General features: G+C 71.5%; 388 protein-coding genes, 7 tRNA genes and 1 riboswitch. Of the genes, 222 read left to right on the forward strand and 173 right to left on the reverse strand.

All coding sequences use genetic code 11. From position 1 onward, the window contains the following. Window positions 1-2 precede the first annotated feature (2 nt). A complete protein-coding gene (locus ACIBEJ_RS12945) occupies window positions 3-269 on the reverse strand; it encodes a hypothetical protein (protein WP_397182853.1) in 267 nt (88 codons plus the stop codon). Between the two features lie 285 nt (window positions 270-554). Between ACIBEJ_RS12945 and ACIBEJ_RS12950 the strand changes: the two genes are divergently transcribed. From ACIBEJ_RS12950 to ACIBEJ_RS12960, 3 genes are all read left to right on the forward strand, one after another. Further along, window positions 555-1,529, forward strand: a complete 975-nt coding sequence (locus tag ACIBEJ_RS12950) for an LLM class flavin-dependent oxidoreductase (protein ID WP_397182854.1) — start codon at window positions 555-557, stop codon at window positions 1,527-1,529. A 63-nt stretch (window positions 1,530-1,592) separates the two neighbouring features. Continuing rightward, window positions 1,593-2,330 carry a GntR family transcriptional regulator gene (locus tag ACIBEJ_RS12955; RefSeq protein WP_397182855.1) on the forward strand — a complete coding sequence of 246 codons (738 nt, stop codon included), beginning with the start codon at window positions 1,593-1,595 and terminating at the stop codon, window positions 2,328-2,330. A 523-nt stretch (window positions 2,331-2,853) separates the two neighbouring features. Next, entirely contained in the window at window positions 2,854-3,075 is a 222-nt protein-coding gene (locus ACIBEJ_RS12960) for a helix-turn-helix domain-containing protein (RefSeq protein WP_397182856.1), read from the forward strand. On the opposite strand, the gene ACIBEJ_RS12965 is transcribed toward ACIBEJ_RS12960, so the two are convergent. Then, window positions 3,062-5,014, reverse strand: coding sequence for a protein kinase (locus tag ACIBEJ_RS12965; RefSeq protein ID WP_397182857.1), 1,953 nt, complete (start codon window positions 5,012-5,014; stop codon window positions 3,062-3,064). The two genes, ACIBEJ_RS12960 and ACIBEJ_RS12965, sit on opposite strands and share 14 nt — an antisense overlap. Before the next feature lie 52 nt (window positions 5,015-5,066). After that, a complete protein-coding gene (locus ACIBEJ_RS12970; RefSeq protein WP_397182858.1) occupies window positions 5,067-5,765 on the reverse strand; it encodes a M50 family metallopeptidase in 699 nt (232 codons plus the stop codon). A gap of 34 nt (window positions 5,766-5,799) precedes the next feature. Here ACIBEJ_RS12970 and ACIBEJ_RS12975 point away from each other — a divergent pair, with 34 nt between their 5' ends. From ACIBEJ_RS12975 to ACIBEJ_RS13000, 6 genes are read left to right on the forward strand one after another with little or no spacing between them, the layout of a single operon-like run. Continuing rightward, window positions 5,800-6,684: an amidohydrolase family protein gene (locus tag ACIBEJ_RS12975; RefSeq protein ID WP_397182859.1), complete on the forward strand. Its 885-nt coding sequence runs from the start codon at window positions 5,800-5,802 to the stop codon at window positions 6,682-6,684. A gap of 7 nt (window positions 6,685-6,691) precedes the next feature. Beyond that, window positions 6,692-7,159: a nuclear transport factor 2 family protein gene (locus ACIBEJ_RS12980; protein ID WP_397182860.1), complete on the forward strand. Its 468-nt coding sequence runs from the start codon at window positions 6,692-6,694 to the stop codon at window positions 7,157-7,159. A gap of 13 nt (window positions 7,160-7,172) precedes the next feature. Next, a complete protein-coding gene (locus tag ACIBEJ_RS12985; RefSeq protein WP_397182861.1) occupies window positions 7,173-8,294 on the forward strand; it encodes a magnesium and cobalt transport protein CorA in 1,122 nt (373 codons plus the stop codon). A 44-nt stretch (window positions 8,295-8,338) separates the two neighbouring features. Then, complete coding sequence (locus ACIBEJ_RS12990) at window positions 8,339-9,052, forward strand: maleylpyruvate isomerase family mycothiol-dependent enzyme (RefSeq protein WP_397182862.1); 714 nt, start codon at window positions 8,339-8,341, stop codon at window positions 9,050-9,052. Window positions 9,053-9,101: 49 nt separating this feature from the next. Beyond that, the gene (locus ACIBEJ_RS12995) at window positions 9,102-10,766 is read left to right on the forward strand and encodes an LLM class flavin-dependent oxidoreductase (RefSeq protein WP_397182863.1); all 1,665 of its coding nucleotides are present in this window, start codon (window positions 9,102-9,104) and stop codon (window positions 10,764-10,766) included. 34 nt (window positions 10,767-10,800) lie between these two features. Then, window positions 10,801-11,403 (forward strand): patatin-like phospholipase family protein, encoded by a 603-nt coding sequence (locus ACIBEJ_RS13000; RefSeq protein WP_397182864.1) that lies wholly within the window; start codon window positions 10,801-10,803, stop codon window positions 11,401-11,403. On the opposite strand, the gene ACIBEJ_RS13005 is transcribed toward ACIBEJ_RS13000, so the two are convergent. Continuing rightward, window positions 11,396-13,615: a thiamine pyrophosphate-dependent enzyme gene (locus ACIBEJ_RS13005; protein ID WP_397182865.1), complete on the reverse strand. Its 2,220-nt coding sequence runs from the start codon at window positions 13,613-13,615 to the stop codon at window positions 11,396-11,398. The genes ACIBEJ_RS13000 and ACIBEJ_RS13005 overlap by 8 nt on opposite strands. 193 nt (window positions 13,616-13,808) lie before the next feature. Between ACIBEJ_RS13005 and ACIBEJ_RS13010 the strand changes: the two genes are divergently transcribed. Continuing rightward, window positions 13,809-15,158 carry a hypothetical protein gene (locus tag ACIBEJ_RS13010; protein ID WP_397182866.1) on the forward strand — a complete coding sequence of 450 codons (1,350 nt, stop codon included), beginning with the start codon at window positions 13,809-13,811 and terminating at the stop codon, window positions 15,156-15,158. Window positions 15,159-15,215: 57 nt separating this feature from the next. Here ACIBEJ_RS13010 and ACIBEJ_RS13015 read toward each other — a convergent pair whose 3' ends face one another. The 9 genes from ACIBEJ_RS13015 to ACIBEJ_RS13055 form a co-directional block, all read right to left on the reverse strand. After that, window positions 15,216-15,842, reverse strand: a complete 627-nt coding sequence (locus ACIBEJ_RS13015) for a response regulator (RefSeq protein WP_397182867.1) — start codon at window positions 15,840-15,842, stop codon at window positions 15,216-15,218. Next, window positions 15,818-16,981, reverse strand: coding sequence for a sensor histidine kinase (locus tag ACIBEJ_RS13020; RefSeq protein WP_397182868.1), 1,164 nt, complete (start codon window positions 16,979-16,981; stop codon window positions 15,818-15,820). The genes ACIBEJ_RS13015 and ACIBEJ_RS13020 overlap by 25 nt, the downstream gene beginning before the upstream one ends. Next, on the reverse strand, window positions 16,978-17,676 hold the full coding sequence (locus ACIBEJ_RS13025) for an ABC transporter permease (protein ID WP_397182869.1): 699 nt from the start codon (window positions 17,674-17,676) through the stop codon (window positions 16,978-16,980). Before ACIBEJ_RS13025 ends, ACIBEJ_RS13020 begins: the two co-directional genes overlap by 4 nt. 117 nt (window positions 17,677-17,793) lie before the next feature. Beyond that, window positions 17,794-18,480 (reverse strand): ABC transporter ATP-binding protein, encoded by a 687-nt coding sequence (locus ACIBEJ_RS13030; protein ID WP_397182871.1) that lies wholly within the window; start codon window positions 18,478-18,480, stop codon window positions 17,794-17,796. A gap of 111 nt (window positions 18,481-18,591) precedes the next feature. Next, window positions 18,592-19,077 (reverse strand): hypothetical protein, encoded by a 486-nt coding sequence (locus ACIBEJ_RS13035; protein ID WP_397182872.1) that lies wholly within the window; start codon window positions 19,075-19,077, stop codon window positions 18,592-18,594. A 101-nt stretch (window positions 19,078-19,178) separates the two neighbouring features. Next, entirely contained in the window at window positions 19,179-20,033 is an 855-nt protein-coding gene (locus ACIBEJ_RS13040; RefSeq protein ID WP_397182873.1) for an ABC transporter permease, read from the reverse strand. Beyond that, a complete protein-coding gene (locus ACIBEJ_RS13045; RefSeq protein ID WP_397182874.1) occupies window positions 20,030-21,004 on the reverse strand; it encodes an ATP-binding cassette domain-containing protein in 975 nt (324 codons plus the stop codon). Before ACIBEJ_RS13045 ends, ACIBEJ_RS13040 begins: the two co-directional genes overlap by 4 nt. Further along, the gene (locus ACIBEJ_RS13050) at window positions 21,005-21,556 is read right to left on the reverse strand and encodes a PadR family transcriptional regulator (RefSeq protein ID WP_397182875.1); all 552 of its coding nucleotides are present in this window, start codon (window positions 21,554-21,556) and stop codon (window positions 21,005-21,007) included. Between the two features lie 419 nt (window positions 21,557-21,975). Continuing rightward, window positions 21,976-22,554, reverse strand: a complete 579-nt coding sequence (locus ACIBEJ_RS13055) for a TetR/AcrR family transcriptional regulator (protein WP_397182876.1) — start codon at window positions 22,552-22,554, stop codon at window positions 21,976-21,978. A 47-nt stretch (window positions 22,555-22,601) separates the two neighbouring features. Here ACIBEJ_RS13055 and ACIBEJ_RS13060 point away from each other — a divergent pair, with 47 nt between their 5' ends. From ACIBEJ_RS13060 to ACIBEJ_RS13085, 6 genes are all read left to right on the forward strand, one after another. Then, complete coding sequence (locus ACIBEJ_RS13060) at window positions 22,602-24,170, forward strand: carboxyl transferase domain-containing protein (RefSeq protein WP_397182877.1); 1,569 nt, start codon at window positions 22,602-22,604, stop codon at window positions 24,168-24,170. A gap of 2 nt (window positions 24,171-24,172) precedes the next feature. Next, window positions 24,173-26,128 (forward strand): biotin carboxylase N-terminal domain-containing protein, encoded by a 1,956-nt coding sequence (locus tag ACIBEJ_RS13065; protein ID WP_397182878.1) that lies wholly within the window; start codon window positions 24,173-24,175, stop codon window positions 26,126-26,128. Then, window positions 26,125-27,033, forward strand: coding sequence for a hydroxymethylglutaryl-CoA lyase (locus tag ACIBEJ_RS13070; protein ID WP_397182879.1), 909 nt, complete (start codon window positions 26,125-26,127; stop codon window positions 27,031-27,033). The genes ACIBEJ_RS13065 and ACIBEJ_RS13070 overlap by 4 nt, the downstream gene beginning before the upstream one ends. Before the next feature lie 2 nt (window positions 27,034-27,035). Beyond that, window positions 27,036-28,184 carry an acyl-CoA dehydrogenase family protein gene (locus ACIBEJ_RS13075; protein WP_397182880.1) on the forward strand — a complete coding sequence of 383 codons (1,149 nt, stop codon included), beginning with the start codon at window positions 27,036-27,038 and terminating at the stop codon, window positions 28,182-28,184. Between the two features lie 115 nt (window positions 28,185-28,299). Further along, window positions 28,300-28,734 carry a GNAT family N-acetyltransferase gene (locus ACIBEJ_RS13080; RefSeq protein WP_397182881.1) on the forward strand — a complete coding sequence of 145 codons (435 nt, stop codon included), beginning with the start codon at window positions 28,300-28,302 and terminating at the stop codon, window positions 28,732-28,734. Between the two features lie 35 nt (window positions 28,735-28,769). Further along, a complete protein-coding gene (locus tag ACIBEJ_RS13085) occupies window positions 28,770-31,631 on the forward strand; it encodes an AAA family ATPase (protein WP_397182882.1) in 2,862 nt (953 codons plus the stop codon). Here the strand turns inward: ACIBEJ_RS13085 and ACIBEJ_RS13090 are convergent. The 4 genes from ACIBEJ_RS13090 to ACIBEJ_RS13105 all read right to left on the reverse strand — a co-directional run bounded on the left by ACIBEJ_RS13090 (window position 31,620) and on the right by ACIBEJ_RS13105 (window position 37,176). Further along, on the reverse strand, window positions 31,620-34,130 hold the full coding sequence (locus ACIBEJ_RS13090) for a hypothetical protein (RefSeq protein ID WP_397182883.1): 2,511 nt from the start codon (window positions 34,128-34,130) through the stop codon (window positions 31,620-31,622). The two genes, ACIBEJ_RS13085 and ACIBEJ_RS13090, sit on opposite strands and share 12 nt — an antisense overlap. 64 nt (window positions 34,131-34,194) lie before the next feature. Next, on the reverse strand, window positions 34,195-35,121 hold the full coding sequence (locus ACIBEJ_RS13095; protein ID WP_397182884.1) for a carbohydrate kinase family protein: 927 nt from the start codon (window positions 35,119-35,121) through the stop codon (window positions 34,195-34,197). 11 nt (window positions 35,122-35,132) lie between these two features. Further along, the gene (locus ACIBEJ_RS13100) at window positions 35,133-36,056 is read right to left on the reverse strand and encodes a pseudouridine-5'-phosphate glycosidase (RefSeq protein WP_397182885.1); all 924 of its coding nucleotides are present in this window, start codon (window positions 36,054-36,056) and stop codon (window positions 35,133-35,135) included. Window positions 36,057-36,174: 118 nt separating this feature from the next. After that, window positions 36,175-37,176 carry a YeiH family protein gene (locus ACIBEJ_RS13105; protein ID WP_397182886.1) on the reverse strand — a complete coding sequence of 334 codons (1,002 nt, stop codon included), beginning with the start codon at window positions 37,174-37,176 and terminating at the stop codon, window positions 36,175-36,177. A gap of 70 nt (window positions 37,177-37,246) precedes the next feature. Between ACIBEJ_RS13105 and ACIBEJ_RS13110 the strand changes: the two genes are divergently transcribed. The 13 genes from ACIBEJ_RS13110 (at window position 37,247) to ACIBEJ_RS13170 (ending at window position 51,746) form a co-directional block, all read left to right on the forward strand. Beyond that, window positions 37,247-38,155, forward strand: a complete 909-nt coding sequence (locus ACIBEJ_RS13110; protein WP_397182887.1) for a LysR family transcriptional regulator — start codon at window positions 37,247-37,249, stop codon at window positions 38,153-38,155. A gap of 270 nt (window positions 38,156-38,425) precedes the next feature. Further along, the gene (locus tag ACIBEJ_RS13115; RefSeq protein WP_397182888.1) at window positions 38,426-39,610 is read left to right on the forward strand and encodes a hypothetical protein; all 1,185 of its coding nucleotides are present in this window, start codon (window positions 38,426-38,428) and stop codon (window positions 39,608-39,610) included. A gap of 17 nt (window positions 39,611-39,627) precedes the next feature. Beyond that, window positions 39,628-40,743, forward strand: a complete 1,116-nt coding sequence (locus tag ACIBEJ_RS13120) for a hypothetical protein (protein ID WP_397182889.1) — start codon at window positions 39,628-39,630, stop codon at window positions 40,741-40,743. A gap of 41 nt (window positions 40,744-40,784) precedes the next feature. Continuing rightward, window positions 40,785-42,275 carry a phytoene desaturase family protein gene (locus tag ACIBEJ_RS13125; protein WP_397182890.1) on the forward strand — a complete coding sequence of 497 codons (1,491 nt, stop codon included), beginning with the start codon at window positions 40,785-40,787 and terminating at the stop codon, window positions 42,273-42,275. A 60-nt stretch (window positions 42,276-42,335) separates the two neighbouring features. Beyond that, window positions 42,336-43,019, forward strand: a complete 684-nt coding sequence (locus tag ACIBEJ_RS13130; protein WP_397183257.1) for a response regulator transcription factor — start codon at window positions 42,336-42,338, stop codon at window positions 43,017-43,019. Then, on the forward strand, window positions 43,016-44,377 hold the full coding sequence (locus tag ACIBEJ_RS13135; protein ID WP_397182891.1) for a sensor histidine kinase: 1,362 nt from the start codon (window positions 43,016-43,018) through the stop codon (window positions 44,375-44,377). Before ACIBEJ_RS13130 ends, ACIBEJ_RS13135 begins: the two co-directional genes overlap by 4 nt. A gap of 25 nt (window positions 44,378-44,402) precedes the next feature. Further along, a complete protein-coding gene (locus ACIBEJ_RS13140) occupies window positions 44,403-45,551 on the forward strand; it encodes a glycosyltransferase (protein ID WP_397182892.1) in 1,149 nt (382 codons plus the stop codon). Beyond that, window positions 45,548-47,413, forward strand: coding sequence for a glycosyltransferase family 39 protein (locus ACIBEJ_RS13145; protein WP_397182893.1), 1,866 nt, complete (start codon window positions 45,548-45,550; stop codon window positions 47,411-47,413). The genes ACIBEJ_RS13140 and ACIBEJ_RS13145 overlap by 4 nt, the downstream gene beginning before the upstream one ends. Before the next feature lie 42 nt (window positions 47,414-47,455). After that, window positions 47,456-48,205, forward strand: coding sequence for an ATP-binding cassette domain-containing protein (locus ACIBEJ_RS13150; RefSeq protein WP_397182894.1), 750 nt, complete (start codon window positions 47,456-47,458; stop codon window positions 48,203-48,205). Next, complete coding sequence (locus ACIBEJ_RS13155) at window positions 48,202-49,146, forward strand: ABC transporter permease (protein WP_397182895.1); 945 nt, start codon at window positions 48,202-48,204, stop codon at window positions 49,144-49,146. The genes ACIBEJ_RS13150 and ACIBEJ_RS13155 overlap by 4 nt, the downstream gene beginning before the upstream one ends. A gap of 11 nt (window positions 49,147-49,157) precedes the next feature. Then, the gene (locus ACIBEJ_RS13160; RefSeq protein ID WP_397182896.1) at window positions 49,158-50,105 is read left to right on the forward strand and encodes an ABC transporter substrate-binding protein; all 948 of its coding nucleotides are present in this window, start codon (window positions 49,158-49,160) and stop codon (window positions 50,103-50,105) included. A 37-nt stretch (window positions 50,106-50,142) separates the two neighbouring features. Then, the gene (locus ACIBEJ_RS13165) at window positions 50,143-50,766 is read left to right on the forward strand and encodes a TetR/AcrR family transcriptional regulator (RefSeq protein ID WP_397182897.1); all 624 of its coding nucleotides are present in this window, start codon (window positions 50,143-50,145) and stop codon (window positions 50,764-50,766) included. Continuing rightward, on the forward strand, window positions 50,763-51,746 hold the full coding sequence (locus tag ACIBEJ_RS13170) for a P1 family peptidase (RefSeq protein ID WP_397182898.1): 984 nt from the start codon (window positions 50,763-50,765) through the stop codon (window positions 51,744-51,746). The genes ACIBEJ_RS13165 and ACIBEJ_RS13170 overlap by 4 nt, the downstream gene beginning before the upstream one ends. Here ACIBEJ_RS13170 and ACIBEJ_RS13175 read toward each other — a convergent pair. From ACIBEJ_RS13175 to ACIBEJ_RS13250, 16 genes are all read right to left on the reverse strand, one after another. Beyond that, entirely contained in the window at window positions 51,743-54,475 is a 2,733-nt protein-coding gene (locus tag ACIBEJ_RS13175; protein ID WP_397182899.1) for a protein-arginine deiminase family protein, read from the reverse strand. The two genes, ACIBEJ_RS13170 and ACIBEJ_RS13175, sit on opposite strands and share 4 nt — an antisense overlap. Window position 54,476: 1 nt before the next feature. Continuing rightward, the gene (locus tag ACIBEJ_RS13180; RefSeq protein WP_397182900.1) at window positions 54,477-57,656 is read right to left on the reverse strand and encodes a hypothetical protein; all 3,180 of its coding nucleotides are present in this window, start codon (window positions 57,654-57,656) and stop codon (window positions 54,477-54,479) included. Between the two features lie 484 nt (window positions 57,657-58,140). Beyond that, the gene (locus ACIBEJ_RS13185; RefSeq protein WP_184962528.1) at window positions 58,141-58,404 is read right to left on the reverse strand and encodes a hypothetical protein; all 264 of its coding nucleotides are present in this window, start codon (window positions 58,402-58,404) and stop codon (window positions 58,141-58,143) included. A gap of 72 nt (window positions 58,405-58,476) precedes the next feature. Further along, window positions 58,477-59,328 carry a helix-turn-helix domain-containing protein gene (locus ACIBEJ_RS13190; RefSeq protein ID WP_397182901.1) on the reverse strand — a complete coding sequence of 284 codons (852 nt, stop codon included), beginning with the start codon at window positions 59,326-59,328 and terminating at the stop codon, window positions 58,477-58,479. A gap of 168 nt (window positions 59,329-59,496) precedes the next feature. Next, window positions 59,497-59,700 (reverse strand): hypothetical protein, encoded by a 204-nt coding sequence (locus tag ACIBEJ_RS13195; protein WP_184962524.1) that lies wholly within the window; start codon window positions 59,698-59,700, stop codon window positions 59,497-59,499. Between the two features lie 94 nt (window positions 59,701-59,794). Continuing rightward, on the reverse strand, window positions 59,795-60,688 hold the full coding sequence (locus tag ACIBEJ_RS13200) for a transglycosylase SLT domain-containing protein (protein WP_397182902.1): 894 nt from the start codon (window positions 60,686-60,688) through the stop codon (window positions 59,795-59,797). A 44-nt stretch (window positions 60,689-60,732) separates the two neighbouring features. Then, window positions 60,733-61,995 (reverse strand): acyl-CoA dehydrogenase family protein, encoded by a 1,263-nt coding sequence (locus tag ACIBEJ_RS13205; protein ID WP_397182903.1) that lies wholly within the window; start codon window positions 61,993-61,995, stop codon window positions 60,733-60,735. After that, window positions 61,980-62,984, reverse strand: a complete 1,005-nt coding sequence (locus tag ACIBEJ_RS13210; protein ID WP_397182904.1) for a phosphotransferase family protein — start codon at window positions 62,982-62,984, stop codon at window positions 61,980-61,982. The genes ACIBEJ_RS13205 and ACIBEJ_RS13210 overlap by 16 nt, the downstream gene beginning before the upstream one ends. A 61-nt stretch (window positions 62,985-63,045) precedes the next feature. Further along, entirely contained in the window at window positions 63,046-63,864 is an 819-nt protein-coding gene (locus ACIBEJ_RS13215; protein WP_397182905.1) for a GNAT family N-acetyltransferase, read from the reverse strand. A gap of 25 nt (window positions 63,865-63,889) precedes the next feature. Further along, window positions 63,890-65,575, reverse strand: a complete 1,686-nt coding sequence (locus tag ACIBEJ_RS13220) for an acyclic terpene utilization AtuA family protein (protein ID WP_397182906.1) — start codon at window positions 65,573-65,575, stop codon at window positions 63,890-63,892. Beyond that, window positions 65,572-66,348: an enoyl-CoA hydratase-related protein gene (locus tag ACIBEJ_RS13225; RefSeq protein WP_397182907.1), complete on the reverse strand. Its 777-nt coding sequence runs from the start codon at window positions 66,346-66,348 to the stop codon at window positions 65,572-65,574. Before ACIBEJ_RS13225 ends, ACIBEJ_RS13220 begins: the two co-directional genes overlap by 4 nt. After that, entirely contained in the window at window positions 66,345-68,651 is a 2,307-nt protein-coding gene (locus ACIBEJ_RS13230) for a biotin carboxylase N-terminal domain-containing protein (protein ID WP_397182908.1), read from the reverse strand. The genes ACIBEJ_RS13225 and ACIBEJ_RS13230 overlap by 4 nt, the downstream gene beginning before the upstream one ends. Continuing rightward, window positions 68,648-70,237: an acyl-CoA carboxylase subunit beta gene (locus ACIBEJ_RS13235; protein WP_397182909.1), complete on the reverse strand. Its 1,590-nt coding sequence runs from the start codon at window positions 70,235-70,237 to the stop codon at window positions 68,648-68,650. The genes ACIBEJ_RS13230 and ACIBEJ_RS13235 overlap by 4 nt, the downstream gene beginning before the upstream one ends. After that, window positions 70,234-70,941 (reverse strand): TetR/AcrR family transcriptional regulator, encoded by a 708-nt coding sequence (locus ACIBEJ_RS13240; protein ID WP_397182910.1) that lies wholly within the window; start codon window positions 70,939-70,941, stop codon window positions 70,234-70,236. The genes ACIBEJ_RS13235 and ACIBEJ_RS13240 overlap by 4 nt, the downstream gene beginning before the upstream one ends. Before the next feature lie 223 nt (window positions 70,942-71,164). Then, window positions 71,165-73,507 carry a protein kinase gene (locus ACIBEJ_RS13245; protein ID WP_397182911.1) on the reverse strand — a complete coding sequence of 781 codons (2,343 nt, stop codon included), beginning with the start codon at window positions 73,505-73,507 and terminating at the stop codon, window positions 71,165-71,167. A 680-nt stretch (window positions 73,508-74,187) separates the two neighbouring features. Beyond that, entirely contained in the window at window positions 74,188-75,549 is a 1,362-nt protein-coding gene (locus ACIBEJ_RS13250) for an FAD-binding oxidoreductase (RefSeq protein WP_397182912.1), read from the reverse strand. Between the two features lie 91 nt (window positions 75,550-75,640). Here ACIBEJ_RS13250 and ACIBEJ_RS13255 point away from each other — a divergent pair, with 91 nt between their 5' ends. Continuing rightward, window positions 75,641-76,165 (forward strand): hypothetical protein, encoded by a 525-nt coding sequence (locus ACIBEJ_RS13255; RefSeq protein WP_397182913.1) that lies wholly within the window; start codon window positions 75,641-75,643, stop codon window positions 76,163-76,165. Window positions 76,166-76,670: 505 nt separating this feature from the next. Here ACIBEJ_RS13255 and ACIBEJ_RS13260 read toward each other — a convergent pair. Next, a complete protein-coding gene (locus ACIBEJ_RS13260; protein WP_397182914.1) occupies window positions 76,671-77,867 on the reverse strand; it encodes an aminotransferase class I/II-fold pyridoxal phosphate-dependent enzyme in 1,197 nt (398 codons plus the stop codon). Window positions 77,868-77,915: 48 nt separating this feature from the next. Continuing rightward, window positions 77,916-78,509, reverse strand: a complete 594-nt coding sequence (locus ACIBEJ_RS13265) for a hypothetical protein (RefSeq protein WP_397182915.1) — start codon at window positions 78,507-78,509, stop codon at window positions 77,916-77,918. Between the two features lie 117 nt (window positions 78,510-78,626). Between ACIBEJ_RS13265 and ctaD the strand changes: the two genes are divergently transcribed. The 9 genes from ctaD (at window position 78,627) to ACIBEJ_RS13310 (ending at window position 87,618) form a co-directional block, all read left to right on the forward strand. Further along, window positions 78,627-80,312 carry a cytochrome c oxidase subunit I gene (gene ctaD / locus ACIBEJ_RS13270; protein WP_397182916.1) on the forward strand — a complete coding sequence of 562 codons (1,686 nt, stop codon included), beginning with the start codon at window positions 78,627-78,629 and terminating at the stop codon, window positions 80,310-80,312. 66 nt (window positions 80,313-80,378) lie between these two features. Continuing rightward, a complete protein-coding gene (locus ACIBEJ_RS13275; protein ID WP_397182917.1) occupies window positions 80,379-80,612 on the forward strand; it encodes a hypothetical protein in 234 nt (77 codons plus the stop codon). Between the two features lie 5 nt (window positions 80,613-80,617). After that, entirely contained in the window at window positions 80,618-82,351 is a 1,734-nt protein-coding gene (frdA, locus tag ACIBEJ_RS13280) for a fumarate reductase (quinol) flavoprotein subunit (protein WP_397182918.1), read from the forward strand. Further along, window positions 82,344-83,105: a succinate dehydrogenase iron-sulfur subunit gene (sdhB, locus tag ACIBEJ_RS13285; RefSeq protein WP_397182919.1), complete on the forward strand. Its 762-nt coding sequence runs from the start codon at window positions 82,344-82,346 to the stop codon at window positions 83,103-83,105. The genes frdA and sdhB overlap by 8 nt, the downstream gene beginning before the upstream one ends. Next, window positions 83,102-83,479 (forward strand): hypothetical protein, encoded by a 378-nt coding sequence (locus ACIBEJ_RS13290; RefSeq protein ID WP_397182920.1) that lies wholly within the window; start codon window positions 83,102-83,104, stop codon window positions 83,477-83,479. Before sdhB ends, ACIBEJ_RS13290 begins: the two co-directional genes overlap by 4 nt. Further along, window positions 83,476-83,823 carry a fumarate reductase subunit FrdD gene (gene frdD / locus ACIBEJ_RS13295; RefSeq protein ID WP_397182921.1) on the forward strand — a complete coding sequence of 116 codons (348 nt, stop codon included), beginning with the start codon at window positions 83,476-83,478 and terminating at the stop codon, window positions 83,821-83,823. The genes ACIBEJ_RS13290 and frdD overlap by 4 nt, the downstream gene beginning before the upstream one ends. 73 nt (window positions 83,824-83,896) lie before the next feature. Beyond that, window positions 83,897-85,828, forward strand: coding sequence for an immune inhibitor A domain-containing protein (locus tag ACIBEJ_RS13300; protein ID WP_397182922.1), 1,932 nt, complete (start codon window positions 83,897-83,899; stop codon window positions 85,826-85,828). Window positions 85,829-85,897: 69 nt separating this feature from the next. Next, window positions 85,898-86,641: a hypothetical protein gene (locus ACIBEJ_RS13305; protein ID WP_397183259.1), complete on the forward strand. Its 744-nt coding sequence runs from the start codon at window positions 85,898-85,900 to the stop codon at window positions 86,639-86,641. Window positions 86,642-86,679: 38 nt separating this feature from the next. Continuing rightward, window positions 86,680-87,618: a diacylglycerol/lipid kinase family protein gene (locus tag ACIBEJ_RS13310; RefSeq protein ID WP_397182923.1), complete on the forward strand. Its 939-nt coding sequence runs from the start codon at window positions 86,680-86,682 to the stop codon at window positions 87,616-87,618. Here the strand turns inward: ACIBEJ_RS13310 and ACIBEJ_RS13315 are convergent. From ACIBEJ_RS13315 to ACIBEJ_RS13330, 4 genes are read right to left on the reverse strand one after another with little or no spacing between them, the layout of a single operon-like run. Further along, window positions 87,541-88,503, reverse strand: a complete 963-nt coding sequence (locus ACIBEJ_RS13315) for a phosphotransferase (RefSeq protein WP_397182924.1) — start codon at window positions 88,501-88,503, stop codon at window positions 87,541-87,543. The two genes, ACIBEJ_RS13310 and ACIBEJ_RS13315, sit on opposite strands and share 78 nt — an antisense overlap. A 9-nt stretch (window positions 88,504-88,512) precedes the next feature. Beyond that, a complete protein-coding gene (locus ACIBEJ_RS13320; RefSeq protein ID WP_397182925.1) occupies window positions 88,513-89,745 on the reverse strand; it encodes an MFS transporter in 1,233 nt (410 codons plus the stop codon). 38 nt (window positions 89,746-89,783) lie between these two features. Beyond that, on the reverse strand, window positions 89,784-90,593 hold the full coding sequence (locus tag ACIBEJ_RS13325; RefSeq protein ID WP_397182926.1) for an SWIM zinc finger family protein: 810 nt from the start codon (window positions 90,591-90,593) through the stop codon (window positions 89,784-89,786). Between the two features lie 2 nt (window positions 90,594-90,595). Continuing rightward, complete coding sequence (locus ACIBEJ_RS13330; RefSeq protein WP_397182927.1) at window positions 90,596-93,880, reverse strand: SNF2-related protein; 3,285 nt, start codon at window positions 93,878-93,880, stop codon at window positions 90,596-90,598. Window positions 93,881-94,032: 152 nt separating this feature from the next. Between ACIBEJ_RS13330 and ACIBEJ_RS13335 the strand changes: the two genes are divergently transcribed. The 10 genes from ACIBEJ_RS13335 to ACIBEJ_RS13380 all read left to right on the forward strand — a co-directional run bounded on the left by ACIBEJ_RS13335 (window position 94,033) and on the right by ACIBEJ_RS13380 (window position 100,616). After that, window positions 94,033-94,194 (forward strand): hypothetical protein, encoded by a 162-nt coding sequence (locus ACIBEJ_RS13335; protein WP_397182928.1) that lies wholly within the window; start codon window positions 94,033-94,035, stop codon window positions 94,192-94,194. Between the two features lie 84 nt (window positions 94,195-94,278). After that, window positions 94,279-94,602 carry a hypothetical protein gene (locus ACIBEJ_RS13340; RefSeq protein WP_397182929.1) on the forward strand — a complete coding sequence of 108 codons (324 nt, stop codon included), beginning with the start codon at window positions 94,279-94,281 and terminating at the stop codon, window positions 94,600-94,602. A 236-nt stretch (window positions 94,603-94,838) separates the two neighbouring features. Further along, on the forward strand, window positions 94,839-95,156 hold the full coding sequence (locus ACIBEJ_RS13345; RefSeq protein ID WP_397182930.1) for a hypothetical protein: 318 nt from the start codon (window positions 94,839-94,841) through the stop codon (window positions 95,154-95,156). A 45-nt stretch (window positions 95,157-95,201) separates the two neighbouring features. Further along, complete coding sequence (locus ACIBEJ_RS13350; protein WP_397182931.1) at window positions 95,202-95,627, forward strand: protease inhibitor I42 family protein; 426 nt, start codon at window positions 95,202-95,204, stop codon at window positions 95,625-95,627. Window positions 95,628-95,678: 51 nt separating this feature from the next. Next, window positions 95,679-96,386: a DUF1838 family protein gene (locus tag ACIBEJ_RS13355; protein WP_397182932.1), complete on the forward strand. Its 708-nt coding sequence runs from the start codon at window positions 95,679-95,681 to the stop codon at window positions 96,384-96,386. Beyond that, window positions 96,383-96,802: an HIT family protein gene (locus ACIBEJ_RS13360; protein WP_397182933.1), complete on the forward strand. Its 420-nt coding sequence runs from the start codon at window positions 96,383-96,385 to the stop codon at window positions 96,800-96,802. Before ACIBEJ_RS13355 ends, ACIBEJ_RS13360 begins: the two co-directional genes overlap by 4 nt. After that, window positions 96,781-97,959, forward strand: a complete 1,179-nt coding sequence (locus ACIBEJ_RS13365) for a sensor histidine kinase (protein WP_397182934.1) — start codon at window positions 96,781-96,783, stop codon at window positions 97,957-97,959. Before ACIBEJ_RS13360 ends, ACIBEJ_RS13365 begins: the two co-directional genes overlap by 22 nt. 76 nt (window positions 97,960-98,035) lie before the next feature. Next, window positions 98,036-98,773, forward strand: coding sequence for a LytR/AlgR family response regulator transcription factor (locus ACIBEJ_RS13370; RefSeq protein WP_397182935.1), 738 nt, complete (start codon window positions 98,036-98,038; stop codon window positions 98,771-98,773). Beyond that, window positions 98,770-99,135 (forward strand): hypothetical protein, encoded by a 366-nt coding sequence (locus tag ACIBEJ_RS13375; protein ID WP_397182936.1) that lies wholly within the window; start codon window positions 98,770-98,772, stop codon window positions 99,133-99,135. The genes ACIBEJ_RS13370 and ACIBEJ_RS13375 overlap by 4 nt, the downstream gene beginning before the upstream one ends. Then, entirely contained in the window at window positions 99,132-100,616 is a 1,485-nt protein-coding gene (locus ACIBEJ_RS13380; protein ID WP_397182937.1) for a cation acetate symporter, read from the forward strand. Before ACIBEJ_RS13375 ends, ACIBEJ_RS13380 begins: the two co-directional genes overlap by 4 nt. Here ACIBEJ_RS13380 and ACIBEJ_RS13385 read toward each other — a convergent pair. Then, window positions 100,613-101,593 (reverse strand): LacI family DNA-binding transcriptional regulator, encoded by a 981-nt coding sequence (locus tag ACIBEJ_RS13385; protein WP_397182938.1) that lies wholly within the window; start codon window positions 101,591-101,593, stop codon window positions 100,613-100,615. The genes ACIBEJ_RS13380 and ACIBEJ_RS13385 overlap by 4 nt on opposite strands. 11 nt (window positions 101,594-101,604) lie before the next feature. On the opposite strand from ACIBEJ_RS13385, the gene ACIBEJ_RS13390 reads away from it, so the two are divergent. The 9 genes from ACIBEJ_RS13390 to ACIBEJ_RS13430 all read left to right on the forward strand — a co-directional run bounded on the left by ACIBEJ_RS13390 (window position 101,605) and on the right by ACIBEJ_RS13430 (window position 113,574). Next, complete coding sequence (locus ACIBEJ_RS13390; protein WP_397182939.1) at window positions 101,605-102,768, forward strand: trans-sulfuration enzyme family protein; 1,164 nt, start codon at window positions 101,605-101,607, stop codon at window positions 102,766-102,768. Window positions 102,769-102,799: 31 nt separating this feature from the next. Continuing rightward, a complete protein-coding gene (locus ACIBEJ_RS13395; RefSeq protein ID WP_397182940.1) occupies window positions 102,800-104,053 on the forward strand; it encodes an ABC transporter substrate-binding protein in 1,254 nt (417 codons plus the stop codon). Then, window positions 104,050-104,949: a carbohydrate ABC transporter permease gene (locus ACIBEJ_RS13400; protein WP_397182941.1), complete on the forward strand. Its 900-nt coding sequence runs from the start codon at window positions 104,050-104,052 to the stop codon at window positions 104,947-104,949. Before ACIBEJ_RS13395 ends, ACIBEJ_RS13400 begins: the two co-directional genes overlap by 4 nt. After that, the gene (locus ACIBEJ_RS13405) at window positions 104,930-105,757 is read left to right on the forward strand and encodes a carbohydrate ABC transporter permease (RefSeq protein ID WP_397182942.1); all 828 of its coding nucleotides are present in this window, start codon (window positions 104,930-104,932) and stop codon (window positions 105,755-105,757) included. Before ACIBEJ_RS13400 ends, ACIBEJ_RS13405 begins: the two co-directional genes overlap by 20 nt. 66 nt (window positions 105,758-105,823) lie before the next feature. Continuing rightward, window positions 105,824-108,676: a glycosyl hydrolase family 95 catalytic domain-containing protein gene (locus tag ACIBEJ_RS13410; protein ID WP_397182943.1), complete on the forward strand. Its 2,853-nt coding sequence runs from the start codon at window positions 105,824-105,826 to the stop codon at window positions 108,674-108,676. Beyond that, window positions 108,673-110,958, forward strand: a complete 2,286-nt coding sequence (locus tag ACIBEJ_RS13415; RefSeq protein WP_397182944.1) for a glycosyl hydrolase family 95 catalytic domain-containing protein — start codon at window positions 108,673-108,675, stop codon at window positions 110,956-110,958. Before ACIBEJ_RS13410 ends, ACIBEJ_RS13415 begins: the two co-directional genes overlap by 4 nt. A 247-nt stretch (window positions 110,959-111,205) precedes the next feature. After that, window positions 111,206-111,538: a DUF485 domain-containing protein gene (locus ACIBEJ_RS13420; protein ID WP_397182945.1), complete on the forward strand. Its 333-nt coding sequence runs from the start codon at window positions 111,206-111,208 to the stop codon at window positions 111,536-111,538. Continuing rightward, the gene (locus ACIBEJ_RS13425) at window positions 111,535-113,136 is read left to right on the forward strand and encodes a cation acetate symporter (protein WP_397182946.1); all 1,602 of its coding nucleotides are present in this window, start codon (window positions 111,535-111,537) and stop codon (window positions 113,134-113,136) included. Before ACIBEJ_RS13420 ends, ACIBEJ_RS13425 begins: the two co-directional genes overlap by 4 nt. 66 nt (window positions 113,137-113,202) lie before the next feature. Then, a complete protein-coding gene (locus tag ACIBEJ_RS13430) occupies window positions 113,203-113,574 on the forward strand; it encodes a DUF1801 domain-containing protein (protein ID WP_397182947.1) in 372 nt (123 codons plus the stop codon). 244 nt (window positions 113,575-113,818) lie between these two features. On the opposite strand, the gene ACIBEJ_RS13435 is transcribed toward ACIBEJ_RS13430, so the two are convergent. Continuing rightward, the gene (locus ACIBEJ_RS13435) at window positions 113,819-114,748 is read right to left on the reverse strand and encodes an aldo/keto reductase (RefSeq protein WP_397182948.1); all 930 of its coding nucleotides are present in this window, start codon (window positions 114,746-114,748) and stop codon (window positions 113,819-113,821) included. 68 nt (window positions 114,749-114,816) lie between these two features. On the opposite strand from ACIBEJ_RS13435, the gene ACIBEJ_RS13440 reads away from it, so the two are divergent. Further along, on the forward strand, window positions 114,817-115,857 hold the full coding sequence (locus tag ACIBEJ_RS13440; protein ID WP_397182949.1) for an alpha/beta hydrolase: 1,041 nt from the start codon (window positions 114,817-114,819) through the stop codon (window positions 115,855-115,857). 78 nt (window positions 115,858-115,935) lie between these two features. Here the strand turns inward: ACIBEJ_RS13440 and ACIBEJ_RS13445 are convergent, their stop codons facing one another. Beyond that, window positions 115,936-117,441 carry an MFS transporter gene (locus ACIBEJ_RS13445; RefSeq protein WP_397182950.1) on the reverse strand — a complete coding sequence of 502 codons (1,506 nt, stop codon included), beginning with the start codon at window positions 117,439-117,441 and terminating at the stop codon, window positions 115,936-115,938. After that, window positions 117,438-117,998, reverse strand: a complete 561-nt coding sequence (locus ACIBEJ_RS13450) for a TetR/AcrR family transcriptional regulator (protein WP_397182951.1) — start codon at window positions 117,996-117,998, stop codon at window positions 117,438-117,440. The genes ACIBEJ_RS13445 and ACIBEJ_RS13450 overlap by 4 nt, the downstream gene beginning before the upstream one ends. A gap of 125 nt (window positions 117,999-118,123) precedes the next feature. Between ACIBEJ_RS13450 and ACIBEJ_RS13455 the strand changes: the two genes are divergently transcribed. Continuing rightward, complete coding sequence (locus ACIBEJ_RS13455) at window positions 118,124-118,669, forward strand: TetR/AcrR family transcriptional regulator (RefSeq protein ID WP_397182952.1); 546 nt, start codon at window positions 118,124-118,126, stop codon at window positions 118,667-118,669. Here ACIBEJ_RS13455 and ACIBEJ_RS13460 read toward each other — a convergent pair. Beyond that, window positions 118,607-120,082 (reverse strand): wax ester/triacylglycerol synthase family O-acyltransferase, encoded by a 1,476-nt coding sequence (locus ACIBEJ_RS13460; protein WP_397182953.1) that lies wholly within the window; start codon window positions 120,080-120,082, stop codon window positions 118,607-118,609. The two genes, ACIBEJ_RS13455 and ACIBEJ_RS13460, sit on opposite strands and share 63 nt — an antisense overlap. A gap of 135 nt (window positions 120,083-120,217) precedes the next feature. Further along, window positions 120,218-121,261 (reverse strand): sulfite oxidase, encoded by a 1,044-nt coding sequence (locus ACIBEJ_RS13465; RefSeq protein WP_397182954.1) that lies wholly within the window; start codon window positions 121,259-121,261, stop codon window positions 120,218-120,220. Between the two features lie 195 nt (window positions 121,262-121,456). Between ACIBEJ_RS13465 and ACIBEJ_RS13470 the strand changes: the two genes are divergently transcribed. From ACIBEJ_RS13470 to ACIBEJ_RS13520, 11 genes are all read left to right on the forward strand, one after another. Next, a complete protein-coding gene (locus ACIBEJ_RS13470) occupies window positions 121,457-122,662 on the forward strand; it encodes a hypothetical protein (RefSeq protein WP_397182955.1) in 1,206 nt (401 codons plus the stop codon). Between the two features lie 220 nt (window positions 122,663-122,882). Next, window positions 122,883-123,497, forward strand: coding sequence for a hypothetical protein (locus tag ACIBEJ_RS13475; protein WP_397182956.1), 615 nt, complete (start codon window positions 122,883-122,885; stop codon window positions 123,495-123,497). An 8-nt stretch (window positions 123,498-123,505) separates the two neighbouring features. Further along, the gene (locus ACIBEJ_RS13480) at window positions 123,506-124,300 is read left to right on the forward strand and encodes an energy-coupling factor transporter transmembrane component T family protein (RefSeq protein ID WP_397182957.1); all 795 of its coding nucleotides are present in this window, start codon (window positions 123,506-123,508) and stop codon (window positions 124,298-124,300) included. Continuing rightward, window positions 124,297-125,172, forward strand: coding sequence for an energy-coupling factor ABC transporter ATP-binding protein (locus tag ACIBEJ_RS13485; RefSeq protein ID WP_397182958.1), 876 nt, complete (start codon window positions 124,297-124,299; stop codon window positions 125,170-125,172). The genes ACIBEJ_RS13480 and ACIBEJ_RS13485 overlap by 4 nt, the downstream gene beginning before the upstream one ends. Continuing rightward, window positions 125,169-125,987 carry an energy-coupling factor ABC transporter ATP-binding protein gene (locus ACIBEJ_RS13490; RefSeq protein WP_397182959.1) on the forward strand — a complete coding sequence of 273 codons (819 nt, stop codon included), beginning with the start codon at window positions 125,169-125,171 and terminating at the stop codon, window positions 125,985-125,987. The genes ACIBEJ_RS13485 and ACIBEJ_RS13490 overlap by 4 nt, the downstream gene beginning before the upstream one ends. After that, window positions 125,984-126,760: a nucleoside phosphorylase gene (locus ACIBEJ_RS13495; protein ID WP_397182960.1), complete on the forward strand. Its 777-nt coding sequence runs from the start codon at window positions 125,984-125,986 to the stop codon at window positions 126,758-126,760. The genes ACIBEJ_RS13490 and ACIBEJ_RS13495 overlap by 4 nt, the downstream gene beginning before the upstream one ends. 15 nt (window positions 126,761-126,775) lie before the next feature. Next, window positions 126,776-127,375, forward strand: a complete 600-nt coding sequence (locus ACIBEJ_RS13500; RefSeq protein WP_397182962.1) for a GntR family transcriptional regulator — start codon at window positions 126,776-126,778, stop codon at window positions 127,373-127,375. A gap of 23 nt (window positions 127,376-127,398) precedes the next feature. Next, window positions 127,399-128,397, forward strand: coding sequence for an amidohydrolase family protein (locus ACIBEJ_RS13505; RefSeq protein WP_397182963.1), 999 nt, complete (start codon window positions 127,399-127,401; stop codon window positions 128,395-128,397). Window positions 128,398-128,639: 242 nt separating this feature from the next. Then, window positions 128,640-129,536: a deoxyribose-phosphate aldolase gene (deoC, locus tag ACIBEJ_RS13510; RefSeq protein WP_397182964.1), complete on the forward strand. Its 897-nt coding sequence runs from the start codon at window positions 128,640-128,642 to the stop codon at window positions 129,534-129,536. Between the two features lie 5 nt (window positions 129,537-129,541). Beyond that, window positions 129,542-130,984, forward strand: coding sequence for an aldehyde dehydrogenase family protein (locus tag ACIBEJ_RS13515; protein ID WP_397182965.1), 1,443 nt, complete (start codon window positions 129,542-129,544; stop codon window positions 130,982-130,984). Between the two features lie 2 nt (window positions 130,985-130,986). Continuing rightward, window positions 130,987-131,859, forward strand: coding sequence for an aldehyde dehydrogenase family protein (locus ACIBEJ_RS13520; RefSeq protein WP_397182966.1), 873 nt, complete (start codon window positions 130,987-130,989; stop codon window positions 131,857-131,859). A gap of 91 nt (window positions 131,860-131,950) precedes the next feature. Here ACIBEJ_RS13520 and ACIBEJ_RS13525 read toward each other — a convergent pair whose 3' ends face one another. From ACIBEJ_RS13525 to ACIBEJ_RS13535, 3 genes are all read right to left on the reverse strand, one after another. Continuing rightward, the gene (locus tag ACIBEJ_RS13525) at window positions 131,951-132,265 is read right to left on the reverse strand and encodes a hypothetical protein (RefSeq protein WP_397182967.1); all 315 of its coding nucleotides are present in this window, start codon (window positions 132,263-132,265) and stop codon (window positions 131,951-131,953) included. A gap of 155 nt (window positions 132,266-132,420) precedes the next feature. Continuing rightward, the gene (locus tag ACIBEJ_RS13530; protein WP_397182968.1) at window positions 132,421-133,113 is read right to left on the reverse strand and encodes a hypothetical protein; all 693 of its coding nucleotides are present in this window, start codon (window positions 133,111-133,113) and stop codon (window positions 132,421-132,423) included. Between the two features lie 30 nt (window positions 133,114-133,143). Next, entirely contained in the window at window positions 133,144-134,598 is a 1,455-nt protein-coding gene (locus tag ACIBEJ_RS13535; protein WP_397182970.1) for an ankyrin repeat domain-containing protein, read from the reverse strand. A gap of 158 nt (window positions 134,599-134,756) precedes the next feature. On the opposite strand from ACIBEJ_RS13535, the gene ACIBEJ_RS13540 reads away from it, so the two are divergent. The 4 genes from ACIBEJ_RS13540 to ACIBEJ_RS13555 are packed head-to-tail and all read left to right on the forward strand — an operon-like array spanning window position 134,757 to window position 137,418. Then, window positions 134,757-135,233 carry a YbaK/EbsC family protein gene (locus ACIBEJ_RS13540; RefSeq protein ID WP_397182971.1) on the forward strand — a complete coding sequence of 159 codons (477 nt, stop codon included), beginning with the start codon at window positions 134,757-134,759 and terminating at the stop codon, window positions 135,231-135,233. Window positions 135,234-135,244: 11 nt separating this feature from the next. Then, window positions 135,245-136,192, forward strand: coding sequence for an alpha/beta fold hydrolase (locus ACIBEJ_RS13545; RefSeq protein WP_397182972.1), 948 nt, complete (start codon window positions 135,245-135,247; stop codon window positions 136,190-136,192). Between the two features lie 10 nt (window positions 136,193-136,202). Next, window positions 136,203-136,709 carry a GNAT family N-acetyltransferase gene (locus ACIBEJ_RS13550; protein ID WP_397182973.1) on the forward strand — a complete coding sequence of 169 codons (507 nt, stop codon included), beginning with the start codon at window positions 136,203-136,205 and terminating at the stop codon, window positions 136,707-136,709. Then, window positions 136,702-137,418 (forward strand): class I SAM-dependent methyltransferase, encoded by a 717-nt coding sequence (locus ACIBEJ_RS13555; protein ID WP_397182974.1) that lies wholly within the window; start codon window positions 136,702-136,704, stop codon window positions 137,416-137,418. Before ACIBEJ_RS13550 ends, ACIBEJ_RS13555 begins: the two co-directional genes overlap by 8 nt. Here the strand turns inward: ACIBEJ_RS13555 and ACIBEJ_RS13560 are convergent. After that, entirely contained in the window at window positions 137,415-137,762 is a 348-nt protein-coding gene (locus ACIBEJ_RS13560; protein ID WP_397182975.1) for a DUF488 domain-containing protein, read from the reverse strand. The genes ACIBEJ_RS13555 and ACIBEJ_RS13560 overlap by 4 nt on opposite strands. A gap of 74 nt (window positions 137,763-137,836) precedes the next feature. Here ACIBEJ_RS13560 and ACIBEJ_RS13565 point away from each other — a divergent pair, with 74 nt between their 5' ends. The 3 genes from ACIBEJ_RS13565 to ACIBEJ_RS13575 are packed head-to-tail and all read left to right on the forward strand — an operon-like array spanning window position 137,837 to window position 142,215. Next, entirely contained in the window at window positions 137,837-140,875 is a 3,039-nt protein-coding gene (locus ACIBEJ_RS13565; protein WP_397182976.1) for a BTAD domain-containing putative transcriptional regulator, read from the forward strand. Window positions 140,876-140,878: 3 nt separating this feature from the next. Continuing rightward, on the forward strand, window positions 140,879-142,030 hold the full coding sequence (locus ACIBEJ_RS13570) for a cytochrome P450 (RefSeq protein ID WP_397182977.1): 1,152 nt from the start codon (window positions 140,879-140,881) through the stop codon (window positions 142,028-142,030). Next, entirely contained in the window at window positions 142,027-142,215 is a 189-nt protein-coding gene (locus tag ACIBEJ_RS13575) for a ferredoxin (protein WP_397182978.1), read from the forward strand. Before ACIBEJ_RS13570 ends, ACIBEJ_RS13575 begins: the two co-directional genes overlap by 4 nt. On the opposite strand, the gene ACIBEJ_RS13580 is transcribed toward ACIBEJ_RS13575, so the two are convergent. Continuing rightward, entirely contained in the window at window positions 142,134-142,790 is a 657-nt protein-coding gene (locus ACIBEJ_RS13580; RefSeq protein ID WP_397182979.1) for a TetR/AcrR family transcriptional regulator, read from the reverse strand. The two genes, ACIBEJ_RS13575 and ACIBEJ_RS13580, sit on opposite strands and share 82 nt — an antisense overlap. Window positions 142,791-142,919: 129 nt before the next feature. Between ACIBEJ_RS13580 and ACIBEJ_RS13585 the strand changes: the two genes are divergently transcribed. The 5 genes from ACIBEJ_RS13585 to ACIBEJ_RS13605 all read left to right on the forward strand — a co-directional run bounded on the left by ACIBEJ_RS13585 (window position 142,920) and on the right by ACIBEJ_RS13605 (window position 147,377). Beyond that, window positions 142,920-143,858, forward strand: coding sequence for a winged helix-turn-helix transcriptional regulator (locus ACIBEJ_RS13585; protein WP_397182980.1), 939 nt, complete (start codon window positions 142,920-142,922; stop codon window positions 143,856-143,858). Between the two features lie 19 nt (window positions 143,859-143,877). Further along, window positions 143,878-144,453: a hypothetical protein gene (locus ACIBEJ_RS13590; protein ID WP_397182981.1), complete on the forward strand. Its 576-nt coding sequence runs from the start codon at window positions 143,878-143,880 to the stop codon at window positions 144,451-144,453. 166 nt (window positions 144,454-144,619) lie between these two features. Beyond that, window positions 144,620-146,002 carry a PepSY-associated TM helix domain-containing protein gene (locus tag ACIBEJ_RS13595; protein ID WP_397182982.1) on the forward strand — a complete coding sequence of 461 codons (1,383 nt, stop codon included), beginning with the start codon at window positions 144,620-144,622 and terminating at the stop codon, window positions 146,000-146,002. Window positions 146,003-146,015: 13 nt separating this feature from the next. Continuing rightward, on the forward strand, window positions 146,016-146,567 hold the full coding sequence (locus tag ACIBEJ_RS13600) for an MFS transporter (RefSeq protein WP_397182983.1): 552 nt from the start codon (window positions 146,016-146,018) through the stop codon (window positions 146,565-146,567). A gap of 78 nt (window positions 146,568-146,645) precedes the next feature. Beyond that, window positions 146,646-147,377, forward strand: coding sequence for a copper resistance protein CopC (locus ACIBEJ_RS13605; RefSeq protein ID WP_397182984.1), 732 nt, complete (start codon window positions 146,646-146,648; stop codon window positions 147,375-147,377). A gap of 29 nt (window positions 147,378-147,406) precedes the next feature. On the opposite strand, the gene ACIBEJ_RS13610 is transcribed toward ACIBEJ_RS13605, so the two are convergent. Genes ACIBEJ_RS13610 through ACIBEJ_RS13620 form a run of 3 tightly spaced genes read right to left on the reverse strand, consistent with a single transcriptional unit; the run spans window position 147,407 to window position 150,923 of the window. Next, on the reverse strand, window positions 147,407-148,354 hold the full coding sequence (locus ACIBEJ_RS13610) for an LLM class F420-dependent oxidoreductase (RefSeq protein ID WP_397182985.1): 948 nt from the start codon (window positions 148,352-148,354) through the stop codon (window positions 147,407-147,409). Continuing rightward, window positions 148,351-149,487, reverse strand: a complete 1,137-nt coding sequence (locus ACIBEJ_RS13615) for an acetyl-CoA C-acyltransferase (RefSeq protein WP_397182986.1) — start codon at window positions 149,485-149,487, stop codon at window positions 148,351-148,353. Before ACIBEJ_RS13615 ends, ACIBEJ_RS13610 begins: the two co-directional genes overlap by 4 nt. Beyond that, entirely contained in the window at window positions 149,484-150,923 is a 1,440-nt protein-coding gene (locus ACIBEJ_RS13620) for a carotenoid oxygenase family protein (protein WP_397182987.1), read from the reverse strand. Before ACIBEJ_RS13620 ends, ACIBEJ_RS13615 begins: the two co-directional genes overlap by 4 nt. A gap of 105 nt (window positions 150,924-151,028) precedes the next feature. Between ACIBEJ_RS13620 and ACIBEJ_RS13625 the strand changes: the two genes are divergently transcribed. The 3 genes from ACIBEJ_RS13625 to ACIBEJ_RS13635 are packed head-to-tail and all read left to right on the forward strand — an operon-like array spanning window position 151,029 to window position 154,527. After that, entirely contained in the window at window positions 151,029-152,600 is a 1,572-nt protein-coding gene (locus ACIBEJ_RS13625) for a class I adenylate-forming enzyme family protein (RefSeq protein ID WP_397182988.1), read from the forward strand. Then, the gene (locus ACIBEJ_RS13630) at window positions 152,597-153,766 is read left to right on the forward strand and encodes an acetyl-CoA acetyltransferase (protein ID WP_397182989.1); all 1,170 of its coding nucleotides are present in this window, start codon (window positions 152,597-152,599) and stop codon (window positions 153,764-153,766) included. Before ACIBEJ_RS13625 ends, ACIBEJ_RS13630 begins: the two co-directional genes overlap by 4 nt. 38 nt (window positions 153,767-153,804) lie before the next feature. Further along, the gene (locus ACIBEJ_RS13635) at window positions 153,805-154,527 is read left to right on the forward strand and encodes an SRPBCC family protein (protein ID WP_397182990.1); all 723 of its coding nucleotides are present in this window, start codon (window positions 153,805-153,807) and stop codon (window positions 154,525-154,527) included. A gap of 44 nt (window positions 154,528-154,571) precedes the next feature. Here ACIBEJ_RS13635 and ACIBEJ_RS13640 read toward each other — a convergent pair whose 3' ends face one another. Then, window positions 154,572-155,678, reverse strand: a complete 1,107-nt coding sequence (locus ACIBEJ_RS13640) for a class I SAM-dependent methyltransferase (protein ID WP_397182991.1) — start codon at window positions 155,676-155,678, stop codon at window positions 154,572-154,574. A gap of 23 nt (window positions 155,679-155,701) precedes the next feature. Here ACIBEJ_RS13640 and ACIBEJ_RS13645 point away from each other — a divergent pair, with 23 nt between their 5' ends. After that, the gene (locus tag ACIBEJ_RS13645; protein WP_397182992.1) at window positions 155,702-156,670 is read left to right on the forward strand and encodes an aldo/keto reductase; all 969 of its coding nucleotides are present in this window, start codon (window positions 155,702-155,704) and stop codon (window positions 156,668-156,670) included. Window positions 156,671-156,708: 38 nt separating this feature from the next. Here ACIBEJ_RS13645 and ACIBEJ_RS13650 read toward each other — a convergent pair whose 3' ends face one another. After that, window positions 156,709-159,168: a M14 family zinc carboxypeptidase gene (locus ACIBEJ_RS13650; RefSeq protein ID WP_397182993.1), complete on the reverse strand. Its 2,460-nt coding sequence runs from the start codon at window positions 159,166-159,168 to the stop codon at window positions 156,709-156,711. Between the two features lie 56 nt (window positions 159,169-159,224). Here ACIBEJ_RS13650 and polX point away from each other — a divergent pair, with 56 nt between their 5' ends. Continuing rightward, window positions 159,225-160,913, forward strand: a complete 1,689-nt coding sequence (gene polX / locus ACIBEJ_RS13655; RefSeq protein ID WP_397182994.1) for a DNA polymerase/3'-5' exonuclease PolX — start codon at window positions 159,225-159,227, stop codon at window positions 160,911-160,913. Here polX and ACIBEJ_RS13660 read toward each other — a convergent pair. Beyond that, on the reverse strand, window positions 160,898-162,127 hold the full coding sequence (locus ACIBEJ_RS13660) for an alpha/beta hydrolase family protein (RefSeq protein ID WP_397182995.1): 1,230 nt from the start codon (window positions 162,125-162,127) through the stop codon (window positions 160,898-160,900). The genes polX and ACIBEJ_RS13660 overlap by 16 nt on opposite strands. A 966-nt stretch (window positions 162,128-163,093) precedes the next feature. Here ACIBEJ_RS13660 and ACIBEJ_RS13665 point away from each other — a divergent pair. The 5 genes from ACIBEJ_RS13665 to ACIBEJ_RS13685 all read left to right on the forward strand — a co-directional run bounded on the left by ACIBEJ_RS13665 (window position 163,094) and on the right by ACIBEJ_RS13685 (window position 167,515). Next, window positions 163,094-164,308: a sensor histidine kinase gene (locus tag ACIBEJ_RS13665; RefSeq protein WP_397182996.1), complete on the forward strand. Its 1,215-nt coding sequence runs from the start codon at window positions 163,094-163,096 to the stop codon at window positions 164,306-164,308. Continuing rightward, a complete protein-coding gene (locus ACIBEJ_RS13670; protein ID WP_397182997.1) occupies window positions 164,305-164,991 on the forward strand; it encodes a response regulator in 687 nt (228 codons plus the stop codon). Before ACIBEJ_RS13665 ends, ACIBEJ_RS13670 begins: the two co-directional genes overlap by 4 nt. Before the next feature lie 65 nt (window positions 164,992-165,056). Next, on the forward strand, window positions 165,057-165,758 hold the full coding sequence (locus ACIBEJ_RS13675) for a TetR/AcrR family transcriptional regulator C-terminal domain-containing protein (protein WP_397182998.1): 702 nt from the start codon (window positions 165,057-165,059) through the stop codon (window positions 165,756-165,758). Window positions 165,759-165,832: 74 nt separating this feature from the next. Continuing rightward, on the forward strand, window positions 165,833-166,804 hold the full coding sequence (locus ACIBEJ_RS13680) for an NAD(P)-dependent alcohol dehydrogenase (RefSeq protein ID WP_397182999.1): 972 nt from the start codon (window positions 165,833-165,835) through the stop codon (window positions 166,802-166,804). 15 nt (window positions 166,805-166,819) lie between these two features. After that, complete coding sequence (locus ACIBEJ_RS13685) at window positions 166,820-167,515, forward strand: NAD(P)-dependent oxidoreductase (RefSeq protein WP_397183000.1); 696 nt, start codon at window positions 166,820-166,822, stop codon at window positions 167,513-167,515. 100 nt (window positions 167,516-167,615) lie between these two features. Here ACIBEJ_RS13685 and ACIBEJ_RS13690 read toward each other — a convergent pair whose 3' ends face one another. The 3 genes from ACIBEJ_RS13690 to ACIBEJ_RS13700 all read right to left on the reverse strand — a co-directional run bounded on the left by ACIBEJ_RS13690 (window position 167,616) and on the right by ACIBEJ_RS13700 (window position 170,307). After that, window positions 167,616-168,344, reverse strand: coding sequence for an SDR family oxidoreductase (locus ACIBEJ_RS13690; protein ID WP_397183001.1), 729 nt, complete (start codon window positions 168,342-168,344; stop codon window positions 167,616-167,618). 105 nt (window positions 168,345-168,449) lie between these two features. Then, window positions 168,450-169,475 carry a zinc-dependent alcohol dehydrogenase family protein gene (locus ACIBEJ_RS13695; protein WP_397183002.1) on the reverse strand — a complete coding sequence of 342 codons (1,026 nt, stop codon included), beginning with the start codon at window positions 169,473-169,475 and terminating at the stop codon, window positions 168,450-168,452. A gap of 1 nt (window position 169,476) precedes the next feature. Further along, the gene (locus ACIBEJ_RS13700; RefSeq protein WP_397183003.1) at window positions 169,477-170,307 is read right to left on the reverse strand and encodes a helix-turn-helix transcriptional regulator; all 831 of its coding nucleotides are present in this window, start codon (window positions 170,305-170,307) and stop codon (window positions 169,477-169,479) included. A 103-nt stretch (window positions 170,308-170,410) separates the two neighbouring features. Here ACIBEJ_RS13700 and ACIBEJ_RS13705 point away from each other — a divergent pair, with 103 nt between their 5' ends. The 3 genes from ACIBEJ_RS13705 (at window position 170,411) to ACIBEJ_RS13715 (ending at window position 173,646) form a co-directional block, all read left to right on the forward strand. Next, entirely contained in the window at window positions 170,411-171,118 is a 708-nt protein-coding gene (locus ACIBEJ_RS13705; protein WP_397183004.1) for an SDR family oxidoreductase, read from the forward strand. A gap of 34 nt (window positions 171,119-171,152) precedes the next feature. Next, window positions 171,153-172,541 carry a glutamate--cysteine ligase gene (locus ACIBEJ_RS13710; RefSeq protein WP_397183005.1) on the forward strand — a complete coding sequence of 463 codons (1,389 nt, stop codon included), beginning with the start codon at window positions 171,153-171,155 and terminating at the stop codon, window positions 172,539-172,541. A gap of 64 nt (window positions 172,542-172,605) precedes the next feature. After that, the gene (locus ACIBEJ_RS13715; protein WP_397183007.1) at window positions 172,606-173,646 is read left to right on the forward strand and encodes a hypothetical protein; all 1,041 of its coding nucleotides are present in this window, start codon (window positions 172,606-172,608) and stop codon (window positions 173,644-173,646) included. On the opposite strand, the gene ACIBEJ_RS13720 is transcribed toward ACIBEJ_RS13715, so the two are convergent. Then, entirely contained in the window at window positions 173,636-174,352 is a 717-nt protein-coding gene (locus ACIBEJ_RS13720; protein WP_397183008.1) for a PaaX family transcriptional regulator C-terminal domain-containing protein, read from the reverse strand. The genes ACIBEJ_RS13715 and ACIBEJ_RS13720 overlap by 11 nt on opposite strands. A 30-nt stretch (window positions 174,353-174,382) precedes the next feature. Between ACIBEJ_RS13720 and ACIBEJ_RS13725 the strand changes: the two genes are divergently transcribed. Genes ACIBEJ_RS13725 through ligD form a run of 3 tightly spaced genes read left to right on the forward strand, consistent with a single transcriptional unit; the run spans window position 174,383 to window position 178,055 of the window. Beyond that, complete coding sequence (locus tag ACIBEJ_RS13725) at window positions 174,383-176,023, forward strand: acyl-CoA dehydrogenase family protein (protein ID WP_397183009.1); 1,641 nt, start codon at window positions 174,383-174,385, stop codon at window positions 176,021-176,023. 34 nt (window positions 176,024-176,057) lie between these two features. Continuing rightward, on the forward strand, window positions 176,058-176,801 hold the full coding sequence (locus tag ACIBEJ_RS13730; protein WP_397183010.1) for a crotonase/enoyl-CoA hydratase family protein: 744 nt from the start codon (window positions 176,058-176,060) through the stop codon (window positions 176,799-176,801). A gap of 48 nt (window positions 176,802-176,849) precedes the next feature. Further along, on the forward strand, window positions 176,850-178,055 hold the full coding sequence (ligD, locus tag ACIBEJ_RS13735) for a non-homologous end-joining DNA ligase (protein WP_397183011.1): 1,206 nt from the start codon (window positions 176,850-176,852) through the stop codon (window positions 178,053-178,055). Here the strand turns inward: ligD and ACIBEJ_RS13740 are convergent. Further along, a complete protein-coding gene (locus tag ACIBEJ_RS13740) occupies window positions 178,042-178,896 on the reverse strand; it encodes a Gfo/Idh/MocA family protein (protein WP_397183012.1) in 855 nt (284 codons plus the stop codon). The genes ligD and ACIBEJ_RS13740 overlap by 14 nt on opposite strands. 46 nt (window positions 178,897-178,942) lie before the next feature. Beyond that, complete coding sequence (locus tag ACIBEJ_RS13745; protein ID WP_397183013.1) at window positions 178,943-179,635, reverse strand: TetR/AcrR family transcriptional regulator; 693 nt, start codon at window positions 179,633-179,635, stop codon at window positions 178,943-178,945. Window positions 179,636-179,715: 80 nt separating this feature from the next. Here ACIBEJ_RS13745 and ACIBEJ_RS13750 point away from each other — a divergent pair, with 80 nt between their 5' ends. Further along, window positions 179,716-180,924: a DUF418 domain-containing protein gene (locus ACIBEJ_RS13750; protein WP_397183014.1), complete on the forward strand. Its 1,209-nt coding sequence runs from the start codon at window positions 179,716-179,718 to the stop codon at window positions 180,922-180,924. On the opposite strand, the gene ACIBEJ_RS13755 is transcribed toward ACIBEJ_RS13750, so the two are convergent. Both ACIBEJ_RS13755 and ACIBEJ_RS13760 read right to left on the reverse strand, forming a co-directional pair. Further along, window positions 180,897-181,763, reverse strand: coding sequence for a polysaccharide deacetylase family protein (locus ACIBEJ_RS13755; protein ID WP_397183015.1), 867 nt, complete (start codon window positions 181,761-181,763; stop codon window positions 180,897-180,899). The two genes, ACIBEJ_RS13750 and ACIBEJ_RS13755, sit on opposite strands and share 28 nt — an antisense overlap. Before the next feature lie 53 nt (window positions 181,764-181,816). Beyond that, window positions 181,817-182,830 carry an iron-siderophore ABC transporter substrate-binding protein gene (locus ACIBEJ_RS13760; protein WP_397183016.1) on the reverse strand — a complete coding sequence of 338 codons (1,014 nt, stop codon included), beginning with the start codon at window positions 182,828-182,830 and terminating at the stop codon, window positions 181,817-181,819. Between the two features lie 54 nt (window positions 182,831-182,884). On the opposite strand from ACIBEJ_RS13760, the gene ACIBEJ_RS13765 reads away from it, so the two are divergent. Both ACIBEJ_RS13765 and ACIBEJ_RS13770 read left to right on the forward strand, forming a co-directional pair. After that, window positions 182,885-183,886, forward strand: a complete 1,002-nt coding sequence (locus ACIBEJ_RS13765; RefSeq protein WP_397183017.1) for a FecCD family ABC transporter permease — start codon at window positions 182,885-182,887, stop codon at window positions 183,884-183,886. Further along, window positions 183,883-184,941 (forward strand): FecCD family ABC transporter permease, encoded by a 1,059-nt coding sequence (locus tag ACIBEJ_RS13770; RefSeq protein WP_397183018.1) that lies wholly within the window; start codon window positions 183,883-183,885, stop codon window positions 184,939-184,941. Before ACIBEJ_RS13765 ends, ACIBEJ_RS13770 begins: the two co-directional genes overlap by 4 nt. On the opposite strand, the gene nfi is transcribed toward ACIBEJ_RS13770, so the two are convergent. Continuing rightward, window positions 184,938-185,618, reverse strand: a complete 681-nt coding sequence (nfi, locus tag ACIBEJ_RS13775; protein WP_397183260.1) for a deoxyribonuclease V — start codon at window positions 185,616-185,618, stop codon at window positions 184,938-184,940. The two genes, ACIBEJ_RS13770 and nfi, sit on opposite strands and share 4 nt — an antisense overlap. A 163-nt stretch (window positions 185,619-185,781) precedes the next feature. Here nfi and ACIBEJ_RS13780 point away from each other — a divergent pair, with 163 nt between their 5' ends. The 4 genes from ACIBEJ_RS13780 (at window position 185,782) to ACIBEJ_RS13795 (ending at window position 190,654) form a co-directional block, all read left to right on the forward strand. Next, a complete protein-coding gene (locus ACIBEJ_RS13780) occupies window positions 185,782-187,023 on the forward strand; it encodes an ATP-grasp domain-containing protein (RefSeq protein WP_397183019.1) in 1,242 nt (413 codons plus the stop codon). Window position 187,024: 1 nt separating this feature from the next. After that, entirely contained in the window at window positions 187,025-188,293 is a 1,269-nt protein-coding gene (locus tag ACIBEJ_RS13785; RefSeq protein WP_397183020.1) for an acetyl-CoA carboxylase biotin carboxylase subunit family protein, read from the forward strand. Beyond that, a complete protein-coding gene (locus ACIBEJ_RS13790; RefSeq protein WP_397183021.1) occupies window positions 188,286-189,575 on the forward strand; it encodes an MFS transporter in 1,290 nt (429 codons plus the stop codon). Before ACIBEJ_RS13785 ends, ACIBEJ_RS13790 begins: the two co-directional genes overlap by 8 nt. Before the next feature lie 83 nt (window positions 189,576-189,658). Then, complete coding sequence (locus ACIBEJ_RS13795) at window positions 189,659-190,654, forward strand: LysR family transcriptional regulator (protein WP_397183022.1); 996 nt, start codon at window positions 189,659-189,661, stop codon at window positions 190,652-190,654. Here the strand turns inward: ACIBEJ_RS13795 and ACIBEJ_RS13800 are convergent. Beyond that, on the reverse strand, window positions 190,651-191,502 hold the full coding sequence (locus tag ACIBEJ_RS13800; RefSeq protein ID WP_397183023.1) for an aldo/keto reductase: 852 nt from the start codon (window positions 191,500-191,502) through the stop codon (window positions 190,651-190,653). The genes ACIBEJ_RS13795 and ACIBEJ_RS13800 overlap by 4 nt on opposite strands. 167 nt (window positions 191,503-191,669) lie before the next feature. On the opposite strand from ACIBEJ_RS13800, the gene ACIBEJ_RS13805 reads away from it, so the two are divergent. The 9 genes from ACIBEJ_RS13805 (at window position 191,670) to ACIBEJ_RS13845 (ending at window position 201,418) form a co-directional block, all read left to right on the forward strand. Continuing rightward, window positions 191,670-192,650, forward strand: coding sequence for a DUF5937 family protein (locus ACIBEJ_RS13805; RefSeq protein WP_397183024.1), 981 nt, complete (start codon window positions 191,670-191,672; stop codon window positions 192,648-192,650). 499 nt (window positions 192,651-193,149) lie between these two features. Beyond that, window positions 193,150-194,172 carry an N-acetylneuraminate synthase family protein gene (locus ACIBEJ_RS13810; RefSeq protein ID WP_397183025.1) on the forward strand — a complete coding sequence of 341 codons (1,023 nt, stop codon included), beginning with the start codon at window positions 193,150-193,152 and terminating at the stop codon, window positions 194,170-194,172. Between the two features lie 8 nt (window positions 194,173-194,180). Continuing rightward, the gene (locus ACIBEJ_RS13815; protein WP_397183026.1) at window positions 194,181-194,993 is read left to right on the forward strand and encodes an SDR family oxidoreductase; all 813 of its coding nucleotides are present in this window, start codon (window positions 194,181-194,183) and stop codon (window positions 194,991-194,993) included. Next, window positions 194,971-196,863, forward strand: a complete 1,893-nt coding sequence (locus ACIBEJ_RS13820; protein ID WP_397183027.1) for a transketolase C-terminal domain-containing protein — start codon at window positions 194,971-194,973, stop codon at window positions 196,861-196,863. The genes ACIBEJ_RS13815 and ACIBEJ_RS13820 overlap by 23 nt, the downstream gene beginning before the upstream one ends. Before the next feature lie 43 nt (window positions 196,864-196,906). Beyond that, on the forward strand, window positions 196,907-197,581 hold the full coding sequence (locus ACIBEJ_RS13825; protein WP_397183028.1) for an RraA family protein: 675 nt from the start codon (window positions 196,907-196,909) through the stop codon (window positions 197,579-197,581). Window positions 197,582-197,596: 15 nt separating this feature from the next. Continuing rightward, on the forward strand, window positions 197,597-198,469 hold the full coding sequence (gene rfbD, locus ACIBEJ_RS13830; RefSeq protein WP_397183029.1) for a dTDP-4-dehydrorhamnose reductase: 873 nt from the start codon (window positions 197,597-197,599) through the stop codon (window positions 198,467-198,469). Further along, window positions 198,466-199,782: a D-arabinono-1,4-lactone oxidase gene (locus tag ACIBEJ_RS13835; RefSeq protein WP_397183030.1), complete on the forward strand. Its 1,317-nt coding sequence runs from the start codon at window positions 198,466-198,468 to the stop codon at window positions 199,780-199,782. The genes rfbD and ACIBEJ_RS13835 overlap by 4 nt, the downstream gene beginning before the upstream one ends. Beyond that, window positions 199,782-200,438 (forward strand): HAD family hydrolase, encoded by a 657-nt coding sequence (locus tag ACIBEJ_RS13840; protein ID WP_397183261.1) that lies wholly within the window; start codon window positions 199,782-199,784, stop codon window positions 200,436-200,438. The genes ACIBEJ_RS13835 and ACIBEJ_RS13840 overlap by 1 nt, the downstream gene beginning before the upstream one ends. Next, the gene (locus ACIBEJ_RS13845; protein WP_397183031.1) at window positions 200,435-201,418 is read left to right on the forward strand and encodes a branched-chain amino acid transaminase; all 984 of its coding nucleotides are present in this window, start codon (window positions 200,435-200,437) and stop codon (window positions 201,416-201,418) included. The genes ACIBEJ_RS13840 and ACIBEJ_RS13845 overlap by 4 nt, the downstream gene beginning before the upstream one ends. A gap of 22 nt (window positions 201,419-201,440) precedes the next feature. On the opposite strand, the gene ACIBEJ_RS13850 is transcribed toward ACIBEJ_RS13845, so the two are convergent. Both ACIBEJ_RS13850 and ACIBEJ_RS13855 read right to left on the reverse strand, forming a co-directional pair. Further along, complete coding sequence (locus ACIBEJ_RS13850) at window positions 201,441-202,547, reverse strand: FAD-dependent oxidoreductase (protein ID WP_397183032.1); 1,107 nt, start codon at window positions 202,545-202,547, stop codon at window positions 201,441-201,443. 21 nt (window positions 202,548-202,568) lie between these two features. Next, a complete protein-coding gene (locus ACIBEJ_RS13855; RefSeq protein ID WP_397183033.1) occupies window positions 202,569-203,900 on the reverse strand; it encodes a hypothetical protein in 1,332 nt (443 codons plus the stop codon). 276 nt (window positions 203,901-204,176) lie between these two features. Here ACIBEJ_RS13855 and panD point away from each other — a divergent pair, with 276 nt between their 5' ends. Together panD and ACIBEJ_RS13865 are read left to right on the forward strand one after the other, a co-directional pair. After that, the gene (gene panD / locus ACIBEJ_RS13860; RefSeq protein ID WP_397183034.1) at window positions 204,177-204,539 is read left to right on the forward strand and encodes an aspartate 1-decarboxylase; all 363 of its coding nucleotides are present in this window, start codon (window positions 204,177-204,179) and stop codon (window positions 204,537-204,539) included. Window positions 204,540-204,618: 79 nt separating this feature from the next. Continuing rightward, window positions 204,619-205,095 carry a hypothetical protein gene (locus ACIBEJ_RS13865; RefSeq protein WP_397183035.1) on the forward strand — a complete coding sequence of 159 codons (477 nt, stop codon included), beginning with the start codon at window positions 204,619-204,621 and terminating at the stop codon, window positions 205,093-205,095. Window positions 205,096-205,595: 500 nt separating this feature from the next. On the opposite strand, the gene ACIBEJ_RS13870 is transcribed toward ACIBEJ_RS13865, so the two are convergent. Beyond that, window positions 205,596-206,069 (reverse strand): hypothetical protein, encoded by a 474-nt coding sequence (locus ACIBEJ_RS13870; RefSeq protein ID WP_397183036.1) that lies wholly within the window; start codon window positions 206,067-206,069, stop codon window positions 205,596-205,598. Between the two features lie 209 nt (window positions 206,070-206,278). Between ACIBEJ_RS13870 and ACIBEJ_RS13875 the strand changes: the two genes are divergently transcribed. Further along, window positions 206,279-206,572 carry a hypothetical protein gene (locus ACIBEJ_RS13875; RefSeq protein ID WP_397183037.1) on the forward strand — a complete coding sequence of 98 codons (294 nt, stop codon included), beginning with the start codon at window positions 206,279-206,281 and terminating at the stop codon, window positions 206,570-206,572. Between the two features lie 46 nt (window positions 206,573-206,618). Here the strand turns inward: ACIBEJ_RS13875 and ACIBEJ_RS13880 are convergent, their stop codons facing one another. Next, window positions 206,619-207,014, reverse strand: coding sequence for a DUF1801 domain-containing protein (locus ACIBEJ_RS13880; protein WP_397183038.1), 396 nt, complete (start codon window positions 207,012-207,014; stop codon window positions 206,619-206,621). Window positions 207,015-207,415: 401 nt separating this feature from the next. Between ACIBEJ_RS13880 and ACIBEJ_RS13885 the strand changes: the two genes are divergently transcribed. Continuing rightward, window positions 207,416-207,802 carry a hypothetical protein gene (locus tag ACIBEJ_RS13885; protein ID WP_397183039.1) on the forward strand — a complete coding sequence of 129 codons (387 nt, stop codon included), beginning with the start codon at window positions 207,416-207,418 and terminating at the stop codon, window positions 207,800-207,802. 713 nt (window positions 207,803-208,515) lie between these two features. Here ACIBEJ_RS13885 and ACIBEJ_RS13890 read toward each other — a convergent pair. Further along, the gene (locus ACIBEJ_RS13890) at window positions 208,516-209,703 is read right to left on the reverse strand and encodes a tyrosine-type recombinase/integrase (RefSeq protein ID WP_397183040.1); all 1,188 of its coding nucleotides are present in this window, start codon (window positions 209,701-209,703) and stop codon (window positions 208,516-208,518) included. Continuing rightward, complete coding sequence (locus ACIBEJ_RS13895; RefSeq protein WP_397183041.1) at window positions 209,704-210,336, reverse strand: hypothetical protein; 633 nt, start codon at window positions 210,334-210,336, stop codon at window positions 209,704-209,706. It lies immediately after the preceding gene. A 133-nt stretch (window positions 210,337-210,469) separates the two neighbouring features. Here ACIBEJ_RS13895 and ACIBEJ_RS13900 point away from each other — a divergent pair, with 133 nt between their 5' ends. The 7 genes from ACIBEJ_RS13900 to ACIBEJ_RS13930 all read left to right on the forward strand — a co-directional run bounded on the left by ACIBEJ_RS13900 (window position 210,470) and on the right by ACIBEJ_RS13930 (window position 216,024). Further along, a complete protein-coding gene (locus ACIBEJ_RS13900) occupies window positions 210,470-210,622 on the forward strand; it encodes a helix-turn-helix domain-containing protein (protein ID WP_397183262.1) in 153 nt (50 codons plus the stop codon). 28 nt (window positions 210,623-210,650) lie between these two features. Further along, window positions 210,651-211,052: a hypothetical protein gene (locus ACIBEJ_RS13905; RefSeq protein ID WP_397183042.1), complete on the forward strand. Its 402-nt coding sequence runs from the start codon at window positions 210,651-210,653 to the stop codon at window positions 211,050-211,052. 657 nt (window positions 211,053-211,709) lie between these two features. Beyond that, complete coding sequence (locus ACIBEJ_RS13910; protein WP_397183043.1) at window positions 211,710-212,270, forward strand: hypothetical protein; 561 nt, start codon at window positions 211,710-211,712, stop codon at window positions 212,268-212,270. 49 nt (window positions 212,271-212,319) lie between these two features. Then, window positions 212,320-212,502 (forward strand): hypothetical protein, encoded by a 183-nt coding sequence (locus tag ACIBEJ_RS13915; protein WP_397183044.1) that lies wholly within the window; start codon window positions 212,320-212,322, stop codon window positions 212,500-212,502. A 23-nt stretch (window positions 212,503-212,525) separates the two neighbouring features. Continuing rightward, complete coding sequence (locus ACIBEJ_RS13920) at window positions 212,526-212,924, forward strand: hypothetical protein (RefSeq protein WP_397183045.1); 399 nt, start codon at window positions 212,526-212,528, stop codon at window positions 212,922-212,924. Window positions 212,925-212,963: 39 nt separating this feature from the next. Further along, window positions 212,964-213,887, forward strand: coding sequence for a hypothetical protein (locus tag ACIBEJ_RS13925; protein ID WP_397183046.1), 924 nt, complete (start codon window positions 212,964-212,966; stop codon window positions 213,885-213,887). A gap of 517 nt (window positions 213,888-214,404) precedes the next feature. Beyond that, a complete protein-coding gene (locus tag ACIBEJ_RS13930) occupies window positions 214,405-216,024 on the forward strand; it encodes a DUF3987 domain-containing protein (protein ID WP_397183047.1) in 1,620 nt (539 codons plus the stop codon). 317 nt (window positions 216,025-216,341) lie between these two features. Here ACIBEJ_RS13930 and ACIBEJ_RS13935 read toward each other — a convergent pair whose 3' ends face one another. From ACIBEJ_RS13935 to ACIBEJ_RS13995, 13 genes are all read right to left on the reverse strand, one after another. Further along, window positions 216,342-216,734, reverse strand: coding sequence for a hypothetical protein (locus ACIBEJ_RS13935; protein WP_397183048.1), 393 nt, complete (start codon window positions 216,732-216,734; stop codon window positions 216,342-216,344). 73 nt (window positions 216,735-216,807) lie between these two features. Continuing rightward, a complete protein-coding gene (locus ACIBEJ_RS13940; RefSeq protein ID WP_397183049.1) occupies window positions 216,808-217,029 on the reverse strand; it encodes a DUF397 domain-containing protein in 222 nt (73 codons plus the stop codon). A gap of 133 nt (window positions 217,030-217,162) precedes the next feature. Continuing rightward, window positions 217,163-217,309, reverse strand: a complete 147-nt coding sequence (locus ACIBEJ_RS13945) for a hypothetical protein (RefSeq protein ID WP_397183050.1) — start codon at window positions 217,307-217,309, stop codon at window positions 217,163-217,165. Further along, entirely contained in the window at window positions 217,306-217,587 is a 282-nt protein-coding gene (locus tag ACIBEJ_RS13950) for a hypothetical protein (RefSeq protein WP_397183051.1), read from the reverse strand. The genes ACIBEJ_RS13945 and ACIBEJ_RS13950 overlap by 4 nt, the downstream gene beginning before the upstream one ends. Beyond that, on the reverse strand, window positions 217,584-217,943 hold the full coding sequence (locus tag ACIBEJ_RS13955; RefSeq protein ID WP_397183052.1) for a hypothetical protein: 360 nt from the start codon (window positions 217,941-217,943) through the stop codon (window positions 217,584-217,586). Before ACIBEJ_RS13955 ends, ACIBEJ_RS13950 begins: the two co-directional genes overlap by 4 nt. Before the next feature lie 58 nt (window positions 217,944-218,001). Further along, entirely contained in the window at window positions 218,002-218,847 is an 846-nt protein-coding gene (locus tag ACIBEJ_RS13960; protein WP_397183053.1) for a Scr1 family TA system antitoxin-like transcriptional regulator, read from the reverse strand. Between the two features lie 38 nt (window positions 218,848-218,885). Continuing rightward, on the reverse strand, window positions 218,886-219,413 hold the full coding sequence (locus ACIBEJ_RS13965) for a DUF6879 family protein (protein ID WP_397183054.1): 528 nt from the start codon (window positions 219,411-219,413) through the stop codon (window positions 218,886-218,888). Further along, window positions 219,370-219,690 (reverse strand): hypothetical protein, encoded by a 321-nt coding sequence (locus ACIBEJ_RS13970; protein WP_397183055.1) that lies wholly within the window; start codon window positions 219,688-219,690, stop codon window positions 219,370-219,372. Before ACIBEJ_RS13970 ends, ACIBEJ_RS13965 begins: the two co-directional genes overlap by 44 nt. Before the next feature lie 243 nt (window positions 219,691-219,933). Next, window positions 219,934-220,008: transfer RNA gene (locus ACIBEJ_RS13975), tRNA-Val, on the reverse strand. A gap of 25 nt (window positions 220,009-220,033) precedes the next feature. After that, a tRNA-Gly gene (locus tag ACIBEJ_RS13980) sits at window positions 220,034-220,105 on the reverse strand. A 50-nt stretch (window positions 220,106-220,155) separates the two neighbouring features. Further along, window positions 220,156-220,226: transfer RNA gene (locus tag ACIBEJ_RS13985), tRNA-Cys, on the reverse strand. Between the two features lie 16 nt (window positions 220,227-220,242). Then, window positions 220,243-220,314: transfer RNA gene (locus ACIBEJ_RS13990), tRNA-Gly, on the reverse strand. An 88-nt stretch (window positions 220,315-220,402) separates the two neighbouring features. After that, window positions 220,403-222,241 (reverse strand): N-acetylmuramoyl-L-alanine amidase, encoded by a 1,839-nt coding sequence (locus ACIBEJ_RS13995; protein WP_397183056.1) that lies wholly within the window; start codon window positions 222,239-222,241, stop codon window positions 220,403-220,405. 190 nt (window positions 222,242-222,431) lie between these two features. Here ACIBEJ_RS13995 and ACIBEJ_RS14000 point away from each other — a divergent pair, with 190 nt between their 5' ends. Both ACIBEJ_RS14000 and glmS read left to right on the forward strand, forming a co-directional pair. Beyond that, entirely contained in the window at window positions 222,432-222,719 is a 288-nt protein-coding gene (locus ACIBEJ_RS14000; protein WP_397183057.1) for a hypothetical protein, read from the forward strand. 14 nt (window positions 222,720-222,733) lie between these two features. Then, window positions 222,734-224,554, forward strand: a complete 1,821-nt coding sequence (gene glmS, locus ACIBEJ_RS14005; RefSeq protein WP_397183058.1) for a glutamine--fructose-6-phosphate transaminase (isomerizing) — start codon at window positions 222,734-222,736, stop codon at window positions 224,552-224,554. A 3-nt stretch (window positions 224,555-224,557) separates the two neighbouring features. Here the strand turns inward: glmS and ACIBEJ_RS14010 are convergent, their stop codons facing one another. Beyond that, the gene (locus tag ACIBEJ_RS14010; RefSeq protein ID WP_397183059.1) at window positions 224,558-225,745 is read right to left on the reverse strand and encodes a cytochrome P450; all 1,188 of its coding nucleotides are present in this window, start codon (window positions 225,743-225,745) and stop codon (window positions 224,558-224,560) included. Between the two features lie 52 nt (window positions 225,746-225,797). Between ACIBEJ_RS14010 and ACIBEJ_RS14015 the strand changes: the two genes are divergently transcribed. Beyond that, window positions 225,798-226,598: an SAM-dependent methyltransferase gene (locus tag ACIBEJ_RS14015; RefSeq protein ID WP_397183060.1), complete on the forward strand. Its 801-nt coding sequence runs from the start codon at window positions 225,798-225,800 to the stop codon at window positions 226,596-226,598. On the opposite strand, the gene ACIBEJ_RS14020 is transcribed toward ACIBEJ_RS14015, so the two are convergent. After that, window positions 226,574-227,950, reverse strand: coding sequence for an alpha/beta hydrolase (locus ACIBEJ_RS14020; RefSeq protein WP_397183062.1), 1,377 nt, complete (start codon window positions 227,948-227,950; stop codon window positions 226,574-226,576). The two genes, ACIBEJ_RS14015 and ACIBEJ_RS14020, sit on opposite strands and share 25 nt — an antisense overlap. A gap of 80 nt (window positions 227,951-228,030) precedes the next feature. Between ACIBEJ_RS14020 and ACIBEJ_RS14025 the strand changes: the two genes are divergently transcribed. From ACIBEJ_RS14025 to ACIBEJ_RS14045, 5 genes are all read left to right on the forward strand, one after another. Further along, on the forward strand, window positions 228,031-228,600 hold the full coding sequence (locus tag ACIBEJ_RS14025; RefSeq protein ID WP_397183063.1) for an ArsR/SmtB family transcription factor: 570 nt from the start codon (window positions 228,031-228,033) through the stop codon (window positions 228,598-228,600). Between the two features lie 86 nt (window positions 228,601-228,686). Next, window positions 228,687-229,613 carry a Bug family tripartite tricarboxylate transporter substrate binding protein gene (locus ACIBEJ_RS14030; RefSeq protein WP_397183064.1) on the forward strand — a complete coding sequence of 309 codons (927 nt, stop codon included), beginning with the start codon at window positions 228,687-228,689 and terminating at the stop codon, window positions 229,611-229,613. Window positions 229,614-229,637: 24 nt separating this feature from the next. After that, window positions 229,638-229,841, forward strand: a riboswitch (cobalamin riboswitch). 114 nt (window positions 229,842-229,955) lie between these two features. Further along, complete coding sequence (locus tag ACIBEJ_RS14035; protein ID WP_397183066.1) at window positions 229,956-232,118, forward strand: ribonucleoside-diphosphate reductase subunit alpha; 2,163 nt, start codon at window positions 229,956-229,958, stop codon at window positions 232,116-232,118. Window positions 232,119-232,227: 109 nt separating this feature from the next. Further along, entirely contained in the window at window positions 232,228-233,184 is a 957-nt protein-coding gene (locus tag ACIBEJ_RS14040) for a ribonucleotide-diphosphate reductase subunit beta (RefSeq protein ID WP_397183067.1), read from the forward strand. Window positions 233,185-233,239: 55 nt separating this feature from the next. Further along, window positions 233,240-234,304 (forward strand): mechanosensitive ion channel family protein, encoded by a 1,065-nt coding sequence (locus ACIBEJ_RS14045; RefSeq protein ID WP_397183068.1) that lies wholly within the window; start codon window positions 233,240-233,242, stop codon window positions 234,302-234,304. On the opposite strand, the gene ACIBEJ_RS14050 is transcribed toward ACIBEJ_RS14045, so the two are convergent. After that, window positions 234,290-235,144 (reverse strand): cytochrome c biogenesis CcdA family protein, encoded by an 855-nt coding sequence (locus ACIBEJ_RS14050; protein WP_397183069.1) that lies wholly within the window; start codon window positions 235,142-235,144, stop codon window positions 234,290-234,292. The two genes, ACIBEJ_RS14045 and ACIBEJ_RS14050, sit on opposite strands and share 15 nt — an antisense overlap. Then, window positions 235,141-235,872 (reverse strand): DsbA family protein, encoded by a 732-nt coding sequence (locus ACIBEJ_RS14055; RefSeq protein ID WP_397183070.1) that lies wholly within the window; start codon window positions 235,870-235,872, stop codon window positions 235,141-235,143. Before ACIBEJ_RS14055 ends, ACIBEJ_RS14050 begins: the two co-directional genes overlap by 4 nt. A gap of 84 nt (window positions 235,873-235,956) precedes the next feature. On the opposite strand from ACIBEJ_RS14055, the gene ACIBEJ_RS14060 reads away from it, so the two are divergent. Beyond that, window positions 235,957-236,565 carry a helix-turn-helix domain-containing protein gene (locus ACIBEJ_RS14060; protein WP_397183071.1) on the forward strand — a complete coding sequence of 203 codons (609 nt, stop codon included), beginning with the start codon at window positions 235,957-235,959 and terminating at the stop codon, window positions 236,563-236,565. Here ACIBEJ_RS14060 and ACIBEJ_RS14065 read toward each other — a convergent pair. Further along, entirely contained in the window at window positions 236,519-237,301 is a 783-nt protein-coding gene (locus ACIBEJ_RS14065; protein ID WP_397183072.1) for a DeoR/GlpR family DNA-binding transcription regulator, read from the reverse strand. The two genes, ACIBEJ_RS14060 and ACIBEJ_RS14065, sit on opposite strands and share 47 nt — an antisense overlap. 48 nt (window positions 237,302-237,349) lie before the next feature. Between ACIBEJ_RS14065 and ACIBEJ_RS14070 the strand changes: the two genes are divergently transcribed. From ACIBEJ_RS14070 to ACIBEJ_RS14100, 7 genes are all read left to right on the forward strand, one after another. Then, on the forward strand, window positions 237,350-239,278 hold the full coding sequence (locus tag ACIBEJ_RS14070; RefSeq protein ID WP_397183073.1) for a DUF5107 domain-containing protein: 1,929 nt from the start codon (window positions 237,350-237,352) through the stop codon (window positions 239,276-239,278). A 196-nt stretch (window positions 239,279-239,474) separates the two neighbouring features. Beyond that, on the forward strand, window positions 239,475-240,776 hold the full coding sequence (locus ACIBEJ_RS14075; protein WP_397183074.1) for an extracellular solute-binding protein: 1,302 nt from the start codon (window positions 239,475-239,477) through the stop codon (window positions 240,774-240,776). Beyond that, entirely contained in the window at window positions 240,776-241,717 is a 942-nt protein-coding gene (locus ACIBEJ_RS14080; protein WP_397183075.1) for a carbohydrate ABC transporter permease, read from the forward strand. Before ACIBEJ_RS14075 ends, ACIBEJ_RS14080 begins: the two co-directional genes overlap by 1 nt. Further along, window positions 241,714-242,529, forward strand: coding sequence for a carbohydrate ABC transporter permease (locus ACIBEJ_RS14085; protein WP_397183076.1), 816 nt, complete (start codon window positions 241,714-241,716; stop codon window positions 242,527-242,529). The genes ACIBEJ_RS14080 and ACIBEJ_RS14085 overlap by 4 nt, the downstream gene beginning before the upstream one ends. 13 nt (window positions 242,530-242,542) lie before the next feature. Next, a complete protein-coding gene (locus ACIBEJ_RS14090) occupies window positions 242,543-244,051 on the forward strand; it encodes a right-handed parallel beta-helix repeat-containing protein (protein ID WP_397183077.1) in 1,509 nt (502 codons plus the stop codon). Between the two features lie 37 nt (window positions 244,052-244,088). Further along, entirely contained in the window at window positions 244,089-246,119 is a 2,031-nt protein-coding gene (locus tag ACIBEJ_RS14095; RefSeq protein ID WP_397183078.1) for a DUF5107 domain-containing protein, read from the forward strand. Beyond that, a complete protein-coding gene (locus tag ACIBEJ_RS14100) occupies window positions 246,116-247,066 on the forward strand; it encodes a Gfo/Idh/MocA family protein (protein WP_397183079.1) in 951 nt (316 codons plus the stop codon). Before ACIBEJ_RS14095 ends, ACIBEJ_RS14100 begins: the two co-directional genes overlap by 4 nt. Here the strand turns inward: ACIBEJ_RS14100 and ACIBEJ_RS14105 are convergent. The 4 genes from ACIBEJ_RS14105 to ACIBEJ_RS14120 form a co-directional block, all read right to left on the reverse strand. After that, entirely contained in the window at window positions 247,020-248,018 is a 999-nt protein-coding gene (locus ACIBEJ_RS14105; RefSeq protein WP_397183080.1) for a hypothetical protein, read from the reverse strand. The genes ACIBEJ_RS14100 and ACIBEJ_RS14105 overlap by 47 nt on opposite strands. A 125-nt stretch (window positions 248,019-248,143) precedes the next feature. Beyond that, window positions 248,144-249,766, reverse strand: a complete 1,623-nt coding sequence (locus ACIBEJ_RS14110; RefSeq protein WP_397183081.1) for a substrate-binding domain-containing protein — start codon at window positions 249,764-249,766, stop codon at window positions 248,144-248,146. Window positions 249,767-249,780: 14 nt separating this feature from the next. After that, window positions 249,781-250,680: a carbohydrate ABC transporter permease gene (locus ACIBEJ_RS14115; RefSeq protein WP_397183082.1), complete on the reverse strand. Its 900-nt coding sequence runs from the start codon at window positions 250,678-250,680 to the stop codon at window positions 249,781-249,783. Then, window positions 250,677-251,648, reverse strand: coding sequence for an ABC transporter permease (locus ACIBEJ_RS14120; protein ID WP_397183083.1), 972 nt, complete (start codon window positions 251,646-251,648; stop codon window positions 250,677-250,679). The genes ACIBEJ_RS14115 and ACIBEJ_RS14120 overlap by 4 nt, the downstream gene beginning before the upstream one ends. Window positions 251,649-251,784: 136 nt before the next feature. Here ACIBEJ_RS14120 and ACIBEJ_RS14125 point away from each other — a divergent pair, with 136 nt between their 5' ends. After that, window positions 251,785-254,535, forward strand: coding sequence for a glycoside hydrolase domain-containing protein (locus ACIBEJ_RS14125; RefSeq protein ID WP_397183084.1), 2,751 nt, complete (start codon window positions 251,785-251,787; stop codon window positions 254,533-254,535). Here the strand turns inward: ACIBEJ_RS14125 and glgC are convergent. Next, the gene (gene glgC / locus ACIBEJ_RS14130; RefSeq protein ID WP_397183085.1) at window positions 254,504-255,739 is read right to left on the reverse strand and encodes a glucose-1-phosphate adenylyltransferase; all 1,236 of its coding nucleotides are present in this window, start codon (window positions 255,737-255,739) and stop codon (window positions 254,504-254,506) included. The two genes, ACIBEJ_RS14125 and glgC, sit on opposite strands and share 32 nt — an antisense overlap. Before the next feature lie 92 nt (window positions 255,740-255,831). On the opposite strand from glgC, the gene glgA reads away from it, so the two are divergent. Continuing rightward, on the forward strand, window positions 255,832-257,007 hold the full coding sequence (glgA, locus tag ACIBEJ_RS14135) for a glycogen synthase (protein ID WP_397183086.1): 1,176 nt from the start codon (window positions 255,832-255,834) through the stop codon (window positions 257,005-257,007). 4 nt (window positions 257,008-257,011) lie between these two features. Here the strand turns inward: glgA and ACIBEJ_RS14140 are convergent, their stop codons facing one another. Beyond that, window positions 257,012-257,377 carry a PH domain-containing protein gene (locus ACIBEJ_RS14140; protein WP_397183087.1) on the reverse strand — a complete coding sequence of 122 codons (366 nt, stop codon included), beginning with the start codon at window positions 257,375-257,377 and terminating at the stop codon, window positions 257,012-257,014. Window positions 257,378-257,477: 100 nt separating this feature from the next. Here ACIBEJ_RS14140 and ACIBEJ_RS14145 point away from each other — a divergent pair, with 100 nt between their 5' ends. Together ACIBEJ_RS14145 and ACIBEJ_RS14150 are read left to right on the forward strand one after the other, a co-directional pair. Continuing rightward, on the forward strand, window positions 257,478-258,956 hold the full coding sequence (locus ACIBEJ_RS14145; RefSeq protein WP_397183088.1) for an Nramp family divalent metal transporter: 1,479 nt from the start codon (window positions 257,478-257,480) through the stop codon (window positions 258,954-258,956). A gap of 14 nt (window positions 258,957-258,970) precedes the next feature. Then, entirely contained in the window at window positions 258,971-259,912 is a 942-nt protein-coding gene (locus ACIBEJ_RS14150; protein ID WP_397183089.1) for a hypothetical protein, read from the forward strand. A gap of 527 nt (window positions 259,913-260,439) precedes the next feature. On the opposite strand, the gene ACIBEJ_RS14155 is transcribed toward ACIBEJ_RS14150, so the two are convergent. Beyond that, window positions 260,440-260,844, reverse strand: a complete 405-nt coding sequence (locus ACIBEJ_RS14155; RefSeq protein WP_397183090.1) for a nitroreductase family deazaflavin-dependent oxidoreductase — start codon at window positions 260,842-260,844, stop codon at window positions 260,440-260,442. A 145-nt stretch (window positions 260,845-260,989) separates the two neighbouring features. On the opposite strand from ACIBEJ_RS14155, the gene ACIBEJ_RS14160 reads away from it, so the two are divergent. The 6 genes from ACIBEJ_RS14160 to ACIBEJ_RS14185 are packed head-to-tail and all read left to right on the forward strand — an operon-like array spanning window position 260,990 to window position 268,273. Beyond that, complete coding sequence (locus ACIBEJ_RS14160) at window positions 260,990-261,988, forward strand: LacI family DNA-binding transcriptional regulator (RefSeq protein ID WP_397183091.1); 999 nt, start codon at window positions 260,990-260,992, stop codon at window positions 261,986-261,988. Then, window positions 261,985-263,247 carry a sugar ABC transporter substrate-binding protein gene (locus ACIBEJ_RS14165; RefSeq protein WP_397183092.1) on the forward strand — a complete coding sequence of 421 codons (1,263 nt, stop codon included), beginning with the start codon at window positions 261,985-261,987 and terminating at the stop codon, window positions 263,245-263,247. The genes ACIBEJ_RS14160 and ACIBEJ_RS14165 overlap by 4 nt, the downstream gene beginning before the upstream one ends. Window positions 263,248-263,249: 2 nt before the next feature. Then, window positions 263,250-264,128, forward strand: a complete 879-nt coding sequence (locus ACIBEJ_RS14170) for a carbohydrate ABC transporter permease (protein WP_397183093.1) — start codon at window positions 263,250-263,252, stop codon at window positions 264,126-264,128. Next, window positions 264,125-264,946, forward strand: a complete 822-nt coding sequence (locus ACIBEJ_RS14175; protein WP_397183094.1) for a carbohydrate ABC transporter permease — start codon at window positions 264,125-264,127, stop codon at window positions 264,944-264,946. Before ACIBEJ_RS14170 ends, ACIBEJ_RS14175 begins: the two co-directional genes overlap by 4 nt. 12 nt (window positions 264,947-264,958) lie before the next feature. Next, window positions 264,959-266,461 (forward strand): glucoamylase family protein, encoded by a 1,503-nt coding sequence (locus tag ACIBEJ_RS14180; RefSeq protein WP_397183095.1) that lies wholly within the window; start codon window positions 264,959-264,961, stop codon window positions 266,459-266,461. A 21-nt stretch (window positions 266,462-266,482) separates the two neighbouring features. Next, window positions 266,483-268,273, forward strand: coding sequence for a hypothetical protein (locus ACIBEJ_RS14185; protein WP_397183096.1), 1,791 nt, complete (start codon window positions 266,483-266,485; stop codon window positions 268,271-268,273). Between the two features lies 1 nt (window position 268,274). On the opposite strand, the gene gnd is transcribed toward ACIBEJ_RS14185, so the two are convergent. After that, the gene (gene gnd, locus ACIBEJ_RS14190) at window positions 268,275-269,288 is read right to left on the reverse strand and encodes a phosphogluconate dehydrogenase (NAD(+)-dependent, decarboxylating) (protein ID WP_397183097.1); all 1,014 of its coding nucleotides are present in this window, start codon (window positions 269,286-269,288) and stop codon (window positions 268,275-268,277) included. Between the two features lie 40 nt (window positions 269,289-269,328). Further along, window positions 269,329-269,949 (reverse strand): TetR/AcrR family transcriptional regulator, encoded by a 621-nt coding sequence (locus tag ACIBEJ_RS14195; protein WP_397183098.1) that lies wholly within the window; start codon window positions 269,947-269,949, stop codon window positions 269,329-269,331. A 42-nt stretch (window positions 269,950-269,991) separates the two neighbouring features. Here ACIBEJ_RS14195 and ACIBEJ_RS14200 point away from each other — a divergent pair, with 42 nt between their 5' ends. After that, window positions 269,992-270,399, forward strand: a complete 408-nt coding sequence (locus tag ACIBEJ_RS14200) for a RidA family protein (RefSeq protein WP_397183099.1) — start codon at window positions 269,992-269,994, stop codon at window positions 270,397-270,399. Here ACIBEJ_RS14200 and ACIBEJ_RS14205 read toward each other — a convergent pair. Next, a complete protein-coding gene (locus tag ACIBEJ_RS14205; RefSeq protein ID WP_397183100.1) occupies window positions 270,396-271,346 on the reverse strand; it encodes an SCO7460 family lipoprotein in 951 nt (316 codons plus the stop codon). The two genes, ACIBEJ_RS14200 and ACIBEJ_RS14205, sit on opposite strands and share 4 nt — an antisense overlap. A 150-nt stretch (window positions 271,347-271,496) precedes the next feature. Further along, window positions 271,497-272,645, reverse strand: a complete 1,149-nt coding sequence (locus ACIBEJ_RS14210) for an FAD-dependent monooxygenase (protein ID WP_397183101.1) — start codon at window positions 272,643-272,645, stop codon at window positions 271,497-271,499. Window positions 272,646-272,696: 51 nt separating this feature from the next. Here ACIBEJ_RS14210 and ACIBEJ_RS14215 point away from each other — a divergent pair, with 51 nt between their 5' ends. From ACIBEJ_RS14215 to ACIBEJ_RS14225, 3 genes are all read left to right on the forward strand, one after another. Continuing rightward, window positions 272,697-273,281: a TetR/AcrR family transcriptional regulator gene (locus tag ACIBEJ_RS14215; RefSeq protein ID WP_397183102.1), complete on the forward strand. Its 585-nt coding sequence runs from the start codon at window positions 272,697-272,699 to the stop codon at window positions 273,279-273,281. Window positions 273,282-273,362: 81 nt separating this feature from the next. Further along, window positions 273,363-274,286: an RNA polymerase sigma-70 factor gene (locus ACIBEJ_RS14220; protein ID WP_397183103.1), complete on the forward strand. Its 924-nt coding sequence runs from the start codon at window positions 273,363-273,365 to the stop codon at window positions 274,284-274,286. Window positions 274,287-274,424: 138 nt separating this feature from the next. Beyond that, on the forward strand, window positions 274,425-277,640 hold the full coding sequence (locus ACIBEJ_RS14225; protein ID WP_397183104.1) for a S8 family peptidase: 3,216 nt from the start codon (window positions 274,425-274,427) through the stop codon (window positions 277,638-277,640). A 474-nt stretch (window positions 277,641-278,114) separates the two neighbouring features. Here ACIBEJ_RS14225 and ACIBEJ_RS14230 read toward each other — a convergent pair whose 3' ends face one another. Genes ACIBEJ_RS14230 through ACIBEJ_RS14245 form a run of 4 tightly spaced genes read right to left on the reverse strand, consistent with a single transcriptional unit; the run spans window position 278,115 to window position 280,501 of the window. Continuing rightward, complete coding sequence (locus ACIBEJ_RS14230) at window positions 278,115-278,555, reverse strand: hypothetical protein (RefSeq protein WP_397183105.1); 441 nt, start codon at window positions 278,553-278,555, stop codon at window positions 278,115-278,117. Between the two features lie 52 nt (window positions 278,556-278,607). After that, a complete protein-coding gene (locus ACIBEJ_RS14235; RefSeq protein ID WP_397183107.1) occupies window positions 278,608-279,192 on the reverse strand; it encodes a class I SAM-dependent methyltransferase in 585 nt (194 codons plus the stop codon). A gap of 10 nt (window positions 279,193-279,202) precedes the next feature. Further along, window positions 279,203-279,757: a GNAT family N-acetyltransferase gene (locus ACIBEJ_RS14240; RefSeq protein WP_397183108.1), complete on the reverse strand. Its 555-nt coding sequence runs from the start codon at window positions 279,755-279,757 to the stop codon at window positions 279,203-279,205. A gap of 42 nt (window positions 279,758-279,799) precedes the next feature. Beyond that, entirely contained in the window at window positions 279,800-280,501 is a 702-nt protein-coding gene (locus ACIBEJ_RS14245; protein WP_397183109.1) for a sirohydrochlorin chelatase, read from the reverse strand. Between the two features lie 260 nt (window positions 280,502-280,761). Here ACIBEJ_RS14245 and ACIBEJ_RS14250 point away from each other — a divergent pair, with 260 nt between their 5' ends. After that, on the forward strand, window positions 280,762-282,054 hold the full coding sequence (locus ACIBEJ_RS14250) for an MFS transporter (protein ID WP_397183110.1): 1,293 nt from the start codon (window positions 280,762-280,764) through the stop codon (window positions 282,052-282,054). Between the two features lie 55 nt (window positions 282,055-282,109). Here the strand turns inward: ACIBEJ_RS14250 and ACIBEJ_RS14255 are convergent, their stop codons facing one another. Beyond that, window positions 282,110-283,396, reverse strand: coding sequence for an MFS transporter (locus ACIBEJ_RS14255; protein ID WP_397183111.1), 1,287 nt, complete (start codon window positions 283,394-283,396; stop codon window positions 282,110-282,112). Between the two features lie 85 nt (window positions 283,397-283,481). On the opposite strand from ACIBEJ_RS14255, the gene ACIBEJ_RS14260 reads away from it, so the two are divergent. From ACIBEJ_RS14260 to ACIBEJ_RS14275, 4 genes are read left to right on the forward strand one after another with little or no spacing between them, the layout of a single operon-like run. Continuing rightward, window positions 283,482-284,162 carry a GntR family transcriptional regulator gene (locus ACIBEJ_RS14260; RefSeq protein ID WP_397183112.1) on the forward strand — a complete coding sequence of 227 codons (681 nt, stop codon included), beginning with the start codon at window positions 283,482-283,484 and terminating at the stop codon, window positions 284,160-284,162. A gap of 9 nt (window positions 284,163-284,171) precedes the next feature. Continuing rightward, window positions 284,172-284,540 carry a DUF2203 domain-containing protein gene (locus tag ACIBEJ_RS14265; protein WP_397183113.1) on the forward strand — a complete coding sequence of 123 codons (369 nt, stop codon included), beginning with the start codon at window positions 284,172-284,174 and terminating at the stop codon, window positions 284,538-284,540. A 29-nt stretch (window positions 284,541-284,569) separates the two neighbouring features. After that, a complete protein-coding gene (locus tag ACIBEJ_RS14270; protein ID WP_397183114.1) occupies window positions 284,570-285,106 on the forward strand; it encodes a CGNR zinc finger domain-containing protein in 537 nt (178 codons plus the stop codon). A gap of 10 nt (window positions 285,107-285,116) precedes the next feature. Further along, window positions 285,117-286,298 (forward strand): MFS transporter, encoded by a 1,182-nt coding sequence (locus ACIBEJ_RS14275; protein WP_397183115.1) that lies wholly within the window; start codon window positions 285,117-285,119, stop codon window positions 286,296-286,298. Here ACIBEJ_RS14275 and ACIBEJ_RS14280 read toward each other — a convergent pair. Further along, entirely contained in the window at window positions 286,264-286,887 is a 624-nt protein-coding gene (locus ACIBEJ_RS14280) for an alpha-ketoglutarate-dependent dioxygenase AlkB (protein WP_397183116.1), read from the reverse strand. The two genes, ACIBEJ_RS14275 and ACIBEJ_RS14280, sit on opposite strands and share 35 nt — an antisense overlap. Window positions 286,888-287,045: 158 nt before the next feature. Between ACIBEJ_RS14280 and ACIBEJ_RS14285 the strand changes: the two genes are divergently transcribed. Further along, window positions 287,046-287,804, forward strand: coding sequence for a VOC family protein (locus ACIBEJ_RS14285; RefSeq protein WP_397183117.1), 759 nt, complete (start codon window positions 287,046-287,048; stop codon window positions 287,802-287,804). Window positions 287,805-288,032: 228 nt separating this feature from the next. Here the strand turns inward: ACIBEJ_RS14285 and ACIBEJ_RS14290 are convergent, their stop codons facing one another. From ACIBEJ_RS14290 to ACIBEJ_RS14330, 9 genes are all read right to left on the reverse strand, one after another. Next, on the reverse strand, window positions 288,033-289,112 hold the full coding sequence (locus ACIBEJ_RS14290) for a WD40/YVTN/BNR-like repeat-containing protein (protein ID WP_397183118.1): 1,080 nt from the start codon (window positions 289,110-289,112) through the stop codon (window positions 288,033-288,035). Between the two features lie 580 nt (window positions 289,113-289,692). Next, window positions 289,693-291,456, reverse strand: a complete 1,764-nt coding sequence (locus tag ACIBEJ_RS14295) for an ABC transporter substrate-binding protein (protein WP_397183119.1) — start codon at window positions 291,454-291,456, stop codon at window positions 289,693-289,695. Between the two features lie 33 nt (window positions 291,457-291,489). Next, window positions 291,490-291,765 (reverse strand): DUF2160 domain-containing protein, encoded by a 276-nt coding sequence (locus tag ACIBEJ_RS14300; protein ID WP_397183120.1) that lies wholly within the window; start codon window positions 291,763-291,765, stop codon window positions 291,490-291,492. 3 nt (window positions 291,766-291,768) lie between these two features. Then, window positions 291,769-292,521: a carbohydrate ABC transporter permease gene (locus tag ACIBEJ_RS14305; protein WP_376773478.1), complete on the reverse strand. Its 753-nt coding sequence runs from the start codon at window positions 292,519-292,521 to the stop codon at window positions 291,769-291,771. A 50-nt stretch (window positions 292,522-292,571) separates the two neighbouring features. Further along, the gene (locus tag ACIBEJ_RS14310) at window positions 292,572-293,537 is read right to left on the reverse strand and encodes a carbohydrate ABC transporter permease (RefSeq protein WP_397183121.1); all 966 of its coding nucleotides are present in this window, start codon (window positions 293,535-293,537) and stop codon (window positions 292,572-292,574) included. Then, the gene (locus ACIBEJ_RS14315; protein ID WP_397183122.1) at window positions 293,534-294,628 is read right to left on the reverse strand and encodes an ABC transporter ATP-binding protein; all 1,095 of its coding nucleotides are present in this window, start codon (window positions 294,626-294,628) and stop codon (window positions 293,534-293,536) included. Before ACIBEJ_RS14315 ends, ACIBEJ_RS14310 begins: the two co-directional genes overlap by 4 nt. Continuing rightward, window positions 294,621-295,709 (reverse strand): ABC transporter ATP-binding protein, encoded by a 1,089-nt coding sequence (locus tag ACIBEJ_RS14320; RefSeq protein WP_397183123.1) that lies wholly within the window; start codon window positions 295,707-295,709, stop codon window positions 294,621-294,623. The genes ACIBEJ_RS14315 and ACIBEJ_RS14320 overlap by 8 nt, the downstream gene beginning before the upstream one ends. A gap of 91 nt (window positions 295,710-295,800) precedes the next feature. Next, complete coding sequence (locus ACIBEJ_RS14325) at window positions 295,801-296,916, reverse strand: response regulator transcription factor (protein ID WP_397183124.1); 1,116 nt, start codon at window positions 296,914-296,916, stop codon at window positions 295,801-295,803. A 66-nt stretch (window positions 296,917-296,982) separates the two neighbouring features. Further along, window positions 296,983-298,524, reverse strand: a complete 1,542-nt coding sequence (locus tag ACIBEJ_RS14330; RefSeq protein ID WP_397183125.1) for a heme peroxidase family protein — start codon at window positions 298,522-298,524, stop codon at window positions 296,983-296,985. 260 nt (window positions 298,525-298,784) lie between these two features. Between ACIBEJ_RS14330 and ACIBEJ_RS14335 the strand changes: the two genes are divergently transcribed. The 3 genes from ACIBEJ_RS14335 (at window position 298,785) to ACIBEJ_RS14345 (ending at window position 301,605) form a co-directional block, all read left to right on the forward strand. Beyond that, on the forward strand, window positions 298,785-300,278 hold the full coding sequence (locus tag ACIBEJ_RS14335; protein ID WP_397183126.1) for a M28 family peptidase: 1,494 nt from the start codon (window positions 298,785-298,787) through the stop codon (window positions 300,276-300,278). A 129-nt stretch (window positions 300,279-300,407) separates the two neighbouring features. Beyond that, the gene (locus ACIBEJ_RS14340; RefSeq protein ID WP_397183127.1) at window positions 300,408-300,647 is read left to right on the forward strand and encodes a hypothetical protein; all 240 of its coding nucleotides are present in this window, start codon (window positions 300,408-300,410) and stop codon (window positions 300,645-300,647) included. A gap of 337 nt (window positions 300,648-300,984) precedes the next feature. Continuing rightward, window positions 300,985-301,605: a hypothetical protein gene (locus ACIBEJ_RS14345; RefSeq protein WP_397183128.1), complete on the forward strand. Its 621-nt coding sequence runs from the start codon at window positions 300,985-300,987 to the stop codon at window positions 301,603-301,605. Window positions 301,606-301,608: 3 nt separating this feature from the next. Here the strand turns inward: ACIBEJ_RS14345 and ACIBEJ_RS14350 are convergent, their stop codons facing one another. From ACIBEJ_RS14350 to ACIBEJ_RS14360, 3 genes are all read right to left on the reverse strand, one after another. Further along, window positions 301,609-302,415: an alpha/beta hydrolase gene (locus ACIBEJ_RS14350; protein WP_397183129.1), complete on the reverse strand. Its 807-nt coding sequence runs from the start codon at window positions 302,413-302,415 to the stop codon at window positions 301,609-301,611. Between the two features lie 9 nt (window positions 302,416-302,424). After that, entirely contained in the window at window positions 302,425-303,246 is an 822-nt protein-coding gene (locus ACIBEJ_RS14355) for an alpha/beta fold hydrolase (protein ID WP_397183130.1), read from the reverse strand. Window positions 303,247-303,327: 81 nt separating this feature from the next. Then, the gene (locus tag ACIBEJ_RS14360) at window positions 303,328-306,060 is read right to left on the reverse strand and encodes an AAA family ATPase (RefSeq protein ID WP_397183131.1); all 2,733 of its coding nucleotides are present in this window, start codon (window positions 306,058-306,060) and stop codon (window positions 303,328-303,330) included. Window positions 306,061-306,120: 60 nt separating this feature from the next. On the opposite strand from ACIBEJ_RS14360, the gene ACIBEJ_RS14365 reads away from it, so the two are divergent. Then, complete coding sequence (locus ACIBEJ_RS14365; RefSeq protein WP_397183132.1) at window positions 306,121-306,708, forward strand: alpha/beta hydrolase; 588 nt, start codon at window positions 306,121-306,123, stop codon at window positions 306,706-306,708. A 143-nt stretch (window positions 306,709-306,851) separates the two neighbouring features. Here the strand turns inward: ACIBEJ_RS14365 and ACIBEJ_RS14370 are convergent, their stop codons facing one another. Further along, window positions 306,852-307,655 (reverse strand): MBL fold metallo-hydrolase, encoded by an 804-nt coding sequence (locus tag ACIBEJ_RS14370; protein WP_397183133.1) that lies wholly within the window; start codon window positions 307,653-307,655, stop codon window positions 306,852-306,854. A 243-nt stretch (window positions 307,656-307,898) separates the two neighbouring features. Here ACIBEJ_RS14370 and ACIBEJ_RS14375 point away from each other — a divergent pair, with 243 nt between their 5' ends. Beyond that, the gene (locus ACIBEJ_RS14375) at window positions 307,899-308,252 is read left to right on the forward strand and encodes a YybH family protein (protein WP_397183134.1); all 354 of its coding nucleotides are present in this window, start codon (window positions 307,899-307,901) and stop codon (window positions 308,250-308,252) included. Between the two features lie 110 nt (window positions 308,253-308,362). On the opposite strand, the gene ACIBEJ_RS14380 is transcribed toward ACIBEJ_RS14375, so the two are convergent. The 6 genes from ACIBEJ_RS14380 to ACIBEJ_RS14405 form a co-directional block, all read right to left on the reverse strand. After that, window positions 308,363-309,190 (reverse strand): hypothetical protein, encoded by an 828-nt coding sequence (locus ACIBEJ_RS14380; protein ID WP_397183135.1) that lies wholly within the window; start codon window positions 309,188-309,190, stop codon window positions 308,363-308,365. Window positions 309,191-309,716: 526 nt separating this feature from the next. Beyond that, window positions 309,717-310,715, reverse strand: coding sequence for an amidohydrolase family protein (locus tag ACIBEJ_RS14385; RefSeq protein ID WP_397183136.1), 999 nt, complete (start codon window positions 310,713-310,715; stop codon window positions 309,717-309,719). Beyond that, window positions 310,712-311,473 (reverse strand): ABC transporter permease, encoded by a 762-nt coding sequence (locus tag ACIBEJ_RS14390; RefSeq protein WP_397183137.1) that lies wholly within the window; start codon window positions 311,471-311,473, stop codon window positions 310,712-310,714. Before ACIBEJ_RS14390 ends, ACIBEJ_RS14385 begins: the two co-directional genes overlap by 4 nt. Beyond that, window positions 311,470-312,246, reverse strand: a complete 777-nt coding sequence (locus ACIBEJ_RS14395; protein WP_397183138.1) for an ABC transporter ATP-binding protein — start codon at window positions 312,244-312,246, stop codon at window positions 311,470-311,472. The genes ACIBEJ_RS14390 and ACIBEJ_RS14395 overlap by 4 nt, the downstream gene beginning before the upstream one ends. Further along, a complete protein-coding gene (locus ACIBEJ_RS14400; protein WP_397183139.1) occupies window positions 312,246-312,992 on the reverse strand; it encodes an ABC transporter permease in 747 nt (248 codons plus the stop codon). The genes ACIBEJ_RS14395 and ACIBEJ_RS14400 overlap by 1 nt, the downstream gene beginning before the upstream one ends. Then, on the reverse strand, window positions 312,989-313,957 hold the full coding sequence (locus ACIBEJ_RS14405; protein WP_397183140.1) for an ABC transporter substrate-binding protein: 969 nt from the start codon (window positions 313,955-313,957) through the stop codon (window positions 312,989-312,991). The genes ACIBEJ_RS14400 and ACIBEJ_RS14405 overlap by 4 nt, the downstream gene beginning before the upstream one ends. Window positions 313,958-314,113: 156 nt before the next feature. On the opposite strand from ACIBEJ_RS14405, the gene ACIBEJ_RS14410 reads away from it, so the two are divergent. Together ACIBEJ_RS14410 and ACIBEJ_RS14415 are read left to right on the forward strand one after the other, a co-directional pair. Further along, entirely contained in the window at window positions 314,114-315,118 is a 1,005-nt protein-coding gene (locus tag ACIBEJ_RS14410) for a LacI family DNA-binding transcriptional regulator (protein ID WP_397183141.1), read from the forward strand. A gap of 61 nt (window positions 315,119-315,179) precedes the next feature. Beyond that, window positions 315,180-316,220, forward strand: a complete 1,041-nt coding sequence (locus ACIBEJ_RS14415) for a LacI family DNA-binding transcriptional regulator (protein WP_397183142.1) — start codon at window positions 315,180-315,182, stop codon at window positions 316,218-316,220. Here the strand turns inward: ACIBEJ_RS14415 and ACIBEJ_RS14420 are convergent. Next, window positions 316,215-317,366 carry a Gfo/Idh/MocA family protein gene (locus tag ACIBEJ_RS14420; RefSeq protein ID WP_397183143.1) on the reverse strand — a complete coding sequence of 384 codons (1,152 nt, stop codon included), beginning with the start codon at window positions 317,364-317,366 and terminating at the stop codon, window positions 316,215-316,217. The two genes, ACIBEJ_RS14415 and ACIBEJ_RS14420, sit on opposite strands and share 6 nt — an antisense overlap. A gap of 141 nt (window positions 317,367-317,507) precedes the next feature. On the opposite strand from ACIBEJ_RS14420, the gene ACIBEJ_RS14425 reads away from it, so the two are divergent. Genes ACIBEJ_RS14425 through ACIBEJ_RS14440 form a run of 4 tightly spaced genes read left to right on the forward strand, consistent with a single transcriptional unit; the run spans window position 317,508 to window position 321,445 of the window. After that, entirely contained in the window at window positions 317,508-318,266 is a 759-nt protein-coding gene (locus ACIBEJ_RS14425; protein WP_397183144.1) for an SDR family NAD(P)-dependent oxidoreductase, read from the forward strand. Further along, a complete protein-coding gene (locus tag ACIBEJ_RS14430) occupies window positions 318,263-319,822 on the forward strand; it encodes an acyl CoA:acetate/3-ketoacid CoA transferase (protein WP_397183145.1) in 1,560 nt (519 codons plus the stop codon). Before ACIBEJ_RS14425 ends, ACIBEJ_RS14430 begins: the two co-directional genes overlap by 4 nt. A 1-nt stretch (window position 319,823) precedes the next feature. Beyond that, complete coding sequence (locus ACIBEJ_RS14435) at window positions 319,824-320,597, forward strand: enoyl-CoA hydratase/isomerase family protein (RefSeq protein WP_397183146.1); 774 nt, start codon at window positions 319,824-319,826, stop codon at window positions 320,595-320,597. Continuing rightward, complete coding sequence (locus tag ACIBEJ_RS14440) at window positions 320,597-321,445, forward strand: shikimate dehydrogenase family protein (RefSeq protein WP_397183147.1); 849 nt, start codon at window positions 320,597-320,599, stop codon at window positions 321,443-321,445. The genes ACIBEJ_RS14435 and ACIBEJ_RS14440 overlap by 1 nt, the downstream gene beginning before the upstream one ends. Window positions 321,446-321,482: 37 nt before the next feature. On the opposite strand, the gene ACIBEJ_RS14445 is transcribed toward ACIBEJ_RS14440, so the two are convergent. Beyond that, the gene (locus tag ACIBEJ_RS14445; RefSeq protein ID WP_397183148.1) at window positions 321,483-321,917 is read right to left on the reverse strand and encodes a hypothetical protein; all 435 of its coding nucleotides are present in this window, start codon (window positions 321,915-321,917) and stop codon (window positions 321,483-321,485) included. A gap of 56 nt (window positions 321,918-321,973) precedes the next feature. Between ACIBEJ_RS14445 and ACIBEJ_RS14450 the strand changes: the two genes are divergently transcribed. Further along, window positions 321,974-322,546, forward strand: coding sequence for a TetR/AcrR family transcriptional regulator (locus tag ACIBEJ_RS14450; RefSeq protein ID WP_397183149.1), 573 nt, complete (start codon window positions 321,974-321,976; stop codon window positions 322,544-322,546). Between the two features lie 16 nt (window positions 322,547-322,562). Here the strand turns inward: ACIBEJ_RS14450 and ACIBEJ_RS14455 are convergent, their stop codons facing one another. After that, entirely contained in the window at window positions 322,563-323,156 is a 594-nt protein-coding gene (locus tag ACIBEJ_RS14455; RefSeq protein ID WP_397183150.1) for a TetR/AcrR family transcriptional regulator, read from the reverse strand. A gap of 80 nt (window positions 323,157-323,236) precedes the next feature. Here ACIBEJ_RS14455 and ACIBEJ_RS14460 point away from each other — a divergent pair, with 80 nt between their 5' ends. The 4 genes from ACIBEJ_RS14460 to ACIBEJ_RS14475 all read left to right on the forward strand — a co-directional run bounded on the left by ACIBEJ_RS14460 (window position 323,237) and on the right by ACIBEJ_RS14475 (window position 326,212). Then, on the forward strand, window positions 323,237-324,202 hold the full coding sequence (locus ACIBEJ_RS14460; RefSeq protein ID WP_397183151.1) for an LLM class oxidoreductase: 966 nt from the start codon (window positions 323,237-323,239) through the stop codon (window positions 324,200-324,202). Then, window positions 324,196-324,684, forward strand: coding sequence for a flavin reductase family protein (locus ACIBEJ_RS14465; protein ID WP_397183152.1), 489 nt, complete (start codon window positions 324,196-324,198; stop codon window positions 324,682-324,684). The genes ACIBEJ_RS14460 and ACIBEJ_RS14465 overlap by 7 nt, the downstream gene beginning before the upstream one ends. A 40-nt stretch (window positions 324,685-324,724) precedes the next feature. Beyond that, window positions 324,725-325,564 (forward strand): helix-turn-helix domain-containing protein, encoded by an 840-nt coding sequence (locus tag ACIBEJ_RS14470; RefSeq protein WP_397183153.1) that lies wholly within the window; start codon window positions 324,725-324,727, stop codon window positions 325,562-325,564. 66 nt (window positions 325,565-325,630) lie between these two features. Beyond that, the gene (locus tag ACIBEJ_RS14475) at window positions 325,631-326,212 is read left to right on the forward strand and encodes a dihydrofolate reductase family protein (RefSeq protein ID WP_397183154.1); all 582 of its coding nucleotides are present in this window, start codon (window positions 325,631-325,633) and stop codon (window positions 326,210-326,212) included. A gap of 63 nt (window positions 326,213-326,275) precedes the next feature. On the opposite strand, the gene ACIBEJ_RS14480 is transcribed toward ACIBEJ_RS14475, so the two are convergent. Both ACIBEJ_RS14480 and ACIBEJ_RS14485 read right to left on the reverse strand, forming a co-directional pair. Next, window positions 326,276-327,316, reverse strand: a complete 1,041-nt coding sequence (locus ACIBEJ_RS14480) for a hypothetical protein (RefSeq protein ID WP_397183155.1) — start codon at window positions 327,314-327,316, stop codon at window positions 326,276-326,278. Between the two features lie 58 nt (window positions 327,317-327,374). Next, window positions 327,375-327,839 carry a hypothetical protein gene (locus ACIBEJ_RS14485; protein WP_397183156.1) on the reverse strand — a complete coding sequence of 155 codons (465 nt, stop codon included), beginning with the start codon at window positions 327,837-327,839 and terminating at the stop codon, window positions 327,375-327,377. Window positions 327,840-328,127: 288 nt separating this feature from the next. On the opposite strand from ACIBEJ_RS14485, the gene ACIBEJ_RS14490 reads away from it, so the two are divergent. Then, a complete protein-coding gene (locus ACIBEJ_RS14490; protein ID WP_397183157.1) occupies window positions 328,128-329,042 on the forward strand; it encodes a MerR family transcriptional regulator in 915 nt (304 codons plus the stop codon). On the opposite strand, the gene ACIBEJ_RS14495 is transcribed toward ACIBEJ_RS14490, so the two are convergent. The 4 genes from ACIBEJ_RS14495 to ACIBEJ_RS14510 are packed head-to-tail and all read right to left on the reverse strand — an operon-like array spanning window position 329,043 to window position 332,478. Further along, window positions 329,043-330,491: an SDR family oxidoreductase gene (locus ACIBEJ_RS14495; RefSeq protein ID WP_397183158.1), complete on the reverse strand. Its 1,449-nt coding sequence runs from the start codon at window positions 330,489-330,491 to the stop codon at window positions 329,043-329,045. 3 nt (window positions 330,492-330,494) lie between these two features. Next, window positions 330,495-331,016: a hypothetical protein gene (locus tag ACIBEJ_RS14500; RefSeq protein WP_397183159.1), complete on the reverse strand. Its 522-nt coding sequence runs from the start codon at window positions 331,014-331,016 to the stop codon at window positions 330,495-330,497. Further along, a complete protein-coding gene (locus tag ACIBEJ_RS14505) occupies window positions 330,992-332,002 on the reverse strand; it encodes a YbgA family protein (RefSeq protein ID WP_397183160.1) in 1,011 nt (336 codons plus the stop codon). Before ACIBEJ_RS14505 ends, ACIBEJ_RS14500 begins: the two co-directional genes overlap by 25 nt. Further along, on the reverse strand, window positions 331,999-332,478 hold the full coding sequence (locus ACIBEJ_RS14510) for an RNA polymerase sigma factor (RefSeq protein WP_397183161.1): 480 nt from the start codon (window positions 332,476-332,478) through the stop codon (window positions 331,999-332,001). The genes ACIBEJ_RS14505 and ACIBEJ_RS14510 overlap by 4 nt, the downstream gene beginning before the upstream one ends. A gap of 702 nt (window positions 332,479-333,180) precedes the next feature. Here ACIBEJ_RS14510 and ACIBEJ_RS14515 point away from each other — a divergent pair. Beyond that, window positions 333,181-334,128 (forward strand): hypothetical protein, encoded by a 948-nt coding sequence (locus ACIBEJ_RS14515; protein WP_397183162.1) that lies wholly within the window; start codon window positions 333,181-333,183, stop codon window positions 334,126-334,128. Window positions 334,129-334,540: 412 nt separating this feature from the next. Here the strand turns inward: ACIBEJ_RS14515 and ACIBEJ_RS14520 are convergent. The 5 genes from ACIBEJ_RS14520 to ACIBEJ_RS14540 all read right to left on the reverse strand — a co-directional run bounded on the left by ACIBEJ_RS14520 (window position 334,541) and on the right by ACIBEJ_RS14540 (window position 335,979). Beyond that, a tRNA-Val gene (locus tag ACIBEJ_RS14520) sits at window positions 334,541-334,612 on the reverse strand. Window positions 334,613-334,625: 13 nt separating this feature from the next. Next, window positions 334,626-334,699, reverse strand: a tRNA-Cys gene (locus ACIBEJ_RS14525). A gap of 28 nt (window positions 334,700-334,727) precedes the next feature. Further along, window positions 334,728-334,799, reverse strand: a tRNA-Gly gene (locus tag ACIBEJ_RS14530). Between the two features lie 55 nt (window positions 334,800-334,854). Next, window positions 334,855-335,490 carry an amino acid-binding protein gene (locus tag ACIBEJ_RS14535; RefSeq protein WP_397183163.1) on the reverse strand — a complete coding sequence of 212 codons (636 nt, stop codon included), beginning with the start codon at window positions 335,488-335,490 and terminating at the stop codon, window positions 334,855-334,857. Window positions 335,491-335,553: 63 nt separating this feature from the next. Further along, the gene (locus tag ACIBEJ_RS14540; protein ID WP_397183164.1) at window positions 335,554-335,979 is read right to left on the reverse strand and encodes a hypothetical protein; all 426 of its coding nucleotides are present in this window, start codon (window positions 335,977-335,979) and stop codon (window positions 335,554-335,556) included. A gap of 103 nt (window positions 335,980-336,082) precedes the next feature. Here ACIBEJ_RS14540 and dusB point away from each other — a divergent pair, with 103 nt between their 5' ends. Beyond that, window positions 336,083-337,192, forward strand: coding sequence for a tRNA dihydrouridine synthase DusB (gene dusB / locus ACIBEJ_RS14545; RefSeq protein ID WP_397183165.1), 1,110 nt, complete (start codon window positions 336,083-336,085; stop codon window positions 337,190-337,192). A gap of 14 nt (window positions 337,193-337,206) precedes the next feature. Here the strand turns inward: dusB and ACIBEJ_RS14550 are convergent, their stop codons facing one another. From ACIBEJ_RS14550 to ACIBEJ_RS14570, 5 genes are all read right to left on the reverse strand, one after another. Beyond that, entirely contained in the window at window positions 337,207-337,821 is a 615-nt protein-coding gene (locus ACIBEJ_RS14550; protein ID WP_397183166.1) for a DNA-binding response regulator, read from the reverse strand. A 97-nt stretch (window positions 337,822-337,918) separates the two neighbouring features. After that, window positions 337,919-340,204 (reverse strand): sensor histidine kinase, encoded by a 2,286-nt coding sequence (locus ACIBEJ_RS14555; protein ID WP_397183167.1) that lies wholly within the window; start codon window positions 340,202-340,204, stop codon window positions 337,919-337,921. 67 nt (window positions 340,205-340,271) lie between these two features. Next, on the reverse strand, window positions 340,272-341,762 hold the full coding sequence (locus ACIBEJ_RS14560) for a SagB family peptide dehydrogenase (protein WP_397183168.1): 1,491 nt from the start codon (window positions 341,760-341,762) through the stop codon (window positions 340,272-340,274). Continuing rightward, window positions 341,759-343,987 carry a TOMM precursor leader peptide-binding protein gene (locus ACIBEJ_RS14565; protein ID WP_397183169.1) on the reverse strand — a complete coding sequence of 743 codons (2,229 nt, stop codon included), beginning with the start codon at window positions 343,985-343,987 and terminating at the stop codon, window positions 341,759-341,761. Before ACIBEJ_RS14565 ends, ACIBEJ_RS14560 begins: the two co-directional genes overlap by 4 nt. Continuing rightward, window positions 343,984-344,112 (reverse strand): hypothetical protein, encoded by a 129-nt coding sequence (locus tag ACIBEJ_RS14570; RefSeq protein ID WP_397183170.1) that lies wholly within the window; start codon window positions 344,110-344,112, stop codon window positions 343,984-343,986. The genes ACIBEJ_RS14565 and ACIBEJ_RS14570 overlap by 4 nt, the downstream gene beginning before the upstream one ends. Window positions 344,113-344,412: 300 nt before the next feature. Here ACIBEJ_RS14570 and ACIBEJ_RS14575 point away from each other — a divergent pair, with 300 nt between their 5' ends. From ACIBEJ_RS14575 to ACIBEJ_RS14625, 11 genes are read left to right on the forward strand one after another with little or no spacing between them, the layout of a single operon-like run. Next, a complete protein-coding gene (locus ACIBEJ_RS14575) occupies window positions 344,413-345,045 on the forward strand; it encodes a transaldolase family protein (protein WP_397183171.1) in 633 nt (210 codons plus the stop codon). After that, window positions 345,045-345,740: an HAD family hydrolase gene (locus ACIBEJ_RS14580; RefSeq protein WP_397183172.1), complete on the forward strand. Its 696-nt coding sequence runs from the start codon at window positions 345,045-345,047 to the stop codon at window positions 345,738-345,740. Before ACIBEJ_RS14575 ends, ACIBEJ_RS14580 begins: the two co-directional genes overlap by 1 nt. Before the next feature lie 11 nt (window positions 345,741-345,751). After that, entirely contained in the window at window positions 345,752-347,695 is a 1,944-nt protein-coding gene (locus tag ACIBEJ_RS14585) for a class II aldolase/adducin family protein (protein ID WP_397183173.1), read from the forward strand. Then, complete coding sequence (locus ACIBEJ_RS14590; protein ID WP_397183174.1) at window positions 347,692-351,132, forward strand: DUF4915 domain-containing protein; 3,441 nt, start codon at window positions 347,692-347,694, stop codon at window positions 351,130-351,132. The genes ACIBEJ_RS14585 and ACIBEJ_RS14590 overlap by 4 nt, the downstream gene beginning before the upstream one ends. Beyond that, on the forward strand, window positions 351,125-352,537 hold the full coding sequence (locus tag ACIBEJ_RS14595; RefSeq protein ID WP_397183175.1) for a glycosyltransferase: 1,413 nt from the start codon (window positions 351,125-351,127) through the stop codon (window positions 352,535-352,537). Before ACIBEJ_RS14590 ends, ACIBEJ_RS14595 begins: the two co-directional genes overlap by 8 nt. Continuing rightward, entirely contained in the window at window positions 352,537-353,511 is a 975-nt protein-coding gene (locus ACIBEJ_RS14600; protein ID WP_397183176.1) for an aldo/keto reductase, read from the forward strand. Before ACIBEJ_RS14595 ends, ACIBEJ_RS14600 begins: the two co-directional genes overlap by 1 nt. Beyond that, on the forward strand, window positions 353,508-355,085 hold the full coding sequence (locus ACIBEJ_RS14605) for an alpha-amylase family glycosyl hydrolase (RefSeq protein WP_397183177.1): 1,578 nt from the start codon (window positions 353,508-353,510) through the stop codon (window positions 355,083-355,085). Before ACIBEJ_RS14600 ends, ACIBEJ_RS14605 begins: the two co-directional genes overlap by 4 nt. After that, complete coding sequence (locus ACIBEJ_RS14610; protein WP_397183178.1) at window positions 355,082-356,365, forward strand: FAD-binding protein; 1,284 nt, start codon at window positions 355,082-355,084, stop codon at window positions 356,363-356,365. The genes ACIBEJ_RS14605 and ACIBEJ_RS14610 overlap by 4 nt, the downstream gene beginning before the upstream one ends. Next, window positions 356,362-357,567, forward strand: a complete 1,206-nt coding sequence (locus tag ACIBEJ_RS14615; protein ID WP_397183179.1) for an MFS transporter — start codon at window positions 356,362-356,364, stop codon at window positions 357,565-357,567. Before ACIBEJ_RS14610 ends, ACIBEJ_RS14615 begins: the two co-directional genes overlap by 4 nt. A 12-nt stretch (window positions 357,568-357,579) precedes the next feature. Then, window positions 357,580-358,476: a sulfate adenylyltransferase subunit CysD gene (cysD, locus tag ACIBEJ_RS14620; protein WP_397183180.1), complete on the forward strand. Its 897-nt coding sequence runs from the start codon at window positions 357,580-357,582 to the stop codon at window positions 358,474-358,476. Window positions 358,477-358,478: 2 nt separating this feature from the next. Next, on the forward strand, window positions 358,479-359,747 hold the full coding sequence (locus tag ACIBEJ_RS14625) for a sulfate adenylyltransferase subunit 1 (protein WP_397183181.1): 1,269 nt from the start codon (window positions 358,479-358,481) through the stop codon (window positions 359,745-359,747). On the opposite strand, the gene ACIBEJ_RS14630 is transcribed toward ACIBEJ_RS14625, so the two are convergent. Both ACIBEJ_RS14630 and ACIBEJ_RS14635 read right to left on the reverse strand, forming a co-directional pair. After that, window positions 359,734-360,936: an epoxide hydrolase family protein gene (locus ACIBEJ_RS14630; RefSeq protein ID WP_397183182.1), complete on the reverse strand. Its 1,203-nt coding sequence runs from the start codon at window positions 360,934-360,936 to the stop codon at window positions 359,734-359,736. The genes ACIBEJ_RS14625 and ACIBEJ_RS14630 overlap by 14 nt on opposite strands. Window positions 360,937-361,019: 83 nt before the next feature. Further along, window positions 361,020-361,799: a phytanoyl-CoA dioxygenase family protein gene (locus tag ACIBEJ_RS14635; protein ID WP_397183183.1), complete on the reverse strand. Its 780-nt coding sequence runs from the start codon at window positions 361,797-361,799 to the stop codon at window positions 361,020-361,022. A 56-nt stretch (window positions 361,800-361,855) separates the two neighbouring features. Between ACIBEJ_RS14635 and ACIBEJ_RS14640 the strand changes: the two genes are divergently transcribed. Further along, window positions 361,856-363,058: a helix-turn-helix domain-containing protein gene (locus ACIBEJ_RS14640; RefSeq protein WP_397183184.1), complete on the forward strand. Its 1,203-nt coding sequence runs from the start codon at window positions 361,856-361,858 to the stop codon at window positions 363,056-363,058. Here the strand turns inward: ACIBEJ_RS14640 and ACIBEJ_RS14645 are convergent. Beyond that, on the reverse strand, window positions 363,055-363,552 hold the full coding sequence (locus ACIBEJ_RS14645; protein WP_397183185.1) for a DUF2087 domain-containing protein: 498 nt from the start codon (window positions 363,550-363,552) through the stop codon (window positions 363,055-363,057). The two genes, ACIBEJ_RS14640 and ACIBEJ_RS14645, sit on opposite strands and share 4 nt — an antisense overlap. A 17-nt stretch (window positions 363,553-363,569) precedes the next feature. On the opposite strand from ACIBEJ_RS14645, the gene ACIBEJ_RS14650 reads away from it, so the two are divergent. Then, on the forward strand, window positions 363,570-364,139 hold the full coding sequence (locus tag ACIBEJ_RS14650) for a hypothetical protein (protein WP_397183186.1): 570 nt from the start codon (window positions 363,570-363,572) through the stop codon (window positions 364,137-364,139). 127 nt (window positions 364,140-364,266) lie between these two features. Here the strand turns inward: ACIBEJ_RS14650 and ACIBEJ_RS14655 are convergent, their stop codons facing one another. Continuing rightward, complete coding sequence (locus tag ACIBEJ_RS14655) at window positions 364,267-366,765, reverse strand: DEAD/DEAH box helicase (protein ID WP_397183187.1); 2,499 nt, start codon at window positions 366,763-366,765, stop codon at window positions 364,267-364,269. A gap of 85 nt (window positions 366,766-366,850) precedes the next feature. On the opposite strand from ACIBEJ_RS14655, the gene ACIBEJ_RS14660 reads away from it, so the two are divergent. Continuing rightward, on the forward strand, window positions 366,851-367,813 hold the full coding sequence (locus tag ACIBEJ_RS14660) for a DUF4344 domain-containing metallopeptidase (protein WP_397183188.1): 963 nt from the start codon (window positions 366,851-366,853) through the stop codon (window positions 367,811-367,813). Here the strand turns inward: ACIBEJ_RS14660 and ACIBEJ_RS14665 are convergent. Then, on the reverse strand, window positions 367,810-368,295 hold the full coding sequence (locus ACIBEJ_RS14665; RefSeq protein ID WP_397183189.1) for a GNAT family N-acetyltransferase: 486 nt from the start codon (window positions 368,293-368,295) through the stop codon (window positions 367,810-367,812). The genes ACIBEJ_RS14660 and ACIBEJ_RS14665 overlap by 4 nt on opposite strands. A gap of 26 nt (window positions 368,296-368,321) precedes the next feature. Beyond that, the gene (locus ACIBEJ_RS14670) at window positions 368,322-369,575 is read right to left on the reverse strand and encodes an acyltransferase (RefSeq protein ID WP_397183190.1); all 1,254 of its coding nucleotides are present in this window, start codon (window positions 369,573-369,575) and stop codon (window positions 368,322-368,324) included. Window positions 369,576-369,759: 184 nt separating this feature from the next. Between ACIBEJ_RS14670 and ACIBEJ_RS14675 the strand changes: the two genes are divergently transcribed. Next, window positions 369,760-371,007: a sensor histidine kinase gene (locus tag ACIBEJ_RS14675; RefSeq protein WP_397183191.1), complete on the forward strand. Its 1,248-nt coding sequence runs from the start codon at window positions 369,760-369,762 to the stop codon at window positions 371,005-371,007. Beyond that, the gene (locus tag ACIBEJ_RS14680; RefSeq protein ID WP_397183192.1) at window positions 370,998-371,645 is read left to right on the forward strand and encodes a response regulator; all 648 of its coding nucleotides are present in this window, start codon (window positions 370,998-371,000) and stop codon (window positions 371,643-371,645) included. The genes ACIBEJ_RS14675 and ACIBEJ_RS14680 overlap by 10 nt, the downstream gene beginning before the upstream one ends. Window positions 371,646-371,806: 161 nt before the next feature. Here ACIBEJ_RS14680 and mihF read toward each other — a convergent pair whose 3' ends face one another. Both mihF and ACIBEJ_RS14690 read right to left on the reverse strand, forming a co-directional pair. After that, the gene (gene mihF / locus ACIBEJ_RS14685) at window positions 371,807-372,112 is read right to left on the reverse strand and encodes an integration host factor, actinobacterial type (RefSeq protein ID WP_184962109.1); all 306 of its coding nucleotides are present in this window, start codon (window positions 372,110-372,112) and stop codon (window positions 371,807-371,809) included. 95 nt (window positions 372,113-372,207) lie between these two features. Continuing rightward, the gene (locus ACIBEJ_RS14690; protein WP_397183193.1) at window positions 372,208-372,648 is read right to left on the reverse strand and encodes a heme-binding protein; all 441 of its coding nucleotides are present in this window, start codon (window positions 372,646-372,648) and stop codon (window positions 372,208-372,210) included. 159 nt (window positions 372,649-372,807) lie between these two features. Between ACIBEJ_RS14690 and ACIBEJ_RS14695 the strand changes: the two genes are divergently transcribed. Together ACIBEJ_RS14695 and ACIBEJ_RS14700 are read left to right on the forward strand one after the other, a co-directional pair. Then, window positions 372,808-373,350 carry a PadR family transcriptional regulator gene (locus ACIBEJ_RS14695; protein ID WP_397183194.1) on the forward strand — a complete coding sequence of 181 codons (543 nt, stop codon included), beginning with the start codon at window positions 372,808-372,810 and terminating at the stop codon, window positions 373,348-373,350. After that, on the forward strand, window positions 373,347-374,177 hold the full coding sequence (locus ACIBEJ_RS14700) for an alpha/beta fold hydrolase (RefSeq protein WP_397183195.1): 831 nt from the start codon (window positions 373,347-373,349) through the stop codon (window positions 374,175-374,177). The genes ACIBEJ_RS14695 and ACIBEJ_RS14700 overlap by 4 nt, the downstream gene beginning before the upstream one ends. Here ACIBEJ_RS14700 and ACIBEJ_RS14705 read toward each other — a convergent pair. Beyond that, window positions 374,146-375,351 (reverse strand): ROK family protein, encoded by a 1,206-nt coding sequence (locus ACIBEJ_RS14705; RefSeq protein WP_397183196.1) that lies wholly within the window; start codon window positions 375,349-375,351, stop codon window positions 374,146-374,148. The two genes, ACIBEJ_RS14700 and ACIBEJ_RS14705, sit on opposite strands and share 32 nt — an antisense overlap. Before the next feature lie 52 nt (window positions 375,352-375,403). On the opposite strand from ACIBEJ_RS14705, the gene ACIBEJ_RS14710 reads away from it, so the two are divergent. The 10 genes from ACIBEJ_RS14710 to rbsK all read left to right on the forward strand — a co-directional run bounded on the left by ACIBEJ_RS14710 (window position 375,404) and on the right by rbsK (window position 386,391). Continuing rightward, window positions 375,404-376,612: an MFS transporter gene (locus tag ACIBEJ_RS14710; protein WP_397183263.1), complete on the forward strand. Its 1,209-nt coding sequence runs from the start codon at window positions 375,404-375,406 to the stop codon at window positions 376,610-376,612. Window positions 376,613-376,945: 333 nt separating this feature from the next. Then, complete coding sequence (locus ACIBEJ_RS14715; protein ID WP_397183197.1) at window positions 376,946-378,049, forward strand: LacI family DNA-binding transcriptional regulator; 1,104 nt, start codon at window positions 376,946-376,948, stop codon at window positions 378,047-378,049. Next, entirely contained in the window at window positions 378,046-378,960 is a 915-nt protein-coding gene (locus tag ACIBEJ_RS14720) for a carbohydrate ABC transporter permease (protein ID WP_397183198.1), read from the forward strand. The genes ACIBEJ_RS14715 and ACIBEJ_RS14720 overlap by 4 nt, the downstream gene beginning before the upstream one ends. Continuing rightward, window positions 378,957-379,775: a carbohydrate ABC transporter permease gene (locus ACIBEJ_RS14725; RefSeq protein ID WP_397183199.1), complete on the forward strand. Its 819-nt coding sequence runs from the start codon at window positions 378,957-378,959 to the stop codon at window positions 379,773-379,775. The genes ACIBEJ_RS14720 and ACIBEJ_RS14725 overlap by 4 nt, the downstream gene beginning before the upstream one ends. A gap of 9 nt (window positions 379,776-379,784) precedes the next feature. Continuing rightward, the gene (locus ACIBEJ_RS14730) at window positions 379,785-381,101 is read left to right on the forward strand and encodes an ABC transporter substrate-binding protein (RefSeq protein WP_397183200.1); all 1,317 of its coding nucleotides are present in this window, start codon (window positions 379,785-379,787) and stop codon (window positions 381,099-381,101) included. Next, on the forward strand, window positions 381,098-382,057 hold the full coding sequence (locus tag ACIBEJ_RS14735) for an ADP-ribosylglycohydrolase family protein (protein WP_397183201.1): 960 nt from the start codon (window positions 381,098-381,100) through the stop codon (window positions 382,055-382,057). Before ACIBEJ_RS14730 ends, ACIBEJ_RS14735 begins: the two co-directional genes overlap by 4 nt. Window positions 382,058-382,062: 5 nt before the next feature. Then, on the forward strand, window positions 382,063-383,031 hold the full coding sequence (locus ACIBEJ_RS14740; RefSeq protein WP_397183202.1) for an ADP-ribosylglycohydrolase family protein: 969 nt from the start codon (window positions 382,063-382,065) through the stop codon (window positions 383,029-383,031). Continuing rightward, window positions 383,028-384,167, forward strand: coding sequence for an ADP-ribosylglycohydrolase family protein (locus tag ACIBEJ_RS14745; protein WP_397183203.1), 1,140 nt, complete (start codon window positions 383,028-383,030; stop codon window positions 384,165-384,167). The genes ACIBEJ_RS14740 and ACIBEJ_RS14745 overlap by 4 nt, the downstream gene beginning before the upstream one ends. After that, complete coding sequence (locus tag ACIBEJ_RS14750) at window positions 384,164-385,507, forward strand: ADP-ribosylglycohydrolase family protein (protein WP_397183204.1); 1,344 nt, start codon at window positions 384,164-384,166, stop codon at window positions 385,505-385,507. Before ACIBEJ_RS14745 ends, ACIBEJ_RS14750 begins: the two co-directional genes overlap by 4 nt. Beyond that, complete coding sequence (gene rbsK / locus ACIBEJ_RS14755) at window positions 385,504-386,391, forward strand: ribokinase (protein WP_397183205.1); 888 nt, start codon at window positions 385,504-385,506, stop codon at window positions 386,389-386,391. The genes ACIBEJ_RS14750 and rbsK overlap by 4 nt, the downstream gene beginning before the upstream one ends. Before the next feature lie 5 nt (window positions 386,392-386,396). On the opposite strand, the gene ACIBEJ_RS14760 is transcribed toward rbsK, so the two are convergent. Continuing rightward, window positions 386,397-387,320 (reverse strand): alpha/beta hydrolase, encoded by a 924-nt coding sequence (locus ACIBEJ_RS14760; protein WP_397183206.1) that lies wholly within the window; start codon window positions 387,318-387,320, stop codon window positions 386,397-386,399. A gap of 100 nt (window positions 387,321-387,420) precedes the next feature. Here ACIBEJ_RS14760 and ACIBEJ_RS14765 point away from each other — a divergent pair, with 100 nt between their 5' ends. After that, window positions 387,421-387,951, forward strand: coding sequence for a helix-turn-helix domain-containing protein (locus ACIBEJ_RS14765; RefSeq protein ID WP_397183207.1), 531 nt, complete (start codon window positions 387,421-387,423; stop codon window positions 387,949-387,951). Here ACIBEJ_RS14765 and pyrF read toward each other — a convergent pair. Then, window positions 387,948-388,754, reverse strand: a complete 807-nt coding sequence (gene pyrF / locus ACIBEJ_RS14770) for an orotidine-5'-phosphate decarboxylase (protein WP_397183208.1) — start codon at window positions 388,752-388,754, stop codon at window positions 387,948-387,950. The two genes, ACIBEJ_RS14765 and pyrF, sit on opposite strands and share 4 nt — an antisense overlap. Before the next feature lie 160 nt (window positions 388,755-388,914). On the opposite strand from pyrF, the gene ACIBEJ_RS14775 reads away from it, so the two are divergent. Beyond that, on the forward strand, window positions 388,915-389,385 hold the full coding sequence (locus tag ACIBEJ_RS14775) for a DUF2283 domain-containing protein (protein WP_397183209.1): 471 nt from the start codon (window positions 388,915-388,917) through the stop codon (window positions 389,383-389,385). A gap of 20 nt (window positions 389,386-389,405) precedes the next feature. Here ACIBEJ_RS14775 and ACIBEJ_RS14780 read toward each other — a convergent pair whose 3' ends face one another. Further along, entirely contained in the window at window positions 389,406-390,083 is a 678-nt protein-coding gene (locus ACIBEJ_RS14780; protein WP_397183210.1) for a helix-turn-helix domain-containing protein, read from the reverse strand. 146 nt (window positions 390,084-390,229) lie between these two features. Here ACIBEJ_RS14780 and ACIBEJ_RS14785 point away from each other — a divergent pair, with 146 nt between their 5' ends. Next, window positions 390,230-391,039, forward strand: coding sequence for a hypothetical protein (locus ACIBEJ_RS14785; RefSeq protein WP_397183211.1), 810 nt, complete (start codon window positions 390,230-390,232; stop codon window positions 391,037-391,039). 222 nt (window positions 391,040-391,261) lie between these two features. Here ACIBEJ_RS14785 and ACIBEJ_RS14790 read toward each other — a convergent pair whose 3' ends face one another. The 4 genes from ACIBEJ_RS14790 to ACIBEJ_RS14805 form a co-directional block, all read right to left on the reverse strand. Further along, window positions 391,262-392,353: an alpha/beta hydrolase gene (locus ACIBEJ_RS14790; RefSeq protein ID WP_397183212.1), complete on the reverse strand. Its 1,092-nt coding sequence runs from the start codon at window positions 392,351-392,353 to the stop codon at window positions 391,262-391,264. Between the two features lie 18 nt (window positions 392,354-392,371). After that, on the reverse strand, window positions 392,372-392,764 hold the full coding sequence (locus ACIBEJ_RS14795) for a hypothetical protein (RefSeq protein ID WP_397183213.1): 393 nt from the start codon (window positions 392,762-392,764) through the stop codon (window positions 392,372-392,374). A gap of 86 nt (window positions 392,765-392,850) precedes the next feature. Next, window positions 392,851-393,657, reverse strand: a complete 807-nt coding sequence (locus ACIBEJ_RS14800) for a Cof-type HAD-IIB family hydrolase (RefSeq protein WP_397183214.1) — start codon at window positions 393,655-393,657, stop codon at window positions 392,851-392,853. Window positions 393,658-393,781: 124 nt separating this feature from the next. After that, on the reverse strand, window positions 393,782-396,514 hold the full coding sequence (locus ACIBEJ_RS14805) for a hypothetical protein (protein WP_397183215.1): 2,733 nt from the start codon (window positions 396,512-396,514) through the stop codon (window positions 393,782-393,784). Between the two features lie 129 nt (window positions 396,515-396,643). Between ACIBEJ_RS14805 and ACIBEJ_RS14810 the strand changes: the two genes are divergently transcribed. From ACIBEJ_RS14810 to ACIBEJ_RS14830, 5 genes are read left to right on the forward strand one after another with little or no spacing between them, the layout of a single operon-like run. After that, complete coding sequence (locus ACIBEJ_RS14810) at window positions 396,644-397,381, forward strand: sulfite exporter TauE/SafE family protein (RefSeq protein WP_397183216.1); 738 nt, start codon at window positions 396,644-396,646, stop codon at window positions 397,379-397,381. Window positions 397,382-397,434: 53 nt separating this feature from the next. Continuing rightward, complete coding sequence (locus ACIBEJ_RS14815) at window positions 397,435-398,079, forward strand: hypothetical protein (protein WP_397183217.1); 645 nt, start codon at window positions 397,435-397,437, stop codon at window positions 398,077-398,079. Next, entirely contained in the window at window positions 398,076-398,474 is a 399-nt protein-coding gene (locus tag ACIBEJ_RS14820) for a DUF5655 domain-containing protein (protein WP_397183218.1), read from the forward strand. The genes ACIBEJ_RS14815 and ACIBEJ_RS14820 overlap by 4 nt, the downstream gene beginning before the upstream one ends. Continuing rightward, window positions 398,467-399,153, forward strand: a complete 687-nt coding sequence (locus ACIBEJ_RS14825) for a type 1 glutamine amidotransferase (RefSeq protein WP_397183219.1) — start codon at window positions 398,467-398,469, stop codon at window positions 399,151-399,153. Before ACIBEJ_RS14820 ends, ACIBEJ_RS14825 begins: the two co-directional genes overlap by 8 nt. 37 nt (window positions 399,154-399,190) lie before the next feature. Next, entirely contained in the window at window positions 399,191-400,099 is a 909-nt protein-coding gene (locus tag ACIBEJ_RS14830) for an SGNH/GDSL hydrolase family protein (protein ID WP_397183220.1), read from the forward strand. 274 nt (window positions 400,100-400,373) lie between these two features. Here ACIBEJ_RS14830 and ACIBEJ_RS14835 read toward each other — a convergent pair whose 3' ends face one another. Then, window positions 400,374-400,961: a CE1759 family FMN reductase gene (locus ACIBEJ_RS14835; protein ID WP_397183221.1), complete on the reverse strand. Its 588-nt coding sequence runs from the start codon at window positions 400,959-400,961 to the stop codon at window positions 400,374-400,376. Next, the gene (locus ACIBEJ_RS14840) at window positions 400,958-402,031 is read right to left on the reverse strand and encodes an LLM class flavin-dependent oxidoreductase (protein ID WP_397183264.1); all 1,074 of its coding nucleotides are present in this window, start codon (window positions 402,029-402,031) and stop codon (window positions 400,958-400,960) included. The genes ACIBEJ_RS14835 and ACIBEJ_RS14840 overlap by 4 nt, the downstream gene beginning before the upstream one ends. A gap of 126 nt (window positions 402,032-402,157) precedes the next feature. Between ACIBEJ_RS14840 and ACIBEJ_RS14845 the strand changes: the two genes are divergently transcribed. Next, complete coding sequence (locus ACIBEJ_RS14845; RefSeq protein ID WP_397183222.1) at window positions 402,158-402,985, forward strand: PHP domain-containing protein; 828 nt, start codon at window positions 402,158-402,160, stop codon at window positions 402,983-402,985. A gap of 63 nt (window positions 402,986-403,048) precedes the next feature. On the opposite strand, the gene ACIBEJ_RS14850 is transcribed toward ACIBEJ_RS14845, so the two are convergent. The 5 genes from ACIBEJ_RS14850 to ACIBEJ_RS14870 are packed head-to-tail and all read right to left on the reverse strand — an operon-like array spanning window position 403,049 to window position 407,085. After that, entirely contained in the window at window positions 403,049-403,990 is a 942-nt protein-coding gene (locus tag ACIBEJ_RS14850) for an asparaginase (RefSeq protein ID WP_397183223.1), read from the reverse strand. After that, window positions 403,983-404,780, reverse strand: coding sequence for an amino acid ABC transporter permease (locus ACIBEJ_RS14855; RefSeq protein ID WP_397183224.1), 798 nt, complete (start codon window positions 404,778-404,780; stop codon window positions 403,983-403,985). The genes ACIBEJ_RS14850 and ACIBEJ_RS14855 overlap by 8 nt, the downstream gene beginning before the upstream one ends. After that, window positions 404,777-405,421 (reverse strand): amino acid ABC transporter permease, encoded by a 645-nt coding sequence (locus ACIBEJ_RS14860; protein ID WP_397183225.1) that lies wholly within the window; start codon window positions 405,419-405,421, stop codon window positions 404,777-404,779. The genes ACIBEJ_RS14855 and ACIBEJ_RS14860 overlap by 4 nt, the downstream gene beginning before the upstream one ends. Then, the gene (locus ACIBEJ_RS14865; protein ID WP_397183226.1) at window positions 405,421-406,338 is read right to left on the reverse strand and encodes a glutamate ABC transporter substrate-binding protein; all 918 of its coding nucleotides are present in this window, start codon (window positions 406,336-406,338) and stop codon (window positions 405,421-405,423) included. Before ACIBEJ_RS14865 ends, ACIBEJ_RS14860 begins: the two co-directional genes overlap by 1 nt. Window positions 406,339-406,356: 18 nt before the next feature. Further along, the gene (locus ACIBEJ_RS14870) at window positions 406,357-407,085 is read right to left on the reverse strand and encodes an amino acid ABC transporter ATP-binding protein (RefSeq protein ID WP_397183227.1); all 729 of its coding nucleotides are present in this window, start codon (window positions 407,083-407,085) and stop codon (window positions 406,357-406,359) included. Window positions 407,086-407,212: 127 nt separating this feature from the next. Here ACIBEJ_RS14870 and ACIBEJ_RS14875 point away from each other — a divergent pair, with 127 nt between their 5' ends. Together ACIBEJ_RS14875 and ACIBEJ_RS14880 are read left to right on the forward strand one after the other, a co-directional pair. Continuing rightward, window positions 407,213-408,352 (forward strand): ROK family protein, encoded by a 1,140-nt coding sequence (locus tag ACIBEJ_RS14875; RefSeq protein WP_397183228.1) that lies wholly within the window; start codon window positions 407,213-407,215, stop codon window positions 408,350-408,352. 51 nt (window positions 408,353-408,403) lie between these two features. Beyond that, window positions 408,404-409,624: a phytase gene (locus ACIBEJ_RS14880; protein ID WP_397183229.1), complete on the forward strand. Its 1,221-nt coding sequence runs from the start codon at window positions 408,404-408,406 to the stop codon at window positions 409,622-409,624. On the opposite strand, the gene ACIBEJ_RS14885 is transcribed toward ACIBEJ_RS14880, so the two are convergent. Both ACIBEJ_RS14885 and ACIBEJ_RS14890 read right to left on the reverse strand, forming a co-directional pair. Then, on the reverse strand, window positions 409,613-409,876 hold the full coding sequence (locus ACIBEJ_RS14885; protein ID WP_397183230.1) for a hypothetical protein: 264 nt from the start codon (window positions 409,874-409,876) through the stop codon (window positions 409,613-409,615). The two genes, ACIBEJ_RS14880 and ACIBEJ_RS14885, sit on opposite strands and share 12 nt — an antisense overlap. Next, window positions 409,873-410,679 (reverse strand): phytanoyl-CoA dioxygenase family protein, encoded by an 807-nt coding sequence (locus ACIBEJ_RS14890; protein WP_397183231.1) that lies wholly within the window; start codon window positions 410,677-410,679, stop codon window positions 409,873-409,875. Before ACIBEJ_RS14890 ends, ACIBEJ_RS14885 begins: the two co-directional genes overlap by 4 nt. 70 nt (window positions 410,680-410,749) lie before the next feature. Between ACIBEJ_RS14890 and ACIBEJ_RS14895 the strand changes: the two genes are divergently transcribed. Continuing rightward, window positions 410,750-411,508, forward strand: a complete 759-nt coding sequence (locus ACIBEJ_RS14895) for a helix-turn-helix domain-containing protein (protein WP_397183232.1) — start codon at window positions 410,750-410,752, stop codon at window positions 411,506-411,508. A 116-nt stretch (window positions 411,509-411,624) separates the two neighbouring features. Here the strand turns inward: ACIBEJ_RS14895 and ACIBEJ_RS14900 are convergent, their stop codons facing one another. Together ACIBEJ_RS14900 and ACIBEJ_RS14905 are read right to left on the reverse strand one after the other, a co-directional pair. Then, on the reverse strand, window positions 411,625-412,980 hold the full coding sequence (locus ACIBEJ_RS14900; RefSeq protein WP_397183233.1) for an arylsulfatase: 1,356 nt from the start codon (window positions 412,978-412,980) through the stop codon (window positions 411,625-411,627). Between the two features lie 62 nt (window positions 412,981-413,042). Further along, entirely contained in the window at window positions 413,043-413,927 is an 885-nt protein-coding gene (locus tag ACIBEJ_RS14905; protein ID WP_397183234.1) for a sulfotransferase family protein, read from the reverse strand. 148 nt (window positions 413,928-414,075) lie between these two features. Between ACIBEJ_RS14905 and ACIBEJ_RS14910 the strand changes: the two genes are divergently transcribed. Then, window positions 414,076-414,210, forward strand: coding sequence for a hypothetical protein (locus tag ACIBEJ_RS14910; RefSeq protein ID WP_397183235.1), 135 nt, complete (start codon window positions 414,076-414,078; stop codon window positions 414,208-414,210). Here the strand turns inward: ACIBEJ_RS14910 and ACIBEJ_RS14915 are convergent. Next, on the reverse strand, window positions 414,207-414,902 hold the full coding sequence (locus tag ACIBEJ_RS14915; protein WP_397183236.1) for a hypothetical protein: 696 nt from the start codon (window positions 414,900-414,902) through the stop codon (window positions 414,207-414,209). The genes ACIBEJ_RS14910 and ACIBEJ_RS14915 overlap by 4 nt on opposite strands. Window positions 414,903-414,996 lie beyond the last annotated feature (94 nt).

A 414,996-nucleotide genomic window follows, 5' to 3' on the forward strand; every position in this document is an offset into this window, starting at 1 on the left:
CCTCATCCCTCATCCCTCACCTCCACCACCTCCACCACCTCCACCACCTCCACCACCTCCACCACCTCCACCACCTCCACCACCTCCACCACCTCCACTACCTCCACTACCTCCACCACCTCCACTACCTCCACCACCTCCACTACCTCCACTACCTCCACCACCTCCACTACCTCCACTACCTCCACTACCTCCACCACCTCCACCACCTCCACCACCTCCACCACCCTCACCACCTCCACCACCCTCACCACCTCCACCACCCTCACCCGTGCCTATCTCTCGGCCCGGATCACCCTTTCCCTTCGCTCGGTTCCCAGCACCCGCGGTCTACCCGCCTTGTCCCGCCCACCCGTCACCTCCGTCCTTCCTCCCACGCCACTTTCAGCCCTCCGGGTCTCCGGGTTTAAAGGGCCTGGCGCCTCCGGGTAACCCGCATGGCCTGGCGCCTCCGGGTAGCCGGGGCCGGGGCGCTCTGGGTAGCGGGGGGTGAGGGGCTCTGGGCGGTGAGGGCGGGGCGGTAGCCGTACCTCATGGATTCAAGGAGATTTGTCGTGAAATTCGGCCTCTTGCTGCCCCATTTCGGTGAGTTCGCGTCGCGTGACCGGTTGTTGCGCGGCTCCCAGCGTGCCGAGGAGCTGGGGTTCGACTCCGTGTGGGTGCGCGACCACCTGGTCTTCGAGCCGCACGGCGAGATGGAGTCGCCCAACCGGGAGTTCTACGACGCGCTCACCACGTTGACCGCCATCGGGGCGGTGACCGAGCGGATCAAGCTCGGCACCGGCTCGCTGATCCCCTTCCGCCACCCGCTGACCACCGCGCTGCAGCTCGGCACCATGACCCAACTGGTCGGCGACCGGCTCATCCTGGGGTTCGGCGCGGGCACGTTCCAGCACGAGTTCGACGCGATCGGCTGGGGCGACAAGGACCGCGTCTCACTGGTCCGCTCCAACGCCGAGATCCTGCGCAAGGTCGCCCTGGAGAACGACGTCTCCTACTCCGACGACAACTTCACCTTCAGCGGCATCAGCATCGAACCTAAGCCCGTCGGCGGCCCCGTCCCCTTCTGGTACTGCGGCGCCACCCCCCGCAGCGCCCGCCTGGCCGCCGAGTGGGCCGACGGCTGGATGCCCGGCCGCATCTCCCTGGCCACGATCCGCCGCCGTGTCGAGAGCATGCGGGAGATCTGCGAGGAGAACGGCAGGAACCTCCCCACCGTCGCCGTCATCCCGCCCACCTCCATCGCCGGGACGCGGGAGGAGGCGCTGCGTGACGTCAACGTCCCGGGGTTGCTGGCCTGGGCGAACAAGGCCAAGTTCGCCGTCAGGCCGCCCTCGGGCCGGTTCGAGACGGTCGAGGACCTCGAAGGCCAGCTCATCGTCGGCGACCCGGGCGAGGTCGTGGACGAGGTGAAGAAGTTCGAGGCGGCGGGGGTCGAGCACCTCGTCTTCGACTTCCGCTTCTCGTTCCCGCGCTGGTTCGAGGTGATCGACCTGCTCGGGACCGAGGTGCTGCCCAGACTCCGGTAGTGTCCCGCATGGCGGGACACCTGTGCTTGGATTGGATCCGATAACCGGATCCCCGGGAGAGGCGTGAGCGTGGAGACCGCGACCAAGCCCTCGTTCGACGATGTCGTCGGCCGCATGTCCGCTGGATACAAAACGGTCGGACAGATGGCCTACGACGTCATCCGCGAGTGCATCATCACCGGCGTGCTGGCGCCCGGCGAACACCTGCGCCAGGAGGAGCTCGCCGAGCGCCTCGGCGTGTCGCGCATCCCGGTGCGCACCGCGCTCATGCAACTGGAGTCGGAGGGGCTGGTCTCCTTCCACCCCCACCGTGGCGCGGTGGTGCGCACCCTCACGGTCGAGCAGGTCCGCGAGATCTACGAGCTGCGCGTCCTGCTGGAGTCGCACGCCCTGCGCAAGTCCATCGCCAGGATGACCTCCGCCAGGGCCGCCCGGCTGCGCGAGCTCGGCACCGCCCTCGACGAGCCGCACGTCAGCAGCTCACTGGCGGAGGAGCGCGCCGCCTTCTACCGCGAGCTGTACGACGCGGTCGAGAACCCCGTCGCCGTCGGCATCATCGAGGACCTGCGCAACTCCGTCGGCCGCTACCTGCTCGGCCTGCGCGTCGGCCACGACCAGGGCGGCCACCGCCACCTCGCCACCTTGGCCGCGCGCGGCGACATCGAGGCGGCCGTGGCGCACCTGCGCGAACACCTGGAGATCGTCTCCCGGCGCATCATCGAGGTGCTGTCGGAGGAGGCCGAAACCGCACCCCCCACCAAACCCCGCCGCCGCCAACCCAAACCACCCCCACCCACCTAACGCCCCACCTCACCCGAACCCCAGGTCCCGCCCCCACCCCCGGACCCCCGGACCCCCGGGCCCACCCCGGGACGCACCCCAGGCCCTGTCCCTCCCCCCCAGGCGCGCCAAGGCCCGACCCTCCCACTCCGGGCGCGCTCCAGGGCCCGTCCCCCCCGCCCCGAGCGCGCGCCAAGGCCCGTCCCTCCCACCCCCGGCGCGCGCCAGGGCATTGAGGGCAGGGGGGCGTGACGGCACCGCCCGGCTCCTCGGCCCCAAGCTCCTTCGGCCTGAGAACCCTTGGCCCAGGCCCTTGGTCCCCGAGTGCCCTGCCGGTGTGCCTGCCGGGCCGTGGGTGTAGGCCCAGCCTCGACGTTCTTGGCCTGCGCCCGTGAGCTTGGTGCGGGGCTCCGGCTGCCCGTGCGGGTTCGGGGTTTCGACCGGCTCGGCGTACCTGAGACCGGTCGGGGTTGCGCGGGGTGGGAGGTTCCGTGTGGTGGGAATGGGGGTTGATCGGGGCGGGTGGTGGTGGGCAGGGTGGGCCATGTCCCACGTTCAGTCGGTCTCGAAAGCCGCGTATGTCCTGCGCACGCTGGCCAGTACCCAGCGGCCGTTGTCGGTGCGCGAGTTGGCGGGCCGTACCGGAATTCCGCGGAGTACCGTCCACGCGCTGTGCGCCACGATGTGTCACGAAGGGCTGGTGGAGGCTGAGCCGGGCGAAGGGTACCGGCTCGGCTCTCTGGGGCGGCGGCTCACTCCCCGGTAGTCGAGGCGGCGTTGGGTGCGGCGGCGTCGTTCGGCTGGAGGCCGTCGGAGCGGGCGCCGCGGATGCAGGTCGGCTTCGACCAGGCGACGCTGGTCTTCTGCGAGATCTGCAGGGGTACGCCGACCAGGAAGCAGTACCCGACGCCCTTGGTCAGGCCGGTCAGGCGGGTCGAGGTGGTGCCGGCGGGGAGGGGGAGGAGGGGCTCGTCGTCGGTGGGTTCGCGCTGGACCACGATCGGGTACTCGCGTGCGCCGCTGGGCAGGCGCCAGGTCAGCGTGACCGCCACGCCCTGGTCTCTGGTCACCTTGACCTGGCGCGGCCTGAGGGCGTCGATGGACTTCCGGTCGACGGTGGGCGTGCTCGGCTGCTTCAACTGTGTACGGCCGGCCGTGGGCACCGTGTCGGGCGGGCGTTGCGACAGGTAGACGGCCAGGCCGGTACCGGCCACGGCCACCGCTGCCACCGTCACCCCGATCACGATCTTGCCCCGCCCCGTAGCGCCGCCGCCCCGCCTCCGCCGCCCGCCCGGCCCTGCCTGCCCGCTTTCGGCCCGTCCCGCGGACGCGGCCATCGGGGGAGGAGCACCACCTGCGGAGGGAACCTGCCCGCCGGAAGGGCCGCCTGCGGAGGGTAGCTGCTCGCCGGGAGGAGCGCCGCCTGTGGAGGGGAGGTGCCCGCCGGAAGGTGCGGCCGCGTGGGGTTGCGCCCCGTGCGGCGCCCACGGGCTCGTGGCCTGCCCACCGATATGACCGCCCGAAGGCTGACCACCCAGGGTCTGTCCGCCGTGGAGCTGACCACCCGGAGTCTGACCAACCGCAGGATGACCAACCGCAGGATGACCGCCCAAGGTCTGACCACCCGCGGCCGCGGTGTCGGATGGGGTGGGTTGTGGGGCCCAGGGGCTGATGGGGGCGGCGTGGCCCGTTGCCGGATAGGTGGCTCCCGGCGCCCACGGGCTCGGCGGTGGGTACGCGGGGGCCTGGGCGGGGCCGTTAGGGTCGGCGGGGGCGGTCGCCGGGTAGGCGGCGGGGTGGGTCTGCGGGCCGGACGGGGCGCCGGGCCGGGGAGAGGGGGAGGGGCCTGGGTCGGCGCCGAGCAGGTCGGTCACCGGCAACCCCAGCTCCGCCTGGATCTGCTGCAGCCGCTCGGCGAACGCGCGGGCCGTGCCGTACCGCTGCTGGGGGTCCTTGGCCATCGCGCGCAGGACCGTGGAGAAGACCACGGGCGGCACGTCGGCGCGGTCGATCGGCGGCGGGTCGCTGCTCAGGACGCGGTACATCAGCGGCGCGATCGACGGATCGGTCGGGCTGTGGAAGGCGGGCTGCCCGGCCAGCAGGTGGTAGAGGGTGGAGCCGAGGGAGTAGATGTCGGTGGCCGCCGTGTGCTGGTGGCCGCTCAGGACCTCCGGCGCGGCGTGCAGCGGGGTGAACGCGTGGGTCGTGGCCGACACCTCGGCGGTGTCGATGACGCGGGCCACCCCGAAGTCGGCGATGGCGGGCTCGCCGTACCGGGAGATGAGGATGTTCTGCGGCTTGATGTCGCCGTGCAGGACCCCGGCCTCGTGGACGGCGGCCAGCGCCCCCGCGAGCTTGACGCCGGAGCGCAGCACCTCCTGCAGGGGGAGCGGCCCGTGGTTGCGGATGCGGTCGCGCAGGGAGCCGTTCTCGAAGAAGTCCATCGCGATGTACGGCTTGCCCGACCGCGTCGTGCCGGTGTCGAACACGGTCACCACGTTGGGGTGGCCGGTGAGGCGGCCGGTGAGCTGGAGTTCGCGCTGGAACCTGCGCATCGTCCTGCTGTCGACCCGGTCCACGGACAGCACTTTGAGCGCCACGACCCGGTCGAGACGCTCCTGGTACGCCCGGTAGACGATGGCGAATCCGCCCTGACCGGCCTGATCGAGCACTCGATAGCCGGGGGCGTCCTCGACGTGCTGCACGGTGCTTCCCCCTATCAGGGGCGAGTTTAGCGATTTGCCCGGGTGTGGGCGATCAGAAGGGCGACATCAGGTACGCGCCACCGAACATCGACGCTCCCGCGACCAGCAGGAAGAAGAAGACATAGAACCCGCCGGGCAGCACCGTGAGCCGGGCGAGCTGGTCGGCGTCGGAGTTGCCCGCCTGCCGGCGGCGCCGCTTGCGCTGCAGCTCCATGATCGGGCGTACGCCGCCGAACAGCAGGAACCACACCGCCACGTAGGCCACGATCTGCTGGATGTCCTCCGGCGCGTACATGGACAGGGCGAAGATCGCACCTCCGGTGGCCAGCAGGATGAGCGCGCCGTAGAGGTTGCGGATCAGCAGCAGCATGCAGACCAGGAACAGCAGGACGGTCCAGATCAGCAGCGTGATGCGTCCCTGGTCGGTCAGCCACGCCCCGGCCAGGCCCAGCAGCGACGGCGCCACGTACCCGGCCAGCGCGGTCAGCACCATCCCTGGCCCGGTCGGCTTGCCCCTGGTCAGCGTCACGCCGGAGGTGTCGGAGTGCAGCCGGATGCCCTCCAGCTTGCGCCGCGTGACCAGGGCCATCAGCGCGTGGCCGCCTTCGTGCGCGATCGTGACGAGGCCGCGGGTGAGATGCCAGGAGGCGGTGTAGGAGACGACCGCGAAGGCGAACACCGCCGACACCACGACGACCCAGGGCTCGGGGGCGGGCTGGACCTCCACGAGCTGTGCCAGGAACTTGTCCATCGAGAAGAGACCCTATCCGGGTAAAGTCACCGCCGTGGTCACAGAACTTCATTCTGATTCGGGGGTTCCCGCCTGGCTGGCCGCACGCGGACTGCCCGGCCTCATCGACGTGCACGTGCACTTCCTGCCCGAGCGGATGGAACGGCGCGTCTGGCACCACTTCAACCACGGCGGGCCCCTGCTCGGCGACGGCTGGAAGGTCTTCTACCAGTGGCCCGTGGAGCAGCGCCTGGCCCGGCTGCGCGAGCTGGGCGTCACGCGCTTCCCCGCGCTGGCCTACGCCCACAGACCGGACATGGCCCAGGATCTCAACACCTGGACGCTCGACTTCGCCCGCCGTACCCCGGAGTGCGTCCCGTCCGCGACCTTCTACCCCGAGCCGGGCGCTTCCTCCTATGTACGGCAGGCCGTCGAGTCCGGCGCCCGCATCTTCAAGATCCACCTCCAGGTGGGCGACTTCGACCCGCGCCTGCCCGAGCTGGACGGCATCTGGGGCCTGCTGGCCGAGGCCGGGCTCCCGGTCGTCGTCCACGCCAGCTCCGTCCCGGTGCCCGGCGGCCAGGTCGGTCCAGAGCCCATCGAGGGGCTCCTGCGCAGGCATCCCGGTCTGCGCCTGGTCATCGCCCACCTCGGCATGCCCGAGTACGAGCCGTTCTTCGACCTGGCGCAACGCTACGAGCGGGTCGCGCTCGACACCACGATGGCCTTCACCGACTTCGCCGAGCTCGGCATGCCCTTCCCCGCCGCGCTCCGGCCCGCGCTGCGTGAACTCGGCCTGGCGGGGAAGGTGGTGCTGGGTAGTGATTTCCCGAACATTCCCTACTCGTACGCGCACCAACTGCACGCGCTGGATCGGCTCGGCTTCGGGGACGAGTGGATCAGGGCCGTGTGCTGGGACAACGGGTCCGACATGATCTGATGGAGGGGTGAACGATCGGCACGTGGCGCTGGTCAGCGCCTTCTACGAAGCGATGGGCCGCGGCAACCTCGAGGTCATGGAGCGTTGCTACCATCCGGACGTCAGCTTCGGAGATCCTGTCTTCCAGGAGGTGGAGGGTCGAGACCGGGTGATGGCGATGTGGCGGCTGCAGCTCGGCGTACGCGACGGTCTGCGCTCGGACTTCCGCGACGTGCGGGCCGACGACCACAGCGGCAGCGCCTCGTGGACGGCCCGCTACACCTTCGGCGGCACGGGACGCGTGGTCGTCAACGACATCACCGCGTTCTTCCGTTTTGAGGACGGGCTCATCGTGCGCCATCATGACGAGTTCGACTTCAGGCGGTGGTCGAGGATGGCACTCGGGAGGCCGGCCGGACTGCTGTTCGGCTGGACGCCGATGTTCCGCAAGACGATCAGGGACCGGGCCCACCAGGCGCTCGACGAGGTGTCGTAGAGGACGTGAGCGCATGGCACGCATGAAGGGCTTCCTGCAGAGCAGCCGCACCCGTGAGCAGGCGCCTGAACACTCCATGGACCCCAGGGCCGTGGAGGAGGAGGCCCCGTACCGCCCGACCGTGATCGACAACGCCATCTACCAGTACGGCGAGCGCATCGACAACCCGGGCTCCCTGGCCGACGCCTTCGAACGGCTCAAGGAGATGCCGGGCACCATGGCCTGGATCGGCCTGTACCGCCCGAAGGAGTGGGAGCTGGTCAAGCTGGGCGAGGAGTTCCAGCTCCACGAGCTCGCCCTCGAAGACGCCATCGTCGGCTCCCAGCGCCCCAAGGCCGACCGCTACGGCGACACGCTCTTCGTCGTGCTGCGCGCCGCGCGCTACCTCGACGACGTGGAGGAGGTCGCCTTCGGCGAGCTGCACGTCTTCGTCGGCCCCAACTTCGTCATCACGGTACGGCACGCCGAGGCCCCCGACCTCCAGGCCGTGCGCAAACGCATGGAATCCGACCCCGACCTCCTCCGCCAGGGCCCGCAGGCGGTGCTCTACGCCATCCTCGACGCCGTCGTGGACGGCTACGCCCCCGTCGTGGCCGGGCTGCAGAAGGACCTGGAGGAGATCGAGGCCCAGGTGTTCAGCGGCGACCCGGCGGTCTCCCGCCGCGTCTACGAGCTGAGCGGCGAGGTCATCGAGTTCCAGCGGGCGACCGCGCCGCTGCTGAAGATGATCGACGGCTTCATCGCCGGCGCCGCCAAGTACGGCGTGAACGAGGAGCTCCAGAGCTACCTGCGCGACGTCGCCGACCACGCGATCACCGTGACGGAGCGGGTGGCCGCCTTCCGCCAGATGCTCCAGGACATCCTGGTGATCAACTCGACCCTGGTCACGCAGGCCCAGAACGCCGAGATGGCCAAGATGACCGAGGCCAGCATCCGGCAGGGCGAGGAGGTCAAGAAGATCTCCGCCTGGGCGGCCATCCTGTTCGCCCCGACGCTGGTCGGCACGATCTACGGCATGAACTTCGACTTCATGCCGGAGACCCACTGGACGCTGGGCTACCCGTTCGCCGTCGTGCTCATGGGCGCGGTGTGCCTGATCCTGTTCCTCGTCTTCAAGAGACGCGACTGGCTGTAGGGTCCGCGGGACCGCACGGGGCGCGTGGTCCTAGCGTGGTGTCCATGAGTGAGTTCGGGTGGATGGAGGCGGGCGGCGAGTACTTCGCCCGCCACGTGGACGCGGCCGTCGAGGCGGGACTGGACGGGGCCTCGCAGTTGCCGGGATGGCGGCGCCGCCATGTGGTGGCACACGCGGCCTGCAACGCGCGGGCGCTGTCGCGCCTGGTCCACTGGGCCAGGACGGGCGAGGAGCGGGCGATGTACCCGAGCAGGCAGGCACGCGACGAGGAGATCGAGGAGACGGCCCGCATGCCCGCGCACGAACTCGCGGCGCTGTCGGCGCAGACCGAGCGGGAGCTGCGGGCGGACCTGGCGGGCCTGTCGGATCTGCAGTGGAACGCGAAGGTCCGCACCGCGCAGGGCAAGGTCGTGCCCGCCGCCGACATCCCCTGGATGCGCGCCCGCGAGTCGTGGATCCACGCCGTGGACCTCGGCACCGGCGGCTCCTTCTCCGACTTCCCCGACGGCCTGGTCGACGCGCTGCTCAGCGACGTCACCACCGCCATGGAGAACCGCCCCACCGGCCCGGCCCTGCTGCTGGTCCCGCTCGACCGGGCGCGCACCTGGCGCGTCCACCCCGGCGGCACCCCGCGCGAGGGCGACCTGGTCGGGCAGGTGACGCTGGTACGCGGGAGCGCCGCGAGGCTGGCCGCCTGGCTGACCGGCAGGGGCCCCGCGCCGGAACCCGGTGCGCCGTCGATCGGGCCGTGGCTGTGAGCCCTGTCCGGATCTGGACAGGATGTCAGAACGCACTTACGGTCCGAGAATGCGGTTCGGAATCTTCTACGAGCACCAGCTCCCCCGTCCCTGGGAACCGGACAGCGAGCAGCGGCTCTACACCGACGCGCTGGACCAGATCGAGATCGCGGACCGCGTCGGCTTCGACTACGTCTGGGAGGTCGAGCACCACTTCCTGGAGGAGTACTCCCATTCGGCGGCCCCGGAGGTGTTCCTGGCCGCCGCCTCCCAGCGCACCACGAACATCCGCCTCGGCCACGGCATCGTCCAGCTCCCGCAGCAGGTGAACCATCCCGCCCGGGTGGCCGAGCGGGTGGCGACGCTCGACCTGGTCTCCGGCGGGCGCGTGGACTTCGGCACCGGCGAGGCCAGCTCCGCGGCCGAACTGGGCGGGTTCGGGGTGGCGCGCGAGCGCAAGCGCGAGATGTGGCAGGACGCGCTCGACTGCGTCACCCGCATGTTCGCCGAGGAGCCGTTCGCCGGCTGGAACTCGCCCCACCTGCGCATGCCGCCGCGCAACGTGATCCCCAAACCGGTGCAGAAGCCGCACCCGCCGCTCTGGGTGGCCTGCTCGCGGCGCGAGACGATCCGGCTGGCCGCGCGCAACGGCATCGGCGCGCTGTCGTTCGCGTTCGTGCACCCCGAGGACGCGGCCACCTGGTCGCGTGACTACTACCGGCTGCTGACCTCGGAGGAGTGCGTGCCCGCCGGGTTCGCGGTCAACGCCAACCTCGCCGTCGTGCTGCCGATGATGTGCCACGAGGACCCCGAGGAGGCCAGGCGGCGCGGCGCGCTCGGCGCCGGGTTCTTCGCCTACGCGCTCGCCCACTACTACGGGCCGTCCGGGCACGCGCCGGGCCAGGGCTCCATCTGGGCCGACTTCACCGCCCGGCGGCCCAGCCTCGGCGCGCGCGGCGACGATCCGCTGGCCGGGGCGCTCGGCAGCCCGCAGCAGCTCGTCGAGCTGGTACGGCGCTACGAGGAGGCGGGCGTCGATCAGATGATCTTCGTGCTGCAGGCCGGGCCCAACCGGCACGAGCACATCTGCGAGAGCCTGGAGCTGTTCGGCAAGAAGGTCCTGCCGGTCTTCGCCGACGGGCGCGAGGAGCGGGAGCGGGCCAAGGCGGAACGGCTGGCGCCCGCCGTCGCCGCGGCGCTGGCCAGGCGGGCGCCGGTCAGGGCGATGGCGCGGCCGTACCGGATCGACGAGGACGCCGAGGTCGCGCGCATCGGGCGGCGGGCGGCGCCCGCGGGGCCGGGGGAGCGGTTGCGGGCGGTGCGCAAGGCGGCGCGGCGCGGCGGGCAGGGGCTGCTGGCGCGCTTCGTCGGCGGGCGCGAGGACCCCGAGCTGGAGCGGTGGTTCGGGCCGGGGCAGCAGCGGCTGCTGTTCGGGCTGATGGCGCGCTCCTTCGATCCGGCCAGGGCGGGCGGGTTCCAGGGGACGCTGGAGTTCCGGCTCGAACCGGCGGCCACCTGGACGATCACCGTGCGCGGCGAGCGGGCCAGGATGGCGCAGGGCCGCGCCGCCGAACCGGCGCTGGTGCTGGCGATGCCCGCCGCCGACCTGCTGCGGGTGCTCGCCGGCACGGTCAACCCGGCCGACCTGCTCATGTCCGGGCGGCTGCGGGTCGAGGGCGACGTCACGCTGGCCTCGCGGGTGACGGAGATGTTCGGCGGGCCGTCGCCGTATTGACCTCAAGCCGAGTCGAGGTTGCAGGATCGGCCGTATGAGACGAGCACTGGTACTGGGACCCGGCGGGGGCGCGGCGACAGCGTGGCTGGCCGGGCTGATCACCGGCCTGCGCCGCGAGGGCGTGGACCTGTCGGCCGCCGACCTCATCGTCGGCACCTCGGCGGGCGCGCTGGCCGCCGCCCTGCTCGCCACCGGCGTCCCGCTGGAGACGCTGGGCGCGCAGGAGCGCGCCGAGCTGCCGCGTGAGGCGGACTGGCCGGTGCGCCGCCTGCTCATCGCCGCCGTGGACGCCGAGAGCGGCGCGCGTACCGTCTTCGACATCTTCGGCGGCGTGCCGCTGCCCGCCGCCGTCGCCGCCAGCCGCGCCGCCACGATCGGCGGCCGCCGCTACGGGCACGCCGCCTCCGCCAACGCCGACCTGGCCGCGCGCGCCGAACGCGTCCTGGTCCTGGACCCGCTCGCGGTCGAAGCCGCCCCCACCATCAACCCCGCCGCGCACACCATCACCCCCGACGCGCGCTCGCGCGCCGCCGCGTCCTGGTCGCCGTCCTTCCACGCGGGGGTACGGCAGGCCGCCGCCACCGCGGCACAGGCGGCCGAGGTCTGGCACGGTCCCAGGCGGCGCCTGGCTAGCTGAGCAGCTTGCGGGCCGCCGCCTCGATCTCCTCCTCCGACAGCAGCACGTGACCGGCCGCATCTCCGAGCGGGATGAAGCTGTCGGAGGACGTCACGCGGGCGATCTGGCCGGTGAAGCCGGCGTCGAGCAGTTCGGCCACGACGCCCTCGGAGACACTGCCCGAGCGGCGCGTCTCGTCGGCGATCAGCACCTTGCCGGTCAGCTCGGCCGCCCGGACCAGGTCCTCGACCGGCAGCGGCGACAACCACCGCAGGTCGAGCACGCGGCAACTGTAGCCCTCCTGGGTGAGGCGGACCGCGGCCCGCAGGCTCATCCGCAGCCCGTTGCCGTAGGTGACGATGGTCAGGTCGCGGCCGTCGCCGTAGGAGCGGGCCCGCCCGATCGGCACGTGCGTCTCGGACCAGCGGGTCGGCGGCGCGTACGTGCCCAGCCAGCCGCCGTCGCCGTCGTCGAACAGGTCACGCGTGTGGTAGAGCGCGATCGGCTCCAGGAAGACGCAGACCGAGCCCTGGGTACGGGCCGCGGCCAGGCACGTGCGGAGCATCGCCGAGGCGTCGTCGGGCCGCGAGGGCGAGGCGATGATCAGGCCGGGGATGTCGCGCAGCGCGCCGATGGCGTTGTCGTTGTGGAAGTGGCCGCCGAAGCCCTTCTGGTAGGCGTAGCCGGCCACGCGGACGACCATCGGGTTGGTGAAGGCGCCGCGGGAGAAGAAGGAGAGCGTGGCGGCCTCGCCGCGGATCTGGTCGAGCGCGTTGTGGAGGTAGGCCAGGTACTGGATCTCGGGCACCGGCAGCAGCCTGGCCACGCCCGAGCCGAGCGCGAGCCCGAGGATGGCCTGCTCGTCGAGGAGGGTGTCGAAGACGCGGGCGGGGCCGAAGCGCTTCTGCAGGCCGCGGGTGACGCCGTAGACGCCGCCCTTCTTGGCGACGTCCTCGCCGAAGACCATCATCTCGGGGTAGACGGCCAGCGCGTCGGCCAGCGTGCGGTTGATCGCCTGCGACAGCGTCATCGCCTTGTCGTTCTCGGGCAGCGCGCCGGCGAAGGCCCTCTCGCGTACCGAGGGTTCGGCCGCCACCGGGCTGATCTTGGCGATCACGTCCGCGCTGCGCGGCGCGATGGGGGCCATGACCTCCTCGGCCGTGGACAGCCGAGGGCTGCGCGTGGTCTCCAGCGCCATGCGCAGCACGTGCTCGCGCGTGGACTCGTACGACTTGAGCAGGTCGTCGGCGGTGAGGAGGCCAGCCTCGATGAGCATCGCGGCGCTGCGCAGCAGCGGGTCGCGCGCCATGTCGGCGCGGATCTCGCGCTGGGTGCGGTAGGCGACCTCGACGTCGGAGCCGGCGTGGCCCATCAGCCGCACGGTGGACAGGTGTAGGAAGGCGGGGGAGCGGTTGGCCCGCACGTGCGCCACGGCCTGCGCGGCAGCGTCGTAGGCGGCGGCCAGGTCGCAGCCGTCGGCGGCGAAGTACTCGATGCCCGGCCTGCGTGCCGCCGCCTCCACCCAGCCCTTGGGCGTGCGGACGCTGATGCCGATGCCGTTGTCCTCGCAGACGAACAGGATCGGCACCGCCTGGCCCTGGTAGGTGGCGTACGCGGCGGTGTTGAGACCGGACAGCGCGGTGGCGTGGTTGACGGAGGCGTCGCCGAAGCTGCACACCGCGATCGCGTCGGGAGCCCAGGCGCCGCTGACGTCGAGCGCGCGGGTCCGCTCGATGGCGAAGGCCACGCCCACGGCCCGGGGCAGATGGCTGGCGATGGTCGAGGTCTGCGGGATGACCGCGAGCTCGGGGTGGCCGAAAACCTTGTGCCTGCCACCGGCGATCGGCTCCTCCGCGGCGGCGGTCAGGCCCATGAGCACGTCGCGGATGCCCTGCTCGGGCAGCCGGCCGGCCAGGGCCGAGCGCGTGAGGTAGAACGCGCCGGAGCGGTAGTGCAGCAGGGCGGGGTCGTCGGTGCGCAACGCGGCGGCCACCGCGGCGTTGCCCTCGTGCCCGGCCGAGCCGATCGTGTAGAAGCCCTGGTCCTGCTCGCGTAGCCAGCGGGCCGCGATGTCGAGCAGGCGGCTGTCGAGCTGGCGGCGGAACAGGTCGAGACAGAGCCGGCCGCTGAGCGTGGTGCCCTCGCGGACCGGTCTTGACAGGTCACGAGGCGTGCCCGTCTTCAGGTCGGCTACGGCTTCGAGGAAATGAGTCTCAACTGTGTCGCGCGCCACAAGCCCGATTATGCCCCCCAGAGGCCTCGTCGGGAGGTGACATGTTCTGGACCGGTGTTATTGACTCATTTTCGTTACGGCTGGTCAGCTTTACAAACCTTTTGCCCATCCTAAACGTCTACTGGGTAGAAGTACGTGGCACCCTCAATGCCGCGTTGACCACTTGCGGTCTCCAGAAGGGACGGAAACCCGCATGTCGCAACGCATCCGCGCCGTAGCCGTCGCGCTCGCGATGGGAGCCGGAGCGCTCGCTCTGGCCTCTCCGGCGTCGGCATCGGCCGGGGCGAAGGCCCCCAGCATCTCCGACGTGAACGTCAGTCCGTCGCCGGTCGTCGTGTTCGACGACGCGGTCACGGCGACGTTCAGCTTCACCACGAAGGGCGCGGGCAAGGCGGAACTCCAGCTCCGCGCGCCCGGTGACGTCAGCGTCCCCACCCAGGTCGACCTCAAGTCCGCGCCGCACGGCGAATGGACGAAGTGGACCGGGACCAAGTCCTTCGACGCCAAGAGCGCCGGTCGCTGGAACATCCTCGCCATCGCCCACGGCGACGGCGAGAGCTCCTCACGCGCCTCGTTCGAGGTCAAGAAGGCGCTCGACACCAAGATCGTCGACTTCGACGCCAGTCCCGACCTGGTGGCGAAGGGCTCGACGATCAAGGTCTCCGGCCGTCTCCTCGCCGAGGGCAAGGGGTACGGCGGGCAGCAGGTGACGATCACCTTCCGCGAGAAGGGCACCGACGCCTACCGCCACATCGCCAAGACCGGCACCAGCCGCTCCGGCTGGTTCTCCACCGGCGTCAAGGCCGAGGCCACCGGCTGGTGGCGGGCCGAGTTCGACAAGACCGGCTCCGCCAGGGGCTCGGTCAGCGACACCGACCGCGTGGACGTCAAGGCTGCCGACCGGGCCACCCGGATCATCGGCTTCGACGCCTCGCCCGAGCCCGTGGACAAGGGCGACCGGCTGCGGTTCAGCGGCAACCTGCAGGTCCAGGGCTGGGAAGGTCTGCCCGGCCAGCGGGTCGCCATCCAGTTCAAGCGCCACGGCTCCTCGCGCTGGGAGCACGTGACCAGCGACGTGACCAGCCGCGGCGGACGCTTCTGGGCCAGCGCCCGGGCGTACGAGTCCGGCTGGTGGCGGGCCGTGTACAACGGCGCCGCCGGCATCCAGGGCTCCGCCAGCGACGCCGACTGGGTCCGCGTCGAGCGGCCCACCCCGCCGCCGCCGGAGAAGGCCGACAGCAGGCTCATCAAGTTCAACGCCTACCCCGAGCCGGTCAAGCGCGGCAAGTACCTGCGCTTCAAGGGCAAGCTGCAGATCTTCGACGACGGCTGGGACGGCCACCGGGCGAAGATCCGGCTGTACTTCAAGCCCAAGGGCTCCAGCAAGTGGTACTACTACAAGGCCACCTGGTCGAACAGCAGTGGCAACATCTACACCAAGGTGAAGGCCTCGAAGTCGGGCACCTGGAGGTTCGTCTTCCAGGGTGACGCCGACGCCTACGGTGACACCAGCGGCAGCGACTACGTGCGCGTCAAGCGGTAACCACCGGCACGACCCTGGCGCGGGCCCCCTACCTCAAGGGGGCCCGCGCCTCGTTGTTCACAGCAGCCCGCGCTCCATCGCGGCGACCACCGCCGCCGCCCGCGTCTCCACGCCGAGCTTGGCGAAGACGTTCTTCAGGTGCGTCTTCACCGTCGTCTCGCTGATCAGCAGTGCCCTGGCGACCTCCTTGTTGCCCGCGCCCCTGGCGATCAGGCGCAGCACCTCCAGCTCTCGGGGGCTCGGGTCGCGTTGCCTGGGGCTCTTGCCCGCCATCAGGTGGCCGGCGATCGCCGGTGACAGCACCCTTCCGCCTTCGGCGGCCGTGCGTACCGCGCGGTGCAGATCCTCACGCGGGGTGTCCTTCAGCAGATAGCCCGCCACCCCCTCGGCCAGCGCGCGCCCGACGTCGCCGTCGGTGTCGTAGGTGGTCAGCACGATCACCTTCGTCCCGGGGTGCGCCGCGTGCAGGCGGCGGATCGCGCCGACGCCGTCCAGGTTCGGCATCCGCAGGTCCATGAGCACCACGTCCGGCTCGGTACTCGCGGCCAGTGCCAGCGCCTCCCTGCCGTCGGCCGCCGCGGCGACCACGGTGATGTCGGGCAGCCCGTCGAACATGCCGCGCAGGCCGTCCCGCACCACGGGATGGTCGTCGACGATCATCAGGCGTACGGGATGCTCACGCACAGCGCCGTCCCCTCTCCCGGCGCCGACTCCACCGTCACCGTCCCCCCGACCGCCGCCGCCCGCTCCCGCATGGCCGCCAGCCCATAACCCCCGCTCGCGTTCCCGACCGTGCCCGAGCCCCCGCTCGTGCCCGCGCGGCTGTCCGTGCCGGTGTCTGCGCCTGCGCCTGCGTCTGTGCCTGCGTCTGTGCCTGTGTCGAAGCCGGTGCCATCGTCGAGCAGGTCCAGCGTCACCTCGTTCTCCATGTACGACAGCGTGATGGCCACCCGCCGCGCCCCCGCGTGCTTGGCGGCGTTGGCCAGTCCCTCCTGCGCGGCGCGCAACAGCGTCGCCTCCACCTCCGGCTCCAGCGGGCGGCGCGTCCCGTCCACCGAGACCGTGGCCGGCACCCCGCTGGCCGACGACCAGCGCGCCGCCACGTCGCCGAGGGCGAGGTCGATCCTGGCCCGGTTCAGCGGCTCGGGCCGGAGCGCGTCCACCGAGCGCCGCGCCTCGCCGAGGTTCTCGCGGGCCAGCCGCTTGGCGACGGCGATGCGCTGCCGTACGGCGGGCAGGTCGTCGTCCGCCTGCTCCGCCGCCTCCAGTTGGGTGATGATCCCGCTGAACCCCTGTGCCAGCGTGTCGTGGATCTCCCTGGCCAGCCGGGCCCGCTCCCGCAGCACCCCGACCTCGCCGGCCCTGACCAGGTGCTGGGCGAACAGGCCCATGATCGTGACCAGTCCGGCGTTGGCCAGCAGCCCGCCGAGCACGCCCGGGTTCACGGCCAGTTCGGCCGCCCGGCCGGTGCCCAGGAACGTGGTCAGCACCAGCGCCACCGCTCCGGCGTAGCCCCACCGGCCGGGCAGCATCACGTACGGCAGCGGGCACATGCCGAACTGGACCAGCTCGAACACGGGCTCCCGCCGTACCAGCAGGAAGAGGAGCACCAGCAGGACCGTGAAGTGCACCGCCATCGGGTAGAGGCGTTCCAGGTCCTCGCTCCTGCGCACGACGAAGAGCCAGTAGTAGACGCCCATCCCCGCGGCCAGCCCCAGGGTCAGCGGACGGCCGCCGCCGGTGCCCATGAGCGCGACCACCGCCGTGGGGAAGGTCAGGCAGGCGTAGAAGAGCAGGTGAAAGGCTTGGAGCCAGCGGCTCATTCCCACCGGAAGGTCAACGCGGCTATCGCCGTACATAGGATGATTATCCCCGTGAGCAGCAGCAACGGCAGCGCGGCCGGAGTGCCGAACCAGCCATCGCGCAACGCCGTCACCGCCTGGGTGAGCGGCAGATAGTCGCCGATCTTGAGCAACATGTCCGGCAGGCCCTCGCGCGGGATCGCCGCCCCGGCCAGGAAGATCATCGGGAACATGACGGTGAGCCCGAGCAGATCCGCCGTCCGCGCCCGTGGTGCCACCGCCGCGATCACGAACCCGATCGCGCACGTCATCAGCGCGCTGAGCAGGAACGCCAGGACCAGCGGCAGCGGGTGTGCGGGCGGCGCCACCCCGAAGACCGCCATGCCCGTCACGACCACCACCAGCGACCCGCCCAGCCCCATCACCATCTGGGCCGCGACCTGCGCGCCCAGCAGCATGACCGGCGAGATCGGCGTGACCGCCAGCCGCCGCAGCACCTTCCGCTCCCGGTAGGTGGCCACGATGCCCGGCAGCGCCGCGATGCCGCCGATCGCCAGGATCATCGCCATGTAGCTCGGCAGGAAGACTTCCAGGCGGTCGCTGCCGCTGTTCAGCACCAGCAGCATGAGAGGGAAGGCGACCATGAAGAACAGGCTGCCCGGATCCCGGCCCAGCAGCCTCAGCTCGTTGGCAGAAAGCTGAACGAACGCCCTCACAGCGCACCTCCCAGCGACTCCGCATCCACGCGCGCCCTCACAGCACACCTCCCAGCGACTCCGCATCCACGCGCGCCCTCACAGCACACCTATCAGCGACTCCACGCCCACGCGCCCTCACAGCACGCCCTCCAGCGACTCCGCGCCCACGCGCGACATGAGCTCGGCCGGGCTTCCGACATCCGCGATCCGGCCCTCGCGGAAGACCGCCACCCGGTCGCAGAGTTCCTCCGCCTCGTCCATGAAGTGGCTGACCAGCACAATCGTCATGCCCGCCGCCTTGAGTCCCCTGACCAGTTCCCACGTCTCGCGCCTGGCCACGGGGTCCAGGGCCGTGGTCAGCTCGTCCAGCACCACCAGCTCGGGACTGCCCACCAGGGCGAGCGCCAGCAGGAGCCGCTGCCGCTGCCCGCCGGACAGGTCCCCGAACGCGCGCTTCCGCAGTGGTTCCAGCCCCCAGGTGTCCATGATCTGCCGGGGATCGGCCGGTCGCGCATAGAACGAGGCGAACAACCTGAGCGCCTCACCCACCTTGATCCGGTCGGGCAGCGCGCTGTCCTGGAGCTGCACCCCGACCTTCCTGGCCAGCTCCCTGCGCCGCGCCGGATCGATCCCCAGAACCCGGATGCTCCCCGCGTCCTGTTTGCGCAGCCCGACCAGGCACTCCACCGTGGTCGTCTTCCCCGCCCCGTTGCGCCCGATGACCCCGAACGTCTCACCCCTGGCGACCTCGAACGACACCCCGTCCACGGCTGTGACGCCGCCGTAGGATTTGCGCAGGTCGCGCACTGTTATCGCTGTCATACGCCCGATATTCGCGGCTGGACGCCCGCCCAGGTATCCCCCATCTCGACACCGGTCCTCCTCCAATCGGAGGAGCCCGGGCCAATGAAGCCCGGGCTCGGGGGGATCCGGCTAGTTCGGGTTCTTGGCACCCAGGCTGATCAGCATGGCCTTGATGTCGACCATATGACCCTCTACTCGCGTCATCCGCTCTTCCAACTGCTCGAACCGTTCGTCCACCTTGGCGAACCGTTCATCCACCTTTTCGAACCGCTCATTGATGCTCGTCTCGAGTGCTTCGAACCGTCGGTCGATGCCATCGAATCGTTGGTCGATGCCGTCGAACCGGAGGTCCATGGCGTCAAGCCGCTGGTCGATGCCATCGAATCGGAGGTCCATGGCATCGAGTCGGCGGTCGATGCCGTCGAATCTGGTGTCGACCGCATCGAACCGCCTCTCCATCGTCTGGAGGATGTTGCGGCTGGTCTCGTCGATACGGGTGTGAAGCCCGTCGAACCGGTCGGCGATGCTCAGCGAAGGCACGCCGCTGAATATAGCCCTTTCGATCGCAGTGACACGCCGCTCCAGAAGCGGAAGGTCGATCTCGCTGACATACACAGGCGTCTCCTTCGAAGGGAGGGGGGTTGAAGATGCCAGCGGGAAAGATACCCTCCGTCACCGACAGAACGCGCTGCGACACGAAAATCGGCATGGGCCGTTCAGTCAGCCCGGCGGAACTGGAGGACGCCCACCCCCAGCAACACCACTCCCAGCCCCGCCACGACCCCGATCTCCAGGATCACCGGCACCTGCCAGCCGAACCACTGCACCCCCGGGTTCAGCATCGCGTTCACCTGAGGCGGCACGGACAGATGGGAGAAGACGGCCTGCCGCATCGGGTCCACCGCGTACGTCATCGGGTTGACCACGGTCAGGATGTGCAGCCACGACGGCAGGTTGGCCAGCGGGAACATCGCCCCCGACAGGAACATCATCGGCATGATCGCCATCTGCATCAGCCCGAAGAACGTCTGCATGTTCTTCATCCGCGCCGCCAGCATCACCCCGAAGGCGGTGATCGTGAACGCCGCCAGGAACATCTCGGCCAGCAGCGTCAACATCAGCGTCCCCGAGTACGGCACGCCGACCAGCCCCGCCATCGCCAGGATCACCACGCCCTGCCCCGTGGCCACGATGGCGCCGCCGAGGCACTTCCCGAGCACGATGGCCCCACGTGACACGGGCGCGACGAGCATCTCGCGCAGGAACCCGAACTCGCGGTCCCACACGATCGACCCGGCCGAGAACATCCCGGTCATGATGACCGTCATCGAGATCATCCCGGGGTACATGAACGTGCGGTAGTCCACGCCGGGAATGCTGCCCTGCACCAGCGACCCGAGCCCGGTGCCCATGACGAACAGCCACAACACCGGCTGGAAGAACATGGACAGCATCCGCGTACGGTCGCTGAGGAAGCGCAGCATCTCCCGGTGGAGCACCACTTTGATCGCGCGAAGGTCGTGCCCGGCGCTCCGGGCCGGAACCACGACCGAGATGGCTTGCGTGGTCATCGGCGCACCATCGCTCTCATCCAGGCGTTCTTGTCGTCGGCCTCGGCGTCCCTGATGGTGGAGCCGGTGTAGGACATGAAGACGTCGTCGAGCGAGGGCCGTGACACGCTCACCGACCTGATGGACAGCCCGAGTCCGGCGAAGAGCCGGGGCACGAACTCCTCACCCGAGGCGACCGCGAACGTCACCGCCCCCTCGCGCACCGCCGCCTCGATCCCGAAGCGCTCGCGCAGCGCGGCGATGGCCCGTTCGTCGTCGCCGGTGTGGATCTGCACGCGGTCCTTGCCGACGCTGGCCTTGAGCGCCTCGGGGGAGTCGACGACGACGATCTCGCCGTGGTCGATGATGGCGATGCGGTCGCAGTACTCCGCCTCGTCCATGTAGTGCGTCGTCATGAAGATCGTGATGTCCTCGCTCAGACGCAGCTTGTTGATGTAGCCCCAGATCGCGGCCCTGGTCTGCGGGTCGAGGCCGACCGTCGGCTCGTCCAGGAACAGCACCCGCGGCGAGTGCAGCAGCCCGCGGGCGATCTCCAGGCGCCGCTTCATGCCGCCGGAGAACGTCATGACCTTGGCGTCCTTGCGGTCCCAGAGCGCGACCATCTCCATGACCTGGCGGATCCGGTCGCCGACGATGGGGCGCGGCACGCCGTACAGCTCGGCGTGAAAGCGGAGATTCTGCTCGGCGGACAGGTACCCGTCGAGGGTCGGGTCCTGGAACACCAGCCCGATGTTGCGCCGCACCTCGTCACGGGCGCGCACCACGTCGTGCCCGGCGACGCTGGCGCGGCCGCCCGTGGGGTTGACCAGCGTGCAGAGCATGCTGATCGTCGTGGTCTTTCCCGCTCCGTTCGGGCCGAGGAAGCCGAACACCTCTCCCGGCCGCACCTCGAAACTGACGCCTTTGACCGCGTCGACCTTCCCGTAGGTCTTTTTCAGATCTTGTACGGCTACCGCCGGAGTTAACGTCATCTAATCCTCCGCCAGGATCTGGAACACCGATTTGCGGGTCTGCCGGAGCAGCTTCTTGGCCTCGGCGACCTGCCGGTCGTTGGCCGTGTGGGTCAGATGGACGAACGCCTCCCCGAGCTGCCCCCACAGCAGCCGCAGCTCGTGCCGGTCCTCGGGCACCGTCCGCGCGACCTCGTCCCACGGCGCGCTGCCCGTCGCCAGACGCTCCGCCTCCTCGCGGCCCCGCTCGGTGAGCTGGAAGGTACGGCTGCCGCCCGACTCGCCCCCGCTGACCAGACCTTCGTCCTCGAGCTGCTGGAGCGCCGGATACACCGAACCGGGGCTGGGCCGCCAGACGCCGCGGCTGCGTTCGGCGATGTCCTGGATCATCTGGTACCCGTTGCGCGGCCCCTCGTGGATCAGCGCCAGCAGCGCCGCCCTGACATCGCCCCGCCGCACCCGCGGGGCCGTCGCGGGAATCGGCGGCCCCGTCGCATGGAACGGGGCCCCCGGCAGGCCGAACGGGGTGCCCGGGGGAACGATCACCTCGGGCCAGTCATCGGAATCACGCACGATGATCACCTTTCTACTATCGAGATGCCTCAAAGATATATCTAGATAATTGGCACTCGCAAGCAGTTAGTCCGATCGGCGGGGACCGCGGGGGATGGCGCCTCGGCGGGGAGAACCGGGGGCTGAGCGGCGATCCGGAAGGTGCCTCGCGGCCCGGCAGGGGAAGCCGCGCAAGAGGAAGCCGCGCAAGAGGTGGCGTCCAGGCGGCGAAGAGCGGCCCAGGGCGGCCAAGGGCGGCGCGGCATCCGGGTGGCGAGGAGTCCGGGCAGGGAGAGGCGTCCGGGCGGCGACCCGCGGCGGGGCATCGCTCGGCGGGGTGCTCCCGGCGAAGGCAGTGCGGAGCGGCGCTTGGTGGCGGAATGGGGGCAGGCCGACGGGAGCGGCGGCCCACGACGGTGGGTGAGGAGGCGGGGTGGTGGTTAGGGGATGTTAACCAGGGCGGTGTGGGCGAGCTCGTACAGCAACTTGGCGGTGTCCTCGGCGGGGAGGTCGCCGGCGCTGTGGGGGGTCGAGTTGAGCAGGCCGAAGACGGCGTGCGTGGCCGCGCGCAGCACGGCGGCGGGCCGGCCGGGCCGCAGTTCGGTCAGGACCGTGACCCATTCCTCCACGTACAGCCGCTGCAACCGCCGGATCTGCCGCCGCTGCGGCTCGGGCACGTTGCCCAGCTCCCGGTCGTGCACCGTGATCAGGTACGGCTCCCGCAGCGCGAAGGCGATGTGCCCCCGCAGCAGCGCCGACAGCGCCTCCTCCGGGGTGGGTGCGGCGGTGACCAGGTCGCCTGCCCCGCTGTGCAGCCGGGAGCTGATGCCCAGCAGCATCTCGGCCAGCAGCGCCTCCTTGCCGCTGAAATGCTTGTACAGGGCCGGCCCCGACACTCCCACCGCCGCCCCGAGCTCCTCGATCGAGACCCCGTGGAAGCCGCGTTCGGCGAAGAGCCGGGCGGCGGCGTCGAGGATTTCGGCGCGTCTGGCCCCTCGGCTGCGGGTAGGAGTGCTCATGTCTCACATTCTAGACATAGACGTTAATGATGACTAACCTTTCCAGCATGACTCACTGGCCGGTGCTGAAAACGGTCGCCGACCTCGGGGGCGAGCCTTTCAAGGCCAACGCCGAGCTCAACGAGCGACTCGCCGCCGAGTTGCGCGACAGGCTCGCCCGCGCCGCACTCGGCGGACCGGAGCGCTCGCGGCAACGCCACGTCGAGCGCGGCAAGCTGCTGCCGCGCGACCGCGTGGACGGGCTGCTCGACCCGGGTTCGCGCTTCCTGGAGCTGTCGCCGCTGGCGGCCAACGGGCTCTACGACGACCAGGCGCCCGCCGCCGGCATCATCACCGGCATCGGCAGGGTCTCGGGCCGCGAATGCGTGATCGTCGCCAACGACGCGACGGTCAAGGGCGGCACCTACTACCCGATGACCGTCAAGAAGCACCTCCGCGCCCAGGAGGTGGCACTCCACAACAACCTCCCCTGCATCTACCTGGTCGACTCGGGCGGCGCCTTCCTCCCCAAACAGGACGAGGTCTTCCCCGACCGCGAGCACTTCGGCCGCATCTTCTACAACCAGGCCACGATGTCCGCGCGCGGCATCCCGCAGATCGCCGCGGTCCTCGGATCCTGTACGGCCGGCGGCGCCTACGTCCCCGCCATGAGCGACGAGGCCGTCATCGTCCGCAACCAGGGCACGATCTTCCTGGGCGGCCCGCCGCTGGTGAAGGCGGCCACCGGCGAGGAGGTCACGGCCGAGGAACTGGGCGGCGGCGACCTGCACGCGCGCGTCAGCGGCGTCACCGACCACCTGGCCGAGGACGACGCCCACGCGCTGGCCATCGTCAGGGACATCGTCGCCACGCTGGCGCCCCGGCCGCCACGCCCCTGGGCGAGCGCCGAGCCGGAGGAGCCGCTGCTCGACCCGCGCGACCTCTACGGCATCGTGCCCGCGGACACGCGGCAGCCGTACGACGTGCGCGAGGTCATCGGGCGGATCGTGGACGGCTCGCGCTTCCAGGAGTTCAAGGCGGAGTACGGGCACACGCTGGTCACCGGGTTCGCCCACATCCACGGGCATCCGGTCGGGATCGTCGCCAACAACGGCATCCTGTTCAGCGAGTCGGCGCTGAAGGGCGCACACTTCATCGAACTGTGCGACCGGCGGCAGGTGCCGCTGGTGTTCCTGCAGAACATCAGCGGGTTCATGGTCGGCAAGGCGTACGAGGCGGGCGGAATCGCCAAGCACGGCGCGAAGATGGTCACGGCGGTCTCGTGCGCGCGGGTGCCGAAGCTCACGGTGATCGTCGGCGGCTCGTTCGGCGCGGGGAACTACGCGATGGCGGGACGGGCGTACTCGCCGCGGTTCCTGTGGATGTGGCCGAACGCCCGCATCTCGGTCATGGGCGGCGAGCAGGCGGCCAACGTGCTCACGACCGTGGGCAACGCCGACGCCGACGCCATCCGCGCGCAGTACGAACACCAGGGCAACCCCTACTACTCCACCGCCAGGCTCTGGGACGACGGCGTGATCGACCCGGCCGACACCCGCACCGTCCTGGGGCTGGCGTTGTCGGCGGCGGCCAACGCGCCGCTCGAACCCATCGGCTACGGCGTCTTCAGGATGTGACGATGTTCTCCACCGTTCTGATCGCCAACCGCGGCGAGATCGCCGTCCGGATCATCCGGACGTTGCGCGCTATGGGCGTCACGAGCGTGGCCGTCTACACCGAGGCCGACGCCGGCGCCCTGCACGTCCGCGAGGCGGACCAAGCCCATCAGGTCCCGAAATATCTGGATATGGGGGCGATCGTCGCGGCAGCCCATGCCTCCGGCGCGCAAGCCGTACACCCGGGCTATGGGTTTCTCGCGGAGAACGCGCGGTTCGCCACCCTCTGCGCCCAGGAGGGGCTGGTCTTCATCGGCCCGCCCGCCGGAGCCATCGAGGCCATGGGCGACAAGATCCGCGCCAAGGCCACGGTCGCCGCGGCCGGGGTGCCCGTGGTGCCGGGCGGCGCCGAACCCGCCGACGACCTCGCGACCTGGGACGCCTTCCCCGCGCTGATCAAGCCCTCGGCCGGCGGCGGCGGCAAGGGCATGGTGCTCGTCCGCGACGCCGCCGAACTGCCCGAGGCGCTGGAGTCGGCCCGCCGCACCGCGGTCAACGCCTTCGGCGACGGCACCCTGCTCATCGAGCGCTTCATCGAGAACCCGAGGCACATCGAGATCCAGGTGCTCGCCGACACCCACGGCGCCGTCGTCCACCTGGGCGAGCGCGAGTGCAGCCTCCAGCGCAGGCACCAGAAGATCATCGAAGAGGCGCCCTCGCCGTTCGTCACCCCCCAGACGCGCGCCGCGATGGGCGCCGCCGCGGTCGAGGCGGCCCGCTCGGTCGGCTACACCGGCGCGGGCACGGTCGAGTTCATCGTCGACGGCACCACCGGCGACTACCACTTCATGGAGATGAACACCCGTCTCCAGGTCGAACACCCCGTCACCGAGCTGGTCACGGGCCTGGACCTCGTGGAGCTCCAGGTGCGGGTGGCCGCGGGCGAGCCGCTGCCGCTCACCCAGGACGGGGTACGGCTGCGCGGCCACGCCGTCGAGGCCCGCGTGTACGCCGAGGACCCGGCCAGAGGTTTCCTGCCGACCGGCGGCCGGGTGCTCGCGCTGGAGGAGCCGGCCGGCGTGCGGGTCGACTCCTCGCTGGCGGCGGGCACGGTCGTCGGCAGCGACTTCGACCCGATGCTGTCCAAGGTCGTGGCCTGGGCGCACACCAGGCAGGACGCGTTCAGGGCGCTCGACCGGGCGCTCGGCAGCACGGCGGTGCTGGGCGTGACGACCAACGTCCCGTTCCTGCGGGCGCTGCTGACCAGGCCCGAGGTGCTGGCCGGGGAGCTGGACACCGGGCTCGTGGAGCGTGTCCTGCCCGACCTGGACCTGTCCGCGCAGGCCCCGGCCGACGTGCTGGCCGCGGCGGCGCTGATCTTCCACGGCGCGCCGGCCGGGCGCGACCCGTGGGACGTGGCCGACGGCTGGCGGGTGGGCGAGCGGGCCTGGACGAACCTGCGGCTGGAGTCCCGCGACGGCGTCCACGACGTGGCGATCCGCGGCCTGCCGGACACCGCCGCCGAAATCCGGCTGCCCGCGACCGCGGACGAGATCCAGCCGCCCGAAAGCGGGGGTGCCGTACCGGCGAAGGTGCGGGTCGAGGGGGGCAGGGCCGTGCTGACGCTCGGCGGGCGCGTCACCACCTTCGCCGTCGCCCGCGACGGCGAGACCGTGTGGATCGGACGCGACGGCGGCGCGTGGGCGCTGACCAGGCACCGCATCGGCGACCCCGGCGACCGTCCCGGCGCGGCGGGCGGCGGCGACGGCGTCGTGCGCAGCCCGATGCCGGGCACGGTCCTGCTGGTCAAGGCGGCCGTCGGCGACCGGGTCGGTAAGGACCAGCCGCTGGTCGTCGTGGAGGCGATGAAGATGGAGCACACCGTCACCGCGCCGGTCGACGGCGTGGTGCGCGAGCTCCCGGTACGCGCGGGCCAGTCCGTGGACATGGACGCCGTCCTGGCCGTGGTGGAGGCATGATGCACAAGCTCGACGGCCTGCCGGAGCGGGTCACCGTCTACGAGGTGGGCCCGCGCGACGGCCTGCAGAACGAGAAGGCGATCGTCCCGGTCGAGGTCAAGGCCGAGTTCATCGAACGGCTGGCCGCCGCCGGCCACACGGTGATCGAGACGACCAGCTTCGTCCATCCCACGTGGGTGCCCCAGCTCGCCGACTCCGGCGAACTGCTGGCCACGCTGAAGCGCCGGCCCGGCATCCGCTACCCGGTGCTGGTGCCGAACCCGAAGGGGCTGGAACGGGCCCTGGACAGCGGCGTCGAGGAGATCGCCGTCTTCGCCAGCGCCACCGAGACCTTCGCCAACCGCAACCTCAACCGCGGCCTGGAGTCGCAGTTCGAGATGTTCGAGCCGGTGATCGCCGGGGCGCTGGAACACGGGCTCAAGGTGCGGGCGTACGTCTCCATGGTGTTCGGCGACCCCTGGGAGGGCCCGACTCCGATCGAGCAGGTCGTACGCGTCGGCACGCGGCTGCTCGACCTCGGCTGCCACGAACTGTCGCTGGGCGACACCATCGGCGTCGGCACCCCGGGCCACGCCACCGCGCTCATCGAGGCGTTCGGCTCGCCGGAACGGCTGGCCGTCCACTTCCACGACACCTACGGCCAGGCGCTGGCCAACACGATGGCCGCGCTCAGGGCGGGCGTCACCGTGGTCGACGCCTCGACCGGAGGCATCGGCGGCTGCCCGTTCGCCGGATCGGCCACGGGCAACCTCGCCACCGAGGACCTGGTCTGGATGCTGAACGGCCTGGGCATCGAGACCGGGCTCGACCTGGACGAGCTGGTCGCCACGAGCGTCTGGCTCGCCGGGAAGCTGGGCCGGCCGAGCCCGTCCCGCGTCGTCCAAGCACTCTCCCCAAAGGACTAGACATGCTCAACGACGAGTATTCAGAGCTGCGCAAGACCGTCGAGGCGTTCGCCCGCGAGGTCGTGGCGCCGGTGATCGGCGACTACTACGAGCGCGAGGAGTTCCCGTACGACATCGTCCGGCAGATGGGCGCGATGGGCCTGTTCGGCCTGCCGCTGCCGGAGGAGTACGGCGGCATGGGCGGCGACTACTTCGCGCTGTGCCTGGCCCTGGAGGAGCTGGCCCGGGTGGACTCCAGCGTGTCGATCACGCTGGAGGCCGCGGTCTCGCTGGGCGCGATGCCGATCTACCGCTTCGGTACGGCGGAGCAGAAGGCGACCTGGCTGCCCAAGCTGGCCACCGGCGAGACGCTGGGCGCGTTCGGCCTGACCGAGCCGGGCGGCGGCTCCGACGTGCCGGGCGGCATGCGGACCACGGCCGTCCTGGACGGCGGCGAATGGGTGATCAATGGGACCAAGGCGTTCATCACCAACTCGGGCACCGACATCACCGGCGTCGTCGGCGTGGCGGCGATCACCGGGGAGCGGGACGGCAGGAAAGAGATCTCCACGATCCTGGTCCCGTCGGGCACGCCCGGCTTCACCGTCTCGAAGAAGTACTCCAAGGTCGGCTGGAACGCCTCCGACACCCGCGAGCTGTCCTTCACCGACTGCCGGGTCCCGGCGGAGAACCTGCTGGGCGAGCGCGGCCGTGGTTACGCCCAGTTCCTGCAGACCCTGGACGAGGGCCGTATCGCCATCGCCGCCCTCAGCGTCGGCCTGGCCCAAGGATGCGTGGACGAGTGCCTGCGCTACGTCCGCGAACGGCAGGCGTTCGGCCACCCGATCGGCCACTACCAGGCCATCCAGTTCAAGATCGCCGACATGGAGGCGCGGACCCACACCGCCCGCCTGGCCTACTACCACGCGGCGGAGAAGATGCTGGCCGGCCAGCCGTTCAAGAAGGAGGCGGCGATCGCCAAGCTGGTCTCCTCCAACGCCGCCATGGACAACTCCCGCGAGGCCACCCAGGTCTTCGGCGGCTACGGCTTCATGAACGAGTTCCCGGTCGGCCGCTTCTACCGCGACGCCAAGATCCTGGAGATCGGCGAGGGCACCAGCGAGGTCCAGCGCATGCTGATCGCCCGCCAGCTCGGCCTGTCCGATCTCTGACGCTGGGTAGTGGTGTAGAGCACCCTGCGTTCGCTATTCTCCCTGCCTTGACCACAATTCGTGATTGTCCGGTTGCGGAGCCATAAATCGGCATCGGTGAAGTAGGGTGCGCAGGGTGACATCTGACGATCTTGTAATCAGGCGGGCCGAGAAGGGCGACGCGGACGAGATCTTCGCGCTGGCCCGCGAGTTCGGGATGACATTCCGCCCGGAGCGCGAGGCGTTCGACGTGGCCCTGCCGCAGTTGCTGCGCAACGAGGACGCGCTGCTCCTCGCGGCGGTGGTCGGCGGGCGGGTCCACGGCTACCTGCTCGGCTTCGTCCATCTCACGCTCTTCGCGAACGGGCCGGTGGCCTGGGTCGAGGAGGCGATGGTCCAGACCGGCTCGCGGCGGCAGGGCATCGGGCGCTCGCTGCTGGAGGATTTCGAGCGCTGGGCGCGCGAACGCCAGGCGGGATACGTGGCCATGGCGACACGCCGGGCCCCCGAGTTCTACTCCGCTCTGGGCTACGAGGAGTCGGCGACCTTCTTTCGCAAGGTCCTTCGATAACCGTTCTGTCCTAGTCAGATGGCATCCTATGGGGCGTGAGCATCCATACGGTGAGCCCTCGGTTCGTCGGGCGCGCGACTGAACTCGGCGCGCTCGGTCGCGCGCTGGACCGCGCCCGGTCCGGGTCGGCCTCGACCGTGCTGGTCGGCGGTGAGGCGGGCGTCGGCAAGACGCGGCTGATCAAGGAGTTCGCCGAGCGTGTCGGCGACGCGCGCGAGCTGGTCGGCCACTGCCTGGAGCTGGGCACGGACGGCCTGCCGTTCGCGCCGTTCACCGCGGTCCTGCGCCGACTGGTGCGTGACATCGGCCACGAGGGCGTGGCCGCGCTGGTCCCCGGCGGCAACACGCGCGGCCTGGCCCGCCTGCTGCCCGACTTCGGCGAGCCCGAGGGCGACGGCGCCGAGGCGCGCGCCCGGCTGTTCGAGCTGGTGCTGGGCCTGCTGGAGCACCTGGCCGAGCAGCGGCCGGTGCTCATGGTCATCGAGGACGCCCACTGGGCCGACCGCTCCACCCGCGACCTGCTCTCCTTCCTCGTGCGCTACCAGCGCACCGACGTCCCGCTGCTCATCGTGGTGACCTACCGCACCGACGAGCTGCACCGCACCCATCCGCTACGCCCGCTGCTGGCCGAGCTGGGCCGCGTCGACTGGGTCACCAGGATCGAGCTGGGCCGGCTGACCCGCAAGGAGGTCGTCGCCCAGGCCGCCAGCATCCTGGAGCACGAGCCGTCGCCGGTCGCCGTGGACGAGATCTACGCGCGCAGCGAGGGCAACCCGCTGTTCGTGGAGGCGCTGCTGAGCGAGGGCGGCGGCGGTGACAGCCTGCCCGAGTCGCTGCGCGACCTGCTGCTGGCCAGCGTCGAACGGCTGCCGGAGGAGACCCAGGAGCTCATGCGGGTGGCCAGCGCCGGCGGCCAGCGCATCGAGCACGAACTGCTGCTCGCGGTGACCGGCCTCGACGACGCCGCCCTGTCGCGCGCCCTGCGCCCGGCGGTCGCCGGCAACGTGCTGGTCGTGGACGGCGAGGGCTACGCCTTCCGGCACGCGCTGATCCGCGAGGCGCTCCACGACGACCTGCTGCCCGGCGAGCACTCCCGGCTGCACACCCGCTTCGCCGAGGCGCTCGAACGCGACCTGGCGATCCTGCCCGCGCCGCGCGGCGCGATCGAGCTGGCCCACCACTGGCACGCCGCGCACGACGCCCTGTGGGGGCTGGTCAGCGCGTGGAAGGCGGCCGCCGCCGCACGCAAGTCCGCCGCCTACGACGAGCAGTTGCGCATGCTGTCGCGCGTGCTCGAACTGTGGTCGAAGGTCCCCGACGCCGCCGAGCGCATCGGGGCCGACCGCGTCCAGGTGCTGCGTGCCGCCGCCGCGGTGGCCTTCAACGCGGGCGAGTTCGACCGCGGCATCTCGCTGGCCAGCGCCGCCCTGGAGGAGGTCGACCCGGTCGCCGACCCGGTGCGCACCGCGCTGCTGCTGAGGCTGCGCGGGCTGCTCCGCTACGACCTGGGCCGCCAGGGTCACCTGGAGGATCTGGAGGAGGCGGCCAAGCTGGTGCCCGCCGACCCGCCCACCAAGCTGCGCGCCCAGATCGCCGAGTCGCTGGCCCGCATGTGCCACACGCGCGAGCGCTGGCCCGACAAGATCGCCTACGCCGAGGAGGCGGTGCGCATCGCCCGCGCCGCGGGTGACGGCGCCACCGAGGCCCACGCGCTGACGACGCTGGCCTGGGGCAAGTTCACGTTCGGCGACGTCGAGGCCGGGCTGGTGAAGTTCGCCGAGGCCCGCGAGATCGCCATGGCCGACAAGGCCTACAACGCGCTGATGCGCACCGCGATCTCCGAGTCCGACCGGCTGGAGGGCGCCGGCTGGCACGAGGAGGCGGTCAAGGTGGCCCGCCGCGGCATCGCCGACGCCGAGGAGTACGGCCTGGCCCGCACCTCGGGCACGTTCCTGGCCATCAACCTGGCCGAGCCGCTGGTCTCGCTGGGCCGCTGGGACGAGGCGCTCGAGGTCATCGAACACGCGCTGGACCTGGCGCCACCCGCGCCGTACCGGGCGAGCCTGCAGGGGTTCGTCGGCGACATCGCGCTGTGGCGGGGCGACCTCGACAAGGCCGAGGCGATGTTCGCGGCGCAGCAGAGCGTGATCAAGCGCGGTACCTACCGTGACCAGCACATGCTGCCCGTCGCCGCCCGCGAGATCGACCTGCTGACCGCCAGGGGGCGACTGGAGGAGGCGGCGCAGGCGGCCATGCGCACGCTGCGCGAGCAGGACCTGGCCGCCAGCCCGCGCTACTCCTGGCCGGTGCTCGTCCTGTGCGCCCTGCTGGGCGGGGCGGTGCTGGAGGAGGCCAGGGCGCAGGCGCAGTGGATGGCGGCCGAGGGCGTGCTGCAGGAGGCGGAGCGGCTGACGTTCAACGCGGTCGCTGCCGGTGACCAGGACTCCTGGGACACCGCGGCCCAGGCTTGGGCGGGGTTGCGGCAGCCGTACCAGGAGGCCAGGGCGCTGGCGGCGGCGGCCAGGGCCGCGCAGGCGGCGGGCGCGCGCAAGGACGCGGCCGAGCGGGTGACCAGGGCGCGCGAGCTTGCCGAGCGGCTGGGCGCGCGGCCGCTGCTGGAGGAGCTCGACTCGTTCGCGCGGCGGGCGCGGATCGCGGTGGCCGACGAGCCGGAGCCGCAGGGGCCGCAGTTCGGGCTGACCGCGCGGGAGCTGGAGGTGCTGCGGCTGCTCACCGACGGCAAGAGCAACCGGGAGATCGGCGCCGAACTGTTCATCTCGGTCAAGACCGTCAGCGTGCACGTCTCGAACATCCTGAGCAAGCTCGGCGTCTCCTCCCGAGGGGAGGCGGCGGCCACCGCGCACCGCACCGGCGTGTTCGAGGACTCAGCCGGTTAGCTGGGCCTCCAGGCGGTAGCCGTCGACGGTCACGTACACCTGGTCGCCGGGGCGCGCGTTGAGCCGCATGAGCACCGGCTGCAGCGAGTCGAACACCGGCTGGTGCCCCTGCCACACCAGCACGATCGCGTTGTCGCCGGGGCCGGTGACCGACAGCAGCGTGCCTGGACGCATGCCGAGCTGGGCCGCGTACCCCTCCGGCACCGGCACCGGGCCGCCGCGCAGGTGCTCGGGCGTGACCTCGATGCGCTGCCAGCGACGCGGGTCGGAGGTGGGGCTCGGCGGCGGGGGTGGCGGCGTCGCGGGCGTGCCGGCCAGCATGGGCGAGCGTCCGCCCGACAGCGCCGACAGCGTCGCGAGCGCCGCCGTGGGGTCGATGTTCCCGGCGGGCGCGGCCGGGATCGGCGTGCCGCCCCGGTGATGGTGCCCGTTCGCTCCAGGGGTACGGCGGGGCAGCGGCTGCTGCGGCGCCGGCTCGGCGGTGGGAGCCGGGGCGCGAGGCGCCTCGGGAGGCAGGGCGTCCAGCCACGCCTGGGCGGAGTGGCGGCGGATGCCGAGCTGTTCGAGCAGCTCGTGGCGGTCGGCGTCGTTGGGCGCCGTGGCCAGGAGCTGGCGGGTGCGGTTCTGCAGGCCGTGAATGTCGCCCACGACCAGCCAGCCGTCCTGCAGGCGGCGGTCGGGCATGAGCGTGACCAGCACGCGCCAGAGCGGGCTGCGCAGCGACGGGACCACCACCGGGTGGGCCGGGTCGGCGCCGATCAACTGCTCCTGAGTGGCGGCGGCGCCCAGCCACTCGGTCAGGCGGAACATGTGCCCGGTCACCGGCGCCGACTCCGACGAACGCAGCCAGTTCAGGACACGTTCCTCGGCCATGCGCTGGGCCTGGGACAGGACATCGCGCTCGACGAGCATCTTGTGGGCCAGCGTGCGGAGGCTGACCGGGTCCTCGGCGAACAGGCGGTGGGTGGCCACGGCCAGCTCCAGCCGGTCCATGCCGCGGAACAGCCCGTCCACCACGCGGACCATGGCGTGGTCGGTCTCGGAGGGTTCCGGGGTGGGGCTCGGAAGCGGCGCGCCGGGCACCCGCTGGGGCAGGGAGTCCGCGGCGGGATGCCCACCGGGGAAACTCGCCCCGCCCTGCCCGGGGGCCTGTCCGGCGCCCTGCCCGGGTGTCTGTCCGGCGCCCTGCCCGGGTGTCTGTCCAGCGCCCTGCCCGGGGGTCTGTCCAGGGGCGGCTTGGCCAGGGGCAACTTGTCCAGGGGCTTGTCCGGCGGCGGCTTGGCCGGGGGCCGGGATGCCCTGGCTGGGGGAGGCGGTGCCTTGGCCCGCGCCGGTCTGGCCAGGGACGCCCGGGCCTTGGCCGGGGGCGTTCGCGCCGGAGTGGCCCGTGCTGCCGGGCTGGCCCGCGCTGGCGGGATGGCTCGCGTTGCCGGGGTGGCCCGCGCTCTGGCCGCCGGCTGGTGCCCGGCCGGGCACGACGCCTCCGGGTGCTCCCGGCACCGATGGAGCTCCGGGGGCATGTGTGCTGCCGACCGGGCGGGTCGGGCCGTCGGCGGGCGCCTGCGCGGCGGAGGCGGCCTGCGTGCCGGGAGTGGCGCGGCCAGGAACGCCGGGCTGGCCCGAAACCGGTTGGGCCGCGCCAGGATTGGCCGCGTTCGGCTGAGCCGTGCCAGGGTTGGCCGCGCTCGGTTGGGCCGCGCCTGGTTGGGCTGCCGCCGGCTGGGCGGGCGTTCCCGGGCGGGACGGCAGCGCGCCGGGCTGCACGGGCGCGGCGCCCGGAGCCGAAGGAGCGGCGCTGGGGTGGACCGGTGCCGTGCCCGCGTGAGAAGGCGCGGCGCCGGGCTGAGCCGAGCCCGGCTGGGTGGTCCTCGGCTGGGCCACGCCCGGCCGGGAAGGGGCACCGGGGGCGGGCTGGGCGCCGGGAGCGGGCTGGGCCTGGTGGGCGCCGGAGGTGGGCTGCGGAGAGAAGGCGCCGGTCTGCGTGGGGAATGGGCCGGTCTGGGTGGGGAGGGGGCCCGTTTGGGTCGGGAGGGGGCCGGTCTGGGTGGGGAGGGGGCCGGTTTGGGGGGAGGGGGCTTGGATGGGGATCTGGGCGAGGATTTCGCGGAAGACCGAGCCGATCACCGCCTCCCCGGGCGCGCCGGTCCCGGTCAGGTCGCCGGGACACAGGCGGCGCAGCCGGTGCCAGCCGCCCAGTCCGTTGATCGCCGAGCGCGTCGGTTCCGGCCAGCCCGGCAGCGTCGGGTCCACGTGGTGGACGGTCAGCGCGGGCAGGACGTCGGCGAGGGACAGGTGGTCCCATCGCGCCGAGGCGAGGCGGGCCAGCCGCTCGCACACCCAGTCGAGGCCCGTCGCGCCGAGTGCCCGGGACAACGCCAGCGAACTCCACCACCCCGCCGGCAGCCGAGGATCGGACAGGATCTCCGCTACCTGCTGAGGACGGCTCCAGCGCAGGGCAGGGACCAGGTCGCTCAGGCAGATCGATGACTCGACGTCCATCGGCGGACCGTATCCTCCCCAGAGTGATGCATGTGGCTGGTGGTGCAGCCTACGCGGAAAGCTATCAATCGGTGTGAATAGGGTAAAGATGGTTCAACTGCAAACCGTACCTTGGACGGCCGCCCACTAGGGCCACACAATCGGCACCCGCACGGCATCCTGCCCGCAACGCAACCCCTTCGCCGGCCCCGGAAAGCCGTGCCGTCAGGTACCCGGCGGCGAACGCGTCGCCCGCTCCCGTCGAGTCCACCGCCTCGCTCGGCAGCGCCTCCGCCGCCGCCACGATCCGCCCGTCCCTGGCGGCGATCGCGCCGTCCGGGCCGAGTTTCACGACGGCGGCGCCGTACCTCTCGCTGAGCAGTTCGGCGGCGCGTTCGGGCGCGGCGGCGCCGGTGAGGAGCAGCGCCTCGTCGCGGTTGGGGATGACCAGGCCCGCGGGGGCGCTCTCGCGCAGGAACCGGTCAACGCCGAACGCGCGCAGCGGGCCGGTGGAGGCGGGGTCGATGCTGATCGAGACGCTTCGGGCGACTGCCTCCGCCATCACGTTCCGAGCAAGTTGGAGCCCCGGGTCCGCGAAGAAGGTGTATCCGGACAGATGGAGGTGGCGGATGCCGTCGAGCATCTCCGGGGACCAGTCGGCGGGGGAGATCCGGCCGCCGGCGCCGCGGTTGGTGAGCATGGACCGCTCGCCCGTACGGTCGACCATCGCGATGACCACCGCGGTGGGATGGTCGGCGTCGACCGACAGCAGCGGCCGCACGCCCGCCTTGACCAGCTCGGTCGTGTGCCATTCGCTGCTGTCGTAGCCGACGCGGCCCAGCAGCGCCGTCGGCGCGCCGAGGTAGGCGGCCCAGGAGGCGGTGTTCGCGCCGGAGCCACCGGGACGCAGCACGATGTCGGCCTCGGTGTCGGTACCGGTGGCGACCGGCGTGCCGTGCACGGCCACGACGTCGGTGACGACGTCGCCGACGACGAGCAGGCCCCCGGCCATGCCGCCGTCCATTACTGGGCCCAGGCGAGGGCGATGCGAGAGGCGAGGGCGACGTTGCCGCGGACGGCGGCCAGGTTGGCCTCCAGGGAGGCGCCGCCGGTGCCGCGCACGAGGTAGTCGAGGAGGAACGGGGTGATCGCCTGCCCGGTGACGCCCTCGCGGTCGGCGGCGGTCAGGGCCTCGTTCAGCACGCGGTCGTGCAGGGCCGGGTCGAGCTGCTGGTCCTCGGGCACCGGGTTGGCGACGATCAGCGCGGTCTCCGGGCCGCCGAAGGCGTCCTGGCCGCGCATGATGGCGGCGGCCTGCTCGGGGGCGTCGATGCGCCAGTCGATCGGCTCTCCGGAGGTGTGCAGGTAGAAGCCGGGGAAGCTGTCGGTGCGGTATCCGGCCACGGTGACGCCGCGCGTCTCCAGCCGCTGCAGCGTCGAGGGCACGTCGAGGATGGACTTCACGCCCGCGCACACGATGGTGATCCGGGTGCGGGCCAGGGTGTCGAGGTCGGCCGACTCGTCCTGCTCCACGGTCCAGCCGCGGTGGACGCCGCCGAGCCCGCCGGTGGCGAAGATCCGGATGCCCGCCCGCGCGGCCAGGAACGAGGTGGCCGAGACCGTGGTGGCGCCGCTGGCCTTGAGCGCGGCGGCCACGGGCAGGTCGCGCTGGCCGAGCTTGCGCAGCCCGGACTCGGTGGCGATGCGCTCCAGCTCGACCTCGTTCAGGCCGATCCTGGCCACGCCGTCCAGCACCGCGATCGTGGCGGGCACCGCGCCCGCGTCCCTGACGACCGCCTCCAGTTCTCTGGCCACCTCCAGGTTGCGGGGCTGGGGCAGGCCGTGCGAGATGATCGTGGACTCCAGCGCGACCACGGGAGCGCCGTTGGCCAGGGCCGCGGACACCTCGTCGGAGGGCTGGAGGATGGGGTCGGCGGTGGTGCGCATGATCGGGTACGTGCTCCTTGTGGGACCTTGTGCGTGGCACTCTTTGGAACGGTCTATTTCCTGATGTTGTTCCAAAGTGAGCACGTTACGGGCCTTATCAGGACGCGTCCACCCGAGATCACACCAGGAGCGCCACCCCGGCCAGCGAGAGGCCGGTGATCAGCGCCGTGGAGATCCCGCCCAGCAGTACGGCCCGCCCGCCCCTGGCCAGTTTCCGCACGTCGATGTTGGTGCCGAGGCCGAACAGCGCGGCGGCCAGGAGAACGCTGGTCACCGGGGTCACCGCCGAGGTCAGCGCCTCGGGCAGCACGCCGAGGCTGCGCACCACCACCATCGCCAGGAACCCGGCCACGAACAACGGCATGATCGGCGGCCGCTTACCCTGGCGGACGGGGACGCGGCAGGCTGAGGCGCGCAGGGTGGTGAAGGCGGCGATCGGGGCGAGCAGGACCACGCGCGCCAGCTTCGCCGTGATCGCCACGCCCAGCACCGCCGCGCCGGAGGCCGCGCCGATGGCCGCCACCTGGGCCACCTCGTGCACCGCCGCCCCCGCCCACACCCCGAGCTGGCGCCCGGTCAGTCCCAGCCAACCGGCCAGCAGGGGGAGGGCGACGATGGCGGCGGTGCCGTACACGGTGATGACGCCCAGGGCGGAGGCGACGTCGTCGTCGTCGGAGTCGGCGCTCTCATGCACGGCGGCTATGGCCGAGGCGCCGCAGATGCTCACGCCCGCGGCGATGAGCAGCGCCGTGCCGGGCGCGACCCGCAGCCACCGCCCGAGCGGCGGCGTCACCAGGAACGTGAGCCCGGTCGCCGCCGCCACGATCAGCAGCGTCGGACCGCCCAGAGTGAGCACCTGGGGCAGCGCGATCTGCAGGCCGAGCAGCACGATCGCGGTCCGCAGCACCCGCTTGGCGACGAACTGCAGCCCGGGGCGCAGCCGCTCGTGCAGCCAGCCGAGGTTGTGGAAGGCCGCCCCCGCCGTCACGGCGATGATCGCCGGGCTGAGCGCGGGCAGGAACCGGCTCACGACCAGCGCCATCGCGACCGCCGCCGCGGCCACGGCGATGCCGGGCAGATGCAGGCGGGGCCAGGCGCGCGTGACGGTGAGGGAGACCATGATCCGAGTCTCCGGCCGTCCGGAACCTCCCAGTAGACACGCATTGCCTGGCAGGTCATAGCCTGAGGCTATGAGTGCGCTGCCGGACCTCGACTCGCTGAAGCTCCTCGTCGACGTGGGCGAGCTCGGCAGCCTGGGCCGTGCCGCGCGCGCCGCGGGCATCGCCCAGCCGTCGGCCAGCAAGCGCATCGCCCAGCTCGAACGCCGCCTCGGGCTGCCGCTGCTGGAGCGCACGCCGCGGGGCTCGGCGCTGACCGCCGAGGGGAAGATGGTCGCCGGATGGGCCGCGCAGGTGCTGTCGGCGGCGCAGGAGCTGATGCGCGCGGCGGCGGCGGTGCGGCACAGCGAGGCGGCGCACCTGCGGGTGGCCTCGTCGATGACGGTGGCCGAGTATCTGGTGCCGCGGTGGCTGGGGGAGTTCCAGAACCGCGAGCCCGACGTGCAGGTGGGGCTGGACGTGGTGAACTCCGCCGAGGTGGCCGCGCTGGTGCTGGCGGGCGCGGACGGGACGCCGCGGTCGGTCGAGCTGGGGTTCGTGGAGGGGCCGACCGTGCCCGACGGGCTGGACTCGCGCGTGGTCGGCACCGACCGGCTGGTGGTCGTGGTGGCGCCGGGGCATCCGTGGGCGCGCCGCCGTACCGTGCTGCGGGGGGCGGAACTGGCCGCGACGCCGCTGGTGGTGCGCGAGCCGGGCTCGGGCACGCGCGAGACGCTCGACCTGGCCTTCCGCGACCTGCATCAGGCGAGTCCGCGGCTGGAGCTGGGGTCGAACTCTGCGGTGAAGGGCGCGGCCTCGGCGGGCGCGGCGCCCGCCGTGCTGAGCGGGTACGCGGTGGAGGCCGACCTGGCGACCGGGCGGCTGGTCGAGGTGCCGCTCGCGGGCCTGAACCTGGTCCGCAGCCTGCGCGCCGTCTGGCGCCGCGGCCGCACCCTCCCCCCTCCCGCCGCCACGCTTCTCTCCATCGCCAGCCGTCCGTAGCGTCCTCGATCACAAGCTCCCCATCCCTTACGGCCAAGCCGCCCCCACCCCACCCACCGACGCGGGCCGGCGCCGATCGGGGGGATCGCTTCTCACGTCGGACACATGTCCCGCCGCAACGGCGCCCGTTAGGCAGCCAAGTGGCCTTTTATATCCGATTAAATGGGGAATTGCGGAATGAGTAAGGGGATTATCGCCTGGCTGGCCGGATAAGCGGGTGTCATATTGAAGGACCCAGGCGTCCAGTGAAAGGCCCCCCAAATGCCTGCGTTGCACGGTGAGACCTCGCGGCCCGGCGAAGCCGCGGTCAAAGGCACCAGTAAGAGCGGTCCCGGAATTCACGGCATCAGCCAGGAATTCGACGGTGTTCACGCCACCACCAATTCTCCGCAGAACGCGGCCATCGCCGGATACAACCTCAATGCCGAAGGGACCGGGGCGACGCTGTTCGCCGAGAACCGGGGACGCGGGCCAGGGGTGTTCGTCCGGACCGGCCCCGGCGCCGCGGTGGACGCGAAGAGCGAGGGCTTCGAGGCCGTCCACGCCGAGACCAACACCACCGGGTCCGCCGTCATCGCGGCCTACAGCCTCAACACCGAAGGGGCGGGGGCCGTCCTGGTCGGGGAGAACCGGGGGCGCGGTCCGGGGGTGTTCGTCAGGACGGGGTCCGGCGCGGCGCTCGACGCCAGGAGCGAGTCGTATGAGGCCCTTCACGCCGAGACCAACGCCGCCGAGGTCGCCGCCATCGCGGCCTACAACGTCAACCCGGGCGGGACGGGCGCGTCCTTGTTCGCCGACAATCGCGGGCGTGGGCCCGGGGTGTTCGTGCGCACGGGGATCGGCGCCGCGGTGGATGCCAGAAGTGAGGCTTATGAAGCCGTTCACGCGGAGACGAATTCTCCGAATACCGCGGCTATCGCCGCCTATAATCTCAATGCGGACAGCACCGGGGCCGCGCTCTACGCGGACCATCGCGGGGTCGGTCCCGCGGGATTCTTCAAAGGCAATGTCATCGTCACCGGTGACGTCCTGCTCACGGGCGCCGATCTGGCCGAGAATTTCTCCTTGGCCGAATCCGAATCCGAGGCCGTCGTCCCCGGGACCGTGGTCGTGCTCGACGGGGTCGACCGGGTGCGGATGAGCACCAGCGCCTACGACTCCAAGGTCGCCGGGGTGGTGTCGGGCGCGGGGGACTACCGGCCCGGGGTCATCCTCGACCACCGGGAGCAGCGGGCCGGGCGTTATCCGCTGGCGCTCGTCGGCAAGGTTTACTGCCGGGTCGACGCCACCTACGCGCCCGTCGGCGTGGGCGACCTGCTCACCACCTCCGACACGCCCGGCCACGCCATGAAGGCGGTCGACCCCGGACGGGCCTTCGGGGCCGTCATCGGCAAGGCCATGTCCGCGCTCGACCGGGGCGTCGGGCTGATCCCGATCCTCGTCCTGCTCCGCTGACCCCTTGGAGGAATGCCATGCTCTCCGTGCGACTGAGCAAGGCGGTCCGGTCGCTTCCCATCAGCGTCCGCACCCTGGGGCGCGAGGCGGGACTGCCCGGCCAGGTGTCGGTGCGCGAGCTGCTGCGCCGTACCAGCACGCACACGCGGCCCCTCAACGTGAAGGTGCTGCGCTACACCTGGGCGGTGAACGCCCCCGACGCCAACGTCCACCCCCTCTGGCCCGACGCCGCGCTGCGCGAGGTGCTCGACGTGCCGAACGGCTGGAGCATGCTCGACTTCTGGTCCGCCTCCACGCTACGGCTGCGCGAACTGCGCTTCAGCGTCGAGCCGTGGCGCCCGCTGGTCGGCATCTCCCAGGTCGGCAACCGCGACGACCGCGGCGGCATGGTCAACCAGTGCCGCGCGCAGGCCGAGCGCGACGGCGTCAGCTTCGATGGCGTGGACCGCATCGTCGTGTTCATGCACCCGCCGCCGTGCAACTCCGGGGCCATCGGCGGCGCCGCCGTCCTCGACCAGGGCGGCTTCGTGTCCTTCTACGACCACGAGATCGGTCACGTCATCGGCTTCGACCACGCCTTCGGCCCGTGCGGCGACTACGTCTACCAGGACGACTACTCGGTCATGGGCTTCACCGGAGTCCAGGACCGCGCGGTCCCGTTGCCGGCCGCGTTCGTGGGCGTCACCGTGATCTCGCCCGGGTTCTTCCGCAGCGACCGCAACCTGTCCCCGGCCGCCCTCTACCGGTACGTGCCGGAGTTCGCCGGATCCTCCAGCGTGCTCCGGCCCGACCTGGCCACCAAGCCGCGCATCCGCCTCGCCGCCTTCGGCCAGGCGAACCTGCACGACCCCGTGCTCGCGGTGGTCCCGACCAGCCAGGGCGAGATCACCGTCGAGTACCGGGCCCGCTTCGGCCAGGACGCCGCCATCCGGCCGGCGGTGGTCGTGCACTCCATCGGCCGCCGGCCCACGCTGGCCTGGCAGGGCGAGGAGAACCCGGTCTGGCTCGAGGGCACCGCGGCGGTGGGCGCGAGCCTGCCCACCGAGTACTCCGTGGACACGGTGCTGAAGGTGCAGGTCGTCGCGGTATCTCCGGATCTGCGGTACGTGGAGGTGGTACTGAGCGATCCGTGACGGGTAAGGTCCCGGGCATCCTTCCTGCTTAAGGACCTTTCATGCGTTATGACGCCGTCATCGTGGGCGCCGGGCACAACGGGCTCGTCGCCGCCGCCTACCTCGCCCACGCCGGTCGCCGGGTGCTCGTCCTCGAACGGCTCGGCCACGTCGGCGGGCTGGCCATCTCGGCACGCGCCTTCCCCGGGGTCGAGGCGCGGGTGTCGCGCTACTCCTATCTGGTCAGCCTGCTGCCGACGAAGATCGTCAAGGATCTGGGGCTGCGGATCGAGCTCCGGCGGCGGCGGTACGCCTCCTACACGCCGGTGGGGCAGGGCGGGCTGCTCGTGGACAACGAGGACGCGGGCCGTACCGAGGAGTCCTTCCGCGCCGTCACCGGCGGCGCGGAGGACTACCCGGCCTGGCGGGAGTTCTACGCGATGACCGCGGGGGTGGCCGAGGCGCTGGCGCCCACGTTGCTCGGGCCGCTGCCGTCGGCGCGGGAGGTCGAGCGGCTGGTCGGGGCGCGGGCGTGGGGGGAGGTGTTCGCCGAGCCGATCGGGCGGGCGGTGCGGGCGCGCTTCCGCGACGACACCGTGCGGGGCGTGGTGCTGACCGACGCGCTCATCGGCACGTTCGCCGATCCCGACACCGACCTGCTGGCCAACCGGTGCTTCCTCTACCACGTGGTCGGGGACGGGACCGGGGAGTGGAACGTGCCGGTGGGCGGCATGGGCGTGGTGTCCGGCGCGCTGGCGGCCGCGGCCCGCGAGGCGGGGGCGGAGATCAGGACGGGGGCCGAGGTGATCGGGATCGACCCGGAGGCCGGGGAGGTGACCTTCCGGTTGGACGGCGCCGAGCACGTGGTGTCGGGGGAGCGGGTGCTGGCCAACGTGCCGCCGGCCGTACTGGGTCGGCTGCTCGGCGGCGAGCCGGAGACGCCCGAGGGCGCGCAGCTCAAGGTCAACATGGTGCTGCGGCGGCTGCCGCGGCTCAAGGACGCGCACGTGGAGCCGCACGCGGCCTTCAGCGGCACCTTCCACATCAACGAGAGCCAGGAGCAGCTCGCGCGGGCCTACGCGCAGGCCGCCCGGGGCGAGATCCCGTCGCTGCCGCCCGCGGAGGTGTACTGCCACTCGCTGACCGACCGGTCCATCCTCGGCCAGGACGGCGAGACGATGACGTTGTTTGGGCTGCACATGCCCGCCCGCCTGTTCCGCGACGACCCGGAGACCTCGCGCAGAAACGCCCTGGAGGCCACGCTGCGCTCGATCGACTCCGTGCTGGCCGAGCCCATCGCAGACTGCCTGGCCACCACCCCGGCGGGCGAGCCGTGCCTGGAGGCCAAGACGCCCGTCGACCTGGAGAACGAGGCGGGACTGCCCGGCGGGCACATCTTCCACCGCGACCTGACCTGGCCCTACGCCGACGAGGGCGGCTGGGGCGTCGAGACCGGGCACCCGAGGCTGCTGCTGTGCGGCGCGGGCGCGCGGCGCGGCGGCGGGGTCAGCGGCATCCCCGGCCACAACGCCGCGATGTCGTTGCTGACCTGAGGCGCCGTCCTTCAGCGAGTTCTCATGATGGCGGCATAGCCTCGACGCATGACTGAGCCCATGAGACTCCTGGTGGTGGACGACGAGCCGGCGTTGCGCGAGGCGCTGCAGTCGAGCCTGGAGTTCGAGGGCTACCAGGTCGCCACGGCCGTGGACGGCCAGGCGGCGCTGGAGGAACTGGCCCGCGAGACCTACGACGCGGTGCTGCTGGACGTCATGATGCCCAAGCTCGACGGGCTGACCGCGTGCCGGCGGCTGCGCCAGGTCGGCAACCACGTGCCGGTGCTCATGCTGACCGCACGCGACGCCGTCGGCGACCGCGTCTCCGGGCTGGACGCGGGCGCGGACGACTACCTGGTCAAGCCGTTCGAGCTGGACGAACTGCTGGCCAGGGTACGGGCGCTGCTGCGGCGCAGCGCGCTGGGCAGCACCCCGCAGGACGGCCTGCTCGCCTACGCCGACCTGCGCATGGACCCCGCCACCCGAGAGGTGACCCGCGGCGCACGCCGGCTCGACCTGACCAGGACCGAGTACCAGTTGCTCGAACTGCTGCTAAGCCACCCGCGCCAGGTGCTCACCCGCGACCAGATCCTCGGCGAGGTCTGGGGCTTCGACTTCGAGCCGACCTCCAACTCCCTCGACGTCTACGTCATGTACCTGAGGCGCAAGACGGAGGCGGACGGCGAGCCACGGCTGATCCACACCGTGCGCGGCGTCGGCTACGTGCTGCGGAACGCGCCGTGAGATGGAGCAGCCTGCGCACCCGGATGACGCTGCTGGTCACGGCGGCGGTGGCGCTGGCGGTCGCGCTCTCGGCGGTCCTGTGCTTCTCGATCGTGCGCATGACGCTGCTCAGCCAGCTCGACCACGAGCTGGAGGGCCCGCCCGGCAAGCGGCCCGACGTCACCAAGCTCCTGCTCAGGTGCTCGACCGACCCGTCGCGTGAGGACCCCTACACGCCGCCCTACTCCGAGCAGATCATCTACGCCGACGGCAGCCCGAACTGCTCGTTCGGCACGCCGCTCGCCGTGACCGAGGCCGACCGGAAGGTGGCCAGGTCCGGCGGCCAGTGCCTGCACAACAGCACCACCACCACGGGCGCGCAGGTCCGCGTCGCCACCAAGTGGGTCGCGCCCGGCATGGCCGTCATGAGCGCCCGCCGCCTCGACCGGCTGCAGAACTCCCTGAACACGCTGGCCGCCCTGCTCGCCGGCGTGGCCGGCCTCGGCGTGGTCGGCGCCGCCTCGGCCGGCCTCCTGGTCTCCCGTACGGCCCTGCGCCCGGTGGGCGAGCTGACCAGGGCGGTCGAGCACATCGCCACCACCGAGGACCTCGACACCTCGATCCCGGTCAAGGGCGAGGACGAGATCGCCCGCCTGAGCGCCTCCTTCAACGCGATGACGGCGGCCCTGGCCGGTTCCCGCGACCGCCAGCGCCAGCTCGTCGCCGACGCCGGCCACGAGCTGCGCACCCCGCTGACCACGCTGCGCACCAACATCGACCTGCTGCTGCGCAGCGAGCAGACCGGCAGGCAGCTCGACCCGGCCGCCAAGGAGCGGCTGCTGGTCAACGTGAAGGCCCAGTTCGCCGAGCTGTCGTCGCTGGTGGGCGACCTGCTCATGCTGGCCAGGGGCGACACCGACCACGAGCCGCACGTGGAGCTGGCCCTGCACGACGTGGTGAAGGCCGCGGCCGAACGGGCACGGCTGCGCGGCGCGGAGCTGAGCACGGATCTCGGCGAGTGGTACACGGTCGGCAACGGCGCCTCGCTGGAACGCGCGGTGCTCAACCTCATCGACAACGCCCGCAAGTTCAGCGAGAACGGCATCGAGGTGGTGCTGCGCGAGGGCGTGCTGACCGTGCGCGACCACGGGCCCGGCATCCCGCGCGAGGAGCTGCCGCACGTCTTCGACCGCTTCTGGCGCTCGCCCTCGGCGCGCGGGCTGCCCGGCTCCGGGCTGGGGCTGGCGATCGTGGCGCAGGCGGTGGCCGAGGCGGGCGGAAGCGTCCGGCTGGACAACGCGCCGGGCGGCGGAGTGATCGCGACCGTCCGGCTCCCGGGAAGTCTCACTCCGCTCTCATCATCGGCTAAGTCCGGCTAAAGGCCGGACCGGTGACCTGGGAGGCATGCGAACCTCCATCAAGACGCGGCTGGTCGAGGTGGTCGTCCCGGTCCACAACGAGCAGCGCGCCCTGCGCGCCGGCGTGACCAGGCTGCACGACTACCTGCTGGCCACCTTCCCCTACGGCTTCCGCATCACGATCGCCGACAACGCCAGCACGGACAACACCTGGCAACTGGCCAGGGAGCTGGCGGCCGAGCTGCCGCACGTGCGGGCCGTACACCTGGAGGAGAAGGGGCGGGGCAGGGCGCTGCGCCGAGTGTGGTCGCAGAGCGACGCCGATGTCGTCAGCTACATGGACGTGGACCTGTCCACGGACCTGGACGCCTTTCTGCCCCTGGTCGCGCCGCTGCTGTCGGGCCACAGCGACCTGGCCATCGGCACCCGGCTGGCCCAGGCGGCGCGCGTGGAGCGCGGGCCCAAGCGCGAGGTCATCTCCCGCTGCTACAACCTGCTCCTGCACGCCCTGCTCGGCGCCCGCTTCACCGACGCCCAGTGCGGCTTCAAGGCGGTGCGGACCGAGGTGGCGCAGGCGCTGCTGCCCGCGGTCGAGGACGAGCAGTGGTTCTTCGACACCGAGCTGCTCATGCTGGCCCAGCGGCACGGGCTGCGCATCCACGAGGTGCCGGTGGACTGGGTGGACGATCCGGACAGCCGGGTCGACGTGCTGCGCACCGCCCTGGACGACCTGCGCGGCATGGCCAGGCTGGCCCGCGCGCACGCGCTGCGGGCGCCGATCCCCTCGCGCGAGGTGCCGCGCGGGCTGGTCAGGCAGCTCCCGCGCTTCGCGGTCGTGGGCGTCTTCAGCACGCTGGCCTACCTCGGCCTGTACACGCTGCTGCGCGAGGCGTTCGCGCCCATGGCGGCCAACACGATCGCGCTGCTGGTCACCGCCGTGGCCAACACCGCGGCCAACCGGCGCTTCACGTTCGGGATCAGCGGGTCGGCGGGGGTCGTCCGCCACCAGTTCGAGGGCCTGATCGCCTTCCTCGTGGGGCTGACGCTCACCACCGGAGGGCTCGCGCTGCTGCCCGAGGGGGTCTCGCACGGCGTCGAACTGGCCGCGGTGGTGCTCGCCAACGCGCTGGCCACGCTGGTGCGCTTCCTGCTGCTGCGCGTGTGGGTGTTCAACCCGCGGAGGGCCGGCCGGTGACGCGGGCACGATGGGCTCTGGCCGGGGTGCTGGTAGTCGCCCTGGTCCTGTACACGTGGGCGCTGAGCGGGATGGCCAACACCTACTACTCGGCCGCCGTCCTGTCGGCCACCCGGAGCTGGAAGGCGTTCTTCTTCGGCGCGCTGGACGCCGGATCGTTCATCACCGTGGACAAGCCGCCGCTGGCGTTGTGGGTGATGGCGCTGTCGGCGCGGGTCTTCGGGTTCTCGACGTGGAGCATGCTGGTGCCGCAGGCGCTGGCGGGCGTGGCGGCGATCGCCGTGGTCTATTCGGCCGTCCGCCGCAACATGTCCCCATATTTCGGTGTACGGCGGGCGGAGGCGGCCGGGCTCCTCGCGGCGATCGCGATGACGCTGACCCCGATCACCGTCGCCATCAACCGCGACAACAACCCCGACACGCTCCTGGTGCTGCTGCTCACCGTGGCCGCCTGGTTCTGCCTGGAGGCCCTGCGCACCGGGCGGCCGCGCCGGCTGCTGCTGTGCGCGATGTTCGTGGGCCTCGGCTTCAACACCAAGATGCTCCAGGCGTACCTGGTGCTGCCCGCCTTCGCCCTCGCCTACCTGCTCTGCGCCCGCACCGGCCTCGCCCGGCGGATCGGCCACCTGCTGGCCGCCGGGGCGGTGCTCGTGGTGTCGAGCGCCTGGTGGATGGTGATCGTCGACCTGTGGCCCGCCGCGTCCCGTCCCTACGTCGGCGGGTCCGCCGACAACACCGTCTGGGACCTGGTCGTCGGCTACAACGGCCTCGGCCGGATCTTCGGGCAGGGCGGCGGCGGGCGCGGGCCGACGTTCGGCGGGGAGCCGGGGGCCGGGCGGCTGTTCAACGAGGTGATGGCCGGGCAGATCTCGTGGCTGCTCCCGCTCTGCGCGATCGCCCTGCTCGTCGCGCTCGCGGCGGGGCTGCGCGCCCGCGGGCCCGAGCGGACGTGGACCTGGGGGCCGTGGCTGGTGTGGGGCGGCTGGCTGGCCGTGCACGTGGTGGTCTTCAGCTTCTCCAGCGGCACCTTCCACCCCTACTACAGCACGGCCATGGCACCGGCGGTGGCGGCGCTGACCGGGATGGGCGGCGTGCTCATGTGGCGGCTCTACCGGGAGGGACACGCGCTGGGCTGGGCGCTGCCCCTGGCGGTCGCGGTGATCGGCGGGTGGGCGTTCGCGGTGCTGCGCCGTACGCCGGAGTGGATGCCGTGGCTGGCCTGGGCCGTGCTCGCCGCCACCGTCCTGGCCGGGCTCGCGCTGGTCCTGGCCCGGGTACGGCGCGGCGCCGCGCTCACCGTCACCGGCCTCACCCTCGCCCTGGTCGCGGGTCTGGCCGGACCGGCGGCGTACGCGGTCACCCCGCTCCAGTCCCCGGTGAACGGCACCAACCCGACCGCGGGCCCCAACACCGGAAGGGGAGGCTTCGGCGGCCCGGCGGGCATGCCAGGCGGCCGCCCGCCGACGGGTGATCGCCCGCCGACGGGTGACGGCGCTCCCGGGGGTCAGGCGACGCCCACGGGCGGTCGCGGGAACCAGGGCTTTTCCGGCGGGCGCGGGGTCGGTGCGGAGCTCACCAACCATCTGCTGGCCAACCGGGGGAACGCCGAGTGGCTGGTCGCCGTGGGCAGTGCCCAGCAGGCGGCCTCGCTGATCCTGTCCACCGGCCGGCCGGTCATCGCCATGGGCGGTTTCACCGGCTCCGACCCCGCCATGACCGCCGAGCGACTGGAGGAGCTGACCTCCTCCGGCCGCCTCCGTTACGTGCTGCCCGGCGGCAGGGGCGGCGCCGACGCGGCGGCCTGGGTGCGGGAGAAGTGCACGGAAGTGCAGGGACAGAACGGACTCTACGCCTGTTCTTGATCCGGGGTTGACAACGATGTCAACCCCGCTCTTGATAGATCTATGGCCGGACCGCTGCTCGAAGCCCGCGGCATCGTCAAGAGCTACGGCCACGTCGAGGCGCTGCGCGGAGCCGACCTCGCGCTGCCGCCCGGCGAGGTCGTCGCGCTGATCGGGGACAACGGCGCGGGCAAGTCCACCCTCGCCAAGATCCTGTCCGGGGTCGAGCCGCCCGACGACGGCGAGATCCTGCTCGACGGCCGGCCGATGGCCTTCTCCGCCGCCGAGGACGCCAGAGCCGCCGGGATCGAGACCGTCTACCAGGACCTCGCCCTGTGCGCCGACCTCACCCCGGCCGCCAACTTCTTCCTGGGCCGCGAGCTGCTCAAACCCGGACTGCTCGGCCGCCTCGGCCTGCTCGACGACGCGGCCATGCGCGAGCGCGCCCGGCAGGCCTGCGAGCGCCTCGGGGTCGAGCTGAAGTCGCAGGACGCGCCCGTCTCCACGCTCTCGGGCGGCCAGCGGCAGGGCGTCGCCGTGGCCAGGGCGGTCACCTGGGCGCGCCGCGTGGTGTTCATGGACGAGCCGACCGCCGCGCTCGGCGTCGTCCAGACCCGCCGGGTGCTCGACCTCATCCGCGGCGTGCGCGACTCCGGCGTCGCGGTCCTGCTCATCAGCCACAACATGCAGGACGTCAAGGCCGTCTCCGACCGCGTCGAGGTGCTGAGGCTCGGCCGCAGGGTCGCCCGCTTCGACACCGCCCAGGTCTCCATGGAGGAACTGGTCGGCGCGATGACGGGAGCGCTCGGATGAGCGGGCGGCTGCTGTCGGCGCAGGTGTTCTGGATCGGCCTGGTGCTCGCGGGCCTGCTGGCCGCCTTCGCCCTTCTGCGGCCCGGCAGCTTCGCCACCCCCTTCAACCTCCTGAACCTGGTCAGCGACGCCGCCATCCTCCTCCTGCTGGCCACCGGCATGACCTACGTGATCATCACCGCCGGGATCGACCTGTCGGTGGGCGGCGTGCTGGTCTTCTCGGCCGTGGCCGCCGCGCTGACCGCCGAGGCCACCGGCTCGCTCGTGGCCGGGGCGGCGGCAGCCGTACTGTCGGGGCTGGCCTGGGGGCTGCTCAACGGCGTGCTCGTCGCGAACGGGCGGATCCCCGCGCTGATCGTCACCCTCGGCACGCTCGGCATGTCGCTCGGCGCCGCGCTGCTGCTGACCGGCGGCGTCGACCTGCGCGCGCCCGGCGAGCTGAACCTCGGCCTCGGCCTCGCGCGCTGGCTCGGCGTGCCGCACATCGTGTGGATCTGCGCGCTCATCACCGCGGTGCTCGGCTTCGCCCTCGCCCGCACCCGCTTCGGCCGCCACACCTACGCGATCGGCTCCAACGCCGAGGCCGCCCGCCGCGCCGGCGTCCGCGTCGGCCGTCACCTGATCACGGTGTACGGCCTCGCCGGACTGCTGGCCGGCCTCGCGGGCTACCTGTCACTGGCGAAGTACGGCATCACCGGCGTCTCCGCCCATTCCACCGACAACCTCCAGGCCATCGCCGCCGTCGTGATCGGCGGGACGTCGCTGTTCGGCGGCGTGGGCACCGTGGCGGGCACCGTCATCGGCGTGTTCATCCCGGCGGTGCTGCAGAACGGCTTCCAGATCCTCGGCGTGCGGCCCTTCTGGCAGCAGGTGGTGGTCGGCGCCGTGCTCATCACCGCCGTCTACGTCGACCAGCGGCAACGCGCCCGCCGCGACCAGTGAGGAGACTCGACATGCGCAAGGCCCTCGCCGCCGCCCTCCTGCTCGCCCTCGCCGCCTGCGGCCAGCCCAGCGCCGGCGGCGCGGTCAGGGTGACGCTCGTGCAGGGCCTGGCCGGGGAGGAGTTCTACGAGACGATGGCCTGCGGCGCTCTGGCCAAGGCCAAGGAACTGGGGGTGGAGCTGGAGGTGCAGGGGCCGCAGAAGTTCGACCCGACCCTGCAGACGCCGATCGTGAACTCGGTCGTGGCGGCCCAGCCGGACGCCCTGCTCATCGCGCCCACCGACGTCAAGGCCATGATCGCCCCGCTCACCCAGGCCAAGCAGCGCAACATCAAGATCATTCTGGTGGACACGGTGGTCGAGGACGCCTCGATCGGCCTGTCCAGGATCAGCACCGACAACGTCAAGGGCGGCGCCGCCGCGGCCAAGGCCCTGTCGGAGCAGATCGGCGGCAAGGGCAAGGTGCTGGTCATCTCCACCGACCCCGGCGTGAGCACGGTCGACGCCAGGATCGAGGGCTTCGAGAAGGAGATCAAGGCGGCCCACCCCGGCGTGACCTCGCTCGGCGTGCAGTACTCCCACAACGACGTCGGCGAAGCCTCCAAGATCGTCAACGCCGCGCTGGCGAAGGACCCCGACCTGGCCGGCGTCTTCGCCACCAACCTCAACTCCGCGACCGGCGCCGGTACGGCCCTGCAGCAGGCCGGCAAGCTCGGTCAGGTCAAGATGGTCGGCTTCGACGCGGGACCGGCCCAGGTGAAGCAGCTCAGGGACGGCGTCGTGCAGGCGCTCATTGCCCAGTTGCCGGGCGAGATCGGCGCCAAGGGGGTGGAGCAGGCGTTCGCCGCAGTCAAGGGACAGCAGGTGACCGCCGCCATCCCGACCGACGCCACGATCGTGACCCGCGAGAACGTCGACACCCCCGAGGTGCGGAAGGTCCTGTACAAGGCCGGATGCTGACGGATGCCGGTCCGTGGCCCAGCGATAGGATTTTGCGGTGCGAAGTGCTTCCTCCCGTGCCGAACAGGCCGACCAGCGCCGGGCCGAGCTGCTGGCCGCCACCCGGCGCGTCGTCCTCGAAAAGGGGCTGGCCAACACCCGGATCGCCGACATCGCCAAGGCGGTCAACGTCAGCGGCGGTCTCATCCACTATCACTTCGCCACCAAGGACGAGCTGATCACCGCGATGCTCAGGGCCACGCTCGACGTGGAGAGCGCCCGGCTGGAGGAGATCGTCCGCGGGCCCGGCACGGCCGTGCGCCGCTTCGACCGCGTGCTGCACTACTACATCCCGCAGTCGGCCGCCGACCAGAGCTGGCTGCTGTGGCTGGACGCCTGGAACACCGCCCTGCGCGAGCCCGCGGTCAACGCCATCGTGCTGGAGCTGGAGGCGACGTGGCTGCGCGCGATCCAGCGGGTGATCAACGACGGGGTGGACGCGGGGGAGTTCACCTGTGACGACCCCGCCGGGGCGGCCGAGCGGCTCGACGCCATGCTCGACGGGCTGGCCATCCGCTACACCCTCCACCCCGACGTGCTCACCCAGGAGCGCCTGCTCTCCCACGCCCGCACCGCCGCGGCCCGCGAGGTCGGCCTGTCGCCCGAGGTGTTCTCCGCATGAGCGCCGGGCGGGCCCGTGACCACGGTCTGGCCGCCGGGCCGTACCCGGTGGGGGAGCACAACGCGATCACCGACGTGTCCGGCGTCCGCGTCGGCCACACCACGCTGCGGCGCGAGCCCGGCATCCACACCGGCGTGACCGCGGTCGTCCCCGACCGGCTCCCGCTCGGCGCCGGCGTCTATGCGGGCAACGGCTACGGCAAGCTCGTCGGCTCCACCCAGGTCGCCGAGCTGGGCGTGATCGAGACGCCCATCCTGCTGACCGCCACGATGTCCACCTTCCGGGTGGCCGACGCGCTGATCAGCTGGATGCTGGCCCGCGACCCCGGCCTGCCCTCGGTCAACCCGGTCGTGGGCGAGTGCAACGACGGCTGGCTGTCGGACATGCCCGCGCGCCCGATCACCGCCGAGCACGTCTTCGCCGCGCTCGACGGCGCCCGGCCTGGGCCGGTCGAGGAAGGCTGCGTGGGCGCGGGCACCGGCACCGTGGCCCTGGGCTTCAAGGCCGGGATCGGCACCTCCTCGCGCACGCTCGACCTGCGCGGCGCCGGTCAGGTGACCGTCGGCGCGCTCGTGCAGGCCAACTTCGGCGGCACCCTGCGCACGGCGGCGCGTACGCACGAGGCGCGGGCCGCGACGGAGCTGGAGCTCCTCGGCCTGGAGACGCCGCCGGACGACGGCTCCTGCATGATCGTCGTGGCCACCGACGCCCGCCTGGACGGCCGCCAGCTGACCCGCCTGGCCAAGCGCGGCGTCTGGGCGCTCGGCCGGGTCGGCGCCTCCTACTCCCACGGCAGCGGCGACTACGGCCTCGCCTTCTCCACCGCGACCACCGGGGAGCACGTCGCCGACCGGCACCTGAGCCCGCTGTTCGAGGCGACGCTCGACGCGGTGGAGGAGTCGGTGCTCAACAGCCTCCTGGCCGCGGTGACCACCGAAGGCCGCGACGGCCACACCGCGCTCGCCTGGCGCCCGGCCTAACGCCACCACGGGCGGTTGGCCGGGGCGGAGCGCAGCACGTTCGTGCCGCAGTGGATGGAGCCCAGGCGGACGTGGTAGTACCACGCCTCCACCCACTGGACCCGGTAGCCGAGCCGGTCGGCGACCGCCTCCGTCCAGCCCTCGAACAGGTCCACCTTGTTCTCCGGGATCGTCAGCGGCCGCCAGTCGCGGCCCTTCAGCCGTCCGGCGGCGTCGAAGGCGGTCTGGTTCACGGACAGGATCCGCCTGCGGACCTCGGCGTCCGGCGTGCCTCTGGGGAAACCGTCGGCGAAGGCGGCGGCCAGGTTCGCCAGGTCGGTCGCGGTCGCCTTGCCCACCGACTGGTGGCGGGCCCAGAAGGTGGTCCTGTTCAGGCCGCGGGCGCGCAGCCACTGCGGCGTGAGCCGCGCGGCGCGCACCGCCTCGGGGAAACGCGCGGCCACTGCGCGCAGCACCCTGGCCGCCGACTCCGGCGACATGCGCGGCCCGTGCGGACGCGGGACGAGCAACCGGTCGCCGGCCACCTGGAGGTTGGCGAGGTTGGGGGTGAAGGCGGTGCTGCGCCCGTTCGCCGGGGAGCGCCGGTCGAAGAAGACCGGGAGACCGAGGATCGGCATCCGGCCGTCGTACTCGGTGGTGATCCGCCGCACCGCCTCGGCGAGCTGGCCCCTGGTCCCGTCGGGCTCGGCCTCCAGGTCCTCGTTGAGGCTGTCGCTGAAGTAGTACATCTCGTAGACCGAGATGCCCGCCGGGTAGACCGGCGCGGGCTGGGTGCTCCACGGCGAGATCGGCAGCGGGATGTCGTGCCCGCTGGGCCCCGAGGCGTTCTGCCGGGCGAGGTGCTGGTAGATCTCCGGAGGCTCGGTGGGCAGGGCCTGCCCGGGGTCGTGATGCTGCAGCCAGCGCAGGCCCCGCAGCAGGTGGGTCATCGGCCTGGTGCCCTGGATGGTGAGGCGGCTCCTGGAGTTGATGTAGCGCCAGTTCGTGTACTCGGCGCGGTCGTGGGCGTTCAGCCCGCTCAGGAACTCCCGCTTGGCCTCCTCGATGATCAGCAGCGCGATGGCCGGAGCCGCGCGCAGCACCGCGCCCAGCCCGCGCGGGTCGCGCAGGTCGGGCACGAACGCCAGCATCTCGTCCACGTGCCCCACGTCCAGCCAGCTCGTGTCCACCTCCACCACGCTCTGGCGGCCGTGCGCCTGCCCGCGCAGGAACGCCAGCAGGTCGGGGTCCATGTCCGTCAGTGTGGAGCCGTCGTCGGCCTGCTGGGTGGTGTTGCCGACGACGACCACCCCGGCGGGGCCGTTCCTGGACGGCGGTCCGACCTCGATGTTGCCGCCGTAGTTGTGCCCGGAGTGCCAGTTGCCGAGCTGCTGGTCGAGCTTGACCAGCTCGTCGGCGTCGAGCACGAACTCGCGGGCCGGGCGCGGCCCCGCCGCGGGCAGCCGCAGCCGCGCCCGTCCGGCCGCGACCGGCATCTCCGCCGTCACCGCGGCGACCTGCCGGCCCGCGTCCGCGAGCAGCGGGTCGATCAGCGCCTTGGTCCACGGGGTGTCCGGCCGCTCCAGCGCGGCCCGCGCCGTGCCGCGCAGCAGGCTCAGCAGCAGTTCCAGCTCCGCGCGGGCCTTCCACACGTCCGCCCGCGCCGGGCCGATCGCCTTGGTCATGCGGGCGAGGTCGGCGGCGGTGCCGATCCTGGCGACCATCTCCACCATGTGCCGCCGCAGCAGCTGCACCTTCGTCAGCACCGTCAGCAGCCGGTCGCTCTCGGCGAAGCCCATCCTGGCCGGCGCTCCGCCGGGCCCCGGGACGGTCAGCTCCCGGTCCCAGAACGCCTGGCAGACCCCGATGTCCCTGCTCAGGAAGTGCCCGGCCAGGACGCCGCCCAGGTTGGGGCCGCCGTGCCTGGAGGCGTCGGAGCGGGTACGCGGCGCGTGCAGGAGCACCCGCTGCAGCCCGCCGGGCGTCTGCGTGTAACCGAGCTGGTACTGGTCCTGGATCCAGGTGTCCCCGCCGTGCACGTCCTGCGGGATGAGCACCAGCGGCACCCGCAGCGGGGCCAGCGCGGCCCGCACGTCGGCCACCGACGGGCCGTTGTCGTCCAGCGGCTTGGCCGGATCGTCCTCCCGCACCGCGCACATGTACAGCCGCTCCAGCCGCCCCGCGTTGCCGATGAGCACGAACGGCGCCAGCGTCACCACCGCCTCGTCCTCCACCACGGTGCCGCCCGCGCCGTCGCGCTCCAGCCGCACCACGATCCTGGCCCCCGCCGGCGGCCCCGCTCCGGGGACCAGCAGCCTGTTGGTCGCGGGACTGGCCGCCAGGTCCACCGCCTCCAGCGCCAGCCTCTTCGGGTACGGCCCCGCCGGCAGCGGATACCGGGCCAGGTTCCCCACCGCAACCGGCCGGATCCGCACCCCGGTCGAGTCCACGACCGCGACCCGCCGGGGATCGGCCCCCGACAGGACCACGAAGAGCGTGCCGGGCTCGGGGCGTACCTCCTGGACCTGCATCCTGAGCGGCTCGTCGTCCCCGGCCGGCTTGGCCTGGCGCTCCCGGTCCGGGGTGGCGGGGCCGGACCGGGAGACGTCCTTGGGCAGCCCTCTGGTGTCGGCGTCCAGGTTGGCGCGGACCAGGGCGCCGGGCTCGCGCTTCCTGACCGCCCACTCCGCCGCGTCCGCGCTCAGGCGCCCGGTGCGGTCGTAGTCGGCGTGCAGGCGGTAGGCGCACACCTCAGCCTTCGCCCGCGTCGAGGGTGACGTGGGCGCCGGGGCGCAGCGCGTCGCGCATCGGCGGCACCTCCGACGGGTCCTGGACCAGCACCAGGTCCGTCGGCACCACCACCTCCCACGGCCTGGACCCGGCCGGGTAGGGGACGCCGCCGTCGATCCTGCCGAGGTTGGTGGTGATCTCGTCGATGATCGGCACGTACAGCTCGTCCTCGACCGTGGGCACGTCGTTGCCGTCCCACACGTTGCCGGTGTGGACGAAGTAGGCCACCGCGCGCTCGAACCCCGGCCGCACCGGCACCTGCACCCGCGCCGCCCCGGCCCGCAGGAACGCGGCGAAGTCCTGGTCGGGGTCGGTGACGTTCAGCGCCGACACCCAGCGCGCCCGCCGTCCCCACAGGTGCGGGTAGAAGACGTAGAGCATGTTCTGCCACTCGAAGGCGTTCTCCAGGAACCGGATGTAGCGGCCGTTGGCGTTGGCCTTGTCGAGGTCGAGGACGGGCGTGCCGGTCGGGCTCTTGAAGGAGTCGAGGTTGAGCTCGGGCTGCTTGGCCAGCATCATGATGACCCACTTCTTCAGCTCGTCGCGCTCCACCCGCCGGTTGGCCAGCGGGTTGCGGCCGAACTGCCGGCTGTTGCTGCGTTCGAGCTCGCGCTGTGCCTTGCGCTCGTTGTACTCGGCGAGCTGCTGCTGGTAGGCGGCGATGATGGCGTCGAAGGCCAGGTGCTGCCAGCTCGCGTACGCCTCGGGGGAGAGCTTGCAGTCCAGGTCGATCGCCACCGCCCACGCGTTGGCCGCCACCGAGATCGAGACCGAGGCGTCCTTCTCCAGCCAGCTCGTCGGCCCGCCCTGGGAGCCCCAGCTGTTGTGGAAGTCGTACATCCTGCCGTCGAAGACGATCTGGAACGGGTGGAGCTGGATGTCCTCGGCCCAGATGTGGGTGGCCTGCACCGTGACCCGGTAGGCGCGGTAGCCCTCGGGGATCTCGACCTTGCCCGCGGCGCCGGTCGAGGTGTAGTTGCCGCCGTCGTACTTGGCGAAGAAGCTCGCCGTGCGCAGCTCCGGCGGCTGCGGGGGCGCGTTGGTCACCCGGTAGCGCGACAGCAGCGGCCCGTACGTGTTCACGTCGATCATCGCGGGCGTCAGGGGGTTGCCCGCGACGGCCGGCGGCGCGGGCTTGACCAGCTCGCTGTCCTGCGGCGGGTTCTCCACCAGCCCGTACAGGTAGAACGCGGCCGGCTCCGGCACCACGAAGTCGAACATCATGCGCTGGCCGTAGTTGAAGACCTGGGCGTCGTAGACCTTGTTCAGCCAGCGGTAGACGCCGCGGGTGTGGCGGGCCAGGTTGTTGCTGAAGGCGTGCCGGTTGTTCTCCTCGAACTCCTCCAGCGTGCGTCTGCGCACCAGCGTGCGCACCTTCTCGCGCACCTTCTCGACCGTGCGCTGGGTGACCTCCTGCGAGAACGAGGACGCCTTGCGCTGCGACTCCTCCGTGGTCGTGGAGAAGCCCGCCTTGAGGCTGGAGGTGAAGGAGACCGCGGGGCCGTAGCTGCCGCTGACCTGGAGGCCCGCCTCGATGTCGAGCTGGCTCTTGACGTGCTTCTCCGCCTCGTTCTGCAGCTCGTTGCGCGTCGTGGACTGGAGGTCCTTCTCCTTTTCCGTCTCCGTCTCGGTCTCGCGCTCGACGGTCTCCTCGACCTGGGTGAGGCGGCGGGTGGAGCGCTCGCGGGTCTCGCCGGCCATGACGTTCTCGATGTGGGCGTACTCGCCCAGCTCGTACGCCTTGATCTTCTGCCGCACCACCAGCAGGTCGGCGACCCCCGCCTGCGAGTGCTGCGGCACGGGCGGCGGGTCGGTGGCGGGCGCGGGGTCGGCGAGGGCGCGATGGTAGCGGTCGAGGTCGATCTCCCCGCCGTCGAAGGCCAGCACACCATCGGGTACGGCCCGCGTCGCCGCCTGCGCGCCCGCCAGCCGCATCTCCTCCTCGACCACCGCGACCGCCCGCAGCGGCAGCACGTCGCCGTCGAGCTGACCCAGCCTCTCCAGGACCTGGACGGTCTCCTCGCTCAGCCGCGCCACCCCCGCTTCGGTCAGCCGGGGCCGCCCGGCACCGGCCGCCCGCAGTTCGGCCAGCCGTCGCACGGGATCGCCGTCGGGTGTCACGGGGGCCAGCACGTCGGGGTAGTCGACGTGACGCCCGTCGGTGACCATCCGCACCAGCTCCCGCCGCGCCCCGTCCAGCCGCGCCAGCCACGCCCGCGCTTCCTGCCCCGGCTCGTCGGCGCTGACGCGCGGCGGCACGGGGAGCGGTTCCTGCCGAGCCCGCCCGAGAAACCCCGGCAACACCACGACAGCCCCGCCCACCACCTCCCCCAACGTCGCAACCCGCCCGCCCCCGGCATCCACCCCTGCACCCGCGCCCCCCTCTCCGCCCAGACCCGCGTCCCCGCCTGGGCCCGTGCCCGCGTCCCCGCCTGGGCCCGCGCCCGAGCCCCCGCCTGGGCCCGTGCCCGAGCCTCCGCGTGGGCCCCCGCTTGCGTCTCCGTGCGGGCCTGCGCTTGTGCTTGCGCTCGCGCCTATGCCTTGGCCTTCCGTGCCTGCGGCGCTCGGGTATGCGGTGGTGGATTCTCCGGTGGGGCCGGGTTTGTCCTGGTAAGCGGCTGGCTGGCTTGCCTGGCGGGGGATGGTGGGTCCCGGGGCGTCCGGGCGGGAGGTGGGGCGGTCGGGGGTGGTGGAGAGGGTGAGGGCGAGGGCGAGGAGCTTGGCGTCGAGCAGGAGGCGCTGGCCGTCGCCCGCCGGATCGCCGAGCAGCGCGGTGGCCAGCACCTGGTCGGTGACGCGGGCCCGCGCGGCGGCGAACCGCTCCCAGGCCACCAGCTCCGCCAGCGACCGCCCATAGGCGTGGCGGACCAGCGCGTCCAGGTCGGCGTCCTCCAGGGGACGGTCCTGGTTGGCGTAGAACCATTCGCGCAGGGCGGCGGGGTCGAGCGGCTCGGGCTGGTCGGCGGCGATGGTGTAGTGGCGGGCGACCTCGCGCAGCCGGGCCCGGTCGGCGCCGTCGGCCACGGCCGTGGCGAGCTGCTGGAAGAGCCCGGCGACCGGGACCAGCACGCTCGGCGGAGGCTGCACCCGCGCCTTGGCCGGCCGGACGGTGATGAACCGGAGAATGCCTTCACTAGCCAAGGGGCACCTCACCCTCGCTGGGTCCGTTCGACAGCACTCTTGGTGTTGCCATGACCACTTAGTGTGCTGGATTTGACGGGGCAACGTTACGTCCGTCAGATCGGATTGTCACGGGGTTTTCCCGCTCAGCGGGCCGACTTCGGCGTCGTAGCGGCGCCCGGCCCCGCACGCTGGACGACCGTCACCCTGGACGGGGCCCGGCCATGTGCGGCGGGTGGGGGTGGGGGCGGCTGGCCGTAACGTCAGAAGGCCGGACACAGCGGGAAACGGACGCGGAGTGAGAAAGCCCGCACGGGGCGGAAAAGCTCGCACGGAGCGGAAAGGCCGCGCCGCGGAAGGTCAGGACAGGAGGGTGAATGCCGCACGCGGCAGAAGGCCGGCACGGGGGCTATCCGGGAGTTGTCGCGCGGGAGAAAGTTTCTGCAAGGGCGACAATTTCTCCCGTGAGGAGAAAAATCCGCGCGCGGAATATTTAGATGGGCACTTACGCGGGCAGTGCGGCCAGGAGGAACGCGAGGCGGGCGGCGGCGGCCTCGACGTCGTCGGTGCTGCCGAGGCGGTAGCCCCACGAGGTGACGAAGGCCCCCTCGTCCGAGCACGTCACCGTCTCGGTGAGCGTGGTGGAGAAGCGGTTGCGTACCGACACATAGGCCGGGTCGCAGGCCAAGGCCACACTTTGGACCGACAGGTCGGCGTGGCGACCCGCGTACCAGGCGAAGCGCTCCAGGCAGAGCGTGGTGTCCAGCATCAGGCGTCACCTCCGCAACGTCTCGCGACAGAATTGCACGATCTTCGCGCGCGGGGCAAGCAATTGCTGGGATTAAAGTGAGGATTGTTTCCCGTATTCGTGAAGTATCCGGATGATGAGGGCCCGGCCGGATTCGTCGAAATGGGCGACCTTGCAGTACTCGTCGAACGCGCTCACGTAGAAGGCGATGTCGTCGGGATCGCGCAGGACCAGGTCCTTTGTCATGGTGGCGACCCCGACCATGGCCTCGTTGTAGATCCAGAAGCCGTTGATCGGCGAGGACGGCAGCTCGCTGGTGTAGGGGATCACGCCGAACTCGACGTTCGGCAGCGTGCTGACGGCCAGGAGGCGGTCGAGCTGGCCGCGCATGACGTCCACCGGCGCGAGTCTCGTGTGGAGCACCGCCTCGGGCACCACGAAGCGGAACGTGCGCGTCGGGTCGTAGAGGATCTCCTGGCGCTGCATCCGCACCCGCACCGCCGCGTCGATCTGGTCGGGGGCGCTGTAGAGGCGTTTGACCTTGCGGAAGACGTGCCGGGCGTACTCGGTGGTCTGCAGCAGGCCCACCACGATGCCCGGCTCGAACACCCGGAACAGCCGCGTGCGCGCCTCCAGGTCGCGGATGTCCTCCTGGATGGCGGCCAGCCCGCTGCGGTGGCGCTGCTTCCAGTCGTCGTGCCGCTCCAGCAGCGAGATCGCCTGCTCGATGAGCTGGTCCGTCACCTCGGGAGCCGCCTGTACGGCATGCGCCCACACCACCACGTCGTCCTCGGTCGCCGTCTGGCGGGCGTTCTCCAGCCGGGACACCTTGGACGGCTGCCACGCCAGCCGCTCGGCAAGATCCTTGCCGGACAGGTGCGCGGCCTCGCGTAGGTGGCGAAGCTGGGCGCCGAGGTCGATGCGCGCCTGCTGAAAGGACGTCACGCCGCTAGAGGCTAGACCTGTGGACACGGATCATGCCAGGCCCGGTTTCGCAATTGTGATCAATCGGTCGCGCCGCGTGGCTTTCCGATGGCCGGAATGCGGAATGCCCGCGCCGAGGGGTGACGCGGGCAGGATGGACGCTCCAGGCGGGTGAGCGTCCGCGCTGGGTCAGAGGACTCGGCGGGCGATGTCTACGAGCAGCTCGCGAGGTACTTCGACCGCCGTCTCGCCGTCGAGGACGTCGCGCAGATCGGCGAGCGCCTCGGGGTCGGTGAGCTGGAGGCCCTGCACCACGATGGTGCCGCGGTCGGTCTCGTAGAGGGTGGGACAGGCCCCGGCTTCCGAAGTGGAGCCGAGAAACCGCATACGCATGACGATCCTTCCCCGATCAATCCTGCAATTGCGAGCAATTGTAGGAGCTCCAGGGATATATCTGATCGTTTTAGTCAAAATCGGTATGAGTCGGTCACTTGGGGCCGGTCAGCCGGACGTCGCCCTTCGTGGAGAGGACGAACACCTGCCAGTTGTAGTAGGCGTAGAAGCTGCGCGGGTCGCGCTTGATCTGGGCGGCGTGGGCCAGCACCGCGTCCACGTAACGGACGTCGTGGTTGTAGGCGAAGACGGCGCGGCGGTAGTTCCTGGGGGCGCCGGTCGCCTTCAGGTAGTTGGCCGCCGCCATGATCGAGTCCTTCGACTTGTGGACGTCGCCGCCCATGCCGTAGAGCTTCCAGGTGCCCGGCATGAACTGCATCGGCCCCTGCGCGCCGGTCGAGCTGGCCGAGCGCACGCGGCCGAACTTCGTCTCCACCAGCATGATCGCGGCCAGCACTTCCCACTCGACGCCGAAGCGCCGCTCGGCCCTGACCATGTGGCCGCGCAGCGTGGCGGCCGGTTCCGCCTGGGCCAGGCGCATCTTGGCGCGGCGGGCGGCGGTGATCGGGCGGGCCATCGACAGCAGCTTGCCGACCGCCTCGACGTTGTCGCCGGCCTCGGCGGCCACCGGCTTGGGCAGCTTGGCGATGACCGCCTTGGCCAGCGTGGCGTTCCTGGCCAGCTTGCGGTAGATGCGCTGGTGGTGGAGGGCGTACAGGACGACCTCCTGCGGCGGCTGGGCCGCCTTGCTCCTGGTCCAGCCGTCGATGCCCGCGTACAGGGCCTTGGTGGTGGACTTCAGGTCGGCGGCCAGCTTGGCCGGGCTCGCCGGAAGGGCGAGGCCGGGGTCGGGCGCGCTGGGAGACTCGGGCGCGGGAGTGGGCTGCTCCCTGGTGACCGTCCCAGCCGCGCTGCCGGTCGTTCCGCCCGCCGTACCGGCGCATCCGGACAGGACGACGGCGAGGGACGCTGCGAGGACGAGTCTCATGACGTCCCACCGTAGTGCCTTTAACGGTCAGATACCTTTAGCAGTCAGATATCAGCGTATTTCGCCCTAGCGGCGGCAACCTTCTCCGGCAGGTACTCCGTCGGCCACAGACCGGGCGCCGGCTCGTAGCCCTTCAGCACGCGGCGCGCGATCGAGGCTTGGTGCACCTCCGTCGGCCCGTCCATGATGCCCATCAGCGGCGCCGACTGCCACAGCCGCGCCAGCGGCGTGTCGTTGGAGACGCCCAGTGCCCCGTGCAGGTGCATCGCCCGGTAGACCACGTCGTGGAAGACCCGGGCCGCGGCCACCTTGCACGCCGCGATCTGCGTGCGCGCCTCCCGCGTCGAGGACTGGTCGATCAGCCACGCGGTGTGCAGCACGAGCAGCCGGAACTGCTGGATCTGCAGGTAGGAGTCGGCGATCGCCGCCTGCACGAGCTGCTTGTCGGCCAGCACCCCGTCGTGCGTGGCGCGCGACAGGGCCCGCTCGCACATCATGTCGAAGGCCCGCTTGACCGCCGCGACCGTGCGCATCGCGTGGTGCACCCGCCCGCCGCCCAGCCTGGCCTGCGCCACCGCGAACGCCCCGCCCTCCTCGCCGAGCAGCGCGTCCGCGCCGACCCGGACGCCGGTGTAGCGCAGGTGCGCGTGGTGGCCCGAGCGGTCGCCCATGGTGCCGATGTTGCGCACGATCTCCACGCCCGGTGTGTCCGAAGGCACCAGGAACATCGACATGCGCCGATACGGGTGCGCCTGCGGGTCCGTCACCGCCATCACGATGAAGAAGGCGGCGTTGTGGGCGTTGGAGGTGAAGTACTTCTCACCGTCCAGCACCCACTCCTCGCCGTCCCTGGCCGCGCGCATCGTGAACAGCCTGGGGTCCGATCCGCCCTGCGGCTCGGTCATCGAGTACGCGGAGAACACCTCCCCGTCCAGCAGGGGACGCAGGTAACGCTCCTTCTGGGCGGCGGTGCCGTACATGGCGATGATCTCGGCGTTGCCGGTGTCGGGAGCCTGGCAGCCGAAGATGACGGGAGCCCAGGTGGAGCGGCCGATCAGCTCGTTCATCAGGGCGAGTCTGAGCTGGCCGAACCCCTGGCCGCCGAGGTCGGGACCCAGGTGGCAGGCCCACAGGCCCTGGGCCCTGACCTGCTCCTTGAGCGGGTCCACGATCTTGCGCAGCCGCTCGTCGGGCGTGCCGTACGCCTGGCCGGGGAAGGCCAGGTCGAGCGGCTCCACCTCCTCGCGGATGAACGTGTCCATCCAGTCGAGCTTGGCCTGGAACTCCGGCTCTACCGCGAAATCCATGTCTGTGCCCTCGCAAACAGGTCCAGGGTGGTCTGGTGGAGGAGGTCCCCGATGTCCTTGGGCGCCTTCCCGGCGCAGGCGCGGGCGTGGCTGCCTTCGAGCACGATGCCGAGCTTGAAGCAGGCCATCACCGCGTACCAGTCGACGGCCGACATGTCCCGATCGGTCAGCGCGGCGTAGCAGGCGACGATCTCGTCCTCCGACGGCAGCCCCGGCACGTGCCCGGCGTTCGACGGCCAGGTGGCCAGCAGCCAGCCGAGGTCCAGCAGCGGGTCGCCGACCGTGCACATCTCCCAGTCCACGATGGCCGCCACGCGCGGGCCATCATGGGCGAACATCAGGTTCGCGAAGTGGTAGTCGCCGTGCATCAGCCCCGGCGTGAACGACGCCGGCCGGTGGCGCTCCAGCCATTCCGCGGTCTCGCGCAGCAGCGGGATCTCGGGACCCGGGTAGCCGTCGAGGCGGCTGTAGGACTCCAGTTCGGCCGTCCAGCGCGGCACCTGCCGCTCCAGGAACCCCTCCGGCCGCCCGAACCCCGGCAGCAGCCCCGGATCCACCCGTCCGAGCTCGGCCAGCGCCGCCGCGGCCTCCAGCCCCATCCGGTGCCGGATCGCCGCGTCGGAGGCATGGAGCTCCGGCAGCCCGGTGGAGGGGTTGAAGCCGTCGACCGGCTCCATCAGGTAGAAGACGGGCTCCCGCTCGGTCTGCGCGGCCACCAGGCGCGGCGCGGGCACCGCCGTGTCGCGCAGCACCGCGAGCACCCTCGCCTCACGCCGCAGCACCTCGTTGCTCTTCTGCCGCGGCCGCAGCGGCGGCCGCCTCAGGATGTACGGCCGGCCGCCCCGCGAGAAGCGCACCATCACGTTCTGGGTGCCGCCGAGCACCGGTGCCACGTCCACGACGGGCCCGCCGGGCAGGCCCTGCCCGTCCATCCACGACCCGAGCGCGTCGAAGTCGATCGTGCTGACGTCGATGTGCGTGGCGGTCATGGCACCCTTCTGACCAGAACGAGATTCTGGTCGTGAATCTACGGCCGCCCTTCGCCGGAGGTCAACCCAGCGAGACCATGAACGGCAGGAACCGGCGCGCGTGGTCGCCCGGCAGCTCGCCGCCCCGCACCATCACCGTGTTCGGGAACGGCGAGCCCAGGCCGCGCGCCACCGCCCAGGCGAGCAGTTCCGGGCGGCTCGTGTCGAGGTCGAGGCGTACCGGCAGGTCCCAGCCCGCGGCCAGGTCGGAGATGAGCGCCGTGGCCTGGTCGTGGTCCTGGGCGATCAGGGGGCCGATGACGATCTGGGTGTCGTTGCGCCACGCGCCGCCGTACCCCTCGATCCTGCCGCCCGCCTCCAGCACCCTGACCCGCTCGTGGAAGGCGGGCATACGACGCAGCAGGTTCGAGCGGTCGGCGCCGAAGACCTTCGCGTCGAGCGCGAGGACGTCGTCCAGGTCGCGCTCGGTGGCCGGGCGGCTCGCGCCGGACGGCGTGCCCGTGAACCTGCCGCGGTGGGTCTCGACGCGGCCCACCGCGCGGAAGCCGAGGCGCTCGTAGACGGGGCGGCCGTTGTCGGTGGAGTAGAGCCAGACGGTCCGCTCGCCCGCGCTGTCGAGCAGGCGCCGCATGACCCGTCCCGCCAGGCCCTGGCGCTCGTGGCCCGCCGCGGTCAGGACCATGCTGACCGCCGCCGCGTCCTGGCCGTAGGGGACCAGGAGCGCGGTAGAGGCCAGGCCGCCGCCGGGGGCGTCGATGCCGTGGACCTCGCCGACGTCGAAGAGGAAGCGCCACTTGTGCCGCTCGGCGCCCCAGTCGCGGGAGACGGCCAGGCTGGAGCAGGCGGGCAGGTCGTCGTGGGTGAGGCGGCGCACGTGCATGCCGGACATGATGCCGGGTGTCGCGTCAGGTCAGGTAGTCGGCCGGGACGTCGGCCAGCCGCGCCCTCAGCTCCTCGCCCAGCGCCTTGGCCTGCGGGTCGAGCCGCGGGCTGGCCGCCACGCCCCGCCCGAGCAGGCCGTGGACGACGAAGTTGAGCGCGGCGAGGTTGGGCAGCTCGTAGCGGTCGAGGCGGTATCCGGCCAGCTTGGGCAGCAACTCCCGGAGCCGGTCCACGCTCAGGTACGCGGCCAGCCAGCCGTAGTGGCCGGAGGAGCGCACCCACACGCCCAGGTTCGCGTTGCCGCCCTTGTCGCCGGAGCGCGCCCCCACCACGCTGCCCAGCGGCGCCCGCACGGTGTCCCCGCCGGTGTAGGCGGGCACGTCGGCCATAACCCCGTCGTACCCGGCCTCCTCGTACCCGGCCCCCTCGTGGCCGGCCTCGGGCACCTCCACCGCGACCCCGTCCACCGTCACCCGCGCCCGCACGCTCGCGGCCGGGACCAGAACGGGCCAGTACACCCCGTACGGCGAGGCGTTCCCCGGCGGCGTGAGCCCGTGGAACCCCGGATAGCTGGCCAGGCCCGTCTCCACCACCGCCGAGGAGAACCCGCGCCCGGCCACCCGCTCGTCGCCCGACATGACCGTGATCCGCAGCAGCGGCGGGTCGAAGCTCACGTCCACCTCGTCGAACGCCTCGCGCGGCACTCGCGCCCAGATCGCCTCCTGCGCCACCCGCGCCTTCTCCGCCAGGTCCAGCCCGGTGAGCAGCAGCGTCATCGTGTTGCGGTAGCCGCCCAGGTAGTTGACGGCCACCTTGAGCGTGTCCGGCGGCGGCGAGCCGCGCACGCCGGAGACGCGGACCCGGTCGGGCGCCTCCTGCTCCAGCGTGACGGTGTCGAAGTGGGCGACGACGTCGGGGCCGAGGTAGCGCGGGGCGCCGATCTCGTACAGGAGCTGGGCGGTCACCGTGCCGACCGTCACCGCGCCGCCGGTGCCCGGGTGCTTGGTGATCACCGAGGAGCCGTCCGACTCCAGCTCGGCGATCGGGAAGCCGCAGTGCGCCAGGTCGGGGATCTCGGTGAAGAACGCGTAGTTGCCGCCGGTGGCCTGGCAGCCGCACTCGATGATGTGACCGGCGGCCACCGATCCGGCCAGCGCGTCGTAGTCGGTGGGGCGCCAGCCGTACCGCCAGATGCCGGGGCCCGTGACCAGGGCGGCGTCGGTGACGCGGCCGGTCACCACCACGTCGGCGCCGGCCGTGAGGGCGGCGGCGATGGGGCGCGCGCCGAGGTAGGCGTTGGCGGTCAGCGGGGTGGCGTCGAGCTTCTCGCCGGTGTCGGCGTTGGTGAGGTCGAGGTCGCGGCCGGTCAGGTCGTCGCCGGTGACGGCGGCCACGGACGCGCGCAGCCCCAGCCGGTCGGCCAGCTCGGTCACGGCGGCGGCGCAGCCCTCGGGGTCGAGGCCGCCCGCGTTCGAGACGATCTTGATGCCCCGGTCCAGGCAGGTGCCCAGCACCTCCTCCAGTTGCCTGAGGAAGGTGGGGGCGTAGCCGGGGCGGCCCTTGAGGCGGTTCCCGGCCAGGATGAGCATGGTCAGCTCGGCCAGCCAGTCGCCGGTCAGCACGTCGATCGGGCCGCCCTCGACCATCTCGCGGGCCGCGGACAGGCGGTCGCCGTAGAAGCCGCTGCAGTTGGCCACGCGCAGGGTCATGGCACCCACTTCGGCGGGCGCTTGTCCATGAAGGCGGCGATGCCCTCCTGGCCCTCCTCCGAGGTGAAACGCTGCGCGGACAACGCCGTCATCTGCCGCAGACCCTCCTCGAACGACACCTGCGGGATGTCACGCACCATCCGTTTGGTGATCGCGAGCGCCTCGGGCCCGCCCTTGAGGAGCATCTCGGCGTAGCGCGCCACCTCCGCGTCCAGCCGATCCTCGGGTACGGCCCGCGTCAGCAGCCCGATCTGCGCGGCGCGGGCGGCGTCGAAGACCTCGCCGGTCAGGAAGTACTCGGCCGCGGCCCGGGGCTCCAGCCTGCGCAGCACCGGCACCGAGATCATCGCCGGCACGACGCCGAGCCGTACCTCGGAGAAGGCGAACGAGGCGGTGTCCGGCGCGATCGCGAAGTCGCACGCGGCCACCAGCCCGAGCCCGCCCGCCCGCGCGGTGCCGTTGAGGCGGCAGATGACCGGTTTGGGACTCTCCCAGATCAGCCCCAGGATCTCCGGGAACGACGCCGTCACCGGCGCGTCCCCCGCCCCCGTGGCGGGCTCGATCCGCTGCTCCTTCAGGTCGGCGCCCGAGCAGAACACCGGTCCCGCGCCGGTCAGCACGATCAGGCGCACCTCCGGCTCGGCCAGCGCCCAGTTGAGCCTGGCCTCCAGGTCGCCGAGCAGACGCACCGACAGGGCGTTGCGGTTCGGCGGAGAGTCCAGCGTGATCGTGGCGATGCCGCCGTCGAGCTCCTTGTGGACCAGACTGCTCACTCGTCCCCCTCCTGGATGATCGCCAGCACGCTGCCCGCCTCCACCTGCTGCCCCTTTTCCACGCGCAGGTCGGCGACGACGCCGTCGGCGGGCGCGGCGATCTGATGCTCCATCTTCATGGCCTCCAGCACCAGCACCACCTGGCCGTTGGCCACGCGGTCGCCGGGCTCGACCTCCACGCGCAGCACGCTACCGGGCATGGGCGCGAGCAGTGATCCCGGGGCCACGTGCTCGACCGGCTCGGGCAGCCGGGGCAGCGGGGTCAGGCGGGTGGAGCCGACATAGACGGCCTCGCCGTAGCGGGCGACGTCGTGGGCGTGCCTGACCCCGTCCCGCTCCAGCACCACACGGTACGGCGTCGCCGCCACGACCGTGACCCCCTCCGGCAGGGGCCGGTATACCACCTCGATCTCGGCGAACCTCGCGCGTTCCTCCTGGGAACGGACATTGCGCCAGCCGGAGGGGAGGGTGGCCAGGACCTTGGCCTTCTGGCGGTGGGCGGCGGCGAGGGCCAGGGCGGCGGCCAGGGCCTCCAGCTCGGTGGGTTCCGGGGTGGCGGTCAGGTCGTGCCGGTCGAGGAAGTCGGTGGGGGTTTCCCCTGCCACAAACTGATCATTTTCCAGGATATTTAGTAGAAGGTCGCGGTTTGTGGTGATGCCGTGGAGTTTGGCGGTTTTGAGGGCTTTGGTGAGTTTTCTGATGGCTGCCGGTCTGGTGTCCGCGTGGGCGATCACCTTGGCCAGCATGGCGTCGTAGTGGGTGGAGACCACGGAGCCCGACTCGACCCCCGAATCCACCCTGACCGGGCCGTCGATCTCGAACCTGTGCAGGGTGCCGGACTGCGGGACGTAGCGGGCATCCTCGGCGTACAGGCGGACCTCGATCGCGTGGCCCGCCGGCGCGGGCTCCTCCGTCGGCAGAGCGGCCCCTTCGGCGATCTCGAGCTGGAGCCTGACCAGGTCCACCCCGTAGACCAGCTCGGTGACCGGGTGCTCCACCTGCAGTCGGGTGTTCATCTCCAGGAACGCGACGGTGTCGTCCTTGACCAGGAACTCCACGGTTCCGGCGCCGGTGTAGCCGATGGCGCGGGCGGCGGTGACGGCGGCGCGCTGGAGCCTGTCGCGCATCGGCGGCGAGACGGCCGGGGACGGGCACTCCTCCAGCACCTTCTGGTGACGGCGCTGGACGCTGCACTCACGCTCGCCCAGGGCCCAGACCGTGCCGTGGGTGTCGGCCAGGATCTGTACCTCGATGTGCCGGGCGCCTTCGAGCAACGGTTCCACGAACACCGTGCCGTCCCCGAAGGCCGCCTCCGCCTCCCGCCTGGCCGAGTCCACCTCCCGCTGGAGTTCGCGGGCCGACCGCACCACCCGCATCCCCCGCCCCCCACCCCCAGCCGACGCCTTGACCAGCAACGGATACCCAAGCCCCGCAGCCTCCGCCCCGCCACCGTCACCCACACCCCCCGGCCCGCCGGCCCCAGCCCCCACCCCGGCAGCCCCGGCAACCCCGGCAGCCCCAGCCACTCCGGCCGTGCCTGTCCCGGCCCCGCTTGTCCCGGCCGTGCCTGCTTCGTCGGTGTCCGGCGTGGACACACCCGCCTTGGCAGTGCCCGCATCCTTCGCCTTCGCCACCGCCACCACGCCCGCCTCCGCGGTCGCCGCGTCCGCCGCGTCTGCCGTCTCCGCGCCCGCCGCCGCGTCCACCGCCCCCGCGTCCGCCTTCGCGGTCGACGCGTCCGTCGTCTCCGCGCCCGCCCCCGCGTCCGCCGCCTCCGCAGTTGCCGCGTCTGTCGTCTCCGTGTCAGCCGCCGTGGTGGTTCCAGGGGTGACCGCCGGTATCTCCGCGTTTCGCTCTGGTGACCCTGGTGCCTGGGGTTCCGGGGTGGTGAGGGGGAGGGAGGGGAGGACGGGGACGCCGGCTTCGGTCATCAGGCGCTTGGCCTCGACCTTGGATCCCATGGCGGCGATGGCCTCGGGTGAGGGGCCCACCCAGGTCAGGCCCGCCTCCAGGACGGCGCGGGCGAAGGCGGCGTTCTCCGACAGGAAGCCGTAGCCGGGGTGGACCGCGTCGGCGCCGGACAGCCGGGCCGCCTCGACGATTCGGGAAATGTCGAGATAGGTGGCGCTGGGGGCGGTGCCGCGCAGCCGTACCGCGTGATCGGCCTCTGCCACGTGCGGCGCGTCCGCGTCGGCGTCGGAGAAGACCGCGACGGTCTCGATACCCAGCTCACGGCAGGTGCGGAACACGCGGCGGGCGATCTCGCCCCGGTTGGCGACGAGCAGTCGCGTGATCACGGTCATGGACGGAACACCCCAAATCTCTGCGGTTCCGGCTGCGGCGCGCTGTTGATCGCCGACAGGCACAGTCCGAGCACGGTTCTGGTGTCGCGGGGGTCGATGACGCCGTCGTCGTAGAGGCGTCCGGACAGGAAGAACGGCAGCGACTCCGCCTCGATCTGCGCCTCGACCATGGCGCGCATGGCCGCGTCCTGCTCCTCGTCGTACGGCAGGCCGCGCGCCGCCGCCGAGGCCCGTCCCACGATGGACAGCACCCCGGCGAGCTGGGCGGGCCCCATGACCGCCGACTTTGCGCTCGGCCAGGTGAACAGGAAACGCGGGTCGTAGGCGCGGCCGCACATGCCGTAGTTGCCCGCGCCGTAGGAGGCGCCCATGGTGACGGTCAGGTGCGGGACGCTGGAGTTGGACACCGCGTTGATCATCATGGCGCCGTGCTTGATGATGCCGCCCTGCTCGTACTCCTTGCCGACCATGTAGCCGGTGGTGTTCTGCAGGAAGAGCAGCGGGGTGCGTGACTGGTTCGCGAGCTGGATGAACTGGGTGGCCTTCTGCGACTCCTCGCTGAACAGCACGCCGCGGGCGTTGGCGAGGATGCCGATCGGGTATCCGTGGAGGGTGGCCCAGCCGGTGACGAGGGAGGGGCCGTAGAGGGGCTTGAACTCCTCGAAGGCGCTGCCGTCCACGATCCTGGCGATGATCTCGCGGGGGTCGAACGGGATCTTGAGGTCTTCCGGGACGATGCCGAGGAGCTCCTCCGCCGGATATTTCGGCTCCTGGGCGGGTTCGGGGGTGGCGCCGAGTTTTCGCCAGCGCAGGGATTTCACGATATTTCGGCCTATGCGGAGTGCGTCGTGTTCGTCCGCCGCCAGATAGTCGGCCAGGCCGCTCGTGCGCGCGTGCATCTCCGCCCCGCCCAGCGACTCGTCGTCGGACTCCTCGCCGGTCGCCATCTTGACCAGCGGCGGACCGCCCAGGAAGACCTTCGCCCGCTCCTTCACCATCACCACGTAGTCACTCATTCCGGGCACGTAGGCGCCGCCCGCCGTGGAGTTGCCGAACACCAGCGCGATCGTCGGAATGCCAGCCGCGCTCAGCCGCGTCAGCTCGCGGAAGATCTGCCCGCCCGGGATGAAGATCTCCTTCTGTGTCGGAAGGTCCGCGCCGCCCGACTCCACCAGATTCACGTACGGCAGGCGGTTGCGCAGGGCGATCTCCGACGCGCGCAACGTCTTCTTCAGCGTCCACGGGTTCGACGCCCCGCCGCGGACGGTGGGGTCGTTGGCCGTGATCACGCACTCGACGCCCTCGATCACCCCGATCCCGGTCACGACGCTCGCGCCGACCGGGAAGTCACTGCCCCAGCCGACCAGCGGCGACAGTTCGAGGAAGGGGGACTCGGGGTCCAGGAGCAGTTCGATGCGTTCCCTGGCGAGGAGTTTGCCGCGTTTGCGGTGCCGGTCCACGTACTTCTCGCCGCCGCCCGCCACGGCCTTGGCCTGCTCGGCGTCCAGATCGTCCAGCTTGGCGAGCATCGCGGCCCGCCGATCCTGGTAGTCGGCGCCGCCGGTGTCCAGCCTGCTCGTGATCATCGTGGCGGCTCCAGGAGGTGCGAGGGTTCTGCGGTAGGGGGCGTGCTGTCAGGGGGTGGGCCCTCGTTCGGATGAGGTGGGGCGCCTGGAGTTGACGTCGGCGTCAGGCCGATGGCGCGGGCCCAGAGCTTGGTCAGGAGGTCCACGGCGGCGGTTTCGTCGGCGTGCTCGCCCAGGTCCAGCCACACGTGGGCGAAGTGCTCCACCATGCCGCCCAGCATGATCGCCGTCAGCCGGGGTTCGAGCGTGGGGTCGGCCAGGCCCTGGTCCTGGAGGCGGCGCAGGCCCTCGGCGCCCCGCCGGACGAACACCTCGCGCAGTTCCAGCAGCAGACCGGCGAAGCCGGCATCGGTGGTGGCGGCCTGTTCCAGCATCCTGACCAGGCGGGAGTTGGCCGCCCATGCGCGCAGGTAGAGGCGGTTGGCGGCCTCGATCCGCTCGTACGGCCCGCCCGGCACCGCGGGTCCGACGACGCTGGCGGTGAACATCTCGCCCACCACCACCCCGGCAACCTCCCTGAACAGGGCTTCCTTGGAGTCGAAGTACGTGTAGAAGGTGCCGTGGGAGACGCCCGCGCGGGCGCACACGTCGTCGATGCGCACGGCGTCGAGCGGCTGCACCGCGAACGCCTCCCGCCCGGCGCTGACCAGAGCGGCTCTGGTCCGCTTGCCGCGGGCGGTCAGCACCTCAGACTTGACGATCACGTCAACTAGCGTACGACCGCGATCCCGGCCTGCGGAAGAGCCAACCATCACAAACCCGACACATGGCTCAATTCTGTGCGGCGTCTTGGCGCATGCTTCGCCGTGCTCACCCCGCTTCCAGGCTTCCTGGCCCAGCCGCCTGGGGGCGCGAGCCGTACCTCATGGTCGAAAAACGACGGCGCCGCACCCCCGGAGAGGGGGAGCGGCGCCGCCGGGAGGGGGTCTAACCGCAGTGGCTCCAACCGGACTTGAAGGACAGGCTGCCCCAGGAACCGCCCCAGATGACGCACTTCTTCGCGGCGGCCAGGCGGATCGGCCCGGCGTAGGCGGTGAAGGAGCCGGGGTTCGAGCCGGAGCTGCCGCCCTTCACCTGGAGGATGGCGTTCATCTTGACCTTGCCCGGGTACATCAGGCGCGACATCGTGACGACGCAGTTCTTGCCCTGGGCCGAGTTGTACATCAGGAAGACGGTCGCCTTGTCGCCCAGCGCGCGGGAGTTGACCGTCTTGTACCCGGATCCGCAGACCTTCGCCGCTGTGTACGGGTTCGGCTTGGTCGTGGGCTTGGGAATGGGTTTGACCGTCGGCTTCGGGGTCGGCTTGGGCGTCGGCTTCACGGTGGGCTTGCTGGTCGGCTTCGACGTCGGCTTCGCGGTCGGGTCGGGCTCGTCGGTCGGCGGCTCGGTGCTCTCGCCGCCCGGGTCCACCTGGTTCGCGGGCTTGCTCGGCTTGGGGGTGGGCTTCTTCGACTCCGGCTTGTCCGACGGGCGCGTCTCCTGCTGGGGCGGATTGGCCTGCTGGTTCAGGGATTGCACCGGTTCGGGCAGCGTCTCCAGCGACGGCTCCTCGAACGTCGGCTCCCCGCTCGGGAGCAGCTCGGTGGGCTCGCCCTGCGTGGGCCCGTCAGTGGGTACGGCGGGCAGATCCGTCACCACCGGCGGCTGCGGCTGCCCGGCGTCGCCGGAACCGTCGCCCTGGGGGGTCGGAGTCTCGTCGCCGCCGAGGGCGTTGACCAGCGTGACCGGCGTCTGGCCGTTCTGTGCGGCCACCACGACCCCGCCCACCACGAGCAGCGCCACTGCGGCCACGCTGGAGAGGGCGTAGGTGAGCGTCCGCCTGCCACGGGAGGCGGGATCGGATTTGTCGGGCTTCTTCCCGGTCTGGGTAACGGCGGCCGCCATGGGCCCACCCTGCTGGCCACGCGCCCCGGGGTGGCCCTGCGGGGGGATGCCGGGAGCGCCGAACATGCCCTGCTGGCCCGTGCCCGGCTGGCCCGGTCCCTGCGTGCCCTGCTGGCCCGGTCCCTGCTGCCCGCCATGCGGGTGCGCCTGCCCCTGCTGCGGCCCTGGGCCGTGGGGACCGGACGCCGCCTGTGCCCCGGGCACGGCTTGGGGCCCGGAGGGGGCACTCGGCCCGGAAGCGGGCATACCGGCAACCGGCTGAGGGCCCGCGTGCCCTGGGCCGGAGGCGGCCGCGTGACCGGAGACCGGCTGAGGACCCGCGTGACCTGGGCCGGCGACCGGCTGAGGCGCGGAAGGACCCTGCTGACCCGGGCCGTGCTGGCTCGGGCCGGGCTGACCCGGGCCGTGCTGGCTCGGGCCGTGCTGAGCGGCGACCGGTTGGGCGGGGGTGTTCGGGCCCGGAGTTGGCTGAGGACCCGGGGTCGGCTGAGGGCCGGAAGTGGGGTGGGGAGCGTCGGGGGCAGGGCGGAGCTGGGTGGTGGGTCCGGTGACGGGCTCGACGGCCGCGCGGGGGACCGGCTGGCCCGTGAGGCGGACGATGATCTCGTCGGCGGTCGGCCGGCCAGAGGGGTCCTTGGAGAGGCAGGCGGCCACCAGTTCGGCCATCGTGCCCTCAAGCCCGGCGATCTCGGGCTCCTGGTGCAGGATCCGGTTCATGACCACCGGGATCGAGTCGGACCCGAACGCCGGCCGTCCCGACGCCGCGAACACCATCGTGACGCCCCAAGCGAACACGTCCGCCGCCTCGGACACCGCAGCGCCGCTCAACTGCTCAGGAGCCAGGTACGACGGCGTCCCCATCGCCATCCCGGTAGCCGTCGCGCCGGGCGAGTCCAGAGCCCGCGCGATACCGAAGTCGATCACGACAGGACCCTCGGGCCCCATGAGAACGTTCGCGGGCTTGAAGTCCCGGTGCAGAATCCCGGCGCGGTGGATGGCCGCGAGCGCGGTCGCCGTACTGATCGCGAGTCGCTCAAGCGCCGCACCGCGGCGCGGCCCCTCCTGGTCGACGAGCTGACGCAGCGACGGCCCAGGCACGAACTCACTCACGATGTACGGCCGGCTGCCCTCCAGATCGGCGTGCAGCACCGGAGCGGTACAGAACCTCGCCACCCGCTGCGCGACCGCCACCTCCCGGAGGAACCGGTCACGAGCGGTCGGATCGGCGGCCAGAGCATGATGCAGCAACTTGACCGCGACCTGCTCGCCCGAGTCAGATTTGCCCAGGTAGACAATGCCTTGACCACCCTCGCCGAGCCGGGCGACGATGTCGTACGCACCCAGCCGTCGCGGGTCGTCCGCCGCCAACGGCTGGTACTGATTCACGTCGGACCCCCATAAGTCATCAATAGATGGGGCAAAACGCTACCAGTGTGCTAGTTGGTGCGTCTGCCGACCCGACAGATCTTTCACGTTTTAACCCCACCCACCTGTCAAGAAACCCCAAACCCCAGGCATGGCCGCCCTCGACACTCCCGCACCAATGCCACTCCGGTGAGGAGTTGTCCAGCAGAGCCCAGCGGGGCGAGCCCGCGAGCAGACCCCGCGGGGAGGGGACCGCGGGGCAGCCCTCCGGACGGGGCACCACCAGATCAGCCCTCCGGGCGCGGGGTAGGCCCTCCGGGCGGGCCGCTGCGGGATCAGCCCTCTGGGGGCCGCCGCGGGTGTGCCCCCGGAGTGGACCCGCGTGCTGGGCGCTGCGGGCGAGCCCTTCGGACGGCGCCCGGCGGAGTGAGCCGTGCTCGCAGGGCGCCACGGGGTGGGCAGATGCGAGCACGGCGTCACGGCTCGGCCCTACGGCTCGGCGTCACGGCTCGGCCCTACGGCTCGGCGTCACGGGGCGGCCCTACGGATTGGCGCCACGGGTTGGCGCCACGGGTTGGCGCTTAGGGTTGGCGCTGAGGGGTGGCGCTGAGGGGTGGCGCTGAGGCTGGGCGCTATGGGGTTGGCGTTGCGGGCCAGGGGTGGTGGGCCTTGGTGGGGGTGGGTGGGGTGGGTGGGGTGGGTCAGATGGCTTTGCCGGGGTTGAGGATGCCCAGGGGGTCGAAGACGGCCTTGATGTCGTGGTGGATCTCCTGCACCACCTCGCCCGTCTCCAACGCCAGCCACCTCCTCTTCAGCAATCCCACCCCGTGCTCCCCGGTCAACGTCCCGCCGAACTCCAGGGCCCGGGTGAACACCTCGTCGGCCGCCGCCCACACCTCCGCCGGAGGCTCGCTGGCGCCGTGGTCGAAGATGAAGACCGGGTGCAGGTTGCCGTCGCCCGCGTGTGCGACCGTGCAGATGCGTACGCCGTGCCGTACGGCAGCGGCCTCGATCGCGGTGATCATGTCGGGCAGGACCGAGCGCGGCACGCAGACGTCCTCCACGAGGCAGGCCCCGAGGCGCTCCTTGGCGTGGTAGGCCATGCGGCGCACGCCGATGAGCTCCTCGGTCTCGGCCGGTGACGACGAGACGGCCACGAACGACGCGCCGTGGGACTCGCAGATCTCCTGCATGCGGGCGACTGCAGCCTCCGCGTCGGTGGCGTCGGACTGGCCGATCAGCATCGCCATCGTCGTCGCCTCCAGCCCGATGCTGCGCATGTCGTCGATGGCCTGCAGCGTGGCGCGGTCGAGCAGTTCCAGCAGGGACGGCTGGCAGCCGGCCGCCATGATGGCCGACACCGCCGCGCCCGCCTCGCGCAGCGAGCCGAACTCGGCCGCGAACGTCGCGGGCGGCGCCTCGGGGGCCCTGCGCAGGCGTACGGTGGCCGCGGTGATCACGCCGAGCGTCCCCTCGGAGCCGACGAACAGCCCGGTCAGGTCGTAGCCGGTGACGCCTTTCATGGTGCGGCGGCCGGTGTTCAGGACCCGGCCGTCGGCCAGGACGACCTCCAGGCCGAGCGTGGAGTCGCGGGTCACGCCGTACTTGACGCAGCGCAGGCCGCCGGCGTTCGTGGCCAGGTTGCCGCCGATGGTGGAGATCTCGTAGGAGGAGGGGTCGGGCGCGTACATGAGGCCGTGCTCGCGCGCCGCCCGATCCAGGTCGGCGGTGATCACCCCCGGCTCGACCACCGCGATCTCGTCAGCGGGGGACAGTTCCCTGATGGCCGTCATCCTGGCCAGGGAGAGCACGATCGAACCGTCGCCCGCCGTCGCCGCCCCCGCCAGCCCCGTCCCGGCGCCCCGCGGCACCACCGGCACCCGGTTCTCGCTCGCCCAGCGCAACGTGGTCACCACGTCCTCACGCGACCGGGCCAGCACCACACCGAGCGGCTTCCCGGGTTCGCAGAACGTCTTGTCCCGGGCATAGGAGTCGATCACATCAGGGTCGTTAAGTACGCGTCCGTCCGGAAGGCGGTCGATCAAGGTATCAATCACGCTCACAGGAGAACCTTACGGTTTGCGCTGGCCACGCCTTCCGGCCAGACTGCACCAGGTGGACGTGACGTGCCCGGTGTGTTCCCAGGCTGATCAGGTGGCCTCGGTGCCGGGGGTCGTCGCCGCCGGCACCACGTACCGAATCGGGCGAGTACGCCTTCCAGGTGACAAACAGGTCCACGACCTGCCCACCGCGCCCGCCCTGGGCGTTTCGAAGCGCGTGATGAGCCGCACGCAGCTAGCAGTCTGGCTCTCCTTCCCGAGCCGCCACTACACCCCATGGGCCCGCAACCAGGGCTACCTCATGCTGCTGGGCGCCGCCCTGGTGCACCTGGTGGTGGCGCTGGTGATCGCGATGGGCGGAAACGCCTCATGGGCAGAGGTACTGCTCGCGCCGTTCTGCCTGACCGGCCTGTTCTGGATCTTCGGCACGTTCTTCGTGGTCGGCTCGTACGGCGCCCGCAAACGCGACGACGCCGAAACCCCGGCCAGGGAACGGGCGATAGAGGTGTGGCACGGCCTGTTCTACTGCGCCCGCGACAACGCCGCCTTCGAGCCCGGCGTGGGGGTGTCCTTCCACCCCAGCGAAACCCGCGAGTACATCTTCGGCTTCCGCCGCTGACACCCCACAAGCCCGACCAGGGTCAACCCCCTATCCCGTCCCAGGGGCTACCCACAAGTCCGTCCCAGGGGCTACCCGCGAGCCCAGCTCAGGGGCGATACGACGGGCAACCAGAGGGCGGCATGGGCTGTGTGCCTGGCCCAAGCTATGTGACGGGCAGCCGGAGGCGGCAGGGGTGCGAGGGCCGTGCAGGGCGGTAGGGGGCGGGGTCTTTCGCGCCGAGACGGCGGGAAGTCCGGCGGTGGTGTCCGGCGCGCGGGTACGGCGGCCCGCGCAGGGCACGGGACCCTGCCCAAGGACCGCCGTAACGGCGAGCACCACGTCAGACTGCCGGCCGACCACGCACGGACGCGAGCCCACGGCGGCGGGAGGCGCCCACTGGGCTGCGCCGTAACGGATGGTGGCGCTGAGGACAGTGGGAGCCTGCGCCACGCCACAACAGACGCGTAGCAGATGGCCGTAACAGACAGCGCGGCGCAGGACAGTCGGAGCGGCAGAAAAGAGATTACGACGCGGCCAGGCGGATGCAGGTGGCGAGGCCGAGCATGGCTTGTTCGAGTTCCTCCACGCTCGGATACGTGGGAGCGATCCGGATGAACGTGTCAGTCGGGTCGTCCCCGTACGGATGGGTGGCGCCGGCGGGCGTCAGGGCGATGCCCGCGTTCTTGGCCAGTTCGACCACCCGCCGCGCGTGCGGCACCTCGAGCGTGATGAAGTACCCGCCGCGCGGACTCGTCCAGGTGGCCAGGTTGCCCAGCTCCTTGGACAGGATCTGGTCCACGATCGCGAACTTGGGCCCGACCAGCGCCGCGTGCCCGCGCATGTGCGCCGCCACCCCGTCCGCGTCCCGCAGGAACTCCACGTGCCGAAGCTGGTTGATCTTGTCGGGCCCGATCGACTGCTTGGCCGTGTTGTGCAGGAACCAGGCGACATTCGCCGCGGAGGAGCCGAAGAACGACACCCCGCTGCCCGCCAGCGTCACCTTGGACGTCGACCCGTAGATGAAGGCCCGGTCCGGGTTGCCGTGTTCGGCGCACAGGGCCAGCAGGTCGGCGATCTCGGCGTGGTCGTCGGTCAGATGGTGCACCGCATAGGCGTTGTCCCAAAAAATCCGGAAATCGGGGGCGGCGGTCCGCATCGACGCCAACCTCCGCACCGTCTCGTCGCCGTACACGATCCCCGACGGGTTGCTGTACTTCGGCACGCACCACATGCCCTTGACGCTCGCGTCCGAGGCCACGAGCCGCTCGACGACGTCCATGTCCGGCCCGCCGGCGTTCATCGGCACGGCGACCATCTTGATCCCGAACCGCTCGCAGATCGTGAAATGCCGGTCATATCCGGGAACGGGGCACAGGAAGGTGATCTCGCCCGCCTCCACCCACCGCCGCTCGGCGCCGGGCACCGGGCTCAGCAACGCGTGCACCACCGTGTCGTGCATCATCGCGAGGCTCGAGTTGCCGCCCACCACCAACTGGTCGGCGGGCACCTGCAGCAACGGCCCGAACAGTTCCCGCAGCTCGGCCAGCCCCTGCAGATTGCCGTAGTTGCGCCCGTCCATGCCGTCCCTGGCGACATGGGACGTGGGCAGCGTCAGCATCGCGTCGGCGAGATCGAGCTGGCGCGGCGACGGCTTCCCCCGGGTGAGGTCGAGCTTGAGCCCCCGGCTGACCAGGGCGTCGTAGTCGCGCTGTGCGTTCACGTAATCTCCTCCGATCGGGTCGTTACGAAGAATAGAAGACCCACGGGGTCAGCAGCCGCCGATCGCGCACAGCTTGGCCGCCATCCGCTTGGCGTCCCGCTCGTGCTGCGCCATCGTGCGCAGCGGCTTGGCGGCGTTGGCCAGGTCCCAGTAGAGGGCCACGGCCGCGCCCCGCCGTACCGCGACGAACTTCTGGGTCTGCGGGACCTTCGCCTTCACCCGCAGCACCCCGCCCACGGCCTCGTCGCCGATGCGCAGCGCGCTCGGCGTGATCTGCGCGCACCCCCTCATCAGCTTGCGCATCCCCGCCAGCATCGCCCGCGCCTTGCTCGCCTTGGAGAAGACGAACACCTGCTCGCCGCGGATCGCGTTGGTCTTCTCGCCGCCGCCGATCTCGGTGTCGTAGGTCAGGTCGCGCCGCGCCGACCAGCCCTTGAGCGTCGCCGGGCGGCACTGCGCGTTCCAGACGTCCTCGTGCGTGCCGCCCTCGACGAGGATCCAGTGCTCGCCGCCCGCGTCCTCGCGCGCCTGCTTCTCGTACAGGAGGAAGTTCTTCGGGATGTACGGCTTCGCCTGCGCCGCCTGCCCCGTGAACAACCCCGCCACCACAACCCCGGCGCACACCAGCGCGACCCTCTTCATCCTTTGCCCTTCCGTAGGCCGATCTTGGCAAGGGTAATTGCGCGAATGGGGTTCCCGCGCGGCGGAGGTTGGCGTGGAATGGGGGCATCGGGGGCACCCGCGTCGGAGGGAGTTGCTGTGACGACCGTCCGCGAGACCTCGATCGAGCGCGTACGGCGCCGCCGTACCGGCACCGTGATCGTCTCCTGGCTGTCGACCACGGACCACAAGGTCATCGGGTACCTCTACCTGATCACCTCGTTCGTCTTCTTCCTGGTCGCCGGGCTGATGGCCATGGTGATGCGGGCCGAGCTGGCCTCCCCGGGGATGCAACTGGTGAGCCAGCAGCAGTACAACCAGTTGTTCACCATCCACGGCACGGTCATGCTGCTGCTGTTCGCGACGCCGCTGTTCGCCGGGTTCGCCAACGTGGTGATGCCGTTGCAGATCGGGGCTCCCGACGTCGCGTTCCCTCGGCTGAACGCGGTGGCGTACTGGCTGTTCCTGTTCGGCGGGATCATGGTGCTGGCCGGGTTCCTCTCGCCGGGCGGCGCGGCCGACTTCGGCTGGTTCGGCTACACGCCGCTGTCGACCGCCACCTACTCGCCGGGCCTCGGCGGCGACCTGTGGATCATGGGCCTGGCCCTGTCGGGGCTCGGGACGATCCTCGGCTCGGTCAACTTCATCACCACGATCATCGGCATGCGGGCGCCGGGCATGACGATGTTCCGGATGCCGCTGTTCACCTGGAACACGCTGCTGACCAGCATGCTCGTGCTGATGGCCTTCCCGGTGCTGGCGGCGGCGCTGCTGGTGCTGGAGTCCGACCGCAAGCTCGGCACCCAGGTCTTCGCGCCGGAGAACGGCGGGGCGCTGCTCTGGCAGCACCTGTTCTGGTTCTTCGGCCACCCCGAGGTCTACATCATCGCGCTGCCGTTCTTCGGCATCATCACCGAGGTCATCCCGGTCTTCAGCCGCAAGCCGATCTTCGGCTACATGGGGCTGGTCGGCGCCACGATCGCGATCGCGGGGCTGTCGATGACCGTGTGGGCGCACCACATGTTCCCGACCGGGCAGGTGCTGCTGCCCTTCTTCGCGTTCATGACCTTCCTCATCGCGGTGCCGACGGGCGTGAAGTTCTTCAACTGGATCGGCACGATGTGGCGCGGCCATCTCAGCTTCGAGACGCCCATGCTGTTCGCCGTAGGTTTCCTGGTGACGTTCCTGCTCGGCGGGCTGACCGGCGTGATCCTGGCCTCGCCGCCGCTGGACTTCCACATCTCCGACACCTACTTCGTCGTGGCGCACTTCCACTACGTCGTCTTCGGCACGGTGGTGTTCGCGATGTTCGCGGGCTTCTACTTCTGGTGGCCGAAGATGACCGGCAGGATGCTCGACGACCGGCTCGGCAAGCTGCACTTCTGGACGCTCTTCGTCGGCTTCCACACCACGTTCCTCGTGCAGCACTGGCTGGGCGCGATCGGGATGCCGCGCCGCTACGCCGACTTCGGCGCGGCCGACGGCTTCACCACGCTCAACCAGATCTCCTCGGTGGGCGCGTTCCTGCTCGGCGCCTCGACGCTGCCGTTCCTCTACAACGTCTGGAAGACCGCCAGGCACGGGGCGAAGGTCACCCTCGACGACCCGTGGGGCTACGGCGGCTCCCTGGAATGGGCGACCTCCTGCCCGCCGCCGCGCCACAACTTCACCAGCATCCCGCCCATCCGCTCGGAACGCCCCGCCTTCGACCTGCACTATCCGCACGAGGCGGCGCAGGCGCAGCCCCGCCAGGTCGACCAGCCGGATGCCGAGAGGGACATCTGACCTTTTCAGGAGGTCCTCCTGGTGCTTGTGTGGAGATGACATTTCGCCTTTCTAAGGAGATCGGCGATGACAGGCACCAAAACCCCCTTCACCCCCGAGCAGGCTCCCTGCGGGAAGAAGTCCGGTGGTGAACGCCTCGTCGACGACGACGGCTACGGCCTGGTCATCAGGGATCAGTTCTTCGAGTGCGGCTGCCGCAGGATCCGCCACGAGTACCACGACGGCAGCATCCATCTGTCCGCCATCCGGCACGACGGCAAGCGGGTGAAGGACCCCATCGAACCCGACCACGGGAAGTGACGCCCATGATCGATGTGCTCATCGTCGGAGGGGGCGGCGCCGGACTGCGGGCGGCCATCGCGGTCGCCGAGGCCGATCCGGAGCTGAGCGTGGCGGTCGTGTCGAAGGTGTATCCGATGCGCAGCCACACCGTCTCGGCCGAGGGCGGGGCCGCCGGGGTGATCGCGGCAGGCGACACCCTGGACGAGCACTGCTACGACACCGTCTCCGGCGGTGACTGGCTCTGCGACCAGGACGCCGTCGAGGCCTTCGTGGCCGAGGCGCCCAGGGAGCTGATCCAGCTTGAGCACTGGGGCTGCCCCTGGAGCAGGGAGGGCGACGGCCGGGTCGCGGTGCGGCCCTTCGGCGGGATGAAGCGCGAGCGCACCTGGTACGCCGCCGACAAGACCGGCTTCCACCTGCTCCACACCCTGTTCCAGACCACGATGAAGTACGGGGAGATCCGGCGCTACGACGAGTGGTACGTGACCCGGCTGATCGTCGACGACGGCCGCGTCCACGGCGTCGTGGCCGTCGAGATCAGGACCGGGCGCATCGAGACCATCGCCGCCCGCACCGTCATCCTGGCCACCGGCGGCTGCGGCCGGGTCTTCCCCTTCACCACCAACGCCGCCATCAAGACCGGTGACGGCATGGCCCTGGCCTACCGGGCCGGGGCGCCGCTGAAGGACATGGAGTTCATCCAGTACCACCCGACGGGCCTGCCGTTCACCGGCATCCTCATCACCGAGGCGGCGCGCGCCGAGGGCGGCTGGCTGATCAACAAGGACGGCTACCGCTACCTCCAGGACTACGACCTGGGCAAGCCGACGGAGAAGCCCAAGCTGCGCAGCATGGAACTGGGCCCGCGCGACCGCCTGTCGCAGGCGTTCGTCCACGAGCAGCGGCGCGGGCGCACCGTCGAGACGCCCTACGGCCCGGTCGTCTACCTGGACCTGCGCCACCTGGGCGAGCGCAAGATCGACTCCAGGATCCCGTTCGTGCGAGAGCTGTGCCGCAGCTACCAGAACCTCGACCCGGCCACCGACCTCATCCCGGTCCGGCCGGTCGTGCACTACGTGATGGGCGGCGTCCACACCGACCTGAACGGCGCCACCCCGATCGCCGGACTGTACGCGGCGGGCGAGACCGCCTGCGTCAGCATCAACGGCGCCAACCGGCTCGGCTCCAACTCGCTGCCCGAGATCCTCGTCTTCGGCAGAAGAGCCGGTACGGCGGCCGCCGCCTTCGCCCGCGAGCACCGGCAGGCGGAGCCGCCCGCCGTACGCGCGCAGGGGGAGGACGAGCGACGGCGGCTGGAGCGCGCGCGGGAGGGCCACCACGGCGGCGACCGCATCGCGGACCTGCGCGAGCGGATGCAGCACACGCTGGAGGGCGCGGCCGGGATCTACCGCACCGGCCCCGAGCTGGCCAAGGCCGTGGACACGCTGGCCGAGCTGCGCGAGCGGGCGGACGAGGCGCGCATGGACGACCCCAGCCTCGCCTTCAACACCGATCTGATCAACCTCCAGGAGCTGCACACGATGCTGGACGTGGCGCAGACGATCGCGGCCTGCGCGCTCAACCGGCGCGAGTCGCGCGGCGCCCACCAGCGCACCGACTACGAGGCGCGCGACGACCGGGAGTTCCTGGCGCACTCGCTGGTCCACCGCGCACCCGACGGCACGCCGTCCGTCGGCCTGCTACCCGTGACGATCACCCGCTGGCCACCCGGCGAAAGGGTCTATGGCCGTGACTGAGGCTAAGCATCAGGAAGCCGTTCAGGCCACTACGCGCACGATCACGCTCGAAGTCGCCCGCTACCGGCCCGAGCGGGACGACGCGCCGGTGCTGGAGAGCTTCGAGGTGCCGCTCATGGACGACTGGGCGGTGCTCGACGGGCTCAACTACGTCAAGGACCGGCTCGACGGCACCCTGTCGTTCCGCTGGTCGTGCCGGATGGGCATCTGCGGCTCGTGCGGCATGAACGTCAACGGCGAGCCCCGGCTGACCTGCGGCACGTTCTTCACCGAGTTCGGCGACGGCCCGATCAGGATCGAGCCGCTCAAGGGCTTCCCGGTCATCCGCGACCTGGTGGTGGAGGTCGACGACTTCCTGGACAAGCTGCGGCACGTGCGGCCCTGGCTGATCAGGGAGGGCGAGGAGCTGCCGCTGACGACCGAGCACGCCCAGACACCGGCGCAACTGGAGGCGTACAAGCAGTACTCGATGTGCATCAACTGCATGCTCTGCTACTCGGCCTGCCCGGTCTACGTGCTCGACCCCGACTTCCTCGGCCCCGCCGCGATCGCGCTGGCCCAGCGTTACGAGCTCGACTCGCGCGACATGGGCGACCGCTTCGACATGCTCAACCTGGACGAGGCGGTGTGGGGGTGCACGTTCGTCGGCGAATGCACCCGGGTCTGCCCCAAGCACGTCGATCCGGCCGAGGCGATCCAGCGCTACAAGGTCACGGCCGCGGTGCGGTCCATCCTCCCCTGGAGCAGGCGATGACGACGGCGTACCGGCCGCCGCGCGACCCCGCGTGGTTCCTGCGCAACCGGAACTACACGGTGTTCGTGGCGCGCGAGCTGACCAGCGTGTTCGTGGCGTGGGCGATCGTCTTCCTGATGATCGTGATCGACGCCGTCCTGAACGGCGGCGACCCGGCCGCCTTCGCCGGGCAGCCGTGGGTGATCGCGCTCAACGTGGTCGCGCTGGCCGCCACGGTCTTCCACTCGGTCACGTTCCTGAACCTGGCCCCCACCGCCACCGTCGTCAGGCTGGACGGCTACCGCCTGCCCGCCTGGATGATCCAGGGCGGCAACCACTCCGCCTGGCTGCTGGTCTCGGCGGTCCTCGCCTACTTCGTGCTGAGGACGCCATGAGCGGGCGGCGCACGCTCTCGCCCTACCTGTGGCTGCTGTTCAGCGGCGGGGGAGTGGTGGCCGCGCTCACGCTGCCGGTGCTGGTGCTGCTGTTCGGGGTGCTCATGCCGCTCGGCGTGCTCGACTGGCCGTCCACGGCCCACCTGGCCGCGATCCTGGACCCCGTCCCGGTCCGGCTGGCCCTGGTGGCCGTCGTCGTCCTGTGCCTGTTCCACGCGGCGCACCGGATCCGGCACACCAGCGAGGAGCTCCTGGACGTGGCCAGGTTCGACCTGTTCATCGCGCTCGTCTGCTACGGCGGCGCCATTGCGGGCGGCACCCTTGCCGTACTTCTGCTGTTCTGAAATACCCGGCTAATCCATCACATTTCAACAAAGGGCTTTACGATTACTTGACCTTGGGCTTAGCGTCCGCTTTGTGCCAAGCAGACGCTACTTAGCCACAGTCCCCGCGCTCACCCTCATCGCCACGGGACTCGCCGTCGCCCCCGCGGACGCCTCTATCGCGAGGTACGTCCCGAGCGCGGCCGACTACTACATCAACTACGCCCCGCCCCGGGCGGAGAAGACTCCCGAGGAGCCGCCGGCGCCGGGAACGCCCGCCGCCCGCCGCCTCTCGCCGGCGGAGAAGATCGACCAGAAGTTCACCAGCGGCAACCCGGCCGCCGGCCGCGTCCTGGCCGCCCGGGAGAACGAGGCCATCAGAACCGGCCGCAACCCCGCCGACTGGATCTTCAAGAAGTCCAAGCAGACCAAGACGGCCAAGCTGCTCACCCTGCTCGTGGAGTTCAACGAGAACGCCAACGACGACTTCTCCGGCTTCAACCGCCTGCGCACCCCCGACAGCGGCCCCGAGGACTGCGTCGTGGAGCCTCCGGGCACCAAGATGAACGGACCGCTCCACAACAACATCCCGGACCCGGCGAGCCTGCTCCAGAAGGACAACAACTCCTTCTGGGTCCCCGACTTCAGCCCCGCGCACTTCAACAAGATGCTCTACACCGACAAGGGCATCACCGAGCGCGTGCGCAAGGACCTGAAGGACCCGCGCGACGGCAAGCCCGGCATCGACATCTCCGGCTACACCATGAAGAAGATGTACGAGGAGATGTCCAAGGGCGCCTACTCCGTCACCGGCTCCGCCGTCGGCTGGATCAAGGCCCCGCACTCCGAGGCGTGGTACGGCGCGGCCGCCTGCGGAGGCGCTCCCCAGGACATGTCCGGCCACCCGGACAACCCGCTCGGCGCCGGCCAGCTCGCCATCGACGCGATCAACGTCCTGGCGCAGACGCAGCCCGGCTTCAACTGGGCCGAGTACGACCAGGAGGACATCTCCGACGCCGACGGTGACGGCAACTTCGCCGAGCCCGACGGCGTGATCGACCACCTGGTGCTGGTCCACGCCGGCAAGGACAAGTCCTCCGACGGCGGCAAGGAGGGCACCTACGCGATCTGGGCGCACTCCAGCGCGGTCGCCGGCGGCTACCAGATCCCCGGCACCGACAAGAAGATCTCGAACTACATCGTGCAGCCCGAGGACTCCGGCGTCGGCGTCTTCGCCCACGAGTACGGCCACGACCTCGGCCTGCCCGACCTGTACGACACCAGCGGCTCGGGCAGCTCCGCCGTCGACTTCTGGGACCTGATGTCCAGCGGCTCGCACTCCGGCCCGATCTTCCAGTCGATGCCGACGCACATGGGCCTGTGGGACAAGTGGGTCCTCGGCTGGGCCAACCCCAAGACGCTCAACCCCGGTGACGCGAGCAAGCTCGTCACCGTCGGCCAGTCCTCGCGCACGCCCAAGCTCACCGCCGACGGCGTCCGCGTCAACCTGGCCAGCCAGCCGCTGAAGATGATCGACGCCCACAGCGGCACCAACGCCTGGTGGTCCGGCATGGACCAGGAGTGGGCCAACGTCAAGGTCACCCGCGACGTGCAGGTGCCCGCCGGAAGCGACCTGCGCTTCTGGATGTGGAACAACTACGAGATCGAGGCCGACTGGGACTACGGCTTCGTCGAGGTCTCCACCGACGGCGGCAACACCTGGACCCAGCAGAAGGTCTACGACGAGGCCGGCCAGGAGGTCACCACCCCGGACGACTACCCGGACCCGAACAAGAACCTCAAGACCTTCGGCAACAAGAAGTACGGCCTCACCGGCAACACCGACGGCTGGCGGCACGACTACGTCAACCTGACCCCGTTCGCCGGCCAGACCATCAAGCTGCGCCTGGCCTACAACACCGACGCCGCCTCCACCCCGCGCGGCTGGCACGCCGACGACTTCCAGCTCACCAACGGCGGCACGGCCGTCTGGAGCGACGACGTCGAGGGCGGCGAGAACGGCTGAAAGGCCACCGGCGGCACGTTCACCAACACCAGCGGCCAGGGCTGGACCATCAACAACGGCTCGCGCGAGATCTCCCGCTTCTACCTCGCCGAGTGGCGTAACTTCGACGGCTTCGACAAGGGCCTGCAGTACGCCTACGACACCACCTACTCGCGCGACGGCGCCTGGAAGGTGCAGAAGGTCAAGTACAACGCGCCCGGCCTGCTGGTCTGGCTCCGCGACTCGACCTACACCAACAACGTGATCATCCCGAACCTGGAGACCCTGCCCAGCATCGGCGCCAAGGGCAGCCTGCTGGTCGTGGACTCCCACTACGAGCCGCTGCGCCGTAGCGGGACCGCGGCCGAGAAGGACCCGAGCCGCAACAAGAACCTGGAAGGCCGCTCCCAGACCTCCAACGCGGCGTTCTCCTTCAACAGGACCTACCCGTTCAAGGAGTGCCTGGAGGCGCCGGACGAGCCGTTCAGCGAGTACTGCTCGGACATCGCCGCGCAGAAGGGCGTGCCGCACTTCACCGACGCGAAGACCTGGTACCCGGGCTTCGAGCTGCAGAACGGCTCGCTGTTCTACCGGGACTTCGACGCCTCGGCGGTCATCCCGTCCAAGGGCGACCAGCAGTACAGCACGCGCGTCGTCAACTTCGACGGCAGCCCCGCCCCCGAGCTGTACGGGACCGACATGGGCCACGGCCACAAGCTCGGCACCGGCAACCCGGGTGACGAGGGCAAGGCGCTGGGCGTCCAGTTCAGGCTGGTCAGCCCCCTGCCCGGCAACCTCGGAGCCATCATCCAGGTCGTCGCGCCCAAGAAGTGATCGTAGGGGCCGCTCCGGCGGCCCTACGATGAGGGACCATGACGGACCTGAGGACCAAGGCGGAGCACACCGCGGCCATCCGGCGGGAGCGCCGGGTGGCCGTGGTGATCAACACACGCTCGCGCCGCGGTCGCCGCCACTACTTCGAGGCGCTCGACCTCATCCACGGGCTGGGCTTCGAACCGCTCGCCGAGTTCTCCGTGCTCAAGCCCAAGAGGCTGCGCGAGCACCTCGACAGGGCGCTGGCCACCAAACCCGACCTGCTGATCGTCGGGGGCGGTGACGGCACCCTGTCGTCGGCCGTGCGCCACATCGCCCACCGCGACGTGGCGCTCGGCGTGCTCCCGCTCGGCACCACCAACAACTTCGCCCGCAGCCTCGGCCTGCCGCTCGACCTGGCCGGCGCGATCAACGTCTTCGCCACCGGCAAGGTCGCCGACATCGACCTCGGCATGGCCGACGACCGCCCGTTCGCGAACCTGGCCAGCTTCGGCGTCTCCGTCGAGGTCGCCGGCACGGTCAAGCCGTGGCTCAAGCGCATCATCGGCCGCCCCGCCTACCCGCTGACCGCGCTCACGATCCTGCCCGGCCACCGGCCGTTCCGCGCGTTCATCACCGTCGACGGCAAGCGCCACGAACTGCTCACCCACCAGCTCAACATCGCCAACGGCCGCTTCCACGGCGGCTGGCAGGTGGCCAAGGACATCAGCATCGACAACGGCCTGCTGGTCGCCTACCAGCTCGGCTCCGGCAAGAAGCTCAGGCTGCTCGGCGAGACGCTGGCGCGGGCGGCCACCGGCCGCTGGCGCAGCATGGCGGGCGGGCCGTTCGTGACCGGCCGCGAGATGCTGCTGGAGACCGAGCCGCCCATGGCCGCCGACGTCGACGGCGAGGTGCGCCTACGCACCCCCATCAGGCTGCGCGTGGTGCCCAACGGGGTGCGCGTGATGGTCCCGGAGACCTTCGAGGACCGCTGAGATCCGCTCCAGCGTGAGCGGGCGCGTCAGCATCACCTCCAGGCGGGCGCGCGAGCGCGCCCGGTTCTCCGCGCCTTCCGCGGGATCGGCCGCCCGCCGCGCGTAGAACTCCAGCAGATGCCCCTGTACGGCCACGCGCATCGAGAAGTCCTCCGGCCCGGTCACCCGCGCCGGCCCGCCCGCGGCCACGTAGGCGCGGTAGACCTCGGGGTCGCGGGCCACGATCGCGGCCAGCTCCCACGCCGGGACGGCGGGGCCGCAGTTCTCCCAGTCCAGGACCGTGACCCGGCCCGCGGCCGACACGCGCAGGTTCTCCTCGTTGAGGTCGCGGTGGCAGGTCGTGACCCTGGCCGGGTCCGGCGGCACGACGACGGCCTCCACCGCGACCAGGTCGTCCAGCCAGGCGCGCAGCGCGTCCTCCCACTCCTGGCCCCGCGAGATTTCGGCGACCCCGGCCCAGCCCTGCGGGCCCAGCGGGTCGGCGAACCAGGCCGGCACCGGTCCGCGGGCGGCGTGCCGTACCCGATGGACGTCCGCGGTCGCGGCGCCGAGCTGGGCTGCGGTGATCTCGCCGGGGGCGAGATCGGCCCACTCATAGACCCGCAGGTCGTACGGCCGCGCCCGCAGGATCACCCGGCCGCGGCGGTCCAGGACCGGTGCGGGCAGCTCCACGCCGGCCGCGGCGGCGGCACGCTGGAAGGCCACGTCGGCCGCGGCGTCGGGCTCGGCCACCTCGATGAGCGACTCCTTGACCGCCCACGAGCCTCGGCCGGTGTCCACGCGCCAGATGCGGCCCAGCTCGCCGCGGGCCGCGTAGACGGGCGCCGCCGTCACCTCGCCCAGCTCGTACTCGCGCGCGACGCGCTCGGCCGTCTCGATCAGCATGTGCCGACGCTACGGCACCCCGCGGATCCGCCACACCAGCAGCGCGCCCGCGACGCCGACCACGGCCGTGACCGTGTAGAGCGCCGGGTAGCCGCCGAGCTGCGTGACCAGCGGCGCGGCCAGCACCGGCGCGAGCACCTGCGGCCCCGCCGAGGCCAGGTTGAGCACGCCGAGGTCCTTGCCCCGGTCGAGGTCGGTGGGCAGCACCTGGGTCAGCAGCGCCTGGTCCACGGCCAGGAACGCGCCGCTGCCCGCGCCCAGGATCACCGCCGCCACGATCACCGTCGGCCACGACGTGGTGAAGGCCAGCAGCACCGCCGCCGAGGCGGTCAGCAGCGCCGCCGCGCTCACGACCGGGCGCCGCCTGCCCAGCCGGTCGGACAGCCAGCCGGACAGCAGCGTCGGGCCGATGCCGGCCACCGTGGAGACCGCCAGCAGGATGAGCACGCCCTCGTCCACGCCGTGCCCGGGGAAGAGCCGCTCGTAGCCGATCGCGTCGCGCAGGTAGTAGAGCAGGTAGCCGGTGCCCATCGAGATCGACAGGTTCAGCAGGAAACGGGTCACCCAGGCCCACGCGAAGTCGGGGTGGCGGCGCGGGCTCACCCAGAGCGTCCGCCAGTCGAAGCGCTGCCTGACCGCGTCCGGCACCGGGCCCTCACCGGTCGCGAACGCGAACGGCAGCACCGTCACCAGCAGCAGCGCCGCCATCGCCAGATAGGACGGCAGCACTCCGGTGACCACCAGCGCCACCACCAGGCCGCCCAGCAGCGGTCCCGCGGCCTGCGCCGCCCCGGCCACCGCCAGCACCCGCCCGCGCTGCCACTCCGGCACCTGGTCCGGCACCACCGCGACCGTCGAGGCGTAGGCTGCGTTGAACGTGAGCTGCACCAGGCTCCAGCCGATCGTCATGCCCAGCACCGACTGCTGTGTGCCGAGCAGCACCAGGGCCGCGGCGCCGGTCAGCGCGCCGAACAGGATCCACGGGCGGCGCCTGCCGTAGCGGCCCCGGGTGCGGTCCGACAGCGCGCCGAACGCCACGTTCGACACCATCGACACCGCCGCGCCCACGGCGAACACCACCGCGAGCGACGCCTCCTTGTTCGCGTCGTCCACCATCACCATGTGCTGGGGGAGCACGATCTGGATCAGCGTGAACCAGCCCATCATCAGCCCGAGCTGGGCCAGGGAGAGCCGCGCCGTCCAACCGCCGGAGACCTTTGCCGTTAACGCCGGTGAGCTCACGAGGAGTCCTCCGCGGTTCGGGGGGAGAGGGCCTCATATTAGGACTCGTCGGCCGGTGCCTCAAGATCTGCGGCCATGCCGATGTACGCGGGTCCGAGCTGGTGCGCCAGCCCCTCGGGCGGGGGGAACAACCGCAGCAGCAGATCGGGCGCCGCCGAGGCCCGCCACTCCGGCCGCCGCACGCTCGCGCCCGCCGCGTAGAAGTCCGCCAGCCGCTCGGCGAACGGCACGTCCGCCACCGCCAGCGGGTCGCCGCGCGCCGCGCCCTCCTCGGCCAGCGACCCCAGCAGCCGCTCCTTGGTACGGCCCCGCCACGCCAGCACCAGGAACGGGTCGTCGTCGAACGACTCGGCCAGCAGGTAGAGCACCGCCGACAGGTGCTTGCAGGGAAAACCCCAGTCCGGGCAGGAGCACTCCATGTCCAGGTCGCGCGGGAACAGGTCGACGCCCATCGCCGCGAAGACCTCCTCGATCTCCGGCGGCATCTCCCCGGCCAGCAGCTTGGCCCGGTGCACCGCCTGCCCGGCGATCGCCTCCTCCAGCTCGGCCCACAGCGCCTCGGCGTACACCTCGACCCTGACCGCCACCTCGTACGGGTCCGGGCGGGAACCCTGCACCCTGGCGCTCACCAGCCCCGGGGACAGCTCCAGGGAGAGCACCTGGCCCTTGCGCGCGTACGCCCGCCCGCGCGCGAGCCGGCCCTTGTCGCACACCCGCTCCAGGATGTCGATGAACCGGCGCGACCACCACGACGAGCCGATCGTGCCGCGCTGGGTGCGGGCCCTGAGGCCGCCCTCGACCGCGATCGGCCTGCCGCCGTCGTACCATCCGTCCCTGCCGACCGGCATGCTCAGCCCACCGCCTCGGCGCCCAGGCGGAAGACCTCGCGCAGCTCCTGCGAGGACAGGTCGGTGAGCCAGTCCTCGCCGGTGCCGACCACCCGCTCGGCCAGCGCCTTCTTGCGCTCGATCATCTCGTCCACGCGCTCTTCGAGGGTGCCCGCGCAGATCAGCTTGCGCACCTGGACGTTCTTGCGCTGGCCGATGCGGAACGCCCGGTCGGTGGCCTGGTCCTCCACCGCCGGGTTCCACCAGCGGTCCACGTGGATGACGTGGTTGGCGGCGGTCAGGTTGAGCCCGACCCCGGCCGCCTTCAGCGAGAGCAGGAACACCATGGGCTCCGGGTCGTCCTGGAAACGTGCGACGAGCCGGTCGCGCGCCTTCTTGGGCAGGCCGCCGTGCAGCCAGAGCACCGGGCGGTCCAGCCGGGCGGCCAGGTAGGGCTGCAGCATCGTGCCGAACTCCGCGTACTGCGTGAAGACCAGCGCCTTCTCGCCCTCCGCGACGATCTCCTCGGTCAGCTCCTCCAGCCTGGCCAGCTTGCCCGAGCGTCCCGGCAGCCGCGAGCCGTCCTTCAGCAGATGGGCCGGGTGGTTGCAGACCTGCTTGAGCTTGGCCATGGCCGCCAGCACCAGCCCGCGCCGCTCGATGCCCTCACTGCCGTCGATCTTGCCCATCATGTCGTCGACCACCGCCTGGTAGAGCGAGGCCTGCTCCGGGGTGAGCGAGCACCACTCCTTGACCTCCACCTTCTCCGGCAGGTCGGTGATGATGGACCGGTCGGTCTTGAGGCGGCGCAGCACGAACGGGCCGGTGGCGCGCTTGAGCGCGAGCGTGGCCTGCTCGTCCTGGCGGGCCTCGATCGGCTCCTGATAGCGGGACCTGAACCTGGACCGCGTGCCCAGCAGGCCCGGGTTGCAGAACTCCATGATCGACCAGAGCTCGGCCAGGTGGTTCTCCACCGGCGTGCCGGTCAGCGCCAGGCGGGTGCGGGTGGGGATCGCCCGCACCGCGCGGGCCTGCAGGGTGCCGCTGTTCTTGATCGCCTGGGCCTCGTCGCAGACGACGCGCTGCCAGGTGAACTCCTTCAGCGTCTCCAGGTCGCGCTGGGCGGTGCCGTACGTGGTGATCACCAGGTCGGCGCCGTCGACCAGCGTCGCGTCGCGCCCGCCGCCGTGGTGCACGTAGACCTTCAGCCCGGGCGCGAACCTGGCCGCCTCCCGCTGCCAGTTGCCCACCAGCGACATCGGGCACACGAGCAGGGTCGGCGGCGGCATCTGCCCGGCCCGCTCCCGCTCGTGGGCCAGGAGCGCCAGCGTGGTGATGGTCTTGCCCAGGCCCATGTCGTCGGCCAGCACGCCGCCCAGCCCCAGCTCCGACAGGAAGCTCAGCCAGGCCAGGCCGCGTTCCTGGTAGGGGCGCAGGGTCGCGTCGATCCCCGCCGGGGTGGTCAGCGGGGTCAGCCGCCGCTCGGCCTGGCCCGACAGCAGGTCGCCGAGGACGCCGTCGGCGTCGATCTCCAGCAGGGGCAGCTCGTCGTCCTCGCCCTGCACCACGTGCCGCAGGATCTCGGCCGCGCTCAGCTCGCCGTCCCTGCGTCCCTCGACCGCCCGCAGGGCCGCCTTGAGCTGCCGCTCGTCCAGCTCCACCCACTGGCCGCGCACCCGCACCAGCGGCACCTTGAGCCTGGCCAGCTCCGCCAGCTCGGCCTCGCTGATGCTCTCGTCGCCCACGGCCAGGTCGATGCGGAAGTCGACCAGCTCCCGCAACCCGAACCCCTGCCCGGTCGCCGCCTTCTGGCTCTTCGTCCGGGTGGTCAGCTTCAGCCCCAGCTTGGCCCGGCCGGCCCAGCGCGGCAGTTGTACCCCGAACCCGGCCGCCTGCAGGAGCGGTGCGGCCTGCCGCAGAAAGGCGAACGCGCCCGCGGTGTCGAGCACGAGCTCCTTGGGTTCGGCCACCCTGAGGGCGGGGTCGAGCTCGGGATACAGGCGCACCGCCCTGCCCAGGCCGGCCAGGAACTCACGCTCGGGCTTGGCCGGCAGACCGGGCAACGGCTCACCCCGCCAGATCTGGTCAGCGGGGACGTACAGGCTCGGATCATCCACCGCCTGCAACGCCAGCTCCACCCGCCACCCGTCCCGGGCCCGCCCGACCTGGCCCGCCACCCCCACGACCGGCTCCCCGGCCGCCCGGTCTCCGGACATCCCCTCGTGCCCGCCCAGCCCGGAGCCGTCCGCAGATCGCTCGTGCCCGCCCAGCCCGGAGTCGTCCCCGGATTGCTCGTGCCCGCCCGGCCCGGAGCCGTCCCCGGATCGCCCGGCCTCGTCCCAGGTGCCAGCGACGCCGGCCGCGAGGTGCCCGAGGCTGTCCGTGACGTTCCCGATGCCGTCCGCGGAGAGGCCGTCGTCCATCGGCGGTTCGACCAGGCGGAAGCTGACACGCGCCGAGCTGTCGGCGGCGGCCACGGTGTCGTACCACTCGGTCAACGCCTCGCGCAGCTCCGGCACGTCGGGGCAGGCGGCGCCGGGCCCGGTCAGGGCGGCCAGCCAGCGGTCCCTGAGCGTGCGCGGCCTGGCCACCAGCGGCTCGGGGAGCCGGGCCCTGACGTGAGCGTCGGCGAAGTGGTCGAGCGCCGCACGCAACACCCCCGCCGACCCCCGCTCCACAGCTCCGGTACGGCACGCGGGCGGCATGGCCAGCGCCAGCTCCCGGAAGCGCACCGCATCCTGCCCGGTCAGCACCACCCGCCACCGAGCCCGCGCAGTCTCCTGCGGGATCGCCCACATGGCCAGCCCGTCATCCACCGCTGCGCCCCCGGCCAGGCCGCCTCTTGCCGCATCGTCCGGGATCGTGTCGCCCAGGGAAGGCGTGTCCGTGTGGTCGGGGGCGACGAGCTGGGGAAGGACCCGGCCGCGCCGTACGAGATCGTGGGCCAGGTCTGTCACGGCGCTCCAGAAGCGCACCGTCGCCCCGCCGGAGCCGAGCAGGCGGAGGGAGTGTCCGGCGTCCGGCACCACGACCGGCACCCGCCAGACCCGCGCCCGGGGCCGCACGCCGTCGCCCAGCAGCCCGGTCTCCGGTGACGGGATCGGCGCGGCGGCCGAGCCCGGCAGCACCATCTCCATCACCGTCCGGACGGCGTCGGTCAGCCCGAGGTGCGCCGTCAGCTCCCCATGCCCGGCGGCGAACGGGTGCGGCCGTGGCCAGGCGCCACGCGAGGCGGTGCCGACCGCTTCCGTGTCCTCCGCCCAGAAGGCGAGCCCGCCGCCCGCCCACACCCCATGCACCACAAGCACCCCGGCAGGCTACCGCCGCCCACCGACAGTACGCCGCCCGAACCGGCCGCCCACCGCTACCCGCGAACCGTCCCCGTCAGGACGAGCCGCTGGGTGCACAGATCTTCGCGCGAGGCTCGCGGCTGCCGTGGGGGGCGGCGTAAGGTGGTGGTATGAGCGGATCCTGGTGCGAACGCCCCAAACCGCAGACGCCGCCGTGCGAGCTGCCCTCGCCGTTCTCCGTGCCGGACAAGCCGGACGCCTGGTGCGAGGTGCCCAAGTCCTCGGAGGCCGCGGCGGTCGTCGGATTCCTGCTCAGGCTCGCCCGTCGCTGACCACATCGTGGCCGATGCTTTGCCGTTGATCTCGACCCGTACGGTTAGAACGACGGATGAGAGCACCACGGGAAGGCAGGGCCGATGCAGGAGCATGAGGAGTACGTCGAGGGAGTGACCGCGGGGTACGTCGGCGCGCACGAGGCGGTCGTCGGCTCGCCGGTCGACTCGACCTCGGTCAACGTGCCCCAGACCAGGGCCGGTGCGGCGGAGAACGCCGAGGAGGCCGAGGAGGAGCGCGGGTCCCACGGCGTGTTCGTCGCCGCGGACCACAACCACGGCGGCGACGTCACGGACGTTCGCGGGGACGCGGAGCTCACCGCGCTGCACGAGCGCGCCGAGCACGACGACCCGCTCATCGCGGCCCGGGACGCCATGCGCGAGGACCTGCGCGGGAAACAGCCGTGATAGAGCGCCCGCAGGCTGGGTAGGCGCCTTCCTCATCGGAGGAGGCGACAGTCCTCAGGGGCGACCCTGGAGTGGCTGTTCGGCGCGGTGGGGACGCACGTCCCGCCGTGCCCGTGCTCCTGTCGCCGGGCCCCGGCGCCGTCCGTGTGGGCGGTTGTGGGCGTGGTGGCAGGGTCGAGGTACTGGCCCCCCGAAGCCGATGTGACGACGCGGAACGAGAGACAAAGGCAGGCGACGTGATGGCGACGGCGAAGGACAAGGCGGGCGAGATGGCCGACACGGCCAAGGACAAGGCGGGCGAGGTCGCCGCCGCGGCCAGGGACACCGCCGCGGTGGCCAAGGAGAAGGCCGGCGAGGTGGCCGCGACGGCCAAGGACAAGGCGGGGGAGATGGCGGGCGCCGCCAAGGACACGGCCGCCGTCGCGTCGGACAAGGCCGGGGAGCTGGCCGACGCCGCCGCCACGGAGGCGAAGAAGCGCCCGGTCCTGGTGCTGGCCGCCGTCGGCACCATCGTCGCCCTCGTCGTGCGCCGCCTGCTCAAGCGCAAGCGCTGAAAGGCGCCGCCGTACCTGTGAGGGGGAGGCGATACGCTGCGGCAGGTGAACAGGACATTGGCCGCGGCGGTCCTCGTGACCGTCGCGGTGGCGGGGTGTGGCGCGGGTTCGGCGGTCAACGACTACGGGACCGTGGTGAAGGGCGCCAAGGGGCAGACGACCCAGGTCGAGGTGGGCCAGGGCGACCGGTTCTCGCTGGCCGTGTCCGACAACCCGTCCGTCGGCGACAGCTGGTCGCTGGTCGAGGTGCCGGACGCGAAGGTGGCCTCGTTCATCAGCGAGGAGCACGAGAGCGACGGCGAGGCCCCCGGCAGCGGCGGCACCGGATACTTCGTGTTCAACGCCAAGCGTCCGGGCACGACCGAGGTCAAGCTGTTCAACTGCTGGCGCTGCGGCGCGGAGAAGACGCCCACGGCCCCGGACAGCGTCAAGGACTCCGGCACCGCGATCTTCACCATCACCGTCAAGTGATCACGACAGACTGTCTTGAAACCTGGCGTGTGGTCGGAGAGGCTTCACCTCATGGATTTCCTTCGGGTGCGCGCCTCGACTGACGGCGCCGAGACGATCTCGTGGTGGACCGGCGACGTGTACGGCTGGCAGGACGACGACGGCCCGCACCACCTGTTCGGGTTCGAGGGGCTCAACGTGGCCCGCGTCGTCGAGGCCGACGGCGCCTGGCAACTGCTGACCCGCGAGGCCGCCGCCTACCTCGACCCGAAGTCCCGGGAGATCCTGAAGACCTGGGACAACCCGTTCACCGGCCGGCAGGTCGAGGTCCAGCACGTCTTCAACGACCCGGTCAACCAGCGTATGGGCGCCTACCCGGTCCCGACGACGCGGATCGGCGACCAGGTCGTCTTCAACGTCGACATCCGCCTCGCCTACCCCTCGCCCCTCAAAGTCGCGGAGTTTCCGGAGAACTCGGCCAGCGACACCTACCGCGCCCTCGAACTCTTCCAGTTCTTCGCCAAGGCCGAGGACGTCGACGGCGACAGCCAGAATGTGCCCAGCTTCTTCTCCTGGAGCCGCGTCTCGCCGTGGCTGCCCTGGATGGCGATGGCCCAGCGCCCCGGCGGCCTCGTCTACCACGTCAGGGGCGGCAAGGTCCCGCAGGCGCCGGAGCGGCTGGCCGCGCACGTCGGCGAGCACTTCCTGCACGCCCCCCGGGAGTGGGGCGGCCCCAACGTGAGTAGCTGGTCGGCTTTCGCGGCTAAAGTCGGCAGGTGAGCACCGACCTGTTCTGCGAGATCATCGCGGGAGAACGGCCCGCCTTCACGGTCTTCTCCGACGAGGTGGCCGTCGCCTTCCTCGACACGAGGCCGGTCTTCAAGGGGCACGTCCTGGTGGTGCCGCGCCGCCACGTCGAGACGCTGGCCGACCTCACCGACGTCGGCCCGTTCTTCGAACGCGTCCAGGCGGGCGCCCGCGCGGTCGAGGACGGCCTGCAGGCGGCGGGCACGTTCGTCGCGATGAACAACCGGATCAGCCAGAGCGTGCCCCACCTGCACGTGCACATCGTGCCGCGGCAGAAGAAGGACGGGCTGCGCGGCTTCTTCTGGCCGCGCACCAAGTACGCCGACGACGCCGAGGCCGAGTCCTACGCCGAGCTGATCAGGAAGTCATGGAACTCGCCGTCGGCCTGATCCTGGCGGTGGTGCTGGTCGGCGTCCCGGCCGTGGTGCTGTGGCGGGTGCTGCGCGGCCGCCGCGAGCTGGGGACGGGCCCGGCCGAGCGGGCCACGTTCGAGACGCTGCACACCGCCTCGCTGGCCGCGCCGCCGCTGCGGACCGGGCTGACCGAGGAGGGCACGCAGCGGGCCTCGCGCCACCTGCGCGAGCTGCTCGGCTCCCCGGCGCTGGCGATCACGGACGGCGAGCGGCTGCTCGTGTACGACGGCGCCGGTGACCACCACGCCGCCGACGCCCTGGACCACGCGGCGGCGACGCTGCGCGACGGCCGTACCCAGGTGCTGTCGATCGAGTGCGAGCTGCTCGAATGCCCGATCAGGCACGCCGTCGTGGTTCCGCTGACCACCGACGAGCGCATCGTCGGCTCCCTGACCGCCTACGGCCCGCACGCCTCGGCGGGGCTGGTGCGCGCGGCGCAGGAGACGGCGAGCTGGGTCGACTCGCAACTGGAGCTGGCCGAGCTCGACCGCTCCCGCACCCGGCTGATGGAGGCCGAGGTACGGGCGCTGCGCGCGCAGATCTCCCCGCACTTCATCTACAACTCGCTGACCACGATCGCCTCGTTCGTCCGCACCGACCCGGAGCGCGCCCGCGAGCTGCTGCTGGAGTTCGCCGACTTCACCCGCTACTCCTTCCGTCGCCACGGCGACTTCACCACGCTGGCCGAGGAGCTGCGCTCCATCGACCGCTACCTGATCCTGGAGCGGGCCCGCTTCGGCGACCAGCTCCAGGTCACGCTGCGCATCGCGCCGGAGGTGCTGCCGGTGGCGGTGCCGTTCCTGTGCCTGCAGCCGCTGGTGGAGAACGCGGTACGGCACGGCCTGGAGAGCAAGAACGGCGTCGGCCGGATCACGATCGTCGCCGAGGACGCCGGCGCCGACTGCCGGATCAGCGTCGAGGACGACGGCCTCGGCATGGACCCCGACCGGCTCAGGCTCATCCTGGCCGGGGAGGTGGTGAGCGCGGGCGGCGTGGGCCTGGCCAACGTCGACGAGCGCCTGCGCCAGGTCTACGGTGATGAGTACGGCCTGGTCGTGGAGACCGGCAAGGGCGCCGGGACCAAGGTCAACGTGCGCGTGCCGAAGTACCATCCGGGGGTATCGGCCCGCTAGAGACCTGTGACCTGGGCGTGACGGGCTTGACGCCTCTTGTCGCTTTTATCACTGTCAATGGATCGGAAGGAGCATTGTGGCTGGCTTGCGCGTCCTGGCGGTCGACGACGAACTTCCGGCCCTGGAGGACCTGTCGTACCTGTTGCGCGCCGACCCGCGCATCGAGGAGGTGCTGACCGCGCGCGACGGCGCTGCGGCGCTGCGGCAGCTCGACCGCGGCATCGCCGAGGGCCGCCCGGTCGACGCGGTCTTCCTCGACATCAGGATGCGCGGGCTGGACGGGGTCGTGCTGGGCCGCCTGCTGGCGCAGTTCGCCAACCCGCCGCGGGTGGTGTTCGTGACCGCCTACGAGGAGCACGCGGTCGACGCGTTCGAGATCAAGGCCGAGGACTACCTGCTCAAGCCGGTACGCCCGGAACGCCTGGCCGAGGCCATCCGTCGCGTGGCGTTGTCCTCCGACGTCGTCCTGGACGGCGAGGACGCCGACACGATCCCGGTCGAGCTGGGCGGCGTGACGCGGTTCGTCTCCTCTGCCGATGTCGTGTACGTGGAGGCGCACGGCGACTACGCTCGCCTGCACACCCAGACCGGCACCCACCTGGTCCGCATCCCGCTCAACACGCTGGAGGAACGCTGGGCCTCGGCCGGGTTCGTCCGGGTGCACCGCAGCCACCTGGTCGCGGTCAAGCACATCGAGGAGCTGCACATCGACTCCGGCAGGTGCACGGTGACGGTGGGAAGGACGGAGATCCCGGTGAGCCGCCGCCACACCCGCGAACTGCGCGACCTGCTCGTCAGAAGAGCCAAGCGATGAGCGGCCGCCGGGTCACCGTCACCAGCCCCCGCACCGCCGCCGCGCGCCGCCGCCGCTACCCGGCCACGCGCGAGATCGACGAGCAGACCGTGGTCGGCGAGGTCTACATGCGCTCGCTGCTGCGCACGCAGTTCCGCCTGGCGCTGTTCGTCTGCACCGTGCTGGCCTGCGTGATCGGCGGGCTGCCGCTGCTGTTCCTGCTCCTGCCGCACGTGCGCGACCTGCACCTGCTCGGCGTGCCGCTGCCGTGGGCGGTGCTGGCCGGCCTCATCTATCCCGCCTTCGTCGCGGGCGCCTGGCTCTACGTACGGCAGGCCGAACGCAACGAGCGCCACTTCGCCGACCTGGTCGAGCGCAAATGAGCCTGACGGCGGTCGTGGTCGTCGTCCTGGCCGCGGTGCTCATCGGCGCGTTCGGCATCCGGTTCTCCCGCACCACCTCCGACTTCTACGTCGCCTCCCGCACGGTCAGCCCGCTCTGGAACGCCTCGGCCATCGGCGGCGAGTACCTCTCGGCCGCCTCCTTCCTGGGCATCGCCGGCCTGATCCTCACCTACGGCATCGACATGCTGTGGCTGCCGGTCGGCTGGACCGGCGGCTACCTGGTGCTGCTGGTCCTGGTCAGCGCCCCCTTGCGGCGCTCGGGCGCGTACACGCTGCCGGACTTCGCCGAGGCCAGGCTGGAGTCCATGGCCGTGCGCCGCACGGCGAGCGTGCTCGTGGTGCTGATCGGCTGGCTCTACCTGATGCCGCAGTTCCAGAGCGCGGGCCTGGTGCTGCGCACGATCACCGGGGCGCCGGTCTGGGTCGGCGGGCTGCTCGTGGCGGTCGTGGTGGCGGTCAACGTGCTGTCGGGCGGGATGCGCTCGATCACGTTCGTGCAGGCGTTCCAGTACTGGCTGAAGCTGACCGCGCTGGCGGTGCCGCTGGTGTTCCTGCTGCTGGCCTGGAAGCGCGACGGCGCGCCCGGGCTGAGCGCGGCCGACGCGGCGACCTGGCAGATGCCGCTGGGCAGCGGCAAGGAGTACGGGCTGTACTCCACGTACTCGCTGATCCTGGCGACGTTCCTGGGCACGATGGGGCTGCCGCACGTGCTGGTGCGCTTCTACACCAATCCCGACGGTCGGGCGGCGCGGCGTACGACGCTGGTGGTGCTGACCCTGCTCGGCGCCTTCTACCTGCTGCCCGCCGCCTACGGCTGGCTCGGCCGGCTCTACACCCCCGACCTGGCCCGCACCGACGCGGTCGTGCTCACGCTGCCCGGCGCGATGGTCGGCGGCACCCTGGGCGACCTGCTGACCGCGCTGGTGACGGCGGGGGCGTTCGCGGCGTTCCTGTCCACCTCCTCGGGGCTGACGGTGTCGGTGGCGGGGGTGATCGCGCAGGACCTGCTGGGCGGCGGGGTGCGCTCGTTCAGGATCGCCACGCTGATGGCCGTGGCGGTGCCGCTGGCGCTGGCGCTGTGGGCGCGTTCGCTGCCCGTCGCCGACGTGGTGGGGCTGGCGTTCGCGGTGGCGGCCTCGTCGTTCTGCCCGCTGCTGGTGCTCGGCATCTGGTGGCGGCGCCTGACCACGACGGGCGCGCTGGCCGGGCTGTTCGCCGGGGGCGGGCTGGCCTGCTGCGCGGTGCTGGCCACGATCATCGGCGGGCCGTACGACGGGGTGCTCAACGCGCTGCTGGCGCAGCCGGCGGCGTGGACGGTGCCGATCGCGTTCACCGTCATGGTGGCGGTGTCGTTCCTGACCCCGCACCGGGTGCCGCCCGGCGTGGCCAGGACGATGGTGCGCCTGCACACGCCGGAGGACCTCGACCTGGACCGCGGCGACTGGCGGCCCAAGGGCTAGGGGCAGGGCCCGCGTTCGCCGGAGCCGCGCACGACCAGCTCCACCGGTACGGTCACCCGGCGCGGCCGTCCCGACGGGTCGAGCAGGAGGCCGACCGCGCTGCGGGCGATGCGGTCGATGTCGTAGCGGACCACGCTCACGCCGGGGTTGAAGACCTCGGCCAGCGCGAAGTCGTCGAACCCCACGTAGGCGGGACGTTCCCGGCGCTCGCGCAGGGCCTGCAGGATGCCGATCGCGGCCCGGTTGTTGGTGGCGAAGAACGCGGTCGGCGGGTCGGCCAGGTCGAGCAGCCGGGTGACCTCCTGCGAGACCCGCCACGGGTCGAACACGCCGTGCACGACCAGGCGCTCGTCCGGCTCGCCGAGCGCCTGGCGGTAGCCGGTGGCCCGGTCGTGCACCGAGTTCAGCCGCACGTCGTCGGAGATCAGCGCGATCCTGCGGTGGCCGTGCGCGCGCAGGTGCTCGGTGGCCAGGCGGCCGCCCTTGAGGTCGTCGAGCAGGACCACATCGCTGTCCTGGCCGGGCGGCAGCCGGTCGACGAAGACCGTGGTCAGGCCGGTGTGCCTGGCCAGCCAGGCGTGGTCGCCCGACGACGGCACGACGATGAGCGAGTCGACGCCGCGGGCGTACATGGACTCGACCAGCATGCGCTCGCGCTCGGGGCGCTCCTCGTAGGAGCCGAACACGACCAGCGCCTCGTGCTCGGCCGCGGCCGCCTCGACCGCCTTGGCAAGGCGGGAGTAGAACTCGTTGGAGATGTTCTCCATGACCAGGCCGATGGTCAGCATCGTGGCGCCTCTGGCCAGCCGGGCCGCCGCCTCGTTGCGGCGGAAGCCGAGGGCGCCGATCGCGGCGCGTACCTTGAGCTGGACCTCGGCGCTGACGTGCGGCTCCCGGTTGACGACGCGGGAGACCGTCTTCAGGCTGACGCCCGCGTACCTGGCCACGTCGGCCATGGTCGGCTTGCGCGCTGTCATACTCTGCCCCCATGGATGACGAATGGATCTGCGGCCGCCTCGGCGAGGACGAGCCCTGGCTGCTCGGCGCGGTCAACCCGCCGGTGTTCGAGAACTCCCTGTTCACCTTCCGCACCGCCGGTGAGCTGGGGGAGGCGATCAGGGACGAGGACGAGCGCTACGTCTACTGGCGCGGCACCAACCCCACGGTCGACCTGGCTCAGCGCAAGCTCGCGGCGCTGGAGCGGGGGGAGCGGGCCAAGTGCTTCGCCTCCGGCATGGGCGCGATCTCGGCCACGATCTCCTCGCTGGTGTCGGCGGGCGACCACGTGCTGGTGCTGGGCGCCGTGTACGGGCCGACCACCCAGTTTCTGCGCTATCTGGAGAAGTTCGGCGTCACGCATACGCACGTCAGCGATCTCGACGGGTGTGACAGCGCTATCAGACCGAGCACGCGCCTACTCTACTTCGAGTCGCCGTCCTACATGCGCTACGAGGTCTTCGACATCGCTGCCGTCACCGGCTGGGCCAGGGAGCGCGGCCTGGTCACGGCCATGGACAACACCTGGTCCACGCCCATCTTCCAGAAGCCGCTGACGCTCGGGGTGGACCTGGTGCTGCACTCGCTGTCGAAGTACGTGGGCGGCCACAGCGACCTGGTCGGCGGCGTGGTGGCCGGCCCGTCGCGGCTGATCAGGCCGCTGGCGCTGACGGAGTACCAGCTCTACGGCGCCGCCATGTCGCCCCACGACGCGGCCAAGGTGATCAAGGGCCTGCGCACGCTGCCGGTGCGGATGGCCGCCCACCAGGAGCGCGGCCTGGCCGTCGCCGCCTTCCTGGACGGGCACCCGGCCGTCAGGGTCGTCAACCACCCGGGCCTGCTGTCCCACCCCGGGCACGCCCAGGCCAAGGCTCAGATGAGCGGTTTCTCCAGCCTGTTCAGCATCGAGCTGGACACCGACTCGCGCGAGGAGGCCGCTGAGTTCCTGGACCGGCTGCGGCACTTCCGCATCGGCGTCTCGTGGGGCGGCTTCGAGTCGCTGGTCAACGCTCCGGCGCTGTCGGTTGAGGAGAGCGTGCGGGCCACCATGGGCATCCCCGTCGGCCTGGTGCGGCTGTCGGTCGGCCTGGAGGCGGCGGACACATTGATCAAGGACCTCGGTCTAGCGCTGGAGGGGGTCGGTCGCCTAGCGTGACTGACAGCGCTGTCACATCTATGGAGGCGTCGTGAAATCCTTCCTGGCCCTTGCCGCCCTCACCGTGGTGCTCGCGGGCTGCGGGTCGTCCTCCGGCTCAGACCCCGGCGAGGTACGGCTGCGCATGGTCGAGAGCCTGACCAGCCCGGAGCGCACCAAGCTGCTCAAGTCACTGCTAGCCGACTTCGAGAAGGCCAACCCGGGCGTCAAGGTGGAGCTCATCTCGCCGCCGCTGGACAGCGCCGACCAGAAGATCACCCAGATCCTGCAGACGAAGAAGGACCTGGACGTGCTGGAGGTCCGCGACCACACGGCCAAGTCCTTCTCCAACAACGGCTGGCTCGGCGAACTGCCCACGACCCAGTGGAGCGGCTGGGCCGACCTCACCGACCTGACGAAGAAGAAGGCGGTCGAGGTGGGCGGCAAGCCGTACCTCATCCCCTACGGCTTCTACCAGCGCACGCTCTTCTACCGCACCGACTGGGGCCTGGCCGCGCCGCCGAAGACCTGGCAGGAGCTCTACGAGGCGGGCAAGAAGATGACCGGCGGCGAGCGGTTCGGCTACTCCTTCCGCGGCGGCAAGGGCGGCGCCGACTACGCCGTCATGATGATCAGCGCCTACAACGGCGAGGCGCTGAACCCGGACAAGTCCTTCTTCCTCAAGGACAAGCGGACGATCTTCTCGACCCCGGAGGCCGCCCAGGCGCTCGACCTGTTCGTCAAGATCTTCAAGGAGGCCTCGCCGCCCGACTCGGTCTCCTGGGCCTATCCGGAGATGGTGCAGGGCTTCACCTCGGGCGTCACCGGCATGCTCATCCAGGACCCCGAGGTGATCAAGACGGTCGAGGAGAGCGGCGTCAAGGCGTGGTCCACGGCGCCGATCCCGAAGGGCCCGAGCGGGTACGCCTACCAGCCCGTCGGCTACGCGGGATGGGGCGTCACCTCCTTCACCAAACATCGCGACCAGGCGGTCAAGCTGGTGCAGTTCCTGTCGGAGTCGCAGCAGAGCATCCGCTTCGCCAAGGGCAACTCGCTCATCCCGATCTCCAAGCAGGCCCAGAACGATCCGCAGTTCTCGCAGGGCGCGTGGAAGGCGTACCTGGAGGCGCAGCAGGACCCCAAGCAGGTGATCACGATCCGGCCCGTGGACTACCCGGGATGGAGCCAGTTCCTCGTCGACTCCGACCGTGACGTGCAGGCGCTGCTGACCGGCAAGAAGAGCGCGGCCGACGTGCTCAAGGCCTGGGACGCCTTCTGGGCCGACCAGGCGAAGAAGGTCTCGTGACCAAGCGGGCCTTCACCGGGCGCAGGGCGGCGTTCATCGCGCTGTGCCTGCTGCCCGGGATCGTGTTCGTCGTCCTGTTCACGTACTGGCCGATGGTGCGCGGCAGCGTCATGGCCTTCCAGCGCTACAACCTGTTCGACCTGACCCAGACGCCGTTCGTCGGCCTGGAGAACTTCGCCGCGGTGCTGGCCGAGGAGCGGTTCTGGACCTCGCTGCGCAACACCGGCACCTGGGTCGTGGTCTCGCTGTTCTTCCAGTTCGTGCTGGGCTTCGGGCTGGCGTTGCTGCTCAGGAGGCACTTCAGGGGCCGCGGGCTCTACCAGGCGTGGGTGTTCTTCCCCTGGGCCATGTCCGGGTTCCTGATCGGGCTGCTGTGGCGGTGGATGTTCAACGGGCAGTTCGGCGTGATCAACGACCTGCTGCTCAAGACGGGGATCATCGACCAGCGCATCGGCTTCCTGTCCTCGCCCGGCTGGGCGATGACCTCGGTCATAGTGGCCAACGTCTGGTACGGCACGACGTTCTTCGCCATCATGATCATGGCCGCGCTGCAGTCGGTGCCCAAGGAGCTCTACGAGGCGGCGGGCGTGGACGGCGCCGCCAGGCTGCGCCAGTTCTGGCACGTCACGCTGCCGCACATCCGGCCCACGCTGGCGCTGATCGTGCTGCTGCGGATCATCTGGATCCTGAACTTCCCCGACCTGATCTACTCCATGACCGGCGGCGGGCCGGCGGGCAGCACCGACATCGTCACCACCTTCCTCATCCAGCAGGTCATGGGCGGCGACTACGGCCGGGCGGGCGCCGTCGGGCTGCTGGTCCTGGCGCTGCTGCTGGCCTTCAGCATCTTCTACCTGAACGTGACGAGGTCCGCCGATGGCGAAAAGGCTCGCTAAGGGCGTGAAGGCGGCCGTGCTGGGCGTCTGGCTGCTCATCACCGTCTTCCCGCTCTACTGGATCGTCGTCACCTCGCTCAAGCCCAAGGCCGAGATCTTCTCGATGCCGCTGGAGTACTGGCCGGACACGCTCACCTTCGAGCACTACGCGGAGCTGTTCGAGTTCGCCGACTTCGGCCGCTACCTCGCCAACAGCCTGATGGTCTCGCTGGTCGCGGCGGCCGCCGTCACCGTGATCGGCGTGCTCGGCGGCTACACCCTGGCCCGGTTCAGCTTCCCCGGCAGGGGCGCACTGATGCTGGCGTTCCTGGTGACCCAGATGATCCCGCTGTTCATCGCCCTGGGTCCGCTCTACCTGCTGATGTCCGACCTCGACCTGCTGAACCGGCTGGCCGGCCTCATGGTCGTCTACGTCGCGATGCTGGTGCCGTTCTCCACGATCATCATGCGCGGCTTCTACGAGCGGGTGCCGGTCGCGCTGGAGGAGGCGGCCCAGGTGGACGGGGCCTCGCGGCTGTCGGCGCTGGTGCGCGTGGTCATCCCGGTGATGCTGCCGGGGATCGCGGCCACGTTCATCTTCGCGTTCGTGCAGTGCTGGAACGAGCTGTTCCTGGCGATCACGTTCATCGACAGCGAGGACGCCAAGACGGTCCCCGTCGCCATGAACTCCTTCATCACCCAGTACGACATCGACTGGGGCTCGATGGCCGCCGCGACGGTCGTCTCGGTGATCCCGACGCTCATCCTGTTCGCCGCGATCCGCCGCTACATCGTCGAGGGCTTGACCGCCGGGGCTGTCAAGGGTTGACAATCGCGCGTGATCCTCCTAATCATCAGATGAATCGCCCAGTGAGCACCCCCACTCGGAGGATTCATGCCCGAATTACCGGCCTCTAGACGCTCATTCCTCGGAGGTTTAGTCGTCGGCGGTACGGCTGCCGCCCTGGCCCCCGCACCCCCGGCCGACGCGGTGACCCTGGAGCGGAGCGGCCTGCTCCCCATCCGGGATGAGATGCGCCATGAGCACGAATGGGCCAGGTTCCTGAAAAATCAGGACCTGGTGTGGGCGCGCTTCCCCCGCCAGTGGTACGACGGCCCCTTCCTCGGCAACGGCTTCCTCGCCTCCACCGTCTACATGCCCGACGGCCTGAACGGCGTCCGGTTCGACATCCAGCACAGCGAGGTCCAGGACCACCGCCCGAACATCGACGCCAAGTACGGCCTGTGCCGCCTGCCGATCGGCTACCTGACGCTGGAGCCCAAGGGCACGGTGACCGCCATCGACTGGCGCCTCGACCTGTGGAATGCCGAGTTATCCGGAAATATCACCACCTCGCTGGGCAAGGTGGCGTTCACCGCGTATATCCATGCGGACCGGCAGATCATGCTCGTCACCCTCCGCACCGACGCGGCCGAGCGCGACACGAAGTGGACCTTCCACCCGCTCCCGTCGATCAGCCCGCGCCAGATCACCAACCCCGACCCCGGCTACCAGCCGAACCCGCCGCCCACCCTCCGCACCGAGGGCGAGGTCGACCTGTGCGTGCAGCCGCTGCTGGTCGGCGGCCACTACATCACCGCCCACAGCGAGGCCACCCGCGACGACGAGCGCCTGCTCTACGTGACCGTCACCCACTCCCACCCCGGCACCACCGCCGAGGAGCCCGCGATCGAGCGGATCAGGAGCGCGCGCGCCCGCCCGCCGAGCATCCTGCGCAAGTCACACCGCGCCTGGTGGCACGCCTTCTACCCCAAGAGCTTCATCTCCGTCCCCGACCAGCGGCTGCAGAGCTTCTACTGGATCCAGCTCTACAAGATCGCCTCGGCGACCCGCGAGAACGCCCCCGTCATGGCCACCACAGGCCCCTGGCTGCAGCCCACCGGCTGGCCCAACATCTGGTGGAACCTCAACGTCCAGCTCGAGTACTGGATGATCAACGGCTCCAACCATCTGGAGCTCGACGCCCTCAGCCGCACGGTCGACCAGCACCGCCAGGTCCTCATCGACCACGTGCCCGCCGCCTACCGCCACGACTCCGCCGGGGTCTCGCGCAGCTCCGACATGTACGCCCGCGGCGCCCAGCTCGGTATCCCCGGCCAGGGCTCACCCGAGATCGGCAACCTCACCTGGGCCCTGCACAACGTCTGGCTGTCCTACCGCCACACCATGGACGCCGACGTCCTGCGCGACGTGCTCTTCCCGCTGCTGCGCCGTTCCGTCAACTACTACCTGCACTTCCTCACCGAGGGCGCGGACGGCGGGCTCCACCTCCCGCAGACCTTCAGCCCCGAGTACGGCGGCGCCCCCGACTGCACCTACGACCTCGCCCTCCTGCGCTGGGGCTGCAAGACGCTCCTGGAGGCCGCGAAGACGCTCAAGCTGGAGGACCCGCTGCGCCCCCGCTGGCAGGAGGTGCTCGACCGGCTCACCGGCTACCCCGTCGACGCGAGCGGCTACATGATCGGCGCGGGCGTGCCGTTCGCGAAATCCCACCGCCACTACTCCCACCTGCTGCAGATCTACCCGCTGTACGAGGTCACCTGGGAGCAGCCGGACAAGCGCGACCTCGTCGAGCGCTCCCTCAAGCACTGGATCGGCTTCACCGGCGCCCTCCAGGGCTACAGCTTCACCGGCGCCGCCTCCATCGCCGCACAGATGGGCAGGGGCGACGACTCCCTGCACTACCTGCACGAGCTCATGCGCCAGGGCTTCATCAAGCCCAACACCATGTACCGCGAGGGCGGCGGCCCGGTCATCGAGACGCCGCTGTCGGCCGCCCAGTCGATGCACGACATGCTGGTGCAGAGCTGGGGCGGCCTGATCCGCATCTTCCCCGCCGCGCCCGCCGCGTGGGCCGACGTCACCGTGCACGACTTCCGCACCGAGGGCGCCTTCCTCGTCTCCGCCGTACGGCGGGCCGGCGCCACCCGCTGGGTCAGGGTAAAGAGCCTGGCAGGACAGCCCTGCACGGTCCGGCACGGCATCCAGGGCCGCGTCCACGTCCTGGGCGCCCGCTCGAAGGACCTGGGCGGCGGCGTCATGGAGCTGACCCTGCGCAAGGGCCAGGAGGCCCTGATCTTCGCCGCCGGAACCAGGGACTTCACCGTGGCCCCCGTGAAGATCACCACGCCCGGCGAGCCCTGGGGCCTGCCGCCGGTGCCGCCGCCCGGCCCCACGACGCCGGTGGACCTGTCGTCCTGGTTCGACAACGACGGCGTCTCCTCCCACGAGCTCATGACCGACGGCGACTTCGACGGCTCCGGATACACCTACCCGGCCGAGGAACTGCCGCCCGCCGGTCCGCTCACGCACGAGGGCCTCACCTTCGCCTTCCCCGCCACCGGGGACGGAGCCAGGAACAACGTCACCGCCCAGGGCCAGACGATCCCCGTTCCCCAGGGCCGCTACCGGCGGCTGTGGCTGCTCGGCGCCTCGGCCTTCGGCGACGCCTCGGGCCGGCTGGTCGCCACCTACGCCGACGGCACCACTGCCGAGGTCCCGTTCACGCTGCCCAACTGGACCGGCCAGCCGCCCGCGGGCGGGCACGAGGTCAAGCGGTGCACCCACCGGCACGGCACGGCAGGGCCGAGCACCTCGAAGGTCGCCCTCTTCACCGCGCCCTGCGCGCTGGACCCGGCCAGGGAACTGCGCTCGCTGACCCTGCCCACGTTGACCAGGCCCCAGGCGCACGTCTTCGCGCTGTCGCTGGAAGGAACCCCGAAGTGACGGAAATCTCCCGGCGTTCGCTGGTCGCCGGGGCGGGCGCGATGGGCGCCGGTGTCCTGGCCGGCGCGGCGCCCGCCGCCGCCACCCCGCCCGCGGTCTCCGCCGGGTCGCCCGCGTCCTGGGCGCCCGCCGGGCGGGAGCACGACGACGTCCACGACGAGGTGCTGCGCGGCGCCGCGCTGAAGTGGAAGCGGCTGCCGAGCGGCTGGACCGAGGGCCCGTTTCTCGGCAACGGCTTCCTGGCCGCCCACGTCTACCACGTCGGCGGCGAGGGCAACGTGCTGCGCTTCATGATCAACCACAACCACGTCCAGGACCAGCGCGGGCAGTGGGAGGCCGCGATCGGCTACTCCCGCCTGGGCGTCGGCTACTTCACCCTCACCTTCGCCGGATCGATCACCGCGGTCGACTGGACGCTCGACATCGCCACCGCCGAACTGTCCGGCACCGTCACCACCACCCAGGGCGGCGTCCGCTTCACCGCGCTCATCCTCAACCACCAGGACGTCATGCTCGTCTCCACCGAGCCGACCCTGGGGGAGGAGGCCGTGGCCTGGGCGTTCGTGCCGCTGCCCTCGTCGACCACCCGCCAGCAGCGCCGCCCGCCCGACTACACCGCCAACCCCGACCCCACCGTCACACCCGGCTACGTCGAGCAGCCCATGCACGCCGGCGGCGGCTACACGACAGCCTGGAAAGAGGTACGGCACGGCGGCCGGCGCCTGCTCGCGGCCACGATCGTCTACGGCTACCCCGACTCCACCGGCAGGGACAAGGCGGTCAGGACCGTGGAGAAGGCGCTCAGCCGCGCGCCGGACGCGCACGTGGCGCTGCACCGCCTGTGGTGGCACCGCTTCTACCGGCGCAGCCTCGTCTCGGTCCCCGACAAGCGGGTGCAGAGCTTCTACTGGATCCAGCTCTACAAGCTCGCCTGCTGCACCCGCGACGACGCGCCCGTGGTGCCGGTGTTCGGCCCCTGGTTCCCCGAGAGGGGCAACAACTGGACGCAAATCTGGTGGAACACCAACGTCCAGGTCACCTATCCGGTCGCCAACGGCTCGAACCATCGCGAACTCGACGCCATCACCCCCACCTTCCGCCGCCACCACCACAACCTGGAAGGCAACATCTGGCCCGAGCTGCGCGACGGCAAGACCTACGCCCTGTGCCACCCGGGCGACTGGCAGCTCCGCTCGGGCCCCCGGTACGTGGGCAGGCCGGGCGTCAACCCCAACGACCACACCGGCAACCTGATCTGGGCGCTGCACAACGCCTGGGTCACCTACCGCCACCACATGGACGACAAGGTGCTGCGCGAGGTCATCTACCCGGTGCTCACCAAGGCGGTCAACTACTATGCCCGCTTCCTCACCGAGGGCGCCGACGGGCGGCTGCATCTGCCGGAGACCCGTTCGCCGGAGCTGGCCAACGCCGCCGACTGCACCTACGACCTGTCGCTGCTGCGCTGGGGCGCGGCCACCCTGCTCGGCTCGGCCGAGCGGCTCAGGATCGACGACCCCCTGAAGAAGCAGTGGGCCGACATCGGGGCGCGGCTGGTGCCATACCACGAGAACGAGAACGGCGTGATGATCGGGGCGGGTGTGCCGTTCGCCGAGTCGCACCGGCACTTCTCGCACCTGCTGTGGCTGTATCCGCTGCAGGAGAAGCTGGAGCGCAGGACGTTCGAGCACTGGGTGAGCATGCAGGAGCGCTGGCACGGTTACAGCTACGCGGCCGCGTCCTCGATGGAGACGCTGTTCGGCAACGCCGAGCGGGCGCTGTGGCACCTGAAGTTCTTCGTGGACGGCAACATCCAGGACAACTGCCAGATGACGCCCAACACCATGTACCGGGAGGGGACCGGGTTCGCGATCGAGAGCCCGATCTCGGCGGCGCAGTCGTTGCTGGACATGCTCACGCAGAGCCATGGCGGGGTGGTCAGGGTGTTCCCGGCCGTCTCGGCCGGTTGGGCGGACGCCTCGATCGCGGGGGTGCGGACCCAGGGGGCGTTCGTGGTCGACGCCTCGCGGCGGGCGGGCCGTACCGACTGGATCAGGGTGCGCAGCGAGGCGGGGGAGCCGCTGGCGCTCCAGCACGGGATCGAGGGCGAGATCGAGGTCAGGGACGAGCGCGGCAGGCGGCTGCCGTACCGGGGGGAGGGGACGATCGGCATCCCGCTGCGCAGGGGGCAGAGCGCGGTCGTCAGCAGGAAGGGCGTGCGGCCGGACCGGCCGCGCGACGTCGGCGCGAACGGCCAGGTGCCGCCGTGGGGCCTGCCTTAGCTTGCTTGATTACGTAGCGTAGCTGCGTGTATACAAGTCAAGCGGTCGTTTTTCTTGAATGCCCGGACTTATCCCGTGGAACGAGGGTGATTACCGCTTATCGCGTCAAACGGACCTTTCACCGCAGGCCACGCCCAACTAAACGCCACTCGGCGGCGGCTCGCCGAACGGCGTGCCTGTGGACCTCCACGGAGGGTAGTTTGCGCTCTTACCTTGTGCGTGATCCCCATCACACTAAGCGGGAGGCATGGTGACAACTCAAGAACACGACGCGTCGGTCTACGAACGGGTTCAGCAGAGCAGTGAGTTCCAGGAACTGAAGCGCCGCTTCCGCGCCTGGACATTCCCGATGACGGTCGCGTTCCTCGTCTGGTACCTCCTGTATGTCGTGCTGTCCGGCTGGGCGCGCGACTTCATGGGCATTCAGGTGCTCGGCAACATCAACATCGGATTGATCCTGGGCCTGCTGCAGTTCGTCTCCACCTTCTTGATCGCCTGGGCGTACGCCAGGCACGCGGAGAAGAAGCTGGACCCGCTGGCCGACAAGCTCCGGCACGAGGTCGAGGAGCAGACCAAGTGAGTTCGTCAACGCTTTCCACGATCCTGTTCCTGACGTTCGTGGCCGCAACGCTCGGCATCACCTTCTGGGCCAGCCGCAACACCAAGACCGCCGCCGACTACTACGCCGGCGGGCGGTCCTTCACCGGTGTCCAAAACGGCCTGGCCATCGGCGGCGACTACATGTCGGCCGCGTCGTTCCTCGGCATCGCCGGCATGATCGCGCTGTCCGGCTACGACGGCTTCCTGTACTCCATCGGCTTCCTGGTGGCCTGGCTGGTGGCGTTGCTGCTGGTCGCCGAGCTCATGCGTAACTCGGGCAAGTTCACGATGGCCGACGTGCTGGCCTTCCGGATGAGCCCGCGCCCGGTCCGCACCGCGGCCGGCGTCTCCACCATCGTCGTCAGCATCTTCTACCTGCTGGCCCAGATGGTCGGCGCGGGCGCGCTGGTCGGCCTGCTGCTCGGCATCACCAGCGCCGAGGCCAAGAACTGGACGATCGTGGCCGTCGGCGCGCTGATGATCGTCTACGTGGTGTTCGGCGGCATGAAGGGCACCACCTGGGTCCAGATCGTCAAGGCCGTCCTGCTCATGGGCGGCGCGGCGCTGATCACCGTGCTGGTGCTCGCCAAGTACAACTTCAACCTCTCGGCGCTGCTCGGCGCGGCCACCGAGGCCAGCGGCAAGGGCGCCGCGTTCCTCGAACCCGGCCTCAAGTACGGCACCGAGGCCCAGGGCCTCATGGGCAAGATCGACCTGATCAGCCTCGGCCTCGCGCTCGTGCTCGGCACCGCCGGCCTGCCGCACATCCTGATCCGCTTCTACACCGTGCCCACCGCCAAGGACGCCCGCAAGTCCGTCCTGTGGGGCATCGGCATCATCGGCTCGTTCTACCTGCTGACGCTGGTGCTCGGCTTCGGCGCGGCGGCGCTGGTCAAGATCCCGGCCTCCGACACCGCGGGCAACACGGCCGCGCCACAACTCGCGGCGGCCATCGGCGAGAACTTCTTCGGCTCCGTCGGCGGCACCGTCCTGCTCGCGCTCATCGGCGCCGTCGCCTTCGCCACGATCCTGGCCGTGGTCGCCGGGCTCACGCTGGCCTCCTCCTCCAGCTTCGCCCACGACCTGTACGCCCACGTGTTCAAGAAGGGCACCGCCACCGAGCGCGAGGAGGTCGTCGTCGCCCGGGTCGCCGCCCTGGTCATCGGCGCCGCCTCCATCGGCCTCGGCATCCTCGCCCAGGGCCAGAACGTCGCGTTCCTCGTCGCGCTGGCCTTCGCGGTCGCCGCGTCGGGCAACCTGCCGGCGATCCTGTACAGCCTGTTCTGGAAGCGGTTCAACACGGCCGGAGCCGTCTCCGCCATCTACGGCGGCCTGATCTCCTGCCTGATCCTCGTGGTCTTCTCGCCGGTGGTGTCCGGCTCGAAGACCGCGCTGATCAAGGGGGCCGACTTCCACCTCTGGAACCTGTCCAACCCCGGCATCATCTCGATCCCGCTCGGCTTCTTCTTCGGCTGGCTCGGCACCGTGCTCAGCAAGGAGTACAACGCCGCCAAGTACGCCGAGATCGAGGTCCGCTCGCTCACCGGCGTGGGCGCGGAGAAGGCCACCGAGCACTGACCGCGTCGGGGCGCCCTGAATCCGGGGCGCCCCACCCGGGTCTGGTCCCGGCGATAGAGTTTTGTCATGGAAGACCAGGCCGCCGCGCTGCTCGCCACGTGTACACCGGAGATCCGCACCCTGGCCGGAGCCACCCGAGACTTCCTGCGCCGGTTGCTGCCGGACGCGCACGAGGAGGTCGACGAACCGGCCCGCCTGATCGCCTACACCTACCAGCCCGGCACGTACAAGGGGCTGATCGTGGCGATCGCGCTGCATCAGGCGCACATCAACCTCATGTTCGCCCGTGGCGCCGACCTCCTCACCCAGGACCCGACGGCGCTCCTTGAGGGCACGGGCAAAAAAGCCCGCCACGTGAAAATCTCCACCGAGGCGGCTTTGTCCAGCCCAGATCTCGCCTCTCTCGTCACCGCCGCCTCCACGCTCACATTGCGCTGAGCGTTTTCGTTTCTTTTGCCGCTTTTTTGGGGTTACGGCAAGCCCAGTGGGCGCCTCCCGCCGCCGTGAGTGGCGCGTCCGTGCGAGGTGGCCGGCAGTCGGACAGGCTTTCTCGCCGCTACAACGCACGTTTGCCCGGTCGCCATGCCCCGCGTTGCCACGCATATGTTTTAGTTTTTGGTTTTTGCGTGATGTGGGTGATTCTGCCGCCCGCTCCGGCTCGGGCGGCATCGCTTCGTTCGGGTCAGAGGGTTGAGGCTTTGGCCAGGGCGGCGTGTTCTTCGGCGCTCAGGGCCAGGCGGGCTCCGGCCATCAGCGGCTTGAGCTGCTCCGGGGTGCGGGCGCTGGCGATCGGGGCGGTGATCGTGGGCTGGGCGGCCAGCCAGGCCACGGCGACCGAGGCGGGCTCCACGTCGCGGACGGCGGCGATCTTGGCGAGGGCGTCCAGGACGCGCAGACCGCGCTCGGTCTCCAGGTAACGGGACGCGGCCCCTGCCCTGGGGCTGTCCACGGTGACGCCGGGGGCGTACTTGCCGGTCAGGAAGCCGCGGGCGAGCGCGTGATAGGGCGTGGTGGACAGGCCCTCGCGGGCCGCGACGTCGCGCAGCTCGCCCTCGTAGCCGCGCTCCATCAGGTTGTACGCGGGCTGCAGCGCCACGTACCTGGCCAGCCCCTCGTCGTCGGAGACCCGCAGCGCCTGCGCCAGGCGTGGGGCGGAGTGATTGGAGGCGCCGATGTGGCGGACCTTGCCCTCCCGCACCAGCGCGTCGAAGGCGGCCAGTGTGTCGGCCAGCGGCGTGGCCTCGTCGTCCACGTGCGCCCAGTAGAGGTCGATGCGGTCGGTACGCAGGCGGCGCAGGCTGTTCTCGACCGCGGTCCTGATGGTCCTGGGCGCCAGGCCCTCCCATCCGGACAGCATGCCGACCTTCGTGGCCAGGACGATGGAGTCGCGGTTGCCGCGCTCGACCATCCAGTCGCCGATGATCCGTTCGGCGGTGGACTCCCCGGTCGCCCACGCGGGATAGACGTCGGCGGTGTCGACGAAGTTGCCGCCGCCCTCGACGTAGGCGTCCAGGACGGCGTAGGCCGCCTCGCGGTCGGCCGTCCAGCCGAAGACGTTGGTGCCGAGGCAAAGAGGGAACACGGACAGGGCCGTGGTGCCGATCGATCTCACCTCGCTATTATCCGCGCATCCAACAGCGGTCCCGCCGTCAGGTCCCGGGCGCCGCGGGAGGAGGGCCGATGCGAGCCCGGATGCGTGGCTGTCTGGCGGGGGCGTTCGTCGCGGGCGTGCTGTTCGTGCTGGTCATGATCGTGCTGAAGGCCGACTGGACATCTCAGGTCGGGAAATATGCCGAAAAATCGCCCGACCCCCAGCCCCCAGCCTCGGCCCAGCCCTCGACCTCGCCCCAGCCCTCGGACTCGGCCTCGCCCAAGCCCTCGCAGTCGTCCAGCGGCTCGTCCGAGGTCGAGGTGCTGGACGAGAACCGGCTGGACGCGCGCCGCCTGGAGCTCACCCTCCGCTCGCCCGCCCTCGACGCCATCACCAAGGTACGCCTCCTGCTCCCGAGGAACTGGGACGAACAGGAACGCTGGCCCGCGCTGTGGCTCCTGCACGGCGGCCTGGACGACCACACCTCCTGGACCGCGAAGACCGACGTGGACGCCCTCACCCGCGACGACGCCCTCATGGTCGTCATGCCCGACGGCGGCCGCTGCGGCAGCTACTCCGACTGGTGGAACGGCGGCGCGGGCGGCCCGCCGAGATGGGCCACCTACCACCTGAAGGAACTGCTCCCCCTGCTGGAGTCCCGCTACCGCGCCGGCCCGTCCCGGGCGATCGCGGGCTACTCCATGGGCGGCCAGGGCGCCATGCTGTACGCGGCAAAAGGCGGCTTCAAGGCCGCAGCCTCCTTCAGCGGCGCCGTGCACATCCTGGCCGACGGCGTCCCCCAGGCGGTCATGGCGGGCACCACGCTCGGCTGCGTCGGCACCGACTGGAAACGCATCTGGGGCGACCCGGACCGCGAGCGCGCGAACTGGCGCGCCCACAACCCCTACGACCAGGCGGAAAATCTCAGGGGAGTCCGCCTGTACGTGGCCGCGGGCGGCGGCGACCTGGTCGAGGATCTGGCCGCCCGTGCCGCCCGCGCCTTCACCGGCCGCCTGCGGGACCTGGACATCCCGGTCACCACCCACTTCTACCGAGGCGGTCACCACCACACCTTCTGGCAACGGGAGCTACGGCGCGCGTACCCCATGCTCAAGGGCGCGCTGCGATAGAGGGCACGCTTCAGCCGTGGGCGGGCCTCAGTGAAGGGCGCGCTGCGATAAAGGGCGCGCTGCGGTGACGGGCAAGCTTCAGTGATGGGCGGCGCCGATGTCGAGCGTGCGCGGCGTCAGCTTCCACACCGCCACCGCCGCGAGCAGCATCAGCGCCGCGCCCACCGCGCCGGTCAGCGCGAGCGAGTCGCCGAAGGCCGCCCTGGCCTGCTCGGCCAGCCGTGCCCCCTGCGCCCCGAGCGTGGCGGCCACGTCGAGCGCGCCGCCGATCGACTCGCGGGCGACCTCCGCCTGCGGCCCGGCGTACGGCAGCGCCGTACGGTAGACGGCCGCCGCGACGCTGCCCAGGACGGCCACCCCGAGCACCCCGCCCACCTCGTAGCTGGTCTCCTCGATGGCCGCGGCGCTGCCCGCCTTCTCCAGCGGCGCCCCCGACATGATCACGGCCGAGGCGATCGCCAGCGACCCCATCCCCGCGCCGATGAGCAGCAACGCCAGCGCCACCCACCCGTAGACCAGCGGCGCCACGAACAGCACCAGGAACCCCAGCCCCGCCACGACCAGCCCGCCGGCCAGCACGGTACGCGCCCCGATCCTCTCCGCCAGAGCAGGCGCCAGCGGCGACAGGATCAGCGCGGCGACGGCCGTCGGCAGCAGGCGTACCCCGGTCTCCAGCGGCGTGTAGCCCTGCACGAGCTGCATCCACTGGGCCATGAGCAGCATCATCGCCGCCATGGCGATCGAGGTGGTGAGCGCGGCCAGCACCCCGGAGGTGAACGGGCCGCTGCGGAACAGCCTGACCTCCAGCAGCGGGTCGGGGCGGCGCAGGCTGCGCAGCACGAACCAGGTCAGCGCCAGCGCCCCGACGGCCAGGGAGATCAGCGCGGTCGGGTCGGTGAGGCCGTCCTTGGCGAAGTGCTTGATCGAGTAGACGAGTCCGACCATGCCGACGACGGACAGGACGGTGCCGAGCGCGTCCCAGCGGCCGGGGCTCGGGTTGCGCGACTCGGGCAGCAGGAACAGGCCGGCGAGTACGGCGACGGCCATGACCGGCACGTTCACGAGGAAGGCCGCGTGCCAGCTGAAGTGCTCCACCAGGAAGCCGCCGAGGATCGGGCCGAGCGCGCCGCCGACCGCCGCCATCGCCGACCACACGCCCAGCGCGGTGGCGCGCTCGCGCGGGTCGGTGAACAGCGCGCGGATCATCGACAGGGTGGACGGCATGATCATGGCGCCGCCCACCCCGAGCAGGGCGCGCACCGCGATCACGGCGCCGGGGCTCTCGGCCCACATCACCAGGATCGAGGCGAGCCCGAACACGCTGAAGCCGGTCAGCAACATCCTCTTGCGTCCCCACCGGTCGCCGAGCGCGCTGGCCGTGACCAGCAGGCCGGCCAGGACCAGCGAGTAGACGTCGACCATCCACAGCAGCTCGATGGCGCCGGGGCGCAGGCTCGCCGAGATCGCGGGCAGGGCCACGTTGAGGATGGTCATGTCCATGACGACCAGCAGCAGGCTGGCCGACAGGACGGCGAGTCCCGCCCATCTGCGCCGGTGCGCGACGGGCGCGGTGGTGAGCGTCATGAGGTCCCCCGATAGAACGTTTCAAGGAAGAGGGTGGGCACGTCACGGCGTGCCACGTCCCCGCGCCGCATGCTCTCCCGCACGGCCACGAGCAGGCCGTACACGATGTTGCTTACCCAGCGTGGCGGCAGGTCCGCGCGCAGGACGCCGGCCCGCTGCGCGGCGGCGAACAGGTCGACCTCCAGCGCCTCCAGCTCGCCGGCGCGGCGCTCCAGGTCCTGCCGGCCGTCCATGGTGTGGTCGGTGAGCGCGAAGCCGTGCTCGTCGGCGTGGGCGAGGTGGCCGGTCAGCAGCTCGTCGATCACCCGTCTGAGCGCTTCGGCGTCCAGGTCCGCGCGCAGGGCGTCGGCGAGGCCGACGGTGGCGTGCGTCTTCGCCCAGGCGTCCAGGGCCCGAGTGGCCAGCTCGTACTGCAGGTCGGCCCGGGTGCTGAAGTGCCGGTGCAGGGTCGCCCTGCTGATCCCGGCGGCCTGCGCGATCTCCGCCATCGAGGCGTTCGGCGCGTGGTTGAGGTGGTGGATCGCCACGGCGACGATCTCGTCCCGGTTGGCCGCCATCGCACACCCTCGTCTCTTTTGCGACATTGATGTCTCAAACGATACATCACTGTACGACGGGGTCTGTACGGTGATCTCCCCTGGACGGCATGGCCGCGTGTCACCAGTGGCGATATCGTTCGGCTGTGGTGATCGGTGACGCGCGAACGCGCATCCTGGACGCGGCCGAGGAGCTGTTCGCGGGCGGTGGCTACGAGGCCACTCCCACCGCGGTCATCGCCAAGCTGGCGCGGGTGCCCAAAGGGCTGGTCTTCCACTACTTCCCGCGCAAGATCGACGTGCTGGTGGCGCTGATCGACGAGCGCACCCTCGTCGAGGAGGCGCGCGAGGTCGACGCCGTGCCGGGCGACCCGGCGGGCACGCTGTCCAAGCTGGCCCGCAGGCTGCCGCTGCGCGCCTCACCGGCGATGCGGCGCATCCTGTTCCGCGAGGCCGACACCCACCGCTCGGTCAAGGAGCGCCTCGGGCGGCTCAACGGCGAGCTGATCAGGCGCTCCAGGTTCGCGCTCGAACTCGCGCTCCCCGGCCGGCGCGGCGAGACCGCGCGCCTGGAGGTGGCGGCGGCCACGTTCGCCGCCGTCCTGCTCTACCAGGAGAACCTCTGCCAGCTAACCGGTCACCAGATCGACCCCGACGCCGTCGCCGAGCTCATCGCCCACTCGCTCATCTAGCAGCTCCTCCAGCGCGGCGCGCAGGTGGCGCAGCAGCGACCACACGTCGTCCAGCCGCTCGGGGCAGGCCACGACACCGAAGTCGAGCATGCCGTCATAGGAGAAGCAGGTGATGTTGACCCCGCCGCTCAGGTCGGTCAGCACCGAGATCGGGTAGTACGACAGCACCCGCGCCCCGCACAGGTACAGCGGGAACTGCGGGCCAGGCACGTTGCTGACGATCAGGTTGATCGGCGGGAAGGCCATCGCCGCCAGCCGGAAGACCGCCGGCGAGGCCAGCCGCGTCACCGGCGGCGGCAGCAGGGCGCACAGCTCGTGCAGCCAGTTCGACGAGGCCGCGGCGAAGCGGCGCTTGGCCGTGCGCATCATGGAGCGCGTCGCGTGCAGGCGGGCGTGCGCGCCGTCCACGTTCGTGGCCAGCGGGGTGATCATGGCGGAGATCTGGTTGCCGACGAACTGCCCGGCGTCCGCCGTGCGCACCGCCACGGGCACCGCCGCGATCAGCGGCTCCTGCGGCAGCGCGTCCCGCTCGCGCAGCCAGGCCCGCAGCGCGCCCGCGCACAGGGCCATGACCACGTCGTTCACGCTCATGCCGTGCGTCCTGGCGACGTGCTTGACGTCCTTGAGCGGCACCGATCCGAACGACAGCCGCCGCTCGGCGCTGATCGGCCCGTTGAACGGCGTGCGCGGCGCGCTCAGGCCGGGCAGCTCGGGCCGCGGCCGCCGGTCGCCGGTGAGGAGCCTGGCCGTCCGCGCGATCCGCCGCGCCCCCGGCAACGCCGCCGCGAGGGGGATCGCGTCGAGCTCGCCCGCGGCCCTGGCCAGCGAGCCGAGGGCGCGCACGGGGTGAGTGGCCGCGCGTACGGCGACGCCGTACAGCATGTCCGCCAGACCCGGACCCCGCTCGGCCGGCGGCGGCGTGACGTCGATGACCCGGGGCTCGGGGGAGAGGTCGAGCAGGGTGGCGAGCGTCTCCGCGCCCGAGACGCCGTCGATGGCGGCGTGGTGGACCTTCGTGTAGACCGCGACCCTGCCCCCGGCCAGCCCGCTCAGCAGGTGCATCTCCCAGAGCGGCCGGGCGCGGTCGAGCGGCGCGGCGTGGATGCGCGCGACCGCCTCGGCGAGCTGGTACTCGCCGCCCGGCGCGGCCACCTCCGTCTCGAACAGGTGGTTCGCCAGGTCGAACGCCGGGTCCGGCTCCCAGTACGGATGGTCGAGCCCGAACGGCACCTCGCTCAGCCGCAGGCCCAGCGCGGGAGACAGGTGCATGCGCGTACGCAGCAGCGCGGCCAGCGTCTCGCGGTCCAGGACGCCGCCGAGCGGGTCGAGAACGGCCAGCCCCGCCACGTGGGCGCGCGTCGTCGCGGACTCGGCGTTGAGGAACTGCGCGTCGAGTGCGGTCAACTGGCGCATCTGCTCTTCTCCCGGGTGTTCGGTCGCATGGCCAGGTTCACATCGCGCGGTTTCCTGGACGTTTCCGCGAGAGTCTTGCAGATGAATTCGGATGCTCCGCGCGAACCCGCAGCTCAGCGACTCGGTGACAATTTACTATCCGTGGACCACGGTAATGGGATGCCTTATCGCGGCGTCGAAGTGATATCCGAACGCGTGGTGCGGCCTTTTCAACGGCTGGGTCGCGCCGGTCTCGTCGGTGGCCCGCACCAGGATCGACTGCTCGCCGAGACGCTTCGGCACCCACGTGATGTGCCAGGGCAACCAGGCGCTGACCAGGTGCGGACCGTGGTGTTCCGCCTGCCGCCAGGTCCGGCCCTCGTCGAAGCTCACCTCGACCCTGACCACCCTGCCGTGGCCCGACCACGATCGGCCGCGCAGCAGGTTCGGCCGGCCGAAGGGGACGCGGGCGTTCCATCCGAGTTCGAGCGCGCTTTTCACCGGATTCACCGAGACGTCGGCGTAGAACTCCGTGTTCCATGGTGTGAACAATTCCCGGGTGGCCACCTCGATATCCCCAAGCCATTTGATGGACGCGATTCCCACCCATCCCGGCACCACCAGGCGCACCGGGAATCCGTGGTCGGGCGGCAGCGGGCGGCCGTTCATCTCGTAGGCGACCAGGACGTCGTCCATGGCCTTGGCGACGGGCAGCGGGCGGCGTACGTGGCCGTGGTGGTCGAAGGGGGCGTCGAGGCCGGTCGGCAGCACGTCCACGGCCCTGGCGGTGATGTCGGAGCGCTCCAGCAGGTACCGCAGGGGCACGCCGCGCCAGCGCGCGACCCCGATGGCGCCGAGGGCCCACTGGGTGCCGGGCGCGGGCAGGCCCTGCTGGGTGCCGTAGAAGCGGCGGCCGTTGCCCGCGCACTCGATCGCCGCGTCCAGGGTGCGGGCGGGCATGGCGAGCAACTGCTCATAGGTGTACGCGCCGGGGCTGCGCACGCCGTCGCCGTGGACGGCCAGTTGCCAGGTGGCGGGGTCGATGGACGGGGTGGCGGTGTGGTTGCGGACGAAGAAGCGGTCGGTGGGGGTGTGGAAGCCCTGGCCGGCCATGGCGTCCCAGCGCATCTCCGCGCTCGCGCCGTGTGTCCTGAAGAGCTCCGGGGGGAGGGGTTTGACGATCGTGGCGGTGGCGTACATAACTCCCCTATTCCCTACCAACTAACTAGCCAATCCTGATCCTATGGGGTTGACCTGCCGACTCTCCCCTCCGGTACGTGCCCGCGAGTGTCTTGGCGGAAAACGTGTGGCTGGCTCGCGAATGGGTCTGTGGGGGTGGGATTCCGGCGTGCATAATCGGGCCAAGCGCTTGCCAGCCGACCGAGCGAGGCCGCCATGCCCTCCAGCACCTCTTCGTCGTCCGGAGCCCTCGCGGTGACGCTCGCGGCCCTGTCGGCCGGGGCGGGGGCGGTGCACTTCGCGGCGATGGGGGAGCATTTCGCGCTGGACTGGCGGCACGGGGTGTTCTTCGCGGCGGCCGGGTGGGCGCAGTTGGGGTGGGCGGCGGTGATCCTGCGCCGGGCCGGGCGGGGTGTGCTGCTGGCCGGGATCGCGGGGAACGCGGCGATCGTCGCGCTGTGGGGGCTCAGCCGTACGGCGGGGGTGCCGTTCGGGCCGGGCGCCGGGACGCCCGAACCGGTGGGCGCCCCCGACGTGCTGGCCACCGTGCTGGAGATCGCCCTGGTCTGCTGCGCCCTGGCCCTGCTCGACAAGACCCCCAGAACCCAGGCGATCCCCACCTCTCCGGCGCCCGTGTCCCCTCTGGACTCCACGGCGGCGCACGAGGCGGGCGCTGTGCCTGTGCGGGCCGTCCAGGAGCCTGTGATACCGGGTGGTTCCAGGGCTGGGCTGGTGGTGGCCGGGGTGGTGGCGGTGGCGGTGGGGGCGGTGTTCCTGCCGGTCTTCGGTACGCACGGGCATGCCGTACCAGTGAGTCCGGTGGACGCGGCGGCCGGTCACCAGCACCAAAGCCCGCGGCAGGAGGCGGGCGGGCACGCGCACGGTGACCAGGGGCCGGCGGTCCCGCCGAGCGAGGGGGAGCGGGCCGCGGCGGACCTGGCCGTGGCGGCGGCCAAGCGGGAACTGCCCAAGCGCTGGCCCACCCTGGCCGCGGCCAAGAAGGACGGCTTCTTCGAGTCGATCGACACCGGCGGCGTCGTCCACCTCACCAAGATGGACTGGATCATGGACGACCGGGTGCTCGACCCGACCCATCCCGAGGCCCTGGTCTTCTACCGCAAGCCGGCCGGCGGCAGCATCCTGCTCGGCGCGATGTACATCATGCCGCCCGGCGCCCAGGGCCCGAGGATCGGCGGCTCCCTCACCCACTGGCACGCCCACGACGACCTGTGCGGCCTGCCCGGCGGCGGGGTGGCGGTCCTGAACGCGGACGGCACCTGCCCCAAGGGCACGAGCAAGATCCCGGCCACCCCCGAGATGCTCCACGTCTGGGTGGTCGACTACCCCGAGGGCCCCTTCGGCGACGCCACCGCCCCCGCCCTCCGCACCGCGATCACCACCCTTCTGGCCAAGGGCGCCTGACCGCCCGCAGAGGGTACGGCGCGCCGCCCCGCCGGAGCCGCCTTGACCACCACCCCGCCCGCCAGAAGCGTCCTGCCCCCGCCTCCGCGGCGGCTGGGCGGCATGCCCGCAGACGGTGACCCGTAGTCAAGCCGCAGCTCAGGGCACCTTCCCCATTGACGGAGTTTGTCGCTTATGTATGATATATCATCTACAGACACCTCCCGAAGGGTGCAGAACAGTGGCAGTGACCGAACCCAAGGAGCCGTGGGCCGCCCGCGTCAGGAAGTCGTTTCCCACGCGGATCTGGGTCCTCATCCCCTTCTTCATCGGCATCAACCTGCTGGGCAAGTTCTTCGTCACGGTCCTCGGCCTCCCGCTGTTCCTGGACGCGATCGGCACCGTGCTCGGAGCGTTCCTCGGCGGCCCGGCGGTCGGCGTCGTGGTGGGCCTGCTCACCAACCTCGTCATCGGTCTCACGATCGAGGCCACCTCGATCCCGTTCGGCCTCGTCAACGCCGCCATCGGCCTCGTCGCCGGCCTGCTGGCCGGCAGGGGATACCTGCGCGGCGTCGCGAAGATCATCGTGATGATGCTCGCGCTGACCGTGACCACCATCATCACGGCCGCGCCGATCGTCGTGCTGGTCTTCGGCGGGGTCCAGGGCTCCGGCGCCGACATCGTCACCGGCTTCTTCGTCGCGGCGGGCAACGAGATCGCCGGCAGCGTCATCGGTCAGCAGCTCATCGTCCAACCCGTCGACAAGATCGCCACGGTGCTGGTGGCCCTCGCCCTGGCCCGTGCCGTACCCGCTCGATACCGCCCACAGTTCGGCCGAGAAGCCCTTCCGGCCTGAGGTATGCGATGACCCACACGTCCTCCTCCGCCACCGCCCCCGACGTGGGGAGCCTCTACCACGTCGGGGGCCGGTGGATCCACCGGCTCCACCCGCTCACGAAGCTGGCCGCGGTCGTGCCGATCACGGTGCTCGGCTTCGCCCTCCCCGTGCAGGGAACGGCCGTCCTGCTCGCGGTGCTCGTGCTGGGCCTGCTGGCCGGCGGGCAGGCCAGGCCGCTCCTGCGGCCCCTGGTCCTGCTGCTGCCGATCGGCCTCGCGCTGCTCGTCGTGCACGGGATCGTCTCGCCGACCCGCGGGGAAGCGCTGCTCTCCCTGGGACCGGTCGAGCTCGGGGCCGGCGGTGCGCTGAGCGCCGCCTCCGTCCTCGCCCGGCTGGCCGTGTTCGTCCTGACGATCACCGTGGTCATGGACACCACGCACCCCAAGGTGCTCGCCACCGCGCTCATCGAGCGGGGCGTGTCCCACAAGGTGGCCTACGCCTACCTGGCCGGGGTCGAACTGCTGCCGGAGATGCGGGGCCGCGCCCGCGACATCCTCGACGCGCAGCAGTCGCGGGGGTTCGACACGCGGGGCGGACCGGTCAAGCGGGCCCGCGGGCTGATCGTGCTGCTCAAGCCGCTGCTGCTGGGGGCGATGATCAGCGCGGAGACGCGGGCGCTGGCACTCGACTCGCGGGGGTTCGGCGTCAAGGGCACGCGCACCTCCACGGCGCGGGTGCCGCGGACCGCCGGAGCGCCGATGGTCCAGTGGATCCTGCTGGGCCTGGCCGTATGCGTCGTGGTGGGAGGGATCGTCCTGTGAGTGGTTCAGAATCGGCGGCGAGCCTGCTCGACGTCTCCTTCCGTTACAGCACCGAGACCGGCCTGGCCCTCCAGGAGGTGTCGCTGGACGTCGCCGCGGACTCGTTCACGCTGGTGACCGGGCCGTCGGGTGCCGGCAAGTCCACGCTGGCCAAGATGATCGCGGGCTTCCTCCCGCGCCACATCAAGGGCGACCTCCAGGGCGAGGTCGAGCTCCTCGGCACCACGCTCGACAAGGAGGGGGACGACAGCCCCGCCGACGAGATCGGATTCGTCTTCGACAACCCGTTCGACCAGTTGACCGGCTCGACCAGGAGCCTGTTCGACGAGGTCGCGTTCGCCCTGGAGAACCGGGGCGTCGCCCCCGAGCTGATCGTCGAGCGGGTGATGGGCGCCCTGTCCGCCGTCGGCCTGGCCGACCGGATGGCGCAGCATCCCCGCGAGATCTCGGGCGGCCAGTCCCAGCGGCTGGCGATGGCGACCGTCATCGCGCAGCACCAGAACATGGTGGTGCTCGACGACCCCACCTCGCAGCTCGACCCGCTCGGCCGCGACGAGGTGATCGAGCTGACGCGGGAGATGAGAGGCCGCGGCGTCACCGTCGTCGTGGTCGCGCACGACCTGGCCGGCTGGCTCCCGCTCGCCGACGCGCTCGTCGTCATGGACGCCGGCCGGATCGTCGCCGCCGGGACGCCCCGCGAGGTCCTCGCCGACCTCGACGCGATCCGGCACCTGCTCTGGGTGCCGCGGTTCGTGGACTACGGCCGCATCCTGGCGGCCGAGGGCGCCGTGGACGAGGACGTCCTCCCGCTGTCGGCGCGCGAACTGGCCGACTGCCTGACCGCCCACACGAGCGGAGGAACGCTGCGGTGATCGAACTGGCTGACGTGACGTACACGTACAAGAACGGCGTGCGCGCGCTGGACGGGGTGAGCTTCACCGCCGGGACCGGGCGGGTCGTCTGCGTCCTCGGGCACAACGGCGCGGGCAAGAGCACCCTGATGCGCACGATGAACGGCCTGCTCCGCCCCAGCGCGGGCACGGTGACGGTCGACGGGGTCAACGTGGCCAAGCTCCGGCCGGCGAAGGCGGCGGCGCTGGTCGGCGTCTCCTTCCAGAACCCGGACTCCCAGCTCTTCTCCGCGACCGTCCTCGACGAACTGCGCTTCGGCGCCCGCCAGGGCACCGACGACGCGAGCGCCGCCGAGGTGGAGGTGCGCCGCGCCGCCGACCTGCTCGGACTGGGCAAGGTGCTCGACGCCAACCCGTACAGCCTGCCCCTCTCGCTGCGCAAGCGCGTCGCGATCGCCTCCGTCGTGGCCATGCGGACGCCCAACATCGTCCTCGACGAGCCGACGGGCAACCTCGACCGCTACGGCGGCCTGATGGTCGCGGACCTCATCCAGCGGCTCAAGGCGGACAAGCGCACGGTCGTCGTGGTCACCCACGACATCGACCTGGCCCACGACCACGCCGACCAGATCGTGGTGATGAGCCACGGCACGGTACGGCTGGCGGGCGACCCCGCCGAGGTGTTCGCCGACGAACGGCTCGCCTCCGCCGGCGTCAGCCCGCCCACCCCGCACCAGATCGCCGCGCACCTGCCCGGCGGCCCGCGCCTGGACTCGCTCGAAGACCTCCTGGCCTGGGCCAAGAACGCACCGCACAAACAGGGGGCCACACCATGACCACACGCCGCCAGCACCACATCGCGTGCGAGCCGGGCGACGTCGCCGACTATGTCCTGCTGCCCGGTGACCCGGCGCGCTCGGTGGAGATCTCCGAGTACTTCGACGACCGCAGGCACGTGGCCACCTCCCGCGAGTACACGACCTACACGGGCACGTTCGGCGGCGTGCCGGTCACCACGATGTCGACCGGCATGGGCGGGCCGTCCGTGGCCATCGGGGTGGAGGAACTGCAGCGGGTCGGCGCGAAGGTCCTCATCAGAGTCGGTACGGCCGGCAGCATGCAGCCCGACGTGAACCCGGGCGACTTCGTGGTCGCCACCGGGGCGATCCGCGACGAGGGGACCGGCCGGGCGTACGTGCCGGCGGAGTTCCCCGCGGTCGCCGACCCGATGACCACGCACGCCCTCTACTCCGGCCTCCTGCCGACCGGCCGCGCGCACCTGGGCGTGATCCACACCAAGGACTCCTTCTACGGCCAGAAGGAACCCGACCGCATGCCCGTGGCCGCCATGCTGCGCCAGCGCTGGCAGGCGTGGGTGGCGGGCGGCTCGCTCGCCTCGGAGATGGAGAGCGCCACGCTGTTCGTGGTCGCCTCGGTGCTCCGGCTGCGCGCGGCGACGGCCTGCCTGGTCGCCAGTTCACACGACGCCGGGGTACGCCTGACCGCCGCCGAGCGCGAGAAGGGGATGGAGACCCTGATCCGGTCGGTATTGGCGGCCGTGGTGGCGCTGGACAAGCCGCAAAGCGCCCCGAGTGCAAATGAAGGTTGATATATCATGTTTCACATGAATACGGATGCCTTCGAGAGCAAAGCGCAGTTCATCGCACGCGCCATCAGGTCACGCATTCTCAACGGCACCCTCGCTGACGGGCAAAGCCTGCGTCAGCGCGACATCGCCGCCGACTTCGACGTCAGCGCCACGCCGGTCCGCGAGGCGTTCCGCCAGTTGGAGGCCGAGGGCTACATCGTCTCCAAACTGCACCACGGCGTCGTCGTCCGCCCGCTCGGCGCGCGGATGGAGGAGAACTGGCGGCTGCGCGAGGCCCTGGAGGCCATCGCGGCGGAGAAGGCCGCCGAGAACGCCACCGCCCATGACGTCGAACGCCTGCGCGCCCTGGCCACGGAGTTCGACGCGGCGGAGGAGGACGCGGCCGAGAAGAACCGGGCGCTGCACTTCGCCATCTACCGCCTGGCCGACTCGCCGGTCCTCCTGCGCTTCCTGAACGAGCTGTGGCAGACGCTCGACGTCAACCCGAGCAGCCTCAGGAGCCACAAGGCGTCCTCCCGCGACCACTGGGACATCGTCGAGGCGATCGCCCGAGGCGACGCCGAGGCCGCCGCCGACCTCACCCGCGCCCATGTCAAGGGCACCGCCCCGAAATGAACCCCACCCCGGAAAGGAAGTCCATGGCCGACATCGTCGACGTCCATACCCACCTGTATCCCCCGCTCTACCTGGACGCGCTGGGCGAGAGAACCGAGAACCCCCGCGTGGCCGGGCGCACCGGCGACGACGGCCTGTTCATGATCTTTCCCGGTGACGCCGGTCGGCCCGTCACCGACGCGTACTGGTCGCTGGACACCAAGGTCGCGTTCATGGACCGGCACGGGATCACCACGTCGGTCGTCTCCCTGGGCAACCCCTGGCTCGACCCCTTCGAGGCCGGCCACTCCACCGACCTCGCCAGGAAGCTCAACGAGGAGTTCGCCTCGTTCGAGGGCCGCACCGGCGGGCGCGTGCTCGGCATGGGCTGCCTCCCGAACGCCCCGGTGGAGACCGTCACCGAGGTGATCGCCGAGATCGCCGCCAGACCCTCCCTGTACGGCGTCGTCTCCGGCACCCGCCTGGCCGGCAAGGTGTTCGACGACCCCGAGCTCGAACCCGTCTGGGCCGCCCTGGAGACGCACGGCGTCCCGCTCCTGGTGCACCCGCACTACGGAGTCGGCGTGGAGGAGATGAGCGGTTACGGGCACTCGCTCCCGCTCGCGCTGTCCTTCCCGTTCGAGACCAGCCTGGCCCTGTCCAAGCTGGCGATGTGCGGCGCGCTGGCCCGTCACCCCGGCCTGCGGATCATCGCCTCGCACGGCGGCGGCACACTCCCGTTCCTCGCCGGCCGGCTCGACGGCTGCTGGCGGCCGGACCCCGCCGCCCTCATCCGCCACGACGCCCCGCCCTCCGCGTCGCTGGCGAAGCTGTACTTCGACGCCCTCGTCTACAACCCGCGCGCCCTGCGCGCCACCGCCGACCTGGCCGGCACGGACAAGATGGTCTTCGGGACCGATCACCCCTTCGAGATCGCCGACCCGGCCACCAACCTCGCCGCGATCGACCAGGTCTTCCCCGACGCCGCCGACCGCGACCGCGTCCTGGGCGCCAACGCCCGCACGCTCTTCGGCCGCCCATGACCCTCCCCCCACAGCCCGGCACCACGCAAAACCCCACGCCGGGCGCTCTCATCCCCGCAGAAGGCCCCACTCCGGGCGGGATCGCCCTGGCAGAAGGCCGCGCTCCGGGCGTGAGCGCCCCCGCGGAAGGTCTCGCATCAGGCAGGATCACCCCTGCGGAAGGTCCCGCGTCGGGCGGGATCGCTCTCGCGGAAGGTTCCGCGCTGGGCGTTTTCGCCGATGTCACCGCATCCGACTCCGCCTTGCGTCGCTTCCTGTACGGCCTGCCGCCCGTCGACCAGATCGGCGCCGACGCGCGGGCCGCCTCCCTGGGCACCCGTTCGATCAAGACCACCGCCAAGGACCACGCCCTGGACCTGGCGATCCGGATGGTCGACCTGACCACCCTGGAGGGCCAGGACACCGAGGGCAAGGTACGCGCGCTCGCGGCCAAGGCCCGCCGCCCCGACCCGGCGGACCCGGACTGCCCCGCGGCGGCCGCGGTCTGCGTCTACCCCGACCTCGTCGCCGTGGCCCGCCAGACGCTCGACGGCAGCGGCGTGCACGTGGCCTCGGTGGCCACGGCCTTCCCCAGCGGCCGGGCCGCCCTGGACATCAAGCTCGCCGACACCCGCGCCGCGGTCGAGGCGGGCGCGGACGAGATCGACATGGTCATCGACCGTGGAGCGTTCCTGTCCGGCCGCTACCTCCAGGTGTTCGAGGAGATCGTCGCGGTACGAGAAGCCTGCGGCCCCGCCCACCTCAAGGTGATCTTCGAGACCGGAGAGCTCCAGACCTACGACAACGTGCGCCGGGTGAGCTGGCTGGCCATGATGGCAGGCGCCCACTTCATCAAGACCTCGACGGGAAAGGTGCAGCCCGCCGCGACGCCGCCGGTCACCTTGGTCATGCTGGAGGCGGTCCGCGACTTCCGCGACCTCACCGGCCGGGCGGTCGGGGTCAAGCCGGCCGGTGGGATCCGCACCGCCAAGGACGCCGTCAAGTACCTGGTCATGGTCAACGAGGTGGCCGGCCCGGACTGGCTGACCCCGGACCTGTTCCGCTTCGGCGCCTCCACGCTGCTCAACGACCTGCTGATGCAGCGCGCCAAGGCGAGAACCGGCCGCTACTCGGGCCCCGACCACTTCACCCTGGACTGATCACGATGACAACGTTCGACTACGCCCCGGCCCCCGAATCCCGGGCGATCGTGGCCCTCCGCTCGTCGTACGGGCTGTTCATCGACGGCGACTTCGTGGAGCCGGCCGGCGGCGGCTCGTTCAAGACCGTCAGCCCGTCGACCGAGGAGGTTCTCGCCGAGGTGGCGGAGGCGTCCGCCGAGGACGTCGACCGGGCGGTGAAGGCCGCCCGCCGCGCCTACACCGAGACCTGGTCGAAGCTGCCCGGCAGCCAGCGCGCGAAGTACCTCTTCCGCATCGCCAGGATCATCCAGGAACGCTCGCGGGAGCTGGCGGTGCTGGAGACGCTGGACAACGGCAAGCCCATCAGGGAGAGCCGCGACTTCGACGTGCCCATGGCGGCCGCGCACTTCACCTACTACGCGGGCTGGGCCGACAAGCTCGGCTACAGCGGGTTCGGGCCCGATCCCCAGCCGCTGGGCGTGGCGGGACAGGTCATCCCCTGGAACTTCCCGCTGCTCATGCTGGCCTGGAAGATCGCCCCCGCGCTGGCCTGCGGCAACACCGTCGTACTCAAGCCCGCGGAGACCACCCCGCTGACCGCGCTGCTGTTCGCGGAGATCTGCCGGCAGGCGGATCTCCCGCCCGGAGTCGTGAACATCGTCACCGGCGCCGGCGCGACCGGGCGCGCGCTGGCCGGCCACGAGGGCGTCGACAAGGTCGCCTTCACCGGGTCCACCGACGTCGGCCGCCAGATCGCGAAGGCCGTCGCCGGGACCGGCAAGAAGCTGACGCTCGAACTCGGCGGCAAGGCGGCCAACATCGTCTTCGACGACGCCCCGCTGGACCAGGCGGTCGAGGGCATCGTCAACGGCATCTTCTTCAACCAGGGCCACGTCTGCTGCGCCGGGTCGCGGCTGCTCGTGCAGGAGTCGGTGGCCGGCGAGGTGCTGACCAGGCTCAAGCGGCGGATGGCCACGCTGCGCGTCGGCGACCCGCTCGACAAGAACACCGACGTCGGCGCCATCAACTCCGCCGAGCAGCTCGCGAAGATCCGCCACCTGGCCGACGCGGGCGAGTCCGAGGGGGCGCAGCGCTGGTCGCCGCCGTGCGAGCTGCCCGGCCAGGGCTTCTGGTTCCCGCCGACGATCTTCACCGGCGTCGCCCAGTCCCACCGCATCGCGCGCGAGGAGATCTTCGGCCCGGTGCTGTCGATCATCACCTTCCGCACCCCCGCGGAGGCGGTGGAAAAGGCCAACAACACCCCGTACGGGCTGTCGGCCGGCGTCTGGACCGACAAGGGCTCGCGCATCCTGTGGATGGCCGACCGGCTGCGTGCCGGAGTGGTGTGGGCCAACACCTTCAACACGTTCGATCCGAGCAGCCCCTTCGGCGGCTACAAGGAGTCCGGTTACGGCCGCGAGGGCGGGCGCCACGGGCTCGAGTCCTATCTGAAGGGTGGCGGGTGAGAATGGCGGCCAGAGTGGACGTCCGCAAGACCTACAAGCTGTTCATCGGCGGCGCGTTCCCGCGTTCGGAGTCCGGCCACTCCTACGTGGTCAACGACTCCAGAGGCAGGTTCGCCGCCAACGCGTCCCGCGCCTCCCGCAAGGACGCCCGCGACGCGGTGGTGGCCGCGCGCGCCGCCTTCCCCGGCTGGTCGGGCCGCGCCGCCTACAACCGCGGCCAGATCCTCTACCGGGTCGCCGAGATCATGGAGGACCGCCGGCCCCAGTTCGTGGACCTCGTGCTCACCTCGGAGGGCGGATCGAGGGCCAGAGCGGGCCAGATCGTCGACGAGGCCGTGGACAGGCTCGTCTGGTACGCCGGTTGGGCGGACAAGATCACCCAGGTGCTCGGCGGGGCCAACCCGGTCGCCGGGCCGTACTTCAACCTTTCCACCCCCGAGCCGACCGGGGTGGTCGCGGTACTCGCCCCGCAGACCTCCAGCCTGCTCGGCCTGGTCAGCGTGCTGGCCCCGGTGATCGTGGTGGGCAACACGGTGGTGGCGGTCTCCTCCTACGCCAGGCCCCTCCCCGCGGTGACCTTCGCCGAGGTACTGGCCACGGCCGACGTCCCCGCCGGAGTCGTCAACATCCTCACCGGCGACGCCGAGGCCCTGGGCCCCTGGCTGGCCGCCCACATGGACGTCAACGCCATCGACCTGACCGGCGTAACCGGCGACCCACCCCTGTCCCGAGCCCTGGAGGCAGCCGCCGCCGAAAACCTCAAGCGCGTACGCCGCCCGCCGGCCACCGAGCCCGACTGGTCCCTGGACCCGGGCCTGGACCGGATGTCCGCCGTCCTGGAAACCAAAACCGTCTGGCACCCCCGCGGCCTCTGACCCCGGGCTGGATGGGGCTAGCGCTGGGTGCTGTGGGAGTAGCTAGGGCTGAGGGGTGGAAGGTGGGCTAGGGCTGGGGGTGGGGAATGGGCTAGGGCTCGGTGGTGGGGAGTGGTTGGGGCTGGGACGTCGGGAGGTCGCCGGGTGGGTTCTGGTCGAGGGTGATCACGATGTAGCGGCCGTTGGCGTAGCTGACCACCGGGCGGCCGAGAAGGTCACCCACCCGCCGGGCCACCCCCTGGAACAGCTCCACCATCTCAGGAGTGTCCGCCGACACCCGGAAACGTCCCTCGGACCGCAGGTACTGGGCCACGAGGGGCGTGAAGTTGGCCTCGCTCTGCACCCTCTCCTCCGCGCTGAGCGGCGTCCGGCGGAAGGCGGGCGGCTGGCCGGATTGCTGGGTCATCGGGGGAGTCCTCCTGATCGCGGAAGCCTCCAGCATGGCACCCAGCCGAGCGCCAGCGGACCGAGGCCGGCATGCGGAGACACAGCGGGCGCAGAGGCAGCGAAACGCGCGCCAGCGGGAGCAGAAGTAGCGAAACGCGGGTCACCGGTCTGGGGTTAGCGGGTGGCTGTGGTGAAGGGGGTGCCTGTGTTCAGGTCGTTGATCAGGCGTAGGAGGCCGTCCCTGCCGCCGTGGCCGGACAGCCATCTGCTGACCTGGCAGGCGGCCTTCGCGTACGTCTGCCGATCCGCCGATGCCGCCTTCAGCCATTCGGTCAGCGTCACCGGCAGCGGTCCCGGCGGCTCCACCAGGCACCGGTCACCGGCGCCCGCGGGCTTCAGGTAGCGCGGATCCCCCGACACCACCACCGCCAGGCCCTCGTCGAACCACTGCGGCACCTCCCCGGACACCCGCGCGTGCAGCTCCACGTGCGCCATCTCGTGCGAGGCGATCACCGGGTCGAGCCCGCCGGGCGACAGCATCACCGCCCGGTTGAGCACCGCCACCCCCTTCTCCCGCCCGCCGCCGATGCCCGTGTAACACGCGTCGGTGCCGCACGCGAGCACCCTGGGCGAGGTCACCCGGCCGCCGTAGAAGTCGCCGACCAGTCGCCTGGCCGCCGCCACGGTCGCCAGGACGGAGGCCGGGGGCACGCCCTCCTCCACGTAGACGCCGTCCCCGGCGGAACGCAAGCCGTAGCAACCGGGGCAGGCGGCGGCGGCCACCGACGGGTAGGCCCAGGCCACCCCGCCGACGGCCAGCCCCAGCACCACGACCACCACGACCACGAGTTTCTTCAGGCGTGACATGGCGACTACCTTGCCGTGGAGGGGAGGGGATTACATCAGCCTGGGGTATGTCATCCTCAGGTATTCGGCCACGCGCCGCTTCCCGCCGTACTCCGCCCAGCCGAGCGGCGTCGAGTCGTGCTCGGCGTCCCGCACCGACGGGTCCGCACCCAGCGCCAGCAGCGCCTGGACGGTGTCGAGGTCATCGTTCCACGCCGCCAGGTGCAGCGGAGTGCACCGGTCCAGGTGGCCGACGTCGAAGCCGAGCCCCGCCAGCAGCCGCACCACGTCCGGCCGCCCGTGTTCTGCGGCCCGGTGGACCAGCCCCGGGCTCTCGGCCAGCGCCCGCGCGAGCACGTCGGGTCCGAAGGCGGCGACCGCGCCGGCGTCTCCGCTCATGCAGGCCGCCTCGAACGCCTCCCGCTCGCCGAGGTCGGGCCGCCGCGCCCCCGCCGCCGCCAGCAGTTCGGCCACCTCGCGGTGGCCGTGGACAACGGCCAGTTCGTACGGCGTCCGCCCGCCGAACGCCGGGTGCGACCCCGGCCGGTCGACCGGCACGCCGTACGACAGCAGGAGCCTGACCCGGCGTGGACCACCACGCAGCGCGGCCGTCGCCAGCTCCTCGCTCAGCAGGTCGGCGGGGGAGGCGAGCGCGGGCCTGAGCCGCTCGCGCCAGGGGCCGCCGTCCCCGCGGCCGAGCCCGTACTCCAGCAGCAGTTCCAGGTGCGCGGTGTCGTCGGACCACGAGCCGCCCAGGCCGAGGTTGTAGACGGTCTGGGCGTCGTTGGCGTCGGCTCCGGCCGCCAGCAGCACGCGGGCCAGCTCCAGGCCGTTCGGGTGCGGTGGCTGGTCGCCCTCTCCGCCGCCGAACGCGCCGGTCAGGGCGGTGAACGGCGACGGCAGCCCGTCCCAGAGAAACCCGGCGTCCGGGTCGGCGCCGTGGTCGAGCAGCACGCGGGCGGCCTCGACGGGCCTGCCCGGCCGCTTGAGCCGGGCGTAGGCCAGGTAGAGCAGCGGCTCCCAGCCGAACGGCCCGCCCTGCGCGGTGGCGTCCGACGGGCCGGCGGCCAGGACGGCGCGCAGCGCGGCGGCCTCGCCGGTGGCGGCCATCGTGTAGACGTTCGCCGTGGCCAGGCCGGGGTCGGCGGCGAGCAGTGCGTCGGCCGCGCGCGGGCGGTCGAGGTCGTCGGCGCCGTAGGTGAGGCAGGCCAGGCGCAGAAACTCGTCGGCCGGGTCGGCCGAGGCGGGCACCGCGTGCGGTGAGCGGGTGTAGCGGCCGACCGTCTCCAGATGCTTCATCAGCCTGCCCCAGCTCGCGAAGCCGTAGCGGCGGGCGGTGACGAGCTGGGCGTCGGCCAGCCTGGGCTCGGCGGGCCGCCGGGGGTGGAACTCCTCGACCATGGCCAGCGCCTCGGGCACGCCCGCGCGGGCGTAACGCAGCAGCGTCTTGGCCTGCTTGCGCAGCGCTTCGGCACTGGGGTGATCGGGAAGACGAGAGACGGGCACGATGGCCTCCCTTCCGTGTACGCCTGACGTCCGCATGATCAGACCGGAAAAGAGGTCGGGTCCAACGACATACCGTGACCAGGTGGGCTTCGCCCTTCCCGCGGACCGGAGGCACCCTGTCGTGCCCCACCAGGATAACGCCGGAGTAGGGTTCGCGGATGACCACCCTGTACGAACGCCTGATCGCCGACCTCGACGCCGCCGGGGCCGGATACCGCCTGATCGACCACGCCCCGGAAGGACGCACCGAGCTCGTCAGCGAGATGCGCGGCAACGAGGTGGCCCACGCGGCCAAGTGCCTGATCGTCATGGTGAAGATCGGCAAGAAGGACAAGCGTTTCGTGCTGGCCGTCGTCCCGGGTGACGCCAAGCTCGACCTGCAGGCGGTCAAGGCGCTGTACGGCGGCACCTACGTCGCCTTCGCCGACAAGGACAGGGCCGAGGAGCTGGCCGGGAGCGTGAGCGGCACCGTGCTGCCCTTCTCCTACCATCCCGACCTGGAGCTGGTGGTGGATCCGGCGCTGCTGGCCGTACCGGAGATCTATTTCAACGCCGCGCGGCTGGACCGCTCGATGGCGCTGTGCACCAAGGATTACGTCCTCGTCGCCGCGCCCAGAACCGAGCGCATCACTTAATACTGGGAGACATGCGCCACGCCGACTGGGGTACGGTCAGCGCCCGCTGGGCGGGCATCCGCAGCGAGACGGCCGACGTCCACGGCGTCGCCGTCCACTACCTCCGTGCGGGGTCCGAGCGTGACGGGCCCGCGCATCTGCTGGTCCATCCGCTGGGCGGCAGCGCGACGCTGTGGATGGACCTCATCCCGCACCTGGCCGCCTTCGGCCCCGTCTACGTGCCCGACCTGCCGGGCACCCTGTTCGGTCACACGGAGATGCCGCATCCGCGCGCGGCCAGGCTGGCGCCGAACGTCCGCTTCCTGCGCGCCTTCGCCGCCACGCTCGGACTGGAGAAGGCGACCGTGCACGGCTGGTCGATGGGCGGGCTGGTGGCGGCGCTGTTCGCCGACCTCGCGCCGGAACGCGTCGGCCGCCTCGTCCTCGCCGCCCCGGCCCTGCCCGCCCGGCTGCCGGAGGAGGAGGCGCGCTGGTGGCGCACGATCGGCCGCGCGTGCCTGTCGGCGGGGCAGCCGCTGGCCCGCACGGTCCTGCGCGCCGGCGCCCGTCCGCTGCTGGAGATGAAGATCAGGGCGTACACGCTGACCGGCGCGGAGAGGCTGGTCGGCGGCGACCTGTCCCGCCTGTCGCCGGAGATGACCGAGCTGATCACCCGGGAGCTGCGCGGCGCGGACCCGGCCCGGCTGGGCGACGCCGTCACCGCGGTCACCTCGATGCTGCGGACGGTCTTCGCCGACCCCGAGCCCGCCCGCGCCGCCCTGTCCCGCGTGAGCGCCCCGACCCTGGTCATGTGGGGCGAGACGGACCACATCGTCATCGACGGCGCCCGCGAGGACCTCACCGCCCGCCGCCCCGACTGGACGCAGCACACCATCCCCGAAGCCGGGCACGTGTTCCCCCTGGAGACCCCCGGCGCGTACGCCGAAACCCTGGCGCGCTGGGCGGGGTACGGCTCGTAGTCTTTGCCGGATGAAGCACGTTCTGACCACCGACCGGCTGGAACTGCGGCCGGTCACCGCCGCCGACCGGGAAGCGCTGCACGCGCACTGGACCGATCCCGAGGTGCGCCGCTTCCTGTTCGACGGCGAGGTACTCACCGCCGGGCAGGTGGCCGAGGCGATCGCCGCCAGCGAGCGCGACTTCGCCGCCCGCGCCTGCGGCCTGTGGCTGGTGCGCGAGCGCGCCGGCGGCGCCCTCGCCGGCACCGCGGGGCTGCGCCCGCTGGAGGATCTCGGCCTGGAAGTCACCTACAGTCTGTCGCCGCCCTTCTGGGGGTACGGCTACGCCACGGAGGCGGCCCGCGCCGTGGTCGAGCACGCCCTGGGCCCCGCCGGCCTGCCGGAGGTCCTGGCCGAGGTGGACGAGGGCAACGCCGCCTCCCTGGCCGTGGTGAAGCGCCTGGGAATGACGGCGTTCGAGACGGTTCCCGGCCTGCTGGGGCCGATGACCAGATTCCGGAGGACCGCGGGTGGTTGACCGTCTCTTCACCGAACCCCGCCTGGCCGAGCTGTACGACGCACTCTGCGCCGGCCGCCCCGACTTCGCCTTCTACCTCCCGCTGGTGATGCGGGCCCGGTCGGTGCTGGACGTCGGCTGCGGCACGGGCGAACTGCTCATCGCCGCCAAGGACGCGGGACACGCCGGCCGCCTGGTCGGCCTCGACCCCGCCCCGGCCATGCTCGGCGTCGCCAGGCGGCGCACGGGCGTCGAATGGGTGCGCGGCGACCTGTCCACGGTCTCCTGGCAGGGCGCGTTCGACCTGGTCGTCATGACGGGACACGCCTTTCAGGTCCTGGTCGAGGACGAGGAGCTGCGTACCGCACTGGCCGCCGTCCGTGCGGCGCTCGCCGACGGCGGCCGGTTCGTCTTCGAGACCCGCAACCCGCTCGCCCGCGGCTGGGAACGCTGGACCGGCTCCGAGACCACCGAGGCGTCGGGCGCCCGGGTCCGCGTGGACGTGGAGGTGCGGGAGGTGACCGAGAAGCGGGTCACCTTCACCCAGACCTACACCAGCCCGGCGTGGGAGCGTCCCGAGGTGAGCTGGAGCACCCTGCGCTTCCTCGGCCGGGCCGAGCTGGCCGCGTTCCTGGCGGAGGCCGGGCTGGAGGTCGAGGCCCAGTACGGCGACTGGGGCCGCGAGCCCCTCTCCGAGACCAGCCCGGAGATCATCACCATCGCCCGCTAGGAGGCCGTCAGGTACTCGCGCAGCACGACCGCCTGGTTGTGCTCGGTGTCCTTGGCCCCGTACAGCAGCGTCACCGGGCCCTCCGCCGCCGCCTCCCTGATCGGCCGCACCGCCTCGGGGCGGGCGTCCAGCTCGGCCCGGTAGCGCCGCGCGAACTCGGCGAAGCGCTCCGGCCGGTGGCCGAACCACCGCCGCAGCTCCGCCGACGGCGCCGCGTCCTTCAGCCAGCCGTCGAGGTGGAGGTCGTCCTTGCGCACCCCGCGCGGCCAGAGCCGGTCCACGAGGAAGACGGCGCCCCGCGCCGGCTGATGGTCGTGGACACGCTGGATCAGCACCGGTCCCATGGGTCCACCAGAACGCGCCCGGCCGGTGAGATCAAGCGTCCGCGCCGGAACGCGGCACCGGACAGAATCGGAGTATGCGCTACCGCATCCTGGGCACGACCGAGGTGGCCGGCGAGCAGGTCAACGGCGACGGCCTGCGGGCGCTGCTCGCGGCGCTGCTGCTGGAGGCCGGCCGGCCGGTCTCCGCCGAGCGCCTGCTCGAGGTCGTCTACGGCGGCGAGGGGGCCGCGCCCAACGCCCTGCAGTCGCAGATCTCGCGCCTGCGCAAGCTGGTCCCCGTCGAGCGGGTCGCTCCCGGCTACCTGGTCCGGGTGGACCCCGAGGAGGTGGACGCCCACCGCTTCGCCCGCCTGGTCGCCGAGGGGCGGCGGGCCGGCCGTACACCGGAGGCGGTGCGGTTGCTGGGCGAGGCGCTCGCGCTGTGGCGCGGCGAGGCGCTGGCCGGGCTGCCGGGACTCGACGGCCACCGCGAGCGCCTCGCCGGCCTGCGCGCCGAGGCGGTCGAGAACCGGATCGAGGCCGAGCTCGCGCTGAAGGCCGAGCCGGCCCGCCTGATCGAGGAACTGCGCACGCTGGTGGCCGCAACCCCGCTGCGCGAGCGCCCGCGCGAGCTGCTCATCCGCGCGCTGGCCGGCGGCGGGCGGCAGGTGGAGGCGCTGGAGTGCTTCGAGGACTACCGCCGCCTGCTGGCCGAGGAGCTCGGCACCAGCCCGTCGCCCGAGCTGAGGACACTGCACGTCGCGGTGCTGCGCGGCGAGCACACCCAGCGTCCGCTGACCGCCATGACCCGGCCGCGCCGCCAGGTGAGCACCTTCGTCGGCCGCGAGGAGGAACTCGCCGGACTGCGCGCCCTGCTGCGCGGGCACCGGCTGGTGACGCTCGTCGGCCCCGGCGGCTCGGGCAAGACCCGGCTGGCGGCCGAGGCCGTGAGCGGGCAGATCGGGCAGCGCGTCTGCTTCGCCGAACTCGCCCCCGCAGCGGGGGTACGGCAGGCCGTCCTCGGCGCCCTGGGCGGCGCCCTCTCGCCCAGCGGCGACCCGGTCGCCCTCCTGGCCGGCGAGTCGCTCCTGCTCGTACTGGACAACTGCGAGCACCTGATCGAGGAGGCCGCCGCCCTGACCGACCGGCTGCTGGCCGGCGCGCCCGGCGTACGCGTGCTGGCGACCAGCCGCGAGCCGCTCGGCCTCGACGGCGAGGTCATCCTGCCGGTGCGCCCGCTCGCGCTGCCCGCCGAGGACGCCGTCCTGGCCGAGGCGCTGGACAGCCCCGCGGTGAGCCTGCTGGTGGACCGGGCACGGGCCGCCGACCCGCACTTCGCCGCCACCGAGGCGGTCGTGCGGATCTGCAGGGCCCTGGACGGGCTGCCGCTGGCGATCGAGCTGGCCGCGGCCAGGTTGCGCGCGCTGTCGGCCGAGGACCTGGCCGAGCGGCTGGAGGAGCGGCTCGGCGACCGCCTCGACCTGCTCGGCTCCGGACCGCGCGGCGGCCAGGCCCGCCACCGCACGCTGCGCGCCGTGGTGTCGTGGAGCTGGGAGCTGCTGTCGGCGGCGGAGCAGCGGCTGGCCGCGCGGCTGTCGGCCTTCCCGTCCGGGGCCTCGCTCAAGGCCGCCGAGGAGGTCTGCGGCGCCACGCCCGCCCTGCTCGCGGCCCTGGTCGACAAGTCGATCGTCCAGGCGGGCCAGGGCCGCTACCGGATGCTGGAGACCGTGCGCGCCTTCTGCGCCGAGCATCTCGTGGACGGCGAGGCCGACGCCGTGCACCTGGCCCACGCCGAGTTCTTCGCCGAGCTGGCCGTGCGGGCGGAGCCGTACCTGCGCAACCATCGGCAGGCGGGCGCGATGGCCGAGCTCGCGGCCGAGCACGACAACCTGCACGCGGCGCTGCGCTGGGCGATCGCGACCGGCCGGCCGGGCACGGCGCTGCGGATGACCGCGGCGCTGTGGCTGTACTGGTGGCAGCGCGGGTTCGGGCAGGAGGCGTCGCAGCTCACCGCCGCCGCGCTCGCGCTGCCGGGAGCCGAGGAGTGCGGCGCGGACTACGTGATGTCCGTGCTGCAGGTCGCGTCGGCGAGCAACCCGCGCGGGCGGCTGCGCCCGCTGCTGGAGCGTGCCGAACGGCTGGCCGAGCAGCTCGGGCCGGTGCCCGAGTACCCGCTGATCCAGATGGTGCGCCCCTATCCCGCCGTCGCCGAGGGCGACTACGACGCGCTCGTGCCCTCGCTCCTGACCGCCACCACCAGCTCGCAGCCCTGGTCGCGCGGCTTCGCCCACCTGGTCCTCGCGCTGGTACGGCTGGGCGCCGGCAACCAGGTCAACCAGGCCACCGAGCACCTGACCAGCGCGCTCACCGCCTTCCGGCTGGCCGGGGACAGCTGGGGCGCGGCCCAGGCCCTGCTGCAGACGGCCGAGATCGCCGGCTGGCGGGGCGAGCACGAGCGCGAGCTGGCCCTCACCGAGGAGGCCATGGCGCTGACCGCGGTCTTCGGCGAGGCCGAGGACACCGGGTTCGTGCTGGCCCAGCGGGGCGCCGCCAAGGCCAAGGCGGGCGACCTCGCCGGCGCCAAGGCCGACCTGGAGCGGGCCGTCGAGCTGACCCGCTCGCGCAAGGGCCCCGAAGTGATGGCCGCGGCCCGGTACGTGCAGGCCGACGTGGCCAGGCTCGAAGGCGACGGTGCGCGGGCCGCCGCGCTCTACCGCGAGGCCCTCACCGGCTGCGGGCACACGCTCTGGGTGGGGGAGGAGGAGCTGCGCGCCCGCATCTTCATCGGCCTCGGGCAGGTCACCGGCGACGAGGGGCTCTTCCGCGAGGCGTTCGACATCCTGATGCGCACCCTTGACGTGCCGGCCGCGGCGGGCGCGGTGGAGGGCGTGGCCGCGCTGGCCCTGGCGGAGGGCGCCGCCGAGCGGGCCGCGACCCTGCTCGGCGCGGCCCGTGCGCTGCGCGGGCTGCCGGGATTCGAGGCCGCCGGCACCGAGGCGGAGGCGCGGCGGCTGCTCGGCACGGTCGCCTACGAGCGCGCGCACCGGTGCGGCGCGGGCATGGACCGCGAGGACATCGCCGCGCTCATGTCAGCGCGGCGTGCGGGCGCGGTCAGCGCCGCCGCGCACCGTTGAGGCATGCGACAGATTCCGATGACGCGCTCGTGCCCGTTCAGCCCGCCCGACGGCGCCACCGACGAGGAACTCGGCAAGGTACGGCTCGGCACCGGCGACGAGATCTGGTACGTCACCCGCCACGACCTGGTCCGTCAGATGTTCGGCGACACCCGCTTCAGCTCCGAGGTGGACGGCGGCGCGCAGGGCATGCCGCTGCACCAGGCCGAGCCGCAGCCGGGGATGTTCATCCAGATGGACCCGCCCCGGCACACCCGGCTGCGCCGCATGCTCACCGGCCGCTTCACCCTGCAGCGCGTGAACCGGCTGCGGCCCAGGATCGAGCAGATCGTCGCCGACCAGCTCGACCACGTGGAGAAGCAGCCCAGGCCGGTGGACCTGGTCGAGCACTTCGCGCTGCCGGTGCCCTCGCTGGTGATCTGCGAGCTGCTCGGCGTGCCGTACGCGGAGAGGGAGACCTTCCAGGTGGCCAGCGCCCGGCTGCTCGACCAGAACGTGAGCAGGGAGGAGGCCGAGGAGGCGATGGGGGGCTTCGGGGTGTTCCTCCTGGAGCTGATCGCCGCCAAGCGCGCCCGGCCGGGGGAGGGGCTGCTGGACGACCTGCTCGCCGGCACCGACCTGACCGACGAGGAGGTGGCCGGGATCGCGGTCCTGCTGCTGATCGCCGGCCACGAGACCACCGCCAACATGCTCGGCCTCGGCACGTTGCTGCTACTCCAGCGCCCCGGGCAGCTCGCGCTGGTGCGCGACGACCCCGAAGTCGCCAAGACGGCCGTGGACGAGATGCTGCGCTACCTGTCGGTCGTCGACAGCCTGCTCATGCGGCGTGCCTCGCAGGACCTCGACCTGGGCGGGACGACGATCCCCGAGGGCGACTTCATCACCGCCTCGCTGGCCGCCGCCAACCGCGACCCCGCCCTGTGCGAGAACCCCGACGACCTGGACGTCACCCGGCCGCGCACCCACCACGTGGCGTTCGGGTTCGGGCCGCACCAGTGCCTCGGGCAGAACCTCGCCAGGATGGAGCTGGAGATCGCCTATCCGGCGCTGCTGCGCCGCCTGCCGGGGCTGCGGCTGGCCGTACCGCTGGAGGAGGTGCCGACGCGCGACGACATGCTCGTGTACGGCGTGCACCGGCTGGAGGTGACGTGGTGATCGTCGTGGACAGGGACCGGTGCGCCTCCGCCGGCCAGTGCGCGTTGTGGGCGCCCGACGTCTTCGACCAGGACCTCGACGACGGCCGGGTCGTCCTGCTCGCTCAGGCCGACGGCCCCGAGGTGCGGCGCGCGGTCTCCGGCTGCCCGACGGGGGCGATCGCGCTCATGCCGTCGAGCAGGTAGCCGAGGCCGGTGGCGAAGGTGGCCGCCCAGTCGTGGGCCAGCCCGTGGGCGGCCAGCGCCGGGTAGGGGCGCAGGTGCTCGGTGAGGTCGGCGGCGCTGTCGTGGGACTGCAGCGTGACCGAGCCGAACACGAACGTCGCCAGGCTGTGCGCCGCCGCCCGCACGTCCGGCAGCCCGGCCTCCTCCAGCGTGCGGTAGAGGAAGTCGGTACGGCCGAGCGCGTTCGGCCCCATCATGGGCCGGTCGAGCAGCGTGATCGACCACGGGTGGCGCAGCATCGCCGCCCGCCAGGCCGAGCACAGCCGCTCGGCCCGCTCCCGCCAGCCGCCGCCCGAGGGCAGCCCCGCCTCCCCGAACACCGCGTCCAGGGCCAGGTCGAGCACGTCGTCCTTGGTCTTCACGTGCCAGTACAGCGTGGTGGAGCCGGTGCCCAGCCGCTCGGCCAGGCGGCGCATGGTCAGGCGTTCGATGCCCTCCTCGTCCAGCAGGGCGAGGGCCTCGGCCACGATCCGCTCGCGGGTCAGCACCTGGCGGGCGGGCTTGCGGGGCCGCAGCCACACGTTCTCGTCGCTCACCCGGCCGATCATACGCAACCGGATCAACGATCTAGTGGTCGAACGGTGATCCAGACAGGCCCCGGGCATGACCGGGCCCGGGGGTGGGCTGGCATGCTGGGGGCGGGTGCGAAGGGCAGGAGCGTGGGGATGGAAGCGGAGCGGCCCAGCGCGGTCGGGCAGGCGCTGCTGGCGATCAGCGACCAGTGGACCATGCTCATCCTGCAGCGTGCCTTTCTGCTGCACCTGCGGCGCTTCGCCGACTGGCGGGACGAGCTCGGCATGTCGGAGTCGGTGCTGGCCAACCGGCTCAAGGAGATGGTCGCGGGCGATCTGCTCAGGCCGGTGCCCTATCGGGAGCAGGGGCGCACGCGGACCGAGTACCTGCTGACCGAGCGGGCCGTCGAGCTGTGGCCCGTGCTGGTGGAGATCTGGTCGTGGGAACGGCGCTGGGTGCCGAGGCGGCACGGGCTGCCGGAGCTGGCGCACGACGTGTGCGGGAGCCGTACCGACGTGGAGCTGGGGTGTCTGTCGTGCGGGGTGGCGCCGGTCGGCGCGCGGGACACCGAGACGGTGCGGGGGGCGGCGACCTTCGCCCAGGTGACGGTGCCTCGTCACCATCGCCGGATCGTGCGGGCCGCGGAGGAGGACGCGCTGTCCTACCTGCCGGAGACGTTCGAGCTGCTGGGGGATCGGTGGAGCACGGTCATCCTGGCCGCCGCCTTCCTGGGGGTGCGGCGGTTCGCGGACTTTCAGGGCGAGCTGGGGGTGGCGCCCTCGGTGTTGTCGAGCCGGTTGCGGCGCTTCACCGAGCTGGGGGTGCTCGAGGTGGAGGAGGCCGGGGCGCGGCCCCGGTATCGGCTGACCGCCAAGGGGCTGGGGTTCTTCGGGATCTTCGCGTTTCTGGTGGAGTGGGCGCAGAAGTGGTACGAGGGGCCGCCGGACACCGATCTGCGCTTCACCCACCGGGAGTGCGGGCGGCCGTTCCTTCCGTTTCTGCGGTGTGGGTCGTGCGGGGTGGCGCTGAGCCGTACCGAGGTGCACTTCGTGATCCCCGAGCGGCGGCTGCCGCTGGCCGGGACCGCGTGATCTGAGGCATCATGTGCGGGTGCATGTGGGTCGGCCCGTTCTGCGCGCCTTGCGCGCCACCGTGTTCGCGGTGGCCTGCGTGCTGGCCTCGCTGGCCCTGCACCTGCTGGCCGGGGGCGCGCAGATCCGGCCGCTCACGTTCGCTCTCGCGCTCGCGCTGACCTGGGCCGGTGCCTACCTGCTCGGCCGCCGCCAGCGCGGCAGGGAACTCCTGCTGGCCACGTGCTTCGCCGCCCAGTACGGCATGCACCATCTGTTCACCGCCGGGGCCGAGCCCGTCGCCGTACAGGCCGGGCACGGGCACGGCGGCGGGGTGGGCAACGGCCTGGCCATGCTCATCGTCCACGCCGTCGTCGCCCTGATCTCCGCCTGGGGGCTGGAGCGCGGCGAGGCGGCGCTGGCGCTGCTGGCGCACCTGGCCGCCGCCTCGGTGGGCGGTCTGTGGTCACGGCTGTTCGTGCTGCTGACGGCCACGCCGGAGACCGGCGTCACCGGTCTCGTGCCGGTCGAGGACGAGCGCACGCTCGCCCCTCGCGCCCCCTTCGCCGCGATCGTCTCCCGGCGCGGCCCACCGCTCTCCTTCTCCGTTCTCTGATCCCGGGCGCTCCCGTCCGGTTTCCGATCCCGGGCGCTTGCGTCCGGGCGTAAGGCCGTGCGCGGCCTTCGCGCGTGCTCCCCTCCGATCCGGGAGCCGCGTCCGAACCCCCTGACCGGATGGCGCGTACCTCGCTGTGCGCCACCGGCCGAACGGAGAAACCATCATGAGCTCCTCCACCGACGTCCTCGATCGGGCCGAACAGGCCGATCCGCCACCGCAGCGATCGGCCGGCTGGTCCGCGCTGCGCCCGCTCGTGCTGCGGCTGCACTTCTACGCCGGGCTCCTCATCGCCCCCTTCCTCCTGGTGGCGGCGACCACCGGCCTGCTGTACGCGGCGTCGTACCAGATCGAGAGGATCGTCTACGCGCACGAGCTGACCGCGCCGCCCGGCGGCCCGAACCTGCCGCTGGAACGCCAGGTCGCCGCCGCCCGCGCCGCCCACCCGAAGGCCCCCGTCACCGCGGTACGGCCCGCCGCCGAACCCGGCGAGACCACCCGCGTCCTGCTCGACGCGCCCGGTCTGCCGGCGAGCACCCAGCTCGCGGTCTTCGTGGACCCCTCCACCGCCCAGGTACGCGGCTCGCTGGAGAGCTACGGCAGCTCGGGCGCCCTGCCGGTGCGCGCCTGGATCTCCCACCTCCACCGCAACCTGCACCTGGGCGAGCCCGGCCGCCTCTACAGCGAACTGGCGGCGAGCTGGCTCTGGGTGGTCGCCCTCGGCGGCCTGCTCCTGTGGGCCGGGCGCAGGCGGCGCAAGGGCGCCCGGCTGCGCCGCCTGACCACGCCGGAGCGGGGCGTCACGGGCCGGCGGCGCGTGCTGTCCTGGCACGGCTCGATCGGCCTGTGGGCGGTGGTGGGCCTGCTGTTCCTGGCGGCCACGGGCCTGACCTGGTCGAAGTACGCCGGTGACAACGTCGACCGGCTGCGCGTCACGCTCGGCTGGACCACGCCGTCCATCGCCACGGGAGGCGAGCACGCCGCCCACACGGCGTCGCCTGGCGGGCACCGGCACGGCGGCGGCGACGTGGGTCCCGACCAGGCCGTGCGGGCCGCCGCCGGCCGGGGGCTGTCCGGCCCGCTGGAGATCGTCTGGCCGGGCAAGGCGGGCGAGCCGTACCTGGTCAAGGAGTCCGACAAGACCTGGCCGCAGCGGCTTGACCAGGTGGCCGTCGATCCCGCCACCGGTCAGGTGCGGGCGGAGCTGCGCTTCGCCGGCTTCCCCCTGGCCGCCAAGCTCACCCGATGGGGCATCGACGGGCACCAGGGCCTGCTGTTCGGCCTGGCCAACCAGATCGTGCTCATGCTGCTCGCCACGGGCGTCATCACCATGATCGTGCTGGGCTACCGGATGTGGTGGTCGCGCCGCCCGAACCTCGCGGGCTATCCGCGTGGCGCCTGGCGCGGGGTGAATCGGGCAGTTCTGGCGGCTTTTGTGCTGGTCGCAGGGGCTGTGGGGTACTTCATGCCGCTCCTCGGCATCTCCCTGTGCGCGTTCCTGCTGCTCGACGTCGTGCTGGGCCGCCTTCTCGCGGGCAGGCGCGGCTGACAGGATGGAACATGTGTCCCCTCGGGATCCGAGCCTGCGCCTGATCCGCGCCGCCGTCTTCGGCACGGCGTGCGTGGTGGTCTCCGCGGGAGGACACCTGCTGGCCGGAGGCGGCGCCATCGCGCCCTGGGCGCTCGCGCTCGGCGCCGCCGCCTCCCTGGCGCTCGCCCTCGCGCTCGGCGGGCGCGAGCGCACCCGCGAAGGCGTCCTGGCCGCCACCGCGGGCACGCAGATGCTGCTGCACCTGCTGTTCGCGCAGGCGTCCGCGCACGTCGTCATGCCCGACCACGGGCATCCGCGGGCCGGCATGGTCGTGGCCCACTTCACGGTCGCGCTGCTGACCGGCTGGTGGCTGCACCGCGGTGAGAGCGCCGTCTGGACCCTTCTGCGCCTCTGGGCGTGCGCGCCGCCGCGCCCGCCGCGGTTGCTGGCCGCCGTCCCGGCGCCCATGCCCTCTCCGGTACGGCCGGCCGTACCGGAAGGCGAACCGGAGCCCCGCGGGCGGCGCGAGCTCGCGGCGGTGGTGCACCGGCGCGGACCCCCGCGGCCCTCGCGCGCCGGCTGACCTGCGCCGGCGCACAGGCGTCCATCCGGTGTCCCCCGGCCCGTCGCGGAGCCGGGTCGTTTCCATGGAGTTCCCACGATGGCGAAGCTGCCACGTTCCACCCTGACCGCGGTGATCTGCGGTCTCGTTGTCCTGTTCCTGCCTACCGCCGCCCTCGCCCACGACGCGCTCAAGTCGAGCTCGCCGGACAAGAACGCCAAGGTGAAGGCGCTTGAGGAGATCGAGCTGGAGTTCACCGCCCGGGTCCGCATGCCGGTCGTGGTGCTGCGGGACGGCGGCGACAAGCCCGTCCCGCTGGGCAAGCCCGTCGCCGACGGGAAGATCGTCACCACCGAGGTGCCCGAGGCGCTGGCCGCCGGGCGCTACGTGATCGGCTGGCGGGTGGTCTCCTCCGACGGCCACCCGATCCAGGGGGAGATCCCCTTCACCGTGACCGCCCCGCCCACCTCACCCACACCCGACCCGACCCCGTCCGAGAGCACCTCCATAAGCGCCACCGAGAGCCCCACCGGGAGCGCCACTGAGGCCACGTCCGCCGCCCCGGCGCCGCCCGCCGATCCCGGGCAGGCGGCGGCCGCCTCCCAGGAGAGCCAGGGGCTGCCGGGCTGGATCTGGGTGGTCGCCGCCGTGCTGGTCGTGCTGGGTGGGGGCATGTGGTTCGCGGGCTCGCGCCGCCGCGCCGTACCAGAAGGACCGGAAGGAGCGGCAGGCCCTCAAGGGCCGGAAAGGCCGGAAAGGCCGGAAGGATCGGCGGGTCCGGCGCCGGAAGGGACGGACGACGACCGGAGGCAGGGCGACCCGGCGAGCTGAGGTCGGCCGGCCGAGTCCGGCAGGCGAGGTCAGCGGGGGGCCAGGGCCTTCAGGGTGGTGGCGCCGGCGGGATCGCGCCCGGTGCTGACCGGCACCAGCGCGACCTCGTCCACCCCCGCCTCGGCGTAGGCCGACAGCCCCGCCCTGACCGTGCCCGCGTCGCCGAGCAGCGCCACCGAGGCGACCAGCTCGTCCGGCACAGCGGCCAGCAGGTCGCGCGGGTGCGGCCCGGTGCGCGCGTAGGCGACCACGTCCGCGAACCCGGCCTCGGCGAACATCTCGCCGTAGCCGGGCGCGGGCAGGTAGCCGACGACGGCGCGGCGCACGCGGTCCACGGCCTCGCGGTCGGGGTCCACGGCCGCGCTCACCCAGGCGGCCACGGTGACCTCGGGGTTCAGCGCCCGCACCTGGGCGGCCAGCCGTCCGGCCGACGCGGGGGTGACCAGGTTGAGCACCATCCGGTCGGCCCCGGCGGCCGTGCGCACCGCCGACGGCCCGAACGCCGCCACCGTCAGCCGGGAGCGGGGCGCGGGCAGCCGCAGCCGGTAGCCGTTGCTGGCCACGGACTCGCCGGTGAACGCCGACCGCTCGCCGTCCAGCAGCGGGCGCAGCGCGGCCACCGCCTCACGCAGCGCGCCGGCCGAGCGGGCCCGCGAGCGTCCGTGCCAGCCCTCGACGACCAGCGGGCTGGAGGTGCCCACGGCGACGTCCACCCGCCGGCCGGAGAGCGCGGCCACGGAGGCGGCGCCCACGGCGATCGTCATCGGGTCGCGTACGGTCACCGCCAGCGGCCCGACCGTCAGCCCGATCCGCTCGGTCGCCAGCCCCACGGCGGTGGCCAGCGCGAACGCGTCGTAGGTGGCCATCTCCCCGACCCACAGCGACGGGTACCCGAGCGCGTCGGCCGCCCGCGCGGTCGCCAGCGCCTCCTCGGCCGGCCGGTCCTGCCACAGCCCGAGCGAGACGTCGAGTCTCATACCCGCTCCAGCAGCACGGCCGACCCCGACCCCGCGGCCCCGCTGACCGCGGCCACGCCGTAGCGGGCGCCCCGCCGGTGCAACTCGGCGACGCAGGCGGCCACCAGCAGCGCCCCGGTGGCGCCGAAGGCGTGGCCCATGGCGATGGTGCCGCCGTTGACGTTGAACCGGTCGTCGCCGACCTTGAGGTCGCGCTGGAACTTCAGGCACAGCGCGGCGAACGCCTCGGCGAACTCGAACACCTCCACGTCGTCGGCGCTCAGCCCGGCCTGGGCCAGGACCTTCTCGACCGCCGCCTGCCCGGCGGTGAGCATCGTGACCGGGTCGGCCGTCGCGGTGGCGCCGCCCGCCACCCTGGCCAGCGGTTCCAGGTCCAGATCGCGGCCGAGCAGGACGAGCCCGGCGGCGTCGCACAGGCTGGGCGAGGTGCCCCTGGTGTGCTCGTGGCGGATCCGGCCGAGCTCTGGCAGGTGCCTCAGGACGACGGCGTCCTGGTCGGGGGAGGCGGCGAAGGCGGGTTCGAGCGCGGACAGGGTGTCCAGGGTGAGGCCGGGCCGTACGTGCTCGTCATGGCCGAGGTCGTTGACCGGGACCAGGAAGCGGTCGTGGCGGCCCGCCGCCCATGCGCGGGCGGCCAGGGTCTGGGTGCGCAGGCCGTACCGGTCGAGCTCCTCGCGCGAGAAGCCCTCCAGGGTGGCGACCACGTCGGCCGCCACGCCCATGTGCAGCGAGCCGACCGGCAGCGACCACAGCGGCCCGCGGTCGGAGAACATCGGCACCCGCGAGACCGACTCGACCCCGCCCGCGACGACCACGTCCGCGCCGCCCGACCCGATGAGGGCGGCGGCGCTGCGCACGGCGTCGATGCCGGAGGTGCAGTACCGGTTGAGCGTCATGCCCGGCGCGTCGAAGCCGGTGGTCAGGGCGGCGGTGCGGGCGAGGTTGCCGCCCTGCTCGGCGTTCTGGGTGGCGCAGCCGACGACGAGGTCGTCGGCCCCGGTGATCCCGGTACGCTCCCCGAGCGCGCCGAGCAGCCCTTCGAGCATGGCCAGCGGGGTGACACCGGCCAGTCCGCCGCCCGGGCGGGCCTTGCCGCGCGGGGTCCTGACGCAGTCGTAGACGTAGACGTTCATCGGAGCTGGTCCGCCCGCACCCAGGTGGCGTGGAAGCCCAGCGGCACCCGCCGCGGCAGCAGCACGCGGGCGAGCGGCCCCTCGGAGATGCGCGAGGCGGCCAGGACCTGCACCTCGGAGCGGTTCTCCCGCTCGTCGGTGACGAAGGTGACCAGGTAGCCGTCGTCCTCGCCGGTCGAGCCGTCGCGCGGGGCGAAGGGGGCCTCGCTGCCGTAGAGGCCGGGGCCGTAGGTGTAGGTCTCCTTGCCGCCGGTGCGGTTGTCGTAGCGGACCAGGCCGTCGAACAGGTTGGTCTCGGCGTCGGCCACGGAGACGTTGTAGGCGTAGCGGGAGGGCCGCCCGGTGGCGCGCGCGTCGATCGAGGGGAACTCGGTGTTGTGGTCGGCGTCCACGTACTGCTCGCTGGTGGCGCCGGTGCGCAGGTCGAAGCGGTAGCGGTACATGCGCGCGTCGAGCTTGAGATAGGAGATCATCCGCGACAGCGCGGAGCCGTTGCCCGAGGGCGCGGGCCGCGAGACCCGGCACACGTCCATGACGATCTCCCCGCCGTCCTCCCAGGCGTTGACGACGTGGTAGATGTAGCAGGGTTTCGCCTCGAACCAGCGGATCTCATGCGCCTGCCCCCGGCGCGGGATGACCCCGAAGCGGGAGGGCAGCCCGCGGTCGAAGGTGAGCTTGTAGCGGCCCTGCCGCGCGGCGTCGGGGTCCTGGTAGAGCGGCAGGTCCATGAGGATCGCGTGGTTCTGGGTGATGGCCATGTCGTGCGGCAGCCGCGCCCCCGGCAGGTCCAGCTCCACGCAGTGCTCGACCCGCCCCGACGCGCCGACCACCCCATAGCGCAGGTACGGCGGCCGCGGCCCGTAGTCGAACCAGAACAGCTCCCCGGTCCGCTCGTCCACCTTGGGATGTGCCATGAAGTCGCCGTTGAGCGTGTCGAGGAAGGTCTCGGCCCCCAGCGTCTCCAGCGACAGCGGATCCATCCCGTACGGCGAGCCGCACAGATACCACGAGGACAGCACCCGCCCCCGGTGGAAGATCAGGTCGGTGTTGGCCGTGTCCTTGAACGGCAGCCCGCGCGCGTTCCCGAACGGGTTGCCCTTCGGGTTCTCCATCACGCCGGTCCAGAGAGCCCGCCCGGCGGCGGACTCGGCCTCGAAGGCGCGGGTGCGGATCCACCGGTTGCGGTAGCGGGCGCGGCCGTTCTCGAAGTGCACGGCGTGCACCATGCCGTCCCCGTCGAACCAGTGGTAGCGGCCCTTCGCCGGGAAGCGGGCGTTGGGCCCGTTGCGGAGGTAGACGCCGTTGAGGTCGGCGGGGATGCGCCCGATCACCGTCAGCTCGCCGCTGGTGAGCTCCTCCTGGACCGGCGCGTATACGCCCAGCAGGTACGGGTTCCGCTCGCCCGACTCGTCCGTGATCACGACAGTTTCGGCCATGGTTGGAAGCTACGATAGACGAAGTCAGCCGTCAATATCCGGACCGTTGACGAGCTGACTTCTGCTTTCGTAGTGTTGCGGCCATCACACCCCCTGGGAGTCGCGATGACGCATTCCGCCGACCGGATCGCCCGCTACGTCGCCGCGGGCTGGTGGACCCACGACACCATCGACCAGCTCCTGCGCGCCCACGTGACGGACCGCCCCGGCGCGCTCGCGATCGTGGACCCGCTCGACAAGGCCACCCACCTCGACGGCCCGGTCAAGCGGCTGACCTGGGCGGAGCTCGGCGCGGAGGTGGACCGCGTCGCCGGCGTCCTGCACGCCCGCGGCATCGGCCCCGGCGACGTGGTGGCCGTCCAGTTGCCCAACAGCGTCGAGCTGGCGGTGACCTTCCTCGCCGTGGTGAGGCTGGGCGCGGCCGTCACGCCGTTCCCCGTCCAGTACCGCGCCTACGAGCTGGCCCAGCTCCTCCCGCTGTCCGGCGCGTCCCTGCTGGTCACCGGCCGCGAGTCCCGGGCCCCCGAGGGCACCCCCACGCTGGCGTGGCCCGCCGACCTCGACGCGGTGCACGCTCCCGGGCCGCCGCCCCGCGTGGCCGACCCCGCCGAGCGCGTGACGATCTGCTGGACCTCCGGCACCGAGGCCACGCCCAAGGGCGTGCCGCGCTGCCACTACGACTGGCTCGCGGTCGAGTCCGTCTGTACGGCCGCGCCCGCCCTCACCGCCGGCGACGTGATCCTCAACCCGTTCCCCATGGTCAACATGGCCGGGATCGGCGGCGTCTTCCTGCCCTGGCTGCGCGTCGGCGCCGTGCTGGTCCAGCACCACCCCTTCGACCTGCCCACGTACCTGACCCAGATCGCCGCGGAACGCGTCACCTACACCCTCGCCCCGCCCGCGCTGCTCACCCTGCTGCTGCATCAGGACGCGATCCTGGCCAAGGCCGACATCTCCTCGCTGACCAGGATCGGCTCCGGCTCGGCGCCGCTGCCGCCGCCGATGGTCCGCGGCTGGCAGGACCGGCACGGCATCGCGATCATCAACTTCTTCGGCTCCAACGAGGGCGTCGCGCTGCTGTCGGACCCCGCCCACATGCCCGACCCGGAGACCCGGGCCCGCTACTTCCCCCGTCCGGGCGCGCCGGGCGCCCCCGCGCTGCTGGACCGGGTCGCCACCAGGCTCGTCACCCCCGACGGCCAGGAGATCACCGAGCCGGGGGTGCCGGGCGAGCTGCGGCTCAGCGGCCCCACCGTCTTCGCCGGCTACCTGCCGGGCACCGCGGCGGCGGAGCCGTTCGACGAGGAGGGTTATCTCAGGACCGGCGACCTGTTCGAGATCGCCGGCGAGCACGGCCAGTACCTGCGCTACGTCGACCGCGCCAAGGACCTCATCATCCGCGGCGGCATGAACATCGCCCCGGCCGAGCTGGAGGCGCTGCTGTCCGGGCACCCCTCGGTGGCCGAGGCGGCGGTGGCCGGGTATCCCGACGACGTGCTCGGGGAGAAGGTCTGCGCGGTCGTCGTCCCCAAGGGCGAGATCTCGCTGGAGTCCGTGGTCGGATTCCTGCGCGGCAAGGGCATCGCCTCCTACAAGCTGCCCGAGCGGCTGGAGATCGTCGAGGCGTTGCCCAGGAACCCCGTCGGCAAGATCCTCAAGAGGGAGCTGAAGCTGTGATCCGCGTCCTCGGCGGCCACCAGACCGACTTCGCCCGCACCGGCGCGAGCCTGTACGACATGCTGCGGGAGGCGTGCCTCGGCGCGCTGGAGTCGGCGGGCGTCCCGGCGCAGGACGTGCAGGTCGCGCACGTCGGGAACCTGGCCGGGGAGCTGTTCGCGGGCCAGGCCCACCTCGGCGGCATGGTCGCCGCCATGGATCCGGCGTGGTCCATGCTGCCCGCCTCCCGTCACGAGGCCGCGTGCGCGTCCGGCTCCATGGCGGTGCTGGCCGCGATGGCCGACCTGGAGGCGGGCCGCTACGACGTGGCGCTGGTCGCCGGCGTCGAGCTCATGCGCAACGTCGGCGCCAAGGAGGCCGCCCAGCACCTCGGTTGCGCGGCCTGGGCGGGCCGCGAGGCGCAGGGGGCGGACTTCCCCTGGCCCGCGCTGTTCGCCGAGATCGCCGACGCGGTCGACGCCCGCCACGGGCTCGCCCACGAGCACCTGGCCCGCATCGCCGAGATCAACCACGGCAACGCCCTGCGCAACCCGCTCGCCCAGACCCGTTCCTGGACCTTCCCCGACGGCTGCTTCGGCGCCGACGACGCGCTCAACCCGCCGGTCGAGGGACGGCTGCGCAAGTACGACTGCGGCCGCATCACCGACGGCGCCGCCGCCGTCGTCCTGGCCTCTGACCGGTACGGCAGGCCCGGCCCCGCCATCTCCGGCTGGGGACACCGGACCGCCCCGATGCTGCTCAAGGACAAGCTGGCCACGCGCGGGCCGTACCTCTTCCCGCACCTGCGGCGCGCCGCGCTCGACACCTACGAGCGGGCCGGGCTGAGCGGCCCCGGCGACGTGGACGTCATCGAGACGCACGACTGCTTCACGATCACCGAGTACGTGGCGCTCGACCATCTCGGGCTCACGCCGCCGGGCGAGTCGTGGCGGGCCGTGGAGTCCGGGGAGATCGAGTTCGGCGGATCGCTGCCGGTCAACCCGTCGGGCGGGCTCATCGGGCTCGGACATCCCGTGGGCGCCACCGGGGTGCGGATGCTGTACGACGCCGCCAGGCAGGTGTCGGGCACGGCGGGGGAGTGCCAGGTGGAGGGCGCACGCACCGCCCTGACCCTCAACATCGGCGGCAGTTGCACCACCGTCGCCCTGTTCGCCGTCACCGCCTGAGACGTTAGGGCCCGCCGGGCAAGGGCAGAGGCGGGCCCATGAGCAGCATCGAGTACTCCGTAGACGTCAGGGTCCCCGTCAGGGTGGCCTACAACCAGTGGACGCAGTTCGAGACGTTCCCCGAATTCATGGAGGGAGTGGAGTCGGTCAAGCAGCTCACCGACACGCGCAACGCGTGGCTGGCGGAGATCGCCGGAGTCAAGCGGGAGTTCGAGACCGAGATCACCGAGCAGCACCCGGACGAGCGCGTCGCCTGGCGCTCGGTCGACCGGCCGCACCAGGCGGGCGTCGTCACCTTCCACCGGCTCGACGACACCACGACCAGGGTCACGCTCCAGATGGAGTACGACCCGGAGGGCTTCGTCGAGACCGCGGGCGACTGGCTGCAGCTCGTGCGCCTGCGCGTGCAGGGCGACATGCGGCGCTTCAAGGACTACATCGAGTCGCGCGGCGGCGAGACCGGCGGATGGCGCGGCGACGTGCCGCCCCCGCACGGCACCGACGTCCCGCGCACCCCGGGCAACCCGCACGACCCCGGCACTCCGCCCACTCCGGGAACCCCGCACGTCCCCGGCACTCCCGGCACGCACGGCACCCCCGGTACTCCCGGTACTCCCGGTACTCCCGGTACTCCCGGCACGCACGGCACCCCCGGCACGCCGGGCACGCACGGCACTCCGGGCACTCCCGGCACGCCGTACCCGGGTGACCAGCCGCCGCCCGGCACCGGCTTCCCGCGCTCGCCCGAGCCGGGCCTGTAACCCGTCTCGCCCACGGCCCCCTTCCCGCCAGGGAAGGGGGCCTCTCACAGTTCGCGCGCCTTCTGCTCGGCGCCCCAGCGCTCCAGCGCCTCCTGGTCGGCGAAGGCGAGCGCGCGCATCATGTTCCCGCCGTCGGTCGCGCGGATCCGCGCGACCAGCCTCCTGCGCAGCTTCGCGGGCAGCCGCGTGGTCCCGGCCTCGATCGAGTCGCCGAAGTGGGGCGCGAAGGCCACCCCCGCGAATCCGGTACGGCGCAGCAGCACCGGCAGCGTGGCCGAGGAGTAGAACATCAGGTGGTTCTTGGTGAAGCCGCTCCAGCGCGAGCCGTACGCCTTGAGCAGCAGCGAGTTGGCGTTGACGGTCAGGATCAGCAGGACGCCGCCCGGGGCCAGCAGCCTGCGGAAACGCGCGAAGTCCGCCAGCGGGCGCGGCAGGTGGGCCAGCACCGACCAGAGCGTGATGACGTCGAACCCGCCCGCGGCGATCTCCGGCACGTCGTCCGGGTCGCCCAGGTAGGCGCGGGCGGTGCGGAGCGTGGCGTTGGCCCGCTCCACGGAGTCGGGCGAGAGGTCCACGCCGACCGCGTCGAAGCCGCGCTCCTCGGCCAGGCCCAGGAAGAGCCCGGCGCCGCAGCCGAAGTCGAGCAGCCTGCGGCCGGCGCCGTCGTCGAGGACGGGGGAGAACGCCTTCATGGTCAGCTCGTAGCGGCGGGTGCGCTGGGCGGCGTACTTCCCGGTGAGGAAGGTGCTGTAGGAGCCGGCGTACAGGTCGCCGAGGTGCTCGGGGCGCACGTTCGGGTTGCGGTAGAGGAAGCCGCAGGCGGGGCAGCGCACCACCCGGTAGCGCCAGCCCTTGCCGCCGGTCGGCTCGAACAGCGGCTGCTGGCGCTCCTCCCCGCACAGCGTGCAGGCCAGGAACTCCTCGATCTCGCCGAGCGGCACCGACCCGGCGTAGTCGGGCAGCGTGGTCACCGGCGCGCGGCGCAGCCTCAGCCGCCACTGCGCCTCCCGGATCACCCGCTCGCCCGGTCGCACGTAGGCCCGCTGGCCGTGCGGCAGGCGGTCGTAGCGGGAGCCGTAGAGGATGCGGACCAGCATCCTGCGGGGTGTCACCATCTCCAGGTCGTACCCCCGGCCAGGGGCCTCAGTCAATGCACCACCATAAGCTGACGTACATGGATTATTCGCGCCTTGGTAATACCGGCCTTCAGGTCTCGCGCATCTGCCTCGGCATGATGAGCTACGGCGATCCCGGCAAGATGGAATGGACGCTGCCGGAGGAACAGGCCGAACCGCTCGTCCGGCGCGCCGCCGACGCGGGCGTGAACTTCTTCGACACCGCCGACGTCTACAGCGCGGGCGCCAGCGAGGTGATCACCGGCAACGTGCTGCGCCGCATCTTCGCGCGCCGCGAGGACTACGTCCTGGCCACCAAGGTCTACTTCCCCATGGGGAGGGCGCGCAACGACCGCGGCCTGGGGCGCAAGCACATCATGGCCGCGATCGACGCCTCCCTGGAACGGCTCGGCACCGACTACGTGGACCTCTACCAGATCCACCGCTGGGACGACGAGACCCCGATCGAGGAGACCATGCTGGCCCTGCACGATGTCGTGCGCTCCGGCAAGGTCCGCTACATCGGCGCCTCCTCCATGTGGGCGTGGCAGTTCGCCAAGGCCCAGCACGTGGCCGAGGTCAACGGGTGGACGAAGTTCGTGTCCATGCAGAACCACTACAACCTGCTCTACCGCGAGGAGGAGCGGGAGATGCTGCCGCTCTGCGCCGACCAGGGCGTGGGCGTCATCCCGTGGAGCCCGCTGGCCCGCGGCGTCCTGGCCAGGGCCGGTACGGCGCAGCAGACCACCAGGCAGGGCTCCGACGAGCGCATCGACTTCCTGTACGAGCCGGACAACGACCGGGTGGTCCTGGAGCGGGTGGCCCAGGTGGCGAGGGAACGCGAGCTCCCGGCGGCGCAGGTGGCGCTGGCCTGGCTGCTGGGGCGGCCCGGGGTGACCGCGCCGATCGTCGGCGCCACCAAGGAGCGGCACGTCGACGACGCGGCGGCGGCCGTCGGGGTGGAGCTGACCGAGAAGGAGACGGAGTTCCTGAGCGAGGCGTACACCGCTCGCGAGGTGCGCATCTGACCGCGTGGGCCGGGCCGCCGCCCGGCCCACGCGTCACCTCACCGGGACGTGCTGTACAGAGCCCGCGCGACCTGCGCGAACAGCCCCTTCGGGTGGTTGCGGAACATCGGCTCGGTGCCGAACATCACCACGCGCGCCCCGCGCTCGTCCTGGCCGCTGACCACCGCGGCCTGGCCCTTGGCGGCGTCCTGGCCGCCCGAGCCGTCCTGGTTCGGCCGCCAGTGCCCGGACACGAACGCGTCGTAGGATTGCTCGGCCCGCACCTCGGGACCGAGGCCGGTGAACCAGCGCGGCGAGTACACGAACCCGTGCTCGCCCGAGGTCATCCTGACCACGCCGTTGGCGTCGCCGCGCCCGGCGACCGGGGTGACGGTCAGGAGCCCGGCGGCGGTGTTGAAGGTCGCGCCGGTGCCGCCGCGGGTGACGACGCCGCCCTTGGCCAGGAAGGCGTCCAGCGCGGCCTTGGCCGCCGGGTTGAGCGCGGCGTAGGACAGGCCGCTGGAGACGAACAGGACGTCCGCCTGGTTCCAGTCGAACCCGGCGTTGGCCAGGGCCGTGGAGACCGGCGTGACGGAGAAGCCCATCTCGCGCAGCGTGAACAGCTCGTCGGCCGAGGCCGCCGCGGCGATCCTGACCGGGGCGAGCTTGGCGCCGCCTGCCGTACCGGCCCGGGAGAAGCGCACGCCGTAGCGCTCGGCCACCTCGCGGGCGGCGGCGCGCGCCGAGCGGGGCAGCGTCGCGGTGTCGCCCGACCAGGTGACCTCGACGCCGCGCGACAGCAGCGCGTTGAGCGCCTGCGCGTCGCGGCCGTCGGCGACCTTGAGCGCGAGCGCGCCGTCGCCGTGCGGCACGTGGCCGGTCGGCGCGGCGGAGCGGACGGGTTCGGCGAACACCCGCAGGTCGCGCACGGAGGTGACCTCCGCGCCCCACAGCAGGGCGTGGCTCCAGCCGGAGATGTCGTACATGGCGTCCACGCGCGGGCTGATGTCCGCGCCCGGCTCCAGCATCACGTTGGCCAGGCCGCGCTTGGGCTGGCGCATGTCGACCACGTACGTGCCCGGCGGGTAGAAGCGGCCGCCCGCGCGGAAGGGCAGGATCGCCCGCTCCACCCGCACGTCGTTGGCGAGCAGGTGGTCCACCAGCCTGGCCGCCGCGGGGGTGCCCGCGGGGATCACGTAGCCGCCCGGGTAGGTCGTCGTGTACACGTCCTCGGGGCCGAAGCCCGGCACGATGCCCAGCGGGACCGTTCTGGCGGGCTCGCCCGCCGCGCCGCGCCGGAAGACCTCGGTCTGGTCGTCGACCAGCTTGTCGCGGTTGGCCAGGACGTGGCCGTAGGTGGCGCGCACGGCGGCGGCGGCCACGTCGGTGTTGATCCGGGAACGGCGGCGCAGCTCCTCGACCGGCAGGTTGGTGTAGTCGGAGCCGTTGACGCGCAGCGGGATCTCGATCGTGTGCGCGGCGACGGCGCCGTGGAAGGGCGCGTACTGCGGGGTGAAGATCGGCGGCCAGTCGTCCCAGCCCTCCTCGGAGTCGCGGAAGGGGATCTGGACCGGGAAGACGCCGTCCTTGTCCGGCGTGTAGCCCAGGCCGTTGACCGCCGTCTCCATGCCGAGGCCGTTGGCGTAGGTGTTGGTGATGAACAGGTCGTACTCGTAGTTGGCGCCGTGGGGCGGGGTGGTCGGCTCGATCAGCGTGCCGTTGACGTAGCCGTGCAGGTCGAGCATGGCGACCGGCTGCGTGTCGATCATGACCTGCCGCATGGCCCTGGCCTCGGGCTGGGAGGCGGTGATCATGTCGCGGTTGAGGTCGAAGCCGTTGCTGTTGGGGCGCTGGCCGAGGACCCTGCCGTCGGGGTTGGCCGTGATGTTGAAGTAGAGGCGGGTGCGCTTGAGGAGGGTGGCGGCCTGCGGGCTGGTGGCCAGTTCCTCGATGACCCTCAGAGAGGCGTCGGTGCCCTCCCACTCGTTGCCGTGGATGTTGCCGTTGACGAAGATCGGCGTTTTATACCGATTTTTCGCGATCTTCGGGATCTTTCTCCCTGATTCGATCTGCTGGCGGAGGCGCTCCTGCTCGCGGACCTCGGCGGCGCTCTCCGGCGCGGTGACGGTCACGAGGTAGAGGTCGCGCCCGCCCGCCGAGCGGCCGAGCACCTCGGCGCTGACGCGGTCGCCGAGCGCCTGCAGCGCGTTCAGCTTCGCCGCGATCGCGTGGTGCGGGATCAGGCCCAGCTTGATCGAGGCGTCCGCGGGGTTCTCGGGCGGGAGGGGGAGCTGGGTCTTGCGGGGGTAGCCCCTGGTCTTGTCGTGATAGTACGGCGCGGCCGCCTGGGCCTTCAGCGCCGCAGCCGACTCCTCGACCAGGGAGGCTTCCTCGTTGCGCTCGGGGCCGTTGCCGAAGTCCCTGACCGCCGGGGACGGGGTGGGGGTGGGGGCGGCGGCAGCCGTACCGGCTGGGAGGAGGAGGATCGATAACAGGGCTAACAGGGTGGTTCTGCGCATGGTCGAGCGTGACATGCGCGAGCGGAATTGTCGCCCCCACCTCCTAAGCTGTGCACATGGCACGGGCAAATGAGCAGGCGGCGGCCGCCCTTCAGGAGTACGCAGAGCTGTTCGCGCTGACCGGCGGCGACGCCTTCCGGGTGCGCAGCTACCAGAAGGCGGTCAAGGCGATCGCCGGCTTCCCCGAGGACATCTCGCAGGTCGACGTCCGCGAGGTGCCGGGCGTGGGCGAGGCGATCGCGCTGAAGATCGAGGAGTTCCTGCAGCGCGGCAGCTTCCGGCAGCTCGACGCCCTGCGCGAGAAGGTGCCCGACGGCGTGCGGCGGCTGACGGGCGTGCCCACCTTGGGGCCGAAGACCGCCATCATGCTGTTCGAGGACTTCGGCATCGACTCGCCGGCCGCGCTGGCCGAGGCGATCGCCGCCGGCCGCCTCGACGGGGTCAAGGGGCTCGGGCCCAAGACGCTGGCCAATCTGGCCAAGGGCATCGAGCAGATGGAGCAGGCGGGCAGGCGGGTGCACGTCGGCACCGCGATGTCGCTGGCCGAGCAGGTGATCGCGTCGCTGTCCGACCTGGCCACGCGCATCGGCTACGCCGGATCGCTGCGCCGGATGAAGGACACGATCGGCGACATCGACATCCTCGCCGTGGCGCCGGTCGAGATCATGGAGCGGTTCCGGGCACAGCCGTACGTGGCGGAGGTCATCGCGGCGGGCGACAAGAAGACCTCGATCCGCACCACCGCGGGCGTCCAGGTGGACCTGCGCGTGGTGCCCGAGGAGTCGTGGGGCGCCGCGATGCAGTACTTCACCGGCTCCAAGGAGCACAACGTCACGATCCGCGAGATCGCGGTGAAGAAGGGCTGGAAGCTGTCGGAGTACGGGCTGTTCGAGGGCGAGCGGGTGCTGGCCGCGGCCACGGAGGAGGACATCTACGCCGCGCTCGGCATGCAGTTCGTGCCGCCGCCCATGCGCGAGGACGGCGGCGAGGTCAAGCTGGCCCTCAAGGGCGAGCTCCCGGTCCTGGTCGAGCTGTCCGACCTGAAGGGCGACCTGCACACCCACACCGACCTGACCGACGGCATCGCCACGCTGGAGGAGATGGTCGCCGCCGCCCACGCCCTCGGCTACTCCTACTACGCCGTCACCGACCACGCCCCCGACCTGGTCATGCAGCGGATGACGCTGGAGAAGGCGCTGGAGCAGCGCGAGCGGATCAGGAAGCTGCAGGAGTCCTATCCGGACATGCGGCTGCTCCACGGCAGCGAGCTCAACATCGCACCCGACGGCTCGGTCGACTGGCCCGAGGACGTTCTGGCCGGGTTCGACGTCTGCGTGGCCTCGGTCCACTCCCACTTCACGCAGTCGCGCGAGGAGATGACCCGGCGGTTCATCGCCGCCTGCGAGAACCCGTACGTGGACGTCATCGGCCACCCGACCACCCGCAAGATCGGCAAGCGGCAGCCGGTCGAGGCCGACTGGGACGCCGTGTTCGCCGCCGCCGCCCGCACCGGCACGGTCATGGAGATCGACGCCTACCCCGACCGCAGCGACCTGCCCTCCGACCTGGTACGCCTGGCCAGGCACCACGGGGTGAAGTTCTCCATCGACAGCGACTCGCATGCCGTACCCCATCTGAAGCACCAGCGCTTCGGCATCGGCATCGCCCAGCGCGCCTGGCTGACGACCGACGACGTGGTCAACACCTGGCCGCTGGAGCGCCTGCTCGCCTACATCCGGCCGTGAACGATCTCCGGGTGTGACGGCCGGTCGAGCATGGGCCGCGGCTTGTTCCGCAGGTGCAGGTCAAGGAAGGCGCCGACGTAGAGGCGGGTGAGCTCCCAGGCGCGCGGTCCCGGCACCTGGGAGCCGGCGCCGAGCCCGAGCTGCTGGGCCAGCGGCCCGAGGTCGTTGAACGTCTCGTGCGCCGCGCCGGTCATCAGCAGCCACCGCTTCCAGCCGGTCAGGCGCTTCCACGCGGCCTCCCAGGTGGCGGCGGCCGGGTCGCCGGATCCCGGGGTGTAGGTCGACGGCTTGCCGAGGAACATGAACGGCCGTCCGAGATCACTGTCCAGCACGCCGTCGGGAACGGTGCCGTCGATGTCGATCCCGGCACGGATCCGGACGTCCTTGACCATCGCGGCCAGGCTGCTCGCGCCACCCAGGGAGTGCCCGGCCATGGCGATCCTGCCCCGATCGACCAGCCCGGCCCCCTTCCACGCGGCCCGCTCACCGGTCAGCCGGTCGATCACGAACGCCACGTCGGCCGCCCGCCCCTTGGCCGCCTTGGTGGAGGTCGCGGGGGTCTGCGGGCCTTCGCAGGGCACGCAGGTGGTGACCCGGCCGCCGGGGAAGGCCGTGGCGACGCTCTCGTAGGTGTGGTCGATGCCGGCCACCACGTAGCCGCGGCTGGCGAGGTCCTCGGCGAGGGCGGTCAGCGTGGCGCGGGGCTTCTTGAACCCGGGGGAGAGCACCACGAGCGGCAGACTGCGCCGCTTGCCGTGGGGGCGGGCGTCGGTGAAGGCGTGGGTGCGGGTGGTGGCGAGGATGCCGGGCGGCACGCCGGTGACCTCGCCGTCCTTGAGGAGCAGCTCCGACTCCTTCGCCGTCATGTACGGCGCCCGCCGCCGCCCAGGCGCCTTGGCCGGGTACCAGACGGTGACCATGAGCTCCCGCATCTTGACGGAGGGGACCCAGGGGTCGGGGCGGGAGGTGTCCTTGAGGTGGAGCTGGACCGCGCCGACGGGCCGGGATCCGGTCGGCTTCGGCAGGTACGGCGCCTTGGCGGGCCGCGACGTCCCGGCAGCTCCGAGCCCCCGAGGCGCGGCCGCTCCGAGTACCCGCGGCGGCTGGTTGGCTACGACCGGTTTGCCCGCGACAAGCGCGCTTGTGGCCGCCTCGGCTGGGGCGGGAATGAGGCTGGTGATGGCCAGCAAACCGCCCAATACAACGCGATACATGAAATATCCCCGTTTCGTGGTGTGAGGTGGGGACGACGTTAGGGCCGGAAGATCGTGGTGCGCGTCGGCCGCGACGGCGATCTCGGCTACCTCCCGGGGACGACCGGGCCGGAAGGTCATCCTCGCGATGTACTTCCGAAGGACCACCGCCCCGGTCATCCGGGACGATGCGCCATTGGTGGACAAACGCGACAATGCGCAGATGATTGCAGCTGATCGGTGGTTCGGGTGACGGCGGATGGCGGGCGCGCGTGGTGGCAGCACATGCGCGGCATGCTCCACCCGGAGTCACCGCCCGGCAGATGGTCCCGCGGCACCGCCGCCTGGTCCCGCAGCACGGCCGCCTGGTCCCGCGGCACCGTCGTCGCCGACGTGGTGCTGGCGGTCGTCCTGACCGTGGTCGCGTTGCTCGTGACGGCGAACCTACGCGAGAGCGACGATCACGCCGTGCCCCACCCGGTCTCCGACCTGCTCCGCCTCCGCCACGACCCCCCACCCCAGACCGTGCCCCCCGCACCCCAGCTACCGCCCCCAACGCTCCCACCCCAGACACCCACCCTTCCAACCCCGCCCCCACTACCCGCAACCCCACCGACCGCTGGCCCGCCAACCGGTGCCCCGCCGACAGCGAGCCCAGGAACCACAGCCCCGCCCACCCCAGCCTCGACGCCCGCGGCCCTGCCGACGGCGAGGCCGCAGGCCGTGAACCCGCCCACCCCTGCCTCGGCGTCCGCGCGCCCGCAGGCCGTGAACCCGCCGCGCCCTGCCTCGGCGTCGGCGAGGCCGCAGGCCGTGACCCTGCCGACTGCTGCCTCGGCGTCCGCGAGCCTGCCTACTCCTGTCTCGGTGCCTGCGGTCTCGGCGTCCGGGAGTCTGCCGACCGAGGCGCTGGTGTCCGGGGTGGCGCCGGCCTGGGTGTTGCCGTCTGGGGGACCGGCTCCGGTGGTGCCTTCGGGGGAGGTGGTGGTGCCGGTTCCCGAGGCTGGGCCGTCGCTGTTGCTGGTGGTGGCTGGCACGTTGCCGCTGGCGTTGCGTCGCCGGTTTCCGTTGGCCGTGTTCTGGGCGGTGGCGCTCGCGACGCTGGCCATGGATGGAGGCGAGACCTGGATTACCGTTCTGAGCTGTGGCATCGCTGCCTACAGTGCGATCAAGTACAGCCGTCACCGGGTAGCGGCGGGGGTCGGGCTGTTGGCGGCGGCGGTGCTCGCCGGTGTGGCCGGGGCGGACATCGTGCCTAGCCTGCCGAGCTGGCTGGGGCCGTACGTGGTGCTGTTGAGCGCGGGGGCGCTCGCGGTGTTCGTGCGGTTCTGGCAGCGCAACGCCGAGCGCCTCGACGAGCTGCGGCGCGACAGGGACACGGCCGCCCGCGCGGCGGTCCAGGCCGAACGCTCCCGGATCGCCGCCGAACTGCACGACGTGGTGACCCACAATGTGAGCGTGATGGTGATCCAGGCCGGGGCCGCGCGCAAGGTGATGGACGTGCATCCCGAGCAGTCCAAACAGGCCCTGGTCGCGATCGAGGCCAGCGGCCGGGCCGCCATGGCCGAGCTGCGCAACGTGATGGGCCTGCTCACCCCAGACGAGCCCACCGCCGACCCCCACGCCCATCCCAGCCGGCCTCACCATCCCGGCCGCCCTGGTCAGTCTCGCCATCCCGGCAATTCCGATCATCTCGGCCACCCAGGCCATGCCGGCCACCCAGGCCATGCCGGCCACCCAGGCCATGCCGGTCAGCCCGGTCAGCCCGGTCAGCCCGGAGGACAGTTCGCCGGCCCGTCCGGTGGGCTTGAACCGCAGCCGGGTGTCGACCGGCTCGACGGGCTCATCGAGCGGGTACGCGCAGCCGGGCTCCCGGTCGAGGCCAGGATCGAGGCCGGCCTCCCACCCCTGCCTCCGGGCGTTGACCTGGCGGTCTACCGGGTCGTACAGGAGGCTCTGACCAACACCATGAAGCACGCGAAGGGCGGGACGGCCACCGTCACGGTCGGTCGCGTGGACGACGTCCTGGAGGTCGAGATCACCGACACCGGCGGCACCCCGACGACAGGATCGGGCCACGGTCAGGGGCGTGGGCTGATCGGGTTGCGGGAGCGGCTCGCCCTCTACGGCGGCACCCTGACGACCGAACGCACGGTGGACGGGTATCGGCTCACCGCCCGCATCCCCCGGACCGCGACGTGACCCCGTTGCGCGCGGTCATCGCCGACGACCAGGCGCTGGTGCGCACCGGGTTCAGGATGATTCTGACGGCCGACGGCATCGAGGTGGTGGGTGAGGCGGCGGACGGGGCGGAGGCCGTCGCCGAGGTCCGGCATACCCGGCCCGACGTCGTGCTCATGGACATCCGGATGCCCGGCACCGACGGCATCGAGGCCACCCGGCAGATCGTGAACGGCGCCGCCGACGGCACCCGCGTCCTCATCCTGACCACCTACGACCTCGACCACTACGTGTACGCCGCGCTCACCGCCGGGGCCAGCGGCTTCCTGCTCAAGGACGTCACCCCGGAGCACCTGGTGGCCTCCGTCCGCCTGGTCCGCTCGGGCGACGCGCTGCTCGCGCCCACGATCACCCGCCGTCTGGTGGAGCGCTTCGCCCGCCGCGACGAGGCCCGTGCGGCGCTGCACCGCGACCTGTCCGTCCTGACGCCGCGCGAGCTGGAGGTCCTGCGGCTGCTCGCCACCGGCCTCAGCAACGCCGAGCTGGCTGAACGGCTGACGCTCAGCGCGACCACCGTGAAGACGCACGTCGCGCGCATCCTGTCCAAGCTCGGCCTGCGTGACCGCGTGCAGGCGGTCGTGCTCGCGTACGAGACCGGGCTGGTCTCCCCGGGCCGCCCACCCGGGGACGACGCGCGGTCATGAGAGCGCCTCCTGTCCGGGAGACCCTCGCGGGAGCGGGCCTTACGCTGTACGGATAAAGTGCTTGAGTGCCTCTCTGGATCGACGAAGAAACCGACGAGCAGCCCCGTGTCCCCCTGAGCCGCAGGAGAGTGCTGCGTGCGGCCGTCGAGGTGGCCGATCGCGACGGCATCGACGCGCTCACGATGCGCCGCGTGGCCCAGGAACTCGGGGTGGAGCCGATGTCGCTCTACCACCATGTCGCCAACAAGGAGGCGATCCTCGACGGGCTCATCGAGATGGTGATCGGCGAGATCCTGGCCGCGGTCGAGGACGGGCAGGGGCCGGATCCGGCCGAAGATTGGCAGGGGGCGCTGCGGTGGCGGATTCTCGCCGCCCGTGAGGTGCTGCTGCGGCACAAGTGGACGCCGAGCGTGATCCAGACGCGCACGTCGGTCAGCGAGGCGGCGATCGCCTACTACGAGGGCGTGCTGGCGATCCTGCGGGCGGGCGGGTTCTCCTACGACCTGGCCCACCACGCGCTGCACGCGCTGGGCAGCCGGGCGATGGGGTTCGCGCAGGAGCTGTTCGAGCCGGAAGAGCCGTCCGAGGAGATGGACGCGGCGCTCATGGAACAGATGGCCATGAAATATCCCCACCTGGCCGGGATGATGGCGGCGATCGCCCACGACGACCCCGACACCACGCTGAGCTGGTGCGATGACGCCACGGAGTTCGCGTTCGCGCTCGATCTGATCCTCGAAGGACTGGAGCGCCGCCGGCTCAGCTGAGAACAGTCTCAGGTAGGGACTTGACATCCTTACGTCGTACGGCAACCTTATGACGTATGGCAACCTTACGACGTATGAAGGCTTGGGCATGGGAGCGGTACGGCTCGCCGGACGTCCTGGCCCTGCGCGAGGTCGACGAGCCCGAGCCCGGGCGCCACGAGGTTCTGGTCCGGGTGCGGGCCGCCTCCGTCAATCCCTACGACTGGCGCCACCTGCGCTCGGACCCGCACCTCGTGCGGCTGTCCGCCGGGCTGCGGCGCCCCAAGCCGGGGTCGATCCTCGGCGCCGACCTGGCCGGGGTCGTCGAGCGGGTGGGGGCCGACGTGCGCGGCCTCGCCGTGGGCGACGAGGTCTTCGGCGGTGTACGGCTGGGCGCCTTCGCCGAGGCGGTAGCCGTACCGCAGGAGACGCTCGTCCCGAAGCCCGAGGGCGTGAGCTTCGAGGAGGCGGCGGCGGTCCCCATGGCGGGGCAGACGGCGCTGAAGGCCCTCGACGGGCTGGCGGCGGGGCAGCGGGTGCTGGTCAACGGGGCCTCGGGGGGCATCGGCACGTTCACCGTCCAGATCGCCAAGTCGCTGGGGGCGCACGTCACCGGCGTGTGCGGCGCGCGCAACGCCGACCTGGTCCGCTCGCTCGGCGCCGACGAGGTCGTGGACTACAACCGCGAGGACTTCACCCGGACGGCCGAGCGCTACGACCTGCTGGTCGACCTGGTCGGCAACCGTTCGCTCAAGGACTTCAGGCGCGCGCTCATGCCGAAGGGCACGCTCGCGCTCGTCGGCGGGCTGTCCTCGGGCGGCGGACGGCTGCTCGGGCCCATGGTGCAGGTGGTCAAGGGCATGGCCGTGACCAAGTTCGTCGGGCAGCGCATCACCGGCGTGTCGTGGCAGCCGGGCAAGCAGGCACTGGACCACCTGGCCGATCTGCTCGCGGCCAAGGAGATCGTGCCGGTCATCGACCGCGTGTATCCGCTGGCGGAGGTTCCGGAGGCGATCCGGTACGTCGAGAGCCTGCGTGCCCGCGGCAAGGTCGTCATCACCGTCTGACAGGGGGAAACGTTCATGAAGGTCTGCATCGTCGGCGCCTCGGGCAAGCTGGGGCGGTACATGGTGCGGCACGCGCTCGACCGCGGCTACGAGGTCGTCGGCGTCTGCCGGAAGAAGAGCGTCCACAAGCTCGACGCCGTCAAGCACCGCATCACCATCGTCCCGGGCGACACCAACGACCGGCGGGTCATCGAACGCGCCGTCGCCGGGTGCGACGGGGTGCTCGCGGTGCTGGTGCCGTGGGGGGTGCGCAACTACTCCAGCGGCACCGCCCAGGCCATCCTGGACCACGCGCGGCCGGGGGCCCGCCTGGTGTTCTCCTGCGGGTGGCACATCACCCGCGACGGCAAGGACGTCTACACCTGGAGGCTGCGGGCGTTCGCCGCGGTGTTCGGGGTGGTCGCCCGGCTCATCCGGTTCGCGGACCTGAACGACCAGGTGGAGGCGTGCCGCCGCATCTTCGCCAGCGACACCCGCTGGACCGTGGTACGCGGCAGCGACCTGGAGGAGGGCGAGAGCCAGGGGCTGCCGGTGTGGAGCCGGCACGTGGGCGACCCCATCCTGGCCGGCAACCTCACCCGGCGCGTGGACTTCGCCCTGTTCATGGTGGACGCGCTCACGAACAACGAACTCGTGCACGAGGCGCCCGCGATCGTCGGCCGCGAGACGGCCGCCGCCCGCGCCCACGCCCGCCCGGAAGCAGCAGCCTAGAAAGCGCAGCCTGTAGAGGGCGGTCTGTAGAGGGCGACCTTTAGGGGGCGACCTCGATAGCGGCGACCAGAAAGCGGCCGTCTGGAAAGCGTGTGGTGGGTTAGGCGTTCTGTCCGGCCAGCCACGTGTCGAACGTGGTCGGCATGATCCGGGCGCCCGCGCCGGGCAGCAGCACCTCGCCAGCCATGTCCGTGCCGAAGATGCCCGACCACGTCGGCACCAGCACGATCTCCTGCCCACGCGCCGCGTACGTGCGCCGCGCCATGTCGACCAGGTCCTGCGTTTCGGGACCCGCGATGTCGGGATAGCGGCCCTGGGGCTCGCCGGTGGCGACCTCGGCCAGGACGGCGGCCACGTCCGCGGGCGCGATCGGCTGCATGAGCAGCGGGGCGACCGTGGCGACGCCGTCCTGCTCGGTCCAGCTCGCCGACATCGCCGCGAAGTCGTGGAACTGCGTGGCCGGCACGATGGTCCACGGCACGGGGCCCGCCGACACGAGGCGTTCCTGCTCGCGCTTGCCGGAGTAGTGGGCGTTGCCGTCGATCAGGTCGGCGCCCGCGATCGAGAGCAGCACGTGGTGGCGTACGCCGGCCCGCTGCTCGGCGGCCAGCAGGTTGCCGGTGGTGGTGCTGAAGAAGGCGACGTCGTCGCCGTTGGTGGCGTCGACGACCGCCTCGACGCCGGCCAGCGCCTCGTCGAGGCCCTTGCCGGTGAACAGGTCAACGCCCAGCGAACGGCTGATGCCCACGACCTCGTGGCCGTCACGTTCGAGGACGTCGATGGTGAGGCCGCCGATGTTGCCGGTCGCACCAGCCACTGCGATCCGCATGATGATCTCCCCGTCTAACACTCCATGGGGGCGAGCCCGTCTCGCCTGCCAGGCAAGATCACGCTATCGCAGGTGCCGGACGGAGCATCGGCCCGCCCCCGGCGTCTAGGGGACGATCATGGTGACGCCGGGCACCGTGCCGATGGCGGCCAGCGCCTTGCCCTCGTCGGCCAGGCCGATGGTGCGGGTGACGAGCTGGTCGGGGTGCAGGATGCCGGCCCTGATCAGCTCCAGCATCCTCGGGTAGGCGTGGGCGGCCATGCCGTGGCTGCCGAGCAGCCGCAGCTCGTGGGCGATCACGCGGCCCATCGGGATCGGCGTCGCCGCGCCGGGCAGGAGCCCGATCTGCACGTGCCGTCCGCGCCGGCGCAGCGACTCGACCGAGGCGGCGCAGGTGGCGGGGCTGCCCAGGGCGTCGATGGAGACGTGGGCGCCGCCCCTGGTCAGCTCCCTGACCTGGGCCGCGGCGTCGCCGGCCGAGGCGTTGACGAAGTGGGTGGCGCCGGCCCGCTCGGCCAGGTGGAGCGCGTCGGTGCTGATGTCCACGGCCACGACCCGGCCGCCCGCGGCGGTGGCGATCATGATGGCGGACAGGCCCACGCCGCCGCAGCCGTGCACGGCCACCCACTCGCCGGGCCGTACGTCGCCGACCTGGGTGACCGCGCGGAAGGAGGTGGCGAAGCGGCAGCCGAGACCGGCGGCGGTGGTGAAGTCCATCTCCTCGGGGACCGCGATGAGGTTGACGTCGGCGTGGTCGACGGCCACGTACTCGGCGAAGGATCCCCAGTGGGTGAAGCCGGGCTGGGTCTGCCGCTCGCACACCTGGTGGTCTCCGGTGGCGCAGGCCGTACAGGATCCGCAGGCGCAGATGAACGGGACGGTCACCCGGGCGCCCTCGGACCAGCCGCGCACGAGCGAGCCGGTGGCGACGACCACGCCCGCCAGCTCGTGGCCCGGCACGTGCGGGAACGCGGTGATGTCGGGGTCGTGGCCCTGCCAGCCGTGCCAGTCGCTGCGGCACAGACCCGTCGCCTCGACCCTGATCACCGCCCCGTGAGGCGCGGGTGCGGGGTCGGGGAGCTCGCGCAGGTCCAGCTCGCCGCCGAAGATGTCAAAGGCTACCGCTCGCATCTCATGAGCTTAGGGTCACCTGCCGCAACCTGCGCAAGGCCTGGTGAGAGGGGGAGCCGGGTTCGGTGGTGTAGAGGACGATGCGCAGGTCGTCGCGGTCGGGCACGGGCAGCACCTGGCAGATGGTGTCGATGGTCCCGACGACGCTGTGGTGCAGGCGCTTGCGCTGTTCCCTGCGGACCTCCACCTCGTGCTCGGCCCACAGCGCGGCGAACTCCGGGCTGCAGGCGAGCATCTCCGCCACCAGCGCCTGGATGTCCGGGTCGCCCGGGTAGCGGCCGGCGGCCCAGCGCAGGTCGGCGACCGAGGCGCGGGCGAAGCGGCCCATCTCCTCGTCGCCGAGGTGCTCGGCCAGGTCGGCGGCGCCGAACACCCACCGGATGACGTTGAGGTCGTCGCGCGGCCGGGAGTCGAGGTCGCCCATGAGGGCGCTGGCCAGCGGGTTCCAGGCCAGGATGTCGCAGGTGGCGTCGATGACGTAGGCGGGCACCTCCTCCAGGAACGCGATGAGGTGCAGCGTGCTGTCGGGGACGTCGCGCCGCCTCCTGGCCGGTTCGAGCGGCTGCCCGGCCAGGTGGAACAGGTGCGTGCGCTCGTCGGCGGTCAGCATGAGCGCCCTGGCCAGCGCGCCGAGCACCTGCCGCGAGGGGTGCGGGCCGCGGCCCTGCTCCAGCCGGATGTAGTAGTCGATCGACATGCCGGCGAGCTGGGCGACCTCCTGGCGGCGCAGGCCGGGGGTGCGGCGGCGCTCGCCCTCGGGCAGGCCCGCCTCGCGCGGCGTGATCCGGGCCCGCCTGCTGCGCAGGAAGGCGGCCAGTTCTTCGCGGTTCATGGCTTTCATCCTCCGCCATCCGCCGCGCTTCAGGGTGGTACCGCCGATCCCAGTCTCGGGAGGTCTCTCCCGCCCGCCCCGGGCCGCGGCGAACCTCGACGGCATGACGACAGCTCTCATCACAGGCGCGAACAAGGGAATCGGCTTCGAGATCGCACGGCTGCTCGGCGAGCGCGGCGTCACCGCCGTGGTCGGGGCGCGCGACGAGGAGCGGGGGCGGGCCGCCGCCGAGCGGATCGGCCAGCCGTACGTGCGGCTCGACGTGACCGACCCGGCGAGCGCGCAGGCCGCCGCGAAGTGGCTCGAAGAGGAGTACGGCACGCTGGACATCCTCGTCAACAACGCCGGAATCGCCGGGGCACAGGAGGACCCGAGCCCGAGCGCGACGCAGGCGGCGGCGATCCGGCAGGTCTACGAGACGAACGTGTTCGGCGTGGTCACGGTCACCAACGCCATGCTGCCGCTGCTGCGCCGCGCGCCCTCGGCCAGGATCGTGAACGTCTCGAGCGAGCTCGGCTCGCTGGCCAGGGCGAGCGACCCGGACGACCCGCTCTACCCGCACAACTACCTGGCCTACAACTCCTCCAAGGCCGCGCTCAACATGGTCACGCTCGCCTACGCCAAGGAGCTCGCCGGCACCCCGATCAAGGTCAACGCGGCCAACCCCGGCTACTGCGCCACCGACCTCAACGGTCACACCGGTCTCCGCACCGCCGAGCAGGGCGCCGCCATCGCGCTGCGCCTGGCGACGCTGCCCGGCGACGGCCCGAGCGGCGGCCACTTCGAGGACGCCGGTCCCGTGCCCTGGTAGGTGTGGACGCCCGCCCACCGGACAGAAGGGAGGCATGGGACGAGACTTGGACAAGGAGCGGTTCTCGGAAACGGAGTTCGCCCGTTTCGGGGAGCGGCTGGAGGAGCAGCTCGGCACGCTGCGGACGATGCTGGACCGCCCCGGCTTCGGCCAGGGCCCGACGACGCTCGGCGCCGAGCTTGAGCTGTTCCTCATCGACGAGAAGGGCCGGCCGCTGCCGCGCAACCAGGAGGTGCGCGCGGCGCTGGACGACCCGCGCGTGGTGCTGGAGCTGGGCCGGTTCAACCTGGAGATCAACCTGACTCCGGTGCCGCTGGCGGGCCGGCCGTTCGAGTCGATGGGCGCGGAGATCCAGGAGACGCTGCTGAAGACCGACGGCGCGGTCGAGGGCGGCGGCGCGCTGCCGATCGGCATCCTGCCCTCGCTCGGCACCGGCGACTTCACCCGGCAGGCGATCAGCGACGAGAACCGCTACCGGGCGTTGAGCAGGGGCATCAGGCGGCTGCGCGTGGAGCCGTTCCTGGTCGTGATCGACGATCTGGAACTGCAGGTGGAGGACGTGATCCTGGAGGCGGCCAACACCTCGTGGCAGGTGCACCTGCGCACGCCGCCCGAGCGGTTCGCCCGGTTGTTCAACGCCGCGCAGCTCGCCACCGGGCCGGTGCTGGCCGCCTGCGGGAACTCGCCGCTGTTCCTGGGCCGGACGTTGTGGGAGGAGACGCGCATCGCGCTGATGGAGGAGGCGGCCGACGACCGTGACGTGGAGCGGCGCTTCAGGAAGGACGGGCGCGTCACGTTCGGCTCGGATTGGGTGCGCGAGGGGGCTTATGAATTGTTCGAGCGGTACGTCCGCGACTACGACCCCGTAATACCGGATATGTCGTCGGATGGGGAGCTGGCCGAGCTGCGCCTTCACCAGGGCACCGTCTGGCAGTGGAACCGGCCCGTCTACGACCCGGACGACGGCGGCCACCTGCGGATCGAGATGCGTGCCCTGCCCGCGGGCCCGAGCTGCGCCGACATGATCGCCAACACCGCCTTTCTGGTCGGGCTCACGCTCGCCTGCGCGGAACACGACCTGACCGGCTACCGCTTCGCCGAGGCTTACCAGAACTTCTACCGGGCCGCGCAGAAGGGCCTGGACGCGCGGCTGTCGTGGCCGGGCCGCGAGGGCGGGCTGCCCGCCGCCGACCTGGTGCTCTCCCTGCTGCCCGAGGCCAGGGCCGCCCTGCTGGCGGCGGGGGTCGCGGCGGACGACGTCGACCGCGCGCTCGGGGTGATCGAGCAGCGCGTACGGCTGCGCCGTACCGGAGCCGTGTGGCAGCGCGAGGCGCTGGAGCGTTACGAAGGAGACGTCGAGCAACTCGTGCGGCGCTACCGCGAGCTGGCGCTGTCCGGGCTGCCGGTGCACTTGTGGCGCTGAACGCAACTTCTGGCCCTCCTCATTCGTCAGAACAAGGCAAAGGAGACCGACGAACGAGGGGTACATGGCTACCACCGGAATGGTCCCCGCCGACGCGGCGCCCTTCGCGCTGCGGCAGGCGCCCGGCGCGCTGGCCGAGGGCGCGGCCAAGCTGGCCGGCGACATCGGCAGCACCGGCGTCGAGGCGCTGCTCGCGCAGGCCAACAGGAAGGCCGTGCGCAAGGGCGCCCCGGCGGCGCTGGGCACGATGAGCCCGAAGCCACACGAGTGGTACGCCTTCGACGCCAAGGACCAGGAGACCGTCGACTGGTACCCGCAAGGGCTGACCGGCGGCGACGACTCCGGCTCCGCGGGCGTGCCGGTGTTCGCGGTGAGCTGGTACTTCAAGCCGAAGCCGCCGGTGCCCGAGCGGGGCGTCCGGGTGACGTTCCTCAGCCCGGTGACGCTGAAGTACCAGCACGTGCTGCTGGTCGAGGCGAAGCCGGACGGCTCCTACGGGCCGATCGACATCCACGCCGGCGGCATCGCCTGGTACGGCGACCTGCTCTACGTGGCCGACACCAAGCGCGGCCTGCGCGTCTTCGACTTAACCAACCTGCTGGATCTGCGCACCGCGCAGAACCACCTGGGCGACGACCGGCGCGTGGGCCGGCACGACGGCGTCTTCCACGCCTTCGGCTACCGCTACGTCGTCCCGCAGACCGACTTCTGGCGGCTGGCCACGCCGAGCGGCGCGGTCTTCTCGTTCGTCGCGGTCGACCGCAGCGCCGGCCCCGACCTGCTGATCACCGGCGAGTACGACGTCGACGGCCCCACCGGCAGGGCGGTCCGCTACGGGCTGGACGGCAACCGGATCGGACCGGCCCGCGACTGCTTCCAGCTCGGCGCCGCCAAGATCCAGGGCGCGGTCTCCCAGGGCGGCACGTGGTACCTCAGCCAGGGCTTCGACGCCGACAGGAACGGCAGGCTGCTGGTCACCAACGGCTCCAAGCTGAGCGCGAGGCCCTTCCCCGTCGGCCCCGAGGACCTGACCGTGCAGGACGGCAGGCTGTGGAGCGTCACGGAGTTCAAGAACCGGCGCGTGGTGTTCGGCGTCAGTCTCTGAGGTGCCTCATCAGCACCTCGCGATAGGACCGGTCGAAGGCGTCGTAGCGCTCGCGCAGCTCGGCGCCCGGCCAGCCGCCGGGCAGCAGCTCCCGCGGCAGCAGCGGGTCCTTCAGCAGGTGGCGCAGGACCGCCGCGGAGACGATGAAGCCCTCGGCCAGCCCGTCGGCCCGCTCCAGCTCCCGTTCCAGCGCGCGCGCCCGCGCCGCCCAGCCGCCGAGATCCCACAGGAGGGGAGTGGGATCCCGGCGGGGGCGGCCGTCGACCAGCGTGCACTGGGCGGTGACGCTCTCCGGCCACTGCCTGATGAGGTTGGCCGGGCGCATCCAGGTGCCCTCGCGCAGCTCGGCCAGCCGTAGCGCGCCCATCGTGTGGCGGAAGGCGGCCCGGTCGGCGGGCGCGCGCCGCTCGGCGGTCACCAGGGCGATCTCCCAGGTGCCGTCCCACGGCCTGGTGTGCGGGTCGCGGCTCTCGTCCTGCCTGGCCTGGCGCTCGATCAGACGTTCCGACAGCGTGTAGCGGCCGTCCTCCTGGACCAGGTCGCCGGCGGCGACCATCCGGGACAGGGCCACCCGGACGGTCCCCTCGGCGATGCCGAACAGCTCGCCGATGCGCACGAGGTGACGGGCGGCCAGCCGGGGCGGGTGGCTGCCGAGCAGCGCGCTGAGCACGGCCGACCGGGCACTGAGACTGTTACGCTCTTCCATCGCGTGTCGAGTATATGTAACACTCCGAGCATGGGCCGCTATCTCATCGAACCGTTCGACCACAGCGATCGTTACGCGACCGAGCGCTACCAGAGCGCCGCCGGGCGCGACTGGTGGGCCATCGACCCCACGCTGCGCCTGCTCATGCGCCACCACCTCGGCGCGGGCTACGCGTGGGCGGAGCCGTACCTGCGCAGGCTGGGCGTCGTCACGGGCGGCGTCGTGGCCGGGTGCGCGGAGGAGACCGACCGCAACCCGCCGCGGCTGGAGAAGTACGACAAGTGGGGGCGCGACGTCAGCCAGGTCGTCATGCCGCCCTCCTTCCACACCGCGCGCGCGGCGATGATGGAGGACAACTTCCTCGCGCCCGCCTTCGTGAAGCAGGCGCAGGAGCACGGCGCCAACCCGGCCGCGCTCGGCGCCGCCTGGACCTACCTGCTCAACCAGGCCGACATCGGCATGGGCTGCGCGCTCGGCACCGGCGGCGACATGGTGGTGCAGCTCGCCGAGAAGCACGCGCCCGCCGACGTGCGCGAGCGGGTGCGCGAGATCTTCGCCAACGGCTTCTACTCCGGCGAGGCCGCGCAGATGTTCACCGAGCGCACCGGCGGCTCCGACCTCGCCGCGCTGGAGAGCACCGCCGTGCCCGACGGCGAGGCGTGGCTGCTGGACGGCTTCAAGTGGTTCGCCTCCAACGCCAACGGCTCCGCCTTCGTCGTCCTGGCCAGGCTGCCCAGCGAGGAGGTCAAGCCCTTCCTCGTGCTGTGGGAGCGGCGCGACGGCTCGCGCAACGGCGTGCGCATCCGCCGCCTCAAGGACAAGCTCGGCACCCGCTCGGTCGCCTCGGCCGAGGTCGAGTTCACCCGCGCCGAGGCGTTCCTGCTGTCCGGCACCGGTTCGGGCTCCGGCCTCGGCACGATGATGAAGCTCACCAACGCCTCCCGGCTCGGCGTGGCCATGATGGGCGTCGGCGTGGCCCGCCGGGCGCTGGTCGAGTCCGTCTGCTACGCCCGCGCCCGCGAGGCGTTCGGCAGGCCGCTCATCGCCCAGCCGCTCATGCGCCGCAAGCTCGCCGAGCTGATCGTCGAGGTCGAGGCCGCGCAGGCGATGGTCTTCGACGGCCTGATCAACCGGCTGCGGCTCGGCCCCGCCGTCATCAAGCTGCGCACCGCCCGGCTCGGCGTGACCGCCGCCAGCGACGCCATCGAGATCCACGGCGGCAACGGCTACATCGAGCAGTGGCCCGTCGCCCGCCTGCTGCGCGACGCCCAGGTCAACCCCATCTGGGAGGGCGGCGACAACATCCTCTGCCTCGACGTACGGCGCGCCATGCTGAAGGAGCAGGCTCACCTGCCCTTCCTCGAACGCCTGCGCGGCGCCGCCACCTCGCCCCTCACCCAGGAGCGCGTCGAGGACCTCGCCAAGGCCGTCGAGGCGTGGCACGGCGCGCCCGACGAGGCCAGGCTCTACCCGCTGGCCCAGTTCATGGCCGACGTCTACGCCGCCGCGCTGCTGGAGGAGCAGGCCACGTGGGGCATCGACGACGAGCGCAAGGCGCTGGTGGCCCGCCTCTACGCCGAGGCCCACCTGGCCGAGCGCGGCCCCCTGCGCGGCCTGGACGGCCCCGCCGCCGACCACCTCGACGCCCTGCTGGCGGGGGCGATCGCGTGATCCGGGCGGGCGCGGGTGGCTCACGGCGGTTGCCATGAGCGTCCGGGTGGAGCGCGCGGGCCCGGTGACCACGGTCGTGCTGTCGCGGCCGCGGGCCCGCAACGCCGTCGACAGGGAGACCGCCGACGCGCTGGTGGCGGCGTTCACCGCGTTCGAGGAGTCCGACGCGGCCGTGGCGGTGCTGTGGGGCGAGGGCGGGACCTTCTGCGCGGGCGCCGACCTCAAGCGGCTCGACAACCACGTCGGGGAGGAGGGCGCGGGCCCGATGGGGCCGACCAGGATGCGCCTGTCCAAGCCGGTGATCGCCGCCGTCGCCGGCCACGCCGTCGCGGGTGGCCTGGAGCTGGCCCTCTGGTGCGACCTGCGCGTCGCCGAGCGCGACGCGGTCTTCGGGGTGTTCTGCCGCCGCTGGGGCGTGCCGCTCATCGACGGCGGCACGGTACGGCTGCCGCGCCTGATCGGCCTGTCCCGGGCCATGGACCTGATCCTCACCGGCCGCCCGGTGGACGCGGCGGAGGCCCTGGCCATCGGCCTGGCCAACCGGGTCGTGCCGACCGGCGACGCCCGGCGGGCGGCTGAAGAACTGGCCGCCACGCTGGCCGCCTTCCCGCAGACCTGCCTGCGCGGCGACCGGCTGTCGGCCCTGGAGCAGGACGGCCTGTCCGAGCGCGAGGCGATGGTCAACGAGCTGCGCCACGGCATGATCTCCCTGGAGGACGGGCTGGCGGGGGCGGCCAGGTTCGCCGCGGGGGAGGGGCGGCACGGCCGCTTCTCCTAGCGGGGGCCGCTCCCCGGCATTGTCGGGGCCGGCACGTATGTTGAGACCATGGACGTGGCTGGGCGCGAGGTGCGCATCACCAACCCCGACAAGGTCGTCTTCCCTGAGGCCGGCTACACCAAGCTCGACCTGATCACCTACTACCAGGCCGTGGCGGAGGGCGCGCTGCGCGGCGTCGCCGGGCGGCCAATGATTCTCAAGCGGTTCGTGCACGGCATCCAGGAGGAGGCGTTCTTCCAGAAGCGCGCGCCCGCCAAGCGGCCCGACTGGATCGAGGTGGCCGAGCTCAAGTACCGCTCGGGGCTGAGCGCGGCCGAGGTCGTGGTCAGCGACCTGGCCCAGCTCGTGTGGGTGCTCAACCTGGGCTGCGTCGACCTCAACCCGCATCCGGTGCGCTCCGGCGACCTGGCCCACCCCGACGAGCTGCGCATCGACCTCGACCCCATCCCGGGCGTGCCCTTCCGCGACGTGCTGTCCACCGCGCAGGTGGCGCGGGAGGTGCTGGAGGAGCACGGGCTGACCGCCTGGCCCAAGACCTCCGGCTCCCGGGGCTTCCACGTCTACGCCAGGATCGAGCCGCGCTGGCCGTACGCGCAGGTGCGCAAGGCGGCCGAGGCGGTCGCCCGCGAGGTCGAGCGGCGCGCGCCCGACCTGGCCACCGCGCGCTGGTGGAAGGAGGAGCGGGAGGGCGTCTTCGTCGACTTCAACCAGAACGCCTACGACCGCACCGTCGCCTCCGCCTACTCGGTGCGCGCGGTGCGCGATGCCCGCGTGTCCACGCCGCTGACCTGGGACGAGGTGCCCGGCTGCCGGCCGGAGGCGTACACGATCGAGACCGTGCCGAAGCGCTACGCCGAGATCGGCGACCCGTGGGAGGACATCGACCTGCACGCGGGCGTCCTCGACGGGCTGCTGGAGCTGGCCGAGTCGCTCGGGCCCGCGCCCAAGGCGCCCAAGGGGGAGGGGCGGCGGCAGCAGACGATGCCGCTCATCGAGATCGCGCGGGCCCAGCACAAGGACGAGGCCATGGCCGGGCTTGAGCGCTGGAAGGAGCGCCATCCCGAGGCCGCCGCCCTGCTGGAGCCCGCGGACGTGCTGGTCGACGGCATGCGGGGGCGCAGCAGCGTGTGGTACCGGATCCGGCTCAACCTCCAGCACGTGCCGGAGGGGCAGCGGCCGCCGCAGGAGGCGCTGGAGGTCGACTACGACCCGTTCGAGGGCGTCGAGTGGCCGGGCGGTCCTAGCCGGGCGTGATCTCCAGGCTGGCGTAGAACGGGTCGCCGGGGCCGATCTGGCCTCTGCGCACCGTCTCGCCGGTCTGCGCGGCGCGGTACATGGCGGTGATCAGCTCCAGGGAGTGGCGGCCGTCCTCGCCGCTGGCCCTGGGGCGCCGTCCGGCGCGCAGGTCGGCGAGCAGGCCGCGTAGCTGGCCCAGGTGGGAGCTGGGCTCGTTGCCGGGGGGCGGCCAGGGGATCGACTCGACGCCCGGGGCGGGGGTGCAGGTCCAGTTCTCGTTGGCGTAGCCGTACAGGTGGGTGAGCTCGAAGGTGGCGGCGGCGAGGTCGAGGCGCAGGTGGCTGACCTGGCGCGGGGCCAGGGCGGTGCTGACGACGGTGGCCAGCGCGCCCGACTCGAAGCGCACGAGCGCGGTGCTCACGTCGTCGGTCTCGATGTCGCGGGCCAGCCGGCCGGCCATGGCGCGCACCTCTCGCCAGTCGCCGAGCAGTTCCAGCAGCAGGTCGATCTGGTGGATGCCGAGCCCCATCGCCGGGCCGCCGCCCTCGGTCGCCCACCGGCCGCGCCACGGCACGGCGTAGTAGGCGGGGTCGCGGTACCAGGTGGTCTGGCAGTGCGCCACGTAGGGCGCGCCGAGCGCGCCGGACTCGATGAGCCGCCTGAGGTGCTGCGCGCCGGAGCCGAAGCGCTGCTGGAAGACGATCGAGGCGTACGGCCCGCCGTCCCGCTCGGCGGCGGCGATGGCGTCGTACTCCTCCAGCGACAGGCACGGCGGCTTCTCACACCACACCCAGGCGCCCGCCCGCAGCGCGGCGACGGCCTGCTCGCGGTGGAGCGAGGGCGGGCTGGCGATGTCCACGAGGCCGGGCCGGACCTCCTGCGTTGGAAAGCGCTTACCGAGGAGCCTACGGCGAGGCTTCCATGCCCGGCAAGAGCCGCTCGCGCACCAGGGCCTCGACGCCGTCGAGCAGGCGCGCCAGCCCGAACTCGAAGCTCTCCTCCGCCCGGGGCGCCAGCGCGCCGGCCTTCGCCGCCCTGACCAGCGCCGGGTAGACCTTCTCCGCCCCGTCCGGCGCGTCGTCGCGGGCCGGGGCGGCGTCGAGGGCCGAGCGGGCCATGCCGCGCACGTAGGCGTCGAGGGACTCCACGACGTCCACCTTCTCCGGCTCGGTCAGGCCGGTGGGCTCCAGCACGGCCAGCGTCGAGTCGTACCAGGCGACCAGGTTCGGGCCCGGCGTCACCTGGGCGACGGTCAGGTGCAGGACCCAGGGGTGGGCGCGGTAGCCGTACCAGTCGGCGCGGGCGCCCGCCTCCAGCCGCTCGCGCCAGCCGCCCGGCAGCGTGTGCGGCAGCGGGCCCGTGCCGATGATCCAGTCGAGCATGAGCGCTTCGAGCGCGGGCTTGCCCGGCACGTACGTGTAGAGCGAGGCGGCGCCGACCCCCAGCGCCTTGGCCAGCCGGTTCATGGTGAGCGCGGCCAGGCCGTCGGCGTCGGCGACCTCGACGGCCACGGTGATCACGCGCTCCAGGTCGAGGCCCTGCTTGGGGCCACGGGTGGGACGTCGCACGCGTCCCCAGAGCAGATCCTCGATCGTCATCTTGCGGCCATCCTACAACTCCGTATAGCGTTCGGAGTCACGAAACTCCGAATGGCGATCGGAGTTGTGAAGGGGGAACGATGGTGTCGAACGAACGTGTGGCCGCGCCCGACCTGGCGCGCGGCCTGATGCTGGCGATGATCGTGCTGTCCAACGTGGTCTTCCACCTGTGGGCCGCGCCCAGAGGATCCTCCGGCTGGCACCCCGCCGACGGCTCCGCCGCCGACCGCGTCACGCAGTTCCTGATGATCGTCCTGGTCGACCTGCGGGTCTATCCGCTCTTCGCCTTCCTGTTCGGGTACGGCATGGCCCGCCTCATGGACCGCCAGATCACCCGGGGAAGCTCACCCGCGGCGGCGGTCCGGCTCGTGCGCCGCAGGAGCCTCCTGCTGATCGCCTTCGGCCTGGTCCACGCCGCCCTGCTGCTGGCCGGCGACATCCTGGCCGTGTACGGCCTGATCAGCCTGGTCCTCGGCGCCCTGTTCCTGCGCAGGACCGACCGCACGCTGCTCGTCTGGGCGGCGATCTTCGCCGCCCTGCTCCTCGTGATGGCGCTCGGGCTCAACGCGCTGATGCTCACGAACGGCGCGTCGGTCGCGCAGCCCGGCCACGTGGCCACCCCCGGCCACGTCGAGTACGCCACCGGCGAGGAGAACTGGCTCGCCGCCGCGGGAGGCCGGCTGACCACCTGGGCGATGCTCCTGCTCGCCGCGCCCGCGCAGTTCGGCATGCACGCCGTCCTGCTCCTGGGGATCTGGGCCGCCCGCAACCGCGTCCTGGAGGAGCCCGCCCGCCACCGCCGCCTGCTGGTCACGACGGCCGCGATCGGCATCCCGCTCGGCTGGCTCGGCGCGCTGCCCTCGGCCCTCGCCCACGTCGGGCTCCTCGACGTGCCCGCTGAGGCGCTCACCGACCAGGGCGAGCTGTTCCTGCTGCAGTCGGCCACCGGCGTCCTCGCCGGGCTCGGCTACGTCGCGATGTTCACCCTGCTCGCGACCGGCCGATGGGTGCGCCGCCCGCTGGCGGTCGCGGTGCGCGCCGTGGGCGCGCGCTCGCTGTCGGTCTACCTCGCGCACTCGGTGCTGCTGGCCCCCGTGCTTGCGGCCTGGGGCCTCGGGCTCGGCGCCCACCTGGGCAGCGCGGGCGCGGCGCTCTACGCGCTCGGCGCGTGGGCGCTCACGCTCGCGCTCGCCTTCTTCCTGGAACGGCGGGGCCTGCGCGGCCCGGCCGAGACACTCCTGCGCCGCCTGCTGCACCGGCCTCAGGCCGCGGCCGACGTGCGCAGGTAGTGCTCGGCGATCTCGTCGCTAGTGGTCAGCCAGATGTCCGGCTGGGCGGCCAGGTACTCCAGCGCCTGGTCCACGTACTTGGCGCGGAACGCCTGGCCGGTCACGAACGGGTGCAGCGCCAGCGCCATCACCCGCCCGCTGTCCTGGGAGTCGGCGCGCAACTGCTCGTACTGGTCCTTGACGACCCGCACGAACTCCGGTCCCGAGGTCCCGTTGGAGAACAGCATCAGGTCGTTCAGCTCCACCGTGTACGGCACGCTGATCATGCCGGGCACGTTCAGCCGGTACGGCTGGTCGTCGTTGGTCCAGTCGAGCACGTAGCTCAGGCCCAGCTCGGCCAGCAGGCCCGGGGTGTCGAACGTCTCGGTCAGCCCCGGGCCCATCCAGCCTTGCGGCCGCCGCCCGGTCGCCGCGGCGATGGTGTCGACGACGTCGGTGAGGAAGGCGCGCTCCTCCTCCGGCTCCATGCCCGTGTGCAGGATGGAGTTGGTCCGCCCGTGCGCCAGCCACGCCCAGTCCCGGCGCAGCCCCGCCTCGACGATCTGCGGGTAGTGCCGGGCCACGTCGGAGTTGAGCAGCACGCTGGCCCGCACGCCGTGGCGGTCAAGGCTCTCCATCGTGCGCCAGATACCCACGCGCACGCCGTAGTCGCGCCAGCCGTAGTTGAGCGCGTCGGGCAGGAGGTCGGCGGTGCCGGGCCAGATGCTGGTGGACGGGCGGTCGATGAGGAAGTGCTCGATGTTGAGGCCGACGTAGGCGGCCACCTTGGCGCCGCCGGGCCAGGTGATCGCGGGGCGCTCGGTGATGGGGCTGTAGCCGAAGGGCGGGGTGTTCGTCATGGCAGGACCGTAAGACCTGCCATTGATGTCAAGTTCAACCCCTGGGCGGCGGCTCAGCCCTTGAGCTGGGGAACCATCTGCTCGATCGCGTACGGAATGCTCAGCACCGTGTTGAACGACAGCGCCGCCCCGATCGGCGGGTCCTGGTAGGTGAGGAACAGGTCGCGGCCCTCCTTGGCCACCTTCAGCTCCTTGTAGACCGCGTCCTTCTTGATCCGCTCCCACGGCTCCTTGCCGGTGGTCAGCCAGACCAGCCGGTCTACCTCCAGCATGTTCAGCCCCTCGGAGCCGAACTCGGCCACGTTCGACTTGCCCGCCTGCTTGGTGATCTGCTCCGGGATCGTGAAGCCCAGCTCGGCCAGGAACGCCGACTTCGGGTCGCCCTTCTGGAAGGCCGAGTAGGTGCCGGCCTTGAAGCTGTCGGCGGCCACCGCGGTCTTGCCCGCCCACTGCGGGTTGTCCTTGCGCGCCTGGGCGAACTGGTCCTTGATGCCGGTGATCAGCTTCTTGGCGTCGTCCTCCTGGCCCAGGGCGCGACCGGCCAGCAGCGTCATCTCCTGCCACGGGGCGGCGTAGGGGTCGAAGCCCTTGGGCTGCGCCACGACCGGGGCGATCTTGGAGAGCTGGTCGTAGTTCGCCTTCTGGATGCCGGAGTACATGGCGAAGATCAGGTCGGGCTTGAGCGCGAGCAGCTTCTCCATCTTCACGCCGTCCTCGCGCAGGCCGAGCACGGTCGGCTCGGCGCCGGCCCACTTGTCCTTGGTCCACGGCCAGTCGGTGAACGGCGTGCGCTGGAACCAGTCCACCACCCCGACCGGCTTGTGGCCGAGCGCCAGCACCGGCTCGTGGTCGCTGAGGCCGATCGTGACGATCCGCTCGGGCTTCTTCTTGATCTCCGTCGTGCCGTACAGGTGCTCGACCTTCACGGGGAACGCGCCGGTCGCGGCAGGGGCCGTGGCCTGGCCCTCCGCGGTCTTGTCTTGTGCGGGCTGCGCGCCACCGCAGGCGGTCGTCAGGCTCAGCGCCAGGGCGGCGAGCGACACCAGCAGGCGTCGAGGAGTGTTCATGAGACGGTGATAGTAAGGTAAGCCTTCCCTCTTGTTCAATTCGATCGGACCTCGGTGACACGTCAGAGATCGTTGCTGGTCGGGGGCGCCGCGGTCGTCCTGCTCGGCCTGGTGCTGCTCTCGCTGGCCGTCGGCAGCCGCGCCATCCCCCTCGCGGAGGTCGCCGGCGCGCTGACCGACCCCGCGAGCGCCGACCCCGAGACCGCCGCCATCGTCCGCGGCACCCGGCTGACCCGCACCTTCGTCGCGATCCTCGCCGGCGCCGCGCTGGGCCTGGCCGGCGCCGTCATGCAGGGGCTGACCCGCAACCCGCTCGCCGACCCGGGCCTGCTCGGCGTCAGCGCGGGCGCCGCCTTCGGCATCGTGGCCTCGGCCACGCTCCTGGCCGCCACCGGGCTGCTCACCACCATCTGGTTCGCCTTCGGCGGCGCCGCGCTGGCCGCCGTCGTCGTCTACGCGCTGGGCAGCCGAGGCAGGGGCGGCGCCTCCCCGGTCAAGCTCGCGCTGGCCGGGGTCGCGCTCACGTACCTGCTCGACTCCCTGACCAGCGGCCTGGCCCTCACCGACCCCGAGGCGCTCGACCGTTACCGCTACTGGTCCGCGGGCTCGCTCACCGGCCACTCCAACGACACCGTGCTGACCGTTCTGCCCTTCCTGGCGTTCGGGGCGATCCTGGCCTTCGGCACCGCGCCCGCGCTCAACTCCCTGGCCCTAGGCGACGACGTGGCCGTCACCCTCGGCCGCCGCCTGGGCCCGACCCGCCTGCGCGCCGCGATCGCCGTCACCGTCCTGACCGGCGCCGCCGTCGCCGTCACCGGCCCGATCGTCTTCGTCGGCCTGGTCGTCCCGCACCTGGTCCGCATGGTCACCGGCCCCGACCACCGCTGGCTGCTGCCCGGTGCGGCGCTGGTCGCGCCCTGCCTGGTGCTCATGGCCGACATCCTCGGCCGCGTGGTGGCCCGTCCCCAGGAGATCGACGTGAGCCTGGTCGCCGCGCTGCTGGGCGCGCCGTTCTTCATCGCCCTGGTCCGCCGCCGCAGGGTGGCCGAACTGTGAGCGCGCGCGCGGGACTGAGCGCTTCCCGCCGTCGGCTGGCCTTCCGGATGGCACGGCCCGCCGTCTCCGGCACCGTGCGCCCGAGGGTCCTGGTGGCCTGGCTGGCCCTGGCCCTGGCCGCCTTCCTGGCGTTCTGCCTGGCCGTGGGGGTCGGGGCCGGGGACCTCGTGGTGCCGTCCGGCGAACTGCTGCCCGCGCTGTGGGGCAGCGGCGAGCCCGCCACCCTCTTCCTCGTCCACGAACTGCGCCTGCCCAGGGCGGTGGTCGCCGTGCTGGCCGGGGCGGCGTTCGGCATGGCGGGGGCGATCTTCCAGTCCATCACCCGCAACCCGCTGGCCAGCCCCGACATCCTGGGCATCACCCAGGGCGCGGGCGCCGCGGTCGTCGCCGCCATCGTGCTGGGCTTCACCGGGCTCGGCTCCCAGGCGGTCGGCCTGGCCGGGGCGCTGGCCGCCGGTCTGCTGATGTACGCGCTGGCCTGGAACCGGGGCACCACCGGCTACCGGATCGTCCTGGTCGGCATCGGGGTGAGCTGGATCTGCGTGAGCATCACCTACTACCTGCTGAGCCGGGCCGAGCAGTACCAGGCGGCCAGGGCGCTGGGCTGGCTGGTCGGCAACCTCAACGACCGCGGCTGGGACCACGCCCGGCCGCTGGCGCTGGCCCTGGCGGTGGTCGTGCCGGTGGTGCTGCTGCTGACCCGCGGGCAGCGGGCCCTGCACCTCGGCGACGACGTGGCGACCGGCCTGGGGGTACGGGTGCAGCGTGCCCGGATGGCGCTGCTGCTGTGCGGGGCGGGGCTGGCGGCGTTCGCGACGTCGGCGGCCGGTCCCGTGCTGTTCGTGGCGCTGGCCGCCCCGCACCTGGCCCGGCGCCTGGCCGGGTCCTCGATGCCGCCGGTCACCGCCTCGGCCTGGGCGGGCGCGACGCTGGTGGTGGTCAGCGACCTGATCAGCCAGCGTCTGCTGACCGAGACGGTGCTGCCGGTCGGCGTGGTCACCGGGGCGCTGGGCGCGCCGTTCCTCCTGTGGCACCTGGCCCGCTCCCGCACCTAGCCGGCGCGGGAGCGTGACAGGTGGTCGGCCTGGCGGATCGGTTCCGGGATGCGGTACGCGGGCGACAGCCGCAGGACGTGGGCGCAGGCGTTGTCCAGGCCGACCCCGTGCCCCTGGGAGACGAAGACCGGCTTGACGCCCTCCCGGGTGCGCAGGGCCCGGCCGACCACCTCGTCCCCGAGAAGGATCTCCGACCAGGCGCCCCGCGCGGGCGGCACCTCGGCGTGCTCGCCCACGAACGGCGTCTTGGCCACGCCGATCGACGGCAGCCCGGTCAGCACGCCCAGGTGGCAGGCCAGGCCGAAGCGGCGCGGGTGGGCCACGCCGTACCCGTCGCAGACCAGGAGTTCCGGACGGGCCGACAGCCGGTCCAGCGCGGCCAGCAACGGCGGCAGCTCGCGGAAGGCGAACAGACCGGGCACGTAGGGAAAGGACACCCGGAGCCTGACCACCGCGCGCTCCACGACCGTGAGGCTCGCGGCGTCGAGCACCACGACGGCGCCGGCCACCTCGCCGTCGTCCCGGTAGCCGACGTCGAGCCCGGCCACCAGGCCGACCTCCGAAGGCCCGGGGCTGTCCAGGTCGGCGAACGGGCGCAGGCGGTCCTGCTCGGCCTCCGCCTCGGCGACGGTCGCGGGCCAGCGGGATTCGGGGGCACGGGAGATCACCGGCGCCATTCTGCCACGCGCTTTCAGCATCGCTAAAGGATGGCTGGAAGACCTTTTCACTGGTTACCCGGGTGGCCCCCGGTTAGCATCGAATTCGAAATCCCTTTACTCCGTGTTCCGGGACGAATTCGTGGGGGCCTCGATGAGTATTATCGTGCTGCATAAAAAGAATTTGAGCCGGCGCAGGCATCTGGCCAGGACGCGGAAATACGCCGAGGAGCACGGCCACCGGGTCATCATGATCATGAAGGACCCGGAATGGGAGGCGGACTACGTCGACGAGGTCGTGGTCGCCGACACCAGCAGCATCGACGAGACGCTGAGCGCCGCCAAGGACGTGGCGGCGGCGCAGAGCGCGCCCATCGACGCGGTCGTCACCTTCGCCGAGGCCGCGGTGCCCTCCGCGGCCCGCGTCGCCGCCGAGTTCGGGCTGCCGGGGGTCAGCGAGCGCACCGCCCACCTGGCCAGGGACAAGTACCTGATGCGGGCGGCGTTCGCCGAGGGCGGGGTCGCGCAGCCGAGGTTCGCCCTGGCCGGCTCCCTGGAGGAGGCGGTGAAGGCGGCCGGCGAGGTCGGCTTCCCGATGGTGCTGAAGCCGATCATCGGCACCGGCAGCATGTACGTGCGCAGCGTGGCCACCCAGGAGGAGCTCGAAGAGCACTTCGACGTCATCCGCGAGGGCGCCTGGGCCGGTTTCACCTACGACCCGCTGCACGACTCGGCGATGCGCTCCTACAGGGGTGGCGTGCTGGCCGAGCAGTTCGTGCCGGGGCCGGAGATCTGCGTGGAGTCGGTGGTCGTGGCCGGGCGTACCCACGTGCTGGCCATCCACGACAAGCCGCTGCCGACCGGGCCGACCTTCGAGGAGGTCTACGCCTGCACGCCGACCCGGCTGCCGGCCGAGACCGTCGAGCGGATCGGCGCCGCCGTACGGGACGTGCACGCGGCGATGGGGATACTCACCGGCCCGACCCACGTGGAGTTCCGGCTGGCCGGCGGGGTGGAGCCGGTCGTGCTGGAGGCCGCGGCGCGCATGGGCGGCGGGCCCATCTACCGCTCGGTCCTGCTCAGCACCGGGGTGGACATGGTGGAGGCGGCGCTGGACCTGGCGCTGGGCCGTACGCCGGAGCTGGCGCCGCGCGAGAACCCGCGGCCCATCGGCTTCTGGAACATCTTCCCCGAGCGCGCCGGCACGCTGAGCGAGATCGCCGGGCTGGAGCGCGCGGCGGCCGACCCGCGCGTGGACGAGGTGGAGATCTACCGGCGGCTCGGCGACCACCTCGAGGTGCCGCCCCGCACCTTCCAGGGCCACGGCCACCTGATCTTCAAGGTCGGCGACGTGGACGAGCTCGACCCGGTCTTCGACGAACTGGTGCGCACGCTGCGGCTGCGCACCGACCCAGAGGGGCGATGACATGTCCGACGGATTCCCGCCCGACGACCCGGCCGACCACCGCCCGCTGATCCTGCTGGTCAACAGCGGCATGAACCCGCAGTACCGCGAGTGGGGGCTGCGCGGGCTGCACCGCGAGTTCCGGCTGTGGCTGCTGGACGCCCGCGAGGCCACCTGGGACCGGCCCTACCTCGTCGGCCAGACGAAGGTCGACGCGCTCGATCTGGACGAGGCCACCGAGGCGGCCAGGGAGCTGTTCAAGCGCATGCCGTTCGCCGGACTCCTGTGCTACGACGAGATGCGCGTCCACAACGCCGCGCGCATCGCCGAGGCGCTCGGCGTGCCCACCACCCCCTCCGAGGCCATCCTGGCCTGCAGGGACAAGAGCCTGACCAGGGCGCTCATGACCCCGGACATCCCGGGCTCGGTCCGCTCGACCCCGGTCGCGGACGCCGCCGCCGCCCACCGCGTCGCCGCCGAGATCGGCTACCCGGTGGTGCTCAAGCCCCGGGCGCTGGCCGGCAGCGAGGGCGTCGCCCGCGTGGACGGGCCCGGCCAACTGGACGCGCAGTTCGCCTTCACCGAGCGCGCCCACTTCGCCGAGGTCGAGCGGTACGCCGAGGGCGTGCTGGTCGAGGAGTACCTGGACGGCCCGGAGATCGGCGTCGACGCCGCCGTCTTCCACGGCGAGGTCATGCCGGTGTTCGTCTCGCGCAAGGAGCTCGACCGGCCGCCCACCTTCGAGGAGACCGGCCACTTCGTCAGCACCGGCGACCCGCTGCTGCACGACCCCGAGATCGTCGAGGTCGTGCGCGCCGCCCACGCCGCGCTCGGCTTCGACAACGGCGTCACCCACACCGAGCTGCGCCTCACCGCGCGCGGCCCGCGCGTGGTCGAGCTCAACGGCCGCCTCAGCGGCGACCTCGTCTCCTACGTCGGGCTGCTGGCCACCGGCGTCGACCTGCTCGTGGCCGCCGCGCGGATCGCCTGCGGCGAGCGTCCCGACGTACGGCCACGCCGCCGCTCCAGCGCCGCGGTGCGCTACTTCTACCCCCCGCACGACATGGTCGTGGAGGACCTGCGCCTCGAAACCGACCGGCTGCCCCCGGGCATCTGGGAGGTCACGCCGCTGGCCGAGCCGGGCAAGCGGCTGCTGCTGCCGCCGGGCTCGTTCGTGAAGGGCCGGATGGCGGCGGGCTTCGCCGTCGGCGAGGACGCGGCGGCCTGCGACCGGTCGCTGAAGGCGCTCGGCGAGCTGTTCCACGTCCGCGGCCGGAGGATCGATGGCTGAAGGGCGGGCGAAGGCGGAGACCGTGGAGGAGCGGCCTGGTTCGCTCTTCCGGGTCAACCGCTCGTTCCGCCTGCTGTTCGCCGCCGCCGCGGTGAGCATGTTCGGCACCCAGATCAGGCTGCTGGCGCTGCCGCTGGTCGCGGTCGTCGTGCTCAACGCCTCGCCGGGCCAGGTCGGCGTGCTCGGCATGCTGGGCACGATCGCGTTCCTGCTGATCGGGCTGCCGGCGGGCGCGTGGATGGACCGGGTGCACGGGCGCCGCAGGGTGATGGTGGTGGCCGACCTGGCGCGTGCCGTGCTGGTCGGGTCGGTGCCGGTGGCGTACGCGCTGGGTGTGCTCACGCTGGCGCAGCTCTACGTGGTCGTGGTGCTGAGCGGGTTCGCCACCGTCTTCTTCGACGTCTCCTCGCAGAGCTACCTGCCCGCGATCGTCTCGCGTGAGCGCCTGGTGGAGGCCAACTCCCACCTGGGCGGCATGGAGGCGGTCAACAACGTGGCGGGACCGGCAGGCGCCGGCTTCCTCATCCAGCTCATCACCGCGCCGCTGGCCGCCGCCGTGGACGCCGTCGGCTACGTCTGGTCGGCGCTGTGCCTGGGGCGCATCCGCCACCGCGAGGCGCCACCGCCGCCGCCCGAGGGCGGCGAGCGCCACCTGGTGCGCGAGATCAAGGAGGGCGTCGTCCTGGTCTTCGGCCACCCGCTGCTGCGCGCGATCGCGATCAACGGCGCCATGGTCAACATGTCGGTCTCGATGATCATCGTGATCATGCCGCTGATGTTCCAGCGCGAGCTGGGGCTCTCGGCGTTCACGCTGGGCCTGTTCTTCGCCGTGGACGGCGTCGGCATGCTGCTCGGCGCCCTGACCGCGCGCCGGGTCACCGCCCGGCTCGGCCAGGGCCGCGGGCTGTGGATCATCGGGCTCGCCGTCGTGCCGGCCTGTGCGGTGTTCCCGCTGATCGACCACGGCGTGTGGCTGTGGCTCGCGGGCGCCGCCTGGCTCGTGCTCAACTACCGGATCGGCGTGAACAACGTCATCCTGATCAGCTTCCGCCAGCAGGTGACCCCCACGCACCTGCTGGGCCGGATGAACGCCACCATGCGATTCCTCATGCACGGCGTGCTTTCACTCGGCGCCGCGCTCACCGGGTTGATCGGGCAGTTCGCCGGCGTGCGAACCGCCCTTTGGGTGGGCGCGGCCGGACTGGCCCTCGCGTGGCTGCCGCTCTATTTCTCGCCGATGAGAAAGATGCGGGAACTGCCGCGAGGGGAGCCGGAGTCCTGAGAGCAGCGGAACCGGTAGAACGACGCACAACGACCCGACCCGCGGGGCTACGGAGGAGGAAAGCCCGCGGTTAGGATCGGCTCATGATTGAGTTGGCGTTAATGCAGACGTTGCACGCCGTAGCTCGGAGCGGCTCGATCAGCGCCGCGGGGGACGTGTTGCACATCACGACCTCGGCGGTCTCCCAGCGGCTGGCGAAGCTCGAACGCGAGGTCGGCCAGAGCATGCTGGAGCGCCACGGCAGGGGAGTGCGGCTCACCGACGCCGGACGCCTCCTGCTGGGATACGCCGAGCGCATCCTGTCCCTGGCCGACGAGGCGGAGGCCGAGCTCGACGGCTACCGGGGCGCGGTCGTGGGCAAGCTGTCGATCGCGGGCTTCCCCTCCACCGTGCGGGGCCTGCTGCCGATGGCCGTCACCATGTTGAAACGGGCGCATCCGCAGCTCCGCGTGGAGCTGTCGGAGCAGGAGCAGGAAGGGTCGATGCCCCTGGTGTCCCGGGGTGACCTGGACGTCGCCGTGGTGCAGGACTGGTTCAACGTGCCGCTGGCCGTACCCGACAGGCTGGCCACGAAGCAGTTGCTGGAGGACGTCGTGGACGTGGCGTTGCCGGCCGGGCACGCGCTGGCCGAGCGGGCCGTCCTCGACCTGGAGGATCTGGCGCAGGAGGTGTGGATCACCTGGTCGCCGGGCACCGGCTGCCACGACTGGCTGCTGCACACCATGCGCGAGCGCGGCGTGGAGCCGAGGGTGGGACACACCGCCGGTGAGCATCCGACGCAGCTCGCCCTGGTGCAGGCGGGCTTCGGGGTCGCGGTCATGCCGCGGCTGGGCCGCGACCAGGTGCCCGACGGCGTACGGCTGGTGCCGGTACGCCCCCGCCTGAGCCGGCGCGTCTACGCCGTCTGGCGCCAGGAGGCGGGCCGCCGCCCGGCGGTCATGGCGGCCGTGGAGATGCTGGCCACGGCGGCCAAACTGGTCACCCAGCCCGACCCCCGGCTGATCGACGAGCCCCTGCCCGCCGGGACGCCGTCCGTCCTGCCCGGACCGCGCGCCCCGGCGGCCGTCGTGGGCGCCTAGCCCGCCTCGACCTCGCGCGTGAGGTGGGCGTACTGCTCGTCGGACAGCTCGATGTCGCCCGCCGCGACGTTCTCCTCCAGGTGAGGGATCGAGCCGGTGCCCGGGATCGGGACGATCACGGGGGAGCGGCGCAGCAGCCACGCCAGCGAGACCTGCGCGGTCGTGGCGTCGAGCTGCTTGGCGACCTGTGCCAGCGCGCCGCCGGCGCTGGCGTGGCCGCCCCTGGCCAGCGGCAGCCAGGGGATGAACGCGATGTTCTCCCGCTCGCAGTAGTCGACGACGTCCTCGTAGCGCCGGTTGGTGATGTTGTAGAGGTTCTGGACGCTGACCACGTCGATCTGCTTGCGGGCCTGCTCGATCTGCGCGACCGAGACCTCCGACAGCCCGATGTGGCGGATCTTCCCCTCGTCCTGCAACTGCTTGAGCGCCCCGAACTGCTCCTCCGCCGGGACCTTCGGGTCGATGCGGTGCAACTGGTAGAGGTCGATGCGCTCGACGCCCAGCCGGCGCAGGCTCAGGTGGGCCTGCTGCAGCAGGTACTCGGGCCGGCCCAGCGGCACCCAGTCCTCGCTGCTCGGCCTGCTCTGCCCGGCCTTGGTGCCGATCACCAGGTCCTCCGGGTACGGCCGCAGCGCCTCAGCCAGTTGTTCCTCGTTGGTGCCCGGGCCGTAGGCGTCGGCGGTGTCGATGAAGTTGACGCCGAGTTCGACCGCGCGCCTGGCCACGTCGAGCGCGTACCCGGGGTCGTCCGGCAGGCCCCAGTTGCCCTCGCCGGTCAGCCGCATCGCGCCGAAGCCCAGCCTTCGGATCGGAAGGTCGCCGCCCAGCGAGAAAAGGGAACTTGGCATCAGACGTTTCTCCATAAGCCGGAATCTGTTTCGGGCCCCATTATGGACGGTGACCGCGGAAAGCAGAAGTGAAAGATTCTGTGCCCTGGGGTGAAGCGCCGCTTAAAGCCTCACGATCCCCCGAAATGGGTGCACAATGGATTTTCCGCGGAAATTGTGGGGGTGTCATGCTGACGCTCGGCTTCTCGGCGGACGACCTCGCCCGCACCCGCTTCGCCACCTCCCCGCTGCAGGAGGTGGTGGCCAGCATCCGGGTGCTCAAGGACCCCGCCGCCCACATCGTGCACGAGCCGTGGGTGGCGGAGACCCGCCCCCTGCTGGCCGCCTCCGGCCTCGACCTCGGGCCGCTGTCCGACCTGGTGCCCGTGCCGAGCTGGTATATCCCGGACTTCCTGACCCCGCCGCCGCTCACCCCGGCCCCCGAGTTCACCGCTCAGCTGGAGACGCTGCGCGGCACGCCGCCCGGCCAGGTCAGGGCCGACCTCGGGCACCTGGTCGACGTCCGCTCGCCCTGGGTGGACGCGCTGCGCGCCGACCCGGTCCCGGGCCTGGCCAGGCTGGCCGGGGTGATCGAGGCGTACTGGGAGCTGGCGATCGCCCCGCACTGGCCGCGCCTGCACGCGCTACACCAGGGCGATGTGATCTATCGCGCCCGCCGCCTGGCCGACGGCGGCGCGGCCAGGCTCTTCGCCGACCTGGCCTCCGTCGTGCGCTGGCAGGACGGCAGCCTGCACATCGCGCACCCGCGCTACGCGGGTGAGCGCTCCCTGGACGGCCAGGGCCTGCTGCTGGTCCCCTCCGCGTTCGTCTGGCCGTCGGTCTTCTCCAGCACCATCCCGCCCTGGCAGCCCACGCTGACCTACCCGGCCCGCGGCGTGGCCTCCCTGTGGGAGCGCCGCGACCGCACCACGGCCGACGCCCTCGCGGCGGTCATCGGACGCTCCAGGACCCTCCTGCTCATGGAGCTCGACACGCCGGCCTCCACCACCGAACTCACCCATCGGACGGGTCTGGCCGCCAGCAGCGTCTCCGAGCACCTCGCCGCCCTCCGGCTGGCCGGACTGGTGACCGCGCACCGCGCCGGACGATTCGTCATGTACGCGCGCACCACCGTGGCAGAGTCCCTTGTAATGGCTCCCATCGCGTGATATCGCGGCCCATTAATATGCCGAGAACATCGGATCACAATGTTGAAGCCGCGCTGAAGGGTGGCCTCTATCCACGCTTTAAGTCCATCCGGACTTAATGCGTTCCACCTGGCTATATATGTCATGTGTTGACAGCCCGACGACCGGTCGTGTAACACTTGACCAGTGATTGTGGGGCTCTCACATAGATCCGCGGCCAAATGGTCACGGAGATGAGGCCAGGGGTGATTACGGGGTGTGGTCGATACGGCAAGGGCGGAGCCGCTGATCGGCACGGTTTAACAAATCAGAAGATACATTCTGCGAGCGTGCTCGCCTGGATGGAGACGCCGCATGATCTCCTAGCGTAAGGCGCTGACCAGCGCCGGAGCATGCTTCCTCTGGTACGAGTCGGGAAAAGACGAAGAGTGCGGAGCGAAAAACATTCGCCCCGCACATCGACACGTGTGCATGGTAAAGGGGAAAAATGAGTTCGCGGGAACTGGCAATAGCCGGCCGAGTGATCTCGGATGGTTCCGACGCATATGTAATCGCGGAGATCGGGCACAACCACGAAGGCGACCTGGATAAGGCGGAAGAACTCGTCCGCCGGGCCGCCGAAGCAGGGGCGAGCGCGGCCAAACTGCAGAAGCGCGAGAACACGACCTTGTACACCAAGGCGATGTACGACGAGCCGTATACCGGCAGAAACAGCTACGGCGCCACCTACGGCCAGCACCGGGAGGCGCTCGAATTCGGGCACCATGAATACACGCACCTCGCGAAGGTGGCCGCGGAGGCGGGCATCGACTTCATCTCCACTGCCTTCGACTTCGCCAGCGTCGACTTCCTCGTCGGCATCGGCGTCCCGGCCATCAAGCTGGCCTCCGCCGACCTCACCAACACCCCGCTGCTCAGCTACGCCGCCAAGACCGGCCTGCCGCTGATCATGAGCAGTGGCGGCGCCGACATGACCGACGTGCGCCGGGCGCTCGACGTGGTGCTGCCGATCAACTCCAACGTCGCGATGCTGCAGTGCACCGCCATCTACCCCGTCTCCGCCGCCGACCTGAACCTGTCGGTCATCGGCACCTACCGGCGCGAGTTCCCGCACGTCGTGGTCGGCTTCTCCGGCCACGACCTCGGGCCCGACCTCAGCTACGTCGCCTACGCGCTCGGCGCCCGGGTGATCGAGAAGCACTTCACCCTCGACCGCACCAGGCCGGGCAGCGACCACCACTTCTCCCTGGAACCTGAGCAACTGGGCGAACTGGTGGCCGGGCTGCGCCGTACCAGGGAGTCGCTCGGCTCGGGGGAGAAGCGCACGCTGCCCGCGGAGGCGCCGGCGCTGCGCAAGCTCGGCAAGAAGCTGGTCGCCGCCCGCGACCTGGACGCCGGCCACGTGCTGACCGAGGACGACGTCGCGATCAAGTCACCCGGCGGCGACGGCATGCGGCCGTACCTGCTGGGCCAGATCGTGGGACGCACGCTGCTCGCGCCGCTGGCCTACGACGCCGACCTGCGCCCCGACCTTCTCGACTGAGGCTGAGGGTGAGGGCGCTGAACATCGAACTCACCGGCGAGACCGCGGTCGTCACGGGCGTCTTAGGCCGCCTGGGCGCGGTCTGGACCGACGCCCTGCTCGGCGCGGGCGCCAAGGTGCTCGGCCTCGACGTGCACTCCGAGCTGAGCGCGGAGCTGGCCGAGACCCTGACCCGCCACGGCGACGAGCGCTTCGTCCTCGCCAAGGCCGACATCACCGACCGGCTCAGCCTGGGCGCGGCGCTGGAGCTGTGCCTGGCCGAGCTGGGCCGGCCGACCATCCTGGTCAACAACGCCGGCATCGACCAGCCGCCCTCGGCCGCCGCGGGGAGCTGGACGTTCGAGGACATCCCCGACGAGCGGTCGGCCGCCGTGCTCGACGTCAACCTGCACGGGACGCTGCGCGCCTGCCAGGTGTTCGGCGCGGAGCTGGCCAGGAACGGCAGGGGCTCGGTGGTCAACATCGGCTCCCTGTACGGGAGCATGGCCCCCGACCCCCGGCTCTACGAGCACCTGCCGCTCGACCCGCCCTTCCTCAAGCCGCCCGCGTACGGCATGTCGAAGGCCGGCGTGGCCGCGCTGACCCGGTACCTGGCGGCGCTGTGGGGCCCGTGCGGCGTCCGGGTCAACACGCTCTCGCCCGGCGGCGTCCTCGGCGGCCAGGACCCCGAGTTCCGCAGGAAGTTCAGCGCCAAGGTGCCGCTGCGGCGGATGGCCCGCCACGAGGACCTGGCGGGCCCCCTGCTCTTCCTCGCCTCCAACCAGAGCAGTTACGTCACAGGAACGGAGTTGCAGGTCGATGGCGGCTACGTCTGCTGGTGAGGCCCGCACGCTGGCCTGGGTGCCGGTGAGCGAGTTCACGCGCGTGCTCGGCGGCATCGAGGACCCCTACCGCCGCGCCCACGCCTTCGCCACCCTCACCAGGATCAACACCCTCTACATGGTCATGCGCGCGGGATCCGGTCATCTCGGCTCCAGCTTCAGCGCGGCCGACGTCATCAGCCGGCTCCTGCTCGAAGAGCTGCGCGAGGACGACCTGTTCTTCTCCTCCAAGGGCCACGACGCCCCCGGCCTGTACGCGGCGCTGATCGGCCTCGGCAGGCTGGAGGAGGACCTGCTGCACCGGCTGCGCCGCCTCGGCGGCCTGCCCGGCCACCCCGACGTCGGCACCCCGCACATGCCCTTCAACACCGGCTCGCTCGGCATGGGCATCTCCAAGGCCAAGGGCGTCGTGCTGGCCAACCGGCTGCTCGGCCGCGACCAGCGCGTCTACGTGCTGACCGGCGACGGCGAGCTGCAGGAGGGCCAGAACTGGGAGGCCCTGGCCGGCGCCGCCCACGCCGGCATGGGCGAGCTCACCGTCGTCGTCGACCACAACAAGATCCAATCCGACACCTGGGTCCGCGACGTCAGCGACCTCGGCGACCTGGAGGCCAAGTTCAGGGCGTTCGGCTGGGCCGCCCTGCGCTGCGACGGCAACGACCAGGAACAACTGGCCGCCGCCTTCGCCCGCCGCGCCGACGAGCACGACGGCCGGCCCGCCGTGATCATCGCCGACACCGTCAAGGGCGCGGGCTGCGCGCGGTTCGCCGCGACCTCCATGCGCGAGGACGAGTGGCGCTACCGCTTCCACAGCGGCGCCCCCGCCGTTGAGGACTACCTCGCCGCACACGGCGAGCTCCTCGAGTCCGCCCGCGCGAGCTGCGGCCCGTTCGGGCTGAGCACCGCCGAGGACGTGCCCCCCGTCAAGCTTCAGACCCCCAAACTCCCCGAGGTGTACGGCGAGGCCCTCGCCGACCTCGCCGCCAGGGACTCCAGGGTCGTCGCCCTGGACGCCGACCTCGTGCTCGACACCGGCCTGATCCCGTTCTGGCGCCGCTTCCCCCGGCGCTTCGTCGAATGCGGCATCGCCGAGCAGGACATGGTCTCGATCGCCGGCGGCCTGGCCTACCGGGGGCTGCTGCCGTTCGCGCACTCCTTCTCCTGCTTCCTGCACGCCCGGCCGAACGAGCAGATCTACACCAACGCGACCGAGGGCCGGAAGGTGATCTACGTCGGCTCGCTGGCCGGGCTGCTGCCCGCCGCGCCCGGCCACTCCCACCAGGCGGTCCGCGACGTCAGCGCGCTGGCCGCGATGCCGGGGCTGGTGATCCTGGAACCGGCGAGCCCGGCGGAGACACGGGCCGCGGTCGACTTCTGCGCGAACACCCCGCACAGCGTCTACCTGCGGCTGGTCAGCGTGCCCTGCCCGCCGGAGACCGCCGGCCTGCCCGCCGCGCCGCTCGTGCCGGGCCGCGGCACCGTGGTGCGCGAGGGCGGCAGGACCGTGGCCGTCGGCTCAGGCCCGATCGTCCTGGCCCAGCTCCTGCGCGCCGCCGACGCGCTGGCCGCGACCGGCGTCGAGCTCACCGTCGTCAACCTGCCCTGGCTCAACCGCGTCGACGCCGGCTGGCTGGCCGACCTGGCCGGGCGCGCGGACCGGCTGCTCGTCGTGGAGAACCACTACACCAGGGGCGGCCAGGCCGACGTCGTGGCCAGGACGCTTTTGGAGCTCGGCCTGCCGGACCCGCCCGCCTTCCTCGGGCTCGGCGTCGAGGGCGTGCCCCGCTGCGGCCGCGACGAGGAGGTGCTCGCCGCCCACGGCCTCAGCGCGGAACACCTGGCCGACACCATCCGCAAGCACCTGCCCTGACGAAGAACCTTCCTGACAGCGCACCGTTCACGAAAGGACCGCAGTGGAGACCATCTACAACGACGTCGAGCGCCCGCCGCAGGAGCTCGTCGACGCCTTCCGCGAGGTGTTGAAGGAGTACAGCCCGAGCTGCCTGGTCACCGACGCGCGCCGCCGTACCGGAGCCATCGGGGGGCTGCTGCCCGTGCTCCCGCACCAAAAGATCGCCGGACCGGCGCTGACCGTGAACCTGTCCATCGACGACCTCGTCGACTGCATGCCGGTGCTGAGCCGGGCGCGGCCCGGCGACGTGATCGTGCTGGCCTGCCACCGCTCCACCAGGACCGCGATGTGGGGCGGGCTGATGTCCACGCTCTCGCTGAAGGCGGGGGTCGCCGCCGGGATCGTGGACGGCGCCATCCGCGACGTGGACGAGATCCGCGACCTGGGCTTCCCCGTCTGGTACCGCGGCACGGTGCCCAGGCCCTCGCCCACCGCCGTGCACAACCGCACCGAGCCGGTGCAGGTGAACGTGCCCGTCGTGGTGGACGGCCAGGTCATCCACCCGGGCGACATCATCGTGGCCGACGAGAACGGCATCGCGGTGGTCCCCTCCGCCGACGCCCAGGACGTCCTGGAGGGCACCCGCGTGCAGATCGGCAAGGAGAAGACGATCCGCGACAAGATCAATTCGGGGGCGACCGTGTCCGAGCTGCTCGCCGAGTTCGGCCACCTGTAAAGGAGACGCGGGGGCATGCGGATCTACCTCACCGGCGCCGACGGGATGCTCGGCACCGCTCTGCGCGCCGCGCTGGCCGCCGACCCGCTCACCGCGGGCTGGGGCGTGCGCGGCGTCTCCGTCGCCGACTTCGACATCGGCGACCCCGGCGCGGTGCGCGCCTCCGTCGAGGACTTCGCGCCCGACGTGGTCGTCCACACCGCCGCGCACGCGATCGTCGACGAGTGCGAGGCTGACCCGCAGCTCGCGCTGCGCGTGAACGTGGCAGGCGTCCGCAACGTCGCGGACGCCTGCCGCCGCACCGGCAGCCGCCTGGTCTACGTCTCCAGCGACTACGTCTTCGACGGGGCCGACACCCCCGACGGCGGCTACCGCGAGACCGACACCCCCGGCCCGCTCAGCGTGTACGGGCTCAGCAAGCTGGCCGGCGAGCGCATCGCCGCCACCGTCGAGGACCACCTCGTCATCCGCACCTCCTGGCTGTTCGGCGGCAGCGACGAGCGCACCGACAACGTGCTGGCCATGATCCGCCAGACCGAGCGGGGCGAGCGCGTACGCCTCATCCACGACCAGTTCAGCTGCCCCACCTACACCGTCGACCTGGCCCGCGCCATGGTGCTGCTGCTCAAGCGGCGCACCACCGGGACGCTCCACGTGGCCAACACCGGCTCGGCGAGCTGGTTCGACGTGGCCAGGGTGGCGCTGGGCCGCGAGGGCGGCGCCGCCGAGCCGGTCGCGCTGGACGACTGCGGCTTCCTCGGCCGGCGCCCGCGCAACTCCACCCTGAGCACCGGCCGCCTGAAGCACCTCGGGATCACCATGCCGGACTGGTCCGACGCGGTCTCCCGCTACCGCACCCACCTCTCCGCAGGGAACGGGAGAACATGAGCAACCGACCCACCTGGCGCACCTGGTCGGGCACGGCGCGCTGCGCCCCGGCCACGCTGCTCGCGCCGACCCGCGAGGACGAGATCGTCCACGCGGTGCGCACCGCGGCCAAGCTCGGCCGCACGGTGCGCCCGGTCGGCACCGGGCACTCCTTCAACCACCTGGCCTGCACCGACGGCACCCTGCTCGACCTGACCCGCTACCGCGGCGTCGTGGGCGTGGACCGCGCGGCCGGGACCGTCACCGTGCGCGCCGGTACCTCGTTACACCTGCTCAACGCCGCCCTGGACCGCGCGGGCCTGGCACTCGGCAACCTCGGCACCATCGCCGGGCAGACCGTCGCGGGCGCGCTGGCCACCGGCAACCACGGCACCGGCCTGACCCATCCGCCGTTCTCCGGCCAGGTCACCCGGCTGCGCCTGGTCGCCGCCGACGGCTCCGTCCGCGTCTGCGACGCCCGCGAGGACCCCGAGCTGTTCCGGTGCGCGCGCACCTCGCTCGGCGCCCTCGGTGTCCTCACCGAGGTCACGCTGCGCGTGGTGCCGCGCTTCAACCTGCGCGCCGTGCTCGGCCGCGAGCCGCTCGACGCGCTGCTGGAACGCTTCGAGGAGTGGGCGGGCAGCGCCGAGCATGTCTCGTTCTCCTGGCTGCCGTGGGCCGACAGCGCCGCCACCCGCGCCCTGGAGCGCACCGCCGCGCCGCCCACGCCGCGCGCCGCGCTGCGCCGCTACGACAGCACGCTGGCCGAGGTCCGCTGCGGCCTGTCCGGTCTTGCCGGACGGCTGCGCCCCGGCATCGTCCCCCGCCTGGGCCGCGTGCCCGACACCGGCGGGAGCGTCTCGTACGTGGACACCGCACACCGGGTCTTCGCCTTCCCGCAGCCGGTCAAGTTCCTGGCCATGGAGCACGCGCTGCCGCTGGAGAACGTCCCCGCCGCGCTGGCCGGGCTGCGCGGCGCGCTGCGCCGCTTCGGCCTCTACTCGCCGTACTCGGTGCTCGTGCGCGTCGGCGCCCCCGACGACTCCCCGCTCAGTCCCGCGTACGGCCGGCGCACCGGCTACGTCAACCTGTGCGTGCCCAGGACGGCCGGCTACATCGAGATCCTGCGCGTCGCCGAGCCCGTGCTGCGCGACCTGGACGCCCGGCCCCACTGGGGCAAGGCGCACACCGCCACCGCCGAGATCCTGCGTCCGCGCTACCCCGAGTGGGAGAGCTTCGCCCGCGTGCGCGCGAGTCTCGACCCCGACGGCGTGTTCGCCAACGACTACCTGACCCGCGTCCTCGGCCCCGTCCACGCAGGGCAGCCCGCGTGATGGCCGTGCGCGGGCTCTTCTTCGACTTCGACGGCCTGATCTGCGACACCGAACGGGCCGCCCGCCAGTCCTGGCGCGACCTGTACGCGCGCTTCGGGCTCGCCTTCCCCGAGTCGGTGTGGGCGGCGATGACCGGGCGCTCCGCCGGCGCCGAGATCGCGATCGGGCATCTCGGCCGCACGCTCGGCCGCGCGGTGACCCCGGAGGAGGTCGCCTGGCGGCTGGCACGCAAGCGGGAACTGTCCGACGCCGAGCCGCTGCGGCCCGGCGTGCGGGCGCTGGCGGGAGAGGCCGCGCGGCGCGGCATCGCGCTGGCCGTGGTCTCCGGCTCGCCGCGGACGTGGGTGGCCGGGCACCTCGGGCGGCTCGGGGCGCTCGAGTGGTTCGGCCACCTCGTCACCGCCGACGGCGGCATCGCCGTCAAACCCGCCCCCGACCTGTACCTCCTGGCTCTGAAGCGCACCGGGCTGCGGGCCGAGGAGGTGCTGGCGCTGGAGGACTCCGAGGTCGGGGTCGCCGCCGCGCGGGCCGCCGGGCTGCGCTGCGTCGCCGTGCCCAGCGCCGCCGGCCGCCACGCCGACCTCGGTGCGGCCACCGCCGTACTCGACACCCTGTACCAGATCTCGCTCGACGGCCTGGAGGTGGCGGCAGCATGACCCACGCGCTCGAGACCCAGGCGCTCGACTCCCTGGCCGCCCGCGGCAGCGGGCACCCCGAGTGGATCTGGCGCGACGGCGCCCTCGTGCCGTGGGAGCAGGCCACCGTGCACGTCAACGCGGTCGGCCACGCCTCGGTCGCGGCCGTCTTCGAGGGCATCAAGGCCTACCTCGCGGCGGACGGGCGCCGCCTGCTGGCCTTCCGGCTCGACGACCACCTGCGCAGGTTGTTCGACTCGGCCCGCCTGTGCCGGCTCGACCTGCCGGGCGACGTCCAGGGACTGCGGGAGGCCATCGTGGGCCTGCTGCGCGCCAACGCCTGCCGTACCGACACCTACATCAGGCCGTGGGCCTTCCCGCGCGGCGTGATCCGCGAGCAGATGGTCCCGGCGGGAACCCGCTGCGAGGTCGTCATCGACAGCTGGCCCTTCCACAGCCACCTGCTCACGCCGCGCGGCTGCCGCGCCGCGGTCAGCTCGTGGATCCGGGTCAGCGACGCGTCCATGCCGCCGCGGGCCAAGACGTTCTCCAACTACCACAACGGACGGCTGGCGATGATGGAGGCCAGGGAGAACGGCCACGACTGGCCCATCCTGCTCAACGACCGGCACAAGGTCAGCGAGGGTCCCGGCGCCTGCGTCGCCCTCGTCCGCGACGGCACCGTGGTCACCCCGTCGCTGACCAGCGGCCTGCTGGCCGGGCTGACCAGGGACACCGTCTGCGCGCTGACCCGCGACCTCGGGATGGACCTGGAGGAGCGGGAGGTCGACCGCAGCGAGCTCTACCTGGCCGACGAGGTGTTCTTCATGGGCACCGCCTGGGAGATCCTGCCGGTCACCACCGTCGACGGCCGCCGCGTGGGCGACGGCACGATGGGGCCGGTGACGGCGCGGCTGGAGCGGGAGTACGCGGCGATCGTGCGCGGCCGCTCCGAACGCCACCCGGAATGGCTGACCGAGATCCCGCTCGATCCCGCCTGAACGGGACCCCGGCTCATTCGTTTCAGACCGTGAAGGACTTCACCATGTCCACCGTCTCGCGCGCGCACCCCCACGAGAAGCTGAACCCGGCGCCGCCGTGCGCGTAGTTGTGCACGATCCTGGTCCCCGGCTCGCTCTCCAGGCAGACGTTCTGCTTGCGGAACGGCCTAAGGCCCGCGCGCACCGGCTCCACCGGGTCGATCTCCGCCTTGCCGATGGCCGGCATGAACTGGACGCACCGGTTGTACATGTCGCGTACCGGCTGGTGGTTGTCGAGGTTGATGTCGGTGCTCCACTCGTCGGGCTCGGCCAGGCCGCCCAGCACGACGAGGTTCTCGCCGCGCGGCACGATGAACACGATGTCCTGCTCGTTCCCGTTGCGCTCGTCGTGCGAGACGCAGTGCGCCTCCTCGATCCTCGGGATCCTGCCGCCGTCGTTGACCACCCGCACCAGCGCGCCGCGCAGCGGGTACATCGGCACCCCGTGCAGCTCGGCCGCGCCCAGGCCGGTGCAGTTGACGATCGCGTCCACGCCGTACGCCTGGTGCAGCTCGCGCTCCTGCTCACGCAGCAGGCCGGAGACCCGGGCCCGCACCACCTTGACCCCCGCCCGCTCCACCTGCCGCAGCAGCCAGCCGGTGTAGGCGTCGGTGTCGATCATGGGGGCGAGGTGCCGGTAGGCGTCCACGATCCCGTAGGTCGGGTTCACGCCGTTGGCCGAGGCGAGACCGGGGTCGCGGGCGAAGCCGCGTACCCGGGCCGCCAGCTCGTTCATCTTGTTCCTGTCGTGGGCGTAGTCCTCGACCCTGTGGGTGAAGTAGAAGTTCGAGAGCCGCATGAACACGCCCGTCGAGGGGTCTTCGGCCAGGCCGTCGAAGATCTCGTACGACTCCATGCACCACCCCTTCGAGCGCGCCAGCGAGATCTGGTCGTGGTGGTAGCCGCACACCGCGGGCGGCCACTCCCACAGCGCGCCCGCCACCACCGACACACACTGCGCGGCGTCCTTCTCGGCGGCGACGACGACCTCGAACCCGGCCCGCGACAGCGACAGGGCCGTGGTCAGGCCGCTCACCCCGGCGCCGATCACAAGGACGCGTTCCGCCCGTTTCCTGATGACCTCGGTCATGGCTGCAGACCCTTCAGACGGTTACTCATGGGGATAGGTGAAGACGCTGGTGGTACGCATCGGCGGCTGCGTGGACGGGCTGATGATCGGCCCAGAGCCGGCCGGGATGGCGCGGATGAACGACGACCCCGCGTACCCGCGGTCGGTGAAGAAGAAGCTCCACGCGGCGATCCAGTCGGCCACCCCGCCGCCGGCCGCGTCGCAGACCGGCTCGGCCTGCGGCGTCACCCGCCGCTGGACGATGTAGCCGTCACCGGTGTGCGCACGCACCGCCTCCCGCCACTCCCGCTCGCCGACCGCCCAGCCGGCCACGGCGCCGGCGCCGGCGTAGCCGACGCGCGGCTTGAGGATGAGCGAGTCACGCTCGGCCAGCGCCCGCTCGACCACGTCCGCGTCCGTCAGCGCCCGCGTCCACGGCAGCACCCGGTCGATCAGCGCGGCCTCCCCGGCCGAGAACGCCGCACGCCAGCGCGGATCGGACAGCAGGTACATGCAGCCCTTGTTGGAGTAGAGATAGCTGTCGAGCGTGGAATGCAGAACCGTCCGGCCCGATTCGTGGGCCCGCACTATCGGCTCCACGACCTCTTCTCCGGACGGGTCGGAACATATTTCGTCGACCGAGAAATAGCGCAGGACCAGGTCCACGGGCGTGCCGTCCAGAAAGAGCTTTCCGGCCTTTTCCGTGAACTGCCCCGCCTCGGCCAGCAGCACCTCCAGCCCGGCCGCCCGCAATTGCTCCTGTAGCACGCGCATACGGTGTCCGTAGGCCGCCAGGCCGTCGGTCCATTCCGTCATGGCCACCACCGGGCGCTCGCCCTCGGTCACCGGCGCGGCGATCTCGCGCAGCGCCGCGGCGAACTCCGCCGCCGTGTCGGAGAACCCGAGCCGGTGCTCGCGCGCGAAGGCGCGGAACTCCGGCACCTCGAGCAGCGCCCGATTCACCGCCGCCTGGTCCAGGCCGCCGAGCGCGCTGCAGATGTTGAGCTCCAGCAGCTTGAACGCCGAGCCGTCGAAGTACACGTCAGGGCGGGCGTACCTGGGCGGATTGCGGGTCGCGTTCCTCGTCATGACCGCCGCGTGCCGGGGCCCGACACCCAGCGCCGCGCAGTACGCGCCCAGGTCGCCGTCGAACAACCGCCACGGCAGCGACACCAGCAGATCCAGGAACGGCCGCAGATCGGCGGCGAACTCCTTCAGCCGCGCCTCCTCGGCGAACCACGGACGATCCATCAGCCGCTGCCCGTAGGCGTGGGCGAAGGCCGGTGAGAACGGCGCCCGCCGTACCGCGTCACGCAGCCCTGAGCGCTCGTCCAGACATTGATCGACGTAATGCTTGGTCACGGAATTCGGCATGGCGGAATCCCCTTCTGAACCTGCGTGGGAAAACGGCGCGCCGGCACGGCGTACGCCAGAAGTTCCTCCCCGATTACCCCTTGGACGCGACGTTATGGGCCCCGGCGGCGGCTGCCAATCTATTCGGGCTCAGCCGAATCGAGCGCCTTTCAGCGTTTCTTAAAGATGCACCGCAGAGTTTTTCGCTGGTCGTCGCGGGTGCGGCTGGATAAACTCGGCGCGGGCGACGGCCCGGTAATCGAAAGACTTTCCACGACACAGACAGGGGCTCACCGCATGCTGCGCACCTTCATGAACTCCAAGATCCACCGGGCCACGGTCACCGACAGCGACCTGAACTACGTGGGCTCGCTCACGCTCTCGCCCGAACTGCTGGAGGCGGCGGGCATCGGGGTCCACGAACTGGTGCATGTCGTCAACGTCAACAACGGGGCCCGGTTCGAGACGTACACGATCCTTGGGCGGCCGGGGGCCAACGAGGTGGTGGTGAACGGCGCCGCCGCCCGGCTGGTCCAGCGGGGCGACGTGGTCATCATCATCACCTACGCCCAGCTCGCCGAGAACGAGATCGCCGACCACCAGCCTCGCGTGGTCCTGGTCGACCAGCAGAACCGCATCCTCGAACCCGCCCTGACCTGACCATCCGGGAAAACCCGGCGCCGGCCCCGCCCGCCGGCGCCGGGGACCCCTCCCGGGCGGGGCGGGTCATCCTGTCCGGGTGACGACGACGAAGCTCACGGCGGGCGCACTAGCGGGGATCGTGCTGCTGGTCCTCCCCGGCTGCTCCGCGCCTCCCAAGCAGGCGCTGATCGAGAGCGCCGACGAGAAGTGCCGCACGATCACCCAACGCTTCGCCGGAGACCTGGCCTACGGCGACGGCATCGGCGCCGACGACTCGCCGCGTATTCGTGAGCGGGTGACCCTCCTGCAAGACCTGGCCGGACACGCCCGCAAGATGCCCAAGCCGGAGACGGGACAGGCCGAGCTGAACGACTGGCTCACCAAGCTCGACACCTACGCCGCGGAACTGCGGAAGATGAGCGGGATGATGGAATCGCCGCAGGTGGCGGACTTGCTGCGGGCCATGCAGGCGGGCATCGCGCTGGAGTCGGCCAAGGAGGTGGGGCAGGCGGCGAAACGGTTCGGCTTCAAGGACTGCACCAAAACCGACAACTGGGAACACATCGCCTCCTGACGAGCCGCAACGCCTGCACACCCGCACCCACCCTCCACCCGCGGCCTGTGCCACCACGCTCCCTCCGCGCCCTTTCACCCACGCCTCACCCGCCGCCGCCTCACCCACGCACCATCGGCGACCCTTCGCGCCGCGCCTTCGCCCCGCGCCTTCGCGCCGCGCCCCCGCGCCCTGCGCGCCGCGCCCCCGCGCCGCGCCCCCGCGCCGCGCCTCGCGCCTTCGCGCCGCGCTCCGCCCGGCGTTCGTCCCCGCGCGCTTCATTCGCGCCCTGCGCGCCGCGCCCCTCGCACCCCGCTCCGGCGGCGTCCTTCCCCGCGCTTAATCCGCGCCCCTCGCCGCACAGGGTTGTCCCATCGGCCGGGCGCATGTGGGCCGGATCCGCAAACGGTGCTGTCACGTGAAAGCCCGCCGGAGAGCGGTGAGGATGCTCTCCGGCGGGCGGCCGCCGATCCATGGGCGGCGGTTCACCGGGTGACGGTTTCACTGCCTGAACCGGCGCTTCAGTTCTTCACGGTGAAGAAGGCGGCCCCGGTGGCGTTCATGCTGTCGCCGCAGTACCCGTAGACCGGGTGCTTGCCGGCGGCGACGCCCGCGGGCAGTTCCACCATCGTGGTGCCCTTGCCACCCGCGAGCCTGCCCAGGTCGACCGAGCCGAACGTGGTCGGTCCGTCGACCATGCCCTTGGTGGTCCCGGCTGGGCACTTGAGCCCGACCATGACGTGGTCGCCCGCCGTGGCCCGCTTCGGCGTGACGAACACCCTGACCTTCGAGCCCTTCCCCGCGACCGTCTGAACCGCATGGTCCGCCTGGGCGGCCTGAGCGGTCTGGGTGGTCTGGTGGAGCTGGGCCGCAGAGGCCGGGTGGGTGGTGGCGGCGGCCTGGGCGTGCGGCGCGGCGGTCAGCAGCAGGCTGCCGGTGGCGACCGCGGCGGCGGTGAGGACGAGGGGCAGACGAGAGTCGATGGCGTAACGCATTGGAAGATTCCCCCAAGATGTCTCGTTCCGTGTTGACACCTTGAGCATCGCCGAAAGGCACATAACGCCCAATCAGCACACTGTTAAGGAACCTTTAATGCGCCGGGTTTATCCCTAGATGTAGCAGTTTCTAGGCATATACGGCGGTTCGTCGCAATTGGCGGGTAGGTCGGTAAGGGCAACGTTCATCGGTCCAAGGAGCGAACGTCATGAAAATCGCGACCCGCCCGATCGCCGTAGCCGCCTGCGCCCTGGGATGCGCGGCCCTGCTGAGCATCCCGGCCACCGCCGCCCAGGCCGCCGAAACCTGCCGGTACACCGTCAGCGCCGACAAGTCGGTGCCGGTGAAGTCGGGCCCAGGCAAGGGATACACGACCCAGGGCAAGGTCTCAGCCAGCCGCACCCGCCCGCTGTTCGGCACCTGTGACACCACGTGGGTCAAGATCTCGCAGGGCAAGTTCGCGGGCGGCTGGATCTGGAGCGGCTACCTGGATCGCATGTAATCACCCACCGGGCGGTCGCCACCCCGCGACCGCCCACCATGCCCGCTCACCCCTGCTCCTTGAGCTTGCGCCACCCTCCGGCCCGGTTGTTGGCGATGATCTGCCGGAACATGGCCAGCAACGCACCCTTGTTGATCGCCTCACCCTGGCGTACGGAGATCATTCGTGCGGTCTTGTTGTCGTGCCCGCTGGTGATGATCCCCTCCGGATCGGGCACGATCGCCCCGTCGTACAGGAAGATGTTGACGTGCTTCTTGGCCGCCAGCAGCGCGCACACATTGCCATCGAGCACAAAGTACGGCCGGACCGTCCGCTTGATCGTCTCAGCCAGTTCGGGATCGGCCTCGTGGACCAGATCCCGCACCTCCCGGCAGATGTCCTGCTGCCACTCGGGCAGGGCATCGATGTAGGCGTCGACTCGCGGGTCACGGGTGTAAGTCATCTCGGTTCTCCTTTCATGGGGGACGTAGAAGCCGATCTCGGATTCTCGACATGCCCGGCCCAAAGTCTTCCGCAGACTTCGGGCCGGCAGGTCCGCGCCCTGTTCAGCCGACCTGCTCCGGCGCCGGGAACACGCACTCGGCCCCCAGCAGTGCAGCACCGGTGTGGGGGCGAGACCCCGATGGTTCGCCGTCCGGCGAGCGCTCAAGCCAGGCGCCATCGGCCGTGCACGCCTACCTAGAAACCGAGAAAACCACACACCGATTCGGTGACCGCTTGCGGCCAGCCGGAAGGCATGGACTGATCGATGATCGGCTTTTAATATGCGATCAGGCTTCCCCATAAAGCCAGTCAATTCAGTTCACTCGACTGGTAAACCTCTTTTCTAAAGGAGACTGATTAATGAGGTCGCGGATCATGAAGCGCAACCTGACCGCCGTAGCCGCCTTAGGCACTCTGTTCATTGCGACGGTTCAGGCCACCCCGGCGGTAGCTGCTCGCGCCTCGGCGCCGACCATCACCTTCTCCTTCTGCAGCACCGTCGGCAGTGTCTACAGGATGACCTGTGAGGCACAGTGGGTCGGCGGCACGGACCCGGCCACCGCCCGATGGACCAACGCCTGGAACACATGGATCGGCCCCGGCGACTACAACTCCGCGACCCGCCGCACCTGGGTGGACGGCAACTGCGTACCGGGGGCGTTCTTCGCGGCCAAGGTCACCATCACCGACGCCGCCGGTGCCGTCACCGAGAAGGTCATCTCCGGCGGCCGCGCTTGCGTCCGCTAGAACCTGGTCTTTGAGTTTCGAGATCCGGTATCCAGGTCTGCCGCCGGCGTTTTATCCACGGTGTTCACATCAAGCTCAATAGCGCCTTGATAGCTCTTGTCCGTGAGTGTTTCGCCGTCCGCACGGGTCAATCGACCAATGGTGGCCGTGTGAGCAAAGGTCGCTTCGTGCACTGAACTGGAGCTGCGCCGCGGGCCCACGCTGGCCGGCTGGCGCATTCAAGCGGCGCGAGCGTCCCGTGCCAACGAGCGGCGCGCGATCGTCCCCTCCGAGTTCGCGGCGTCCGCGCGGTGGGCATGGCATTCTGGGACGCGCCGGCGACTGCCAGGGCCTCGGGCCACGCCTTCCGGGCGCACGAGCTGCGCAGCGCCCGTCGGTTAGCGCAGTACCTGCGACACGCTGGGTACTGCCAGGGACCTCGGACAAGCCACACGAACCGCGCAAGCTGCGCCGAAGGCGCCCGAGCGTAGCGAGGACCATGGACCAGGGTGGGATCCGGCTGCCTGACCACTTGGCTGGGCAAGGAAAGGCAGTCCGACCGGAGGGATACCTTCAGGAGTCGAGGTTCAGCTCGACTGGGAGAACAGCCTTGCTCTTTCGCCCGAAGAAGCTAGACCGTGTTTGTGGACGATACTGGGATGGTCGCTTGGGGAGCAAAACACCCCGTTTACCAGGGCCTGCACTGTTGTGGGTCATCACACTCTCAGCACCGATCATGCCGCTTGAGCGGCTGGGACGGCTTCGCGGTAGGCGGCGTCTAGGACCTTGGCGGCCTTGGCGTATTCGTCGGGCAGTAGGTGAGCGTAGGTCTTGTAGGTCTCGTTGATGTCCTTGTGGCCGAGCCAGCGGGCTACGGCGTCGATGCGGACGCCGTCATTCAGGGCGCGCGAGGCGAAGGTGTGGCGTAGGTCGTGGGGTGTGAAGCGGGTCTTGATGCCAGCCGCTTTGACGGCGTCGTTGAAGCGTTTGCGGAAGGTGTCGTCCACGACGAATGTGGCCTTCTCTCCGGCGAATAGGTAGCCGTCTGAGTGGGTGCCGTGGGTGGCCATGTGGTCGGTGAGGATGTCGCGCAGGTAGGCGGGAAGGGGCATGTCTCGGCTTTCGCCCCCTTCTCTGTGCTTGAGAGGGGTTAAGCCGTCGCGGCGGTCGTACTGTTCGTGGATGCGCAGCCGGTCGGGGCGGATGCAATCGCGGTGGAAGGCTAAGGACTCATCGATGCGGAGCCCGGCTCCGGCCATCAGCCAGACGATGGGCCGCCATTGCTCGGGCATGGCGTTGGCAATCGCCTTCACCTGAACCCATTCGGGAACGTCGACTTCCTTGCGAGGCGGGGCCTTGGGGGTGGCGATGTCTTGGAACGGGGTCTCGGCGATCAGGCGCTTGAGTACGGCGTGCTCGAAGATGCGCCGGAGGACGGAGACGACGCCACGGGCAACGGACACTGATCGTTCAGTCTTGACCTTCTTCACCAGCGCTTGGAGCTCGTCGGTGCGAATGCTGCTGAGGCTGCGCTCTCCCAGGATTGGATAGATCTGGTTGGTGAGGTAGCCCCGGTAGGTGCGGAACGTGCCCGGCTTGCCGGTGAAGCGCTGCACCCACTCGTCGGCGAAGGTGCGGAAGAGCACGGCTCCGGCCTTCGGGTCAACGGTGACCTTGAGGTGGGTCACCTTGGCGGACTCCACGCGCCTGCCGAACTCTTCGGCGTCCCGCTTCATCTCGTGCGGGTAGGAGGCTTCGGTCTGCTTGGTGCCGCGTCCTCCGGGCCGGTAACGGAGGACCCATGAGTGGGCGCACTTGTTCCACAGCTTGTCGGCGATCTTGCGGTCGTCGGCGGTGCGCAGGTTGAGCTTGCGTCCGGCCTTGCGGTCGGCGCACTCGCACCTCTTGATCAGACTGGCCACTTACTTCCTTTCGTCAGAGGGGTTGAGCAGCGCTATGGCCTTGTCGGTGAGTTCGCCGCCGGGTTTCCCTGCGCCGTAGGTGATGAGGAGTCCGAGTTGGCGGGCGCGGCGTAGGCGGGCGCTCATGGTTTCGCGGTTGATTCCTGCGGCTTCGGCCATTGCCTGGAGGGGGCGACGTTCGCCCATGTGGGTGAGCTGCATGTAGACCATGGCGGTTACGGCGTAGTCGTAATCACTGGTGATGTGCTTGGGAATCGGGGGTGGAAGCAGTTCGGGGTAGAAGCGTTCGCGGATGCGGTCGCCCCATTCGGTGATGACGCGGCGGGCCTCGCCCAGGGGGACGGAGCGGAGCACTTGCAGGGTGATGCCGTCGCTGTCGAGGGCGCGGTTTGCCGATTCGGTGTCGTACGGGGTGATGTCGAGAGACACGCTGAGGGGGCCGTTGGTAATCCAGCGGGGTTCCGCCGTGAAGGTGACGTGTACGCCGTCGATGACGTATGTGCCGCGTAGTTCGACGGGGATGCCGTCGGGAGTGTCGGCCCACAGCGTCCAGCCGTCAGGCAGGGTCCAGCCGTACTGGCTGGGGTCGAGTTCGTACGACCCGCTCCTGCGGGGCATGTCGATTGGTGTCATGTGATCACGGTAACACTTTAACCAGGTGTGAACCTAGTGCCTGGTGATGTAGCGTCGTGTGTGACATCGATGTGTGACGACGGCGGAGAGGTGACGGAGTGTGAGTAGCGGAGGAAGCAACCGGCTTTTGAACGTGGAGGAGACCGCAGAGCGCCTGCGGGTGTCGAAGAGCACGTTCTACAGCAAGTGGAGGGAATGGGGTCTGAAGGGCATCAGAGTGGGCCGCCACCTGAGATTCAGGGAACGGAACGTGGAGTCCTGGCTAGAGCGCCGGGAGATCAACTGACAGCGATGACACCTAGGGAGCTTTGAACATGAACTTGGCCAACCCTGAACGGCAGTTCGGCATGGTGCACCAGCGGTATGCCGGAAAGGTGGCCCGGCAAGGGCAGGGCTTGTCCCTGGATGCTCGGCTACTGCTGGCCGCGATATCGCGCGCCAACAACACCGGTCACGCCATCTTCAACGAGGAGGAACTTCGGCACGTCCTGTCCAAGCGGCAACCGGACGGCAGCCTCAAGCCCGCCTCACGCTCGACCGTCTACGCCACCTTGAGAAAGCTCAAGAATGCGGGCCTGGTACTGGACGGGGGTGGGGAGACCTGCGTGTGGCTACCTCGGGACCTGTGGGAGCGCAAGCTGGGCCGAGGCGGGATGTGTCCGGTGCACCGCACCTGGGATTCCCGGCACATCGGTTGGGCCGAACCAGCCGCCTGAATCCGGTAACACCGTGACCGTCGTCCTATGGATGTGGACTGAATGGTCCGACGGACCTGGATTGGGCTACCCCTTTGACCTGCGGCGATATGCCGCCCTCTCTATATCTCTGTATCTCAACGGAGGAAGAAGGGGTTACGGGCTTCTAGGTATGCCAGCCCTTGCAGGGCTGGCTCTATCTGAACATGTGTATCCATCAAGGGGGCCAGACGGCCCCTATGACTACTACTGTACAAGGCAGCCCCCGGGGCTGCTCTATCGTCTCTTGCTACATCACGGGCAGCCCTCGGCTGCCATGGACTGATCCATCCATGTGGCCTCCGGAGAGGCCACCGAAGCAGATCACGGCTCCGCCGTGCGGCAGCAGAGGGTTGAGAGCCCATTCAACCTCCGTTGCATCCATCGGCGCCTACGGGCGCTGTGGAGACTTCTTGTGTTTTGTCGTTTTTGCTTCCGGCCTCCTGCGGGGCCGGAGGTATCTTCTTGATCTTTTGTCAGGCCCGTTCTCTGACACAACAGCCGGCGACGTGAGCGCCGGAGCCAGGAGCAACCATCGACCAAGACAACATCACCCAGCGTGCCCACCAAGGGCACGCCAACCATCCCGACCGGAGACATCCAGGACGCTCCAGCGGCCACACACTGTCACCGCCGCCCATGGTGCGGCTCACGTGCCAGTACCCGCCGTGCGGGCGGGAGTTCGACTTTCCGAAGGGCCGGGGCCGCTACCCGGCCTACTGCCGCGATGCTCACCGCGTCGAGTATCGGGCCGCCTACATGGCCAACCGTGGGCGGACCTACCAGCGGTGCGCCCACTGCCGAAAGGTCAACGAACTCGCCTGGGATGAGGAACGCTATTGCTCGGCGATGTGCTTCGGCATCGCCGCCCTGATGGCCGAGGGGCGCTCTGAGAGCGCCGCTAAGGCCCGTGTAGCGGAAGTGGCATCCCAATCACCGGAATTGTTCACGAAGCGTCCTCCGGCCCATTCAGGGCCATCCTGGGAAGAATTTGGCTTTCCCTGCCGGAGCTTGCATCTCCTGAACGCCTGGGAGTTCTCCGGCGGATACAACGTGATCAGTCAGGAGACGTATCTCGGCGGCCATCGGGGCCCGTGGGAGGGCCGTACTTGCGTTGAGATCCGCACGCCGGATCTGAACGACCACGAGTGGTTCTCAAGCCATCCGGAATGGTGGGACGTTCCGGCATCGGCACAGTAATTACGAGTGAGGGTGCGAGCCCTCAATCTCCTACCCGGAAGGAAACATCATGGCCTACACCGTCAGCACAGAAGCTGACCTCAAGAACTGGAATCTTGAGGACTTGGAGGCGTTCCTCAAGGCTGACGCCTTCAACGCTGAGTGTCAGCCGCGTTTCGAGCCGATCATCAACCCGGCACTTGGCCTAGAGTTGATTTACGCGCCTGTCGGCTACACCTGCGACGACCTGTAACCCCCTAATGAGAGGAGTAGCCCGTGGAGAACCCCACCATCGAGACCCCTGAAACGTTCACAGACGAGACAGCCGAATCCGCTCCGGAGGTTGATGAACTTGAGGCCTTTAAGGCCCGCAATGCGGAATTGGAGAAGACCCTTGCTGACATTCGGGCCATCGAGACTCGTAAGGCTGTCTCTGACGCCTTCATCCATGCCGCTCAAGAGCGCGGCATTGGCTTGAATGATGAGGCGCTTGAGGTCTTTGACTGGACGAAATTCGCCGATGGCGACTCGGTCAACATTGCGGATATCGCTGCCATTCTCGACTTGTTCCAAACTCGCCCCAAGTTTCCTCAGAATCTCGGCATTGGCCGCCAGGGCGGCAACGGCCCCTATCGGCCCTCGCCTGTCTCGCGGGACGCGCGCGACCGCCAGTAACCCCCTACGTTATATTTTTGTCTACGAGAGGACACCTCTTTGGCTATCAACCCGATGCCGAACTATGCCCACCAGGGCACCTATTCGTTCGTCCCCACCGAATGGAGCAACGAGCTCCTCACCCAGTTTGATCCCCTGCTTGTTTGGGCCTCACCTCTGGTGTGCAACCGCGACTACGCGGGAACCATTTCCAACCAGGGCGACCGTGTGGTCGTGAACGGCCTGATCCGGCCCAATGTCGGCAAGTACACCGACGTGGGCGGCATGACGATTGAGGACCTGAAGACTGTTGAACAGTACGTGGATATCACGGAGGCGGACTATGTCGCTTTCTATGTGCGTGACATTGAGCAAGTCCAGGTCGCCGGTGCGTTGAGCGCTCCGGCGACTCAGGAATCCGTTAAGGCCCTGGCCAATGTCACCGACGCCTTCGTCGGTGCAACGGTGGCAGCCTCAGCCACCGCTATGCCTCAGGTGGACGTCAGCGCTATTACCGGTAATGTCGCCAAGGGCGAAGCGCTGCTAGAAGCTGTTTTCGACATGATGGAAAAGCTCGACACGGCGAAGGTGCCGGGTGCGCGGTACGTGGTTGTTTCCCCGAAGGTTAAAAGGTACCTGCTGCGCGCCCCGGACATCGCCAACGCCGCCGCTCTGGGAGCTGGCGGAGCGACCGCCAACGGCCTGGTCGCCTCCCTAGCTGGGTTCACCGTTGTGTCCACCACGGCGATGCCCGCCGGGGTAGACCTGCTCGCAGGCCACAAGGCATTCACGACCTTCGCCAGCCAGTTCACCGACTTCCGCAGCCAGCCTGTGGAGAAGTACCGGCGTAGCCAGATCGACGCCCTCCACCTGTACGGCGCACGCGTGCTGTCCTTCCCTGAAGGCAAGCAGCCAACCAGTCCAGACGTTGCTGTGACGAACTCCGAAGGGCTGCTCAAGGCAGCCGTCAAGTGGACCGCCTAGAAACAAACTCGAACCCCAGATTCTCCACGGAGGGTCTGGGGCTCTTTTATTTATAGACAGGTTTCTCATCTTAGAGTAGGCGCTTTAGCGCAGGCCGAAGACCGTAGTGCATAATCTCGAATTTTCTCAGATTTGCGCACCAAGCGAGTGACCCCCACCGGCGGGGTCGCGTTTCTCGGACTTTAGGGGTGCCCCCACCCTCTGGGGGCGGGTGACGAAAGCAAGAAGCCTGCCAGGGACTTTCATCTTTTGTCTTGACACGAAAGTCGGAGCTGCTATAGCTTCCGGATCGCTCGGCTTCACCAAGAAAGCACGAAACGCAAGAAGTTGAGCCCAGACGTAGACCAGCCCTGAAGAGACCAGACGCCAATCTCAGACTCTTCAGGGCCAGCAGAGAGAGGCTACCAAGCCCATGTCTTCCAACGCTCCTGTCATCGCTCCTGAGGCGTTCCACGGACTGTTCGGTCGCATCGCCAACGCACTCGACTCCCACACGGAGGGAAGCAAGGTAGGCGTCATGCTGACCCTGATGAGCGCCTACAGCGCCTACGTCGGCTACGGACCCTCCGTAGAGACCGGGAAGGGCTCCACTCCTCTTGCCCTTTGGGGCGTGCTGGTGGGTCGGTCCGGCATCGGCGCGAAGGGCACTGCTACCGGCATCGCCCGCCGTGTGGTGAACGCGGCGTTCTCGACCTTCGCGGAAGAGTCGACGGTGGACGGACTTCCGGCCACGGGCCTTGGCCTGCTGACCGAGCTGGTGGACCGGGCAGAGGGCACCCTCGCCAACCCCCTGTGGTTCGTAGAAGAAGAAGGCGATGACCTTCTGTCCAACGCCCGTAAGAACGCCCAGCTAGGCGTCTACCTGCGCAAGTGCTTCGACGCCCAGACCATCGCGCGCAAGACGGCCGCGTTGGACCTGAAGGTCAGGCGTCCCCACTTCGGGCTCATCATGCACGTTCAGCCGAAGAACTGGGCGGCTGTGGCCGGAGGTAAGGACGCCACTGGCGGTACGTGGAACCGCGTATTCCCGGTCTGGGTTGAACAGTCCAAGATCCTGCCGTTGTTCGAATCCTCCGACACTGCGGAGGTCATCCGGCAGGCCGGACGGGCACTCAGGCAGGCGGGCGAGTACGCCCGTCAGGTGGACACAGTGGCGGTGCCCGAGCACGTGGCACGGATTTTCGAAGCCAAGCACCGACCCATCGTGCGGGCGATGATCGCCACTGAGGCGATGAGCCAGTACGCCGAAAGGGCGATGATCTACATGATCAGACTGGCCGGTCTTATGGCGTTGAGTGAGCGTCGGGACGAGATCAGCGAAGCTGACTTCGACGCCGCGTTGGCGCTGGTCACCTACTCGATTCAGACCATCGCCTACGTCCTGCCCGAAGCGGAAGCTTCGGAGGAGACCGCCCTTGCGGTCAAGGTCGAGAACTTCGTGAAGGAAGCCGGATACAAGGGTGTCCAGTCCACGGTGCTCTACCGCAAGTTCGGACTGAAGAAAGCCGACCTTGAGTTGATCATCCAGGACATGGACACGATTGAAGGGGCCAAGATGCCGTCCACGGGCGGCAGGCCCGCCCTGGTCTACCGATACGTTGAGCCGCTTGACGAAAGCGACCTTGACGAAAGCGGCACGGTCGAACTGCTGGGCGATGACCTTACACAAGAAGTCCCTGAGGTTGAGAAGTTCACCTCAGCCGACATGATCGCCACCACGTACAACCTGCTCCTTGGTGAGGAGTCTCAACCGGAGGTGGAGACCGACGCAGACGCCGACCTTCCCCAGGCAAGCGCTACAACCGCTACACCGGAGCGGCTCACGGTCAACCCCGATCTTCCCCAGGGCGTTGACGCCCTGCGAGCCTTCTTCAAGGCTCAGGAAGAGCCGGAGACGGCTCCTGAGCCTGAGCCCGTGGAAGAGGTTACGGAAGAGCCTGCGGTTTCGGAGGATGCCGTCAAGGCGTACCTGGCTAGCCCCGCTGGGGCGGAACTCCTTCAAGGCATCCTCGCCCAGATGCTCGCCACCCAGGTACCCGCCGTTTCGGCGGAGGCTCCCGCACCCAAGCCTGCCCGCAAGCCTCGCAGCCAGGCAACGCCTGAGGCACTGTTCCAGGCCCCCGAGATGGCGGCCTAGCAACACCACTACAGCCCCCGCCGCAAGGCGGGGGCTGTTCTGTTCTCGGGGGTACTTCGGTACTTCTGAAGCGTGTACACGGCCCAGGCCGGTACGGGTACGTGACCCTCGAACGGCTGAGTACGCTAAATCACCGACGTACCGGGCTCCCGGCCGGGTTGGTTGGCTAGAAGTCCGCCACCACCGCGAGCCACCAGCCGAACACCCCGGCCAGGACAAGGAAAGGGGCCAGCACGTACAGGTGCTTACGCAGCATCGGGGGTCTCCTTCCAGGGCTGTGACCAGGGCTAATGACCAGCGGGCAGGTTTGCCGGCCGCTACCGTTTGTCACGGGACTGAGGGCAGGGATGTTGCACGTGCCGGTTCGGGCAGCAGATCATCCCGACCGTGACGAAGCGTCCCCCCGGAAGCCAGCAGCCCCACTGCACATCGACCCCGCGCGGCAACAGGTCATACGCCTGGTCCTGGCGCAGACTCCGGGGGATCGGGTCGTGGAGGTGGGCAGCTTCGTAGACGGTGGGCATCCATTCGATGGCCTTGTCCACGTCGTCGAAGGTCTCCGCGATCCGCGATGCAGGTTTGGCCAGCCACTCGCCCGTGCGCATGGGCGGCAGGAGCGAACTGAAGAAGTCCGGCGACGTGGGTCGCCGCTCCGCCTCACGAGCCAGCTCCTGGCCGTTGCCGTTCCAGATGTAGCCGTGCCAGTGCAATAGATCCCCCGTACAGTCGAAGGCGTGGCCCCTGCCTGATTCAGCCGGGCAGGGGCCATCAAGGAGCGACGTGCTAGATGCTGGTCAATCCGGCCGCGCGAAGCTCGTCACCGGTGAAGCGGAGCGTCCCGGCATCCGGGTTCTTGGAGTCACGCAGGGCGAACGCGTCGTCCACGCCCGCAAGCGGGGCGATCTCCATGCAGGACTCGCCTTCGCCGTCTTCGTTGTTGTTGCCGCCGCACACACGGCGGAAGGCCAGCGGGCCGAGATCGTTCGCGTACAAGTCCACAGCCATGCTGAACAGACCTCCTAGCGATGTGATGGATGGATTTGATAGCCCCCGCCATTTGCAGGCGGGGGCCACCTTCACGGCTGGCCCGAACACGGTGGTGGGTGTTCCTAGGGCAGGTTGGACCGGCCGTGAGCTTCTAGCGCCAGCCGTCCCAGTACCAGGGACGCCAGCCGTTGCGCCAGTCGTCCACGATCGTCTTCAAGGCGATAGCGGCAACGATGTTGAGCGGCAGCAGCGCCAGGAGCGCGGCGATCTTGCGCGCCAGCTCGACCGTTGTGGTCATGACGCCTCCTTGGCCGCGCTGATGGCGGCCTCCTTGGTAGGGGAAATCTTCGACAAGAAGTCCTTCAGGAAGGCCGTCAGCAGTTGGTCAGCTCGGGCCTTGGCTTCCGCGCAGGTACGGAACTCCTCTGGGAGCGGCGTCTGGCCTTTCCGGTCCGGCAGTCTGGGGTACAGCGTGAAGTCCCGGCCGTGATCAACGAGCGAGAAGGCTTTGATCTCCCCGACCATCCCGTACTCGGTGTCACGGAAGTGAGGCTTCCAGTGGATCTCAAGCTTCACTCGTCCTCCTCCTGCTCGGCGATCAGCAGGTCCCACGGCTCGGTGTTCGGACGCTTCTCCAAGAACCCGTGGGCTTCGGCCAACTCCAGGTATCCGTCGTATCCGGCCGCGTCGTATCCGGCCGCGTCGCACCACTTGCTTTCCCTGACCCCACGCGCGATCAGTAGCGCCCGGTACTCCTCCCGCGTCCACGACGGAGGGGGCGGTGGCTCGGGGTTGGCCTCCGGCCCGAACGCCTCCAGCTCCTCGGGCGTGAGATCCTCCACGTAGACCGTGCGCCCGTCGCGGATGTCAGGGCCTGACTTGCAGGCCAACGGCGTCTTCTGGCGTCTGCATGATCTCTGTGCGGGGGCCATGCATCGACCGTAGGAGCGGAGGATTTCGAGCCTCAACGATCTTGCCCACATTGGCCCCCTATTGGGCCATCGAGCGTACGGCTCTTTGGATCAACTGGCGTGCGCCTACACCGAATGCCGCTATAGCGGAGAAAGCCGAGAAGCGCTCTGCGTAGAGAGCGACCTCCCATGGCTGGGTCAGTTTCAAGTGACCCGATACCAGTTCAATGCTGACCATCTCCCCGTCGAACATCGTGAAGCCTTCGACCGGCGCGGCATGAGGGGATGCCGCCCTGGCGGCATCGAGAGGGACAACCCCGAGCGAGACTGACGGAATGGCCATCGCGCGATCAAGAGCGATGAGCTGATCTTGTAGGACTTCCGGCGCAAAGAGCTGGAAGCGGAGGGCGGCCTCCTCGACAAGGAAGGCGAAGCGATGCCCCGCCTTGTGAAGCACGCTTTGCCTGCTTATGCGTTCACTCACGGCATCACCGATGTCATCAGTGTGGATCTTGTGTCGCTTGTGCACGGCGCGGAGAACTGCCTCTGCGTAGGCAGGCGTCTGTAGAAGGCCAGGAATCATTCTCGGCTGATAGACGCGGACAAGCGTGCTTCGCTCGAAGGCCGGTCGGATGGACTTCTGAGCGGCCCGAAGTCCGGCGCGATTGATTCTCTTGGAGTCTGTCCACATCCCGGCGGCGGCTCGCTGGCTCGCTAGCAGCTCAGCGGTCCGCTCCGGCGAGACACCGCACACGCGGCACCATGTGCGGATGTCATCCGCAGATGGCGGGCGAATGGCGTTCTCGATCTTGGAAATTTTAGAGACGCCGTGCCAGCCCGCAGCCTCCGCCAGTGCGGTGCCGCTCAACCCGGCCTCTAGGCGAATCTCACGAAGCTGAGCGGCAAGCACCTGGCGCGCATGCATTGCGCTGGAAGACGCTGACGAAGGCATGATCTTGTGGGCTAGATCTGGTACTTCTCGTGCGGCGTTGCCAGCTCCCAGACAGCCTCGAAAGCAGACTCGCACAAGCCGACCAGGGAGGCATCTTCGGTGAACTGATGTCCCTGAAGCTCTCCCTCACCGTCGAACAGTGAGAAGCGGACTAGGTGCCCATCGAAGACCCAGTACGGGTTTCCAGGCAGGGCAAGCCCAGATGCCAAGGGGCGGGGTAGCCATCGCAACTGTTCGCCCGCCGCGAGTTGGAAGGCGGGAGCGACAGCATGTTCCCAGCGCACGTAGTCGGATGCAGGTTCCGAGACGATGCGCGCTCGCCTGACGGAGACACCGCGAGTGACAGCGGCGGACACGAGGTCTACCCATGCTTTCGCCTTGCCCGCGTCGATGAACGGTTTTCCGGCCTTCCACGCTTGGAAGGAAGGGTTGGACGTCATGTGCTGGTCGTGCATCTCCAGATGCACGGCCGACGTCGTGCAGTCGGCCAGTAGCTCAGCGAACGTCGGCTTCTTCGAGTCTTGTCCGAGTATCTTCATCGGGCCGGGGGTGTGTGCCAGGGACGAAGCGGCGCTTGCCTCGTTCGTAGCTGCCACGAGCTGCCTCCATGATGATGTTCGCCATCGCGGCGGGAAGCCGGACTACCGACTCTGTGTCCTTGATTCGACTGTCGGAGTTGATCCAGGCGAGCAGGTCTGGATCAGTCACCGTATCGCCCTGGAAGTAGAAGTCGCCTGTGTCGGGATCGACGAACACGGCTGGACAGTCGTCTGTCTCGTTCGTGGGATCGACGCCTACGAAGTCGAGTCGTTTCATGAGCCCTACCTAGCGGATCGCCTGATGTTGCTCCTGTACCAGGTGAGCTTCAGCGGCAGGACCAGATGAGTCAAGGTTCGGGGCTTCGATGCAACCGATACGGGTCAGCACAACGTCAGCACGCGTGCTGACGACAGCCGGTATCAACCCGGAACAACAAGAAGCCCCAGGCTCACGATCCAGGCCGTGAGCTGGGGCTATGTCTCGTGTTTGACCAGGTCAGACCTGATCTGCTATGGAGCATGGTGGACGATACTGGGATTGAACCAGTGACCTCTTCCGTGTCAGGGAAGCGCTCTCCCGCTGAGCTAATCGTCCTTGGGGATGTATTCAGTTGTTCAAGAGCGGAAGACGGGATTCGAACCCGCGACCCTCACCTTGGCAAGGTGATGCTCTACCACTGAGCCACTTCCGCATGGCGCTTGACCTACTTTAGCGGATCCTCACGGGTCCCCCGTACAACCGAGGTGGAGACGGGATTTGAACCCGTGTAGACGGCTTTGCAGGCCGCTGCCTCGCCTCTCGGCCACTCCACCAGGAGATCGCACTCCGAGCGGAAGACGGGATTTGAACCCGCGACCCTCACCTTGGCAAGGTGATGCTCTACCACTGAGCCACTTCCGCGTGTGTCCGGGCGGTGAGCGCCGGTCACGGGAAAACCATATCGCTTCCGTGGAGTGCCTGTGCGCAACGGGCGGCGGCCGTGGGAAAATCAGTTGAACACCCGGACGTCCTGCGCCTTGACGAACATCACCCGGTGCCCGAGCTGGATCTGGTGGTAGCGCAGCCGTCCCTTGACGGTGTCGTGCCGGGCGGGGCGGATGGAGTCGGCCCGGTGGTAGGTGCCGGTGAGGGTCAGGCCCACCGAATAGGTCTCGCTTCGGCGGATGACGTAGTTCAGGGGGACGTGGCGCTGGAAACGGCTGCGTGAGCCGGTGTAGGCGGACTTTTCGGGGTACGCCCGGCCGTACACCCTGACCTTGTTCTTCACCGGCGTCGCCAGCGGGCCGGACGCCGGGATCGCCGTCGGCTCGGACGGCGGATTGTGGAACCAGGCCTTCTGTCCCAGGTACCAGATCGCGGTCCACTCGCCCTCGCGCCCGGCCACGGCGAAGCGCTGGCCGGTCGAGGCGCGGGCGCTGTGGTCGTAGACGCTGTAGGTGCTGTCCTTGCCGACGCGCTTGCCGATGTCGTCGACGAGCGGCGCGTCCTGGCGCGGCGCGGTGCGCAGCCACACCGACGCCGAGCCCTGTGACGGGCAGGCGCGGGCCGGGCGCTTGCCGAAGCAGCCCGTGTACCTCTCCTGATGCCGGTCGAAGTCGGGGCGGATGATGAGGGAGCCGCCGCCCTTGTCCGGCTTGAGCGGTGCGTCCATGAGGGCGAAGTAGCGGGCCCAGTCCCAGTAGGGGCCGGGGTCCTCGTGCATGCCGGGCACGGTGCCCGGGGTGGTGCCGGGCACGTTGTCGTGGCCGATGACGTGCGCGCGGTCGAGCGGGATCTTGTACACCGACGCCAGGTGCTTCACCAGCCGCGCCGACGAGCGGTACATGGCCTCGGTGTACCAGGTGCCGCCCCGCGCGAGATAACCCTCATGCTCAATGCCGATAGATCGCGAATTAATGTCCCAATTCCCCGCGTGCCATGCAATATCGCGATTACGCACGTGCTGGGCGACATGTCCGTCGCGGGAGCGGATGGTGTAGTGCCAGCTCACATAACGCGGGTTGCGGACCATCGACGGGACACCCGCGTAGGAGCCCTCGGTGTCGTGGATGACGATGTAGTCGATGCGCCGCGGCCGGTTCAGGCGGTCGTGGTTGCCGTAGTCCTTCTTCTTGCCGAACGCCTTGAACGCCGCGGGCATCCACTCGCAGTCCAGCGCCTCCGGGCACTCGGCGGGGTTGGCCGCCCTGCGCATCGGGCGCGCGGGCGGCACCGCCTCGGGCGCGGCGGCCAGCCGTACCTGGGAGCCGTCGTCGGTACGGCGCGCCGCACCCACCCTCATCAGCGCGAACACCTCGTCCGCGAACCCACGCGAGCCCGCGTACCGCACGACCGCGTCATACCAGTCGGCCGGATCCCGGCTCGGCCGCGCCTGGTAGGAGGCCAGCAGCGCCGCCCCGCCGCGGATGTTGGCGGCCGGATCGCGCCGCAGCCGCCCCGCGTCGATCCCGCTCAGCCGCGCCGCCTCCCGCAACGTGTCCTCGCTCGCCTCTTCCGGGCTTCCCGAGGGCGCGGCGGCGGCCACGCCGGGCGCGTGGTCGGGGCGCATGGGCCGGGCGTCGTCGCCGCGCGGGTCGCCGTCGTGGTGATGACCCTCCGATACGGCCGCGCCCCCGTCCACAAGGTGCATCGGCCCGTAGCCCCCGGACACGCTCGGTTGCCCGGCGTGGTCGTCCCACCGCGACTGCATGTAGGAGACCCCGAGCAGCACGCCGACGGGAACGCCGTACTCGCGGGCCGCGTCGGCGAAGTCGCCCTGCCGTCCTGGCTGGTGGGCGGGTGCGGTCAGGAGGCCGGTGGCGAGGGTGAGGGCGATCCAGTGCGGCATGACAACTCCCACGGAAAGGCTGCATACAACTACATAGAGTAATCATGCCCTGTGAGAAGAGTGTCACGCGGGGCGTGCGATGCGTATGTGGTCCGATTTGGGGACCTCGTGAGGCAAAGGTCCGGACTGAACTCGCCAATTCCTGCCCGATTTCGGGCAGGAAGTTGTTTGAACGTGGCCCAGATGCGTAATGTCCTCGACTGTGTCCACGGCACGGCATCCCTACGAAGAGCTCATCGCGCACCTGACCAGGACCAGCCCGCTGGCCCCCGGTGAGGCGGCCCGCGTGGTCGCCGACGTGCTGGCGTACTTCTCCGAGACGGTGGAAGAGTTCGTCCGGCGGCGGCACGGCGAGCTGAAGGCCCGCGGCCTCACCAACGACGAGATCTTCCCCAGGATCGCCGCCGAGCTGCCGGGACGCCGGGTCGCGGCACCGGAGCTGTCCCTGCGCCAGCTACGCCGCATCGTCTACGGATAAGAGAGGACGCCCGTATGTGCGGAATTGTGGCTTATGTCGGTCCGAAGGACGCCGCCCCCATCCTGCTGGAGGGACTGCAGCGCCTGGAGTACCGCGGGTACGACTCGGCCGGGGTCGTCGTCTCCAACAAGGGGCTGAAGGTCCGCAAGGTCAAGGGGCGGGTGGCCGACCTGGCGCGAGCCGTACCCACGCGCTTCAAGGGCACGCTCGGCATCGGTCACACGCGGTGGGCCACCCACGGCGTGCCCAGCGACCTCAACGCCCACCCGCACCTTTCCGCCGACGAGCGCGTCGCGGTCGTCCACAACGGCATCATCGAGAACGCCACCGAACTGCGCGCCAAGCTGGAGGCCGACGGCGTCGTCTTCGCCTCCGAGACCGACACCGAGGTCCTCGCCCACCTGATCGCCCGCACCGTCGAGGAGACCGCCAGCCTGGAGGAGGCGGTCAGGAAGGCGCTCAAGAGCGTCGTCGGCACGTACGGCATCGCCGTCGTCGACGCCGAGCGCCCCGGCGAGGTCGTCGTGGCGCGCAACGGCAGCCCGATCGTGCTCGGCATCGGCGAGAAGGAGATGTTCGCCGCCTCCGACGTGGCCGCGCTCGTCCGTTACACCCGCCAGGTCGTCCACCTGGAGGACGGCGAGCTGGCCGTGCTCAGGGCCGACGGCTTCCACACCTTCGCCAGCGGCGGCCTGGAGACGGCGAAGGAGCCGCTGACCGTCGACGTCGAGGCCGGGCACTACGACACCGGCGGCTTCGAGCACTACCTGCTCAAGGAGATCTCCGAGCAGCCCGAGACCGTCGCCCGCACGCTGCGCGGCCGGCTCGACGAGCGCTTCCACATCGCCCACCTGGGCGGGCTCAACATGGACGCCCGCGAGACCCGCTCCTTCCGCCGCGTGAAGATCATCGGCTGCGGCTCCGCCTACTACTCCGGCCAGATCGGCGCCCAGCTCATCGAGGAACTGGCCCGCATCCCCGCCGACGCCGAGCCCGCCTCGGAGTTCCGCTACCGCAATCCGGTCGTCGACCCCGACACCCTCTATGTCGCGATCAGCCAGTCGGGCGAGACCTACGACACGCTCGCCGCCGTCCAGGAGCTCAAGCGCAAGGGCGGGCGCGTCATCGGCATCGTCAACGCCGTCGGCAGCGCCATCGCCCGCGAGGTGGACGGCGGCATCTACCTGCACGCGGGGCCCGAGGTCTCGGTCGCCTCCACCAAGGCGTTCACCTCGACCGCGGTGGCCTTCGCGCTGCTGGCGCTGCACTTCGGCCGTGTCCACGACCTCTCGCCCGCCGACGGCCGCCGCATCGTGGACGGCCTGGCCAAGCTGCCCGACCAGATCGAGGAGATCCTCAAGCAGGGCGACCGGATCAGGGACCTCGCCCAGAAGTACGCCCACCGCCCGTCGATCATGTTCGTCGGCCGGGTCCGCGGCTACCCCGTGGCCAGGGAGGGCGCGCAGAAGCTCAAGGAGATCTCCTACATCCACGCCGAGGCCTACCCGGCCAGCGAGCTCAAGCACGGGCCGCTCGCGCTCATCGGCCCCGACATGCCGACGGTGGCGATCGTCCCCGACGACGAGCTGCTCGACAAGAACCTCACCACGCTCGGCGAGATCCGCGCCCGCGGCGGCAACGTCCTCATGATCGGCCACCGCGAGCCCGGCGCCAAGCTGGCCGACGACGCGATCGTCGTGCCGAAGAACGAGATCGAGCTCGACCCCATCCTGCTGACGATCCCGCTGCAGCTGCTGGCCTACCACGCCGCCGTCGCGCTGGAGCGCGACGTCGACAAGCCCCGCAACCTCGCCAAGAGCGTGACGGTGGAGTAGCCGCTACTTGCGCACCGGCAGGTGGAGCGGGCGGACCATGATGCTGCCCGCCGTCCACTCCACCTCCTCAGCCGGTACGGCCAGCCGCAACCCCGGCAGGCGCGCCGCCATCACGCCCAGGAACTCCTGCACCTCGGCCCTGGCCAGGTTGGCGCCCAGGCAGTAGTGGGCGCCCCTGCCGAAGGCGAGGTGCGACTGCCCGGCGGGCCGGTCGAAGTCCATGGTGGCGGGGGAGGGGAAGACGCGGGGATCGAAGTTGGCCCCGGCGAAGGAGGCGATGACCCCCTCACCCTTCCTGATCGGGCCGGAGGGCAGCTCGACGTCCTCGGTGGCCACGCGGATGAGCGGGCTGTCGCCCGGCTGCTCCACGCGGAACAGCTCCTCGGTCGCCCTCGGGATCACGCCGGGGTCGGCGACCAGGCGCTCGTAGCCGTCGCGGGGAGCCAGCAGCCGCAGCGCCGCCCTGGACAGGATCGAGCCGGTCGTCTCGTGCCCGGCCAGGAACAGCCCGAGCGTCATGCGGACGAGCTCGTCCTCGGTGAGCCGGTCGGCGCCGTCCCTGGCCTCGATCATGGAGGCGAGCAGGCCGTCGCCGGGGGCCTCGCGGTGCTCGGCGATCATCGTGGCGCAGTAGGCGTAGAACTCCGCGGCGGAGTGGGCCTTCTCCTCCTCGGTGAGCCCGGAGGAGGAGAGCATGGCGTCCGACCAGCGCCGCACGCGCTCGCTGTCGATGCCGGGCACGCCCATGACATCGCAGATCACCTGGACGGGCAGCGGGAAGGCGAACTCGGTCACGAAGTCGAACGCGGCGGGCAGCCGGTCGGCGAGGTCCGTGGCCAGCTCGCGCAGGCGGGGGCGCCAGCCGTTCACCTGGCGCGGGGTGAAGGTGCCCGACAGCAGCCGGCGCAGCCGGGTGTGGTCGGGCGGGTCCATGCCGATCAGGCCGCCGGGCGCCTCGGCGATCGTGAAGCCGCTGAACATGCGGGGCGCGCCGGGGTAGGACAGGTCGCGGCTGAAGCGCGGGTCGGTCAGCACCATGGCGGCGTCCTCGTAGCGGGTCGCCAGGTGGATGAGGTGGCCGCTCGGCGCTCTGACGAGACCGAGCGGGTCCTTCTCGCGGCGGACGGCGTACAGGTCCGATGGGGCACCCCGCGGACCGGACGGAAAGGGGAAATGCTCTAAATCGGCCATGAATCGGACGGTATCCAGTGAAGTAACGGCTGAGAAGACCTAAGATCACGATGTGGCCTTCGACCCGCAGACGCCGAACCTGGCGCGGATGTATGACTACATGCTCGGCGGAAAGAACAACTTCGTCGTCGACCGCGAGGCGATCGACCAACTGTCGAAGCACATCCCCGAGGCCATCCCCATAGCCAGGGCCAACCGCGCCTTCCTGCAGCGGGCGGTGCGCGCGCTGACCGAGACGGGCATCAGGCAGTTCCTGGATCTCGGCAGCGGCCTGCCCACCCAGGGCAACGTGCACGAGATCGCGCCCGAGGCCCGGGTCGTCTACGTCGACAACGACGCGGTCGTGGCCGCGCACGCGCGGGCGCTGCTGGAGGAGTCGGGGCGGGTCGTGTTCCTGCACTCCGACCTGCTGCGGCCCAGAGAGGTGCTGGCCAGCCCCGAGGTGACCGGGTTTCTCGACTTCAGCGAGCCGATCGCGGTGCTGCTGGTGTCGATCCTGCACTTCGTCCAGGAGGCCGACGATCCGGCGGGCATGGTCGCGGTGCTGCGCGCCGCCGTGCCGCCGGGCAGCTACCTCGTGCTCACCCACGCCGTTCCGACGCTCGGCGACGTGGAGGCGGAGGAGGAGGCCAAGAACATCTACCGAGGCTCCTCCGTCGGCGGGGCCGTGGGGCGGACCGAGGCGGAGATCCTGGAGTTCTTCGGCGACTTCGAGCTGGTCGAGCCGGGGCTGGTCGAGGTGACCGAGTGGCGTCCCGACACGCCCCGGCTGATCGGTGAGGACCGGCTGCCGCCGTACCTGAGGGCCGCCATGGGCAGGAAGCCGGGTCACGGGGTCAGCAGCCCCCAGTAGAGCGCCCAGGGCAGGAAGGCCGCGGCGCCGGTCAGCAGGACGGCCAGCCGTACCCGCTCGGAGCCGCGGGCCCGGCGGGCGGCGGGCACCGTGATCACCGCCGCGACCAGCGCGAGCACCGCGAGGGCCTGCAACGCCAGCCAGACGAGCGGCCGCCCGGCCACCAGCGGGCCGGGCGAGCCCAGCTTGGCGCCCGTCATGATGGAGTAGAACACGTAGGCCAGCGCGCCGAAGGCCGCGACGGGCGCGGCGAACGCGACCGTCCGCGCCGCCCGCGACGAGCTCACGGTACGGCCCCGCACCCGCCTGACCAGCGCCCAGACCGGGTAGCCCAGGAAGGCCACGAGGAACAGCAGCAGCGCCCCCATCTGCACCGCCGCCGACTCCCACCAGGCGGGCGCCGGGACCGCGACCGTCGTCGAGGCCTGGGCGGGCAGCTCGCCCACGCTCTCCGCGCTGGGCAGCTCGCCCGCGGCGACGCGCTTCACCCAGGTTCCGACGGCCTCGGCGTAGCCGGGGGCGAGCTCGGGGGAGCGGGTGACGCCGCGGTCGGGCGTGAGATGGGCGGCGTGGTCGGCGCCGGCGAAGTAGCGCAGCGTGTAGTGCTCGTGGGCCAGGCCCTCGGCCAGCAGGGCGGGGGTCTCCCGAGGCGGGGTGAGCAGGTCGTGGGCGCCCCAGATGCCGAGCACGGGCTGGGTGACCCTGGACAGTACGGCCTGCGCGTCGTGCCAGGGCATCGGGAACTGTCCCGCGCCGGCCAGCAGCCGGTAGGCGGCGGGCACGCCGCGGTCGGGCACCGGGCCGCGTACGCCGGCGTTGCGCAGCCCGGCGGCGACCGCCCAGGTCTGCTGGCGCAGCGGCTCCATCGCGTTGCCGCCGACCATCACCACGAACGCGACGTCCTTGGAGCGCGAGGCGGCCAGCGGGGCCACCCAGCCGCCCTCGCTCAGCCCCCAGATGCCCACGGCGTCCCGGTCGACGCCCTCGAACGCGCGCAGCGCCGCGTGCGCGCCGAGCGCGTCGCCGGCGAGCTGGCCGTAGTCGCGCCGGGTCATCGAGTAGCCCTCGGAGCGCTTGTCGTAGACCAGCACCGCCAGGCCCTGGCGGGCGAAGGACTCGGCCTCGGTCATGAGCTTGGTCCGCGGGGTGCCGCCGCCGGAGCCGTGGACGAGCACCAGGCCGGGCAGCGGCCCGCGGGCGCCGGAGGGGACCAGCACGCTCCCGTGGAGCTGGAGCCCGCCGCTGCCGCGGAAGGAGACCTCGGTGACGGTCAGGCCGTCGGCGGCGAGCGCGGGGGCGGCCGGGAGGAGCGCGCAGACGAGCGCGAACAACATGATCAACAACTTCTTCATGAGGCCGACGCTACTCTGCAGAGAGTTCTCGGCAAAGAGATGTCTGCAGAAATCATCCGGCAGGACTAAGCTCTCTCCTCATGAAGGATGAGCAAGAGGCGCCGCTGGTCATCGACGACCACGATCGCCTGAAGGCACTGGCCCATCCGATGCGCCGGCGCATGCTGTCGCACCTCAACGTGCACGGCCCCGCCACCTCCACCACGCTCGGCGAACTGCTCGGTGCCAAGACCGGCACCACCAGCTATCACCTGCGCCAACTGGAGAAGTACGGCTTCATCGAAGAGATCCCCGAGCGCTCGACCGGCCGCGAACGCTGGTGGCGCAAGGCCGAGACGCCGCGCGACATCCGCACCCCGAACTTCCGCGACGTCGCGCCGGAGAGCCGCGCGGTGCTGGAGGAGTTCTACCGCATCGGGATGGACGAGGACCGCGCGCTGATGGAGCGCTTCCCCGACGCCTACCGGCGCGATCCCGACTGGACCAAGGCCTCGCGGGGGTTCGGCCGGATGACCAAGGAGGATCTCGACGCCTTCCACGAGGAGTACATCGCGCTGCTGTTCAAGTACAGCCATCGCGCCTCGGACGCGCCCCCGGACTCCCGCCCGCTCTTCATCAGGATGTTCGCGCTGCCCGCCGATGATTCGTGAAGAGTGCCCCCCGATGTGTAACACCGTGTGATCTGCCAATAACCTCATGTAATGGGAGGTCTTTCGGCGGCACGGGGAGGGGCATCATGCGACGTCGGCGTTTCTTCGCACTCGGGCTCGGCCTGGCCGCCTGTGCCGCCGGTTGCGCGACCTCGGGCGGCGGCGCGAACGTCCTCGGCCCCTTCGGCGTCGTCCCCGGCGGCGAGCGATGGGCCTCGGTCGCCCAGGCGCTCTACCGCACCCTGCGCAGGACCGGCTACCCCGCCACCGGCGCCGGCGCGGCGACCAACGTCACCGTGACCGGCCTGCCCGCCCTGGCCGCCGCCGAGATGAACGACCAGCGTCCCATGCACGTGGCCACCACGCCGCTGGCCAGGCTCACCGGCAACGTCGAGGTGCTGGTCGTGCCGGCCAACTCGCGGCTGAAGGACTTCGACGCCTTCGCCGCCCACCTGCTGGCCCAGCCGGAGCGCACCTACCTGGCCGGCGGGCCGCTGGGCGAGCCCGACCACCTGCTGTTCGGGCTGATCGCGCAGGGGCTCGGCGTGGACGTCAGGAAGATCGACTACACCGGCTACCCGGGCGCCCAGGAGGTGGCGGCGGCCATGCAGGGCGGCAAGGTCGCCGCGGCCACCGGGCGGCTGCGCGACTGGCGGGCCAGGCTCGAGTCCGGCAGGATCCGGCCGCTGGCCGTCTCCTCCGCCGCCCGGGTTCCCGGCGTCGAGGCGCCCACCCTCCTGGAGTGCGGGGTGCGGGTCGACTTCGCCGACTGGTGCGCGGTGGTCGGGCCCGCCGCCATGGACGGTGAACGGCGGGGCGCCGCCGTCCGCATGATGGAGGACGCGACCCGGTCGGCCCCCTGGCACGAGGCCTGCCGCGACGGCGGCTGGGAGGCCATCCCGCTCGCCGGCGACGACTTCGCCACCTGGCTGGCCACCGAGTCCGCCCGCACCCGGAAAGTACTCCGCGAACTGGGCATGCTCGACACGCCGAGCACAACATACCGGGGATAGTTGCGGGATCGGCCACTAGATGTAGGATCCTGCACTGTCGCTGGTTCGCCTCCCAGGAGGCGGAGCAAAAGGGAACCTGGTGCGATTCCAGGGCTGCCCCGCAGCGGTAAGCGGGAACGACCGCCGTCATGAGCACTGGACCTCCGGGTCCGGGAAGCGACGGCCAGTAGGACTCACGCGTTGAGACGCCCGCGAGCCCGAAGACCTGCCAGCGGTTGTCCGTCCATTGGGCCTCGAGGGAGGGCCCGGGGGCTGCGCGGCCGGGGGATCTCCGTACTTTGCCGCGTGCGCTCTCGCGTGCCCTCTCGCAGGGGGATAGCTCGCTCGCGAGGAGTGTTGCACGTGACGCAGATCGTTGAGATGGATCGGCGGCTGGCCATCGAGGAGGCGGCGGCGCGCGTGATCGCCGACCCGGCCAACTCCCGGATCGCCGCGCGGCTGCTGGCCGAGGAGATCGCCGAGGAGGCGGCGGGCCAAGGGGTCCGCTCGTTCGCCGACTCGATCGCCGCCACGCACGCGGCCGGTCTCATCCAGGACGCCCTCGCCGACTTTGTCCAGAAAAATCGTGAAAAGCTGGATGATCTCATCGACGCCGAGGCCGACGAGCGCTTCGAGTACTTCGGCCTGCGCACGGTCTACGACCGCTACCTGCTGCGCCACCCCGAGACCCGCAAGGTGCTGGAGCGCCCGCAGCACTTCATGCTCCGCGTCGCCTGCGGCCTGTCCGAGACGGCCGAGGAGGCCGCCGAGCTCTACGCGCTGATGTCCACCTTGTCCTACCTGCCCTCCTCGCCCACGTTGTTCAACTCGGGCGCGCGCCGCCCGCAGCTCTCCTCCTGCTTCCTGCTGGACTCGCCGCGTGACGAGCTCGAGTCGATCTACGACCGCTACGGCCAGGTGGCCCGCCTGTCCAAGTACGCCGGCGGCATCGGCATCTCCTGGACCCGGGTCCGCTCGCGCGGATCGCTCATCAAGGGCACCAACGGGCACTCCAACGGCATCGTGCCGTGGCTGCGCACGCTGGACTCCTCCGTGGCCGCCGTCAACCAGGGCGGCCGGCGCAAGGGCGCGGCCTGCGTCTACCTGGAGACCTGGCACGCCGACATCGAGGAGTTCCTGGAGCTTCGCGACAACACCGGCGAGGACGCCCGCCGTACCCACAACCTGAACCTGGCCAACTGGGTGCCGGACGAGTTCATGCGCCGCGTGGAGTCCGACGGCGTGTGGTCGCTGTTCGACCCGAAGACCGTCCCGCATCTCACCGACCTGTACGGCGACGCCTTCGACACCGCCTACCGCGCCGCCGAGGCGCAGGGCCTGTACACGCGCCGGCTCCCCGCCCGCACCCTCTACGGCCGGATGATGCGCACGCTGGCCCAGACCGGAAACGGCTGGATGACCTTCAAGGACGCCGCCAACCGCGTCTCCAACCAGACGGCCAGGCCGGAGAACGTCATCCACCTGTCGAACCTGTGCACCGAGATCCTGGAGGTGACCAGCGACGGGGAGACCGCGGTCTGCAACCTCGGCTCGGTCAACCTGGCCGCCCACCTCACCCCCGCCGGGCTGGACTGGGAGCGGCTGGCCGGCACCGTGCGCACCGCCGTACGCTTCCTCGATCGCACCATCGACCTGGGCTTCTACCCGACTCCCGAGGCCGAGAGGGCGAACCTGCGCTGGCGGCCGATCGGGCTCGGCGTCATGGGGCTGGCCGACGTGTTCTTCGCGCTGCGGCTGCCGTTCGACTCGCCCGAGGCGCTGGCGCTGTCGACCCGGATCGCCGAGGAGATCGCCCTCGCCGCCTACGCCACCTCCGCCGACCTGGCCGCCGAGCGCGGGCGGCACCCGTCCTACGACGACACCCGCGCCGCCCAGGGCGTGCTGCACCCCGACCACTACGGCGTCGGCTCCTCCGCGCGGTGGGACGCGCTGCGCGCCAGGATCGCCGAGACCGGGCTGCGGAACTCGCTCATGATCGCCATCGCGCCGACGGCGACGATCGCCTCGATCGCCGGGTGCTACGAGTGCATCGAGCCGCAGGTGTCCAACGTGTTCAAGCGTGAGACGCTGTCGGGCGAGTTCTTGCAGGTCAACCGCTACCTGGTGCGTGACCTTCAGGAGCGCGGGCTGTGGACGCAGGACATGCGCGACGCCATCAAGCGGGCTGACGGCTCCGTCCAGGACATCCCCGGCATTCCCGACGAGCTGAAGGTGCTCTACCGGACCGCCTGGGAGCTGCCGCAGAAGGCGCTGGTCGACCTGGCGGCGGCGCGCACGCCGTACATCGACCAGTCGCAGTCGCTGAACCTGTTCATGGCCACGCCGACCATCGGCAAGCTCTCCTCGATGTACGCCTACGCCTGGAAGCAGGGCATCAAGACCACCTACTACCTGCGCTCGCGTCCGGCCACCCGGATCGCGCAGACCACCGTCCAGAACACCCCCGTCCAGGAAGCCGTCGCGTGCTCCCTGGAGAACCCCGAGTACTGCGAGGCGTGCCAGTGACTGAGCGAAGCGAAGGAACCATTAGACACAGCATGAAAAGCATTGCTGGACCGACGAAGGAGGGCCAGTAATGTTGCTTGATCCCGGAATGGACCTGACGCTCCGACCGATGCGCTACCCCGAGTTCTACGAGCGCTACCGGGCGGCCATCCGCAACACGTGGACGGTCGAGGAGGTGGACCTGCACTCCGACCTGGCCGACCTGGCCAAGATGTCGCCGCAGGAACGCCACCTGATCAACCGCCTGGTCGCGTTCTTCGCCACCGGCGACTCCATCGTGGCCAACAACCTGGTCCTCAACCTGTACCAGCACGTCAACGCCCCCGAGGCGCGCCTCTACCTGTCGAGGCAGCTCTTCGAGGAGGCGGTGCACGTGCAGTTCTACCTGACGCTGCTCGACACCTATCTGCCCGACCAGGACGAGCGGGTCAAGGCGTTCGCCGCGGTGGACAACATCCCCTCCATCCGCGACAAGGCCGAGTTCTGCTTCCGCTGGATCGACTCGCTGTCGGACCTGCAGCGGCTGGAGACGCGCGAGGACCGGCGGACCTTCCTGCTCAACCTCATCTGCTTCGCCGCCTGCATCGAGGGATTGTTCTTCTACGGCGCCTTCGCCTACGTGTACTGGTTCCGCTCCCGCGGCCTGCTCGGCGGCCTGGCCACCGGCACCAACTGGGTCTTCCGCGACGAGTCGATGCACATGGAGTTCGCCTTCAGCGTCGTGGACACCGTACGCGCCGAGGAGCCGGACCTGTTCGACGACAAGCTGGGCGAGCAGGTCACCCGGATGATCGAGGAGGCGGTCGCGGCGGAACTGGCCTTCGCCCGCGACCTGTGCGGCGACGGCGTCGGCGGCATGAACGTCGAGCACATGCGCGAGTACCTGGAGTACGTGGCCGACCAGCGCCTGACCAGGCTCGGCCTGAACAAGAGGTACGGCACCGCCAACCCCTTCGCGTTCATGGAGCTTCAGGACGTCCAGGAACTGGCCAACTTCTTCGAGCGCAGGGTGTCGGCCTACCAGGTCGCGGTCGAGGGCAACGTGTCCTTCGACGAGTCCTTCTGAGATCTCCGGCACCATAGGGGGGAGTGTGATTTTTCGCGACAGGTGAGGAGTGACTGTGTCGACCTGGGCGATCCTGGCCCTCTCGGTGGCAGGGGCGGTCATCGTCGTGGAGGTGGCCCGCCGGCTGCTGTCACGGGCGGGCGCCAAGTGGAGCCTGGCCAGACATCTGGTCGAGCACTGCACGTGGGCGGGCTTCGCCACGGCCGTGGTCATCGCGGCGAACGTGGCCTTCGTCCCGGCCATGTTCGGCGCGACGCCCAGGGAGCAGACGATGGGCGAGGGCGTCGACCGGGTGCTCGGGCTGATCACGATCGCCTGCGTCACCTGGCTGATCGTCGGCGCCGCCTACGCCGTCACGGACGTCATCCTCGACCGCCTGGTGCTGGTCGAGGGCGAGCACAACCGCCGCGCCCGGCGGATCATGACGCAGATCGCGCTGGTCCGCCGGGTCGCCACCGCCGTCATCGTGGTGGTCGCGCTCGGCGCGATGCTCTTCTCCTTCCCGCAGGTACGCGCGCTCGGCGCCGGTCTGCTCGCCTCGGCGGGCATCGCCGGCGCCATCGTCGGCATCGCCGCCCAGTCCACGATCGGCAACATGCTGGCCGGGCTCCAACTGGCCTTCAGCGACGCGCTGCGCCTGGACGACGTGGTCGTGGTCAACAACGAGTGGGGCCGCATCGAGGAGCTCACGCTCACCTACGTCGTCCTGCGGCTGTGGGACGAGCGGCGGCTGGTGCTGCCGGTGTCGTACTTCACCCAGAACCCCTTCGAGAACTGGACCCGGCACGGCAGCCGCGTGCTGGCGGTGGTGTACCTGCGGGTGGACTGGGCGGTGCCGGTCGACGCCCTGCGCGAGGAGCTCTACCGCTTCATCCAGGAGAACCCGCTCTGGGACCAGAAGGACTGGACGCTCCAGGTCACCGACGTGCTGCCCAACGGGCTGGTGGAGCTGCGCGCGCTGATGAGCGCCGCCGACTCGGCCTCGGCGTGGGACCTCAAGTGCGACGTGCGCGAGCACCTGGTCGAGTACGTCCGCGCGAACCATCCCGAGTCGCTGCCGCGCTTCCGCGTGGACCTGCCGACGGGCGGCAGGGAGACCTCCTGGTCAACCGGGACCTGAGCGCTGTTTCCCGGCTCGGGCCAGACCCCAGACGGTCGCCGCGACGAGCGCCACCGCGCCCGCCCCGACCAGCGCCAGATCCGGCACGCCCGCCGCCCAGGCGCCGATCCGGTCCTCCAGGTCCTCGGGCACCGCTCCGGCGAGGGCGGCCGTGCCGTCGGTCACCAGGAACACCACGCCGAGCGTGACGAAGACCAGCCCGGACAGCGTGGAGGTGGTGTGCAGGCGCACCGGGCCGAGCCGCAGCCCGCCGATCCGGACGGGGCCCAGCTCGACGCCGCGTCCCCGCAGCCACCGGCGCCGCCCCAGGTCGTAGCGCTCCCACAGCAGCGCGAGCAGCAGCAGCGGCGCGGCCATCCCCGCCGCGTACACGGCCAGCAGCACCGCGCCCCGCACCGCGTCACCCGAGGCCGCGGCCACGGTGAGCACCGCGCCCAGGATCGGGCCCGCGCAGAACCCGGCCAGCCCGGAGACCGCGCCAAGCCCCAGCACCGTCCAGGCCGAGTCGCCGCGCAGCCGGGCGCGCAGCCGCTCCACCGGCCCGAGCGTCCAGCCCTGCCCGGCGATCTGCAGCACGCCGAACGCCACCAGCGCCCACCCGGCCACCGTGACCAGCAGCTCGCGATGACCGTAGAACACCCGGCTGACCAGGGCGGAACCCATGCCCAGCGGCACCAGCACCGCGCACAGCCCGGCGTAGAACAACGCCGTCCTGCCCGCCAGAGCCCGGCCGCTCGGGAAGGCGTAGGCGAAGAACGCCGGAAGGAGCATCGCGCCGCACGGGCTGACCAGCGAGAACAGGCCGCCGAGGAACGCGGCGGCGTAGCCGATCTCGGTCAACTCGCCCGCCTGGCCTTCTCGATCGCCTTCTCGAAGGCGGCCACCGGCTGGGCGCCGAACAGCAGCTCGCCGTTGATGAGGAAGGCGGGGGTGCCGGGCAGGCCGAGCTGGAGCGCGAACTCCAGGTCGGCCTGTACGGCCTGCCGTACCGACGGGTCCTTGCGGTCGCGCTCGAAGCGCGCGACGTCGAGCCCGGCGCGCCCGGCGGCCTCGCGCAGCCCGGCGTCGCTCAGCGCCACCTCGCCCGAGTAGAGCACGTCGTGGAACGGCCAGAAGCGGCCCTGGCGGGCGGCGGCCCGGCCGGCGTGCGCGGCACGGGTGGAGTCGCGGCCCCGGATGGGGTAGTCGCGCCAGAATACGCGGGCGAGGCCGGTGTCCACGTACTTGGTCTTGAGCTGCGGGGCGATCTCCTGGGTGTAGCGGCGGCAGCTCGGGCACTTGAAGTCGCCGAACTCCTCGATCGCCACGAGCGCGCCCGGCCGTCCCAGCGACAGGCCCGCCTCGACGGCCGGCGCGGTCGGGCCGACCCAGGTGGGCACGCCGCTGGGAGTCGAGCTGGTGGTAGAGCTGGGCGAGGGCGCGGGCGTGGTGGGCTCCGCGGGGTTCGCGCCCGTCTCCGGGTCGCGGCGCAGAGCGGCCACTCCCAGAACGGTCAGCGCCGCCGCCCCCGCGAGCGCGCCTGCCAGCACCCGCCGCCGTGATCGCTCCCGGGGCAGGTCATCAGTCATCCCCTCCATCTTGACATCCGGCGGGCGCGCCGGTGACGGGACCTCGACGGCAACAGGGGTTGCCAGATCCGGGACAATGATTCCATGGAACACGTCATCGACCAGGTGGGGCCCCGGCTGAAGCGGCTGCGGACCGGGCGCGGGGTCACGCTCGCCGCGCTGGCCGAGGCCACGGGGATCTCCAAGAGCACGCTGTCGCGGCTGGAGTCCGGCCAGCGCCGGCCCAGCCTGGAGCTGCTGCTGCCGATCGCCCAGGCTCACCAGGTCCCGCTGGACGAGCTCGTCGGCGCGCCCGAGGTGGGCGACCCCCGGGTCAGGGTGGTGGCGCGCAACGTCAACGGGCGCACCGTGCTGCCGCTGACCCGCCAGCCAGGCGGGCTGCAGGCGTACAAGATGGTGATCCCGGCCGACCAGTGCGTGCCGGAACCGCGTACGCACGAGGGCTACGAGTGGATGTACGTGCTGTCGGGACGGCTGCGCCTCGTGCTGGCCGACCACGACCTCGTGCTCGGCTCGGGGGAGGCGGCCGAGTTCGACACCCGGCTGCCGCACTGGTTCGGCAGCGCGGGCGACGGGCCGGTGGAGATCCTCAGCCTGTTCGGCCGCCAGGGGGAGCGCATGCACGTACGCGCCAAGCCCGCAGAGGTCACACCTGAACGATCCGCACCCCGGACTCCGCGAAGCGGGCGGTGAGGTCGGCGGGCGCGGTGGAGTCGGTCACCAGGACGTCGATCTGCGAGAGCGGGCAGATGCGGGCGAAGGCCCGCTTGCCCAGCTTCGACCCGTCCGCGACGATGATCACCTGGCGGGCCTTGGCGGCCATGAGCTGGTTGATCGCGGCCTCGCCCTCGTTGTGCGCGCTGGCGCCGTGGTCCACGTCGAGGGCGTCGACGCCGAGCACCGCCACGTCCAGCGCGACGCGTTCCAGCATGCCGGTGGCCACCGGCCCCACCAGCTCGTAGGACTGGGCGCGGGCCGAGCCGCCGGTCGTGACCACGTGCAGATGGGGGCGTACGACGAGTTCGTGGGCGATGTTCAGCGCGTTGGTCACCACGGTCAGCGCCGGACCGCGCTGGTCGCCGCCCAGGTCGCGGGTGGCCAGGGCGCGGGCCACCTCGGTCGTCGTGGTGCCGCCGTTGAGCCCGACGGTCGAGCCTTCGGGCACCAGGGCGGCCGCGGCCGCGCCGATGCGCTGCTTCTCCGGCGCGTGCTGGGCGACCTTGTAGCGCAGCGGCAGGTCGTAGGAGACGCTGTGCGCGATCGCGCCGCCGCGGGTCCTGGTGAGGAGCTGCTGCGCGGCCAGCTCGTCGAAGTCGCGCCTGATCGTCGCGGTGGAGACGTCCAGCTTCGCGGCGGTCTCGACCACGTCGAGCTGCCCGGACTCGGCGACCATCTCCAGCAGGACGTTCCAGCGCTCGTACCGGTTCACCCGGCCAATCATGCAGTTAATGCGCGATATGTGCAAAGATATGCCGAAATGCTGAGCATCTCCTCTGTCCGGCTTCCGGTCTCGCCGCTCGGTCCGGAGAATCCGCTGCCGCCACTCCACACGCTGCCCGACCCGCGCGGCGGCCTCGAGACGACCGCGGCCGACGCCGAGATGGCCGCTCAGCTCGCCTACGGACATGCCGGGTCGCTGCTGCCGTACACCTTCCAGGACGGCTACGGGCGCGAGCGGGCCGAGCGGGAGCTGAAGACCGCGGTGCTCGACAACGGCGTGCTGCGCGCGGAGTTCCTGCTGGAGTACGGCGGGCGGCTGCGCTCCCTGATCCACCAGCCGACCGGCCGCGAGCTGCTGCACCGGCCGCCGCACCTGCAACTGGCCAACCTCGGCCTGCGCAACGCCTGGTTCGCCGGGGGAGTGGAGTGGAACCTCGGCACGTTCGGCCACACCGCGCTGGCCTGCGCGCCCCTGCACGCGGCCCGCGTGACCAGGCCCGACGGCGTGCCGGTGCTGCGCATGTACGAGTGGGAGCGGCTGCGGCGCCTGGTCTACCAGATCGACGCGTGCCTGCCGCCCGGCTCGCCGGTGCTCTTCGTGCACGTGCGCGTGCACAACCCGTTCCCCGTGGACGCGCCGGTCTACTGGTGGTCGAACGCCGCCGTCCCGCAGACCCCCGGCACACGCGTGCTCGCCCCGGCCGGCCAGGCGTACCACTTCTCCTACGACGGCCGGCTGCGCCGCGTGCCGGTGCCCGCCTGGCAGGGCTCCGACCAGTCCTACCCCGGCCGCAACGAGCAGGCCGCCGACTTCTTCTACGAGCTGCCCGACGGCGAGCGGCGCTGGATCGCCGCCGTCGACGAGTCCGGCGCGGGGCTCGCGCAGGTCTCCACCGACCTGCTGCGCGGGCGCAAGCACTTCCGCTGGGGCGTCAGCCCCGCCGGGCGCAACTGGCAGGACTGGCTGTCCGGCCCCGACCGCCCCTACCTGGAGATCCAGGCGGGCCTGGCGCGCACGCAGCTCGAACACGTCCGCCTCGGGCCCCGCTCGGCCTTCTCCTGGACGGAGGCCTACGGGCCGGCCCAGGTCGAGGACGCGCACGGGGAGTGGGCGGGCGCCGCCGTCCGCGCGGGCGAGGCGGTCGAGCGGCTGATCCCCCGCGACCGGCTGGCGGCCGAGCACGACCAGGCGGTACGGCTGGCGGCAGCCGTACCGGAGGAGACGCTGCACGTCGGCAGCGGATGGGGCGCGCTCGAACGCCGGGCACTCGCCAAGCGGCGCAGCAGGGCGCTGAACCTGCCCGCGACGCCGTTCGCCGACGCCACGATCGGCCGCGACCAGCAGTCGTGGCTCTCGCTCGTGCGCAAGGGGTCCATCCCGACCCCGGCGCCCGCGCTGCCGCCCTCCTCCTACACCGTCGGGCCCGAGTGGCGCTCGCTGCTGGAGGCGGCGGAGCCGACCTGGTTCACCCGCTTCCACCTGGGCGTGAACCTCTACCACGACGGCGACCACGACGGCGCGCGCCGGGCGTGGGAGGAGTCGCTGGCGTGCGCGTCCAACGCGTGGGCGCTGCGCAACCTGGCCGTGCTGGAGCCGGAGCCGGGCGCGGCGGCCGCGCTCTACCTGAAGGCGCACGCGCTCTCGCCCCGGCTGCGCCCGCTGACCATCGAGACGCTCTCCGCGCTGCTGGCCGCCGGCCGGTACGCCGACGCGCTAGCGCTGATCGACAGGCTGGGCCCGGCCGACCGCTGGCACGGGCGCATCCGGCTGCTGGAGTGCCGGGCGGCGCTGGACGGCGGCGACCGGGCGCGGGCCCGGCGCATCCTCGACACCGGCCTGGTCGTCGACGACCTGCGCGAAGGCGAGGACTCGCTAGACGCGCTGTGGTGGGACTACCACGGGCAGCCGCACACGCACGCCTCGCGCCTGCCGTGCCGCTACGACTACAGCGTCAAGCAGTACTGATCGCCGCTCCCCGCTGAAGGGCTTGCAGCACCCTCAGTGCATCTTTTCTCGCACTCCATGCACGAGTGTGCATCTTTGTGCGCAAAAATCGTCGCTTAGTGCATGATGTGATCAAAGCGTTGCATGCACTGCCTTGTTTGGGCTTTTGAGCCGGTTCTAGGGTGCCGCCACAGGTAATCGCGAAAGGTGAACCGATATGCGCGCACCCAAGGTCCTGGCGGCCGGTGTCGTGGCCGCCCTGGCGCTCACCGCCTGCGGCGGCGGCGACCAGGGCTCCACGGAGGAGAAGGGCGGCCAGTTCACCTACTGGTCGATGTGGAAGGAGAACGAGCCGCAGGCCAAGGTCATCAAGGCCGCGATCGACCGGTTCCAGGCGGAGACCGGCACCAAGGTCACGGTCGAGTGGCAGGGCCGCGACATCCGCACCAAGATCGGCCCGGCCATCGCCGCGAACAAGGCGCCCGACCTGGTCGAGAACGGCTTCGACGTGATCAGCTCGCTGCTCGCCTCGACCGGCCAGGCCAGGGACCTCACCCCCGTCTACGACAGCGAGGTGCCCGGCGAGGGCAAGAAGGTCTCCGACGTCATCCCCGCCAAGTACCTGGACGCGATGCCGAAGGACCCCGAGGGCGTCACCCGCTGGATCGTCCCCTACGTGCTCAACTCGGCGATGTTCTACTACAACAAGGCCGACGCCGACCTGGCCCAGCCCCCCGCCACCTGGGACGACTTCGTCAAGCTCTGCGAGACGCTGAAGAAGAAGGACAAGGCGTGCGTCGCCTCCGACGGCGACAACACCTGGACCAACTTCCTGTTCATGGACTACCTGCTGGTCCGCGACAACGGACCCGGCACCATGGGCAAGATCGTCAACGACCGGTCCGGCGCCGCCTGGGACCAGCCGGGCGTGCTGGAGACGGCCAGGCGGATCGAGGCGTTCGTCAAGGCCGGCCACATCCTCAAGGGCTACGACGCCAGCAAGTACCCCGCCCAGCAGACCAACTGGGCCACCGGCAAGGCCGCCTTCCACCTCGACGGCACCTGGGTGCCGAGCGAGGCGCAGAAGAACCTGGCCGAGGGTTTCAAGGTCGGCGAGTTCGCCGTGCCCGCCACTGTGTCCACCCCTGCCGGGGGTGGCAACACCGAACTCGACATCATCCCGCTCGGCTTCGCCATCCCCAAGCGGGCCAAGAACCCCGAGCCCGCCCAGAAGTTCATCGCCTACTTCCTGAAGAAGGACAACATCTCCGGCATCTCGACCGAGGCGAAGAACATCACCCCGCGCGCCGACGTGCCCGCACCCGAGGAACTGCTCGACGCGCAGAAGCTCCTCAACGACAGCCCGAGCCGCCTGCCCATCGACGGCGTCTCCGGCGACTACCTCGACAAGGCGCTCTTCCCCGCCTTCAGCGAGCTGTGGCTGGGCAAGGCCACGGCCGAGCAGTTCATCGCCAAGGCCAAGGAAGGCCACGTCGCCTACTGGAAGGCCAACGGCTAGTGGCGGCCACCACGACGGCCGCACCCCCGCGGGCCCGCGCGGCCCGCGGGGGCCCGCTGGAACGGCAGGCCGGCCGCCTGTTCTGGCCGTTCGTCGGCCCGGCGCTGGCCTTCTACGCCCTGCTGTTCCTGGCCCCGATCGCCTACGCCGCCTGGACGAGCCTGTACAAGTGGGACGGCATGGGCGCCATGCGGTGGCGGGGCCTCGGCAACTACCAGACGCTGCTGGACGACCAGGCCTTCCACCACTCGGTGCTCAACACCGTGAAGATCCTCGTCGTGGGCGGCGTCGCCACGTTCGCGATCAGCTTCCTGCTCACGCTGGCCCTGCGCGAGATGGCGGGCAAGATGTTCGCCCGCTCGGTGCTCTTCTTCCCCTGCCTGGTCAACGCGCTGGTCTTCGGGATCGCTGCCGGGTTCCTGTTCGGCCCGTCCGGGCCGGTCAACAAGATGCTCAACCTGCTGGGCATCGACGCGGTGCCCAAGTGGCTGTCGATCGACAACCTGCCCGCGATGATCATCGCGACCATCGTGTGGACCGCCACCGGCTACTACACCACGATCATCATGGCCGCCGTCGACCAGATCCCCACCTACCTCTACGAGGCGGCCGAGCTCGAAGGCGCCAACGCCTGGCAGCGCTTCCGCAACATCACGCTGCCGCTGTCGTGGGAGGTCGTCAGCGTCTGCGCGGTGCTGTGGACGGTCAGCTCGGTGAAGGTCTTCGAGATCGTGCTGCTGTTCGGCGGCGGCGCCACCGTCAGCAGCGCGCCCATCCAGACCTGGACCACCGCCATGTACGTCTACTACTCCGCCTTCCCGCAGAGCTCGGTGCCCAAGCTGGGCCTGGCCGCCGCGGCGGCGATCGTCAGCCTCGCCATGGTCGGCCTGTTCGTGCTCATCCTGCGGCGGATGATGCGCAGGGAGCGGGTGGCGCTGTGAGGCGCGTCGGACACGCGGTCGTCTGGCTTCTGGTCGCCGCCGACCTCGCGCTGCTGGCCTGGATCTTCGTCACCTCGCTGCGCGACACCCGGTCGATCTTCGAGGAGCCGTTCGGGCTGCCGATCCCGCCACAGGCGGGCAACTGGGCCAAGGCCTGGGCCGAGGGCGGCTTCAGCACCGCGGCGATCAACAGCGTCGCGGTCGCCGCCGTCTCCTCGCTGGTCGCCGTCGCGCTGGCCGCGCCCGCCGCGTACGCGCTCGCGCGCCGCCGTACCCGGACCTCGAACGCGCTGACCATGACCTTCGCGCTCGGCCTCGGCGTGCCAGGACAGGTGCTGCTGGTGCCGTTGTTCGTCGGGCTGGCCGCGGTCGAGCTGACCGACAGCTTCCTCGGGCTGACCGTCGTCTACATCGGCCTGGCCATGCCGTTCACCGTCTATCTGCTGACCGGCTTCTTCGCCGGGGTGCCCGAGGTGCTGGAGGAGGCGGCGGCCATCGACGGCGCCTCCGGGCTGCGTGCCTTCGTCAGGGTCGTGCTGCCGGTGGCGCGGGGCGGGCTGATCACGGCGTTCCTGCTGCAGTTCATCGGGGCGTGGAACGAGACCCTGTTCGCGATCGCGCTCATGACCAGCGACGACAAGATCACGCTGCCGGTGGCGCTGGTCAACTTCGTCGGCCTCCAGCAGTACGCCGGGCGCGACTGGGGGACCATGTTCGCCGGCATCTGCATCATCCTCGCCCCCATGGTCGCGCTGTTCTCGTGGCTGGGCACCCGCATCATCCAGGGCATGACCGTTGGCATCGGGAAATAAGGAGATTTTTCGGGTGAAAGCGCTATTCATCGGGTTCGTGCTGACCAGCCTGACGGCCACCCCGGCCCTGGCCGCCACCCCAGGCTCGGCCGCCGCTCCCGCTTCGGCCGAGCCCGGTTTCGGCGGGCACGGCCGGGCCGTTCATGTCGACTGCCAGTCGCGCAAGGCGCCCAAGGGCACCGTCGGCCATCCGCTCACCACCCTCGACCAGGTCAACGCCCTGGCCCTGCGCCCCGGTGACCGCGTGCTGTTCAAGCGCGGCTCCGCCTGCACCGGCACCCTCGCCCCCCAGGGCTCCGGACGGGCGGGCGCGCCGATCAGGATCGACGCCTACGGCAGCGGCGCCAAGCCCCGCATCCAGGCCGGCGGCGCCGACGACGCGGTCAAGCTGCACAACCAGCAGCACTGGGAGATCGCCAACCTCGACGTCGCCAACACCGGCGCCGCCGCGGGCAAGCGCCGCGGCGTGCGCGTCAGCGCCCGCGACGCCGGCACCCTGCGCCACATCGTGCTGCGCGGCCTCGACGTGCACGACGTCAACGGCGACGACACCAAGGACGAGTACGGCTCGGCCGGCATCACCATGTGGGTCGAGGGCAACACCACGCCCACCCTCTTCGACGACGTCCTGATCACCGGCAACACGGTCACGAGCGTGGACCGCTCCGGCATCTTCCTCTTCTCCACCTGGAACAACTCCGGCTGGGGCAAGGAGCCGGCCAGGCGCCACGTGCCGTGGACCGGCGTGAAGGTCGAGCGCAACACCGTGACCGACGTCGGCGGCGACGGCATCGTGCTGGGCAGCGTCACCGGCGCGCTGGCCGAGCACAACCGCGTCCACGGCTTCCAGCGCCGCTCCCAGGGCTACAGCGCCGGGCTCTGGACGCACAACTCCGACGCCGTCGTCATCCAGTTCAACGAGGTCAGCGGCGGCGAGACCACCCGCGACGGGATGAGCTTCGACGTGGACGAGAACGGCTTCGGCACGATCTTCCAGTACAACCGCAGCCACGACAACGCGGGCGGCTTCCTGCTGCTGTGCAACGCCGCCGGGAAGATCAAGGACGCGGTCGTCCGCTACAACCTCAGCGTCGACGACCACTTCCGCGGCGTCGAGAACTGCAGCGGCGGGGTCGAGAGCGCCGCGATCTACAACAACACGTTCGTGATCGGCGACGGCGTCACCCAGACCGTCATCAACGAGAACAACGCCAACCCGCGCAACGTGCTGTTCGCCAACAACATCGTCGTGACCCGGGGCTCCGGCAAGGCCACGTTCAACCTGCGCTCCGGCGGATACAAGCTGGAGAACAACCTGCTGAACGGCGTGGCCGTACCGGACGGCGCGAGCGGCACCGTCACCGGCGACCCGCTCCTGACCGCGGAGGGCAGGCTCCAGCAGGGCTCGCCCGCGCTGCGGAAGGGCAGGGAGATCGCCGGCAACGGCGGCCGCGACCACTTCGGCAACCCGGTCACCTGCCTGCCCGACATCGGCATGCACCAGCTCACCACCTGCGACTGACGTTTCTCCCAATCTCCACCCACTCGGGGACCACCACATGACCAGTACCCTGCGCGGCGGCACGCTGCGCCTGCCCGCGACCGATCCGCCTGCGGCCGGCCCGCTGCCGATCCTGCACGGAACCCAGGTCAGGCCCGGCATCACCGGTGCCGACGCCGAGATGACCGCGCAGATCGGGTACGGCCAGCCGTACTCGCTGCTGCCCTACACCCCGCAGGACGGCTACACGCGCGCGCGCCGCGAGCGCGAACTGCCCGTGGTGGTCCTCGAGAACTCCCAGCTCACCGCCACCTTCCTGCCCGGGTACGGCGGGCGGCTGTGGTCGCTGGTCCACCGCGGGAGCGGCAGGGAACTGCTGCACCGCAACCCCATCCTCCAGCCGGCGAACCTGGCGCTGCGCGACGCCTGGCTGGCCGGCGGCGTCGAGTGGAACCTGGGCGCCACCGGCCACTGGCCGCTGACCTGCTCGCCGCTGCACGCCGTCCGCCTGACCAGGGCGGACGGGACGCCGATGCTGCGGCTGTACGAGTTCGAGCGGATGCGCCGGCTGCTGCTGCAGATCGACGCGTGGCTGCCCGAGGACTCGCCGGTGCTGTTCGTCCGGGTCACCATCCGCAACCCGGCGCCCGCCGAGGCGCCGGTCTACTGGTGGTCCAACATCGCCGTGCCCGAGGGCCCGGGGGTGCGGGTCGTGGCGCCCGCGGACCGGGCCCACCACTTCGACTACACCGCGGAACTGCGCGTGGTCGGCTTCCCCGTGCTGGACGGCGTCGACCGCAGCTACACCGACGAGGTGCCGCGCTCGGCCGACTACTTCTTCGAGATCCCCCGAGGGGAGCGGCGCTGGATCGCCGCCCTTGACGCCGAGGGGCGCGGCCTGGTCCAGACCTCGACGGACCTGCTGCGCGGGCGCAAGCTGTTCCACTGGGGCACCGGTCCCGGCGGGCGGCGCTGGCAGGAGTGGCTGAGCGGGCCCGGCTCACGCTACCTGGAGATCCAGGCGGGGCTGGCGCGCACGCAGTTGGAGCACGTGCCGATGCCGGGCAGCACGACGTGGTCGTGGGTGGAGGCGTACGGGCTCCTGGAGGCCGACCCCGGCCGGGTCCACGGCTCGTGGGACGAGGCGCGGGCGGAGGTGTCCCGGGCGCTGGACCTGCTCGTCCCGCGCGAGGCACTGGAACGACAGGACAACGACGTCTCCGGGCAGCCGGTACGGCTGGCGCACGGGTCCGGGTGGGCCGCGCTGGAGGCCGCCGCCGGGGCGCTGCCCGAGCTGGACGGCCTGCCGTACGGGGAGATGGGGGAGGAGCAGGCTCCTTGGGCGGAGTTGCTGGCGAGCGGCAGGCTGCCGGTCAGCGACCCGCCCGCCGCGCCGGTGACCGGGCCGAGGTGGCGCGCGCTGCTGGAGGCCCACCCGGCCGACTGGCACGCCCGCTACCACCTGGGCCTGGCCCGCTACGCCGACGGCGACACCGAGGGCGCCCGCGCGGCCTGGGCGGAGTCGCTGTCACTGCGCCGCACCCCATGGACCCTGCGCTGCCTGGCGGAAAGCCTGCGCCTCAGAACGGCCGCCGCGCGCCTGGCCGCGGAGATAACGGCCGCAGGGAGCGGATCTGCGGAGACGGCCGCCGCGCCCGGCTCGGAGGCCGGTGGCGCGCCCTCTGACGTGGCCGAGCTGCTGGTCGAGGCGCACGCGCTGGCCCCGCACGTGCCGGAACTGGCCGTCGAGGCCCTGCACGCGCTGCTGGCCGCCGGCCGCCCCGCCGAGGCGCTCGCCCTTGTCGACGGTCTCGGCGCCGGGCAGCGTTCCCGGGGCAGGATCCAGTTGATCGAGACGCAGGCCGCCCTGGACGCCGGTGACCTGGAGCGCGCCGGGCGCGTTCTCACCACCGGCATAGAAGTGGACAACCTTCGCGAAGGTGAGATATCCCTGGACGCCGTCTGGTTCGCCTACCAGGAGCGTCGCCTGGCCGGAGACGGCCCGGTCACGCCCGAACTCTCCGAACGGGCACGCAGGGAGCACCCGCTGCCCAGCCGCTACGACTTCAGGATGCAGGTGTCCGAATGAGATGGGGTATCGCCGCCACCGGCGGAATCGCGCGGACCGTCGGCGAGGTCATCGCCGCCGAGCCGGGCATGCGCGTGTCCGCCGTGGGCTCGCGGTCGAAGGAACGCGCCGCCGTCCTGGCCCAGGAGCTGGACGCGGAGCTGGCCTTCGGCTCGTACGCGGAGCTGTGCGCCGCCGACGAGGTGGACGCGGTCTTCGTGGCCACCCCGCACGCCCAGCACCTGGAGGTCGCCGAGGCGGCCATCGCCCACGGCAAGGCGGTGCTGTGCGAGAAGCCGCTCACCGCCCGCCTGGACGAGGCCGAGCGCATGGTCGCGCTGGCCCGCGAGGCCGGGGTGTTCCTGATGGAAGCCATGTGGATGCGGTTCAACCCGCTCATCCAGCGGATCGCCGCCGACGAGCGCTTCGGCGAGATCCGCGCGGTCCACGCGGCGTTCGGCTTCCGCCAGCCGTACGACCCGGCGCACCGGCTCTGGGACCCGGCCCTGGGCGGCGGCGCCCTGCTCGACCTGGGCGTCTACCCGTTCGCGCTGGCCCAGTTGTTGCTCGGCACGCCGCGGGAGATGCACCTGACCGGCTCGCTCGGCCCCTCGGGCGTGGACGCGGAGGCGGGCGTGCTGCTGGCCTACGAGGGCGGCAGGCGCGCCCTGCTGGACACCTCCCTGCTCAGCCCGCACGCCAACACCGCCACGGTGATCGGCACCGAGATGCGCGCCGACATCCCCGCCGCGTTCTGGGCGCCCCGCAGGATCGTGCTGACCAGGCCGGGCGCCGAGCCGGAGGAGCACGTGCTCGACCCCGAGGAGAACGGCTACCGCGGCGAGGTCCGCGAGGTCGCCAGGGCCGTGGCCGAGGGCCGCACCGAGAGCGCGGTCATGCCGCTGGACGACAGCCTCGCGGTCATGCGTCAACTGGAGGAGGCCCGGCGCCGCCTCGGCGCCCGATGATCCCCTCGGCCGCCCGCCGCAGCCTCGGCAGGAACGCGCGCACCGCCGCCGCGCGTTCCTCCAGCGCGCCGATCCGCAGGTCGGCCAGCATCTCGTGGAAGCCGGGCGAGTCGCCACCGAGGATGAGCAGGCTGCGCGCGTAGGTGACGGCGATCCAGAACATCGCCTCGCGGTGCAGCCCGCGCTCGATCAGCTCCCGGCTGCCGTCCACGGCGATGTGCCTGGCCTGCGGGGAGATGTCCGAGGCGAACGGGTACGGTGCGTTCTCCACCAGGGCCGCCTGGTCGAACACCCTGGTCATCGCCGCCAGATGCCGTTCGACCCGGCCGGGGCCCATGCGTTCGCTGCCCAGCAGCTCCAGCAGGCCCTCGTAGAGGGCGGCCCTGCCGTACGGCATCAGCATCATGCGCACCGCCGGATAGCGCAGCCGCACCGTCGGGTTGCGCAGCCCCGCCGTGAGCAGCACGTGCGTGGTGACGCCCGCCGCGAACAACACCCGCATCACCCTCGCCGGGTATGGCTGCGCCTCGTCCATGGCCGCCAGCCCCTTGAGGATGCCGCTCTCGGCGTGCTCGCAGCGTTCGCGCACCCAGTGCGGCTCGGCCCAGGCGGGCCCCACGGCGCGCTGGAGCTCGCGCAGCCGCCCGCTGGGGTCGGCCAGCACGTTGTCGTCCTTGAACGCCCCGGCCAGGTGGTAGTCGCCGAGGATCGCCGCGGCCGAGGGGATCCGCTCCCAGGTCAGGTAGGTGGCCTCCAGCAGGGCGCCCTCGAAGCGGAACTTGCCGAGCTTGCGCCGCCGCTCGCCGGTGACGACGAAGACGTCCACGTCCGAGGCGGGCGGCAGGGTCTCGTCCGGGGCCAGCCAGGCCGCCGATCCGCTGAGGAACGCTCCCTCGCACTCGATCCCCGCCACCCAGCGCGCCGCGGCCTGGCGCGCTTCTTGCACGTTCACGCGTGTTTCCTATTCGTCCAGGGACCGGGCACTCTACCGATTCGGAGGGGTTTGGGGGAGAGTTTCGGGCGCCTGGATACACGAAGGGCCGGTGTGGTCGTCCACACCGGCCCTTCGGGCGGAGATCAGCCCGCCTTGGCGATCGACTCCTCGAACTCCTTGCGGATCTTGTCGCCGCCGCCGCTCTTCCACTCCTCCACGACCGACTTGAAGTCCGTCAGGGGCCGACGGCCGCTGACGGCGTCCTCGACGTACTCGTAGACCTTCGAGGTGAGCGACTGGCCCTTGTCGATGTTGGTCTCGGAGTAGTGGCCGAGGATCGGGCTCGGCTGGGAGATCTCCAGCAGTTGCTGCTGGGCGGTGTGGATGGCCTTGGTGGTCTCGTCCATGCCCGGGTAGTAGAGGAACTCGGGCGACTGGGTCATGAACTTGAGCTGGTTGGAGAAGGCGAGCTGCGGCTCACCCTCCTTCGTCTTGACCGGCGCGCCCTTCTCCATCGTGTGCTGGGCGCCGGCGACGCCGTAGTTGAGGAAGAACCACTCCTCGCTGCCGAACGGCGCGGCCAGGTAGTCCAGCACCTTGAGCAGCATCTTGGTCTTCTTCTCGTCGTTCTTGTTGCTGATGCCGGTGAAGCCGACCGAGCCTCTGGCCAGGTTGTGCACGCCCTTGCCCCCGTCGTGGCCGAAGGGGACGAACGTGGTCATCTCCCAGGCCTTGCCGTACCCCGGCTGGTTGGGGACGCCGACCCAGCCCGCGCCGGACAGGACCTGCGCGGCGACCGTGCCCTGGGCGACCTTCGAGGCGATGTCGGTGATCTTCGGGTCGGGGTAGAAGACCCCGGCCTTGAACGCCTTGATCGCCATCTCGATGGCCGAGACGTACTCCTGCGTCTCGAACATGTGGGTGAGCTTGCCGCCCTCCAGCTTCCACGTGTTGACGCCGCGGAAGATCTGGTTGAACTGGGCCACGGCGTTGACGTAGGCGGGCTCCAGCGCCCAGCGGCCCGCCTTGGCGTCGGTGAGCTGCTTGAACTTCTCGATCAGCTCGTCGGGGGACTTGGCGGTGAAGCCGTCCACGGAGTCCCAGGACTTCTTGTTGCCGGCGTAGACCTGGCCGAAGAAGCTGTAGGGCACCGGGACGCCCCAGATCTTGCCGTTCATGACCGCCGCCTGCCAGGTCATCTCCTGGAAGTTGGCCAGGTTCGGGTACTCCTTGACCGCGTCCCCGGACACGAACGGGGTGAGGTCGACGAACATGGCCTCGGCGAGCTGGGCGACCTTGGTGATGCCCTGGTTCGGCGCCACCCACATGAAGTCCTTGATGTCGCCGCCGGCGACCGTGGTGTTGAACTTCGTCGGGTAGCCCTCGTCGTTGCCGGTGTCGAGCTGGAAGGTGACGCCGAGGCGCTTGTTGACCTCCTGCCAGAAGGCGTTGGCGTCCATCTGGGGCACGATCGGACCGTCGTAGTAGGTCAGGCCGGTGATCGTCGAGCCGTCGCCCGGCACCGCCTTCACCGTCTTGACGGGGCTCGCCGGGAACTTCAGGTAGCCCGGGTCCAGTCCCTGCGCGTTGCCCGGCAGGTCGGGGGCGGGGCCGGCGAACGGCACGTACGTCGGCATCTTCAGCGGGCCGCCCGCGGCTCCGGTCTTGGAGCCCGCGGTGCCGCCGCCCGAGGTGGAGCAGCCGGTGACCGCGACTGCCGCGGTCAACCCGGCCAGGCCCAGGAAGGAACGCCGGTTCAGGTTCATGGTGCAGGCTCCTTTTAGCCCTTGATGGCGCCCGTGAGGACGCCCTTGACGAAGTACTTCTGGAGGAAGGGGTAGACGCACACGATGGGGGCCACGGCGCAGACCAGGACCGCCATCTTGATCGCCTGGCCCGGAGGGAGACTGGCGATGCCGAGGTCACCGGCGTTCATCTCGCCGGCCTCGATGATGTAGGAGCGCAGGACCATCTGGAGCGGGTACTTGTCCGGCTGGACGTAGATCATCGCGTTGAAGAAGGCGTTCCAGTAGCTGACCGCGTAGAACAGGCCGACGACCGCCAGCACCGCCTTCGACAGCGGGAGGATCACCTTGCGCAGGATCGTCATGTCCGTGGCGCCGTCCATGCGGGCGGCGTCGAGCAGTTCGTTCGGCACGTTCATGAAGAACTGCCTGACGACGATCACGTTGAAGGCGTTGAGCAGCACCGGCAGGATCAGCGCCGCGTAGGTGTCGAGCATGCCGAGCTGCTTGACCATGAGGAAGCTCGGGATGATTCCCGGTGCGAAAAGGAACGTTCCCAGCATCATCAACACGATCCAGCGGCTGCCGAGTGAGCCGGGGCGGCTCGTCCCGTAGGCCAGCATGATCGTGGCGAGCATGCTCAGCGCGGTCCCGACCACCGTGATGCCGACGGTGACGAGCGCGGCCTTGGTGACCACGCCGCCCGACAGCAGGACCTGGTAGGCGTCGAACGTCGGCCGCGACGGGATGAGCACCCAGCCGCCCGCCTCGCGCAGCTCGTCGGCGCTGGCCAGGCTGGTGCCGACGGCCAGGACGAACGGGTAGAGCACGAGCACGCAGATGATCGCGAGGGCGATGCCCTTGGTGGCGCGGCCGAGGACCGTGGGCCTCTCCATCCACGGCGGCATCGGCGGCAGCGCGAACGGATTCCTCATCGGCTGTACACCCCTTGTTCTCCGAGCCTGTGTGCCAGCTTGTTGGCCGCGAACATCAGCGCGGCGCCGATGATGCCCTTCATCAGGCCCGCGGCGGTGCTCATCCCCCACTCGCCGTTGATCAGGCCGTTCTGGAAGACGTAGGTGTCGATCACCTCTGAGGCGTTGGCGCCGACGAATTTTCGCTGCAGCAGGATCTGCTCGAAGCCGACCGAGAGGATGTCACCCAGCCGCAGGATGAACAGCATGATCAGCACGGGCCTGATGCCGGGCAGCGTCACGTGCCACAACCTGCGCCACCTGCCGCCGCCGTCCACGGCCGCCGCCTCGTAGAGGTTCTGGTCCACGGCGACCAGCGCGGCCAGGAACATGATCGTCCCCCACCCGCAGTCCTTCCAGACGACCTGGCTGGTCATCAGCAGGGAGAACGTGTCGGGGTTGTTCATGATGTTCAGGATGCCGATGTCGTTCTGGCGCAGGAACATGTTGAGCGAGCCCGCGCCCCCGAAGACCTGCTGGAACATCGCCACGACGATGACCCACGACATGAAGTGCGGCAGGTAGACGACGGTCTGCACGATGCGCTTGAGCCGGCTGCCCAGCATGCTGTGCAGCAGCAGCGCCAGCCCCAGCGGAGCCGGGAAGAACAGCACGAGCTGGAGCAGCGTGATCTCCAGCGTGTTCCCGACCGCCTTCCAGAAGGCGTCGTCCTCCAGCATCGCGGTGAAGTTCTCGAAGCCGACGAAGGCGCTGCCGGTGAAGCCCAGGAACGGGGAGTAGTCCTGGAACGCCACGACGTTGCCGAGCAGCGGGATGTAGAAGAACAACACGAAGTACAGCGCACCCGGCAGGGCGAGGAAGAACAGGGTCTTGTCCCTACGCCAGCGCCCGGCGCGCTTCCCGCCCGCCTCGCCCTCGGTACGGCGTTGCCCCTTCGGGGGGCGCACTGCCGACTCGACCGTCGTCACGTCTCACCTTCGTCCGGATTATTGGGGGATTGATCCGACATCGTGCGAGATGCCAACCGCCCTGGTCAATAGTGTTCGCCGTATTTATGAAAGAGACATCTTTAATCACCGTTGGGCACACGTTAGCCTGTCCGCCATGCTGCAACCCCACGAGGCCGTCTCCTTCTGGGCTCCCGCCGAGCTCGGCAACCACCGCGTGACCGTCCTGGTAGAGGCGGAAACCCCGCTGGTGACGGTGCCCGTGCCCTGGATCACGCCCCAGCACCACCGGGGCTCCGGCCTCGTGCGCACCCCCGCCGGGGAGGAGGTCGGCCGCGCCCACGCCGTCCCCGGCGGGTACGCGTTCGCGCCCTCCCGCGGCAGCGGACGCTACGTGCTCTACTACACTGCGTACGAGAACGCGGCCACCCCGCAGTACCCTCAGCACGAGTACCTCCAGCCCGCCGGTGACCTGCCGGAAGGCCCCTCCACCCGGTGCGTGGTCGAGTCCTATGAGGCCCGCACCGAGCACGACCGCTACACCGACATGGAGCGCCCGGCCCCGCCCCAGGAGGGCTTCCTGGCCTTCGGCGAGAGCCGCGAGCACCCGATCCGGATGCGCGCCCTGCCCGCCCGCTGGCTGGAGCGCGAGCCCGGTCCCGTCCGGCTGAGCGCCGACCGCGGCGACTTCCTCGCCTTCCAGATCGGCGTGTACGGCTCCCGCCCCCTGCGCGACGTCCGCCTCGAATGCGACCTGCCCGGCTTCACCTGTTTCACCCTCGGCGGCACCGACCATCTGGGCCGCGCGTTCACCCGGCGCCTGGATGTGAGCGAGCACACAGTGCAAGCGCTCTGGTGCGGAGCGCTCATTTCCGAAAGCGAGTTCACTGTCCGGGTGCTCACGGAGGGCGAACAGCCGCGCACGGTCCACTTCGCCGTGGACCTCACCGATCGGAGCTCCGACGACCACGGCGACGGCGATCCGGCCAAGCTGTCGCGGCTGCGCTGGCTCGACTCCCGCCGCTTCGCCGACGACACCGTGGTGCGCCCGTTCACGCCGGTCACCGTGGACGGGCCGCGGCTCGGCGTGCTCGGCCGCACGGTCACGCTCGGCCCCGACGGGCTGCCCGCCGCGCTGACCTCCTCCTTCACGCCCGAGGTGACGCTCGGGCAGGAGCCCGTGCAGGTGCTGTCAGGGCCGGTCGGCTTCACGGTCCCCGGCCGGGCATGGGTGAGCGACGGGTGGCGGATCACCGCGCACACCGACGCCGCGGTGAGCTGGGTGTCGCGATGGCGGGCCGGGGAGCTCACGCTCGACCTCGACGGGCGGCTGGAGTTCGACGGGACGCTGGACTACCGGCTCGAACTGTCCGCCGGGGCCGCCGCCGACCTCGACGACACCCGGCTGGAGGTGCCGCTGGCGGCACTGCCGTACCAGATGGGGCTGGGGCGGCCCGGAGGGGCGCGCTCCGACCTCGACTGGCGCTGGGACGTCAGCCACAACCAGGACGCGGTGTGGGTCGGCGGGGTCAACGCCGGCGTGCAGGTCAGGCTGAGCGACGAGCACTACACGCGCCCGCTCAACACGAACTTCTACCACCAGCGCCCGCTCGTGCTGCCCGCCTCGTGGCACAACGGCGGGCGCGGCGGCGTGCGGCTCGACGACGAGCGCCTGCTCTGCTACGGCGGGCCGCGCCGGATGGCGGCGGGGGAGCGGCTCCGCTTCGACGTACGGCTGACGCTGACGCCGTTCAAGCCGATCGACACCGCCGCCCACTTCCGCGAGCGCTACTTCCACGCCTACCGGCCCGCCCACGAGGTCGTGGCGGCCGGCGCCACCGTCGTGAACACCCACCACGCCACCGAGGTCAACCCCTACATCAACTACCCGTTCCTGGCCGTGGACCGGCTCAAGGACTACGTGAACGAGCTCCACGCGGCCGGCCTGCGCGGCAAGGTCTACTACACGGTCCGCGAGCTGACCACGCGGGCGCCCGAGCTGTGGGCGCTGCTCAGCCTGGGCGACGAGGTGCTGGCCGCCGGGCCGGGCGGCGGCGCCGCCTGGTCACGCGAGCACGTCGGCGACGGGCGGCTGCCCGCCTGGTTCGCCACCGGCACCGAGGACTCCTCGCTCATCACCAGCGGGCAGTCGCGCTGGCACAACTTCTACGTCGAGGGCCTGGACTGGCTCGTGCGCAACGTCGGCATCGACGGCGTCTACCTCGACGACCTCGGCTTCGACCGCGAGGTGATGAAGCGCGTCAGGCGGGTCCTGGACCAGCGGCCCGCACCGCTCGTCGACCTGCACTCGGCCAACCAGTTCAACGCCAAGGACGGCTTCGCCAGCAGCGCCAACCTCTACCTGGAGCATCTGCCGTACGTGGACCGGCTGTGGTTCGGCGAGTACTTCGACTACGCCGCGCACCCCGACCAGTGGCTGGTCGAGACGTGCGGCATTCCGTTCGGCGTGATGGGCGACATGCTGCAGGACGGCGGCCACCCCTGGCGCGGCCTCGTCTACGGCATGACCAGCCGCGTCTACGGCGGCGACGGCGACCCGCGCGGCATGTGGCGGCTGTTCGACGCCTGCGACCTGCCCTCGGCGGCGATGTACGGCTACTGGTCGCCCTCGGCGCCGGTGCGCGTCTCCTCTCCGGCCCGTGCCACCACCTACGTCGGGCCCGCCGGGTCCCTGGTCGCGATCGGGAGCTGGCACGACGGGCCGGCCGAGGTCAAGCTGGAGATCGACTGGGACGCGCTCGGCCTCGACCCGCGTACCGCCGTGGTGCGCTCGCCCGCCGTCGAGGGACTGCAGGAGGCGGCGCTGTTCTCCGCCTACAAGCCGGTGCCGGTCGAGGGCGGGCGGGTGCTGTGGATCAGCGGTCCACGATCTCGTTCTTCCCGATGATCACCACGCCGCCCCGGGTCAGGGCGAAGCGCGTGCGGTCGTAGTCCAGGTCGAAGCCGATCCTGGCGCCGTCGGGGATCACCACGTTCTTGTCGACGATCGCCCGCCGCACGATCGCGCCCCTGCCGACCTTGACGTTGTCCATCAGCACCGAGTCCTCCACCAGCGAGTGCGAGTGGAGGACCACCTTCGGCGACAGGATCGAGCGCACCGCGGTGCCGCCCGAGACGATCACGCCGGGGGAGACCAGCGAGTCGATCGCCCGGCCCACCCGGTCGCCGTCGTTGTGCACGAACTTCGCCGGCGGCAGCGGGTCGTGGCCGGTGAAGATGGGCCAGCGGTCGTTGTACAGGTTGAAGATCGGGTGCGCCGCGATGAGGTCCATGTGGGCCTCGTAGTAGGCGTCGAGCGTGCCGACGTCGCGCCAGTAGCCGCGGTCGCGCTCGCTGGAGCCGGGCACCACGTTGTTGGCGAAGTCGTAGACCTCGGCGCCGCCCGACTTGACCATCATCGGGATGATGTTCCCGCCCAGGTCGTGCTTGCTGGTCGGGTCGAGGGCGTCCTCGCGCAGTGCGTCGATCATCGCCTGGGTCTTGAACACGTAGTTGCCCATCGAGGCGAACACCTCGTCGGGGGAGTCGGCCAGGCCCACCGCGTCCTTCGGCTTCTCGCGGAAGGCGACGATCTTGTGTCCCGCGGGGTCGGTCTCGATCACCCCGAACTGGTCGGCCAGCGACAGCGGCTGCCGGATCGCCGCCACCGTGACGTCCGCGCCCGACGCCTCGTGCTGGGCGACCATCTGGCGCGGGTCCATCCGGTAGATGTGGTCGGCGCCGAACACGATCACGTGCTCGGGCATCTCGTCGTAGATCAGGTTGAGGTTCTGGAACAGCGCGTCGGCCGAGCCGGAGAACCAGCGCGGCCCCAGCCGCTGCTGCGCGGGCACCGGCGTCACGTAGTTGCCCAGCATCGCCGACAGCCGCCACGTGCTCGACACGTGCCGGTCGAGGCTGTGGTTCTTGTACTGCGTGAGCACCACGATCTTCAGATAGCCGCCGTTGGCCAGGTTCGACAGCACGAAGTCGACCAGCCGGTACATCCCGCCGAAGGGCACAGCCGGTTTCGCCCTGTCCGCGGTCAGCGGCATGAGCCGCTTGCCTTCTCCACCGGCCAGCACCACTGCGAGAACCCTGGGGGACGTCATGACCAGGAAGCTACCCCGAAAACCGGCAAGTACGAACAACCTCCGCGCACTGATGATCCGACCTGTCGCACTCCTTCGTTAAGGTGGGGTCCGTGCGCGTCGATCTGCTCAGCCGGGAGTATCCGCCGGAGGTCTACGGCGGAGCCGGAGTCCACATGGAGTACCTGGCCCGCGAGCTGCGCCGGCTGGCCGACGTGCGGGTGCGCTGCTTCGGCGCGGCCCGCGAGGAGCCCGGCGTGTCGGCCTACCGGGTGCCGGGCGGGCTGGAGACGGCCAACGCGGCGCTGCAGGTGCTGGGCGTCGACCTGGAGATGGCGGCCGCCTGCGAGGGCGCGTCCGTCGTGCACTCCCACACCTGGTACGCCAACTTCGCCGGCCACGTCGCCAAGATGCTCCACGGGGTGGCCCACGTCGTGACCACCCACAGCCTGGAGCCGCTGCGCCCGTGGAAGGCCGAGCAGCTCGGCGGCGGCTACACGATCTCCTCCTGGGCCGAGCGGACCGCCCTGGCCTCGGCCGACGCGGTGATCGCGGTGTCTGAGGGCATGCGCGCGGACGTGCTGGCCGCCTATCCGGAGATCGCGCCGGAGCGGGTGAGCGTGATCCACAACGGCATCGACACCGTCGAGTACGCGCCGGATCCGGGCCTCGAAGTCCTGAAAAAGCACGGCATCGACCCGGCGCGGCCGTACGTGATCTTCGTGGGCCGGATCACCCGCCAGAAGGGGCTGGTCCACCTCCTGCGCGCGGCGCGGTCCTTCGCGCCCGGCGCGCAGATCGTGCTCTGCGCCGGCGCGCCCGACACGCCCGAGATCGCCGCCGAGGTCGCCGGCCTCGTCGAGGGCCTGGCCGGCTCGCGCGACGGCGTCGTCTGGATCTCCGAGATGCTGCCCAAGCCCGAGGTGATCCAGTTGCTCACGCACGCGCGGGTGTTCGTCTGCCCGTCGGTGTACGAGCCGATGGGCATCGTCAACCTGGAGGCCATGGCCTGCGAGACCGCCGTGGTGGCCACCGCGACCGGCGGCATCCCCGAGGTCGTGGCCGACGGCGACACCGGCCTGCTCGTGCCCATCTCCGGCGGCCCCGACGGCGAGCCCCACGACCCGGAACGCTTCGCCGCCGACCTCGCCGAGCGCGTCAACGCCCTCCTCGCCGACCCCGGCCGGGCCCGCGAGCTGGGCCTGGCCGGCCGCGCCAGGGCCGTCGAGCACTTCTCCTGGGAACGCATCGCCGCCCGCACCCTCAGCCTCTACACCTCCCTGACCTGAGGGGTCAGCGGGAGATGTGGTGGAGGATGACGTTGTGCACGTGGTGGGCCTTGTTGTCGCCGCGGAAGTCCACCTCGTAGGTGTGCGTCCCCACGTGGATGGCGATCGCGCCCGAGGAGAAGAAGCCGCCCGCGAACGACTTGTTGCTGACCACGCTGACCGCGGAGATCTTGCTGTAGGGGATGCTGGTGATCGCGATCCGCTTGCCCACGAACGACTTGTCCTGGACGATCACCCGCCGGTCGGTCAGCCCGAGGAACCCGGTGCCCGCCCCGATCGCGTCGTAGACCGCGATGATCCGCTCACCGGGCAGCAGCCCGCTCTCGATCTGTTTGAGCTGTTCTTTCCGGTCATAGGGGATGTCAGCCATGCCGGGCCAACGAACGGCCCGGCGACCCGGGTTCCGCACGGCTAAATGGGTCTTGCCCGCCTCCGGGTTCGGGATCACCCTGAAAGCCAGGAGGCCTGCCATGACGCATCCCCTCGGAGTCAGCCGCCCCGATCTCACCGTCGCCGACCTGCCCACTCCGGAAGAGGTCTTCAAGGTCAACCGCATCGGCCCGAAGGAGCTGTTCAAGTACGCGGTCGGCCCGAGCCTCATCGCCCTCGGCATCTCCATCGGCAGCGGCGAATGGCTGCTCGGCCCCCTCAACGTCGGCCAGTACGGCTTCGTCGGCGTCGGCTGGGTCATCCTGGTCTCGGCGCTGCTGCAGACGTTCTACAACGTCGAGTGCTCGCGCTACGTGCTGGCCACCGGCGAGACCCCGGTCGTGGGGTGGGGCCGGGTGCCGCCGGGCTGGTTCCTGTGGGTGCCGCTGTCCGTGCTCGTGGTCATCTTCGCGTTCATCGCCGGCGGCTGGGCCGCCTCCGCGGGCCAGGGCCTCTACGCGCTCGTCCACGGCAGCATCGCCCCCGCCGGCGCCGAGGAGCCGAGGCTGTGGGCGATCGCCCTGCTCGTCCTGGTCTTCGTCATCGCCGCCTCGGCCCGCCGGATCAGCCGCGCCCTGGAGCTGGCCAACTGGGTGATGATCAGCGTGATCCTGCTCGGGCTGCTGGCCATCGACCTGTTCGTGGTGCCGTTCTCCCTGTGGTGGGAGGGCATCCGCGGCTTCTTCACCCCGGCCGCGCCGCCCGCCGGCATCACCGCCACGCAGCTCGGCGCGCTGGCCGGGTTCACGGCGCTGGCCTCGGGCCTCAACTGGTACGTGATGGGTCACTACCGCGACAAGGGCTACGGCATGGGCTACCGCGCCGGCTTCATCTCCGGCCTGCGCGGCGGCCGCAAGGAGATCCTGGCCAGCGGCGTCACCTTCCCCGACGACGAGCGCAACCGCGGCCTGTGGCGCCGCTGGTACCGGCTGCTGCTGACCGACATGTGGGGCGTCTTCTTCGTCGGCGCCATGCTCGGCATGCTGCTGCCCACGATCCTCATGTCCCAGGCCGTCGCCCTGTCGGGGGAGCGGCCCACCAGGGCCAACGTCCCGACGTTCGTGGCCGCCGCGCTCGGCGACGAGTACGGCCGCACGCTCTTCTACGTCGCCCTCGTGCTCGGCGTCCTGATCCTCTTCTCGACGCAGCTCGGCATCTTCGAGGCGATGGTCCGCGTGACCACGGACGCGGCCCACGCCACCAGCCCGCGCCTGCGCGCGCTGATCGAGGGCGACCCCCGGCGCTTCTACTACCCGTTCATGATCGTGCTGCTGGTGATCATCTCGATCGTCATCCACCTGGCGCTGCCGGTCGGCCTGGTGGAGTGGTCGGCCAACCTCTCGAACCTGGGCGCGCTGATCTACCCGTTCCTGCTCATCTATCTGAACCGCCGGCTGCCCCGCCCGGCCCGGCCGCGCGTGTGGCACTACGTCATCCTCATCCTGAACTTCCTGTTCTTCGGCTTCTTCTTCGTCAACTTCGTCGCCGACACCTTCGGGGCGCCGCTGGTCACGTTCTAGGCCACGATGGGTGGATGCGCCCATCGGACGACGTACTGACCGCCTTCGGCCTCACCGGCCCCGCCCGCCCGCTCGTCGGCGGTCAGGGCGAGAGTTACCGGGCCGGTGACGCGGTGCTGAAGCCCGCCGGCGACGTGGAGGAGGCCGAGTGGGCGGCCCGGGTGCTCGGCGGGCTGCCGTCGGGCGCCGGTTTCCGGGTGCCGCGCCCGCTGCCCGCCCGCGACGGCGGCCACGTCGCCCACGGCTGGTCCGCCACCGAGTTCACCGAGGGCACGCCCCTCACGGACGGTCCGCCGTCGACGGATGGCGCGCTCAAGCGGGACGACCCGTCAGGCCGAGGTGGCTTGTCGGGCCGGGACGGCTTGTCAGGGCGAGACGGCGTGTCGGGCCGGGATGGCTTGTCAGGGCGGGACGGCTCGTCGGGGCGGGACGGCTCGGGGCGGGATGGGCGGTGGTTGGAGTTGCTGGTGGCCGGTCGGGCCTTTCACCGGGCGCTGCGGTCCGTGCCGCGCCCGGCGCTGCTGGACCGTCGCGACCACGCCTGGGCTGTGGCCGACCGCATCGCGTGGGGGGAGCGGGCGCCGGTCGAGGGTCCCGCAGGTCTTCTGGAACGGCTGCGCCGCCTCCCCGCCCCGCCCGAGGCGCCGAGCCGGCTCGTCCACGGCGACCTGACCGGCAACGTCCTGTTCCACCCCGGGCACCCACCGGCGGTGATCGACTTCTCGCCCTACTGGCGGCCCACCGGTTACGCCGAGGCCGTGGTCGTCGCCGACGGCCTCCTCTACCATGGCGCCCATCCGGCCCTGGTCGAGGAGGTGGACGGCGGCGCCCGCATGGTCGCCCGCGCACTGGTCTTCCGGCTGGCGACCTCGGTACTCCTGCCCGGAGACATCCCAGACGAGGAGGTAGAGCGCTTCGTCCACGCCACCACCGTCATCGAGGCCGCAGCAAGATGACCTGCGGCCGCCACATCTGGAGACGCGCCTACCGCCTGGCGGCGACGCCGCAGGAAGATCAGCTCCGGCGGTCGCCCGGTGGCGGTGGCGTAGGCGGGTCGGCTCCGGCTGTCGCCGGCCGATCGGCTCCGGCTGTCGCCCGGGCGGCGGTGGCGCGGATCGGCTCCGGTTGTCGCCCGGGCGGCGGTGGCGCGGATCGGCTCCGGTTGTCGTCTGGCGGCGGTGGCGTAGGCGGGTCGGCTTCGGTTGTCGCCGGCCGATCGGCTCCGGCTGTCGCCCGGGCGGCGGTGGCGCGGATCGGCTCCGGTTGTCGCCCGGGCGGCGGTGGCGCGGATCGGCTCCGGTTGTCGTCTGGCGGCGGTGGCGTAGGCGGGTCGGCTTCGGTTGTCGCCCCGGAGATGGTGGCGCGCCGCAGTTGGGTGACGTGGTGGCGTCATCTCCGGTGGCGGCGTTGTCGGGTGACGTGGGGCCGTCGCCGGGTGGCGGGGCCGGGGTCTGGTTGGCTCCGGCCGTCGGCGGGGCGTGGGTCAGGTGGTGGGTTCGAGGACGACCACCGGGATGGGGCGGTCGGTCTTCTGCTGGTAGTTGTCGTAGTCGGGCCACGCCCTGGTCATGGCGCCCCACATCCCGGGCTTCTCCTCGTCGGTCGCGGTCCTGGCCCGCGCCTTGAAGATCTTGTCCTTGACCTGGACCTCCGCCTCCGGGTCCGCCAGCAGGTTGGCGTACCAGTCCGGGTGCTCGGGGGCGCCGCCGTTGGAGGCGATGACCGTGTAGGCGTCGCCGTACCTCTGGTAGATGAGCGGGGTGGTGTAGGGGCGGCCTGACGTGCGGCCGCGGGTGGTCAGGAGCAGGACCGTGGTGCCGTTCCAGTCGTGGCCCTCGGCCCCGCCGGTCTGCTGGTATCTCTCGACGTGCTCTTTGCCGTACAGCATGTGGTCGCACCTACCCTGCTACGGCGTGACCTCACCGTTACTCGCCGGGGTCTGTACGAGAAGTTGACGCGGCTGGCACACTCCTTTTCTGTAAGCGCTTACACGCGATTGTGTGTAACCGCTTACACCGCGAGGGAGAAAGACGATGGACGTGACGATTTACGAGGTGGCGCAGCGGGCGGGCGTGTCGATCGCGACCGTGTCGCGCGCGCTGCGCGGCACCGGCCCCGTGGCGTCGAAGACGCGCGAGAAGGTGCTCAAGGCCGTCGAGGAGCTCAACTTCACGCCCAGCCGGCTCGGCGTCAGCCTGGCCGAGGGACGGCACGCCGCCAACGGGATCGTCTTCCCCAACCTGTCCGGCCCCTACTACACCGAGGTCCTCCTGGGCTACGAGGAGGTCGCCTCCGAGCTGGGGCGATCCGTGCTCATCCTGTCCACGACCGGGCGCACGCGAGTGCGTGACCTGGTCAAGGATCTCGCCGGGCGCGTGGACGGGCTGCTGATCTTCGGCCACACCGCGCCGGACGACGTCATCGCCGAGCTGATCGGGGTGGGCATGCCGCTGGTGTTCGTCTCGCGCGAGCCGCTGGCCGGCGCCGACACCCTGCGCGCCGAGAACACCGCCTCCGCCAGACTGCTGGCCGAGCACCTGGCCCTGCACGGCTACGAGCGCTTCGCCTTCCTCGGGGCGCCCCTGGTCACCGGCGACGACGTGGACGAGCGCTGGCAGGGCGTGCGCTCGGTGCTCGGCGCCGCCATCGAGGCGGTGCCCACCGGCCACTACACCGTCGAGGACGGCCATCAGGCGGCGCTGCGCCTGCTCAGGTCACGCGAGCGGCCGCGGGCCATCATCTGCTCCGACGACGAGGTGGCGCTCGGCGCGCTGCTCGCCGCCGAGGAGCTCGGCCTCGCCGTACCGGACGACGTGGCCGTCACCGGCTGGGACGACATCATGGCCGCCCGCCACGCCCGCCCGGCGCTGACCACGATCAGGCAGCCGATGCGCGAGCTCGGCGCCCGCGCGGCCCGCGCGCTCGACGAGCTGATCACCGCGGCGCGCTCCACCCCGAACCACCTCATCCTGACCACCGAGCTGGTGATCCGTGCCAGCTGCGGTCATCACCCCCAGGAGGAACCCCGATGAACACCACCACCAGCCGCTCCGCCGCGGGCCTGCTGGCGCTGGCGATCCTGGCCGCGGGCTGCGGCCGCGAGGCGAACCAGGCTCCGGAACAGGCCAAGGACGTCGCGACCGGCAAGGTCGCGGGCGAGGTCACGGTCTGGGCCATCGGTGAGGAGGGCAAGGCGCTGGGCACGTTCGCGAAGGACTTCGAGTCCGCCAACCCCGGCGTGAAGGTCAACGTGACCCCGATGGGCTGGGACGTCGCGCACGACAAGATCACCTCGGCGATCGCCGGGTCCGCCACCCCCGACGTGAGCATGATCGGCTCGACCTGGGCGGGCGAGCTGTCCAAGACCGGCGCGCTGGAGCCGACGCCCGGCAACCTCATCGACAAGGCCGCGTTCTTCCCCGGCGCCTGGCAGACCGTCGACGTCAACGGCACCGCGTACGGCGTGCCGTGGTACGTCGAGACCCGCGTCCTGTACTACCGCAAGGACCAGGCGGAGAAGGCGGGCGTCGAGCCGCCGAGGACGTGGGCGGAGTGGAAGACGTTCATCAAGGCGCTGCAGGAAAAGGGCGGGGCGAAGAAGGGCTTCCAGCAGGGCTACACCGAGGGCTCCTGGCAGGAGATGGTCCCGCTCATCTGGCAGGCCGGCGGGGAGATCGTCAAGGACGGCAAGTACACCTTCGACACGCCCGAGGCGATCACCGGGCTGAAGCAGTACGCGTCGCTGTTCCAGGAGAAGCTGGCCCCCAACGACACCCCGAAGGGCGGCTTCCCGCAGAACTTCATCAAGGGCGAGGTGGGCGGCTTCGTCTCCGGGCCGTGGATGGCCGGGGTGCTCAACACCGACGGGGGGCCGGGCTTCAAGGACAAGTTCGACGTCGTGCCGTACCCGAAGGGGCCGGTCAGCGGCACCAGCTTCGTCGGCGGCTCCGACCTGGTGGTGTTCAAGAAGGCGCAGAACCGGGACGCGGCCTGGAAGTTCGTCCAGTGGCTGAGCGAGCCCAAGGTGCAGGCCAAGTGGTACACGACGGTCAAGGCGCTGCCGGCCGTACAGTCGGCGTGGCAGGAGCCTGAGCTGACCGCGGACCCGCAGCTCAAGGTCTTCGGCGAGCAGTTGAAGGACGCCAAGACGCCGCCGCCCTACCCGACCTGGGAGCAGCTCGCCAAGGTCATGGAGGGTGAGCTGGAGAAGCTGGCGCTCGGCAGGTCGACGCCGGAGGAGACGGCCAAGGCCATCCAGGCGCAGGCCGACACGATCGGCACCGGCCTGTAATCATGATCCACGCTCGGAGGACCGGGCTCGGCTGGGTGTTCGTGCTGCCGTTCCTGCTCATGTTCGTCGTGTTCCACCTCGGGCCGCTGCTGGCCGGCCTCGGGATGAGCTTCACCGACTTCCGCAGCACCGACGTGGCCGACGTGCTCGGCGTCAACCCCGTCGGCGTGCAGAACTACATCCGCCTGGCCCAGGACGAGGCCATGGTCAGGGCGGCCGTCAACACGCTCGTGTTCGTGGTGGTCTGCCTGCCGCTGACGATCGGGCTGGGCCTGGCCGCGGCGGTCGCGCTCAACTCGGGGATCGGACGGCTGCCGGCCGCCTTCTTCCGCCTCGGCTACTACCTGCCGCACATCACCAGCATCATCGGCATCGCGGTCGCCTGGAAGTTTCTGCTGGAGCCGGAGGCGGGGCTGGTCAACCGGCTGCTGGAGCTGGTCGGCGTCCAGGGGCCCGCGTGGCTGCAGGACCAGAGGACGGCGCTGCCGTCCATCATCGTGATGACGGCCTGGCGCGGGTTCGGGTTCGACATGGTCGTCTTCCTGGCCGCGCTGCAGGGCATCCCGCGCGAGCTGTACGAGGCGGCCGAGGTCGACGGCGCCGGGCGGTGGCAGCGGTTCTGGTCGATCACGGTGCCGCAGCTCCGGCCGGTGATCCTGTTCTGCACCGTCTACAGCACCGTCGGCTTCCTGCAGTTCATGGAGGAGCCGCTGGTCATGACCGGCGGCGGGCCGCTCAACTCGACGCTGTCGGTGTCGCTGGCCATCTGGAAGCAGTTCGGCGTGGGCAACTACGGCTACGCCGGCGCCGCGGCCACCGTGCTGTTCACGGTGATCATCGCGCTCGCGGTGCTGCAGCTCAGGATCGGGAGGTCGCGGTGAAGCGCACCCGCAGGCAGAACGTGATCACCTACATCGGGCTCTCGACCGGCCTGCTGCTGGTGATCGGGCCGTTCCTCTGGGCGGGGCTGAGCTCGTTCAAGCCCGAGACGGAGATCCGGCGCGACCCGCCGACGCTCCTGCCCGAGACCTGGACGCTGGGCAACTACGTCGAACTCCTCGAACGCGTGCACATCGGTCAGGCGTTCGTGAACTCCATGATCGTGGCGCTCGCCATCGTGGCGGGCAACCTGCTGTTCTGCTCCATGGTCGGGTACGGCTTCGCCAAGACCCACTTTCGCGGCAAGAACGTCGTCTTCGCCCTGGTCCTGGCCCAGATGGCGGTCCCGGCGATCGTGCTCATGATGCCGCAGTTCGTACTGATCGCGAAGCTCGGCATGGTCAACACCTTCCTCGGCATCATCCTGCCCGGACTGATCAGCCCGCTGGGCGTCTTCCTGATGCGCCAGTTCATCGCCGACCTGCCCGACGAGCTGATCCACGCCGCGCGGGTGGACGGCGCGGGGGAGTTCCGGATCTTCTTCAGGATCGTGCTGCCGCTCTGCCGGCCCGCGATGGCCACGCTCGGCCTGATCACCTTCCTCGGCGCGTGGAACAACTTCCTGTGGCCCGCGGTGGTCGCGCAGTCCGAGGACCTCTACACGCTCCCGGTCGCGCTCAACATCCTCAACTTCGCCGAGGGCACCCACTACAACCTGCTGGTCGCCGGATCGGTGATCGTCATCGCGCCGATCCTCATCCTCTTCGTCTTCCTGCAGCGCTTCTTCATCCAGGGAATCGCCACCTCCGGCCTCAAGTAAGGAGCACCCGGAATGCTGCTCAACACGTTGCTGGCGGGCCTGCTGGCCGCCACGCCCGTACACGCGACAAATCCCGATTTAACGCTCTATAAGTATGCGAAGGACACCTGGCGGTCCATGAACGCCATGGTCGAGCCCGCCACCGGCCTGCCCGCCGACAAGGTCACCGGCGACCTGCGCACCCGCGCCAAGGTCACCTCGCCCACCAACATCGCCACCTACGTCTGGAGCACGCTCACCGCCCGCGACCTCGGCCTCATCGGCGCCGGCGACGCGTCCAGGCGCGTGGCCAGGGTCCTGGCCGCCCTGGACAAACTGGAGCGCAACACACCCACCGGCCAGTTCTACAACTGGTACGACCCGGCCACGCTCGAACTCGTCCGCGTCTGGCCCGACAGCGGCAACCCCATCCAGCTCTTCGCCTCCAGCGTCGACAACGGCTGGCTGGCCACCGCGCTCATGATGATCCCCAAGGCGATGCCGCAGCACGCGCGGCAGGCCGGCCGCCTGGCCCGCTCCATGAACTTCGCCTCCTACTACGACCCCGCCGCGCGCCCCGACGCCGGCACCGGCCTGCTGCGCGGCGGCTTCTCGCCGGAGAAGCCGGAGGGCTGCTCGGTGGAGAGCGACTACGCCGGCACCGGCACCGTCGTCTACTCCACCTGCCACCACTACGGCGCGCCCGCCGAGACCCGCATCGCCACCTACGTCGGCATCGCCCTCGGCCAGATTCCGCGCGAGCACTACTTCGGCATCTACCGCACCTTCCCCGACAACGCCTGCGACTGGGCCTGGCAGGACCAGAAGCCGGTCGGCTCCTGGAAGGAGCACCTGGGCGTCAAGGTCTGGGAGGGCACGTACGGCTACCGCGGCATGCGCTACGTCCCCAACTGGGGCGGCTCGATGTTCGAGGAGCTGATGCCCGACCTGGTGGTGCCCGAGTCGAAGTGGGCGCCGCGGAGCTGGGGCCGCAACCACCCGGTGTTCGTCCAGGCCCAGATCGAGCACGGCCTGCGCGAGGCCCGTTACGGCTACTGGGGCTTCTCGCCCTCCAACGACCCCCACGGCGGCTACCGCGAGTACGGCGTGGACCCGCTGGGCATGGACGCCGCCGGCTACACCACCGACAGGGAACGCACCACGACCGACCCCGGCTACGAGGGCTGCCGCCCCGCCCAGCCGGAGCCCGCGGCCTACGGTGACGGGGTCGTCACGCCGCATGCCGGGTTCCTGGCCCTGCCGTACGCGAAGAAGGCGGCCATGGAGAACCTGGCCAGGCTGAAGAAGGACTTCGACGCCTACGGACCCGGCGGCTTCTACGACGCCGTCGCGGTCAGGTCGGGCGTGGTGTCGAAGTGGTACCTGGCGCTGGACCAGGGGATGGTCATGGCCGCCCTGGGCAACGTGCTGGCCCGCGACAACATGCGCCGCTACTTCGGCACGCCCGCGGTCGAGGCGAAGCTCCGTCCGGTGATGGGGCTCGAAGAATGGGACGTCGTCCCGCCTGTCTCCTAACAGAAGAGGAACGCATTCTCGATGAGTACGGCCGATGCCGCACGCCGTGACTGGCAGGAACGTATCCACCAGGCCTCGGGGGAGGTGACACCCGTCGGCGAGATCCGCCTGCCGGCCCCGGAAGGGCTGCGGGCGGTGTCCGGCGCCGGGCACGTGACGCTGACCTGGGAGCCGGTGCCGGGCGCCATCGGGTACCTGGTGCACCGGGAGGGACAGTCGGTCAAGCAGCCCGACGTCGACGTGCCGGCCGTACCGGGGTGCCGCTACGTCGACACCGGCCAGGGCGCCGCCGCCTACACGGTGGCGGCGATCGCCGCCATGGAGGTCACCGGCGCGTTCTGCGCGCCGGTGCGCGCGGCCCCGCCGGCCGGTCCCGCCGAGGTCGCGGTCGTCGTCGAGGCCGATACGGTCACCCGCGCGCTGCCGCGCCCGTGGACCGCCATGATCGGCTCCGAGCACCTGTCCCACATGCTGTCGCGGGAGACCACCGGCGGCCGTCCCATCGGGGCCGAGCTGACGGCGGCGCTGCGGCGGATGCGGGAGGAGTTCGGCGTGGAGACCGTGCGCGCCCACGCCATCCTCTGCGACGACCTGGGGGTGTACAAGGAGGTCGACGGGGCGGCGGTCTACGACTTCACCCAGGTGGACCGGGTCTACGACACGATCATGGAGTTCGGGCTGCGGCCGGTGGTGGAGCTGGGCTACATGCCGCGCGACCTGGCCGCCGACCCGTCCAGGACGGTGTTCGGCTACGAGGCGATCATCTCGCCGCCGAAGGACTTCGAGGCGTGGGCCGACCTGGTCAGGGCGCTGGTGGAGCACCTGGTCGAGCGCTACGGCGTGCACGAGGTGGTCGAGCGCTGGTCGTTCGAGGTCTGGAACGAGGCCAACCTGGCCGTGTTCTGGTCCGGCACCCCGCAGGAGTACTTCCTGCTCTACGACGTCACGGCGGCGGCGGTCAAGAACGTCCACCCCGGCCTGCGGGTCGGCGGGCCCGCCTCGGCCGCCAACGGCTGGGTCGAGGAACTGCTCGCCCACGTGGCCGAGTCGGGCGCCGCGCTCGACTTCGTCTCCACCCACACCTACGGCAACGCCCCCCTCGACTGGCGGCCCGCCCTGGCCAGGCACGGCCGCGAGGACACCCCGATCTGGTGGACCGAGTGGGGTCCCACGCCCACGCACTTCCACGGCATCGGCGACGGCCCGTTCGGCGCGACGTTCCTGCTGCACGGCATGAAGTCGGCCGCGGGCCGGATCGCCGCGCTGTCGCACTGGGTGGCCTCCGACCACTTCGAGGAGCTGGGCCGTCCGCCGCGCCTGTTCCACGGCGGCTTCGGCCTGCTGACCGTCGGCAACCTGCGCAAGCCCCGCTACCACGCGCTCACCCTGGCCCACCGCCTCGGTGAGGAGGAGCTGGCCGTACGGGCCGAGGGCGACGCCGGCGGCGTGGAGGTCTGGGCGGCCCGCCACGGCGACGGCAGGATCGGCGTCCTGATCTGGAACGGCACGCTCAACCAGGCCCAGGCCGACGGCGCCGCCGAGCTGGCCAGGACGGTCACGCTGTCGATCCCCGGGCTGACCGGCGAACACGTCGTCACCCACCACCGCATCGACGAACGCCACTCCAACATCAGGGCGGTGTGGGAGTCGATGGGCGGCGGCGACTGGCCCGAGGGCGGTCAGTGGGACGAACTGGCCGCGGCCGACACCCTGGACGAGCTGTCCCCGCCCGCCCGGGTGTCCGGCGCGCTCACGCTGGAGTTCGAGCTGCCCATGCCGGGCGTGTCGTTCGTGGAGGTCACCCCGGCCTGAACTACTCCTTCTCGTCGTGACCGCCGAACCCCTTGCGCTGGGCGGACTGCACCTTCCCGGCGAACAGCGCCGCGCCCTGCGAGGCGAAGCGGCTGTAGAGCGCGGCGGTCAGGACGGGGGAGGGCACGCCCTCCTCGATGGCCGCGATGCTGGTCCAGCGGCCTTCGCCGGAGTCCGAGACCCGGCCGGCGTACGACTCCAGCTCAGGATCGGCGTACAGGGCGGCGGCGGTCAGGTCCAGCAGCCACGAGCCGATCACGCTGCCCCGCCGCCACACCTCGGCCACGTCGGCCAGGTCGATCGCGTCGTACTGGTAGTACTGCGGGTCGCGCAGCGGGGCCGTCTCGGCGTCGGCCTCGCGCACGTGCAGGCCCGCGCCCGCGCCGCCGATCACGCTCAGCCCCTCGGCGTAGGCGGCCATGACGGCGTACTCGATGCCGTTGTGGACCATCTTCACGAAATGTCCCGCCCCGGGTGGCCCGCAGTGCAGCCAGCCCTGCTCGGCCGCCGACGGCGCGCCCGTCCTTCCAGGGGTACGGCCGGCCGACTCCACCCCCGGCGCCAGCGCGGCGAGCACCGGCTCGACCAGCTTCACCGCCTCGTCGTCGCCGCCGACCATCAGGCAGTAGCCACGGTCCAGGCCCCAGACGCCGCCGCTGGTGCCCACGTCCACGTAGTGCAGGCCCCGGTCGCCGGCGTCACGGGCGCGGTCCACGTCGTCGCGGTAGTAGGAGTTGCCGCCGTCGATGACGACGTCGCCCGGCTCCAGCAGGCCGAACAGGTTGTGCGCCGCCTGCCCGGTGACGGCGGCGGGCAGCATCAGCCAGACGACCCTCGGGGACGGCAGCGCGCGTACCAGCTCCTCGATCGAGGCGGCGGGCTGGGCGCCCTCGGCGGCCAGCGCCTCGACGGCGGCGGGGGCGCGGTCGAACACCACGCACTCGTGGCCGGCGCGCATGATCCGGCGCGTCATGTTCGCGCCCATCCGGCCCAGGCCCACCATTGCGATCTTCATGCCCGTCACCCTCCCCGTGGACGGGTAATGGCATGTCCGCCTATGTCCCTTGAGGGACTTGACCCCAGCCCGCCTCCACGGAGCGGCGGCAGCGCTCCTCCTCGTCGCCCGCGCTGACGAACAGCGCGGTCAGCAGAGGTACGGCATGGCCCAGCGCCGCACCGGGCAGCGGCCCCGTGGCCACCAGCGAGGCCAACCCGTGGCCGATGACCCAGCTACGCGTGGCCAGCTCCAGCGGGTCGGTGCCGGGGCGGAAGCGGCCGCCCGCCGTGGCCCGCTCGGCCGCCTGGACGAGCAGGTGGAGCGAGGCGTCGGCCGCCGCGGCGTCCTCCAGCTCAAAGCCGGCGTCGAACATGACCCGGTAGAGGTCCGGGTCGCCGAGCGCGGCCGCGGTGTAGGCGGCGCCGAGCGCGGCCAGGTCGCGGACCGGGTCCTCGGTGGGCGCGAGCGCCGACAGCCGGGCGGCCAGCCGGGTGAAACCCTCCTGGCGCGTGGCCGACCACAGGCCGTCCATGCCGCCGAAGTGCGTGTAGACGGCCATCGTGGAGACGCCCGTGCCCTCGACGAGGGAGCGGAGCGTGATCGGCTGCCGGGTGCGCAGCATGTGCGCCGCCCGGTCGATGAGGAGCGTGCGGACCGCCGGATCCTTCGTGCGTGGCATGCCCTCTAGCATACATAGCATAGCTATGTTATGTTACGGGACATGAGCGTAACGCTGCACAACCCCGACGGGCTGCCGAAGCCTGATGTCTACCGCCAGCTCTCCGTCGCGACCGGTTCGCGGCTCGTCTTCCTCGCCGGGCAGGTCGCCCGCGCGGCCGACGGCTCGAAGGTGGGCGAGGGCGACCTCGCCGCCCAGGTCGAGCAGTCCTACCTCAACATCGCCACCGCGCTCGCCGGAGTAGGCGGCACCTTCGACGACGTCGCCAAGCTCACCGTCTACGTCGTGGACTGGAGCCCGGACAAGCTGCCGCTCCTGGGCGAGGGCGTCGCGCGGGCGGCGGCGAGGCTCGGCGTCGACCCGGTCAAGCCGATCACCCTGCTGGGCGTGGCCGCGCTGGGCGAGCCCGACCTGCTCGTCGAGGTGGAGGCCACGGCTGTGCTGCCTTAGGTTCCGGCGGGTAGCCGCAGGACGCCGCCCTGGTCCCTGACGTCCTCCACCACGCGCATGTCGCCGACCGGGTCGCCCTGCGGGTCCACCGTCATCGCGACGGCCTTGTCGCCCACGCACTTCTGCCGCTGGGACTCGCAGAACAGCACGTACCCCACCAGCCGGTCCACGCGCCCCGGCCGCAGGCGCCACAGCCCGACCACGCCGCCGACCATCGCGCCGGGACGGTTGGCGGCCAGCCACGTGGTCGCGCCCGCCCGTGCCCGCTTCTCGAACTCCTGCCGCTGGTCGAAGGGCCGCACGATCCGCGCGGACGGCTCCCCTCCCGGCGAGTAGGAGGCGACCAGGTACGCCTGCCTGGACAGCGCGGCCAGCACCTTCGTCTCGGTCATCCGCAGGAACGTCGGCAGCCCCTCCCCGCCCCGCGGTCGCTGGGCCGCGACGGCCGGGGTGGCGAAGTTCACCGAGAGCGCCCGGTCCGTGCCGACGCACGCGCGTACCGTGCCGAGGAACGACGCGATGGTCGCGTTGGTGGGCTCGGCCTCGATCCACACCTCCGAAAGCGGAGTGTTGGCGGCGATGACAGGGTGCCCGCAGCTCTGGAACCCGCCGGCCAGCTTCCGCCAGTTGGCCCCGAGCTCCTTGCCCTTCCGCACCGCCGCCGCGAGCTGGCTCTCGCACGGCTTGCGGTCGCAGGTGCCCTTCTCGGCGTCGATCCGCAGGCGTACGACGGTGTCGGGGTCCCCGGCCAGCGCGAACGTGACCTCCGACCCGCTGGTCTCGGGGAACAGGTTGCGCGCCCCGACGACCTTGAGCTGTCCGGGATAGAGCTTGGCTGCCAGCTCCTCGGCCCGCCCCCGGTCGTCGCCGGTGCCCAGCGAGCATCCTCCAGCCAGCACGACCACCCCAAGCGGCCCCGCCGCCCACCGCCGCATAGAACGCTCCATGACAGATCACCTTAAACCCCACAGCCCAACCTGGGACAGAGGTCCAAGGCCAACCCCGCAAGCCTCACACCCCCGCCCGTGTTGAAGTGACCTGACCTTGTGGGACGGGTTTCCCGGTGGATGGGCTGGGCGACATGTGGGGATCTGGGGTCAGAGCTGCCAGATGCCGGCGAGGCCGCGGGCGGCGAGGCGGGGCGGGACGGCGCGGAGCAGCGTGTCGCGGAGCCATGCCTTCGCGCCGGTCTGGGAGGTGAGGCGGGACTGCCGGTCGGAGGCCAGCATGAGGCGGTTGGCCCGGGGACGGCGTTCGGCGTCGTAGCGGAGCAGGCGCGAGGGGACGTCCGCCGGAGCGGCGCCGGTCAGGTGGCGGGCCAGGGCGGCGGCGTCCTCGAACGCCTGACCGGCGCCCTGGCCGAGATCGGGGGTCATGGCGTGGGCGGCGTCCCCGAGCAGGGCGATCCTGCCCAGGGCGAAGGTGGGCAGCGGCTCGGCGAGGCGGGCGATCGGGTCGACGTAGACGTCCTCGGCGGGGGTGGCGGCGATCAGGGCGGGGACCGCGGGGTGCCAGTCCCGCATCAGGTCGAGCATCTGCTGCTTGGCCTGCTCCAACGTGGGCGTTGGGTGGGGGAGGGCGGAGTCGGTGAACCAGTACAGGCGGTTCCGGTCGACCGGGAACAGGCCGAACATGGCGCCGGTCCGGCGGTCGATCAGGATGGAGGCGATCAGGCCGTCCACGTCCAGACCGGCGGGCGCGGGCAGCATGCCGCGCAGGTCCAGGCGGCCGATCCGGCGGATGCCCGGATGTCCGGGGAACAACCGGGCGCGAAGGCGGCTGCCGATACCGTCGGCCACGATCGCCGCGTCGGCGTGGGTCAGGGTCCGTCCGCCGCTGATCACGGCCACTTCGTCGCCTGCGGGCTCCAGGTGGTCGATCGGGGTCGCGGTGTGGATCGCGTCCGGCGGGAGCGGCGCGCGTAGTAACTGGTGGAGGTCCGTCCGGGTCACGCTCACGGCCATGCCCACCGTCACCTGCGCCGACCTGGCGTCGGTCACCAGGATCGGGCGCCCGCGCCGGTCCCGCAGCCCGGCGGAGGCCGCGGTCACGGCATGGTCGCGCAGGCGGCCGGTCAGGTCGAGGCGGTCCAGGGCGCGCAGGCCGTTGGGGGCGATGACGATGGCGGTGCCCGCCTCCCTGAGTTCGGCGGCGCGCTCGTACACGATCACCTCGTGACCGGCGCGGCGCAGCCCTGCCGCCGCCGCCAATCCGCCCAGTCCGGCGCCCGCCACCACGATCCGCATGAGCTTCCTCCACTACGGTCGTCCTAGTACGTCTAGTGTTATCATGGCCGGGTGCCGCCCACCAATCCGGCCCGTCGCAGGGCCCTGACCGACGCCGCCATCCGGCTCCTCGCCGAGTCCGGCGTCCACGGCCTGACCCACCGGGCCGTGGAACAGGCCGCCGACCTCCCGCAGGGCACCGCCTCCAACTACTTCCGCACCAGGGAGGCGCTGCTGCTGGCCGTGGCCGAGCGGGTCAGCGAGCTGCACCTGGCCGACATGGCCGAGGCCACCCGGCACGCCGCCCCCGCCGCCGATCTCGGTCAGGTCGCCGACCTGCTGGCGGAGTCGCTGCTCGGGGCGGCGACCACGCTCCGCACCCGCTACCTGGCGATCTTCGAGCTCCAGTTGGAGGCGGTCCGCCGCCCCGCGATGGCCGCCGCTCTGGCCGGGCTCCAGGACGCCGCCCTGAACTTCACCGCCGGCGTCCACGCCGAACACGCCCTGCCCATCCCGAGGGAGAAGGTCGCGACGCTGGTCGCGTTGTACGCGGGCGCCCTGTTCACCCTGGTCACGGCGCCGCCGGCGACGGTCACCAAGGAGGGTGCCCGGGAGCTGGCCCACGCCATCGTCCATGGCACACTGTCCGGGGCCTGACGCCCGTGAGGCCGTGTTGTCACACACCGGCGGCGGCCGGCGTCTCGTGTACGAGCACAGGCGAACAGGTTGGAGCCAGGCATGGACGAGCGCGGCGAGACGGGCGAAGCCGGAGGCGGCGGGATGGACCCGGCGACCGAAATGTTCGTCACACACCGCAACCTGCTGTTCACCGTCGCCTACGAGATGCTCGGATCGGCCGCCGACGCCGAGGACGTCCTGCAGGAGACCTGGCTGCGGTGGATGAAGGTCGACCTCGACCAGGTACGCGACCAGCGCGCCTACCTGGTCAGGATCACGACGAGGCGGGCCCTTGACCGGCTGCGCGCCCTGAGCCGCCGCAAGGAGGAGTACGTCGGCTCCTGGCTGCCGGAGCCGCTGCTCACCACGCCGGACGTGGCCGAGGACGTCGAGCTGGCCGAGAGCGTGTCGATGGCGCTCATGATCGTCTTGGAGACGCTGTCACCGACGGAACGTGCCGTCTTCGTGCTGCGCGAGGCGTTCGGGTTCAGCCACGACGAGATCGCGGCCGCCGTGGGCAAGAACCCCGCCGCGGTACGCCAGATCGCGCACCGGGCACGTACGCACGTCGACGCCCGCCGTCCCCGGGAAGAGGTCACCCCGCGCCAGACCCGGGCCGTGCTGGAGTCGTTCCAGCGCGCGTTCGAGACCAGCGACCTTCAGGGCCTGCTCGACATCCTCGCCCCTGACGTCGTCCTGATCAGCGACGGCGGCGGCATCAAGCAGGCCGCGCCCTGGCCGATCACCGGCGCCGGAAAGGTGGCCCGCTTCATCGTCGGCGGGCTCGGCAAGGCGCAGGTCGCGCTCACCAGCGTCCACTCGCTGGTCAACGGCAGCCCGGCCATCGTGCTCAGCGTCAACGGCGAGGTCGACGGCGTCATCGCGGTCCGGGTCGAGGACGAGCGCATCTCCGGCCTCTACTACGTCCGCAACCCGGAGAAGCTGACCCGCATCGCCAGCGAGACCCCGCTGTCGCTGAGCTGATCCGGTCAGGACGTTGTCCACGATCTTGACAGTTCCCGGTGGCGTAGTTATGACATGACCGAAACTGCCACCCCGATCGCTTGTCGCCGCATCGCACTCTTGATCGACTCTCCTCGTCAGGGAGAGAGGAAGACAAGCATGGTAGGCAGAACGTTGGTCGCGGCAGCCGTCCTGGCGGCGGCGCTGGCCGCGACCCCGTCGGCTGGCGCCGAAACAGACTTAACCGACGCTGCCGCTGCGAAGAGCGTCACGCTGGTCACCGGCGACCGGGTGAGCGTGGAGGGCGGAAGGATCACGTTCACCGCCGGTCCCGGCCGGACGAACGTCCGCTACATCACCGAGGGCACCAAGGACGACTGGACGCTCATCCCGCTCGACGTCGCGGGCGACGTGGCCAGAGGCGTGCTCGACCGCAACCTCTTCCGGGTCCCGCAACTGATCAAGGACGGTCTCGGCGAGAAGCGGCTGCCGCTGATCGTGCAGTACCGCCAGGGCGCGGCGCCGATGACGGCGCTGTCCGGCGCGCGTCCGCTGGCCGCCATCAACGCCGTCGCCACCGAAGGCGCCACCTGGGCCCAGCTCAGCCAGGACCGGTCGGTGAGCAAGGTGTGGCTGGACGCGCCGGTCAAGGCCACGCTCGACCGCAGCGTGCCGCAGGTCGGCGCGCCGGAGGCGTGGAAGGCCGGATTCACCGGCGAGGGCGTCAAGGTGGCCGTCCTGGACACCGGCGTCGACGACAGCCACCCCGACCTGGCCGGACGCGTGGAGGCGGCGGCCAACTTCAGCGAGAGCGCCGACGCCGTGGACCGCGACGGCCACGGCACCCACGTCGCCTCCACCATCGCCGGCCAGGGCGCGGCCAAGGGCGTCGCGCCAGGCGTGCGGCTGCTCAACGGCAAGGTGCTCGACGACGGCGGCCGCGGCTACACCTCCGACATCATCGAGGGCATCGAGTGGGCCGCCCAGCAGGGCGCCAAGGTCGTCAACATGAGCCTCGGCGCACCGGACCAGGAGGGCCTGGACCCGCTGGAGCAGACCGTCGAGCGGATCTCCGCCGAGCGTGACGTCCTGTTCGTCATCGCGGCGGGCAACGACGGCCCCCGGCCGGGCAGCCTCGGCAGCCCCGGCAGCGCCGACGCGGCGCTCACCGTCGGCGCCGTGGACGTGGAGGACAAGCTCGCCACCTTCTCCAGCCGCGGTCCCCGCGCGGGCGACTACGCGCTCAAGCCCGACCTGACCGCTCCCGGCGTGGCCATCAACGCCGCCGAGGCGGGCACCGGCGGGCACGTGCGCATGTCCGGAACCTCGATGGCCACCCCGCACGTCGCCGGCGCCGCGGCCATCCTCGCCCAGCAGCACCCCGCCTGGACCTCCAAGGAGATCAAGGCCGCGCTGGTCGGCTCGGTCAAGACCGGGGGCAGCGTCTGGGAGCACGGCACCGGCCGCCTCGACGTGGCCAAGGCGGTACGGCAGGGCGTCACCGCCGACGCCGGCACACTCGCCTTCGGCCACCTGCGCTGGCCGTACGAGGACAAGGGGATCGAGCGCACCCTCACCTACCGCAACGCGGGCACCGCGCCCGTCACCCTGAACCTCGCGCTGGAGGCCACCGACCTCGCGGGCAAGGCCGCGCCGCAGGGCGTGTTCGCGCTGTCTGCCGCGCAGGTCACCGTGCCGGCGGGCGGCAGCGCCCCGGTCACCGTGACCGTCGCGCCCACGGCGGCCACCCCCACCGCGTACGGCGGGCGGATCACCGCCACCGCCGACGGCGTGAGCCTGTCGACGCTGGTCAGCTTCGCCAAGGAGCCGGAGAGCTACAACCTGCACGTCAAGCTGATCGACCAGCTCGGCACCGTCCCCGACGACGCTGAGGACTTCATGCCGATGACGCTGATGCCGGAGGACGGCGGCCCGCTCATCCAGATGGGCATCAACCACGGTGACAGCGAAGGCCCGATCCGGGTTCCGGCCGGCCGCTACCTGGCGTACACCGTCATGCGGACCCACTTCCCCGACGGCCACTCCGAGCTCAGCGTCGTGCCCATCACCGGCCTGGAGGTGAAGGCCGACCGCGAGGTCGTCTTCGACGCCAGGACCGCCAAGATGATGGAGGTCAAGACCGACCGGCAGGACGCCAGGACGGCCGGCGAGGAGTTCGTGTTCTTCCAGAAGCGCACGGACGGCAAGGAATGGGCGGCCGGCTTCTCCATCGACCGCTTCTCCCTGCCGCGCAACGTTTCGCCGGACCCGCTGCGCTTCCGCGTCGCGCCGACGACCGCGAAGACGGCCGGGTTCCGCTTCGAGAAGTTCACGCAGCTCGCCGCCCTGCGTGCGGACGGCCGGTTCACCGACAGCCCGTACGTGTACAACCTGGTGCTGCGCAAGGACGGCATGGTGCCGGGCGAGCTGCGGATGCGTGACCGCGAGCTGGGCCGGGTCAGCGCCGACCTGGCCACCCTGCGGGCGGGCGCCACCGGAGCCCCGGGCGCCGGACCCACGGCCGGCGGGCCCCTGGGCGACGGCTACACCGGCTGGAGCCAGGTGGTCACGGCCCTGCCCATGACCCAGACCTGGTACTTCACCCCCGGCATCCCCTGGGAGCGCGCCTTCGAGACGATGCCGAACGGGCGACTTCACCAGACCATCGAGCACGCCGACGCGCGCACCTACCGCGCCGGACGACGTGAGCACGAGCGATGGAACTCCGGAGTCGTCGGTACGGCCCTGCGCGACCGGACCCTGGTGACCAGGACCGACACCGAGTTCAAGGTCGGCAACCTGCCCCTGTGGCACGCGGCGGGACGCGACCGCGTCACCGGCAGCAGCGACTACGGCTCGGGCACCACCACGCTGCTGCGCGACGGCAAGGTCGTCGGGTCGGCGAAGCAGTTGCCCGACTACACCGTGACGCTGCCCGTCGCGTCCGGCTCGGGGCGCTTCCAGCTCCGCGTCGAGGGCACGGCCGACCCCGCGGCCACCGAGCTGTCGGCCAAGCTCATCACCGAGTGGTCGTTCACCTCGGCGGGCGCCGGTGCGGTGCCGCTGTTCGTCCTGCGCGCCGAGCCCGAGCTGGACCTGAACAACGCCACGCGGCCGGGCCTGATGGCGCTGCCGCTGCGGCTGGAGCGCATGGAGGGCGCGAACAAGCCGATCACCCGGGTCACGGCCGAGTTCTCCGCCGACGGCCGCACGTGGCATCGGGCCGCCGTGGTGCCGGCGGGGCGTGACTCGTGGCGCGCGCTGCTGCTGAACCTGCCGCGCTCGGGCGACTCGGTGTCGTTGCGCCTGACGGCACGCGACAGCGCGGGCGCGACGGTCAGCCAGACCGTCGAACGCGCCTTCCGGCTGCGCTGACCCCACGGGCTGATCCGGTGACCCACCACCGGATCAGCCCTCGTGGTACGCCCCCAAGCCCGTCCCGGATGCCCGGCTTGACCATGGCCCGTGTCGGGGTCGCGCTGAATGCCCAACCCGGGAAAGCCCGCTCGGCCACCCGTAGCGGTGACCAGTCCGGTCCGGCGGCCGGGTCGAGGCAACGCCGGAACGGCGCAGTGGCCCGGTGGCTGAGGCAGGAGCGGACGGCATGCCCGTGGACAACCCGGCGACCGGGCCCGGCCCAGCGGCTGGGTCGCGAGAGGCAGGCTCGCAGCCGTCTCCGGCCGGCGCTCCGGGGCGTCGCCGCGTCCCGGCCGGGCAGGGAGGCCGCGGCCACGGGTGGTGTGGCCCCCGAGGCCGGGCGTGGCCGTGCCCCTTGGGTGGTGGGGCCTCCGAGCCTGAGCGTGGTCCTTCCCCAGAGGTGTGGTCCCGTGGCAGGGGCGGGGCAGGGGGTCAGAGGTAGGGGCGGGTGGCGGTTACCAGGTCGGGGGTGGCGTCGCGGGTGTCGACGTACAGGGCGGTGTCCGGGGTGCGTTCGCGGATGTCGCGGTCCCGGATCGCGAAGACCGCGGGAGCGGCGGCCCCGGCGCCGTAGCGGCTGGAGATGGCCGTGGTGGCGGCCCGCCGTACGTCGGCGACGACCTGGCGGCTGTCGTGCCCGGCGCCCGACGCGGCTACATACCCCAGCATCGCCGCGAAGCGCAGCTCGGTCTCCGAGGCGGGACGCTGCTGCGGCAGGACGGGCCGGTCCAGCCAGAAGACCTTACCGGCGAGGAACGCGTCATAGGGCAGCTCGCGCGCCGTCTCCACCAGGAGCGCGCCGAACCCGGCCAGGTCGGCGTCCGGCGGCAGGTCCGTCGTGACGAGCAACGGCACGATCAGCGAATCGAGCATGGCAGGCACCCTTCCGTGAGGTCGCTCATCGTAGGGGGCGGCACCGACATTCTCACGCGGCACGCGGCGGTTTGGTCCAGGTGAGGGAGTAGCGCCACAGCAGGCGCCGCCGCCACCTGGCCCCGGGCAGCAGGGCGAGGGCTTCGCGGCGGACGGCGGACCAGGTCATCGTGGGCTCGGCGACGGGCGCGTTCTGGACCGCGCCGCCGTGGACGCGGGAGGCGACCTGGTGCTTGACCACGCTCATCCCGTCGATCACCCAGTCCAGGGGAGTGGCGTTGCGGGCCAGGCCGATGACGACGAGCCGGCCGCCGGGGCGCAGCAGCCGGGACATCCTGGTCAGCGCGCCGGTGAAGTCCATGTGGTGGATGGTGGCGACCGAGGTGACGAAGTCGTACGACGACTCGGGCAGGTCGGCGGTGAGGAAGTCGGCCAGGAGGTAGTCGGGGCGGCCGCCGGCTGCCTTGGCGGCGGCGATCATCTCGGGGGAGACGTCGAGGCCGGTGACGCCGGCGGAGCGGGCGGACAGCTCGCGGGCCAGGAGTCCGTCCCCGCAGCCCACGTCCAGCGCCCGCGCGCATCCGGCGGGCACGTTCGCCAGGACGAAGGGGTGGAAGGCGATGTTGTGGTTCCACATCGGCGTCACTCTAGACGTAGAGGGAGTTCCATTCGTCCACGATGGCCGAGTGGACGATGGAGTCGCGCCAGCCCTCAGGGGCGAGCACGTGGTGCCGGATCCTGCCCTCCTCGATCATCCCGGCGGTCAGCATCGCGAGCTGGGCCGGGATGTTGGCGGGTGAGCGGGCGCCCCAGATGCGGTGCAGGCCCAGCGACCGGAAGCCGAAGCCTAAAAGGAGCCTGATCAGGTCGGTCCCGATCCCGCGCCCCCACTGGTCGGGTCGCAGGCCGAGGCCGATCTCCGCGCTGTGCGGGTGGTCGGCCTCGACGTGCAGGCGCGCGACCCCGATCACACCGTGGTGGTCGGGATCGGTCACGGCCAGGAGGTAGAGGCGCCGGGGTTCGGTCGCGGCTGCGGCCATCGCTTCCTCGACGATCCCGGCGACCTCGTCGAGGGATCGTGGATTGAACGGCAGATGCTCGGTGGCCGCGCGGTTGCCGTAGATGGCGTGCAGGGCGTCGACGTCGGCAGGGGTGACGTCCCGCAGCCCGAGACGCTCGCCGACGACGTTGACGCAGTGCATGCGCTGACGTTAACGCCTACATAGTGATCTTTACAAGTGTTGTCAAGTCGCTAGTTGACTACCGTAAGCCCGCGCGACAAGTTCGGCGATCGCGCTGTGCGCGCCGAGCAGGTCGGCGTGCCCGGCGCCGATCTCGGTGGCGGCCTGTTCGACCAGGCCGGCGGGGGCCTCGATGGCGCACGGGGCGATGGCGAGGCGTTCGGCGCCGGCCGCGCGCAGGCGCTGGGCGGCCACGGCCACGCCGGGCTCGCTGTCGAGGGAGGCGGCCACCACCGGCATCGTCAGGCGGGAGGCCAGCAGCACGGCGGTGGGCTGGGCGGCCGCGACGGCCTGCTCGCCGCCGAGCGTGCCGAGGATGACGGCGTCGACGGGGCTGCCGACGTTCAGCAGGCGCACGCGGTCGGCCCTGGCCAGGCCGCGCTCGGCCAGGCGGATGTGGAGCGCCTCGGCCAGCAGCGGGTGCGGGCCGAGCGCCTCGGTGACGGCGGCCTCCGCGCCGCCGCCGGCCACGATCTTGCTGATCTCCCCGAGTACGACGGGGTCGTCCCAGGTCAGCAGCGGCACGACGACGCTGGGCCGGTCTTCGGCCAGCGCCTGGGCGAGTTCGGCGACAGCGGTGAGGCGTACCTCGATCTGCGGGTTGTCGACCCTCACCACGGCCGCGATGTCGGCGGCCGGCCCGTCGGTGCCGCCGGGGCAGGCGAGCACGAGCACGGGGGCGTCCGGGGGGAGCGACGCGGGCACCGGACGACGGTGGCGACCGCCACCGGGCCGGGGGGAACGTTCACGTACAGGCAGGCTCACAGGCGCGCATTTTATGCCCATTCACTGATTCATGTAACGAAACCTGGCTGCGATTCGATCACGGCATCAGTCATGGCATCAGTGTGATCGAGATCACATCGTGACGTTCGCAAACGTTGACGAATGGTGACGAACCAGAGCAGGGTGGAGCAACTAGAAACGCGTTCTAGAGCGACAGTCCTAAACCCGGAGGACTTGGGATGAAGCCGTTCTATGTCCGCGAACTGCACGTGTATCCGGTGGGCGCCAACCGCATCCGCCTGCTGGCCGTCGCCGTGCTCGCCTCGCTGGTCGCCAACTTCGAGACCACGATCGCCACCATCCTTCCCCTGCTGCGCCAGGACCTCGGCATGACGCTGGAGGTCTACGGCCTCATCGCGGCCGCCTCGGTGCTCGTGGGCGGCCTGTCGGCCGGGTTCGGCGGCATCCTGTCCGACCGGTGGGGGCGCGTGACGATCCTCGTGCCCACCCTGACCGTGACCGCCGCCTGCAACTTCCTGCTGGCCACCGTCGAGACCACGACGGGGCTGTTCGTGGTCAGGTGCCTGATGCTGTTCATCGAGGGCGCGGGGATCACCATCACCGCCTCGCTCGTGCGCGACTTCTCGCCGCGGCTGGGGCGGGCGCAGGCGTTCGGGTTCTGGACGTGGGGGCCGGTCGGCGCCGCGTTCCTGGCCTCGCTGATCGCCAGCGTGACCCTGCCGATGTTCGGCAACGCCTGGCAGTCGCAGGCCATCATCATGGGCGTCGTCTCGCTGGTGCTGTGCGGGGTGATCATCTGGCAGATCGCCGAGCCGTCGGCCGCGCTGCGCGCCCAGGTGATGCGGGCCGAGGCGGCGGTCAGGGTCGAGGAGAAGATCGACCCTGGCCGGGTGCGCGAGCTGTTCCGGCACCCGCACCTGTGGGCGCACGTGTTCGGCAACACCGCCTGGCAGGTCCTCTACTGGACCTTCGCGATCTTCGGCCCGACCATCCTCAACGAGGCGTTCGGCATGGAGACCGCCGCCGCCAACGGCGTCGTGGCCGTCGGCATCCTGCTCAACGCGCTGGCCGTCGTCGTGGTCGGCCGCGTCTCCGACCGGTTGCAGACGCGCAAGCCGTTCACCGCCGTGGGGACGGTCCTGACGATCGCGGCGCTCGGCTACTACGTGAGCCTGATCGGCTCCGGCGCCTCCGCCACGCGGATCACCGTCGTCTACGCGCTGATGTTCCTGTTCATGGGCGTGGCGTACGTGCCGTGGATGGCCAACTTCTCCGAGGACGCGGAGGACGTGGAGTCGCGGCTGCAGGGGGCGGCGCTGGGCATCTGGGGCATGGTCGTCCGGGTCATGATCGTGGTGCTGCTCATCGTGTCGCCGCAGGTCGTGGCCGGGGGCGGCTGGCAGGCGTGGTTGCTCGTGGGTCTGGCCGGCCAGGTGGTCTTCCTGCTGTCGATGGCCGCCTTCAAGGGCGGCTGGCGGCCCGCGCGCCGCGGCGCGAAGGCCGCCGCCTGACCCCGGCGCCGGGCGGCGTTGGCAGCCGCCGCCCGGCGCCCCCTTCCGCGGCGGCTCAGGCTCGCTGGGGAACCTTCTCCTCCTGAACGGACGGCGCGATGGCCAGGCCGATCGCGGTGACCGCCAGCGCGATGACCACGTACACCGACACCGCCAGCGTCGACTTGTAGACGTCGAAGAGCTTCAGCGCGATGATCGGGGCCAGCGCGCCGCCGACGATCCCGGCCACCTGGTAGCCCATGGAGGCGCCGCTGTAGCGCAGCCGCGTGCTGAAGAGCTCGGCGATGAAGGCGGCCTGCGGGCCGTACATGGCGGCGTGGGTGACGAGGGCGACGACGGCGGCGAGCGCGATCAGCGGGAACGACCGGGTCTCCAGCAGGGGGAAGAAGGCGAAGACCCAGACGGCGGCGGCCACGACGCCGGCCAGGTAGACGGTGCGGCGGCCGACGCGGTCGGACAGGGCGCCGAAGGCGGGGATGAGGAACAACTGCAGCGCCGAGCCGATCAGCACCGCGTTGAGGCCGACCGAACGGTCCATGTCCAGCGTGCCGGTGATGTAGACGAGGATGTAGGCGGTGAAGGTGTAGAAGGCCACGTCCACGCCGATCCGGGCGGTGAAGGCGGACAGGAGTGCCCTCGGGTGCGTGCGGATGACCTCCAGGAGAGGCATCTTGGCCTTCGCGCCCTTGGTGTCGATCTCGGCGAACTGCGGGGATTCGGAGATGCGGCGCCGTACCCAGAAACCGACCAGAACCAGGACACCCGACAGCAGGAACGGCACACGCCACCCCCACGACAGGAAAGCCTCGTCCGTCAGCGTCAGCGACAGCACGGTCAGCAGGGCGGTCGCCAGGACGTAGCCGGCGGGCACACCGACCTGCGGCCAGCTCGCGTTGAAGCCGCGGCGGCGCTGGTCGCCGTGTTCCATCGTCATGATGACGGCGCCGCCCCACTCGCCGCCCAGGCCGAGGCCCTGGATGAAGCGGAGCGTCACCAGCAGGACCGGGGCCAGCACGCCGACGGACTCGAAGCCGGGCAGCACGCCGATGAGGAAGGTGGCCACGCCCATCATGAGCAGCGTCACGACGAGGACGGTCTTGCGTCCCACGCGGTCGCCGAAGTGGCCGAACACGACGCCGCCGAGCGGCCGGGCGACGAAGGCGACGGCGTTGGAGGCCAGCGCCGCGAGAGTGGCGTTGAGCGGGTCGAGCGTCGGGAAGAACAGCTTGCCGAAGACCAGCGTCGACGCCGTCGTGTAGAGGAAGAAGTCGTACCACTCCAGCGACGTGCCGACCAGGCTGGCGAGGATCACCCGCCGCGTCTGTTGGGGGGAGCCAGACATCGCATCGCCTTTCGTTGGTTATCTCTCAACGTAAGGATCGTTGAACAATTCGACAAGAGGTTTGTGGGGTGATTGTCTGTTACATGTGGATGACGCGGTTGCGGACCTCGAGCACGAGCGATCCCGGCTCGGGCGTACCAGCACGGCGGAGCGGGTGGCCGACATCCTGCGCGAGCGCATCATCGAGGGCTTCTTCGAGCCGGGGCAGCGGCTGTCGGAGGAGTCCATCTCGGAGGCGCTCGGAGTCTCGCGCAACACGCTGCGCGAGGCGTTCCGGCTGCTCGGCCACGAACGGCTGCTGGACCACCGGCTCAACCGCGGCGTCTTCGTCCGCGTGCTGTCGGCCGAGGACGTGGCCGACCTCTACCGCGTCCGCCGCGTGCTCCAGGACGCGGCGGTGCGCCGGCGCCCCACGGGGGCGGCGCTGGCGGTGATCAGGGAGGCGGTCGCCGACGCCGAGAGAGCGGCCGCGGCCGACGACTGGCGCGGCGTCGGCACCGCCAACATCCGCTTCCACCAGGCGCTGGCCGCCATGAACGGCAGTCCCAGGCTGGATGAGACCATGCGGCAACTGCTGGCCGAGCTGCGGCTGGTCTTCCACGTGATGAAGAACCCGCGTACCTTCCACGAGCCGTTCGTCGCGCGCAACCGCGAGCTACTGGAGCTCATCGAGGCGGGGCGTGCGGCCGAGGCGGCCAAGTTCCTGGCCGAGTATCTGGACGACGCCGAGCGGCTCCTCGTCCGCGCCTACGACCCCAGCCGATAGCGTGCGGACATGGAGCGGACCTTCACCGTCGACGAGGCGCGCGAGATGCTGCCGGGAATCCTCGAAGAGGCCGAGCGGCTGGTGGCCGCGCGCGCCGACCTCGCCGAGATCGCCTACGACCGCGAGCAGGAGGGCGTCTCCCCGCTGGGCGGGCTGGCCGAGCTCAAGGGCCTGGAGGCGCGGATCGAGGAGATCATCAGCGGCTGGCACGAGCGCGGGCTGCAGGTGAAGGGGATCGCGCCGGTGCTGCTCGACTTCCCCTCGGTGATCGGCGGGCGGCCGGTGGGACTGTGCTGGATCGAGGGCGAGAGCGAGCTGGGCTGGTACCACCGCGACGAGCTCGGCTTCGCCGGGCGGCGGCCGCTCCTGCGCGAATAGTCCCTCGCCCGACGCCGTACCCTGCTGGGGTGGAGGCGCACTCGACCAAGGCGATGGCGGCGCGGGCGGTGGCGCTGTGCGAGGCCCTGCTGTGGGAGGAACCGACGCCCGGCTCGATCGCCGCGGTCCTGCGCGCGCACGGGGAGCGCGGGCCGCTGGAGCTGTCGCCCGGCGACGTGGCCGCGATGCGCACGGCCGCCCGGCGCCTCATGGAACTGTTCGCCGCGCCGTCCATGGACGAGGCGGCGCGGCTGCTCAACCGGCTGCTGTCCGGCGCCGCCCGCCCGCCCCGCCTGACCGACCACGGCGGCACGACGACCTGGCACCTGCACGTGGACCGCGACGACGACGCGCCGTGGGCGGAGTGGTTCCTGGCCTCCTCGGCGATGGCGATGGCGGTGCTGCTGGCCGACCATCAGCGTGTCCCGGCCGGGTTGTGCGCGTCCGTGAGCTGTGGCCGGCCGTTCCTGGACACCTCGGGCGGCAGCCCCAGGCGCTACTGCTCGCCGCGCTGCGCGACCAGGGAACGGGTGGCCGCCCATCGCGCCGCCGCCCGGGAGCTGTAACGTCTCTTGCATGTTATGGCGTTACATGCTCGGGGCGGCCTCGGCGCGTACCGGTGATGACATGTCCGGACCCGCCCTGCTCGTCCTGGGGCTGGCGGTCAGCGGGTCGCCCGCGGTCGCCGGGTGGCTGCTGGCGGGGCTGACGGTCTCGGCCTCGGTCGGCGGGCCGCTGCTCGGCGTGCTGCTCGACCGCGCGCGGCGGCCCGGCCGGCTGCTGGCCTGGTGCCTGACCGGGTACGCGGGCGGGCTCCTGGTGATCCTCACCCTTCTCGGCCGGGCGCCCGACGGGCTCGTCATCGGGCTCGCGGTGCTGACCGGACTGCTCGGGCCCGCGCTGAGCGGCGGCTGGACGGCGCAGCTCCCGCTGGCCGTGCCCGCCGGGTCGCTGCCGCGCGCCAACGCCCTCGACTCGATCTCCTACAACGTCGCCGCCCTGCTCGGACCCGCCCTCGCCGGGCTGATGGCCGCTCTCGGCGGCGGTTCCCCGCCGGTGATCGCCGCCTGCGTCCTCATCGCCGCCTCCCTGCCCGTCGCCCTGACCCTCCCGCCGCGCGAGCGCGTGGAGAAGGGCGCGTCCGTGGTGGCCGAACTGCTCGCGGGCGTGCGGGCGATCACCGGCAACCCCTCGCTGCGCCGGGCCACCGTGACCTCGATGATCTCCATGGCGGGCGTCGCGATGCTGGTCGTGTGCACGCCGCTGCTCGGCGAGCGGCTCGTGGGCAGCGCCGGGTTCGGCGCGCTGCTCCTGGCCGTGACCGCCGCCACCGCGCTCGGCGCCAACGCGCTGCTGGCCCGCCGCACGCCCGCCGCCGGAGGCTGGTGGCCCGACGGCGCGCTCGTGGCCGCCACCGCCGTGGTCGGGGTGGGCACCGCCGTCGCGGCGCTCGCCGACTCCTTCGCGCTCGCCGTCCTGGCCGCCGCTGTCGCGGGCGTGGGTGAGGGGCCGCAGCTCACCGCCCTTTTCGCGGTACGGCACCGCGACGCGCCCGACCGGCTCAGAAGCCAGATCTTCACCACGGGCGCCAGCCTGAAGATCACCTCGTTCGCCGCGGGGTCGGCGGTGGCCGGGCCGCTGGCCGTACACTCGGTGCCTCTCGCGCTCGCGGCCGGAGCGGCGCTGCAGGCGGTGGCGGTCGCGGCCTACTGGGCGATGTCGCTCAGCGCACCCCGCTCGGACGGAACTGCACGCTGATCCGCGGCCCGCACGGTCGCGCGGTCTTCGGCACGGCGTGCTCCCACGTGCGCTGGCAGCTCCCGCCCATCACGATGAGGTCGCCGTGGCCCAGCTCGCGGCGCACCGAGGGGCCGCCGCCGCGGGGACGCAGCAGCAGGCTGCGCGGCGTGCCGACCGAGACGATGGCGACCATGGTGTCCTCGGCGGCGCCCCTGCCCATGGTGTCGCCGTGCCAGGCCACGCTGTCGCGGCCGTCGCGGTAGAGGCACAGGCCCGCGGTGCGGAACGGCTCGCCCAGCTCCCGCGCGTAGTGGGCGTCCAGCGCCCGCCTGGCCTCGGTCAGGACCGGGTCGGGCAGCGGCTCGTCCTCGCCGTAGAACTTCAGCAGGCGTGGCACGTCCACCACGCGGTCGTACATGACCCTGCGCTCCGCCTGCCACGGCACCTCGCGCAGCAGCCGCTCGAACAGCGCGTCGGCGCCGCCCAGCCAGCCGGGCAGCACGTCGATCCACGCGCCCCGCGACAGCCGGGTGCGCACCGGCGCGAGCGGGCGCGGGCCCGGCTCCTCGTCCAGGTCGAGCAGTGAGCCTTGGAAGAGCGCAGTCATGTGTTCGATTGTACGCGATCGCCTGAACATCCATTCGAATCTCGCTAGGCTCTCCTCATCGCCGACGCCAGGTGCGACGCTGGGAAACGGCGTCGCCCTCGATCCCCTCCGCACCGTGCGGCGGCGGGCCGACCATCCATCACACGAAGGAGCACGCCATGCTCACCACCAAGAACCTTCCCGGCAGCCCGATCTGGCTCGACCTGGGCAGCCCCGACCTCCCGGCGACCGTGGCCTTCTACACCGAGCTGTTCGGGTGGAGCCACCACACCATGGAGGGCGCGGACTACGGGTCGTTCCAGCAGGACGGCAAGACCGTCGCGGCGGTGGGGAAGCTCACCGAGGAGGGGGCCGGCCCGGCCTGGATCGTCTACTTCCGCAGCACCGACGCCCACGCCGGGGCGAAGGCCGTCGAGCAGGCCGGGGGAGCGGTTCGCATGGTGCCGCAGGAGATCGGGCCCGACGGGTGGATCGCGCAGTTCAGCGACCCGGCGGGGGCGCAGTTCGCGATCTGGCAGCCGGTCGGGGGCAGCGGGCTGGAGCTGGTGACCGAGCCGGGCTCGCTGTGCTGGGCCGAGCTCTACACGCCCTCCGCCGAGGACGCGCGGGCGTTCTACCGGTCGGTGTTCGACTGGAGCTTCGAGGACATGGCGATGGGCGGGATGAACTACACCGTCGTCACCCCGCCCGGCGGCGGCGCCGACGACAGCATGGCCGGGATCGTGCCGATGCCGGGCGTGCCGCCGCACTGGCTGCCGTACTTCGAGGTGCGCGACTGTGACGCGGCCGTGGCCAAGGCGCAGGCGCTGGGCGGGGCGGTGGCGCTGGCCGCCGAGTCGGTGGAGGGGGTGGGCCGCTTCGCCACCCTGACCGACCCACACGGCGTCCGCTTCGCCGTCATGACCAGCTCCGGCTGACCGATCCCGCCCTCCCGACCCGTCCCGGCCGGGACAGGTACGCCCATGTCCGGTCCTGGGTTGGGCGGGACGGGTGCGCCCCCTGCCCGGTCCTGGGTTCGGCCAGGACGGGTGCGTCCCCCGCCTGGTTCTAGGTTGGCCGGGACGGGTGCGTCCCCTGCCCGGTCCTGGCGGCCGGGCAGGGGGCCATCCCGGCGGCCTCAGCGCTGCGGCGGGGACGACGGTCGGTTAGCGGCGGGCCAGGGTCAGGCGGGCCACGCGGCCCTGTTCGCCCGCGGCCCAGCAGCTCAGGTCGGGCGTGCACGACACGGTGTCGAACGACCCGGTGTCGAACGTGTGCCAGGTCCTGCCGCCGGTGAAGGAGATGTCGCTGCCGGTCGGGCCCACGGCGATCGCGGCCAGGGGGAGCAGGGCCACGCCCGAGCGGTAGGCGGGCGGCGGCACGCGGGAGGGACGCCAGGTGGCGCCGCCGTCGGTGGAGTAGGCCCCGGCCGAGGGAGAGGGCTGGCCGGGCCGGTAGTCGCCGCCGACCGCGACGCCCTGGCGCGGACCGCGGAAGGCGAGGGCGAACACGCCACGGGCCGGATCGCCGGCCGGAATCGGAGAGTCGGCCACGGTCCAGGTACGCCCGCGGTCGCGCGAGTGGAACACCCGCGCCCGCTCGGCCCCGCCACTGGCCAGCCACACGTCCCGGCCGCCGGAGGTGACCAGGCACTGCCCGCTCGCCGCGAACCCGGCCTCACCGGGCAGCGCCTCCGGCATCCCGTCGGACGGCAGCACCTTCCAGCTCCGCCCGCCGTCCGACGTCGACAGGATGCGGAACCTGCCGTCCACCGGATCGCTCATCGCCAGCCCGTGGCGGCGGTCGAAGAAGGCCATGCAGTCGTAGAAGGCGCGCGGCTCGTCGTTGCGGAAGGTCTCCGTCCAGGTACGGCCCGCGTCCTCGGTCCGGTAGACCCGCGAGTCGGCGCCCTCCCCGATGGACAGGGCCACCGCCGTGTCCGCCCCGAACGCCTCGACGTCCCGCAACTGCAGCGCCTGCGCGCCGGGCGGGGAGACATCCCGCCAGGTACGCCCGCCGTCCGTCGTCCTGAGCACGGTCCCTTCGCTACCCGAGGCCCACACGACATCCCGGCTCACCGGAGCCAGGCCGCGCAGGCGGCTGGTGACGCCGGTCTGCTTGAGTTCCCAGCGGAGGAGGTCGCCTCCGGTGAGGCCGCCGAGGTCGGGGGTGTCGGCCTGGGCGGGCAGGGGTGTGATCAGCGCACAGGCCGCTGCTACGGCCGTGATCGCGATACGTAACTTCATGCCGAGCAAGCTAAGCCCGCCCCTCCCACCCCGTCCACCACCCACGTCACCCAGACCACGTCACCCAGACCACGTCACCCACACCACGTCACCCACACCACGTCACCCACACCACGACACCCACACCTCCCCACCCACACCTCCCCAGCCACGCCGCTTCGTGCGTGCTGCTTCGTGCGTGCCGCTTCGTGCGTGCCGCTTCGCGCGGCGTTGCATCCGCGGCTCCGGGTGTGCGGCTGTCTGCATGCGCGGCTTCACGCGCGCCGTGTCGCGTGGAAGTGACGTGTGCGGAGTGCCCGTCCGAGGCGCGCGGCCGGGAGGCGGCGCGCATGGGCGCGTGTGCCGGGGGGCAGGGCAACGTCGCGACAAAGCGCTGGTGTGCGCTGGGCCGCACGGGGCGCCAGGCGGGCTGCCGGGTGGTGCGCAAAGACACTACTTGCGGCCGTGGCCTGGGGCGGTGCGTGAAGTCGTCACGTGTGTCGTGGGGTGTGAGGTCGTCACGTGTGGCGTGGGGTGGTGGTGTGGGCCCTCACGCGCGCCGCCTGGTAGGAGGGGCGCGCGTGAGGGGGGCAAGAGGGGGTCAGTCGCCTGACTTCCACTGGGCGATCAGTTTGTCGTAGTCGACGGTCTGTGGTTTGCCGCGTTCGTCGGCCAGCTTGGGGGCGGGGGCGCCGGGCTGGTCGAGCCACTGCTGGGCGGGCTGCTCAGGGTTGAGCTTGGGGGCGCAGGCGCCGCCGTAACCGCGCCGTTCCAGGCGGGACAGGATGTCGTCCTGCTGCTTGGCCAGGTTGTCCATGGACTGCTGGGCCGTGGTCTCGCCGGTCACGGCGGTGGCCACGTTCTGCCACCAGAGCTGGGCGAGCTTGGGGTAGTCGGGGACGTTGGTGCCGGTCGGGGTCCACTGGACGCGCGCCGGTGAGCGGTAGAACTCGATGAGCCCGCCGTACTTGGGGGCGTTCTCGCTGAAGTAGGGGCTGCGGATGTCGGAGTCGCGGATGAAGGTCAGCCCGGTGATGGACTTCTTCAGCGACACCGTCTTGGACGTGACGAACTGGGCGTACAGCCAGGCGGCGGCGCGCCGTTCCGCGGGGGTGTTCTTGAGCAAGGTCCAGGATCCGGCGTCCTGGTAGCCGAGCTTGTTGCCGTCCTTCCAGTACGCCCCGTGCGGGCTGGGGGCGATGCGCCACTTGGGGGTGCCGTCGGCGTTCACGACGGGCAGGCCCTGCTTGGTCATGTCGGCGGTGAAGGAGGTGTACCAGAAGATCTGCTGGGCGATGTTGCCCTGCGCGGGGACGGGGCCCGACTCGCTGAAGTTCATGCCGGCGGCTTCCTTGGGCGCGAAGCGCTTGAGCCAGTCCACGTACTTGGTGAGGGCGTAGACGGAGGCGGGCCCGTTGGTGTCGCCGCCGCGGGTGACCGACGAGCCGACCGGGCGGCAGTTCTCGACGCGGATGCCCCAGTCGTCGACGGGCAGGCCGTTCGGGATGCCGGGGTCGCCGTTGCCGGCCATGGACAGCCACGCGTCGGTGAAGCGCCAGCCGAGCGAGGGGTCCTTGCGCCCGTAGTCCATGTGCCCGAAGACCTTCTTGCCGGCGATCTGCCCGTTTCCATTGACCTTGTTCGTGAAAAAGTCGGCTATATCCTCATAAGCCGCCCAATTCACCGGCACACCCAGGTCGTACCCGTACGCCGCCTTGAACTGCTTCTTGATCTCCGGATCGGTGAACCAGTCGTAGCGGAACCAGTACAGGTTCGCGAACTGCTGGTCGGGAAGCTGATACACCTTCTTGTCCGGCCCGGTGGTGAAGCTGATCCCGATGAAGTCCTTGAGGTCGAGCGTCGGCGAGGTGACGTTCTTGCCCTCCCCGGCCATGTAGTCCGACAGCGGCACCACGTAGTCGCCGCGCGCGTGCGTCCCGATGAGGTCGGAGTCGTTGACGTAGGCGTCGTAGATGTTCTGGTTGCCCTGGATCTGGGTCTGCAGCTTCTCGACGACGTCGCCCTCCTGGATCAGGTCGTGCTTGATCCTGATCCCGGTGATCTCGGTGAACGCCTTGGCGAGCTGCCGCGACTCGTACTCGTGCGTGGTGATCGTCTCCGACACCACGTTGATCTCCATCCCCCGGTACGGCGCCGCCGCCTTCAGGAACCATTCCATCTCGGCGAGCTGCTGGTCCTTGGTCAGCGTCGAGGGCGTGAACTCGCTGTCCACCCACCTCTTGGCCGCCGCCCTGCCGTTCTCCTCACGGAAGTCGCTCGACGGCTTGCTCCCGCTGGAGCACCCCGCCAGCAACAGGACGAGAACGCCCAGCCCGGCCGCGTGCCTCTTGAGTGTGTGCGACATGTCCGACTCCTCTCGCGAGCAAGGGGGCGCAGGTCAACCCCATATCCCGATCACGGCCGCGACGAGGACCGCGCACCCGAGCGCGAGCCACATCGACAGGTCGGTGACGGCGATCCACCCGGCGAGCACCACCGCCGCGCTGATCAGTCCGATGTAGAGCCGGTCGCCCCTGTCGGTCTCGATGCGCAGGAAACCGCGTCTGGCCAGCGGCGGCGACAGCCGCGCCCAGACGGCCATGACGACCAGCAGCAGGGCCAGCCCGGCGAACACCAGTGCGGTGGGCGGCGTCCAGACCATCCACTCCAGCACCTGTCACACCCTCCCCAGCGCGAAGCCCTTGGCGATGTAGTTGCGGACGAACCAGATGACGATCGCGCCCGGAATGATCGTCAGTACGCCCGCGGCGGCCAGCAGCCCCCAGTCGATCCCGGCGGCGCTGACGGTGCGGGTCATGGTGGCGGCGATCGGCTTGGCGTTGACCGAGGTGATCGTCCGGGCGATCAGCAGCTCGACCCAGCTGAACATGAAGCAGAAGAACGCGGTCACGCCGATGGCCGAGCGGATCATGGGCAGGAAGATCTTGAAGAAGAAGCGGGGCAGCGAGTAGCCGTCGATGGCCGCGGTCTCGTCGATCTCGCGCGGGATCCCGGACATGAACCCCTCCAGGATCCACACCGCCAGCGGCACGTTGAACAGCATGTGCGCGATGGCCACCCCGAGGTGCGTGTCGAACAACCCCACGCTCTGATAAATCTGGAAAAAGGGGAGAAGGAAGACCGCCGGCGGCGCCATCCGGTTCGTCAGCAACCAGAAGAACAGGTGCTTGTCCCCGGCGAAGCGGAACCGCGAGAACGCGTACGCCGCCGGCAACGCCACGATCAGCGAGAACACCGTGTTCAGTGAGGTGTAGACGATCGAGTTGAGATAGCTGGAGTACCACGCGGAGTCGGTGAAGAACGTGACGTAGTTCTCCAGCGTCACGTTCTGCGGAAGCAGCGAGAAACTGCCCAGGATCTCGTCGTTCGGCCGGATCGACATGCCGAACATCCACAGCAGCGGCAGCATGAGCGTCGCCACGTACAGCCAGAAGACCGTCCGCGCCCAGGGCAGCCGTCTCATCTCCCGCTCCTCGTCAGCACGGTGAAGAACACGTAGCAGGCGATCTGCACGATGAGGAAGTACAGCAGCGAGAACGCCCCGGCCGGGCCGAGGTCGAACTGGCCCACCGCGATCTTCGATAGCAGGATGCTGAGGAAGGAGGTGGCGTTGCCCGGCCCGCCCCCGGTCACCACGAACGGCTCGGTGTAGATCATGAAGCTGTCCATGAACCGCAGCAGGATCGCGATTGTCAGCACGCCGCGCAGCCTCGGCAGTTGCACGTGCCGGAACGTGGCCCACGCCGAGGCCCCGTCGATCTGGGCGGCCTGGAAATAGGGTTCGGGAATCGAGCGCAGCCCCGCGTACGCCAGCAGCGCCACCAGCGGCGTCCAGTGCCACACGTCCATGACCAGCACGGTGATCCACGCGTCGGTGGAGTCGAGCGTGTAGTTGAAGTTGATCCCGAGCACGTTGTTGACGACCCAGCCGCCGAGCCCGATGTCGCCGCGGGCGAAGATCTGCCAGATCGTGCCGACGACGTTCCACGGGATGAGCAGCGGCAGCGCGACCACGACCAGCGCCACCGACACCCACGCGCCGCGCCGCGGCATGCAGACCGCGAGCAGCACGCCGAGCGGGATCTCGATGACCAGCACCTGCGCCGAGAACATCAGCGTGCGCAGGAACGCCGCCCGCACCTCGGGATCGCGGGTGACCGAGCGGAACCAGTCCAGTCCCACGAAGATGCGGTCGGTGGGGGTGAAGACGTCCTGCACCGAGAAGTTGACCACGGTCATCAGCGGGATCACCGCGGTGAAGGCCACCGACACCACGACCGGCAGCACGAGCCACCACGCGCGGTTGTTCTTGGGCTTGAGGTCCCTGGGCGCCTCCTCCCGCTCCTTCCGAGGTACGGCCGGCGCCACCACCTCACCGGCGACCTGGCTGCCGGCGACCGTGGCGGGAACGTCGCGGGTGGTCATGCGCCGCTCCCTTCCAGGGCGGCCAGCGTGCCGCACCTGACCTCGTCGCGGAACAGGTAGGCCCGCTCGAAGTGCAGGTGCTCGGCCGCGCCGTGGTCGCCGGGATCGGTCTTGGCGACCAGGTCGGCGCCGTCGGCGCCGTCGGCCCGCGCGTGCACCAGGTGGTAGGAGCCCATCCGGTCCACGCCCGTGACGCCGGCCCGCAGGCCGGGGGAGCGGGGGACCGGGCTGATCCTGACGAACTCGGGTCGTACGCCGAGCCGTACCGGACCGTCGGGGAGGGCGCCGTCGTCGCCCACCGCGCGCCCGACCAGGGCGCCGCCGACCCGCACGATGCCGCGCTCGACGGCGGCGTCGAGCACGTTCATGCCGGGCGAGCCGATGAAGTGGCCGACGAACTCGTGCGCGGGCGACAGGAACAGCTCGGCCGGCTCGCCGCTCTGCACGATCGTGCCGTCCTTGAGCACGACCACCTCGTCGGCGAAGGTCAGCGCCTCGGTCTGGTCGTGGGTGACGTAGATGAGCGTGTGGCCGGTGTCGCGGTGGATCTCCTTGAGCTTGCTGCGCAGCGTCCACTTCAGCGCCGGGTCGATCACGGTGAGCGGCTCGTCCAGCAGGACGGCGGCCACCTCGGGCCGGACCAGGCCGCGGCCGAGGCTGACGATCTGCTGGCGGCCGGGGTCGAGGCGGCGCGAGCGGCGTCCGAGGTGCTCCTCCAGGCCGAGCAACCGGGCGACCGTGCGCACCCGCTGGTCCACCTCGGCCTTCGGGTACCTGCGGTTGCGCAGCGGGAAGGCGAGGTTGTCGTAGACCGACATCTCCTCGTACAGCACGGGGAACTGGAAGACCTGCGCGATGTTGCGGGCCACGGGCGGCAGGCCGGTGACGTCCCGGCCGCCGAGCAGGACCCGGCCCGACGACGGCGTGAGCAGGCCCGAGATGATGTTGAGCAGGGTCGTCTTGCCGCAGCCGCTCGGCCCGAGCAGGGCGTAGGCGCGGCCGTCGGACCAGGTCCAGGTCATGGGGTGGAGGGCGTGGGTGCGGCCGCCGTCGTAGCTGTGGCCGACGCCCTCCAGCCTGATGTCAGCCATGCAGGTCGACCTCCGTGGCGGTGTCGGCCACCAGTTCCCCCGTTTCCGAGAAGATCAGGATGTGCGCGGGATCGACGTAGGCCACCGCGCGCTCGCCGGGCGTGAACAACTGGGTGCCCGGCAGCTGCGCCACCAGGTGCCGCCGCCCGGCCAGCAGCAGGTGCAGGAACGTCGTGCTGCCGGTGACCTCGGCCAGGCGGATCTCGGCGGGGAACTCGATCTGGCCGGGCCGGGTGCGTTCGATCGTCACCTGGTGGGGGCGGATGCCGAGCACCATGCCGTCGCCGAAGAAGTGTGTCCCCGGCGTGGACAGCGGCACGCCCAGGCACTCCAGGCGGCCCTCGTTCACCACGCCGGGCAGGAGGTTGAGCGGCGGATCGGACAGCGTGGCCGCCACGGCCAGCGACGGCGGCCGGTCGTACATGCGGGACACGTCGCCCACGTGCTGGATCCGGCCCTCGCCCAGCACCACCGTCGGCGCCGCGAACATCAGCGCCTCGGCCGGGTCGGAGGTGGAGTAGACGACGGTGCCGGGCGAGTCCTCGAACATCGCCTTCAGGTCGGCCCGTAACTGCTCACGGAGCTTGTAGTCGAGGTTGGCCAGCGGCTCGTCCAGCAGGAGCACGTCGACGGGCCTGGCCAGCGCGCGGGCGATCGCGGTGCGCTGCTGCTGGCCGCCCGACAGCTCGGCCGGGCGCCGCTCCAGCAGGTCGGCGATGCCCATGAGCTCGGCCACGTCGCGCACCCGGCCGTCCACGTCCTTGCGCGGGAAGCCGGCGGCCAGGCGCAGGGGAGAGGCGATGTTCTCGTAGACGGTCAGCGACGGGTAGTTGATGAACCGCTGGTAGACGAAGGCCACCGAGCGCCTGCGCACCGGGAGCGAGGTGACGTCCTCGCCGTTGACGACCACGCGGCCGTCGGTCGGGGTGTGCAGCCCCGCGATCACCCGCATGAGGGTGGTCTTACCGGCCGCCAGCGGCCCGATGAGGGTCGTCATGCCGCTGGAGAGTTCCAGGTTGATGTCGTCGAGCCACACTTCACCGCGTTGCCGTACGCGGACGCCATCGAGTCTCAGCGCCACATTTCCTCCGGCGGTAGGTCGTGGCTGTCCTGAACCAACGTGCTCTTCCATCTAACATCGCCATCAACTCTGCGCAAACAGCACATGTGATTCAGGAAAGAAGTCCTAATTCGTAACCGACCGACAGTGCTTCGGCCCGATTTCGGACATCCAGCTTGCTGAACAGGCGTGACTGGATGTTCTCCACGGTCTTGGTGGTGATGGCCAGAGCCTGGGCCGTCTGCCGTACCGAATGACCCGTCGCGATGGAGCGCAGGATCTGCAGCTCGCGGTCGGTGAGTGCCGAGCGCGCCGCCGCACGCCTGCTCGTCTCCGGGTGTACGGCCCGGCCGAGCTCGTCGATCGGCACCACCGCGTCCGGCGCCGGGGACATGATGACCTGGCCGAACGCGGTCTCGGTGACGACGACCACGCGGGCGCCGAGCGCGTGCATGTGGTGCCAGGCTCCGGACTCGTCGATGACCACGGCCACCATCGGCCGGCGGAGCATGAGCGTGTCGTCCTCGTGCGTCCAGCGGGCTCCGGCCACGAACACCGGCAGGTGCTGGCGGATGAGGTTCTCCACGACGGCGTCCCTGCTCCTTCCCGGGCCGCCGAAGACGACGGCCGTCGGGACCGTGCCGGGCCGGGACCCGGAACGGAACAGCAGGCCGAGCCGGGCGGCCAGCGAGACCAGGTGGACGCGGCTGTGCACCTCGGCCTTGGCGAAGATGCGGCGCATGTGGTTCTCGACGGTGGCCGGGGCGATGCCGAGCATCCTGCCCGCCTCCTGCACGCTGTGACCGGAGGCCGCGAGGGCCAGGACGTCCAGGTCGCGCTCGGTCAGGACGGGCGGGTGGGCCGGGCGGGCGCGGGGTTCGAACGGGCAGCGCCGTACCGCTTCGAGGAGCGCGGTCAGGCCCCGTGAGTAGGGCACCAGCGTCAGGCCCGCGCCCACCGCCCGCACCACGTCGCGCACGTCCATGCTCGCGTAGGTGAGCACGAGGCCGCGCCCGCGTAATCGGGGGAGCTTGCCCATCACCTCCTCGAAGTCGTCCGCGACGTCGATCACTGCGACGTCGACGTCGCGGAGGCGGCAGAGGCGTTCGAGGTCGGACAGGTGCTGGGTGAGCCCGGACACGCTCAGGCCGGGCTGCCCGGTGAGGGCGGTGGCGAGCGCTTCGCGGAGCAGGCGGTTTGCGGAGTGCGCGGCCACGTGGATGGCCATACGCAGAATGTACTTAAAAGAAGCCTTCCTGTCTGTAAACCGCTCTTACCGGAACTTGTCAGAATGTCACTGCCCGCGACTGGCCGGATCGACTTTGGCGAAGCGCAGCAGGTCCACCATGGTGAACGTGCCCGGCGCGCGGCTCGGCAGCGTCGGCCGCCACCCCGGACTGGCCACGAGGTAAGAGCCGGGGTCCTTCTGCAGCAGGCCGATGAAGACCTCGCCGATGAGCCGGGCGCCGACGCCGGCGAGCTGGATGCCGTCGCCGAGGTCCTGCCCCTCCTTGAGCACGTAGTACCAGAGCGGCGCGCTCGTGGCCAGGCCGAACGGGCCGAGCTCGGAGGTGTCGACGTGCGGGATGCCCATCGTCGTGGCCAGGCGCTGCCCGGACGGCAGCGACCAGGTGAGGTGGCGCAGCAGGTTGCGCGTGGCGAGGGAGATCGGCGGGTCCCCGCTGGGGATCGCGCGCAGCGGAAGCTGGAAGAGCGGCGTGGAGATCTTGGTTTCCATGCGCTTGTTCGTGCGCACCTCGCCGTCGCCGAAGTTGAAGAACGTCTGCCAGCCGATGAAACGCCGCCTGGCCCGTGCGCCGCCGCGCAGGTCCACCGGGTCGGCCTGGCCCTCGGCCACCAGGTCGAAGATGAACCCGAAGAACGGCTGCCCACCGTCCCCGGCCAGGTTCGCCCGGTAGGACGGCCGGATCATGCTGTGGCCGAAGCGGTAGGCGATCTGGAACTCCACCGGGATCGACGGCGCGCCCGGCGGCCGGTAGAACTGCCGGCCGAAGCGCAGGATGTGGTCCACGAGCGGCCGGCCGACGATCTGCGGCAGGAACTCGTTCAGGATGATCCACTGGTAGTGCCAGACCACGGTACGGCGGGCCGTCTCGAACAGGGCGTTCTCCGGTGTGCCCTGGGCGCGCAGGCGCTCGACGACCTTGTTGTGGAAGACGAGGAACGCCGCGTGCATGCCCGAGATCATCAGGTTCTCGTCGTTGCGCGGGTCGCCGATGATCGCCCGCTGGTCGGGCTGCCTCGGCACGTCCTCGAACAGGCCGCCGCTCTCCACCCTGAGCGTGATCCGGTCGGCGTTGAACAGGTGCGGGCTGGCGGAAGGGCCGCCGCCGTACACGGTGTCGAGGTCGAAGGCGGGCGTGCGCAGGTTCGGCGAGGACTCCGGCCGGGTCGGCACGCCCAGCGGGGAGGCGTTGTCGAAGGTCATGTCGTGGTCGAGGAACTGGCCGAAGAACGTGGTGCCCGCGGTGTGGAAGGGGTTGTCGCGGTTGCCCGGGCTGAGCTCCGGGTTCGTGATCAGCCGGATCGGGCCCTCGTGCAGCGGGTCCTTGGCGTCGAGGATGCCGCCCAGTTTGCCCATCTCCGTCAGCGCCGCCCTCACCTGCGGCGTCGCCTGGGCGAACGGCGGCAGGTTGAATACCCGGCCGAAGTTGTTGACCAGCGTGCCCTCCTGTTCGGCGCGGGCGGCGGCGGCGATGGCGGAGTCGAGGTCGAGCGCGACGATCGCCGCGCTCGCTCCGACGCCGCCGAGGAAGGTCCGCCGGGTCACGGCGGACGGGCCGGTGGTGGGCTGGGGTAACCGTCCTCGACGCATCGTGCTTCCTCCTCTGTACGGGGGGTTCGACGGGAAGCTTCGTCGCGATCGGGAGTGTGAGCTTGGCGGGAAGAGCGGCGCAATCACCCCAGGGGCCAACGGGTTTCCCAAGGGTTTCCGGTCCTCCCAGGGGGTGGCGGTGCCCCCGGGGGCACCGGGTCCTCCCAAGGGATACGTGTCCGCCTCATGACTGATGACTGGTCGATCCGGTTTTGTGGAGTTATGTTCGGGCTCCCCGGATCTCCCCGCAGAGGAGTGGCATGAGATCACGTCTGCTCGCCGTACTCGCCACGCTCGTCCTGGTCTTAGCCGGCGGCCTGCACCCGGTCACCGCAGCGACCGCGCTCGCCCCGCCCGACATCCCCCTCGCCAACGTCAAGGCGCACCTGACCCAGTTCCAGAGCATCGCCACCAGCAACGGCGGCAACCGCGCCCACGGCCGTCCCGGCTACCTGGCCTCCGCCAACTACGTCAAGGGCCGCCTGGACGCCGCCGGCTTCACCACCACACTGCAGTCGTTCACCTACAACGGCGCCACCGGCTACAACGTCATCGCCGACTGGCCCGGCGGCGACCCCAACGACATCCTCATGGTCGGCGCCCACCTCGACAGCGTCACCGCAGGACCCGGCATCAACGACAACGGCTCCGGCAGCGCGGCCGTCCTGGAGACCGCGCTGGAGGTCTCCAGGCAGGCGCTCCAGCCGACCAAGCACCTGCGCTTCGCCTGGTGGGGCGCCGAGGAGCTCGGGCTGCGCGGGTCGCAGTACTACGTGACCAACCTGGCCGCCACGGAACGGGCCAAGATCAAGGCGTACCTGAACTTCGACATGGTCGGCTCGCCCAACGCCGGATACTTCGTCTACGACGGCGACAACTCCGACGGCGTCGGCTCCGGCCCCGGCCCCGCCGGCTCGGCCGCCCTGGAACGCACGCTCCAGGACTACTTCACCTCCGTCGGCGTCCCCACCCGCGGCACCGACTTCGACGGCCGCTCCGACTACGGGCCCTTCATCGCCCGCGGCATCGCCGCCGGCGGCACGTTCACCGGAGCAGAGGGCATCAAGTCCAGCGCCCAGGCGCAACTGTGGGGCGGCACCGCCGGGCAGGCGTTCGACGTCTGCTACCACCGCGCCTGCGACACGACCTCGAACATCAACGACACCGCGCTCAACCGCCAGGCCGACGCCGTGGCCTACGCGGTGTGGACGATCGCGACCGCCGTACCGCCCGTCGTGGTCTGGGAGGACACCTTCGAGACCGACAGGGGCTGGACCCGCCTGACCGGCACCGCCACCACCGGCCTGTGGGAGCGCGGCGACCCCGAGGCCACCACCTCCAGCGGCGCCAAGCAACTCGGCACCACGGTCAGCGGCGCCAACGACCTGGTGACCGGCCGCCTGGCCGGAGCCGCGGCCGGCGACCACGACATCGACGGCGGCGCCACCTCCATCCAGTCGCCCGCGGTGACGCTGCCCAGCGGGACGGTGAAGCTGTCCTTCGCCTGGTACCTGGCCCACGGCAGCAACGCCACGAGCGCGGACTACCTGCGGGTGCGGGTCGTGGGCACGACGACCAGCACGGTCTTCGAACAGCTCGCCGCCGCCACGAACCGCAACGGCGCCTGGACCACCTCGACCGTGGACATCTCCGCCTTCGCCGGGCAGAGCGTCCGCATCGTGGTCGAGGCCGCCGACGCCGCGACGGCCAGCCTGGTCGAGGCCGGCGTGGACGACGTCAAGATCCTCCGGTAGCAGGGGTGCGGGCGCTCGTGTGGTCGCGCGGTGACTGCGCTGGTCCGCGCGTTGGCTGTGGCTGATCCTGGCACCGGCACGAGCGCCCTCACCTACGATGAGCCGGCACGTCCTAGCGAAGGCGGAGCCGTGCCAGAGACCGTTCTCCTGCGAGGACGGCAACGCGAGCTGGCGGAGCTGGACGCGCTGGTGGAGCGCGCCCGCTCCGGCCGCCCGTTCCTCGTCGGGCTCGCCCTGGTCGGGCTCCTCACCGAGGTCGCGGGCGACGGGGCGCTGCTCTGCGTCGTCGACGACGCGCAGTGGCTCGACGACGCCTCCGCCCGCGCCATGGCCTTCGCCGCCCGGACTCCGCCCGCGACCTCCCCCTGACCAGCTTGCAGGAGGTCCTCGTCGCCCGGCTGCGCGCCCGCGCGGAGTACGCGCTGTGCCGGGACAGCAGCGGCCCGCGGCTTCTCCTCGCCGCGGGCCAGGGCCTGGACGGGCTCGACCCGGCGCTTGCCAGGGACACCTACATCGAGGCCCCTGGCGGCGGCCGGCTACAGCGGCCGGCTGGGCGAGCCCGGCCAGGTCGCCGCGGTCTCGGACGCCATCCTGCGGGCGACCGCCGCCGAGCGGGACTCCGGCCGCGCGCGGGACCTGATCCTGCGCGGCCAGGCACTGCTCGCCGCCAAGGGCCAGGACGCGGCGATCGAGACCCTGCGTGGCCGTGGGCGGGTTCTGGGCCGTAGCCGGCGCCCTGGCCGTCCGGCTCGTGCCGTCCTCACACGTGCCGCGGGCCACGGTGATCATCTTCGGCGGCGTCGGGGCCGCGAACGTCTTCTCGGCCTACACATTCATCAGCCCCGTGCTGCGGGACGTCTCCGGTATCGACGGGCGGCTCGTCGGGCCGCTGCTGTTCGGGTTCGGCGTGGCGGGCATCGCGGGGAACTTCGTCGCCGGTGCCGCTGTGGCCACGAGGCTCCACCCCACCGTCCTGTCCATCACCGCCGTCCTGGGGGTGACCGTGCTGCTCTACCCCCTGGCGGGACTCACCGGCGCGGGCGGGGTGGTGCTGCTCGTGATCTGGGGCCTGGTGTACGGCGGTGTGTCGGCGAGCCTCCAGACCTGGATGATCAAGGCCGCTCCGCAGGCGGTCGAGGAGGCCTCGGCGCTGTGGGTGGCGGTGTTCAACCTCTCGATCGGACTCGGCGCCCTGGCCGGCGGCGCCGTCGTCGACGCGCTGCCGCTCCAGGGCATCCTCTGGCTCGCCGGGGGTCTCGTCCTGGCCGCCGGGCCTGCCGTCTGGAGCGCTCGCCGAATTCTGCCTCCTGGCCCGCGGCGGCACTGATCGTCAGGGACGTGGTCTGGCGTGTTCCATGGCCCAGGACAGGGCGTGGTCGGCGACGGCCTCCCAGCCCGGCGCCGCGCAGGTCCAGTGGTCGCGGCCGGCGAACTCGTAGTACTCCGTGAGCGCCGGGGACTTGTGGTAGTGCTTGGCGTTGGACCTGTTCACCGACGGCGGCATGATGTGGTCCTTCTCGCCCGCGATGAACAGCAGCGGCGCCCGGTCGGCGGAGTAGTCCACCCAGGTGTCCTGGTGTCCCGGCTTGAAGTTGGCGAACAGCCCGTACTCCCACACCCAGTGCCCGGGGGCCGCGATGGCGTACCGCTCCCACACCTTGCGCGAGTCCTCCTCGGAGAGGGTGTTGGTGAAGGCGTAGTGGAACTCCTCGGGGGTGAAGCCGACCGCCTTGTGCCGGTTGGCGGGGTTCTTCAGCGCCGGGAACAACGATCTGGCCTGCGAGATCGGGTTGACCCTGACGCCCTCGGTAGGCGCGGAGTCGATCACCACCGCGGCGGCGCCCAGCCCCCGGGCCAGCAGCAACTGGGTGAGCGTGCCGCCGAAGGAGTGGCCGATGATGATCGGCGGGGTCGGCACGGAGGCGATGACGGCGGCCAGATGGTCGACGGTCTCGGGAACGGTCAGCTCGGCGATGATCGAGGGGTTCTCGCGCAGCGCCTCGACCTCGATCTCGAAACCGGGGTAGGCGGGGGCCAGCACGGTGAGGCCTTTCGCCTCGTAGCGGTCGACCCAGCCCTCCCAACTGCGGGGCGTCATCCAGAGGCCGTGGACGAGTACGACGGTGTCGGGCTTCATGATCAACTCCTAGTCGATGAACGCGAGCAGGTCGGCGTGCAGGCGGTCGCGGTCGGTGTCGGGCAGGGCGTGCCCGCTGCCCTCGTAGACCTTCAGGACGGCGCCGTCGATCAGGTCGGCCGAGCGCTGCCCGCCCACCTCGAACGGCACGATCTGGTCGTCGTCCCCGTGGATGACCAGCGTGGGCACGTCGATCTTGGCCAGGTCGGGCCGGAAGTCGGTGGCGGAGAAGGCCGCGATGCACTCGTAGGCGGCCCGGTGCCCGCAGGCCATGCTCTGCAGCCAGAACGCGTCCCGGAACCCCTGCGGCACGTCCTGCCTGCGGTTGTGTCCGAAGAACGGGCCGTCGGCCAGGTCGCGGTAGAGCTGCGAGCGGTTGGCGGCCTCGCCGTACCGGATGGCGTCGAAGGTCTCGACGGGCAGCCCGCCGGGGTTGTCCTCGGTGCGCAGCATGAGCGGCGGCACGGCGCTGACGAGGACCGCCTTCGCGACGCGGGCGCTGCCGTGGCGGCCGAGGTAGCGCACGACCTCGCCGCCGCCGGTGGAGTGCCCGGCCAGGGTGAGCTCGCGCAGGTCGAGGTTTTCGATCAGGCAGGCCAGGTCGTCGGCGTAGGTGTCCATCTCGTTGCCGTGCCAGGTCTGCGAGGAGCGGCCGTGGCCCCGACGGTCGTGGGCGATGGCACGGTGGCCGTGCTCGGCCAGGAACAGGGCGGTGGCCTCCCACGCGTCGGAGTTGAGCGGCCAGCCGTGGCTGAGCAGGACCGGGGACCCGCCGCTTCCCCAGTCCTTGTAGAAGATCTGCGCTCCGTCATCCGTGGTGACGTAAGGCATATGGCCTCCTTCGGCTCGTTCGAGTGGATCGAGCGTGCCTCCGGAGTACGCCTGCGCGGACCACGTGAGATGCGTAGTCCCTCAGCCGCCGGTGGCCTTGAGCCGGTCGGCGAGCTGGCGGCGGGAGGACAGGCCGAGCTTCTGGAAGACCTTGCGCAGGTGGTAGTCGACCGTGTTCACGCTGATGAACAGGGTGGCCGCGATCTCCGGGTTCGTGCGGCCGCCCGCCGCCAGCTCGGCGATCGCCAGCTCGCGGCTGGTCAGGTCGAGCGTCTCGGGACCGCCGGTCGCGGCCGGCTTGACGCCCGCGGCCTCCAGCTCCGCCTGGGTCCGCGGGAGGAAGATCCGCGCGCCGCTGCGCTCGAAACCCCGCAGCGCCTCCTGCAGGTGCCCGCTCGCCTCGCGCCGGCGCCGCGTCCTGCGCAGCCACTCGCCGTACAGGAGGTGCGCGCGGGCGAGGTCGATCTCCGCGCCGGTCACCGCCAGTGTCTCGACCGCGGCCTGGAAGTGCTTCTCCGCCGCCGCGTCCTGGCTGGCCACCGCCCGGGTCCGATGGGCCAGGCCGCGGCACCAGGCCGATCCGTTCGCGGCGGCGAGCCCCTCCAGCAGTTCGACGTACGGCTGCGCCTCGGCGACGTGCCCGCTTCGGACGGCGGCCTCGACGAAGTCGGGGTAGTGCGTGGGCGTCACCTGCAGAAAGGGGTCGTCGACCAGGGGCTTGAGGCTGTCATAGGCGGCGCGGTAGTGGCCTTCGGCCAGGTGACTCAGCGCGATGCCCGCGACCGCCGCGGCGGTGACGCCGCCGAACCCGAGCGCGCCCGCCCCGTCCGCGATCACCGAGACGATGTGGCGCGGCGTGCCGGTCCAGGCCATCAGAGCGGCGTTGAGCACGTTCTCCGCGTCGTACCCCATCGCCAGCCGTACCTCGCGCACCTGCGCCAGGGCGTCCTCGGCGTGCTTGACGGTCCCGCCGGTCAGCTCGGCCAGCGAGATGGTCCACATCAGGGTGTCCAGCGCCTGCAGGGCCCCGGCGTCGCGGGCCGCGCCGACGGCTCGCGTCAGGGCGGCCCTGCGGCCCGCGTCGTCCCACAGGTAGGTGCCGAGCGCCGCGATCACCGCCCCCAGGTGCATCATCACGTGGTCGGGCAACTCCAGGATCGCGTCGAACGCGTCTCTCGCCAGTGGTACGGCTTGCGCGTACGGCTGGAGCACGAGGGCGCCGAGACCGGCGAGAAGGCGGGAGACCGGCCCGCTCGCGCGCCTCGACGCCGCCTCCAGACAGCGGCCCATCTCCGCGCGGGAGATCCCCCGCATGAGGCGGTCGGTGACGGTGCAGAGCTGGAAGGCTCTCAGCAGTGCCTGCGCCTCGCGCTCGGTGTCGACGCCGCGGAACTGCCCGGCGGCGCGGACGAGTTCCGCGCACGCGTGCGGAACCACCGCGGGATCGCTCGTGAACAGGCCCAGCTCACACCGCACGACGATCATCCGGCCGCGGTCGACGGGGCCCACGGCGGCGGCGTCGATCCTGCCCAGCAGCTCGTGGGCGGTCTGCGCCGCGCCGACGGCGAGCGCCGCCTCCGCCGCGCCGAGCAGCCGTGAGTTCCTGGCAGGACCCGGCGGGGTCAGTTCGGCGGCCCGCGCCAGAATGCCGGCCTGGGAGGCGAAACCGCCCCGGCGGGCGGCGCGGTCGGCGGTGTGTTCGAGCCGGTCGGCGACTTGTGGATCGGTCCCGAGCGTGGCCTTGGCGGCGTGCCACGCCTCCAGCTCGACCATGCCGAGCCGGTCGGCCGCGGCGGCCAGGGCCCGGTGGGCGCGCCGGCGGTCGGCTCCGGACACGGCGTTGTAGATGGCCGAGCGCACCAGCGGGTGCCGGAACCGGATGGTCGCCCCGAGCTTGATCAGTTCGGCGTTCTCGACCCGGTCCACGACGTCGTCGCCGAGATCCATCGTGGCCGCGGCGGCGGTGACGAGGTCGAGGTCGCCCGTGGTGTCCGCGGCGGCCAGCAGGACCCACTGCTGGACCCGGTCGTCACCCCGGCGGACCTGCCGCACGTAGTGCTCCTCCAGGTGGCGGCCCACCGGGATCGGATCGGAGCCCAGGCCGAGACCGCCGAGCTCCTGCGCCGACAGGTCGCCGGCCAGGTCGATCAGCGCCAGCGGATTGCCGCCGGTGGCCCTGGCGATCGCCGCGGCGGAGGCCGGATCGATCGGCGCGGACAGCGACCGGCGAAGCAACGCCGTCGCGGACTCCTGCCCGAGCCCGGCCAAGGTCAGCTCCGGCACCCCGGCCAGCCGGGCGGTGACATCCCGCTCATCGCGGGCGGCGAACAGCAGCGCCACCGGCTCCACCGCCAGCCGCCGGGCCGCGAACGCCATGACGTCCAGGCTCTCCGGGTCCAGCAGGTGCGCGTCGTCCAGGGCACACACCACCGGCATCGCGGCGGCGGCCGCCGCCAGCAGGGCGAGCACACCCATGCCGACCAGGAAGCGGTCGGGCGCGGGCCCCTCCACCTGGCCGGAGGCGACCTGGATCGCCTGCCGCTGGCGGACCGGCAGCGCCTCCAAGTGGCCGCCCAGCGGGATGATGAGCGGTTGCACGGCCGCGAACGGCAGGGTCGTCTCCGCCTCGACGCCGTCCAGACGCAGCAGCGAGATTCCGGCCGCCCCGGCGACCTCGCCGAGCAGCGCGGTCTTGCCGATTCCCGGCTCACCGGTGATCAGCAGCGAACCGCCCCGGCCGTTGCGGGCGTGGCTGAGCAGCGACTCCAACTGCCGCCGCTCCTCCTCACGGCCCAAGAGCCCACTCTTCATCATGATCTGGACCGTAGGGCAAGGAAGAAAACGATTCCAGGGGCCAGGGACTACGGATCTCACGTGGTCGGGCCCCAGGCGGACGGCGAGTACCTGCGTCGGTTTCTGAGCACCGTCGAAGGGCCGGTCGTCCTGGTCGGGCACTCCTACGGCGGGGCGGTGATCAGCAACGGGACCACCGGCAACCCGAACGTCAAGGCCCTGGTCTACGTCGCCGCCTACGCGCTCGACGAGGGCGAGAGCGTGGCCGCCGCGAACTCTCTGGGCGGCGGGCACACCGAGGTCACCGACCATCTCGTCGTCCGTCCCTATCCGGGTGCTCCCTCCGGTGACGGCGACGCGTACATCGATCCCGCGCACTTCCACCGTCTGTTCGCCCAGGACCTGCCGCGCGGCACCACCGCCGTCATGGCCGCCACGCAGCGTCCCGGCGCGTTGTCCGCGCTGGTCACGCCGTCCGGCCCGGCCGCGTGGAAGTCGGTGCCGAGCTGGTACCTGATCGCCAGGCAGGACCGGATCATCCCGCCCCAGGCCGAACGCGCCATGGCCAAGCGCGCCCGCGCCACCACCGTCGAGATCGACAGTTCACACGTCGCGATGCTGAGCCGTCCTGACGTGGTGACGAAGCTGATCCTGCGCGCTGCCCGCTGAATGGGTGTCCGGCAGCCTTCGCGGTGCCGGACGACCCCCTGCCGAGCGGCGGCCTTTAGCTGTCATCAGCCCCGCGCGCTCGTGGTCGGGGCGATGGTACGGCCGGCGCCCCAGGGCTGGCCGCCGTCCGGGAGCCAGTGGCTTCACAGGATGCCCAGGACGGGCTTGTCGCCGCGCTTCTTGCTCTTGCCGGCCTGCTCGGCGGGCAGGACGAGGCCGCCGGCGTCGAGGTCGAAGCCCTGGCCGTCGGCGGGGCGGATGACGTTCGGCCTGGAGGAGGCGGGAACGTCGTCGCTGAGGTGGGTGGTCAGGAAGTGCTTGCCGGGCCAGCGCTCGGCGAGCGCCTCGATCTCGGCCAGTCCCATGTGCCCGATCCGGCCCTGCTCGGGGAAGGTGGTGTCGCACACCAGGACTGGGCATTCGGCGGCGAGGGTGTCCACCGACGGGCAGGTGGAGGTGTCGCCGGTGTAGCCGAGCCGGGCGCCGCTCTCGTCGGTGATGGCGTAGCCGAGCGTGGGGACGGCGTGTCGCATCGGGTAGGCGCGCACCTGGTAGCCGCCGCCGGACCACTGGCCGCCTTGGGCGGCGTCGAGCTCGACGAACCGGGGGCGTACGTGCGGGCGGGTGGAGGCCCAACTGCCCGGATAGCTGAGCTCGAACAGTTGCTCCACGTGGTCGGCGAAGCCGGTCGGGCCGACGAGGATCAGATCGCTGTCGCGGGTCCGGCCGATGCCCTGTTCGAGGAACAGGAAGATGATGTCGGCGAAGTGGTCGGCGTGGAAGTGCGTGATGAGGCAGATGTCGACCTTCTTGGGGTCGAGGCCGGAGCGGCGCATCGTCTTCATGGAGCCGTTGGGGGCGTCGATGAGGAGCTTGCCGTCGATCAGCGCGGAGGCGCTGTGGCGGTCGCTCAGGATGGATCCGGTGCCGACGAAGTGCACATGCATGGGCGAAGCCCTTTCCACCGTCGATGACTACAGAAAGCAGATAACTTTCTGTAGTCTTTACACTACTTATAGTGACCGACAAGGTGGACGGTGTACACCCCAGACCCTCGTGCTGACTGGCCGGCCCTCCGCCCGAGGGCGTGGGGACCAAAGGCCGAGGCCGCCGTAGGACCACCGCCCGATGCTCCACGCGTGCCCCCGGCCTAGCCTGTGGCCCAGTGACATCGGATGAAGGAGCACGTGATGAGCCGAGAAGTCGCCAAGGAGCCCGGGGACCTGTCCCGGCTGTTCTTCGAGCGGGTGAACGCCGGTGATGTCGACGGAGTGGTTGAGCTGTTCGAGCCCGACGCGGTGTCCAGGTTCCCCGACGGCACGCTCGCGGCAGGGCATGATCAGCTACGCGCGGCCTTCGAGGAGCTGGTCGCCTCGGGCGTCGAGTTCTCCGCCGTTGACGACAGGCCGTCGCTGGTCAACGGTGATCTGGCGATGACCAGCCGCCACTTGCCCATCGGTGACGTCCCTGTGGAGGTGGCGCGCCGCCAGGACGATGGAAGCTGGCGCTGGGTGCTCGACTGGGCCAACGTGCTCAGCGGGTAGCCCTCGCGCGGTCTTCGATCAGCGAGGCCCGAACTCCATGCGTCCAGGCAGACCGGTCCCTGCGAGCGCGAGGGCCAGGGTGCGGGCGCCCTCACCTCCTGCGGGCCGGTTCAGCCTGGACGGTTCCCGGGCAGGATTTCCAGGCGGACGTCGTCCTCCTCCTTGAAGACGAAGGTCCGCTGATGGCCGGCCGCCCACTCGGCAGGTTTGATGTCGGGTATCAGGTAGTAGGTGTCGGCGCGGGTCAGCAGCAGGCGTAGGCCGAGGTAGTGGAACTTGTAGGCGCCTGGGCCGAGGGTTTGGCGCCTGACGTTGAGGACGTTCAGGCCGAGCGAGTCGGCGGTGTAGAGGGCCACCTGAGGACGATCGGCGACCTCGTCGATCGTCGCTCGTGCCGAGAGGGCGCCACGTTGCTGGGCGTAGATCGAGGCCGCCCACAGCGCGCAGAAAATGGCGATGGCCACGGCCGCGGCGAACGCCACCCGCCCCAGCGGGGTGCCTCTCGCCGGCCAGGTGAGCAGCAGCGGGCCGACGATGACCAGCGTCAGCAGGAGGTAGTTGCTGATGGGGCGGTTCGACAGCGCGGCCACGGCGAGGACCATCGCGGCGATCGTGATGACGGTGCCGAGGGCGGTGGGGTCGCCCAGCGATCGGGTGGCGCGGTGCGAACGGGCCGCGGCGACGAGGGCGCGTGCCCGCGCGGGGAGGCGGGACAGCAGCGTGGCGCGGTGGGTGAGGACGGCCAGAGCGAGCGGGATGGCCGCCATCCAGGGCAGGAACGCGGGGGAGAACAGGTTGAGGCCGTACAGGGCGTACTCGTCGGGACGGTAGTTCAGGTCGGTGGGCCTCAGCAGGAACGGACGCAGGTAGGCGTCGAGATACGCCCAGCCCATGTAGATGAGGATGGCCGCGCCGGTGGCCACCAGCAAGGTGACCATCCCCACGACGTCGAGTGGGCGGGGCCGGTCGCCGGGGGGTGGGTCAGCCGTCACTGCGCCGTCGATTCCGGCTCAGGCTCACTCACCGAGGGAGATGGCGGACTCGGCGGTTGTGTCGACGGGTGTGGAACCGTGATGGTCGGAGTCGGGGTCCGCGCGGAGCGCACTGTCGGGCAGGGCACCGCGACCGGGTCTCCGCCGCCGGTCGGGCACGGCGGCGGCGTGCGTACCGCTGTGGAACGGCGGGGGCGAGCGGGCGGGGCGCTCTCGCTCCCGGTCGCGGTGGGCGGCGACGCGGTGACGGTGACGGTCGCCGCCGGTCCGGTTCCGCACCCGCCCGTCCCCACGGCCAAGGCCAGCGCGCAGCCCGAGATGAGCGCCCTGCTCCGCTGTCGGCTCGCCGGCTCCTTGTCCACAAACGAACATCTGCGCCGGAGGATCAGGCGTTACAGGAAAACATCATCCGATCACTCTTGGTGATGACGGATCGGCTGGAGCATGAACCGGGCACGCCGCCGCCGCACGTTCAGAGACCGATCATGGACCTGATGTTGCCGTGGTAGATCCGGTCGAGGTCGTCCGGTGGGAGGCCGAGGGAGCCGATCGCCTTGATGATCTCCCGGATGTACATGGGCCCTCCTTCCGGGTCGAACGGGCAGTCCGTGGCGAACACCACGTGCTCGGCGCCGAAGAAGTCGAGCCCGCAGCGCATCCCGATGGCCGAGCCCGACAGCGCCGTGTCGGCGTAGAAGTGGCGGAAGTACTCCAGCAGCCCCTTGGGCAGCATCCCCGCGAGCTCCTCCCCGTCGGTGCGGCTGCCGAGCTGGTCGCTCCACCCGAGCCCGATCCGGCCCTCCAGGTACGGGATCATCGCCCCCATGTGATGAGTGATGATCTTGATCCCCGGATGGCGCTCGAACAACCCGGAGAACACCAGCCTGGACATCGCCACACTCGTCTCGTACGGCCAGCCCAAAGCCCACCAGATCTCGTAGCGGGAGGCGTCCTCGGTGGCGTAGTCGGCGAAGGCCGGCCCGCGCGCCGGGTGCATCCAGATGGGCAGGTCCCGCCGGGCCATCTCGTCGAAGACCGGCCGGAACGCCGGGTCGTCCAGCGGGCGCCCGCTCACGTTGGTGAACACCTGCACGCCGCTCGCGCCGAGGTCGTCGATGGCGTACGCGAGCTCGGCCATGGCCGCGTCCGGGTTGTTCATCGGCAGCGAGGCCACGAAGGCGGGGAAGCGGGCCGGATGCTCGCCGCACAACTCCAGCATCGACTCGTTGGCCAGCCGGGCCAGCTCCGGTGACTCGTCAGGCCCGGCGAGCAGCTCGATCGGCGGCGAGGACAGCGTGAGGATCTGCTGGTAGCCGTCGCCGAACTCGGCCATCATCCGCAGCCGCTCGTCCACGTCGTGCAGGGCGGTCAGCTCCAGCCAGCGCCTGAGCGCGCCGGGGTCGACGGCCAGTTCCCGCATGCGCTCGAAGTAGGGGGCGGGCAGGATGTGGCTGTAGGCGTCGATCTTCATGAGGTTCCTCTCGAGGTCTGCGGCAGCCAGCCGGTGAGCCGGCGGTCCACGGCCTGGACCAGCCAGACGGCGCCCAGGGCGACGGCGATGATGACCAGCAGCACGGCCAGCACGCTCGCGCTGTCGAACCGGCCGCCGGCCTCGGTGACGATGTGGCCGAGGCCGACCACGGCGATGAACATCTCTCCGTTGATCATGCCGGTGACGGCTCGCCCGACGCCGAGCCGTACCCCTGCCATGATCATCGGGGTGGCGGCGGGGAGCAGGACCCGCAGGAGCAACTGGCGCTCGCTCGCGCCGTAGGAGCGAGCCATCTCCAGCAGGTGCTCGGGCACGGAGCGGATCGCCGAGGCGGTGTTGACGATGATGACGAACGTCGCGTACATGACGATCACCGCGATGATCGAGCCGCGCCCGTCGCCCAGCAGGGAGAAGAAGATCGGCGCGAAGACCAGCGCGGGGGCGGTGAGCAGGGCGTAGACGTAGACGCCGAGCGCGGCCTCCACCTTGCGGTAGCGGCCCATCGCGACGCCCACGAGCAGCCCCGACACCAGCGATACGGCGAAGCCGGCGAGCAGGTTGACCAGGCTGTCGCCGACGCTCCCGAAGATCTCGCCGGCGGCGGCCATCTCCACCAGGCGCGCGCCCACGGTGCTCAGCGGCGGGAAGAACGACACGCCCGCCAGCCGGCCGATCAGCTCCCACGCGACGGCGCCGGCGGCCAGGCTGACCGCGGCCGCCGGGACACGCGCCCTCACCGCGCCGCCCGGTGCTCTTCGTGCATGTCGCGCAGCCGTTCCCACAGGTAGGCGGTGATCTCGGCGTAGGCCCCTGAGCGTTCGAGCGACCTGGAGCGCGGACGGTCCAGCGGCACCGGCACGATCTCGGCGATCTGCCCCGGCCGGGCGCTCATCAGCGCCACCCGGTCGCCGAGCAGCACCGCCTCCTCCATGCTGTGCGTGATGAACACGACGGTCAGCCGGCTGCGTTCCCAGATCGACAGCAACTCCTCCTGCAACAGCCGCCTGGTCTGCTCGTCGACCGCGCCGAACGGCTCGTCCATCAGAAGCACCCTCGGCTGTACGGCCAGCGCCCGCGCGATCCCCACCCGCTGCTGCATGCCGCCGGACAGCTCGGCGGGGCGCTTGGTCTCGAACCCGGCCAGCCCCACCATGGCGATCAGCTCCCGGGCACGCTCCTCGCGCTCGGCCCTGCCGACCCCGCGCAGTTCCAGCCCGAACGCGACGTTGCCGAGGACGGTAGCCCAGGGCAGGAGGGCGAAGTTCTGGAAGACCATGGCGCGGTCGGGCCCGGGGCCGCTCACCTTGGCGCCGTCGACGGCGATCTCGCCGGTGTCCACGGGGACCAGCCCCGCGACGGCCTTCAGCAGCGTCGTCTTCCCGCACCCGCTGGGGCCCAGCACGGTCAGGAACTCGTTCTCCGCGACGTCGAGGTCGATGTCGCGCAACGCCCGCACCTCGCCGCCGTCCTGGCCGACGAAGCTCTTGCCCAGTCCACGGATCTCTATCATCAGACGCTCCTTCCGGTGAGCTTGCGTTCTCCCCAGCGGGCCGCGGAGATCAGCAGGAGTGCCTCCGCCAGGATGATCACGATGGTCGCGTAGAGCTGCGGCGCCTTGAGCAGGCCGCGGTACTCGAGCATCAGCCCGCCGAGCGCCGTGGAGACCATGAGCAGCTCGACGAGCACCATCCCGGTGACCGCGCGGCCGATGCCGAGCCGGACGCCCGTCATGATCGCGGGCAGCGCGGCGGGCAGCAGGACGCGGAACCAGATCCGGCGCTCGCTTGCCCCGAACGAGCGCGCCATCTCGATCAGCGACGGGTCGACCTGCCTGACGCCCGCGCGGCTGTTCACCACCACCATCACGATCGCGAAGATCGCGACGAGGATGATCCGGGCGGCCAGGCCGTACCCCACGGACATGCCGAGCAGCGGGATGATCGCCGCCATCGGCGTGACCAGCAGGATGTTGAGGTAGACGTCGGCGAAGCGCTCCAGTCGCCGGAAGCGGCCGAGCACGATGCCCAGCGGCACCCCGACGCCCACCGCGACCGCGAAGCCGAGCACGAGCGCCAGGTTGCTGGCGTAGAGCGCCTCCCACAGCTCCGCGCTGCCCAGCAGCACGACGGTCGCCTGGACGGTCTCGGTGAAGGTGGGGATGAGCAGGCCGCCGCGCACCCGGGCGTAGATCTCCCAGCTCGCCGCGAAGAGCACGAACGTCAGCAACTGGTACGGCAGGAGCGCGCGCCGCGTCATGCCGCCGCCCTGATGAAGGACAGATCGGTCGCGTCCTTGGCCGTCATCCCCGGCTCGATCACCCCGGCGCGGACGAAGAAGTCGATGGTGGCCTGGACGTTGCGCTCGGTGAGCCCGGCGGCGTCGTACAGGCCCGCCTTGACCGATCGCGCGGCGATGTCGGCCACGTCGTCGGGGTCCTCCTCCGGCAGGTACTTGGCCACCAGACCCACCAGGTGCCGCGGATCGGCGTTGATCTTGGCGTGCTCGCGCACCAGGGCCGAGACGAACAACTGCGCCACCTCCCGGTGCTCGGTGAGGAAGTCGGCGTTGGCGTAGACGGTCTGCGGACGCAGGTCGGGCAGCGTCCTGCCGAAGTCGACCACCTGGGCGAAGGCCGAGCCGCCCGAGCGCTCCAGCGCGACCACGTCGGCCAGCTCCAGCGCCGTGGCGTCGATCTCCCCGGCGACGAGGGCCTGGGCGCGCACGTCCGAGCCGCCGATGGTCAGATACTCGGGTTCGCGACCGCCGGTGCACTGCGTGCGTACCCACTCCTCGGTCATCGCCGTGGCGACCGCGCCCCTGCTGTAGATCCCGAACGGCCGGCCGTCCAGGTCGTCGCAGGTGAGCTTGGACGAGCCGTAGATCGCCCACTGGTTGCCGATCGCGTCGGCGATGATCTTGATGGGCGCCTCCTGCTCGATGGCGCTCAGCGCGGGGCTGGTCGCCTCCGCGGAGATCGCGTACGCGCCCTCGGCCAGCCCCCCGATCGCCAGCTCGGGCTCGGCCAGCTCCACCACCTCGACGCGGTGCCCCGCCTGCCTGACCGCGTCGACGGCGGCGAGGATGGGCACCGTCGTGATGTCCGGCTCCGTGACGGCGACCGAGAACGAGAGGGTTCCGTCCGGATGGGTCTCGGTGCCCCGGACGCCGCACGCGGCCAACGCGGACATCACCGCCAGCGCCGCCAGCCTCTTCAGATGCATAACGCTCCTTGTCAACGGCTAGGCAAACGTATTCCTCGACGGCAGCATAGAGACCGGGACCGCGCCCTCGTCAAGGGCGTTCTCGGCGACCACGGCCGGATCTGGCCGCTGACCTCGAAGAATTCAGGCAAACGTTTTCCGCGCTATGCTGTGGCCGTGAGCTCACTGGTGGAAGTCGCACGAGCGGCCGGGGTGTCCGTGTCCACTGCGTCACGGGTGCTGACCGGCTCCAGTCACCCGATCTCGGCCAAGACCCGCGCCAAGGTCATCGCGACCGCCGAGCGGCTCGGCTACTCGCCCAGCGCGCTCGCGCGTGCGCTGGTGTCGCGCAGCAGCCGGCTCATCGGCGTGCTCGTCAGCGACATCGTCAACCCGTACTTCTCGGTCATCGCCCGCGGCATCGACGACGTCGCCAGCCGGGCGGGCTACGTGACGATGCTGTCCAACGTCGACCGGCGTACCAGCACCGAGATCAGCAGGCTCCAGACGATGCGCGACTACCGCGCCGCCGGGGTGGTCATCGCGGGCAGCGGCTTCGACGCCGACCCGCTCGCCGCGGACCTGGCCGCGGCCGTGCGGCAGGTCACCGACCAGGGCATCCAGGCCGTCTCCCTGACGGTACGCGAGATCGACTGCCCGGTCGTCACCGTCGACAACGAGGGCGCCGCCCGCGACATCACCGACCACCTCGTCTCGCTCGGCCACCGCAGGATCGCCTTCGTCGAGGGGCCGCCGGGCATGACCACCAGCAAGCAGCGCCGCGACGGCTTCCTGGCCCGCATGGCCGCCGCGGGCCTCGGGGAGTCGGCGCAGTGCCTGCCCGGCGGGTTCGACTTCGAGTCCGGCCATCTGGCCGCCATGCGGCTCATCGCCCGCCCGCCGCTGCCCGACGCCGTCCTCGCCGCCAACGACGAGGCGGCCGTCGGCGCGCTCAACGCGCTGCGGCAGGCGGGCATCGACGTGCCCGGCGAGATCTCCGTGGCCGGCATCAACGACCTGCGGGTCGCCCAGTTCGTCGGCCTCACCACGGTGAGCCTGCCGCTGTACGAGATGGGCGCCATGGCCGCCCAGCGCATCATCGACGCCCAGCCCGGCGCGGCGGCGACCACCTTCCTGAGCCACCGCGTCATCGCGCGCGAGACCACGGCGCGCCGTCCTTAGGCCCTCCGGCCGGGCGGTCGAGTATCTTGTGCTCGCGTCGCGGTTCACGGGAGGAATGCGGATGTCGTCTGAAGGACGCCGGGTCCGGCTGCAGGACGTCGCCGACCACGCCGGCGTCTCCCTGGCCACCGCCTCGCGCATGCTCGCCGGCTCCGACTACAAGGGACGGGCCGCGCTGCGCGACAAGGTCCTCGCCTCCGCCGCGGAGCTCGGATACCGTCCGAACCTGCACGCCCGGGCCCTGGCCAGCTCGACCTCGACCAGCGTCGGGCTGGTCGTCCACGACGTACGCGACGCGTACTTCGCCATGATCGCCGGAGGGGTGATCAGGGCGGCCGAGGCGCACCGGCTCCTGGTGACCATGGTGTCCACCTACCGCGATCCCCGGCAGGAGCTCAACTACGTCAGCCTGCTCAGCGCGCAGCGACCCCGCGCGATCATCCTCGCGGGCAGTTCGTTCACCGACCGGGCCCACGCCGCCGCGATGGCCGAGCAGTTGTCGGCCTACCAGGCCGGCGGCGGCGCGGTCGTCTCGGTGACGCGCGGGCGAAAGATCGGCCACCTGATCGAGGTGGACAACGTCGAGGGCGCCCGGCGGCTCGCGCACCGGCTCGCCGACCTGGGCCACACGTCCTTCGGGGTGATCTCCGGCCCGGCCAGGCTCATCGCGGTGCGCGACCGCATGCACGGCTTCCGGCTCGGCCTGCAGGACCGGGGTATCGAGCTGGCCGCCGACGCGGTCGTGCACACCGAGATCTCCCGTGACGGCGGCGCGCGCGCCGCCCGCCGCCTGCTCGGCCGGGACGAGCGGCCGACGTGCCTGTGGGGGGTGGCCGACGTGGTAGCGGTCGGCGCGATGGCCTGGGCCAGGAGCGCCGGGCTGCGCATCCCCGAGGACGTCTCGGTGGCCGGCTTCGGCGGCACCCCGCCGGCCTCCGACGCCGTACCGGCCCTGACCACGGTGGAGCTCCCGCTCGAACGCATCGGCGCCACCGCGCTGGACCTCGCGCTGCTGCCGCCGGACGAGCCGCGCCACACCGTGGAGATCGGCGGGACCGTGCTCATGCGCGACAGCACCGCCCCCCTCGCCAGGACCTCATGAGCCCGGGGCGGTCAGCTCCGGCACGTCGATCCAGCGGCGCTCGCGCCACGACCGCAGCGCGAGCTCGGCGAGCTGGACGCCCTTGGCCCCCTCCAGCAGATCCCACGGGAACGCGGCGTCCTCGGCCACATGGCGCAGGAACATCTCCCACTGCACGCGGAAGGCGTTGCCGTAATCCTCGTTGTCCGGGACCGGCGACCAGCCGCCGCGGAAGTCGATCGGGTTGGGGATGTCCGGGTTCCAGACCGGCATCGGCGTGGTGGCGCGCGACTGGATCCGGCACTCGCGCAGCCCGGCCACGGCGCTGCCCAGCGTGCCGTCGAGCTGCCACTCGCCGATCTCGTCGCGGTACGGGCGGGTCGCCCACGACGTGGTGAACTGGGCCGTCACCCCCTGGTCGAACTGGAACAGCCCGTACGCCGCGTCCTCGGCCGTCGCCACGTACGGCTCGCCGCCCTCGTCCCAGCGGCGCGGGATGTGGATCTGGCCATGGCACAGCACCGACCTGACCGGGCCGACGATGTGGTCGAGGACGTAGCGCCAGTGCGGGTACATGTCCAGGATGAGGCCGCCGCCGTCCTGCCTGCGGTAGTTCCATGAGGGCCGGTTGACCGGCTGCCAGTCGCCCTCGAACACCCAGTAGCCGAAGTTGAGCCGGAAGCTGAGCAGGTCACCGAAGAAGCCGCCGTCGACGAGCCGCTTCAGCTTGCGTATGCCCGGCAGGAACAGCTTGTCCTGCACGACGCCGTGCTTGACGCCCGCCGCCCGCGCGAGCTTCACCAGGTCGAGCGCGTCGCCCAGGCTGTCGGCGGTCGGCTTCTCGCAGAAGACGTGCTTGCCCGCCGCGATCGCCTTCCTGATCGCCTCGGCGCGCAGGCTGGTGACCTGGGCGTCGAAGTAGACCGTGTCGCCGGGATTGCCGAGGGCGGCGTCGAGGTCGGTGGTCCAGCGATCGATCCCGTAGCGGCGGGCCAGCGCTTCGAGCTTGGCCGGGTCGCGGCCGACGAGGACGGGGTCGACCGTGAGCGTGCGCCCGTCGGCGAGCGTCAGCCCGCCCTGGTCCCGGATGGCGACGATGGACCGGTCGAGGTGCTGGCGGGTCCCCATGCGCCCGGTGACGCCGTTCATGATGACGCCGATCTTCATGACTCTTCCCTTCGTTGAATTGCAAGCGCTTTCTATCCATGGAGGCGATGACTGTCAAGGATGAGGCGTCTCTTGTCACCGTCGCTCATTCGTGAGAACGTACTGAAAATTGAAAGCGCTTCCCGATGAAAGGTGCTGGTCATGCCGCTGCCACCCCTCCTCGACCGGGTCGTCCTGGTCACCGGAGCCGGACGGGGGATCGGGCGGTCCGTCGCCCTGGCCGCCGCGCGCGACGGGGCCAATGTCGCCCTGGCCTACCACTCCAGCCAGGCCGGAGCCCATGAGGTCGCCGAGAAGATCCGGGCGATGGGGCGCGAAGCCGACGTCCACCCGTGCGACGTCTCGGTGCGTGAGGAGGTACGCGCCCTGGCCGCCTGGGCCGAAAAACGTTTCGGCCGGATCGACGGCCTGGTGAACAACGCCGGCATCCTCATGGAGGCCGGCTTCCTCGACATCACCCCCGAGGACTGGGACCTCGTCCTGAAGACCGATCTGTCCGGCATGTTCCACGCCAGCCAGGCCGTCCTGCCCGGCATGCTGGAACGCGGATCCGGCGCCATCGTCAACATCGCCTCCCGGCTCGGCCAGATGGGCTGGGCCGGAGCCGCCCACTACGCCAGCGCGAAGGCCGGCGCGATCGCGCTGGCCAAGTCGATCTCGCGCGAGTTCGGCGCGCGCGGCATCCGGGCGAACGCCGTCTCGCCCGGCGTCACCAACACCGCCATGGGCCGCACCGTGATGGCGGGCGAGGTCGGGCGCAGGCGCATGGCGGAGCTGCCGCTCGGCCGGTTCGCCGAGCCCGAGGAGGTGGCGGAATGCGTGACGTTCCTCCTGTCCGACGCCGCCCGCCTCATGCTCGGCCAGACGCTCAACCCCAACAGCGGCGGGCTGATGCCATGAGCGCCAAACTGCTCAGCGTCACGGAGGCCGCCGGCCTGGTGGCCGACGGCGCCGCCCTGTGGATCGGCGGATCCGGCGCCGGCCACGGCGTGCCGCAGGCCTTCATCGACGAGCTCGCCGCCCGGTTCATCCGCACCGCCGCGCCCCGCGACCTGACCACGGTCCGCGTCGTCGGCATCGGCGACTTCGCCGAGCACGGCTTCTCCCAGCTCGCGCTGCCCGGCCTGATGCGGCGCACCATCGGCAGCAACATCGGCAACGAGCCCCGCCTCGGCGCGCTGGTGGCCGCGGGCGCGATCGAGGCGTACTCCTTCCCGCAGGGCGTGCTGTCGGCGCTGTGCCGCGACATCGCCGCGGGCCGCCCCGGCCACGTCACCCACGTGGGCCTCGGCACGTACGTGGACCCGCGCCAGACCGGCGGCCGGCAGAACGCCCGCACCACCGAAGACCTGGTCCAGGTCGTCGAGCTGGCCGGGCGCGAATGGCTCTTCTACCCCGCGCTGCCCGTCGACGTCGCGGTGATCCGGGCGAGCACCGCCGACGAGGACGGCAACCTCACCTTCGAGCGCGAGCCGATCCTCGGCGACAGCCTCGCGCTGGCCATGGCCGCGCACAACAGCGGCGGCCTCGTCATCGCCCAGGTCGAACGCCTTGCCGCCCGCGGCGCCCTCGCGCCGAACCAGGTGCGCATCCCGGGCGCGCTGGTCGACCACGTCTACGTCGACGCGGGGCAGCGGCAGACCTACCGCACGGGGTACTCGCCGTACTACTCGGGCGAGCTGCGCATGCCGTACGGCGCCGCCGCCCCCACCCCGCTCGACGTGCGCAAGGTGATCGCGCGGCGGGCTCTGCTGGAGTTCCGCCAGGGCGACATCTGCAACCTGGGCTTCGGCATCTCCCAGCAGATCGGCGCCGTGGCCGCGGAAGAAGGCGTGGCCGAACGGCTGACGCTCACCGTCGAGCAGGGGGTCTTCGGCGGCGTACCCGCGCACGGCCCCGACGGCGGCGCCGGCGTGAACTACCAGGCGCGCCTGGAGCAGCCCTCGATGTTCGACTTCTACGACGGCGGCGGCCTGGACATCGCGAGCCTGTCGTTCGCCCAGGTCGACCGGCACGGCAACGTCAACGTGCACGCCTTCGACGACCGGCCGCGCGGGCCGGGCGGGTTCGTCGACATCAGCGCGCGGACCGGCCGGCTCTGCTTCGTCGGCACGTTCACCGCCGGCGGCCCGCGCATCGACCTGTCCGGCGGCCGGCCCCGCATCGACCGCGAGGGCACGCTGCGCAAGTTCGTCGGCGACGTCAGGGAGATCAGCTTCAACGGCCCGATGGCCCTGGCCAAGGGGCAGAGCGTCCGCTACGTCACCGAGCGCGCGGTCTTCGCCCTGACCGCCGACGGGCTGGAGCTGATCGAGGTCGCCGACGGGATCGACGTGGAGAAGGACGTCCTCGCCCACATGGACTTCCGCCCCAAGATCGGTGAGCGTCCGCGCCCGATGGACGCCCGCCTGTTCCGCGCCGCCCGCATGGGAATCACCTTCGCCGGAGAGGACTGACATGGCCAGGCTGGTCAACGTGACGCACGGAGCGTGCGCCGAGATCGAGCTGGACAACCCGCCGATGAACGTGGTCTCGCGCGAGCTGACCGAGCAGCTCCGCGCGGCGCTGCGCGCGGTCGGCGACGACGAGCGGACCCGCGCCGTCGTGCTCCACGGCGCGGGGACACGAGCCTTCTGCGCGGGCTCGGACATCGCCGAGTTCGAGGAGCTGCACGACCATGTCGCCGAGCGCAAGCTGCTGCTGGAGAAGCTGGTCTACCGGCAGCTCGCGAAGCTGCGGGTGCCGTCCGTCGCGGCCATCGAGGGGTACGCGCTCGGCGGCGGCCTCGAACTCGCGCTCTGCTGCGACCTGCGGGTGGCCGGCGATCGCGCCAAGCTCGGCCTGCCGGAGCTGAAGCTCGGCGTCCTGCCGGGCAGCGGCGGCACCCAGCGACTGCCGCGCATCGTCGGCCCGGCCCGCGCCAAGGAGATCATCTTGCTCGGCGAGCCGCTCGACGCCGCCGCCGCGCTCGCGATCGGCCTGGTCAACCGCGTGGTGCCCGCCGGTTCGGCGCTGACCGCGGCGCGTGAGCTGGCTCAGACGATCGCCGAGCGCGGGCCGCTCGCCGTCCAGGCCGCGAAGGCGCTCATCGACCAGGCCGCGGAACGCCCGCTGGACGACGGGCTCGCCCTGGAGCTCGACGCGTCGGAGGCCGTCTTCGCCACCCAGGACGCCCGCGAGGGCGCCCGCGCGTTCCTGGCCAAGCGCCCGCCGGTCTTCGGGGGGTCGTGATGCGCACCGTCGCCCTGTTCGGCAACCCGCTGCGGCGCACCCACTCCGCCGTCATGCACGACGCCGCCTTCGCGGCGTACGGCATCGACGCCCGCTACGAGCTGCGGGAGGTGCCCGAGTCCGCCCTAGCCGAGCAGGTACGGCAGGCCCGGCGCGAGCGCTGGCTCGGCTTCCAGATCACCGCCCCGTTCAAGCAGGCGATCATGCCGTTGCTCGACGAGGTGGAGCCGGCCGCCGCCCGGATCGGCGCGGTCAACAGCGTGGAGATCGGCGAGGACGGGCGGCTGGCCGGCTTCAACACCGACGTCACCGGCTTCATGACCGCGCTGGGCGCCTGCGTGGGCGGCCCGGTCGGCGGCGCCTCCGTCGTCGTCGCCGGGGCGGGCGGTGTCGGGCACGCCGTGGCGTACGGCCTGGCCGAAGCGGCGGTCGGCCACCTGACCGTCCTCGACCTCGACGCGGCGGACGCGGGCAGACTCGCGGCCCGGTTCGCCGGCCTGGCGCCGATCGAGGCCCTGTCGTTCGGCGACCCGCGCGTGGCGGGCCGCCTCGCCGCGGCGGACCTGTTCGTGAACGCCACCTCCGTCGGCATGCTCACCCCCGGCCCCGTCGTGGACGTCGACGGGATCGCGCCGCACGCGGCCGTGTTCGACGTCGTCTACGTCCCGCTCCAGACCGAGCTCGTCCGGCGGGCGCGGGCGCGTGGCATGCGGGCCGCGGGCGGCCTGGACATGCTGGTGGCCCAGGCCGCCGCCGCGTTCACGCGCTGGACCGGGGCCACCGACCCCACCGCCGTCATGCGCGCGGCCGTCGAACCCCTTCTCCGGCGCCCCGACCTCACGCCGTGACGGCGCCCCGACCTCACGCCCTGGCGGCGCCCCGACCTCACGCCCTGGCGGCGGCGTCCGGCGTGGCGCTCCTGAGCGTGAGGACGGCGAAGGCGGCGGAGGCGATGGTGAAGAAGACGATCGGCGGCAGGGGGAGCAGCACGACCGACAGGACGAGCATGCCCAGGGACGCCGCCAGCCCGACCGCCCCGGCCGACCGCAGGCGGGCCGGATCCTGGGTGAAACGTTCGAGCATGAGGAACAGCAGGCCCACCAGTGCGATCGCCAGGCCCATGGCGAGGCTGAAGCCCATGTACAGGTCGTAGTGGCTGGTGCTGGTTCCCAGCAGGTCGAACGGACGGCTGCGCAGCAGCGCGTCGAGGTCGCGGTCCGCGGCCGGTGACGAGATCCGCAACGCGAGGTCGCCCGCGGTGTGGCCGACGCCCGTGATGATCCAGCACCACGCGCCTGTCCGGTAGAGGGGAACGCGCACGGGAAACCTCCAGGTTGCTACAGATGTAGTGGATGCTACATCTGTAGTATCCGGGTGTGAAGAGTGATCTGGATCGCAAGACGGTGCTCGCCGATGCCGCCATCGACGCCATCGGCGAGGACGGGCTGCGCGGTCTCACTCATCGCGCGGTCGAGCTGAGGGCGGGGCTGCCGCCGGGGACCTGCAGCTACCACTTCCCGACCCGGCACGCCCTGCTGGCGGCGGTCCTGAGTCGCATCGCCGGACTCGAACAGGACGAGATCGAGCGGTTCGGCGCCGGGATGCTGTCGCCGGACATGCGCCTGGACACCCTGGTCGACGCGGCCACGGCTACCTTGGCGTACTGGCTCGGACCGGCCCGGACGCGCAGCCGGGCGCGGCTGTTGCTCGAACTGGACCCGCCGAGCAGGGAGCTGACGGCGTCCACCGTCGACACCGTCACCGCCGGATTCGTCGAGCTGGCCACGATCGTCACCGGTGACGAGGAGCGGGCCCGCCTGGTCGTCGCGCTCATCGACGGGCTGGTCCTGGACGAGCTCATCCACGGAGCGGTGCCGGTCGACGTGGAGCGGCTGCGGCCCAAGGTGGCGGCGGTCGCCGCGCTCGCGTTGCCGCCTGCCGGGGGTTGACCGATCGGGACCGTGGTCAGGCGGAGGCGGCAGTCTCCCGCATGGCCAGGCGGACGAGCTGCGACAGATGGGTGGCGGCGCGCAGCAGGGGGAGATCGTCACGCCGGACCCGGCTGAGCAGCTCGGCGCCCTCCAGCGTGCTGATCACGGTGCTGGCCAGCTCGTCCGCCGTGTCCGCGGGGACCCCGGCGGCCTGGATCGAGGTGCTGACGAGCCCCTGCCAGTGCGCGAGGGCCTCCTCGGCCGCCTGCTGGATTCCGGGCGCCCGCCCCACGGTCTCCAGGGCCGTGACCGCCACCGGGCAGCCGTCGACCCAGGACGAGGTCTTCAGCGAGGACACCATCAGGTGGGCGCAGGCCGCGACGCCCTCGGCCGGGTCGGCGCTGGAGGCCAGGCCCCGGGCCAGCAGGTCGGCGTACTCGGCCGCGCCGTGGCGCAGGGCCTCGACCGCGAGCTCCTGCTTGCCGCCGGGGAAGAAGTGGTACACCGAGCTCACCGAGGCCCCGGCCGCCTTCGCGATCGGCTTGACGGACGCGCCCTCGTAACCCTGCCGCTGCAGCAGTTCGGCGGCGGCCCGCACGATCCGCGTGCGCGTGTCCTGGGAGTGCATGACTTCAGCCTACCTGGTTGGAACGTTCGGTCCAGTGAGGCTATGCTCTGGATCGAACGTTCCAACCAGAAGGGGATGTCATGAGTGACCGAACCGGCCACGTCGGCTTCGACCGCATGTTCGCCAGCGGCCGCCTGACCGTCGGGCTGTTCCTGCCGTTGTGGGCCTATACCGGTGACATGACGGCGTTGCGCGGGCAGAGCGCGCTGGTGCGCGAAGCCGAACGGGCGGGCTTCGCCGCCGCCTGGGTCAGGGACATCCCGCTGGCGGACGCGAGCTTCGGTGATGTCGGGCAGGTGTACGACCCCTGGTCCGCGCTGACCTGGCTGGCCGCCCAAACCTCAAGGATCACGCTGGCCGCGGGAAGCGTGATCTTCAGCTTGCGGCCGCCCATCGACCTGGCCAAGCAGGCGGCCTCGATCGACCACCTGTCCGGCGGCCGGTTGGTGCTCGGCGCCGCCTCGGGCGACCGCCCCAGCGAGTTCCCCGCCTACGGCGTCGACTTCGAGGGCCGGGGGCGGCGCTACCGGGAGGCGGTGACCGCGTTCCGCGACCTGCTCAAGCCGTCGGCCACCGGTGTGGACATGCTGCCCAAGCCGGTCCACGAGCACATCCCGCTGCTGGTGACGGGCTCGTCGCAGCAGCCCCTGGAATGGATCGCCGAGCACGCCGACGGCTGGCTGGTCTACCCGGGGCCGACCGCCACCGCTGACGGCCCCGTCGCGCTGGGCAAGAAGGTGGCGGGCTGGCGCGGCCTGATCCCCGGAGGCGCGTTCAAGCCCCTGGCCACCAACGAGTGGATCGACCTGGCCGAGGACCCGCGCCACCCGCCCACCGCGCTGCGCGGCGGCTTCGTCCTGCGCACCGGGAGCGAGGGACTGCTCGAACTTCTCGGACGCTGGCAGGACGTGGGCGTCAACCACGCGGCCCTGGGCCTCCAGCACGGCCGGCGACCGGCCGGCGAAGTCATCGCGCAGCTCGGCGAGGAGGTACTGCCGCACTTCCCGGCCATCGAGACCGTCGCGCCCCGGGTGCCCGCGTGGTGAGCACCCGGCTGCGGGCCGTGATGCGCCAGTGGCCCACCGGGGTCGCCGTCGTCACCACCCGATCCGCCACCGGACCGCACGGCGTCACGATCAACAGCCTGCTGTCGGTGTCGCTGGAACCGCCGACGATCCTGGTGTCGCTGAGCCGGCGCAGCCGTACCCACGACCTCGTCATGGAGAACCGGTGCTTCACCGCCAACCTCCTCGCCACCGGCCAGAGCGCCCTCGCCGCCCACTTCGCCGGCGAACGTCCGGTCGGGTCAGGTGCGTTCGCCGGCGTGGGCTGGTCGCCGTCCCCGTGCTCGGGCAACGCGGTCCTGTCCGGGGCGCTGGCCGCGATGGACTGCACGATCACCATGACGGTTTCGGCCGCCGACCACACCCTGTTCGTGGGGCGCGTCGAGGAGGTGCACCACCTGCGGGCGGGGGAGGAGCCGCTGGTGTACGCCGGACGCGCCTACCACCGGCTGGCCGGGGCGTAGCCGCTCACGGGGCCGGGACGTTTCCGGCGATACTGTGGGCGTGGAGTACGTGTCCAGAGTGCCGCGACCGCCGCTGGACGGGCTGATCGACGACCTCTACTACCTGGAGGGCGCGCCGCCGTACGCCCGGCTGAGGCTGCCGCCGTCGCCGTCGGCGTTGCTCATCGTCAACCTCGGCGCGCCGTTCCGCATCCGCGCCGGCGCCGACATCGAGACGGGCGAGTACGCCGACGGCTGCGTGGTCACCATGCCCACCCGAGCCTTCGAGTTCGGCTACCCGCCGGGGACCCGGTCCGTCGGCGTGCACGTCAAGCCGTGGGGGCTGGCGCCGTTCCTGCCGATGCCCGCGGCCGAGCTGTGTGACCGGCCGGTGACGATCGAGCAGGTCTGGGGCCGGTCCGCCATCGCCGAGCTGCGGGAACGGCTGGCCGCGGCGGCCGGGCCGGAGGAGATGATCACGCTTCTCGAAGAGGAGCTGATGCGACGGCTGCGCGAGACCACCGGTCTGGGGCTGGTCCGCCACGCGAGCGGCGTCATCGCGGCGGCCGGCGGAGCGGTGGCGATCGGCGACCTGAGCGTGGCGGCCGGGGTCAGCAGCACGCATCTGGTGCAGCGGTTCAAGGAGCTGATCGGCGTCACGCCGAAGCGGCTGGCCCGCACCCATCGCTTCACCGCCACCGTGTTCTCGATCGACCCCGCCGGACCGGTCGACTGGAGCGCGCTCGCCGGTGGCGCGGGCTACTTCGACCAGGCCCATTTCGGTCACGAGTTCCGGGCGTTCACCGGGCTCACGCCGACCCGGTACGTCGAGGTGCGGCGGCGGTTCATGCGCGAACATCCCGGCCACACGCTGGACGGCTGGCCGCTGCCGGCCGATTGATTTCTTACAAGAGCGCCGGCTCACGGCGCGCTAATTTGAGGGCACCCCAAAGCAGAGGAGGGCCCCGTGGGCAAGGTGGTGATGTACGGCTCGGTGTCGGTGGACGGGTTCATCGCGGACGACGACGATCGGCCCGGACCGCTGTTCGACTGGCTGACCAGCGGTGACGTCCCGTTGGACGAGAGCGGCGAGCTGAAGGTGTCGCGGACGTCCCACGACTACACCCGGGCGTACTGGGACCGGATCGGAGTCACGATCGCCGGTCGCCACGTCTTCGACATGACAGACGGCTGGGACGGCAAGCCGCCGGGCGGCATCGACCACGTGGTCGTCGTGACGCACCGGCCGGCGCCCGAGGGCTGGGACCCCGAGGCGCCGTTCCACTTCGTCGACGGCGTCGAGGCGGCCGTGGCCAAGGCGCAGGAGCTGGCGGGTGACCGCATGGTCGAGGTGGCCGCGGGGGACGCCGGTGGCCAGGTGCTCGCCGCGGGTCTGGTGGACGAGGTGCGCATGGACGTCGTGCCCGTCGTGTTCGGCTCCGGCAAGCGCTACTTCGGTTCGGTCCAGGCACAGCACCTGCTGGAGGATCCTGACGTGGTGATCCAGGGCAACCGCGTGCTTCACCTGCGCTACCGTGTGCGCCGCTGAGCGATCCGGGCTGGAGCGGGGACGGCCCCCGTTCACTGAACGGGGGCCTGGAGACTCAGCCGGTCACTGCCACGGGCAGATCTTGTTTCCGCCCTGGCCGTTGCTGGGCTGGCCGGAGGACTTGCAGGTCCAGTTACGCCCGCCGTACACGGTCACCTGCTGGGTGTATCCCCACCGGACTTCCGCACCCTGTGGCACCACCACCGACTGGCCGTATTCGGCGGAGCCGGAGTTCAGGGTGAAGCCATCCGGGTCCCACATGAGGCTGTAGCGTCCGGGGTCGGGAGCCGCGACGTCCACCGAGACGCAGTCGCCGGGAATGGACACGTTGAACACCCAGATGGGGCCGGCGCCGAGGCCGAGCTGATATCCGGGACCGCAGTTCTCGTAGTCGCTGCCGGGGACGTTCTCGTCGTTCCAGAGGAAGACGTCCTGGTAACCCGCGCCGGGGTAGCTCGACATGTACATCGACTGGATTCCGCTGGTCCAGGAGTCCAGCGTGTCGGTGTAGGCGCGACGCTTGGTCGCGTAGAAGTTGTACTGCGGGTCGCCGTCGTTCTTGACCACCCACCGCTCCCAGGTGGCGTTCATGTAGCCGCGATCCTGGACTTCCAGCCGGAAGTTTCCGCTGGCCGTTCTGACCTTCTCCGGCGCCGCCGCGGAAGCGGCCGCCTCGGCGAGGATCTCCCGCTCATTGGCGGGGGAGTACGGGGAGTCGTCCACCTCCGCTTCGAGCAGCCCGTCCTCGTAGAACTTGAGATTGATCCTGTTGATCTCGACGTCCCGCGGGGCGTAGAAGACGATTTCCCGGCCGAGTTCGAGAAGGTCGATTTCGGTGCGGCTGTAGGTCTTCCCCGACGAGGAGGCCGCGCCGCGAATGAAGTTGTCCCGCTTCTCGCCGCGTTCGGCCACCTCGGCGGCGCTGAGGCCGTTCATGACCGCCTTGGTGTCCTTGTCGCGCGACTGCTTGATGGCGACCTTGAGCTGCGATCGGTCGAAGTTGAGCTCCTTGAGCAGCGGTGCCTGCCCGGTCCGTACGGCTGCCGCCGGAGGGGTCAGTCCGGCACCCACCGTCACGAAAGTCAGGACGAGCGTGCATAACATCGTGCTGATTTTGCGCATGCCGAGATTGCCTTTCGTCTGGAGTTGGGAGGTGCGTCCGTCAACGGAGCCAGGCGACCTCGGACAGGTTCGTCGTAAAGACCGCCTGGCGCCATGCGTCGGAGTCGTGCTCCGAACCCGAATGCAGACTCAGGACGATGTCGACGTCGTCCAGGTGGTGAATGATGCCTTTGGCCGGTCCGCATTGATCGGGCTTTCCTGGTTCCTCCATGCATACCTCGACGAGAGAGCCCCCGGTCTCTCTTCTGTCGGAGTCGAAGTACGCCTGGCGAACGGTCACCCGGCCCTCGTCGTCCTTTACCGTCGTCTCCGCGGAGGTCAGCCGGTAACCGGAGGGCAGGGTCTTCGGGAGTGCGAAGGGCACGCCGGGATTTCGCTGAACCTCCGCGCGCAGGCTCGCGCGGCTGATCTCTTCGTTTCCGGCGTTACCGCACCCAACTGCGAGAATAAGCACGAGAAGAACCCGCAGGCGGACAGGCCTGGTGGTGTGGCTTTTCTCGGGCACGACGCGATCTCCCCCGTTTGGATTCACTCGCTGTTCACCCCGTCTGTCCCCCGATTAAAGCAGCTGTCGGAATCCTGTCAACATTCTGTGGAAATGTAGTGAAATTGTAGACCGCATATAGGGGGCAATTGTCGATAATCCAATTGAAAGGCCACCCGCGCCGGCCCTGCCCGGCGTCTTGCCGCGGGTCGTTCCCCGCGCGTGGCCCGCCGGGTGGTGGGTTCAGTGCGGGCTGTTTCGGCGGGGGCTGCAACCTCGCGGGCGTCTCGTCCGAAAGAATGGGCGGAGATGTCGAAGGATGAGGCGCCCATGGAGGAGCCTGGCTACGGTATCGGTGCCGTGGCCAGGCGGCTTGGCGTGCCCGCGCCCACGCTGCGTACCTGGAATCTGCGCTATGGCATCGGTCCCAGCCGGCGCAGCGCCGGCGGCCATCGCCGGTATGACGGGGCGGATCTGCGCCGGCTGGAGGAGATGAACCGCCTGATCCACGAAGGAGTCGCGCCTGCGGACGCGGCTCGGGAGGCGTTGCGGCTCACGCTGGAGCAGGAGCCTGCGGCCGATCCCGGCCCGAGGGCCGAGCGGGCGGCGCAGGCCCCGGCCGCGACTGTGCCGTCGGCCGCGATGCTGGCCCGTGCGGCGGTGGCGCTCGACGGGCGCGTGCTCGACAGGGGGCTGTCGGCGGCGCTCGGCAGGCATGGCGTGGCCTGGACGTGGGAGCGGCTCGTGCTGCCGGTGTTCGAGACGATCAGCAGGAACCAGGCGCGCACCGGGGCCGGGATCGAGGTCGAGCACGTCTTCTCCGACCGGGTCATGGCGGCGTTGGCTCCGCTGCTCGCCCGTCCTGCCGCGCCGGTCAACGAGCGCCTCGTGCTGCTGGCCTGTGCCGAGGACGAGCAGCACAGCCTGCCGGTGTACGCGCTGGCGGCGGTGCTGGCCACGCGGAACCGGGTGGAATGCCGGGTGCTGGGGGCACGCACGCCGTATGGCGCCCTGGGGGAGGCGATACGGACCCTGTCGCCCGGTGTCGTCTTCGTCTGGTCGCAGCAGCGGGACACCGGGGACCTTGCGCCGCTGGGCGGGTTGCCGGCGTCGCGGCCGCCGTACCGGCTGGTGGTGGGCGGGCCCGGCTGGTGGGGTGCGGGGCCGCGGCGGCTGGTGCGGGTCACCTCGCTGGACGAGGCGGTCGCCGCGGCGGTGCGGTGATCAGCGGGCGGCGGCGATGACGTTCCGCGGCATCCTGCCGAAGATCAGCCGGTGGAACGGGGTGAGCGCCCGCCAGTACAGGTGGCCGGCCAGCCCGTGCGGGTGGAAGATCGCGCGCTGCTCATAGACGGTGTGGCCCTCTTCGGTGCGCACGCTGAGTTCCAGCCAGGCCAGGCCGGGCAGGAGCATCTCCGCGCGCAGCCGCAGGAGCCTGCCTGGCTCGATCTCCTCCACCCGCCAGAAGTCGATGGTGTCGCCTACGCGCAGGACGTGCGGATGCCGGCGGCCGCGGCGCAGGCCCACTCCGCCGAAGATCCGGTCGAGGGCGCCGCGTAGCCGCCAGGCGACGGGCAGGGAGTACCAGCCGTTGTCGCCGCCGATGGCCTCGATGACCCGCCACACCGCCTCGGGCGGGGTGTCGGTGGTCTGGGTGCGGTGGTCGATGTAGAGGCTGCCGCCCGCCCAGCCGGGGTCGGTGGGCAGGGGGTCGCTGGGGGCGCCGGGGGTGGAGGCCGAGGACCAGCGAGTGGCGACGTCGGCCTCTTTGATCTTCTTCAACGCCAGTGTGCAGGCCAGCCGGAAACCGATCAAACCCTCCGGAGGGTCCGGGACGAAGCGGGCGATGTCGTGTTCGTGGCAGATGGCCTCGTTGCGCAGGGACTCCACCAGCGGCCGGGCGATGGTGGCCGGAACGGGGGTGACCAGCCCCACCCAGTGGCTGGACAACCAGGGGCTCAGCAGCGGCACCGGGATGATCACGCGGGGTGGCAGGCCGGCCACGGCGGCGTAGCCGTGCATCATGTCGGCGTACGTGAGGATGTCCGGGCCGCCGATGTCGAACGAGCGGTTGATCTCGCCGGGGAGCGAGGCCCAGGCGGTGAGGTAGCGCAGGACGTCGCGTACGGCGATGGGCTGGGTACGCGTGCCCACCCAGCGCGGCGTGGTCATCACCGGGAGCCGCTCGGTCAGATGGCGGAGCATCTCGAAGGAGGCCGAGCCCGACCCGATGATCACCGCGGCCCGCAGCACGACAGTGGGTACGGCGCAGCCGAGAAACAGATCCGCCACCTCGTTGCGTGAACGCATGTGCGCGGACAGGTCCTCCTCGGCGGCGAGCCCGCCCAGGTAGACGATCCTGCCGACGCCCTGTTCCCGCGCGGCCCGCGCGAACACCGAGGCGGCCTGACGGTCGGAGGCGGCGAAGCCACTGCCACCGCCCATGGTGTGGATCAGGTAGTAGGCGATCTCCACGCCGTCCAGCGCCGCCCGAGTCGCCTCGGGGTCGAGCGCGTCGGCGGCGACGATCTCGACCTGGTCCGCCCAGGGCAGGTCGCGCATCCTCGCCGGCGAACGGACCATGCAGCGCACCTCGTGGCCCGCGGCCAGGAGTTCGGGCACCAGCCGCCCGCCGATGTATCCGGTCGCGCCCGTCACCAGGCACCGTGCCATGACTCACCACCCGTCCTTGTCACGAGTACGGCCGGCGATCCAGTACCGCCGGGCCGCCCACGCGCCCACGCTCACGCCTATGACCAGGGCGAGGATATAGATCGTCCAGCGGACCACGGCCGAGCCGTACCCATAGCCGTTGCCAAGAACGAGGATGGCCATCACCACGGCGGCCAGCACGCTCGCGCCGGCGGCGGCGGCCAGGGCGATGCCCGCCATGCGAGCGACGCGCCTCCCACCGGTCGCGGCTGGTTTCCCCCGCGGGATCGTGATGCGGCCGACGATGGCCCTCGGGGGTTCGTCCACTGTGCCCAAGGTCTGCCGCACGGGCGTCCCGCTCGTGGACTCGGTCATGCAGATCCACTGCCGCCCGTGCGCGTACACGAGCATGCGGGTGGTGCCGTGCACGCGGAGAGCGGCGCACGGCCTGCCGTCGGGCAGGCGGCGGAGGCGGTAGCGGACGAACGGCAGCCAGGTGTCGAGCGCGTCCAGCAGTGCCGTCATCCGCTGGTCGGGCTGCTGCATGACGGGTCTGCGCGGTGTCGCACGGGGGATGCGGCGATCGGCGGGTCGGGTGGGAGGTGGTGGCGCAGCCGTAGCGCGTCGGGATAGGGGGACAGGTAGCTCTGCTCCCGCACGTATGCGGCATTCTGACCGTGCGCGTGGTGGCGCAGCAGCGTGGCGGGCACGCTGAGCGGCACGAGCCCGACCCGGTAGGACTCGACGAGCGTGAGCAGGTCGTCGCGGCGGACGGGGTCCAGGTCCAGCATTCCCAGGCAGTGCTGCAGGACGTTGACGTTCCTGCCGAGGCTGGCCCGTTTGGACAGAGCCTGGCGGAAGGTCTGCGCGTAGGCGGCGGCCAGTTCGGTCCTCGCAAGGGTGCCGGCGTCCGCCACGATACGGCCGGCCCGCCGGTACAGGTCGGGATCGTGGGCGAGGATCTGCATCTTGTGCCGTGCGTGGAAGGCGACCAGGTCGCGCGGGCGCCAGTCGCCGTCCAGCAGTTCACGCAGCCGGGCATGGGCGAAGATGCGCTCGACGAACGCCTCACGCAACAGCGCGTCGTTCAGCCGCCCCTCGTCCTCCACCGCCAGCAGCGGGTGCGCCCGGATGATCGATTCGGCGAACAGGCCCCTGTTGCGCCGGTCGATCGGCGGCCCCTGCGGCGGGTAGAGCGGTATCCCGTGGATGCCGCAGGTCGGGCTCTTGGCCTTGAACACGTAGCCGTCGGCGTCGAGGGTGGCGGCGCGCTCGCCGGCGAGCGCGCTCATCGCCTCGGTGAGGTCGTTACGGCTTGCGCGGGTCATCAGGCGCGGCCCGGACGGCGAGGTTTCCAGGCGCAGGGTCTCGCGCGGCGTGCCCAGGCCCAGCTCAACCTCCGGGCAGATGGGCACCCAGTCGACGTAGGGCGCCAGCGGGCCGGTGAGGAAACGGCTCCGGCTGTGGCCGCCGTTGAACCTGACCGGTTCGCCGAGCAGGCAGGTCGACACGGCGACCCTGGGCCTGGTCATGCGGCCGCCAGGAGGGTGTGCAGGCGGTGGAGGCCGCGTGCGGTACGGGCCTTGATCGTACCGAGCGGGACGTGCAGGCGCTCGGCGATCTCGCGCTGGCTCAGTTCGCCGAAGTAGGCCAGTTCGATGGCCTCGCGCTGGGGATCCGGCAGTTCGGCCAGGGCGCGCATCAACTGGTCGCGGTCGGCCAGTTGGTCGCTGTCGGCCCGTCCGTCGTGGCCTGGCACCTCGGGGATCGCCTCCAGGGCGACGGTGTTCAGGCGGCGTACGCGCAGGTAGTCGACGGCGCGTCGGTGGGCGATGCTCAGCAGCCAGGTTTCCAGGCTTCTGGCTGGATCGAAGCGGTCCCTGGAGCGCCAGACCTCTGCGAAGACGACCTGGGTGACGTCGTCGACTTCCTGTCGGGGGATCAGGCGGCGCAGGTAGGAGCGCACCAATGACGCGTGGGTGCCGAAGCACTCGCTGATGGCGTCCATCGGTCCTCCTTGGTCGGTCGCAAGATAACCTCTTCAAAACTTATTCAACCTGGAGCGGCTGAGTCTTGCAACCAAGTCCGTGGAGATTGCTTCGACCGGAGGCGTCCGTGTCGGATGTGGGCTTGCTCCGGTCGGCGGGTGAGGTGGTCTGAGGTCGGCCCGTCCTTCGCGCGCTCCCGGCCCCTTCCGGCCGAAGGTGCGGGCTGGGCTCCAGTCGCAGGTCAGGGCGCGTTCTGCTCCAAGTTCTGGGTAAGGAGAGACATCAACTGGGGCGCCACCAGGTCCGAAGGGCTGGTTCTCTCAAGGGTGCCGAATTGGCGGATGTTCGAGTGTGTCTGACTGTCGCCCTCCGCAAGCGAGCCCTCCTCGGTGCCGATGGGTTGACCGGCCGGGCTGAGCCGCATCGCTCACGAAATCTCTCTGAACCAGATTGAGATCCTGTCTTTTGCCCCCGTGCCGCCGATGCGACCCTCTGTTGGGTGTTGAGTTCTTGGCGGCAGCTCGTTCGGGGTTCCGGCGGGCACAACTTGATCCGGCTCGGGGTAGCTCTGATCGGTGCCGTTGTGGTGGCGGCGGTGAGCGCAACGGGCCTGGTCGTGCTCGCCCTCTTCGTTTTGGGTTTTCCGCAACTGGAGCGGCGCCTGGGTTGCCTCTCTCGACGTTCCTAGACTGTCGCTCGCGGCGATCGCTGGAGTGGGCGGAGTGGTCGCCCTGGTCGTTGCCTACCGTCGACAACTCGTCGCCGAAGCGACATCGAAGCTGGAACACGGCAAGGAGGGGCGCGAGCGAGATCGGGTTCTGAACGAACGGTTCGGCTCTGCCGCGACCCAGATCGGCGATGACCAGCCAACGGTTCAACTCGCCGGTATCCATGCCATGGCAGCCCTTGCCGACGACCGGCCCGAACAGCGGCAGACCTGCATCAATGTCCTGTGTGGCTTCCTGCGAATGCCCTATCAGCCCGACCCTGGGCCTGACGCACCCGCCGCTGAACAGATCGGATACGCGCAACGTCGCAACGTCCGGCACACGGCGATCGAAGTCATCCGCGATCACCTGAGCCCCGCAGCGTCGGGTCCTTTCTGGCACGACTGCCACTTCGACCTCAGGGGCACTGTGTTTGACGGAGGCGACTTCACCTGGGCTGTCGTTCCGGAAGGATGCTCGCTGAACTTTCTCGGCGCGAAGTTCGTGGCAGGGACAACCGACTTCTACGGGCTTCGCTGCTACGGAGGCGTAGTCAACTTCTGGCGTGTGGAGTTCATGGGCGGTGAGGTCCGCTTCTGGGGCGCTGAGTTTCTCAGTGGAGGGTTCGGTGAATGCACCTTCAGCGGCGGGAAGGTCGACTTCGGTTCGAAGCACTTTGGCGACGGCGAATCGTGGAGTACGGTGTTCGCCGCCGATACGGGCTTCCTGAGATGCAAGTTCACCGGGACCGAAGTGCTGTTCACCGGGGCGACCCTCAAGTCCGGACGAGTCCGATTCGACGGCGCAGAATTCTCCGGTGGACGGGTCGACTTCGCAGGTGTCAGCGTCGAGGCGGGTGCGGAACTCGATTTCTCGAACGTGTCTGTCTGGACGGCCCCGCCCGCGAACCTGCCAACCTCGACGCCGGAGGTGAAGCTGCCATCTTCCTCGGGCAGTCCCTGAAGCTATTCGTGCCTGACGGCCGATCAACGTGGAAATGTCGTCGTAGGTGCGTCCGTCGAGCTCGCGGACGCCGGCCTGCTTGAGAAGCACGAAACGCGGCTTTTCGGCAGCGCACCAACTCCCGTCCTGCTGGATCCAAAGGACTGGTGAGGGCTCGGGTAGTGCAGTCAATACATCGTGGGCCAGTCCGCTGCTCGTCATCCAAGGAGAGAACGGATCACCGGTCGGCTCGTCTCGGGTGAAGAGGTTTCCCGGGGGTCTTGCCGATCGACGGCGCGAGCCGCGTGCCGGAGGCGCGCGCGATCAAGGCGCCCGAGCGGAGCGAGGACCGACAGGGGTCGAGCTTCAGCTCGACTGGGAGAACAGCCTTGCCCCCACGCCCGAAGGGCGCGAAGGAGCTAGACCATGCTTGTGGACGATACTGGGATTGAACCAGTGACCTCTTCCGTGTCAGGGAAGCGCTCTCCCGCTGAGCTAATCGTCCCGGGTATTCAACTTGGAGGTGGAGACGGGATTTGAACCCGTGTGGACGGCTTTGCAGGCCGCTGCCTCGCCTCTCGGCCACTCCACCGAGCGAGGCCCAACGTGCGGCCTCTCCGAGCGGAAGACGGGATTCGAACCCGCGACCCTCACCTTGGCAAGGTGATGCTCTACCACTGAGCCACTTCCGCGTCCGCCGCGTTCAGCGGCGACACAGCAACTCTAGCGGGTTTTTGGAGTGGATGCTCACTTGCGCAGTTGCCGGGCGACGCTGCGTTCGGTCGCCGGGAGGCTGAGGAAGATCTCCAGGATGCGGGTCAGGCGGTGGACCTCGATCCGGTGGAAGGCGGGCCCGTCGGCCCTGGCCAGCATCAGCGTGAGGGCCAGCGGCGGCAGCGGGGCGTGGATGAGGTGCAGGCCGGTCTCCAGGGTGGTGGCCACCGGACGCGGCGGGTTCTCCGGCGGGAGGATGATCTCCTGTGGGGCTCGCCAGCTCGAATAAATCGTCGCCTCGGACGTGGCCGCGGCCGCCCAGTCGGCGCTGAACAGCACGGGCAGGGAGTCGATGAGCGTGGTCAGCGCGCGTTCGCCGGCTGTGGTGATGTATTTGAGGATTTCCAGCTCTGGGTAGGTTCCGGCGGCTTCGCGGGTGGCCCAGATCGCCTCGACGCGTACCCCCTGGACGGTCAGCAGGCTCTTGGCCAGCGTCTCCTTGGGGGTGCCGTCGGGGCAGAAGACGGTGATGTCGTCGACGGCCCGCCCGCCGCCGCGCTCCAGCACGGTGAGCTGCGTGATGTCGGCCCCGGCCACGCCCAGCACCCGGGTGACCTGACCGAGCGAACCCGGCCGGTCGGGCAGCGTGAGCCGTAGTCGCAGCAGCATCGTTCGCCTCCCCATCGATCGCAGCTCACAGCGTATCCGCGATGGTCGTTCATGGTGCTGTCATCACGAATCTGGGCGACTTTCTGGTACGGCACGCACCTCCGCAAACATGGCCAGCCGGTCGTCCGCCCACAGGACGGCGGCGTCGTAGTCCACGGTGCCGAGCACGGTCAGGCCGCCGGGGCCGGGATTCTCCACGAGGTCGGCCAGCGACGGTGTGGCGACCACGCTGACGTAGCCGACGCACCACTCGGCGATCTCCGCCTCGCGCTCCGACCAGAACGTGTGGATGATCTCCAGCGCACCCTTCTCCGGCGCCTGGCGTTCGCGCTGGTCCACGACGACGGCGAAGCGCCGGTTCTCGGCCTGGGCGCGGCCGAGGACCTCGCGCATGCCGTCGTTGAGCCGGTTGGCCTCCTCGACGGTGAGGCGGCCGTTCTGGGCGGCGGTGACCAGGGGCCACCGATCGAGGTCGACGTGGTTGCCCACAAACTCTCCTTAAGCGATCAGAATCAGCACAATCTACATTAGGCGAGGCTAACCTAAGCGGCTGGGTTCGTCCCGCGGAGAGAAGTCGGCTACAACTGAACGGGTGAAGATTGGGCCGATAGGGGTGTGGCCGCCGGTCGTGCTGGCGCCGATGGCGGGGATCACGAACGCCCCGTTCCGCGTGCTCTGCCGTGAGCAGGGCGCGGGACTGTTCGTGTGCGAGATGATCACCACCCGGGCGCTGGTGGAGCGCAACCCCAAGACGCTCAGGATGATCAGGTTCGCCGACTCGGAGCGGCCGCGCAGCATCCAGCTCTACGGCGTCGACCCCGAGACGGTGGGGCGGGCGGTCAAGATGATCGCCGAGGAGGACCTGGCCGACCACGTCGACCTCAACTTCGGCTGCCCGGTGCCCAAGGTGACCAGGCGCGGGGGCGGTTCGGCGCTGCCGTACAAGCGCAATCTGCTGCGGCGGATCCTGCGCGAGGCGGTGCGCAACGCGGGCCCGCTGCCCGTCACGATGAAGATGCGCAAGGGCATCGACGACGACCACCTCACCTACCTCGACGCCGGGCGCATCGCGGTCGAGGAGGGTGTCGCGGCGATCGCGCTGCACGCGCGCACCGCCAAGCAGCACTACGGCGGGTACGCCGACTGGCCGGCGATCGCGCGGCTCAAGGAGGCGGTGCCCGAGGTGCCGGTGCTCGGCAACGGCGACATCTGGAGCGCCGACGACGCGCTGCGCATGGTCGCGGAGACCGGCTGCGACGGCGTCGTGGTGGGGCGGGGGTGCCTCGGGCGGCCGTGGTTGTTCCGCGATCTGGAGAACGCCTTCAACGGCGATCCGTCGCGCGCGACGCCGTCCCTGGGCGAGGTGGCCGATGTCATGGAACGGCACGCCGCCGGGCTGGTCGCCTGCTTCGACACCGAGCGGTACGCGGTGGCCGACTTCCGCAAGCACGTCGGCTGGTACCTCAAGGGCTTCACCGTCGGCTCGGAACTGCGCCGCGCGATGACCACGGCCGAGTCGCTGGACGAACTGCGCGCCGCCCTGGCCAGGCTCGACCGCGACCAGCCGTGGCCGCCCAACACCGACACCCCGCGTGGCAAGTCGGGCGAGCGCGACCGGGTGCACCTGCCGGACGGCTGGCTGGACGACCCGTGGGACAGCCACGTGCCCGCCGACGCCGAGTCCGACATCTCCGGCGGCTAAAGCAACCAGGGCGGTTAGGGGAGCCAGCCCGCCTCGGTGGCGATGCGGACGGCGTCCACCCGGTTGCGGGCGTTCAGCTTCATGACGATCGCCGTCAGGTAGTTGCGCACGGTGCCCACCGACAGCCCGAGACCGGCCGCGATCTCCGGGGCCTCCGCGCCGTTCGCGGCGAAGCGCAGCACCTCCAGCTCACGCGGCGACAGCGGGTTGTCGCCCGCGTCCCAGGCGGTCAGCGCGAGCTGCGGATCGACCACCCGCCGCCCCGAGGACACCTCGCGCACCGCCTCGGCCAGCCGCGCGGACGGCGAGTCCTTCAGCAGGAAGCCGGAGACCGAAGCCGACAGCGCCCTGCGCACGGTGCCGGGACGGCTCAGACCGGTCAGGATGAGCGTCTTGCACGTGGGCAGCGCCTCGTGCAGGAGCTGGGCGGCGGTGAGGCCGTCGATCGCGGGCAGGTCGATGTCGATGATGGCCACGTCGGGCCGGTGCCGCATGGCGAGCGGAAGGATCATGTCGCCGCGCTCGGCCTGCGCCACGACGGTGAGATCGGTTTCGAGCTCGATCAGCGCCGCGAGGGCGCCGCGCACCATGCGGACGTCCTCCGCGATTAGGATCTTCAGAACACGCACTGACCCATCCGAACAGCAGATTGTCTGGTCCGGCCGACCCCTCGCGTGCTCATGGGCGTGGCCTGAACCTGATCGTAAGTCGTCGCGACAGGGCCGTCTAGGAGGCGGCGGGCACCCGCGCGAGCACCACGAACCAGCCGTCCTCGCCGGGACCGGCGGTGAGCGTGCCGCCGATCCCCTCCACCCGGGCGCGCAGGTTCGGCAGGCCGGTCCCGCCGGGACGAGGCATCGCGCCGGGCTCGGCGCCGTCGTTGGACACCCGCAGGCGCACCGCCCCCTCTCCCGCCTCCGCCTCGATGACGCAGCGGGTGGCCTTGCTGTGGCGCAGCACGTTCGTGATGGCCTCGCGCAGGACGATGCCGAGCACGGTCTCCACGTACGGCGGCAGCGGCCCGCAGGCCAGGTCGAGGGTGGCGTCGATGTCGGCGGAGGCCAGCGTCGACATCGACGACTCGCCCTCGGCGGCCAGCGACATCGCGTGGGAGCCGCTGGCCGCGCCGCCCACGTCGATGAGCGCCTGCCGGGCGATCTCCAGCGACTCCTCGGCCTCCGCGCGGGCGCGTTCGGGGGCGGCGGGCAGCAGCCGGTAGGTCAGCTCGGTCTTGAGCGTGATCGCCGACAGGTTGTAGCCGAGCAGGTCGTGCAGGTCGCGGGCCACGCGCAGCCGTTCGCGCACGACCGCCATCCTGGCCAGCGAGCCCCGCGCCGCGTGGATCTCGAAGACGAGGGCCTGCAGGGAGCTGATGCCGTACACGACCAGGCCGGTGAGCAGGGTGAAGACGCCCGCGTAGACGACCGAGATGGGCGCGAGGCCGGCGGCGGCGGTCGCGGCGGCGATGCTGGCCGCCACCGCCGCGTACAGAATCCAGCGCAGCGGGCCCGCCACCCACAGCAGGATCGAACCGGCGAGGAAGCCGGCCATCGCGCCCCACCGCTGGCCGGCCCACAGCAGCGGCAGGTAGGTGGCGGCGGCCTGGGCCGACAGGGTGACGGCCCGGGTGCGGGACGGCCAGCGTCGCGGCAGGTCGGAGGAGTGCGCGAGCTGCAGGGCCGACACCACGGCGAAGCAGACCGCCGCCCCGGCCAGGCCGGCGCCGCCCAGACCCTCCGACACCGAGAACAGCATGGTCACGCTGGCATAGGCGGTCAGCACGACGACGGTCATGACGACCGCGGTGCGGGGCGCCAGGGGAGCGGGGCGGCCGGGCGGAGCCGTACCGGCGATCTCGACGGAGGTCTGGCCGGACGGCGGCGCGGCGTCGGCGATCGCGAGCGGCACCCGCGCGGCGAGCAGGAACCTGCCGCCCGCCTCGTCCAGGGCCGACAGGGCGCCGCCCACCGCCTCCACGCGCAGCCGCAGGCTCTCCAGCGCGGTGCCGGAGGCGGCGGCGACGCCGTGTACGCCGTCGTTGACCACGCTCAGCAGCGCGCGGCCGTCCGCCACGCGCACCTCGATCCGGCACGAGCGGGCGTCGCTGTGGCGCAGCACGTTGGTGACCGCCTCGCGGAGCACGATCGCCAGCACGGTGTCGGCCTCGTCGGGCAGCGCGCCGTCAGGGAGCACCGCCTCGGCGTCGATCCCGGCCGAGACCAGCGTGGACAGCGCCGTCTCCGCCTCGGCCGCCAGCGACATCCGCCGGTAGCCCCAGGCCGCCGCCCGTACGTCGGCCAGCGCCTGGCGGGCGGTCTGCAGCGCCTCGCCCACCTCGGCCCTGGCCGGTCCGGGGTGGGCGGGCAGCAGCCGGGAGACCCGCCCGATCGTGCGGGTGATCGTGGAGAGGTTGGTGCCGAGCAGGTCGCGCAGGTTCCTGGCCACGCGCAGTTGCTCGCGCACCACGGCCATCCTGGCCAGTTCGCCGCGGGCGGCGTGCGCCTCGGCGACCATGGAGGCCAGCGAGCTGACGCCGTACACGATCAGGCCGCTCAGCAGCGTGGACTCCGCCAGCCAGAACGCCGTCGCGGGCGCCACCCCGTGCGCGACGGCCAGCGGCGGGACGCTCGCGCCGACGGCCAGGTACAGCGCCCAGCGCACCGGACCGGGCACCGCCAGCAGCATCGAGCCCGCCAGGAACCCGGCCATCCCGCCCCAGGGCCCCATCCACAGCATCGGCAGGTACGTGGCCGCCGCCTGCGTGCCCAGCGTCAGCAGCCGTAACCACCACGACCAGGTACGCGGCTCGCGCGTCGAGTGCACGAGCTGCAGCGCGACGACCACCGCGAAGCACGCGGCGAACCCGGGCAGGCCGTCGCTGGTGGGGTTCCAGACGACGTTGATGAGCATGTCGAGCGCGAACCCGGCGACCACGGCCAGCGTGATCGCCACCGGGCTGCGGGGCAGGAGGCGCTCCCGTTCGCCCGCCGAGCCCAACGCGATCCAGGTCATCCCTATCGGTCCCCCGGGTGTCGTCCTGATGCACCCCGGCCACGCGCCATACCCGAACGCGTCAACCCTAACCCGGCCGCCCCCGCCTGGCGCGGGCCAGCAGCGGCGCGGCCCGCGCCGGCCAGTCGGCCCCGTTGGCGGGATACCGTTCGCCCGCGCGCCGTCCCGGTCCTGGGGGTCGCTCCTCCGCCGCGCCGACGGCCAGGGCGGTGAGGCTCGACTCGGCCCGCCAGTCGATGCCGAGCACGCGGGCGGTGCCGTCGATGTCGCCGCCGTCGGCGGGCCGGGCGCGCAGGCCCATCGCGGTGGCCACCAGCGACAGCGAGTGCACCAGCAGCCCGAGGTCCTTGAGCGCGAGCACGTAGCCGAGGCCGTCGTACTTCCAGGACAGCCGCCGGAACCGTGCGGTGACGACGATCAGCAGCGGCGGCGGGCCGGGCAGGTTGGCGGCGATGGCGGCGGCGTCGAGCAGCTCGGCCGTGCCTGGGGTGGCCAGCAGTTCCAGGCGGTGGCCGAGCGGGTCGTAGTGGTAGACGCCGCGGGCCAGGCCGGCGCACCGGTGCACCGCCACGTAGAGCTCGAAGGGGTAGCAGCCGCCGCTGCTGGCGTAGGGGCGCTCGCTCAGCTCGGCCTGCGGATGGTCGGCGGGACGGCGCAGCGCGCGCACCCGGGCCGTCCGGTAGAGCAGCTCGCCGAGGTCGCGCGCGGTCGGCGGCGCGGTGGCGAAGCCCGTCCCGCAGGACCCGGCCTCCAGGACCGCGCTCAGCGGCGGGTCGGCCGCGAGGATCTCCTTCCAGTCCGGGCGGGGCAGCGCGACCGCGGGCCCGGCGGCGGGCGTCACCACCGGCTCGTCGGGCTCCCGGTCGCCGTGCGGGTAGGTGGCGCCGTAGTCGCCGTCGTGGCGGCCGAGCGTGGAGCGCGTGTGGAACATCAGGTCCAGCGGCGACCAGGACGCCAGCACCGGGTCCTCGTCCTCGGCGAAGCGCGGCGCCGGGTCCCGTGCCACCACCGCCATGCCGGCCGCGACCAGGTGGGCGAGCAGGGCGGCGAGCGGTTCGGGTATCTCCTCGGGCAGGATCGGCGCGCCCAGCGCGGACAGCAGCCACAGCGCCCTGCGCCCGTGCAGCACCACCCGGTGCAGCGACAGCGGGGACTCCAGCCGGTAAGACGTGCCGTCCGTGGTCAGCGTGGCGAACCGCGACAGCCGTACCGGGAGGCCGGGGGGCGGCTCCACCGGCAGGAAGCGGGCCTGCGGGGTGAGCGGCACCACCGACAGCACCAGCTCGTCGGGGCTGAACCCCACCGAGCGCACCACCATGTGCGCGCAGCGCTCCAGGAGCCGGGCGAGCGTCGCCCGGTCGGCCGGGTCGGCGGGCACGTTCTCCAGCCGGATCGGGCCGAGCGTCATTCGCCGAAGCGCCTCGCGCACCGCCGGGCGCTGCGGCGCCAGCACCACGTCGTCCCACCGTCCGCGCAGGGTGAGCCGCCCGGTGTCCTCGTCGGTCTCGACCAGGACGTCCTCGCGGAACGACCACAGCTCCAGCCTGGCCGCCCTCACAGGAACAGCGGGACGGGATTGAGCCGCTCGTAGGGCGTCGGCTCGGCCAGGCGGCCCGCCCGCACCGGCGCGTCGTAGAGGCGGCCCGGCGCGAAGCGCGCCCAGAAGTGCCGCAGGCCCGGTACGACCACCTTGACCACGGGCAGCCCGATGTCGGGCCTGGTCTGGTCCAGGACCAGCACGTCCAGCCCGTGCGAGCGGGCCAGCGCCGTGAGGGCGGAAACGTCCTCGCGCACGTCCGCGCCGGGCGGGCGCCGGACGTCGAGCTCCGTCCGTGCGCGTCCCGTCTCGGGCAGCAGGTACGGCAGGCCGTCCACCCTGGCCCGCCGCCACCACGCGACCAGGCGCGGATCGGCGGCCCCGTACCCGGTGCCGTCCGGCCGTGAGCCCAGCACCGCGGGCAGCAGTTGCCCGTGCTCGGCCAGCGCCCTGCGGACCGCCACCCTAGGGTCGAAGTGGGCGCCGAAGCCCAGCATGATGTCCTCGGGCGCCCGGTCCGTCCGCCGCGAGAGCGCCGCCATCACGGGGACGCCCAGGTCGCTGGTGAGGTCGAGGACCCAGATCTCCCTGTTCAGCTCGCGGTGGCGGGCGACCAGCCCGCCGACCACGGGGTCGCCGAGCGCGTCCAGGTCGACGCCGGGATGGCGGGTGCGGTTGTACCACCACTGGGCGACCGCGTCCCGTTCGACCAGTTCCAGGAAGCCCTGGACGATCGCGTCCTCCCGGCTGGCGCCCGCGGCGTTGCCGTTGGAGTCGGCGCGGGCGAAGACGGGGGCGTGGGCCTGCCGTACGCCGTGGTAGTAGAGCAGTTCGGTGGGCAGCAGCCGCTCGCGGCCGGTCAGGAGCGAGTGCACGGGCGTCCACTCGAGCACGGCGTGCTCGTCGAAGGGCTCGGGGACGAACTGGCAGTCCATGTGCCGGGCGTTCCACTGCTCGCGGTCGCGGTACTGGCGTTCGTGGAAGAGCATGACCTCGTTCGGATGGACGGCCTGCCCGCCCAGGCCCGCCAGGCTGTCGCGGACGGTGAACTCCTCGCCCAGCCGCGAGCCGCAGTGGCGTTCGACCGCCTCGCACAGCGCGCTCACCCTGGCGTGCAGGTCGGTGACGCCCTTGCCGCCGCTGTGGCGGCGCAGGCCCGCGCGGATGCCGGGCAGGCCGCCCGCGGCCATCGCCAGGTTGGGTCCCGACAGGTAGCAGTGCAGGAAGGCGGGGCTGCGGGGGTCGCGCCTGACCCGCTCGACCACGCCGGTCAGCGGGTCGGCCAGGTGCGCGTACCGCTCCCACATCGTCTCCGGCGCCAGCGCGCGGTGCTCGCCTGGAGCCTTGGGACGCGAGCGCGGGCGCGGGGGAGCGGGCGGGGGCGGCTCCGGGTCGCCGCAGGCCGGGCACTGCGGGCGGCGGGTCACCGGGTGGCGGGCGGACTCCAGCGTGAGCGTGTTGAGGGTCCAGATCTCGTTCTGGCCGGGATGGCGGTGGCCGGCCAGCCACTTGGCCGCTTCGAGCACCGCCGCCTGCAGGCCGATGGCGGTCGTGGCGGGCAGCGAGGTCTCCGGCGGACGGCACGGCCGGTCGTGCCCGCCGGCGCGCTCCAGATAGGACTCCACCATGCGCCGCCCGCCGAGCCGCGCCGTCAGGCACGAAAGGCACGGGCCGTCGCCCGGCTGGAAGAACGGGCCGACCCAGATGTCGGCGCCCGTCGGCTTGGCCGGCAGCCATGCCCGGCCCTCCGCCAGTTGGCGGGCGTTGAACGCGGCCAGCCGGGGGTCGAGGTAGTCGTCGCAGAGAACCAGGGGGAAGGCGGCGGCGTCGCCCAGGACGAGCCCGGCCTCACGGCAGGCGCGGGCGGCGGCCGCCGGGTCGAGGTTGCCCAGGACCGTCAGCGCGACCGGGCGCGCGGCCAGGCCGGTGGCGACCTCGTCGGCGTCGAGCCCGGCCAGGTCCCAGTACGCCCCCGCGGGGGTGCCGGACCGTGAGCGGTAGGCGATCAGGTCGGCGTCGGCCAGGCGGCCGAGCAGGCTGCCCACGCGGCGGGCGGGCAGCTCCGGCGCCAGCTCCCGTTCGAGCTGGCCGAGGCTGCGGGTGCCGTTGAGCAGCGGCGCCAGCCGGTCGATGCCGGTGCCGGACAGCGCGATGGTCCCGCGGGCCGAGACCAGGAACACCCCCTCGCCGGGGACGGTCTCGGCCCGCAGGTGCCGCTTGAACGCGATCGGCCGGTCGGCGGTCATCGCGCGAAGCCGGAGGTGCACCACGTGGGCGCCGCGAAGGCGGGAGCGTCACCGAGATCCTCGATGACGAGATCGTCCGCCACGCCGCCGTCGGCTTCCCATCGTGCGACCACGTCGAATGCCATGATGTCCTCCACTGGTCGGTGCGGCAATTGTCGGCCCATTGCCGGCGCCCTGTGAAGTTGCCCGATCACGGCTCGGGCATGAATCTTTCACGGGCGAATACGTGACCACATCCGTAGGCAGGAAGCGCGGTCCGCGACAACACTGGCCGAAGCATCGTCAAACGGATCGGAGAAAAGCCGTGCGCCAGTCGGCCCAGCGCAGGAAGCCGCGGCGGAAACCGGACTTCACGCTGGATCTCCGCACTCCGACCGGCCGTCCGCTGCCTTTTTGAGGCGGCACTTCTCTAAACGGAATCAGGAATGAACATCTATCTGGATTCAGCCAGGAAAGAAGACGCGGAAGCGGCCGTCCGGCTCGGCTTCGTCGGCGGCATGACCACCAATCCGACCCTCATGCGTAAAGTGACCGACGATCCGCTGCAGCACGCCAAGGAACTGCTCGCGGCCACGGATTTCGCCGAGTTCTATTACCAGCCGAGCGGCCGTTACGCGAGCGCGCTGGAGGAGGCCGAGACGGCGTGGTCGCTCGACCCCGACCGGGTCGTGCTGAAGATCCCCGCCACGCCGGGCGGCGCCACGCTCGCCCGCCACCTGCGCGACAGGAACGTTCCGGTCGCGCTGACCGCCGCCCAGTCGCCCAGCACGATGGCCGTGGCCGAGGCGCTCGGCTGCCTGGCCGTCATCCCCTACCTCGACCGGGCATGGCGCGACCAGCGGACCCCGAGCGACCTGGTCGCCCGGCTGGCCGCGACGCGCAGGAAGAACACACGGATCGTGGCCGCCTCGGTGAAGCACGCCGGGCAGTTCGCCGCCGCCTTCGCCGAGGGGGCGGACGCGGTGACGGCGCCGCTGGCCGTACTGGAGGAGCTGCTCGCGCACCCGGCGGCGCTCGAGGCCGAGCGCGCCTTCGCGGCCGAGTACGGGGAGGCCTGATGTACGAGGCCGTGCTCTTCGACATGGACGGGGTCGTCGTCGACACCGAGCAGTCGGTGACGGACTTCTGGCAGCGGCTGGCCGGCGCCGAGGGCTACACGCTCAGCGGGCCCGAGCTGGAACGCCACGTCTTCGGCCACCGCGCCGACCACACGCTGCGCAAGCTGTTCCCGCAGATCCCCGCCTCCCGCTACGACGAGGTCTACCGGAGCCTGCGCGCCGACCAGGAGAGCCTGCGCTACCGCGCCATGCCCGGCGCCCGCCGGGTGCTGGCCGAGCTGGGGGCCGCAGGCGTCCCGCTGGCCCTGGTGACCGGCGCCCAGGACTGGAAGGCCGCCGAGGTGCTCGCCCAACTCGACCTGCGCGAGACCTTCGGGGTGGTGATCTGCGCCGACGACGTCTCGCTCGGCAAGCCGCACCCCGCCTGCTACGAGCTGGCGGCCGAGCGGCTGGACGTCGCGACCCGCTCCTGCCTCGTCTTCGAGGACGCGGTCAGCGGCGTCAGCGCCGCGGTGAGCGCCGGGGCCGCCTGCGTGGCGCTGGCCGTGCCGCAGCGCGCCGCGCAGGTGCTCGGCGCGGGCGCGCGCACGGTCGTGGCCGACTTCGACGAGGTCGCCTTCGACGCCGGACGGCGCGCCCTGCGCGCGGGCGGCGAGGAGTTCGCCTTCGCCCGCCAGCGCCTCGGCGCCCACTGAAGGGAGCCATCATGGACCGGCTGTTCGCGCCGCCCGCCGACCGGTGGGACGCGGCCCACGCCTCGCGCCTGACCGGCCTCGACGAGGTCCTCTACCGCTCGCACCTGGTCGGATCCGACCCCGCCCTGACCAAGGAGGGCGGCGGCAACTTCTCCGCCAAGGGCGTGGCCGAGGACCACCGCGGCCGGCCCGTGCGGGTGCTGCGCATGAGCGCGTGGGGCTGCGACGGCGCGGTCACCACCCCCGCGGACTTCCCCGCCCTGCGCCTGGACGACCTGCTCGTCCTGAAGGACACCGACCCGCCGGGCGAGGGCGGCATGACCGGCTACGCGGCCGACTGCGGCCTGCGCGCCGGCCAGCGTCAGCCCGGCATCGAGACGCTCACCCACGCCTTCATCCCCGCCGCCCACGTCGACCACTGCCACCCCGACGCGGTGATCGCGCTCACCTCCTTCCCGGGCGGCCGGGTGGCGGCCGAGGAGGAGTTCGGCGAGGAGGCCATCTGGTTCGACTACCGGCAGTTCGACCTCGGCGTCGCGCGTGAGCTGGCCGGGCGGATCGCCGCCCGGCCGCGCTGCAGGTTCGTGCTGCTGGCCAACCACGGGCTGTTCACCTGGGCCGAGACCAGCGAGGAGTGCTACCGCAACTCCCTGGAGGCCGTGCGCAGGGCCACTGCCGCCGTCGGGCGGGCGATCGGGCGCGCGAGCGACCTGGGCGGGCCCGCCGTACCCTCGGTGGAGCCCGAGGCCGCCGCGGACCTGCTCGCGGAGATCCTCCCGCCTCTGCGCGGAGCCCTTTCGTCCGGTACGCCGGGCGTGGTCCTGCACGTCGACCGCGGACCCGCCGCCGTCGCCTTCGCCTCCTCGGCCCGCGGCCCCGGCTGGACGCAGGCCGGCCCGAGCTGCCCCGACCACCTCGTCACCGTCGGCTACCGTCCCCTCGTCCTGGACGGGACGCCGCGGGACGCACGCGACGTGCTGGCGGGGGTGGAGCGGCACCGCGCCTGGTACCGGGGCCACTACGACCGATACGTGCCGCCCGCCGCACGCGGGGCGGGCATGCGCTCCGACGCGCCGCGCGCGATCCTGCTGCCCGGTCTCGGCGCGCTCACCTGCGGGCCCGACGCCGCGAAGGCGCGGCTGTGCGCCGACCACCTCACCCAGACGATGACCGTCGTGCGTGCCGCGGACGCGGCGGGCGGCTACGTGTCGCTGAGCGAGGCGCAGGGGGCGGCCGACGAGTACTGGCCGCTCATGCGGCTCAAGCCGCAGTTGCGCGCGCCGGAGGGCGCGCTGGCGGGCAAGGTCTTCGTGGTCGCCGCCGACGCCGCCGCCCGTGCGGGCGAGGTGGGGGCGGCGCTGGCCGAGGCGGGCGCGCACGTCGCCCTCGCCACCACCCACCCGGACCCGCACCTCGCCCACGAGGCGAACGCCATCGTCCGGAGGTACGGCGAACGCCGCGCCGTAGCGCTCACCCCGGCGGAGAACAGCCACACCATCCCGGCCGGGAACGGCCACACCCCCGACGCCCCCGACTCCGCCACCCCCGATGGGCGGGCGCGGGCGGCGGTGCGGGCCGTGGTGCTGGAATATGGCGGTTTCGACGCACTGGTCGACATGACCCGCGCCGGCGGCCTGGCCAGGGCGGCGCTGCCGGTCCTCGCCCGCCAGGGCATGGGCGGCACGATCCTGCTGGCCCACGACGGCTGGCCCCCCGGCGCCCTGGAGGCCGAGGTCCGGGCGCTGGAGAACACCCGGGACACGACCGCCCCCCAGACCGACGACCCGGAAACCACGGTGGCCGTCAACGCCGTGACCAGCGCCGATCCCGCCGCCGTCGCAGGCGCCGCCGCCTACCTGGCCGGCGCCCCGTGGACAGGCTCGATCCTGCGCCCGCCCGGCCGGCGCCGGATCGGCCACGACCGGAACGACATCCTGACAAGGAGCTTCAGATGACCATCCAGAAGCTGGCGAGCCTGGCCGGTCTGGTCCCGGAGGGCCAGTACCTGATGGCCTCGTGCTTCGACGCGCACCACACCGTAGGAGGCGGCCTGTTCGCCATCAACGGCGCCGTGGAGGAGATCGACCGCGTCTCCAGCACCGGCCTGTTCGCCGCCGACGGCATGCTGTTCCGCTGCCTGTGGAGCGCCGAGGGCAGCCCCGCCGAACTGGTCGCCTACGACGAGACCGGCGTGCGCCGCTACCACCGGCTCGACGGCGTCTCCACCCCGCACGACATCGTGGCCGTGGACGACCAGGTGCTCGTCGTGGCCACCACCCAGAACGAGGTCCAGTGCGTCGGCCCCGACGGCCGGGTCACCTGGCGCTGGCGCGCCCCCGGCGAGGCCGACAGCTGGCACCTCAACAGCATCGCCGTCGCCGGCGAACAGATCATGGTCTCCGGCTTCGGCCCCTTCCTGCGCCGGCGCGGCTGGGACGAGAGCGGCAAGCCCGCCACCGGCCAGGTCGTCAGCCTGACCACCGGCGAGCCCGCCCTGCGGGGCCTGCGCGCCCCCCACAACCCCTGGTACGGCGACGGCGTCTGGCTGGTCTGCGACTCGGCGGCCGGCGACCTGGTGGAACTGGACGGCGAGAGCCGCGAGGAGACCAGGCGGCTGGCGCTGCCGGGCTGGCCGCGCGGGCTGGCCGTCACCGACCGGCACCTGTTCGTGGGCCTGAGCCCCCACCGGCACGCCACCGCCTCGGTCGCCACCGCCGCGGTGGCCGTGGTCGACCGCAAGGACTGGAGCCTCACCGGCGTCGTGGACCTGCCCGCCCGCGAGGTGTACGCGCTGGCCCTGGTGCCCGCGCCGCTGGCCGACGGGGCGCGTACCGGGTTCGGCTCCAACCACACGCGCGCCCACGAGCAGGACCAGCGCCGCCAGTTCGAGCGTCTCGGCCGCCGCCCGAGCCGCCTGTGGGCGATCGGCGACCGGCTGCCGGCCGACGCCTGCCGGGCCGAGGTGAGCGCCGCCGAGCAGGAGAGCGGCCAGGCCGAGGCGGGCAGCCTGCTCACGGTGGAGTGCCGGGTGCGCAACACCGGGCCGGAGCTGCTGACGCCGGCTCCGCCGTACCCGGTGAGGATGCTGCACCGCTGGTACGACGCGGACGGGCAGGAGGTGTCCACGCAGCCGATCGCGGCGGCGCTGCCGCGGTCGCTGCCGCCCGAGGCGGTGGCGACGGTGCTCGTGCGGGCCAGGACCCCGCGCGCGCCCGGACGCTACCGGCTGCGGGTCACGCTCGCACAGGACGGCGGGGTGCCCTTCGACGAGCTCGACCCGGGCGCGGCGGCCGACGTCGCGGTCACGGTGGTGCCGGAGGGCGCCTCCTGCGAGGCGCTGGCCGGGTTTGGGGTCCATCCGTCGGAGGTCCGCGCGGCCCGCGCGGCGGGGACCGTGCCCGAGATGATCGACGCGCTGCTGGCGCGGCCGAGCGGCGGCGTCAACGGCCTGGTCGTCGGGCTGATCGAGGACGCCGGGCGGGCGGCGTTCACCCGCGCGCTGGCCACCGCGCTCGACGCCGCAGAACCCGCGCTGGCGCACCTCGTGGACGCGGCCGTCCCGGACCGCGCGGACGTGACGCTGACCGGCGCCGAGGCGGTCGCGCTCGCGCTGCGCCGCTCGGGCGTCAGCGTCGCCTTCGCCTACGCCGGCACCTCCGAGCTGGTGATGTGCGACGCCATGGCCAGGCTGGGCCTGCTGGTCAACGGCCGGGGCGACCGCGAGTCGCTCTTCCAGGCCGGCGGCGCGAGCAGGCTGCGGCCCGGCAACGGCGCGGCGGTCCTGCATGGCGCCAGAGGGCTGACGAACGCGCTCGGCGCCCTGGCCGACCTGCGGCGCAACGAGATCGGCACCGTGGCCGTGGTCGGGCTGCCCTCCACCGGCTCGCAGCCGTTCCTGCCGCCGCACGGCGAGCGGGACCTGATGCCGGTCTCGGGGGAGTTCGCCAAGTCCTGGCACGAGCTGCGCGCCGTGCCCAAGGACGCCGAAGGACGGCGGGTCGCCGTCGAGGCGCTGGTCAAGGCGGTACGGCTGGCCGTACACGATGCCAGGACCGCACCCTACGGACCGGTGCTCGTGGCGCTCCCGCAGGACGTGGCCGAGGCCGCGTGGGTCCCGCTGACCGCGCTCGACGCCCTCGACGGCGCGGACGACGAGCCGGTCGTGGACCACGCGGCCCTGGTCACGGCCACCTCCCTGCTGGCCGCCGCCCGGCGCCCCGCGGTGATCATCGACGACTTCGCGCTGCTGCACGACGGCCTGCGTCCCGCGCTGGCCGCCTTCTGCCGGCGCACCGGCGCGCCGGTCCTGCAGGTGAAGTACCGGCGCGGGCCCATGCTGTTCGAGCGCCTGGGCCGCGAGGAGGTGCCGGACTTCCTCGGCTGGTACGACCCGGCCGATCCCGTCCACCAGGAGGTCCTGGCCCAGGCCGACCTGCTGGTGACCGTCGAGGACCGCAACATGTACCCGCGGGTGGTGGGCGAGCTGCCCGGCTGCGGGAAGATCGCGCTGACCTCCAAGCCCGCCGCCGCCGAGAAGAACGGCTACCTGCGCGAGGGCGACGCGCTCGTCGCGGGCGACGTCGTGGCGGCGCTGCGCGAGCTGGCCGAGGCCGTGCCCGGCCGCAACGGGTCGGGACCCTGGTACGCCGCGCTGGAGGACGGCGAGCGCGCCCCCGCCCTGCCGGTGCCGCCCGAGGCCGTGGAGCTGCGCGGCGGCGTCGCCCGCGCCATCGGCGAGACCGCGGCCGGGCTCGGGCAGCAGGTGGTGCTGGTCGACGACAGCCAGATGTTCGGCGGCATGCTCGCCGAGGAGTACGACTCCTTCCCCGCCGGGCTGCGCGTCGCGGGCGGCCACGGCGGCTTCGTCGGCAGCGGCATCACGCTGGCGACCGGCCTGGCGCTGGGCGAGCCGGCGGCCAAGGTGCTGTGCTGCCTGGGCGACCAGGGCTTCACCAACAGCATGCAAGGGCTGGTCACCGCCGTGCAGGAGGCCGCCCCGGTGACCTTCCTGGTCTGCAACAACGGCGGCAGCGTCTCCCTGCGCAAGCAGTCGCGGCCGTCGGGCTGGCTCGACGGCGGGCGCCACCGCTACCTCGACAACGCCGCCGGCATGGACTACGTCGCGCTGGCCGACGCGCTCGGCGTGCGCAGCCGCAGGATCGACCTGAGCGGCTGGCACGACCGCGACCACACCGCGCTGCGCCTGGAGGCGTTCACCAGGACGCTCCAGGCCATGGCCGGGCACCCGGGACCCACGCTCATCGAGCTGGTCCTGCCCGGCGACCCCGAGTTCTGGACCGGGGTCTGGATCAACCAGGGCTTCGAGCAGGCGGGCGGCAAGGCCCGGCCCGAGCGGCGGCCCGTGACGGTGGGAGGTGACGACCGTGTATGAGGTCCCGCTGCGTGAGGTGCCGCTGGCGCCGTACGAGGAGGTGATGGGCGCCGAGCGCGTGGAGCGGCTGCGCGTCGAGGCCGGGTGGGTCCGGCGGATGCTGGGCGGGCGCACCGTCTGGAACGTCAACTCGACCGCGGCCGGCGGCGGCGTCGCCGAGCTGCTCCACACGCTGGGCCCGCTGGCCCGCGCCGCGGGTCTGGACGTGCGCTGGCTGGTCATCGACGGCGACGCCGAGTTCTACGCCATCGCCAAGCGCCTGGTCTCACGCCTGTACGGCATCGCCGGCGACGGCGGCCCCCTCGGCCCCGCCGAGCTGCGCCACTACCGGCAGGCCATCGCCGCCAACGCCGACCGGCTGGCCCGCCACGTCCGGCCCGGCGACTTCGTGATCGTCCACGACGCGCAGCCCGCCGGGCTGATCGAGCGGGTGCGCGAGCGCGGCGCGACCGTGGTCTGGCGCTGCCACATCGGCAGCGACCGGCCCAACGAGCACACCCGCGAGGGCGGCGAGTTCGTCCGCCGCTTCGTCGCGCCCGCCGACGCCACCGTCTTCTCCACCCCCGGCCACGTGCCGGACTGGGCGCCGTCGCCGCAGCTCATCGCGCCGTCCGTGGACCCCTGCGGGCCCAAGAACATGGACCTGTCCCCGGAACTGGCCCGCGCCGTGCTCGCCGCCACCGGCGTCCTCGCCGGTGACGGCCGGGCGCCGCTGACCGTGCCCGTCCCGATCGGGGCTCCCGCGGAGGTACGGCGGGCCGCCCTCGCCCTGCGCGAAGGCCCGCCGCCCAGCCCCGATCTGCCGATGGTCGTGCAGGTCTCCCGCTGGGACCGGCTCAAGGACATGACCGGCGTCCTGGACGCCTTCGTCGCCTCGGGCGTGGACGGCTACCTGACGCTGGCCGGCGCCGACGTCAGCGGCGTCGCCGACGACCCGGAGGCGGGCGAGGTCTACGCCGAGTGCCGCCGCGCCTGGCACGCGCTGCCGGAGGAGCACCGCCGCCGCTGCCAGCTCCTGTGCCTGCCCATGGACGACCTGCGGGAGAACGCCGTCGTCGTCAACGCGCTGCAGCGCCACGCCACGGTCGTCGTGCAGAAGAGCCTCGCCGAGGGGTTCGGGCTGACCGCCACCGAGGCCATGTGGAAGGCCAGGCCGGTGCTGGCCAGTGCCGTCGGCGGCCTGCGCGACCAGGTCCAGGACGGGGAGAGCGGCCTGCTGCTGCCCGACCCGTACGACGTGGGCGCCGCCGCCGCGGGCCTGCGCCGGCTGTTCGGCGACCCCGCCTTCGCCCGCCGCCTCGGCGGCAACGCCCGCGCCCGGGTCCACGAGCAGTACCTGCCCGACCGGCAGCTCCTGGACTGGATGCGGGTGATCGACCGGGTCACCACCGCGAGGGCCGCCTGATGCGCCGGCTGGGGCGCGGCGGGCCGTACGTGGGGGACCTGGGGCTCGGCTGCATGGGGATGTCGCAGTTCTACGGCGCCTTCGACGACGCCGAGTCGATCCGCGTCATCCACCGCGCGCTCGACCTCGGGGTGAACCTGCTCGACACCGCCGACATGTACGGCCCCTACACCAACGAGGAGCTGATCGGCAGGGCGATCCGCGAGCGGCGCGACCAGGTGGTGATCGCCACCAAGTTCGGCAACGTCAAGGGACCCGACGGCCGCGTCATCGGCGTCGACGGCCGGCCCGCGTACGTGCGCCGCTCCTGTGAGGGCTCGCTGCGCCGCCTCGGCGTGGACCACCTCGACGTGTACTGCCAGCACCGCGTCGACGCCTCCCTGCCGATCGAGGAGACGTGGGGCGCGCTGGCCGAGCTGGTCGCCGCCGGGAAGGTGCGCCACCTGGCCATCTCCGAGGCGGCGCCCGACACGGTCAGAAGGGCCCACGCGGTGCACCCGGTCAGCGCGGTGCAGACCGAGTACTCCCTGGTCAGCCGCGACCCGGAGGAGGAGCTGCTGGGCGTGCTGCGCTCGCTCGGCATCGGCTTCATGGCGTACGCGCCGCTGGGCCGGGGCCTGCTGACCGGAAGGGTGAGCAGGACCGAGGACCTGCCGGCCGGCGACTTCCGCCGCACGCTGCCGCGCTTCCAGCCGGGCAACCTCGCGCGCAACGCCGGCCTGGCCGGGCGGATCGCCGACCTCGCGCGGGCGCGCGGGGTGAGCCTGGCCCAGCTCGCGCTGGCCTGGCTGCTGGGCAGGGGTCCCGACATCGTGCCCATCCCCGGCACCAAGACCGTCGCCCGGCTGGAGGAGAACCTGGCCGCCGCCGCGCTGGAGCTGACCCCCGCCGAGCGGGCGGCGCTGGACGAGCTGGCGCCGCCGGGCAGCGCCGCCGGCGCCCGCTATCCAGACATGTCCGGAGTGAACCTATGAACGCATGGTGGCGCGAGGCCGTCCTCTACCAGGTCTACCCGCGCAGCTTCGCCGACTCCGACGGCGACGGGATCGGCGACCTGCCCGGCGTCATCGCCAGGCTCGGCCACATCCACGAGCTCGGCGCCGACGCCGTCTGGCTGTCGCCGTTCTATCCCTCGCCGCTGGCCGACCACGGCTACGACATCAGCGACTACGAAGCCGTCGACCCCGTCTACGGCACGCTCGCCGACTTCGACGAGCTGGTTCGCCAGGCGCACGGGCTCGGGATGCGGGTGCTGATCGACCTGGTCATGAACCACACCTCCGCCGAGCATCCCTGGTTCGCCGATTCGCGGGCGAGCCGTACCTCGCCCAGACGGGACTGGTACATCTGGGCCGACCCGCGCGAGCGGGGCGGCGTGCCCAACAACTGGCTCAGCGCGTTCGAGACCTGCGGGCCCGCCTGGACCCTCGACGAGCGCACCGGCCAGTGCTATCTGCACAGCTTCACCCCCGGCCAGCCCGACCTCAACTGGCGCAACCCCGAGGTGCGGGCGGCCATGCAGAAGGTGTGGCGGTTCTGGCTCGACCGCGGCGTGGACGGCTTCCGCGTGGACGTGGCCCACCGGCTGCTCAAGGACGCCCGGCTGCGCGACAACCCGGCCGAGCTGGCCCACGCCAGGCGGCACGTGTCGCATCCCGGGCTGCGGATGCGCAACCTCGACCTGCCCGAGACGCAGGAGGTGCTGCGCGAGCTGCGCCGTACGCTCGACTCCTACGGTGGGCCCGGCGGCGAGCGGGTCGCCCTGGGCGAGGTGCCCATCTCCGACGACCGGCGGCTGGCCGCCTACTTCGGCGGCGACGGCCTGCACACCGCCTTCCACGTCGCCTTCTGGGAGCAGCCGTGGCGGGCCGCCGCCTTCCGCGAGACGGTCGACGGGCTGGCCGTGCTGACCCGGCCGGGGGCGCTGCCCACGTACGCGCTGGCCACCCACGACATCTCCCGCGCCGCCACCCGCTTCGGCGCCGGTCCCCGGCTGCGGGTGGCCGCGACGATGGCGCTCACGCTGCGCGGCGTGCCGTGCGTCTACTACGGCGACGAGATCGGCATGGCCGACGTCCCGCCGCGGGCCGGCCGGGCGCTTGACGTGGACGGCCGCGACGGCACCCGCGCGCCCCTGCGCTGGGACGCGGGAAGCTCGGGGTTCACCACCGGGCAGCCCTGGCTGCCGCTCGGCCCCGCCGAGGTCAACGTGGCCGCCCAGCGCGAGGATCCCGGCTCGCTGCTCAGCCTGTACCGGCGTCTCATCGCCCTGCGGCGGGCGAGCCCGGCCCTGCGCGCGGGCGACTACCGCTCCGTCGAGGCCGGTCCCGACGTCTTCGCCTACGTGCGCTCGGCGCCGGGGGAGCGGATGCTCGTCGCGCTCAACTTCTCCGCCCGGCTCGTCTCCTTCACCCCCCGCGCGCTGCCCGCCGACGGCCGCGCCGAGCTGTCCACGGGCCGGCGCCTGACCGGCACGCGGGTGAGCCTGGCGCCGCTCACGCTCGCCCCCGACGAGGGCCTCGTCGTGCGACTGGAGGAGCCGTCATGACCAGCACCTGGGCGGCGGCCCTGGCGCGCAACTGGGCCGGCAACGTCGGCTACTCCTGCGCCGAGCTGCGCTGCCCCGCCTCGCTCGCCGAACTGCGCGCGCTCGTGGCGGGCAGCCCGCGGATCCGCGCCCTGGGCACCCGCCACTCCTTCAACGACCTCGCCGACTCGCCCGGCGTCCTGGTCTCGACCGCGGGACTGCCGCAGCACGTCGAGATCGACTCCGCGCGGGCCCGCGCCAAGGTGCCCGCCGGGATGCGCTACGCCGAGCTGGCCCGCGCGATCGACGCGGCGGGCTTCGCGCTGCCGAACCTCGGCTCGCTGCCGCACATCTCCGTCGCCGGGGCCTGCGCCACGGCCACGCACGGCTCCGGCGTGCGCAACCCCTGCCTGTCGGCCTCCGTGGCCGCCGTGGAGATGGTCGCCGCCGGCGGCGAGGTGATCGAGGTCGCCAGGGGCGAGGACGGCTTCGACGGGATGCCCGTCTCGCTCGGCGCGCTCGGCGTCGTGACCGCGCTCACGCTCGACCTCGTGCCATCCTTCGAGGTGCGCCAGCGGGTCTACGAGAACCTGCCGTTCGGCGTGCTGGACGAGCACTTCGAGGAGTTGATGGGCGGCGCGTACAGCGTCTGCCTGTTCACCGACTGGCGGGGGCCGCGGCTGACGCAGGTGTGGGTGATCGAGCGCGCCGACGAGCCCGAGGCGGCCGTGGTGCGGCGGCCGTGGTTCACCGCCACCCCCGCCACCGGCCCGCGCCACCCCGTCGCGGACTTCTCCGCCGTGAGCTGCACCGAGCAGCTCGGCGTCCCCGGCCGCTGGTACGAGCGGCTGCCCCACTTCCGGCCGGAGGCCGAGCCGAGCAGCGCCGGCGACGAGCTGCACTCGGAGTACATGGTCGCCAGGCGCGACGCCGTCGCCGCGCTGCGCGCCCTGGAACGCGTGCGCGAGCGGATCGTCCCCGTCCTGCAGATCTGCGAGGTACGCACCGTCGCCGCCGACCGGCTCTGGATGAGCCCCTTCTACGGCGAGGACTCGGTCAGCATCCACTTCACCTGGATCGCCGACACCCGGGCGGTGCTGCCCGTGGCCGGCCTGGTCGAGCGGGCGCTGGCGCCGTTCCGTCCACGGCCGCACTGGGCGAAGATCTTCACCGCCGCGCCCGAGCTGCTGCGCTCGCGCTACCCGAGGTCGGCGGCGTTCGCCGCGCTGGTGCGCGCCTACGACCCGGGCGGCAAGTTCGGCAACTCCTTCCTGGACCGCTACGTGATGGAGGAGCCATGACCACCACCCAGAGCCCCCCGCCCGGCGAGCTGACCCTCACCAGGCTGCGGGTGGCGACCACGCTGTTCTTCGCGCTCGGCGGTTTCCTGTTCGCCGGCTGGGCCGTACGCATCCCCGCGCTCAAGGACCAGGTCGGCGCCTCTCCAGGGCCGCTCGGTCTGGCGCTGCTGTGCATGACCGGCTCGGCGGTGCTCACGATGGCCGTGACCGGCGGGCTGTGCCGGCGCTTCGGCAGCCGGCAGGTGACGATCGCCGCCGCCGCGCTGCTCGCGGTCAGCGTCGTGCTGCCCGCGCTCACGCACTCCGCGCCCGTCCTGGGCCTGTCGCTGATCGTCTTCGGCATCGCCTACGGCGGCATCGACGTGGCCGCCAACAGCGTGGCCGTCGACGTGATCGCCGCGCTGCGCCGTCCCGTGATGCCGGGCTTCCACGCCGCCAACAGCTTCGGCAGCCTGGCCGGGGCGGCGCTCGGCGGCGTGCTGGCGCCGCACCTGACGCCGCTGCAGCACATGCTGCTGCTCATGCCGCTGGGCCTGGCCGCCACGGCGGCCGGCGGACGCCTGCTCATGGGGTCGCCGCTGAAGCCCGCGCCCGTCCCGGCGCGCGCGGAGGGTACGCGCCCGCTCGCGCGGCGGCTCAGCGGGCCGGTGGTGGTCTTCGGCCTGATCGGCCTGTTCGCCGCCTACAGCCAGGGCGCGCTGGACAACTGGATGCCCCTGCACCTCAGCGAGGACATCGGCGCGGGCCAGGCGGTCGCCGCGGCCGGCTACGCGGTCATCCAGCTCACGATGGGCTTCATGCGCCTGGTCGGCAGCCGGCTGCTGGAACGCCTCGGGCCCACGCGCGTCGTCGTGACCGGCGGCCTGGTCGCCTGCGCGGGCACGCTCGTGGCCGCCCAGACGACCTCGGTGCCCGTCGCCTTCGCCGCCCTGGTCGCGACCGGGCTGGGCCTGGCCAACATCTTCCCGACCGCCATGGCCCAGGCCGGCGCGGCGGGCGGTCCCGGCGGCATCGCGCTGGCGGCCACGCTCGGCTACTGCGGCATCCTCGTCGCGCCGCCGTCCATCGGACTGCTGGCCGACGCGTTCGGCCTGCCCGCGGGCCTGTCGCTGATCGCGCTCGCCGCCGCGCTCGCCGCGCTGGTCTCCTGGCCCGCCCGCACCCTCACCACGGTACGGCCGGCCGAGCACCCCACCGACTGAAGGGCCCCCGACATGCACACCCAGCTCGACCTGCTCGAATCCGAGTCCATTCAGATCATCCGCGAGATCGCGGCCGAGCTGGAGCGGCCCGTGCTGCTGTTCTCCGGCGGCAAGGACAGCGTCGTCCTGCTGCGCCTGGCCGAGAAGGCGTTCCGCCCCGCCCCGATCCCGTTCCCGGTGATGCACGTGGACACCGGCCACAACTTCCCCGAGGTGACGGACTTCCGCGACCGCCGCGTGGCCGAGCTGGGCGTCCGGCTGATCGTGGCCTCCGTCCAGGACTCCATCGACCGCGGCCGGGTGAGCGAGGAACGCGGCAGGCACGCTTCGCGCAACCGGCTGCAGACTACGACGCTGCTCGACGCGATCGGCGAGCACCGCTTCGACGCCGTCTTCGCCGGGGCGCGCCGCGACGAGGAGAAGGCACGCGCCAAGGAGCGGATGGTCTCCTTCCGCGACGACTTCGGCCAGTGGGATCCCAAGAACCAGCGGCCCGAGCTGTGGAACCTGTTCAACACCCGGATCAGGCCCGGCGAGCACGTGCGGGTCTTCCCGCTGTCGAACTGGACCGAACTGGACGTCTGGCACTACCTGCGCCGCGAGGCGCTGGAACTGCCGTCGATCTACTTCGCGCACGTCAGGACGGTCTTCGAGCGCGACGGCATGCTCCTCGACGACAACCCGTACGCCCGCCGCGACCCGGACGAGACGCCGTACGCCGCGACCGTGCGCTTCCGCACCGTCGGCGACGCCTCGTGCACGGGAGCGGTCGTCTCCACCGCGGCCACGCCGGAGGCGGTGATCGAGGAGCTGCGCACCACCCGCGTCACCGAGCGCGGCCAGACCAGGGCCGACGACCGCACCGGCGAGTCGGCCATGGAGGACAGGAAGAAGGAAGGGTACTTCTAGCCATGCATCCTGCCGAGAGCACCGACGTCCTGCGCCTGGCCACGGCGGGCTCGGTGGACGACGGCAAGTCCACCCTGATCGGCCGCCTGCTGTACGACTCCAAGGCGATCTTCGAAGACCAGCTCGAAGCCGTCGAGCGCACCAGCGCCCGGCGCGGCGAGGAGCAGGCGAACCTGGCGCTGCTCACCGACGGCCTGCGGGCGGAGCGCGAGCAGGGCATCACGATCGACGTGGCCTACCGCTACTTCGCCACGCCCCGCCGTTCGTTCGTCGTGGCCGACACCCCGGGGCACGTCCAGTACACGCGCAACATGGTCACCGGCGCCTCCACCGCCGACCTGGCCGTCATCCTCGTCGACGCGCGCAAGGGGGTGCTGGAGCAGTCGCGCCGCCACGCCTTCCTGGCCACCCTGCTGCGGGTGCCGCACCTGGTGGTCGCGGTCAACAAGATGGACCTCATCGGCTACGACCAGGCCGGGTACGAGCGCATCCGCCGGGAGTTCACCGCCTTCGCCGCCAAGCTCGACATCGGCGACCTGGCGTTCGTCCCGATCAGCGCGCTGCACGGCGACAACGTCGTCGATCCGGGCCCCAACATGCCCTGGTACGACGGCCCCTCGCTGCTGCGGCACCTGGAGCACGTGCATGTCGCCTCCGACCGCAACCTCATCGACGTGCGCTTCCCCGTCCAGTGCGTGATCCGCCCGCACACCGGCGCCCACCACGACTACCGGGGGTACGCGGGCCAGGTGGCCAGCGGCGTCCTCAGACCCGGCGACGAGGTCCTCCACCTGCCCTCCGGCCTGACCACCACGATCACCGGCATCGCCGGGCCGCGCGGGCCGGTGGCCGAGGCGCGTCCGCCGACGTCGGTCACGCTGCTGCTGGCCGACGAGCTCGACATCTCCCGCGGCGACATGATCTGCCGGCCGAACAACCGGCCGGTCCCGGTGCAGGACCTGCAGGCGACGGTCTGCTGGATGAGCGCGGAACGCCCTCTCGCGCCCGGCACGCGGCTGCTGGTCAAGCACACCACCGCCACCGCCCGCGCGGTGGTCGAGGACGTGCGCTACCGGCTGGACGTCAACACCCTGCACCGCGACGAGCGGGCCGGATCGCTGCGGCTCAACGAGATCGGCAGGGTCGGCCTGCGCGTCACCCGGCCCCTCTTCCTCGACGGCTACGACCGCAACCGGGTGACCGGCGCGTTCATCCTCATCGACGAGTCCACCAACGCCACCGCGGGCGCCGGCATGGTCATCGGTCCCTGAGGTCCCTGAGGTCGCTGTGGTTGCTGGGGTTCCTGAGTGCCCGGAAGCAGGCCCGGACCTCCGCGACGAACAGTTCCGGCTGTTCCAGGGCGGCGAAGTGCCCGCCCCTCGGCGGCTCGCTCCAGTACCTGATGTCGGTGAAGCGGCGCGCGGCCCAGCGCCGCGAGGGCCGCGGCATCTCCTTCGGGAAGACCGTGCAGCCCGCAGGCGCGGTCACCACGTCCGCGCCCGGCTCGCTGAACCACTTCTGGACCTGCCGGATGCTCTCCCAGTACAGGCGGGCCGAGGACGCGCCGGTGCCGGTCAGCCAGTAGAGCGTGACGTTGTCCAGCAGCTCGTCGCGGCTGATCACGCTCTCCAGGTCGCCGTCGTGGTCGGACCACGCCCAGAACTTCTCCGCGATCCACGCGCACAACGCGGTGGGGGAGTCGGTCAGGCCGTAGCCGAGCGTCTGCGGGCGGGTGGACTGCTCGGCCGAGTAGCCGTCCTCCCACTCCTTGGCGTGCTCCATGTCGCGCAGGCTCGCCCGCTCGGCGTCGGTCAGGTCGCCGAAGGTGTCCGGATCCGGCGGCGCGAGCGGGGGCACGAGGTGGATGCCGCGCACGTGGGCCGGGTCGTGGCGGGCGAGCAGCGCGGTGACGCTGGTGCCCCAGTCGTGGCCCTGCGCGCCGTAGCGGTGGTAGCCCAGGCGGGCCATCAGCTCCGCCCACGCCTGGGCGACGCGCTCGACGCCCCAGCCGGGCTTGGACGGGCGGTCGCTGAAGCCGTAGCCGGGCAGCGACGGGCAGACCACGTGGAAGGCGTCCTCCGCCCGGCCGCCGTGGGCGACGGGATCGGTCAGCGGGCCCACGACCTTCAGGAACTCCAGCACCGAACCCGGCCAGCCGTGGGTCATCACCAGGGGCAGCGCGTCCGGGTGCGGGGAGCGGGCGTGCAGGAAGTGGATGCCGAGGCCGTCCACCTCCGTGCGGAACTGCGGCACCGCGTTCAGCCGCGCCTCCGCCCGCCGCCAGTCGTGCTCCCGCTCCCAGTACGCGCACAGCTCACGCAGGTACGCCAGCGGAACGCCCTGCGACCGGTCGGTGACGGTCTCGGCCTCCGGCCAGCGGGTACGGCGCAGCCGTTCACGCAGGTCGGCCAGATCGGCCGCGGGGACCTCGGCGAGGAACGGCCGCACGTCGGCGCTCACGCTGGCCCTTCCTCCTCCGCCGCCCGGTCACGATGACCCCTACATACTGCACAGACCGGGCAGCAGCCGCCAGGCGGCACGCCCTAGTGCGGTCCCGACGCCTCGGTGCCGCAGGGGCCGCCGCCCTCGGCCGCCGGGAGCGGGTGGGGCGAGCCGGCCATGGTGAGCGTCGGGTAGTAGGCGGCGATGCGCTCGGCCGAGCGGCCCGCGTAATGGAAGATGAGGCTGCGGCGGAAGCGGTCGGCGGTGGCGTTCGGGCCCGAGCCGTGCACGAGGCTGCCGTTGAAGAACAGCACGTCGCCCGGCTCCATGTCGACGGGCACGCGCTCCAGGCCGGGCGGCGGCGGGACGTACTCGCGGGTGAAGGAGATCGACGGGTCGGCGTCCTCCGGGCAGAACAGGTCCATCCTGTGCGTGCCCGGCACGACCTCCAGGCCGCCGTTGGCCCGGTCGACGCGGTCCACGGCGATCCAGGCCGCCACGCAGGTGCCCGGCTCGACGCGCAGGTAGAAGTTGTCCTGGTGCAGCGCCTGTCCGCGCGCGCCGGGCGGCTTGAAGTAGAACATGCTCTGGGCTGCTATCGGCTCCTCGCCCAGCAGATCCCACAGGACGGCCGCGATCCTCGCGTCCAGGAGGTAGCGCAGCGCGACGTCGTTGATCTGGTGCGGGTGCATGATGCGGGGAAAGGCTCGCAACCCGTCGTACGGCTGGCCGGGTTCCTGCGGCTTCGGCGAGAAATGCCCAGGGACGGGGCCCGCGGCGTGCAGCCGCATGAACTCCTCGCGCAGAAGCTCCGCCTCGTGCGGGGCGAGCAGGCCGCGGGCGACGACGTAGCCCCGGTCGTGGAAATCCTTGGTGTCCATGCCTTCGAGCCTAGGAACGCGGGCTGTGGGAGGGTATGCCGGTGAGCGCCGACGACATGTCTGATCCTGCTGCCGAACTCGTTCTTGTGGGCCACTACGACAAAGGCCCCGGCTACGCCACGCGGCGCGCGTCCGGCTCGCCGAGCTGGCTGCTGATGTGGACGCAGGAGGGGGCGGGGCTGGTCGAGCAGGGCGGCGCCACGCTCACCGCCGGTCCCGGCGACCTGGTCGTCCTGGCCTCCAGGGCCGCGCACCACTACCGGACGGCGGGCGAGCGCTGGCGGTTCTGGTGGACGCACTTCCAGCCGAGGCCGTCCTGGCTGTCCTGGCTGCGTCCCTACGCCGTCTCACCCGGCTGCCACCTGATCAGCCCCGGCGAACACCTCGACCCCGGCCCGCCCCCGCGCTCCGGCCGGATCGAGCAGGCGTTCCTGCGGGCCCACGCTTACGCCCGCTGGAGCGGCAGGGGCGTGCCGCCGGAGCCCGGGGACACCTCCCGGCCGGTGGCGGGCATGTCCGAGCGGGCCCGCGAGCTGGTGCTGGGCGCGGTGGAGGAGATCCTCCTCGTGGCAACCGCCGCAGGAGTCCCCTACCCCGGCCCACCCCCCACAGGACGCCCGGGTCCCGGCGGTCCGGGTTCAGCCGGTCCGGGCCCCGGCGTTCCGGGTTTCGGCGTTCCGGGCCTCGGGGTGACGGGTCGAGGACACCCGGCCGAAGGCGGTCCGGGCTCCGCTGGTCGGGACTTCGGTGGTTCGGCGTCAGGGGGTCCAGGCTCGGGGATGGCCGGTAGTCCGGGACCTGGGGTTGCGGGTGGTTCGAGGTCGGGGGTGGCCGGTGGTCCGGGGTCGGGGGTTGCGGGTGGTCCGGGGTCGGGGGTGGTGGGAGGTTCGAGGTCCGGGGTGGGAGCGGGGGAAGGGGGGTGGGGTGGGGCGGGGATGGATCGGCGGGTGGCGCGGGTGCTGGAGCTGATCGCCGCCGAACCCGGCGCCCCGCACACCGTCGCCTCGCTGGCCGCCGCCGTGGCGCTGTCGCCCTCGCGCTTCGCCCACGTCTTCGCCGAGCACACCGGCCGCACCCCCATGCGCGCGGTACGCGCCGCCCGCCTGGCCCACGCCGCGAGGCTCCTGGAAGCCACCGACCTGGACGTCGGCCAGGTCGCGGCGGCCTGCGGCTTCGTCAGCCCGTTCCACTTCAGCCGCACCTTCGCCCAGGAGTACGGCCTGCCGCCCCGCGCCTACCGCCGCCGCCTCGGCGCCTAGAGGTCGACGGGACCGCCGCTGCGCCAGTACACGTTCTCCTCGCGCGACAGCAGATCAGCGTCCACCAGATACCGCCGCAAAGCCGCGTAGTCATCGTGAAAGGCCCGCAGCGCCACGTTCACATCCTTCTCCGCATAACGCACCCCCGGCTCGAAGACCCGCGCGATGTAACGCAGCACCACCAGCCGCTTCTCATGCCTCGTCGGGATCGTCTGCAGCCGCCCGTCCACCAGGAACGTCTGCAGCACCCGCTCCTCCTCGTTCAGCCGCGGCGACGGCTCGGCCAGCGCCTTGAGCAGCTCACGGAAGCGCTCGGGCCGCGCCCGCCACCGCCCCCCGTCATCAGGTACGGCCAGCCCACCGGCCCGCAGCCTCTCCAGCACCTTGGGGGACGGCTCCGCCTCGCCACCGGACAGCACCAGTGCCGAGAAGGCCCGCAGGGTGTCGTCCTGCGCCAGCAGACCGAGAACCCGCTTGACGTCATCGTCGCTCATTCCCCCTATTTTGAACCATGCTGAAGATGATCCTCGTCGCCTCCGTCATCGCCGGAGCGATCCCCCAGGGCTTCCTGCTGTATGAGAAGGACGCCGCCAAGAAGGACCGGAACCCCGAGACGAGCTGGACGGTGAGCCGGAAGAAGACCGCCAAGTCGGTCGTGAACCCGTGCGACCGCGCCGCCCTCGGCCAGGCCGGCCGTACCTCCGCGAAGACGATCGTCTACACGGCCGTCCCCGACTACTCCAAGTCGGAGCAGGTGATCCTCTACGCCGACGCGGCGTCGGCGGGGGCCGCACTGACGGCGATCAGGAGCGCGGCGGCCTCGTGCGGGAGCAAGGGCTACCGGTTCTCCTCCCGCGCGGTGAAGCTCGGCGACGCCGCCCTCGCGGTCACCGGCCAGAGCTACCACAAGGGCAAGGCCGCGGTCGGCGGCGAGCGCGCGATCGTGGTCAGGCGGGCCAACGCGCTGATCGTGTACACGCAGGCGGGGGAGTGGGGCAGGCCCGCCGCGGCCGACTTCGCCCGGCAGACCAAGGACGCCGGGCGCATGCTGGCCAAGATCTGTCAGGTGGCCTCGTGCTGAATGTCTCGATCTTGAGACATTGTCATGACACGACGGGGAACCTCGTGACGCGAAACTAGAGGAAGAGGCGTGTGCCGGGGCGCCCTTGCCAGTCCGTCCCGGCGCACGGCTTAACCCGCGCCCGCGCTCAGAGCCGGTTGAGGCCCTGCACGTGCAGGACGGCGCGGCCCTCCTCGTCCGACGCGGTCAGGTCCACCTGGGCGTCGATCCCCCAGTCGCCATCGCCCGCCGGGTCCTTCACCGTCTGGCGGACCTTCCACAGCCCGCTCTCCTCCTCGATCCGCAGCAGCGCGGGCCCCCGGGCGCCGGCGTCGGTGAGGATCTCCTCGTGGTCGTCGTAGTAGGCGTCGAGCGCGGCGGGCCAGTCGACGTCGGGGGCCAGCTCGGCCAGCTCCTCCTCCTTCTCCAGCGCGCACAGCTCCACCAGCCGGAACATCGCGTTGCGCACCAGCACGCGGAACGCGCGCACGTTGGCGGTGACCGGGCGGACCTTGGTCTCGAGCTGGTGGTGCGCCTCCAGGGCCTCGGCCGGGTTGGCCAGCTTCTCCCACTCGTCGATCAGCGAGGAGTCGACCTGGCGCACCAGCTCGCCCAGCCACTCGATGAGGTCGACGAGGTCCTCGGTCTTCAGGTGCTCGGGCACGGTGCGCGACAGGGTCCGGTAGGCGTCGGCCAGGTAGCGCAGGACGGTGCCCTCGGATCGGGCCAGCTCGTAGACCTGGATGTACTCGCTGAACGTCATCGCCCGCTCGTACATGTCACGCACGACCGACTTGGGGCTGACGGTGTAGTCGCCCACCCACGGGTGGCCGCGGCGGTAGGTCTCGTAGGCGCCGAGGAGCAGCGTCTCCAGCGGCATCGGGTACATGACCTCGGTGAGGGCGTCCATGCGCTCCTCGTACTCCATGCCGTCGGCCTTCATCTGGGCCACGGCCTCGCCGCGGGCCTTCTTCAGCTGGGCCGACAGGATCTGGCGCGGGTCGTCGAGGATGGACTCGACGATGGAGACCATGTCGAGGGCGTAGCTGGGGGAGTCCTGGCCGAGCAGGTCGAAGGCGGCCAGCGCGAACGTGGACAGCGCCTGGTTGAGGGCGAAGTCCTCCTGCAGCTCGATCGTCAGGCGGGCCCGCCTGCCCTGCTCGTCGGGGTCCTTCAACTGCTCGACGATGCCGCCGGCCAGCAGCGACCGGTAGATGGCGATGGCCTGGCTGATGTGCCGGCGCTGCCACTTGCGGTCCTCGTGGTTGTCGGTGAGCAGGTGCCGCATCGCGGAGAAGCAGTCGCCGGGGCGGTTGATGACCGCCAGCAGCATCGCGTTGCTGACCTTGAAGCGGGAGTTGAGCGGCTCGGGCTCGGCGGTCTGGAGCTTCTCGAACGTCTCCTCGCTCCAGCCGACGAAGCCCTCCGGCGGCTTCTTGCGGGCGTAGCCGCGCCGCCGCTTCGGGTCGTCGCCGATCTTGGCCAGCGCCTTGGCGTTCTCGATGTCGTGCTCGGGGGCCTGGCAGGCGACGTAGCCGATGGTGTCGAAGCCGGCCCGGCCGGCGCGGCCGGCGATCTGGTGGAACTCGCGGGCGCGCAGCCTGCGCACCTTGTTGCCGTCGTACTTGGACAGGGCGGTGAACAGCACGGTGCGGATCGGCACGTTGACGCCGACGCCGAGGGTGTCGGTGCCGCAGATGACCTTCAGCAGGCCCGCCTGGGCCAGCCGCTCGACCAGGCGCCGGTACTTGGGCAGCATGCCGGCGTGGTGGACGCCGATGCCGTGCCGTACCAGGCGGGACAGGTTCCGGCCGAAGCGGGTGGTGAAGCGGAAGCCCCCGATCATGGCCGCGATGGCTTCCTTCTCCGTCTTCGTCGCCATGTTGATGGACATGAGGGACTGGGCCCGTTCCATCGCGGCGGCCTGCGTGAAGTGGACCACGTAGACCGGCGCCTGGCCGGTGGAGAGCATCTCCTCCAGCGTCTCGTGCAGCGGCGTCATCCGGTAGGAGTAGATCAGCGGGACGGGGCGTTCGGCGTGCTTGACGACCGCGGTCGGCCTGCCGGTGCGGCGGGTCAGGTCGCGCTCGAACATCGACACGTCGCCGAGCGTCGCCGACATCAGGACGAACTGGACGTTGGGCAGCTCCAGCAGCGGCACCTGCCAGGCCCAGCCCCGGTCGGGCTCGGCGTAGAAGTGGAACTCGTCCATGACGACCTGGCCCACGTCGGCCGCGGCGCCGTCGCGCAGCGCGAGGTTGGCGAGGATCTCGGCGGTGCAGCAGATGATCGGGGCGCCGGGGTTGACGCTGGCGTCGCCGGTCATCATGCCGACGTTCTCCACGCCGAAGATCTCGCACAGGTCGAAGAACTTCTCCGAGACCAGCGCCTTGATCGGGGCGGTGTAGAACGTGCGCACGTCCCTGGTCAGGGCGGCGAAGTGCGCGCCGGCCGCCACCAGCGACTTGCCCGAGCCGGTCGGGGTGGCGAGGATCAGGTTGCTGCCCGAGACGACCTCGATCAGCGCCTCCTCCTGGGCGGGGTAGAGCGTGAGCCCGCGGTCGGCGTTCCAGCCGACGAACGCGTCGAAGATCTCATCGGGCTCGGCGTCGATCTCTTCCGGCAGGCGGTCTACGAGGAGGCTCACCCTCCTATCCTGCCGAATTCCGGGACCTGGTCGAACACGCCCGCCCGGATCCGCCCCGCTTCGCACTGGATGATTACATGGAGTCATGAGTCGATCGCTTCTGGTAGCCGGTGTTCTCGCGGTGGCGTTGTGCGCCTGCGGCACGACCAAGCCGCAGCCCACGCGGCCCGCCGAGCCGCCCGCGGCCGGGGGCCAGGCGAACCCCAGCCCGTCGGCCAGCCCGAGCCCGTCGGCCAGCCCCGCGGTCAACTCCTTCGTCCCCTCCTACCTGGAGCCGGAGAACAAGGACCTGAAGCCGGCCGAGAAGCTGATGCGCGACCACCACCTGCTCCAGGACTGGGCGGAGTCGGCCTCCGACGCGTTCGTCCCGCCGCGCGACATCCCGGTCAACGCCGAGCAGTGCGACACCGTCAACGCCTTCTACAGCCCGGAGAACCGGTCGATCACCATGTGCTACGAGATGGTGGCGTACCTGCAGAGCCTCTTCGCCGCCCCCGAGGACGGCCAGAGCGCCACCCCCGACCCGCAGGACGTGGACGAGAACGTCGTGGGCGCGATGAGCGGCATCTACTTCCACGAGCTCGGCCACGCCCTCATCGACCTGTACGACCTGCCCTCCACCGGCAAGGAGGAGGACGCCGTCGACCAGTTGTCCGCCCTCGTGCTCATCACCTCGGCAGAGGACCAGCGGGACTACTCCGAGATCATCAGCACCATCCAGGCGTGGGGCCGCATCTCCCAGCAGGAGGTCTCCCAGCCCCTCGACAAGACCGTCTTCGCCGACGAGCACTCGCTGAGCGTCCAGCGCTACTACAACATGATGTGCTACCTGTACGGCTCCAACCACAACGCCTTCCTGCCGCTGGTGGCCGACGGAGACCTGCCGGTCACGCGGGCGGTGCGCTGCGAGGAGGAGTACGCGAAGATGGCCAAGGCGTGGACCAGGCTGCTGGCCCCGCACATGCGCACCGACCCGCCCGAGGTGACCCCGACGCCGAGCCCGGCCCCCACGCTCACTCCGGCCCCGGTCCCGACCCCGTCCGGCTAGGTGAGGTCCAGTTGCAGCAGCACGGTGTCCAGCCAGCGCCCGTGCTTGAAGCCGACCCCGCGCAGCCGTCCCGCCTCCTGGAAGCCCAGCGCCCGGTGCAGTTTGTCCGAGGCCGGGTCGCCGCCGTCGGCGACCACCGCGATGAGCTGGCGCGCGCCGCGCTCCCTGCAGGCCGCGACCAGCGCCTCCAGCAGCGCCCTGCCCAGCCCCCTGCCGGTGAACCCGGGCGCGAGGTAGAGGCTGTCCTCCAGGCTGTGCCGGTAGCCGGGCCGAGGCCGGTACTGCCCCGCGTAGGCGAACCCGCCGACCTCCCCGTCCACCTCCGCCACCAAGAACGGCAGGCCCAGGTCCGCCTTCGCCCGCCAGAACCCGAGCTCCGGCGGGTCCACCTCGAAGGTGGCCACGGAGGTGAGCACGTAGTGGGCGTAGATGTCGGTGACGGCGGGCAGGTCGGCCTCGGTGACCGGGCGGATGACGTGCATGTCACCTGATTGTGCCGGAAAAGCCCTCACAACCTGGCACGCGGCCCGGTGAGGAGCAGGCCGCCGAGGATCGCCGCCGTGCCCAGGACCGGGGCGAGGCCGGGGGCGAAGCCGTACACCATGAGCAGGACCAGACCGGTGCCGACCAGCGCGGCGGCCGGGCCGGAGGTGGCCCACGAGGGCTTGCCGTACGGCAGCGCGGGCGGCTCCTCGAAGCGGGCGAAGAGCCGCACGAGCGGCCACATCACCAGCGTCAGCAGCCCGAACCAGACCGGCCACCCCAGCAGCCAGCCGGCGCTGCCCGGAGAAGGCGTGTCGATGCCGAACGCCACCACGACCACCCCGGTCACCGCGAACAGCGCCGGCATGTGCCACAGGTACACCGTCATGATCCGCGGCCCCGCCCAGGCCAGCGCCTTCCCGGTACGCAGCCGCACCAGCCACGGCCGCAGCAGCATCGCCAGCCCGATCTGCCCGAACGAGACCGCCAGCATGGCCAGCGTGGGCGGCGCCATGTTCGAGACCGCGGCGCCCGGCAGCCCGATCATGCTGCCCGGGTAGGGGCCGAAGGCCACCAGCAGCGCCGCCGCGCCGAACCCGGCCGCGGCCATCAGCGCCGGGCGGCGCAGCCGTCCCTCGGCGTAGAAGAAGCCGAGCTGGTGCACGGCCAGCCAGACGAACACCACGTTGGCGTAGCCGAGCGCCTCCACACCCGAGGTGAAGCGGACCACGTCGCTCACGACCGCCCCCGCGGCCAGCACCGCCACGACCCGCCAGCCGAAGCGCCCGTGCGCCTTCATCATGTACGGCGTCAGCGTGACCGCGATCAGGTAGACGGCCAGGAACCACAGGAGCTGCCCGGCCAGCCGCGCCCCCATCTCCAGCGGCTGGGCGGGCACCCCCGTGGCGGCCAGCAGGTGCGGCAGCGGGATCCACACCGCGGCCAGCGGCAGCAGCGGCCAGGCCAGGCGGCGCAGCCGTACGTTGAGCCACTGCGGCGCCCCGGCGTGCGCGCGGCCGAAGCTGATCGCGTTGGCCGCCCCGCCGGCGAAGAACACCAGCGGCATCACCTGGCTGATCCACGTGACCACCCAGACCCCCGGGGTGGCCAGGGCGTTGCCCGTGGTCAGCCGGCCGCCGTCGTAGCCGAGCACCGGGATCGTCCAGTGCTGCAGCACCACGAGCGCCATCCCGAAGACCCGCAGCAGGTCGATGAAGGTGTCGCGGCGTGCGGGCGCCTGGACGACCCGCCTGGGTGGGTGGTCGAGCAGGACGGTCATGGGGGCCTCGATTCGGTGGAGAACGTGATGAACCAAGGCTTCCGGCGCGGCGCGCGCGGCACAGTGACGCCCGCCGCCCTCTTCGGGGCAAGATCCCACTACCCGGTTTGGTAGTGCTGGCCCTACCCGGGAAGGCGTGCACGCCAGGTCGTCGCAACGGGGGCGGGGCCGTAGCGTTGAGGCCATGCGCTCCCTGACGAGACGAGTCCTGCTGGACTCGCGCTACACCCTGGTCGGCTTCCCGACGGCCGCGATCGCGTTCGTGCTGATGGTGGCCGGTTTCGCCGCGGGCGTGGGCACCGCGGTGGTGTGGATCGGGCTGCCGATCCTGGCCGGCACGCTGATGCTGGCCCGCGCCTTCGCGGAGGGCGAGCGCGGCTGGCTGTCGGACGTGCTGGGCCGCCCGCCGGTGCGCCCCCGCTACAAGCCGGCGCCTGCCGGCGCGGGCCGCCTGCGCCGCATGGTCAACCCGCTGACGGCCGGGCAGTCGTGGCTCGACCTGCTGCACGGCATCCTGAACTTCCCCATCGCGATCGTGTCGTTCGTGCTCACGCTGGTGTTCTGGGCCATACCGCTCGCGGGGCTGACGTACCCGATCTACGGGTTCTTCACCTCGCAGATCCCCGGAAACCAGGAGCTGCCGGGCCTGCTGGGGCTCGGTGACGGCTACGGGATCAACGTCGCCTTCCACGTCGGGCTCGGCCTGATCGGGCTGGTCCTGCTGCCGTTCGCCACCCGGGCGGCCGCGCTGCTGCGCGCCGCGCTCGGCCGCGTGCTGCTGACCGGCGTCGCCGAGCTGCAGGAGCGCATCACGGACCTGTCGGAGTCCCGCTCGGCCGCCGTGTCCGCCGAGGCGAACGCGCTGCGCAAGCTGGAGCGCGACATCCACGACGGGCCGCAGCAGCGCCTGGTCTCCCTCGCGATGGAGCTGTCACGGGCGCAGCGGCAGATGCAGAAGGACCCCGAGGCGGCCCAGGTGACGATCAAGGAGGCCATCAGCGCCACCCGCGAGACCCTCGACGAGCTGCGCGCGCTCTCGCGCGGCATCGCCCCGCCCATCCTGTCCGACCGCGGCCTCGCGCCCGCGCTGGCCGCGGTGGCCGGGCGCTGCACCGTCCCGGTCGACCTCGACGTGCAGACCGCCAAGCGCTACCAGGCCGCCGTCGAGAACGCGATCTACTTCGTGTGCGCGGAGACGCTGACCAACGTCGCCAAGCACAGCCGGGCGCAGAGCTGCACGGTCCAGCTCGTCGAGACCGGTGACACGCTCATGTTGATCATCGGCGATGATGGTGTCGGCGGCGCACACGTCGCCAAGGGACACGGTCTCGCCGGACTGGCCGACCGGCTGCGCGCGGTGGACGGCGAGCTGACGGTGCAGTCACCGGACGGCGGGCCGACATTGATCGTGGCGGAGGTTCCGTGCGGGTAGTGGTCGCCGATGACGCGGTGCTGATCAGGGAGGGCCTGGTCAGGCTCCTGGAGGAGTTCGGCTGCGAGGTGGTGGCCACGGTGGGCGACGGTGACGCGCTCGTCGAGGCCGTGGCCGAGCACCGGCCGGACGTGTCGGTGGTGGACGTGCGGATGCCGCCGTCCTTCACCGACGAGGGGCTGCGCGCCGCCGTCGAGGCGCGGCGCCGGGTGCCCGGGGCGCCGGTGCTGATCCTCTCCCAGTACGTCGAGGTCTCCTATGCCGACGATCTGCTCGCCGACGCCAGGGGCGCGGTCGGCTACCTGCTCAAGGACCGGGTCGTCGACGTGGAGGAGTTCCTGGAGGGCCTGCGGCGGGTCGCCGCGGGCGGCACGGTGTTCGACCCGCAGGTGGTGTCGCAGTTGATGGTGCGCAGGCGGAAGGACGACCCGCTCGCCCAGTTGACGCCGCGCGAGCGCGAGGTGCTCGGGCTCATGGCCGAGGGCAAGTCGAATCCGGCGATCGGGCGGCAGCTCGTGATCAGCGACGGCGCGGTGGAGAAGCACATCCGCAGCATCTTCGCCAAGCTCGGGCTCTACGCCGAGGACGGTGACCAGCACCGCCGCGTTCTGGCCGTCCTGGCCTACCTGCGGTCCTGACGCGTTTCGCGTGGCGTGGGGTTCGCCTGTGGAGGGGTGGCGGGGGGTGCGGGCCGCCCGCCGTACGCGCACAGGGGTTCGCGCGCGCCCGCGCCTGACGGGCGCGCGAGAGGCCGGCCGGTCCGCGCGGCAGAGCGCGCGGACCCTGGCGGCTCGGCTGTCTAGCCGAGCGCGTCGACCAGCTTCTTGCGCTGCTGGGCGCCCAGGCCGCCGAGGCGGCGCTTCTCGTCGACGCCCGCCTCCTCCATCAGCGCCGTCGCCTTGGCCGGGCCGACGCCCTTGACCGCGCGCAGAGCCTGGGAGACCTTGATCTTCTTGGCGATGTCGTCGTCGCGCTCCAGCAGTTGCGCGAAGCTCAGCTCGCCGGCCTTGACCTTGGCCAGCAGGGCGGTGCGGGCGGCGCGAGCCTCCGCTGCCTTCTCCAGCGCTGCCTTGCGCTGCTCAGGGGTAAGGGTAGGAAGTGCCATCGGATTTCTCTCCTCGGGGATTTACGGACTGTTACCCGTGGTGCAGTGGCTAATCATGGCGGATACCAGCGGTTCGTGTTGCGGAAAGTGGCCGCTCAGCCCGTCCGCCAGACCTCGGCGGCGGCTTCGGCGCACGCGACGTCCTGCGCGACCGTCCCTCCGCTGACCCCTATCCCGCCGACCACGCGTTCTTCCTCACCGTAGTCCGCCCACAGGGGTATGCCACCTCCGAAACAGATGAATCGGTCCCCGGCCAGCCCGAAAAGCTCACCTCCCGGCGCCGTCAGCCGGGCCAGCTCCGCGGTGGCTCTGCGGTGGGCCACCGAGGTGTACGCCTTGCCCGGCGCAAGCACGGGACCTGCGATCTCAGCGCCTTCCATGCGCTGAAACGTCACCAGATGCCCACCGGCGTCCACCACCGCGACCGACACCCGAGCCCCCTCCCTGCCCGCCTGCTTCAAGGCCGCCTCACACATGCGCAGTGCGATCTCCAGGTTCACGCGACTCTCCCCAAGTCCCGAAATCTCCAGATCCATGTGTACGGCTCCCGCCGACCCCCACGCAAGATCGTCGAGCACCTGTTCGGAAGTCGGGTACATCCCTTGTCGGTGGTTTTCATCACATCTCGGATCTCGGGCGTGTCGCGGCTGGTGAAGCTCACTTCTCACAGTGAAATTTTTTAGTATGATCGCAATATGTCACTTCGGATGGCCCTGCTGACGCTCATCGCCGGAGCGCCGCGCAGCGGGTACGACATCGGCCAGGAGTTCGACGGCGTCCTCACCTTCGTCTGGCACGCCAAGCCGACGCAGGTCTACCCGGAGCTGAGACGGCTGGCCGCCGAAGGGCTCATCAGGGAGCAGGCGGAGGGGGCCAGGGGGCGCCGGCCGTACGAGATCACCGAGGCCGGGACGCGGGCGCTCCGGGACTGGCTCGTGACCACCTCGGCCGACCACGCGCAGCGCAACGAGACCGTGCTGCGCTCGTTCGCGCTGTGGGTGGTCGCGCCCGCGGAGGCGGCGGACTTCCTGCGTGAGGAGCTGGAGTACCACCGGGCCAGGCTGCGCGGGCTGCGTGCCCTGCGCAACGGGCTCGACCTGCGGCTCGCGCCCGACCGCGCGGCCCTGCTCGGGGTGGAGGCGGGAGTGCGGCGGCTGGAGGCCATGGTGTCGTGGGCGGAGTGGGCCATCGAGACCGTCTCCCACTGGCCCGCGCCGGTGGGGACGGAGCGCTCGTGAGCGGGCTCGGATGGGCGGAGTTCGGCGACCCGGCCGGACGGCCCGTGGTGTTCGTGCACGGCTACGCCTCCTCGCGGCAGGCCGCGGGGTGGACGCTGGCGGGCGACCTGCTCGCGCGCGCGGGACTGCGGGTGCTCGCCCCCGACCGTCCCGGCTACGGGCGCACGCCGCCGATGCCGCCCGGCCAGTGGACCGCTCGGGTGGCGGCGCGGCTCGAAGGGCTGGGGCCGGTCGTGGTCGCCGGCGTCTCCATGGGCGCCTCCGCCGCGCTGCGCCTGGCCGTGGCCCGGCCCGGCCAGGTGGCGCGGGTGGCGCTGCTGTCCGGCATGCCGCCCGTGCCCGCCCACGCGTGGTCGCCCGCCGCCAAGGCAGACGCCTTCTACTGGCGGCTGGCCCGCCGTACGCCGTGGCTGCTGCGCGGCCTGTGCGCGGTCTCCGCCCGCGCGATGGCCTCGGCCGGCGCGCGCGTCATCCCGCGCGTCGAGCGTGCCCTCCCCGCCGCCGACCTGGAGGTCTTCCGCGCCCGAGCCGGTACGGCCCAGGCCGCGTTCCTGGCCGACGCCGCCGAGAGCGGCAGGCAGGGCGGCGCGGCGATGTCCGACGACCTGCTCGTCCACCTGCGTCCGTGGGACTTCGCGGTGGAGGAGGTGAAGGCCCCGGTGTGGCTGCTCCACGGCGTGGACGACCCGAAGGTGCCGGTGGAGCTGGCCAGATCCCTGGCCGCGCGGCTGCCCGGCGTCGAGGCCGCGTACCTGCCCGGCGGCCACTTCGCGCCCTTCGCCGACCAGGAGGCGCTCATGGCCGTGCTCGGGGGTTCCAGGATCTGAGACCCTCCGGGGTCAGGAACGCGTCGAACACCGACTCCATCGCCCCCAGCAGCGCCCCGCTCCACCCCAGCTCCGACGGGACCAGCTCGGGCAGCCGTTCGGCCCGGATGCGCATCAGCCCGGCCAGGAAGCCCTCCGACAGCGCCGCCCGCCCCTGCGTGAACAGCTCCACCCCGAGCCCCGACAGCGTGACGATCTCCGGGTCGTGCGCGTTGACCAGGGCGGCGATGCCCCGGCCCAGGGCGCGCGCGCCCGCGCCGACGGCCGCCGCCGCCTCGGGGTCGCCTTCCGCGTCCCTGGCCAGGATGGCCTGCGCCTGGTCACGGCCCCGGCCGCCGCCCGCGGCCAGGCCCAGGTGGCGCAGCAGCGCGTTGGCGCCCACCTCCATCCCCCAGCACCCCGTGGCCCCGCACGGGCACGGGACGGCGCTGCCGGTCAGCGGCATGTGCCCGAACTCCGCCCCCACCCCCGTCGCGCCGCCCAGCGGGCGCCCGTCGACGACGAGCACGCCGCCGAGGTCGAAGTCCACGTGCAGGTGCAGGCCCACCCGCACGCCCGCCATCCGCCCCCGTCTCGCCTCGGCCAGCGCCGCGAACGCCGTGTCGTTGCCCACGTGCAGCGCCGTGCCCGCCGGGACGCCCGACGCCGCCAGCCTGGCCCGCGCGTCCACGGCGTGCCAGCCCAGGTGGGAGACCTCGACGAGGCGGCCGTCGCGGACCGGGCCGGGGACGGCCAGGCCGATGCCGATGGTGCGGGAGCCGTACCTCTCAAGGCCAGCGCGCAGCGCGCCCGCGAGCGGCGTGAACGCGCCCTCCGCCGTGCCGTCGTGCGGGCGCGCGGCCAGCGGCGTGGAACGGCCGCCCAGCTCGCACGCGGCGATCTCCCAGCCGTCCTCGCGCAGGTCGACGGCCAGGGCGATGGGGCCGTCACGGTGGGGTCCCGGGACCTGGGTGGGACGGCCGCGGCCGTGCTCGGCGGAGGGTTCCTCGTGCAGGAGGTGGTCCTCGCTCAGCGCGGTGACCAGCACCGACGCCGTGCCGCGGGCGAGGTCGAGGTCCTTGGTGAGCTGCGACCGGGTACGGCTCGCGCCGCAGTCGTGCACCGCCCGCAGCAGCCGGGCCCTGTTGTGCTCGCGCAGCTCGACGCTGGTTGTGGCCCCGGTCACTGTTCGCATCCCGTCATTGTGGCGGCCTCCTCGTTCTTATTATGCTCTAGGCGTGAACAAAATGGTGGCCAGGCGTGCGCGACAGGGTGTGTTCGGACTCTTCTTCCTCAGCGGGCTCGTGGTGGGCGTGTGGGCGGCCGGGCTGCCCTCGCTCAACGACCGCCTCGACCTGGGCCCCGCCAGGCTGGGCACCGCGCTGTTGCTGATCTCCTTCGGGGCGCTGGTGTCGATGCTCGTCGCCGGCCCCGTCGTGGACCGCTGGACGAGCCGGCGGGTGTGCTGGTTCGCCGGGCCGCTGTCGGCGCTGGCGCTGCTCGCCCCGGCCCTCGCGCCCTCCTACCCGATGCTGCTGGTGTCCGCCGTGGTCTTCGGCATCGGGATCGGGGTGGTCGAGGTCGGCATCAACGCCCACTCCGTCGAGGTCGAGCGCGTGTACGGCCGGCCGATCATCTCCGCCTTCCACGGCACGTGGAGCCTGGGCGGCGCGGCGGCCGGCCTGATCACCTCGCTGGTCCTGAAGCTGGGGGTGAGCGGGCAGACGTTGCTGGTGGCCACGGCCGTGGTCGTGCCGTTCCTGTACGTGCCCGCCGTGATGCGGCTGCTGCCGTCCGTGCCGCCCGCCGAGGGCGACGGTACGGCCGCCGCCCCCGGCAGGGCCGTCGGCCTGCGGTGGGGCCTGATCGCGCTGCTCGGGCTGGCGGCGTTCGCCGGTCACCTGAGCGAGGGCGCGGCCATCGACTGGGCCGCCCTGCACGCCCGCTGGATCCTCGGCACCGACCCGGCCGCCGCGCCGCTGGCCTACACGATCTTCGCGGTGGCTATGACGACGGTACGGCTGCTCGGCGACCCGATCCGGGCCCGGCTGGGCTCGGTGCGCACGATCCAGCTCGCCGGTGTGCTGGCCACCTGCGGATACGTGCTGGTGCTCGTGGCGCCGCTGACGGGCTCCTCGGTGGTGCGGGTCGTGGTGGCGTGGGCCGGGTGGGCGCTGGCGGGGGTCGGGCTGGCCACCGTGGTCCCGGTGATCTTCAGTGCCGTGGGGGCCGCGGGCGGGCCGGTGGGCAAGGCTCTGTCGCTGGTCACGGCCTTCGGATACTCGGGCTTGCTGATCGGCCCGGCGGTGCTGGGCTTCGTGGCCGAGGCGTCGTCTTTGCCGGTGGCGCTGGTGATCCCGGCGGCGCTGGCGGCGGTGGTCGCCCTGGCCGGCAGCCCCTCCATCCGAGCCCTGACCACCCACCCCACCCCCACCCCCGTCTCCACCCGCGACTAACCCCCGCCCCGGTCACCTTCCTGGGGCGGAGGCGCTCGGGTGGCTGGGCTTGGTGCGCGTTGCGCCGGTCTCCGCCGTCGGGGTGCTCGCCGTACCGGCGCGGACAAGCGTGGGGTAGGCACCGGGGTGCCGGGGTGCCGGGGTGCCGGGGTGCCGGGGTGCCGGCGGGGTGGAAAGTTACTTGGGAGGGTTGCTTTGGGTCAATCTAGGGGTTGACCTGGTGTTACGGGATCGTGACTTGACCTCATGATGACGGACGGGTTTCATGAGGCCAACTCAGTAAACGTTTACAGATGGCTGTCTGTCACCGTTTACCTCCCCGGAAGGAAAGCTGTGGCCGACGGACCCACGATCAACACGATCGCCGAGCGTGCGGGCGTCTCCATCGCCTCCGTCTCGCGGGTCCTGAACGGCCTGCCGACCCGCCAGGAAACCATCCGCAAGGTCCTGGCCGCCGCCGAGGAACTCGGTTACGTACGCAACGCCGTAGCCCGCAGCCTCAAGTCCAGGCGCACCAACCAGGTCGCCTTCGCCATGGCCGACATCGGCAACCCGGTCTACCTGGCCATGGTCCGCCAGATCCAACCGGTGCTCAAGGCCGCCGGCTACCGGCTCGTGCTCCACTCCACCGACGCCATCGCCGCCGACGAGATCGACGTGCTGCACAGCCTCGGCGAGCGCTACGTGGACGGCCTCATCCTGAGCCCCCTGCGCGTCACCGGTGCCCACCTGGAGTCGCTCAAGACCGCCCGCGCCCCCGTCGTGATCATCGGCTCGGTTCCGGACGGCACCCGGGTGGACAACGTCCGCGCCGACTCGCGCACCGGCGTACGGCTGGCCCTGGACCACCTGTACGCGCTCGGCCGCCGCCGGATCGCGCTGGTCAACGGTCCCCTGGACACGGTGCCCGGCGCGTCGCGAGGCGCCGCCTACGCCGAGGCGCTGGGGGATCTCGGCCTGCCGTACGAGGACGGGCTGGTGGAGATCGGCGACTTCTACCGGGCCGACGGCGCGCGGGCAGTGGCCGCGCTGCTTGCCAGGCGGCCCGATCTCGACGCGCTCATGTGCGCCAACGACCTCATCGCCCTCGGCGCGCTCGACGTGCTGCGCGCCGCGGGCCGGCGGGTGCCCGAGGACGTGGCCGTGGTCGGCATGGACGACACCGAACTGGCCGCCGCCTCCTACCCGTCGCTGACCAGCGTCTCGCTGGGCTCGGCCGAGCGTGGCAAGGCCGCCGTCGAACTGCTGCTGGACCGGCTCCTGCACGGCGACCGCGAGCCGCGCCTGGTGACGGTGCCGCCCCGCCTCGTGGTGCGCGCCTCGACCTCGGGTGAGGCGCCCGCACTGCCGTACGACCTGACGATCGATCCGGCGGGAGCCCTCGCGGGGGCGGCTCCCGGCGACAAGAGCACGGCACAGGAAGGAGGCGCCGGATGACGGCGACCGCGACCAGACCGGCGCCCAGCCCGCCGCGCCCGCGGCGCGGCGGTGGCGGCTCGCGCCGCGACCGCGAGATGTGGCTGCTGATGTTGCCGGCGCTGGTGCCGGTCCTGCTGTTCAGCGTGGGACCGCTGCTGTACGGCGTGGGCCTGGCCTTCACCGACGCCCGCGCCACCCGGAACCGGGAGATCAGTTTCACCGGTCTGGAAAACGTTTACGAACTGCTCGGCGACGCCGACTTCTGGTCCTCGTTCAAGATCGGCCTGATCTGGTCGGTGTCGGTGACGGTGCTGCAGTTCCTGGCCGCGCTGGGCCTGGCGCTGCTGCTGAACCAGAACCTGAGGTTCAGGGGCGTGGCCAGGGTGCTGGCCGTGGTGCCGTGGGCGATGCCGCCCGTGGTCATCGGCCTGATGTGGAAGCTCGTCTACCACCCCGACGCCGGAATCCTCAACAGCATGCTCGGCACCGACGTCAACTGGCTGGCCGACTTCTCGCTCGCGCTGCCCGCGATCATCGTGGTCGGCGTCTGGACGGGCATGCCGCAGACGACGGTGGTCCTGCTGGCGGGGTTGCAGAGCGTGCCGAAGGAGCTGTACGAGGCGGTCGAGGTCGACGGCGCGGGCCGCTGGCGGCGCTTCTGGAACATCACGCTCCCGCAGCTCCGCCCGGTCATCGTGGCGATCACCTCGCTCGACTTCGTGTGGAACATCAACCAGTTCGGCTTGGTCTACGTGCTCACCGCCGGTGGACCGGGCGGTCAGACAAGGCTGCCGATGCTGTTCGCCTACGAGGAGGCGTTCCGCTACCGCTTCTTCGGCTACGCCTCCATGCTGGGCGTCGCGTTCGCGATCGTCGTGCTCGCGGTGCTCGGCCTGTACCTGTGGCGGCAGATGAAGGAGGCCAAGTGAAGCGCCTGCCGAGCTACGCGGCCCTGCTCGCCTACGTCGTCTTCCTGGCCTTCCCGCTGGTCTGGCTGCTGTCGACGGCGCTGAAGACGCCGCAGGAGATGGCCCAGCTCGACCCGACGTGGATCCCGCGCGAGCCGACGCTGGCCAACTTCGCCGACGCCTTCGGCGAGCAGGACCTGACCGGCGCGGCCCTGCGCAGCCTGGTCGTGGCGATCTTCAGCAGCTTCATCACCGTGCTGATCTCGCTGCCGGCCGCGTACGCCATGGCCCGCTACCGCAGCCTGGTCAACCGGGTGGCGATCGGGTGGGTGCTGGTCAGCCAGGTCTTCCCGTTCATCCTGATCATCATCCCGCTGTTCATGGTGCTGCGTGAGCTGGAGCTGGTGAACACGCTGCCCGGCCTGGTGGTCGTGCACGTGACGTTCACGCTGCCGTTCGCGCTGTGGATGCTCCAGGGCTACGTGCGGGCCGTGCCGCCGGAGCTGGAGGAGGCCGCCTCCGTGGACGGCGCCGGCCGCCTGCGCGCGCTGGCCAGCGTCGTCGCGCCGTTGCTCGCCCCCGGTGTGGTGGCGACCCTGCTCTTCTCGTTCATCTCCTCATGGAACGAGTTCCTTTTCGCGCTCGTGATCCTTCAGGACCCCGACGTGATGACCCTCCCGCTGACGCTGGTGCGCTTCACCGGCCCGGAGGGGGTGGCCAGGCTCGGCCCGCTGGCCGCGGCGTCGCTCATGGCGACGATCCCGAGTCTGATCTTCTTCGCAATCATCCAGCGGCGATTGAGGTCCGGCCTGATGGCCGGCGCCGTCAAGGGCTAGGAGGCTCATATGCGAATCAAGTCCGCTCTGGCGGCAGCGGCGATCGTCGCTGTGGCCGCGGCCGGCTGCGGCAGCGGCGGCAGCGGTGGAAGCGGCGAGGCGGCCAAGCCCGGCGAGCCGGTCAAGCTGAACTTCCTCAGCCTCGCCTGGCAGAAGGAGTCCCTCGCGGCGAACAAGGAGCTCGTCGAGGAGTGGAACAAGGCCAACCCCACCATCCAGGTCACCTACGTCCAGGGAAGTTGGGACAACGTCAACGACCAGCTCGTGACCCAGTTCGCCGGCGGCACCGCCCCCGACGTCATCCACAACGACTCCCCGGCGCTGTCGGGCTTCGCCGCCGACGGCTACCTGCTCGACCTCAAGGACAAGGTCCCGGCCGAGCTGAAGAGCGACATCCCGCAGGCCGCGTGGGACACCACGACGTTCGACGACGGCAAGGGCAACCAGGGCGTGTACGGCGTGCCGTTCCTGCAGGAGTCGCAGGTCATCATCGCCAACAAGAAACTGCTCGACGAGGCCGGCGTACGCGTGCCCACGGCCGACAACCCGTGGACGTGGGACGAGTTCTCCGCGGCCGCCAAGAAGATGACCAAGGGCGGCGACTTCGGCGTCGCCTGGCCGATGAAGTCGCCGGTCAACAAGACGCTGAACCTGGCGCTCAACTTCGGCGGCAAGTTCTTCGAGACCGCCGCCGACGGCAAGACCACCGTCAAGGTCGGCCCCGAGGAGCGCGAGGTGCTCCAGCGCATCCACGACCAGCTCTGGAAGGACAAGTCGGCCGACCCGGCCGCGCTCGGCCAGGGCACCGCCGACCCGCTGCCCGCCTTCTACAAGGGCAAGTTCGCGCTGCTACCGGTCGGCGTCTACCTGCGCCAGCAGGTCGTCGAGCAGGCGCCGGAGGGCTTCGAGTGGGTGACGCTGCCCGGCCCGAAGGGCACCACGACCGAGCAGGGCGCGGTCTCCCAGACGCTCTCGGTCGCCCAGGAGAGCAAGCACCCGGACGAGGCGATGAAGTTCATCTCGTTCTTCCTCAACGGCAAGAACCAGGCCAAGCTCGCCAAGGGCGACTGGCTGCTGCCCACCTCGCAGGCCGCCGCCGCCGACCCGTCCATGACCACGAAGGAGAACGGCTGGGACGTGGCGACCGCGTCCGGCAAGAGCCTCGTGGTGGCGCCCTTCCTCAAGGTGAAGGGCTTCGACGAGTGGAAGAGCAAGGTGGCCACGCCGGTGCTCCAGCAGTACTTCGCCAACAAGATCAGCCTCGACGAGGCGGCGAACAAGCTGGTCACCGAGGGCAACTCCGTGCTGGAGCGGTACCAGAAGTGAACCATCGCGACAGGGCCCGCGGGTGTCTTCTCGGCCTGGCGGCCGGGGACGCCCTCGGGGCCCCTGCGGAGAACCTGACCCCCGAGCAGATCGCCGCCCGCTGGGGCCGGCTCACCGAGATCGAGGGCGGCGGCACCGACGACACCGAGTACGCCATCTTCGCCGCGTCCCTGCTGTTGCGCCACGGGCACGCGCTCACCCCCGCCGACGTGGCCGTCGCCTACCGCGGCGAGATCATCCCGCTGGTCACCGGGCCGATGCGCGGGGCCGGGTTCTCCGAGCTGGGCACGGTCCAGGCGCTGCGCCGCGGGCTGGAGCCGCCGCTGACCGGCCGCGTGCACCAGCACGGCTGGTCGGACGGGCTGGCCATGCGGGCGGCGCCGTACGGGATCTTCTGCCCGGGAGATCCCGCGGAGGCGGCGCGGCTGGTGGAGCAGGACGGGCTGGTGAGCGGCGACGGCGAGGGCATCCTCGGCGGGCGCGCGGTCGCCGGCGCGGTGGCCGCGGCCATGGCCGGCGCGCGGCCGCGACAGGTCGCGGACGCCGCGCTCGCGGTGATCCCCGCCGACTCGTGGACGGCCCGCGCGATCGCGCGGGTGCTCGACGTCCTGGCCGACGGTACGGCGGGCGACCTCGGTCCCCGGCTGCACCGGGCCGTCGTGGTCAGGCACTACCCCTGGACCGACGTCGCCCCCGAGGCCGTCGCGCTGGCGCTGGCCGCGTTCCTGGCGGGGGAGGGCGACGTGGAGGCTTCGGTGACGTTCGGCGTCGGCCTCGGCAGGGACGCCGACACCATCGGCGCCATCGCCGGCGCCATGGCCGGGGCGCACCAGGGCGAGGCGGGCGTGCCCAGGCGCTGGGCCGAGCGCATCGGCCCCGCCACCGGGAAGTGCCTGCCCGTCGTGAAGGGCAGACATGTGCTGGACGTCGCCGACGAACTGGCGAAAGGACGCTGACATCGATGTCGGGGGACAGGATCAGGGGAGCCTTCGCCGGGCTCGCCGTAGGGGACGCCGCCGGGTGGCCCGCCGCGCGCCACAGGTCCGCGCTGCACGCTCCGTGGAGCCGGCGCCTGCACCGTGAGCTCGACCTCTTCGCCGAGGAGCACCGGGTTACGACGCTGCCGGTGCCGTTCGCGCTGAACCAGCCGACCGCGCCGCTGGCGCTCGGCCCGTCGGACGACGCCGAGTGGCTGGCGTGGACCGTTCTCACGCTGCGCCGCCCGCGGGCCGAGGCGTTTCGCGAGCTTGCCGGCAGGCAGGACGTACGCGCCAGGATCTCCGTGGCCAGCGCGCTGGACAACCTGGCCAGAGGCGTGGAGCCGCCCGCCAGCGGCCACGACAACCCGCACTTCTTCGACGACGCCGCCGCGATCAGGGCGGTGGCCTTCGGCGCCGCCGGGCTCGATCCCGAGGAGGACGCCCGGGTGACCAACTCGGGCGACGGCGTCCTCGGGGCCAGGGCGGTCGCGGCGGCGATCGGCGCCGCCGTCGGCGGGGCGCCGGTCTCCGCGGCGGTCGAGGCGGCGCTGGCCGTCCTGCCGGAGGACACCGCGATCGGGCACAACGCGCGGCTGGCCGTACAGGCGGGCAGGAAGGCGGGCGAGGCGTTCGGCGCGGTGCCCGCGCTGGACGCGGCGCTGCTCGACCACGTCTACAGCTACGCGGTGGGCGCGGCGCAGACCGTGCCGATCGCGCTCGCGCTGGCCGAGGCGTCGGGTGGCGCGCTCGGACCGGCAGTCTCCGCGGCGGCCTGCCTGGCCGCCACGGCGGACTCCGCGCCCGCGCTCGCGGGCGCGATCACCGGAGCGTGCGGGGGGTACGGCGCGATCCCGGAGGGGTGGATCGCGCCGGTTCGCACGCTGGCCGGATGCTGCCTGCCGGAACTGGCGGGCAGGGATCTCCTGGAACTCACGGAAGGACTGACATGACGCCGCTTGAGGACAAGGCCGCCGGCTGCGTGGCGGGGGCCGCGGTGGGGGACGCTCTGGGCGGTGCCACGGAAGGCTGGACTCCCGAGCAGATCACCACCCGGTACGGCGGGCCGGTCGAGGGCATCGTGCCCCCGTACAACGAGGACTGGCGCAACGCCCGCCCGATCGCCCCGTACCACAAGGGCGACGGCCACATCACCGACGACACCCTGATGACGCACGCGCTGATCCGCGTGTACGAGAAGACCGGGCGTCACCTGGACGCCTACTCCATGGCCGAGCACTTCGTGCCGGAGCTGATGGGCGAGCGGGTGTGGATCCCCGAACTGGAGGCCGAGGCGCTGCCGCTGCAGCGGATCTTCCTGGCCGAGAAGTGGATCGTGGCCCGCCTGCACTACGGCCACGCCGACCCGCGCGAGGCCGGCGTGGGCAACATCGTCAACTGCGGCGCCGCCATGTACGTGGCCCCGGTCGGCGTGGTCAACGCCGGCGACCCCGACGCCGCCTACGCCGAGGCGATCGACCTGACCGGCGCCCACCAGTCCAGCTACGGCCGCGAGGCGGCGGGCGTCATGGCCGCCGCGGTCGCCGAGGCCATGCGGCCGGGCGCCACCGTGGACAGCGTGATCGCCACCTCGCTCCGCCTGGCCAAGGACGGCACCCGCGCCGCCATCGAGGCCGTGTGCGGCGCCGCGGTGGACCTCGGGCACTGGGACGGCTCGTTCGAGCGGCTGCGCGCGGCCATGCGGCCCTTCGACACGGTCGCCGACACCTACCGCGACCAGGGTCTCGGCGCCCGCCGGCCGAGCCGGGTGCACAGCATCGAGGAGCTGCCGCTGGCGCTGGCGTTCCTGGTCATCGCCAAGGGCGATTTCAGGGAGACGGTGCTCGGCGGCGTGAACTACGGCCGCGACGCCGACTCCATCGCCTCCATGGGCGGGGCTGTCGCGGGCGCGCTCGGCGGGCTGGACAGCGTGCCCGCCGCGTGGGTCGAGGCGGTTGGCACGGCCAGCCGTACCGACATCGTGGCGCCGGGGCGGGCGATCGCCCGGGTGGCCAGGCGCGTCCACACCGCCGACCTGGCCCGCAGACGTGCCCACGAGGACGCCTTCGCCGCGCTGGCGGGCGAATGATCCGCCTCACCTGGGTGCAGCCGGAGGACCTGATCGGCCATGAGCTGCGGCAGGCCGAGGAGGACGGGCGGGCCGCGGCCCATCCGGCGCGCTTCGCCGCGATCGCCGGGGAGTGGCACGCGGCGGGCGGCCACGACGCCCCGCCGCGCGCCGGCGCCTCGGAGCCTGGGGCGGCGCGGCTGCGCGGGCTGGCCGGCGACCTCATGGACCGGCTGGCCGAGCTCGGCTCCCCGCTGGAGGAGCCGGGCGAGCTGAGCGAGATCATCGCCGCCTGTCCCGCGTGGCCGGACCCCGAGCCGGCTGTGCCCGATCCGGCGCGGGTGCTGGCCGCCTGGCAGGGACGGGCGGCCGGCTGTGTGCTCGGCAAGCCGGTGGAAAAGATCCCGCGCGCGGGCGTCAGGCAGATCGCCGAGGCCACCGGGAACTGGCCGATCACGTCCTGGTTCACCGCGAAGGGCCTGCCCGCCGAGGTGGCGGAGCGGTGGCCGTGGAACCGGCGCAGCGCGGTCAACTCGCTGGCCGAGAACATCGACGGCATCCCCGAGGACGACGACCTCAACTACCCGCTGCTCGCGCTGACCGTCCTGGAGCGGCACGGCCACGCGTTCACCACCGACGACGTGGCCAAGCTGTGGCTGGACGAGCTGCCGGCCGGCCGTACGTTCACCGCCGAGCGCGTCGCCTACCGCAACCTGCTCGACGGCCTGGAGCCACCGCAGACCGCCGCCTACCGCAACCCGTTCCGCGAGTGGATCGGCGCCTTCATCAGGGCCGACGTCTACGGCTGGGTCAACCCGGGCGATCCGGCCGCCGCCGCCGTGCACGCCTACCGTGACGCGCGGCTGACCCACACCGCCAACGGGCTCTACGGGGCGATGTTCGTCGCCGCCATGTGCGCCCGCGCCCTGGTGGGCGCGGACGCCGAGGAGGTCGTGGCGGCGGGCCTGTCCGTGGTGCCCGAGCGCTCCCGCCTGCACCAGGCGGTACGGCAGGCCGTCGCGTCGGCCCGCGCCGCCGACGACTTCGAGCAGGTCGTGGACGGCCTGTACGAGCGCCACGGCGGCCTGCACTGGGTGCACACGATCAACAACGCGGCCCTGACCGCCGCCGCCCTGGTCCACAGCGGCGGCGACTTCACCAGAGCGATCGCCGGCGCCGTCGCGGGCGGCTGGGACACCGACTCGGCCGGCGCCACCGCCGGTTCGATCGCCGGCGCGCTGGCCGGGCGGGTGCCCAAGCAGTGGATCATGCGGGACCGCCTGTCCAGCAGCCTCACGGGCTTCGATGGAGTGGGGCTGGCGGAGCTGGCCCGCCGTACGCAGGAGATGATGAGGGCATGATCTCGGTCTTCGGCAGCGCGAACATGGACCTGGTCGCCTACGTCGCGCGGGCGCCCAGGACGGGGGAGACCGTCACCGGGCGCGCCTTCCGCACGATTCCCGGCGGCAAGGGCGCCAACCAGGCCATCGCCGCGGCGCGGGCGGGCGGGCGCGTGGCGTTCCTGGGGGCCGTGGGCGAGGACGCGTTCGGCGCCGAGATGCGGGACACGCTCGCCGCGGCGGGGGTGGACGTCAGGGGCCTGCGGCAGGTGCCCGGTTCCAGCGGGATCGCGCACATCGTGGTCGACGACGACGGCGGCAACTCGATCATCGTGGTCCCCGGCGCCAACGGCACCGTGACCGGGCCCTCCGGCGACGACCTGGCGGCCATCGCCGGGTCGGAGGCGCTGCTGCTGCAGCTCGAACTGCCCCTGGAGGCGGTGATCGGGGCCGCGCAGGCGGCTCAGGTGTCCGGCGCGCCGGTCATCCTCACCCCGGCGCCCGCGCGGCCGCTGCCGGAGGAACTGCTGGACGCCGTCACCCTGATCGTCCCGAACGAGCACGAGGCCGCCGCCATCACCGGCGTCTCCGAGGCCGGTGCGGCGCTCGACGCGCTGCTGCGACGGGTGCCGGAAGCGGTGATCACGCTCGGGGCGGAGGGGGCGCTCTACGGCTCGCGGGCCGGTGAGCGGCTGCGGGTGCCCGCCGTGCCGGTGCGGGCGGTGGACACGACGGCGGCGGGGGACACGTTCGTGGGGGCGCTGGCCGTGGCGCGTGGCGAGGGGCTGGCTCCCGCCGAGGCGCTGCGGTTCGCCTCCGCGGCGGCGGCGCTGTCGGTGCAGCGGGAAGGGGCCAGCACGTCGATGCCCGGCCGCGCGGAGATCGACGCGTTCCTGAGCGGCTGATCGGGTCAGTGCGGCGAGCGGGTTGCCAGGCGGGCGGCGATCCAGGCCGCCACCTCCTCGATCAGGGTCTGGTCGACGGGCTTGGCGTACTGCCTGCCGTACGTGCGCTGTGAGGCGGGGCCGGGGTCGCGGCGCAGCAGGTGCGTGAGGTCGGGCACCCTGCGGACCTCGGCGGGACCGGGGACCACGGCGGCGAGGGTGTCGAGGTCGGCGGGATCGACCTGCACGTCCTTGGCGCCCGTGACGGCCAGCAGCGGCACGCGGACCTCGGCGAGGTCCGTCTTGGGGTCGTAGGTGAGGAACTCGCGCATCGACCGCGCCGGGATCGTGAAGCCGTACAGGCGCGCGACGTCGCCCTTCGTCGCCTTGATCCGGGCCGTCAGCCGGGCGGCCAGGCCGCGCAGCGTGCCGCGCCCGAACAGCCGCGCCAGCAGGCGCATCGGCCACGACAGGCCCTCGGCGTCCTTCATCGCCGCCCACCACAGCAGCGTCTCCTCGCCGGTCTTGGTGTGGCCGGAGATCATCACCACGGCCGCGGCGCCCTCGTGCGCCCCGAGCGCCGCGGCGTGCAGCGAGCCCTCGCTGTAGCCGGCGACGCCGACCGCGCCGATCTCCGGCAGCCCGGCGAGCTCGCGCAGGGCCGCGGCGGCGTCGGCGCGGTGCTGGTAGAAGCCGGTCGCACGCCAGTCGCCCGGGGTGGCGCCGACGCCGCGGCGGTCGTAGCGGTAGGTGGCCACGCCCTTGGCGGCCAGCGCGGCGGCCAGCGGAGCGCCCAGGAGGGTGGGGGCCTTGGCGAGGTTGCCGTCGCGGTCGTACTGGCCGGGCATGAGCAGGAGCACCGCGGGGTGCGGGCCGTCGCCGTCCGGCAGGGTCAGCGTGCCGGAAAGGCGCAGCCCGTCGGCGGCGGTCAGGCTCAGGTCTCGTTCCATGGGGACATCCAATCTTCACGATATGTCGCGTCAACGCTATCGCTCGCTGCGAACGTTCGCAAGAGTTGAGAATGGTCGCATGCCATGAAACCATAGATCCGTGGACGCCTTGGAACTCTTCGCCCATCCGGTACGGCTGCGCATCGTGCACGCCATGGCCGGGCAGCGGACCCTGACCACCGCCCAGCTCTGCGAGGTCATCCAGGACGTGTCGAAGGCGACCGTGTACCGGCACGTCGGGATGCTGGCGGAAGCCGGGATCCTGGAGGTCGACGGCGAGGAGCGGGTCCGGGGCGCGGTCGAACGCCGCTACCGGCTGCGCGGCGAGCGCGCGGCCATCGAGCCCGAGGCCATGGGCCGGCTGTCGCCCGAGGAACACCGCCGCGTCTTCGCCGCCGCCGTCGCCACCCTGCTCGCGGAGTTCGCGGCCTACGTGGAGCGGGACAACGCCGACCCCCTCGCCGACGCCGTCGGCTACCGGCAGCACGCCGTCTGGCTCGATCCGCAGGAGCTTCAGGAACTGATCGCCGGGATGCGGGCGGCGCTCGTCCCCCACTTGGGGAACGCGCCCGCGCCCGGACGGCGGCGCTACCTCATCAGCCCGATCCAGTTCCCGATGGAGGAGTCCTAGCCGGTGAGGTGGTGGGCGCAGTCGTCGCGGTAGCGCAGGGTGACCTCGCGGATCCTGGCCGGGTTCTCCGTCACCGCGCGGGAGACCGAGGGGATGACGGCGTGCCGTACGTCGGCGAACAGGCGCGCGAGATCGGACGGAGAGGCGCCCTGGGCGCCCAGGCCGGGCGCGAGGATGGGGCCGTTCAGCGTGGACAGGTCGAAGGCCGGGTCGGCGACCGTGGCGCCCACCACGACGCCGATCGAACCGAGCGGCGAGGCGCCCTGGTTCAGGCTCGCCACGGCGCCGAACACCTGGTCGGCCACCCGTGACTGCAACTGCTCGGCCTGCGGGTTGGAGGTCCGGGCCAGGATGAACAGCCCGGCGTCGTTGGTGTGCGCCTGGCGGATCGCGGGGGCCAGCGAGGCCAGGCCCAGGTACGGGCTGACCGTCAGCGCGTCGGAGGCCAGCGGGCTGCCGGGGTCCAGGTACGCCTCGGCGTAGGCGATCATGGTGGACTCGACGTCGCCGCGCTTGGCGTCCAGGATCACCAGCGGGCCCGCGGCGCGCAGGTCGCGGACCGTGCGCTCGAGCACCGCCAGGCCGCGGCTGCCCCAGCGCTCGTAGAAGGCAGACTGCGGCTTGACCACGGCGGCCACGTCGGAGATCTCCTCCACGACCGTGCGGCTGAACCGCTCCAGGCCCGCGGGGGAGTCGTCCAGGCCCCAGGCGAGCAACTGGGCGGGGCTCGGGTCCAGGCCGACGCACAGAGGTCCGTACTTGTCCAGTCTGGAGCGCAGGCGCGCCCCGAACGTCTCTTCCATCACAGTGACCCCCCTTTACGCGCCGCAGCCTAACCGGTTCCAGGGGCAGGGAGTAGGGATTAGACGACCACGGTATGGATGAGACCTGTGTTGTGTCCGGATCGTGGGCGCGGGGGTGCGGGGCCGGATGTGCGGGGCCGGTCGTGGGTAGGTCGCAGGCATGTACGAGATCGCCAGCCGCACACTCACCCTGCGCACCATGCCGCCCGGGGAGGTGACGATCACGATCGGCCTGCCGTACGAGGAGCCGACGGGGGAGTGGTCGTGCCCGTACCGGATCGACGGGCTGGACGGATGGGAGCACGAGCGCAAGGTCACCGGCGCCGACGCGGTGGAAGTCGTGGAGATGGTCCTGGGCATGCTGCGCACCGCGGTGGCCAACTCACCGGAGGGCCGCGAGGGCCTGCTGTCCTGGGACGAGGAGCCGTCCGGCCCGCGAACCGTCTACCTGCGCCTGGACCAGGAGGTCAACGCGGCCTACATCGCGATGAAGCGCGAGATAGCCCCAGGCGAGGCGGTCCGCCAGACGGTGGCCGACGACGTGGTCCTGGACTTCGGCCAGTCAGGCGAACTCCTGGGCGTCGAACTCCTGAACGCCGACACCGCCCTCCCCACCGAAATGCGCACCTGACACCCCCGGCCGCGGTGTGATCAGGGGGAGAGGTCGCGCCAGCGTTCGGCCGAGGCCAGGGCGTCCTGGCTGATGCGCTCCAGGAAGGCGCCGCCCCTGGCCAGGCGGCGGCCCACGGGGGTGTCGAGACCGAGTGCCTGCCCGGCGGCCTTCGTGATCTCCGCTGCCGCGAGCGTCTGCCGGGAGCTGATCACCGCGGAGTGGTACCAGGCGTCGTCGTCGACCACGTAGATGTCGCGCCGCCGTCGCGGATCGCGTTCGCGCCTGATCAGGCCCTGGCGGGTCAGGTAGCCCACCGCCATGGAGATCGAGGCGGGACTGACGTTCAGCCCGCGGGACAGTTCGGCCGCGGTGAGCCTGCCGTCCTCGCTCAGCCACAGGCCGATGAGCACGCGCGCGACCATCTTCGGCAGGCCCATTCCGACCGCCAGTTCGACCGCGCCCTCTTCCATCTCGACGACCTTGCGGTCCTGGAGTTCGGCCGAAGGGGAACGGGGCAGGCGGCGTGCCCGGCGTGCCGCCGCCTGGTGCGCCCGTTCGGGCCGGTAGTCGGCGGGGCCGCCGTTGCGGGCGATCTCGCGGCTGATCGTCGAGGTCGGCCGGTCCAGCCGCCTGGCGATCTCGGCGTAGGAGCGGCCGTCGGCCAGGCCGGTCGCGATGCGCTGGCGCTCCCGCAGGGTCAGCCTTCCTTCTGGCATGGCACCACTATTGCGTTCGGCGCCATGCAATGCAACGGTTCATTGCATTCACCCTCATCGTCAGCGCATCAATATCTCCTTTCCTAGCTGCTGTTATGCGGGACGACTGATTGACTCGTTTTCTGAAGGCAACGTAGCTTTCAATCATGCTGAACACGTACTATCGCGACGAGCCGGTCGTGTACAAGCGCGTCCTCCCAGCGCTGAGCCTGCTGATTCTCGCGCCGCTGGTCGGCGAGTACCTGCTGGGCAACATCGCCATCAACGCCCTGCCGATGATCATCGGGCTGATCCCGCTCTACGGCGGCGGCGCGCTGCTGATCCGCGAGGTCGCGCGCCGGTGGCGGCTGGGGTGGCCGGGGATCATCCTGCTCGGCCTCGCCTACGGCGTGATCGAGGAGGGCCTGCTCACCCGGTCACTGTTCGATCCCGACTATGTCGGGTTACGGCTGCTCGACTACGGGTTCATCCCGGCTCTGGGCATCGGCGCCTTCTGGACCGTGTTCGTCCTGGCCATCCACAGCGTGTGGAGCATCGCGGTACCCATCTCGATGGTGGAGGCGGGCTCGCGCAGGCCGGACACGCCCTGGCTCGGCAAGGTCGGCCTGACCGCGTCGGCCGCCCTGTTCCTGATGGGCGGCGCGGTGCCCATGGCCCTGGCCGGCCCGGACCTCTACCCGCTGTCGCCCGCCCAGATCATCTGGACGCTGGTCACGGCGGTCGCCCTGATCGCCGCCGCGTTCCTGTCCGTGAGGTTCCGCCGCCCTCGCCTCCCGGCCACGCCACCCGGCCCGTGGACCGTCTTCGCGATCACCGTCGTGGCCGGGCTGGCGTTCTGGCTCCCCACGTTGCTCACGCTGGTGGGGACCAAGCTGGAATCCGTGGTCCCCGCGTGGGTCACGGTCGGCTTCTACCTCACGCTCTACGCCGCGATGACGCTGCTCGTCCTGCGCTAGTCCCGCCGCGGGGGCTGGGGCCCCTGGCACAGGTACGCCCTGGGCGCCGCCGGGATCGTCACCTACGCCTGGCACGGCTTCCCCCAGCCGCCGAGCTTCCCGGCGCCCGCGGACGTGGACCTCGCCGGCAACGCGGTCTTCGCGCTGGCCGCCCTCGGGCTGCTCGCCTTCGCCGGGGTACGGCTCCGCCGCACGCTCACCGGGGACGGTAAAAGGTGACCGTCAAAGGTGACGGGCGAGGGTGCTGGTCAGGGCCAGGGCGGTGGTGTGCCAGATGGGGGTGGTGGGGTCGATGACGGCGAAGTGGTCGCCGGACATCTCGAGGTAGGTGAGGTCGTCGCCCGACTCTTTGGCCGCCCTGGCATAGCGGCGGCTGAAGTCGATCAGATCCAGGTCGTCGCCCGAGCCCTGGACCACCAACTGGCGTACCTTCAGGGGCAGCCTGGCCAGGGGGCTGGCGTCGGCGTGGGTGCGGGTGTCGTCGCCCATCGCGGCCCGCACCGCGCCCGAGCTGAGCCAGCGGCGCCCGGCCTCCCGCACGTCCAGGACACCTGCCAGCGAGACCGCCAACGCCACCCGGGCCCCGTCGGCCGCCGCGCGCAGGGCCAGTTGGGCGCCGGCCGAGTGACCGGCCACGGCGACCCGGTCGAGGTCCAGGGCCGGTTCGGCGGCGGCGGCCAGGGCGCCGATGCCCGCGGCCACGTCCTCGGTGGTGGCCTGCCAGCCGTTGAGGTCGGGGCGGCGGTACTCCAGGTTCCACACCGCGAACCCCCGGCCCACCAGGTCGGCGGCGAGCGGCTCCATCAGGTCGGCGGCCCAGATCGAACGCCAGTAACCCCCGTGCACCAGCACGACCACCGGCAGCCCCGGGTCGGACGGCGAAGGACCAGAGCCGCCGAGTAAGGGGGCCGGGGGGAGGTAGAGGTCGGCCCACTGGTCGGGGTGCGGGCCGTAGCGGATCCGGCGGGCGTGGTGGCGGGTGCGGTGGACGGCGTGCCTGATCGCCCACGCCAGCCCGTCCACCCCCCGCCCGTGTACGTGAAGGGCGTCAGGACCCGGCCGCACCCGGTCGTCGCGGGTGAGGTCCAGCCAGACGACCGGCCCCACCGGCTCGCTCATGAGCGCCCGCGCCGCCGGGTCGGGCCCGGGGAGTATCACCGGGAGCCCGCCGTCGGGGCGCAGCTCGCCGACGGTGCGCGCGTACCTGATGCTGCCCTTCACGCCGAGCGCCGCGAACTCGCGTTCCGCGACCTCCGACAGAAGGGCCGGATCGGCGACGACCCCCGGCCCCACGACCACGCGCACGTCACTCACGCGTCCGACAGTACTTGTTCACCTCCGGGACACGCGAGGGCCGAAGGCCCACACCAGCAGCCACACGCTGAGCCCGAAGATGGCCAGCGCCAGCGGCACGTGGACGGCCGTCGCGCCGGACCCGCCGGTCATCGACTGCGCGAACCCCAGCAGCAGGATCGCGACCGCGACCAGCGCCGGCCAGCCCGCGCCGCGGCCCGGCCGCCACGCGAGCACGCCGGTGACCGCGACCAGCACGCCCGCCACGTGGACGGCCCCGGCGCCCATGCCGTGCGCGGCGCTGCCCGCGCCGGTGAGGAGCTGGCCGGCCGTGACCCCCTGGGCCAGGACGGCGAGCGCGTTGAGGACGATGGCGGCCTGAAAGGCGATCCTGAGCCCGCCCCGCTCCTTGACGACCTGCTGGGTGACCACGGAGTTCTCCTTCGATCTCGGCTGTGGCCACCAGGCTGGCGGGCCGGGCGCCGCGGGGCATCCCCCCGGCGTCGCGATCGGCCGTACTACCGCTGGGGTACGCCGTACAGGCGCTCCAGCACGGCTGCGACGCCGTCCTCGTCGTTGGACAGGGTGCGGCGCCCGATCGTCTCCAGGAGCAGGGGGTGGGCGTTGCCCATCGCGTACCCGTGGCCGGCGTAGGCGAGGACCGCCAGGTCGTTGGGCATGTCGCCGAAGGCCACCACGTCGGCGGGGTCCACGCCGCGCGCCTGGCACAGGCGGGCCAGCGTGGCCGCCTTGTCGACGCCGGTGGCGCTGATCTCCAGCAGGCTCCGGCCGCCGGAGTGGGTGATCGTGACCTGGTCCTGTAGGGCCACGAGCGCCAGGCCGGCCAGGTCGTCCACCGCGTGGCCGTCGGCCCAGGCCAGGAGCTTGGCCACGGGTTCACCCGCGTCGCAGAGGGAGGCGACGTCGCGGTAGAAGGCGAGGTCCTCCGGGATGCGCCGGGAGTAGCCGGGCTCGCACAGCACGCCGTGGCCCGTCTCGGCGGCGAACACGATGCCCGGCACGCTCTCGACCAGCGCCGCCATGATCTTGCGCAGGATGGCCAGGTCCAGGTCGGTGCGCTCGGTGATGGTACGGCCGGCCAGGTCGTAGACGATCGCGCCGTTGCTGCAGACCGCCGTGCCCGTGACCCCGGCGAGGGCGGCCACCGACTCGGTGCTGCGCGGCGGCCTGGCGGTCACGAACACGATCTCGGCCCCGGCCCGCTCGGCCAGGCGCAGGGCCGCCCGGGTGCGGGGGGAGACGGAGCCGGTGGAGTCCAGGAGGGTGCCGTCAAGGTCGGTGGCCACGATGCGGGGAGGAGTCACCTGCCCGAGTATCCCAAACGCCAGGTTCTGGACATCGGGCGCGCTGGTGGACGGCACGCTCACCTTCCAGCCCTACAGCGCCGGCGGCGCGCACGCCATCAACTCCTGGCGGGAGGCGGTTCTCCTAGCGGGGCAGGTGGAGGCGGAAGCCGTACAGGCCGGCCGGGCCCACCGCGTACAGGCGGGTGCCGCCCGGCGTCCACGCGCACCCGGCCAGTTCCGCGTCGAGGTGGATGGCGGCCACGCACCGCCCGGCGCGCACGTCCCACACCCGCACGGCCGCGTCCTCGGCCGCCGTGGCCAGCCAGGATCCGAACGGCCCCGCCGCCAGCCCCACCGCCGCGGCCGGCTCCTCCATCTCCGCCCGCAGAAGCCCGGCGCGGTCCCAGCGCCGGATGACGCCGTCGGCGGCGGAGGCGGCCACCCAGGCGCCGCCCGGCGCGACGGCCAGGCCGGTCACCGGGGCGCCCGGGTTCAGCGCGGGCGCGATCCGCCGGCCCGACGGGTCGAGCAGCACCACGGACTCGCCGCCCGCCGCCACCCAGTCGCCGCCGGGGGACATGGCCAGGTGGCCGGGCTCCTTCATCGGCGTCTCGGCGCTCAGCCGTCCGTCGGGGTGCCAGAACTGCACCGCGCCCGCGGCGGCCGTGGCCACCCACGAGCCGTCGGGCGCCAGGGCAACGGCGCTCGCCGGGCCGCGCAGCCGTACCTGATGGAGGGGTTCGCCGTGGCGGTCCATCAGCCACAGCAGGCCCTCGTCGTCGGTCGCGGCGAGCAGGGCGCCGTCGCCCGAGCTCCCCACCGCGGTGAACATGACCTGGTCGTGCAGCGTGCGCCGCGCGCTGCCCTCCTCGTCCCAGAGCGTCAGGCCGGGCGCGCCGCCCGCCGTGACCAGGCCGCTGCCGTCGGCGACGGCGGCGATCGCGCGCAGCGGACGGCGGCGCAGGTGCTCGTCGGGCGCGGGCAGGGCGGGGGCGGCGTCCCACAGCCGGATGCTGCCGTCCAGGCTGACGCTGGCCAGCCAGCTCCGGTCCGGCGCGAAGGCGACGCCGGTGACGCCCAGCCGGTCGAAGTGCTCGGCGACGGGCACGCCCGCCAGCGGATCGGTGCTCGGGGATGGCACGAGCGGCGCAGGCAGGCCGTCGCGGGTCCAGGCGCGCTCGCGGCAGGCCAGCGTGCCGCCGTCGGGGGCGAACACCGGCGCGGGCCCGTCCCCGGCCGCCGCCCGCCACAGCAGGCGGCCGTCCGGCGTCCACGCGGCCAGGTCGTCCGCGCACGAGACCAGCCAGGAGCCGTCCGGCGCGATCACCACGTGCCGGACCGGGTCGGCGTGGCCTTCGAGCACGTGCCGCTGGGTGCCGTCCGGCGCCCATAACCGCACGGTGCCGTCGTCGCTGCCGGTGGCCAGCCACGCGCCGTCGGGCGAGACGGCCACGCAGGTGACGTCGTCCTCGTGGCCGGTCAGCACGGTGCGGACGGTGCCGTCCAGGTTCCACAGGGTCGCGGTGCAGATCTCGTCGGCCGTGACCAGCCAGTCGCCCGCGGGGCTGATGGCCACGCCGTACCGCTCCTCGCCGCGCGCGCCCATGATCCGGAGCAGCGCGGGCGGCGGCAGGTCCGGCGGGGCCCACAGGCACTCCAGCCACGGCGAGCCCGACTCCGCCAGCAGCGCGGCGATCTCCCGCGCGGTCGCGGGCACCGCGTGCAGCCGTCCGGCGAGGGAGGCCGCCGCCGTGGGCGCGGCGGGCGCGGTGTGCTCGCTCCTGGCCAGCACGAGCGCGCTCTGAGCCAGCGTACGGCGCAGCCGCCCGGCCAGCGGTGTCGCGGCCAGCTCCAGATCCTGCTCCACGGCGGCCACGCCGAAGCTCTGCAGCTTGGTGGCGATCCAGCCGCCGTCGCAGACCAGTTCCGCCACGTTCATGCCGGCCCGCTGGAGGTGGCCGGGCAGCCGGGCCAGCACGTAGGCGACGTCCTCGTGGGAGGCCTCGCCGTCCGCCCCCCTGTCGATGGCCTCGACCAGGGCCCGGTTGACGCGACGCAGCCCGTCGGGGCCGAGCGCGGCGCGCAGGTAGCCGCGCACCACGTCGGGCACGAGCAGCACCTCGCGGTCGGGGGCCTCGGCGAGCAGGCCGAGCGCGCTCAGCCCGGCCAGCGTCAGGTCGGACTCGATCGGGGTCAGCTCGGCGGTGCGGGCCCAGAGCAGCCGGGCCAGGCCGGTCGGGATGTTGCGGTCGGGGGCGAAGGCGCCCAGCTCCAGCAGGCGGGCGACGCTGTCGGGCAGCTCCGCCCGCACCAGTCCCGCGTCGAGCAGTTCGTGGACCGCGCTCTCGCGGGAGGCGGGCTCGCGCAGGTCGGGGTCGCGGGCAGGGCGGGTCCTGAGCGCCGCGGCCAGCCGGTCGAGGAGCGGCCAGCGCCGTACCGGGAGCCTGATCACGGTGGCGCCGGCGGGCAGGCCGCGGGCGGTGCGCGCGGTGACGAGCACGCTGGCGCGGTGGGCGACGATCATCGCGAGCATCGACACGTGCGGCGCGCGCACGCCGTCCAGCACGACCAGCCCGTCGCCCGGCGCGGCGGTCAGCTCGTCGGCGGTCAGCAGCACCTCGATCCAGTCGGCGGGGTCGGCGCCGCCGCTGACCTCCAGCGCCCGCTCCAGCAACTGGTCGCCGAGCGTCTGCCGCGGATCCGCGCCCACGGTCAGCCAGGCGATGCCGCTGGGGAAGCGGGCGCGCACGCGGGGATCCGCGCAGGCCGTCGTGGCGGCGGTGGTGACCCCGGCGCCCTCGAGGCCGTCGATCTCCGGCACGACCGCGATGAGACCGCTGTTTCCCTCGGTCAGCGCCGTGATCAATTCCTCCATGCTTCGAGGGTTGCATCCGATGTGGCGGCTGTCACGATGCCTTATTGGCATTGAGTCCAAAAGATTTTCCGGGCGGAGGCCGGACACCCCGGCGCGGGGGAGCGGACGGCGACCTCCTAGCATGTCGGGGTGATCGAGTTGCTGGGGTTGCTCGGGGTGGGGATCGCCGCCGGGATCGTCAGCACGGTCGTCAGCCTCGCCTCGGTCGTCTCCTACCCGGCCCTGCTGGCCTTCGGCATGGCGCCGCTGACCGCCAACGTCACCAACACCGTCGCGCTGCTGTTCACCGGCGTCGGCGCCGCCGCCGGGTCCCGTCCCGAGCTGCGCGGAGAGGGCGGCAGGGTGCTGCGCCTGGGGTGGGTGACCGCGCTGGGCGGCGCCTCGGGAGCGGCGCTGCTGCTGGTCACCCCGGCCAGGACGTTCGAGCTGATCATGCCGTGGCTCATCGCCGGCGCCTCGCTGGTGCTGGTCCGGCCGCCCACCGCGAGCCGCCTGCACGAGCACGGGGTGATGGCCAAGCTGGCCCTGTACGCCGTCGCCGTCTACGTCGGGTACTTCGGGGCGGCGGGCGGGATCCTCATGTTCGCGATCCTGTCCGCCGTGCTCGACCATCCTGCGGCCAAGGTCAACGCGGTGAAGAACGTCCTGTCCGGGCTGGCGAACGCGGTGGCGGCCGTCGGGTTCGCACTGTTCGGGCCGGTCGACTGGGGCGCGGTGGGCCCGCTGGCCGCCGGGTTCCTGCTGGGCGGGTGGATCGGGCCCAAGATCGCCCGGCGGCTGCCCGGCCAGAGCCTGCGCTACCTCGCCGCCGCCTGCGGGCTCGCGGTGGCCGCCAAGCTCGGGTACGACACCTACACGGCCCCGTGACCCTCGCCGGACAACGGGGTAGGTTATGGCACTAACCGGATCGGGGGTCAGACATGTCGAACGGAGCACGGCACGGACTGGGAGTACTGGCAGGGCTCCTGCTGGCGCCGTTGCTGGTGGTGGCGCTGTCCTTCGGCCTGGACAGGTTCAACTACTCCATGCAGACCTACACCGCCCCGTGGGTCGGGCTCGCGGTCATGGCGGGCGCGGGGGTGCTGCTGGCGTTCCTGTTCAGCTCGCGGATCTCGCCGGTGGCCACGATCATCGGCGGGCTGATCTACACCGTTCTCGGCCTCTTCCCGATCCTGGAGATGTCGCTCAGGCTCAGGCTGCTGCCGGACTTCCTGCCCAACATGTTCAACCGGGGGCTCACGACGCTCATGTACACCGGCATCCTGCTGCTGCTGGGCGTGGGGATGCTCGTGGCGTCGTTCTTCCCCTCGCGCTGGCGCGGGTCGAGGGCCGTCCCCGGCCACGGTACGGCGGGGCCGTACGGGCCGGGCGGCCCGCAGTACCACCTCCAGGACCACCAGCCGTCCGCCTTCCAGCCGCAGGACCACCAGCCCTCTGCCTTCCAGCCGCACGAGCAGCAGCCGTCGGCCTTCCAGCGGCCCCCGGGACAGGAGCCGGGCTCGGTCTTCCAGCCGCAGCACCCGCCGGGCGGCGAGGACGCCACGCGGCCCATGCACCGGGAATGACCAGATGGGTCTGCCCCCGCTGCGACCGTGAGTTCGGACGTGAGCGGCAGTCGCACGTGTGCGTGCCCGGCGTGACCGTGGACGAGGTGTTCGCGCCGTGGCCCGAGGCCTACCGGGAGATCTACGACCGGCTCGTCGAGCCGCTCGGCCCCCTGCACGAGGACGCGGTCGGCGTCGGGGTGTTCCTCAAGGCGGAGCGGAAGTTCGCCGAGATCCGGCCCAAGGCGCGCAGCCTCCAGGTGGAGATCACCCTGGCCAGGCCGATCGCGCACCCGCTGCTGGCGCGCAGCTTCGCGATGGGCTCCGGCCGCTACGCGCACTTCTTCAAGCTCACCCGCCCCGAGGACGTGGACGGGCAGATCCTCGACTGGATGGCGGAGGCCTACGATGCGTGACGTCCTGATCGTGCAGAACAGCCGGAGCGGCGGCCCTGGGCGGTTTGGCGACTGGCTGGCGGCGGAGGGGCTGCGGCCGGACGTCGTGCCCGCCCACGAGGGGGCGGAGCTGCCCGAGACGCTGGAGCACGCGGCGATGGTCGTGCTGGGCGGCGGCTACCTGCCCGGCGACGACGCCCGCGCGCCCTGGCTGGCCCAGACCCGGAAGCTCGCGGTGCAGGCGATCGAGCGGGCGGTGCCGTACTTCGGGATCTGCCTGGGCGGGCAGTTGCTCGCGCACGTGGCGGGCGGGGTGGTGACGGCCGACGCCGGCGCGCCGGAGAACGGCAGCACGCCCGTGACGATCCGCCCCGAGGCCGGCGACGACCCGCTCTTCCACGGCCTGCCGGAGGTCGTGCCCGCGATCGAGCACCACGTGGACGCCGTCACCGCGCTGCCGCCGGGCGCCGCGTGGCTGGCCTCGACCAGACGCTGCCCGTACCAGGCGTTCCGGGTGGGCGGCCGGGCGTGGGGGGTGCAGTTTCATCCCGAGGTGCTGCCCGAGCGGATCCGGCAGTGGGAGGTGGACGGCTTCGACCCCGACGAGGTGTACGCGCGTGCGGTGGCCGACGAGCCCGTCTCCACCCCGATCTGGCGCACGGTGGCCACCCGGTTCGCCACGCTGGTATCCACACAGTAACCGGACAGATGCATAGGGTGACCGCCACAATGGGCGGGTGCTGCTACCTCTGATCCTCGTCGCGGGCCTGGTCACGACGCCCGCCTCCGGTGTCCGCGAGTACGTCGCGCTGGGCGACTCGTGGAGCGCCGACGTCTCGATCGTCAACCTCACGACCAAGCACGTGCCGAGCGGGTGCGTACAGAGCTCCAAGAACTACCCCAAACAGGTCGCCGCCGCTCTCGGCGTCACCACGTTCCGTGACGCGACCTGCGCGGGCGCGACCACCGACCACATGACCAGGTCGCACGACGTCACGCGGATCAGGGGTCTGATCGACGGGGTGAACCGGCCGCAGTTCGACCGGCTGAGCGCCACCACCGACCTGGTGACGCTGGGCATCGGCGGCAACGACGCGGGGCTGGCCGCGGCCGTGGGAGACTGCGTCAGCCTGCTGCCGACGCTGACGCTGGCGGGCAAGACGCTGCCCGCGCCGTTCGGCGCTCCGTGCAAGAAGCGGTGGGTGGTGGACGGGGTAGACCGCATGTCCGGAAATATCCGCGCAACGGAGCCCAAGGTGGTCGCAGCCGTGAACGGCATCAAGCAGCGCTCACCCCGCGCCGAGATCCTCCTGGTCGACTACCTGGCGGGCCTGCCCGACGTCGGCGGCTGCTACCCCTACGTCCAGATCACCGACCTCGACATGGACTGGCTGTCCGACAAGCTCGACGAGCTCAACGCCATGCTGACCCGAGTGGCCAGGACCACCGGCGTCCGCCTCGTCGACACCTACACCACCAGCCGCGGCCACGACGTCTGCCGGCGGCCGGGGGTGCGCTGGGTCGAGGGCCTGCTCCCCCTGTCCACTGACCCGCTGGGCCCGGTCATCCCCTTCCACCCGAACCAGCGCGGCGCCGACCACCAGGCCCGCACCGTCCTGGCCCTGCTCAAACCCGCCAAGGTCTGAGCCCAGGTACGGCCCGCCCCACCACCCGCCACCAGAGCGGAGCGCCCGCCGCCAACCGGCGAGCCACCGGCTCCCGGCAACACGCGAGTTGCCGGGAGGCGCTGCCCACCCGCGGGCTTTCGCCCCGCGACGACACGCGTGCTGCTCCTGACCGGCGGGGACACCGCCTCAGGGCGACCGGCGAGACGCCGTCCGGGAGCGTGTGCGATGACCCGATGCGCCTCGATGGTCTGAGTGAGGCGCGTCGCGTCCCGGGGTGGGCGGGGGCGGTGGGTTACTGGTCGCGGGTCAGGGCGGCGAGGTGTTCGGTGAAGGGGATGAGGCGTTCCTCGCGGACCGGAGCGCGGTGGCGCATGAGGCCGGCCAGTTCGCCGGCCGCCCGCCGGACCCGGTCCGGCAGCCCGTCGTCGTTGCCCCAGTCCTCGGCCGCCGCGTACACCGAAGTGGGCGCCACGACCGCGTGCAGGTAGGTGAACATCGGCCGCATGGCGTGCTCCAGCGCCAGCGAGTGCCGCGGCGTCCCGCCCGTGGCCGCGATCAGCGTCGGCTTGGCCTCCAGCGACTCGGGGTCCAGCACGTCGAAGAACGACTTGAACAGCCCGCTGTAGGACGCGCTGAAGATCGGGGTGACCGCGATCAGCCCGTCGGCCGAGGTGACCGCCTCCTGCGCGGTACGCAGCGCCCGCCCGGCGAACCCGGTCACGAAGTTGTTGGCGATCTCCGTGGCCAGGTCGCGCAGCTCGACGACCTCCACCTCGACCTCCTCGCCCACGGCGCGCACGGTGGCCTCTACCAGCCGGTCGGTCAGCAGGCGGGTGGCGGAGGGCTGGGTGAGTCCGGCCGTGACGGCGGCGAGCTTCATGACTTCTCTCCAAGTCGGGACAGGTGGGTGGGCGCGTCGGGCACCTCGGCGGGCCGGCCGATCGCGAACTCCTTGCGCAGCACCGGCACGACCTCCTCGCCGAGGATGTCGATCTGCTCCAGCACGGTCTTCAGCGGCAGTCCCGCGTGGTCCACGAGGAAGAGTTGGCGCTGGTAGTCGCCGAAGGAGTCCCTGAAGGTCAGCGTCTTGTCGATGACCTGCTGCGGGCTGCCGACGGTGAGGGGCGTCTCGGCGGTGAAGTCCTCCAGGGAGGGGCCGTGGCCGTAGACGGGGGCGTTGTCGAAGTAGGGGCGGAACTCGCGTACCGCGTCCTGGGACTTGGCCCGCATGAACACCTGCCCGCCGAGCCCGACGATCGCCTGCTCTGGTGTGCCGTGGCCGTAGTGGGCGTAGCGCTCGCGGTAGAGCTCGATGAGGCGCTGGAAGTGCTCCTTCGGCCAGAAGATGTTGTTGGCGAAGAAGCCGTCTCCGTAGTACGCGGCCTGCTCGGCGATCTCCGGCGAGCGGATGGAGCCGTGCCAGACGAACGGCGGGACGCCGTCCAGGGGGCGCGGCGTCGAGGTGAAGCCCTGGAGAGGGGTGCGGAAGCGGCCCTTCCAGTCGACGACGTCCTCGCGCCAGAGCTGGTGGAGCAGGGCGTAGTTCTCGATGGCCAGCGGGATGCCCTGGCGGATGTCCTGGCCGAACCATGGGTAGACGGGGCCGGTGTTGCCGCGGCCCATCATGAGGTCCACGCGCCCGTCCGCGAGGTGCTGGAGCATCGCGAAGTCCTCGGCGATCTTCACCGGGTCGTTGGTGGTGATCAGCGTGGTCGCGGTCGAGAGGATCAGCCGTGAGGTACGCGCGGCGATGTACCCGAGCATGGTCGTGGGGGAGGAGGGCACGAACGGCGGGTTGTGGTGCTCGCCCGTCGCGAAGACGTCGAGCCCGGCCTCCTCCGCCTTCAGCGCGATCGTGACCATGGCCTTGATGCGCTCGTTCTCGGTGGGAGTCCGGCCGTCTGTCGGGTCGGTCGTCACGTCGCCCACACTGAAGATGCCGAACTGCACTTTCATCACCAACCTTGACTATTGAACTTTCAACTCGACTGCCCTAAGCGCCGCCGGTCCCTTGCTTATTCCCTAGGACCATCATGATCTCCTGGACGTGACCGCCCGTCCGCCACAATCAAGGTCATGCGCATCGATCTGCACAGCCACAGTGACGCCTCCGACGGCACCTCGCCGCCCTCCGAGGTGGTACGGCGGGCCGCCGCGGCCGGCGTCGGCGTCCTCGCGCTGACCGACCACGACACCACGGCCGGGCACGAGGAGGCCGGGCGGGCCGCGCGGGAGTCGGGAGTGAAGCTGGTGCCCGGCATGGAGATGTCGTGCCGCCGCGACGGGCACAGCGTGCACCTGCTGGCGTACTGGTTCGATCCCGCGGACGCGGCTCTGGTGCGCGAGTGCGAGCTGATCAGGCAGGCGCGCGACGGGCGGGCCGAGGCGATGGTGGGGCGGCTGACCGAGCTGGGCGTGCCGATCACGATGGACATGGTCACGGCGGTGGCGGGCGGCGGCGTGGTCGGGCGGCCGCACGTCGCGCGGGTGCTGGCCACGCTGGGCGTGGTGCCGACGCCCGCCGACGCCTTCACGGCCGAGTGGATCGGCACGGGCGGGCGTGCTCACGTGACCCGCTATGCCCCCGACCCGCTCCGGGCCGTGGCGCTCGTGCGCGCCGCCGGCGGAACCGCCGTGCTGGCCCACCCCAGGCGCGGCCACCCGCTGCCGGACGCCTGGATCGCCGAACTGGCCGGGGCGGGGCTGACCGGCGTGGAGGCCGACCACCCCGACCACGACGAGCCGGCCCGCGCACATCTGCGCGGTCTGGCCGCCGACCTGGGCCTGGTGGTGACCGGCTCCAGCGACGACCACGGCAGGCTGACCGGCCACCGCCTGGGCAGCGAGACCACCTCAGAGCAGGACTACGAGGCCCTCGCCGCCTCAGCCACGAACCACCCCTGACCGGGGCGCCACGGAGCCAAAGCGCGCCAAACGGGCAGGCAGCGGGCGGAAGGTGCCGAAGGGTCAGAGGGCGTGGATCTCGCCGACCGGGCGGCCGCCGCCCAGCACCGGGACGCGGGTGAAGGAGTCGGCCCCCGACACCTCGCACCCCATCCGCGCCAGCACCGACACCGCGACGGCCGACGTGGCCCGCGGGCTGCCGTCGATCACCTTGACCGCGGCCGTGTGCCCCGAGGCGAGCGCCGCCACCAGCACACCCTCCGCCCCGCCCTTCACCACGGCCCCGGGCAGCGCCCGCATCAGGTCGGTGTTCTGGTGCCCGGTCCCGCCCACGTACTCGGGGTGCTCGCGCATCGCGTCGGCCACCTGCCGGGGGGCGGTGCCGGGCGCGGCCAGGACGAGGGCGCGCACGGCGCGGGCCAGCCCGGCCAGCGTCATGCCGAACAGCGGCGCCCCGCAGCCGTCCACGGTCACCGCCGCCGCCTTCTCCCCGGACAGCTCCTCCACGGTGGCGCGGATCGCGAGCTGCAGCGGGTGGCCGGGGGAGAGGTAGGAGGCGGTGTCCCAGCCGTTGGCCACGGAGGCGGCCAGCATGGCGGCGTGCTTGCCCGAGCAGTTCATGCGCTCGCGCGTCCTGGCCGCGCCCGCGCGGATCAGGCGCAGCCGGGTGGCCTCGTCCTCCGGCCAGTCCTCGGGGCAGAGCAGGTCGGCGGTGCGCAGGCCGTACTCCTCGAGGAGCTCTTCGACGAGGCGCACGTGGAAGTCCTCGCCGGTGTGGCTGCCCGCGGCGATGGCCAGGCGCGCGCCCGGCAGGGCCGCGCCGGAGGTCAGGCAGGCCAGCGCCTGGAACGGCTTCGCCGACGAGCGCGGCAGGATCGGCGCGTCCACCGGCCCGAGCACGACCTCGGGGCGGCCGTCGGGGCCGAGGCCCACGGCGCTGCCGTAGTGGACGCTTTCCACGAAGCCGGAGCGGACGACCTCGGCGAGGGCGGGAAATTCAGGCACGTGCGGAACTCCTTCGCTCCAGAACCCTGGCGAGCTTGGACAGGGAGGCGTTGACCACGAGGTAGATGAGCGCGATCACGATGTAGGTCTGGATGAGCAGCCCGTTGTAGGCGACGAGGACCTTGCCCGAGTAGAACAGCTCGCCGTAGCTGACGATGAAGCCGAGCGAGGTGTCCTTCAGCAGGCCGACGGACTGGCTGACGATGGACGGCAGCACGCGGCGGGCCGCCTGGGGCAGCACGATCATCCGCATGGTCTGGCCGCGGGTGAGGCCGACGGCCAGGCCAGCCTCGGTCTGGCCACGTTCGACCGACAGGATGCCGGCGCGGAAGATCTCGGCGAAGGCTGCGGCGTTGGACGCCGTGAGCGGCACCACGAGCTTCCAGAACAGCGGCAGGTCCAGGCCGTACTTGGGCAGCGCGAACAGCACGACGTAGACGAGCAGCAGCGCGGGGATGGTCCGCACGACCTCGATGTACGCCGTGGCCGGCGCCCGCAGCCAGCGCCGCGACGACAGCCTGCCCAGCGCCAGCACGAGGCCGAACGCCATGGACAGGGCCGCGGCGACGACCGCCGACAGGATGGTCGACCACAGGCCGTCGAGCAGGTAGCGCCACATGGGCCAGGTGGCGTAGGGCAGCCACCGGTCGGCGGCGAGCTGCCCGTTGGCGGCGAACTGGCGCACGGCGAGGGCTGCCAGCGCCAGCGTGGCCAGCACGCCGAGGACGGTGGCGATCCGGATCCTGCGCCTGGCGCGCGGTCCAGGCTCGTCGAACAGCACGCTGCTCATCGCACGATCACCAGCCGCCGCTCCAGCCGTCCGGTGACGTAGCCGACCGCCGCGGCGAGGGCCACGTACGCGAGGCCGGACCCCACGAAGATCGCGATGGGCTGGGCCTCCTGGAGGTTCACCCGCTTGGCCACCTCGGTCAGGTCGACGACGCTGATCGCGCCGGCCAGCGCCGTGGACATGATGAGCTGGATGGTGAGGTTGCCGAGCGGCTGCACGACCGTGCGCAGCGCCTGCGGCAGGATGACCAGCCGCAGCGACTGGCCGAACGTCAGCCCGAGCGCCCTGGCCGCCTCAGCCTGCCCCTTGGACACGGAGTTGACGCCGGAGCGCAGCGCCTCGGCCATGTACGCGGCCTGGTAGACGGCGATGACCACGATCGCGGTGGCCATCGGCGGCCCCTGGATCCCGATCTCCGGCAGCCCGAAGAACACCAGGACGAGCAGCACGAGCAGCGGCAGGTTCTGGAAGGTCTCGACGTAGGCGGTGCCCAGCGCCCGCAGCACGGGAACCGGACTCACCCGCATCGCCGTGACCAGCACCCCGAGCACCGCCGCGCCGAGGAACGACGCGACGGTGAGCTGGAGCGTCACGAGGAGGCCCTGCCACAACTCCGGCAGGTGGTCCAGGAGGACGGACATCAGGAACCCGGCACCGAGCCGATCGCCGGCGGCGCGGGGGCCTCACCCTTGACGACGGTGCCGAGGGAGTCCTTCCACGCCTGCTGCCAGACGCCGGCGTCCTGCATCTTCTTGAGCCAGTCGTTGACGAACTTCTTGAACTGCTCGTCGCCGTGCTTGAGCCCGATGCCGTAGGGGTCCTCGGTGAAGGGGTTGCCAATCACCTGGACGGTCGGGTCCTTCTGCGCGTTGGCGGCCAGGAGCGTCTCGTCCTGGACGTAGGCGACGCCGCGGTCCTGCTTGAGCGCCTGCATGCACTCGGGGTCGGAGCCGAAGGTGATGATCTCCGCCTGCGGCGCGAGCTTCTTGATGGCCGGGATGGCGGGGGTGTTGGCGCCGGCGATGACCTTCTTGCCGTTGAGGTCCTCGGGCTTGGCGATGCCGGTGGTGCCCTTCTTGACCGCGATCGACAGCCCGGAGGTGTAGTACGGCCCGGCGAAGGAGACCTGCTTGGCCCGCTCCGGCGTGATCGTGTACGTCTGGAAGACGACGTCCACGGTGCCGTTGCCGATCAGCGCCTCGCGCGTCTCCGACGCCGAGTTCACGATCTTCACCTTGGGCTCGCCGATGATGTACTTGGCCAGCGCCTTGCCCATGGAGGCGTCGAAGCCCTCGACCTCGCCGCTGACCGGGTTCTGCTGCGACAGCAGCGGCGCGTCCAGCGAGCCGCCGACGAGCAGCTCGCCGCGCTTCTTGATCTTCTCCATCGTCGAGCCCGGCACGATCGCGGCGGCGTCGGCGACCGGCGCCTTCGCCAGCAGGTCGCTCGCGGCAGGCTTGGCCTCCCCGGGCACGGCCGGGTTCGAGCCGCCGCCGGTGCTGGAACACGCGGCCAGGCCGAGCATCGACACGGCGACGACAGCGACCATCTTCTTCATGGACACCATCCCTTGCGGTTAGTGAGTCAGTACTTTGGCCAGGAAGTCCCTGGCCCGGTCCGTCTGCGGGGAGTCGAAGAACGCCGCGGGGGCGCCCTGTTCGACGATCTGGCCGTCGGCCATGAACACCACGCGGTCGGCGGCCTTGCGCGCGAAGCCCATCTCGTGGGTCACCACGACCATGGTCATGCCGTCGGCGGCCAGCCCGGTCATGACGTCGAGCACCTCGCCGACCATCTCGGGGTCGAGCGCCGAGGTGGGCTCGTCGAAGAGCATGACCTTGGGCCGCATCGCCAGCGCGCGGGCGATGGCCGCCCGCTGCTGCTGGCCGCCGGACAACTGCGCGGGCAGCTTGTCCGCCTGCGCGCCGATGCCGACGCGCTCCAGCAGCTCACGCGCGCCCTTCTCGGCGTCGGTACGGCTGTCGCCGCGCACCTTCACCGGAGCGAGCGTGACGTTGTCCAGAACGCTCATATGCTGGAAGAGGTTGAAGGACTGGAACACCATCCCCACGTCGGCCCGCAGCTTCGCCAGCTCGCGGCCCTCCAGGGGCGCCGGAACGCCGTCGATGGCGATCTCGCCCCGCTGGACGGTCTCCAGCCGGTTGAGGCAGCGGCAGAGCGTGGACTTGCCGGACCCGGACGGGCCGACCACCACGACGACCTCGCCCCGCGCGACGTCGAGGTCGACGTCCCGCAGCACGTGGTGTTCGCCGAACCACTTGTTCAGCCCTCTGGCCCGAATCATCCAGCCTTTTCCTTTGGCGATGAGGTCTACTTCCTTCGATATCGAAGATAGAGCGGACCGTAATAGATGATTTCATGCGAAGTCAACACGTTGTCGAACAAAGCCGAAGCATGGTATTCATCTCCACATGTCTGGCAAAGAGCGACTGCCGGTGACCGGGGCGCAGGGGGAACTGCTGCGGCTCGTCGCCACCGGGCAGGCCGAATCCCGCGCGGAACTGGCGCGTCTGTCGGGCCTGGCGGCCTCCAGCGTGTCGCTGCGCGTGGAGGAGCTGCTCGACGCCCGGCTGCTCGTGGAGGAGGGCTCGGGCACCTCGCGCGGCGGCCGCCGTCCCCGCCGGCTCAGGCTGTCCCCGGCCGCGGGGGTGCTCACCGTGGCCGACCTCGGGGCCCATCACGTACGGCTCGGCCTGCTCGACCTCAGCGGCACGCCGCTGGCCGTACAGGAGCGTGAAGCCGATATAACAGCAGGGCCGGAAGCGGTCCTCGACTGGCTGGCCGACGCCTTCGACGAGCTCCTGGAGGCGCACGCGCCCCCGGGGGTGCCGCTGCGCGGCGTCGGCACCGGCATCCCCGGCCCCGTCGACCCCGCCACCGGGCGCGTGGTCGGGCCCTCCCGGATGCCCGGCTGGAACAACTTCCCCGTCGCCGACCACCTGCGCGCCCGCTACGACCTGCCCGTCCTGGTCGAGAACGACGCCAACCTCATGGCCGTCGGCGAGGCGCGCTCCTGGCCGGGTGCCGACAACCTCATGGTCCTCAAGGCCGGGACCGGCATCGGCTGCGGCGTCGTCGTCAACGGCCGCCTCCACCGCGGCAGGGGCGCCGCCGGGGACATCAGCCACGTCAGGGTACGCACCGACTCCTCGATCGTCTGCGCCTGCGGCCACTCCGACTGCCTGGAGGCCTACGCCAGCGGCGCCGCGCTCCAGGCGGCCCTGGCCGAGGCCGGCATCCTCGTCGCCCGGCCCGCCGACATCGTCGGCCTGGTGGACGACGCCGTGCCCGAGGCCACCAGCCTCGTCCGGACCGCCGGGCGCATGATCGGCGAGGTGCTCACGGTCCTGGTCAACTTCTTCAACCCCGACGTGATCGCCGTCGGCGGCAGCCTGGCCGCGGCCGAGCCGCTCATCGCCTCGATCAGGGCGGCGGTCTACGAGCGCTGCCTGCCGCTGGCCACCCGCGAGCTGGAGATCGCCCCCGCCCGCGCCGGTCAGGACGCGGCGCTGCTCGGCGGTGGAGCGCTCCTGCTCGACGCCGTCCTCTAGCCGTCAGCCGCCGTTCACCGGCCGTTCCCGCGCGGACGCCACACTCCGCGCATGCGAACCCTCCTGCTCGGCCTCGCGCTGGTCGCCGTCGGCGCGGCGCCCGCCACGGCCGCCTCCGACCTGCCTCAGGCCACGCCGATCGCCGAGACCCCGGCCCTGTTCGACGACGCGGCCGGCGGCAACGCCAACGGCGACGACCCCGCCATCTGGGTCAACAAGAAGGACTCCGCCCGCAGCCTGGTCATCGCCACCGCCAAGGAAGGCGGCCTGTACGTCTACGACCTCGACGGCAGGCAGCTCCAGCACATCGCCGCCCCGCCCGCGCCCGGCGCGGACGACGAGCCCGGCCGCTTCAACAACGTCGACCTCGTCTACGGCTTCCACGGCAGGGACCTGGCCGTCGTCTCCGACCGGGGGCGCGACCAGCTCCGCTTCTACGCGATCGACCCGGCCACGCTGCGCCTGACCGACGTGAGCGACCCGGCGGCGCCGTACGTCTTCAACAAGGACCAGCAAGAGGTCAACGAGGCCCGCACCGCCTACGGCCTGGCCACCTGGCAGGACGGCGGCGGCGACTACGCGCTGGTCAGCCGCCGCCACCAGACCAGGATCGGCCTCGCCAAGCTGACCGAGCGGCGCGGCAGGGTGAGCTACAAGGTGGTGCGCACCCTCGACCTGCCCCGCGCCTTCGAGCTGCCCGACGGCTCGCGGTGGCGGCCGTGCGGCGAGCCGGGCGAGCTGGCCCAGGTCGAGGGCATGGTCGTCGACCGCGGCAGGGACGTGCTCTACGCCGCGCAGGAGGACGTCGGCATCTGGCGGCTGCGCGCGGACCTGTCCGGCGCCCCCGTGCTGGTCGACAAGGTCAAGGAGTACGGCAGGCAGGACACCTACGACCCCGGGACCGAGGAGTGCCTGCCCGGCGAGGACCGCGGCTACGGCGGCGAGCACCTGGCCGCCGACGCCGAGGGCCTGACCATCTGGTACGGCAAGGGCGGCGACGGCTACCTGCTGGCCGCCAGCCAGGGCGACAACACCTTCGCCGCCTACCGCCGCGAGGGCCGCAACGCCTACCTCGGCTCCTTCCGGGTCGGAACCGGCCGGGGCATCGACGCCACCGAGCACAGCGACGGCGCGATGGTCGTCGGCGAGCCGCTCGGCCGGTTCCGCAAGGGCCTGCTGGTCGTCCACGACGGGCAGAACACCCCGGCGGACGGCGACCGGGAGAACACCAACTTCAAGTTCGTGCCCTGGGACACGCGGCTAGTCCGCTAGCTTCTCGAAGAAGAACTCGTGCTTGAGGAACGACGTCTCGTACTCGTGGCCCGGGTAGGGCGGGATGAGCTGGGAGGCCTGGAACAGCCGCCAGCCGTCCCGCAGGGCCGCGACGCCGCTCTCGTAGGGCGGCTCGTCGCTGTCGCCCGTGGTCGGGTCGGTGCGGCCGGTGCCGTCGTAGGAGGCCCAGCCCACGACGTCGGCGTCCAGGGCCGAGGTGGCCAGGTACAGGACCAGAACCTGCTGCTTCACGCGATCCTCCGGGGACGATTGCTGACTCGGGTGGCCCAGTGGTCGACGTCGAACCCGTCGAAGCCGGTCATCGCACGCCACATCGCCACCCGGTTGTAGATCTCCAGCCGGCCGGTGGCGGGCTCGTACCAGGGGAAGCGGGTGGACAGCTCCGCCGCGATGCCCGGATCGTCCAGGTCGGAGGTGTCCCAGAGGCGCACCTGCCGGACGGTCGGGTTGAAGCGGATCTTGAACATGTGGCGCGGCTCGTCGCTGTCGTTGCGCCGCCCGCCGTGCCAGATGCCGTGGTGCAGCAGCAGCACGGTGCCCGCCGGGCAGGTCAGCCTGATCTGCCCGCGCAGGTTCTGGTAGCGGCCGGTGTCGCTCTCGTTGGTACGCCGCAGGTGGCTGCCCGGCACCAGCAGCGTCCCGCCCATGGCCGGGCTCACCTCGTGCGGGAAGTACATGAGCTGCACGTCGAAGGCGTCGGTGCGGGTGTCGATGATGGCGTCGCCGTGCAGCGGCTGGGCGCTGCCGCCCTTGGGCTCGCGCACGTGGACGTGGTGGTGGTCGACGGTCGGATCCGGCCCGACCAGGCTGCGCAGCGCCCCGGCCACCCGGGGGACCTCGACCAGGCGGCGGGCGAAGGAGCCCTCCGGGAAGGCCAGCGGCAGCGGCGTGCCGTACGGGACCGGGGGGATGCCCGCGGAGAAGACGCCGATCGCCTCCGCGTTGAGCTCCTCCGGCACCGCGGCGTCGAGCCGCAGGAACCCCTGGGCCACGAACCGCGCCACCTCCACCGAGGTGAGAAGAGTGGTTTCCATGCGTCAACCGTAGGATCGCAGGCCCTGCTCGTTCGTGGGTCTGGTTCACCATTACTGGTAGATTCTCACCATGGACCGGGTGACGTTGCGGCTCGGCGCGCCGCCCGAGGTGGCCAACGCGGGCGTGGGCGTGCACGGGGTCGGCCGCCGCCGCGACATCTTCCGCCTGCGCGAGCTGTGGCAGCTCCACCTGTACGGCTACACCGCCCGGCTGACCGTCGGCGGGCGTACCCACGAGATCCGGCCGGGCCGGGTCAGCCTGATCCCGCCCGGCGAGCTCGTCCAGTACTTCTACGAGGGCCGCTCCGAGCACCTCTACGCCCACCTGCGCCTGCCCGAGCTGGGCGAGCCCGTCACGGTGCCGCTGATGCAGGACGCCGGGGCCGACACCCCGTTCCTGCGCGACCTGCTGCGCCAGGCGATCACCGCCGCGCCCGCGACGCCCGCGATGGCCGCCGCCGCGGCCTGGACGGTGCTGTGGCGGGTGGCCCGGCTGGCCGAGTCGCAGGGCCCGCACGCCGCGGTCCGCCTCGCCATCGCGCACATCGAGTCGCACCTGGCCCAGCCGCTGACCGTGCCCGAGGTGGCGGGCGCCGCGGGCATCTCGCACAACCACCTGACCCGCCTGTTCCGCGCCGAGACCGGCGACACGGTCGTCGCCTACATCCGGCGCCGCCGCATGGAGCAGGCCAGGCACCTGCTGCGCGAGACCACGCTGCCGATCCCGGCGGTGGCCGCCGCCGTGGGCCTGGCCGACCTCCAGGCGTTCAACAAGGCGTGCCGCCGCGAGCTGGGTGCCGCGCCGCGCGCCATCCGCCAGCCGGGCTGACCCGCTCGGGCGCGGCTCCCAGAGCTCCCATAAATCCCAGAGCTCCCAGAGCTCTTAGAGCTCTTAGAGCTCTTAGAGCTCTAAGAGCTCTTAGAGCTCTTAGAGCTCCCAGAGCTTTAGAGCGGCGCGTACGGCCGGCGTGGGTCGGGCCCGATCGCGCCGTCCAGCTCGGCCAGCAGGTCGGCGACCAGATCCGGCCGCAGGGCCGCCAGGTCGCGGCGCTCGCCGGGATCCTCGCGCAGGTCGTACAGCTCCACCCGCCCGCGCGGCCCCGCCCCCGCGATCCCCGGCGCGAATCTGATCACCTTCCACCGCCCGCGCCGGATCGCCTGGACCTTGCGCGGCCGGTTCCAGATCAGGTGCCGCCGCTTCGGCGCCCCCGCCCCGGTCAGCGCGCCGCGCAACGACACCCCGTCCAGCCCCTCGGGGACCGGCATCCCGGCCAGGTCCGCCAGCGTCGGCAGCACGTCCCAGAACGCCACCGGCCGCCGCTCGACCCGCGCCTTCACCGACGGCGACCAGGCGATCATCGGCACCCGGATGCCGCCCTCGTACAGCTCGCGCTTGTCGCCGCGGAACGGTCCGTTGGAGTCGAACAGCTCGGGCGTCACGCCCTTCTCCCGGTGCGGCCCGTTGTCGCTGGTGAACAGTACGACCGTGCGCTCGGCCTGCCCGCTGTCGCGCAGCGCGCGCACCAGCGCGGCCACGTCCGCGTCCAGCCTGGCCACCTGCGCCGCGTGCCGCCGGTTCGGGCCGGTCCACGGCCGCTTCTCGTACGGCCCGGCGTCCCCGCCCGGCACCACGCTCGGCGAGTGCGGCAGCGTGGTCGGGTAGTAGAGCAGGAACGGCCGCTCGCGCTCCTTCTTGATGAACCGCACCGCCTGCTGCCTGAACAGGTCGGGCGCGTAGGCGCGTCCGTGGAAGGGCACGGTGCGGTCGTTGTGCCAGAGCCGCTCCGGGTAGTACCGGTGGGCGGCCCGGTGCCCGATGAACCCGAAGAACTCCCCGAAGCCCCGCTCGTTGGGGTGCGAGGGCTGGCCGGGCAGGTCGGGTCCGAACCCCCACTTGCCGATGCACGCGGTGTCGTACCCGGCCAGTTGCATCAGCCCGCCGAAGGTCAGGTCGGCGTCGGTGAGCGAGCGCTGCGGCCCGCCCTCCGGGTTCTCCCTGACCGTTCCGTGCCCGGCGTGCAGGCCGGTCAGCAGCGCGCAGCGCGAGGGCGCGCACAGCGGCGCGCCCGAGTAGGCCGCCTCGAAGCGCACGCCCTCGGCCGCCAGCCGGTCCAGGTGGGGGGTCGCGATCGCGCGCTGCCCCTGGAAACCGACCTCGCCCCACCCCAGGTCGTCGGCGAGCACCACCACCACGTTCGGCCGCGCGGGCGGTCCCGAGGTCGTGCGGATGGTGGAGCCGCCCAGGAGAGGGGCGGCCATGGCGCCGGTGAGCACGGTGCGGCGAGAGGGCCCGGAGATCATGTCGGACACCTTGGAGGCCGTGGGGGAACGCCAGGCCAACGACCCGTGAACCACGGGCGAACTCACAGGTAGCGCCACCGGCGGCAGATCTCCACGAGCTTCTCGGGAACCTCGCCGGGCGAGGGCAGCGGCCTTCCCTCGACCACGGTGCCGGTGCGGATCTTGTCGCGCCAGTCGCCGATGCCCTTGACGAAGCCGCCGTGGTCGCGCGAGCCGTACTCCAGCATGGCGGGCTCCCAGTCCACCTGGAGGAAGTCGCAGACCTTGCGCAGCACGGGCGCGGGCTCGGCGACCAGGTCCTCGTAGGTGAGGGTCATACCGGGCAGGTGCTCGCGGGCCTCCTGCAGGTAGACCATGTAGTTGAGGGTACGGCTGACCGCCTCGTCCATGGGCCGGTTGTCGGGGTCGGCCTCGTGCCAGGACTGCGCGATCGACATCGGGTGCCGCAGCAGGAACAGGAAGCGGGCGTCCGGCCAGCAGGTGGCGATGCGCCGCCAGGCGAAGACGTTGCTCGGCGTCTTCTCCACCAGGATCTCCTTGCCGCTGCGGGCCAGTTCCCTGTGCAGGAGGCGGTCCCAGACCAGGTGCTCCACGTCGCTGTGCGTGTGGCCGAGGGCGGCGACGGCCTGCCGTACCGGATCGGTGGGGAAGCCCGACGTCACGCGGCGGAAGTGTGTCTCGATCGGGGAGTGGATCAGCGAGTGGCTGTTGAGCAGGACCCGCAGCAGCGTGGAGCCCGAGCGCACCGAGGAGAACAGGAAGACCGGAGCGCGCAGCAGCCGGTCGTGCACCGGATCGACCGGGCCGCGCACCTCGTCGTCGGGCAGCCGCACCAGCGCGGGGTGCGGCTTCGGCGGCGGCGCCGGGCGGGGCACGCGGGTGGCCCGGGAGAGCGTGTACCCGGTGAGACCTTCGAGCGTGGCGTTCGCTCGGTACTTCCAGTTCATGCCCGGCACCGTAGAGGGAGCCGGTTAACCACGCGTTAACCCCGGCTGAGAACGTGTTCGGCTTGCCGCCGTTCACCACATTTCCCGACAAGCCGCAATTTCCCGACAAGCCGCGCTTTCGATCGACGTTCGCGACAGACTGGGAGGCATGACACCGTCGAGGGGGCTGGTGTGTATGCGGACCTGGGGCGGGTCCGGGCGGGGATCCGGTCATCTGTGGGTTGTGGCGATGTGGGGGCTGATCTGGGTGCTGGACACGGCGGAGTTCCTCCTGCACATCTAGCGGGGCAGGAACGCGAGCAGCACGACCAGGACGACGGCGGCGGGCACACCCCAGGCCAGCGCCTCGGGGACGGCCGCCGCCGTGGCGCGCGCGCCGCCCGGGTGCGCTTCCAGCGTGCGCGTGAGCAGCGCGCCGAACGCGGACACGCCGAGCGAGAGGCCGAGTCCGCGCGCGGTCATGGCGGCCGAGGTGGTCGCGGCCAGGTCCGCGGGGGCGGCGGCGTTCTGCGCGACCACCACCAGGTTCTGCATGAGCAGCCCGAACCCCACCCCGAGCACGCCGAGCACCACGGCGAACTGCGGGTACGGCGTGCCCGGCCCCACCCGGCTCAGCGACACGAACCCCAGCACCACGATCAGCCCCCCGGCCGGCAGAAACGGCCGGACCCTCGCACCGGGCACGGCGCCCGCCGCGAACGACACCGCCGTGAACGTCAGGACATAGGGCGTCAGCGCCAGCCCCGCCTGGGTGGCGCCCATGCCGTACGCCGCCTGGACGAACGTGGGCAGGTAGACCAGCGAGCCGCCGAGCAGCGCGCCCAGCAGTGCGGTGGCGGGCAGGACCACGCGCAGCGCCGGGACGGCGAACAGCCTCGGCGGGAGAATCGGATCCCGCGCGCGGCGCTGCCACCACACCGACAGCGCCAGCAGGGCCGCGAACGCCGCCAGGGCCCCGTACCCCTGCTCGGCCACTAGGAGCTGTTCGGAGTTCGGATCTAGGTGAGGCCGGGGAGCGGGCTGGTCATGACTGGTAGAACTCGGGCATGGCCCGTTTCGATATGACTGA

It is taken from the genome of Nonomuraea sp. NPDC050790 (assembly GCF_044456745.1).
Taxonomy (GTDB): Bacteria; Actinomycetota; Actinomycetes; order Streptosporangiales; family Streptosporangiaceae; genus Nonomuraea.

Excerpts from the sequence above, each read along its gene's own strand:
- ACIBEJ_RS14055 (WP_397183070.1), bottom strand. The coding sequence starts at position 235,872 with ATGACTGATGACCTGCCCCGGGAGCGATCACGGCGGCGGGTGCTGGCA.
- panD (WP_397183034.1), top strand. The coding sequence starts at position 204,177 with ATGCTGCGCACCTTCATGAACTCCAAGATCCACCGGGCCACGGTCACC.
- ACIBEJ_RS13845 (WP_397183031.1), top strand. The coding sequence starts at position 200,435 with ATGACCCACGCGCTCGAGACCCAGGCGCTCGACTCCCTGGCCGCCCGC.
- ACIBEJ_RS14160 (WP_397183091.1), top strand. The coding sequence starts at position 260,990 with ATGGACGTGACGATTTACGAGGTGGCGCAGCGGGCGGGCGTGTCGATC.
- ACIBEJ_RS13215 (WP_397182905.1), bottom strand. The coding sequence starts at position 63,864 with ATGCACGTGCGCCGCCTCACCCACGACGACCTGCCCGCCTGCTCCAGC.
- ACIBEJ_RS14760 (WP_397183206.1), bottom strand. The coding sequence starts at position 387,320 with ATGGAACGAGACCTGAGCCTGACCGCCGCCGACGGGCTGCGCCTTTCC.
- ACIBEJ_RS14900 (WP_397183233.1), bottom strand. The coding sequence starts at position 412,980 with ATGATCTCCGGGCCCTCTCGCCGCACCGTGCTCACCGGCGCCATGGCC.
- ACIBEJ_RS14395 (WP_397183138.1), bottom strand. The coding sequence starts at position 312,246 with ATGATAGAGATCCGTGGACTGGGCAAGAGCTTCGTCGGCCAGGACGGC.
- frdD (WP_397182921.1), top strand. The coding sequence starts at position 83,476 with ATGAGCGGGCGGCGCACGCTCTCGCCCTACCTGTGGCTGCTGTTCAGC.
- cysD (WP_397183180.1), top strand. The coding sequence starts at position 357,580 with ATGCACACCCAGCTCGACCTGCTCGAATCCGAGTCCATTCAGATCATC.
- ACIBEJ_RS13880 (WP_397183038.1), bottom strand. The coding sequence starts at position 207,014 with ATGACTTACACCCGTGACCCGCGAGTCGACGCCTACATCGATGCCCTG.
- ACIBEJ_RS14585 (WP_397183173.1), top strand. The coding sequence starts at position 345,752 with ATGGACCGGCTGTTCGCGCCGCCCGCCGACCGGTGGGACGCGGCCCAC.
- ACIBEJ_RS14575 (WP_397183171.1), top strand. The coding sequence starts at position 344,413 with ATGAACATCTATCTGGATTCAGCCAGGAAAGAAGACGCGGAAGCGGCC.
- ACIBEJ_RS13795 (WP_397183022.1), top strand. The coding sequence starts at position 189,659 with ATGATTGAGTTGGCGTTAATGCAGACGTTGCACGCCGTAGCTCGGAGC.
- ACIBEJ_RS14385 (WP_397183136.1), bottom strand. The coding sequence starts at position 310,715 with ATGAAGATCGACGCCTACAGCCACATCCTGCCCGCCCCCTACTTCGAG.
- ACIBEJ_RS13470 (WP_397182955.1), top strand. The coding sequence starts at position 121,457 with ATGCCCTCCAGCACCTCTTCGTCGTCCGGAGCCCTCGCGGTGACGCTC.
- ACIBEJ_RS13335 (WP_397182928.1), top strand. The coding sequence starts at position 94,033 with ATGAGCGGATCCTGGTGCGAACGCCCCAAACCGCAGACGCCGCCGTGC.
- ACIBEJ_RS14645 (WP_397183185.1), bottom strand. The coding sequence starts at position 363,552 with ATGAGCGACGATGACGTCAAGCGGGTTCTCGGTCTGCTGGCGCAGGAC.
- ACIBEJ_RS12960 (WP_397182856.1), top strand. The coding sequence starts at position 2,854 with ATGTCCCACGTTCAGTCGGTCTCGAAAGCCGCGTATGTCCTGCGCACG.
- ACIBEJ_RS14115 (WP_397183082.1), bottom strand. The coding sequence starts at position 250,680 with ATGAGGAATCCGTTCGCGCTGCCGCCGATGCCGCCGTGGATGGAGAGG.
- ACIBEJ_RS13645 (WP_397182992.1), top strand. The coding sequence starts at position 155,702 with ATGGATTATTCGCGCCTTGGTAATACCGGCCTTCAGGTCTCGCGCATC.
- ACIBEJ_RS13185 (WP_184962528.1), bottom strand. The coding sequence starts at position 58,404 with ATGCTGGACACCACGCTCTGCCTGGAGCGCTTCGCCTGGTACGCGGGT.
- ACIBEJ_RS14350 (WP_397183129.1), bottom strand. The coding sequence starts at position 302,415 with ATGAAGCCCGACACCGTCGTACTCGTCCACGGCCTCTGGATGACGCCC.
- ACIBEJ_RS13520 (WP_397182966.1), top strand. The coding sequence starts at position 130,987 with ATGGCGGCCAGAGTGGACGTCCGCAAGACCTACAAGCTGTTCATCGGC.
- ACIBEJ_RS13140 (WP_397182892.1), top strand. The coding sequence starts at position 44,403 with ATGCGAACCTCCATCAAGACGCGGCTGGTCGAGGTGGTCGTCCCGGTC.
- ACIBEJ_RS14500 (WP_397183159.1), bottom strand. The coding sequence starts at position 331,016 with ATGCAGCAGCCCGACCAGCGGATGACGGCACTGCTGGACGCGCTCGAC.
- ACIBEJ_RS13460 (WP_397182953.1), bottom strand. The coding sequence starts at position 120,082 with ATGCGCCAGTTGACCGCACTCGACGCGCAGTTCCTCAACGCCGAGTCC.
- gnd (WP_397183097.1), bottom strand. The coding sequence starts at position 269,288 with ATGAAGATCGCAATGGTGGGCCTGGGCCGGATGGGCGCGAACATGACG.
- ACIBEJ_RS13840 (WP_397183261.1), top strand. The coding sequence starts at position 199,782 with ATGGCCGTGCGCGGGCTCTTCTTCGACTTCGACGGCCTGATCTGCGAC.
- pyrF (WP_397183208.1), bottom strand. The coding sequence starts at position 388,754 with ATGGAAGAGACGTTCGGGGCGCGCCTGCGCTCCAGACTGGACAAGTAC.
- ACIBEJ_RS14430 (WP_397183145.1), top strand. The coding sequence starts at position 318,263 with ATGAGCGCCAAACTGCTCAGCGTCACGGAGGCCGCCGGCCTGGTGGCC.
- ACIBEJ_RS14580 (WP_397183172.1), top strand. The coding sequence starts at position 345,045 with ATGTACGAGGCCGTGCTCTTCGACATGGACGGGGTCGTCGTCGACACC.
- ACIBEJ_RS14275 (WP_397183115.1), top strand. The coding sequence starts at position 285,117 with ATGTTATGGCGTTACATGCTCGGGGCGGCCTCGGCGCGTACCGGTGAT.
- ACIBEJ_RS14845 (WP_397183222.1), top strand. The coding sequence starts at position 402,158 with ATGCGCATCGATCTGCACAGCCACAGTGACGCCTCCGACGGCACCTCG.
- ACIBEJ_RS14440 (WP_397183147.1), top strand. The coding sequence starts at position 320,597 with ATGCGCACCGTCGCCCTGTTCGGCAACCCGCTGCGGCGCACCCACTCC.
- ACIBEJ_RS14240 (WP_397183108.1), bottom strand. The coding sequence starts at position 279,757 with ATGCACTGCGTCAACGTCGTCGGCGAGCGTCTCGGGCTGCGGGACGTC.
- ACIBEJ_RS13635 (WP_397182990.1), top strand. The coding sequence starts at position 153,805 with ATGAGCAGCATCGAGTACTCCGTAGACGTCAGGGTCCCCGTCAGGGTG.
- ACIBEJ_RS13365 (WP_397182934.1), top strand. The coding sequence starts at position 96,781 with ATGGAACTCGCCGTCGGCCTGATCCTGGCGGTGGTGCTGGTCGGCGTC.
- ACIBEJ_RS14360 (WP_397183131.1), bottom strand. The coding sequence starts at position 306,060 with ATGATGAAGAGTGGGCTCTTGGGCCGTGAGGAGGAGCGGCGGCAGTTG.
- ACIBEJ_RS14100 (WP_397183079.1), top strand. The coding sequence starts at position 246,116 with ATGAGATGGGGTATCGCCGCCACCGGCGGAATCGCGCGGACCGTCGGC.
- ACIBEJ_RS14880 (WP_397183229.1), top strand. The coding sequence starts at position 408,404 with ATGCGAACCCTCCTGCTCGGCCTCGCGCTGGTCGCCGTCGGCGCGGCG.
- ACIBEJ_RS14010 (WP_397183059.1), bottom strand. The coding sequence starts at position 225,745 with ATGGCCGATTTAGAGCATTTCCCCTTTCCGTCCGGTCCGCGGGGTGCC.
- ACIBEJ_RS13995 (WP_397183056.1), bottom strand. The coding sequence starts at position 222,241 with ATGCCGCACTGGATCGCCCTCACCCTCGCCACCGGCCTCCTGACCGCA.
- ACIBEJ_RS13850 (WP_397183032.1), bottom strand. The coding sequence starts at position 202,547 with ATGACCGAGGTCATCAGGAAACGGGCGGAACGCGTCCTTGTGATCGGC.
- ACIBEJ_RS14145 (WP_397183088.1), top strand. The coding sequence starts at position 257,478 with ATGACGCATCCCCTCGGAGTCAGCCGCCCCGATCTCACCGTCGCCGAC.
- ACIBEJ_RS13010 (WP_397182866.1), top strand. The coding sequence starts at position 13,809 with ATGTCGCAACGCATCCGCGCCGTAGCCGTCGCGCTCGCGATGGGAGCC.
- ACIBEJ_RS14660 (WP_397183188.1), top strand. The coding sequence starts at position 366,851 with ATGAGTCGATCGCTTCTGGTAGCCGGTGTTCTCGCGGTGGCGTTGTGC.
- ACIBEJ_RS13705 (WP_397183004.1), top strand. The coding sequence starts at position 170,411 with ATGACGACAGCTCTCATCACAGGCGCGAACAAGGGAATCGGCTTCGAG.
- ACIBEJ_RS14310 (WP_397183121.1), bottom strand. The coding sequence starts at position 293,537 with ATGACCACCCGCGACGTTCCCGCCACGGTCGCCGGCAGCCAGGTCGCC.
- ACIBEJ_RS13315 (WP_397182924.1), bottom strand. The coding sequence starts at position 88,503 with ATGCTGATCGAGACGGCCGAGCGCGTCGCGCGCGAGTACGAGCTGGGC.
- ACIBEJ_RS13030 (WP_397182871.1), bottom strand. The coding sequence starts at position 18,480 with ATGACAGCGATAACAGTGCGCGACCTGCGCAAATCCTACGGCGGCGTC.
- ACIBEJ_RS14510 (WP_397183161.1), bottom strand. The coding sequence starts at position 332,478 with ATGGACGCCATCAGCGAGTGCTTCGGCACCCACGCGTCATTGGTGCGC.
- ACIBEJ_RS13915 (WP_397183044.1), top strand. The coding sequence starts at position 212,320 with ATGGCCTACACCGTCAGCACAGAAGCTGACCTCAAGAACTGGAATCTT.
- ACIBEJ_RS14875 (WP_397183228.1), top strand. The coding sequence starts at position 407,213 with ATGTCTGGCAAAGAGCGACTGCCGGTGACCGGGGCGCAGGGGGAACTG.
- polX (WP_397182994.1), top strand. The coding sequence starts at position 159,225 with ATGGCACGGGCAAATGAGCAGGCGGCGGCCGCCCTTCAGGAGTACGCA.
- ACIBEJ_RS13835 (WP_397183030.1), top strand. The coding sequence starts at position 198,466 with ATGAGCAACCGACCCACCTGGCGCACCTGGTCGGGCACGGCGCGCTGC.
- ACIBEJ_RS14505 (WP_397183160.1), bottom strand. The coding sequence starts at position 332,002 with ATGACCAGGCCCAGGGTCGCCGTGTCGACCTGCCTGCTCGGCGAACCG.
- ACIBEJ_RS13545 (WP_397182972.1), top strand. The coding sequence starts at position 135,245 with ATGCGCCACGCCGACTGGGGTACGGTCAGCGCCCGCTGGGCGGGCATC.
- ACIBEJ_RS13055 (WP_397182876.1), bottom strand. The coding sequence starts at position 22,554 with ATGAGCACTCCTACCCGCAGCCGAGGGGCCAGACGCGCCGAAATCCTC.
- ACIBEJ_RS13170 (WP_397182898.1), top strand. The coding sequence starts at position 50,763 with ATGAGCGCCGGGCGGGCCCGTGACCACGGTCTGGCCGCCGGGCCGTAC.
- ACIBEJ_RS14600 (WP_397183176.1), top strand. The coding sequence starts at position 352,537 with ATGCGCCGGCTGGGGCGCGGCGGGCCGTACGTGGGGGACCTGGGGCTC.
- ACIBEJ_RS13745 (WP_397183013.1), bottom strand. The coding sequence starts at position 179,635 with ATGACGATCGAGGATCTGCTCTGGGGACGCGTGCGACGTCCCACCCGT.
- ACIBEJ_RS13275 (WP_397182917.1), top strand. The coding sequence starts at position 80,379 with ATGACAGGCACCAAAACCCCCTTCACCCCCGAGCAGGCTCCCTGCGGG.
- ACIBEJ_RS14745 (WP_397183203.1), top strand. The coding sequence starts at position 383,028 with ATGACGCCGCTTGAGGACAAGGCCGCCGGCTGCGTGGCGGGGGCCGCG.
- ACIBEJ_RS13065 (WP_397182878.1), top strand. The coding sequence starts at position 24,173 with ATGTTCTCCACCGTTCTGATCGCCAACCGCGGCGAGATCGCCGTCCGG.
- ACIBEJ_RS13040 (WP_397182873.1), bottom strand. The coding sequence starts at position 20,033 with ATGACCACGCAAGCCATCTCGGTCGTGGTTCCGGCCCGGAGCGCCGGG.
- ACIBEJ_RS14905 (WP_397183234.1), bottom strand. The coding sequence starts at position 413,927 with ATGAACTGGAAGTACCGAGCGAACGCCACGCTCGAAGGTCTCACCGGG.
- ACIBEJ_RS14095 (WP_397183078.1), top strand. The coding sequence starts at position 244,089 with ATGACCAGTACCCTGCGCGGCGGCACGCTGCGCCTGCCCGCGACCGAT.
- ACIBEJ_RS13355 (WP_397182932.1), top strand. The coding sequence starts at position 95,679 with ATGGATTTCCTTCGGGTGCGCGCCTCGACTGACGGCGCCGAGACGATC.
- ACIBEJ_RS13720 (WP_397183008.1), bottom strand. The coding sequence starts at position 174,352 with ATGGAAGAGCGTAACAGTCTCAGTGCCCGGTCGGCCGTGCTCAGCGCG.
- ACIBEJ_RS13620 (WP_397182987.1), bottom strand. The coding sequence starts at position 150,923 with ATGGCCGAAACTGTCGTGATCACGGACGAGTCGGGCGAGCGGAACCCG.
- ACIBEJ_RS13265 (WP_397182915.1), bottom strand. The coding sequence starts at position 78,509 with ATGAAGAGGGTCGCGCTGGTGTGCGCCGGGGTTGTGGTGGCGGGGTTG.
- ACIBEJ_RS13160 (WP_397182896.1), top strand. The coding sequence starts at position 49,158 with ATGCGCAAGGCCCTCGCCGCCGCCCTCCTGCTCGCCCTCGCCGCCTGC.
- ACIBEJ_RS14650 (WP_397183186.1), top strand. The coding sequence starts at position 363,570 with ATGCTGAAGATGATCCTCGTCGCCTCCGTCATCGCCGGAGCGATCCCC.
- ACIBEJ_RS13390 (WP_397182939.1), top strand. The coding sequence starts at position 101,605 with ATGGATGACGAATGGATCTGCGGCCGCCTCGGCGAGGACGAGCCCTGG.
- ACIBEJ_RS14170 (WP_397183093.1), top strand. The coding sequence starts at position 263,250 with ATGATCCACGCTCGGAGGACCGGGCTCGGCTGGGTGTTCGTGCTGCCG.
- ACIBEJ_RS14910 (WP_397183235.1), top strand. The coding sequence starts at position 414,076 with ATGACACCGTCGAGGGGGCTGGTGTGTATGCGGACCTGGGGCGGGTCC.
- ACIBEJ_RS14835 (WP_397183221.1), bottom strand. The coding sequence starts at position 400,961 with ATGAAGCTCGCCGCCGTCACGGCCGGACTCACCCAGCCCTCCGCCACC.
- ACIBEJ_RS13870 (WP_397183036.1), bottom strand. The coding sequence starts at position 206,069 with ATGCGTTACGCCATCGACTCTCGTCTGCCCCTCGTCCTCACCGCCGCC.
- ACIBEJ_RS13515 (WP_397182965.1), top strand. The coding sequence starts at position 129,542 with ATGACAACGTTCGACTACGCCCCGGCCCCCGAATCCCGGGCGATCGTG.
- ACIBEJ_RS14305 (WP_376773478.1), bottom strand. The coding sequence starts at position 292,521 with ATGCTGCCGCTGCTGTGGATGTTCGGCATGTCGATCCGGCCGAACGAC.
- ACIBEJ_RS14480 (WP_397183155.1), bottom strand. The coding sequence starts at position 327,316 with ATGTTATGCACGCTCGTCCTGACTTTCGTGACGGTGGGTGCCGGACTG.
- ACIBEJ_RS14205 (WP_397183100.1), bottom strand. The coding sequence starts at position 271,346 with ATGGAGCGTTCTATGCGGCGGTGGGCGGCGGGGCCGCTTGGGGTGGTC.
- ACIBEJ_RS13500 (WP_397182962.1), top strand. The coding sequence starts at position 126,776 with ATGAATACGGATGCCTTCGAGAGCAAAGCGCAGTTCATCGCACGCGCC.
- ACIBEJ_RS13410 (WP_397182943.1), top strand. The coding sequence starts at position 105,824 with ATGCCCGAATTACCGGCCTCTAGACGCTCATTCCTCGGAGGTTTAGTC.
- ACIBEJ_RS13695 (WP_397183002.1), bottom strand. The coding sequence starts at position 169,475 with ATGCGAGCGGTAGCCTTTGACATCTTCGGCGGCGAGCTGGACCTGCGC.
- ACIBEJ_RS14565 (WP_397183169.1), bottom strand. The coding sequence starts at position 343,987 with ATGACCGCCGACCGGCCGATCGCGTTCAAGCGGCACCTGCGGGCCGAG.
- mihF (WP_184962109.1), bottom strand. The coding sequence starts at position 372,112 with ATGGCACTTCCTACCCTTACCCCTGAGCAGCGCAAGGCAGCGCTGGAG.
- ACIBEJ_RS14335 (WP_397183126.1), top strand. The coding sequence starts at position 298,785 with ATGAGATCACGTCTGCTCGCCGTACTCGCCACGCTCGTCCTGGTCTTA.
- ACIBEJ_RS13585 (WP_397182980.1), top strand. The coding sequence starts at position 142,920 with ATGGAAGCGGAGCGGCCCAGCGCGGTCGGGCAGGCGCTGCTGGCGATC.
- ACIBEJ_RS14380 (WP_397183135.1), bottom strand. The coding sequence starts at position 309,190 with ATGGTCACCTTGCTGGTGGCCACCGGCGCGGCCATCCTCATCTACATG.
- ACIBEJ_RS13970 (WP_397183055.1), bottom strand. The coding sequence starts at position 219,690 with ATGAAACGACTCGACTTCGTAGGCGTCGATCCCACGAACGAGACAGAC.
- ACIBEJ_RS13130 (WP_397183257.1), top strand. The coding sequence starts at position 42,336 with ATGAGACTCCTGGTGGTGGACGACGAGCCGGCGTTGCGCGAGGCGCTG.
- ACIBEJ_RS13615 (WP_397182986.1), bottom strand. The coding sequence starts at position 149,487 with ATGAACGTCTACGTCTACGACTGCGTCAGGACCCCGCGCGGCAAGGCC.
- ACIBEJ_RS13155 (WP_397182895.1), top strand. The coding sequence starts at position 48,202 with ATGAGCGGGCGGCTGCTGTCGGCGCAGGTGTTCTGGATCGGCCTGGTG.
- ACIBEJ_RS13100 (WP_397182885.1), bottom strand. The coding sequence starts at position 36,056 with ATGCGCACCACCGCCGACCCCATCCTCCAGCCCTCCGACGAGGTGTCC.
- ACIBEJ_RS14060 (WP_397183071.1), top strand. The coding sequence starts at position 235,957 with ATGGAACACGTCATCGACCAGGTGGGGCCCCGGCTGAAGCGGCTGCGG.
- ACIBEJ_RS13530 (WP_397182968.1), bottom strand. The coding sequence starts at position 133,113 with ATGTCACGCCTGAAGAAACTCGTGGTCGTGGTGGTCGTGGTGCTGGGG.
- ACIBEJ_RS14670 (WP_397183190.1), bottom strand. The coding sequence starts at position 369,575 with ATGACCGTCCTGCTCGACCACCCACCCAGGCGGGTCGTCCAGGCGCCC.
- ACIBEJ_RS14255 (WP_397183111.1), bottom strand. The coding sequence starts at position 283,396 with ATGTCTGGCTCCCCCCAACAGACGCGGCGGGTGATCCTCGCCAGCCTG.
- ACIBEJ_RS13450 (WP_397182951.1), bottom strand. The coding sequence starts at position 117,998 with ATGGCGGCCAACCGGGACGAGATCGTCGCCGTGGCGATCCACCACCTC.
- ACIBEJ_RS13075 (WP_397182880.1), top strand. The coding sequence starts at position 27,036 with ATGCTCAACGACGAGTATTCAGAGCTGCGCAAGACCGTCGAGGCGTTC.
- ACIBEJ_RS13120 (WP_397182889.1), top strand. The coding sequence starts at position 39,628 with ATGCTCTCCGTGCGACTGAGCAAGGCGGTCCGGTCGCTTCCCATCAGC.
- ACIBEJ_RS13955 (WP_397183052.1), bottom strand. The coding sequence starts at position 217,943 with ATGGCCCCCGCACAGAGATCATGCAGACGCCAGAAGACGCCGTTGGCC.
- ACIBEJ_RS13480 (WP_397182957.1), top strand. The coding sequence starts at position 123,506 with ATGACCCACACGTCCTCCTCCGCCACCGCCCCCGACGTGGGGAGCCTC.
- ACIBEJ_RS14330 (WP_397183125.1), bottom strand. The coding sequence starts at position 298,524 with ATGCGTCGAGGACGGTTACCCCAGCCCACCACCGGCCCGTCCGCCGTG.
- ACIBEJ_RS14250 (WP_397183110.1), top strand. The coding sequence starts at position 280,762 with ATGAAGCCGTTCTATGTCCGCGAACTGCACGTGTATCCGGTGGGCGCC.
- ACIBEJ_RS14025 (WP_397183063.1), top strand. The coding sequence starts at position 228,031 with ATGAAGGATGAGCAAGAGGCGCCGCTGGTCATCGACGACCACGATCGC.
- ACIBEJ_RS14495 (WP_397183158.1), bottom strand. The coding sequence starts at position 330,491 with ATGGCACGGTGCCTGGTGACGGGCGCGACCGGATACATCGGCGGGCGG.
- ACIBEJ_RS13340 (WP_397182929.1), top strand. The coding sequence starts at position 94,279 with ATGCAGGAGCATGAGGAGTACGTCGAGGGAGTGACCGCGGGGTACGTC.
- ACIBEJ_RS14490 (WP_397183157.1), top strand. The coding sequence starts at position 328,128 with ATGTCGAAGGATGAGGCGCCCATGGAGGAGCCTGGCTACGGTATCGGT.
- ACIBEJ_RS13405 (WP_397182942.1), top strand. The coding sequence starts at position 104,930 with ATGGCGAAAAGGCTCGCTAAGGGCGTGAAGGCGGCCGTGCTGGGCGTC.
- ACIBEJ_RS13465 (WP_397182954.1), bottom strand. The coding sequence starts at position 121,261 with ATGTACGCCACCGCCACGATCGTCAAACCCCTCCCCCCGGAGCTCTTC.
- ACIBEJ_RS13610 (WP_397182985.1), bottom strand. The coding sequence starts at position 148,354 with ATGAGACTCGACGTCTCGCTCGGGCTGTGGCAGGACCGGCCGGCCGAG.
- ACIBEJ_RS13820 (WP_397183027.1), top strand. The coding sequence starts at position 194,971 with ATGGCGGCTACGTCTGCTGGTGAGGCCCGCACGCTGGCCTGGGTGCCG.
- ACIBEJ_RS13525 (WP_397182967.1), bottom strand. The coding sequence starts at position 132,265 with ATGACCCAGCAATCCGGCCAGCCGCCCGCCTTCCGCCGGACGCCGCTC.
- ACIBEJ_RS13755 (WP_397183015.1), bottom strand. The coding sequence starts at position 181,763 with ATGACGAACACCCCGCCCTTCGGCTACAGCCCCATCACCGAGCGCCCC.
- frdA (WP_397182918.1), top strand. The coding sequence starts at position 80,618 with ATGATCGATGTGCTCATCGTCGGAGGGGGCGGCGCCGGACTGCGGGCG.
- ACIBEJ_RS13930 (WP_397183047.1), top strand. The coding sequence starts at position 214,405 with ATGCTGACCCTGATGAGCGCCTACAGCGCCTACGTCGGCTACGGACCC.
- ACIBEJ_RS13440 (WP_397182949.1), top strand. The coding sequence starts at position 114,817 with ATGCGAGCCCGGATGCGTGGCTGTCTGGCGGGGGCGTTCGTCGCGGGC.
- ACIBEJ_RS13895 (WP_397183041.1), bottom strand. The coding sequence starts at position 210,336 with ATGACACCAATCGACATGCCCCGCAGGAGCGGGTCGTACGAACTCGAC.
- ACIBEJ_RS13095 (WP_397182884.1), bottom strand. The coding sequence starts at position 35,121 with ATGGCCGGGGGCCTGCTCGTCGTCGGCGACGTCGTCACCGACGTCGTG.
- ACIBEJ_RS14315 (WP_397183122.1), bottom strand. The coding sequence starts at position 294,628 with ATGGCTGACATCAGGCTGGAGGGCGTCGGCCACAGCTACGACGGCGGC.
- ACIBEJ_RS14785 (WP_397183211.1), top strand. The coding sequence starts at position 390,230 with ATGCTGAACACGTACTATCGCGACGAGCCGGTCGTGTACAAGCGCGTC.
- ACIBEJ_RS13885 (WP_397183039.1), top strand. The coding sequence starts at position 207,416 with ATGAGGTCGCGGATCATGAAGCGCAACCTGACCGCCGTAGCCGCCTTA.
- ACIBEJ_RS13800 (WP_397183023.1), bottom strand. The coding sequence starts at position 191,502 with ATGCCAAGTTCCCTTTTCTCGCTGGGCGGCGACCTTCCGATCCGAAGG.
- ACIBEJ_RS13540 (WP_397182971.1), top strand. The coding sequence starts at position 134,757 with ATGACCACCCTGTACGAACGCCTGATCGCCGACCTCGACGCCGCCGGG.
- ACIBEJ_RS14150 (WP_397183089.1), top strand. The coding sequence starts at position 258,971 with ATGCGCCCATCGGACGACGTACTGACCGCCTTCGGCCTCACCGGCCCC.
- ACIBEJ_RS12990 (WP_397182862.1), top strand. The coding sequence starts at position 8,339 with ATGAGTGAGTTCGGGTGGATGGAGGCGGGCGGCGAGTACTTCGCCCGC.
- ACIBEJ_RS13725 (WP_397183009.1), top strand. The coding sequence starts at position 174,383 with ATGGGCCGCTATCTCATCGAACCGTTCGACCACAGCGATCGTTACGCG.
- ACIBEJ_RS14780 (WP_397183210.1), bottom strand. The coding sequence starts at position 390,083 with ATGCCAGAAGGAAGGCTGACCCTGCGGGAGCGCCAGCGCATCGCGACC.
- ACIBEJ_RS13060 (WP_397182877.1), top strand. The coding sequence starts at position 22,602 with ATGACTCACTGGCCGGTGCTGAAAACGGTCGCCGACCTCGGGGGCGAG.
- ACIBEJ_RS13595 (WP_397182982.1), top strand. The coding sequence starts at position 144,620 with ATGAGCTCCTCCACCGACGTCCTCGATCGGGCCGAACAGGCCGATCCG.
- ACIBEJ_RS14195 (WP_397183098.1), bottom strand. The coding sequence starts at position 269,949 with ATGCCACGCACGAAGGATCCGGCGGTCCGCACGCTCCTCATCGACCGG.
- ACIBEJ_RS13855 (WP_397183033.1), bottom strand. The coding sequence starts at position 203,900 with ATGCCGAATTCCGTGACCAAGCATTACGTCGATCAATGTCTGGACGAG.
- ACIBEJ_RS13680 (WP_397182999.1), top strand. The coding sequence starts at position 165,833 with ATGAAGGCTTGGGCATGGGAGCGGTACGGCTCGCCGGACGTCCTGGCC.
- ACIBEJ_RS14435 (WP_397183146.1), top strand. The coding sequence starts at position 319,824 with ATGGCCAGGCTGGTCAACGTGACGCACGGAGCGTGCGCCGAGATCGAG.
- ACIBEJ_RS13965 (WP_397183054.1), bottom strand. The coding sequence starts at position 219,413 with ATGAAGATACTCGGACAAGACTCGAAGAAGCCGACGTTCGCTGAGCTA.
- ACIBEJ_RS14740 (WP_397183202.1), top strand. The coding sequence starts at position 382,063 with ATGTCGGGGGACAGGATCAGGGGAGCCTTCGCCGGGCTCGCCGTAGGG.
- ACIBEJ_RS14230 (WP_397183105.1), bottom strand. The coding sequence starts at position 278,555 with ATGCTCGATTCGCTGATCGTGCCGTTGCTCGTCACGACGGACCTGCCG.
- ACIBEJ_RS13560 (WP_397182975.1), bottom strand. The coding sequence starts at position 137,762 with ATGGGACCGGTGCTGATCCAGCGTGTCCACGACCATCAGCCGGCGCGG.
- ACIBEJ_RS14285 (WP_397183117.1), top strand. The coding sequence starts at position 287,046 with ATGCTCACCACCAAGAACCTTCCCGGCAGCCCGATCTGGCTCGACCTG.
- ACIBEJ_RS14290 (WP_397183118.1), bottom strand. The coding sequence starts at position 289,112 with ATGAAGTTACGTATCGCGATCACGGCCGTAGCAGCGGCCTGTGCGCTG.
- ACIBEJ_RS12985 (WP_397182861.1), top strand. The coding sequence starts at position 7,173 with ATGGCACGCATGAAGGGCTTCCTGCAGAGCAGCCGCACCCGTGAGCAG.
- ACIBEJ_RS14635 (WP_397183183.1), bottom strand. The coding sequence starts at position 361,799 with ATGGACACCAAGGATTTCCACGACCGGGGCTACGTCGTCGCCCGCGGC.
- ACIBEJ_RS14000 (WP_397183057.1), top strand. The coding sequence starts at position 222,432 with ATGTCCTCGACTGTGTCCACGGCACGGCATCCCTACGAAGAGCTCATC.
- ACIBEJ_RS13090 (WP_397182883.1), bottom strand. The coding sequence starts at position 34,130 with ATGGACGTCGAGTCATCGATCTGCCTGAGCGACCTGGTCCCTGCCCTG.
- ACIBEJ_RS14140 (WP_397183087.1), bottom strand. The coding sequence starts at position 257,377 with ATGGCTGACATCCCCTATGACCGGAAAGAACAGCTCAAACAGATCGAG.
- ACIBEJ_RS13690 (WP_397183001.1), bottom strand. The coding sequence starts at position 168,344 with ATGCGGATCGCAGTGGCTGGTGCGACCGGCAACATCGGCGGCCTCACC.
- ACIBEJ_RS13125 (WP_397182890.1), top strand. The coding sequence starts at position 40,785 with ATGCGTTATGACGCCGTCATCGTGGGCGCCGGGCACAACGGGCTCGTC.
- ACIBEJ_RS14895 (WP_397183232.1), top strand. The coding sequence starts at position 410,750 with ATGGACCGGGTGACGTTGCGGCTCGGCGCGCCGCCCGAGGTGGCCAAC.
- ACIBEJ_RS13235 (WP_397182909.1), bottom strand. The coding sequence starts at position 70,237 with ATGATCACGAGCAGGCTGGACACCGGCGGCGCCGACTACCAGGATCGG.
- ACIBEJ_RS13210 (WP_397182904.1), bottom strand. The coding sequence starts at position 62,984 with ATGACCGCCACGCACATCGACGTCAGCACGATCGACTTCGACGCGCTC.
- ACIBEJ_RS13310 (WP_397182923.1), top strand. The coding sequence starts at position 86,680 with ATGACGGACCTGAGGACCAAGGCGGAGCACACCGCGGCCATCCGGCGG.
- ACIBEJ_RS13200 (WP_397182902.1), bottom strand. The coding sequence starts at position 60,688 with ATGAGACTCGTCCTCGCAGCGTCCCTCGCCGTCGTCCTGTCCGGATGC.
- ACIBEJ_RS14815 (WP_397183217.1), top strand. The coding sequence starts at position 397,435 with ATGTCGAACGGAGCACGGCACGGACTGGGAGTACTGGCAGGGCTCCTG.
- ACIBEJ_RS13290 (WP_397182920.1), top strand. The coding sequence starts at position 83,102 with ATGACGACGGCGTACCGGCCGCCGCGCGACCCCGCGTGGTTCCTGCGC.
- ACIBEJ_RS14225 (WP_397183104.1), top strand. The coding sequence starts at position 274,425 with ATGGTAGGCAGAACGTTGGTCGCGGCAGCCGTCCTGGCGGCGGCGCTG.
- ACIBEJ_RS14640 (WP_397183184.1), top strand. The coding sequence starts at position 361,856 with ATGTCTGATCCTGCTGCCGAACTCGTTCTTGTGGGCCACTACGACAAA.
- ACIBEJ_RS14590 (WP_397183174.1), top strand. The coding sequence starts at position 347,692 with ATGACCATCCAGAAGCTGGCGAGCCTGGCCGGTCTGGTCCCGGAGGGC.
- rfbD (WP_397183029.1), top strand. The coding sequence starts at position 197,597 with ATGCGGATCTACCTCACCGGCGCCGACGGGATGCTCGGCACCGCTCTG.
- ACIBEJ_RS14705 (WP_397183196.1), bottom strand. The coding sequence starts at position 375,351 with ATGCGAACAGTGACCGGGGCCACAACCAGCGTCGAGCTGCGCGAGCAC.
- ACIBEJ_RS12970 (WP_397182858.1), bottom strand. The coding sequence starts at position 5,765 with ATGGACAAGTTCCTGGCACAGCTCGTGGAGGTCCAGCCCGCCCCCGAG.
- ACIBEJ_RS13380 (WP_397182937.1), top strand. The coding sequence starts at position 99,132 with ATGAGCCTGACGGCGGTCGTGGTCGTCGTCCTGGCCGCGGTGCTCATC.
- ACIBEJ_RS14455 (WP_397183150.1), bottom strand. The coding sequence starts at position 323,156 with ATGCACTCCCAGGACACGCGCACGCGGATCGTGCGGGCCGCCGCCGAA.
- ACIBEJ_RS13625 (WP_397182988.1), top strand. The coding sequence starts at position 151,029 with ATGACGCATTCCGCCGACCGGATCGCCCGCTACGTCGCCGCGGGCTGG.
- ACIBEJ_RS13960 (WP_397183053.1), bottom strand. The coding sequence starts at position 218,847 with ATGCATGCGCGCCAGGTGCTTGCCGCTCAGCTTCGTGAGATTCGCCTA.
- ACIBEJ_RS13420 (WP_397182945.1), top strand. The coding sequence starts at position 111,206 with ATGGTGACAACTCAAGAACACGACGCGTCGGTCTACGAACGGGTTCAG.
- ACIBEJ_RS13650 (WP_397182993.1), bottom strand. The coding sequence starts at position 159,168 with ATGCGCAGAACCACCCTGTTAGCCCTGTTATCGATCCTCCTCCTCCCA.
- ACIBEJ_RS14825 (WP_397183219.1), top strand. The coding sequence starts at position 398,467 with ATGCGTGACGTCCTGATCGTGCAGAACAGCCGGAGCGGCGGCCCTGGG.
- glmS (WP_397183058.1), top strand. The coding sequence starts at position 222,734 with ATGTGCGGAATTGTGGCTTATGTCGGTCCGAAGGACGCCGCCCCCATC.
- ACIBEJ_RS14605 (WP_397183177.1), top strand. The coding sequence starts at position 353,508 with ATGAACGCATGGTGGCGCGAGGCCGTCCTCTACCAGGTCTACCCGCGC.
- ACIBEJ_RS14695 (WP_397183194.1), top strand. The coding sequence starts at position 372,808 with ATGTCACTTCGGATGGCCCTGCTGACGCTCATCGCCGGAGCGCCGCGC.
- ACIBEJ_RS13945 (WP_397183050.1), bottom strand. The coding sequence starts at position 217,309 with ATGACCACAACGGTCGAGCTGGCGCGCAAGATCGCCGCGCTCCTGGCG.
- ACIBEJ_RS13195 (WP_184962524.1), bottom strand. The coding sequence starts at position 59,700 with ATGCGTATGCGGTTTCTCGGCTCCACTTCGGAAGCCGGGGCCTGTCCC.
- ACIBEJ_RS14535 (WP_397183163.1), bottom strand. The coding sequence starts at position 335,490 with ATGCTGCTGCGACTACGGCTCACGCTGCCCGACCGGCCGGGTTCGCTC.
- ACIBEJ_RS14415 (WP_397183142.1), top strand. The coding sequence starts at position 315,180 with ATGTCGTCTGAAGGACGCCGGGTCCGGCTGCAGGACGTCGCCGACCAC.
- ACIBEJ_RS13660 (WP_397182995.1), bottom strand. The coding sequence starts at position 162,127 with ATGTATCGCGTTGTATTGGGCGGTTTGCTGGCCATCACCAGCCTCATT.
- ACIBEJ_RS13700 (WP_397183003.1), bottom strand. The coding sequence starts at position 170,307 with ATGAACCGCGAAGAACTGGCCGCCTTCCTGCGCAGCAGGCGGGCCCGG.
- ACIBEJ_RS13000 (WP_397182864.1), top strand. The coding sequence starts at position 10,801 with ATGAGACGAGCACTGGTACTGGGACCCGGCGGGGGCGCGGCGACAGCG.
- ACIBEJ_RS13785 (WP_397183020.1), top strand. The coding sequence starts at position 187,025 with ATGTCCGACGGATTCCCGCCCGACGACCCGGCCGACCACCGCCCGCTG.
- rbsK (WP_397183205.1), top strand. The coding sequence starts at position 385,504 with ATGATCTCGGTCTTCGGCAGCGCGAACATGGACCTGGTCGCCTACGTC.
- ACIBEJ_RS14750 (WP_397183204.1), top strand. The coding sequence starts at position 384,164 with ATGATCCGCCTCACCTGGGTGCAGCCGGAGGACCTGATCGGCCATGAG.
- ACIBEJ_RS13750 (WP_397183014.1), top strand. The coding sequence starts at position 179,716 with ATGGTGTCGAACGAACGTGTGGCCGCGCCCGACCTGGCGCGCGGCCTG.
- nfi (WP_397183260.1), bottom strand. The coding sequence starts at position 185,618 with ATGGCGCCGGTGATCTCCCGTGCCCCCGAATCCCGCTGGCCCGCGACC.
- ACIBEJ_RS14110 (WP_397183081.1), bottom strand. The coding sequence starts at position 249,766 with ATGAACCTGAACCGGCGTTCCTTCCTGGGCCTGGCCGGGTTGACCGCG.
- ACIBEJ_RS14710 (WP_397183263.1), top strand. The coding sequence starts at position 375,404 with ATGGTGGCCAGGCGTGCGCGACAGGGTGTGTTCGGACTCTTCTTCCTC.
- ACIBEJ_RS14460 (WP_397183151.1), top strand. The coding sequence starts at position 323,237 with ATGAGTGACCGAACCGGCCACGTCGGCTTCGACCGCATGTTCGCCAGC.
- ACIBEJ_RS13505 (WP_397182963.1), top strand. The coding sequence starts at position 127,399 with ATGGCCGACATCGTCGACGTCCATACCCACCTGTATCCCCCGCTCTAC.
- ACIBEJ_RS14370 (WP_397183133.1), bottom strand. The coding sequence starts at position 307,655 with ATGCATGTGCACTTCGTCGGCACCGGATCCATCCTGAGCGACCGCCAC.
- ACIBEJ_RS14625 (WP_397183181.1), top strand. The coding sequence starts at position 358,479 with ATGCATCCTGCCGAGAGCACCGACGTCCTGCGCCTGGCCACGGCGGGC.
- ACIBEJ_RS14265 (WP_397183113.1), top strand. The coding sequence starts at position 284,172 with ATGGAGCGGACCTTCACCGTCGACGAGGCGCGCGAGATGCTGCCGGGA.
- ACIBEJ_RS14355 (WP_397183130.1), bottom strand. The coding sequence starts at position 303,246 with ATGCCTTACGTCACCACGGATGACGGAGCGCAGATCTTCTACAAGGAC.
- ligD (WP_397183011.1), top strand. The coding sequence starts at position 176,850 with ATGGACGTGGCTGGGCGCGAGGTGCGCATCACCAACCCCGACAAGGTC.
- ACIBEJ_RS14155 (WP_397183090.1), bottom strand. The coding sequence starts at position 260,844 with ATGCTGTACGGCAAAGAGCACGTCGAGAGATACCAGCAGACCGGCGGG.
- ACIBEJ_RS14220 (WP_397183103.1), top strand. The coding sequence starts at position 273,363 with ATGGACGAGCGCGGCGAGACGGGCGAAGCCGGAGGCGGCGGGATGGAC.
- ACIBEJ_RS14070 (WP_397183073.1), top strand. The coding sequence starts at position 237,350 with ATGCTGAGCATCTCCTCTGTCCGGCTTCCGGTCTCGCCGCTCGGTCCG.
- ACIBEJ_RS13730 (WP_397183010.1), top strand. The coding sequence starts at position 176,058 with ATGAGCGTCCGGGTGGAGCGCGCGGGCCCGGTGACCACGGTCGTGCTG.
- ACIBEJ_RS14075 (WP_397183074.1), top strand. The coding sequence starts at position 239,475 with ATGCGCGCACCCAAGGTCCTGGCGGCCGGTGTCGTGGCCGCCCTGGCG.
- ACIBEJ_RS13875 (WP_397183037.1), top strand. The coding sequence starts at position 206,279 with ATGAAAATCGCGACCCGCCCGATCGCCGTAGCCGCCTGCGCCCTGGGA.
- ACIBEJ_RS14730 (WP_397183200.1), top strand. The coding sequence starts at position 379,785 with ATGCGAATCAAGTCCGCTCTGGCGGCAGCGGCGATCGTCGCTGTGGCC.
- ACIBEJ_RS13605 (WP_397182984.1), top strand. The coding sequence starts at position 146,646 with ATGGCGAAGCTGCCACGTTCCACCCTGACCGCGGTGATCTGCGGTCTC.
- ACIBEJ_RS13070 (WP_397182879.1), top strand. The coding sequence starts at position 26,125 with ATGATGCACAAGCTCGACGGCCTGCCGGAGCGGGTCACCGTCTACGAG.
- ACIBEJ_RS14235 (WP_397183107.1), bottom strand. The coding sequence starts at position 279,192 with ATGTGGAACCACAACATCGCCTTCCACCCCTTCGTCCTGGCGAACGTG.
- ACIBEJ_RS14865 (WP_397183226.1), bottom strand. The coding sequence starts at position 406,338 with ATGAAGAAGATGGTCGCTGTCGTCGCCGTGTCGATGCTCGGCCTGGCC.
- ACIBEJ_RS13375 (WP_397182936.1), top strand. The coding sequence starts at position 98,770 with ATGAGCGGCCGCCGGGTCACCGTCACCAGCCCCCGCACCGCCGCCGCG.
- ACIBEJ_RS14295 (WP_397183119.1), bottom strand. The coding sequence starts at position 291,456 with ATGTCGCACACACTCAAGAGGCACGCGGCCGGGCTGGGCGTTCTCGTC.
- ACIBEJ_RS13805 (WP_397183024.1), top strand. The coding sequence starts at position 191,670 with ATGCTGACGCTCGGCTTCTCGGCGGACGACCTCGCCCGCACCCGCTTC.
- ACIBEJ_RS13710 (WP_397183005.1), top strand. The coding sequence starts at position 171,153 with ATGGGACGAGACTTGGACAAGGAGCGGTTCTCGGAAACGGAGTTCGCC.
- ACIBEJ_RS14020 (WP_397183062.1), bottom strand. The coding sequence starts at position 227,950 with ATGAAGAAGTTGTTGATCATGTTGTTCGCGCTCGTCTGCGCGCTCCTC.
- ACIBEJ_RS14425 (WP_397183144.1), top strand. The coding sequence starts at position 317,508 with ATGCCGCTGCCACCCCTCCTCGACCGGGTCGTCCTGGTCACCGGAGCC.
- ACIBEJ_RS13445 (WP_397182950.1), bottom strand. The coding sequence starts at position 117,441 with ATGACGCTCACCACCGCGCCCGTCGCGCACCGGCGCAGATGGGCGGGA.
- ACIBEJ_RS14180 (WP_397183095.1), top strand. The coding sequence starts at position 264,959 with ATGCTGCTCAACACGTTGCTGGCGGGCCTGCTGGCCGCCACGCCCGTA.
- ACIBEJ_RS13910 (WP_397183043.1), top strand. The coding sequence starts at position 211,710 with ATGGTGCGGCTCACGTGCCAGTACCCGCCGTGCGGGCGGGAGTTCGAC.
- ACIBEJ_RS13230 (WP_397182908.1), bottom strand. The coding sequence starts at position 68,651 with ATGACCGTGATCACGCGACTGCTCGTCGCCAACCGGGGCGAGATCGCC.
- ACIBEJ_RS14675 (WP_397183191.1), top strand. The coding sequence starts at position 369,760 with ATGCGCTCCCTGACGAGACGAGTCCTGCTGGACTCGCGCTACACCCTG.
- ACIBEJ_RS14820 (WP_397183218.1), top strand. The coding sequence starts at position 398,076 with ATGACCAGATGGGTCTGCCCCCGCTGCGACCGTGAGTTCGGACGTGAG.
- ACIBEJ_RS13570 (WP_397182977.1), top strand. The coding sequence starts at position 140,879 with ATGCGACAGATTCCGATGACGCGCTCGTGCCCGTTCAGCCCGCCCGAC.
- ACIBEJ_RS14555 (WP_397183167.1), bottom strand. The coding sequence starts at position 340,204 with ATGACCTGGATCGCGTTGGGCTCGGCGGGCGAACGGGAGCGCCTCCTG.
- ACIBEJ_RS14890 (WP_397183231.1), bottom strand. The coding sequence starts at position 410,679 with ATGGAAACCACTCTTCTCACCTCGGTGGAGGTGGCGCGGTTCGTGGCC.
- ACIBEJ_RS14610 (WP_397183178.1), top strand. The coding sequence starts at position 355,082 with ATGACCAGCACCTGGGCGGCGGCCCTGGCGCGCAACTGGGCCGGCAAC.
- ACIBEJ_RS13495 (WP_397182960.1), top strand. The coding sequence starts at position 125,984 with ATGACCACACGCCGCCAGCACCACATCGCGTGCGAGCCGGGCGACGTC.
- ACIBEJ_RS13110 (WP_397182887.1), top strand. The coding sequence starts at position 37,247 with ATGAGTGCGCTGCCGGACCTCGACTCGCTGAAGCTCCTCGTCGACGTG.
- ACIBEJ_RS13220 (WP_397182906.1), bottom strand. The coding sequence starts at position 65,575 with ATGACCCTGCGCGTGGCCAACTGCAGCGGCTTCTACGGCGACCGCCTG.
- ACIBEJ_RS13325 (WP_397182926.1), bottom strand. The coding sequence starts at position 90,593 with ATGCCGGTCGGCAGGGACGGATGGTACGACGGCGGCAGGCCGATCGCG.
- ACIBEJ_RS14690 (WP_397183193.1), bottom strand. The coding sequence starts at position 372,648 with ATGGATCTGGAGATTTCGGGACTTGGGGAGAGTCGCGTGAACCTGGAG.
- ACIBEJ_RS14805 (WP_397183215.1), bottom strand. The coding sequence starts at position 396,514 with ATGGAGGAATTGATCACGGCGCTGACCGAGGGAAACAGCGGTCTCATC.
- ACIBEJ_RS12995 (WP_397182863.1), top strand. The coding sequence starts at position 9,102 with ATGCGGTTCGGAATCTTCTACGAGCACCAGCTCCCCCGTCCCTGGGAA.
- ACIBEJ_RS14040 (WP_397183067.1), top strand. The coding sequence starts at position 232,228 with ATGCGCTACCCCGAGTTCTACGAGCGCTACCGGGCGGCCATCCGCAAC.
- ACIBEJ_RS13105 (WP_397182886.1), bottom strand. The coding sequence starts at position 37,176 with ATGGTCTCCCTCACCGTCACGCGCGCCTGGCCCCGCCTGCATCTGCCC.
- ACIBEJ_RS13565 (WP_397182976.1), top strand. The coding sequence starts at position 137,837 with ATGCGCTACCGCATCCTGGGCACGACCGAGGTGGCCGGCGAGCAGGTC.
- ACIBEJ_RS14280 (WP_397183116.1), bottom strand. The coding sequence starts at position 286,887 with ATGACTGCGCTCTTCCAAGGCTCACTGCTCGACCTGGACGAGGAGCCG.
- ACIBEJ_RS13685 (WP_397183000.1), top strand. The coding sequence starts at position 166,820 with ATGAAGGTCTGCATCGTCGGCGCCTCGGGCAAGCTGGGGCGGTACATG.
- ACIBEJ_RS14870 (WP_397183227.1), bottom strand. The coding sequence starts at position 407,085 with ATGATTCGGGCCAGAGGGCTGAACAAGTGGTTCGGCGAACACCACGTG.
- ACIBEJ_RS13205 (WP_397182903.1), bottom strand. The coding sequence starts at position 61,995 with ATGGATTTCGCGGTAGAGCCGGAGTTCCAGGCCAAGCTCGACTGGATG.
- ACIBEJ_RS13940 (WP_397183049.1), bottom strand. The coding sequence starts at position 217,029 with ATGGCTGTGGACTTGTACGCGAACGATCTCGGCCCGCTGGCCTTCCGC.
- ACIBEJ_RS14615 (WP_397183179.1), top strand. The coding sequence starts at position 356,362 with ATGACCACCACCCAGAGCCCCCCGCCCGGCGAGCTGACCCTCACCAGG.
- ACIBEJ_RS14400 (WP_397183139.1), bottom strand. The coding sequence starts at position 312,992 with ATGACGCGGCGCGCGCTCCTGCCGTACCAGTTGCTGACGTTCGTGCTC.
- ACIBEJ_RS14030 (WP_397183064.1), top strand. The coding sequence starts at position 228,687 with ATGCGACGTCGGCGTTTCTTCGCACTCGGGCTCGGCCTGGCCGCCTGT.
- ACIBEJ_RS13430 (WP_397182947.1), top strand. The coding sequence starts at position 113,203 with ATGGAAGACCAGGCCGCCGCGCTGCTCGCCACGTGTACACCGGAGATC.
- ACIBEJ_RS14860 (WP_397183225.1), bottom strand. The coding sequence starts at position 405,421 with ATGTCCGTCCTCCTGGACCACCTGCCGGAGTTGTGGCAGGGCCTCCTC.
- ACIBEJ_RS14325 (WP_397183124.1), bottom strand. The coding sequence starts at position 296,916 with ATGGCCATCCACGTGGCCGCGCACTCCGCAAACCGCCTGCTCCGCGAA.
- ACIBEJ_RS14200 (WP_397183099.1), top strand. The coding sequence starts at position 269,992 with ATGAGCGTAACGCTGCACAACCCCGACGGGCTGCCGAAGCCTGATGTC.
- ACIBEJ_RS14405 (WP_397183140.1), bottom strand. The coding sequence starts at position 313,957 with ATGCATCTGAAGAGGCTGGCGGCGCTGGCGGTGATGTCCGCGTTGGCC.
- ACIBEJ_RS13715 (WP_397183007.1), top strand. The coding sequence starts at position 172,606 with ATGGCTACCACCGGAATGGTCCCCGCCGACGCGGCGCCCTTCGCGCTG.
- ACIBEJ_RS13020 (WP_397182868.1), bottom strand. The coding sequence starts at position 16,981 with ATGAGCCGCTGGCTCCAAGCCTTTCACCTGCTCTTCTACGCCTGCCTG.
- ACIBEJ_RS14185 (WP_397183096.1), top strand. The coding sequence starts at position 266,483 with ATGAGTACGGCCGATGCCGCACGCCGTGACTGGCAGGAACGTATCCAC.
- ACIBEJ_RS14855 (WP_397183224.1), bottom strand. The coding sequence starts at position 404,780 with ATGAGCAGCGTGCTGTTCGACGAGCCTGGACCGCGCGCCAGGCGCAGG.
- ACIBEJ_RS13385 (WP_397182938.1), bottom strand. The coding sequence starts at position 101,593 with ATGACAGCGCGCAAGCCGACCATGGCCGACGTGGCCAGGTACGCGGGC.
- ACIBEJ_RS14375 (WP_397183134.1), top strand. The coding sequence starts at position 307,899 with ATGAGCCGAGAAGTCGCCAAGGAGCCCGGGGACCTGTCCCGGCTGTTC.
- ACIBEJ_RS14665 (WP_397183189.1), bottom strand. The coding sequence starts at position 368,295 with ATGCACGTCATCCGCCCGGTCACCGAGGCCGACCTGCCCGCCGTCACC.
- ACIBEJ_RS14125 (WP_397183084.1), top strand. The coding sequence starts at position 251,785 with ATGCTGCAACCCCACGAGGCCGTCTCCTTCTGGGCTCCCGCCGAGCTC.
- glgC (WP_397183085.1), bottom strand. The coding sequence starts at position 255,739 with ATGACGTCCCCCAGGGTTCTCGCAGTGGTGCTGGCCGGTGGAGAAGGC.
- ACIBEJ_RS14775 (WP_397183209.1), top strand. The coding sequence starts at position 388,915 with ATGTACGAGATCGCCAGCCGCACACTCACCCTGCGCACCATGCCGCCC.
- ACIBEJ_RS13790 (WP_397183021.1), top strand. The coding sequence starts at position 188,286 with ATGGCTGAAGGGCGGGCGAAGGCGGAGACCGTGGAGGAGCGGCCTGGT.
- ACIBEJ_RS13760 (WP_397183016.1), bottom strand. The coding sequence starts at position 182,830 with ATGAACACTCCTCGACGCCTGCTGGTGTCGCTCGCCGCCCTGGCGCTG.
- ACIBEJ_RS13905 (WP_397183042.1), top strand. The coding sequence starts at position 210,651 with ATGAACTTGGCCAACCCTGAACGGCAGTTCGGCATGGTGCACCAGCGG.
- ACIBEJ_RS13045 (WP_397182874.1), bottom strand. The coding sequence starts at position 21,004 with ATGACGTTAACTCCGGCGGTAGCCGTACAAGATCTGAAAAAGACCTAC.
- ACIBEJ_RS14720 (WP_397183198.1), top strand. The coding sequence starts at position 378,046 with ATGACGGCGACCGCGACCAGACCGGCGCCCAGCCCGCCGCGCCCGCGG.
- ACIBEJ_RS14210 (WP_397183101.1), bottom strand. The coding sequence starts at position 272,645 with ATGCGGATCGTGGTGGCGGGCGCCGGACTGGGCGGATTGGCGGCGGCG.
- ACIBEJ_RS14570 (WP_397183170.1), bottom strand. The coding sequence starts at position 344,112 with ATGGCATTCGACGTGGTCGCACGATGGGAAGCCGACGGCGGCGTGGCG.
- ACIBEJ_RS14420 (WP_397183143.1), bottom strand. The coding sequence starts at position 317,366 with ATGAAGATCGGCGTCATCATGAACGGCGTCACCGGGCGCATGGGGACC.
- ACIBEJ_RS13550 (WP_397182973.1), top strand. The coding sequence starts at position 136,203 with ATGAAGCACGTTCTGACCACCGACCGGCTGGAACTGCGGCCGGTCACC.
- ACIBEJ_RS14165 (WP_397183092.1), top strand. The coding sequence starts at position 261,985 with ATGAACACCACCACCAGCCGCTCCGCCGCGGGCCTGCTGGCGCTGGCG.
- ACIBEJ_RS13150 (WP_397182894.1), top strand. The coding sequence starts at position 47,456 with ATGGCCGGACCGCTGCTCGAAGCCCGCGGCATCGTCAAGAGCTACGGC.